Consider the following 461,373-nt stretch of genomic DNA (forward strand, 5'->3'; position numbering starts at 1 on the left):
TCACTTAAATGTGCAGGTCCCATATGATCGATAAAGACAAATGGTCCAACAGCTCTTTTTTCACGGAAAGGCAATAATCGGCCTACCATAAAATTGCCAATGTTGGCAGCACGTTCTTCGATAATTAAACTGATATTTGACATGGTTATTTTGATTTGATTTGAAAACAAAATTACAGTTGTGATAGAAATCTGTAACTTAATTTAGATTAAGAAATTGTTTTTAGATTTTAGTTTTATAAAAATAAGAAAAACCCAGAAGTTATTTTCTTGTATAGGTTAAATTTAAATGCATTTGAAAAGAAAATATAAAAACGGAAATAGATAATATCTTACTTTCGCAAAGTTAGCAACAAACAATCGGAACTTTGAACTCAAAATATAGATGAAAACATTTAAAAAAATAATTGGTATTATAATATTACTATTAGCAATCTTACTTTGCTTTCCTGCTTTTTACGCATTTCCAATCCAATTTGAAAACTGCAAGAAAAAATTTGAAAGTGGAGTGGTTGGTGCTCCAGGATATGCGATTGGATTTTTTATTTGTTTTGTATTATATGCACTTGTTTTATTTTTTTTAGTAAAATTAAGTATCAAGTTAATTAGAAAGAATAAAATTAATATTACGGCAATTGACGAAATAGGCATGAAGGAATAATAAAATATGAGATTCGACTGTAATGCAGTCGAAATAGTCTTTGAAATCTAACTAATCAATTCAAATTCTAAAGTCTCACTTTCATTTCCATTGATGATAATAGACAATTGATGCATTCCGGTATGAAAAACTCTTGTAGTAATAATTTTGAAAGACTGATTTCTATCCACCTTAATTAATTGATTGGGCTGATAAGTTTTCTCACTAATTTTAAAGACTTTTTTCGCCAAATGACCTTTTGATTTTTTGTAATGAACAGCATATTCTAAACGAACAGTTTTTACTTCGTTGTTTTTATTATTTAAATGAAATTGAAACTGCAGATAATCTCCAATCTTTACAACAGGAGTTTTAATTTCAAAATCAGAAAGTTCGATATTCGTGCTTTCTAAACCATAATGACTCAGAATTTCAGGATGTCCTTGTTTTAGTAAAGTACGAGCACCATGTTTGATGATTCCGTCTGTTTCTTTACTGTGATTTTTCCATTTATTGGCAATTTCTAATACAATCTGCGGATTATCTTTTGCAATATCATTCAGGTTATTGGCAACGCTTCTGCGAACATATTCTGATGGATCATTTTTCAGGTTTTCTAAAATGGGCAGGATAGAAGTTGGATCTTTCTTTAAGAACGGAATCGCCATTGCCCAGGGTAATCTTGGTCGGCTTCCTTCGCTTGATAATCTGCGTACGTGATGATTTTCATGCAAAGACCATTTTGTCATTTCGTCGATCATTTGTTCTTTGTACTTTAAAATAAAAGGACGAACGGCAAATTCGCAACTGATAAATTGAGTGATCGAAACAAAGGCTTTCGCCGAAGTTTTAAAATCGTCTAAGCCATACATTTCGATATAATCAGCAAAGAAAATAAAAGCCAGGTTACCATCAGTAAAATTATTTTTCTTCAGGCTTTCGATGATTTTATCAATTAAAACAACAGCTTCAGAAAAATTTTGTGGCATAAATTGATGCAACACAACCGTGGTGTGTTTCATACGTTCTTTCCATTCTTTTTGAGCAAAATCGCCTTCGTAAATCGTATCAATAAATTTTTGTTTATCGAAAGCACGATGTACTTCGGCCACAGCCTGAACAAATTTTTCGTAAAAAGTAACCGAGTAAATATCTTTAATTAAGCCCATGATCTTGTTTGAATGAACCTCAAAGATATTTAATGTTTTTTTGTTTTGAACTATTAAGTTTTTTGTTTTTTGAACCATTAAGATATTAAGTTGATAAAGAACGGTAGCTTAATTTTCTTAATATCTTAATGGTAAAAAAAAGACGTATTTTGCTGTTAAAAAATAAATTCACTTTAGTGTAGTTTTCAAATCCACAAAATATGTCCTACTTTAGCATCTCATAAAATTTAAGAAAAATGATTAGCGAAGTACAATTTCAAACCGAATTACAACTATTAATTAGCAATGCAATTCGCGAAGATGTAGGCACAGGCGATTATAGTTCATTGGCGTGTATTCCGGAAACGGCGCACGGTCAGGCCAAATTATTGGTGAAAGATCAGGGAATTATTGCGGGAGTTGCGCTTGCAAAAATGATATTTGAATATGTAGATCCAAAACTAAAAATCAAGACTTATATAGAAGACGGAACGCATGTAGAATATGGAGATGTGGTTTTTGAGGTTTCAGGAAGTTCTCAGTCTATTCTTAAGTCAGAAAGAGTAGTTTTGAATACGATGCAGCGTATGTCGGCAATTGCTACAAAAACAGATTATCTTATGCAGCTTTTGGAGGGTACAGGCGCTAAAATATTAGATACGCGTAAAACAACTCCAAATTTCAGAGTTGCAGAAAAGTGGGCTGTAAAAATAGGAGGCGGAGAAAACCACCGTTTTGCATTGTATGATATGGTGATGTTAAAAGATAATCATATTGATTTTGCAGGCGGAATAACTTTGGCGATAAAGAAAACCAAGGAATATTTGAAAGCGAATAACTTAGATCTTAAAATTATTGTTGAAGCCAGAAATCTGGATGAAATTCGTGAAATTCTTTTGAGTGACGGAGTTCACAGAATACTGATTGATAACTTTAATTATGAAGATACCAAAACAGCTGTTCAGTTAATTGCTTCAAAATGCCAAACAGAATCTTCGGGAAATATCAACGAAAAAACAATTCGTGAATATGGTTTGTGTGGCGTAAATTACATTTCATCCGGAGCTTTGACACATTCAGTTTACAACATGGATTTGAGTTTGAAAGCTTTTTAAGGAAATTATAAGTTTTGAGTTACGAGTTTTGAATTTTAAGGAAATCTAAAATCAGAACTCTAAAATCTAAAATAAAAATATGTCGAAAGAGATAGAAGACCGGATTGAAAAGTTGCCTTTAGTACGCAATTTGGCTCGACTTTTAAAAAAAATAAAGCTGCCTTGGCTCGAAGGTTTTTCGCTATATGATTTGCTCGAAATGTATACTTTAGGGATTCTTGAAGGAGCATTTTCTTATCATGCGAGTGCGGTATCTTTTAGTTTTTTCATGGCCTTATTTCCTTTTACATTATTTATTCTAAACTTAATTCCGTTTATTCCCATAGATAATTTTCAGGGAGATTTTTTGCTGTTTGTGCAGCAAAGTGTTCCGCCCAATACGTACGATGCGATTAATAAAATTATCAGTGATATTTTAAATAATAGTCATTCCGGGTTGTTATCATCGGGATTTTTACTTTCGATTTTTTTGATGGCAAATGGTATTAACGGAATCCTTAGTGGTTTTGAATCGTCTAAACACGTTTTTGATAAACGCGGTTGGTTTAGTCAATATTTAGTAGCGCTGGCCATTTCACTTGTTATGACTATTATACTATTTGTAACAGTGGCAACAATTGTTGTTTTTGAGGTGTTTATTCAAAAAACAATTATTCAGGATGTATTGAGCGATCGTATTCCTCTGATTATTTTGGGTCGATATTTGTTTGTTGTTTTAATGATTTTGATAACAACTTCAATATTATTGCGTTATGGTACAAAGCAATATAATAAAGTACCTTTTATAAGCATAGGATCTGTTTTTACGACCATATTAATTGTTATATCTTCGTTCTTTTTTGGGATTTGGGTTATAAAATTCTCAAAATACAACGAACTTTACGGCTCAATTGGTACATTATTGATTCTAATGTTTTATATTTGGATAAACTGTATGATTCTGCTTTTAGGGTTCGAATTGAATGCTTCTATCAGAAAATTAAAACAAAAAAACAAATAATATTATGAAAAATTGGATGTTAACTATTGGTGTGTTTTTCTTTGCATTGAGCATTCAGGCTCAAAGTGTTATTGGGAAATGGAAAACAATTGACGATGAAACCGGAGAAGCAAAATCTGTTGTAGAGATTTACGAAAAATCAGGAAAAGTGTATGGTAAAGTTGTAGAGATACTTCGCGCCGATCATAAAAAAGATGTTTGTACAAAATGTGAAGGAGCAGATAAAAACAAACCAATTTTAGGTTTAAATATTATTAACGGACTTAAAAAAGATGGTGATGAATATAGCGGAGGAACTATTTTTGACCCTACAAGTGGTAAAAAATACAAATGTTATATAACACTTGAATCTGCTGATAAGCTTAAGTTACGTGGTTATGTTGGAATTTCTATTATGGGAAGAACACAATACTGGACGAGAGTGAAGAATTAATTTTATTAAAATATAATGCGAAAGTTAGCATCAATACTTTTATTGTTGGGAATATTATCCAATAGTTTCGGACAATCTAAGAATTCGCCATTACAAATAAGTCATCTTACAGGTGACTTTTATGTTTATAAAACGTTTCATGATTATAAAGGAACGCTGATTTCTGCAAACGCACTGTATCTGGTTACCAATAAAGGAGTTGTGTTGTTTGATGCTCCTTGGGATAAAAGCCAGTTTCAGCCATTGTTAGACAGTATAAAGGCAAAACATCATAAAGAGGTTGTGATGCATTTTGCAACACATTCTCATGAAGACAGGGCAGGAGGTTTGGGTTTTTATAGAAAAAAAGGAATTAAAACCTATGCTATAAAATTAACAGACGAGATTCTGCAGAAAAACAACGAAAAAAGAGCTCAGTTTATAATTCCTAACGATACAACTTTTACAGTTGGTCAGCACGCTTTTGAGGTTTATTATCCTGGTAAAGGTCATGCGACAGATAATATAGTGGTTTGGTTTAATAAAGAAAAAGTACTTTACGGAGGCTGCTTTATCAAAAGTACAGAAGCTACAGATTTAGGATATTTAGGTGATGCCGATGTAAAAGACTGGGAAAAGTCTATTAAAAAGGTACAGACAAAATTTAAAAATCCTAAATATATTATTACCGGTCATGACGACTGGAAAGATCTGAATTCTTTAAATCATACTTTAAAATTAGTGAAGGAATTTAATGCTGCAAAAACTTCAGATAAAAAATAATCCTTTAAATCTTAATAAAATATCTACATGTTTTTTGTCGAAGTTGTTCTACCGCTTTCTTTAGCCAAAACCTTTACTTATCGTATTTCTGAGGCCGAATTTCATTTCATTAAAAAAGGAATGCGGGTTGCGGTGCCTTTTGGTAAAAGTAAAATTTACACCGGGTTGGTTATTGATATTCATCAAAATGAACCGAGTTTGTATGATGCCAAAGAAATTCATCAGATATTAGACGAAAAACCTATTGCGACCGAAATCCAGATCAAACACTGGCTTTGGGTGGCAACTTACTATATGTGCGGCATTGGCGATGTATATCGTGGTGCTTTTCCCACCGGATTATTGCTGGAAAGTGAAACAGTAGTATCGCATAAGACGGATACGCTAGTAAATGATTCTGAACTTTCTGATGATGAATTTTTGATTTACGAAGCCTTGCATCATCAGAGTTCGCTTAAGGTTGGGGAAATTGTTTCTATTTTGAACAAAAAGAATATTTTTCCGATCCTTCAAAAACTAATTGCAAAAGATATTATTGTTTTAGAAGAAGAAATAAAAGAAAGTTATAAGCCAAAATTGGTTCGGTATGTAAAACTACATGCGAAATACGAATCAGATAATGGTTTGGGAGAATTGCTGGAAGTTTTAAAAAGTGCTAATAAACAAAAGGAAATTGTTTTGGCTTATTTTCAACTAATGGCTTCTGAAAAGAAACCCATCACTGTCAAAAAACTGGTTGAGGTTTCGAATTCAACTTCAACTACGGTAAAAGCTCTAATTGATAAAGAAATTTTCGAAGAATATCTTTTGCAACAAGATCGTGTTTTATTTTCCGGACAGGCAACTGAGAAGCAACTGTTGTTAAGTGAAGCTCAGAATACTGCTTTTGAATCGATTAAAAATAGTTTTTTAGATAAAGAAGTTTGTTTGCTCCACGGCGTTACATCCAGCGGAAAAACAGAAATTTATATCAAATTAATTGAAGAATATTTACTCACAGGAAAGCAAGTTTTGTATTTGTTGCCGGAAATTGCGCTTACCACTCAATTAGTCTCTCGTTTACGCCTTCATTTTGGCGATAAAGTAGCAGTTTTTCATTCTAAATACAGTAATAATGAAAGAGTTGAGGTGTGGAAACAAACACTCGAAAATTCAACAAAAGCCCAAATTGTAATAGGAGCAAGGTCGGCTTTGTTTCTTCCGTTTGAGAACTTAGGTTTGCTAATTGTTGACGAAGAGCACGAGCAGACGTTTAAGCAAACGGATCCTGCACCAAGATATCACGCCAGGGATTCGGCTATTGTTTTGGCTAATTTTCATAATGCAAAAGTTTTACTGGGATCAGCAACACCAAGTATCGAAACGTATTTTAATACACAAACAGATAAATACGGGTTGGTTACGCTTACAGAGCGTTATAATGATGTTCGAATGCCAGAAGTGCTTTTAGTCGATTTAAAAGACAAGCATTTTAGAAAACGAATGACAGGACATTTTAGTGATCTTTTAATTGAAGAAATTGCAGAAGCTTTGTCTTTAGGCGAGCAGGTGATTTTATTTCAAAACAGACGTGGATATTCACCTATAATAGAATGTATGACTTGCGGGCACGTACCGCATTGTCAGCAATGCGATGTGAGTCTGACTTTTCATAAACATAAAAATCAATTGCGTTGTCATTATTGTGGATATTCTATTGCAAAACCAACGCATTGCCATAGTTGTTCAAGTATTGATTTAACGACCAAAGGTTTTGGTACAGAGCAAATAGAGCAAGAGTTAGTAACGCTTTTTCCAAAAGCCAAAACAGGCAGAATGGATCAGGATACGACTCGCGGAAAGTTTGGTTTTGAAAAAATAATTGATTCGTTTAAAAACCGTGAAGTTGATATTTTGGTAGGAACACAAATGCTGGCCAAAGGTTTAGATTTTGATAACGTAAGTCTGGTTGGGATTATGAATGCAGATAATATGCTGCATCATCCTGATTTCAGGGCTTTTGAGCGCAGTTTTCAAATGATGACGCAGGTAGCAGGAAGAGCGGGGAGGTCAGAGAAACAGGGAAAAGTAGTTATTCAGACTTATAATCCTAATCATAATACAATTCAACAAGTTACAAACCATAATTATATAGGTATGTATAAGGAGCAATTGTACGACCGCCAGATTTATAAATATCCGCCGTATTTCAGGATTATAAAACTAACATTGAAACACCGTGAATTTGAAAAACTGAAAGAAGGTTCGATGTGGTTGTATCAGGTTTTAAGTCAAAATTTGGGTATTCCGGTTTTAGGGCCAGAGGAACCAGCGATTAGCAGGATCAGGAATGAATATATCAGAACAATTCTGATTAAGATTCCGAATAATATGCCTTTAGCAGGCACAAAAAAAACTATTCAGAAAATGTTGAATAGTTTTGAGGCTGTTGCTCAGTACAGAGCTATAAAGGTTATTGCGAATGTCGATTTCTATTAAATTATGATGACGTTGATAGTGCCTTGACTAAATCTTCTTTTTTATTTCGGCTAAGCGGAATTTTGGTAATGCCAATTTCGGCAAACTTACTATTAAAACGCTCTACCTTATCAATGTTGATAATATAAGACTTGTGTACGCGAATAAATTTGTCTTTTGATAAATCGTTTTCAAAAGATTTCATTGTAGATAGCACTAAATTACTATCATCCTCGGTAACCACTCTTACATAATCTCCAAAAGCTTCAATCCATTTGATTTTTGCTGTGAAAATTTTAAGTTTTTTAAGGTTACTCTTGATGAATATATGTTCGCCTTCTTCTTCTTTTACGTCTTTTTTAAGCAAATGCATGTCTATCGCTCTTTTTACAGAAGCATTAAAGCGATCTACCGCAATGGGTTTTTGCAAATAATCAGTAGCGTCATAATCGAACGCTTTTAAAGCATACTCTGCTTTCGAAGTAATAAATATAATTTGCGGCTTAGATTTTAAGCCGTCAAGAAAATCAAATCCATTAATAACAGGCATTTCTATATCAAGAAAAATTAAGTCGATATTATTTAGAGAAATACAGCTCTTTGCTTCTATTGCATTAGAAAAATCCCCGATTAAGTGCAAACCTGGGTGATTATTAACTAATTTTGCAATAATGGTCCTTTGTATAGAACTATCATCTACAACAACACAGTTTAGTTTCATAACATTAAGATTTAGAATAAATTCAGGATAGCAGTAGTAAATGTATTATTTTTTTGTAAAAAAAACTAAAATCAGCCTGCATTTTTTACATTACAACGAATAAAAGCAAAAAAGTGTTGTATATATAAATTAAATGGTTACTTTTGCACCCAATTTTAACAAATAAATATTATATTTATGAATCATTATGAAACTGTTTTCATTTTAAATCCCGTTTTATCTGAGGTTCAGGTGAAGGAAACAGTAACGAAATTTGAAGAATTTCTTACTAGTAGAGGAGCTGAAATGGTATCGAAAGAGGATTGGGGTCTGAAAAAAATGGCTTACGAAATCCAAAACAAAAAAAGTGGTTTTTACCATTTATTCGAATTCAAAGTAGCTGGAGAAGTTCTAATTGCTTTTGAAACTGAATTTAGACGTGACGAAAGAGTTATGCGTTTCTTAACTGTAAGTTTAGACAAACATGCTATTTCATGGGCTGAAAGAAGAAGAGCCAAATTAAAATCTACTAAAGCTTAATTATTATGTCTACAATAGAGCAATCTGCAAAAGGAAAAAAAGACGGAGATATCAGATATTTAACGCCTTTAAACATTGAAACTAACAAAACTAAAAAGTACTGTCGTTTCAAAAAATCAGGAATCAAATATATCGATTATAAAGATGCTGATTTCTTATTGAAATTCGTTAATGAGCAAGGAAAAATTCTTCCTCGTCGTTTAACTGGAACTTCATTGAAATACCAAAGAAAAGTTTCTGTAGCTGTAAAAAGAGCACGTCACTTAGCTTTAATGCCATACGTGGCCGATTTATTAAAATAATATTAAAAGAATAGTTGTTGGTTTCCGGTAAGATGGAACCTAACTTCTCAAATAAAGGACAACAACATGGAACTTATTTTAAAACAAGACGTACAGAATCTAGGATTTAAAGATGATGTAGTTACTGTAAAAGCTGGTTACGGACGTAACTTTTTAATTCCTCAAGGTTTTGCTGCTTTAGCAACTCCTTCTGCTAAAAAAGTTTTGGCTGAAAACCTAAAACAAAGAGCTCACAAAGAAGCTAAAGTTGTTGCTGATGCAAAAGCGTTAGCTGAAACTTTAAAAGCGATTGAAATTAAACTTTTCGCAAAAGCAGGTGGTGAAAAATTATTCGGTTCAATCACGAATATTGACATCGCTGAAGCTTTAGCTAAAGGTGGACAAGTAATCGATAGAAAATTCATCACTAGCGGTATCGTTAAACGTACTGGTAAATACACTGCAAATGTGCGTTTACACAGAGATGTAATCGTTGAATTACCATACGAAATTGTTGCTGAAAAGTAATCGTTTTTTATATGATACAAAAATCCCGATGCGAATCGGGATTTTTTTGTTTAAAAGAAATAATAATTAATCAGACTTAAAGTTATTTGCGCAAAGCATCTTGCTTAAAGCATATAGCGTAAGGCATAAAGCCTAAAAAGAAAATGAAGTACGCAAGATTAACAAAAGAGCAATTTGATGAATTGCACGCAGAATTCGCTAATTTTTTAGCTACACAAACTATTGATAAGGCAGAGTGGGATTCTATTAAAATAAATAAGCCGGAAGTGGCTGAACAAGAACTGGATGTTTTCTCTGATTTAATTTGGGAAGGTGTGTTGTCAAGAGCAGAATATTTAGAACATTTCTCCAGGAACCATATTTTCCTGTTCAAGTGTTTTGAAAAAGATGTACAATCTATAGTTTTAAAGTCATTGGTTCCTGAAACTGATTTTCTTACCAAAGACGGATTGCAATGGTTAAGTGATAATATGTTTACAGAAAACATAGAAATGAAAGCAGGAAAAAAAGTACTTACAGAAGACAGAAATGCTTCTATTTTTGAATTGATCCAACAAGGAGCTTTTTTAAGCGATGGACAATTATTTACTCAAATTAATACTATTATCGAGTCTTAATTTTACAAAATATATTTTTTAAAAGGTAAATAATTGATCTCTAATTATTTGCCTTTTTTTTATTATTTTAACTTTTGTTTAAACTTTTTTTCTTTTTTGACCCCGTATTTTTACTCGTTTTTTTTGAATAGTGTAAAGAATTCTTCTTTAGTAAATAAAATGTAGGTTTTGCTTTTCAAATTAACTTTTTTCTCTGTGTTTTAATGGAATATTAATCATTAAAAGTAATACAAAACTTACTTTGTGTTTTTTTAACAAAAAATAATTAGATTTTTTTATGAAGTTTATAACATTCATTTTTATGTTAAAGCTGTAGGTTTTTCTGATGTTTCGATTGTTTTTTATGACTATTTTGCTTTTAAAATTTAAAAAAATAAGAATTTTATGCTTGTTTTACATTTTTGTTTTTTCTAATTTTAGAATATGAAAGTTAAACAAAGCAGTTTTTTATTTTTTTGAAATGCATAAAAAGTGAGATGATTTTTTATTGTTATTTTAATTGAAAAGCATTCTTCCTTGAAACTTTAATTGAAACTGAATATTTAAATAATAACTTAATTAATTCGCTTATGGATTTGACATTTACTCTCTTTATCAGGTTTGCATTAATTATTCCTATTATTTTGACTTTGTTTTTTATCTGTATCAGAATTAATCGATTTTTCTTGAAATCCGATTTTTTAATAAGTGCAAACTTTTTTCAACAATTTTATAGTTATACACGTTTTTTATTTTCAAAGCCCAATCGGAGTCTTTGTTGGTGAAGACCTTTTTGTATTTAATATTTTTAAATCAGGAAGTGCTTCTTAATAAGCATAATGATTCAATTTTTAGAATTAATTCTAAAACAACAAAATTTACAGATTGCCTAATCAACTTTCTATAGATATTGAATCATACTATATATTAAGAATTCCCCCAGTTCTACTCAACTTAAATTTTCTTTTATGAAAATTAATCCTGCAACAAATCACTCCTTCTGGAAGATTGATTCAGATCAATATTTCCTAAATTTTTCCGGACATTTTTTATTCTACAGGAATAAAAACTGCTCTTTAGTATACTTCGGTATACGCAATACGACATGATTTTTTTATCGAAATGCAGTTTACATTCTTAGTATACTACGAATATAAATTTCATTTTAACTAGTTGATTTTATTGTTTTTAAGAATTGCCTAAGCATACGTGCTTATCGCAACAGGTATTTTATTGTCCATTTTCTAATCTTCCAAATTATGAAAAAAAATTCTACTTTTTATGATCTCATCGTAAAGAAGAGATTGTTGGCCGTATGGCTTTTATTGTTTTTATTTCTTATAAGTAATAAAAACTTTGCCCAGACCTTTTGTAGACCAACCACACACAGTACTGATACTGGTGGAGTATGTTTAGGTACTACCGGAGTAAGTAATCCTACGCTAGCTTATGATTCTAGTTTAAGTACTTATGCAACTATCACAAATTCTTTGGGCGTAGCTTGTTTTGCTGAGGAAACGGTAACCTTTAATCAAACTGCAAAAGCAGGAGATCAAATTGTACTATATTATGGTAATGGTAGTGCTCTAATAAGTGCAGGAGTATTAGCAAATTCAACTATTCAGCCTTTGTTATCGGGTGCCTCTGCAGGAACTGCGGTTCCTTTGAGCGGATTAGTAAATCTTCAATTGTTAGATAATGGAGAGAATATTAATGTTGTAAAGTATACTTTAACATCAGATGCAAATCAGATAAAAATTCAAACAGGGGGACTTGTAAGTCTGCTAATTAATTTAAGAGTATATGATGTGCGTTTGCAATTTGCAAAACCTACTATTACTAATGGAGAAACACAATCCGTTTGTTTCGGACAATCAATAGCGCTTTCGGCTACTGCAGCTGCGGGTACTACAATATCCTGGTATGATTCGCCAACAGCGATTACACCGCTTTCTACAACTGGTAGTTATACAACGCCAGCTTTAACAGCTTCGACTACTTATTATGTAAGTACTTCAAGAATTTCTGGTTGCGAAAGTGATCAGCGATTACCTGTAACGATTAATGTTATTGAACCCATAGTACCTGTAGTTAGTACTACTGGTACGACTATTTGTTCAGCTGGAGCAACTCAGGCAACTACTTTATCAGTTGTAAATCCGGTTTTAGGAACAACTTATTCCTGGTATGATGCTCAGACAGGAGGGACACTTCTAACTACTGGAAGTACGTATACACCAACTGTGCCTACAGGTATTTCTACTTTTTATGTGGAGGCATCTATTGGTACATGTAAATCGACACGTACTCAGGTAAATGTCACTTCGACTCCGGTTCCTGGGCCTGCGACGATATTAACACAAAGTGTCTCGATAATTTCTGGTCAGAATGCAACTTTAACTGCTTCTACAACTGAACCGGGTGTTAGTTTAGATTGGTATGAAACTGCTACTGGGGGAACAAAATTATTAGCTAATTCTAATTCTTTTACAACTCAAATTTTAACAGCAAGCAAAACTTATTATGTTGAATCTGTTAATCTTGCTGGAGGATGTGTGAGTGCAACGAGAGTTCCTGTTCCGGTAACGGTTATAGCTGCTGCGTTGGGTGGTTGCTTAGAAGCAAATAGTCAGCAGACCACTCAAAACGGACTTTGCTTACTTTGTTTTTCCACAACGCCAAACAATTCAGTTGATGGTAATACTGCTACAGCTGCAAGGCTTACTCTTCCGGTTGGCTTATTAAACGGATGGATTCAGCAAACATTACAATTTAATAATCCTGGTAAAGCAGGAGATATTGTAGATGTTGAATTGGAGTTACCGGGGGGAATTGCTGACCTTTCATTGTTAGGAGCCGTTAGTCTGGCAACTTACAACGGTGCAACGTATAACAATGATAGAGTTTCAACTAATAATAATGCTTTGGTTACTTTACAGCTGCTATCAGGAAACCGATTTAAAGCGAGCATCGTTGCAGGTGCAAATTTTGATCGTGTTGAGGTTAGGTTAGGTGGTTTGGTTTCAGCATTAACTAATTTAGATATTTATCAGGCAAGTTACCGATATAAAGCACCAACATTTGCAGGTAACACTGCAATCTGCAGCGGACAAACTACCACTTTGACAGCAAATTTAGCTTTGGGCGAAACAATCAAATGGTACGATGCCTTAACAGGCGGAAACTTATTGAGCAGTGTTCCCTCTTATACAACTCCGGCTTTGACTACTGATGCTACTTATTATGTAGAAGTTACTCGAGGTACTTGTGTAAACAGTGAAAGAAATCCTGTTACGGTTACAGTAAGTAATCCTGTTGCGCCATCAGCAATTAGTGTTGTACCTTTAAATTTATGTAGCGGAGAAACAACAACAATAACGATTCAATCACCTGTTGCGGGTACAACTTACAGATGGTATGATGCAGCTACTGCCGGGAATCTGGTATTTACAGGTACTTCTTACACCACACCAAATTTAACTGCTCCTACTACTTATCATGTTGAAGCTGTAATTGGAAGTTGTGTAAGCACACGTACACCTGTCAGTGTTAATGTAAATTCAATACCTTCAGCACCTATTCCGGTATCTTCGAGTGTTATTATTCAACCTGGTCAGACTGTAATGTTAGCCGTTACGGCTGAGGCAGGCATGAATTATAATTGGTATGACGCAGCTACTGGAGGAAATCTTTTACAGGCCAGTTCCAGTACTTATATACCCAATCCGGTTGTAACAACAAATAAAACATTTTATGTTGAGACTGTAGCCGGAGCATCAGATTGTAAAAGTAGTTCACGAACTGCAATTAACGTATTGGTTACTAATACAGTTAGTAGTTGTTTGAAACCAAGTGATCAACAAGTGACTCTTGATCCGGGAGTTTTGTGTCTTAATTGTGGTTCTTCTAATGATGGTGCCGCTGTTGATGCAGATCCAAATAATTTTTCTAGCTTAACTATCACTGCAGGATTACTTAATAGTTATATTCAACAAGCGTTAGAGTTTACTACTCCGGGGCAGGCAGGCGACATTATTGATGTTGAATTAGAATTGCCTGGTGGTCTTGCTGATATTGCATTGCTAGGATCTGTAAGTATAGGAACTTCTTATCTAGGGACCGAAAATCCGGGAAGACTTGCAGTAAATAATAGTATATTGAATCTACAAGTATTGTCAGGAAACAAATTTAAAGTTAGTTATCCCGCAACTGCAGCATTTGATAAAGTTGAGATTAGATTGGGAGCATTAGTTGGCTTATTAACTACTTTGAATGTTTATGGAGCTTCTTATAGATTTCCAAATGCTACAATATCAGGAGCAGCGGATCCAATTTGTGCAGGAGGAACTACCACATTGTCGGCATCTTCTACTTTAGGAACTGAACTATTTAAATGGTATGATGCTCCAACAGGTGGAACTGAAGTTAATGTTAGTTCACCTATTTCTTTTACAACTACTACAATTTATTATGTAGAAGCTACTCGTTCAGGATGTGTAAATAGCGTTCGTCAGCCTGTAACGATTACAGTATTGCCTATCCCAACTGCTGCGGATATTACAATTGCAAGTCCTTTGACTGCCTCTTGTAATGGAACTGTAGTATTGGCTCCAACATCTGCTTTAGCAGGAGCAACATTTAAATATTATTTAGATCAAAATAAAACACAAGTTGTGGCGGGAACTATAGATCCTTCAACGGGAGCTTTAACCATTAACGGACTTACTGCCGCTAATTCGCCTTATACTTATTATGTATCTGTTCTTAACGGAGGAACTTGCGAGAATATAAACGGAACTTTAAAAGAAGTTGTCGTAAATTATCCTGCAGGTTCAGCTTTAACAGTTTCATCCCCATTTGCTGGTTGTGCTAAAGTAAATTTAAGAGATGCTATTACAAATTTTGATACATCAGGAAATACTACTTATACTTTCTTTGATGCTTCAAATAATCCAATTACAGATGTGGCGGCTGCAAATATTGTTGCTGATGGCACTTATTTTATTCAGGCTCAAACAGCTGGTTTTGATTGTCCATCTGTGAAATTACCGGTAGTGGTAACAATAAATCCGTTGCCAACACTAACAGGTGTAACAAGTTCAATAGCTGTTATAAAAGATTCTTCAGTTACATTAAATGCAACGTCAAACGGAACAATAACCTGGTATGATCCACAAGGAAATTTATTGTCTTCAAATATTGTTGGGCCACTAAATACTGTTGGTGTTTTTACTTATACAGTAGTTGCTACTAATGCAAATGGAACTTGTACTACCAGTCAGACAGTAACCATTAGTGTTATTGATCCCGCTACTTGCGATACATTATTAGAAAGAGTTTATGCTAATACTGAATTATCAGGATCAATTATTACCGGAGCTGTAACAAGCGGACCTTTGGCGGTAGATACTGATCCTAGTACTTATTCAACAATAACTACAGGTTTAGGACTTTTAGGTATTGGTACAACATGGCAAAATCTACAATGGCCAACCACTATAGCTAAAGGAACTCCGGTAACAGTTAAACTAGGTTTACAAAATAGTTTACTTGCGGTAGGAGGAAGTATTTCGGTTATAGGAACAAAACGTGATGGATCTAACAATCCTGTTGATATTGGAACTTTACAATCTGTATCAGGATCATTATTGACTTTATTACCAGGTCAAAATTCATTCGAATATACATTTGTTCCTTCAAATACTGCTGGGGTTCAGGATTATGATGGTATCCGAGTTCAACTCGGATCTGTTTTAAGTGTAGCACAAAACATTAATGTTTATGATGCTTACTATAAAAAACAAGTAACACAAATTGCTTGTGGTCAAGGCGATATCGAAGATATTTTCTCTGGTGCAAAAGAGCAGGCAGGACTTGGCGTGTTAACAGCTACTGTAGGTGTTTCTAACCCTTGGAATGTCGCCGATGGAGATGTAGCAACATATGCTACAATGTTTAATGGAGTAGGAGTTCTTGCAGATGCTGAACTAACAACCACTTTTAGAACACCATCTATGGTTGGAGACAGTCTAAGAATTACAATTTCTAAACCTGGAACTCTTTTAAGTCTTGGCGTACTTTCAGGACTTAGTATTCAGCTTTATTCAGGAAATATTGCTGTTGGCCCACCAATACAAGGCAATGATGGAAATTTACTGACCTTAAAATTACTTGCAGGAGATACTATGGCGATGACAATTGTTTCACCTCAAACACAGCCATATGATAAAGTTGTGATTACTTTAGGAGGAGTTGCAAATGTTTTAGATCAGCTTAGAGTGCATACTATTGATCGTGTAACCAATACTAAAGTCATTGGGAGCGATCCGGATAATAAAATCACAGTTTGTCCCGGAGCAGCAATTACGCTCGCAGTTCCGCCAAAATCTTGTGCTGATTATGCATGGTACGATACCCCAATTGGAGGAACTCCTTTAACAAGTGGTCAAACCTACATACTTCCTGCTACTTTGGCAGCGGGTACTTATAAGTATTATGTTCAGCCAATTCGTTACGGTTGTGCGGCTTTAGAAAGAGGAGAAGTAACAGTTGTGGTTAGAGCAACTACTCCTGCTGCTGCTATAGCAAACGTAACAGTAAACGGAGGACCTGGTACTATAATTTGTTCTGAAACTGGTACAGTAACATTAGATGCTATTTTAAATGGCACAACAACTCTTACTAATCCGATATATTATTGGTATAGTTTCAACGGCACAACAAGTCAGTTAATAGCTGGCGAAACTACTCCTAAATTGATAATAAATGGATTAACTCCAGGAACTTATACTTATTACGTAGGAGTTAGTGCAGATGAATATTGTGAAACTGCAGCTGCCGATAGAAAACAGGTAACATTTACCATATTACCAAGTTCTCTTGAATCTGATATTGATGTAAATAACGCTTCTATTTGTCTTGGTACACCTGCAACGTTAACACCAACAACTGCATTAACAAGTCCGGTTTTCTTTTGGTATTTAGATGCTAATAAAACGCAACCTATCTTTGATAGTGCAGTAATCAATGGAGTAACTTATGCGGTTAATGCTTTAAATGGAACTTTAACAGCTACTGGTTTAACAGCTGCAATGAGTCCTGTTTCATATTATGTTGCCGTAACAAGTGATAATACTTGTCAGAATAAAAACGGAGAACTTAAAGTTGCAACTGTAATCGTTAATGATCCTCCAACTCCAACATCAACAAATAATCCTCAGAATTTCTGTTCAGCAGATCAGCCAACAGTAGCTAATCTTCAGGCAAATGAGGTGAATGTAGTTTGGTATCTTGCTTCGTCAGGCGGAACTTCATTAGATCCAACAACGGCATTAGTTAATGGAACAATTTACTACGGTGCTATAAAGGATTTACTAGGTTGTGAGAGTTCAGTTCGATCAGCGATAACAGTAAATGTTAACGATCCCGGAACACCAACAACGGCAGATGCCACACAAGATTTCTGTTTGGTTAATGCGCCAACAATTGCCAATATTCAGGTTGATGCACCAGCGGTTGGAACCATAGTTTGGTACAGCGCTTCATCAGGCGGAACTGCACTTGCCAGCACTACACCATTAACAAATACGTCTTATTTTGCTTCAATTTTAAATGCAACAACGAATTGTGAAAGTGCAGTAAGATTAGAAGTTGCGGTAACAGTAAGCGATCCCGGAACGCCAACAACGGCAGATACAACACAAGATTTTTGTTTGGTTAATGCGCCAACAATTGCCAATATTCAGGTTGATGCACCAGCGGTTGGAACCATAGTTTGGTACAGCGCTTCATCAGGCGGAACTGCACTTGCCAGCACTACACCATTAACAAATACGTCTTATTTTGCTTCAATTTTAAATGCAACAACGAATTGTGAAAGTGCAGTAAGATTAGAAGTTGCGGTAACAGTAAGCGATCCCGGAACGCCAACAACGGCAGATACAACACAAGATTTTTGTTTGGTTAATGCGCCAACAATTGCCAATATTCAGGTTGATGCACCAGCGGTTGGAACCATAGTTTGGTACAGCGCTCCATCAGGCGGAACACCGCTTGCCAGCACTACACCATTAACCAATGCATCTTATTTTGCTTCAATTTTAAATGCAGCAACGAATTGCGAAAGTGCAGCAAGGTTAGAAGTTGCGGTAGCAGTAACTGATCCCGGAACACCAACAACGGCAGATGCCACACAAGATTTCTGTTTGGTTAATGCGCCAACAATTGCCAATATTCAGGTTGATGCACCAGCGGTTGGAACCATAGTTTGGTACAGCGCTTCATCAGGCGGAACTGCACTTGCCAGCACTACACCATTAACAAATACGTCTTATTTTGCTTCAATTTTAAATGCAACAACGAATTGTGAAAGTGCAGTAAGATTAGAAGTTGCGGTAACAGTAAGCGATCCCGGAACGCCAACAACGGCAGATACAACACAAGATTTTTGTTTGGTTAATGCGCCAACAATTGCCAATATTCAGGTTGATGCACCAGCGGTTGGAACCATAGTTTGGTACAGCGCTTCATCAGGCGGAACTGCACTTGCCAGCACTACACCATTAACAAATACGTCTTATTTTGCTTCAATTTTAAATGCAACAACGAATTGTGAAAGTGCAGTAAGATTAGAAGTTGCGGTAACAGTAAGCGATCCCGGAACGCCAACAACGGCAGATACAACACAAGATTTTTGTTTGGTTAATGCGCCAACAATTGCCAATATTCAGGTTGATGCACCAGCGGTTGGAACCATAGTTTGGTACAGCGCTCCATCAGGCGGAACACCGCTTGCCAGCACTACACCATTAACCAATGCATCTTATTTTGCTTCAATTTTAAATGCAGCAACGAATTGCGAAAGTGCAGCAAGGTTAGAAGTTGCGGTAGCAGTAAGCGATCCCGGAACACCAACATTAGTGACTCCCGGTCCACAAAATTTCTGTTTGGTAAATGCACCAACATTTGCAAGTATTCAGTTAAATGAAACAAATATAGTTTGGTATGATGCTTTAAACGGAGGAAATTTAATTCCATTAACTACATTATTAACAAGCAGAACATATTATGCAGCTATAAGAGACGCTTCAGGATGTGAGAGTGTACTAAGACTACCTGTAACGATTAATGTAACAGATCCTGTTACACCAACAACTACTCAGGCGAGTCAGACTTTCTGTTCAGCAAATAATCCAACTGTTGCAAGTATTCAGATAAACGAAACTAATGTAGTTTGGTATAACGCTGTAACTGGAGGGACACCAATTGCGTCGACAGCAGCTTTAGTAAGCGGAGATTACTTTGCAGCATTAAAAGATGCAACGACAAATTGTGAAAGCAGTGTTAGACTAAAAGTAACTGTTACTGTTGGAAATTCAAATAATCCAACAACAAACAATACAGCGCAAAATTTCTGTTCAACCAGTAATCCAACATTTGCAAGTATTCAGGTCAATGAAAGCAATGTATCATGGTTTACTACTGATACCGGAGGAACAGCGATTCCTTTAGCTACAGCTTTAACTTCTGGTACTTATTATGGAGAGATTACAGAACCGGTAACAGGATGTAAAAGCGCAACTCGTTTAATGGTTAGCATTACCATTGTAAATCCAATGGCGACTCCAACAACGAATTCACTTACTCAAAACTTCTGTTCTGTAAATGCACCAAAGGTTGCTAATATTCAGGTAAATGAATCCAATGTAATTTGGTACAGTACACCGACAGGAGGAACAGCAATTCCATCAACAGCAGATTTAGCGAATGGTGTTTATTACGGTGTTGTTGCAAGTGGATCAGGTTGCGAAAATCCGGTACGATTAGCAATTACGGTAATTATAAATACACCACTTCTAGTGACTACGCCAAGAACAACTCAGACATTCTGTTTATCAGCAGTTCCAACAATAGAAGATATAGTTGTAAATGAAGCAAATGTAGTATGGTATACTTCTGCAAATGGAGGTACACCGCTAGCAGCAAATACACCGCTTACAGCGACAACATATTATGCTGCAGCACTTAGCAATACAACGAATGGTTGTGATGGAGTTTCCAGATTAGGAGTGGCAGTTTCTTTTGAAAATGATGCAATGGTTCCAATCACTACTACAGATGATACACCATGTGTTTTCCAGGGAATTACATATTCTATTGCTAACGGAAAATCAGATTATATCTGGACAATTGAAAACGGTACCATTACTTCTGGTGGAGGAAATGCTGACGGAACTGTAACTGTATCGTGGTCGGATATTGGACCTGGAAAAGTAAGTGTTGCTTACATTAATACATGTAATGAAAGAACCATCAAATCATTAAATGTAAATGTAGCTACTTGTTCTGATCTGACAATAACCAATACAGTTAATAACCCCGCACCTAATTTTGGTGAGCAGATCACATTTACTGTAACGGTGAACAATGTTGGCGAAGGTAATTTTATAAATACGATAGTTAGCGAATTATTACCAAGCGGATTTGATTTAGTTAGCGCCAGTACAACTGCAGGAACATATGATTTAACTACACAGCTTTGGACAATTCCAGCTTTAAACGCAGGACAAAGCGTAGTACTTACAATTGTTGCAGAAGTATTGCCAAGCGGTAATTACACAAATGTTGCAACGGTCGAAATTTCGACTCCTTTAGATGTTGATGCATCAAACAATTCAGCTTCAGTTACTGTTGTGCCGGTTTGTTTGACAGTGTACAATGAATTTACTCCAAACAATGACGGAGCGAATGATCTTTTCAGAATTGATTGTATCGAATCCTATCCAAACAACGAGTTGAAAGTGTATAACAGATACGGTTCATTAGTATATAGTAAACAACATTATGAAAATGATTGGGACGGAACGGCCAATGTATCCGGAGTTATTAATAGAGGAGATATGCTGCCAACAGGTACTTATTTTTATGTGATAACCATTGGAGATGGAACGGTTAAAAAAGGCTGGTTATCTATAATGAGATAATCACTGTATTAATCATCTAATTAATTAAACTTAATAAGTATCGTTATGAAACTATATATAAAATCATTAGAAACGTATTTCATCCTAATATGTTCTTTTATTACATTTTGTGCCAGTGCGCAACAGGATCCGGAGTACACACAATATATGTACAATACAATGTCGGTAAATCCAGCTTATGCTGGGTCTACCGGTACATTAGAAGCAACACTTTTACACCGTTCTCAATGGGTTGGAATTGATGGAGCTCCAGAAACACAGTCGTTTTCTATTCACTCACCGCTTCGAAACGAGATGATTGGTTTAGGGTTAAGCGTCGTTAATGACAAAATTGGTCCTTCAAACGAATTGTATGTTGATGGTAACTTCTCTTATTCAATTCCTTTAGGATATGAAAAAAGGTTAGCATTTGGTCTTAAAGCCGGTATGCGAATGCTGAATATAGACTGGTCTAAGGGTCGATATTATAATAATAATGATGTTTTGCTAAATCAAAACATAGATAATCAAATGAAATTAGCTGTAGGAGCAGGGATTTACTATTATACTGATAAATGGTATTTAGGTTTCTCAATTCCAAGTTTTATAGAAAATAGTTATTACGACGATGTTCAGGAATCTATAGATTACGATCGTTTGCATTATTATTTAATGGGAGGTTATGTTTTTGATTTGAATCCGAATTTAAAGTTTAAGCCGGCATTTTTGGTAAAAGCAGTAACCGGAGCACCGCTTACGGCTGATATATCGGCGAATTTCATGATTGCAGAGAAATTTGTAATTGGCGGATCGTATCGAACAGATGATTCTGTGAGTATATTGGCGGGTTTTCAAATATCCAGAAGTTTCTATATTGGGTATGCTTTTGATTACACAGTTAGTGAATTGAACAAATACAACGATGGTTCTCACGAAATCATTCTGCGTTATCAATTTACTAAAAACCAAAGTAAAATTAAATCTCCTCGATTCTTCTAAATCTAAAACCCTATGAAAAAACTATATATCCTTAGTTTAGTCTTGAGCATTACTTTCAGTTTTGCTCAAAAGACTAATTTAAAAAAGGCCGATGCATTGTTTAAAAACTATTCTTATGTAGACGCTTCTAAAGCTTACGAAGAATGTCTGCAAAATATCGAAAATCCGTCGGCTCAAACGTTAAAAAATGCTGCAGATTCGTATTACTTTATTTCAGATGCCAGAAATGCTTTAAAATGGTATAAAAGATTGTATGAAGTACAAGGCAATAATTTAACAGATATCTATTACCTGCGTTATATCCAGTCAATGAAAGCGGTGATGGATTATGATGATGCAGATAAAATCACGAAGGAATATCTAAACAAAAAAGGAGATCAGAAAGAAATCAACAGATACGTGGCTCAAAAAAAGCAGTTGGATAGTCTGGCGAAAGCGAAGTCTCTTTATTCGATTAAAAATTTAGATATCAATACCAGTAAATCAGATTTTGGAGCTACTTTCTATCAGGATCGAATCGTATTTACATCGGCTAGAGATACAACAAGGTTTGCCGATAAATTGTATAATTGGAACAATCAGCCCTTTCTAAATTTGTATGTAGCTGAGAGAAATCCAGCCGACGGAAGTTTGTTTAATGATGCGTTGTTTATACCCAATATAATGACAAAATATCATGAAGCAACAGCAAGTTTTGATGCCAGCGGAAAAACAATTTATTACTCCTCGAATATTGTCAAGAAAAACAAATTAGTTACTGATGGAAATAGCGTTAATAATTTTCAAATCCTTAAAGGTTCAATAGTAGATGGAAAAGTAGAAAATCCACAAAAAGTTTTCTTTGATAATAATGACTACTCAGTTGGACATCCTAGTTTAAGCGATGACGGACAATGGCTTTTCTTTGCATCAGATATGCCCGGAGGTTATGGCGAAACCGATTTGTATGTGGTGAAAATTGCAGATGACGGAACGATGAGTTCACCTCAAAATCTGGGACCTAAAATCAATACTATCGGTAATGATCTTTTCCCGTTTTTCCGCAACGGAATACTTTATTTTTCTTCAGACGGACATTATGGTTTGGGAGATCTGGATGTATATCAAAGTACTTTCTTATCAGATGGAAGTTTTTCTACACCAAAAAATTTAGGAGCTCCTATAAACAGTAACAAAGACGATTTTACTTTTGTTATTGATAAAACGGGTACTTATGGTTATATCTCTTCTAACAGAGCAGGCGGTAAAGGCGATGATGATATTTATTCTTTCATAAAAGGAGAACCAGTTTGCAACCAGAATATTTCAGGTAAAGCAATCGATCATAAATCAAAATCACCAATAACAGACGTGACCATTGTGGCGTATAATTCATACAATGAGATTCTGGCAGAGACAAAAACAAACTACGAAGGAAAATATGCTGTAACAGTACCTTGTAATAAAACAGTTCGATTAGTGGCTACAAAAACAAATTATAGCAACGACGAAAAAACAGTAGAAACTTCAAAGGAAAATGAAGCAGAAATTACCGATGTTAATTTCGAACTAAGTAATTATGATGATCTTGTAGTTAAAAAGAAAGGAGTAGAAAAAGTAGATGTTAACCCTATTTATTTTGACTACAACAAATTCGATATAACCCCTAAGGCAGTTGAAGAATTGGCCAAAGTAGTTTTTATTATGCGAAAGTTTCCTAATATCCGTATCAAAATCGAGTCTCATACAGATTCTCGAGGAAAAGATGCTTATAACCTGAAACTTTCAGACAACAGAGCAAAATCGACACGTGATTATATTGTAGCACAGGGTATTGACGCTTCGAGAATAGAAAGCGCAATAGGTTATGGCGAAAGCCGATTAATTAATAAGTGTAAAAATGGAGTAAAATGTACTGAAGAAGAACATTTATTAAACAGAAGATCAGACTTTATCATTATTCAAAAATAGTTTTATGGTTTTGTTCTTGTAATTTGGGGATTATTAGAATAAAAACATAGAGCGAAGAAACCATTTGGAAGTTGGTTTTGTTTAATTCTTTTTAAGAATAATGGGCAAGAAGAAAATCAAGTTGCATCGTTTTGCAACTTGATTTTTGATTTTATAAAAGTTTCATTTTTTGCTGTTTTTCAACAAAAATAATCCTAATTTTGATGTTCAGTTATTCTAAATCACAACCTCCAGTATTTTAATATTATATGAATATTCAAGACACCATTCAGACTTTAAGAGACGAACTTAATCAGCACAATTACAATTATTACGTGTTAGATAATGCCACAATTTCTGATTACGATTTTGATATAAAACTAAAAGAGCTTCAGGATTTAGAAAACAAACACCCGGAATTTTTTGATGAACATTCTCCAACGCAGCGAGTAGGAGGAATGGTAACCAAGAATTTCAAAACTATAGCGCATCAATATCGTATGTATTCTTTGGATAATTCTTATTCGAAAGAAGATTTGCTGGATTGGGAAAACCGAATTCAAAAAGTTCTCGGAAGCGTAAATCTTCAATATACTTGCGAGTTAAAATATGACGGAGCCTCGATAAGTATTACTTACGAAAACGGAAAATTAGTACAAGCCTTAACTCGTGGTGATGGTTTTCAAGGCGATGAGGTTACCAACAACATCAAAACAATACGTTCAATTCCTTTACAATTAAAAGGAAATTATCCGGAGAGATTTGATATTCGCGGCGAAATTATTCTGCCATTTTCCGGTTTCGAAAAAATGAATCAGGAATTAATCGAAATAGGAGAAACACCTTATTCAAACCCAAGAAATACTGCATCAGGAAGTTTAAAATTGCAAGACAGTGCCGAGGTTGCTAAACGTCCGTTAGAATGTTTGTTGTATTTTGTAACAGGTAATAATTTACCTTTTTCATCTCAATTCGAAGGACTGGAATCAGCCAGAAAATGGGGATTTAAAGTCCCAACCGAAGCAAAATTAGTCAACCATATGCAGGAAGTTTTTGACTTCATTGATTATTGGGATGTTCACCGCCATAATCTTCCTTACGAAACTGATGGTGTTGTTGTAAAAGTAAACAGCATTCAATACCAGGAAGAATTAGGATATACTGCAAAATCACCTCGTTGGGCAATCGCTTACAAGTTCAAATCAGAACAGGTTTCAACCCAATTAAATTCTATTACCTATCAGGTAGGTCGTACAGGAGCAATAACTCCTGTTGCAAATTTAACACCTGTACAATTAGCCGGAACAATTGTAAAGCGAGCTTCTTTGCATAATGCAGACCAAATAGAAAAATTAGATATCAGAATAAATGACACTGTTTTTGTTGAAAAAGGAGGCGAGATTATTCCAAAAATTATCGCTGTCGATTTATCAAAACGTCCGGAAAATTCTGAACCAACAAAATATATTACACATTGTCCAATCTGTGAAACTGAATTACAAAGAAACGCCGGAGAAGCCAACCATTACTGTCCTAATTTTTATGGATGTCCTCCTCAGATTATAGGCAGAATCCAACATTATATTTCAAGAAAAGCAATGGATATTGAAGGTCTTGGGGGCGAAACAGTAGCTTTGTTATTTAAGAATGGTTTAGTTCATAATTATGCCGATTTATACGAATTAAAAGTCGAGGATATTTTGCACTTAGAAAGAATGGCAAAAAAATCTGCTGAAAATCTCGTAAACGGCGTAGAAAAATCTAAAGAAATTCCATTCGAAAGCGTATTGTTCGCACTCGGAATTCGTTTTGTGGGAGAAACCGTGGCTAAAAAATTAGCCAAGCATTATAAAAATATCGACGCACTGAGCAAGGCCTCTTTAATGGATTTGATTTTGGTAGATGAAATTGGAGAAAGAATTGCCAGAAGTGTAATTGAGTTCTTTGAAAACGAAGAGAATCAAAAAATTATTGAACGTTTAAAAAATTATGGCGTTCAATTTGAAATTGTTGAAAAAATCAACCCAAATGCTACAGTAAAATTCGTTGGAAAAACATTCGTTGTTTCGGGTGTTTTTGCCCAATTTTCAAGAGATGAGTTAAAAAATGTCATTGAAGATAATGGAGGCAAAGTGGGAAGTTCAATTTCTGCCAAAACAGATTTTGTCGTAGCCGGAGATAACATGGGGCCTGCAAAATTAGAAAAGGCTAATAAATTAAATATCCCTATCTTGTCTGAGGAAGATTTTATAAACAAATTAAATGAAAGCGAATAAGCCGTCTTTGATTTTATTCTTTTTAGCATTACTGTGTACAATTATATTCGATTGTACACAACAAAATAATTTTGCAATCTATGCGAAAGCCGTTGTTCTCCCGGCAATATTTATTTATTTTTTAATAAGCAGCGAGTTTAAAATAAGTAAAACCGAAAGTTTAATTTTTTTGTTTTGCTTTGTAGGTCAGGTTTTTGATTTAATGGCTGTTGAGGTTTCTGAAATTGGCGGAGTACTATGTTTTTTAGTAGTTTATCTTTTAATAGTAACACTTTTTATAAGAAAACATGAAAAAATAAAATTGACAAAAAAAGATATCTTGCCCGTATCTATTGTGATTGTTTTTATTGTTTATCTACTCGTTTCTGTTTTGAGTTTACAGTTCGACAATGTAAAGGAGTTCAATATTGTTTATGCTTTTTACGGAATTGTGCTAAGCGTCTTAAGTTATTTTTCATTTGTAAGCTATATAACAAAAGGAACACAGATAACATTAATAATGTCCCTCATGGCAATTAGTTATATCTTTTCGGATATATTCTACATTTTCAACAGATACTTTTCATACTCAGTTGTCTTAGTTTTAATCCGCGACGTTACTCAAATTTTGGCTTATTTCTTTATGGTAGAGTATTTCATTGAAAAAGCCAAAATTCATAAAAACATATTATACAATAATTGATCTTCCCTGGTTAGTGTGTGCTTTATCTTTATCGAAATAAAAATCGATTCTGCCTAAATTTATTCCGTAACATCCCACCTGATTTACCAAAACATCCTGACCTGCTTTATTTTTTACGATCGTAGGTTTATCTAAAAAGGTATGCGTATGACCACCAATAATTAAATCGATATCCTGAGTTTGCGCCGCAAATTTTAAATCAGAAATTTTAGATTCGTCGTCTTTGTATTTATAACCCAAATGCGAAAGGCAAATCACCAAATCACATTTTTCTTCTTTCTTTAGCAATTGCGTCATATCCTGAGCAATTTCGACAGGATTATTATATACAGTCTCTTTGTACATTTGTTTGTCTACCAAACCTGCAAGTTCAATTCCTACACCAAAAACACCAACCTTAATGCCGTTTTTGTAAAAAATCTTATACGGTTTTACAAGTCCGTTCATGACTGTGTTTTTAAAGTCATAATTAGAATTAATAAATTCAAAAGTAGCATGCGGCATTTGAGCATATAAACCATCGAGTCCGTTATCAAAATCATGATTTCCAATAGTCGACGCATCATATTTCATCATGCTCATCAATTTGAATTCGAGTTCCCCGCCATAATAATTAAAGTACGGAGTTCCCTGAAAAATATCGCCTGCATCAAGCAAAAGAACATTTGGATTTTCCTGACGAATAGTTTCTATAAGAGCTGCTCTTCGCGATACACCACCTTTGTTTGGGTTACGAGGATCATCAGCCGGAAACGGATCGATGTGGCTGTGAACATCATTAGTGTGTAGAATCGTTAAGTGCTTGATATCGTTAGTTTCAAAACTGCTTAATGACAAACCTAAACTTAATAAGGCAGTACTTGCAGCTGTTTTTTCGATAAATTCTCTTCTTTTCATTTTGTATATTTTTGCGGAAACGATATTTTATTTAGTTAATTTTTTTTTTGCCACAGATTAAAAGATTGGCACAGTTTTTTAATCTTTTAATCCTTTAATCTGTGACTAAAACTTTTTTACGCGCATAGAAATGATTTGCTTTTTAATTTTAAATATGCGCTTGATCTTTTTATTCTTCAGTAATTCGAATGTCTTTTGCTACCGGAATTGTATCAACTTCTTTAAAATAATCAATCAATACATTTCGAAGTTTATAATTCAGGTCGAATTTTTCAACACCTTTGGCGAAAAAACTCATGCTGTCTCCGCCGTTTGCTAAATAATCATTTGTAGCCACATAATAAATTTTGTTAACGTAAAGAGGTTTTCCCTGAATTAAAATATTTTTGGCTGTGTTATCTTTTGCAATTGTAAATGTCATTCCGGATAAAGGCTGAGGTTTTTTCTCCTTAATAATATAAGCCGCAATTGCAAGAATTTGATCTCCTTTTAAAGCTATTACAACCAGATTATTTTCAAAAGGCATAATTTCAAAAGCAGTTCTTGACGTTACATTTCCTTTTGGTAAAATAGCGCGAATTCCACCATGATTTAAAAGACATAAGTCAATACTTTTTTTCTCACGTGCTTTAAAAACAAGATTTCCTCTTTCTACACAAACATCAGCCAATAAACAGCCAATACTCGTTTGCCATTTTCCTGTGCTTTTATCCAAAGTTTCAGGGCAGTAAGCTAAAACGCTGTCTAAATCTTTATTGATATGATCGCGATAAGGTTTGATAAAGTTTTCAATTGCTGGAGTTTCAGCGTTTTTTTCAGTGATCGGAAGTTGTTTTCCTTCTATCTTCGTCAGATTGTAATTTCTCTGACTGCAAGAAGTTATAAAAAAAAGTGTTAAGAATATAACAAAAAGTTTTAAAAATCCGTTATACTTTTTTAGTTTTACCATCTTAAATGCGACTTAAATAATTAATTTTGTAATCTGGCAAAAGTACTATGTTTTTAAATTATATAAAGGAATTTTTTGTAAAAAAAACATTAAATAAAAACTTGAATAATTTCAAAAATGAAGTCTTTACCAGTAATGTACAAACAATTGGTTTACTGATTGATGAAAGTGATTTTCGTCATTCAAAAGAATTGGTAAATGAGCTTGTTCTGCAGGGTATCGCACTTCAGAATATAAAAGTTGTAGCGTATAGGAGTAAATTTAAAGAGAAAGAAACGTATTTGATCCCTACATTTGGTGCAAAACATATCAATTGGAATGGAGAAATTACCGAAGTTTTTTTGAATGAATTTATCGCGGCAGAATTTGATCTTTTGATTAGTTATTATGATATCGAAAATGCAATTTTGATGATGATAACCAACCAGTCGAAAGCCAGGTTTAAAGTGGGATTTGCATCTGTAGATAAAAGATTAAATCGATGGATGATTGATACCGCTGTACAAAATTATAAACTTTTCGTTTTCGAATTGTTTAAGTATTTAAAGAGTATAAAATAAAATTATAAATTAGAATATGCAATCATTAATAGGAACTGGTGTTGCGCTTGTAACTCCATTTAAAAAAGACTTTTCAGTTGATATCGAAGCTTTACAGCGTATCGTTAATTTTTCGATAGACGGAGGAGTTGAATATCTTGTGGTTATGGGTACAACGGCAGAAAATGCTACCTTAACACAAGCCGAAAAGGAATTAGTTATAAAAACAGTAATCGATACTAACAAAGGAAGATTGCCTTTGGTACTTGGTGTTGGTGGAAATAATACAATGCAGATTGTTGAGGAATTAAAAACTGGAGATTTTTCAGCTTTTGAAGCCATTCTTTCTGTTTCTCCTTATTATAATAAGCCAACACAGGAAGGAATTTATCAGCATTTTAAAGCCATTGCAGAAGCTTCTCCAATTCCGGTAATTTTATATAATGTTCCGGGAAGAACTTCAAGCAATATGTTGCCGTCTACTGTAATTCGTTTAGCCAATGATTTTGATAATGTTGTCGCTATAAAAGAAGCAGCAGGTGATGTTGTTCAGGCAATGCAATTGATAAAAAATGCACCAAAAGATTTTCTTGTAATTTCAGGAGATGATATGATTGCTTTGCCAATTGTTTTAGCCGGTGGAGCAGGTGTAATTTCGGTTATTGCGCAAGGTTTTCCAAAAGAATTTTCAGAAATGATTCGTTTAGGACTAAATAAAAAGGTAACGGAAGCGTTTAAAACACAATACATTTTGTCAGACTGTATTGATATGATTTTCGAACAGGGAAATCCTGCTGGAATCAAACAAATCTTTCAAGCCCTTGGTATTGCTGAGAACACAGTACGTTTGCCATTGGTAAGTGTTGATGAATCGTTAGCAAACCGATTGAATGAATTTGTAAAAAACAGCATAAAATAAGAGTGAGATTGCCGGTATTTTAATATACCAAAAAATATTTTGTAGTAGCTAAATTAATAACTAAATTTGCCACCGGAACTTCGGTGTGATTTTGCTTTGGCATAATTGTCTAAGAAATCATAATAAAAGTAAGAAAATGAAAAAAATAGTATCTCTATTAATTGTTGTTGTCCTTTTTTGTTCTTGTAGTGAATATCAAAAAGCATTAAAAAATGAGGATGTTGCAGCTAAATTTGAAGTGGCAACGAAGATGTACGAAGCAGGAAAATATTCAAAAGCTATTCGTCTTTTTGAACAATTAGCGCCTTCTTACAGAGGAAAACCTCAGGCAGAGAAACTTTTTTATATGTTTTCGCAATCTTATTATAAGTCAAAACAGTACTATTTGGCAGGATATCAGTTCGAAAGCTTTGTTTCAGGCTATCCAAGAAGCGAAAAAGTACAGGAAGCAGCTTTTTTAGGTGCTTACAGTTATTCAAAATTGGCTCCTGTTTATAGTTTAGATCAAACAGATACTCAAAAAGCATTAGAAAAATTTCAAACTTTTATTGATAATTATCCAAATTCAGAATACATCGCGCAGGCAAATGAAGCTGTAAAAGTTTTGAATGGAAAATTAGAGAAAAAAGCATATGAAAATGCAAAAGGATACAATACAATTTCAGATTATAAATCAGCTTTAGTGGCTTTTGATAATTTTATAGCTGATTATCCCGGGACACCTTTTAAAGAAGATGCCCTTTTTTACAAATACGATTCGGCATACAAATTAGCAATAAACAGTATTCCTGCAAAAATGGAAGAACGTTTAAATGTGGCAAAAGTAGCTTACAATAACTTAATTAAGTTTAATAGTGCTACAAAATATAAAGTGCAGGCAGAGGAAATGAATGCCAGAGTTGAAACAGATTTACAAAAATTTACTAAATAAAATAAAGTCATGGATTTAAAAAAGACGAATGCTCCTGTAAATACAATAACTTACAATAAAACAGTTATTGAAGAGCCAACAGGAAATGTGTATGAAGCAATTACCATTATGGCTAAAAGAGCAAATCAAATTAATTCTGAAATTAAAAAAGAATTAACTGAGAAGTTAGAAGAGTTTGCTACTTATAATGACAGTCTTGAAGAAGTTTTTGAAAATAAAGAACAAATTGAAGTTTCTAAATTTTACGAAAAATTACCAAAACCACACGCTTTAGCAGTTCAGGAATGGTTAGACGGTAAAACTTACCACAGAAGTTCAAACAAATAATATTATAGTATAATGTCAGTTTTAAACGGGAAAAAAATTTTACTGGGTGTTTCTGGTGGAATTGCAGCCTATAAAACAGCCTCATTAGTACGACTTTTCATAAAAGCAGGTGCACATGTCCAAGTGATAATGACACCTGCTTCTAAGGATTTTGTAACTCCACTTACGTTATCTACGTTATCAAAAAATCCTGTACATTCTAATTTCTTTAGCCAGGATGATGAAGATGCTGTCTGGACAAATCATGTTGAATTAGGTCTTTGGGCTGATTTAATGATAGTAGCTCCTGCCACCGCGAATACTTTATCTAAAATGGCTACAGGAAATTGCGATAACCTTTTAATTGCCTGCTATTTATCAGCTAAATGTCCTGTTTATTATGCTCCGGCAATGGATTTGGATATGTATAAACATCCTTCAACTTTATCTAGTTTTGCTGCTCTAAAACAGTTTGGTAATGTAATGATTCCGGCTGAAAGCGGAGAATTGGCAAGCGGTTTGTCCGGTGAAGGCAGAATGGCTGAACCTGAGAATATTGTAGCTTTTCTTGAAGCTGATTTAGAAAGCAAGCTACCTTTAAAAGGGAAAAAAATACTAATTACTGCCGGACCAACATACGAAGCAATAGATCCTGTACGTTTTATTGGAAATCATTCTTCCGGAAAAATGGGTTTTGATATTGCTCATCAAGCAGCTAGTCTTGGAGCGCAGGTCATTCTGGTTTCAGGGCCAACACATTATAAAGCTAAAAACAGTTTTGTTAAAGTTGTAGATGTAATTTCGGCTCAGGATATGTATGATGCGTGTCATTTGTATTTTAATGATGTAGATGTTGCTATTGCGGCAGCAGCTGTTGCAGATTACAGACCTAAAGTTGTAGCTTTACAAAAGATAAAAAAAGCATCAGGTGATTTTTCGATCGAACTCGAAAAAACAAAAGATATTTTAGCATCGCTGGGAGCAATAAAAAAGAATCAGTTTTTAATTGGGTTTGCTTTAGAGACAGAAAATGAAATTGAAAATGCTAAGTTGAAAATTCAGAAAAAAAACTTAGATTTGATTGTTTTAAATTCCTTACAAGATGAAGGGGCAGGTTTTAAAAAAGAAACCAATAAAGTAACTTTTATTGATCATAATTTTAAAGTCGAACCAATGGAATTAAAATCAAAAGAATCTGTTGCTGTTGATATTTTAAATAAAGTGATTTTGCATTTTTCAAAGCCATAATGATTTATAATTGCAGCTGGAACCAAATATTATCTTTCGCATGAATAAAATAGTTACTCTTTTTGTATTTTTAATTTTTGGCTTTACACAAGCACAACAGCTAAACTGTACCGTAACTATTAATACAGAAAGACTTCCTAATCCTAATCAGCAGGTTTTTAAAACACTTCAAACTTCTTTGTCTGAATTTGTAAATAAAACAGACTGGACAGGATCGGTCTTAAAACAAAACGAACGAATCAATTGCTCAATGTATATTACATTGTCATCAGGTGGTTCTGATCAGTTTACAGGGACAATTCAGGTACAATCATCCCGATTAATTTTTAACTCAACTTATTCTTCGCCTGTTTTAAATTACAACGATAAAGACTTTAATTTTCGCTATATAGAATATGAGCCTTTGCTTTTTAACCCAGCCACTTTTGAGTCTAATTTAGTTTCTGTCGTATCTTTTTACAGTTACCTGATTTTGGCAATGGATGCCGATACTTTTCAAATGGGAGCAGGAAATCAATATCTTGAAACTGCTCAAAATATTGCCAGTGTGGCGCAACAAGGCGGTTCTAAAGGCTGGAGTCAATCTGATGGACTTCAGAATCGTTACTATTTGATAAATGATATGATCTCGCCAATGTATAGCGATTTACGTCAGGTGATGTATGCGTATCACACAGGTTTAGACGGAATGAGTCTTGATTTAAAGGCATCAAAAGAAAAAATTAAGAATGCTGTAATGATCATGGGAAAATTGAATTCAGTTAAACCAAATGCCTTTTTAACCAGAGTATTTTTTGATGCAAAGTCAGATGAAATCGTTTCTATCTTTTCAGGTGGGCCTAATATTCCGGTTGGAGATTTAACAGATGTACTGAACAAAGTGTCTCCGTTGAATTCTACTAAATGGTCTCAGATTAAATTTTAATTGATCCTCAATTTTACTATCTTAACTAACTTTTATATTTATACAATTTCCTTATGATAACGTCCTTGTCAATTAAAAACTATGCCCTGATTGAAAAACTCACTATCGATTTTTCAAGAGGTTTTTCTATAATTACAGGTGAAACGGGTGCTGGTAAATCTATTATATTAGGTGCAATAGGATTGGTTTTAGGAAAAAGAGCTGATCTAACATCATTAAAAAATAAAGAAGAAAAATGTGTTATTGAGGCACATTTTGAAATTTCAAAATACAATCTTAAGGAATTTTTTGAAGTAAATGATCTCGATTATGAAGATGAAACCATCATTCGAAGAGAAATTTTGCCTTCAGGAAAATCTCGTGCTTTTATTAATGATAGTCCGGTAAATCTTCAGGAATTACAAGATCTAAGTTTATTTTTGATTGATATACATTCGCAGCAACAAACTCAGGAACTTTCAGATGAAGGAGTTCAGTTTAAAATTATTGATGCAATTGCAAATAATTTTGATACTATTCAATCGTATCAAAAAGCACTAAAATCATATAAAGCAGATAAATCTAAATTGAATGCTTTGCTGAAAAAACAAAGTGATTCAGGAAAAGAGCAGGAGTACAATACTTTTTTACTGAACGAATTAGTATCGGCTAAATTAAAATCTGGCGAACAAGAAGAATTAGAAACCGATTTCGAGAAATTAAATAACGTTGAAATTATAAAAGAAGCAATTGATAAATCTCTTGTAATTGCTAACGAAGAGCAATTTGGAGTTTTTCATAATCTTAATGAAATCAAAACGGCAGTACAAAAAATCGCCCTTTTTTCTCCTGAATACCAAAGTATATTTGAGAGAATAACAAGTTTAGCGATTGAATTTGACGATGTTTCTAAAGAGCTCCAAAATGCTTCCGAAAAATTATTGAATGATCCGGTACAACTAGAATTTGTAAGTCAGAAATTGCAATTGATTTATAATTTACAAAAGAAACATCAGGTAACTTCTGTAGATGAACTGATCGAAATTCAGGCGAATCTGGGAAATACTTTATTAGAGCTTGATAATATCGAAGAAGAAATTTCTTTATTATCTAAAGCAATAGATCAAAAAGCAATTGAATTGGATGCTTTTTCGGCTACGATTCATGAAAATAGACAGAATGCAATTCCTGTTTTATCTCAAAAACTTATCTCGATTTTAGAAACTTTAGGAATGCCAAACGTTCGTTTTAATATGGAGCTTTTGCCATCGGAAACCTATTTTCAGAATGGTAAAGATGAACTTCAGTTTTTGTTTTCTGCCAATAAAGGAACTGATTTTGGCTTACTGAAAAAAGTAGCATCAGGAGGAGAGATGTCCCGTATTATGTTGGCTGTTAAAGCTATTTTGGCGCAATACTCAAAATTACCTACTTTAATTTTTGATGAGATAGACACCGGAGTTTCAGGAGAAATAGCCATTAGAATGGGGGAAATTATGAAAGAAATGAGTGCTACAATGCAAATATTTGCCATTACGCACTTGCCTCAAATAGCAGCAAAGGGAGATTCTCACTTTAAAGTTTTTAAATCTACAGTAGATGACGATACGCAATCAGAATTGAAGCTATTGTCTCAGGACGAAAGAGTTATAGAGATTGCTCAAATGTTGTCAGGAGCAGTTGTTTCTGATTCGGCTTTAAATCATGCTAAAGCCTTGTTGAACTAAAGAAATAATTTATATTTGTCAACTTAAAGAGAATTAAACAAACGTAAATAGGTTACTCATTATCTTAATGATAGGATTGACCCAATCAACGAATAAATACAAAAATATGATTATAGAACCTAGAATGAGAGGATTTATTTGCTTGACTGCACACCCAAAGGGCAGCGAGCAAAATGTTAAAAATCAAATAGAATATATTAAATCAAAAGGTCCAATCGCCGGTGCTAAAAAAGTATTAGTAATTGGTGCTTCAACAGGTTTTGGATTAGCTTCAAGAATTACAAGTGCTTTTGGATCTGATGCTGCAACTATTGGAGTATTTTTTGAAAAACCACCCGTTGAAGGTAAAACAGCTTCTCCAGGTTGGTATAATTCTGCAGCATTTGAAACAGAAGCTCATAAAGCAGGTTTGTATGCAAAAAGTATCAATGGAGATGCTTTTTCAAACGAAATAAAAAGACAAACTTTAGATTTGATCAAAGCTGATTTAGGTCAGATTGATCTTATAATCTATAGTTTAGCATCACCGGTTCGTCAACATCCGGTTACTGGAGTATTACACCGTTCAGTTTTAAAACCTATCGGACAAACTTTTACCAATAAAACAGTAGATTTTCATACAGGAAACGTAACAGAAGTTTCTATTGCTCCGGCAAATGAAGAAGATATTGCAAATACTGTAGCGGTAATGGGCGGAGAAGACTGGACTATGTGGATCGATGCTTTAAAAGCTGAAAATTTATTGGCAGACGGAGCTACAACAGTAGCTTACTCATACATTGGGCCATCACTTACAGAGGCTGTTTACCGTAAAGGAACAATTGGCCGTGCAAAAGATGATTTAGAGGCTACAGCGTTCTCTATTACAGATAGTTTGAAATCAATAGGAGGAAAAGCTTATGTTTCTGTAAACAAAGCATTGGTAACGCAGGCAAGTTCTGCCATTCCTGTTATTCCATTGTATATTTCTCTTTTGTATAAAATTATGAAAGAAGAAGGTATTCACGAAGGTTGTATTGAGCAAATCCAACGTTTGTTTCAGGACAGATTATACAATGGATCTGAAGTTCCTGTAGATGAAAAAGGAAGAATCAGAATCGACGATTGGGAAATGCGTGATGATGTTCAGGAAAAAGTGGCTAAACTATGGTTAGAAGCTACAACTGAAACGTTACCTGAAATTGGAGATTTAGCTGGGTATAGAAACGATTTCTTAAATCTTTTTGGATTTGAATTTGCCGGAGTAGATTACAAAGCAGATACAAATGAAGTTGTTGAAATCGAAAGTATCAAGTAGATAAAAAAATAGTGACTAGTCCTAAATAATCGATACAGATTATTAGACAAATATATTTAATTAGACACCTGTAATATTTTTTATTGCAGGTGTTCTTCTTTTATAAGTTCTCATCTTTACTACACTTTGTTGATGCATTTGACTTGGAGTGAGCATATAATTAGAGTAATGTGGTCTTTTGTTATTATAAATATCAATTGCATTTTTCACTAAAACCTTCATTACAGCAAGTTTTAGATTAAACTTATCAATATTAAATTCTTGTTTTAAAATTCCATTTATTCTCTCAGCTACTGCATTCTCATAGGGATCAGAGTTTTGGGTCATACTACATTTTATATTGTTTTTATGTAATAGTTTTTGATATTCATCAGAACAATATTGTATTCCTCTATCTGAATGATGTATTAATGTTTTGCCTTTATCTCTGCGTTTTTTTATTGCATTTTTTAAAGCTGTTAAACTACTATGAGCATTCATATTATCTGCCACATTAAAACCCATTATTCTTTTAGAGTAAGCGTCAGTTATTAGACTTAAATAACATGGATTCTTTCTTTTTCCAATATAGGTTATATCTGATACCCAGACTTGCTCTGGTCTACAAATCTCTAACTCTAATATTTGATTTTGATGTTTTCTAAATCTATGATGAGAGTTTGTTGTTATATGGTAAGAACGTTTTGATATTATCAATAAATGATTTGCTCTAAGTATATCTATAAATTTATCTCGGCCTATTTTAAGTTGATTCAACTCGCTTTTTAAAAGATAATACAATTTTCTTGCTCCAATTCGAGGCATTGTATTTCTAATTTCCAAAACCATATTAACAACTTTTGAAGCCAAAAGCTTCTTATCGCAACTTTTTTTTACTCGACGATAGTAAACCTGTCTGTCAATCCCGAACAAAGTACAGGCAAACATTATTGTTTGTTGTTGTTCTTTTTTAAAATGGTCGATTGTTCGGGTGGTGAGTTTTTTCGAATGTCAATTTGATATTCTTTTTCTGCTATATCAATCATCATATCGAAAATAATAGCTTTTTTATCAGCAACGAAAGCCTGCTGTTCTAAAAATGCTCTTTGTTTTTCCAATAACTTCACTTTGGCTTCAAGTTCCATTATTTTCTGTTCAGGAGATTTTTGCATAAGAGAAGGTGTTTGATTGTCCCAATCAAAGTTACCGAATTTTCGAAGCCATTGAACAATTGTTGAACGTGATTGAATAGCATAATCTTTCTTAACTTGAGAAATTGAGGTTTTTCCCTGTTCTATTTCTTGAACAATTTGAAGTTTTAAAGACATACTGTAATCTTTCTGTGTACGCTTAACATAGCGCAATTCTTGATCTTTTTCCATAATGATACTTTTTGTGTATCGCTATTTCAGGACAAGACATAGCATAATTAAAAAAACCATCAACCTAAAGTTGATGGTTTTTTTATGAATATAACATATCTTTGTTAAAATTTTGAAGTTTAAAAATTGCCACTTTAATACCGCACATCCCGTTATGATTTTTTCTTTAATTATACCCGTGTATAATCGCCCAGATGAAGTTGATGAACTTTTAGAAAGTCTGTCTAAATCTGATTATAATGAAGCTTTTGAAATTGTTCTTGTAGAAGACGGATCATCAATACCATGCAAAGATGTGGTGATGACCTATCAGGGAAAATTGAATATTTCTTATTATTTTAAGCCGAATTCAGGACCTGGTGATTCAAGAAATTTCGGAATGCAAAAGGCACGTGGTGATTATTTTATCATTTTTGATTCGGATTGTATTATTCCGCCTAATTATCTTACCGAAGTTAGAAAAGCATTAGATGCAGATTATGTAGATTGTTTTGGAGGTCCTGATAAAGCATTAGATAGTTTTTCGGATATTCAGAAAGCAATTAATTTTGCTATGACCTCCTTCCTTACAACAGGAGGAATTCGTGGTGGATCTGAAAAAATTAATAAGTTCCAGCCTAGAAGTTTCAATATGGGAATTTCAAAAAAGGCATTTGAAGCATCAAAAGGCTTCGGAAACATCCATCCCGGCGAAGATCCGGACCTTTCGATCCGTTTATGGAACCTTGGTTTTGAAACCAGACTATTCCCAGAGGCGTATGTTTATCATAAACGTAGGATAGATTGGGAAAAATTTTCAATTCAGGTAAATAAATTTGGGATCGCGAGACCTATATTAAATAGTTGGTATCCAGAACATAATAAGTTAACATTCTTCTTTCCTTCAGTTTTTATACTGGGGTTATTATTAGCTTTTTTACTATTAATTTTCAATATGGATATTTTATTACAATTATATTTTGTATATTTCGTTATTATTTTTCTTACATCAAGTATTCAAAATAAAAGTATTAAAATTGGATATTTATCTGTAATTGCAGTTTGGAAGCAGTTTTATGGTTATGGAAAAGGATTTTTAAAGTCGTTCATAAAAATTATTCTTTTAAAGAAAAAACCACAAGAAGCTTTTCCTCGTATGTTTTTTAAAGTATAGTATGACTAAAGTTATTGGTTTAACAGGCGGAATAGGAAGTGGTAAAACCACAATTGCAAATTATTTTGCGACAATGGGCGTTCCTGTTTACATTGCCGATGATGCAGCCAAAAAAGTAATGCAAGCTGAAAAGATAATAAAACTAATAAAGACAACATTTGGGGATTCTATTTTTGAAAATGATGTTTTAAACAGAGCAAAACTGGCTGAAATTGTTTTTAATAATGCTGAGAAATTAGCACAGCTAAATGCCATTGTTCATCCTGCAGTAAAAAGCGATTTTGAATCATGGCTACAAGAAAATAAAAAACACGATTATGTAATTTATGAGGCCGCAATTTTGTTCGAAAGCGGTCGTTATAAAGAATGTGATGTAATTATAACCGTTACTGCACCGGAAGAAGTTAGGATCGAAAGAGTCGTGAAGCGAGATAATACCACACGTGAACAAGTTTTAAGCAGAATAAAAATGCAATGGAATGACGAAAAAAGAATTTCTTTAAGCAATTTTGTAATTAATAACAGTAATCTTAAAATTGCTAAAGAAGAAGTTGTTAAAATTCTTAAAATTTTAAATATAAAACAAAATCAGTCTTAAATGTTAATATTTGGTTAATGTATTATTTAGTATATTGTTAAAATATTAATTTTGTTTCGATGAATAAATTATTTTTTAGAATACTTGTTTTACTTATGAGTTTGTCCTTAATTGGAATCATTCTGGTACAGGTATATTGGTTTAACTCTTCGTTTAAAAACAACGATGAGCAGTTTAAATACCACGTAACACAAGTAATTGGTAATGTTGCTGATAAACTTGAACAACAAGAGGAATACAGTTTCTACGACAAATACAACCGTATAAAAGACAGTACAGGCAAGACTCCAAAAAAAGAAGATTTATTAGAAGTTCTCTATGTACAGAGAAATACAAAAACAAATAAAACAATTGTATACTCTAATACACTTACATCTGAAGACTACGATATAAATGGTTCATTATTTAATAAAAAATTTAGTAGTGAAAGATTTAAAAACTTCAGTTCAAAAAGAGTTACTGAAGTTTATAATAACAATAACGGAATCGACAATAACAGTTTAGGTCAAAGTATTATTCCGGATCTAAAAATTGAAAAATCAGGTAGTTTAGATATTTTAAATAAAGTACAGCAGCAAATTCAATACAAGGATATTGCTTCACTGACACCTATAGAAGGTCGAATTACAAAAGATAAGCTTCAAAAGCTCTTAAAAAAGGAATTATTAGAATACGAAGTAAAGACCAAATTTGAGTTTGGTGTTCTAAACAGCGGTTTAGTGACAAAAGTAAAGTCGGATGGATTTCATTATGATAAAGACGCAAGTTATCATGTGCCAATATATACTGATAACGAAGGAAATAGTAAATATGAGTTATATATAACTTTCCCTCATAAAAAGAAATTCTTATTGTCCGAATTGTTGAGTATTACAATATTGTCAATAATTTTTACATTAATTATAATAGTTGCATATACAAGTGCATTGAATCAATTGTTACGTCAAAAGCATATTTCTGAAATCAAGACAGATTTTATAAATAATATGACGCATGAGTTTAAAACTCCAATTGCAACGATAAATTTAGCCCTTGATGCTATTAAGAATCCTAAAATTATTGAAGATAAAGAAAAAGTTTTTCGATATCTGCAAATGATTCGGGATGAAAATAAAAGAATGCACGCCCAGGTCGAAAATGTTCTTCGTATTTCTAAATTAGAAAAAAGAGAGTTAGACATTACAAAAGAGCCAACAGCAATTCACGATATAATCGATGATGCAATTGAGCACGTAAATTTAATTTTGGAAGATAGAAAAGGAACGGTTGTAAAGCATTTTAATGCTGCAAGAACCACTTCTTTAATTAACGAAGTACATTTTACAAACGTATTGGTAAATATTTTAGAAAACGCTATAAAATATTCCCCTGGTATTCCTGAAATAGAAATTTTTACAGAAAATGTGAAAGACATGATTCTGATAAAAGTAAAAGATAATGGTCTTGGTATGAGTAAGATAGCTCAAAAAAGAGTTTTTGAAAAATTTTACAGAGAGCATACTGGAGATTTACATAATGTAAAAGGACACGGTTTAGGACTTGCTTATGTAAAAAGAATAGTAGAGGATCACAATGGTCAAGTATATGTTGAAAGCGAAAAAGGAAAAGGTAGCACCTTTATAATAAAAATACCATTAATAAATTAAAATATGGAAAATAATAACAAAAGAATACTTTTAGTAGAAGATGACCTTAATTTTGGGGCAGTTCTTAAAGATTATCTAATGTTAAATGACTTTGAAGTTACTTTAGCTAAAAACGGTATGGAAGGTTTCGAGAAATTCAAGAAAGATGTATATGATTTATGTATTCTTGACGTAATGATGCCTTATAAAGATGGTTACACTTTGGCCAAAGAAATTAGGGAAAAGAACAGTGAAGTGCCAATTATCTTCTTAACGGCAAAATCGATGAAAGAAGATGTATTGAAAGGTTATAAAGCAGGTGCTGATGATTATTTGAATAAACCGTTTGATTCAGAAGTTTTATTAATGAAAATCAAAGCGATCATTCAAAGAAAATCTGCAGATACAAAAGCAGAGCAAGTTCAGTTTGAGTTTAACATTGGTAAATTCCACCTGAATTCGAAACTTAGATTTTTAACTTTCGAAAGCGACGAACCTATAAAATTATCTCCAAAAGAGAACGAATTGCTAAAAATGTTAATTCTTCATGAAAATGATTTAATGCCAAGAGAATTAGCGTTAACAAAAATCTGGAGAGATGATAACTACTTTACTTCAAGAAGTATGGACGTTTACATCGCTAAACTTAGAAAATACCTAAAAGCAGATGAAGATGTTGAAATCCTTAACATTCACGGTGAAGGTTTCAGATTAGTTGTCAAAAGCAAAGTTGCAGAATAAAACAAAATTCACAAAAACAAAAGCATAAAGCCTTGAGAAATCGGGGCTTTTTTTATGGTTATACTTTTTGAAAATTACGAAAAATTGGAATTTGGAATTTTAAATATTTGGAATTTTTAATAATTAGGAGCTATTTCCTGCTGTCCGCTATATCTTTTTCTTGCTAAAGAATCAAGAAAAAGGATGCCGCTTCCATCAGGTCTACAGCTTTAGTTTTCAGATAGATAATCTGTTTTTTTACGATTGAAAAAATATGGTAATTATTTTTTACATGAATTTTCTTTAAAATAAATTTGGAAAATTAAAAAACAATTCACAATATTTGCACACGAAAAAAGTAATAACCCTTTAATAACGAAGAAAAATGTCTGTATTTACATTAATATCTCAGAGCTTCACACCAAACGGATTTGGTGCAGCGCTTCTTCGTGGTCTTTTTCAATCTTAGAAAAATCAATTTTTAGATATATATAAAAGCCCGAAGACATTTAGTTTCGGGCTTTTTTTATTCTAGACACTTCAAATTTTCCCGAATAATCGATTTTATTATTTATCCTCACGGGTAAAATGTTATGGCCTCTGTTGGCTATTAATTTAATGCACTATAATTTTTTATGGAAAATTATACAGCAGAAGAGTATGCTTTGTGCTCTCGCTTTAAAAATAAAAGAACAAAGAAAAGATTAGTAAAAGAAGATTTTGAAAAACAATTAATTCAGATCAGAAAGCTTGAAGTTGAACTCTGGAAAAAACGACAAAATTTACCATTGGTTCCTTTAGCAACTCCTTATCAAAAAGGTTGGGAACGCAGTTTTGTACTAAGAGAAGATATAGTAAGATCTAATGAAGCTTCCTTTTACAGGACATTGTTGGAAAAGATCAATACATGGCAGCATTCTCCTGAAAAATCTTTTAAGAAAAAGAAAAAAAGGAAAAGAAAACATGTATATGTCGAAAAGCTTCAAACGGTAAAAGAGTTTTCTGAATCAGAATGGAGAAGTCCTAAACTAACATTAACTGAAAAAGAGAAAATGCATTTTTATAAAAGGGAACGATGGTGTCCTAATTGTAAACGCTATAAAATTCATTATGTTTTTAATGAGCCATGGCGTTATGTATTTCGCATTAAACCATACATGATAACGCATACCAAAATGGTTGATGCAGATTTAGAAAGTGAAATTCAGGTTCTTGACAATTACATTACTAATCTTCATTTAAGATATAAAATAAACAAATTAGTAAATGGTTTTTCTTATCGTTGGAGATATTATCAAAATGAAAATCCAAGAGAGATAAGCCCAATTAAAAGTAAAAGTCTGCATGTATTGTACCAACAATATGTAGAGGAAATGATATAAATCATGGGAAATAAATTATCCGGAAAGGACCTGATCAAGGTAGGCTTTCCAAAAAATAATTCAATAAATATTGCTTTAGGGCAAATAAACAGATATAGAAAAAGAGAAAAAAAAGAATCCATTCTAACAGAAGCCAAAGAGGTTTTACTTCATCCCGAAAAGTTTGAAGGACACGGAACGTGGGGCAAAGTGGCTGAAGGTTTAATAAATCCGGTTCAGGTAAGAATGCACCAACTGAAAACAACAAGAGTTCCTTTTACCATTTTTGGTGAAAATGAAATCGATGAGCAGGCAAAGTTTCAGTTGTATGATTCATTAAAATTACCAATTTCAGTTGCCGGAGCATTAATGCCGGATGCGCATTCAGGTTATGGTTTGCCAATTGGCGGAGTTTTAGCGACAGATAATGCCGTTATTCCGTACGGCGTGGGTGTTGATATTGGTTGCAGAATGAGTTTATCAATTTTTGATTTGCCGGCTTCACATTTCAAAGGAAAAGAGCATCAGTTGCAAGCGATTTTAAAAGACAATACCAAATTTGGAATGAACGAAACACATACTGTAAAAGCAGATCATGAAGTTTTTTACAAAAGTGAATTTCAGGATATTCCTTTATTAAAGAATCTTTTACCTAAAGCCTACAAACAATTAGGAAGTTCAGGTGGCGGAAATCATTTTGTAGAATTTGGTGTTGCGAAAATTGACAATCCGGAGAATGAATGGAAACTGGGCGTCGGAGAGTATTTTGCGGTTTTATCGCATAGTGGTTCTCGAGGTTTGGGAGCAAATATCGCTAAACATTATACGTATTTGGCAACAAAGCAATGTCCACTGCCCAAAAATGTCCAGCATTTGGCCTGGTTAGATCTCAATACACACGATGGTCAGGAATATTGGTTGGCGATGAATTTGGCCGGAGAGTACGCAAAAGCGTGTCACGATGATATTCATAGAAGAATTGCCAAAGCAATAGGGAAAAGAGTAGTGGTTACAATTGAAAATCATCACAATTTTGCCTGGAAAGAAATGGTCAACGGACAAGAATGCATTGTGCACAGAAAAGGTGCAACTCCAGCTGCTGAAGGTCAATTGGGTATTATTCCCGGTTCGATGACGGCGCCTGGTTATATTGTGAAAGGCAAAGGAAATGCCGCGAGTTTAAACTCGGCTTCGCATGGAGCAGGACGTTTATTTTCAAGAGCGAAATGCAAAGCTACTTTTACCCAAAGTGAAATCAAAAAGGTTTTGAAAGCTAGTGATGTAACCTTAATTGGCGGAAATATTGATGAAGCACCAATGGCATACAAAGACATTACAAAAGTAATGGGGAATCAAACTGATTTGGTGGAAGTTCTGGGAACTTTCACTCCAAAAATCGTTAGAATGGACCGATAAAAGTGAAAAGTTATGGAAAGATTTCAAGACGAAAATAAATGGTTAGGAAGTTTTGGCGACATTATAAATATAAAATGTCCTCGATGCTCTTTGCAAGCAGTTGTAAAGAGAACTTTTCAATCTCAATGGTATTATAACGATAGGAGAATTTTAGAATGTAAAAACTGTTATTATTCACTAAAAGAGGTTGCTGTAAAATATAAAGCCTTTGTGGATACTTATTGTTGTAATAATGAAGATAAGATAAAGTTCGAGTCGCAATTACTCAATGAAAAACCGGATAAAATTAAATTAAAATGTGCAGTTTGTAATGAGGTAAAAGAGTTTAAACCTAAAGTTGAAGAAGTTTCTTTTATGCTTACTTCAGATAATACAGTAGTGAGAGAAGGTTATTTTAATGCGGAAATATGGTATCAAAAAGAGTTTGGCAAATCATTTTTTTGGGCTTATAACCTGGAGCATATTCATTATCTGGAAAGATATATTAAGGCAGATTTAAGAGAAAGAAACAATAATGGAAGTAATAACGGAACTATGATTTCAAGACTTCCAAAATTTGTAAAAGAGGCTAAAAATAGAGATAAGCTTCTTAAAATAATTGATAAATGGAAAAAATAATTCAGATAACAGCGGGTCGCGGACCTGCAGAATGCACTTGGGTGGTTGCCCAAGTGCTTAAAAAAGTTTTAGATGAAGCGCAGGAGCAAGGCTTAGAAGCGACTTTATTACAAAGAGAAGTTGGACAGGAAAACGGAACAGTTGAAACGGCTACGATTGCAGTAAAAGGAAAAGATGCAGTAGCATTTGCTGATTCCTGGATTGGAACGATTCAATGGATTGGTCAAAGTCAGTTTAGGAAAATGCACAAACGAAAAAATTGGTTTATTGGCATTTTTGAGATTGAGCCGCGAAAAAAAGCTTCGGTTTCAGAAAATGATATTCAGTATCAGGCCATGCGCAGTTCCGGTGCCGGCGGTCAGCATGTAAACAAAGTGAGTTCAGCAATTCGTGCAACTCATATTCCTACGGGAATTGCAGTTGTATCTATGGACAGCCGCTCGCAGCACCAAAACAAAAAACTGGCAACAGAAAGATTATTAAAAAAACTAGAAGAGGAAACTCTGCAACAACTTAAAAATCATGTTGGTAAACAATGGGAAAACCAACTGAATATTCAGCGTGGGAATCCTGTCAGGATTTTTACAGGATCTGACTTTAAAAAGAACAAAGAAGAGAAAAGTTACAAAGGAATTCGTCAGCAATTAAAAACAGATTTACGAAATGAAAACAATTGATAAATACCTTTTTCAGGCTTTGGATAATTATCCTTATTCGCTTGAAGAAACAATAGAATCTTTAGATTATGCTTTTTCTTATGATGCAAAAAATACTATGGTTTTGTGTTTGTACGGAAGAATTCAGGCAGAACAATTATGGAATTATGAAGAAGCTAAAAACTATTTTCAGGAAGCTTTAGCTATTAATATTCATGCACTTGAAGTATATCCCTATTATTTGCAGACTTTGATTTTGAATGAAGATTATGAAGAAGCTCAAAAATTAATTGATTTTGCTTTAACTATAAAAGGGATAAACAAATCTGAAATCTATGTAAAAAAAGCAATTCTTTTTGAAGCGCAACTTCGATTTAAAGATGCAATGACAGCCATTAAAAACGCAAAACTTTACACGCTGCAATTTGCTTTTGAATCTGATATTATGGAAGTTGAAAAAAGAATAAAAAGCAAAATTGATTTGTTGAACAATAAAAAGAAGTCAAATAAATGCAAGAAAGATTCAAAAAAGAAGTCAAAATAATTTTGATTAAAAAACAAAAAACGATGCGATTCAGAATTTTGAATCGCATCGTTTTTCATTTATTATACCTGCGGGACATTTTATTGGCGTCCTAAATCTCTATATTCTAATAAAAATACAACTCCTAAAGAAGTGTTTTTTATAGATTTGTTTAATATCTCGTAGAGATTAAATATTGATAGAAATAGTATCACAAGAATGAATATTTGTCCTGTAAAGAATACATAATTCCAATGAAATATTATTTCCAATGCAATTCTAAAGCAAAACAGGTTTTCTCACCTTTTGTGATACTGAATGTTGCTGTTGTATGATCATCGTCTTCGCTTTCATGAATTACAACATTATCTTTTAGTGAAAGTTCTTTCATGAAATTCATTTCGAAGCTTTTTACTTCCTGTTTCATGATTCTTTTTGGCTCCACATGATCCAGGCACCATTCTAAATATTTTACATTATTAACGTGATTTACAATATCCAGATCTGATAAATACACGGTTTTTTCAAAAACTGCTTCTTTTTCGTGATTAATATTTATTTTTGAGAAGCCTTCACTTGTTGCTCTTTTTTCAGGAAATAATTCAAAATGCTGATACGGTAAGGCTAAAGCTTCCGGACGGCGTAATTGTGTGTTAAAAACGGCCCAATACGTTTCGCAGCCTACAATTTTCTTTCCATTTACATACATTTCAAGAGCACGAACTGAACGTGAATTTTCTAAGCTGTTAATCCATGTTTTAACAGTTACAACATCTTGCCATTTTGGTAATGCTGAAATCTCAACTCTCATTCGACTTAAAACCCAGGCTTGATGAAATTCCTGCATATCAAAAAAGCTGATGCCTCCAACTTCAGAATGTGCAGCTGCCGTTAGTTGTAAAATATTACACAAATCAGTATATTTTAAAAAACCGTTTGGTGTGCATTGTGTGAAATTGATTTCCCAGTCTTTACTTAGAACTGATGTGAAATTTGGTGATATTGGCATTTTGTAATTTTAAATTTATTTAGAGAATAGAATAAAGTGTACAGAAAAAAGACTTTTGATTTTATTTAAGAAGATTTTCTATGTAATTAATAATTTCTTTTCTATCTGTTGCATAGTCAAACCATTTTGTAATTTCATTTCTTTTGAACCACGTTAATTGTCTTTTGGAGAACCTTCGTGTATTTTTTTTGATTTCTTCTATTGCAAAAGGCAAGGTAAAATCTCCGTCAAAATAAGTAAATAATTCTCTGTATCCTACGGTTTGAAGAGCGTTTAATGCTTTGTTAGGATAAAGGTTTTTTGCTTCTTCTAGAAGACCTTCATTCATCATTATATCAACACGCTGATTAATTCGGTTGTAAATGATTTGTCTTTCGGCATCTAAACCAATTAGGACAGGAGTGAAGTTTCGATTATTTTTTTTCTGATTTAAAAAAGAAGAATAAGGTTTTTGGGTTCCGATGCAAACTTCTACAAAACGCATCATTCGTTGTGGGTTTTGTAACGTTTGCGGATTTTCTGCTGTTATTTTTTGGTAATAATCCGGATCTAAAAGCTGCAATTGTTTTTGCAGATATTCAATTCCTAGTTTTTCATAATTTGAATTTACTTCTGAACGGACTTTTGGATCGATTTCAGGAAATTCATCGAAGCCTTTTAAGATTGCATCAACGTATAATCCTGAACCTCCTATAAGAATAACAAAATCATTGTTTTGAAATAATTCTTCTATTTTAAGTAATGCTTCTTTTTCATAATCTCCAACGCTATAATTTTCGAAAATAGATTTATTTTGAATGAAATGATGCGTTGCTGCTTTTAATTCTTCCTGATTAGGAACTGCGGTACCAATGGTCATTTCTTTAAAAAACTGACGGCTGTCGCAAGATATTATTTCGCATTTGAAATGTTGTGCCAAAGCAATACTTAAGGCTGTTTTGCCTATAGCAGTTGGTCCAACGATGGTAATTAAGTGTTTCATATTTTTTAGCCCAGATGGAAGTGAAAACCCCGGACTTATATTTGTTAGTTTTTGTTGGGATAAAAGAGCGACTTTAGAAGCTCCTTTTATGCCTTAAAAAAACAACAAAGATAAGGAGGAGTTGTAACGTACAGCTGGAATAGCTCCTTAAAATTAAATATTAGGTAATTCGGTTCCGCATTCGTAGCAATATTTTGCCTTATCAAAATGCACTTGGGAGTTACAATTCTTGCATGTTTTTTTTCCGCCTACAGTATTATTTCTAAGACTGCTTTTGGCAAATTCTGCCGTCACGATTCCGGTTGGTACCGCTATAATGCCGTAACCTAAAATCATTACCAGTGATGCAACAAATTGGCCTAAAGGAGTTTGTGGAGAAATGTCTCCGTAGCCCACTGTTGTTAAAGTAACTATAGTCCAGTATATACTCATCGGAATACTGGTAAATCCAGATTCTTTACCTTCAATCAGGTACATCACCGATCCGATGATTATGGTACTGATAAGTACAAAATAGATGAAAACTAGAATTTTCTCTTTGCTGGCATCTATCGCTTCTTTTAATTGAAAGGACTGATGGGAGATTTGCGGAATGTGTAATATTTTAAATAATCTTAGGAAACGTAAGGCTCTTACAATCGATAAAATACTCGCACCCGGAAAAAATATCGACAAATACATAGGCAAGACGGCAAGTAAATCTATGACTCCGTAAAAGCTAAAAATGTATTTTACAGGTTTTTGAATAGAAATAATTCTCAGAATGTATTCGATGGTAAAAAAAATAGTGATAACCCATTCGCAAATTAATAACTGATCGTGATATTTTGAACTGATACCCTGAACAGTATCGAGCATGATTAAGAGTACACTCAATAAGATCAATCCTAACAGAACCAAATCAAACATTCGTCCTAAAATGGTATTGGTACCATATAGTATGATTTTAATTTGTTCTCTGAATATTTCGTATTTTGATTTTACTTTTCGCATATCGTGAAGATAATGAAAGTTTTTGTTTGTTAAAAATATAAAGTTTTAAGCGATTTACTTTTACGGATGTAGTTCTGAATGATATTCTTTACATCCCGATTGTGCTGCATAGGAATTAGAATATTTTTTAGAATTTCGATATTTGTAATCTGATAGTTTAAGTCATAGAAAGCGTATCCTTGATAAATTCCGTTTTCGATTAGTATTGCGCTTCTTTCGTTTACATTTCGTCCTCTGTCAATAAGGATCATATTTTTGTTTTCTAAGCTATTTTCTGAAATAAATTGCTGTACTCTGACATTGTATTCTTCAGGAGTAATTTCACCAATGCAAGCGCCATCACATTCTTTTAATTTATATTGAAAACACTCTTTTTTGGTATGATATAATCCTGTTAACTTTTGGCATAAATGGTATTTTGCAGTAAACTTGAAAAGCATATTTTTGCCTTCCTGTAAAGAAACGAAGGATGTAATTTCTTTTTTACGACCGTCTGCTTTTTGAAGTTTTAAGTTTAAATATCCGTTAGAATCTTTCTCAGCATATAAGGCAAACGGAAAGAAAGTTTTTTTCTGTGAGCGATTATGCCTAGGACGGTTTACTTTTATTTCTTCACTTTCCTTAAGCAAAGCAATTAGTTCGCTTCCGGTTTCATCATAAGTTATGGTAAAAACTTCGGCTTGAATTTTTTTGCTTTTGGTTGTAATTCCCGTAAAATGCTGATTGACTCTTTTTTTGATATTTTGGCTTTTGCCAATGTAAATTAGGGTTCCGCCTTCATTATAAATATAATAAACTCCCGTTTTTGTAGGCATTTGAGATAAAAGATCCAGAAATTTTGGCGCTATTCCTTTTTCTACTTCTAATTTTATGAAATCTTTTACGATGGTTTTTTCTATATCTTTTTCAAGAAGCATTTTGAATAACTTGGTCGTTGCCATGGCATCTCCGCTGGCGCGATGTCTGTCTGCCATTGGGATTCCCAGAGCGCGAACTAGTTTTCCTAAACTGTAAGAAGGTTGTTCAGGAATTAGTTGTTTCGCTAATTCAACGGTACAAAGTGTTTTGGCTTCGAAATCGTAACCTAAACGTCTGAATTCGGTGCGTAAAATTCGGTAATCAAAAGAGGCATTGTGGGCTACAATAATACAATCTGAAGTAATTTCGATGATACGTTTTGCAACTTCAAAAAACTTAGGAGCTGAACGCAACATAGCATTATTGATCCCTGTTAATTTCACCACAAAAGGCTGAATGGGAATTTCGGGATTGACAAGGCTAATGAACTGGTCGACTACTTCGTGGCCATCAAATTTATAAATGGCGATTTCGGTAATTCCCTCTTCGTTAAACTGTCCTCCAGTGGTTTCTATGTCTAGTATTGCGTACATCCTCAATGTCAATTTCAAAAATCAATGGCAATATCAATTTTAAAAATCAATTTCAATTTTTGAAAATTGTTATTGTAATTGCCATTGTCATTGTTATTGAATTATTTTTTATTTATTATCATTTTTGATGAAATTGCGATTAGTTGCTCTACTTCAATTAAAAGTTTGTTTCTTTTATCGCTATCACCTTCTTTAATGTAATCTAGAATTTTTAATGAGTTTCTTGATTCTTTTAACTCTTTTACAACTAATGAAACTTTGAAAATAAAGTCTTTATCAGTAATTGTTCCTTGTGCTTCTCCAAAATTCAAAGATGCACTTCCGGATGATCTAATTAATTGATTTTTATAATATTCATTTTCAAATAATCGTTCTAATTGTCTTGTAAAGAAAATACATTCTCCAGCAAAACGAACTAGACGATCTTCAAAATTGAATATTTTTTCCATTAGTAGTATTAATTTATACTTTTAAAATTTGATATTGATTTTTGTAATTGCAATTGATATTGAAAAATTACCGTCCTCCAAAAATGCTGCTTCCAATGCGGACCATTGTGCTTCCGCATTCTATAGCAAGTTTATAATCTCCAGACATTCCCATTGAAATGGTATTCAGATTGCAATTTTCAGTTTTCGGTGTTTTAATCGAATCAAAAATCGATTTTAAATGTGTAAATTCTTTTTTAATTTGGTTGTGATCTTCTGTGAAAGTTGCCATCCCCATTAAACCTAAGATACGAATGTTTTTCATTTCTTTTAGTTCTGACGAGGATAATAATGCAATTAATTCACTTTCGTCCAAACCAAATTTAGATTCTTCTTCGGCAATATATATTTGAAGAAGGCAATCTATAATTCTGTTGTTTTTTAAAGCTTGTTTGTTGATTTCCTGTAATAATTTCAAACTGTCGACACCATGAATCAAACTCACAAATGGTGCCATAAATTTGACTTTATTTGTTTGCACGTGACCAATCATATGCCATTGAATGTCTTTTGGCATTTCTTCATACTTATCGGCCATTTCCTGGATTTTGTTTTCTCCAAAAATACGCTGGCCGGCATTGTAAGCTTCCATTAAGTCTGAAACAGGTTTGGTTTTAGAAACAGCAACTAATGTTACATGTTCTGGTAAACTTGCTTTGATCGTATTTAAATTCGATTGAATCGACATGATATTTCTTTTTTATAAAAATTGCTTAGAAATTTTCTCTGCTTTTTTACTTTCGCTGTAATCGTAAAAACCTTCTCCGGATTTTACGCCTAATTTTCCGGCTCTCACCATATTTACCAATAGTGGGCAAGGAGCATATTTAGGATTTTTGAAACCTTCGTACATCACATTCAAAATTGCAAGACAAACATCAAGTCCAATAAAATCAGCAAGTTGAAGTGGGCCCATCGGGTGTCCCATTCCTAATTTCATTACTGTGTCAATTTCATAAACTCCGGCAACCTTATTATATAACGTTTCGATCGCTTCATTTAGCATAGGCATTAAAATTCTGTTTGCCACAAAACCTGGATAATCGTTTACTTCAACAGGAGTTTTTCCTAATTTTTCAGATAAATCCATGATGATTTTAGTCACTTCGTCGCTGGTATTGTAACCGCGAATAATTTCGACTAATTTCATAATTGGCACCGGATTCATAAAATGCATTCCGATAACGCGCTCTGGATGTGCCACTACGGCTCCAATTTGTGTTATGGAGATTGAAGAAGTATTGGTTGCCAAAATGGTATTATGAGAACAAGCTTCGTTTAATTGCTTGAAGATATTCAGTTTTAGTTCTACATTTTCTGTAGCAGCTTCAACGACTAAATCAACACCAACAACTCCGTCTTTTATATCAGTATACGTAATAATATTGGTAATAGTTTTAGAAACATCTTCCTGAGTTATGGTTCCTTTAGACAACATTCGATCTAAGTTTGCGGCAATAGTTGCCATTCCTTTGTCTAATGATTTCTCAGAAACGTCAATTAGTTTTACAGTAAAACCACTTTGTGCAAATGTATGAGCAATTCCGTTACCCATTGTTCCTGCACCAATTACAGCTATAGTTTTCATTTTATCGTAGATATTATATTTATAATTTAGCCACGAATTCACCAAATGTTTCGCGAATTCGTGGCTAATTTTATTTTTTAACTTTCAATTATTTATCGAAACAGTCAATGATTTGATACGCTACTCTCAAAGCATCTGTAGCTTGTTCAAGTGTCACGACCGGAGTTGTATCTGTTTTTATGGAATTGGCAAAAGATTCTAATTCGTCAAGAATCGCATTGTTTGTTTCAACATCAGGATTGGTAAAGTAGATTTGTTTTTTTACACCTTCGGCATTTTGCAGAATCATATCAAAATCACCTGGAATTTCCGGTGCATCTTTCATACGAACCACTTCGCATTTTTTCTCCAGAAAATCAACAGAAATGTAAGCATCTTTTTGAAAGAAACGTGTTTTACGCATGTTTTTCATCGAAATCCTGCTGGCAGTTAAGTTTGCAACACAGCCATTTTCGAATTCAATTCTGGCATTCGCAATATCTGGAGTATCACTAATTACTGAAACCCCACTTGCATGGATATCTTTTACTTTTGAATGCACAACACTTAAGATAGCATCAATATCGTGAATCATTAAATCCAGAACCACCGGAACATCTGTACCGCGCGGATTAAACTCTGCTAAACGATGCGTTTCTATAAACATGGGATTTTCGATCATGTTTTTTGTAGCAATAAACGCAGGGTTAAAGCGCTCAACATGACCAACCTGACCTTTTACGTTGTATTCTTTGGCTAAAGCGATAATTTCTTCGGCTTCTTCAACGGTATTGGCAATTGGTTTTTCTATAAAGATGTGTTTTCCTGATTTAATGGCTACCTTAGCACATTTATAATGAGAAAGTGTTGGAGTTACAATATCAATGACATCCACAGCGTGGATTAATTTTGCAATAGTACTGAAGTTTTTATAGCCAAATTCCTTTGATATTCGTTCGGCATTTTCCTGATTTTCGTCGTAAAATCCAACTAATTCGTATTGGTCAGATTGTTGTAATAAGCGTAAATGTATTTTACCAAGATGACCAGCACCTAAAACTCCTACTTTTAACATGAGAATGTATTTTAAACAAAAATATAATTTATTTGTTGAAAGTAAAAGTGAATGCAATAAAGATTTAGCGATTTAATAATTAAAAATCAATATTTGATTTCCTATTTACTTTCTTATTTTTGCAAAAATTAAACCTACCTATTTTGAAAGACACTGCCAAACATCAAGGACTTCGTAATCAATTAGTAAGCACTTTAGAACAAAAAGGAATTACCGATAGAGCAGTTTTGGATGCGATAAAAAAAATCCCGAGACACCTTTTTTTGAATTCAAGTTTTGAAGATTATGCTTATCAGGATAAGGCTTTTCCTATAGGAGCCGGTCAAACTATTTCACAGCCGTACACCGTTGCTTTTCAATCGCAATTGTTAGAAGTTAAAAAAGAACATAAAATTTTGGAAATTGGTACTGGTTCCGGTTATCAAACTGCTGTTTTGTGTATGCTTGGAGCGAAAGTTTTTAGCGTAGAAAGACAAAATGAATTGTTTAAAACCACTTCAAATTTATTTCCAAAATTAAACATTCGCCCAAAACATTTATCTTTTGGTGATGGTTACAAAGGCTTACCAAGTTATGCACCGTTTGATAGTATTATTGTTACGGCGGGCGCTCCGTTTATTCCTCAGCCTTTAATGGCGCAATTAAAAATAGGAGGAAGACTGGTTATTCCGTTAGGAGAAGACGTTCAGATTATGACTTTATTGATTCGAAAAAACGAAACACAATTCGAAAAACATGAGTTTGGAGAGTTTCGATTTGTTCCTTTATTAGAAGATAAAAATTAAATAAAAAGCCCATTAAGTTGGGCTTTTTATTTAGATACCAATTCTATTGCCCGAAGTAAGTTGGTTTTTTCAATTTGAAGTATAAAATTAATAAAAAGTGATTTATCATTTTTGTTTTGACATTCTTCTAAAATTGATAAATAATTGTCTTTGCTTTCTTGGATTGTTGCAAAAACATAATCGTGTTGAAGTAATATCCAATTCATTAATAAATTTGCTATTTGCATATTTCCCTTTTCAAAAGGATTAATAGCTATAATTTTTAAATGTACTTCAGAAGCTAAAAGTATGGGGTGCAAGTTGTTTTTATTTGTTTCATACCAATTAAAAAATAAATTCATTTCACGAAGGATTAATGAATTGTTTTTATACTTTCCTGAGTTTTCAGGTTGAATTCCTCTAAAGACTAAATTGTGAATTGTTAGAAATTCTTTTTCGTTTATTGACGCTTTTTTTTGATTTAAGTCTTGAATGTAAGCTATAGTTTCATGAAGATTAACAGCTTCAAGATGTTCATGCATACTTTTTCCTGCAATTGTAAGTCCTTCATTGATTACAGATTTTGTTTCCTGAAAAGTTAATGAGTTTCCGTTTAAGCGATTGCTTTCAGAAATAAATTCTAATTCCAATATTTTAGAAATTCGACGTAAGTCAAAGTGCTGAAAAGATTTTATTCGTTTTTTCAAAATTTCAATTTCGTCCAAAATAATTTGTAGACTTGATAAAACAGCAGAATTGATAAATTTTTTCTTATTTTGAATTTCTTGCTCGGCGAGTAATAATGCTTTTAAAGCAAATTCTTCCTCTCCAATTTCATATAAAATTTTTTCCTTTAACCAGGCAATCATTATAGCTTCATGATCAATTTCTAACAGTTGAGATAGTTTTGATATTTGATTTTTAGTTGGTCTTCTGGTTCCGCTTTCAAATTTACTTATTAGTGCTTGATCAATACCCAGGATTTGCGCCACTTCTCTAGTCTTTAATCCTTTTAGTTCTCTTGCATTTTTAAGAAGTGTTTTCATATTTGTAAAAATGTTTTAAATTGTCTTGACGAAATTAGTCATCTTATTAATAATAAAAAAAGCAATATAAAATATATTGCTTTTCTAAAATTATATTTTACTTTTTGGAGGAAGAGAACCATCTTTTCTCATTTCCTGAACTACAGTCTGCATGATAGCATCTACCGTTTGACCTAAATCTGTAACATAATCTGATTTTGTAGTTCCGGTCCAGATTAATTTATTTTCTTTTAATGAAAAAATATTAGTTTCAACCATGTAAGATGTAGTTTCCTGATAATATCCCGGGTCATAAAAATTAGGAGAGTACATTCCGTACCAGTTTCCAAAACCGTAACCGTACATTCCAGTATACATTCCGTCAAATCCGCCGTAGTACATGCCTGTATACGTTCCGGGAACATAGGTTGTTTCTTTTTCTTTGCTTACTAAACGCAATGTAATAACTCCGTCAAAATTCTCGTCCTGCAATATTTTTAATTTTTGCTCCTGAGTAAGATTTTTGGTTGTTTCGTTTAAGTATTGATAAGATGTTTTGAAAATTTCATTACTGGCCGCAATTCTGTTTTCAGTAATTCTTCTCGAAGCTTCGTCTTTTACTAAGGCAACAACCAAAACTTTTTTGAAATTTTCCTGAGCAACTGTTATTTTTGGATCTCTCCAGCTATTAACGATAGAAGTGTTGCTGCCGCAACCTGAAAGAGCAAGAACAGCGATTATTAAAAATAAGTATTTTTTCATATTACAATTTTTTATAATGATTGTAGTAAAAATACGTATAAAATAAAAGCAAACCCTTCTTGCAATTAAAAATATATTTTAATTATAAGCTTTTTTAATTCGGTCTAAGTCGCGTTTGGTATCTTGTTCTTTTAGAGATTCACGCTTGTCGTAGTTTTTCTTTCCTTTACAAAGACCAATTTGTAATTTTGCAAGTCCTTTTTCGTTGGTAAATAATTTTAAAGGAACAATAGTAAGCCCTTTTGCCTGAACGCTCTTATGAAGACTTTTTAATTCTTTCTTATTCAAAAGTAATTTTCTTTCGCTTCTTGCTTTATGGTTAAACTGATTTCCGAATGTATATTCTTCGATATAAGTATTTATTGCAAAAAGTTCCAGATTACTAAATTCGCAAAAACTTTCGGTGATATTAGCTTTTCCTAATCGTATCGATTTGATTTCAGTTCCAGATAAAACAATTCCAGCAGTATAGGTATCGATTATCTCATAATCAAATCGGGCTCTTTTATTAAGTATATTGACTGTTTTTAACATAGGATGACAAATTTAGTAACAAATAAATGAAACAGCAATTGTTTTTGCATAAATGATATAAATTTGCATTATGGAAAAACAACAATCAAAAGATCCGTTACACGGAATCACACTTCAAAAAATAGTTGAAGCATTAGTAGATCATTATGGTTTTGATACTTTGGCAGAAATTATTCCAATAAAATGTTTTACTTCAAACCCTAGTGTAAAATCTAGTTTAACTTTTTTAAGAAAAACCGACTGGGCCAGAAAGAAAGTAGAAGATTTATACCTAAAATCTCTGCCTAAATTTGCAAAGTAATTATAGTTTGTAAGAAATCATAACACCACCTCGGTATGGTAACCATTCGCCACTTTTATTCCAGTTTGGGGCAGTTTCATATCTTCCCGGAGTTCCGTCATTATAATAACCGTGGTAAAAACCTTGATGCCATCCAGCTCCTGCAAAAAAGTCCAATACAAATTTATCGCTTAATTTAAGATTATATCCCACCGTAATACCTAAGCGATATCCAAAACCATGTTCGTATTTATTAGAGTCCCAATAATTCCATTTTTGTAGTTCGTAAACATCCGGACCGGCATGAGCGCCTACATAAAAACCGTCATACTTTTCTTTAAAATGGTAACGAACTTCTGGCGTTAAGGTGTAAAACTTCATTGGACTGTGCCCGTTAAAAGATTCCCAGAAAGAGGCCATTACATCAACACTAAAAGTCATTTTTTCTCCTATACTGGTTTCAATACCCACATTAGGTATTGCAACTATAGCCGTTGCAGCATTGAATTTAATAAAAGTTTGACTTTGAGACTGAATCGAAAAGAAAAGAACTAGTAGGATTAAGATTTTTTTCATAAAATAGTTTTCGTAGTATTAAAATAAGACATTGTCACTTATTTTGCGTGCAAATATAACGCAAACCATTACTTACTATTATGCGATATTTTAATTTAATAGGAATATTTTTTTGTAATAAGTAGGTTAAATTATTTAGGTTCTAGTAATGAGTATATTACGCTGTCGAGAAAACGGCCTTCATAAAATTCAGATTCTTTAAGGTGAGCTTCCTTGATAAAACCACATTTTTGTAAAACTTTCTCAGACGCATAGTTCTCAGGATCAATTACAGCTTCGATAGAATGTAGTTTTAAATCCTTAAAACCATAAGTAATTAATCTGTTTACGGCTTCTGGAATAATTCCTTTTCCATGAAATTCCGGTAATAATATGTATCCAATTTCAGCACGATAATTTTGAGGCTGCATTCTATAGTACCCAATAATACCCAGGAGTTTTGGGTCTCCTTTTAGAGTGATACCCCAATTGATCCCCACATTTGTTTCGATTTTTTCTTCAATCATGGCAATATGTTCCAAAGCATCTTCATTATTTTTTACTAATGGACGCGGAATATATTTCATAGTTTCTGGATTCGAACGTAATTCGAAAACTTCATTTACATCATCATTTGTTATTCTTCTTAAAAGCAAACGCTCTGTTTCTATAACAGGAAATGGAGTGAAATTAAATTCTAGCATTTTTCTTAAATTATAATATTGTAATACTAAATTTTGACTGGAAGTTTTCATTGGCCTCCAAAACCAGAATACCTTCTTTCTCAAATAAGTCTCCTGAATTCTCAGCAGTATCCGAATAGCCTAGCCAGGGTTCAATACAAATAAATGGAGCTTTTTCTTTGGTCCAAAGTCCTAAACTTGGGAAATCTTCAAAATCAACTTTTATGTAAGGATTTGAGTTTTCAAGAATAGTTAATGATTTTGATTTTAATGTTTTAAAAATCAAAGCATCGTTTTCGAATAAACTATAATTTAAAGGAACAATATTATGCGTAGTTTCCAGAACTTTAGTTTTATTCGAAATTAAGTCATTCTCTAAAAGATAATATTTTAAAGTCTCTTCCTGTTCAAATTCAAAAGCATAGTTTTCAAAATTTTCAGGTAGAGCTATTGCCGGATGAGCTCCAATAGAGAAAGGCATTTTTTTATCACTTTTGTTAATGATTTTATATGCTATGCTTAGAGAAGTATCTTCGAGCGTGTAAATAAGCTGCAATTCAAATTCGAAAGGATATTTCTTAAGTGTTTCTGTTGTCGACTCTAAAGAAAAAGTAGCACTATTTTCAGTTTTTTCAATAAGTTGAAACTCCATATCACGGGCAAAACCGTGTCTTGGCAATTGATATTCATTTCCGTCAATGGTGTAAATATTATTTTTTAAAGTTCCAACGATAGGAAAAAGAACGGGAGAGTGCTTTCCCCAAAAATCAGGATTGCCTTCCCAGATGTATTCTTTGTTTTGATTGTTTTTTATCGAAAATAATTCGGCTCCGGCATGTTTTATTGAGGCACTTAGTGTTGAATTTGAAATAGTTGTATTCAAAGTATATAGTATTGAAATGAATGAATTTTATATTGATGTAAATATATTTTATAATTTTTAGTTTTTTAGAAAATTGTCTCAAATTATTTATTTGATAAAATTTTGCTAAAATTCAATTTAAGCTTCGTGTTTTCTCTGTCAATAGCTTTTTTTTTCATTAATTTGCTACATAAACAGCTAAAAAATATGAAAATACAATCTTCAAGAGCCTTACTAACCATGGCTTTGTTTGTTGGGATTTCTTCTGTTTGGGCACAACAAAAGCCTGTAACAACAACAGTGAATCCAGTTAATAATTACAGTTATCATGATGCATTTGGACCCCATTTTTATACCAAAAACGGGACTTCAACTCGTTCAGCAAGCGGTCAGCCGGGTGTTGAATACTGGCAAAACAGAGCCGATTATCAGATTACGGCAAAATTAAATGCAACTACAAATGAAATTATTGGTTCAGACGAAATTACTTACACCAATAATAGTCCTGATAAATTAGGGTTTTTATGGCTAAATCTGGATCAGAATTTATTCAAAGAAGATTCACGAGGAAATGCAGTTGTGCCTTTAACAGGAAGTCGTAATGGTGCTCAGGGTCAGGTTTTTGAAGGAGGAAATAAAATTAAATCGGTAAAAGTAATTTCTGTTGGAAAGAAAAAAACCGACGTTGAAGCAAAATATGTAATTACAGACACCAGAATGCAAATATTTCTTCCTGAAGAATTGGCGTCAAAAGGAGGAACTGTAAAAATTAAAATCGAATTTGCATTCACGGCTCCTTTTGAAGGATCAGACAGAATGGGAGTTTTAGAAACCAAAAACGGTAAAATCTTTACTATTGCACAATGGTATCCGCGTATGTGCGTGTACGATGATGTAAGAGGCTGGAACACACATCCTTATTTAGGAGCTTCTGAGTTTTATTTAGAATATGGTAATTTTGATGTAAAACTTACTGTACCTGCCAATCATTATGTTGTAGGTTCGGGAGAATTGATCAATGGCGCAGAAGTATTGCCGGCAGATGTATTTAAACGTTATAAAGAAGCGGGTCAAAGTGATAAAACGGTTACGATTCGTTCTGCCGAAGAAGTTGCAGCAACAGCAAATACAAATGCTACAGCTGAAAAAACATGGCATTATCAAATCAAAAATGCCCGTGATTTCTCTTGGGCATCATCTCCTGCTTTTGTCTTAGACGGAGCAAAAATCAACTTGCCAAGTGGTAAAAAATCATTGGCTTTATCTGCTTATCCGGTAGAAAGTGCAGGACAAGGAGCTTACGGACGTTCTACAGAATATGTAAAAGCAGCAATAGAACATTACTCTAAAACTTGGTTTGAATATCCTTATCCGGCAGCGACAAATGTGGCAGGAAATGAGGGCGGAATGGAATATCCGGGAATCGTTTTTTGCAGCTGGGAATCAAAAGGTCAGGATTTATGGGGTGTTACAGATCATGAATTTGGTCATATATGGTTTCCTATGATTGTGGGTTCAAACGAAAGATTGTTTGGCTGGATGGATGAAGGTTTTAATACCTTTATTAATTCATTGAGTACTGCCGACTTTAATAAAGGAGAATATGTAGAAGAACCTACAGATTTACATAAAGCAGCAGAATCATTTACCAGACCTACTCTAGAAACTATTATGAGTTCGCCTGATAATATGAAAGAAGCCAATATTGGTATGTTATGTTACTTTAAGCCAAGTTCTGGATTGGTAATTTTGAGAGAACAAATATTAGGAAAAGAGCGTTTTGATACTGCTTTCCGTACTTATATCGAGCGTTGGGCTTACAAACATCCACAACCGGATGACTTTTTCAGATCTATGGAAAATGTTGCCGGTGAAGATTTAAGCTGGTTCTGGAGAAGCTGGTACGTAAACAACTGGCGTTTCGATCAGGGAATTAATTCAATTAAATATGTAAAAAATGATCCTTCAAAAGGAGTGGTTATTACAGTTGAGAATTTTGATAAAATGCCAATGCCGGTTATTTTAGACGTGAAAACAAAAAGCGGCAAAGTTACAAGGGTAAAATTGCCAGTAGAGATTTGGCAACGTAACACTGTATGGTCTTTCAAGCATAACTCTACAGAAGAAATCGAAAGTATTACACTTGACCCTGATCATATTTTTCCGGATAATAACGAAGCAAACAATGTGTGGACGTCGGGAAACGGTAAAATAGAGAAGGATGTAATTTTAGACGGTTATTTAGGGTCTTATTCAACTTCAAGAGCACCTTTGAAAATTGATTTTACTGAAAAAAACAGCACATTAAATGTTGAAATTACAAACTTTCCTAAGTTTACTGTAGCTCCTGTAGAAAACGAAAAAGATACATTTCAGTCTACAAGTGCCGGATTAAAATTTAAATTTAATGAAGCCAAAACAGGTTTCGATATGATTATTTTAGGTAACGGAGAAACAATTCCGTTTACAAAAAAATAAAATAAATAAAATATAAAGTTTTTAAAACCCGATAGTTAGTAATAGCTATCGGGTTTTTTGTTTGTTTCAAGTTTCAGGTTCAAGTTTTTAAAAAGAAAAATCTCAGAACCTCAGTATCTTAGAATCTTAGCATCTTAAAAAAAAATAACATAACATTAAAAAAATGTTAGAATTTTTATTTTTTGTTTTGGAAATAAAAAAATAGTGTACTTTTGCACCGATGAATAAAATAAGTTTACATATAACTTCTTTGTCACGGACAAACACACCTGTAACTTCTCCCGAAGTACGGATACTATCTCTATAGTATTCACAGAGTTTTTCGCCGCGTATTTATTTATATTCATTTTTCATTTTGAAATCACAAAATTTGTCCATAGGACAAACATATCCTAAAAGTATATATAGTTTTTTGAATTTTCCTAATCAAGTTTTTGATTTTGAGAATGTTACTTCTATTATGTCTATTTTTGTCGGATCGATTTCTGAATTTCAAACTAAACAATACGTTTTAATTTTTAACTCTAACTTCAACTATTGAAATGAAAATCTCTATTGTTGTTACTCAGGAAGAACACTTCAAATTCGCACAGGAAATTTGCGATACAATAGAATCATCTGCCTTGTTAAGAGGTACAGGGATTGCTAAAAGAACTCCTGAATACATTCAGAAAAAAATGTCGAACGGTGATGCGATGATTGCTTTGGCAGACGGAAAATTTGCAGGTTTTTGTTATATCGAAAGTTGGCAACACGGAAAATTCGTGGCCCATTCCGGCTTAATCGTTCATCCGGATTACAGAAGTTTAGGTTTGGCGAAAAAGATCAAATCAAAAGTATTTGATTATTCTTTAAAAAGATACCCGGACGCTAAGATATTTGGTATTACAACCGGTTTGGCTGTAATGAAAATCAACTCTGATTTAGGATACAAACCAGTGCCATTTTCTGAACTTACAACAGATCCAAGTTTTTGGTCAGGATGTAAAACCTGTACCAATTATGAAATCCTAAAAAGCAAAGAAAACAAAATGTGTCTTTGTACCGGAATGTTGTATGATCCAAAAGAAAAACAAAAAGATCCGCCAAGACATCCTTTTAATGAGGCTGTTTTAAGCAGATTAAAAAAAATAAAACAAGCTTTATTCTTAAATAAAATACTGTCTTTCGGTTTTTTATCTTAAGAATAAAATTAAAGAAGAAATCTCAAACTTGCTATATACGAAAGTATTAGCCTAAATTATAAAAAATGAAAAAAGTTGTATTAGCTTATAGTGGAGGATTAGATACCTCGTATTGTTTGAAATATTTAAAAAATGAAAAAGGATACGAAGTTCACACCGTACTTGTAGATACAGGAGGATTTGACGCTGAAGAATTATCAGCAATCGAAAAAAGAGCTTACGAATTAGGAAGCGCGCAACACGCCAACCTAACCATCGTAGACAAATATTATGATAAAGCTATAAAATATTTGATTTTTGGAAACGTATTAAAAAACAATACTTATCCATTATCAGTAAGTGCAGAACGTGTTTTTCAAGCAATTGAAGCTATTAAATATGCTAAAAAAGTTGGAGCAAGCGCCATTGCACACGGAAGTACAGGTGCAGGAAATGACCAAATTCGTTTTGATCTGATTTTCCAAACCATTGCTCCGGAAATTGAAATCATCACTCCAATTAGAGATTTAAAATTATCAAGACAAGAAGAAGTTGATTATTTGTCTAAAAACGGAGTTCACTATTCTTGGGAAAAAGCACAATATTCAATCAATAAAGGACTTTGGGGAACAAGTGTAGGGGGAAAAGAAACCCTTACGTCAAGCCAGCCATTGCCTGGTGACGCTTATCCGTCACAATTGAAAAAAGAAGGAGAAGAAAAAGTAAGATTGCATTTTGAGCAGGGAGAATTAGTTGGAATAAACGGTCAATTAGACAAACCATCAAATAATATTGTAGCGCTTGAAAAACTGGCAAATGCTTATGCAATTGGTAGAGATATTCACGTAGGTGATACTATTATTGGTATTAAGGGAAGAGTTGGTTTTGAAGCTGCTGCACCTTTAATTATTATCAAAGCGCACCATTTATTAGAGAAACATACTCTTGGTAAATGGCAGCAATACTGGAAAGAGCAACTAGGAAACTGGTACGGAATGTTATTTCACGAAGGTCAGTTTTTAGATCCTGTAATGCGTAACATTGAAACTTTCTTGCAAGACACACAAAAAACAGTAAATGGAGTTGTAACCGTTTCTCTAAAACCATATCATTTTTCGCTTGACGGAATTGAATCTGATAACGATTTGATGAATACTGGTTTTGGCCAATACGGAGAAATGAACAATGCCTGGACATCTGATGATGCAAAAGGATTTATCAAGATTTTAGGAAATGCACAAAATATATTTTCATCTGTAAATCATTTAGATCATGATTAATATCGGAATAATTGGTGGTTCAGGCTATACAGCCGGAGAACTTATCAGAATCTTAATGTATCACCCCAATGTAAACATTGATTTTGTTTACAGTACGACAAATGCAGGGAAACCACTTTCTGTGGCGCACCATGATTTGATGGGAGATATCGAAATGAATTTTACTGATGTTGTGAATCCGAATGTAAATGTTGTTTTTTTATGTTTGGGCCACGGAAAATCTATTTCGTTTCTTGAGGAAAATAAATTTGCAAGCCATACTAAAATCATCGATTTAGGAAATGATTTCAGATTAACAAAAGATGCTGTTTTCGAAGGGAAAGAATTCGTTTACGGATTGCCTGAATTAAATAAAGCTGAAATCAAAAAAGCAAATTTCATTGCAAATCCGGGTTGTTTTGCAACAGCAATTCAATTGGCTCTTTTGCCTTTGGCTAAAAATAATTTGCTTAAAAATGATGTTCATATTAATGCCACAACCGGAAGCACAGGTGCTGGCGTAAGTCTTGCCGAAACTTCTCATTTTAGTTGGAGAAACAATAATATGTCGCATTACAAAGCTTTTGAACACCAGCATTTAGGCGAAATCAACCAAAGTGTGAATCAATTACAAGCAGATTATTCAGATGAATTAATTTTTGTTCCGAATAGAGGAGATTTTACAAGAGGAATTTTTGCGACATTATATACAGATTCTGATGAAAGCTTAGAAGATTTAGTTGCTAAATATGAAGATTTCTATAAAAATGAGCCTTTTGTAACCGTAACAACGACAAACATCAATATGAAACAAGTCGTTCAAACCAACAAATGTATTATCAGTTTATTGAAAAAAGGAAACCGGATTTTAATAACATCAATTATAGATAACTTAACCAAAGGTGCTTCAGGACAAGCAATTCAAAACATGAATTTAATGTTCGGATTAGAAGAAACCACAGGTTTACATTTGAAACCAAGCGGATTTTAGGAAAAATTTGTTTCAGGTTTCAAGTTTCAGGTTTCACGTTCAGTACGTAACTTGAAACCTGAAACCTGAAACGTTAAACAAAAAAAGACATGAATTTATTTAACGTATACCCACTTTATGACATAACGCCTGTAAAAGCAGTAGATTGCACTATTACAGACAATAACGGAGTGGAATATTTAGACTTATATAGCGGACATGGTGTGATTTCGATTGGCCATACGCAACCGGATTATGTAGCCAAATTAAAAAATCAACTGGATCATCTAGGATTTTATTCGAATGCAATTCAGAACCCTTTGCAGGTAGAATTGGCTCAGAAATTAGGAAAACTTTCAGGATTAGAAGATTATGAATTGTTTTTATGCAGTTCTGGAGCTGAAGCAAACGAAAATGCATTGAAATTAGCTTCTTTCCATAATGGAAAATCAAGAGTTGTTGCTTTTGATAATTCTTTCCACGGAAGAACTTCTGCAGCAGTTGCCGTTACAGATAACAAGAAAATTGTAGCGCCACTAAATGCACAGCAAGCAGTTACTTTTTTACCTTTAAACCAAATTGAATTAGTTGAAGCTGAATTGGCTAAAGGAGATGTTACAGCAGTAATTATCGAAGGAATTCAAGGAGTTGGAGGTTTAGACCAGGGAACAACAGAATTTTTCCAGGCTTTAGAAAAAGCGTGTAAAAAACATGATGTTGTTTTAATTTTAGATGAAGTACAATCAGGATACGGAAGAAGCGGAAAGTTTTTCGCTTTCCAACATCACGGAATCAACGCTGATATTATTTCGGTAGCAAAAGGAATGGGGAATGGTTTTCCGGTTGGAGCCATTTTAATTTCACCAAAATTTGAAGCAAGTTTCGGATTATTAGGAACTACTTTCGGCGGAAGCCATTTATCATGTGCAGCAGGAATTGCAGTTTTGGATGTAATTGAAAAATTAAAATTAATTGATAACGTAAACGAAGTTTCGGCGTATTTCTCAGAACAAATCAAACAAGTTCCCGGAATTAAGCAAGTAAAAGGAAAAGGTTTAATGTTAGGAGTTGAATTCGATTTTGATGTTGCGGCTTTAAGAAAGAAACTGATCATCGAGAAACACATTTTTACAGGAAGTGCCAACAACAAAAATCTGTTAAGAATTTTACCGCCACTTACAGTAAAAAAATCAGATATCGATACGTTTATTGTAGCTTTAAAAGAAAGTTTAGAAGAGCTTCAAAATTAAATATACTTATCCTAACAGGTTTTCAAAACCTGTTAGGTATACTATAAAGTTTCAATCAAAAAGAAACAACCAAAAAACAACCAACTATAAATTATGAATCCATTATCAATTGAAAAACGCAATCTGGTTTTGCACTCTATGGCAAAACTCGTCGAGAAGGAGCGGAGTCAGATTATTTTAACCAATCAAGAAGATTTATTGGCTTATGATGGCTCAGATTTAGCGATGGAAGAACGCCTCAAAGTAGATGATAAAAAAGTAGATGAAATGATTTTATCTCTAAATCAATTGGCTTCTCAGCAAGATCCGGTTGGAGTAGAGCGTTTTCATTTTGTTCATGATAATGGAATAAAAGTCATTAATAAAACAGCAGCTTTTGGTACGATTTTAATCATTTACGAATCTCGTCCGGATGTGACAATCGAAGCGGGAGGAATTGCCTTTAAATCCGGAAATAAAATTTTATTAAAGGGAGGAAAAGAATCTCTCCAATCAAATTTAAAGATTGTAAGTCTTTGGCACAAAGCTTTAGAAGAAAACGGAGTTTCTAAAGATTGGGTGGAGTATTTGAATTTTAATCGTGCAGAAACTCAGGCTTTTTTAGAGAAACCGACTCAAAAAGTAGATTTAATTGTTCCAAGAGGAGGAGAAAAACTAATTGAGTTTGTAAAAGCACATGCAACCTGCCCGGTTATTGTAAGCGGACGCGGAAATAATTTTGTATACGTTCATAAAGATGCCGATACCGATCTGGCTTTAAAAATTATTTTGAATGCCAAAACCTCTAAAATATCGGCTTGTAATGCAGTAGATAAGGTTTTAATAGATTCTAAATTGCCCAATTTTGAAGGCTTTACGGCTATTTTAATTGAAGAATTAAAAGAACATAAAGTTGAAGTAATTGTTGATAAATCTTTGGAAAATTTTGAAGATACAGAAACACTTCAAAATGAAGATATTTGGTACGAAGAGTTTTTAGATTATAAAATTGTCATCGGAACAATTGATTCTGAAGAAAATGCGATTGAGAAAATCAATAAATATTGCGGAGGACATTCAGCAGTAATTATTACAAAAGATGACAAAGCAGCACAAGAATTTATGGATGCCGTTGATACAGCAGCTGTGTATCAAAATGCCTCAACGCGATTTACAGATGGAGGACAATTTGGTTTGGGCGGAGAATTAGCCATAAGCACAGATAAATTGCATCAAAGAGGCCCAATTGGTTTACAGCATTTGGTTACAAACAAATGGTACGTTTATGGAGAAGGGCAAATACGATAGTAATTTTAGATTTCTGATTTTAGACTGAGAACTAAGGATTTCTGATTTTAAATTTTTAAAATTGGAATTTGGCATTTAAATTTTGGAATTTTACTAAACATAAAGCTTTGCGAACTTATCGTTTGCAAGCACAAACAATATAAGAACCTTGCGCACTTTGCGGTTAAAAAAACTGCGGTTAAAAAAACAACAATGGGGAAAAAACGTATTTTATTAAAAATAGGAAGTAATACTTTAACCAAAGAAACCAATCATATTTCGCGGGGAAAGATTGAAGATTTGGGAATACAGATTGCGGCTTTAAACAGCGAATATGAATTTATCATTGTAAGTTCAGGGGCAATTGCGGCGGCAAAGCAATTTGTAAAGCTGGATAATCAAGATAAAGATGTTTTTGTGAAGCAAGCTTTGGCATCTATCGGACAGCCTCATTTGATGCGGATTTACAATGAAAATTTTAAGGATTTAGGATTGAATACTTCACAGTGTTTACTTTCTTATTCTGATTTCGAAAAAGAGCAGACAAAAAAGAATATTGTAAATACGATTAATGTATTAGTTAAAAACAATTACATTCCGATTATCAACGAAAATGACACCGTTGCCACAGATGAGATTCGGTTTGGAGATAATGATAAATTAGCAGCCTTAACAGCGGTTCTTTTAAATGTTGATATTCTGATTATTGCAACCAATACAAACGGAATTTATACAAAAGATTCTATTCACGATGAAAATCCTGAAACGATAAAATTGGTAAACGATCTAAAAGTATTAGAAAAAGAAATCGGAGAGTCAAAATCATCACACGGAACAGGCGGAATGCAATCCAAAATCGAAGCAGCCGGAATCGCAAAAGCCGCCAACATAGAAACCTGGATTGTCAACGGATTAAATGATAATTTTATTTTAAAAGCATTAAAAGGAGAAATTCCTTTTACAAAGATTATTTAATAGTTTATATATATAGCCACGAATTCACGAATTAAAATCTAATTTTTATTTGAATAAAATTCGTGAATTCGTGGCAAAAAAAAACAAATTAAAACATAAAACAAATGAATTATATTTCAATACAAGATATCAACTCATTATCAAAATGGGTAAAAAGTGCGTTAAAAATCAAAAAGAACCCACTTAAAAATCAAGACTTAGGAAAAAACAAAACCTTAGGGATGTTATTCTTTAACCCGAGTTTGAGAACGCGTTTGAGTACTCAAAAAGCAGCTATAAACTTAGGAATGAACGTTATGGTGATGAATTTTACCAACGAAGGCTGGACATTAGAGTTTGAAGACGGAGCTATTATGAATTCAGGAGCTTCAGAACATATCAAAGAAGCTGCCGAAGTAGTTTCTCAATATTGTGATATTATCGCAATCCGTGCTTTTGCAGGTTTAGTAGATAAAGAAAAGGATTATGCTGAAACGGTAATTTCAGGATTCTTGAAACACGCAACAGTGCCTATTGTAAATATGGAAAGTGCAGTTCGTCACCCAATGCAATCTTTGGCAGACGCTATTACAATGGAAGAATACAAAACGAAACACAAGCCAAAAGTTGTGCTTTCGTGGGCGCCGCATCCAAAAGCTTTGCCTCAGGCAGTTGCAAATTCATTTGTAGAAATGATGCAAATGCAAAAAGACATGGATTTTGTAATCACACATCCTGAAGGTTACGAACTAAGTCCGGAAATTACAAAAGACTGCAAAATAGAATATGATCAAAACAAAGCTTTCGAAAATGCGGATTTCGTTTATGTAAAAAACTGGAGTAACTTCAACGATTACGGAAAAGTAACCAACATAGATCCAAGCTGGACCGTTACTGCTGAAAAAATGGCATTAACCAACAATGGAAAATTCATGCACTGTCTTCCGGTTCGTCGTAACGTAATCGTAAGTGACGAAGTGATCGACGGCGAAAATTCAATCGTAATACAGCAAGCGAATAACAGAACGTATTCGGCGCAATTAGTTTTACAAAAGATTTTGAAGAAGTTATAATTTTTTTAAAGTCGCTAAGATTCTAAGTGTCTAAGATGCTAAGAAACTTTGCGCAAAAAAAAACTTAGTATCTTAGAATCTCAGAACCTTAGAATCTTATGAAGAAAGTTACCGTAATAAAAATAGGTGGAAACATCATCGACAACCCAACAGAGTTAGAACAATTCTTAACCGACTTTTCTAAAATCGAAGGCTATAAAGTTTTAGTTCATGGAGGCGGAAAATCGGCTACAAAAATGGCTCAGAGTATTGGTTTAGTGCCTCAAATGATTGAAGGCCGCCGAATTACCGATGTCGCAATGCTTGATGTTGTAGTTATGATTTACGCGGGACAAATCAATAAAGATGTTGTGGCACAATTACAAGCCAAAAACAACAATGCAATGGGATTTTCCGGAGCTGATGGAAATTTAATTCAATCAGTAAAAAGGAATCATCCAACAATTGATTACGGATTTGTTGGTGACGTAAAGCAAGTCAATACTAAATTATTAGCTACTTTATTAGAAACTGGAATTGTTCCTGTTTTCTGCGCGATCACACACGACAAAAATGGACAATTATTAAATACAAATGCCGATACTATCGCAAGCGAATTATCAATTGCATTGTCTGAAGTTTTTGATGTTACGCTAACCTATTGTTTCGAAAAACAAGGTGTTTTGCAAGATTCAGAAGATGATTCGTCTGTAATTACTCAAATAAATGAAGAGTTATACAACAAACTAAAAGCCGAAAAAGTGATCCATTCCGGAATGATCCCGAAACTGGATAATTGCTTCAATAGTTTATCTCGCGGCGTTCAGAAAATCAAAATTGGGCATCATAAAATGCTTCAAACCCCGGACGTTTTACATACAACGATAACATTATAAAGATGTAGCCACGAATTACACAAATTTTCACGAATTAAAAATTAAAATAATTAGCTAAAATTTGTGTAATTCGTGGCAAAAAAACACAACAGCACAAGGCATTTTAAATATTAATTTAAGAAATTTGCGCAAATTAAAAATGTCACAAAATTGATTCACAAAATCAATAAGAAAAACTTTGTGACTTTGAGCCTTCATGGCAGAGAACTTAAACCTATGAAAAATATTGCAACGCTTACCCAGGAAGCAATTAGTTTATTAAAGAGTCTAATCGAAACCCCTTCATTCTCTAGCGAAGAAGATCAAACAGCGCTTTTAATAGAAAATTGGTTCAATCAAAACGAAATTCCTTTTAAAAGAGAAAACAATAATGTGTGGGCTTTCAATAAATATTTCGACGAAAATAAACCAACACTTTTACTGAATTCACACCATGATACTGTAAAACCCAATCAGGCTTACACCAACGATCCTTTTAAAGCAATCGAAAAAGAGGGGAAATTATTTGGATTAGGAAGCAATGATGCAGGAGGATGTTTAGTTTCATTATTAGCAACGTTTGTACATTTTTACGAGAATGAGAATCTATCACATAATATCGTAATTGTGGCTTCCGCCGAAGAAGAAAGCAGCGGGAAAAACGGTTTAAACAGTGTTTTAAAACATTTACCGGAATTAGATTGCGCTATTGTTGGTGAACCCACTTTAATGCAATTGGCAGTTGCAGAAAAAGGTTTGTTAGTTTTGGATGTAAAAGTAAAAGGAACTGCAAGTCATGCTGCACATCAAAACGATGATAATTCATTATACAAATCAATTCCTGTAATGGAATGGTTTAAAAACTATAAATTCGATAAAATATCTGATGTTTTAGGTCCGGTGAAAATGACCGTAACGCAGATCAGTGCCGGAAAACAGCATAATGTTGTACCGTCAGAATGTGATTTGGTTGTTGATATTCGCGTAACAGATCGTTATACAAATGCCGAGATTCTTGAAGTAGTAAAAGCAAATATAAACGCCGAAGTAACCCCAAGATCCATGCATTTAAATGCGTCATCTATTCCAGTTACTCACGGTTTAGTACAAGCCGGAATCGCTTTAGGAAGAACAACTTATGGATCGCCAACACTTTCAGATCAATCTGTTTTGAGTTGCCAGTCTTTAAAATTAGGACCAGGAGAAACATTACGCTCGCATTCGGCAGATGAATTTATTTTCATTAACGAAATCGAAGAAGGAATCGATTTGTATATCAAAATACTAACCGATTTTTTTAAATTGTAAGAAAAGTAACCGCCACGAATTCACGAATTATTTTTGATAATCTTTGAAGATATAAATTCGTGAATTCGTGGCGAAATTAAACTTAAGATTGGAAAGATCTAAAAATCTAAGAAGTCTAAAAATCTAAAATCTACCTATGAAACTTTGGGAAAAAGGAATACCAACAGATAAACAAATTGAACATTTCACCGTAGGAAACGATCGTGAATTAGATTTAGTTTTGGCAAAATACGATGCTTTAGGTTCAATCGCACATGCCAAAATGTTGGGACAGATTGGCTTATTAACTGCAGAAGAAACGACTTCTTTGGTTGATGCATTAACCGATATCATCGCTGATATTGCCGTTGGAAATTTTGAAATCGAAGATAGTTTTGAAGACGTTCATTCCAAAATCGAATATCTGTTAACTGAAAAATTAGGCGATGCAGGAAAGAAAATCCACACCGCGCGTTCTCGTAATGATCAGGTTTTGGTTGATGTTCATTTGTACCTAAAAGACGAATTAAAAGCCTTAAAAGAACAGGTAAAAACTTTATTTGATTTGTTAATGGAATCGGCGGAAAAACACCAAAACGTTTTATTGCCAGGTTATACGCATTTACAAATTGCGATGCCATCATCATTCGGGATGTGGTTTTCAGCTTACGCCGAAAGTTTCATTGATGATGTAACAATGTTGAATGCAGCTTCAAAAATTGTAGATCAAAACCCTTTAGGTTCTGCTGCTGGTTACGGAAGTTCGTTTCCTATCAACAGAACATTTACCACTCAGGAATTAGGTTTCGAAACTCTAAAATTCAATGCCGTTGCAGCACAAATGAGCCGCGGAAAAGCAGAAAAAACCGTTGCATTTGCAATGGCAAGTGTAGCTGGAACGTTATCAAAATTTGCAATGGACGTTTGTTTGTATATGAGCCAAAACTTTGATTTTATTGGTTTGCCCGCGCATCTTACGACAGGTTCAAGTATTATGCCTCACAAGAAAAATCCTGATGTATTCGAATTAATCAGAGGAAAATGCAACAAGATTCAGGCGCTTCCATACGAAATTACTTTAATTACAAATAATTTGCCAAGCGGTTATCACAGAGATTTACAGCTTTTAAAAGAAGGATTATTTCCTGCCATTCAAAATTTAAAAGCTTGTCTGGATATTGCAATTTTCTCTGTAAAAGATATTACAGTAAAAGACAATATTTTAAAAGATAAAAAATACGATTATTTGTTTACTGTAGATACTTTAAACGAAATGGTGGTTGCCGGAATACCTTTTAGAGATGCATACAAAACCGTTGCAGAACAATTGGAAGCAGGAACTTATCAATCTCCAAAAGAAACAAAACATACGCATGAAGGCAGCATCAATAACTTATGTTTAGATGCTATCAAAGATAAAATGAAAGCAGCGCTTTAAAAGTGTTTCAGCCAAAAAAAAGCCGATTTGTACGTGATACAAATCGGCTTTTTTATGAAAAATTATAATGATGATCAACTTTTATTTGTGCAGCTTGAAGAGATCAAACCAGCAGAACTTACCTGAAGTGTTGCACCTGCGCCACACGACGAATTAGTTACGTATTGTTCCACTTTTCCAAGAGAAATTGTGGTGTAAGGATAAGAAGGTTTATTTACTTTTGTGCCAAAATCCATTGGGCCTTTACGGCAATGATCAAATACAATTCCAACCGTTCCGCCGTCAGTGCTGATGTATTCTTTAAAAACCTTTTCTACTTTTGCAAAATCAGTACCTTCAACGTAGCAAGTTGAATTTTTAGCACCACCGCCTAAACCAATTGCTAAAGAACCGGATTCTGACGTATTGTAATAGCAATTCAGAATATGAATTTCTAAATTTCTGCCACGAGGCATACGCTGTTTACAGCCTTCTGCCCAATAACAATTTTTAAAAGTAATACTATAATGCTCATCTAAAGGAAAATCATTTTTATTTGAACCAATAAGATCGCTAAATCTATGATCGTCAGCACCGCCTAATCCGCCTGATTTTGGAGCTTTTAGATAAGTAAACTTGCACCATGAAACAGTAACGTTATCCGTTTTTCCTTTAAGATCAAAATTACCGTCCTGACCATCCTGAAATTCACAATGATCGACCCAAAGATTAGTACAATCTGCAGTCAGGTTATCCTGTCCATCAATATCGTAAGCTCCGGGACCAACAAAAACAAGATTACGAATTATTACATTATTCGATCCTGGCTTTAAATATAGAATACCAGCTCCGGGATTAGATTGCGTTTCGTTTACTAATTTCGCGCCTGGCATTCCTATGATGGTTTTATCCGTAACGACTTCATGAATAGGTTCGCCACTTGGAATAGTAATTATCCCTGATACCAAAATTACAGCAGGCGATTTTAATTTAATTTGAGATAACAATTCATTATAAGTCGCTACTGTCACAGGAATTGAATTTCCTCCTCCCGTAGTGGCGGAGCCAAATCCTTCTGGAGATTCCATATAATAGTTTTGAGCAAAAAGAGAAGACATACTCAACAAGAAAAATAATAAAAGCAGATTTTGTTTCATTTTTATAAGTTAGCTATTTGGTTTTTTAGAATAATTAGATTAATGTAATCGATTACACAAATTTAATTATTAAAGTTTATAATCAATCATTTTACAGAAAATATTAACAATTATAGATTGAAAATTTATAAGTATTTTTTTACTAAGTGAATATTCAAACAAAAAGACTATTTTTGATTTATATGTTTATAAAAGTAAATTATGAGTAAGTTTGATGGTCAGGCCACGAAATCGCTTTTGGATAAAAATCTAATAACTGAAAATCAATATCAGGAAATTAATGCGTATCGCAATTTGAATATTTTCTCGCTAAACGCAGAATTAAAATTGTTTCTCTATTTATCTGTTTTATTATTTACCTCAGGAATCGGAATTTTAATTTATAATAATATTGATAGTATTGGTCATATAGCGATCCTTTCATTGTTGTTGCTTGCAATAGGAATTTGTTTTTATTATTGTTTTAAAAATTCAAAAGGGTTTCAAAAACAGGAAACTGCTTTTGAGCATCCGGTTGTAGAATATCTGGCTTTAGCGGCTAGTATTTTGACCTGTATTTTTATAGGTTATTTACAATTTCAGTATGAACCCTTTGGAACAAATTACAGATTAGCTACGTTAATCCCAACCATTGTGAGTTTCTTTTGCGCGTACTATTTCGATAATAAAAGCATTCTGACTATTGCCATTACTGGTTTGGCGGCCTATGTTGGGCTTTCGGTAACACCTCAGGATTTACTCAACAACAGTAATTTTTACCAGGATCAGACTTTAAGTTATTCAGCCATAATATTAGGAGTCTTGCTTATTTTATGGACAATTTATAGTTCAAAGATTCAGTTGAAAACACATTTTAATATTATCTATCTCACTTTTGCTTTGCATATCATTAGTATTGCGACAATTAGCAGTTTGTTCGATTATTTTGAGTACGGGATTTGGTTTCTTTTTCTGCTTGTATTGGCAGGTTCGTCTTTTTATTTTTACAAAATCAGCCATGAACTTAAAGCAATTTCTTTGTACGTTTTTATGATTGTCTACGCTTATATTGGACTTAATATATTCCTGATTAGAATTTTTGAAAATATTAATTTCTCAGATGTTTGGGTATTGTTCATCATGATACTTCCAATATATTTTATAGGCTCGATCTTAATGTTTATAAAACTGATTAAAAAATTCAATAAAGAAATTGCAGCATGATAGTATACGATAAAAATTTATTAAACAATTTAGCTTTAGTTGAAGAAGCTAAATCTTTAGAATCGGCTGGATTTATTAGTAAAGAACAAAAGAATTTAATTAAAAAAGAATTACCGGCTTTTAAGAGACAAAGTAATATCCTGGTGCGTTTAGGATTCTTTTTGTTAGGCGCATTTTTGTATTTATCTATATGCGGAGTAATCGCACTAATCGGATTAACCGGTTCTAATTCAGAACGATTTTTTTTTAGTATTTGCTGTTATATTTTTGCAGCAATTGGTTTTGCAGGAGCAGAGTTTTTGGCGAATCAAAAGTATTACGGACACGGCTTAGACGATGCTTTTATTTTAGGAGCACTTTTAAATGTAGGATTTGCTATAGCTATAACAACCGAAGGCTATGAAATACAAGTAGCACTTTTTGTTGCTGTTGCTTCGTTTTTTATGTACAGAAGATATCTGCATTTATTGTCTTTATTGGTTTTTTGTCTGGCTGCTGCAGGAGTATTATTCTTCGCAATGTTTGAATTTGATATCGGAAAAACTATTTTGCCCTTCGTGGCCATGTTGGCTTCTGCTGCATTTTATTTCTTAACAAAAAGAATAATTAATAATCTCAAGATAAGTTATTACTATAGTGGCTTATTATTGGCCAATAGTTTTTGTCTGGTATTATTTTACCTTTCTTGTAATTATTTGGTTGTTAGAGAGCTTTCGTTAACGCTTTTAGGTAGCGAAGTACTTCCGGGACAAGATATTCCGTTTGCCATTTTCTTTTATGCTTTTACTTTTATTGTTCCTGTTGTTTATTTAGTTCAGGCTTTAAAAACAAAAGAAAGAATGATGCTTTGGATAAGCTTTTTGGCTATAGGATTTTCTATCTACACGATTCGATTTTACTATTCGGTCTTACCAATAGAAGTTGCATTAACTTGTGGCGGATTGGTTTTGTTTGCAATAGCCTATTTTTCGATTAAAAAACTCAAGGATAATGAAGTGGGTTTAACATTCAAGCCAGACCGAATCAATAATTCTAATACTATATTAAATGCCGAAGCACTAATAGTTGCTTCAGCTTTTGGAATGAAACCAGAAGCAAAAGTTCCTGATTCTCCAATGGATTTTGGTGGAGGAGGCTTTAGTGGAGGAGGTTCGGAAGGAACTTTTTAATTGATTTCACCATTACATTTTTATTTTTTAACCATTAAGATATTAAGTTTCATTAAGGGCTAAACTTAATTTTTCTTAATATCTTAATGGTGAAATATTTTAACTTTAGTGTTTAAATTTTTTCTTTCAAAGCCACAGCATCAATATCACTGTGAGAAACATCATAAACAGCTTTTCCGTTTCTAATTAAAATTAGTTGAGGCGATTCGTGATATACATTAAACCTGCTGGCAATTTCGTTAGAGATATCGCGGTGCGCTATTAAATCTAAAAAATAAGCATCAACAACTTCATTTAAATCGTAGTCACGTTCAAATTGTTTCAAAGCCATACGGCTAATGCTGCATCTTGTACTATGTTTGAAAATGACAACCGGCTTCTCATTTGAGATTGCTGTAACTTCTAATAATTGGGCTATATCCGTTAATTCTGTCCAGTTTACATTACTTTTTGGAGAATCTGCATTTTCTGAACTTCCGAAGATTGAATTTAAAAAACTCATATTTGACGTGTTTTATGACTTTTTGACGTTTAAATATGATAAAAATCACGTTTTAAATGTCATTTTGTCTGTATTTTTAGTGTGGAATATATTTTGAATGATCGAAAGCAAAGTTATATTATTTAAAGTTAAAAATGTACTCCAATAAATTGTAATTTTAATGGTATCGAACTTTTACAACTAAAAATCAAACCTAAATCGTATACATATGAACATAAATAAATTTACAATTAAGTCGCAGGAAGCCATACAGTTATCGCAACAATTGGCGCAACGCAACGGACAACAGCAAATCGAAAACGAACACATTTTTAAAGCTATTTTTGAAGTAGATGAAAATGTAGCGCCGTTTATTTTGAAAAAGCTTAATGTAAATGTTCCGTTGTTTTTACAAATATTAGACAGTACTATTCAGAGTTTTCCAAAAGTTTCCGGAGGAGATATTTTACTTTCCAGAGACGCCAATAAAGCGCTGAATGAAGCTGAGATTATTGCTCAAAAAATGAACGATGAATATGTTTCTATCGAGCATTTGATTTTGGCAATTTTCGACTCAAAAAGTAAAGTTTCTCAGATTTTAAAAGATCAGGGAGTTACCGGAAAAGGGTTAAAAGCAGCCATTGAAGAACTTCGTAAAGGAGAAAGAGTAACATCTGCTTCGGCGGAAGAAAATTATAATTCATTAAACAAATATGCTAAAAATCTAAACGAATTAGCGCGAAACGGAAAATTGGATCCGGTTATTGGCCGTGACGAAGAAATCCGTCGTGTATTGCAGATTCTTACTCGTAGAACAAAAAACAACCCAATGTTAATTGGAGAGCCAGGAGTTGGTAAAACTGCTATTGCTGAGGGACTGGCGCATCGAATCGTGGATGGTGACGTTCCGGAGAACTTAAAAGATAAAATCGTTTTCTCACTTGATATGGGTGCATTGATTGCCGGTGCAAAATTTAAAGGAGAATTTGAAGAACGTTTAAAAGCAGTTGTAAAAGAGGTTACAGCTGCCGAAGGTGATATCGTTTTATTTATTGATGAGATTCATACCCTTGTAGGTGCAGGTGGGGGAGAAGGCGCGATGGATGCGGCTAATATCTTAAAACCAGCTTTGGCTCGTGGAGAATTGAGAGCAATTGGAGCCACAACATTAGATGAATATCAAAAATATTTTGAGAAAGATAAAGCGTTAGAGCGTCGCTTCCAAAAGATCTTAATTGATGAACCGGATACTGAAAGTGCGATTTCGATTTTACGTGGAATCAAAGAAAAGTACGAAACACATCATAAAGTTCAGATCAAAGATGAGGCTATTATTGCAGCTGTTGAACTTTCGCAACGTTATATTACAAACCGTTTTTTACCGGATAAAGCAATCGATTTGATGGATGAAGCCGCTTCTAAGCTGCGTATGGAAATCAATTCGAAACCAGAAGAATTAGATGTTCTGGATCGTAAAATTATGCAGCTTGAAATTGAGATCGAAGCCATTAAACGTGAAAAAGAAGAAAGTAAACTGAAAATCCTGCGCATGGATTTGGCGAACTTAAAAGAAGAGCGCAACGAAATCTATGCAAAATGGAAATCAGAAAAAGATGTTGTAGACGGAATTCAAGCCGTAAAACAAGAAATTGAAGATTTTAAATACGAAGCAGAACGCGCAGAACGTGATGGCGATTACGGAAAAGTGGCCGAAATTCGTTACGGAAAAATAAAAGAAGCTCAGGAACGTCTCGATGTTTTGCAAAAACAATTGCAGGAATATCAATCCGGTAATTCTTTGATTAAAGAAGAAGTAACCCGCGAAGATATCGCAGAAGTCGTAGCAAAATGGACAGGAATTCCTGTTATGAAAATGCTTCAGACAGAACGTGAAAAACTATTGCATCTTGAAGACGAATTGCACAAACGTGTAGTAGGTCAGGAAGAGGCGATTGAAGCGGTAAGTGATGCTGTTCGAAGAAGTCGTGCTGGATTACAGGATATGAAAAAACCTGTAGGTACCTTCTTATTTTTAGGAACAACGGGAGTAGGTAAAACTGAGCTGGCAAAAGCATTGGCCGAATATCTTTTTGATGACGAAAATGCGATGACACGTATTGATATGAGTGAGTACCAGGAACGTCACAGTGTGAGTCGTTTAGTAGGTGCGCCTCCGGGATATGTGGGTTATGATGAAGGTGGTCAGTTAACCGAAGCCGTACGTAGAAAACCGTATTCTGTAATTTTGTTAGACGAGATCGAAAAAGCACATCCGGATACGTTCAATATCTTATTGCAGGTTTTGGATGAAGGCCGTTTGACAGATAACAAAGGACGTCTGGCTGATTTTAAGAACACAATCATTATTATGACCTCCAACATGGGAAGTCAGATCATACAAGATAAGTTTGAAAACCTGAAAGGAAGCATTGAATCTGCTACAGAATCAGCAAAAGTTGAAGTTTTGGGATTATTGAAGAAAACTGTTCGTCCGGAATTTATAAACCGTATCGACGAAATCGTAATGTTTACGCCTTTAACGGTAGAAAATATTTCTAAAATTGTAAGCTTACAGCTTAAGAGTGTTACAAAAATGCTTGCCTTGCAAGGTATCGCGATGGATGCAACACCAGAAGCTATTAAGTATTTGTCTGATAAAGGTTATGATCCGCAGTTTGGTGCAAGACCAGTAAAACGTGTCGTACAGAGAGAAGTATTGAATCAGTTGTCGAAAGAGATTTTGGCAGGAAACATTACTACAGACAGCATCATTTTACTAGATGCTTTCGATGGGCAATTGGTATTTAGAAACCAAACCCATATCGAAAAATAATTTTTATTGGTTAATTTTTTTGAGATAAGCATCAGTCGAAAGGCTGGTGCTTTTTTTATGGTTTTTTATAAAATTTCTAAGAGAATAATATCTTTTGTAAGTATTAGTGTATATTTGATTCATAAAATAAGAAGAACTTTGAAATAACTAACAGCTAAATTTATTATATGAAGAGAAACCAACCCATTTTTTTACTTTTATTTATTACTAGTATTTTATTTATTACCAATAGTTATTCACAAGAAAACATTGTAGTTTCAGGAGGAAGTGCAACAGGAGCGGGAGGAACATCAAATTATTCAATTGGTCAAATAGTTTATACAAGTGTTCCTGGATCTGATGCCTATATTTTGCAAGGCGTTCAGCAACCCTATGAGATCATTACCTTGGGCACTGATGAATTTACTGAAATAAATCTTTTAATCACTGCATTTCCTAATCCTGCAATCGACATCCTTAATTTAGTTATCGTTAATGATAAATGGCAAGATTTATTTTGTGCATTATCTGATATTACTGGTAAAGCAGTATCTAAAAAAATAAAAATTGTAAGTCAGGAAACAAGTGTATCAATGCAAGGATTGAATCAGGGAATTTATTTACTAACAGTAAATAATAACAATAAAATAATAAAAACTTTTAAAATAATAAAAAAATAATATTCTAAAAGCTGAAAAACATATGAAAAAAATTACTCTGGCATTACTATTATTAAGTTCTTTTACTACTTTATTCGCACAAGCTCCGCAAAAAATGAGTTACCAATCGGTAATTCGAAAAACAGATGGGACATTGGTAGCTAGTGCCTTAGTTGGTATAAAAACTACTATTTTATTAGGTTCAGCAAGTGGCACAGCAACTTATATAGAAACGCAGACAACAACAACAAACAATAATGGATTAGCAACAATAGAAATAGGAGGCGGAACACCAGTTACCGGAACTTTTGCAGCTGTAAATTGGGGAGCTGGATCACATTTTATTAAGACAGAAATTGACCCTACAGGAGGAAGTAATTATACAATCAGCGGAACAAGCCAACTTCTAAGTGTACCTTACGCATTATATGCTGGGAGTAGCCAAAATAAAGGAAAAACAAGTATAGTAATAACAGGTGATATTACCGATGCGCAGGCCGCAGCACAAATATTGGCTGAGTTTGGACCATACACAGAAAATATTTATATAAATGGTACAACAAACTTAACGACTTTAGACTTATCTGTAATAGATAAATTAGTAGAATTATCTATAGTTGATAATTTAAATCTCGTTAGTATAAATTTCACTAATTTACAGGAAGTTTATAATGATTTTGATGTTTATAATAATCAAAAGTTAAGTACACTGGTATTTCCGGTTTTGAAAAAAGTATTGGGTGATGATACTGGCATTACAGATAATCCGTCATTAGTGTCGATTTCTTTTCCTTTGTTAACTAAGGCAAGTGGGCTTTTTTTTAGGGAAAATCATAAACTAAGTTCTATTAATTTACCATCGCTTACCTCGGTTAGCGGAACTACGCTTTTACGAGCGAATGCGCTTCCAAGTTCGCAGGTTAATTTAATTTTAAGCAGATTGTTAAATTTGACTAGTGAAAAAAATTATATAGATATATCTGGTCAAAATCCACCAGCACCTCCAACAGGCCAGGGAATTATTGATAAGGCAACTTTAATAAGTAGAAACTACTCAGTTAATACTGATTAATTTAAAATTCATTTATAAATATTAAAACACCACTAAAAAAGATGGTGTTTTTTTATGTCCAAATCAAATCCGTAAATCATGAAACTTTTTTTTAAAGTCATATAAATAAATTCAAGTATTAAAGTAGGAACTTTACTTTCACAAATTTATATCACAAATCATAAAAACAAATACTATGAATAATATTTTTAGAGGATTACTAGCAGGTTACGGAGCAAAAAAATTAGGCGGAGGATGTTTTGGTACTATTTTCGTTTTTATAATTATTTGGGTGCTTTTAGGACAATGTAGTTGATTTTAGACTAAAAAATAAACAAAAAAAGTCTTAGATTAGCGCACATAAATAATCAAACATGTGCATTAAACTGGATACTCAATGTCAGTGAATTACACAGTTTTTAAAACCAAATAAAATATAATGGCATCAGGTTTTTTCGTACTATTAGATGATATTGCAGCAATTATGGATGATGTTGCAGTAATGAGTAAAATTGCAGCAAAAAAAACGGCCGGAATTTTAGGCGATGATTTGGCAGTAAATGCAGAGAAAGCTTCAGGCTTTGCTTCATCAAGAGAACTTCCGGTATTGTGGGCAATTAGTAAAGGTTCGTTGCTTAATAAAATAATTATTTTGCCAATAGCTTTTTTATTAAGTGCATTTTTACCGGTTGCAATCATTGTAATTCTTGTACTTGGAGGACTATTTTTGGCCTACGAAGGAGCCGAAAAAATTTATGAATTTATATTTCCACACAGCCACGAAGAATCAGCAGGAATAACTGCTGAAGATTTAACAGAAGAAGAAATTCTGGAAGCCGAAAAAGGGAAAGTAAAATCAGCCATTGTAACCGATTTCATTTTATCTGTCGAAATTGTAATCATCGCTCTCGGGACAGTAATTGGTCAGCCACTTGTACAGCAAATCATTGTAACTTCAATCATTGCGTTAATTGCAACGGTTGGTGTTTATGGTATTGTCGCCTTAATTGTACGAATGGATGAAGCAGGCTATAAACTAATTAAATTTAGTAAAAATGAAAAAAGTATATCAAATTTTATTGGTAATATATTAGTAAAAGCGCTGCCAATAGTCATTAAAAGTTTAACCGTAATTGGTACAATAGCTTTAATTCTGGTAGCAGGTGGAATCTTTGTTCATTATATTCCATTTTTTCATCATATCGTGCCTACAATTAATCTTCCTGCAATTATCAAAGAATTTGTAATTGGTCTGGCATTAGGAATTGTAGTTTTAGGATTTGTAAGCCTATTCAAAAAAATATTTAAAAAGAAAGAAATAGCATAACAGCTACTACATATATAAATATCAAAACACTATTCGTCGCAGCGAATGGTGTTTTTTTTTTTAGAAGCAAAAGAATCATTTTCAAAACACCACTTGTCCCGCTATCCACTATATCTTTTTAGCCGTTAAAAAACGGCTAAAAAGGATGCCGTTTCTATCGGGGCTAAACCGGGAATTTTAATTTTCATAAGAAATAACTGTTGTTTGTTGAATTTTTTTATTTGTGTAAGTTTTTGATTTTTAGATATTTATTTTTTTAGTGTAATTATTTAACAAATCAATAAAGCAACCAAAGCAACTCCCTCGCATCTTCATAGTAATTAACAATTAATTATTATTTTATATGAAAAATTTTAGATTTAAATCAGTTTTTGTAGTATTATTTTTAGCAACAACATTAATTTCATGCAGCAATGACGATGATGAACCAACGATGCCTAAGCCAACTACAAAAGTGGCGTTAGTAACAGAAGTAAAAGGTCCTGCAACCGGAAAAGTAAACGAAGAACTAAGTTATGATGTAACTTTTATAGTAGATAATGCTTGCGGAGAATTTAGCAAAATTTCAGAGGTAACAATCGGAACAGAAAAAGGCTTGCAGGTAGAAGCGAAATACCCATCTGAAATTTGTACACAACAAGTTCCGGATCCTAAGAAAACGATTTACAAATTTAAATCAGCAACAAAAGGAACTTTTGAAATCAAATTCAAAAAGTCGGATAAGGAATTCATAACGACAAAAGTAGTTATTGAATAATTAGGTTATTAAAGATAAATTTTTGGTCAGAAACCATTTTGCAAATTTTTAAAATATTTGTAAAATGGTTTTCTTTTTTATGAAAGCCTCGTTATGCTTGATAATATAAATCCGGTGAAATTAAAAAGAAATAAATTTTGTGTTTTATGACTTAGGAAGCAAACTTCAAGACTCATTCTTTGGCAAACTTTTCGGCTAATAACAACCCTTTGCCATTCCTTTAAAAATTACTATTTTTGCACTCTAAATTTTATGTCATGTCGAAAAGAAAATATAAAATAGCCGTTATCCAGTTAAATCTGAACGACGTTGCCGAAAATAATCTTAAAAAATGTATCAGCTGGGTAAAAGATGCTGCTAATAAAGGTGCAGAAGTAATCTTGTTACCTGAATTATATAGCAGTCATTATTTTTGCCAAAGCGAAGATGTAGACAATTTTGCATTAGCAGAACCACTTTACAGTACTTCATTTATTGCTTTTAGCGAATTGGCAAAGGAATTGGGTGTAGTAATTATTGTTCCTTTCTTCGAAAAAAGAATGGCTGGAATTTACCACAATAGTGCTTACATCATTGATACTGATGGAACTGAAGCTGGTTTATACCGCAAAATGCACATTCCGGACGATCCACATTTCTATGAAAAATTCTATTTCACACCGGGAGATTTAGGTTTTAAAGCAATTGAAACCAAAAAAGGAAAAATTGGAACTCTTATTTGTTGGGACCAATGGTATCCGGAAGCAGCGCGTATCACAGCTTTAAAAGGAGCTGAGGTATTGTTTTATCCAACAGCAATTGGATGGCATCCTAAAGAAAAAGAACAATATGGCGAAAACCAATATGGTGCCTGGATGAACGTAATGAAAGGTCACGCTGTAGCAAACGGAGTTTTTGTTGCTGCTGCAAACAGAATTGGTTTAGAAAAATATATCGAAGGAACAGAAGGAATTCAGTTTTGGGGAGCATCGTTTATAGCAGGACCACAAGGCGAGATTTTAGCTCAGGCTTCTCACGATCAGGAAGAAATTTTAATTGCTGAGGTTGATTTGGATCTTCAGGAAAATGTACGTCAGAACTGGCCATTTTTCAGAGACAGAAGAATCGATGCTTTTGGTGATATTACTAAAAGAGCCATTGACTAAATTCAGTTAATTCAAATAAAACAAAAAGGACGAAATCTACATTTCGTCCTTTTTTTTATTCTCTTAGAAACAAAAAAAATCCGCTTCAGAATATTCCGAAGCGGATTTTTAGAAAATATATAATAAGATTATTTTACTTTAAAAGTAACTCTTCTTACGATTTGACGAGCTTCTTTAGAATCTTTGTTCACAGAAGTATCTTCACCGTTAGCAATTACATTTAATCTTGAAGCATCAATTCCAGCGTTTTCAGCTACTTTTTTCACAGCTTCAGCTCTTTTTCTTGATAATTCAGTGTTGTAGCTTGAACTTCCAATTTCGTCAGCATATCCTACGATATCAGCAGATTTTCCTGGATTGTTTTTCAAGTATTTTACTAAGAAGTCAACACCAGATAAAGAAGCATTTGTTGGTTTAGATGAGTTAAAGTCAAAATAAACATTAACATATCCTCCGTTGATCAATTCTTCAACAGTATTGTTTGTTGCAGTTTGACTACCTTGTCTAACATAAGTTTTATCTAAGTAGCTTTCTAATTCATCTGGAACACCATTTTGGTTGGTATCAATAGATTGTCCTTTAGTATTTACAGCAACTCCAGAAACAGTATTAGGTTCTAAATCGTATAAATCAGCAACACCATCTTTATCAGTATCAATAAGACCAGTTTCGATAGTTGTTACTCTGTTTTCTAATTGGTTTAATCTTTCATTTTCTTCAGAATACCAGTCAGCATGTTTTTCGTTTTTACCTAAGTAGAAAGTCAAACCAACAGACGCATTTAATAATACACCATGTAATGAACCAGTAGTTGTAAGTCCGTGACCATCAAAGTTGTTGTTCTGTCTTCCGTTAACAATACCAGTAAGGTCTCCTGTTAAAGCGATTCTGTTACTTAATCTCACTTGACCTGTTAATCCCATGATTCCATGAGCCATGTAATCTTTTCCGTCAAAACCGTCATCATTACTTAATTGAGAAACACCAAAACCACCATGTGCTAATAAACCAAAAGTGTTTGTCCAGGTTTCAAAGTTTAAAGCTCTACCAAGGTTAATTACCCCTTGTAAACTTGCTCTGTAATACTTGCTGTCGAATTCCGGCGTGTTGTCGCGCTCTTGAAATTGGTCGTACCCAACATCCAGTTTCAAACCAAATTTAGGATTAAACATATATCTTACACCTAAATCTGCGTGAAACGGACTAGCAGTTTCTGTAGAATAACCAGGAGTTAATGCTCTAAGAGGTTTGTTTAAACCACCATTTAACTCTATAGACCATCTATTGTATGCAGGTTTTTCAATTGTAGGTTGAGCTGACGTTGTTGCCATATTTTGTGCACCCGCAGCAAATGTTAGTAGTAAAAGTGATACTGAAGCTAATTTCTTTTTCATGATATCCAAATTTTAATTTAATTGTGATTATTACGAGTTTTTCGTTTTAAACTCAGGACAAAATTATACTACGAGTTTCAGAATGTGTTCTATTTGGTCTTACATAATTCCCACCTTTTGGGTTTTATTTATGTAAATCCGTTAAAAGAATCAGAATTTTGAACAAAAAAAGGGAGCTAAATTTATATTTAGCTCCCTTCTCTAATTGTAAATGTGAAAGTTATTTTAAATCTGGCTGGTAGATTTTTATTGTTCCATCTCCCTCACTACTAACAACTAACAAACTTCTTTTTGTTGGACTTTTAGAAGCAGGAATGAATAATATTCCTTCTGGAGCATCTCCGGTTTTTACAGTTTGCAAATATTGAGGCGATGCGGGATTTGTTACATCATAAGTCATAAAAACATCTGATCTTTCTAAGCCAACAAACAGAATATTCTGACTTCCCATCTTAACAGCTACTACAGCTTCAGGTTCTGAGCCTTTATCATCGCTGCGTTTGTTGTCATAAGTTCCAAAATCATTTGATTTTTTATCAAGGTCATTTTTACTATCGTAAACAATTTTTCCGGTATTTCCGTTCCAGATCGAGAAAGAACGTGCTCCAAAAGCGACCATTTCGTCAAGATCGCCGTCACCATCAGTGTCACCCATGTCGGTAATTAAATTTAATCTTCCTAAATTGGTTTCTAATTTTAAAGTTGCAGCATCAGGAAAAACAGTTGCATCAAGCTTCATGTCTTTCATTCTTTTAATGTCACTATATGCAGTATATTCTCTGGCGTCGCCTTCGTTTGCTGTAACAAAATAAGGAACATTATTGGCAGAAAAATGACTAATTGCGTCTGGCATAAACATACCTTTTACTTTCCATGGACTAAAAATAGCTTTTTCATTTTTATCACTTACAGCAATAGCATTTTCAGCAGTATTAAAGTCTTTAAAACCTAAAGGATAAATAGCTGTAATGGTTTTAGAAGTCAAATCTACTTTTGCCACACCATTATTTTCCTGCAATGTTACCCAGGCAGTTTTAGAATCATCAGAAATAGTTACATATTCAGGTTCTATATCCTGAGCAAAACTTTTAGCGAATTTAGAAACTCTAAAACCTTCTTTTTGCAAAGCAGCAGACTGGCTGGCAAAAGAAGCGAAATCTAAAGTTGTAACCGAATAATTATTAGCGACTTCAATAATAGAGATAGTTCCGTTAGGATCTTGTAAATAATCGGTGCTTGGTTCCCCTTCATTAGCGGTCATAATATATTTTCCGTCAGGCGAAAAAGTAATCATATCCGGCAATGCGCCAACAGTAATTTGTTTGATTAAGCTGTAATCAGTAGTATTAAAAACAACCACTTTACCATTTCCTTGTTTATTTACGGTTGATTCTAACGCAACGGCTAATTTCCCATCAAATACTGCCACACTATTAGAAGCGCCTTCATAAGGAGTTAGATCTATTTTACCAATTTTAGTTGGTTTTGTAGGATCCGTTAAATCAATTACATCGATTTGGTTTGTTCCGCTATTGTTTACAGTAAAAAGTTTTTTTGTTTTTTCATCGAAAGCTGTAATCTCTGCTGCACCTTCGCCGCCAATAGTTACAGAACCAATTTCTTTAAAGGTTCCCGGGTTTTCATTTACAACAACTTCAGGTTCTGGTTTGCTTGAATTCTCATCATCATTATTACAGCTTACCATTATAGATAAAGCGGCTAATAACGTAATACTTAGTTTCTTCATTTTTGTGTTTTTTAGTTTTGCCAAATGTAATTAGCAGATTTTGGTCATATATTAAGGCTGTATTAATTAATCTTTAACTTAAATTTTATCAGATAATTAATCTAAAACCAATATCATTTTGTCTCGACTATTTTATAATCCTTCCGAATGCTTATCTTTGTACACTTTCAAAATTAGAACCTCTTTATGTCAACAAATAATAGAAGATTTCCAGCAGAATGGGAAAAACAACAAGGAATTGTATTATGTTTTCCGCATAATGGTAACGACTGGCCCGGAAAATACGAAGCTGTTCAATGGGCTTTTGTAGAATTTATAAAAAAAGTAGCCACTTTTGAAACTGTTTTTTTGGTCGTAGCCGATGAAAAACTAAAAGAAAAAGTAGCCGAAATGTTAGAAAGAGCACGCGTAAATAGTGCCAATGTATCTTTCATAATTCATAAAACAAACCGAAGCTGGATGCGTGATTCCGGACCAATTGTAGTAAAAAATGGTTCGAAAAGGGAAGCGTTGAATTTCAATTTTAATGGTTGGGCAAAATATAAAAACTATCAGTTAGATAAATTCGTTCCTTCTAAAATTGCTGATTTTATAGATGTTCCCTTGACACAAGTTGTTTATAAAGGAAAACCGGTAATTGTAGAAGGCGGTGCAATAGATGTAAACGGAAGAGGAACCTTGCTCACTTCTGAAGAATGTTTGATGCATCCATCAATTCAGGTTCGAAATAAAAATTTTACCAAAGAAGATTACGAAGCTGTTTTTAAGGAATATCTGGGAGTTACAAACGTAATTTGGCTTGGAGACGGAATAGAAGGAGACGACACACACGGACACATCGACGATTTATGCCGATTTGTAAATGAAGATACGATTGTAACAATTGTTGAAACGGATAAAAATGATGCTAATTATAAGCCATTACAAGATAATTTGAAACGTTTGCAAAATGCAAAATTAGAAGACGGAAAATCGCCTACAATCGTAGCATTACCAATGCCAAAACGTGTAGACTTTGAAGATTTAAGATTACCGGCAAGTTATGCTAATTTCTTAATCCTGAATAATTGTGTTTTGGTTCCTACTTTTAATGATAGTAATGATCGTGTAGCTTTGAATATTTTATCAGAATGTTTCCCTGACAGAGAAGTAATAGGAATAAGCTGTATTGATTTTATCTGGGGATTCGGGACTTTGCATTGTTTGAGCCAGCAGATTCCGGCTTAGGTTTAGCCACGAAGGCACAAAGTCACAAAGTTTTTTTTAGCTTTATGTAATATTTAATCTCGTAAAGTCGCAAAAATTTTATTTCTAAGTCTTTTGTATAGCCCCTAGCTTCAGCTAGGGAAAAACGATTTGAATATAAAAAAGGCTTTAGCCAAACTAATCTAGTTTGGCTAAAGCCTTTTTGTTTGCGTTAACTATTTCCATCCAGCTAAAGCGGGACGCTATTTAATCTTATTTTTTAAATAAAATTTTGAATCTAGCAATCCCGATAGCTATCGGGATTGCTAGATTCAAACATAAAAGTATTTGCTCAAAATAAAGCATAAAAAAACCTTGGCGACAACCAAGGTTTTATATTTTTATATCTCTTCAGATAATTTATCTGCTCTTCATGGTCTGATAAAAGGCGGTAACAATTGGCTGGCTACCTCTCCAAAACCAAGTCTCACTTCAGCATTTTCGCAAAAACCTCTAATAATAACAGTATCGTTATCTTCGATAAACTTACGTTCACTGCCATCTTTTAATTTCAATGGATTTTGTCCCCCCCAAGTTAATTCTAACATAGAACCAAAACTATCCGGAGTTGGACCAGAAATTGTTCCTGAACCCATCATATCGCCAGAATTTACACGACAACCATTAGAAGTATGGTGTGCTAATTGCTGTGCCATTGACCAGTATAGATATTTAAAATTTGATTGAGAAACTAGAGTTTCTTCTTGATTTTCAGGTTGTATAGAAACTTCTAAATGAATATCAAAAGCTTTTTTTCCTTTAGTCTGTAAATAAGGTAATGGTGAAGGATCTTGTTTAGGGCCTTTAGTTCTAAAAGGCTCCAAAGCATCCATAGTTACAATCCACGGAGAAATTGATGTTGCAAAGTTTTTGGCTAAGAATGGTCCTAGCGGCACATATTCCCATTTTTGGATATCGCGCGCGCTCCAGTCATTTAGTAAAACCATTCCAAAAATATAATCTTCGGCTTCATAAGTTGGGATGTTTTCTCCCATTATGTTTACGTCAGTCGTAATAAACGCTGTTTCCAGTTCAAAATCTACCAAACGAGACGGTCCAAAAACAGGATATTTCTCGCCGGCGGGTAAAGTTTGTCCCATTGGTCGGTGCACCGGAATCCCGGACGGAACAATAGTCGAACTTCTACCATGATATCCTACAGGTATATGTAACCAGTTTGGTAATAAAGCATTTTCAGGATCGCGGAACATTTTCCCCACGTTTGTAGCGTGTTCTTTACTGGAGTAAAAATCAGTATAATCACCTATTAATACAGGTAATTGCATCTCGACATCATCGATTTTAAAAATAACAATATCGCGATCTTTTGTTGAATCTCGTAGCTGTGAATTGGTTTCGTCGAAAATATCGGCAATGCGATTTCGAACCAGACGCCATGTTTTTTTTCCGTCAGAAATAAAATCATTAAGCGTGTCCTGCATGAACATATCATCAGTTAAATCTATTCCTGAAAAATAGTTTAATTGTTGTAGAGCCCCTAAATCTATAGCGTAGTCGCCAATTCGTGTTCCTACTGTAACGACATTTTCTTTAGTAAGAAATACACCGAAAGGAATATTTTGAATAGGGAAGTCGCTATTTTCTGGCACTTCTAACCATGATTTTCTTTTGGTATCGTTAGCGGTTATTGGCATGTGAATGTTAATTATTTGTTGAAAAATTCTATGTCAAATATATCATAATCTAGCAGTTTGACAAACGTTTTTTTGTATTTTTGCAGGAAATTAACGAAAAACGAAAAAATGCAACGCGACGAACAAATTTTTGACCTTATACTAGAGGAACAAGACAGACAAATTCACGGATTAGAACTTATCGCTTCAGAGAATTTTGTAAGTGATGAGGTAATGGAAGCAGCTGGTTCTGTTTTAACTAACAAATATGCCGAAGGATATCCTGGCAAAAGATACTACGGAGGTTGCGAAGTAGTTGACGTTATTGAGCAAATTGCAATAGACAGAGCTAAAGAATTATTTGGTGCTGAGTATGCAAACGTTCAGCCTCACTCAGGATCTCAGGCCAATACAGCAGTTTACCATGCTTGTTTAAATCCTGGTGATACTATATTAGGTTTCGACTTATCTCATGGTGGTCACCTGACTCACGGTTCTCCTGTAAACTTTTCAGGTCGTTTATACCGTCCCGTTTTTTACGGAGTAGATGCTGAAACAGGTCGTTTAGATTATGATAAAATTCAGGAAATTGCAACTAAAGAACAGCCAAAATTAATCATCGCCGGAGCATCAGCTTATTCTCGTGATATGGATTTTGAGCGTTTTAGAGTAATTGCTGATAGCGTTGGAGCTATTTTGTTTGCTGATATTTCACACCCTGCAGGTCTTATTGCAAAAGGATTAATGAATGATCCAATTCCTCACTGTCATATTGTTTCTACAACAACTCACAAAACTTTACGTGGACCACGTGGAGGTTTGATTTTAATGGGGAAAGATTTTGAAAACCCTCAAGGTTTGAAAACTCCAAAAGGAGAAATCAGAATGATGTCTTCATTATTAGATCTTGCTGTTTTTCCAGGAAATCAAGGTGGACCTTTAATGCATATTATCGCTGCTAAAGCGGTTGCTTTTGGTGAAGCATTAAAAGATGAATTCTTTACTTATGCTATGCAATTGCAAAAAAATGCAAACGCTATGGCTGATGCTTTTGTAAAAAGAGGATACAAAATTATTTCTGGCGGAACTGATAACCACATGATGCTTATTGACTTAAGAAATAAAAATATTTCTGGTAAAGAAGCGGAGAATGCATTAGTAAAAGCAGAAATCACTGTAAATAAAAATATGGTTCCATTTGATGATAAATCACCATTTGTAACTTCAGGTATACGTGTAGGAACAGCAGCAATCACAACTCGTGGTTTAGTTGAAGAAGATATGGAAACTATCGTAGCTTTAATCGACAGAGTACTTGCTGATCACACAAACGAAGCAGTTATTGAAGAAGTAGCTGGAGAAGTAAACGAAATGATGAGCGAAAGACCGATTTTCGTATATTAATAATAAAATTTGAAACTTAATTGTTTCAAGTTTCAGGTTTCAAGTTTAAAGTTTTGTGAAGCGCAAAAAACGCAAAGCAAAACTTTAAACTTTTTTCGTTCCTAAAAGAACCTAATACTTAGAACTTGAAACCTGAAACAAAATAAAACCTGAAACAAAAAAGATCATGGGTGTATTAAGATTACAATTGCCAACAGACCCAAGATGGGTAAATATTGTAGAAAAAAATATTGAAGAAATCCTGACAGATCACGCTTGGTGCGAGCAAAAAGCAGCAACAAACGCGATTACCATTATTACCAATAACTCTGAGCATCAGGATTTGGTCAAAGATTTATTGGCTTTAGCCAAAGAAGAAATCGATCATTTTGAGCAGGTTCACAATATTATTATCAAAAGAGGATTAAAGTTAGGACGCGAGCGTAAAGACGATTATGTAAACGAATTGTATTTATATATGAAAAAAAGCGGTGACGGAAGCCGTGTTTCAGGTCTTGTAGAAAGATTATTATTTTCAGCCATGATCGAAGCCAGAAGCTGCGAACGCTTTAAAGTTTTATCCGAAAATATTCAGGACGAAGAATTAGCCATTTTCTACAGAGAATTAATGGAAAGCGAAGCCGGACATTACACTACCTTCATCACATACGCCAGAAAATACGGAGTTGGAATTGACGTTGAAAAACGCTGGAGAGAATGGCTAGCCTACGAAGAATCTATTATTTCAAATTACGGAAAAGGGGAGACGATTCACGGGTGATTTTTTTTAGTATTCAGTCTCGGTTTTCAGTCTCAGTCTAAAACTGATTACTGTGACCGCGATTGAAAAGTGAAGTAATTTGTCACGTTGAGCGAAGTCAAAAAAATTTCCAATTAAAAAGTTTTTGCGGATCTCTGTGCAATCTCAGTGAATCTCCGCGAAATAAAAAAATCCGTATAAATCCGCGTTTTCGCGATAGCGAATCCATGTCATCCTTGTGCCAAATTAACCACAAAGTTTAGCAATCTAAAATCTGCAATCAACAATCTAAAATTGTATATTTGAGAGTAACCAAAACTTAAAGCCATGAGAATAGAAAATGATCTGAAATTAGGATTTAAAGATGTAATGATTCGCCCAAAAAGATCAACACTCAAAAGCAGATCGGAAGTTTCTTTAGAACGAAATTTTAAATTTTTGCATTCTACCACAAACTGGACAGGAATTCCTATTATGGCGGCAAATATGGATACCGTTGGTACTTTTGAAATGGCAGAAGTTCTTGCTAAAGAAAAGCTTTTCACAGCAATTCATAAACATTATTCACCAGAGGAATGGAAAACTTTTTTATCAAAAGTTAATCCGGATTTCTACGATTATATTGCTATTAGTACCGGAACCGGCAAAGATGATTTTGCCAAAATTGGTCAAATTATTACCGAAAATCCGTTACTAAAATTCATTTGCATTGATGTTGCGAATGGCTATTCAGAGCATTTTGTGCAGTTTTTAAAACAAACCCGAAAACAATATCCGGACAAAGTTATTATTGCAGGAAATGTTGTGACAGGCGAAATGGTCGAAGAATTATTATTGGCTGGAGCCGATATTGTAAAAGTAGGCATTGGACCAGGTTCTGTTTGTACCACACGTGTAAAAACAGGAGTTGGGTACCCGCAGCTTTCAGCCATTATAGAATGTGCCGATGCCGCTCACGGTTTAGGCGGGCATATTATAAGTGATGGTGGATGCAGTACTCCGGGCGATGTTGCCAAAGCTTTCGGCGCAGGTTCAGATTTTGTAATGTTAGGCGGAATGCTGGCTGGTCATACTGAAAGTGGAGGGGAGCTGATCGAAATCAAAGGCGAAAAATTCAAACAATTTTACGGAATGAGTTCAACAACCGCAATGGACAAACACGTTGGCGGAGTTGCAGAATACAGGGCAAGCGAAGGTAAAACCGTTAAGGTTCCTTTTAGAGGAAATGTTATTCATACCGTATTAGATATTTTGGGTGGTTTACGCAGTACTTGTACCTATGTGGGCGCTTCAAGATTGAAAGAGCTGACAAAACGAACGACTTTCATCCGCGTAAGCGAACAGGAAAATCAGGTTTTTACTAAATAATAAAAGCATTTTAAATAACAGTATGATTACGATTACAGCAGCAACAATAAACGATATTAAGCAAATTCAGAATATAGTAAATATTACATGGCCCATAACTTATGGTGAAATCCTCTCAAAAGAACAGCTGGATTATATGTTGGCGCTATTTTATTCTACTGAAGCTCTAACTGACCAATACGATAAAAAAGTACAGTTGTTTTATATGATTGATGAAGATGAAACTAATATTGGCTTTATCGGAATTGAACATCATTATAATGGAAAAGCGATAACTAAAATTCATAAAATCTATCTTTTGCCAGAAACCCAGGGAAAAGGAATTGGAAAAAAAGTGATTGACGAAATTGGAAAATTAGCTTTAAAAAACAATTCAATTGCTTTATTATTGAACGTAAACCGATTTAATACAGCTTTAGGATTCTACAAAAAAATAGGTTTTGAAGTTATTGAGGAAGTGAATATTGAGATTGGAAATGATTATTTGATGGAGGATTATGTGATGGAGAAGAAGCTCTAAACACGAATTTACTTCGTCTGTTCGTGACCCAAGCGATAGCGAACAGACGAAGTAAATCCGTGTTTGTTTTAACTCACCACAACATCATGCTTAAACAACAACCCTTTCACTTCTTTCAAAGCAAAAACAGCTTTCTTTAGTTTGGTTTTTGATGGATCAATAGTATAATTATAGCTGGTTTTAAAATCGGCTTTGTTGGCGATGGCTTTGTCGAATTCTGAACGGTATAAGTCACAATTGTCAAAAAGAACACTTGTAAGATCTGTAGCCATAAAATCGACGGCAATTAAACTACAATTGTTAAACGTTGTTCCTTTTATCTTTAAGGTATAAAACTTCGAAAAATCCAGAATGCAATCATAAAAATGAACTTCGAAAATAAGTTTGTCGCACATTGCAAAATTAACTTCTTTAATTTCGCATCTATTAAAAGTGGCCGTTCTAAAAGCGACATAGTTAATCTTTGCTTCGCTAAAAATACAATCATTAAAAACACAATCAATAAAAGTAACGGCTAAGAAAGTACAGGCCGAAAAATTGCAATTATTGAAAACACAGCATTCAAAATCCTTGAAGTTGACATCATCTCTACCATAAATAATAGTGTCGTATTCTTTATCAAGAAAATATTCAGATTCTTTTTTCAATGTTATTTTTAATATTATTTGAGAGCGAAAAGATAATAATTACGTTGCATTAATTGATCAGGAAATATCATTAATTTTATAATTCAAAAAATATTGTTTTTCTTTAATATTTTAAACAGAAGTACTTGATTTTTGTGAAATAGGCGACGTTTTTTTAATGCTAATTTTTTATGAATATGATATTTTTAAGGCGTTAAAATGATAAGTGTTTAATTTTAAGGCTTTATTTTTGTAAAAATTTATTAATATTTAATTTAAAATGTTTTATTATAATACTATTTTGCTGTAGCTTTACACTGTTTTTAAGTTAAAACGTAACACTTATATTATATGGGATCAACAAGAAAAGAACATGATTTTTTAGGAGAATTAGACATTCCTAATCATTTATATTATGGTATCCAAACCTTCAGAGCTGTAGAAAATTTTAATATTACAGGAATTCCAATTTCAAAAGAACCTTTATTTATCAAAGCGCTGGGTTATGTAAAAAAAGCAGCTGCTTTAGCCAATAAAGATTGTGGAGCTCTTGATCCTAAAATTGCCGAAGCAATTTGTTACGGAAGCGATCAGGTTATTGCTGGTAAATTCGATCAGGAATTTGTAAGCGATTTGATTCAGGGTGGAGCAGGAACTTCAGTAAATATGAATGCGAATGAAGTAATCGCCAATATTGGTCTGGAATATTTAGGTCATAAAAAAGGAGATTATAACTTCTTGCATCCAAATAATCATGTCAACTGTTCTCAATCTACAAACGATGCTTATCCATCGGCGTTTAGAATTGCGCTTTACATGAAAATGGAAAGTTTTATTAAAACATTAGAAGGTTTAGAAGTTGCTTTTGCTGCAAAAGGAGAGGAATTTAAAAGTGTTCTTAAAATGGGAAGAACCCAATTGCAAGATGCTGTTCCGATGACTTTAGGACAAGAGTTTAGATCATATGCGACTACAATAGGCGAAGATGTTCGAAGATTAAAAGAAGCTCAGAGTTTGGTTTTAGAAATCAATATGGGAGCAACTGCAATTGGTACAAGAGTAAACGCACCAGAAGGATATCCTGAAATTTGTGTAAATTATTTGGCCAAAGAAGTTGGAATTCCTTTGACGCTTTCTCCGGATTTAATTGAAGCTACGGTTGATACAGGAGCTTACGTTCAGATTATGGGAACATTAAAAAGAACAGCGGTAAAAATTTCTAAAATCTGTAACGATTTAAGATTATTGAGTTCAGGACCAAGAACAGGTTTCAACGAAATCAATTTGCCGGCACGTCAGCCAGGATCTTCAATTATGCCAGGAAAAGTAAATCCTGTAATTCCGGAAGTCGTAAACCAAACTTGTTTTTATGTAATTGGTCAGGATTTAACGGTTACTATGGCGGCTGAAGCAGGACAATTGCAATTGAACGTAATGGAGCCGGTAATTGCTTTTGCGATGTTTACCTCTTTAGATTACTTATCAAATGCAATTCAGACTTTAATTGATAAATGTATCGTTGGAATTACTGCAAATGAAGCCCATTGCTATAATCTGGTAATGAATAGTATTGGAATTGTAACACAATTAAACCCAATTTTAGGTTACGAAGTAAGTGCCAGTATTGCTGGTGAAGCTTTAAAAATGAACAAAAGCGTTCATGAAATTGTTGTGGTCGAAAGAAAACTAATCACACAGGAAAAATGGGATGAAATTTATTCACTAGACAACCTGATCAATCCAAAGTTTATCACGAAATAAGAAAAAAGAGATATCAGTTTAGAAAGCCGTCAAATTTATTGACGGCTTTTTTTATGGTTTAAAATTGCGTTTTTTGTTAAATTTGTATTGTAAAATATTGAAAATAAGGTATATATTTACATAAGGTTTGATTGTTATTTCGAAAAATTAAAACTTCCAGATGGTAAATTTTTTTAAAAATAATTATTTTCATCATTATAAAATCTTAGGGTTACTCTTTTTTATTTCATTCAATTCGATAGCGCAAACAGAGACCATTAACCCGGAATTATGCCCTCCCAGAACAATTTTAGAAATCTTTAAAAAGAAAGATTCTACAGCTGCAGTTAAACCTTCAAAAAACAATTTTTTCCTTATTATTCCGGCAATTGGTTCTCAACCCGCAACCGGATTTTTTTTTGGTGCAGTAGCGCAATATACTTTCAAAGGAAAACAAGTATCAGATAAATATTCGATTGCTAATTTAGGAATCACCTATACCACAAAAAAACAATGGCTGGTAAATGTGAAAAATAATATTTTACTGAAAAACAACCGAATTTTCCTGAGTGGAGATTATCGTTTGTATATTTTTTCGCAGCCTAATTACGGTTTAGGAACCTATATCCTCCCGCATCAAAGCAATAAGAATCATTTTAGTATAGATTCGATTGCCCAGCCTATGGATTATGATTATTTTAAATTTCACCAAACCGTTTCTTTTGAAGTTTATAAAAACTTTTATGTAGGCGGAGGAATAAATCTCGATTGGTACTCTAGTGTAAAGGACAAAGATCTTGATGTCGAAAACGAAAAATATACCTATCATTATAATTACAGTCAGAAACATGGATTTAGTGATTTAGAATATTTTCTAAATGGTATGAGCCTTAATTTAGTATACGATTCACGAGACAATCAGGTCAATTCTACCCGCGGCTGGTTTGCCAATATCAATTATCGTTTTAATCCTGTTTTGTTTAATAATCAACAATACAGCAATGTTTTATATGCAGAATACCGTCATTTTATCCCGGTTTCAAGTAAGAATGAAAGATATATTTTGGCACTTTGGGCATATGGACAATTTGTAACCAGAGGAAAAGTGCCGTACCTCAATTTACCCGCAATAGGCTGGGATCAGCGCAGCCGAAGCGGGGAAGGGTATACTCAGGGATTGTTTAGAGGTGATGGTTTAATCTATTTTTCGACCGAATTCAGGTTTCCAATAACTTGCGATCAAATGTTAAGCGGAGCCGTTTTTACCAATTTTGTAACAGCAAGTAATGTCGATAATAATATTTCTCTATTCAAATCAATTCAGCCAGCGGCAGGTCTTGGTTTGCGCATTTTAATCGACAAAAAAACACGTACCAATTTAATTGTAGATTATGCCTGGGGAAATAATTCAAAAGGCTTTTATCTCAATGCAGGTGAAACTTTTTAATTTATAATTATCTGCATTTTAGGTGTTTATGTTTTTATTGTGAGAATTTTATCTTAAAAAATGTTTAAAATTTAGAAAGAAAAAATTTAAATTTGAGGTTCAATTAACTTTCTAAAAACAAACATTATGAAACAGTACGGTTTTTTATTGGTTCTGTTCCTGTTGGTAATAGGAGCGAACGCACAAGACGCAAGATCTTTTTCTCTTAATTTGTATGGTGGTTATAACTTTTCAGATGAGATCGATTACGATGGTTATTCTGCTACTATTGATGATGGTTTTCAATACGGTGCAGGGTTTGAATATTTCTTTTCGACAAATAACTCTGTTGAGCTAAAGTATTCAAGACAAGATTTAAAAATACCTTTTTATGACCCCGCAGGAGTCCAGATTAATGCTGGAAACGATAAAGGAGCCTTCAATTTTATTTTAGCAGATTTTACCCATTACTTTGATACAGGCTCAAATTTACTCCCTTATTTAGGAGCAGGAGCCGGAGTGGGGATTGTAGAAACACCTCAAGGAGGAAGTGGTACTTATTTTGCCTGGGATGTAAAAGGAGGAGTGAAAATTAAAACAGCTTCATCAGTTTCTGTAAATATTAATGCCTATTTGCAATCGATGTCGGCGGCAGTTGGTGAGAGTTATTACTGGACATATTGGTACGGACCGGTTGCAGTTGATGATTATATTTCTACTTTTCAGTTTGGGCTTGGAGCAGTATTGAGTTTTAATTTTAAAAATTAAAATATTCCCCCATAAATCATCCTTAAAAATATAAAAGCATTCACAACTGGTGAATGCTTTTTTTATTGTTACCAAAAGCTATTGTTCATAATTAAATCATAATTTATAACTATTGTGATTTATATTTTTAAACTCAATACCTATTTTTGTTATTCAGACCACTTATTTATGAAATTATTAATAGTCGAAGACGAACCAAACCTTTTATCTATTCTGCGTAAAGGATTTGCCGAAAACAACAACGAAGTTAGTGTTGCCATGGATGGCAAAACAGCTCTCGAAATGCTTCATAATTATAATTTTGATGTTGTAATCTTAGACGTTATGTTACCGGATATTAATGGCATTGAAATTTGCAGACGTTTACGTGCCAGCAAGAATTTTGTACCTGTTTTGCTTTTAACAGCTCTGGGAACTTCAGAAAATATTGTAACCGGACTTAACGCCGGTGCCGATGATTATTTGGTTAAACCCTTTAAATTTGGAGAACTCGATGCAAGGGTTAATGCATTGCACAGAAGAGCACATCAGGAAACAGAACGAATTGACAGTATTACAGTAGGTGATTTAGAAATAAATGCCCGTGCTAAAACCGTAAAAAGAGAGGGAGAATCTATTATTTTAACGGCCAAAGAGTTTAAATTACTGTATTATTTAGCCAAAAATAGCGGACAGATTGTTTCCCGCGATCAAATCTTAGATAATGTTTGGGATATTAATTTTGATATGAATACCAATGTTGTAGACGTGTATATCACCTATCTGCGAAAAAAAATTGATAAACCTTTTGCAACCAAACTGATTCATACCATGAAAGGTTTAGGTTATGTTATAAAACCATAAAATGGATATAAGAAAAAAAATTACTTTTACTTATGTAGCGCTTTCCAGCTTTAGTACACTATTGTTGTGTATTATTGTATTTGTCTTGTTTCAGGAAAATAATAGATATCATTTCTTAAAACGATTAGAAGACAGGGCAAAAATTGTCGCTTCAATTCATTTTCAAAACGATCCTGAAAAAATAAAGTATTATAAAAACCTCAAAAAAGACGGACTTGAAGAACTTATAGAAGAAGAAGAATTTGTTCTAAAGATAAACAGCGCCAATAGTTTTGATTATAATACGAACTTAAATTTACCCAATGAGTTTTACACCAATGTTCTAAAATCCGGTGAAGATTATTTCGAAAAAGATAACAAATATTATTTAGGACAAGTTTTTACAGAAAGAAGTCAACGATACATTGTAATTGTGGGTGCACGCGATCAAAAAGGACCTACAACAACAATTTATATTGTAAAAATCATGCTTTTTGGCGGTATCGGATTTATATTTCTGGCTTTTTTCTTAGGGCGCTTTCTCGCAAAACGAGTGATTAATCCTGTAGCCAGAATTACCAGGGAAGTAAATAGAATTAGTGCCTCTAATCTTCATAACAGATTACCCGAAGTAAAAAATTCAGATGAAATCTCAGATCTTACTGCAACATTTAATGATATGCTGGACCGTTTAGAAACCTCTTTTGAGATTCAGGCCAACTTCATCAATAATGCTTCGCATGAATTAAAAACGCCAATAACCACCATTATTGCCGAGTCTGAAATTATGCTTCTTAAAGAACGCGCAGTTCCGGAATACATTCAATCATTAGAAAATATCTACAGTCAGGCCTCTAAACTAGGCAACCTTACCGAAAGTTTATTGAAACTTACTCAAACCGGTTACGACGGAAAAAAACAAGTACTGGATATCGCGAGAATCGATGAGTTATTAATGGATGTAAAATCAGATTTAGACAAAATTTATCCCGATAATCGTGTGAGTATGAAATTTAATTTCGCTCCAAACGATTCTAATCTCTTATTAATTCCTTGTAACAAACCACTTTTAGAGCTGGCCATTAATAATATCGTTACCAATGGTGTAAAGTATTCTGATAACAATGAAGTTTTCGTAACACTTTCTGCCAATCAGGAAATGATTAAAATAGCAATTAACGATATTGGCATTGGTATTCCTCCGGAAGATATTCCGCATTTGTATGAACCTTTCTTTAGAGGGAAAATTGCAACCAAATATATTGGTTATGGTTTGGGGCTTCCATTAGCATCAAAAATCATTCGCATGCACGATGGCGAAATACAAGTTCAGTCAGAACAAAATAAAGGGACTATTGTAACCATTGTTTTTAATAAATCAAAAATCAAAAAAAACAACATTAAAAATTCTAATGTTGAATCTTAGAAAGTTCTAATTTTATATTAAGACCCTTCTAATTTTAGTGAAGTTATTTTGTATGTATAAACTAAACGATTATACTTATGAAAAATTTCCTTATACCTACCACTTTAAAAGATGATACTATTTGTGCTGTAAAATCAGCAATTAGCCAGGCAAAATCATCAGATTGCGAAATCATTTTAATGATTGCTTCTGAGGCGCCTGACACTTTTTCTTCTTCAGGTTATTTGCGTGAAATGCGTACCGGACTTACAGCAAATCAGGAAATAGTTCTTGACACCTGTCGCTATATTATCGGGCATACGCCAAACTGTAAAATAAAAGTACAAAACCAGTACGGTCTTTCGTCTCCCATTTTCAAACGTATTATAGATGTTTTCTCTGTAAAATTAGTCATTCTTACACAGTCTTATAAACAAGAAACAAAACGAATTCACCAATACCTGATTCAATTAGCGGCCAACCAAAAATGCCCAATATTGCATTTAGGACCAGAGCAGTACAAAGAAGATTTTAATAAAGCACTTTATATCGAAAATGCCCGTGCAAATATGCATGTAAAGGATGTTCAGCAATTTTTGAATGAAAACTTTTCATTTGAAATTGTAAGCCAGACCGCCAATTTTGATGACAACTACGAAAAATTTGCTCCTTATTTATCCGAAGCAATTTCAAAATACGATATCGATTTGCTGGTAGAAACCCGTAAAGGAGAGAAAATCAAATTCAAGAAAGTAAAAAAAGAAGATATGAACGAGAGATTAGGACTTCCGGTTTTGTCTCTTTATGAAGAAATGGCATAATACCTAATTACTGCCGAAAAAATATAAGTTTAATTTAAAACCGAAAATATGTTATTAAAGAAAAGAATACCAATGAAGTACGTTCTCGGGAAAATTAAAGTAGAAATTACATTAGTTTTGGCGTATACGATATTGTTTGAAGTTTTTCACAATTACTTCATCAATCTTCCTGTAGATATCCCAATTGCAATTCCAACAATGATTGGAACCATTATATCCTTATTATTGGCTTTTAAGTCTAATCAGGCATATGACAGATGGTGGGAAGCCCGAATTGTTTGGGGGGCGATTGTAAATGATTCCAGAACATTGATCAGGCAGGTACTAACATTTTATAAAGACCCTAATTTTTCTGTAGAAGCAAATGAATTCAAAGAAAATTTTGCCAAACGACAAATTGCATGGTGTTATAGTTTAGGAGAATCTTTGCGAAATAAAGATGCCTTAAAACCTCTTGAAGGCCTGATAAGCGATGAAGAATTACGTTTTGTAAAAAATCATCAAAACATACCCAATGCAATTTTATTATTGCATGCGAGAGATCTTCGAAATGCTAAAAATGACAAACGTATTAATATGTATCAGCAAGTCGAAATCGATAATACGTTATCAAGACTCTGTGATGAAATGGGGAAATGTGAGCGAATTAAAAACACCATTTTTCCAACAACGTACAGTATGTACATCAGATTGACATTGTGTTTGTTTATTTTATTGCTGCCTTTTGGATTAATTAGTGTATTGAGCTGGTTTGCGATCCCATTAATTACAGCAATTGCTGCCGCTTTCTTTTTGATCGAAAGAATGGCGATTCACTTGCAGGATCCATTCGAAAACAGAGCTACAGATACACCTGTAACTACAATTGCTAATACTATTGAAAGAAATATAACTCAGATGATGAACGAATACCAAAGCGAATTTGATATTATCAATGAATTTCATCTTCAGCCTGAGACTAAAAAAGCGGAAAACAACGCTTACTTTGTTTTATAATTAAAAATTGATTTTGGTTTCTCAATTTGTTGCCGGACAATGCTATTTACAGCATTGTCCGGTTTTTTTATATAAATATTTTCATGTTTTTTTTCAGGACTTCGTTCAGGATGAAAAACAAAAAATCTGTGTAAATCCGTGTTTTTGCGAAGCAAATCCGCGTCATCCGTGTGCCATGACAAAGATTGTCGAGCTTCGTGTGTGATCCTTTCTGCGTCAGTATGACAAGATTACGCAGAGTTTAGTATCATCGATGAAGTAGTCTTCCTAAAATCTGTATAGATTGTCTTAATTCATTTGTCCATACCAATCCAAAACTCAATCGCATACAATTCGAAAACTGATCCTGAAAAGAGAAAATTCTTCCGGGCGCTATACTAATCTTGTGCTGCATCGCCAAATGATAAAAGGCAGCAGTGTCGACACTTTTATCCAATTCTATCCAAAGAAAAAATCCCCCTTGCGGCTGACTTACTTTTGTTCCTTTTGGAAAAGATTCCAAAACCGTATTGATATAATTATTACAATTATGATTCAATATCTGACGTATTTTTCTAAGATGATTTTCGTATCGTCCATTTTTTAGAAAATCCCCCACAACCTGATGTGTTATAGTAGGCGAGGAGAGTGTATGGTAAATCTTGTTGCGTAATATTTCTTTTTTAAATTTCCCCGGCGAAACCCAGCCCACACGATAACCCGGCGCCAGCGTTTTCGAAACCGAACTGCAGCAAAGCACAATACCGCTCTCGTCATAGGTTTTACAATTCGTTGGTCGGCTTGCGCCAAAGTACAAATCGCCGTGAATATCATCTTCGATTAATGGAATATTATAAAACTCCATCAACTTAACAACTTCTATTTTATGTTCGGCCGGCATCATGCTTCCGGATGGATTACTAAAATTACTCATCAACAAACAAAGTTTTACCTTTTTAGACGAAAGTGCTTTTTTTAACGCATCTAATTCAATTCCGGTTGTCATGTTTGTTGGCAATTCCATGATGTACAATCCCAACGATTTGGCCAGTTGCAGAATTCCAAAATAAGCAGGGCTTTCGGTAATAATAGTATCTCCCGGTTGGGTTAGTGTCATCAAACAATGGGAAATAGCACTCGTGCAGCCAGGCGTTGTAATAATATCTTCCTCAGATAATGATCCTCCCCAGGTAAAAGACCATCTTGCAATTTCCCGCCTTAAATTCGGATTCCCTTTTACCTGCTCATAACTTGTTCCGCTATTAGGAAGTTGTCGCATTGCCTGAACCATTCCCTTATTTAATTTCGCAATCGGCAGCAATTCATTCGACGGAAAACCCAAAGAAAGCATTGTAATATCAGGATCGGTCATATTACCGTACACCTGATCGATTAAATCTTCCCGATCAACATTGGCACATTTTAAAATAGGACTGCTTGGCGAAGGCTCAGGAATCGTTCTGGCCGAAATATTACTTACATAATAACCGGATTGAGGTCTGGATTCGATCAGTGATCTGCTTTCGATTTCATAATACGCTTTACTTACCGTGCTCATGCTGTAACCCGTTTCGGCGCAGACTTCACGTATCGATGGCAGTTTGTCACCCACATTCAAAACACCGGATTTTATTTGCTTTTCGATTCTGTCAGCAAACTGAAGATACAAGTAATTTGGATTTTTCATAAATAAAAACTGTTATGGTGCAATTTACAAAAACTGTATCTGTATTGCTGTTTTATTTTTTAGAAATTTGCTTTAATAGAAAATTAAACAAAAACAACATTTGTGAAAACAACAAAATACTACATAGCTGCCATTACCTGTTTTGTAATCTGGGGATTTTTTAGTCTGGTTTTAAAACCCATACACGACTATGCCTCTCTGGATATTTTGTTCTACCGCGTTTTTAGCTGTAGCATTCTGATGTTGATTATTGCTTTTACTTTTAAAAGAAAAAGAATAAAAGAAGCAATTCAAAACTTCAAATCGTTGCCTACTTTTGAGAAACGCAAAACCATTTTATTGAATATTGGCGGAAGCGTGTTTCTAATGGCCAACTGGTTTACATTCATTTATGTAATGAACCACGTTAGCGTAAAAGCCACATCATTAGCCTATTTGGTTTGTCCTATTTTAACCACTTTACTCGCTTATTTTATTTTGCATGAAAAACTCAGCAAAACGCAATGGATCGCTGTTGGGTTAAGCATTTCCGGCTGTGTACTTTTATCGTATGCCAATATTATGGATATGTTTTTTAGCATCATTATAGGATCAACTTATGCATCTTATCTGGTAAGCCAGAGAGTCAATAAAGGTTTCGATAAATTTATAATCCTAACGTTTCATATTACTTTGGCAGCATTGCTTTTATTGCCATTTTATCCCATATACAGCGGGCCGGTTCCAACCGAATTTAAGTTTTATTTCTGTATAGAAACCATTGCAATATTGTTTACCATTTTTCCATTGTTTCTTAATTTATACGCCTTGTCTGGAATTAATTCTTCAACCGTTGGAATGCTTTTAAATATTAACCCAATGATTGCTTTTCTATTGGCGATGTTTCTGTATAAAGAACAATTTGGACTAATACAAATCATTGCTTACGGAATTGTTTTTCTCGCAGTTTTGGTTTTTAATTCACATCATATTTTTGCCATGAAGCAAAAGTTTACACAATATCCAAAGATTCTAAAATAACGTGAGGTTTTTTTATGTTTTTTATTGGTTTAAAATATAAATTACCAGAATCTTAACAGGATATTCAAACAGGAATGATTATTTTCATTCCTGTTTTTTTATGCAATAAAAAGAATAAAAAAATACCACTCTCGATAGCTATCGGGATTACAGATTAAAAGGATTTTTTTTAGCCACGAATTCACGAATTTTTCAATCTATTTGGGCGCAATCATTCGTGAATTCGTGGCTATTTTTAAAATAATGAAACTAATTTTAATTTGTGATCCTGATAGCTATGAGGAGTGAAAAAAAAATACAAACTGAACAACTATTTATATGAAAAATACCAAACTCCAAGCCTTTATTCCGTTATTTTATTTAGTATGGTCTGATGATTTACTAACTCAGAAAGAGTTTACTACAATCAGGAAATTTATCAATGACCTCACTTGGCTTTCGCCCGAAGAAAAACAACAATTAGTATCACGATTAGATATTTCAAATCCGCCTTCGCGAAATGAACTCACGCAATGGAAATTAGATATCGAAAATAGTATTCAGAATAAAGCTGATATAAAATCAATTTTTGATATTGCTGTGGCACTTTCAGAAAAAGATATAGATATTTCGAAATTACAATCTGATTTTATAAAATTAGAGAACGATCTTGGAATTCTGGGCGAAGAAGCGCTTCAGAATTTCAAAACAAAAAGTAGTTCATTTACAGCAAACTCCCAAACCAATGCTGATTTTGATATTCAAAAGATAACAGCCATTTTAAATGGTAAAGAAGTTGCGATAATCAATAAAGTAAAATCAGTAATTTCAAGACCTGAATTTGCTTATGAAACTTCTACAGATATCAATGTATACCGCGAAACAGTATACAATTGGTGTAAAATCCTTGCAGATGAAAATCTCGGAAATATGGCTTATCCCAAACAATATGGTGGAGGAGAAAACATAGCCGATTATTTTGCCATAATGGAAACCCTAAGTTACCACGATTTGAGTCTGGTAATCAAATTTGGTGTTCAGTTTGGTCTATGGGGAATGAGCGTTCAGTCGTTAGGAACCGATAAACATTATGCCAAATACTTAAAAGATATTGGAACCTTAAAAATTCCAGGGTGTTTTGCCATGACCGAAACACATCACGGATCGAACGTAAAAGGTCTGGAAACTACAGCTACATACAATCATAACGATCAAACGTTTACGATTCATACACCTAATAAAAATGCACAGAAAGAATACATTGGTAACGCAGCAGTTCACGGCCAAATGGCAACTGTTTTTGCCAAATTAGTTATAGACGGTCATGATTATGGCGTAAATGCTTTTGTGGTTCCGCTAAGAGACACCAACGGAAATACCTTAAACGGAATTACGATTGGGGATTGCGGACATAAAATGGGATTAAACGGAGTAGATAACGGAACGATTAGTTTTGACAACGTGGTGATTCCGAAAGAAAATATGCTCGATCGTTTTGCTTCTGTAAATGATAAAGGCGAATTCGAAAGCCCAATCCCGAGTGATAACAGACGATTTTTTACCATGTTAGGTACTTTGGTTGGAGGACGAATTGGGATTCCGCGTTCTGCTTTGGCTGCAGCCAAATCCGGATTAACAATTGCCATTCGCTACAGCGATCAAAGAAGACAATTTGGACCAGAAGGAGGATCAGAAGTTCCGATTTTAAATTACAGAATGCATCAGCGAAGATTAATTCCGCCTTTGGCAAAAACCTACGCCGTACATTTTGCTTTGCAATATCTTACCAATCGCTTTTTAAATAAAACCGAAGCCGAAATGCAGGAAATCGAAGCTTTGGCAGCAGGAATGAAATCGTATTCGACATGGAGCACTAGAGATATTCTACAAGAATGCCGTGAAGCTATTGGAGGAAAAGGATATTTGTCTGAAAACCGAATCGATGCTTTAAAAAATGATACCGAAATATATACCACTTTCGAAGGCGATAATACTGTTTTGATGCAATTGGTGGCTAAAAATCGTTTATCTGAATTCAGAAAATCATTTGGCGAAATGGGTTCTTTGGGAATCATTAATTATGTGTACGAAAATGCAAAAACAGCATTCACAGAGAAAAACCCAATTGCTACCCGAAGAACCGATGACGAACATTTATTAGATCCTGAATTTCATTTACAGGCTTTCATTCACAGAGAAAAAACAATTTTAGCTTCGGCAGCACGACGTATCAAAAAATTAGTTGATGGAGGTTTAGAACCTTACGATGCTTTTAATGTTGTACAACATCAAATGATCGATGTGGCTCAGGCCTATTTAGAAAGAGTTGTTTTAGAACAATTTCAGTTGGCTATAAAAGAAGTCGAAGATCAAAAATCGAAAGAAATCTTAACCAAGCTGAATCAACTATATGCGCTTTCCCAAATAGAAAAAAACAAAGGCTGGTATCTTGAAGACGGTTATATGGAAGCTGTAAAAACCAAAGCAATCCGTAAGATAGTCAATCAATTGTGTTGGGATATTCGACCGGATGCGGTTTCGTTGGTTAATGCTTTTGATATACCTGAGAGTTGTTTAGCGGCGCCAATTGCTGTTCGATAAAAGAGTAAAGAGTAAAGAGTAAAGAGTAAAGAGTAAAGAGAATAGATCTTGTGAGAACTTTGTCAAAGTTTTAAACTTTGACAAAGTTTATGGAGTCATTTTTGTCAATCCTGAGGAACGAAAGATCACACTAGAAACTCCGCAACGAGAATCGTCAATCTTTGTCGAGTTTCGAGTGTGATCCTTCGTTCCTCAAGGATTACAAACTATGCGAAAATACTCTTATTTATATCACAACAACCTTTAAATCATTGTTTTATTAAAATAACTCGCCTTCTCAAAATCTTTTATATTGATAGAAATCACCGGAACTTCAGGAAGTACTCGATTCAGTTTAGAAACAATTACTTTCGAAAGATTTGCTTTTTGCTCAACATTTCGGCCTTCCATAATATAGGCAAAAACGTGAATAAAGTCTTTTATGGAATTTCCGTTGTTATAATACGAAAAGGGATTAATGCGAACCTTGATCTCAGCTTCATCAAAAAGACCAGTAGATAATGCTGCATTAAAAACATCCTGCATAATATCATCTGCAGATTTTAATCGAATAACGTTTTCTGAACAATCAATAATAAAATGAGGCATTTGTGTTGGTTTTTAGATTATTGTAATAGAGTTTTATCAAATTTACAAAAATCCGGTTGATAAAATTATTTTTAACAGATAGAAAGTCAGAGTTTTGGATTGAAGAGGCGATACCCGAAAAATTTCTTTTAGTACTTGATTTTTCTGTTACAAAAAGTCAAAAAGTGCGACTTATCAAATAGTCTATTTTTATACCTGCACTTTCTTATATTTGTAAGTCTCATTATATCATAATTGTTTTGAAAAATTATTTATTGTTTTGTTTATTCGTTCTTTTAGGCAGTCCTGTATATTCATCAGACAGCACTGATACTATTTTGGCAAAGCTCAATGATGCTTTAAAAAATAAAGCACATTATGTCAGGCTTAAAGAAGAGCGTATTTTGAATTTTAAAAAAATCAAATCAGACGATTTAACTCCGGAACAAGAATACAATTACAACAAAACTTTATATACAGAATATCAAAAGTTCAACTCAGATTCGGCCATATTTTATGTAAAAAAGAATCTGAAGATTGCCGGTGAACTTCAAAATAATGAATTGCTGAATTTAGCCAATTTGCAATTGGTAACACTTTTTTCTTCCTCAGGAAAATACCGGGAATCTGAAGCTATTTTAAAAAGCATTGATAAAAAAACACTCTCAAAAGCATTGCTTCCCAATTATTATGTGGCCTACAGGGAATTTTTTGAGCATTATGCCGCCAATAGTTATGATATAAAATACATTCAGAAAATAAGGGAATATCGTGATTCTTTGATTGCTGTTTTAGATCCCAATACTTTAAATTATCAGATCAATAAAATTCAGCAGGGAATGTCCCAAAAAAAACTGGTAAATGCGGAGCAGCAGTTGCAGCAATTGTTTGCCAGTATTAAAGAAGATAATCCTCAATATGCGATGGTAACTTATCTTTTAGGAAGTATTTATGAAGCAAGACATCAGCTAGAACCACGGAAAAAGTTTTATGCGCTTTCGGCTACCTCAGACCTAAAAAATGCCAATAAAGATAATGCGTCACTTCAGGAACTGGCATTGGTTTTTTATGAAATTGGTGATGTAGATATGGCGTATAAACTAACACAATCGGCTATTGAGGATGCGCTTTATTGCAACGTTCAGTTTCGTACACTTTTAATGTCAGAGGTTTATTCGATTATCAATACCGTTTATTTAGAAAAAGAAGCCAAGAGAAAAACCGAGTTGCAGCTGTATTTGTTATGCATCAGTTTGCTTTCGGCATTTTTGTTTGTAGCAATTATTTATGTCTACAAACAAATGAAAAAAGTATCCAGAATACGTGGAGAACTTTACGAAACCAGTCAAAAATTAGCCGTATTAAACAAAGATATTACGGAAACCAACAATCAGCTGCAGGAACGTAACGCACAATTATCAGAATCGAATCATATTAAAGAAGAATATATTGCGCATTTTTTTAGTCTTTGTTCGACTTACATCAATAAGCTGGAAAATTATCGTATTATTTTAAATAAAAAGGCAACCGCAAAACAGTTTGATGAGATTTACAAAATGCTTAAATCAACGACTTTGGTTGATAATGAGCTCGAGGAGTTGTACAAGAATTTTGATATTATTTTTCTTAATTTGTATCCCACTTTCGTGAAAGATTTCAACGCACTTTTGATCAAGGAGGAACAAATCGTTTTAAAACAAGGGGAATTGCTGAATACCGAACTTCGTATTTTTGCTTTAATCCGTTTAGGAATTACTGATAGTGTAAAAATTGCGGCATTCCTTCGTTACTCTTTAAGTACAATTTATAATTATCGTACCAGAGCTCGAAATAAAGCTGCAGTTTCGAGAAATGATTTTGAAGAAATGGTCATTAAAATTGGCTTAATTTCATTGAAAGTGTAATTATTTATTTTAAAACTACTACTTTTTTTAGGGGGTGTATTTGTTCAAGTATTTGTAAATCAAATATTTATTTTTTTGTTCCACTACTTTTTTTCGTTTGAAAATTAAAAACGAACTATAACGTTTTAGCTTTACAATATTATTAAAAGGTAATAATGACCTTATTACTGCCTTTTAAATTATACATTAAATGCTTTAATAAATTAATAGTTATGTTTAAAAACGTTAAAACAATTGTTGTTTTACTTTTGTTGAGCTCTATCGGTGTAAATGCACAGAGTAAAGTTCCGGTTTATCTGGATGATAAAAAGCCCATTAATGAGCGTGTAGAAGATGCTCTTAAAAGAATGACGACAGAAGAAAAAATTGCCATGATTCATGCGCAATCTAAATTTAGTTCGCCAGGTGTACCACGTTTAGGAATTCCTGAAAACTGGATGACTGACGGACCACACGGAATTCGTACCGAAGTAAAATGGGACGAATGGGATCAGGCAGGCTGGACAAACGATTCTTGTATTGCATTTCCGGCTCTTACAGCACTTTCTGCAACCTGGAACAAAGAGTTGTCTTCTTTATATGGTAAGTCAATTGGGGAAGAAGCGCGCTACCGTAATAAAAATGTATTGTTAGGACCTGGGGTAAATATCTACAGAACGCCATTAAACGGTCGTAACTTCGAATATATGGGAGAAGATCCTTTTCTTGCTGCAAAAATGGTTGTTCCTTATATAAAAGGAGTACAAGCAAACGGAGTGGCTGCCTGTGTAAAACATTTTGCTTTAAATAATCAGGAAACAAAACGTAACTCAGTAAACGTAATTGTAGATGATCGTGCTTTGTACGAAATCTATTTACCTGCTTTTAAAGCGGCAGTTCAGGAAGGTGAGGTTTGGGCAATTATGGGTTCTTATAATAAATACAAAGGGCAGCAATGTTGTCATAATGAATTTTTATTAAATGACATTCTTCGCGGAGAATGGGGATTCAAAGGTGTTGTAGTCTCAGATTGGGGCGGAGTTAATGATACTAAACAATCTATTTTTAATGGTCTTGATATGGAATTTGGTTCCTGGACAAACGGACTTTCGTGGGGAACAAGTAATGCATACGATAACTATTTCTTGGCCAAACCTTATTCTGAAATGATTAGAAAAGGTGAAGTTGGAACGAAAGAATTAGACGAAAAAGTACGTCGTATTTTACGTTTATCGTTCCTTACTACTATGGACAGAAACCGTCCGTTTGGATCTTTTGGAACACAAGAGCACGCAGATGCAGGCCGTAAAATTGCCGAAGAAGGAATTGTATTGCTACAGAACAACAATAACATTTTACCAATCAACCTTTCTAAAACAAAGAAAATTGCAGTTATTGGAGAAAATGCTATCAAAATGATGACTGTAGGTGGAGGAAGTTCTTCGCTTAAAGCAAGATACGAAATTACACCTCTTGAAGGATTAAAGAAAAGAATAGGCAACCAGGCCGAAATTGTTTACGCACGTGGTTATGTTGGTGATCCAACAAGTAATTATAATGGAGTAGTAGCAAAAGTAAGTTTAGAGGACAAACGTTCTCCTGCAGAATTAACTGCAGAAGCTCTTAAAGTAGCCAAAGATGCTGATATCGTTCTTTTTATCGGAGGTTTAAACAAAAGTGACAATCAGGATGCAGAAGGACACGATCGTAAAGAGTTAGGCTTGCCATACGGTCAGGATAAATTAATTACTGATTTGGTTAAAGTAAATAAAAATGTAGTTTTTGTAAATATTTCAGGAAATGCTGTGGCAATGCCGTGGGTAAAAGAAGTTCCGGGAATTGTACAAGGATGGTTTTTAGGTACAGAAGCAGGAAATGCTTTGGCTAATGTTTTGGTTGGAGATGTAAATCCTTCTGGAAAATTATCTTTTACTTTCCCTGTAAAATTAGCTGATAACGGCGCTCATGCTTTAGGAGAATTTCCTGGTGGAGATGAAGTTAAATATAACGAAAGCATTTTTGTAGGTTACCGTTGGGCCGATAAACAAAAAGCAAAACCATTATTCTCTTTTGGTCACGGTTTAAGCTATACGACTTTTGCTTACGGAAAAGTAACAGCAGATAAAAAACAAATGTCAAGCAGCGACAAAATTACATTTTCTGTAAATGTAAAAAACACAGGATCAAGAGAAGGTTCTGAGGTTGTTCAGCTTTATATCAGCGATTTAAAATCTTCATTACCGCGTCCGATTAAGGAATTAAAGGGATTTGAGAAAATTTCGCTTAAAGCGGGAGAAGAAAAAACAGTAACTTTTACAGTAGATAAAACAGCTTTAAGCTTTTTTGATGATAAAAAACACGACTGGGTTGCTGAACCGGGAGCTTTTGAAGCAATCGTTGGAGCATCTTCTACAGATATAAAATCAAAAGTGGGATTCTCACTTCAATAATTTCATTATTTCTAAATTGGTTGGTTGTAAAGCTGCAAGTGTAAAAATTTGCAGCTTTACTTTTAAAATGATTTTACCATTTAAGATATTAAGGAAATTAAGCTTTGTGTTTGCTGTACTTGAAAGTTTTATTAGTAAGGAAATAAAGTATTGTGTTTAATATGTATTGTAGAGTTACACTCTTTTTTGTTTGTTCTGTGACAAACCTTGCGAACTTTTCTGTTATCTATTTAAAGAAAACTATGACTGTTTAGAAAAAATCTTATTTTAGCTCACACCAAAAAATAAAAACTAACCTTTAACCATCAAAAAATATTTTTATGAGTTCACCTTCTATTGATATTAAACCTAAAAAACATTATGAAATTCTGGATGGACTTCGAGGAGTCGCTGCGATTTTAGTAGTGATTTTTCATATTCTGGAGGCCCATAACGGGGGAAGCCGCTTTAACCAAATCATCAATCACGGTTATCTGGCCGTTGATTTCTTTTTCCTTTTATCAGGATTTGTAGTAGCATATGCGTACGACGATCGTTGGGGAAAATTAACCCAATGGGAATTTTATAAGCGACGCTTAATTCGTTTACAGCCCATGGTAATTATGGGAATGATCATTGGAGCGATTTTTTATTATTTTCAGGCATCCAATCTTTTTCCTTTAATTGCAGGAATGGAAGCTTGGAAAGTGATTCTAACAATGGTAATTGGTTTTACATTACTTCCAATTCCGCCATCATTAGAAATTAGAGGCTGGGGCGAAATGCATCCGCTTAATGGACCTGCTTGGTCACTATTCTTCGAATATATTGCCAATATTTTATACGCTGTATTGTTTCGTAAATTCTCAAACAAAGTATTAGCAATCTTTGTTTTTATATTTGCAGCAATGCTCGTAAATTATACTGTTTTTGGACCAAATGGAGATGTAATTGGCGGTTGGTCTCTAAACCTGCAACAAATGAATGTGGGATTCACGCGATTATTATATCCGTTTTTTGCCGGTGTTTTACTTTCAAGATTAGGAAAACTAATTCACTTAAAAGGAGCTTTCTGGATTTGCAGCGTTTTAATTCTGATTCTTTTTTCAGTTCCAAGAATTGGTGATGAAAACACTTTATGGATGAATGGTTTATATGAATCAGTTGTGATAATTCTTTTGTTTCCATTAATTGTTGCCATTGGAGCAGGAGGAGAAATAAAGAATCCACTTTCAATTAAAATATGCAAAGCTTTAGGCGATATATCATATCCAATTTATATTATACATTATCCGTTAATTTATTGGTACACAGCATGGGTTATAGACAATAAAGTTCCTTTAAAAGACGGTTATATGGTAGGAATAGGTGTTCTGGTTGCCAGCATCACAATAGCTTATTTATGTCTGAAATTTTACGATGAACCTGTACGTAACTGGCTTCAGAATAAATTTCAAAAAAGAAAAATTTCTTAAAAGGAGGGACAAAGGTTCAAAGGCTCAGAGGGACAAAAGGTAAAGCTTTGCTACTTTGAACCTCTGAGCCTTTGTACCTAAATAAAGATATTGAATTTCTTAATTTTGTTAGTTATAGATATTCAAAAAAGGGGTGAAACTTCATGTTTTCATCCCTTTGTTTTTTTTGTAAAAGGTACAAAGATGCAAAGCTTCAAAGCAAGAAAGGGAAATTTTGTGATTCCAATTTTGATCCCTTTTGTATTTATAATTTCATGTTGAAATAAATAAGTAAAAAAAGCAAACAATTGTAAAATGCCAATTTAGAACGTATAATTGTACATAAGCATAATTGTAGAGATGCACAGCAGTGCATCTACGCAAAGTATATCGACAAAGAATGAAAACAAATTGCAGAGATTAAGAGTTTTTTTTTTGCCACAGATTATTAAGATTAAAAGATTTTTGAAGCATTTGAAGAAATGTAAAAGAAAGTTAATTCTTGCTTTTTGTGTTTGCTAATGTTCTAAATTTATGGACAAAAAAAAATAAAAAATGTCGTATCAAAACAATACAGATAATATGCCGATTTATCAAAAGGCAGAACAGATTTTTAAACTTACAGAAGGACTTGTTCACATTATTCCATTAGATAATGAATTTTTACAAGAAACAACTGTTCAGTTTATGCGCGAAAATGCAATGATTATTCCTGTGAAGATTGCCGGTGCAGAAAGCGGAGATTTATATGATTTAAGAATGGAAAATGCGGCTATAATTCGAAAAGCTGCCAGAGAATTATATGTTCAGGCTGGAAGTTTACGTTTTGAGGAAGGCATTACGGATAATGATTATATTGATTTGCTAAGAAGTACAATTGATGAATTTCGGTTATTGTTTATTGATTGGGTAGCAAGTTTCGATCAGTGGAACTATATTAAAGACAGTTGGGGATTATTTAATCCGCCAGGAGTAAATGCACACGATAAAGATCCTGACGAAGATATTCCTTTTGATCCAAAAGATTATTTTGAATCAGATGATGAAGATGATGATTTTTAAATTTGATGATGATTTTTTGCCACAGCATAAAATAATTTTGAATCCGTGTAAATCAGTAAAACCCGCTTTATCTGTGGGCAATTTAATTTTAAATACATTGTGTAGACGCACAGCAGTGCGCCTCTACGATATAGATGCCGAAAAGATTGGTAAATATAAAAGGGATAAACAATGAAGTTTATCCCTTTTATATTTTAGTTCAATAACAAACTTAGTAATTAAGAATCTTAGTACCTCAGAATCTTAGAGCCTTAGTACCTTAAAAAAAAATTATTCTAAAACCAATGCTCCCAAAGCTTCTTTAGTGAAACCTTTCAATTGATCGGTTTTTCCCGCTTTAATTTTAGCTACCCAATTCGGGTCAGATAAAAGAGGCCTTCCTACTGCAACCAAATCAAAATCGCCTCTGTCGAAACGTCTGTTTAATTCTTCTAATGAAGTTGGTTCAGAACTTTCTCCTGCAAAAGCTCCAAAGAAATCACCAGAAAGTCCAACAGAACCTACAGTAATAGTTGGTGCTCCGGTTACTTTTTTAGCCCATCCTGCAAAGTTCAAATCAGATTCTTCGAATTCAGGTTCCCAGAAACGACGTTGAGAACAGTGTAAAATATCAACTCCTGCATCTACAAGAGGTGTTAACCATGCTTCTAATTCCTGTGGATTTTTAGCCAGTTTATAATTATAATCAGAAGGTTTAAATTGAGAAAAACGCATGATTACAGCGAAATCATTTCCTACTTGTTTTCTGATTTCTTTTACCACTTCAATAGCAAAACGATTTCGTTCCGGAAGTGTTTTTCCGCCATAAATATCTTCACGTAAATTCGTTTCGGCTCTAAAGAACTGGTCAATCAAATAACCGTGCGCTCCGTGAATTTCGATTGTATCAAAACCTAATCTTTTAGCATCAGCGGCAGCCTGGCCAAAAGCAAGAATGGTATCTTCAATATCTTTTTCGGTCATGGTTACACCATTTCTAAAATCAGGACGGTTTAATCCTGACGGACCTTCAAAAGGAACTGGCGGAACCCACCCAGATTGGTGATTGTCCATAATTCCCATATGCCATATTTGTGGTCCCATAGCACCTCCTGCAGCGTGAACTTCGTTGATTACGTTTTTCCATCCGTTTAAAGCTAAATCGCCATAAAAATGCGGCACATTAGCATCATTAGATGATGAAGCTCTGTTGATAACAGTTCCTTCAGATAATATTAAACCAACTTCACCTTCAGCTCTTTTTTGGTAGTAAGAAGCTACTTCATCAGTTGGAACTCCGTTTGGAGAGAATGAGCGCGTCATTGGCGCCATTACGATTCGGTTTTTAAGATTTAACGTTTTTAAGTTAAATGGAGAAAACAGGTTGTTTGTACTCATAGTAATTTACAAATTAGATTGAATTAAGTTACTGAGTGCTTCAAAGGCACCTTCGTTGCGTTTATAGTAAGTCCATTGTCCAACACGTTTAGATTCTATAAATCCGGCGCGTTGTAAAATAGAGAGATATTCAGAAACAGTCGATTGCGTCAAGCCAGCCTTGGCTTGTATTTGCCCCACGCAAACTCCGTGTTCAAATCCGGCATGCTGGAGCTGATCCGGAAAATTGATTTCAGGTTCTTTTAACCATTCCAGCATTTGCAATCTGGATTTGTTGGAGAGTGCCTTAAAGATTTCTATTGGTTCCATGGTGCAAATATATCGACTTTTCCCGATATGCCAATTTACAAGATAATTATTTAATAAAAAATTAAGATGAAGGAAGGTGAAAGCGGGAGATTTTAATAAAGAAAATTTATATTTGCTTGTGAAAATTAATCTCGCAAAGGCGCCAAAACACAAAAAATAAAAGCTTATAAGAAATAAAACTTTGCGGCTCTGCGCCTTTGCGAGATTTTTAAAAAAACAACAAGCCCCCAAATAAATAACTTAATCAAATTATGAAGAAAACTTTACTTATTCTAGGACTTTTATTGTGCATAATAACGACGTCAAAAGCTCAGGTTGTGGGAACCGATGTTGGTGATATTGCTCCTGAAATCGATCTTCCGGATACAAAAGGAAATAATGTGGCACTTTCCTCTTTAAGAGGAGATTTAGTTTTAATCGACTTTTGGGCTTCATGGTGCGGGCCATGTACGAAAGAACATCCTGAATTGATCAAATTATACAATACATATTCTGGCAAGTTTTCTATTTACAGCGTTTCTATGGATACTAAAAAAGCGCTTTGGACTGGAGCAATTGCCAAGCAAAAACTGCCGTGGATACAAGTGAGTGATTTAAAATACTGGCAATCTCCTGTTATTGGAGATTATAAGCTTCAATCTGTGCCTTTAAACTTTTTAGTAGACAAAAACGGAATCATCCTGGCTAAAAACATTCACGGAAAAGCTTTGGAAGATATGCTTAAAAGTTTGTTGACAGCGCAGTAAAAAACGGGAACTAATCAAAACTTTGAGTATATTGCTATTTCAAAAAAGTGATAACAATAAATGACTATATCATCATGATTCAAAGATCAGTATTCCTATTCTTTATTTTGGCTGCATTTCAGTGTAATGCACAAACAATAGAGACTGTTAATAAGTTTAAAACCTCTTATCAGCATTGTTTAAACAGCGGTAGCGGTATGAAAAATTGTGCGATTGAATATTACAATCAGTCCGATAGTTTATTGAATGTTGCTTACAGGAATTTAAAACTAAAATTAAGTTCTAAAGAACAATCCCGATTAAAAAAAGAACAGTTGGACTGGATAAAAAAACGCGATCTGTATTTTGAAAGCGTATATTCAGATACCAAAAAAGAAGGTCATTTTATAGAAGGAAGCAGCGATTTTGATATGGTTGTTTTTGACGAAAAAGCAAATTATGTTTTTACAAGAGTAAAAGAACTTATAAAAAGACTGTAATTTGTTTTTTAAATAGTACTTAAATGGAATCAAAACTCAGTTTATCTGAATTTCGCAGAAGATTAGAAAACAATACAGAAATTGGTTCTCTAAAAGTAAACTTAAGCCTTTTTAGAATATTTCCCAGATTTGGAGAAAGCAAACCATTTTATGGACTTTTTGATGATAAAAGTTTTCGCCTGACTATCAATTCGAGAACATCGCCAACTTATTTTATTATAAGAGGAAATTACAAGAATGTCAATAATGTTCTTAAAGTAAGTTATATCGTTGAACCCAACAGTAAATTTCAGTTGATCTGGACAAGATTTTCTCCGGTAGTTTTTTTAATCGTAATAAATGTCTTTTTTCTTTTTTTTGGAAGAGGACTTAGAAGAGCCACCACAATTGTAAGCTTGTTTTTGCTTATTCTCATTTTTTATTCAAGATGGAAAGAAGAAAGAAAGAGAAAAAAATTAGAGCGTAATTTTGTCAGGATTTTTGAGATTAAGATGTAAAAGGGTTTGATTGTTTCAGGTTTTCTTGGTTTCATGTTTCAAGTTGCTTGTATTCTCAATCTCTCACATTGTTACCTTTGTCAAAGTTTTAAACTTTGACAAAGGTTGGGAAAACCTAAAACCTAAAACCTAAAACCTAAAACCTGAAACCTGAAACCTGAAACCTGAAACCTGAAACCAATTATTTCCTATTTGCGTTCATAGTCTGCAAGGCATTTTCAGGTGAAGACAAATACAATTTATAAAAATCAGCTGTTGGGCCAACATGAATTTCATAAGTATCGGTTTCTATTCCTTGTTTAAGCTCTAAAGCAACTTGTTCCGGACTTATACCATTTTCACCACCAATTGCTTTAGAAAACTCAGTATTTACTAAGGGAGGCATCAATTCAAAAACCTTTACAAGTGGTCGCTTTTCCTGTTTTTCGAGTGAAACTCTTAATACCTGAGAATAAGAGTGAAGCGCCGCTTTACTTACCGCATAACCCGGAAGTGTATATCCCGGAGAAAAAGCAGCAATAGACGAAACATTTACAAAAGCAGCTTTGGGCTGTTTTTGAAGCAAAGGCAGCAATTTTTCGGTAAGTCTTACAACCGAAAGATAATTCGTCAGGATTTCTTCACTGGCTTTTTCGAACGCATTGGCATTTTCATCCGTTAACTTAAAATAGTGGGCTAAACCCGCATTGTTAATTACAATATTTAGGTTAGGAAAATCTTCATTTAACTGTTTTGTCAGTTTTAAGACATCGGCTTCTTTGTTAATGTCTGAAACGATTCCGGTTACATTTTTTAAACTCAAAACTGCTTTTTCCAGTTTTTCGGCATTTCTTCCTGTAATAATGACTTTATTATCAGCAGAAAATAGTTTTGCAATTTCGTATCCAATCCCTGATCCGCCGCCAGTAATTAGAATAGTGTTGTTTGAAGTTTTCATTTTATTTTTAGTTTAGGGTTTTCTTCGTTTCAGGTTTTACTGTTTGCTGATTTAACCGCAAAGCATGCAAGTATTTTTATAATATCTTGTCTTGACAAACGCAATGAACGCAAAGCTTTATCAATTAACTTTACGAACTCATCTTTTTTAGATTACAGCGAATAAAATAAAAAATTGGCGCCTTTGCGAGATTAAAAAAATTTACCGAACCTTGCCGTGAATCTTGCATGCTGTGCGGTTAAATTTGTGTTCTCATTTCAAACCTGAAACCTGAAACAAAGAAAACCTGAAACAAATTTTTAAATATTTATAGCTCCTTGTCCCGATGCAATCATATAGGCTTCTTTCAGGGTTTCAGAGTAGGTGGGGTGCGCATATGAAATTCTGAACATATCTTCGTCTGTTACTTCATATTCCATTCCTATAACGCCTTGCGCAATGAGATCAGCGGCTCGTGGGCCAATGATGTGCATACCTAAAAGTTCGCCGTATTTAGGGTCTGAAAGTACTTTCGAGAAACCGTCTTTTTCTAAAGCGGCCCTCGCTCTGGCACTTGCCGAAAACGGAAATTTCCCTACACGATATTCAATTCCTTTTTCTTTCAGTTCTTCTTCGGTATAGCCTACAGAAGCAACTTCCGGCCATGTATAAACCACTCCCGGAATCAATCTGTAATTAATGTGTGGTTTTTGTCCGTTGATCGTTTCGGCTACAAATATTCCTTCTTCCTCTGCTTTATGCGCGAGCATGGCTCCGGCAACCACATCGCCAATAGCATAAATATTTTCGGCTTTGGTTTGCAGTTTTTCATTGGTTACAATTCGGCCTTTAGTATCTACTTCTACTGGAGTATTTTCTAATCCTAATCCTTCAGTATACGGCTTTCTTCCCACGGCAACCAGACAATAATCGGCAGTAATTTCTTGTGCGGCATTTGCAGTATCAAGAAAAGTAACCGTTGCATTTTTGCCGTTATTTTTAGCCGATTGTACTTTATGACTAAGCAAAATCTTGATATTTTGCTTAGAGAATATCTTTTTGAGTTCTTTTCCCAGTTCTTTATCCATTGTAGGGATCAGGCTGTCGGCATATTCAATTATGGTAACTTCAACTCCAATTCGGGCATAAATAGAAGCCATTTCTACGCCAATTACACCGCCGCCAATAATGACCATTGTTTTGGGTTTATCAGGAAGAGAAAGTGCTTCAGTCGAAGTTATAATTCGTTTTTTATCGATTTCGACTCCGGGAATTGTAGCTGGTTTCGAGCCTGTTGCAATAATATAATGCATAGCGGAAATAGTAGAGGAGGAACCGTCTGTTGCTTTTACATTAATTTCTTTATCATTCAAAAAAGAAGCAAATCCTTCAAAAACTTCAATTTTATTCTTCTTCATCAAAAAGTTCAGTCCTGCAATATTTTGCTCTACAACTTCTGATTTTCTTTTGATGAATTGTGGAAAGTCGAGACTTAATTTTCCTGTTATGATGCCGTGAGTGGCAAATTTGGTTGCAGCTTCATGATAATGTTCTGTGCTGTCAAGAAGTGCTTTTGTAGGGATGCAACCTACATTCGTACAAGTACCGCCTAGTGCTTTGTATTTTTCGACGATAGCCGTTTTATAACCCAATTGCGAACATCTAATGGCCGATGCATATCCGCCAGGCCCTGAACCAATAACAATAATATCAAACTTTGTTTCCATAGAATAAAAGATTAGTTATATTTTCAAAAGAACTATGCAGACTGCACAATTACTCCTGTATTATAAGTAATTGTTAGTCTTGTTTTAAGTGTCTGAAATATAAGGAATTATATTTTATTAAGGAAGGGAGTTTGTCTTTTTTTTGATGATTAATCTGTTGACTTAGTGGTGTTTAAAAAGCAATTCCAAATTGAAAGCCAACTGTAAAAGTCGCAGGATGATCGTTTCCAAATCGAACTGGAAAAGGAACGGCAACAAAATAGCTGCAATTTTCATTTTTTATAACCGTTTTATTAATAACGGGTGTGAAACCATATCTTCCGCCGCTTTCAAAAGCAGCTCTTCCTGCAAAAGTGTAGCCTTTTCCTAAAGCGATTAATACTCCGGGATGAAATAAAATATTAGTGACTTTATCATGTCCGTCTTCGGCTTTTATATTGGGAACAATTTCAAAAGAAAATCCTATTTTAGAGCTTTTCCAGATGTTTATTCCGGTTGGGAAACCTACAGCGTAATAATCCCTGAAATTAAGGTTGGTTTGTTCATTACTAATCGTTACAATAGGGTGAAGAACCCCAAAATAGCCGGTAATTTTTGGATAAGTAGTTTGAGCAAATGAAGCTGATTTTGATGCAATCAGAATTAAAATAAAAAAATGTTTCAACGAATTCATAATAGTTTGGTTTAGAAATACAAAACTATCACGACTTTATAATGATAAATAGAATGCTATTTACCTTTTGTATCTGGATTACTTTTCAAGGCATTTTTTCGATACGAAGACGGATTTTTACCGGTATGCACTTTGAAAATTCTGGTAAAGTGACTTTGGTCTGAAAAGCCCGTCATGTAAGCAATTTCAGTAAGTGTATAATTCGAATTCTGAATCAGATTTATGGCTTTTTCAATTCGTAATTTTCGAACATATTCACCAAAATTTAAATCTTCAAAATATTTCGAAAATTCACGTGATAAATAAGAAGGGTTTAGTTCTAAATCGCTGGAGATTTTCTTTAAATCAAAAGTAAACTGAGCGTCTATTTGATCCTGAATAATCTCTTTTAAATCTTTGACCCAAGAAGGTGTTTTTTTGTTTGACTTTTTTTCGTTTAAAAATTTGTTATAAACTTCATGAAGTAAACTTTCGAAAGGGCTATTTTGTAAATGATTTTGTTTGTAAAGATGCGTCGCCCAGCTATAAAGTGCATCGTAAAGAATCGTTCCGTTTTTTAATAATTCAGAATCATCTGTAATATTATGCGAAAGTCCGGCAGAAATGGCCCAAAGTCCCGCAGATTCTTTGGCAATATCATGTTGGTCTGTATCGGCACCGCGGACAATTTTAGACATTATTAAAACAGCCGGATCTTTAATTTGATATTTTTTAATGATGTAATCAAAAGTGCATTCATCATTATAATGCGTAAATTCGACATCAGGAATATCAAATGGAATAGCTTCTAAAGCTACAGCTTTAGTTAAAACTTCATCAAACGGGACATAAATAAATTCGGCTTCAGGATCAACAAACTTTTTGATTAACCAGGGACTTGCTATTCTGTCAATTTTAGGTCGTTCTCTGGTAATCCATTTCATTGCGCTTATTTATTAAATTGTATAAATCAAAATTATCAATTTAATCTCTCTTCATGATTTTTTTCACCGCCAAAATTATTCTTCAGCAATTCTCTAACCTGAAACTGGGTTTTGTTTCGGGTGATGTTTTGCCATTCTTTAAAATCAAAAAGATGAATTTTTTTTGCATTCGGGTTGGTAACAAATGAAAGCCTTGCAATCGAATATTTATAATACTTTAATTCGTGCGATATATGTCTGTTGGGCACAACAACAAGTATGGTTTCCCATTTCAGGAAATCTGTCGCCGGCGGGATATCTTCTCTTTCTGTTAAGCCAAGTGATTCAAAAAAGGCAATTATTTTTTGATCATTTAGTTTATCGATTTTTTGGTCAATGCGCTTAATAGTATTAAGAAGCGTATTTTCGTCTTTAATAACACTCATGATAATACTTTTTTTAGTTGAAATTCAAGATAAAATTACATTAAAAGACAATAATTTAACACAGGATAGCGCGTAGAATGATTCTAAATTTTTTATAGTCTAATTTTCAACATAAGTATAAAAGTATATACGATCATATTTTGATAAAATACTATTATTTTAATAGGTTTAAAAACAATATTTTTATCGCTGCTAGCTAACCACATTTTTATGAAAACTACTTCTGCCAAAGAAATACTATTGTATTTTATCTTTTTGATATCTATTGCCTCATTCGCTCAAAACAAATCAGATCGGGAATTAATTTTAATCGATAAAGACTGGCGTTTTTCGTTGGGCCATTTATATGATACTAAAAAAGATTTCGGTCATGCCGAAGGTTATTTTTCATACTTAACCAAAACCGGATTTGGAGACGGACCGGCAGCCAAAGATTTTGATGACCGTGCCTGGCGAAAACTAGATCTGCCACACGATTGGGCTGTTGAACAGGAATTTAGCGAAAAAGGCAGTTTCAGCCACGGATTTAAAACCGCAGGAAAAGGTTTTCCTGAAAAAAGTATTGGCTGGTATCGAAAAAAAATCAATATTCCGCAGAACGATCAGGGAAAAATTATCTCGCTGAAATTTGATGGTGTTTTTAGAAATTCGAAAGTATTTTTTAACGGCTATTTCCTGGGAACAGAAGAAAGCGGTTATAATGGTTTTGAATATGATGTGACGGCCTATGTAAATTATGGTGGCGAAAATACAATCGTTGTTCGCGCAGACGCTTCGATGGAAGAAGGCTGGTTTTACGAAGGCGCGGGAATTTACAGACATGTTTATCTGCAAAAAACAAACCCAATTCATATTGCTCAAAACGGAACTTATGTAACATCTGAAATTAAAGAAAATTTGGCAGAAGTTACTGCTAATGTAACCATTGAAAACAAAGGTAATTATAAAGGTCCGATTGAAGTTGTTCAGACGATTTTTGATCGTGAAAGCAAACAAGTTGGATTTTCTTTTGAAGATGTAAATGCGCCTGAATTTTATAAAACAGGTAATTATATTTTAAAATTGACTGTGAAAAATCCACTTTTATGGGATATTGAAAGTCCTAATTTATATCGTTTGATTACTCAAATTAGAAAAGACGGAAAATTAATAGACAGTTATGAAACGAGTTTCGGAATCAGAACAATCAAATTTGATCCTGAAAAAGGTTTTTTTCTTAACGGAAAAGCTATAAAACTAAAAGGTACCAATAATCATCAGGATCATGCCGGAATAGGAACTGCGTTGCCGGATGAATTGCAATATTACCGTATAAAAAAGCTGAAAGAAATGGGTTCGAATGCGTATCGATGTTCGCACCATCCGCCAACGCCCGAATTACTAAAAGCCTGTGATGAACTTGGAATGCTGGTAATTGATGAAACCCGTTTAATGGGAATTAATGATTATCATCTCAATGATTTAAAACGTTTAATCGAGCGCGATCGCAATCATCCCAGTATTATTTGCTGGTCGGTAGGAAATGAGGAATGGAATATTGAAGGCGGAATCTTGGGCGAACGCATTACGAATGTGATGCAGGAATTTGCAAAAAGTTTAGACGCTACAAGACCTGTAACTGTTGGAATCAGCAGTGGTTTTAAAAGTGGTATTTCGTCTGTAGTCGAGATTATGGGCTATAATTATATGGGCAACGGCGATATCGATGCCCATAGAAATGAGTTTAAAAATCAACCCGGAATGGGAACGGAAGAAGGTTCTACATTTGCAACCAGAGGAATTTATTTTACAGATGATGCCAAACATTACCAAAGTGCGTATGACAAGAAACCCCGTCCAACTTTTTATAGTATCGAAGAAGGCTGGAAGTTTTATGCCTCAAGACCTTATTTAGCAGGAATGTTTATCTGGACCGGTTTTGATTATCGCGGAGAACCAACGCCTTATGGATGGCCCTCGGTGACATCTTATTTTGGGATGATGGATGTTTGCGGTTTCCCGAAAGACAATGTATTTTATCTAAAATCATGGTGGGGAAGTACGCCTGTTCTGCATATCATGCCACATTGGAACTGGAGTGGAATGGAAGGTAAACAAATTGACGTTTGGGTACATTCGAATTGTGATGAGGTAGAGCTTTTCCTGAATAAAAAGAGCTTAGGAAAAAAGAAAATGGAACAATACGGCCATTTAGAATGGAAAGTAAACTATACACCCGGAACGCTGGAAGCCATTGGATATAAAAACGGCAAAAAAATTGTGACCGATATTCAAAAAACAACCGGAAATGCTGAAAACATTAAACTTTCTGCAGATGCTGAAAATCCTTCAAATGCAAATGTTTCCGTAATAACGGTTGAAGTTTTGGATAAAAAAGGGTTGCACATTCCAACGGCAAATGATGAGATTACATTTGATATTAAAGGCGGAAAAATTTTGGGCGTAGGAAATGGTGATCCAACCTCATTAGAAAAAGATCAGTTTATTGATGATATTACTCTTGTTCCTATTACTAATTTTGAAGAAAGAAAACAGGCATATGTTGATAATGCAAATCAGTCTGCTTTGGATGAATCGAATGCATGGAAGGAAGCTTTTAAAGACAGAGATTATAAAAATCAGGCTTCGGCATATATTTACAGAGGAAAATTTGAGTTGAAAAATAATTTACAATCAAATAGTGTTGATTTCTTTTATAAAAAAATTGGCGTAAACGAATCGGTGTTTGTAAATGGAAATTTGGTTACTGCCAATACAGATGATCCTCAAAAATACCATCTTAACAAATCGGTTTTAAAAGAAGGAAGCAATATCATAACAATCAGGGCTTCGCCTTTGCAAAAAGTAAAAGATTGGGATGTTATGAATACAGATCCAGGAATTATCAGAGTAATAACGCCATCAGAACCTTGGAAACGTAAATTGTTTAACGGTTATGCTCAAATCATTGTTCAGAAAAATGAAAGCAGAAGCGAAGTTGTTTTATCGGCTTCCGCCAAAGGATTAAAGCCGGCTGTTTTGAATATTAATCAAAAGAAAAACTAGGAATATAATTTTATACGCAGAGACATAGATTGATAGTTAAAAAGGATAAAGAAATAAATTTGTTTCTATCAATCTATGTTTCTGCGCGTTTAAAAAATCAAGCCTTTATTAAAGAAGATTAAAAAAAATCAGTTACAATTCTTTCTTGACAATATTAGTTTTGAGAAGATTAGAAGTGGCCCTTGCAATTAATCTCGTTTGATCCTTATTCCAGATTTCGCATTGCGCATTTACGATTTGTTTTCCTTTTCTAATAATAGCCGTCTTTGCCAGAATCGTATCTCCAACAAAAGCAGGAGCAAAGTAATCTACAACAAGATTTATAGTCGTGTAAAAAGTTTCTTCATTAAGAGAAAACATTGTCGCGCCAATGCAATCATCGGCAATAGCAGCCGTAACCCCACCGTGCAGGCTCTTTACCGGATTCGACATTTCCTCGCGGACTAAATATTTAAAAGTAACCGTGCCTTCTTCGGCAACGACTACTATAGGTTTCATCCAAAGCATAAAAGGCGATGGAGATGCTATAAATTCTCTGTCAATATGATCTTGCAATACTTGTAATCTCGTTAGTTTTTCCATTAAGTTTATATTTATATTTTAATACTGATCGGTATATTTTTATTCAAAAAAAATCAATTTTTACTGATTACTTTTATTCTAAGTCGTCGATGATTTTAGTTAATGAAAGCATGATGTTAGATAAGTTCGAAGAATTTCCGGTGATTTTAGCAATCATTACAGCACCTTCGATAATAGCGATTATGGTTAATGCTGTTTTCTCAGAATCAATATTTTTGGCTTTAAATTCTCCTGCTACAATTCCTTGTTCGATAAAGTAGGCGAGTTTATCTTTCCAGGCAAGAATGGTATTTTCGACTTTTTTTCTCAAAAGAGGATGTGTGTCGTCAGCTTCTGTAGCGGTATTAATAATAGGGCAGCCGCCTTTTGTAACCAGTAAGTCGTAATAATCAGAATACAATCGTGGGTATACCAATAATTTGTCTTTATAAGTAGTTTGCTTTTCTATTTCGCTGGCAAAAATATCCTGAAGCTCTTTTACATTAAATTTAAAAGCAGCAATTGCCACTTCATCTTTATTTTCGAAATTGCCATAAATACTTCCTTTTGTAAGTCCGGTTGCTGCAGTAATATCACTTATAGAAGTGCCGCTGTATCCCTTCATATTAAAAAGAGGAGCCGTTTTCTCGATAATAAAATTCTTTGTTCTTTCAGCTTTACTCATAATTGGTAATTTAAACACAAATATATACCGATTGGTATAATTTTACAATGTTTTGGCGAGTTATTTTGTTTGAGGTTTTCTCTGTATTGTATTGAAAATTAAAGCAGATTATTTTTACCACAGAGTTACACAAAGTTTTTCACAAAGATTCACAGAGAATGAAAATAAAAAGAATAATCACAGATTAAAAAGATGTCGAAAATCTGTGCTAATCTTTTAATCTGTGGATAAAAAACTTTGCGAAACTTTGCGAAAAACTTTGCGAAAAACTTTGTGTAACTCTATGGTTAACTTTTATTCTCATTTCAAACCTGAAACAAAATAAAACCGGAAACTATTTTTTTTATTTGATTTTCATAACTTTGCAAAATGAATAATCAGACAGAAACTCAGAATTGCGATTTTACTTCAGATTTAAAGCTGAAAGGTTTTAAAGTATATCAGATAAACGGAGATCAAAGTAAAATTCCGGTTTACAGCCGCAGGGATTTTTATAAGATTTGCATTAATACCAGTAAAAGTGTTATACAATATGCTGACCGCGGAATAGAAACCGACGGAACGATTCTGTTTTTCGGTAATCCGATTATTCCCTATTCCTGGGAAACTATTTCTGAAGGATACGAAGGTTATGCCTGTGTTTTTACAGAAGAATTTCTAAAAGCAAAAGACCGATCAGAAACACTTCATGAATCGCCTTTGTTTAAAATAGGAGGCACGCCCATTTTTTCTTTAAATACTGAACAAAAGCTGTTTATAGATTCATTGTTTGAGAAAATGATTCAGGAATATGAAACCGATTATGTTTTTAAAGATGATTTGATGCGCAGCTATGTCAACCTGATTATTCATGAATCGATGAAAATGCAGCCTACAGAAAATTTCTTTAAACATAAAAATGCCTCTTCGAGAATTACCTCATTATTTTTAGAATTACTCGAAAGACAATTTCCTATAGAAACAAAAAATGAACCCCTGGCGTTAAAAACGCCTCAGGATTATGCACAAAGTCTGGCTGTACACGTAAATCATTTGAACCGTTCTGTAAAAGAAATTACCGGAAAGCCAACAACAGCCCATATTACGGAGAGAATCATTGGCGAAGCCAAAGCATTGCTGCAACACACAGATTGGAGTATATCGGATATTGGCTATTCGCTTGGATTTGAATATCCGAGTTATTTTAATAATTATTTCAAAAGACTTACGGGAACCATACCAAAATCGTTGAGATCGTAAATTGTTTCATATTCTTAATTTTTTGTTTGAATATTGTTATTTCTGATTGTCGTTGCTAAAGTACTTTTGCCCTGAAATAATTAGTATTAACCTCTATCGGTTTTTCGCTGACTAAATATAACTTCTACAAAGCGCATTCTAGCTTTATGATTTAGTTTCCAGCACTGATATACAAAACAAAATAATTATGAAAGAACCAGAAAATCAATTAAATGAAACTATTTTTCCTAAAGGAGATCTGGCTTCAGCGGATTATTTTACAGGAAAAGCATGGGTGAAAATGTTGGTTCCAAATGATCCGGTTTTAAATACTGCAGTGGGTAATGTAGTTTTCGAAGCAGGTGCAAGAAACAATTGGCATACACATCCAGGCGGGCAAATTCTAATTGTAACACAAGGAACAGGATATTATCAGGAAGAAGGAAAACCAATTCAGTTGCTTCACGCAGGTGATGTTGTAAACATTCCGCCCGACCTAAAGCATTGGCACGGAGCTTCTCCGGATAGTGAATTTACCCACATTGCAATTAGTACCAATACCGAAAAAGGTATTGTAGACTGGCTTGAACCAGTAACTGACGAACAATACAATAGCTTTAAATAACTAAAGTAAAAGTGTTGTTTGGCGAGATCTAACCATTAATTAACGGTTTTGTTAGATCTTATTTAAATAAAATCAATCTCAAAAAATCTATTTATGTCAACACTTTATACTTCTGCTATTGAAGAGGGAAAAATCCCTAATACTTTCATGACTGGTAATGTTTCTTATAAAAAACAAACCAGCAATATTCATCCGGACAATACCATAATTAAAGAAATTTCTTTTGAGCCCGGTTCGAGATGCAAATGGCATATTAATGCAAGCTTACAATTATTTATCGCAACAGACGGAATTGGCTATTTTCAGGAAAAAGGTGCTGCGATTCGTTTGCTTCATAAAGATGAGGTGGTTACCATTTTACCTGGCGTAGAACATTGGTATGGCGCAACACCTTTTAGCAAATTTTCGCACATTAGCATTATTACAGAAATAGATAAAGGAAAAGGAATTTGGTTAGAAAGTGTAACCGATGAAGAGTATTTTGCTTTTGGAAAATAGTCTAAGTTTCTGAGTTGCTAAGATTCTGAGTTACTAAGTAAAAAACGGAGAATCTTAAAAACATATTTACAAAGAAAATTTTGCAACTCTGCGACTTTGAGCGAAAAATATTTTTTTTCACGCAACATAAAGAAAAAAAACTTTGTGTCGTAGCGCCTTCGTGGCATTTTTTAAACCTGAAACTTTAAAAAAATACTTTTAATGGAAACAAAAAACATAAAAGCCTTTGGTACAGAAGCTGCCGAAGCACCTTTACATACATTAGACATTCAGCGTAGAGCGGTATTAGCGCATGACGTAGAAATTGAAATTTTATATTGCGGCATCTGCCATTCCGATTTACACTCGGCGAGAAACGAATGGCACGGAACTATTTACCCAATAGTTCCCGGACATGAAATTGTGGGTCGCATAACAAAAGTCGGCGACCACGTAAAAGGTTTTAAAGTCGGCGATTTGGCCGGAGTAGGCTGTATGGTCGATTCTTGCAGAGAATGTGAGCATTGTAAAGACGGATTAGAGCAATTTTGCGATCCTGGAAACACATTAACGTTCAATTCTCCTGACGTTCATTTAGGCGGCCAAACTTTTGGAGGATATTCTCAAAGTATCGTAGTCGATGAAAATTATGTATTGCATATTTCAGACAAATTAGATCTTGCAGGAGTTGCTCCTTTATTATGTGCCGGAATTACAACTTATTCTCCTCTTAAACACTGGAAAGTGGGTCCCGGACAAAAAGTGGGTATCGTTGGTATTGGAGGTTTAGGACATATGGGAATCAAATTAGCGAAAGCAATGGGTGCTCATGTAGTTGTTTTTACTACCTCATTGTCTAAGACCGAAGATGCAAAACGTTTGGGTGCCGATGAAGTTGTATTGTCTACAGATCCGGAACAAATGGCGAAGTATGCCAAATCGCTTAACTTTATTTTAGACTGTGTATCGGCGGAACACAATATAGATGCGTATCTGAATTTACTAAAAGTAGATGGAACTCTTACATTAGTTGGCGCTCCTATGGAACCGCTTCCGGTAACGTCATTTAGTCTTTTATTAGGCAGAAGAAGTTTTGCAGGTTCCAATATTGGCGGAATTGCCGAAACTCAGGAAATGCTTGACTTCTGCGCAGAACATAATATTACGGCAGACATCGAAATTATTGGTGTAAACGAAGTAAACGATGCTTACGAAAGATTATTAAAAGGAGATATTAAGTACCGTTTTGTAATTGATATGGCTTCTTTGAAGTAACTAAGGAACTAAGGTTCTGAGATTCTAAGTTTAAACTTTTGCCTTTGCTTTTGCTAGCTCAATTTCATTAAGTTAAACTTAAAAAAAAATAATCTCGCAAAGGCGCTAGGACGCAAAGTTTAAATACAATATTGTTTATAATAAATGCTTAAAAAGGTCTGACTTTATAATGTCAGACCTTTTTTTATTCTTTTAAAACTTATATCATTTAATTATTTAATTTTGAAACGGAACAACTAAATCTCTTTCTTTTGCAAAAACATTCTATTCCTGTTTTATCTGTTGGCAATATACTTGGAGAAGAGACTTTGGGGATTACTTTATTTCGTCATAGTGTAAAAGGAAGAAACGAATTCGAGCAGCCACATAAGCACGACTTTTATCTGGTATTTTTTGTAGAGAAAGGTTCTGGATTTCACAATGTCGATTTTACGCAATATACAGTAAATGATTATCAGGTATATTTTATCAGGCCCGGACAAGTTCACAACTGGTCGCTTGATGTAGATACTTCGGGTTTTCAGCTGATGCTTTCGGCGGATGTGGTTAGTATTTTTTCGAATTTAGGAAAACTTCCTTTTTTTGAGCAAAGTGTTCCGTCTTGTCTTTCTTTAGATAAAAATGAATTTGAGGAATTTAAAAGTCATTTGCATGAAATAGAATTACTATTATCTGATAACGATACACTTACCAAAGAAATAGTTTTGCTGCGTTTGCATTTACTGCTCAAATTATTGCAAAAACAATATTTGAATCAATTTCCTGAACACGATTCATCGACCAAGCCTGAGAAAATAATAAAAGGATTTACTGTTTTAATTGACGATTATTTTAGTAAAGAACCTTCGGTAAATTTTTATGCTGATAAATTAAATATTACCTCTAATTATCTTAATATCCTTTCGCAGAAATATTTAAAGGTTCCGGCAAGTGATGTCATAAGACAAAGAACCATTCTTGAAGCCAAACGTTTGCTCACCAGTACCGATTTGTCTATAAAAGAAATCGGCTACCAACTTGGTTTTAATGATAATACTTATTTTACCAAAGTCTTTAAAAAATATGCCGGAAAAACTCCGGGTGATTTTAAAAAATTATAATTTTTACCATCTTTCTCCGCAATATTACCGTTATCATTTTAAGTTTATAACGATTTTTGCAATGTAATAATACTGTTGATTATTAGGGTGTTATTGTAAAATCGTATAACAAACTCAAAGAAGATAAAATATAATTTATGGAAGAGCATACAATAAGCCGAAAAAAATTCTTAGGATTAGGAGCTGCAGCAACCGGAGCCGCTTTATTTTCGGGAATTGGAGGAAATGCCGTTGCGCAGGTTTTACCCGAAGAAAACAAAACAGCTTTAAACGAATATCTTTTAATGAATGTACGATTAGAAGATGGTTTTGAATACAACGATAAAAATGAAGTAATTGCTACTAAAACTGCACTTTATACTATTCATATTGCCAATGGTAAAATAAAAAGTATAACGACAGGAAAGTCGGCTTTGAAGTTGAAAACGGTTGATGCCAAAGGATTTTTGATGCTTCCGGGATTGCGCGATATGCACATTCATATTGATAAAACGTACTACGGCAGCGGAATCTGGAATGCAGCGCCAAGAAAAGGATATACAGTAAAAGATATGATTACGCTGGAGCAAAAGTTGATTCCGCAATTATTACCGGATTCTCAGCATAAAGCCGAAGAAGCCATTAAACTAATGCAAAGCCAGGGAAGTTATTTTGCGCGTTGCCAGTGTAATATCGATCCTGTAAGCGGACTAAAAAGTCTCGAACATTTGCAGGCAGCTTTAGATAAAAATAAAGATAATTTTGGATCTGAAATTGTAGCTTTTCCGCAACACGGAATCTTATATTCAAAATGTGAGCCTTTGTTAAGAGAAGCGGCTTCGATGGGAATTGATTTTATAGGCGGACTTGACCCAACAAATGTCGATGGCAATATGGAGAAATCGCTTGATGTCATGTTTCAAATTGCAATTGATAATAATAAAGGTGTCGACATACACTTGCATGAATCGATACCATCTGGTAAAGCGGCCATCGAATACATGATTAAAAAAACCGAAGAAAATAAACAGTTACAAGGAAAAACCTATATAAGTCACGGTTTTGCGCTTGCCAAAATGGATGCAAAAGATCTCGAGAAAATCGCCGAACAAATGGGAAATCTGGGAATAGGAGTAGTGTCAGGAATTCCGATTGGGAAAACGATAATGCCAATTCCAACATTGAAGAAGTACGGCGTAAAACTAATGACAGGAACCGATAGTATTGTTGATCACTGGCAGCCTTTCGGAACTTGTGATATGCTCGAAAAAGCAAAATTATGTGCGCAGCTTTACGGCTGGACAGACGAGTATAATTTAAGCAGAGCTTTGCACATCGAAACAAAAGATGAAATTTTACCACTTAACGATGCCGGAACCCGCGTTTGGCCCGCAGTTGATAATGAAGCCAATTTTATATTAGTAAAAGCAAGTTGTTCCGCCGAAGCCGTAGCGCGTTTACCTAAAAGAGAAGGGGTTTTTTATAAAGGAAGAAAGATAGCTGGGGATGTTTTTTAAGGTTCTGTTCTAAGTTGCTAAGATTCTAAGGTTCTAAGTTTTTAACCTCTTAATATTTCAACGATTAAATCATTCTTACGAAGTTATATAAGCAGTTCCGAACGTAAAATATTGCGTCAAATAATTTAGATTATATAAAAAAGACGCACTGCTGTGCGTCTCTACAAAACCGTTGAGCCTTAAAAAGAAAAACTTAGAACCTTAGCATCTTAGCCTCTCAGAATCTTAAAAAAAAGAAACCCCTCAAGCAATTCAACTCTTGAGGGGTTTTTGAAAATAAATAATAACCAATTAAATTTATTTTTTATCTAAATTTTGTTTTAGCAATTTCGCATGCTCTAAATGAGCGGTTAGCGGTGCTATATTATTCGATGCCCAAAGCTTAACATCATTATCAGTAGCATCTTTTGATGCTTTTTGCAATTTGTCAATTGCTTTTTCGTGACCATCGATCATCATGTCTACGAATTTTTTATCAAAATCAAGACCTGATTTTTCGTTTAATTTTTTATACTCTTCTTGTCCGTCTTCAGTTAAAGAAGTTGGTAGAGTAAAGTTTTTAGCTTTTGCCAAAGCGCTTACTTCAGATGCTGATTTAGTATGCTCGTCAACAAGCATTTTACCAAATTTTTTCACTTCTGCATTAGTACCTTTTTGTTGCGCTAATTTTCCAAGTTCAATCTCGGCTAAATTAATTTCTGCCTGATCCACTAAAAATTCAGAGTCATCTTCTTTATTATTAATAGTATCAAATTTTGCTTCGTTTGCATCTTCCGCTACTTCTTTAGGATCTTCTTGTTTGTTTTCATTTTTACAAGAATTTAAAGATAAAATAAGTAATCCTGCTCCTAAAATTGCTGTTCCGGCTAAAAGTATTTTTTTCATGATTTAATCGTTTAAATGTTATAATGTAAAATTATTCAGATTGTGTGAAGAATGTCTTACAGTATTTTTGGATAATGTTACAGGATTTGAATTTTAACAAATAATACGTGATACAAATAGTATTATATTCGCAAAACAAAAAAGCGATATCATTTTAACCGAATCAAATTATCCTATGATCACAAACAATAAAGTATCAAGAATATTTATCGCAGCATTCCTGCTTTTGGTTTCCATTCATTTATCTGCACAAATAACTTATACAGGCTTTATAGATAAATATCCAATAGAATTTATAACTGATATTGATTCTGAAGGTTCGGGAAATGCCATTTATGCTTATACAAATTACGATACACCAATTCAAATAAGCGGAACTCTTAAACAGGGAATACTAACCTTTTATGAAAAAGATAAAAATGGTAAAGAAACTGCACAATTGATTTTTGAAAATTTCGACTCCAAAAACAAAAAGCTGGAAGGAAAGTGGCAAGATTTAAACACAAATAAAGAACTTCAAATTAGTTTAGTGAAAGTGTTTGAAATTGACGATGCAGGTTCTGAATGGAAAAATAAAGAAATTTTGCAGCCTGTTTCTTTAAAGGGGAAATATTTTAAATTGGTGCTTTCAAAAAAGAAAGATGATTCTCCCATGATAACCGGAATTAAAATTCTGGAAAAAAAGACAGACAAGCTAATTCAGCAAATAGCATTAGAATGCCAGTTATGGGGACTAAACAATATAATGGTTGATGATTATAATTTTGACGGTATAGAAGATTTCTCTGTTTTTGAATCCAGTTATGCCGGCCCTAACACTTCAAGATTGTATTTTTTATATAATCCTACAACAGGCAAATATTTTGAAAGCAGTTTTAGCGGAACTTCGTTACAATTTGACAGCAAAACAAAGAGAATTTCAGAACACAACCAATGTTGTGCAGGCAGAAGTGTTATTACTGCAGAATATAAAGTAGTAAACAATAAAATGGTTTTAATAAAGCAAACCTGTATGGAATATGATGATAAAACGGGAGATTATAAAAAGGTAAAATGTGATTGAGTGTTTTTTTGGATTGGGCTTGATTGCGTAATGAATTTAGAGGTTTGAATCCCAGCTGGCGAGCATCTTACATATTTACACTTAACCCTACAATAGATTTACAATTCAAATTGTTCCCAAACATAGGTATTGCAGACTTGTTGCTCTGAAAGAGCTTTAGCAATAGCATGGTGCGAAGCACTATGAACAAGAACATTCTTTTTTTTAGCCCTGTAAGGGCGAACGCCTAATCGCAAAAAAATCTTCATTAAATTATATTATTATTTTCTGACAAAGTCATCTTTTCTTAAAATATATAGTACTTATTTTCTTTTGTCTTTCAGGACGATTATCTCGCTTAATTGAGTTCTTATTGCATTGTATTACGCTAAATATTATTAGGCTTTTAGCCTGTTTTTAAGCCTTCGAGCACTTCTGTTGCCTCCAGTGAGCATAAATTTGTTGGAAATCTAAATAATCAAAAACGCATGTCTGACCGTTTTCAGCAAAAAGATAGTTATAAAGTTTACATCAAAAGTTTTGTTCAATAGTATATATTTATAACGACTAAAACATAACGCCCAAAAATAACCACAAATGATTAATATAGATTTTAAAAAAGAGAAGGGTAAAATTGATGAAATTATCAATAAGGCTTTAGCAGATTATCAAAATGAAATAGATGTCATTACTATTGAAGACTGGACTTTAAAATCTAAAGAATTATTTATAGACAGATCCTATAATGGATATAATTCTCAAAGTACACAATTCATCAATAATAGTTTTCCGGATGTTACAAGCGCAGTAGACAGTAATGCGAGATTGATATTGTATCTGTATACATCAGAAAGAGATTTTGAATTTGATTTGATTAAAAAACAATTAATCGAAAAAATTAAAAAATCTATATAACAGAAGTTTTGCAAAAGCTATTTGCAAATTAGGAATTACAAGGCTTATATAACAAAAAGTAAAGAGTTATCTAAAAACTGTTGAACTTTTCATGTCTTTTAATGATAATTGATATTAATTTACTAAGTTCGTGTCGAAATTTAACAAAAAGAATCCGCACTAAAACTTCAGTAGCTTATGAAAAAAAAATTACTCTTCTTTTTATTTATTACCACAGCCGTATCAGCTCAAAATGGTTATCAGGAACATATTGTAATAGATAAATCTTTTGGTTCTCAAAATCCACAGGCGGTTGCCACGGCGGACATTAACGGAGATGGTTTTTTGGATATTGTTACCGTTGCAGGCGATGAAATTGTTTGGTATAAAAACCTAAACGGATCAGGTGATTTTAGCAAACCTATAACAATTTCAGACGCTTCGGGAGGAAGAATTGATGTTTTTGATGTCAATAAAGACGGATTTTTAGATGTAGTTTTTACGGGAAAATGGTCTGCCAAAGGCGATGGTGTTTACTGGATAAAAAATACAGACGGGCAGGGAACTTTTAGCAGTCCTGTTTTAATTTATGCGGCTAATAATATTAGCGATACGGGTTTAAGCGCTTATCAGATTATAGATATAGATAATGACAATGATCTCGATATACTTATTATGACCGCAAATAATTATTCAAGCAGTTGGTTAAATTGTTTAAAAAATGATGGTTCCGGTAATTTTAAGATTTCAACTCTTATTACAGATTTTTTGAGCTTTTCTGCAATAGATATCAATGGAGATAAATTGCCGGATCTGGTGATTAGATATACCAATCATTTAAAAACATTTATACAGCAAACTGACGGTTCGTTTACTTCATTGGCCACGATAACCCCTTTTTCGATGGAGAAGAAATTTCTGGGTGAGGATATTGATAATGACGGTGATCAGGATATTGTTTTTGTTTATGACAACGGAGGTTCAGTAGATATAAAATGGTACGAAAATAAAGATGGAAAAGGGACATTTAGTGGCGCTAAATTTTTAGTGAATGTACCAGAATTTTCTGGAATCTATAATGCGGAGTTTTATAGAATTTTATTAACAGATTTTGACGCAGATGGCAAAAAAGACATTCTGTTTTATTATACCAAAGCAAATAAAGTAAGTTGGTTTAAGAATAATGGCGCCGGTACTTTTGGGGCAGAACAAATTATAAAATCGATTTCATCGCGCCTTTATAGTTTTGCTGCAGGCGATATGAATAACGATGGCAGCAAAGATGTAGTCGCTATTTTAAACGATGATGTTGTTTTTTTTAAAAATACTGAGGGAAAAGGTGTTTTTGAGGAAATAAAGGTTTCGAAATATGCCTATGGAATTCATAAGATAGTTAGTGGAGATCTTGATGGTGATGGAGACATTGATATTGTATCAACATCTTATAATAAAAAAATTACGTGGTATAAAAACACAAATGGTTTAGGCGATTTTTCGGGAGAACAATTTATTATCTCAGATGAGATAAACATACCTGGTGATCTTTTTGTTATGGACATTGATAATGATGGTGATTTAGATGTAGTGGCGACAAGTTTAGTATACGGTTCTCCTGATGTTGTTTCCATTTTTTGGTCTGAAAATGATGGAGCAGGAAATTTTTCGAAGCAGCGACTTATTGCATCAGGTTCAGATGCAAAGTACATACTTTTTACAGATGTTAATAAAGATGGAAATATTGATGTAATTGCTACTTTAAGCAGAGACAAAGTATATTTAATTAAAAATTTAGGAAAAGGGGCTTTTGCAGAAAAAATAGCATTGCCATATAACAGCACATCTGATATTAATAATTGTTTTATAGAGGACTTTAATCAAGACGGAAATATTGATTATGCTGTAGTAGATTATGGAAAAATATTTTGGTATGAGAATGACGGATCCGGAAATTTCACCACAGAACATGTTAAGGATATTACTAAAGAAAAGGTATACATTCTTTATATGGCTGATTTAGATAATGATAAAGATCTTGATTTTGTATATCGTGATAGCAATAGAAATGTTGGCTGGTTCGAAAACTTAGACGGAAAAGGCAATTATGCAGTAGGTAAAATTTTATTTACAAGTGCAAAAGCAATTTCGACATTATCTTTATATGATGCTGATAGTGATGGAGATATTGATATTGTATACAATATGATAACCGAAACGGCTACAACATGGCATGAAAATTTAGGTGCCGGAAAAATGTCACCTGCTAAGGTTTTATCCAGTACGACTATGAATTTAACACCCGATACATTTGCTGATTTTAATGCAGATGGGCGTTTGGATAAATATGCAGCTGATATCAAGGAGGATAAAATAGCCTGGTATGAAAACCTGGGACCTTTTAAAAACACCATACGCGGAACAATTCGTTTAGATATTGATAATAATAGCTGCGACAGTAATGATCCAAAAGCTCCGTTATTATTGGTTTCTACATCAAACGGAACTAATACATTTTCGACATTTACAAAACAGGACGGAACTTATGATTTTATTGCAGATGTCAATACTTACACAACTTCTGTAGTGTCATCGCTAAAAGAATATCCTGCAACACCTTCTAAATATGTCTCGACATTTACAGCCAAAAATCAAAACGAAGTAGTAGACTTTTGTTTAGAACCAAGTTCATTATTTGAAGATTTAGAAATTAGAATGTATCCTTACGGAGAACCAAGACCGGGATTTACATCAAAATATAAAATTCATGTAACCAACAATGGTACAAAAGTCAAAAGCGGTTTGTTATCCTTGAAATTTGATGATTCGAAACTTGAATTTATTTCTTCAGGAAACCAGATAGATTCAAAAACAGCTAATACGATTCAGTTTGCTTATAAAGATTTGAAAGCATTTGAAACAAAAACGATTGATGTAACCTTTAAAGTTTTTACAATTCCTACTACAACCTTAGGAGATAAACTATCTTTTAATCTTGCGGTGCCTGTTCCTGCAGATACTAAACCTATTGACAACGAATATGTTTTAAAGCAAATCGTTGTAGGCTCATATGATCCAAATGATATTCGAGTATTAGAAGGAGAAGAGGTTTTGATAGACAACGCCGATGAATATCTGCATTATATTATTCGTTTTCAGAATAAAGGAAATTCGTATGCACAAAGAGTTCGAGTTTCAAATCTTTTAGATGATAAACTGGACTGGACTACTCTTAAAATTGAAAGTTATAGTCATAATAATACCGTAACCATAAAAGATGGTAAAGAAGCTGATTTTACTTTTGATGCCATATACTTGCCTAGTGCTATAACAAACGAAGAAGCATCAAATGGGTATATTGCTTATAAAATCAAACCAAAATCAAATGTTTCGCTGGGAGATATTTTTAACAATGACGCAGCTATTTTCTTTGATTATAATCCTGATATCAAAACCAATACAGTGAGTACCAAAATTGTAGACAAACAGTTGGGTAATGATGATTTTGTCATCGAAAGTATTATTGCGTATCCAAATCCAACCAAAGGATTGTTTACTGTCCAGTCAAGAGAAAATACAACACAAAAAATGGTAGTTCATAATACTTTAGGACAAGTTGTTTTAAATTCAAAACAAAGTAATAGTGTTGATTTGTCGTCTTTAGTAAACGGAATTTATTTTATAACCATAACAGATAATAACAACAAAAGCACAACAATAAAAGTGGTTAAAAATTAAAAACTGCTTTCTTTTAAATTGTAAAAATCCCATTCTGCAGCTGTAGAATGGGATTTTTTTTACTACAAATATCCCACATAGATTTAATTATGAAAATAAAACCAAGAATTATATAACAGAGAATTCCTGCTTTTTGAAGAATTTTGGGTATAAGATATTTCTAAATCATTAACCTTAAATTTTTTCAGTCATGCCAGATGCAAGAATTCAAAACGAAAAACAGTACCAAGCTCTTTTAGAAATAGGCTATAGCAAAGAAAAAGCAGCCCGAATCGCTAATACGCCTGATGCAGGTGAAAAAGGAGGAAGGGCAAAACCTTATGATGAATGGACTAAAGCCGAATTGTACCAACAGGCCATGAAAGTGGGAATCCCGGGACGTTCTTATATGAGCAAGAAAAATCTGGTTCAGGCATTACGAAATAATTAAAAAATACAGCAATAATTAAAGTATAAAATAAAAAGCCACAATAGGATTGATAAACAGAATATATCGGAAAATAAACTCTTTTACATCCTGATCCCGATAGCAATCGGGAGTGGCTAATAAATAACAAAACGACCATGAATGCAGCTGCAAAAACCGAAAAACTAATGAATCAATTGATCAAAACACCGCATTTGGTGATTGAGAAATTAGATTTAGTTTACATCAATAATCAAAGGCTGCCTATAGAACGATGCAAATGCGATGATGGTTTTGTTTATAAAAAAAACGGAAGATGCATTAAGCGAAAAAGCGAACTGAAACGCTTTAGCAGTCTGGTGCTTCCGCCGGCCTGGGTAAATGTTCAGATTTCGGATCTTCCAAACGGACATTTGCAAGCGGTAGGTTTGGATATTAAAAACCGAAAACAATATAGATACCATCCCAAATGGAATTTGATTCGTAATCAAACCAAGTTTTATAAAATAGCCGAGTTTGGAACCAAATTGCCTTTGATTCGAAAACAAGTCGATGAAGATCTGGAAAAAAAAGAATGGTCGAAAGAAAAAGTGGTAGCATTAGTAATTCGTTTAATGGAAGAAACCCATATTAGAATTGGAAATGAAAAATATGCCAAAGACAATAAATCATACGGACTTTCGACTTTAAGAAAACGCCACATCAACATCAATAAAAATTCACTCCGATTTGAATTTACAGGAAAAAAGGGAGTACAGCATACCATTACAACCCGAAATAAAAAATTGATAAAATTGGTTAGTCGTTGTGAAGAAATCCCGGGTTGGGAAGTTTTTAAATATTATGATAAAAACGGCGAACGAAAAGTATTAGACAGCCACATGGTCAACGAATATCTGCATGAAATTTCGGGAGAATATTTTAGTGCTAAAGATTTTAGAACCTGGGCTGCGTCGATTGTGTTTTTTGAAACCTTAATGGAAATTGGTACAACAACTGACGAAAAAGAAATCAAGAAAAATATTTTATCCGCCTTTGACACCACTGCTCAAGCTTTGGGAAATACCAGAAATGTATGCAAGAATTATTACGTTCATCCTTTATTGGTTTCAACCTACGAAGATGGTTCGATAGAGCAGTATTTCGACAGAGCAAAAAAATGCCGAAGCAACAGAGAACATTTTTCGCACAGCGAAATCGCCTTTTCAGAATTAATTCAAAATTATCAGATCAACTTGTTGTAAATCAGGTTTGATTGTGCTAACAAAATATTGTTTAGAGTTAATACATCTCTTTAAAAAGTATGAAATTTGAGTAACAAACAAAATCATTATTAACTAAAATCACAAGCTTATGTTACGTTATACAGTCATTTTTGTTATTCTTGCGATCATCGCCGGAATATTTGGTTTTGGTGGAATTGCCGCCGGAGCCGCAAGTATCGCTAAAGTTTTATTCTTCATATTCTTAGTTTTATTCATTATATCTCTAATTAGCGGAAGAAAAAGTATTTAGTCAGCAAAATTAAATAACAAGTAAAAAACGACACATATATCTCGGTAAATGTGTCGTTTGCATTTTCAAAAAAAATAAAAAAAAATTATGGGAACTAAAAGCGGTGCTTATCAGGATGTATACATCAAAAGAGATGATGAGATGGTAAGCTTAAAAAACGATGTAACAGATTTCTGTGAAAAATATATAAAACCTGTTCATCCTGAAAATTGGGATTGGTCGACACGCGATTTCGATAATCCGGAAAATGATCCTACTGTGGCCGAAGCAAGAGCGATAGGAAACGTTGTTTTTAACGATTTAAACGATCAAAAAGAAACTGCTGTCGATTTGTCTACGATGAACAATGTTGAGTCGATTAAAGCATATTTAAATCCAACAAGCAAATACGAAGCTTTTAATATGGAAGAATTTGCTTTTGCATTGAAAGTGGAACTCGAACACGGGAAAATTAAAGATGTTAATGTAACCAATAATCATCCGTTTTTAACGGCTATGATCGCATTGGCACATATGACCGAAAGTTTGACATATTACAAAAGATTGAAAGTAATGGAAGCTGAAGGTGAAATTTACGAAATCATGCGTAAAATGGAAAAAGTACAAACCGGTAAAGACAAATTATTAGACGAACTGATAAAAGCCGAAGAAGAATTAAAAGAGGCAAGGGCAGGACTGGCAGAACGTCTGGAAAAAATGGATGATATTCCCGTTTTGGAAATTATTGGAGATTAAGGTTTAAAAAGAAGAAAGAACAAAGAACAAAGAACAAAGAATATACAAAGAATATAGGGCAAAGAATATACTGTAAAATAAAGGTTCAAAGAAATAAAACAACAAAGCTTTTAAACTTTGAATCTTTATTTCTTTGAACCTTTGTCACTTTATTAAAATCGTTCGAGTCTTTTCTCTTTACTCTTTCTTCTATATTCTCTCCTCCTAAAATTTTCTCGGATCATTATCAGGATATTCTACATCTTCTTCTTCCTGAACATCATCTTCGATATATTCAGTTTCCTCTTCCTCTTCTTCGTCATCGATATCTTCCAGGACATCTTCTGTTTCATTAAAATCTTCTTCCTCTCTTTCCAGAGAAGCGTCAGACGGATTGTCCAATTCGTCATCTACATCGTCCATATTATTACCGTTTTGATCCAGTTCTTCTTCGTACAAATCATCGGTATTAGAGTTGAGGTCATTTTCGCTATGAAAATCATCCGTTAGATCATCTTCATCATCTGTAAGTTCGTCCGGGTTAGGAGTATCGGGATTATGACCGTTTCTAACGGTGTAACCGCGTTCGGCTATTTCGCTATTATCCGCATCGCTTTCTTTCATGTCGTCGATATCGTATAATTCTTCGTTCATAAGATTACTTTTGTCCGTATTTTGATTCTGATTTTCAGGAACTCTGTTTCCTTGTATCATGCTGTTTTTTTGATCTGTAGTATTCATGACGTTTCGTTTTTAATATTACTATATACAAATCTAATAACGAAAGCAGGCAATTTTATTATAGAATTATAACAGGTAATTGTATAATTAACAGATGGTTATGGTTAGTGTTGATTATTACAAAAAAAAAGACCATTACCCTGTAATAGTCTTTTTAGCATTTTCTTTAACGATTTCAAAATCATTAATTATCGTTTCTTTCTAAGTCGTCATCATCAAAATGATCTTCATCTTCGATATGCTCTGTTTCGTCAAGATCATCAGCGTCAATAATTTCGAATTCCTCATCCGGATTATTACTGATATAATCATCTTCATCAACAACTTGTTCTTCGTTAGGAACATTTTCGTTTCTAATGATATTGTCTTTTTTAAGAAGTTTATCAATAGCATTATCGATTAAAATTGCGGTATCAATATCTAAATGTCCTCTTTGGTATTTTTGTTGAAAATAAAGTTCAGCTTCCTGATATGTTTGGTCTATATGTGTTTCCATTATACTGTTTTTTTTTAAAATTGTGATACTACAAATCTATCTCTCAATCTTAAAAAATAACTTACAGAATTCTAAAATCTAGTTGCATAATATGCAGGTGTTTAGAATGCAACTTTAGTAAATAATCATATAACTTGTCTGATTATCAAGGTGGTAATTTTATCTCATATTAATTAACAAAAATTATCGCCATGAAAAGTACAGATAGTAAAAACGAGACCGCTTCTAAACCAGAAGCCAAAAAAGGATTAACAAAAGCAAAATCAGATGCAGCGTCCGGATTGACCGAATTGTTCGAAGATGGATTAAAAGACATTTACTGGGCAGAAAAAGCTTTGACTAAGGCAATACCCTTAATGACTAAAAACGCAACATCAGCAGACTTAATTGAGGCTCTGAACAGCCACTTGACAGAAACTGAAGAACATGTAACACGATTAGAACAGGTTTTTCAGTTAATTGGGCAAAAGGCTTCTGCTAAAAAATGCGATGCAATGGCAGGCTTAATCGAAGAGGGAAAAGGAATTATTGAAGAAACCGAAGTTGGAGTTGTACGTGATGCCGGTATTATCGCAGCAGCGCAAAAAATTGAGCATTACGAAATTGCTACTTACGGTACTTTAAGACAATTTGCAGAAACACTTGGTCTGACTGAAGCGGCCGGTATATTGGAGCTAACATTAGACGAAGAAAAAGGAGCCGATAAAAAATTAACCGAGGTTGCGGTAAATGCCATAAACATTGAAGCTGCCGAAGCAGATTAATTTTGAATAGAACAATCTAAAAAGTGCAGCTTTACGTTGCACTTTTTTTAGTTTATAATTTTAAAATAGAAATTATGCCAGAAGGTCCGTCAATAATGATTTTAAAGGAAGAAGTGCAGCAATTTTCAGGAAAAAAAATAATAGAAGTTTCTGGAAGTAGTGCTATTGATATGGAGCGTCTTCAGGGTAAAACCATTCAGGACTTTAAAACTTGGGGAAAGCATTTTTTAATTTGTTTTGATGATTTTACTGTGAAAATTCATTTACTCATGTTTGGAACTTATCGAATAAACGAACGAAAAGAAGCCAAACCAAGATTGAGTATGATTTTTTCTAAAGGCGAACTCAACTTTTATACCTGCTCTGTCAAAATTCTCGAAGGCGATATTAATGAACATTACGATTGGAGCGAGGATGTAATGAATGAAAATTGGAATCCAAAAAAAGCAAAACAAACCCTGGATAAAAATCCGGACGTAATGATTTGTGATGCCATTCTTGATCAGAACATTTTTTCGGGAGTAGGAAATATTATCAAGAACGAAGTTTTGTACCGATGTAAAATTCATCCCGAATCTTTGGTGAGTAAAATTCCGCAAAAAGATTTAAAAAATATCATAAACGAATGTTCGGTTTATAGTTTTGAATTTTTGAAATGGAAGAAAAAAAATGAATTAAAAAAACACTGGCTCGCTTACACAAAAAAAGTTTGCATTCGTTGTGATCTTCCCATTCATAAAGAGCAAACAGGAAAGCGGAGTAGGAGAAGTTTTTTTTGTACCAACTGTCAAAAACTACACAAATGAAAAATCAGGTTTTAATTGGCTGTTCAAGCTTCAATAATAGGTTTTGGAAGGGAATTTTCTACCCTGACAACTTGTCACAGTCAAAGTGGTTCGAGTTTTATTACCAGCATTTTAATACGTATGAGTTCAACGGAAGCTTTTATAAGTTTCCAACGGTCAGAATATTTCAAAATTGGTACAATAAAACGCCGGAAAAATTTATTTTTTCTGTAAAAGCACCAAAAGAAATTACCCATTTTAAAAAATTTATTGATTGTGAAGACCGAATTAAAGAGTTCTATACTATCTGTGAAACGGGCTTAAAAGAGAAATTGGGCTGTATTTTATTTCAATTTCCGCCCAGTTATAATTTTAGTCCTGAAAAACTCACTCAAATCATTCAAAATTTAGATGTAAAGTTCAAAAATGTAGTCGAATTTCGTCATGAAAGCTGGTGGAATGAAGAGGTATGGAATGCTTTCCGTGAACACAATATTACGTTCTGCAGTGTTAGCCATCCGCAATTACCCGAAACTATTTTTACAGATTTTCCGCTTATTTTCATAAGACTTCACGGAAAAACCAAGATGTTTTACTCGAGTTATTCAACTAAAGAATTACTTGATATAAAAGACGCAATACTTTTAAAATCAGCGTTTGTGTATTTTAATAATACTGCAAGTGAAGCAGGGATTTTGAATGCTTTAGAGCTAAAACATATGTTGGAATGAGGTTTTTGGTTTTAACCGCAAATTTTGGAGTTATAGTTAGTTTGTCATCTCGACCGAAGGGAGAGATCACACTAGAATGACACACAGTTAATAGTCAATCTTTGTAAAATCCTGATATGTGTTCCTTTTAAAATCGAGATAAAAATAGAAACTTACTTTGTTTGAGAAATATTTTTATATATGTATATTCGTACTAAAAAGATATTCATGCTAAATTCTCAATCCGGTTTTCATAGTTATTATGTTTATATTTTAACAAATCAGTATAGATCTACTTTTTATATTGGTGTGACTAATAACTTAAAATTAAGGTTAGAACAACATAAAAACAAGATTAATAAAAGCTCATTTACCTCAAAATATAATGTTGTGTTTTTGATTTACTATGAAAAATTTACCTGGATTCAAGAGGCAATTTCAAGAGAAAAAGAGTTGAAGAGATGGAATAGAAAAAAGAAAATTGAATTAGTAAAAGAATCCAACCCGAGCTTTGAGTTTATTGATTTTGGACTTTTATAAGGGTTTAAAGAATTTTCTCATTTCAAATGGAGAAACAGCACTATTATAGGTATTTAAATACTAATCTTTGTCGAGTTTCTAGTGTGATCTCTCCCTTCGGTCGAGATGACAAGATTGCGGTAACTTCGGAACGTAAATCTTAGACAAGAACTTTGCTAAATTCTTGCATTTTTTGTGATCTCTCTGCGTTGAATGACATACTAGCGTTGTAAAAGAATAAAAAAAGCCCGCCAAGAAATAAATCTTAGCGGGCTTTGCGTTTATCCTAGCGCTCTTTGCGGTTAAATTATCCTTATAAAAACTACAATTTTAAATTACCTTCAATACCGTCGTCCATTGTTTTTCCTGTTACAAAAGCTGTTGCCATTTTAGCAATTGCCACCATTTTTCCGTTTTTATTATTCCAGTAATATCCATCTTCCGGAACAACTTTTATAACGCTTAAGTTAGGATCGTCTTCTCCTTCGGGCATCCAGACTTTCACGATAGGATCCCATAATTCCTTAATTGTTTCTCTATCGTACGATATACTTGCGGTACCGTGTAAGGTCAGGAATTTATCATGTGGTTCAGCGAAAAACAACTCTACCTGAGGGTTAAGGCTAATCTCAGCGTTATGACTGCTGTTTCTGTCTGATAAAAACCAAAGCTGGCCTAAATCATCAATTTTTTGTACAGACATTGGTCTTGATTGTAGTCTGTATTCGTTATAAGTACAAAACATACACGTTTTAATGTTTTCTGCAAGATCTTTTATTTTATCTACAGCAAATTCGTTCGTAAGGTCTTTATGATCTCCCATGACTTTATTTTTTATGATTTATTAAATGATTTTTCGATTAATGTTCTCATTTACTGAGTACTATAATAAGTGTTTTACTATAAACTTGATAATAGTAAAGTTGATAATTTTATGACTTTTGAGCTTACACAATTAGATTTAAAAATTATGAGATTTCAATTACTAATTTCTTTATTGATAATTTAAAAGGCATTGATTAATCTAGAAATTTGGTTATCTTTGAACAAGAAAAAAATCCAAATTTAGAAATACCATATGACTGATTTTACTATATTTTATACTGATGATGATGAAGACGATTTGAGCATTTTTACAGATGCAGTAGAATCATTATCAAAAAAAATACAGCTTCAGACCTATTCTGGAGGCGAAAAGTTATTGAATGCTATTTACAATCCACCGCCAACACCACATGTTGTTTTTTTAGATTTGAATATGCCGGGTAAAAATGGATTTGATGTTTTGACTGAATTGAGAAATTCAGAAGTAAAAAATGATATTCCGGTCATTATTTTCTCGACTTCAAACGAGCCAAGTATTATTGAAAGATGCCGTACACTAGGGGCTAGCTACTTCATTACAAAACCTGTTTTGATGAAAGACATCATTAGATCTATTGAGCATGCATTAGAAATCGATTGGAAAAAATTCAATCCAACCGATCAAAACTTTGTTTATAAAACGTAATTAAAATATTATAATTCAGGAATGTAGATGTCAAAAGTGGCGCCTTTGCCTTTTTCGCCACTTGCTGTAATAAATCCTTTATGGTTTTCTACAATCTTTTTTACAATTGCAAGGCCAATCCCTGTTCCAGCAAATTCAGTTTCTGTATTCAGACGTTTAAAGACCTCAAAAATACGCTCCTTGTACTCCGCATCAAAACCAATTCCGTTGTCCGAAATTTTCATGTGATAGTACATTCTTTCAGGATAATTTATGTCTTGTTTAATGCTTTTTCCGATGATTTTTTCGGCACGAATTTCAATAACAGGATCAATATTCTTCTTAGAGAATTTTAAAGCATTCCCAATCAGATTATGCAGTAATTGTCTGAACTGAAACGGAATAATAGTTGCCTCCCCCAAAGGGTGAAAATTAACAAAAGCATTCTTTTCTTCGATACGGTCTGAAAAATCACTTAATATTTCCTCGGCAATATCATCCAAATTGGTTTTTACAAAGACCCTTTCGGCAGAGTTTGTTCTTGAATATTCTAAAAGATCCTGAATTAAAGTCTGCATTCTTTTTGCCGAAACTTCAATTCTGCTTAAATAAGTTTTGGCTTTCGCCGAAATATTCTGCTCGTCTAAATCAGACAATCGGCTTGCAAAAGTTTGAATTTTACGCAGCGGTTCCTGTAAATCATGGCTTGAAATATAAGCGAAAGACTGCAGCTCAATATTCATATTAATAAGATCCTTATTTTTAAGTTCAAGCTGTGCTGTGCGCTCCTGGACCTCTTTTTCGAGTTTAGATGTAAAATCTTTTTGATCCTGAATATCAGTGCTTGTACCCACCCACATTTGAATTTTTCCCTGATCATCTTTTTGCGCAATTGCCCTGCTTAATTGCCACCTGTATTCGCCATCATGACGACGAAAACGATGCTGCAGTAAAAAATCATTTCCGGTTTTTATAGCTTCCATCCAGGTATTTACATTGGCTTCCCGATCCTCGGGATGTACAATTTGCAGCCAGCCTTTTTTCTCAATTTCATCAACAGGAATTCCGGAATAGGTATAAACAGATTCATTAAAATAATTAAGATTACCCAATGCATCACTGGTCCAGATATGCTGTGGCATAGAATCAGCAAGTAGTCTGAATTTTTCTTCGCTCTTAATCAAAGTTTGCTGGCTGTTTTTTTCGTCTGTAATATCCATTATCGTGCCCAGCATTTTTACAGGATTTTTACTCTCGTCAAAAAATATTTTACCATGTGCTTTTATCCAGCTCACAGAATTATCGGGTTTAATAATGCGGGCTTCATATTTATAAATACTGGTTTTAAGAGCCACTTTGTAAGCTTCCTCTAAAATAATTGTATCATCAGGATGAATCTGACTTCGAATTTCCGGGCGTGTTATTTTTACCGTTTTATCATGCCCAAAAATGGCAGCAAGGTTTTCTGAGTAGATTAAATCCTGCGTTACAAGATTTACATCCCAAGTTGCAATTTCGGCAATTTCTGCAGCTAATCTGGCACGTTCTTCGGCATTTTCAACCTTTTTACGGGCTTCAACTTTTGAGGTTACATCGTTTACTGTCACCATAACGCCGGAAGCTTCACCTTCTTTTTCAAGTAAGGGAGTGTATTGATAATCAAGATAAAACTTTTTGAGTTTACCTTTAATATTTACATACGCAATAGCTTCATTTTCACGAACAATTTTTTTGTTCAGCACAACCTGATCCAGTAATTCGGGATATTTTTGTTCTAATAATTCGGGGAATACCTCGGTTATGGGTTTTCCAATAGTTTCTTTTTTCTTTTTTTGCCAGATGGTTTTCATCATGGCATTATTGGCCATTTCGATGATATGGTCTTTTCCTCTAAAAATTGCCATGGCAATAGGAGAATCCATAACTAAATTTCGAAAAGCCTTTTCACTCTGTGTTAAGAGATAGCGGGCTTGCACAGCCTTGGTAACTTCGTGCGCCACAATAATAACACCCACTATATTGTTTTCTTCTTTTAAAGGATGAAAAACAAGATTAAAATAACCAACTTCCTGCTTGCCATAACGATTTAAAGTCACCTCTAATTCATCTGAATAATAAGGAATTCCGTCTTCGTAAACTTTTGAAAGCAACGGAAGAACAGTATCTTTAGCTTCAGGAAGTGTCGCAAAAACAGGTTTGTCAAGAATATCTTCTTCTGTTTTATCGATAATTTGAAGATACGTAGCATTGGCCATTTCGACCACCAAATCTGCACTTTTAAGAATTGCAATTCCAAGCGGAAGTTGTTTTACGGTATCTCTAAATCTTTTTTCACTTTCTTCTACAGCCGTTCTGGCAATTACCTGTATCGTAACATCATTAGCGATGGCAACAATTCCTGAAATAGAACCGTCTGATTCTTTTAAGGCTTCATAAACCACATTGATAAAGGTGTTTACAATTTTTCCTTTTCGGGTTAATTTAACCGGAAGTTCGTAAGCGGTAAATCGTTCTCCTGTAGTATAAACGTTAAGTAAAACATCTTCTAATCCCTGACCTTTAACTTCGGGTAATGCTTCAAAAATGGGCTGATTAATAACGTCTTCAATCTTTCGTTCCCAGATTTCAAGCATTAGCTCATTGGCAATTTCTACAACATAATCTTTTCCCCTAAAAATGCACATGGCGTTAGGAGTCTGTAAAATATTATTAAGGTAACGTTGGTTGTTGTTTTCCAGATTTTTACGAATATTAACCTTATTAGTAGTTTCATCACAAATTACCAGAACACCATTTACTTTTCCTTCATCATCGATTACCGGACTATAACTAAAGGTCCAGTACACGTCTTCCATTTTTCCGTTTCTGTATATGGGTAAAAGCTGGTCTTCGTGCCAGGTAGCTTCGCCTTCAGTAAGCACCTGATCGATTAGCGGTTTTATAAAATCCCAGATTTCCGGCCAGTATTCAGCACCTTTTTGTCCTAATATGGCAGGATGTTTTCCGTCGTTACCAAGGCTGGGGCGATACGCATCATTGTAAAAACAAATATGATCCGGTCCCCAAAATAAGAACATGGGGAATTTTGAGTTTAAAAGTATTCCTAAAGTTGTACGCAAACTTTGCGGCCATGATTCAACAGGGCCTATAGAAGATTTGCTCCAGTCTTTAGCACGTGTCAGCGCTCCCATTTCGCCTCCTTTGGCAAGAAAATCGTGATTTTTAGTACTCATTAAAGTCATTTTTGTTTCTGGTTAAAACAAGAAAGTATTGGTAATAAATATAATATTTCTAAAATAGATTATATAGAATTGTTAAAATTAGTGAATTAATTATTGATTTCTTTTTTGATTTTTTGAATGAGGTAATTTTTAAATCTATTGAGTTAATTTTATTTGTAATCATTCATGAAATTTGAATTACAAATAGATTTGAAAAAAATCTTAAATACAATAAAGTCATGAAAAAAGAGCAAAAACACGAAACCGATTATATCAAAAAATATCAGGAGCAGGGATATACTTCTAATTTTTTATTTGAAGGAGGAACTTTATTAGACTCTGAAACGAAATATGCTTATCAGCCAAATGAAATTTTTATTGTAGCACATCACCGTTATGAAGGAATGAGTGATCCTGATGATATGTCTATTTTGTATATAATTGAAACAAAAGATCAGATAAAAGGAACACATTTAATAGGTTATGGCCCAACGGCTGACCTCGAAGAAGCTGAATTTTTTAAAGATATCCCAAAGGCAAACTATGCTAAAAACGGTGATATCAATGAACTTACATAAGAAAAGAAAATAGATTAGTATTTTTTTATTTTGCTGGGGAGCAGTTGTTCCGGATTTATCCGGGGCAGCTGCTTTTGTTTTTTTTTAGGTTCTGAGTTTTTTTGCCACAAAGGCGCTAAGGCGCGAAGAATTTAATTGCTATACGTTGTAATTAATCTCGCAAAGGCGCGAAGTCGCAAAGCTTTGATTTTTCTTTTCGTTTTTTTCTTTGCGACTTCGCGCCTTTGCGAGAAATTTTGACAATCCTATTCAAAATAAACTTTGTGCCTTAGCGCCTTTGTGGCAAAAAAACTTCGTGGTAAAACAGCCCTTGTAATAATTATGAAATATCTGACTGAAATTGTATAAAGCTTTGATTAACAATATTTATGAAATTTGAATTATCAAAATAAGATAAAACCAAATTTAATGTTTGTGCTTAAATATGTACGAACCAGTTTATTAAAATCAAACCATTATGAAAAAACTATACTTAAATACAGGAGGATTCAATTCTATTTTTAATGACCTTAAAGATAGTTTTAATGCCGAATTGATTACCGATACTAATAACGAATACAAATTGACCATCAAATCAAAGTGGGCAAAAGGAACTATTAGCGGTATTTGTTTTGAAAACAAAATGTCTCACATGCATTTTGATCTTGTATTTAATGAGGATGTATCTTTAAGCGTAGAAGCTTTTAAATCTGCTCCGGTGCTTTTTGCTTATTGTGAAAACGGAAATTTATCACATAGTTTTGGTGCAAATGGTGAGAAAAAAAACATTAAAAAGAATCAAACCGGAGTTTTGAGCAATACATCAGTTATAAATAGTGTTTTGTATTTTGAAAGTCATAAAAGAATTCAGTTTTCTTTGATCGGAATGCCAACAGTGGCGGGAGAAGACTGTCAGAATTTAGAAATGATTGCGCAATTAAAGAAAAGATTCATGTCTGAATCTGGAAATTTTATTTATACAGGATCAGAGAGTTTAAAAGTAATTCAGAAATGGCAAGAGCTAAAAGCGCTTCCGCAACAGGGAGTTGTAAGAAACCTGCTTAAAAAACTGATTCTGAAAGAGATTATCGAAATGGAGATAGCCCAACATAGTTACAATTACATGAGTACGTTTGATCCTATTGTTAATTTGGCAGCAAGACAAATTAGCGGAATTAAAAGAATCTCACAAATGAATATTGTTGAAGCAATTAATGCTGCAGGATTAGCAAGTCGAAACTATTTACCGCGTATTTTTAAAGAAAAATATCATTTATCGTATAAGTCATACAATCAAAAATTAGCTAGCTAATAAGCATTATATATACTACTTCTTTACGAAAAAAAAAACAGCTTTCTACGAGCTGTTTTTTTTATGTTTGAACTGCGAGTAAAGGGCGCACGGATGACACGGATTCGCTTCGCGAAAACACGAATTTTCGCGGATTTTCTATTTGAGTCTTCCTTAAATTTGTGTTGAAAAAAACTTTCAAATTTTGTGGTAAATGGCACACGGATGACACGGATTCGCTTCGCGAAAACGCGGATTGTCGCGGATTTTATATTTTGAGTCTTTCTTAAATTTGTGTTGAAAAAAACTTTGCAATTTAATGCCTTTGTGGTAAATAGCACACGGATGACACTGATTCGCTTTGCGAAAACACGGATTTTCGCGGATTTTTCTATTTGAGTCTTTGTAATTTGTAAATAAAAAAACTTTGTGCCTTGGTGCCTTCGTGGCAAAAAAAAAACTCAGAACCTTAGCATCTTAGACTCTTAGAACCTTCTTTTTAACTCTCCTTCTCGTAATAAATAATAAAATAAACCATTATCAAGTTCAGGCAGAAAGAGACACTGTTGGTAATTATAATAGGCAAATCGTTTTTTAAAATGCCATAAATAATCCAAACTAAAATTCCGAAAGTCAGGATGCTAAAGGTTTTAAGTGAGATTTGTTTCACTTTTTTAGTTTTCCAGACTTTTATAATCTGCGGAATCACTGATATCGTAACGCAGGTTCCGGCGAAGAGTCCAAGAATATCTATTAAATTCATTTGTTTTTGTTTTTAAGGTGCTATGGTTTTGCCACGAACGCACTAAGGCGCAAAGTTTTTTAATTTCAAATCTAAAATAACTTTATATAAATTAGTGAATAGAACTTTGGTACTTTGCTCGCGATCGCTATCGGGATTGTGCGATCTAAAAGTAAAATAAATTCAAAAAAAACTTTGCGGCATAGTGCCTTAGTGGCAAATTAATCTATCCTCCAATCATTTCACCGCCATTAATATGTATAAATTGGCCAGTAATATAACTGCTGTCTTCGCAAGCCAGAAATACATACGCAGGAGCAACCTCTGATGGCTGTCCGGCTCTTTCCATGGGATTGTCTTTTCCAAAATCAGATAATTTATCAAAACTCGCCACAATCAAAGGAGTCCATATTGGGCCTGGAGCTATTCCGTTTACCCGTATTTTTTTCCTGGCAAGCATTGTAGATAATGATCTGGTGAAACTCACGATGGCGCCTTTTGTACTGGCATAATCTGCAAGATGTTCGCTGCCGCGATACGCCGTGACAGAACTCGTATTTATTATCGTATCGCCTTCTTCTAAAAACGCAAGCGCGGCTTTTGTAATATAGAAATAAGGATAAATATTGGTTTCGAATGTTTTATGAAGCTGGGTTGCGGTGATATCTTCCAATTCGGTTTGAGGAAATTGTACCGCGGCATTATTTACTACAATATTTAATTTCTTAAAGTGCGTATGGCATTTTTTTATGGCACTTTTGCAAAATTTTTCATCTTTGAGATCTCCGCTAATAATCAGGCATTCGCGGCCTTCTTTTTCAATTAGTGCTTTTGTATCCTTGGCATCCTTATCTTCTTTAAGGTAAACAATGGCAATATTGGCACCTTCTCTGGCAAAATGTACGGCAACACTTCGGCCAATACCGCTGTCGCCTCCGGTTATAAAAGCTACTTTTCCTAATAGTTTTCCGCTTCCAACATAGTTTTCTCTTATTACTTCAGGTTCCGGGTGCATTTGATGTTCGTTGCCCGGAAGGTTTTGTTTTTGTTCGGGAAATGTTTTCGTCTTTTTCATAACTTGTAATTTTAAAGCAATTAATCTGACTCTAAAATAGTTAATGATAATTCAAAGCATTAACTGAAAGAAATTTAAGATTATCGCAATAAAAAAGCCTTATATAATTTGAATATAGAACATGGGAATTATGTAACGAATTAAATTCTCGATAAAAGATCAGTTTCCTTTTTTTTTATAAATTTGAAGGTTTGACTAACGTTATCTAAAAGTAGGATCAGCTATTTTTAATGGCATTTTTCAAAGTTATTTCAAACCAAAAATAAATTTTAATTCATAAAACTTTACTCCCCCAACCAGTATGGTATTAATCGTTGACGATATAAAGGCAAATATTATTGCCTTGAAGAAAACATTAGAGCTACATGATATTGATGTAGATACTGCAGAGTCTGGTGAAGAAGCCCTAAAGAAAATTTTAAAGACAGACTATTGCCTGATTATAATGGATGTTCAGATGCCGGGACTTGACGGTTTCGAAGTGGTAAAAATTCTTTCGGGTAACAAACGAACCAAAGACATTCCGGTCATTTTTCTATCAGCACTTAATATCGAAAAAAAATATATTTTTAAAGGATATGAAACTGGTGCAGTTGAATACATTACCAAACCTGTTGACAGTGATTTACTGATTTTAAAAGTAAAAACATTTTTAAAACTGTATGAGCAGCAAAGGGAATTAAAGGGCATAAAAGAATTACTTTCTAAAGAAATAATAATAAGAAAAGAGGCTCAGGATAATCTCGAAATTAAGATCGCCGAAAGAACCAAGGAACTGGTTTTGAAAAACGAAGAATTAGAGATGAAAAATCACGAACTCCAGCAATTTTCCTGGGTCGTTTCGCACGATTTAAATGAACCCATCCGAAAAATCCAGATCTTTATCAAAATCATCAAGGAACTTTATCTGGCCGATGATGCAAAAGCAGTTGATTACGTCAATCGTACCATAAAATCAGCTGAAAGAATGCAGACGCTGATTACTGATTTACTGGCTTATTCCAGATTATCATCGCAGGTAAAACCCGAAGTAACAGATTTGAATGTGGTGCTGCAGGAAGTGTTATCTGATTTTGATTATTTGATCGAAAGAAAAAATGCCATCATAAAATCGAATGAACTTCCTACGATAGATAGTATTCCGAGTCAGTTGCGTCAAGTTTTTCAGAATTTGATCGGGAATGCTTTAAAATTCTCAGGAAATGCTCAACATCCATTAATCGAAATAACTTCGGAAATCATTTCGGATAAATCATTTGACAGTCCAACTTCCCCGGAAGGGAAATTTTGCAGAATTACAGTAAAAGATAACGGAATTGGTTTTGATGAAATTTATCTCGACAGGATCTTTATTATTTTCCAGAGTTTAAACGACCGCCAGTCGTATGAAGGAACCGGAATTGGATTGGCAATTGCTAAAAAAATCATCGAAAAACATAACGGATTAATTACAGCAAAAAGTCAGATAGGTCAGGGGGCAAGCTTTATTATTATCCTGCCTCTAAAATATGAGTAAACAAAAAGTATATTTTCCCTTTAAAATACCAATAAATATAACCAAAAAACATGAAGAGTAATTTTAAAAGAAATTTGTTAATCAGTTCATTAGTATCATTATTGGTGTTAATGGTCAGTTCCACGGCGTCGTTTCTTAGTATTAAAAGTTTATTAAACAGTAATTTTTGGGTCAATCATACTCAGGAAGTGATTTATAACCTGAACGAAGGTTCGGCTGTAATTACAGAAGCGCAAACTAGTATGCGCGGTTATTTAATTACAGGTGATGAACAATTTGTAGAAAGATATAATGATGCAGAAGCAAAATCGAATACTTTTTTTGAAAAAGTAAGCGAACTTACTGTCGATAACCCATCGCAACAGTCACAATTAAAAGAATTGCAAACGCTTCGCAGCAATTTTTTTAAATACCTGAACAATCAAATTGTAAAAAAACGTCTCGGAAAAAACTCCGCTACATTCGATCTTACCGAAGGTCGAAATATGATGAGTGATTTGCGTACGCATATTAAAAAGGTAGAATCTACAGAACAAAATCTTTTAAAAGAACGCAATGAAAATTCAGAACGTTACGGTACTTATAGTATCGTACTGATTATTGTAGCTTTTATAATTGCTTTCGTAATTTCGATTGTCTTCCTGATCAGAATTTTGAAAGATTTCAACGAACGTGCTTTACTTCAGAATGAACTAGAGAAAAAAGACCGCGAAACTGCGCAAAGAATCGAAGCGATCAGTTCTATTGCAAGTAATATTTCGAACGGAAATTATGATATCAGAGTAGATGATAATAAGAGTGATGCTTTAGGAAGTGTGGGAGAATCTCTAAACAGTATGGGAATTTCCTTAAAAAGTTCTTTTGATTTATTGTCTCAAAAAGAATGGCTTCAAACCGGTATCGCAAATCTTAATAATGTAATGCTGGGCGATAAAACGCTGCAAAAATTATCAAAAGATGTTATCGAATTCGTGTGTCAGTACACCAATAGCAGCGCAGGGGTTTTATATGTTTTAGAAGATAATGAACTTTTTATTGCAGGAGGATATAGCTATATAGCGGGCAAAAATCGCGAACGCATTCAAAAAGGCGAAGGCTTAATTGGTCAGGCTATTGTTTCAGGAAAGATTCTGGAATTGAAAGAGTTATCTCCGGATGATATTCAGATTAATTATGCTTTAGGGCAAATAAAACCAACACATATCGTGGCAGTGCCGTTACTGGATACCAGAATCGAGGGAGCAATAGAATTGGCAAGTGTTTACGGATTTTCGGATTTGCATTTAGAATTTTTAAAAAGCGTTTCAAACAACATAGGTATTGCTATTAAATCGACTCAGAACAGAAAACGAGTGATGGAATTGCTTGAAGAAACCAAATCTCAGTCTGAAGAACTTCAGGTGCAGCATAGCGAATTAGAAGCTATTAATGCCGAATTAGAAGCGCAAACAGAAAAACTTCAGGCTTCTGAAGAAGAGTTACGAGTGCAACAGGAAGAGTTAGAGCAAACTAATGAGGAATTGTCTGAAAGAAGTGTTTTACTGGAAGAAAAAAACAATGAAATTCAGAAAAAATCTGAAGCTTTAGAACTTACAACCCGCTATAAGTCAGAGTTTTTGGCCAATATGTCTCATGAGTTAAGAACACCTTTAAACTCTATTTTACTTTTAAGCCGTTTGTTATCTGAAAATAACAACAAAAGTATGGTGGACGAAGAAATTGAATTTGCAAAAGTAATTCAGAGTTCAGGAAATAGTTTGTTAGGTTTAATTGATGAAATTCTGGATTTATCTAAAATCGAGGCTGGAAAAATGGAACTTGAATTCCTGGATGTTTCGACTAAGGAAATTACAGATACGTTATGGAATTTATTTAATCTGGTAGCGAAAGAAAAAGGAATTGAATTTGAAATTCTTACCAAAGATGCGCCAATTGTCATTAAAACAGACAAAATGCGTTTAGAGCAAATTCTTAAAAATTTAATTTCAAACGCGATTAAATTTACCGAAAAAGGAAAAGTAACTTTAGAAATTAAAATAAATACTGACGACGATACAATTATTTGTTTTATCGTAAAAGATACCGGAATTGGAATCCCGTTAGACAAGCAGCCTTTAATTTTTGAAGCGTTTCAACAAGCCGATGGTTCTACCAAACGTAAATACGGCGGAACCGGTTTAGGATTATCCATCAGTCGTGAATTGGCAAAACTGCTTCGCGGGGAAATTATCTTGCATAGTAAGGAAAATGAAGGAAGTTCGTTTACTTTATGTTTACCGGTTTTTGGATCTGCAGTTCATAAAATTAATGTAGACAGAATTCCGCCAACAGAATTTACAGAAATAGAACCGGAAGAAAAAGCGCCGACGAAGAAAAAATACATAAGCGAAATTATTCCTGCCGAGATTGAGGATGACAGGGATTCAATTGTGCCTGGGGATAAAGTAATCCTGATTGTTGAAGATGATATTAATTTTGCAAAGTCGCTTTTAACATTTACCAGAAAAAAAGGATATAAAGGCGTTGTTTCCGTACGTGGTGATTATGCTTTAAACTTTGCATTGCTGTATAATCCGGTTGGTGTTTTATTAGATATAGAATTACCAATAAAAAGTGGTTGGGAAGTTTTAGAAGAATTAAAAAATCATTCGGCAACCAAGCACATGCCGGTTCATATTATGTCATCGCATAAACTAAAACAGGAAAGTTTATTAAAAGGTGCTGTAGATTTCTTAGACAAACCGGTTGCTTTCGAGAAAATTCCGGATGTGTTTTTACGAATCGAGCATATCATAAACAAAGAAGCCCAAAAAGTTTTGATTATAGAAGATAATCCAAAACACGCAAAAGCTTTGGCATATTTCTTAGAAACGTACAATATCAATTCAGAAATAAAAAGCGAGGTTTCGCAGGGATTAGAAGCTTTAAACAAAACCGAAGTAGATTGTGTGATTCTTGATATGGGAATTCCGGACAAACATGCTTACCAAATTCTAGATGGCGTAAAGAAATCTCCGGGATTAGAAAATCTTCCGGTAATTGTGTTTACAGGAAAAAGTTTGTCGATGAAAGAAGAAGTGAAAATTAAAAAATACGCCGATTCGATTATTGTAAAAACCGCACATTCTTACCAAAGAATGTTAGATGAAGTTTCGCTCTTTTTACATTTAGTAGAAGATAAAAAAGATCCGAAAGAACAAAAAGAAAGCCATAAAAAGCTAAATTTACTAAATAATATCCTGCACGATAAAAAAGTATTAATTGTGGATGATGATGTGCGTAATATTTATTCATTAACAAAAGCATTAGAAGTTTTTAAAATGAATGTAATTACAGCTTTTGATGGTAAAGAAGCCATTAAAATTCTGGAAGAACACACAGATACCGATATTGTTTTACTGGATATGATGATGCCTAATATGGACGGTTATGAAACAGCCGAAAAAATACGCAGCATTCCTACATTCCTGAATTTACCTTTAATTGCCGTTACAGCCAAAGCAATGACAGGCGACAGAGAAAAATGTATCAAAGCCGGAGCATCAGATTATATTACAAAACCGGTTGATATTGATCAGTTGCTTTCGTTGTTGAGAGTATGGTTATATGATAAGATATAATAAAAAAGTTAGCCACGAATTGCACGAATTATCACAAATAAGGATTTAAATTAATTAGTGAAAATTCGTGCAATTCGTGGCAAAAAAACAAACAAATAATTCGTTACAAAAAAAACAAACCAAATAAAAGTGGACGAAATGAATAAAAAAAGACTCTTAATTATTGATGATGACTCTAGAAATATTTTTGCTTTAGAGCACACTTTACGTGCAAAATCATTCGATTGTTTGTCTTGTTTAAGTGCTGAAGAAGCTTTGAAATTATTGAGTACTGATGAACACATCGATGCTGTCCTGATCGATATGATGATGCCCGAAATGGATGGTTATGATGCTATTCCGTTAATAAAAGCATTGCCTGACAGGAGATCAACTTATGTTGTTGCGGTAACAGCCCAGGCGATGACAGGAGATAAAGAAAAATGTTTAGAGGCTGGCGCTGATGCTTATATTTCTAAACCTGTTGATGTAGATAAATTACTACTTATTTTAAGCAAAATGTAAGAAGTATGATTGAGGATATTGAGTTAGAAACGCTTATCAATGAGATATATGAATATTATGGTTTTGACTTTAGTAGTTATTCACGCGCTTCTCTAAAAAGACGAGTAAACAGATTAATTCATCTTGATGGATTTAGGCATTTTCATGAATTTCTTTCAAGAGTTCGTTATGATCCTGAATATTATAAACGAATGGTCGACGAAATCACGGTTAATGTAACCGAGATGTTTCGCGATCCTTCTTTTTATGCCGTGGTTAGAAATGAAATATTACCCTTACTGGGTACCAAACCTTTTATCAGATTATGGCATGCAGGATGTTCTACAGGCGAAGAAGTCTATTCGATGGCCATTATGCTAAAAGAAGCCGGTTTGCTGCATAAATCTTTAATTTATGCAACAGACATAAATGCAACTGTTTTAGAAACAGCCAAAAAAGGAATTTTCCCTTTGCGAATGATGAAAGAATACTCAGAAAATTATCGCGATGCAGGCGGAAAGGAAGATTTTTCTAATTATTATATCGCCAATTACGGTATTGCTAAATTTAATGAAGAACTGGCTGAGAAAATGGTTTTCTCACAGCATAATTTAGTTTCAGATACTTCATTTAATGAGTTTGATCTTATTTTGTGCCGTAATGTTTTAATTTATTTTGATAATAATCTTCAAAAAAGAGTGATTAATTTGTTTGATGAAAGTCTGTCTGTTTTAGGTTTTCTGGCCCTTGGAACTAAGGAAACCATAAAATATTCTATTCCTATGAGTAAGTACAAACAGTTGGACAAAGAGAAAATATGGAGGAAGATAAAATAATAGCAAATTGTAAAGTAGTAATAATAGGAGGGTCTGCAGGAAGCTTAAATGCCTTAATGCAAATTTTGCCTGATCTATCACAATTAAATGGTTTTGCTGTTGTAATTGTTTTACACAGAAAAAGCACAGACGATCAGACTTTAGAGGAATTAATTGCTCTGAAATCCAGTATTACCGTAAAGATAGTAGAGGATAAAGTGCCTCTTGTACCAGGTTACATCTATGTCGCGCCATCTAATTATCATTTATTATTCGAAAAAAATGATACACTTTCATTAGATATCTCAGAGAAAATCAATTATAGCCGTCCAAGTATCGATGTTTCGTTTGAATCCGCCTCAGAAATATATGGAGAAGCTTTAGTTGGAATTTTATTGTCAGGTTCTAATACAGATGGAACTTATGGTTTAAAAGCCATTAAAGCCGCAGGAGGAACCATTGTCGTACAAAACCCAACCGTAGCAGAGATGCCTTTTATGCCTCATAATGCCATTTTAAACACTAATCCTGATTTTGTTTTAGACAATCAGCAGATATTAGAGTTTATAAGTGCTATTAATACTTACTAATCCAAAGAGTTGGATGTGCCGTTAGGCACTAAATCTTTGTAGAAATTTAGTTTATGATATGCTGGCGTGCCGTAGGTACGCAACAAAGCGATTAATATTGCGTACCTACGGCACGCTAAATCTGTTCCTACATCTGATTTTCTACCAAGATTTAGTGCCTGACGGCACGAATCATAGACTTTTAATACTATTTTTTAGGTTTTACTTCCTCATCTTCCGGAAGAATAACCTTATTCAGTTCCGCTTCTTTTTCAGCTCTTTTTTGTGCCGCTTTTCCTTTTCCAATAGGTAATCCTGCCGTTACATACAAAGATCTGTTATAAACATCGGGTCCGTCGCCTTTCATGACAGGAACCAGGCCGTAGTAGTATTGCACTGTTACGTTTAAGCCATTGCCAACATTCATATGATATCCAACACCAAGAGCAACTCCGGCATCAATAACACGAATCTGGTCACGGATATTCTTTTTATATACGACATCGTCTTTTCCCACTTCTTTTTTAAATTCATCAAAAGCTTTCGCTAATAAACCAAGCTGAGGCCCTGTTTTAACATAGATTCTGTTTTTAAACTGGTATTTAATTAATATAGGAACATTAAAATACCTGATTTCGCGATTCACACTTCCTCCGGCAAAAGTATTATCCAGATTTTCATCGTTTAGCGAATACACCGGAATTCCGTGCGCGCCCATTGGCGATTTTACGATTACCCCGGTATTAATCATCCATGCAGGATTTTTTTTAGATCGAATGTCAAAATAAAAGCCCAGATTAAAGCCTACATTCGTTCCTGAAGATTCGAGACCTGAAATTTCAGAAAAATTCACACCGCCATCCAGACCAAATTCAAGAAAAGGAGAATTCAGTTTGTCTCCAAAAATCAAGGAAATTAAAACTTGCGAGCGTGCTGATGTCATGCTAAAGAAAGCGATAAGTATTAATACACCTTTTTTCATATAATTGCGTTTAAAGTCCAAAACGATACTGAAGACCAGCTAAAACCTGAGTTCGGCTTCCTAAAAAACCAACTTCTGCTCGAAACATCATGTGTTTATTATATTGAAATTGAGAACCTATCAGAAAGTTCCACATATCCTTAGGCGCTTTTTGAAGCGAATATTGTATAGTCGAAGAACCTGCCGTGCTCAAAGCGCCATCCATCGTTGTTAAAAAAGTCCCTGCTTTTTCTAATGCCCGATCTGCAGTATTGTGTTTAGCAATATTGACCGGATTTGCTTGTTGTGCCGGAGTTAAACCATTCCACCATGTATCTACTTTTGCTTGGTTTTCAGAAACTTTGTCTAATCCGCTGTCGACCTTACCTTGTGCGCCATCTAAGTCAATAACATCAGATAAGGCAATATTTCCGTTTGTATCGCCCGATATGTGTACCCTAAATGCACCTACCCAAAGTGCAATATTTCTTTCAGGCTTACGCAATTTAAAAGTCTTTCCTAACCTTGGCCCAAAAATATATGAAAAAGCAGGTTTATCCAGAGCGCTTACATCTGTCCAGCTCATATTCATGTCTAATGCAAACCAACCGCCTCCTATACCTATGGTTGGTGTCAGACCCAGTCCAAATGTGGTGGCATTAAAATTGGCTTTTGTGCTAAAACTCGCGACCTGCGACCAATTATTGTCAGCATCCGGAACCCAGATTCCCGCATTAATTTTAGTTGTTGAGTTTGCTTTTCCAAAAATTCCATAAACATTCAGGAAAGGTAACAGCCAGACATCGGGTCTGATAGTTAGTGCGCCGGCTTCAACTGATGATTTGTCAAAACGAACTATTTCGTCTAAATTATATAAAGGTCCGTTATTAAAACCTACTTCTAAATCTTTGATTGTAATTTCAGAATCCTGCCAGAAATAATTTATGGAAAGTCCGGCTGAATAAGGTAATTTATACCCTTTTTGTGCCACTTTTTCTCCCCAAATAGGCAAGGCATATGGATATTTCTCTATTTTAAGACTGTCTTTTAATTCCTTATTTTTTTCTCCTACTATTTTTTCGGTGTAGACCTGTCCAAAAAATTGAATGCTAAATAATAATAAAGAGGCTGATATTAGTGTCTTACATTTCATTGAATTTCGTGTTTATAATTGTTAATTAATAGAACTGCGTAAAATAAATATGTACTAATGTATTTTAGGAAAATTTCGGCTTATCTTTTTGTATTACAGGCGGGTAAGAAATTAGACTTTTAGATAGTTGAACTTAATTTATATGTTAATTATTGTTAAAGTTAAATAAATTTTCTTACCATTTATCATAATTTTTAAGAAAGTACCACTTGTCAGTCAACTTTTTTCGAACAAAATTTCAGGAAGTTTCTCTTTTTTACCAACATCATTTTCAAATATTTAGATTTTTATAATAGAAATATATCTTACTTTTGTGTTGTGAAATGGATAACAATCATATTATCGATTTATTTAATGGCGCTCTCCAATATGCCTTGTGCAGATATGGAAGTAAACAGTGCTGCTCATAAAACAGCACAATTTTCATCAGAAGCACATCATACGCATGATAAAGACAATGATTTGTGTTCTCCTTTTTGCGCCTGTAACTGTTGTGGCGCGCAGGTTTTAAGTTATCAGGCGCATTTGAATTTTGAATTTCCTGTCACACATCGTATTATTTCGATACCATTACCCAATTATAATTCTGTTTTTGCTTCCAATTTCTACGGAAGTATTTGGCAGCCCCCTCAAATAGCATAATGATTGCCTGATTAATTTCAGGTTAGAGAGTTGTGGATTTTCCACAGAAGTAGTAGGCAGAACTTTGCCTAATTTCTCACGTCATTATACCTTAAAATGTTAGATAAAATCATACAATTCAGTATAAAGAATAAGTTCGTTATACTGTTATTTACCCTTGTATTAATAGCTTGGGGAAGCTATTCGCTCAAACACTTACCACTGGATGCTTTACCGGATATCACTAATAATCAGGTACAGATCATTACAACGGCACCTACTTTGGCCAGTCAGGAAGTCGAACAACTTATCACATATCCACTGGAACAAGCGGTAAAAACAGTTCCGGATATTATAGAACTCCGTAGTATTTCGCGTTTCGGATTATCGGTTGTTACCGTTGTTTTCGAAGATGATGTCGATATTTATTGGGCAAGGGAACAAATATTTCAACGCTTAAAACAAGCCGAAGAAAACATTCCTGATTATGCAGGATCTCCTGAATTAGCGCCTATTACCACAGGTTTAGGCGAAATTTACCAATACGATGTTTATGCCAAAAAAGGCTATGAAAACCAATACGATGCGGTAAAACTAAGAACCATTCAGGATTGGATTATTATTCCGCAATTGCAGGGTGTTAAAGGTGTTGCAGATGTAAGTACCTGGGGCGGAAAACTAAAACAATACGAAATTGCTGTAAACCCCAATACCTTAAATAGTCTGGGTGTGACGATCACAGAGATTTTTGATGCTTTAGAAAAAAACAACCAAAATACGGGTGGTGCTTATATCGAAAAAGATCAGCTGGCGTACTTTATCCGCGGTGTCGGAATGGCAAAAGGAGTACAAGATTTAGGAAACGTAGTGGTAAAAAACCGCAATGGTTCTCCCGTTTTAGTGCGCGATGTTGCCCAGGTTCGCGAAGGCGTTGCATTGCGTTACGGAGCATCAACCAAAGACGGAAAAGGAGAAATTGTTTCCGGAATGGTGTTGATGTTAAAAGGCGAAAACTCCAGCGCAGTGGTAGATAGAATCAAAGAAAGAATGATTCAGATCAATAAAAGTTTGCCCGAAGGCGTAGTGGCCGAAGCTTTTATTGACCGCGGAAAACTAGTAGATAACGCAATAGGAACGGTCACAAAAAATTTACTTGAAGGCGCTCTGATCGTGATTTTTGTCCTGATTTTATTTCTTGGTAATCTTCGTGCCGGTTTAATCGTGGCTTCGGTAATTCCGTTGGCCATGCTTTTTGCTATTATATTAATGAATGCCTTTGGCGTAAGCGGAAACTTAATGAGTTTGGGCGCGATCGACTTTGGAATCATTGTCGACGGAGCCGTTATTATTGTCGAGGCAACAATGCATCATTTACAGCAGCTTAAACGAAAAAAAGAATTATCGCAAAGCGAAATGGATGTTGAGGTCTACAATTCGGCTTCGAAAATCAGAAACAGTGCGGCTTTTGGAGAAATCATCATTTTGATCGTTTATCTGCCAATCCTCGCTTTGGTAGGAACCGAAGGAAAAATGTTCAAACCGATGGCTATGACCGTTGGTTTTGCTGTTGCCGGAGCATTTGTGCTTTCGCTGACTTATGTACCTATGATGAGCGCTTTATTCTTATCTAAAAATACAGAACATAAAGAAAACTTCAGCGACAGAATGATGGCTCGTTTAGAGGCCTTTTATACACCATTATTAGAAAAAGCACTTCAATTTAAAAAGATCGTTTTAGGAATCTCTGTTGGTTTATTTGCCTTTGGATTAATTGTCTTTAATAGTATGGGAGGAGAATTTATCCCAACGATCGAAGAAGGTGATCTGGCTATAAACGCCACCATCATGACCGGAAGTTCGCTTACGCAGATGGTTGAAACGACGACGAAATACGAACAAATATTAAAAGCTAAGTTTCCTGAAATAAAAACCATCGTTACTAAAATTGGAAGCGGGGAAATTCCAACAGATCCAATGCCTATTGAAAGCGGTGATTTGATTATTGTTTTAAAAGACAAAAAAGAATGGGGTCGAAAATACCACAATTGGGAAGAATTGGCCAATGCCATGAAAGAAGAAATGAAAGTGATTCCGGGTGCCAATATTGAAATTTCGCAGCCCATACAAATGCGTTTCAACGAATTAATGACCGGAAGCCGAAGCGATATTGCCATCAAAATTTTTGGTGATGATCTGGAAATCCTTGATGCCAAAGCTGCCGAGTTAATTTCGAAGATAAAAAACATCGAAGGAATTGGAGATCTAAAAGCCGATAAAGTAACCGGTTTACCGCAAATCACCATCAAATACGATTACAATAAAATTGCCTTATACGGATTGAATATTTCGGATATCAATCAAATTATACGTTCGTCATTTGCGGGAGAAAGTGCCGGAAAAATTTACGATGAAAGCAAGAGATTTGATGTCGTAGTGCGAATGAATCAGGACAATCGAGCTGATATTACCGATGTAAGTAATTTGTTTATCCCTTTACCAAACGGTCAGCAAGTACCACTTTCCCAAGTAGCCACAGTGGATTATGAACAAGGTCCGGTACAAGTAGTTCGTGAAGACGGAAAGCGCAGAATCACCGTGGGATTAAACGTTCGCGGCCGCGATATAAAAAGTGTAGTAGAGGAAATTCAGCTAAAACTGGATAAGAACTTTACACTTCCTGCAGGTTATTACGTTACCTACGGCGGACAATTCGAGAATTTAATCGAAGCGACAAAACGACTTTCGATCGCATTACCAATAGCACTGGGATTAATATTAGTGTTGCTTTATTTCACTTTTAAAAGTTTTAAACAAGCAGCATTAATTTTTACCGCCATTCCGTTATCTGCAATAGGTGGTGTTTTTGCGCTCTGGCTGCGCGGAATGCCATTTAGTATTTCAGCAGGAATTGGTTTTATTGCTTTGTTCGGAATCGCGGTTTTAAACGGAATTGTATTAATATCCTACTTCAATCAATTAAAAACAGAAGGAATATTAGATCCGCTGCAAAGAGTTTTAATTGGAACCAAAACCAGATTACGTCCCGTTTTAATGACCGCAGCCGTAGCTTCTTTAGGGTTTTTGCCAATGGCATTGTCAACTAGTGGAGGAGCAGAGGTTCAAAAACCTTTGGCAACCGTAGTTATTGGAGGTTTATTCTCTGCAACTTTATTGACGCTGATCGTTTTACCGATTTTGTATTTAATGCTGGAGAAGCTTAACCGCAAAGAACGCGAAGATTTACGCGAAGAACGCAATGAAGATTTAACCGCAAAGAGCGCTAAGTTTTTCACAGAGGATACAAAGAAAAAAAAAGATTAAAATGAAAACACTATATAATATAAACATCAAACCCTTTGCGGACTTTGCAAAAATAGTTTTGCGAACTTTGCTTTTAAAACTTTTTTTACCGTATTCAAAAGCCTTTGTGAACTTTGCGAATCCTTTGCGCTCTTTGCGGTTAAATCCAGCCCAATTGGCAAATAAAACTTTGTGGTTAAGCATATTCTTATTGTTTAGCACGCTTTCGCAGGCACAAGAAAAAATAAGCTTAGAAAAAGCCATAGCACTTGCCAAATCAAACAACATAGACTTGAAAATTGCCGATAAGGAAATAGAAAAACAAACCGTTTTAAAAAAGACTGCATTTCAGCCCGATCCACTGCAAGTACAATATCAGGGCGGACAGTTCAACAGTGCGGATTATGACCACAACGTTTCGGTTCAGCAATTTTTCCCAATGGGAAACATTACAAAAGCCAATCGTCAATTGCAGGAAGAGTTGGTGAAACTGGCTGAAAAACGAAAAGCTTTATCTGCTTACGAAATAGAAAAAGCCGTAACGTTGTCGTATTACCAATATTTGTACGGTGTTTCGATTCAGAAATTGAACTCGGAACTGAATGATATTTATACCAAATTCCTAAAAAATGCCGAACTCCGTTTTCAAACCGGAGAAAGCGGTAATATCGAAGTAATCAGCGCTAAAGCGAAAGTAAAAGAGATCGAAACGCAAAAAGCACAATTAGAATATGATTTGGCGATTTATCAAAAGCAATTGCAATTTTTTGTTCAGACCGATGAAAACATAGTTCCCGATGACAAAACATCGTTGCAATATACTATTCTAAAAGAAGAAGGAAATTCGAAAGAAGAAATTTTAATGACCGATTATTACCAACAGCAGATTTCGGTATACCAAAAAGAAGCCAATACGCACAAAGCAATGCGAACGCCTAAACTGGGATTGGGTTATTTTGCGCAAACCATCAACACCGAATCGTTGTTTCAGGGGTTTACTGCCGGATTGCAAATTCCGTTGTTTGGTGGCGTAAATTCGGCGAAAGCCAAAGCATCAGAAATCAGTATTGCGCAGTCACAATTGGCTTTAGATAAAAATAAATTAACGCTCAATCTGCAAAAACAAGAATTAGAAAATAATTTCAGGAAACAGCAAAAAGCATTAGAGTATTATCAAAAAGAAGGATTGCAATACGCTGATCAGATTATTACGACGGCACAAAAAAGTTATGCCAATGGCGATATGAGTTATTGGGCGTACATCAGTTTTTTAAATCAGGCAATTGATATTAAAAAGCAATATACAGAGGCAACCCATACTTTTAATCAAAGTGCAATCGAACTTCAATTTCCATCTCTTAAAAATAATTAAAATGAAAAATATAGTTAAAAACTTAACCGCAATCCCGATAGCTATCGGGAGCAAAGGTTTTTCGCAAAGTTCACAAAGTTTAAAGTCTTTGCGTACTCTGTGTTGTTCTCCCTTTGTGAACTTTGTGGTAAAAAATATGCGCTTTGTTTATTTTATAATATTTGCGGTTACCTTAATAAGCTGCAATGAAAAGAAAACAGAAGAACCTCAGGAAGAAGAAAGTTCACAAACAGAAGTAGCTTTAAACGAATCTCAATACAAAACCGTCGGGATCGAAACAGGATTTGTAGAAAACAGAAACTTAAATAAAGTCATAAAAGCGAACGGTTATACCACAGTTCCGCCGCAAAATTCTGCCGAAGTTTCGACTTTGATAGGAGGAACCGTCAAGGATATTTTTGTTCTCGAAGGCACTTATGTCAACAAAGGAAAAGTTCTGGCGACGATTCAGAATCTGGAAGTTATTGAAATGCAGGAAGATTATCATTCGGCTACAGCCAATATAGAATACTTGCAATTAGAATACAATCGTCAGAAAACCTTAAGCGATGAAACTGTAAACCCAAGGAAAGTTTTTCAGGAAGTAAAATCAAAATTGGCAGCAGAAAGAGCGAGAGCGCAGGCAGCGAAAAATAAATTGGATGCTTTGCATGTAAGTACAAAAGGAAGTACTTCGCTGGTACCTATTGTAGCGCCAATAAGCGGTTATGTGGGAAATATAAAAATTGCAAAAGGAGCGTATGCACAAACCGGAATCACATTATTTGAAGTAGTCGATAATAGCCAGATGCATTTGGATCTGAATGTGTATGAGAAAGATTTAGGTTCTATCTCGATCGGACAAGTTATTGATTTTGTACTGACAAATCAGTCGAATAAATCGATAAAAGGAAAGATATTCGGAATCAATAAATCATTTTCTAACGAAAGTAAAACCGTTGCCGTTCATGCCAAAATCGAATCAGATGATGCAAAAGGACTGATTCCGGGAATGTATGTTTCGGCCAATATTAATATCATAAATGCTACCGTGCCCGCATTGCCAAAAGATGCCGTAGTGCGAAACGCTGATAAGTATTTTGTTTTTGTTCAGGAAGATGATCATAAAGACGACCATCAACATGAAGAAGGAAAAGAGGAAAAAGGTGCAGTACATGAAAAGGAAATTCATTTTAAAGCCATTGAAGTAATTCCCGGAACAACAGATTTAGGCTTTACCGAAGTGAAATTTGTAGATAAAATTGATCCGGATGCGAAGATTGTGACCAAAGGCGCTTTTTATCTGCTTTCGGCCATGAAAGGCGGGGGAGAGCATAGTCACTAATTTTTTTTAGGTGCTAAGTGGTTGAGATGCTAAGACGCTAAGTTTTTTTAGCTGGTGTAGCATTTACTCGCAAAGACGCAGAAGGCGCAAAATTTTCTTGTATTACCTTTTTAAGTTTTAATATAGAAAATCAAAGAAACTTTAAAAAAAACTTTGCGACTTCGCGTCTTTGCGAGATTAAAATAAAACACCTACCTATAAACAATTGGCGCAAAATCCGTAAATTTAGAACCTATTTAAACAAAGTTTAAAACTTTAAACTTGAAAAAATAAAACTTGATACTCATTTTATGGAACACATACATACAGAAGAAAAAATAACAAAAAAGAAACCCAAACAATCTGCCTGCTGTTGCTCACATGACGAACCTGTTCATTCTGATAATGACGGACACGATCATGGAGACGGTCATGATCATGAACATAATGCTGAGGGCGGTTTGTTGAAATTATTTTTACCCGCAATAATCTCCTTTGTTTTATTGCTTATCGGGATTGGGCTTGACAATTATTTTCCGCAAACCTGGTTTACGGGTTATGTTCGAATTGCCTGGTATATAGTGGCTTATTTACCGGTTGGACTTCCGGTTCTGAGAGAAGCGTACGAAAGCATTATGAAAGGCGACGTTTTTTCAGAATTTTTCCTGATGTGCATTGCGACAATTGGTGCTTTCGCAATAGGCGAATATCCCGAAGGTGTTGCCGTAATGCTGTTTTATACCATTGGAGAAAATTTTCAGGGATTGGCGGTAAGCCGAGCGAAATCGAATATTAAAAGCCTGTTGGATCAACGTCCTGACGAAGTCAATGTATTAGAAAATAATGTTGCCACAAAAGTAAAAGCGGCCGATGTTGTGATAGGATCAATTATTCAGCTTAAAGCGGGAGAAAAATTAGGTTTAGATGGCGAATTATTATCAGATACTGCTTCGTTTAATACGGCGGCATTAACTGGTGAAAGCAAGCCCGATACCAAAGTAAAAGGAGAAACCGTTCTGGCCGGAATGATCAACGGAAATACGATTGCACTGGTAAAAGTAACTACGGCTTATAAAGACAGTAAATTGTCTAAGATTCTGGAAATGGTACAAAATGCCACGACCAAAAAAGCGCCTGCCGAATTGTTTATCAGGAAATTTGCCAAGATTTATACGCCAATTGTAGTGTATCTGGCAATTGCGATTTGCGTATTGCCATGGCTTTTTGTAGACAATTATGTCTTTACTGACTGGTTGTACAGAGCTCTGGTATTCCTGGTGATTTCATGTCCTTGTGCCTTGGTTATCAGTATTCCGTTAGGATATTTTGGCGGAATTGGCGCGGCGAGTAAAAACGGAATTCTGTTTAAAGGAAGTAATTTCCTTGATAGTATTTCAACCATTCAGAATGTGGTGATGGATAAAACCGGAACCATGACCGAAGGTGTTTTTAAAGTTCAGGAAGTTATTATTCAGGAAGGTTTTGATAAAGAAGAGATTCTGAAACTCGTTAATGTTCTCGAAAGCCAAAGTACGCATCCTGTGGCAACGGCAATTCACAATCACGTGGGGCAGATTGATGCTTCAGTTGAGTTGAAAAACGTGGAGGAAATTTCAGGGCATGGTTTAAAAGCCGAGATCAACCGAAAAGAATTGCATGTTGGGAATTTCAAGTTGATGGATAAATTCAATATTTCATATGATATTGATCCAAATTCGGTTGTTTATACGACGATTGCCATTGCATACGATAATAAGTTCGCAGGATATTTGACCATTGCCGATGAAATTAAAGAAGATGCTCAGGAAGCAGTAAGCAAACTAAAAGCATTAGGCGTTAAAGTAACCATGCTAAGTGGAGATAAAACCAATGTGGTACAATTTGTTGCGGATAAATTAGGCATCACAAATGCTTTTGGAGATTTGCTTCCGGAAGATAAAGTGAATAAACTCAACGAGATTAAAGCCAAAAACGAAACCGTTGCTTTTGTTGGAGATGGAGTAAATGATGCGCCTGTAATCGCCTTAAGTACCGTAGGAATTGCCATGGGAGGTTTAGGAAGCGATGCCACGATCGAAACCGCCGATGTTGTGATTCAGGACGATAAACCAAGTAAAATTGCGATGGCGATCAATATTGGGAAACAAACTAAAAAAATCGTCTGGCAAAATATCACGTTGGCTTTTGTCGTAAAAGCTTTTGTACTGATTTTGGGTGCCGGCGGACTTGCCACAATGTGGGAAGCTGTTTTTGCAGATGTTGGAGTAGCGTTGCTGGCGATATTAAATGCCGTAAGGATTCAGAAAATGAAGTTTTAAATTAAAAACAGATAAAAAGAAGCCGTCTCATAATACAATTTGAGACGGCTTTTATATTTAAATGTGATTTTTTACTCGTACTCAGGAATAACAACCGACGTATACAAACTATACATTTCCCATCCCAAAGACTCGTAGAATGCTTTACCTTCTTCTGTTGCTACTAAAAAATTATGATGTACATCATTCGCTAATGCAATCTTTTCAAGTTCTTTCATCAGGACAGAGGCAAGACCAATCCTTTTATGATTAGGTTCAGTCGAGATTCTATCGTAAATTGCTACATCATCAACAAGAACAACATGTCCTGTTGAGGCTAGTTCTCCCTGTTTAGTTATAATTCGAACAAGATAAGTACCATTGTAATGTTCAAATTCCAGCTTATAATTATCACTTAAAGTACAATTCCGAAAATCCATTTGATGAAAACAAGCCATCATATATCCTTGAGGCTGAATAATCCATTTGGGATGTATTTGATTTTTTAATTCATCAGGCGAAGAACAAACTTTTAAGAAAATACCGGGTTCATCAATAGATTTTGATAATTCAATAAAATCATTATTCAGTTCAGCAAATACAAAGCGTCTTTTTTGATTAGGATAACCAACTTCAACCTTAAATCCTGATTTGTATCTTTCAGGTAATGGCAATTTTCTTGATAATGACCAGGCTGTCAGCCATTTTTCTAAAATACTACGAAGAATATTTTTTTTAATCATATGCTAAAACCGGAATTATAAAGTTATAAAAGCAATCTGTATAATTATTTTTTCAAATGCGTTGGAATCTGAATTTCTCCGTTACCAAAAGACCAATTCTCTAAACCATTATTTTCTAATAAAACAATGATGACATTATTGATTAAAATCTCGGTTGAGGTCGAAATTCGTGTTGCAATCTGATGGTATAATTTTTTCTTTTGTTCCAAAGTTCTACCTTGTCCTGCCGTGATTTGCACGTAAATAATTTCATCAGAATGTGAAATCCCGAGATAACTTTCAGGATATTTTATCTGGTGCGATTCTAATTCTTCAATGATATGAAAATAATCGTCTTTTGGAATATTAAATTCGGCTATTAAAGATTCATGAATTGATGCTGAAATAGTATTTTTTGTTTCTAATGAAAGCTTTTTGGGAAGACTGATTCTAACGAATGGCATTTTTTTGAAATTTAAATTTTTATAAAAATAAGAAATAGTAAGCGATGGAAATAAGAATCGTATTAAAAATTTAATTCTATTTTATTCCCTTTATTCTTAATTCTAACGGCTGTTTTATTATTTTCAGAAGGTGTTTGCGTAGGATACCAGTTTCTATTTGGTTTCACGATAATTAGTAAACCTTCATCATCACCAACAGCTGAGAAGAGTTCGGTATTGTCATTCTTGCTAAAAAAATCTAATCCATGTTCTTCGATTAATTGATTTCCTAATTTTAATGGATTTTCATTTACGATTCCAATTTCACTAATATTTAAAATAGCTTTAGAACTGAATGCTTCTGTTTGCGCATTATCAAGATCGTGTCGGGCAATAAATTCTAATAAATTGCCATTATTATCATAGAAATAAATAGCATTGGCATTCCAGTTTTCGAAATTGGTAATGACTTTTTGATCTTCAATAAAAATTAAATCTACTTTGCTTTTACACCAATCAATGGCTTCGTCTAACTTGTTTTCCGGAATATTAAAAGCAAAATGATAAATAGATTTAAATTCAGGATTTTCTAAGAATTCAAGAACCGAATTGCCTGCCTGAATGCTCACCGAATTTTTGGTTTTTTCTATGATAGGCAGCTCAAGAATCTCTTTATAAAAAGTGGCAGTTTGTTGTATATTGTTGGATTGAATTTGAATATGTTCTAACTTCATGGTGGTATTTTTTATAAGAAGAAAAAAAAGCTTCTTTCGTTTCAAACAAATTTAAGAAATGATGGAAATATTACGATTCACAAGCTATTTTATACTTCAATGAAAGGATAGTAAATTATGATTAAAGTTTCTCTTATTGTAATGCCTAATTTTTTAAACACATAGAAACATAGATTTAAAACTGCAATTTAGATACTTTTAGAAAATCATGATTTTTTCACAAAGTGCTATGAGATTTATTTGTAGTTGAAACGTCTTTCTGCATTTATTTGAGCTATGTTTCTTTGTGTTTAAAAATAAAAAAAAGCCCATTTCATAAAAGAAACAGGCTTTGTAGATTTGAGAATTATTGAGGTATTTACAAATCAGTTTTTTCAATTGACTTTGTGGATTTTTTTTTATGAGACTGTTGTCTAAGTTTAATGAGTTCCGGATTGTTCGAAAAGGCAAATGATAGTAATTGTTTTGATGACATTGTTTTTAATTCCTTTTTTTCAAAAGATAAAAACAACTTGTTTCTTAATTTTTCAATTTCAGTTGAAACTTTTGGATCATTGCGAAGTAATAGTTCCTGTAGTCTGTAGGGATATTTAATATTTAGTTTTTTTGCGATTTCTATCACTTCATCTTTGTTTTTTAAAAGATGATAACCAACTCTTTCCCAGGAGTAAGTAATTTTTAATTCGGCTATTCTGGCGGCATCCCAATCATTAAATTCAGCCATTAAAACGACACCCAATGAATCTTTGTAATTGCGAAGTCTTTCAGGATAGAATTTGTGTTTTTCAATAGACTTTTCGAATTTTTTTCTCGAAATTTTAAACTTAAAATCCTTATCCAGATACTTATAGTTGTAACTTAAAAAATCAATTTTTGAAAGTGAATCTATCTTTGCAAACTTATTCAAATTATCTTGCGAAAACATGGTGTTAAATATAAGTAAAAAGATAATTATGATATTTATCTGTTTCATTTTTTTGTTATTAAATGTTTTTATTACTTAGGCATTGTTGGCGTCATAATTCTTCGTGTTGGCGTGCTCAAAGTTTCTATAAAAGCCAAAAGATCGCTGATTTCTTCTTTGTTTAAGTTTAGTTTTTTAAGCATAGGATCGGCTTTTGGAATTAATGAATCTCTTGCCGTTCCCAGATATTTTTTCTGAACAGGAGACGGGTTTCCTAAATTGTACAATTCTACAACATCCAGTAAAGTCGGGAAATGTCCGTGATGCATCCAGGGTTTTGTATTGGCCACTTCACGCAATGTTGGCGTTCTGAATTTACCAATGTCTTTTACGTCTTTGGTAACATTATAGCGTCCGAAATCTTCATTTTTTGTTCCGAATAAAGTCTGACCGTCATTATGAAACTGATTGTCGCTGAAATAAGGCGTATTATGGCAATTGATACATTGCGCTTTGGTTCTGAACAAATGCAGTCCTTTTACCTGAGCATCTGTATAGGCTTCTGATTTTCCGCTAATGAAATTATCAAATTTACTTTTTGGGCTATTAATCGATCTTTCGAAAGTTGCAATGGCGTATTGTATTCTTTGCAGATTAACTTTTTTGTCTCCAAAAGCCTCAGTAAAAAGAGCATTGTAACCTTTTATTTTGGCGATTTTATCAACGGCAATCGTCAGTTTTTCATTCATTTCAAGCGGATCTCCAATTGGGAATTGCGCCTGATCTTCCAAACTCTTTGCTCGTCCGTCCCAAAATAAGGATGTGGCATACGCCGAATTTAAAATCGTCATCGAATTTCGTTTTCCCGTTTGGCGATCATGTCCAAAAGAGCGTGTCAAATTATCTGTCCAGCCCAATTCAGGATTATGGCACGAAGCGCAGGCAATTTGTCCGCTAAGAGATAATCTCGGATCAAAAAATAATATTTTACCCAGACTTTCTTTTTCTTTCGAGTATGGGTTATAATCCGGATAAGGAACCGCAGGAAGCACGCCGATATCCTGAAATGTAGCTTTATCGACATTGTCGTGTAGTTCCGCTGCCGGCCATTTCGTAGCATCTCCGCTGGAATATAGTTTTCGCAATTCCTGAATGTCTATATAATCAGGCTGTTCAACGCTTTTATAAGCCGTTAAACTCAGAAGAAATAGGATAGGGACGATTAGTTTTTTCAATTTTTTTGTTTTTGTTTGATTTGTTTCAGGTTTCAAGTCCGTTTTCAGTCTCAGTCCCAGTTTGCGTTTTCAAAAAACTTTGTCAAAGTTTTAAACTTTGACAAAGTTAGTGCGACTGCGACTGCGACTGCGACTGCGACTGCGACTGCGACTGCGACTGCGACTGCGACTGCGACTGCGACTGCGACTGCGACTAAAATCTAAAGCGTAACTTCCTTAGGACACGGGATACTTAAAGCTGTTGGTTTTGGATAAACTCTATTATTATACATTCTGTATTGTGTCGAAACGGTTCCTCCAAATAGTTTATCGTTTGTGAGTTTTAGCTCAAATGAGATTTCAAACAAACCGGCACTGATTTCCTTATAAGTACCTTCACCTGAAATAGCAATAATGTGAGTATTTGTCGCACTGGATCCAATAGTTAAATCCTGTGGAATCACCAATACGGTTCCCTGCGTTTTGCTGTTTCCATTTTCCGGAAAAAATTCTAAAGCAGAAGTAATATTAAATCCGGGAGAAATAGCAGCAGATCCGCTTTCGTTTGAGAACCATCTTTTTAAGCCAAAAGAGTTTATTGTATTTGTTCCGGTAGCAACATTAAATCCAATTTTAAAGGCATCGTGATACACATCGTCATTAGGATTTGCTGTTCCTTTATCACTGTAAAGTATTGCATTCTCATTGTCCTTCGTTACCACAACAGGAAAGGTTAAAGCATTAAAAGTCTGCCATGTGCAGTTTCCGTTGTTGTTAAACCAGTGTTCGCCGTAGGTTAAATAAAAAGCATTCGTAGGATCTGTAAATTTTGATGCGGGATATGCTTGTAAATCCCGTGGTGATTTTGTTGGTTTTACAATTGTTAAGTTAAGGCTTCCGGTTGCATTGTAATTGGGAATATTTACTAAGGTTATTTTTGATTCATAACGTGCATCGTCATTTTGAATATCTTCCAACAGCGTAAAATGATAAGTTATTGAATTTCTGTTGTCGCCAAAATCATCATGGGTAAGCGAATATTCAAAACCATTTTGAAATTTAAAAATTGACGCATTTTCTATTTCCGAAGGAAAAAATCCGTTAGGGAAATTTACTTTAAAATCGAATGTCTCACCAATTTCGCCTTTTATTAAATATTGATTAACCGGAAAAGTATAATTGGTTGTAATGGTTTCTAGATCGATCTTAAAGGTATCATTAGGATAAGTTGAATTTAAATTTCCAATATGAATTTCCGGATCAGATACAGTTTCCAATTTTAAATTAATGCTTTGATTGGCGGTCCATCTTTTATCAAAAGAAACAAAAATAGTATCCGTTACTTTACTTCCTTCAAACACTAATTTATTGACCGGATTTACTGTAAAACTTTCGTTGTCGCCATTTGATGATACGGCACTAAAAGTAGCAGTTACAGGACCTTTTAAAGCGTTGGCTGTTAGGGCAACCGGAACTTTCAAAGTTTTTACTGAACTATTTTTATAAGTAGACTGAGGAACTATAATTGCGCTTACTGCCGGATATTCCAACGGAACATTACTAGTGCTTACCATAAAGTTAAACCTTAAAAAAGGATCTACTCCTGAACCCAATTTATAATCGTCTTTTGAGCATGAACCCAATAGCAATGCTATGGTAAATAGGCTGAATATCTTAATAAGATTCATTTTGTTGTAAGTTTGAATTAAGATTAATATTATATTGTGGTATAGGTAATACGAATTTTAGCGACGGATAAACCATACTGCAATTTGTCGAAATACAACCGTCGTTTCTTGTAATTCCTTTATGGTTGCGAACTAGATCAAAGAACAAATGTCCTTCAAAACAAAGTTCTTTTCTTCTTTCTAAAAGGATATCTTCTTTGAGGTTAGCGGTATTAGATAATAAAGTTGCATTAGCACGTGCGCGAATGGTATTAATATCGGCCATTGCAAGGGCTGGCTGATTGTTTTCAAGAGCAGCTTCGGCACGAATCAAATACATTTCACTTAATCTAAAGGCCACGTAACCTGCATTATCCTGAAATTTACGGGTAAAGTTGTAAGGAACATAAGTTAAAACTCCATTTACTAAAGTCTGAAGATCTACAGTAATAAATAATTGTTTTCTTAAATCATTATTTTCATAAAGATCAACAAGGTCGTTTGAAGCTACATAATGGGCATAATTGCTTGAAGTAACACCAAAATAATTGGACATTGATGTTGATACGGCGCTTTCTGAATCCTTTGGAACTGAAAATTCTAGCAAAGCTTCAGAAACAGGAAGATCAGGCTGTGCCCATTGAGCTATCAAATCAGAAGAATTTACTAATTTAAATCCGGAGTTTTCAATTACATCATTGGCAGTTTCGTAAGCTTTTGTCCAGTCTTTTTTATACAAATAAACTCTTGCCAATAAGGCTTTTGTATTATTTCTATTGAAGTAAGAATAAACGGGACCCGGCATAGCAGCGGTATCAGAATAATTATCGATCGCGGTTTTTAAGTCGTTAATAATGAAGGAATACGTGTTTGCCAGGGTTTCTCTTTTTGGATATTTAAGTCCCGATTTTATGGATTCGGTATTATAGACAATACCTAAATGCGAAGCTTCAGGTGTATAACCGTAATCCTGGCAATAAATCTGTGATAAAACAAAATGGGCATACGCTCTAATGGTTAAGGCTTCTGCTTTTATTTGATTTTTTTCGGTTTCGGTTGCATCTTTTAGATTGGGAGTATATTCTAAAATCAAATTAGCCTGATTTATAATGCTGTAATTACCACTGTAAAATGATGCAAAATTACTGGTCTCTTCTACATCTTCAAAAGAATATACCTCCCTAAGATTAATCCCCGGTGTAATTTGTCCTAAGCTGCTTCCTGAAGAATTTGGTGTAAATTTGATGTTTCCGCCTTGTAAATCTGAATAAACAGAAAAACGTTCTTCTCTTACTGTTCCTTCTACAGTGCGGTAAAGCCCTTTTAAAGCAATTAAAACACCTTCCTTATTTTGCAGAAGTTCATCTATAGAAGTTTGTGTTCCCGGTTCCTGTTCCAGAAAATCACTGCAGCTTTGCAATGAAAAAATAAGGAATGCTATTGTGATGTATTTTAAATAATTCATGGTCTTAAAATTTTGCATTTACACCAAGCGAAATGGTTCTTGCCTGTGGATAAGTATAACTAAACTCTCGTATTCCGTTCATTCCTTTCGGACTTTTCTCTTTGTACCAGTATAATACATTTGTGGCATCGGCAAAAACAGAAAGCGTATCGAGGAAAATATTTTTTATTGGCACATTATAACTAAGATTAACGTTGCTTAATCGTACATAAGTCGCATCATAAACGTATTTACTTAAATTTGCCGTAACAGGAACAAGTGTTACCGCGGGATACGGAACGATATCTCCCGGATTTCTCCAGTGATTAGCCGCATTTACAGAAAGATTTCTGTTTGACGTATTCGAATATTTGTCGATTATAGCATCAGAAGCAAAAAAATCACCGCCCAATTGAAAATCTCCTCTTACGGATAAAACTAAATTGTTGTAAAAAGTAAAACTATTATTGAATCCGCCGTATGCTTTCGCCTGTGTATCTCCAATGGGTTCCCAGTCCGCTATTGTAAATAAAGATTTATACGTGTTAAGATCATATACCTGTCCGTTTTTAGTAACCAAATCTCTTCCTGTAGCCGGATCGACACCAAGCCATTTTATTCCCCAAACTGTCGTGGTGCTATAACCAATTTTTTGCGCCAAAGCAAGTTCTGCTGTAGAAAATTCGCTTCCTAAGCCTTTCAAATCAGTTACTTTACTATCAACTGTAGAAATATTGAAAGAAGTTGTCCATTTAAAATTAGTATTGGTAATCCACTTAATTCGGGTCTGAAATTCAAAACCCTGATTGTACATGCTTGCAGCATTTAGCAACATCGAACTGTAACCCGTTTCAGTAGGAATGTTTCGGGTAGTAATGAGATCACTTTTATCATCACGATAATACTCTACAGAAAACTCTACGCGATTGAAAATATTAAAATCGATTCCGGCATTAAACTTCGTATTTTTTTCCCAGCTTAACTTTCCGTTTGGGGCAGAACCCGGAGTTGCGCCAGTTCCGCCATTATAGTTATTTTGTATATAATTATATAAACCTTTTGAACGGTAAGAACCAATTCTTGAGTTTCCTGTTGTACCGTAACTTGTTTTTATTTTTAAAAAGTTAATCCAGGAATTATTATTCAGGAAGTCTTCATTACTAATAATCCAACTTGCTCCAAGACCGCCATTGTTCGCGACATCAGTATCATCTCCAAACACAGAACTTTGATCGCGACGGAAATTGGCCAATAGATAATATCGTTTTTTGTAGTTATAATTTACCTGAGAAAATAAAGACACCCTTGAGTTATAACTAATTTCACTTCCAATTGTCTGATTATTTTTAGATTCATCTATATCAGTAGTTAATGGATTATCATCTATTAAAGCATTAGAGACTGGATTGATCACATTGGGATTTACAAAACCAATTCCCGACTGATAATCAAAATTCGTTTTATCCTCAGAAATTTCAAAACCAACAACACCATCAATAGCATGATTTTCAGTAAGCTGTTTGTTAAACAAAGCTTGTCCCTGCCAGTTCCATTTGGTGGCATTTCGCTGGTTTAAAAGTCGGCGTCCCCATCTTCTGTAAGTAGTATTGTCTAAAACAAAAGTTCCGGGAAACTGACCGCTTTCATTTTCAGCCGAAAAATAACGATCCTGATCTTTATCTGAGTAATCCATACCAAAAAGCGTAGAGAATTTTATCGCATTACTTAGCTGATATGAAAGACTTAAACTACCTAAGATTCCATAAGTTTTTGCTTGATTTTTGTTTTGCTCGATCGCAGCCAGCGGGTTTCCTCTCATCATACCGCTAACACCTAAAAGCGAGTATGATCCATCTGGATTATAAGGCGAAAGAGTAGGGAGGTAAGCAAAAGAATAAAAAATATTTGGTGCAGTTTTCTCGATGTAACTTGGATTTAGTACTAAGCTAATGTTCAGTTTATCAGAGTTGTAACCTAAATTAATTCCCGCATTCAATTGTTTCGTATTGTTACCCATTTGCGGTTCATCAATTTTTGTATAGCTAATGTTGGTGCGATAGGAGATTTTTGATGTGGAGCCGGAAACATTAAAATTATATTTATTGAAAATTCCTGATTGATTCAGTAAACCAAACCAATCCGTATTAATACCATTGTATGGAGTCAGGGCAGCACTTGGAGTAGTATTTTTTACAAATTCGTTTCTAAGCTCGTTATATTGCTCCCCGCTAAGATATTTAATCTGATTGATGGCCGATGAAATTCCAAGCTGATTAGAGAATCCAAATTGTGTTTTTCCTTTTTTTCCTTTTTTTGTCGTAATCAAAATAACACCATTTGCTCCGTCAGCACCATAAATACCAACAGCCGCCGCATCTTTAAGAACCGAAATACTTTCGATATTTTCCGGAGCAATTTTCATCAGCGGATTACCAAAATTTTCAGTAAAATCTCCGTTTCCGCTAAAGTAAGCACTGTCGATTCCGTATTCTTCTCCCATGATGACACCGTCTATAATAATAAGCGGCTGACTCGAAGTTCCAGTTCTTGCACCAGACAAAGACGATAAAGTTCCCTGTCCTCGAATATTAATTTTTACTGGACCGCCAACACCAGAAGTATTTTCAACCATGACACCGGCGATTTGACCTGTAATCATTTTATCGATACTTTCTGAAGCTTGCTCAACAGCAATATCTTTTGCATATAAGGTCGAAATACTCCCTACAATCTCTTCTTTTAGTTTTGTAGTACCATAAGAAGACGTAATCACAACTGGGTTTAATTCGTCTGTAGCTTCTTTCAAATAAAAAACAAACTGCTTTTTGTCATCTGCTTTTTGTAATTGAGGTTCCATTCCTAAAAATCCAACTTCAAGCACCAAATTGTTGATGTCGTTTCCTTTTAACTGATATACAAATTTTCCGTTAAAATCAGTTATAGCGCCCATTCCGGTTCCTTTTATACGAATGGTTGCTCCGGGAAGCGGCTGTTTGTCTTTGGCAGTGTAAACCGTTCCGCTAATGAATCTTTCTTTTTCATCAGAAGATGTCGCAGCTGATGGAGCAGGAGCAGCGTTCGTTAATAAAACCTGTTTTTTCTGGATATAAAACGAAATATTTTTACCGGCAAATAATTGCTTTAAGGCAGTTTCTAAACTCACATTCTGAACATTGATATCTGCCAGTTGCTCAGCATCAATTTTTCTGGCGTTATAAATAATCCTAAAATCAGTTTGTTCTTCAATGGCTTTAATAATCAAACTAATAGGTTTATTTTTAACCTGTAAAGTGATGTTTTTATTCTGAGAAAAACCTTTAAAACTGGATAAAAGAAGAGCTAGGAAAAATAAAATTTTCCTTAAATCGTGTATCGTAAAAGTCATGTTTATTTAGTTATGGAAGATTGGTAATGGTTATCGTATTTCCTTTAACGGAATAATTAAATGGTGTGTCACGTTTTAGAAGTTCTAAAATGTTTTCGACACTGGATTCGCTAATTTTGATCGTTCCCGTAAAATTCTGTTTGGCCAAAACAGCATTTTCATTGATAATTTCAACGTCGTAGGTACGCTGAATTATTTTAGCGATAGTAGAGAATGGGGTATCTTTAAAAGCAAGTTCACCTTTTGTCCATGCCGAATAAAAGCCTGGGTCAACTTCTTTTGTTGTAATTTTTTTGGAGTTATTGTTCCATGTTGCCATTTGATTGGGTTGAAGCAAAACCGCATTTAGTTTGTTGTCGACTTCATACATCTCAATGCTTCCTTCGACCAAAGTACCATTGACACTTGGATTTTCAGGATAAGCGCTTACGTTGAATTTCGTTCCCAAAACTTCAATATCAACCTGATTGGCATTTACAATAAAAGGATGTTCTTTGTCTTTGGCCACTTCAAAAAAAGCTTCACCGGTTAGGTACACATTTCTTTTTCCGTTAATGCCAAATTGTTCCGGATATTTTAAAGTTGTTCCTGAATTTAAACTCACAACCGTTCCGTCAGAAAGGGTAAGTTTAAACTTTTTCCCGTAAGGTACTTTTAGCGTATTGTAAACCACTTCCTGATCCTGAACTTTTCCAAAATAAATAATTTGGTTAGAAAATTTCTTCGCAATCAAATCGCCTTTGTCATTTACAAGTTTCGTCTGATTGTCTTTTGTAATATATTCAGAACGGCCATTGGCTAATTCTAAAACAATCTCTTTTGATGATTTTGCTTTCTGATTAAAATCGAAAGCTAATTTCCCTAAACCAAATAAAACCAAAAATAAAGCGGCATATTTCAGGTACTGAATGGCTTTCTTTTTAGGCTGAATTGCAATTACCGGAGTTGATTTTTTCGAAAGATCTTCAGAAAGTGCTGTTAACGCCCAGGTTTTCTTTAGCGTAATAAAATGCTTTTTATTTTCTTCAGAAGCATCAATCCATTCAAACAGCAGTTGAACTTCTTGTTCTGAAGCTTCATTCGAAAGGTATTTATAAATGATTTCCGATGTCATATTTTGAGTTTTAAACTTCTCGTTTTAGTAAGTACACTTCAGAAATAAAATACCCTACCTTTTATTTTTAATTATTACAAATAAGGATAAAGATTAAGAACAGATAATCTGATAATTTTGTTTTTAAAATCTTCAAAGCCTTTGTCATATGGGCTTCTACAGCTTTTAAGGTTACTTGCATTTCTTCGGCGATTTCTGCGTTTTTTTTATTTTCGAAACGCTTTTTTATAAAAACTTCGCGGGTTTTGGGCGGAAGATCACTTATCGATTCCTGAATTAAACGCTCTAATTCGGTTAATTCTAAAGTATCAAACTGCACCGAGTTTAAGATTTCGATATCCAGTTCTCTTTCTTTTTGGTTTAAAACTTCACTCTTGAATTTATCCTTTACCTTATTATGACGAATCATGTTCAGGCACTTCGATTTGGTATAAGTATATAAAAAAGATTGTATACCGTTTAGCGATTCAACAGTTTCCTTATTTTGCCACAGATACAAAAGAGCTTCCTGCGCCAGATTTTCAGCTTCATCTTTATCATAAATAAACTGAATACTAAAAGCGGTGATTCTGCGAAAGTATTTATCGTAAAAATATGTGAAAGCAGTTTCGTCTCCTTCTTTGAAAGATTCAAAAAGATGTAGTTCGAAACTGGTATTATTATTCATTATAAGAGAATCACTTTTTAGAAAGCAATATAGGCAATTTAATAAAAAGACCTTTTTTGCACAGAAAGCGGCAAATATAAAAGTTTATTTATATTAATTCTAAATAAAATTCAAATAAACATCGTTTGAAAAAATATTATTCAGAATAAGTGTAAAAAACGCGTTTATCTTATAAGTTATAAGTAAGTTTAATGTTGCTGTGAGTTCTTTTTTACCATATAAGTTATATAAGTAAATATAAGCTCGATGTTTTTTTTGGAAGCGTGGAAGGACATATAAGTAATAATCATTGTTGCTGAAGTTGAAATAGAGAATGAATATGAAAGCCTTAGGAAAGAAAAAAATATCGCTGAGAATGCTAAGTTTTTTATTATTCTTAGCTTTTATAAAAAGGTAAAGTTCGCAAAGCTTTCGATTTAGCTTTGCGGACTCCTATGTACTTTTAAAAGAATTCTTTGATGAAAAATCTTTGCGTTCTCTGCGTTAAAAAATAATTGTGAAATTTAATTTTTATATTTCTCCACAATATTTAACGTTGATTTATAAAAAGTATGCAATACAACCTTAAGGTTAACTTATATGGTGAAAAAAACCTTTTTATTCAAAGTATAAAATTGCGTGAAATACTTTTAATAGGTAATTATATAACTTATATGGTAAAAAATTTCCACTCAACTATTGGTAACTAAATTTTAATTTGTATCATTGTAGTATAGAATAGTATAATAACTTAAATTTTTATTTAATGAAACAGTATCCTTTCCTACTAAAGAGCTTGTTTATGTCCGTTTTACTAACGTCATTTTTTTGCATTCCGGCATTGGCTCAAAAAAATATTAAGATGACTTTTGGTAAAAGCGGTGTAATTACTTATGATGCAAAACAGAAAACTATTGCTGTTACTCAACACGGGGTAAATGTATTTAGCGGAGCAAAAGCGACAGTAGTAGTAAATGGAAAAACAATTGCAGCAAGTTCATATCCTGATGCTGTTTTTGCGAAAGTAACAATTAATGATGATTTAGGAAAAGGACTAAAATATACACTTACTTATAAAGAAAATAGCAAGCCTACAGTAGTCCAAAGTTTTTTAACTTATAACAATAAGGACTATTTTATAACTCAAATAGAAATTTTAGGCAACGGACAAAAAGTAGCAACCAATTATATTGCGCCATTAGATTTAGGAAAAATTGCTTTTGATAAAATAGAAAACCTGCAAACGGTTTTTGTTCCTTATGATAATGATGCCTTCATCAGTTACAATTCTAAAAAATTAGATACAATCGCTCAAAATACAAGTGGTGAGGTGGGAATTATATTTAATAATGCATCCCGAAAAGGTTTTATTGTAGGTTCGCTTGAACATACCGTTTGGAAAAGTGCCGTAAAAACCATTAATGAAAACAAACAAGCTTCGTTTTCTGCCTGGGCAGGATATTCAGAGAAAGAAAATACACGCGATAGTATTGCGCACGGTATTGTAAAAGGCGATAAAGTAGCTTCTCCAAAATTCTTTGTGGGTTATTATTCAGACTGGAGAAATGGGATGGAAGAATATGCCAAAACCAATCGTATCGTAGAGAAACCATATGTTTTTGCCTGGGACAAACCAACTCCGGTAGGCTGGAACAGTTGGGGAGTTTTGATGGAGAAAATCAATTTTGAAAATACAACGAAAGTGGCAGATTTCTTTGCCGATTCGGTTCCGGAATTCCGTGTTGGCAATACCGCATATATCGACCTTGATTCGTTTTGGGACAATATGGTAAAAGGTGGTTTTACCGGAGACTTTAGTAAACTAAAAGAGTTTGCTGATTATTGTAAAAAGAAAGGTTTAGAACCGGGAGCCTATTGGGCACCGTTTACAGATTGGGGCTGGAAAGATGGCCCAAATCGTAAAGCCGAAGGAAGTGATTATACGTTTGGCGAAATGTGGACAAAAACCGGAAATACTTATTTTGATTTTGATGGTGCTCGCGCCATCGATCCTACACATCCAGGAACGCTTAAACGTGTTGATTATGTGATCAATAAACTAAAAGAATGCGGTTTTAAAATGATTAAAATTGACTTTTTAGGTCACGCTGCCGCGGAATCTACTTCGTTTTATGATAAAGAGGTAACGACAGGAATGCAGGCATATAAAGTAGGAATGGAACATTTGGTCAATGCTTTAGACGGAAAAATGTTGATTTATGCTGCGATTTCTCCTAACATGGCCACTTCTCGTTACGTACACGTTCGTCGTATTGCGTGCGATGCTTGGAAAACTATCGAGCAAACACAATACACCTTAAATAGTGTCAATTATGGTTGGTGGCAAACGTATTCATATGATTATATAGATGCAGATCATGTTGTTTTTGCAGATGTTACAGAAGGAGAGAACCGTGCGAGATTAATTTCGTCTGTTATTACAGGAACATTAATTACGGGAGATGATTACAGTAAAGACGGAATCTGGAGCAAGCGTGCAAAAGAATGGTTACAGAATAAAGAAATACTTAAAATTGTTGAAAATGGAGTAGCATTCCGTCCTGTAGAAGGAAATACAGGAAAATTAACCACCGAAGTTTTCGAACAAAAAATTGGCAACAATTGGTATATAGCCGTTTTGAATTACGGAAATATGCCTAAAAACTATGCACTTCCGTTAGAAAGATTAGGCGTGAAAAAGGGGAACTATAAATTGCAGGATGTTTTTACCGCTCAAAATATCGACGTAAAAAACAACAGTATCAATTTAAGTATTGGTTCTAAAGATGCCCGTTTATTTAAAATTGTAAATCGTTAAATGAATGCTTATGAAAAAACAGTTTTTTAAGAAAACGATGCTATTATTGACGTTGTTTATTCTGTCGTCAAATGCGGTTAATGCTACAGTATCATTACCTTCTTTCTTTACCGATAATATGGTGCTGCAGCAAAAAAGCGCCGTTCCGTTTTGGGGAGAAAGCGATGCAAAATCAGTAAGTATTACGACTTCATGGGATAAAAAAACATATAAAACCAATGTCGAAAATGACAAATGGAAGGTAGTTTTTAAAACTCCGGTTTATGGAGGACCGTACACGATTACTATAAATGACGGAACAATTAAAACGCTCAACAATATTTTAATTGGCGAAGTTTGGTTGTGTTCCGGACAAAGTAATATGGAAATGCCGCTGGAAGGTTGGGGAAAAATCAATAATTATAAGGAAGAAATAGCCAATGCTAATTATCCTCAAATACGATTATTACAGGCAGAACATATAGAAAGTACTTTACCATTAAACACACTAAAAGTACAACACGACGGGTGGAATGTTTGCAGTCCTGCAACGATAGCTGATTTTAGCGCAACGGCTTATTTTTTTGCAAGAAAGATTTACAACGAAAAAAAGATTCCAATTGGGTTAATTCATTCTTCCTGGGGAGGAACACTTATAGAAGCCTGGACAAGTTCCGGAGCGTTAACCACCATTCATGATTTTGATGCCGAAATTCAGGCGATGAAATCTGAAGTTGATCAGGAGGCTTTACTGAAAAAGTATAATGCCGATATGACCATCTGGGAAAAGAAATTGACAGATTCAGATAAAGGATTTCAAAACTTAAAAGCCATTTGGACAACAGTCAATTTTGATGATTCATATTGGAAAACCATGCCATTGCCGGCATTTTTTGAAAATAAAGGATTATCCAATTTTGATGGCGTAGTCTGGTTTCGAAAAAAAGTAAATATTACTTCAACCAATTCCGACTTTACCCTAAGTTATTTGGCAGATGATGACGATATGATTTGGTTTAACGGAAATTATATTGGCGAAACCAAAGGTTATAATGTAGAACGTCATTATACAATTCCGTCGAAGTTTCTCAAAAAAGGCGAGAACATTATAACAATACGAGTTTTTGACGGAGCAGGAAACGGCGGAGTTTACGGAGATGAGAATTTCACTTTAAAATCAGCAAAAGAAACCATTTCATTAGCCGGAGACTGGAAATATAATATTGGCGCAGATATCAAAGATTTGCCTGCTAAACCTTATTTGGCTCAAGGCCAAAACAGACCAAGCGCGATATACAATGCCATGATTGCACCTTTGATAGATTATAAAATAAAAGGCGTAATCTGGTATCAGGGAGAAAGTAATGCCGAAAGAGCGTATCAATACCAAAAGTTATTTCCGCTGTTGATAAACGATTGGAGAAATAAATTTAAAGATAAAAATTTACCGTTTTTCTTTGTTCAATTGGCGAATTACAAACAGAAAAAAGAACAACCGGGAGATTCAGATTGGGCAGAGTTGAGAGAAGCGCAATTTAAAGCTTTGAAATTACCCAACACCGGAATGGCTGTTACAACCGATATCGGAAACGGAGAAGACATTCACCCAAAAAACAAACAAGATGTAGGAGGTCGTTTGGCGAGTATAGCTTTGGCGAAAGTATACAATACCAAAATCGATTACTCAGGACCGTTGTATAAATCGTACAACATAAAAGGAAATACAGTTAAGGTTGATTTTGATTTTAATAAAAATATAAAAGCCAGAGACGATACGCTTAAAGGATTTAGTATTGCAGGATCAGACCAAAAGTTTTATTGGGCTGTAGCCAAAGTAGTAAACGGCAAAGTCGAGGTATATGCTCAGGAAGTACCAAGTCCGGTTGCTGTTCGCTACAACTGGGCTGATAATCCTGACGGAAATTTAACAAACGAATCGGGATTGCCTGCATCATCTTTTAGAACAGATGTTTGGGCAGGAATTACACAAGAAAAGAAATAAAAAAAATAGAATAAAATGAAAAAACACATTACCACTTTAAGGCAATCTTTTGGGATAGCATTTTTTATGCTGGCGAGTTATTGCAGCCCCGTTTCGGCGCAACAAATTATATCAGTAAAAACAAAAAGTAATGCGCTTGTTTTGCAGGTAACTCCGGGAAAAGAAGTGAACACCATTTATTTAGGCGAAAAATTAGCAAACGATTTTGATTACGTAAAAATACAAAGTCAGTTCAAACAAGGAACAGATTATTCAGGAATTTACAATGCAGCTTATACACCATCAGGTTCTAAAAACCTATTAGAACCAGCTATTGCCGTAACACATGCTGACGGAAATACTTCACTGGATTTGTTATATGTAGATCATAAAACAACAACAGTAAGTACAGGAGTTTCTCAAACCGAAATCACACTAAAAGATAATGTTTACCCAATCGAGGTGCATATGTTTATTCAGTCGTACTATGATACTGATGTTATCGAGCAATGGACAACAATTAAGCATTCTGAAAAAGGAAATATTACGTTAAACAAATATGCATCAGCCAATTTGTATTTGAAAGGATTCAACAACTTTTACCTGAACCAATATCATGGTGACTGGGCAAAAGAAATGCAGCCTGAAGAAACCAAACTAACACACGGAATTAAAGTTTTGGATACCAAATTAGGAGCGCGTGCCAACTTGTTTCAACCATCTGTATTTATGGTTTCTTTGGATAAACCAGCTACAGAAGACGAAGGAAAAGTGTTGTTTGCAGGTTTAGAATGGTCAGGAAATTTCCGTACCGATCTTGAATTAGATCCGTTAAATAATCTTCGTGTTATTTCGGGGATTAATAATGCAGCAGCGGCTTATTCACTGGCAAAAAATACAGTTTTTACCACGCCTAAATTTTGGTACACTTTATCATCTAAAGGAAAAGGTAATGCAAGCCGTAACCTACACGACTGGTCAAGAAGTTATAAAATATTAGACGGAAAAGGAAGCCGTATGACATTGCTGAACAACTGGGAAGCTACTTATTTTAAATTTGATGAAGATAAATTGAAAGTACTTATTGCCGATAGTAAAAAACTGGGTGTTGATATGTTTTTATTGGATGATGGATGGTTCGGAAACAATTTTCCTCGTAATAATGATGACGCAGCTCTTGGAGACTGGGACGTAAACAAAAAGAAATTACCAAACGGAATTGGAACTTTGGTACAAACAGCCAAAGACAATCAGGTAAAATTCGGAATCTGGATCGAGCCTGAAATGGTAAATCCGGCGAGTGATTTGTACAAAAAACATCCGGAATGGATCATCAAACAACCGGGAAGAACAGAACATTATTTCCGTAACCAATTGGTTTTGGATTTATCTAACCCAAAAGTTCAGGATTTTGTTTATGGTGTTGTGGATAATCTTTTTACAGAAAATCCGGAATTGGCATATATTAAATGGGATTGTAATGCGGTGATTTATAACGCCTATTCAAGCAATTTAAAAGACAAACAAAATAATTTTTACACAGATTATGTAACAGGATTGTATAAAGTTCTGGAGCGCATTCGAGTAAAATATCCAACAGTTCCTATGATGCTTTGTTCCGGTGGTGGAGGAAGAGTAGATTATGCAGCTTTGAAATACTTTACAGAATTCTGGCCAAGTGATAACACGGATCCTTTAGAGCGTGTATATATGCAATGGGAATACTCTTATTTCTATCCTGCACTGACAATCGCGGCACACGTTACAGATTGGGGAAAACAACCTTTAAAATACCGTACCGATGTTGCCATGATGGGAAGATTAGGTTTTGATATTGTAGTAAAAGACCTGAACGAGAAAGATTTGACTTTTGCTCAGCAGGCAATTAAAAACTATAATGCATTGAGCAACACCATTTGGCAGGGAGACCAATACCGTTTGCAAAATCCCTGGGGTAATGATGCGGCATCGGTAATGTTTGTAAACAAAAACGGAAATGAAGCGGTAGTTTTTACTTATTCTGTTAATTCCCGTTACGAAGCAGGAACACATTTACCAATAAAATTAAAAGGTTTACAAGCCGGACAAAACTATAAAGTAGAAGAAATCAACGTATATCCTGATAAAAAACCAGTGGTAGAAACCGCCACATATTCAGGTGATTTTTTAATGCAGGTAGGAATTAATCCTAATGTAAATTCTTCTAATACAAGTGTTGTTTTAAAAATTACAAAGGCTTAAAATCTCAAACATTAGTATATATTTGTAATTGATTTCTAAATAAATACCTATTAAAACGTTTTATGAAGCAAATTATCCAACAGATAAAAAATCTGGAATCCATCAATTCCTTATCTAAACATGAGCAATTGGTTCAGGGTATAATTAATGCCATTGATGAAAAAGTGGTTACAAAAGGCGATTTACTGCCATCTGTAAATACATTTATAAGTGAATTGGGCTTTGCGAGAGAAACCATTGCCAAAGCGTATAAAGAACTTGTGCACAGAGGAATTATCGAATCAAAAAACCGATTGGGTTATTTTGTTGCGACCAATGATGTAAAGCAAGAGTTAAAAGTGGCTTTGCTAATATTTGCATTTGATATTTTTCAGGAAACGTTTTACGAGAATTTTAGAAAAGGTCTGGGAAAGAACATTCAGCTGGATATCTTTTTTCACCACAATAATTTTGATACGTTCGAAAGTATTGTTCAAAATATAAAAGGGAAATACGGCATGTTTGTCATCGCTCCAATTCCGAGTAAAAAAACACCGGCTGTTTTAAAACAATTGCCTACCAACAGAGTGTTACTGGTAGACCGTTTTATAAAAACAGATGAAGATTATAATTATGTTGCACAAGAGTTTGGAGATTCGTCTTACAATGCTTTTGTGCAGCTTAAAGATAAAATTAAAAAGTACGACGAGATCATTTTCTTCTTTAAACCCTCATCCGCAGAACCTGATGAAATCTTAAATTCTTTTAAAAGATTCATGAAGGATTATGATATCAAAGGAGTTATCAAAGAAGAGTATGTTTCAGGTTCTCTGGAGAAAGGAAAAGTGTATTTCACAATTCACAATCTTGAACTTTGGGAAATGCTGAAAGACTCCAAAATCAAAGGGCTAAAAATTGGTTCAGACATTGGTTTTATTTCGCATAATGATGATATCGTAAAAGAAATTATTTTTGACGGAGTAACTACATTCTCTACAGATTTCTCTGAAATGGGAAAAAAAGCGGCGAACTTTGTGCTGAATCGTAAAAAGATTCAGGAGATTGTTCCAACAATTTTAGTTGATAGAAATTCGCTGTAGTTTATGAGTGTATTGTCGATTGTTAGTTTTTTGCTCATTACGGGTTTTATCGCCTTATTTTCAGCTTTAAAAACACGTAAAAAAAAGGTTCAAACTACAAACGGACTTTTTTTTGCAGATCATAACAACAATTTTTTTATAGTAGGAGGAGCCTTATTACTAAGTAATATAAGTGCGAATCAATTTATAGGCGAAAACGAATCCATATACACTAACAATATGAGCGTTATGGCATGGGGCGTAAGTTCTGTGCTGGCGATGTTGCTTGTAGCGGAGTTCTTTTTGCCTATTTATTTTCGTACCGGAGCCATGACAATTCCGGATTATCTGGGAAAACGCTACGATAATTCGACCAAAAGATTAGTGTCGATTGTATTTCTGTGCAGTTATGTCGTGAACTTATTACCAGCTGTTTTATACGGTGGAGCGGTGGCACTTACCGGAATGTTCAATTTTATAGCGCCTTTACAATTAAGCTATTGGCAAAACATCTGGATTATGGTTTGGGTGATAGGGCTAACAGGCTGCGCTTATTCGGTTTTGGGAGGTTTAAGAGCAATATCTATCAGTGATACCATTTTAAGTATCGGTTTATTGACCATTGGGATTGCTTTCCCGTACTTCGGATTCAAATTTCTGGGTAATGGAGATTGGTTTAAAGGATTTCATATTTTGCTGTCTCAACATACAGAACATCTCAATGCTATTGGAGGTCCAAAAGACGAAATTCCGCTGAGTACCATTTTTACCGGGATGTTTATCATGAACTTGTATTATTGGGGAATGGAGCAATTTATTGTTCAGCAAGCACTTTCGGCAAAGAGTTTATCGCACAGCCAGAAAGGGATGGGATTGGCTTGTTTAGGAAAATTGCTGTGTCCGTTTATTATAAATATTCCGGGATTGGTAGGAGTTCATCTCTATAGTAATCTTGAAAACACTGCTGAGGTTTTTCCTCTGGTGGTAAAAGATACTTTGCCTGGTGTTATGATTGGTCTTACGGCTGCAGTTGTTCTTGGCGCAGCGATAAGTACTTTTAATGCCGGTTTAAACAGCAGTAGTACATTGTTTGTACTCAATCTTTATAAACCGTGGTTAGAAAAAAGAAACAAAGAAATTACAGAAAAGCATTTGGTCTACACCGGACGAAAATTCGAAATTATTGTTTCGGCTTTGGCGATGTTTTCTGCTCCGTTTATCATGTTTAGCAAAGCAGGATTTTATACCTATTTGCAACAACTGGGCGGAATGTTTTGTGTGCCCATTTTCACGATTATTCTGGTAGGTTTTGTGTCTAAAAAAGTTCCGCCACAGGCCGCTAAAATCGGAATGATATTCTTTATTTTTAGTTATATCGTCTTCAATTATATATTAGATATCAAACTGCATTATTTGCATATGCTGGCGTTATTATTTGTGTTTACCACAATATGTATGCTGGTGGTTGCCAGGTTTTATCCAAAATATAAATACACCGAAATCAAAATTGAATCTCTCGAATTATCGCCTTGGAAAAACCGTTATTGGTATTTCGCTTTACTTTTAATGGGTATGGTGAGTATTTTTGTTTTATTCTCGAAATGGGGGATAGCTTAGGATGAGGTACTAAGGTACTAAGGTTCTGAGGGACAAAGGTTCAAAGGTTTTACTATAGGGATGCATGTTTGTGCGTCCTTTTTTTGTTTCATTATGAACGAGGGTTTTTATCGTAGAGACGCACAGCAGTGCGTCTAACGCAAAGAAGCTTCACAATTATGATCGACAATCTTTATAGAATTTCTTTGTCATGGCACGCAGATGACACGGATTTGCTTTGCAAAAACACGGATCAAAACGGATTTTTTATTTTACTTGCAAAGTAACCACAATCTTGTCATCCTGACGCAGGAATGATCACACTAGTAATTCCGTAAAGTGATGCCGCAATCTTTGTCGAGCTTCTTGTGTGATCCTTCCTGCGTCAGGATGACAAATACTTTGGGGTTATGTTGGATGAAAAGTGTTCAACGTAAAGTAAACGCAGTCTTGTCATCCCGAGGAACGAGGGATCTCCGCAAGAAACTCCTCCTGCAAAATCGCCAATCTTTGTAGAGATGCTAGTGGAGATCCCTCGTTCCTCGGGATGACAAACAAAAAATCCGCGTTTTTGCGAAGCAAATCCGTGTCATCTGTGTGCTATGGCAAAGAATATCAACAAAGATTACTGTTTAAAACTGAATGTATTGATGATAAAATATGTCTTGTAATGTAAAAACCCCCATCAATGTGTCGGTTTTACGCAAAGAAATTAGGTATTCGTTTTACGATTTTAAGCCTTTAATTGAGATTTTTTTATAATGTTTTTAGTAATAATTTTTTAGAAACCGAGCTCTTATGATGATTATTGCCAAACAAAATTTATATATCGTAAATCGTTAAAAAGTGGTTGTTTTCTTTGTCTAGAAGCGTGAATGATTGAATTTTTGTCTGAGATTTCTTTATTTTATTGCTTTCTTTTTTTTCTTTTTACTGTTTAAAAGTGCTTATTTATACTAAAGCCGAAATAAAACGAGGAAAAAAATAACAAATTCTTAAAACATAAATTTGGTTGTTATGAAAATATTTGTATGTTTGTATTGTTGTAGTATAGTATAGTATAATTCAATTCGTTTTCTCATATTTTAAATGCTCAATAATTCAAAAAAACCAACTCAATATTTTATTAACTAAAAACCAAATCATTATGAGAATCGCAATAAGATACTTATGCTTCTTAGTAGTTATGATGTCCGCCGGTACACTTTATTCCCAAACCATCACCGGTAAAGTTACAGATAATGAAAATTTACCATTACCTGGCGCTACAGTTATAGTAAAGGGTACACAGACCTCGACGGTAACGGACATTGACGGAAGTTACAAATTAACCAATGTTAAAACTGGATCTACTTTAGAATTCAGTTTCATAGGATTTAATACGCAAAGTGTTTCGGCCAATAATTCGGTTGTAAATGTTTCTTTAAAACCAAGCTCTCAGGAATTAAATGAAGTTGTAATAGTTGGAGCTGTAATGAAAAAAGGAGATCTAACGGGTGCTGTAAGCAGTGTTTCTGGTGATAAACTTAGAGAGGTTCCAACGCCAAATGTGGTGCAGGCGCTACAAGGACGTGCTTCGGGTGTATATGTACAACAAAGTGCTGTACCTGGTCAGTCTGGTACAATAAGAATTAGGGGAAATAATTCTCTAAACTTTGGCGGTAACCCAATATTTGTAATAGATGGTTTGATTACCGACAGCAATTTTGAAAACATTAATCCTGACGATGTTGCCAGTATGGAAGTGCTTAAAGATGCTTCGGCAACTGCACTATATGGTTCAAGAGCAGCGAATGGAGTAATCGTAATTACAACAAAAAAAGGTTCAAGATCTGGAGAAGCAAAAATACAATATGATACATGGACCGGTGTCTCTGAATTTGCAAGAACGATCCCGTTGATGAATGGCCAGCAATTATTTGATCTTAGGGTTGATGCTTATGCGAATCGTTATATGGATGAAAATCCCGGTGCTGATCGTGCTGCTTATGTTAACCAAATTAAGTCAAATGGTTCGACTGTATTTGCGCCTTATGAATTGGAATCTTACAGAACGGGTAAAAGTTACAACTGGTTAGATCAGGTAACGCGTTCAGGTTTTCAAACGAATCATAATTTAAGTTTTAGCGGAGGCGGAGAAAAAGGAACTTATTTTGTGAGTTTTAATTATGTTAATCAGGAAGGACTTCTTAAAAACTCTGATTTTAAAAGATACAACGGAAAAATTAACCTTACGCAGGATTTAAAATCATGGCTGCAGTTTGGTACCAATACTACTTTTTCAAGAAGCAAGAGCAATTATCAGGAAGGAAGTGCCTTTGGTGTGGCATTGGGAGCAAATCCACTATTGCCTATTGACGCTAAGTCTACTTATCTTAGATATGGTGAAGTGTTTGACCAGAATCTTTACAATCCGATAAGAAGTCTTGATATCATAAATTCAAGCTCACGTAACAGACTTACCAGTAGTAATTTCTTAAGTGCAAAACCGCTAAAAGGTCTTGATATCAGAACTACTTTGTCTGTAGATATTGCAGATCAGGCAAATTTTGATTATATACCAAGTTACACAGGACAGTCGCTTAGAAATTCTATGGATGGAGAAGCGCATCATTATAGATATTCACAATTCAATTATCAGTGGGATAATACTGTAAGTTACAGTAAAGTTTTTGCTGCAAAGCATGACGTAAATCTTATGGGAGGATTTTCTGTAATGAGTAATTCAGGGAATAGTACTGATGTAAGAGCTCGCGGATTTGTTAGTGATGATTTGACCTATATGGCATTATCAGGTGCATATCAAAAAGATAATGCGCAGTTAAGCTCGAATTTTACAGATTATTCAAACCAATCGTATTTTGCAAGAGCGAACTATACTTATGATGGTAAATACACTATTACCGGTACAGTAAGAAGAGATGGTTCTTCTAAATTTGGACCTAATAACAAATGGGGAACCTTTCCTTCAATAGCAGGAAGTTGGGATATTGCCAAAGAAAATTTCCTTTCAGGATTTGAAAAATTAGATCAACTTAAATTTCGTGTAGGTTATGGTATGGTGGGGAATCAAAATGTAGATGCTTACAGGTATTTTGCATTATATAACGCACAAGTTAGTAACAATTCAGGGACTTACGTGTCTGATAATTATATTGATAATTTTGATTTAAGATGGGAAAAACAAAAACAATTTAATGTTGGATTAGATACTGGCTTCTTTCAAAACAGATTGACTGCAAGTGCTAATTATTTTCATATCAATAATGACGACCTTTTAATGTTGCGTAATATGCCGGTTTCATCAGGATATAAATATAAGCTGGATAATATTGGTGCTACCACTAATGAGGGTATAGAAGTAGAACTTAGAGGTGACATTATTAGAAACAAGGACTTTAAATGGAATGTTTCTGCCAACATATCATCGGCAAAAAATAAAGTTACAAAACTTTATGGAGATGCTACAGAGATCTACAACCTGGGTGGTTATAGCAACAATGAGATCCAACGTACAGGGAACTTTTTCTTAGGCCAATCGGTAAACACAGTTTATGTATTTCAATATGATGGTATTGCACAACAGGGAGAAAATCTTACCGGAGTAAATTACGGAAGTAGAACTGTTCAGGCTGGGGATATTAAAATTAAAGACCGCAATGGCGATGGAGTAATAAACGATCAGGACAGGTATGTGGTTGGTGATTTGAATCCTGATTATTATGGAGGTTTCTCTACAGATCTTAATTATAAAGGTTTTGCATTAAACGCCGTGTTTTCTTATTCAATAGGAGGTAAGAGACCAAGTGGTACCTACGAAAGCTATATGAACTCAGGAGGTATGAGTGCAGCACATACAGATCTTTTAGATCGTTGGACTCCTACCAATACCAATACAGATGTACCAAGAGCTTATTATGGAGGAGGAAGATATACTTTGGGTGAGACCGATAAGGCAATACAAGATGCTTCATTCCTAAGATTAAATGCACTTACATTATCGTATACATTACAAGACAAGGTTGCAGAAAGTGTTTTTCTTAAAAATGTAAGGTTTTATGTAACGGGATCAAATCTATTTATTGTAACGAAATACAAAGGGTATGATCCAGAGGGAGGAGATTCTTATCCAATTTCCAGAATGGTAGTTATGGGATTAAATGTATCTCTTTAATCAAATTAATTTAAAAAATTATTTTATGAAAGCAAAAATTATAGCCTTTATGGCCGTGGCAATATTCTCAGCCTCCTGTTCTTCAGATTTTTTAGAGGAAGAGCCTAAAAGTTCACTTACTGCTGCACAGGCATATGGCAGTTTAGGTAAAATAGAGCCTGTTCTTTTAGGAGCGATTACGAATTGGAGAAATATGCAAAAAGACCGTGCAGGGCTTTATACTTCTCTTGGTACAGACGAAGCGCAACAAGGTGCTTTGCAGGTAACCGGAGATGCAAACCAGGCAGGACTTGATTTGTACAATGGTTTTCTAAGTCAGGAGAATCAGGCAATTGGACAATTGTGGAATGACAGATGGCCAGTAATTGAAGTAGCTGCGCAAACTATTAGAGCATTAGGGACTAATACCGAAGATGATAGTGCAAAACGTGATCTCTTAATGGGTGAAGCTAGTTTTTTAAGAGCAACATTAATGTTTGAACTTACACAATATTGGGGAGAAATACCTATTAATGATAAAGCAAAAACAGCAGAATTTGGTTTAAGACGTCAGCCTTTGCCTTTGGTTTATTCTTATATAATAGCCGATTTAGAACGAGCAATTGAAAAACTTCCTGTATCACAAAGCAATCCTGCATTTCCTGCAAAAGGGGTAGCTCAGGCGCTTTTAGGAAAAGTATATCTATATGCTCCTGAAGCTTCAGGACATCGTGATTATACTAAAGCAAAGCAATGGTTTGGAGAAGTTATTACTTCCGGAAAGTATAGTTTATTGCCTAATTACGCAGATGTTTTTAGTCCGGATCACGCTAATTCTTCAGAATCCTTATATGAATGGCAGTATACTAATAACTGGCCTGATAACAACCAGATACAATGGCAGACAGGTTCAAGAGTTTTAGCAAACATAAACCAATATGCTTATTTTGGCGGTTATGATCTTATACTTCCTACTCAATATTGTTATAAAGATAAAACAGATGGCGGAATATGGGAACCAGGTGATGTACGTAAAGAGGCAAGTATTCGTTATGATTTTACTTATAAAGGAGTTAAACCTACACTTCCTGCTGGTTTTGGTGGTGATGAGTTAGATCCACACATTAAAAAATTTGAAGATATTCGTGTAGAAGGAAAACAATCATTTTGGAATTCGGGAAAAAATAAAGCCTATATCAGATACTCAGATGTATTACTTAACTACGCAGAATGTTTAAATGAATTAGGAAACACGACAGAAGCAGAAGGATATGTAAATCAGGTTCGTACAAGAGCTTTTGGAGGAACATTACCTGAAGCAATGAAATGGAGCGGACTTTCCCAATCTCAGTTCAGAGTGCAAATTCTTGACGAACGTATGCGTGAGTTAGCTTTTGAAGGCTGGAGAAGAATGGATCTTCTTCGCACAGGAAAATTGGTAGAATTAGTAGGTGCCCGTAACAAATGGGCAAAACAAAACGGTACAATTGCTGCATTTCATAATCTTTATCCTATTCCTATCGGAGAAATCAAGCTTAATGATGAAATTGGTCCGGAAAACCAAAATCCAGGATATTAATGTTTTTGAAGACAATTTTAATGTAATTTTTTATTTTTTGGTCACGTGATTTTTGGTTAGTCACAGTTTTGATTTGCAATGCCATTTTGGATTTAGGTAATAACAGTACGAAGTTTTCTGTTAGAAAAAACTTAGTCCAAAATGGCATTCTTTTTTTAATGTTTACAAAAATGTAAACGAATCAAATAGTAATATGAAGTTTAATAATATTCACTTTTTTATATGGTTATTAGTTTTAAATGCTTTTTCGTTAAGTATTTATGCTCAAAACAAAGTAAGTTTAAACTCTTCTGATATCGTTTGGAAAGTCAAACCGCAGGCAGAAGTAGGACAGGACAGTCTTAAAATATTTACCCCAAATTATTCAGGAACAAATTGGGTAAATGCCGTTGTTCCGGGTACCATTTTCAATTCGTATGTCGTAAGCGGATTAGAAAAAGATCCTAATTATGGCGACAATATTTATCAGGTTGATAAAGCAAAATACGATCGAAGTTTTTGGTATCGCACCGAATTTAAAGTTCCGGAAAATTTTACAAAAGATATTATCTGGTTAAATTTTGAAGGAATCAATCGCGAAGGTGATGTTTACCTTAACGGAAAAAAAATAGCCACACTTAGCGGAATGATGCAACGTGGTAAATTTGATATTACTAAGTTGGTGCATCGCAGCGATAAAAATGTTCTGGCAGTTTTGGTAAGTATTCCCAAAACGCCTTTAAATAATTACGGAAGTCCAACCTATATTTCAAGCGCCGGCTGGGATTGGATGCCGTATGTACCAGGATTAAATTCCGGTATTACTGATGATGTTTTTCTTAGCAATACAAACAAAATTACGATTGTAGATCCGTGGATTCATACCAATTTACCTTCGAATGCACGAGCAGATCTTGACGTAAAAGTGGAATTGAAAAATTCTTCGGCACAAAATCAGGAAGGAGTTTTGACAGGAGTAATTATGCCAGGAAATATTACTTTTTCTAAAAAAATAAATTTAGATGCAAACGCAATTACAAGCGTACATTTAAATAAAGAACAATTTCCGGAACTTTCGATTCAGAATCCTAAATTATGGTGGCCAAATGGTTACGGAGATCCTAATTTATACACGTGTCAGTTTACTTTGAAAATTGAAGATGTAGTTTCGGATACTCAAAAAATAACCTTCGGAATCAAAAAATATACCTACGATACAGAAGGTGGAGTTCTGCATGTTTCGATAAACGGAAAACGCGTTTTTCTAAAAGGAGGAAACTGGGGAATGAGCGAATATATGCTTCGTTGCAGAGGAGACGAATACGATCTTAAAGTGAAACTCCACAAAGAAATGAATTATAATATCATTCGTAACTGGTTAGGTTCTACCACAGATGATGAATTTTATCAGGCTTGTGATAAATATGGAATTATGGTTTGGGATGATTTTTGGCTCAATGCAAATCCAAACTTGCCATTAGACATTCACGTTTTTAATAGCAATGTGATTGAGAAAATAAAACGAGTAAGAAATCATGCGAGCATAGCAGTTTGGTGCGGGAATAACGAAGGATTACCACAACCTCCGTTAAACGGCTGGATTGCCGAAAATATAAAGACTTTTGATAATAATGACAGATATTATCAGCCTTGTTCCAACACACGAAATTTAAGCGGCAGCGGACTTTGGGGCAATAAAGATCCGAGGTTTTATTTTACCAAATATCCTGCGGCTTATGTGGGGACAGGAGATGGCCCAAGTTGGGGTTTAAGAACTGAAATTGGTACAGCCGTTTTCCCAAACATTGAAAGTTTTAAGAAATTTATTCCTGAAAAAGACTGGTGGCCAAGAAACGAAATGTGGGACAAACATTTCTTTGGAGAAAAAGCCTTTAATGCTTCGCCGGACAATTATGATAATAGCATAAATGAACGTTACGGAAAACCAAATAATCTCGAAGAATATACCACAAAAGCCCAATTACTAAATATCGAAACTAACAAAGCGATGTACGAAGGCTGGTTAGATCATATGTGGGAAGATGCTTCAGGGATCATGATCTGGATGAGTCAATCTTCTTATCCTAGTATGGTTTGGCAAACGTATGACTATTATTATGATTTAACAGGAGCATATTGGGGCGTAAAATCGGCTTGTGAGCCCATGCATATTCAATGGAATTCAGTAAATAATTCGGTTAAAGTAATTAACACGACAGGAACTGATTTCAAGAATTTAAAGGCCGAAGCCGAAGTATTTAATATGGATGGAAAATCAGTATCGAAATTCAAACAAAATGCGACTGTCGATTCTTATTCGAATACTGCGACGGAGAGTTTTGTGATTCCGTTTTATTCGAACCAAAAAGATCTTGCTTTTCAAAAAAATGCAACAGCTTCTTCAACAGATGGAGGAAATCTAAGAGACGTTACAGATGGAGATTCAAACAGCCGTTGGGCAAGTAAATCAACAGATAATGAATGGATTTATATAGATCTTGAAAACGAATATACCATAAACAGAGTAGTTTTAAACTGGGAAAATGCCTTTGGAAAAGAATATAAAATTCAGGTAAGCACCGATGCAAAAAACTGGACAGACACAAGCGTTATAAAAGAAGGAAAACAAGGTCTTGAAACCATTTCGTTTGATGAAGTAAAAGCGCGTTATGTTCGAATGTTGGGTATAAAACGCGGTTCAGGTTGGGGATATTCACTTTACGATTTTAAAGTTTTTGGTGCTGATGCCAATACTTCAGATTTAAGTCCGGTACATTTTATTCGATTAAAATTAAAAGATGCTCAGAATAAATTAATCAGCGAGAATTTTTATTGGAGAGGAATCAACATGAAAGATTTCACAGAACTGAATAAACTGCCAAAAGCAAACGTAAATGTTTCCAGTAAAGTGGTGAAACAAAACGGAAAATATGTGATAAAATCAAAAGTTTCAAGTCCACAAGGAATTGCTTTTGGAATCCATATTCAAACATTAAATGACAAAACCGGAGCTCAGATTTTACCGGCAATTGTAAGCGATAGTTATTTTACTTTGCTAAAAGGAGAAAGCAAAGAAATTATAGTAGAATTTGATGAAACACTTTTGAAAAATGGCGAAAAACCGCTTATAAAAGCTGTTCCTTATAATAAATAACAAAGTATTCTCAAAGCAAACCTGACAGGTTTTTAAAACCTGTCAGGTTTAATAATACCGAAATCGATTAAATAAATTTACCACTAATTAAAATCATTTCAAATCCTTTAATCAGTGGCAAAAAAAGATAATTATGAATATCAAAAAATACAAAGCATTACTTTTTATACTATTGCCTTTTTTGGGCTATTCGCAAATTAATCCGTTAGAATTATGGTATACCAAACCTGCATCGCAATGGGAAGAAACTTTACCATTAGGAAACGGGCGTTTAGGAATCATGCCGGATGGCGGAATCACAACCGAAAAATTGGTGCTAAACGATATTACCTTATGGAGCGGATCGCCTCAAGATGCTAACAATTATAAAGCCTATACTTTTTTACCTCAGATAAGAGAATTACTTCTGGCCAATAAAAACAGTGATGCCGAAAAACTAATCAATGAGAATTTTGTTTGTACAGGCCCGGGTTCAGGAAGCGGAGACGGAGCCAATGTACAATTTGGCTGTTATCAGGTTTTGGGAGATATGACTTTAAAATTTGATTACAAAACCAAATCACAGCCTGTAAATTACAGCAGAAATCTCGACATACAAACGGCAGTTGCAGCGACTCAATTTGTACTTGACGGAGTTACTTACAAACGTGAATACTTTGCAGGTTTTGGCGATGATGCGGCTTTTATCAAATTGACTGCAAGCAAAAAAGGGAAACTGAATTTTACTGTTCAGTTAGACAGGCAAGGGCATTTTAAAACCGTAAATGGCAACGATAATTCTCTTGTAATGTCAGGTCAGTTAAACAACGGCATCGACGGAAAAGGAATGCGTTATAAAGCAAAAGTAAAAGCGCAGTTAAAAGACGGAAATGCCTTCTATACTAATAATACAATTGAAATAAAAAATGCAACCGAAGTAGTACTGTTTATTTCGATGGGAACAGATTTTAAAGATAAAAACTTCGAATCTTCAGTAGATAAAATTTTAGAGGCAGCAATGCAAAAGAAATATCAGGATCAGAAGAAAACACATATCGAAAACTATCAAAAGTTATTCAATCGTGTGGCGTTGAATTTCGGAAAATCAACAAAAAAAGCGTTGCCTACAAACGAACGTTTAGATGCTTTTATGAAGGATTCAGATTCAGATACCGGACTTCCTGTTTTGTTTTACCAATACGGGCGTTATTTAAGTATCAGCAGTACCAGAGTTGGATTATTACCGCCAAATTTACAAGGATTATGGGCGCATCAGGTTCAAACACCCTGGAACGGAGATTACCACCTTGACGTAAATGTACAAATGAATCACTGGGCATTAGAAACGGGCAATTTATCAGAATTAAACCTTCCCTTAAAAGATTTGGTGAAGCAAATGGTGCCTTACGGCGAAAAAACAGCCAAAGCCTATTACAATGCTGATGGTTGGGTAGCACACGTAATTACCAATGTTTGGGGATTTACAGAACCGGGAGAAAGTGCTTCCTGGGGAATTGCAAAAGCAGGTTCCGGCTGGTTGTGCAACAATTTATGGAACCATTATTTGTATACAAATGATAAAGAATATCTGGCTGAAATTTATCCAATAATAAAAGGCGCGGCCCAGTTTTATAACAGCATGTTGGTAAAAGATCCGGAAACGGGCTGGTTGGTAACTTCACCATCTGTATCGCCTGAGAATTCATTTTTCTTGCCAAACGGACAGGATGCACACGTTTGTATGGGACCAACAATTGACAATCAAATTGTTCGTGAATTATTTGATAACGTAATCACAGCATCAACAAAATTAGGATTGGACAATGATCTAAGAATCGAACTTGAAAAACGATTAAAATTATTACCTCCGGCGGGAGTAGTTTCGCCTGACGGAAGAATTCAGGAATGGCTAAAAGATTATAAAGAGCCAGACGCGCAACATCGTCACATTTCTCATTTATACGGACTATATCCAGCGTCTTTAATAACTCCGGAAAGTACACCAGAATTGGCAGAAGCCGCTAAAAAAACACTTGAAGTAAGAGGTGATGACGGACCAAGCTGGTCAATCGCCTATAAAATGCTGTTTTGGTCTCGTTTGAAAGAAGGAAACCGAGCTTATAAATTATTAAAAACAATATTAAGACCAACGCTTGCAACCAACATAAATTATGGTGCAGGAGGAGGAGTTTATCCAAATTTACTTTCAGCAGGACCGCCATTTCAAATTGATGGAAATTTTGGTGCAGCTGCCGGAATTGGCGAAATGCAGATTCAAAGTCATGCCGGATTTATCGAATTATTGCCCGCAATGCCAGATGTTTGGTTAAATGAGGGAGAAGTAAAAGGACTTAAAGCTGAAGGAAATTTTACCGTAAACATCAAATGGGAAAAAGGCAAAGTAACTAAATATGAAATTTTATCTGCAATACCATCAAAAGTAAAAGTGAAGGTAAATGGAGAATTAAAAGAAATCACTTCTTCTAAATTGTAATAACAACAAGACCTAACAGGTTTTTAAAACCTGTTAAGTCTAATACTTGAATAGCCCCCAGCTTTAGCTGGAGATTATAAAATGATATGCAATATGGCTTTAGCCGAAATCATAATGTATTTTGGCTAAAGCCATTTTTATATTCGACTCTTTTTGATCTCCAGCTAAAGCTGGAGTCTATTCATAATGAAATTCTACACGATCTTGTTATTTTAATTCCAAAGCTTCTAAAGAGAGATCACACAAGAAACTCCGCAACTAAAAGAACTACTCTTTGTCGATTTACTAGTGTGATCCTTCGTTCAGAATGACAAGATTACGTAAAGTTAATTATGAGCAAAATAAAAAATCCGTATTTATCCGCGTTTTCGCGAAGCGAATCCGTAACATCCGCGTGCCATATTCTATTCTGAGAATGACAAGATTATGACAATAAAAAAAGGTTTGATGAAATTAATCATCAAACCTTTTTTGTTTCCAAAGACCTGAGAGGTTTTCAAAACCTGTCAGATCTAATATTTAAACTACTAACTTAAACAGAAACGGATTCCTCATTCTTCAATAAAGACAAATGAATCGTAACTCCTGAATGGCTTTTCTCTTCAGATAAAACACTTTCAAAAACTTGCTCAGCTTCCGCTTTTTTATCCAAACCTAAAAGTCCTAATCCCTGCATATACAAACAGTGAATTTTGTTACGTTTGTCTAAATCATCTTCCCAAATCATAAGATCCGGAAGCGATACTGCAAAATAATCGATTGTAACATAATCGTTGAGGTGTTTTTTAGCGTAAGCGACTAATTTTTCAAAACGTTTATCAGCTTCAGATTGTTGGTTTAATTTTAAGAAAGCCAAGCCCTGATAGAAAATTTTATCCGGTTGCTGATCGTTGTAGAAAATCGCTGCCGTTGGTTCTTCTAAGCCCTGAGTTGCTTTGTTCCACCAGTTTTTGGCTTCTTCCGGATTATTCTTTTTCTCAAAAGCAACACCCAACCAATAATGAATATCATTTTCCTGAGCGCCGGGTAATTTTCCTTCACCTAAATTATCAGGATACGTTTGCGCTTGTTCCAAAAGCTCGATCGCTTTATCGTAATTCCCTTCGGAGATTTGTTGTTTAGCAATTTCAGTTAAAGAAACCAGATATTGTCCGCTTACTTTTCCTTCGCCGCCTTCCCACGGATGGAAAATTCGGTTTTGTAATAAGGTTAATGCTTTATCGTGTTTTCCTAAAAGATTGTATAAAGCCACTCTTTCAAGGTAAACATCATCACGCTGAATCACTAATTCCAGATGTTTTTCTAAGAAAGCCAGTCTGAAAACCAAATCTCTGTTCAAACGTTTGTACAATTGATCTAGTTCCATTAGGATTCTGGAATCTTCTAAATCTAATGAGAATGCTTTTTCTAAACTCGAAAGTGCCTTTTGTTCGTTTTCTAATTTGTTATAATACGCCAAAGCCAAATTACGATGTACAGTTGGGAAACGATCATCTATAGCTACAGATTCTTCCCAACAAGCAATAGCATCGTCATAGAATTTTGAAGCGTACCAAAAGTTGCCTAAATAATACAACGCTTTTGCATCATTGGTTTGCTTCTGAATTACGTTTTGAAGTACCAATGCAGCTTCAATCTGGTTAGGGAAACAATAGTCCGGTTTTGCTTTAGAAGCCATTTTGAAGCATTCTTCGGCTTGACCGAAATCATTTAATTTTTCATAGAAAGAACCCGCATAATACCACGCCATTGGATACGTTTCTTCGTCTTTTAAACCTTCAGATAATAAATTTACAGCTTCATTATATAAACCTGCCGAAGCATAATCTAAAGCATATTCTATGTAAGTATGAATGTTATTTCTAATCAACGAATTGAAATATTTCAGCTCTTTTTTGTCATTGCTTAAAAGGTATTTCTCGTAAAGCAATCCAAAATTGAAACAATCATTTTCTAAATACGTATTGGCCAATTGAAGTGCTTTTTCTTGTTGATTTAATTTTCGAAGAAAAGCCACTTGCAAATGCAACGCTTTATGATCTTCCGTATTTTTAGAAATCGCTTTTTTAATGTGTGTCAAGGCCAATTCAAAATCACCATTTAAAGAATCCAATTGCGCCACATAAAAATACCCTTGACTTTGCCAGGCCGCATTCCACGTTGATTTATAGAATGCATCATAAGCTTCCTGGTTTTTATTCTGATATTTAAGACATAATCCAAGATTGAAATAAGCTTCACCTTCATACGGATTTGGATTTCGTTGCGTCAATGTTTTAATAGCCGTTCTAAAATAAGGTTCAGCTTCTGTGAATTTTGCTCTTCGCATCAACCACAATCCCATTGCATTATTCGAGCGAATATCTCCTGCATCACGTTTTATCGCTTCTTTATAATACGGAATCGGGCTGTAAGTGGCGTGTCTGTATTGTTCTAAATGTTGTGCTGTCAGGAACAATTGTTCATTATTCTCAATATCTTCCGGAGCAAGAGCAGGTTTTGCAGCTTCAGGAATTTCGTCTTCATTTGGTCCTTCATAAATCCAATCAACCAAAACTTTATCATCAGCATCAGTTACGGAAATGGATAATCCTTCTAAAGAGGTATTCTCAAAATCAATCGTTTCTTCGAGTGAATTGTACGGCGAAGCATCGTATTTTTTTTGGAATAAAACAGTATCATTATTCTTCAAAGTAACTGTAGTATTAGGATAAACGCCCGTTGTATAAGCTTTTATGACCAATTTGTTGTCAATACTTTCCAGATTTACCATCGCATTTTTGGTCGCATTTTTTACAATACCTAAATCACGATACGGCATAAAATACTGTGTAAAATCTTTTTGTTCACCCGGCATAATCCAGGTAAAATCGGGTTGATTATCCGTATAAACTCCACACATCAATTCGATATACGGGCCATCTTCATCGGTAAGGTTACGATCCCAGGCACGACCAAAATCGCCGTGACCCCAAGTCCATTGTTTTTTTCCGGGAGAAACATGATGATTGGCTACATGCAATAATCCACCTTTCGAATCATTTTCGTATCCGCCCACAAAATTATATTTGGATGCAATCGCCATATACGACGTTGGAACCGGAATATTTTTATAACGCGAAATATCTGTTCCCGGCGAATAATCGACTTTATAATACGTTCCTTTTGCAATCGGGAAAGACGAAACATCGCGTTTACCGTGGTCAAAAACAGCATTAACATCCGGCGGAAAAACCGATTGATAATCATCATTTACCTTAACAGCAGGATTTGCCCACCATAAAAAAGTTTGAGGAAATGATGTTCTGTTATACAATTGCGCTTTAATTTCCAGATACGCTTTGTCAGGATACAATCTGAAACCAGCCATACCTTTGGTTCTGAACATACGTTCGACTTCACTGCACCAAACTGTTGCGCTGCCGTCTTCGTGTTCTTCAATCGTAAAATCAACGGGATCAAAAGTCGTTGGTCTGTGGTGTTGTGGCCAGTTAAATTCGATTCCGCCAGAAATCCACGGACCGGTAAGTCCAACCAAAGCCGGTTTCACCACCTGATTGTAATACACAAAATGACGTTCTTTGGTTTTGTCATACGCCATATGAACGCGTCCGCCCAGTTCAGGCAGGATCATTATTTTAACGAACTCATTTTCAAGATAAACGGCTTGATATTCTTTGTCGATTTTTTCGTCTGCTATTTTTTCAATAACCGGATAAGGATATACAGATCCGTTACTTCCCTGATATACTCTTTTCTCAATAAATACAGGATTTTTTTCAGGTTTGCCCACCTCATAGGTTGGCAGGATTATTTTTTCCTTCCAAACATTTACTTTTTGCATGATGTAATGAAATTTAAATTATAGAATATTCTTTGATTTTTTATCAGAAACCATCAGTTCTTCAATCTCTTCGAGACTTTTGTTTTTGGTTTCAGGAAGTTTTTTAAATACAAACACAAATCCTAAGGCACAGATAATACCGTACAACCAGAAAGTGCCTGATGTACCCAGATATTCATTGAAAATAGGGAAGGTTTGTACTAAAAGTGCAGAGGCGATCCAGAGCGCAAATGTGGCTACAGACATCGCAACACCACGGATTCTGTTAGGAAAAATTTCAGATAAAATCACCCATGTAATAGGAGCAAGGGACATTGCATAAATAGCAATCGCCAGTAATACCAGTAATAATAAAGGGAAACCGGTAACATTGGTATAATAAAAATAACCCAATAAAGCATAGATTACGGCAAGTGCGCCGGAACCGAAAAGCATTAACTTTTTACGACCAATTTTGTCTACTGTACCCATTGCAACCAAAGTAAAAATCAAGTTGATGCTTCCGGTAATCACAATATTCATGAACAAATCATTGATGCTGTAACCAGCCGAAACAAAGATTTCCTGAGCATAGTTAAAGATGATATTGATCCCGCACCATTGTTGGAAAGCAGCTAATACGATCCCAATTACAAGTATGGGCAATGCTTTTTTGTCCAATAGCATTCTGAAATCGGTTTTCTCTGTTTCATGAGAGAACGTTTCTTTTATTTTTACCGAAGCTTCTTTGGCGTAAGCCAAACCGCCAATTTTGGTAAGTGTATTTTCTGCCGAATCATAATTTCCTTTTTTAGCCAAATATCTCGGGCTTTCCGGAATTAAAAACATTAATATAAAGAAGAGAACCGCAGGGAAAAATCCTGCCCAAAACATCCATCTCCATCCGGTTTGTCCGTTCCAGGAAGCCAGAATTTCAGCGTCAGAATAACCAGCCGGAATAACTTCGGTAATCAACATATTGGTAATTTGCGCGGCAAGAATACCAATAACGACGGTAAGTTGATTGATAGAAACAAAAAGTCCTCGGGTTTCTTGTGGCGCGATTTCTGCAATATATAAAGGGGAAATTGTCGATGCAATCCCAATTCCGATTCCGCCAATAATTCTCCAGATAATAAAGATCGTAAAGGTTTCAGAAGCCCCAGTTCCAATTGCCGATATAGAGAATAATGCTGCGGCAACGATTAACATGGGACGTCTTCCGTAAGTGTCTGCCAGTTTTCCTGCAACGGCTGCACCGGCAACACAGCCCACAAGTGCACTACTCATTGCCCAGCCTTGTAAAGCCGGAGAATCTGAAATGCCAAAATAAATTTCGTAAAATGGTTTTGCACCACCTATTACAACCCAGTCGTAACCAAAGAGTAAACCACCCAATGCTGCGACAAGGCTAATTGATAGTAAAAAGGTATAATTATAATTTTTCATAAAAAGGTTTTAATAGCTTTTGTAAAATTAGCAGAATGGGAACCTTTGATTTATGGATATTTTTTTTGAATAGATGGACTATAATACGATTTTTTTGTGCTTTATCCTAAAATACGAAAACAATTGCGCTACTGCTTGTATTCCGTTCGATATTGTTGAGGTGAAGTACTCATTATTTTTTTGAATAAACGGGAGAAATACAACGGATCATTAAACCCCAAAGCAAAGCTTATTTCCTTTATGCTCATAGTGGTAAAGCTGAGATACTGACAGGCTTTTTGCATTTTTAAGTAATTGAAATAATGTATAGGAGAGTAGCCTGTTTGCTTCTTAAACAAGGTAAAAAAGTGAGAAGATGAATAGTTGAAATAAGCCGCCACATCATTGATTTTTAAAGATAAATCAAGGTGTTTTTTCATGTAATCAATGGCAGACTCAATAGTATTATCCTCTGAAAATATCCTGTTTTTTTTGATGAAAAATCGCTCATATAAAAAGGCATTCAATAATTGCCATAACGACAGATTGGCATATTCGAGATTGCTGGCGCTGTAACCGTCTTCCATAACGTCCAGAATATTTTCAAAAAGTTCAATTCGTCTTTCTTCCAGCGATAATTGGGGCGCTGTGTCCGGAAATTCGGTGATGAATTTTTGATAGAAATACGGTGCGTGCGGTCCGGTAAAATGTAGCCAGTAAATACTCCAGGGATTTTGTTTTAAAGCATAATAATCGTGAGCCACTTCCGGCGGTATTATATAAAAGGTATTCGCTTTGAGCGTTATTGTTTTATTTTCTTTACTAATAATGCCTTCACCTTTGTAACAATAAATCAGGATATATTGTTTGCTTCCATGTTTTCGTTTGATCGCATGGTGGCTTGCATTGGGGAAAACGCCAATATCAGTAAAATACAAACTGGCAATAAGTGCATTTTGCTTAATTTCTGAAAGTATGTTTTTAGGAATCACAATCATGCGCTGTCCTAAAAAACCTTCTTTAACTTTTGTTTTTTCCTTTTGTGCTGAATTCTTCATTTTGATAAGACTATTTTTCAAATATCGTAATTTAATCCATGTTTTTAGAAAAAATGTCCATTTTGATGCAAATAATCAGAATTACATTTGAAACATTAGAATAACAATGATGTTTTCAATCTCTTTTTTTAATCAATATGAATCCTAATAATAAGATTTTACACGAACCTTTTGGAGTTTGTGAGGGCAAAGAAATCTTTAAATTCAAACTAACCAATGTTCACGGAAATTCCGTTGAACTGCTTAATTATGGTGCCGTAGTAAAGTCCATAGTAGTGCCTGATAAAAATGGAAATAAAGAAAATGTAGTTCTTGGATTTCCATCTTTAGAGGGATATTTAAAAGATACTTCATATATAGGAGCAACGGTTGGGCGTTTTGCCAACAGAATCAATAATGCCGAGTTTTCTATCGAAAATAAAACTTTTCATCTCGATAAAAATGACGGTAAAAACAATAATCATAGCGGTTCGGCAGGATTTAATAACAAGATATTTGATTTTATTGTAAACGAAGATTCGGTGGTTTTTTCTTTAGAAAGCAAAAATGAAGAAGGCGGTTTTCCTGGAAATATAAGCGCAAAAATCATTTATAAATGGACGGATAAAAACGAACTTAAAATTGAATTTTTGGCTGTAGCCGATGAACCAACACCGCTCAATTTTACCAATCATTCCTATTTTAATTTATCGGCCTGCGCTGAAAAAATACACCATCATAAACTGAATATTCAGGCGACTAAAATTCTCGAAAGTACTCCGGATTATATTCCGACAGGAAAAATAATTCCGGCAGATCACTATTTGTTTTTTACTTATAAACTAACCGATGTTATGCAAAATAACGGACTGAATATCTATTATGTTTTTGATCGAAATGCGGCCAATGAAAATGCGGTCTGCGAATTATTCGAAGAAAAATCAGGACGATTAATGCGTGTTTATACCTCATATCCGGGCGTACAATTGTATACGGGAGATTATTTAAGCAGCACAACAATTGGCGAACATTCAAAAAAATACAAGCCTTTTGACGGACTTTGTTTAGAATGCCAATATTATCCGGATAGTCCTAATCATGCCAATTTCCCCAATACCATATTCAAAGCAGGACAGATTTATAATGAAACGATTACATATGCTTTTGATGTTATGATTCCAAAATATGCCACAGATTAAAAGATTTTTTTCTGCCACGACCCGAGCCTGAAAGAGCGAACGGACGAAGTAATTCCACGAATCAGCACGAATTAATTTGTGAAAATTTGTGCAATTTGTGGCTAAAAAAACTTAACGTAAAACAATGTTCACGTTTTTTTTGCGACGATTTGCAAAAAGTAATTCGTGAATTCGTGGCTGAAAAATTTTTCTAAAAAACTTTACAAACCACTAAACTTTAAAAACTATATAAATGAAAAAAATGTTTATTCATCGCTCTTTAAGTTTGCTGATACCTGCACTATTTTTTGCACAGGTCAGCGTTAAAGCACAAAATGAAGGACTTTCTCTGAAGTCAAAAGACAATCTAAATAAAATTGAATTGTCTTTAGCCGAAGGAGGAAAGCTGTCTTATAAAGTTACCCGCAAGGATAAAACGATAATTTTAGATTCTCCGCTTGGTTTGACTTTCGAAAACAATGATTTTACATCTGCTTTATCGGTTGTAAAAGTTTCAACTGTTGAAGAAAAACGTGAAAAGTACGAGCTTAAGGTTGCTAATAATAAAGTCGCAGATCATGTTTTTAAAAGCAAAAGCGTAACATTCAAAAACAACCAAGGCGCTTTAATGACAATAGATTTAATTGCCGGCGTAGAAGGCGTTGCTTTTCGATATAAGTTTACTGAAAAGGAAGATCAAAAAAGAGTGGTTACCAATGAAATTACAGGATTTCATATCGAACAAAATGCAAAAGGCTGGCTTCAACCGTATAATAAAGCAGGAGATTATACGCCAGGTTATGAAGATTTTTATGTTAATGTAAAGTCAGGCGATCCAATAAGTGGTGCGCGAAATGAATCTGTAGGTTGGTGTATGCCGGCGCTTTTTAATGTAAATAATACTAAAAACTGGGTTTTAATTGCAGAATCAGGAGCAGACGGCACATTTCCGGGCTGTCATTTATTACCGGATGCTAAGAATGGAATTTACAGCATAGGATTTGCTAAAAAAGACGAAAAATTTACCCTGCCTTTGCCGGATAAAGAGGCATATCCAGAATCAAATTTATCATGGACAATGCCTTGGAGAGTAATTATGATTGGTGATAAAGCCGGTGATATTTTATTGTCGACGATGATTACCGATTTGGCTCCAGCCTCTAAAATTGAAGATACTTCCTGGATTGTACCGGGAAAAGCAGCCTGGTCTTGGTGGTCACATCCTGAAGATTTTACGCCAGAGATGTACAATAAATTCACGGATGTTTCGGCTTCGTTTGGGTTCAGATATACGCTTTTTGATGCCGGATGGGAAAAAGCCAATAAAGAAGGAAAAATTATTGATTATGCTTTGTCAAAAGGAGTTCAACCATTAGTTTGGGGATATTCGGCAGAATATTTTGATTCGCAAAAAAGAAAAAACAGGTTTAAGGAACTGGCAAATATGGGCGTAAAAGGTGTTAAAATAGATTTTTGGTGTTCAGATCGTCAAGAGGTTATGGCAGCGCTGCAAGGCGTTTTTGAAGATGCCGCCAAAGAGCATTTATTGGTAAATTTACACGGTACAACAATACCAAGAGGCTGGCACAGAACCTGGCCTAATTTTGTAACGGCAGAAGCTATTTTAGGGACCGAAAGTTATTTTTATGAGCCAAGATTTCCGGAAAAAGCAGCAGAACAAAATACGGTATTACCGTTTACAAGAAACGTAGCCGGACCAGCAGATTATACGCCGTTTGCGTTAACTTTTAGAAAATATACACGTTTAAATACTGCAACACACGAACTTGCAATGGCGATGATTTATACCTCGGGTGTTATTCATTTTGCCGATTCGGAAGAGGTTTTTAATTCACTTCCTGATGCACTTAAAAATTTATTGAAAGAGATGCCTGCAACCTGGGATAAAACAGAATATATAATTGCAGATCCGGGTAAAGCAATCGTTTTATCACGCCAAAAAGACAATCTTTCTTATATTGTTGGGATAAATGGTACAAATGCAGCAGAGCCAATTTCTATAGATCTTAAGAAATACGGTAAAGGTTTTTCGAAATTCAGAATTATCTCCGAAGGAAAAGATCCTTTAATGGAATTTAAAGTTGAAACATATCCTTTAACTTCAAAATGGCAATATAATTTAGCTCCAAAAGGCGGATTTATTATTCAGTTTATAAAGTAAGTAAGTTTTTTTTTAACCGCAAAGCACGCAAAGTTTTTTGCTAAGCAGGATTTTATAAAACGCAAAGTTCGCAAAGCTATATGTAGAAATAGCTTGGCGAACTTTGCGTAAAAACCTTGCGTGCTTTGCGGTAAAAAAACTTTGCGGTTAAAATACCCTGCGGTTAAAATTCCTCCATCCAAAACCAATCAACAATAAATTGAAAAATAGTAAAGGCAAAAAGGCTTTGGCAAAACTGATTTCTGACGGATCATGAAACGTTTTAACTTTAAATTTAGACCAGTTTTCTTTACTGACATCGGCATTATCAAAGATTTTTGGATAAAAATACAAACGCATTTTTTCGTGAAATAGCTTTGTTTCTTTCAAAAATAAAAGCTGATTTCCTAAGTCAGATTGGGCAATTTCGTTGAGTTGAAGCTGCGTATGTAAGGTAGGAATAAATTGCGCTATAAGCTGACTCGCTTTATTGCGTTGCTGTAATTTATGCTCTAATTCCTGAGATTGTTTCGCCGAATCATCATCGCCGGCTTGTTGCATGGCGTAATACCAAAGCCAGCTGAATTCCTTATCCGGCAAAGGATAAGTTTTAAATTGCGGATAATGATTGTAGAATTTATCCATCGTTATTTTTTTATCCATATCCCATTTTTCATGATAGGCATTTCGTTGTTTTACCGTTAGTTCCAAAGCTTCGGGAATTGGAAATTTATTGACAATATAAGTATTGATTACGGCTGGTAAAATAATAATCAAAAACAACCAAATTGTTAATAAAATAACCGCATTAAAGTTGGAATTCTTCTGTAAGGAAACAATGAAAAAGCTAATAGCAAACCAAAAAAGAATGTACAGAATTCCGAGTCCGTAAAATGTAAAAAGTGACTGGTTTAGCGGAATATTCAAAAACAGAACGGCTATAAAAAGCACGAACGTTAAAAGTGCAATCAGACTTAAAATACGGATATAAAACAACTTTAGGATGTACAAAAAAGTGTTTTGGCTTTGAGTAGCGACAATTTTCCAGGTGCCGCTTTCTTTTTCTTCTGAAACCAGATTATAAGAAAACGCAATTATTAAAAGCGGAAAAAGATAAATCAAAACAAAACTAAAATCGATATTTCCGGACAAAAGATTATTCGGATTGTTAAGTTCCGAATCGTATTTCTGACCTTCTAAACCGCGAATGGTAACACTTTGTATCGACGGGTTTACATCTCGCTGGCCAATTGCCAGACTATTAACGGGCAAAGTTGCATTAACCAGCGAAAATTTGATGTAATAGAGCAGAAGCCCCATTTCGTCTTTATGAAAAGCAGCATTTCGGGCAATATGTTCTTTTTGATAAAGTGCCGCTTCTTTGATATTATTTTGTTGCTTTTGCTGAAATTGTTGTCCAATTAAAAGGCTTATAAAACAAATTACTAAAAGGAAAATCAGTCCAATTTTGGTTCCTTTAGATCGTATGAAATTTTTAAAAAGTAATGCTAACATATTAAATGGCTTTAAGGTTTTTAGCTGCAATTCGAATCAAAACAAAAAGCATTATTATCCAGAGAATTATAGAGATAACAGAAACGATTTCGGATTTTAAAACTTCCAGAATTCCTTTTGGTTCATAGTGAAATTCGGCCACATCAGCCCAATGTTCTTTGTTGATTGTTAAAGGTTTGTCATTAGGACCAGGTTTTTTATTACTGATGTATTTTACCTGCAAACCATTCATTTTTTGAGCCATGTTATAGCGATACTCTTCGGCCTGTTTTTGAAAATCGATATACGAATCATAATCGGTATTCGATAATCCCATCGATACGTTTTTTATCGCGATATAGGGATTTAAAAAAGAAACGGTTTTAGAAAAACTATTCTGCTTTTTATACACTTCAAGTAATTTTTCTAAATGCTGATTGTATATTCTGGAGCTTATTTTTTCGCCTTCGGTCATAATAAATCCGGAATAATTGAAAGGCAGTTTTTGTACCGAATCGACTTTGTAAACGCTTAAAAGAGAATCCTTAATGGCTTTATAATGCAAATCATTCGGATTATGGCTGTCTCCTTGTTTAAGAATGTCTTTTTCGATATCACTCTGAAACTGGATTTTCGATGGCGCTTCAAAAATATAAGCTCCAATTGCCTGAGTGGTTCTTGGTAAAATAATGGTAAAAACCAGCCAAATTCCAATCAATGAAATCAATGCTTTTTTTGATGTTTTGCTTGATGCAGAAACTAAAACGGCAATGATGCAAAAGAAGATCAGATAAACAAAATGAAACAAAATAAACAACAGCATTTTGATGGTTTCATCAGCAGAAATGCTAAAATTCTGAAGCAGTAACCAGATCAAAACCAATACAATAATCGTGGGAACGAAAAGAATCATGATCACGCTGGCAATTCCGAGTATTTTACCTCTTATTAATTGTTTCCAGCTAATTCCCTGACTTAAAAGCAATTTTAAAGTTCCGTCTTCTCTTTCGGCGGCTATTGCATTAAAACCTAAGAAAAAGATCAATAAGGGCAATAAAATTTGCAAAACCATGGCAATACTAATTTCTCCAAATCGAAGCATACTGTTCGAAAATCCTGCTTCAGAGAAATTGGCGGTATTTTGTTTGTGCGCTTCGAGAAAAATGGCATTCCCGAAAAACGGTTCCATTCCAAATTCAAAAACACTCAATGGCGTACTTTTTCTGAAGGCAAAATTTCCGTAATGCGCCATACGATGCGGGTTTTTGTCCGGATTTTTCAACCAGTCTTCTCTGGATTCGTGCTGGTATTTTTCGCTGGTTTCGTTTTGATTGCTATAATTTTCCCAACCTGAAAACGCAGCATAAAGTAAAATGATCCCAATAAAAAGGGTAATAATAAAAACTGCCGTATTCTTAAAAACGGAGTTCTTTAAATGTTTGGCGATTAAAATTTCTATGTATAATGATTTCATACCAATTAAAATTTATAAGTTACAGTCAGGCTAAAATTTCTGGGAGCACCGGGAAATAATCTCAGGTAATTCTGAGCACCTAACCAATATGTTTTATTGAATACGTTACCCGCATTAAGCGCAATTTGCATATTGCTTTTGTTGGGTTTGTAGTAAACAGCGGCATCAAAAACGGTAAAATCAGGAAGTGTAAAAGCTCTTGTAAACCACGGCACTTTGCTGCTCTGGTATTGCATGCCAAAACCAACTCCTAAATCCTTCAGACCCGAATCGGAATTGAAATTATAACGTGTCCATAAATTGGCGCTGTTTTTTGGCGTATTTTGCTTTCGGGCACCAATTAGCGAAGCATCGCGATCGTTTGTAATTTTGGCATCGATATAACTGTACGAAGCATTTATTTGCCAGTCGGCCGTGATATAACCTGCCAGATCACACTCGAAACCGCGACTTCTTTCAGCACCTCTGGTAACCAGTAAATCTGGATTGGCCGGATCATTGGCATTCATCAAAATATTACGCTGATTGATCTCGTAAACTGCTGCATTAAAACTCATCGAATTATTGAAGAAAGTCGCTTTTAAACCCACTTCTTTCAAATTACTTTCAAGCGGATCAAACAAACTTCCGGCAGGTAAAGACCCGGTTTGTGGCATCAAAGTCACTGTATTCGATTGTGGCTGATAACCTTCTAGATAAGTTGTGTAGACATTAATTTCATTATTAATGGCATAAGTGACACCCACGCGAGGCAATAAAGCCGACTTTTTAACCGTCAATTCATTGTTGGATTCATAATTGGTAATGTCTTCAAACCATTCGTTTCGTAAACCCAGTAAAAAAATAAATTGCTCCCACTGAATCTGATCCTGAATATAAATGGCATTTGTCGTTGTCAATGCTGATGGCAGCGCTGTTCTAACATTTAAGGTATAATCATCTGCGCTTGTAATGGTATACGTTGGATTATTCAAATTGAAATAATTGACATTGGGTTTTGGTAAAATGACACCATCAATCGTCGTCGTTTGATAATTGGCAGCGTTTGCCGGAACAAAAGTACCCGCTACAGTTCCGTCTTTTAGTACATAACCTCTTGCTGCATTTTGTCCGCCGCCTTTGGTTTTATTCCAAGAACTTAAATCGTATCCAGCCAATAGTTTATGTTTGATTTTTCCGGTTTTTAGATCGAAATTAAAATACGCACTCAAATTATCGATATCCCAATATTGCTGACGTTGCACAAATTGCATCATGGCCAGACTGGTTACCGGCTGATTGTTCATATCAACCGCAAAACCGTTTGTCGTTCTGTGTTCCTGAAGATCTTCTGTCCAGGATTGTTTCATGTATTGGGCATTAAAACCTATTTTAGAACTGAATTTATGAGCGAAACTGGTCGTAAAAATCATTTCTTTCGACTTGAAAAAATCGCTGGGAGCGCCCAAATTTAAACTAATTGGTGTTTTATTTAAATTCGTAACTCCTGCAACCGCACCAAAAATAGGCTGACCACGATCGAGAATTCCGGTCATGTCGCTCAATATCAATTCAGTATTAATAGCCGTTTTTTCATTTGGAATATAACTGAAAGACGGAGAAATCAAAAACGACTTATTATTCACTAAATCACGAAATGATTTGGCTTCCTGATAGGCTCCGTTTACACGGTACAAAAGAGTTTTAGATTCGTTAAGAGGTCCCGTAAAATCTAAGCTTCCGCGGAAAGTACTAAAACTCCCTACACTCAGACTCACTTCTTTTCGATCGATAGATAAAGGTTTTTTAGTCACCAAATTGATGCTTCCGCCCGGATCTACAGAGGAAAATGTGGCACTCGACGGACCTTTAATCACTTCAACACGTTCGATATTGGTAGTTAAAGGCTGTAAAAAGTAATATTGACGGGTTCGCATTCCGTTGATGATCTGTCCTTCTTCATTTTGACTGATACCGCGAATCGTATACTGATTGTAATAACTCGCCGGAATCACGCCACTGGCCATCTTTACGGCATCGGCAAGATAAAAAGCGCCTTTATCAGCAATTAACTCTTTGGTGATTGTCGATATTGATTGCGGAATATCTTTGTTTAAAGCCGCAGTTTTTGTGGCAGCAAACGAATAATCGCTGTTGTATTTTTTTGATGAACGACCAACTATTTCAACTGTTTGCAATTCATTTCTGGCCACTTTTACAGAGTCTGGCGCAATGCTGTCTTTGGTTTTTTTGTTAATGATTTGAGATTGTACGCATTGAGTACCAATGATTAAAAATATAAAAGGATATATATGTTTCATTTTATGTTAATGGAAATTATAATTCCTTTTTATACCGTTTGTAAATACAAGTCTTCCAGTTCATTTGCCGATATTTTATCGGCTTCAATAACTGTTACCAGATTGCCTTGTTTCATGATCCCAATATGCGAAGCAACTTCTCGGGCTCTGAAAATATCGTGTGTAGCCATCAAAATTGCCGTTCCGTCTGCAGAAAGTTCTTTCAGGATTTGCGAAAATTCGTTTGAAGCTTTTGGATCTAATCCGCTTGTAGGTTCATCCAGCAACAATACTTTTGCTTTTTTGGCAATGGCAATAGCAATACCTACTTTTTGACGCATTCCTTTAGAATATCCGCCAAGATTTTGTTCGTGAGCTGTGACTTGTAAACCTGCTTTAGTCAGGAAGTAAGTCAGTTCGCCTGTAGAATATTTAAATCCGGCAAGAGATGAGAAGAATTTCAGGTTTTCTAAACCGGTAAGATTAGGATATAGCATTACAGTTTCAGGAATATAAGCAACATATTTTTTGGTTTCCTGAGCATTTTCTATAACCGAGATATTGTTGATTTTCAATTCTCCTTCTGTTGGCTCAATAAAACCCAGAAAGAGATTAATTGTAGTCGTTTTTCCGGCACCATTCTGACCTAAAAGCGCAAAGATTTCACCTTCTTTAATGGTTAAATTCAATTTATTCAAAGCAGTATGTTGGCCATATTTCTTGGTCAGGTTTTCAGCTATAAGCATAGTTTTTATGTATTTGGAATGATTTAATTTTGTTTTTCAGTCGCGGTTTTTTCAGTCGCAGTCTCAAGTCTCAGTCGCAGTTATTGACAGTCGCAGTCACAGTTTAAATTGCGAGGATAGTGGTAGTTTACTACGGTTTTTGTAGAAAGAAATTAATTTGTCTTTGAAAATAAGAATGATCAGCTAATCTTAATAAAGTAAAAAAACATAACCAACGGTTTCAACCGTTGGGGTGCATTTATTATCACATTTCAATATGACGTTTCAATATGACGTTTCAATATGACGTTTCAATATGACGTTTCAATATGACATTTTTCAATATCACATTTCATTGTCAATAACTTATCCCAAGATTGAAATTTTAGACTATTATTGAAATAATAAAAAGAGAATATTGAATTCTTTCTCACTATTAAATGCTTAATTCTAAAGTTCAAATGTGTGTTGATCCGGAAGAAGCATTCTTAATTTTTCGAATAAAATGTAGTAAACTAAATTAGGGCAGGAGGCGCTCTAAGGGCAAAAAGACTGCCTTTAAAGAAGGTTGAAGCCACTTTTGTATTAAAGAATACACAAGAAGTTTGGGTATTTACCTTTTGAAAAGATAAAGATTGAAATGTGTTGGGAATAAATGTGCTAAAAGCAAAGTGACAAATGTGGCAATTGCCGTCGACAGTGTGACTGTGTGTAATTTGTTTTTGTCCTTCAACATATTGATGATCACAAGGTTTCTCTGTGAGTTGCTTGTAAATATGCTCATAAGAATGCACAGTCTGAAACAGCATTGCGAACAATACAGTCAAAGACATAAAAAGATTAATTAAGACAATTTTCTTTTTCATTCTTGTTTTGGAAATCCTTTGTTTATGGCGAGTACATGAGTTTTTAACTAACGCAACTCGGTTGCAAAGATAGATATCTTAATTAAAAAAGTACCGGAATTGAATATTAATTTTAAAAATAGAAACTCAAAATAGTAAATGCTTCTTCTTAAAAATTACTATACAACAATTGCAGCGTATGAAAATCAGAAGATCCGTCGAAATATTTATCTAATACTTCCTCAAATATGGGTTCCGAATTTTGAACGCTGGCAAACAAAGTCATACACGATTGTAATTTTTCATTATCAGGATTTCCAAAAATATCTTCAGCCGTTTTTTCGTCTGTTTTGATTAATTCGGCCGTAATTTCGATAAGATGTTTCCCCAGAATGGGATGTTCAAGGAAAGCGATTGCTTCATCAGCATTTTTAATTTCGTAGAATTTTGAGGTATCACAAGAGCCAAGCCCTTTTATCTGCGGAAAAATAAACCACATCCACGGAGATTCTTTTTTACCTTTTTTAATTTCTGAAAGTGCAGACAGGTATAATTTATTTTGCGCGTCAAGAAAACGAACCAATTCTTTATTATTGTAAGCCATTATGTACTGATTTTATTTGGGGCAATCAGGTCGTAAAACTACTGAAAATAAATAAAGTGAAGTATTCTGAAAGTTTTTTTTACGTCTCTTTTTTTCTATATATTAAGCGGGAAATTATCTGTAGTATTTATCGGAAATTTTAGCTGGTTTGAGAGAAATTTTTGTTTTAGAAGTAAAGAAAATAATCTCGCGCAATCCCGATAGCTATCGGCAGCAAAGGCGCAGAGTTTTTATTTGATTCTTTTAAGTTTTTAACTTGGCGCCTTCGCCTTTGCGCGAAATTGTAGAAGTATATAGAATGTAAAAAAAATAATCTCGCAATCCCGATAGTTATCGGGAGCAGTGCCGGAAAGTTTTTATTTGATTCTTTTTAAGTTTTTTAACTTGGCGCCTTTGTGTCTTTGCGCGAGATTTAGGCGTATATAGAATGCAAAAAAAAAAATAATCTCGCAATCCCGATAGCTATCGGCAGCAGAGTCGCAAAGTTTTTATTTTGATTTTTAAATCATTTTAATCTTTTAATCTGTGGCAAAATAAACCTTGCGATCTTTGCGAAAAACCTTTGCGACCTTTGCGGTTAAGAAAAATCCAATAATAGTAAACTTCTAATAATATAAATGTTTTCACATTATTATTCCTGTTAACAAAGCTATTTTTTGTTACATATCCCGGAAATGGTGAGAGATCTTGTTATAATATTTCTATTTTTACTAATAGAGTTTCATTATCTGCTTAGATAATAATTGATTTTTTGATTTGACATTAGTTTTAAAAAATGTCAATTTCTGTAAACGGGCGTTCTGTCCAATAAAAAAATAAAATATGAAAATAGGATTAATCGGATTTGGAAAAACTGGAAAATCAGTAGCATCAATACTACTTGAAAACAAGAAATTTTGCCTGGAATGGGTTTTAAGACAAAATACTGTTTTAGAACACAGATCAGTGCCCGAATTTTTTGGAATTCAGTCAGACGAACCCGGATTAATCTATTCCAGTTCAAAAACTACGATGGAAGAGTTGTTAGACAAACATCCGGTTGACGTAATTATCGATTTTTCGTCTAATGAAGGGATTTATACGTATGGAGAACTTGCCGCAAGCAGAAACATTAAAATTATTTCGGCCATCTCACATTATAAAGACAAAGAATTGCAATTATTAAAAAAACTAGCCCATAAAACCACCGTATTTTGGTCGCCGAATATTACACTTGGAGTGAATTATCTGCTTTTTGCGGCTAAATTTTTAAAAAAAATTGCGCCATGGGTGGATATTGAAGTTAATGAAGAGCATTTTAAAATGAAACAAGGAACATCGGGAACGGCTGTAAAAATCGCAGAAGCTTTGGATGTTGATAAAGAAAATATCAATTCGGTCAGGGCAGGAGGAATCGTGGGTAAACATGAAGTAATCTTTGGTTTTCCGTATCAAACGGTTCGGTTAATTCACGAGTCGATTTCGAGAGAAGCTTTTGGCAACGGAGTTGTTTTTGTGGCCGAAAATTTAGAACACAAACAAAAAGGATTATACAATTTTGAAGATATTTTGACTCCTTATTTTACTGTTTAGTTTTATTGCTAGTTGTTTTGCTAGTTGTTTTGCCACAAAGGCACTAAGACACAAAGTTTTTTAATAAGGTGTAAAATAATCTCGCAATCCCGATGGCTATCGGCAGCAGAGACGCAAGTTTTAACCACAATCTTGTCATTTCGACGGAGGAGAAATCTTCGCAAGTAACTCCGCAACGAAAACCCAATCTTTGTTCAGCTTCTCTCGAAGATTTACTTCGTCTGTTCGCTATCGCTCGAGTCTCCTTCGATGAAATGGCAAAAAAAACATCAATAATTTGCACGAAATTCTCATTTCTATTGCAAAAAAAAAACTTATTTCCTTTACTATTTTAACCCGACAGGTTTTTTAAAATCTGTCGGGTTTATTGTATGCGCTAATTTGATTCGAATAATAATTAATTCAAAATTACTTGATATATCAAATAAATAATTATATTTGATATATCAAGTAATTTTAAAGTTAAGGAATTATATATGAGTCAGAAAACCCCAACAGGAACAGTTCTCTACACAATAGAACAAGCGATAAAAGAATACAGGAAAGTGTGCCAAAAAAATATTCAGAAGATTGTAAGTGACATTACAGTCGATCAATGTTTGGTATTGATTATCTTAAACGATAACGCAAAAATTTCTCAGATAGAAATAGCCAGATTAATTTTTAAGGATAACGCATCGGTTACAAGAATAATTGAATTGATGGTAAAAAAAGATTATCTGACCCGGGAAACAGATGAATTGGATAAAAGAAAAACCAAACTAAAAATTACTAAAAAAGGCAGCGATACCATTGTTCTTTTGACTCCTGTTTTTAAACTTAATCGTAAAACAGCCCTTAACGGATTGTCAACGGATGAAATCGAATTACTGGACCAAATCCTTCATAAAATAATTTTAAACTGTAAAACTTCATAAAAAATGAAATACCTATTTGCCTTAGTATTGCTAACATTTTCGATTGGTTCGTATGCCCAAAAAGAATCAGCAGCAAAAGAAGATATTACTTTTAATGAATTAGATAAAAAACAAATTATTGATTCATTGGCCAAACAACTTCAAGAGTTCTACATACGGCCAAATGCTGTTGGTGATATTAAAAAGAAACTGAATGATAATTATAAAAAAGGGCTTTACAAAGACATGATTAAACCAAATGATTTTGCTGGTAAGTTAAGCTCAGATCTTATAGAAGTTAGTAAAGATTTGCATTTTGCTGTAAGGTATGATCCTGAATGGGTAGAAAGTCAGTTAAAAAAAGGAGATAAAGAGGTAGAAAAGAAAATTAAAGCTGAGGAATTAAGCGAAGCAAAAAAGAAGAATTTCGGTTTTCAACAAGCGCAAATTTTGGAGGGAAATATAGGCTATTTAAAGTTTGATTATTTCGAAGATCCAGCAATAGCCAGTGAAACTGCAGCATCGACTATGCAATTTTTAAGCAGTACTGATGCACTGATTATCGACTTACGTCAAAATAATGGCGGTGCTATGGAAATGGGACAATTTTTAAGCAGTTATTTCTATTCAGGTAAAGAATTGCCTCTTTATAAATATTATTATAACGAAAAAAACAGAAAAAAAATCGAAAGAGAAATGTGGCTATTGCCATCTGTTCCCGGAAAACGTATGGAAGACATCGACATTTATATCCTGACAAGTTCAGTTACTTTTTCTGCTGCTGAATGGATGAGTTATTCGCTTCAAAATTTAAAACGCGTTACGATTGTTGGCGAAAAAACGGCTGGAGGCGCACACCCAATCGATCGAAAAGTATTACCGCATGGTTTTTCAGTTAATGTTCCTTTTGGAGAAGTAAAAGATCCGATCACGAATCTGGATTTTGAAGGAAAAGGGGTTATGCCTGATGTTTTATGCAAAAGTGAAGAAGCTGTAAACACTTCGCATATACTTGCTTTGCAAAAGCTTTCGGCAAAGAATAAAGATGCATTAAACAATCTGGACTGGTGTATTCCGATAGTTAAAAACAGACAAAAAATCGTAAATATTACTACTGAAATTTTAAAGTCTTATGAGGGCAAATACGGGAAAGCCGAATTAAAATACGAAAACAATAATCTGTATTATAACTGGAATAATATAGCAACGCTGTTATTAAAACCTTTGGAACAGGATTTATTTTTGCTTGATGGAATAAATGATTTCCGCATAAAAATCGTTTCAGAAAATAATGTTGTCACGGGAATTAAAAGAATTTATCAGGATGGGCAGGAGAGGTTTTACAAAAAAGAGTAAAGGTTAATATCATTTTTATTGAATAGACTCCAGCTTTAGCTGGAGGCTATTCAAAATTTGACAAGGTGTATTAAAGTGTTTCCGTTTTTAAAATTTCGCATCCGTAAAAATTCCCAACAATGTTTTATGAATTATCTAATTCCCAATGATTTCTTTCCTGTGCAAAGTTCCCCATTCACTTAATGCTCCAATCACACTATACAAAGTGTGGCTGTGTTCTGTTCTTGCGTATTCAACAGTTGGCGGAAACGTATCATAAACCGTTCTGGTAACAAGTTTGTTTATTTCCAGATCTTTAAGTTCTTTCGAAAGCATTTTATCTGTAATTCCGTTGATGTCTTTGGAAATTTCCTTAAATCGTTTTGGCCGGTTTGATAATGCAATCAATATGGGCAGTTTCCATCTTCCGCTTAAAACTTCTAATGCGTCTCTTACAGGACGTAGTGCTCCCAGACATTCTTCTGGTTCACAATTCATCTCTTTTGTTATATCGATTTTTGTTTTCATATAGGATTGTAGCATTTATTTTGTGCAGGTTTTGCAGATTAAAATCAATCTTTAAAAACCAGCTGGAGTCTGCGTAGAACTTTATTCATTTAAATTAAGACATTACTATCCTCAAGGATAGCGCTATCCTTGAGGATAGTACTATAAAAGAGATAGCAAATGTAGATAAGTTTGTATTGTAAAACAAAATAGTCATAAAATGAGTAAAAAGATTCTGAATATAGTAACAAGTATCAAAGGAGATGCTTCATTTAGTAATAAATTATCCAATGCAGTCCTTGAAAAACTGACAAAAGAATATCCGGCAAGCGTGGTAAAAACGTTTGACCTTTCAAAAACTCCTTTGCCGTATTTGGATGAATTGCAGCTTAATGCATTTTATACTCCTGAAGAAGCGCATACAACAGCTCAGGTAGAATCTATTAGACTTTCTGATGATGCGATAACAGATTTATTAGAAGCTGATATCATTGTAATTGGTGTGCCTATTTATAATTTTGGAATTCCGGCATTATTGAAAGGATGGATTGATCAGGTCGCAAGGGCAGGAAAGACTTTTAGTTATGACGAGAATGGACCAAAAGGTTTAATAAGCGGTAAAAAAGTGTATTTGTCTGTAGCTTCAGGAGCTGTGTTTTCTGACGGACCTTATAAAAGTTATGATTTTGCTGAGCCGTATTTGCGTGTAGTTTTGGGCTTTTTAGGCATAACCGATGTTACCACTTTTCGCGTAGAAGGAACTTCAATTCCTGATTTTGCCGATAGTGCTTTGCCAAATGCTTTAGCAACTGTCGAAGAATTTGCTTTTTAAATTGACATAAAAGTACGAGAGTTGGACATTTTCGTAAATAAGAAACCCGACAGATTTATTTAAAATTGTCGGGTTTTAATATTTTGTAGTTTGCTGCTAAAAAAAAGAATGATCTTAAAAAAAAGGTTTTAATTTATTAGCTTTTATATCGTTCATGAAGATGGAGCTCTTTATTAAATTGATTGTTTGAGATTTCTTTCAGAAGATCTATAAATGAAATTTTCATTTTAGCAATCACAGGATCGGCAGCGTAAACAAAGGAATATACATCTAAATTTTCATCGACGGCGAGATAGTTACCGTCTTCTAAATCGTAAAATTCGTAATACGTTTTCCCGTCAAAATCCGTATCAAATACATTATTATAATCTAGCCTTTGTTTGATTTCATTGTCTAACTGATCGTAAAAGAGATCGACTTTACGTGCGGGAAATTCAAAATGGTTTTGGCTTAAATTGATGTTTTTAATAGAGGATAAATCAAATTCATCGGCTTCATAATTTGAATTGTGAATTTTTATCGCCCAGAGCAAATTATCCCAAAGCAGAATTTCAATTTCTTCAAACTTGTTGTTTCGTTTAGAAAATATCTTAAGTCCGGAAATTTTGCTGTTTTCGCCTCTTTTCTTGAATTTAATATAGTTTTCTCCCGGATAGGTAATTTCTACATATTTAAAATCAGGATGTAAGGACCATTTTTTAAAACCCCAAAAATTATTTTCGACAGGTTGTCTTTTTATTTCTGAAAGATAATCTGGTAGTGCATTAATAATGGCTTTAAAAAGTTTTTCCTGTTCTCTTAAAACCAGATCGGCTTTGTATTTTGGAGAAATCGCCCCAAACATTTTTTGTAAAAAAGTCATATTTATTTTTCGATTATCATAGTAACACCTTGTCCTCCGGCAGCACAAATAGAGATAAATCCTCTTCCGGAACCCTTTTCGTTTAATAATTTTGCCATAACACCAATGATTCTTCCTCCGGTTGCGGCAAAAGGGTGGGCTGCAGCGAGACTGCTTCCTTTTACATTTAGTTTTTTCCTGTCAATCGCGCCAAGCGTTTTCTTTAAACCCAATTGTGTGCTTAGTTCCGGACTTTCCCATATTTTTAAAGTAGCCAGAACCTGAGCTGCAAAAGCTTCGTGAATTTCATAATAATCAAAATCCTGCAAAGTCAACCCGGCCTTATCAAGCATTCTGCTGGCTGCAAATAAGGGCGCTAACAAAAGGTTTTGTTGGTTTTTTACATATTCGATCGCAGCAATTTCGGCAAAAGTAATGTAGGCCAAAATAGGAAGTCCTTGTTCCTTTGCCCATTCTTCGCTCGCCAAAAGTATACAGGAAGCCCCATCTGTAAGTGGAGTCGAATTTCCTGCCGTCAGCGTTCCGTTTACTTTATCAAAAGCAGGATTTAATTTGGCCAGCTTTTCAATTGTACTATCTTTTCTAAGATTATTGTCTTTATCCAATCCGTTAAACGGGCTAATCATATCCTCAAAAAAACCTTCGTCGTATGCTTTTGCCATATTCAAATGACTTTTAAGCGCCAGATGATCCTGGTCTTCACGTGAAATTTTATAATGTTTTGCCGTAATTTCAGTATGGCCGCCCATCGAAAGTCCCGTTTGAGACTCTTCGTTTTTAGGCACCAAAGGCGATAAATCCTTCGGTCGAAGTTTTAGAAACCACTTTATTTTTTCACCAAATGATTTCGCTTTTCTGGCATTCAGTAAAATTTTTCTCAGATTTTCGCTAACCGCAATCGGCATATCACTTATAGAATCTACACCGCCCGCAATACCTGATTCTATTTGCCCTAAAGCAATTTTATTGGCAATATAAATGGCACTTTCTATACCGGTATCGCAGGCTTGCTGCAAATCGCAGGCAGGAGTTGCAGGATCAAGAGACGTTTTCATGACACATTCTCTGATCAGATTATTATCATAAGTATGTTTAATAACGGCACCTCCGGCGACTTCACCCAATAATTTTCCTTTCAGATTGTATTTATCTATAAGTCCGTTGAGGGCAGCTGTCATCATTTCCTGATTTCCAACATTCGCGTAAGCGGTATTTGCCCTTGCAAACGGAATTCGGTTGTATCCAACAATAGCAACTTTTCTAATAGTATCTGTGGTATTCATAGCGAAGGTTTTTGTTTCCGTAAAGTTTTTTCCAGATTAAAGATAAGCAGAGTTGGTTGTTATTTAGGTATTTTTACTAAAAAATCTTTGACTAGTATAAGAAAAATCGATTTTTATATCAATAATTACAATGTGCATTTAAAAAGTCAATATGATTGAAAATGAATGACTTATTTCTTTTTTTGATTCTTCTTTAGAAAAAACTTAAAATTGTTTTTCAGTTCTTATTTAGAATAATTAAAAATAATTTTGGTTAAGAAAGATTTAGGAATTACTTTTGCCATCGAAATCAAAATTCACATAATAATGAATATCTTAAATATAAAAAAAGCGCTATTTAGCTTACTTTTTCTAACGTCATTGCAAATGATGGCTCAGGAAGCAGGAAAAGTAACAGGAAAAATTTCGTTAAGCGGAAACGTTCCGGCAGAAAATGTTTCTGTTGCTCTAAAAGGAACAAAATATACTGCTGTTACCAATGAAAATGGTAGTTATGAGATTAGAAATGTTAAACCTGCCACGTATACAATTAGTATTCATGCTGTTGGGATTCATCCGGTTGAAGCTCAGATTACCGTAAATGCAAAACAAACGGTAACCAAAAACTTTATGCTTACTGAAAGTCAGCAGGATCTTGACGAAGTAGTAATTACCAAAAACAAGTACAAACAGGATAAACCTTCTTTGTCGTTACGTCTTCAGACTCCGGTACTTGAAATTCCGCAAAATATTCAGATTATAAGTGCTCAGACTTTAAAAGATCAGCAAATTACAAGTATGAGTGACGGAGTAATAAGAAACGTGAGCGGTGCTGTACGTTCAGAACACTGGGGAGATTTATACACAAATATTAAAATGCGTGGTTCTCAGGTTCAGGCTTTTCGTAATGGTTTTAATGTAGTTTCTTCTTCGTGGGGACCTCTTACAGAAGACATGAGTTTTGTAGATCATATTGAGTTTGTAAAAGGACCGGCAGGATTTATGCTTTCGAGCGGTGATCCAAGCGGACTTTATAATGTGGTAACTAAAAAGCCAACGGGAATTACTAAAGGTGAAGCTACTGTTATGGCAGGAAGTTATGACTTTTACAGAGCAAGTATTGATCTTGACGGAAAACTGGATAAAAAAGGAAAATTATTATACCGTTTTAATGCAGCGGCACAAAACAAAGGTTCTCACAGAGCATATGAACACAATGACCGTTATGTAATTGCTCCGGTGATTACGTATCAGGTTGATGATAAAACAAAAATTACTGCCGAATATAATTTTCAGTATGCGAACATGACTGAAGTAGGTTCTTATTATGTATTTGGTCCTCAATCTCAAGGATACGCAACTTTACCAGTTGATTTTACTATGACACAACCGGAATTGCCTGATACTAATATTCAGGATCATAGCGGTTATCTTATGTTCGAGCATAAGTTTGATGACAATTGGAAATTGACGGCACAAACTTCTTATTTTAAATATTTACAAGAAGGATATAGTTCATGGCCAAGTGCTGTAGGTTCTGAAAAAAATACATTAGGAGTAGGCAACATTATAAGAAATGTTAGTATTTGGGATGCAGAAAGCAATATGTATTTAGGTCAGATTTTTGTAAACGGAAAATTTACTACCGGACCAATTACCCATAAAGTTTTAGGTGGTGTAGATTTAGGAAGCAAAGATTATATGGCAGATTGGGGACAATCGCATAATCTTGATACTCCTGCAAATCCGTTTAATGTTTACAATCCAAATTATGGACCACCAGTAAATGGTATGCCCGCTTTTGATCGTATAACGCCGCTTTCAGTAAGAGCTGGCGGAAAAATAACTTCAGAATATGCAGCGGCATATATTCAGGATGAACTTGGTTTTCTTGAAAATAGATTACGATTGACTCTTGCTGCCAGATATACCTGGATTACTCAGTCAAGTTTTGGAGGAACCCAGGAGGACAGCCATATTACACCACGTGTTGGAGTTAGTTTTTCTGTAACGGATGATTTGGCTGTGTACGGATTATATGATCAGGCTTTTACACCACAGTCAGGTATTGTTAAAGAGGGTAAAATAAAACCACTTACAGGAAATAATGTTGAATTTGGTATCAAAAAAGATTGGTTTGATGGTTCTTGGAATACCAGTTTATCTGCTTACAATATTTTAAAGAAAAATGAGCTTACTTCTGACCCGAAAAATATTCCGGGTGGTCAGCAATACAGTGTTGTTCTTGGAGAAAAAAGAGCTCAGGGTATTGAATTTGACGTAAGAGGAAAAATCTTTGATGGTCTTAATTTAATTGCTAATTACGCTTTTACAGAATCTATTGTACTTGATTCAGATGTTACAACTATTAAAGAAGGCTCTGTTGTTCCGGGATATTCTAAACATACAGCGAATGCATGGTTGAATTATACAGTTCAAAACGGAAAACTAAAAGGATTAGGCGCTTCTATTGGAGGTACTTATCTTGCAGGTCGTGAAACGGATACTTGGAGCGTAGCATCAGAAAGATTACCGGACTATTTTAAACTAGATGGTGGTTTATCTTATGAAACAGGAAAAATAAAAATTACTGCTAACGTATTTAATATTTTGGATAAATATCTTTACAGCGGTTCTTACTATGAGTGGCTTGAATCTTATTACTGGCAAACAGAAGCACCAAGAAACTTTAGAGTTGGTGTAACGTATAAATTCTAATTTTGGCTCACAGATGACGCAGATTTAAACAGATTTTCACTGGGTTTTATTTTGCCAATCTTAAGCTAAAAACAAAAAGCATCCGTCGTAATGGCGGATGCTTTTTTATGTTTTAATGTTTTTTGCCCACGGATGAAACGGGTTAAACGGGTTTTTGCTGGTTTTTTTTATTGCTAAACTTTAAAAATACGTGTGCTATTTAGCCCACAGATGTTACGGATTTATACAGATTTACACGGATTTTTATTATTATTTTAAATAAAAAAAACGTGTTAATCCGCTTAACTCATGTTATCTGTGGGCTATCTATAATGCATTTTGATTAAGAATTTAAAATGAAAATCCGTGTAAATCCGTTTAACCCGTTTCATGCGTGGGCAAAAAAAATGTCTAGTTTATCCTTTATGAATTAATGGAATTACTTTTGAGCCAATAAGTTCTATAGCGCTCATTAATTGCGTGTGTGTAAGTCCAGCATTATCCATTTGAAATGTAAATCTTGAGATTCCGCCAAGAGATTCGCTGTGGCGTAAGATTTTCTCGGCAATGCGTTCAGGATCCCCAACAACGAGAACACCAAGATCATCAATAAGTCCGTCAAATTTGTCTTTGGTTACGGGCGGCCAACCGCGTTCTCTTCCTAATTTTGTCCAAAGTTCGGCGTAACCCGGGTAATATTCTTCGATGGCTTTTGCAGTTGTGCTTCCCACAAAACCTGGAGAATGTAAACCTACTTTTAGTTCTTCGGGTTTATACCCTGCTGCTTTTCCGGCTTCACGATACAAATCGACCAAAGGTTTAAAACGGTGTGTTTGCCCGCCAATTACAGCAACTATCAACGGCAAGCCCAAAGATCCTGCGCGTACAAAAGATTCGGGAGTTCCGCCAACACCTAACCAAATAGGCAATTGTTCCTGTAAAGCTCTGGGATATACGGGCAGATTATTCAAAGCCGGACGAAATTTTCCGGACCAGGTAATAAATTCATTATCTCTAATTTGTAAAAGAAGGTCTAATTTCTCACTAAAAAGTGCGTCGTAATCATTTAAACTATAACCAAAAAGGGGATAGGCTTCAATAGCAGATCCTCGGCCTACAACAATTTCAGCTCTTCCTTTTGAAATTAAATCTAAAGTTGCAAAATTTTGATAAAGCCGAACCGGATCAGCAGCACTTAAAACCGAAACAGCACTTGCTAGCCTAATGCGTTTTGTTCGCCCGGCAGCAGCGCCCAATATTACGGCTGTAGCCGAATCTAAAAACTCCTTTTTATGATGCTCTCCAATTCCAAAAACATCAAGTCCGGCCTGATCAGCCAGCTCGATTCTTTGTAATAATTGTTCCATCGCATCGACACTACTCAAAGTGTTGTTGTCTCCGTACATCGCCGAAGCAAAACTGTCTATACCAATTTCTATCATCTAGTAAAGATATTAAAATTTATTTTTTCTGTTATCAAAAAACTGTTTTAAGGATATTATTTGAACGCAAATAGTATTCATCAATTTTGAACACGAATTACACGAATTTGCACAAAATATAACTTGTTAGCTTAGCTTGTGAAATAATTGCACCAACTAATTTGTGCAAATTCGTGCAACTCGTGTTAGAATTTTTGACCTGACAATTATTTTGTCATCTGTACCCTTAAATTAAATGATTTTTGTATCTGTGTCTGATCTTTTTTACCTCCTAATTTTGTTCAATAATTAAACAACTACAGCGATGGATACAACTAAAACAGCCAACATTCAATTTGATTCAATTACCATATCGTCTTTAAAATCTGTTGTCAATATTTACCAGGGTAAGGTTGCAGATAGCCACAACAAACTGGTAAAATCTCCGGATCATTTTGGTCTTCCGTTAAGTATTGCCTCTTTTGATAATCGCGTAATTGGTTATGCTTTTGTTTTAATTAATAATCAGGGAAAACCCGAAATTAACTCCTATTGGGAGCAGGAATTTTATAGTATTGAGGTAGAACAGGATTTAAAATTTCATGCTCAGAATACTTTTTTTAATGCATTTAAAGATCCTGAAACGCGCTCGAATAAAATTCAAACTGCTGCCGAAAAATTATTCAGCTGGCTAAATGTTTGCAATTAATATTATAAAGGATACAGATTGAATTTTAGTAAATTTACAGGATACAGATAACGATCAAAAAAATGGCAAGAGAGGTTTTATATCAAAAAATTGCAAATACAATTCAGGAACAAATATTCTCCGAAACTTTAAAAATTGGAGATAAACTTCCATCTATTCGTGCTTTCCAGAAATTGCATAATGTAAGTATGAATACCATAAAACAGGCATTTTTAGAGTTGGAAAGTAAATCGCTAATAGAATCCCGTCCAAAATCAGGTTTTTATGTTAGTAAAACCTCGAATAGAAAATTGCTGATCCCTTCTATGAATAAACTGAAGTTATCAGAGCAAAAAACAACTTCTGAGGATTTGATAACCAAGGTTTTTGATAGTCTGAGCGATAAAGGCATCACCCGATTTTCGATTGGAGTTCCGGATCCCGGTTTGTTGCCCATTGCAAAGCTTAATAAGGGTCTTGCAAAAGTGGTACGCAATCTGGCAGAAAGCGGTACAAGTTACGAGCCCGTTCAGGGAAGTGCCAATTTGAGACGAAATTTGGCAAAATGGGCCATTGTATTAGAAGGAAAATTGACAGAAGATGATTTCGTGACTACTTCGGGAGCTATGAATGCTATTTTTAATTGTTTAATGGCCGTTACCAAACGCGGAGATACTATTGCGATTGAAAGTCCGGTTTATTTTGGCATTATCCAGATTGCCCAAAATATGGGACTAAATATTATCGAATTGCCTACGCATCCTACAACAGGCGTTGATTTAGAGGCATTAAAAAAGGTGATTCATAAAGTAGATGTTTGCTGTTTTATGAGCAATTTCAGTAATCCTTTAGGAAGTTTAATGCCCGATGAAAACAAACAAGAGTTGGTAAAGATGCTCACGCACCATAACATTCCTTTAATTGAAGATGATTTGTATGGTAATCTGTTTTTTGGAACCGTTAGGCCAAAACCTTGCAAGTATTATGACGAAGCAGGAATAGTAATGTGGATAGGATCAGTTTCTAAAACTTTGGCACCGGGATATCGGGTAGGCTGGGTAGCTCCTGGAAAATTCAAGGATAAAATCATCAGACAAAAAATGGCGCAGACGGTTTGTATGCCTTCGTTGTATCAGGAAGTAATCGCCGATTTCTTAGAACACGGAAGATACGATCATCATTTAAGGAATTTAAGAAGTACATTATATACCAATTCACTGCATTTTCAGCGCACAATTGAAGATCATTTTCCGGAAAACACTAAAATTTCACAACCACAGGGAGGTTCTTTTCTTTGGCTTGAGCTGGATAAAAGTATCGACACCGCTGTTTTGTATGACACCGCTATTCAGCAAAAAATAGGTTTTGCTCCCGGCAGAATTTTCACGCAGCACGATCAATACCATAATTGTATGCGGCTGAATTTTGGTTTGGAATGGAAGGAAAAAGTAGAATTCGATCTAAAACGATTAGGGCAATTAGTAAAAAATAGTCTTTAACGAACTGCAATTCTTTTTAAACACATAGAAACATAGCTTTTGTAAACTTATAAAAAGGCGTTTCACTTATTTTAAATTCACATAGCTAGCCAGACAGCTATGTGAAAGAAATGGGTTTCTTTTTTACCTTCTTTAATTTACACATAAAACCTATGTTTCTATGTGTTTAATAAAAAAATCGAGTGTTATCTAATGAGAAAATCCAAAAGAAACACTGATCAGAATGATTACAATAACGATTAATGTAATTACGACATAGAGATAATCTTTTTCTAAGAGAAAAGAAAACAGCGACAGTAAAACACGTAATACAGGCGTTAGAAAAAGGAAGATAATCCCAACGAATATTAGCGATTCTCCTTTTCCCTGAATGGCGCCATTATAGATTGCTGCAATTACTTCGAATATATTACGGTCGTTTTCTTTAAAAACAGAATAGTTTTCGATATCGTTACTGTGTCCCATCAAATAAACAATTCCGCCAATAAAAGCGACAGATAATGAGATCCAGACACCGTAGCGCAATAAGTTTCCAATAATGGTTTGAAAATCTTTTTCTCCAAATTTTTCGTGTTGCATTGTCTTAGATTTTTCCATTAAGTCCGTTGTATATCATGTTTACTGCAAGCACAAAAATCAGGCACGCAAAAAAGATTCTTAGTTTTTTAGGATTGGTTTTTACCAGTACTTTTGCTCCGGCCATAGCGCCAAACAAAACACCAATAACAACCGGCATACAAATTCCAGGTTCGATATACCCTTTCTGAATATAGATTACTGAACTCGCCATTGCGGTAACACCCATCATAAAATTACTGGTTGTGGTAGAAACCTTAAACGGGATTCTCATGATATTATCCATAGCAATAACTTTAAAAGCACCGGAACCAATACCCAATAAACCTGACATCATACCGGCGATTCCCATCATTCCAAAACCACCCACTACGTTTTTGGTTCCGTAATGTACCACTTGCCCGTCATGAGTTGGATAAGTGCCTTCCAATCGCAGTTTTTTGGCCAAATGGCTTGATTGTAAAACAATATGTTCTTCTTTTTTTCGAAGTGAATTAATAGCGGAGAAAATCAAAGTAAGTCCGAATAATACGGCTATGAATGAAGTAGGAGCAATGGTCGAAAGTAAAGCTCCGCAAACAGCTCCGATTGTTGTGGCAATTTCGAGAAAAATTCCCAGTCGCATATTCGTGATTCCTTCCCTGACATACGCCGCGGCTGAACCTGAAGAAGTTGCAATTACAGAAACCAAAGCCGCACCAATTGCATAATGAATGTCAACGCCAAGAATGACTGTTAAAAGTGGAATAATGATGATTCCGCCCCCCAAGCCTGATAATGAACCAATAAAACCTGCTAAAAAAGCACCAAGAATCATAATCAGGGTAAATGTAAGTACTGTCATTCGGATAAATTTTGTTGGTGCTAATTTACGAATTGATATTTGTTCGGGAGGGATTTAGGAGCTTAAATATACCTTAAAAAAGCGAAAACGTTATTTTGGCAAGATTTAGTTTCCTGACAAAAAGCACTTTATTTCCTAAACTTTCAATCTCATTTTAGTAGGCGGATATCCAAAAATCCTTTTAAAAGCAATACTAAAGTTCGATACATTCTGATAGCCGGAAAGATGGCTGATTTCCTGTATAGACAACGTGGTGTCAGAGAGATAATGTCTGGCTTTGTTCATTCTGATTTCCTGCAGATAGCCAAAAACCGTATCGCCAAAAACGGTTTTAAAACCCTCTTTCAATTTGGTTTGGTTTACACCAACTTTACGTGCCAGTTCTACTATCGTAAACGGATGGTCGATATTTTCGCGGATTAATTGTGCTGCGAATTTTATTTTTTCGACATCGTTTCCGGCTAAATTCATAACTTCTTTATCCGTATCCAGACTATAATGGCTTAAAGCAATAAGCTCATAAATCTTAGATTCCATATAGATTTTTCGGGTAAGTCCGCGGTAAAAACAGTTTTTGATATCCTGCATTACACCAAATATTTTCGCGCTTATCTTGATTTCTCCTTTTGTCAGGGTCGAACTCACATTTTTCTGGATATTGTTCAGGAAACTATCCATCGCCTTCGATTCGCCTTCATATTTTGTAAGCACATCCAGAGGAAGATGAATATCGAAAGTATTGTAAATGATATTTTTTTTGAAGTTGATTTTAGCGTGATTGTCCTGAGCAGAAAGAAACGTGATATTACCCGACATTGGTGCAACAAAGTCAGCAGAATTTGTGGTGTTTTTATACCCAATTCCCTGATCAGAAAGATTAAAATGCATTTCTAATAAAGACGAATCTCCTCGTCCCGAAATGGCAACATCATCGTGCAGCTGATAATTTCCCTGAAGAATCGATAAGTCTTCTGTAATGGTTTGTTCATGATATAAAATATCGCCTTTTGGTGTTACGAACTTTATATCTTTTTCATCCTCCGTTACTTTGTTACGAGAGTCACTTTCCCAATTCGAGTCAGTTTCAAGAAAGTCTGCAAAATCATCTGAATCAATTTTAAATGCCATTATTATACTTCTATATTCATAATTAATACTTCCACTTTCATAAGTACATCAACAAGTATTAAAATACTTTTGCACGTGACAAATATAATTTATAATCAGTTTAAATAAAAACAGTTTGACAATTAAATTAAACCTTATGTTTATGTTGTTGGTTGGTTTTTTCTCCGGAAATGCCTGCCCGATTTATATTCATATTGAAGATAATCTTGGAAACTCTTTATCCGGAGTAACCATTTTGATAGATAATAAACAAATGGGACTTACCGATAGTTCCGGAACATTAGAACTTTCGCTTTCTGCGGGAAACCATACGGTTGAATTATCGAAAAACGGAAGCTCAAAAATTACACGCACGATTTCGGTTTTGTGTAATGATAACGAACATTTCAAATTTACTTTGGATGTTTCTAATGCTGATGCAAAACTAAAAGAAGTTGTGGTGCAATCTAAAACCGTTAAAAAACAAATAGAAGATTCTCCTTTTTCTGTTCAGGTGGTTGATCTTAAAAAACAATACGACAAAGCAGGAGATGTTGGAGATGTTTTGAATCGTACTTCGGGCGTAAAACTAAGAACGGATGGAAGTATGGGCTCGCAAGTACAAATAAATCTGGGAGGTTTGCAGGGAAAAGCGGTTCGTTTTTTCAAAGACGGAATCCCGATTGAGTTGTTCGGACACGGATTTAGCCTTGGAACCATTCCTGTAAATATGCTTGACAGAGTAGAAATTTATAAAGGTGTTATGCCGGTTTATCTGGCTTCGGACGCTTTGGGCGGCGGAGTCAATTTAGTAAGCCGTACCTCTACAAAAAATTACGCCGAGGTATCTTATGAAATCGCTTCTTTCAACACGCACAGAGCAACAGCAAATTTGTACTTTCAAAACAAAAAGAACAATTCATTGTACGGAGGATTTAATGGTTCTTTTAATTATTCTGACAATGATTATACGGTAAATGCGCCGTTTTATGATATCAATACGAGCAAGCAGGAATTTAGGGATACCAAACGATTTCATGATCTTACGCGTGCCTTTTATGGTGAAGCTTTTATTGGACTTAAAAATAAATCCTGGGCAGATGATTTTCGTTTAACGTTGATTTACTCTGAGTTTTACAAACAAATCCAGAATGATGCACAAATGATCAATGTTTACGGTCAGGCATTTTCTAAAGAGCAGAATTATACTGGAATGGTGAATTATAAAAAGCAATTTTTTGATAATAAGCTAAAAGTTAATTTCCTGGCCAATTACAGTCATTTTAATACCAAATTTATTGATACAGCTACTGTACGTTATGATTGGGGCGGTAATATAATTGCAAGAAACATGCAGCCCGGAGAAATTAATACAGGAAATGACCAGCATTTAAAATACAATTTTGTTTCGGCAAGGTTAAATGCAGAGTATAAACTTTCAGACCACAACTTTTTAGAGTTTAGTGAAATGTTTTATTCTCAAAGACGAAAAGGAAGTGATCCGCTTGGGGCTATTTCGGTTATTGAAGGCATCGATGTACTCACGATTCCGGCAACTTACAGAAAAGATAATCTCGCCGTGGCCTGGCGTTCTCTTTGGTTCGACAGTAAAATAGAAAGTATTGTTGCTGCCAAATATTACCATTATAATACCGAAGGTTATACAACAGATAATTATGGTTTTGCCTGGCAGGCCACAAAAGATGATAATCAGCCGGGTTATTTGGGAGGATTAAAATGGGCAAACGATCATTATTTATTGAAGATGTCGTACGAATATGCAACTCGTTTACCTGATGAATATGAGATTTTTGGAGATGCCAGACTGGTAAAGGAAAACCTGGATCTTGATCCCGAAAAAAGTCATAATGTAAATCTGAACGCACAATATTCTTTTAATGAAGAAAATAAAAGTTTAACCGTTTCGGGAGGTCTTTTTTACAGAAAAGTAAAGGATATTATTTTCCTTCAGCTCGATATTCCTTTTAGCCGATACATTAATTATGAAAATTCGATCGTAAGAGGTTTTGAATTCGAAACCAATTATTCGCCTGTAAAATGGCTGAATACAGGTTTTAATGTAACCTATCAGGATATCAGAAGAGTTAATATTCAGGAAGCTACTTTCAAATACCTGGAAGATTCCCGAGTGCCAAATATTCCGTTTTTGTTTGGAAACTTTTGGGTGAATACTTATTTCAAAGATTTGTTCAAAGGCGGTGATAATCTTAGCTTAAGCTGGAATGCCAATTATACACACCGATTTTTTCTGGTGGCGATTCCTAAAAATCAGGAACCTTCATTGTTGGGAAAAGTAGAAGATTTTCAGACTTCCCTGATCATTCCAAAAGATGGCAGAACAGGTCAGTTCTCTAATGACCTGGGGGTTTATTATCATTTCTCCAATCAAAAAACTACCGTTTCTGCAGAATGCCGCAATATTGGAGACGCTAAGTTGTATGACAATTTTAATGTTCAGAAACCAGGAAGATCTTTTCACCTTAAACTAGTATATCAAATTTTTTAAATCAACCATAAATCAGAAATTAATTATGAAAAAGAGTAACAAATTTCGTTCTATACTTGCAGGCTTAGCTGCCGGTATGCTTGTCATTGCCTGTAGCAGCGACAACGATAATAACACAGATAATAACGGTAATACAGACGATACGCTGCCAAAAAATGAAACATGGGTTATTTATAACGGAGCTGCGAACTGGAGTGGTGGTGTCTATGCTTTAAAAGATAATAAATCAAGAGAAATTAATCTTTCGGGACTTCCGTTTCTTCAATTGGCTTATTCAGGCGGAGGAAGAACTTTAGATAAAACACTTTTTAAAGTAAATGATGTTTCTAACACTAAGCAGGGAATCAATAAAATGGGCTTCAATGCTGCCGGAAATATTGTAGATCAGGGATTTTTACCATCACTTTCTAATGCTTATGAAACCAATTACCTTATAGCAAGTGCTACCGAAGGCTATTACTGGGACAAAGTAAGAGGAGGTTTGAAATTGCAAAAATTCAACCCGTCGACTATGGAAAGAACCGGAGAAATTGATTTCACTTCTTTAACAGAGGGTCAGCCATTAGAATCTGTTGGACAATTGATCATTGCTAAAAGAGACAATAAATTGTACTTAGATTTATTATTAGGATCTAAAGCGGCAGGAAACTGGCAGGTAACTCCGGTAACTAAAGAAGTTGCGATTGTAGTTTATGACTTAACTGCAAACAAAATCGAAAATGTAACTAAATTGCCTGGAACTACAAACTTAGGGGTTTTTATCGACCACGTTTTATGGAGTTTGGATGAAGTAACAAAAGATTTATATTTTGCTACTGTTGGAGACATGAAAACACAACCAACTGATGCATCTTCTAAAATCCTTAGAATTAAAAGCGGACAAACTACATTTGATGCCACATTTTCAATCGACATGAAAACGTACCAATTCCCGGCAGAATTCAACAGATTGTTTGCTTATAACAACAAAATCTACACTACAATTCCTTCTAGAGCAGTTTCTTATTACGGAGGCGGACAACACGGTGTTAAATACAGAGACGATGTTTGGTTTTGGAACGAAATTGACGCTACTTCTAAAAAAGCAACTCGTTTGAATATTCCAGTTGATAATTTCTATTGCAACCAGAATCCATTTTTTCATAACGGAGAAATCTATTTCTTATCGAATAATGCTGGAGATGGTTTCTCTGGAGTTACACAATACAATCCAACTTCGGGAGCTACAAAAGAAACTTTCCGTTTAAAAGAAAGCGGTAGAATCTTAGGTTTTAATATTATCAAAGACTAAATCTTATTTTTTGCCCTGAAAAGAGCCTAGATTTGGAACTATTTTTTTTGACAGAAGTAACTTTTTTAAAAAGCGGCTTCTGTTTTTTTTGTTTGGGATGTAACTTATTGCCTTTATAATTATACACTTTGTAGAGTTCCTTGTGTGATCCTTTATTCCTCAGGATGACAAGATTGCGGGTAGCATCATGAGTAAAATAAAAAATCCGCGTAAATCTGCGTTTTCCCGGTAGCGAATCCGTATCACCCGTATGCCATTATAAACAAGGTAACCAGATTCTAAAAACCAAAAAAAACTCCACTATACAATGGAGTTTTATAAAAATAATAGTTTAAATCCTTTAATCAACAGGATCATGATCTATTTTTTTGCTTTAGCAATAGAATCTCTTTTTATAGCAGTTGTATCTGTAATTACAGTTGCTGTGTCTAATGTAGCATCTACACTATCAATTGTTGTTTCGGTAGAGTCAACATAGGTATTATCTGCCGGGATGGTATCGTTTTTCTTGCAGGAAAACGAAAGTCCGATTAAAATAAAAAGAAATGCGATTTTTGATTTGATTAGCGTTTTCATAATTTCATCTATTTCGTTAATAATTAATTATTTCAAAATTAGAGGTTTACGTTTTTAATCCTTTACATGATTCTTAATTTTGTTTTATAAAATACTCATTATTAGTGAATTAATTTTTTTACTTGAAAACCGGATATATTTTACGTCAACATAATAAGATGCGAGGTTAATTGATAATTCGGTTTTTATAAATACTACAGCCCGGATTAATCTACTACGATGCGTTAAATCCGTCTTCTTTATCTTTAAAAGCCCATGTTGCCATGGCCTCAATTACAGGCATTAAACCCTTTCCTGCGTTGCTGAGTTTGTAGGTTACAAATGGCGGAACAACCGGTTTGGCTTCGCGAATAACAAGATTATCTGCTTCGAGTTGCTTGAGATGCTGAATGAGCATTTTCTCGGTAACAGCCGGAATCGCTCTTTTAAGTTCGCTATAGCGTTTGCTTCCGCCCGAAAGATGGTAGATGATAATGGGTTTCCAATATCCGCCAATTTTTTCCATTACATAAGTCACAGGACATTGCTCTAACGCATATTGCTTATTTTCCTGAATGGTCGATGATTCTTTGATTGCTGTCATTTGTGCATACTTTAGGGTAAGTACTTGTATAAAAGTAAGTACAAATATACCTTTGTTACAGATAATAAAAAAACAATTTAGCTATGAAAATCACAATCTCAGGTTCTTTAGGAAATATAGGAAAATCTCTAACCACAAAATTAATTGCTTCTGGCCATGAAGTAACCGTAATTACAAGTAATAATGACAGAATTGAAGCTATCGAAGCTTTAGGCGCAAAAGCTGCGGTAGGTTCAGTAAGCGATGCTGCCTTTTTGAAAAATGCTTTTACAAATGCTGATGCTGTTTTTGCGATGACGCCGCCAAATTTAGGTGGATCTGATATTATTGCAAATACCACAGCTGCCGGTAAAGCTCTGGCAACTGCGATAAACGAAGCAGGAGTAAAGCGCGTTGTTATGTTAAGCAGCATTGGTGCCGATTTGCCAGAAGGTACAGGACCAATTGCGGGACTTTATAATATCGAAAAAATATACGAAGGTTTAGAAAACGTATCGCTGACTTTTCTTCGTGCAGGATTTTTCTATACGAATTTGTATAATGATGTTCCGATGATAAAAGGAGCGGGAATTATAGGTTCTAATTATCCATCAACTGCTAAAATTCCTTTTGTACATCCTGAAGATATTGCAACTGCAGTCGCTGAAGAATTGCAAAAAACTGCATCAGGAAAAAACATTCGTTATATTGTAAGTGATGTGCGAACTCCAATTGATGTGGCAAAAGCTTTAGGTGCTGCCATTGCTCAACCGGAATTACCGTGGATTGAGTTTACAGATGAACAAGCGATTGGCGGAATGACACAAGCAGGATTACCAGAGGAAATGGCTGGATTGTACACCGAAATGGGTTCAGGTTTAAGAAGCGGTAAAATTCAGCATGATTTTTTGAGTAATACAATTGCTGTTGAAGGAAAAATTAAGTTGGAAGATTTTGCAAAAGAATTTGCTGCAAGATTTTAAGTAAATCATTGTTATAGGAGAAAGCCGATTGTAAAATCGGCTTTTTTTGTTTAGGTCTTTTACAGTAACAAAAATAGATTTGGTAAATTTATACAGATATACAATCAATTTATACCATTTGTAAAATTTGGTCAGCGATTATCTTTGTTATCAGAAATTCAACTTAAAAATTAAAATATGAAAGCTATAGGATTTAAAACATCATTGCCCATTGCTGATAAAGAAAGCTTTATAGCATTTGAAACGCCAAAACCAATTCCGGGTAAACGTGATTTGTTAGTAAAAATAAGTGCCGTATCTGTTAATCCGGTTGATTTTAAAATTCGTCAGAATAGTGCGAAAGATACTGTTCTGGAAACGCCAAAAATTATTGGCTGGGATGCCGTAGGAATTGTTGAAGCCGTAGGAGAAAATGTACACCTGTTCGAAGTAGGCGATCCCGTATTTTACGCCGGAGATATCACCAAACAAGGAAGCAATGCCGAATATCAGGTTATAGATGAACGAATTGTGGGTAAAAAGCCAACGTCATTAAGCATTGAAGAAGCTGCTGTAATACCTTTGACAGGTTTAACGGCCTGGGAAATATTATTTGACCGCATTAGAATTAATCCTGATAAAGACAAGGGAAAATCGATCCTGATTATTGGCGGCGCAGGCGGAGTGGGTTCGATTGCGATTCAGTTGGCTAAGAAAATTGCAGGCTTAACGGTGATTGCTACAGCATCTCGTCCGGAAACGATCGATTGGTGCAAACAGCAAGGTGCTGATTTTGTAGTAGATCATAAAGATTTAGTGGCCTCGGTTCGTGAAGCGGGATTTGAATATGTAGATTTTATTGTAGATTTTGTTGATACTAATGCCTATTGGGACACCATGGTCGAATTGATCAAACCTCAAGGTCATATCGCATCAATTACCGGAAGCAGTGATCCAGTTGTCTTAAATAAACTTAAAAACAAAAGCGCCTCATTTTCCTGGGAACTAATGTACACACGTTCTATGTTTGAAACCGATGATATGCAGGAACAACATAACATCCTGAATAAAATTGCGGATCTTTTGGATGAAGGGATATTAAAAACAACACTTAACGAAACTCTTTTGGGATTAACTCCTGAAAATTTTAAAAAGGCGCATGAGTTGCTGGAATCTGGAAAAACTATTGGGAAGATTGCTATTAAGTTTTAAGTAATTTAAAATTTTAATTGAAAAAGGGAATAGAAATTTTAGTTTCTATTCCCTTTTTAATACTTTAATTGTTCTTTAGATAAAAATTATCTTGCCGTTAAATTTAAAGATACTGTAGACATATCCCCACTTCCCGCAAACCTTTCTACCCATACTTCAAGATTATCATCTGTTTTCATCTGAACTGTCCCTACACTCGGTAAAGCTATTATAGGAGAATTAGATAATAAACCACCGCTGCCTCTGCCATATACTTTCGTTTCAGTAAGGACCACACCATTTTTTGCTATATAAATGATTAAGGTTGCATCAAAATTAGTTTGATAAGAAACTGAAGCTATTACCTGAAAATATCTGGGTTTAGTACCTTTATAAACAATTCTATTGTCTCCGTCTTTGGCAAACCGAAAAAGGTTATTAGAAGTCGTGGTTCCAACTATTTTTCTTCGACTACCAGTTCCAGTTCCAGTAAATTGTGTTAATACACTAGCACCGACACTTGCAATTAGATTAATATCCCCAGTTGCCTCACTATCTCCTTCTCTTGGTATCCCGGGTGAATCTACTGTCCAGGCATTACTAAAATTATATCCTGTATAGGTTGATGCCGCAGGATAACCCCTAACGTAACCTGCAGTATTTGTTGTGGTTCCTGAAAAAACGGTACCTAGTAAAGTCCCTGTCCCTAATGTTGTAATACCGTTAACATCTAATGCTAAATCAGCTCCGTCAACTGTACTAAAACCACTATTTTTTTGTATTAGACCAAAAGTTCCGGTTAACGTCTCAAAAGTTCCATTATTAGTATTTAGCCAAGCCTGATTGCTTAACAATAAACTACTAATACCAGAATACGTAATTCCGTTGGTATTGTTAATAAATTGAACTATGTTGCCAAAATATAAACCGACACCTGAAATAGTTCCAACATTTGTAGTCATCCCGTCTATAATGATATTTTGAATAAAAAGCGAAGTCCCACCGGTAATATTAAATGCTCTTGCTGCTGCTTTTAAAGTGATATTTCTAATACTGCCGCCTACATTTCCCTGAAAAACAGTTCCACCCGGAAATGATAGAACATCTTCATTAGTATCAATTCCGGTTACATAGGAATCATTTAAATTGATAGGAGCTGCTAGCGTTATTGTTCCATTTATTTCATATAATGTATTTGAACTTAACTGATAAACAGATCCTCCAAGAGCAAGTTCCGGTGCGAGATCTGCTGCAGATTTTACCCGTTTAAAATTGGTTCTTCCCACAGAACTGTTTAAAAGTGGTAACCACCCACTTGGGCTAGAGAAATAATAAAATAATTTTAAATCGGTATCATAAACCAATAGTCCCTGCGCAGGGGTTGTTATGGCAGTTCTTTGTGCAGTTGTCATTCTGGGAGCTAATATTCCCTTTGCTGTCGAAGTGATATCCAAAATAGCTGTAGCATCTGGTACAGTTGTTCCAATCCCAATTTGTGCATTTCCTATAAGAGTAATAAGAAAGAAAAACAATAGTAAGAATGTTTTAAGACTTTGTAGAGTAGATTTAGTGCTCATAATTTCTAAATATTAGTGTGTGGTGTATATTTTTATAGCTATAATTTTATTTTCCTGAATTTGAAATGATAATTTTTTCGGTGAATCTTTCATTATCATTAGTTAAAAACTCTGTAATGTAAACGCCGCTGCTTAGTCCGCTGGTAGAGAAAATATAATTTTCATCAGTTCCAAGGTCTTTTTTAGATAATACTGTTTTGCCTAAAACATCGTATAATTTAAATGACTTTAATGCGAGATTATTTGGGTTAGAAGCTTTAAGGTTTTTATTGACATTATCCTGACTGACGAAAAAAAGTTTGGCAGTTTTGTCAGCAATGCCAAGTGTTGTTGCGTCTCTAAAGGCAATTTTAAATCGGTCATTGTATATACCAGGTGTCAGAGCCACTTCGTAAGTTCCGTTTTTAATGTCATGATAAGAGTCATCCAGCGCATCATAAATGTAGATTTTCTGGGTTGGGTCAAAGTTGATCACTTCCGGAATAAAAAACTTGAAAGTAGTATTGGTAGCTGCTTTTGCCGTAAGTGCTATTTTTTTATTTTCATCAAAATTGACTCCCTGAATGACGTAGCTTCCATTTTCTAACCAAAAAGTAATATCGTTTGGTAAATCATCATCCATGTTTAGTGCATCCATACCATAATCGATTCCATCAGTCGCTTCTGGTACAAAAGCCAATGCTAATTGTCTGGTAAATTGATTGTTGATGATGGTGTTTAATTTGAAATGCGAAACTTCTTCAGGAGTATCTTCGGTGCTTTCTTCTTTTTTATTGTCCTTATCTTTCGAAGCTGGTCTTTCAAATTGAGATGAACCGGGAGCTTCTTTCATAAAAATTCTATGAATGTTTTTGAATGTTGCAGTTCCTGTTGCATTAGCATTAATAACAAATCCTTGCCCAATAGGTAAATACCTGCGGTTAATTGAAAGCGAAGATGTTGAACCACCAGGATTTATTGATCCATCGCCATTATAAGAGCTGAAAGTTGCGGCGGTGTAAACACCCTGACTCGTTCTCGTCATTGGCGCATAAGAATCATAACCACCTCTATAATTAATGAGGGTATGAGAGTTTACTGTTTTATCCTGCACCCAAAAATAAGCGGCACCACCAGTTGCCGTATTTTCGCTATCAAAAAGAAACTCATTTAAATGTAAGGCTGAGGGATACGGATTTCCTGTTAAAGTACTGCTATTGGCAGCTAGTGCAATGGTGATGTTACCATCATTTGGTCGTCCTCTAAAATCATATCGTTGGGCACTTCCGGGGTTATTTGTAACTCCTGTTCCTTCCGGATCTGTTGTGTCAGTTCCGCTGGTTCCTTTCATAGAAAAACCTTCTCCGGGAGCGAGTGTTGTAGTATTGCCAACGAAAACCCATTGCGAATAAGTAGTAGCAGTACTTAATTTGTAAATCCATTTTGAGGCTATTGCAAGCGGGAATGCTGTTCCGTCAGAATTGGTTATCGGTAAAATAGTGGCCTGAGTAAATGCAGTAGCGCTTGTAGGCCTGCCTAACATGGTGATTCCAAATTTCCCATTATCTGCAGGAACAGTACTTCCAACAGGTGCGCACCAGTAATTATAACTATAGTTGTTTGTGGTACCTTCCTGGTAAACAGATAGAGTGCCAGTTCCCGTATTGGCTGAAGTTCCGGTTGTACCCTGAACTAATTGTGCATTATTTCTCAAATACAAATTCGAGGCTGCGTCTAAATTGATATCCTTTTCAACATATAATACTTCGCTTTTTACATACATATAGGCGCTGGGAGCAAAATAAATTTGCGAAAAGCATTTTGTAGTGGCTATCATTAAAATGAGTAGTATCTTTTTCTTCATAACTTTCACTTTTAGAGTAGAGTAATAGGTTTTGATTTTCTATGATCCTGAAGCTGTAGATTTTGGTTTCTTTACGAGATAAAATACACCAAGCAAAATTCCGCCAGCAAAAAGTAATGCTATCTCGCTGTCTATTGGTACGGGATCACCTACCGGAGGAATCCCTCTGGGCTGGGGTTCGGGAGGGGGCGGAAAGGCATAACTATTAAAAGTGATGCAAAAAAATAAGGCTAATAGTAATTGTAACTTTCTAATTTTCATATAGTAATTTTAGATCTGGGTAAATAAAATTCATGAAATAAATTATTCTTAATTTATGAGTAAGAATAATTTTATAAAAAATAAGAGTGGCTTGTAATAATCTGACAGTTAAATAAAATGCGTGTAAAAATGTAATTCTTTGGCTACGAAAATAAAATTTAATAATTTGTTAAAACATCAAACAAAATGATAAAAAACAACCTACTAATCCTACATAAATTATATTTTTCCTATTTTTTTAAGAATTGTTCTCTGTAGTATAAGTAAGATATTTACTCTAATATATTGATTATAAACGTATATTTTTACTGTTTGTCGATATTTTTTTAAGTAAAATCTTATTTAGTTGCTTTATTTAAGAAATTAAAGCGTTGTTTAAAAATGAAGTAAAAGTGTTGTTTTTGTTGAAGAAAATTAAAAATGATAAGTACAAAAAAAAAGAGCTGATCACATGATCAGCTCTTTTCTAATAAATATTAAATTTTTATCGTTTCAGGGTAGTTTGAAAATCTTATTATTGTTCGATAATAGAAAGAATGCTTTTAGGTATTTCGTCAAAAGCTTCAATAGAATAAGGTTTTATGAGGTACGCTTTTACGCCCATCAAATCACATTTTTCTTTATAAACAGGATTTATACTTGTGGAGTAAACAAAGCAGGGAATCGTTTTTAAATTGTTGTTATTCAAAATTTGCTTTAGAGCTTCAATACCGTCAAGAATAGGCATGTTGATATCGGTAAGAATAATATCCGGTGTTTCATTTGAAGTGTCTTCTAAATAATTTATAAGTTCTTCACCATTAGCTACCAGGCTTACTTTTGCGAAGTCGGGATTTTTATTAAAGGTATGGCGGATGATATCTGCATCATCGATATCATCTTCGGCAATAATAATATGTAAGTTATTTAATTGTGGCATTTTATAAGATTGGGAAATAAAGATTAAATGTGGTACCCTCATTCAGTTTACTTTCTACAGTAATGTTTCCTGAGTGGTTTTCCATGATTTTTTTGCAAATGGCAAGACCAATCCCGTTTCCGGAATATTCATTTTTGGCATGCAGCCGCTGAAAGATAGTAAAAATTTTAAGTAAATGATTTTGTTCCATTCCGATTCCGTTGTCCTTGATTTGAATTTTCAAATATTGTTCGGTCTGATTGGGCACTTCAGATTCAAAATTTTCGATTTGAAAAATTTGAATAATAGGAGCACCTTCTTTTTTGCCATATTTAATGGCGTTCGAAATCAGATTAGAAAAAAGCTGACGCATTTGCACTCTTGAAGCTTTTAAAGTAGGCAGTTTTCCGATCTCGATAACTGCTTTTTTATCAGATATTATAATTTCGAGATCATCGCTTACTTCCCTGATTATATCTGCGAGGTTAACGTTTGTGCGTTCTTCCTGCGCAGTATGAGAAGAATAGCTGACCAAATCATCTATAAGCGAATTTAATCTTAAGGCAGCTGATTTCATGACATTCATAGATTTGGCATCAGCTTCAGAAAGGTAGCTGGCATCTATTCTTCCATTATACATTACAATTTTTCGAAGCGGTTCTTTAAGATCATGTGATATTACATGAATAAATTCCTCCAGATTTGCGTTTATTCTGTTTAATTCATGAATTTTTTCTTCGAGATCTTTTTGATGCTTTATTAATGCATCTTCGTGCTTTTTCTTCTCCGTTAGGTCTGTAATCACAATTCCAATTCCCTGAACAGCGGGTTCAAGATCGGTTACGGCAATGTAGGCAGGAAAAGTATTTCTGTAAGTTTCTGTTTTAAATACAATTTCATGTGTTGTGATACCATATTTTAAAGCTTCGAGAATAGGTACAAAATTGTCCTTACTATTGAAGTATTCATAAATATAAGTTCCAATTATTTTTTCGGCAGGAATACCAATAAGTTTCGAGAAATAGTCGTTACAATATAATACGAGTCCATTTCTTGAAATACTTAGGGCGCCTTGTCCAAATTTTTCAATTAAGAGCCTAAAAGTATAATCAGCAGTTTCTAACGAATAAAGTTGCGGAGTTCCATTTGCATTCACTACCAAGGCATCAACATCTCCCTGTTTTATAGCATCAACAATACTATTAGACTCATAAAGTTGTTCTTTCAGGGCAGCTATTTCAGCTTGTAGGGATTCTATATTTGTATTATTGTCCTTCAAATTATTCGCGTATGTTTAGTATTTTTAATACCTTTTCTTTGTCTGATAGATCTCCAAGAATTATTCGTCTTGGAGCAGGATTTATTTTTATCAGAGTAGGTATCGCCACTATTTGATGTATTGCTGCCTGCTCTGTATCGCGACTAATGTCTATAATTTCTAACTCGTAATCATCTTTGAGATATTGGTCGCAGATTTTACGCAGGTTTTCGATAGCATGACCTGACTTAACAGACATACCCGAAACAAAAAGCATAAATTGATGTTTGGTTGTACTTGAGCCATCAGATGAATCATCCATTATTCTAAGAGTTTAAGGGTTTTATATTAAGCCCAACAAGTACTCGTTCCTCATTCGAAAGATCGCCAATGATCTTGCGAATGGGTTCTGGAAATTTTCTCACTAAAGTAGGTACAGCAAAAATCTGATCGCCTTCTGCCAATTGCGGATTTTTAAGCAAATCTACAATTTCGATGCTGTAAATTCCTTTTAGATGCTCTTCGGCATATTTTTTTATATTTTCCAGTGCCGTTATTGATTTTGGCGTTTGACCCGCAATATATAATCGTAATTGCCATTCGGCTACAGCTTCTTTTTTCATTTTAGTCTATTTTTTTTTAGAAGACAGTTTTTCCTGTAATTCCTCTGTAGCTTTCAGAATACTTAATTCTTCTTCTGCAGATTCGAATTCATTTTTGAGCGCTTCAATATTGGCTTCAAGAACCCTGCGTTTGCGCTCGATTTCCCTGTCTTTTCTACTAATTTCGTTCTGAAGTTTAATATCAGAAATTGTTTTCTTGAACTGATGTGTTTTTCTTGCAGCACCTGTCAGAATACCCTGAGGACCTAATTCGACATCCAGTAATTCTATACCATTATTGGTAATCACAAATTCCCTTACCTGATTAGAATGGCCCATTCCTCTGGCTTTTACAATAAATATCCCACGGTTTCTTTCGCCAATTCCTTCCATATCACGAACAGTAATCCAGGTATCAACCAACGATGATACAGATTCTTCTGCAAGATCAGGTCTAAAATTATCCGTTTGTTTGTTTAATGACGTAAAAAGAGCCGTAATATTGTTTGCCTTCAGCATATCAATCAGCCTCACCAGCATCGAACGTACTTCATGTTCACTTCCCACGGTAATTAGATTACTAATAGGATCGATAATAATAGTAGTAGGTTTAAACTCCCTGATTAATTTTCGAAGTGTAAGCAAATGCAGCTCAAGACCGTTTAATGACGGACGTGAAGAATGTATTTGCAAAGTACCGTTGTCAATATGCTTTTGAAGATTGACATTGATTGATTTCATGTTACGAACCAATTGCTGAGGTGATTCTTCAAACGCAAAATAAATTGTTTTTTCTTTTTTCTCGCATTGCTCATTCGCAAAGTAACATGCAATGGTAGTTTTTGCCGTTCCTGCTGTTCCGGATACTAATATATTACTGCCGCGATAAAACCCGCCGCCCTGAAACATTTCGTTTAATCCCGGAACTCCCGTAGAAATAACATCCGAAGAGACTTCATTATCCAGTTTTAATGATGTAATAGGCAATACCGAAATTCCGTCTTCGTCAATAAGAAAAGGATATTCGTTTGTACCATGTGTAGACCCTCTGTATTTTACAATACGAAGTCTTCTGGTCGAAACCTGCTCAATAACACGATGATCCAGAACGATTACACAATCTGAAACGTATTCTTCCAGTCCCTGACGCGTTAAAGTTGCTTCACCACGTTCTCCGGTAATAATTGCTGTTACACCTTTGGTTTTTAGCCAATGAAATAATCTTCGCAACTCTGCTCTAAGAATCGCCTGATTGTCAAGGCCTGCAAAAAGAGATTCTATAGTATCAAGTACAACGCGTTTTGCTTTTATAGAATCAATGGCGTGTCCTAACCTGATGAATAAACCATCAAGATCGTATTCGCCTGCTTCTTCAATTTCAGATCTTTCAACTCTTACATGATCTACAACGAGTTTTTTATCTTTTTTCAGCTTTTCCAGATCAAAGCCAAGTGATTTTACGTTTAAAGTAAGGTCATCCGAAGGTTCTTCAAAAGACATGAAAACTCCGGGTTCGTTATATTCTGTAATACCTTTAATAAGGAATTGCATTGATAACAATGTCTTTCCGCAGCCGGCACCACCGCAGATTAAAGTTGGCCGTCCTTTCGGAAATCCGCCATCAGTAATCTCATCAAGGCCGTCTACTCCCGTAGGAGTTTTGGGAAATAAAAAACTATGTGATTTTGATTTTTCTTGCACGCTATTTAATATTCTAGTTACTCAAATATACGTTTTCCTAGAATATTAACAATCAATATTTATTAAAGATTTAACAGCTGTTTATTGTGAAAAAAAATATTTAAATAACACATTGTATATAAGCGTGAGCATGTTATGAAAAATTATTAATGCTGTAAATCATTTATTTCTGTTTTAATTTTTAGAACGGAGTTGCTCAATATTTTTAGTAAAAATTTTTTTATCAGAACTGGTTGTGGCCAATTCAAGGGCCTTTTGAAAATGTTGCAAAGCCTTCTTATTATCATAACCCGGATATAAATTTCTGAGTAAAGGATATTTCAAATGCATTAAACAAAAGGGAATAGTAATTAGCTATTCCCTTGTTTTGAATATGTAATGTTTAAAATAAGAATCAAATTATTTAATAATGATTGTCATATTGGGAGTGATAATACCAGTTGTGGTACCAGAATTGCGTTGAGCATACACTTCGATATAATCATTATTTGATAATTCAACAGAGGCACTTAGCGGAAGCACAACAATATCGAGCGCCTGTAAACCTTTTCCGTAAATTTTATACTGTGTTATTGGAGTTCCATTTTTGGCAATATAAATGATGTAGGTTCCTGCATTTGTTACCTGAAAAGAGATCGAACCTGCTATTTGAAAAATCCTTTTCTTTTTGCCCAAATATCTTAATCGATTATAATTGTTTGGAGTTAAATCATTTGCGAATCTAAATAAGTTATAAGATGTAGATATACCATTTACTTTTATAATATTACTGGGAGTATTACTGTCAAAATTAGTTGCGGCACCACTATTAACGGGATAATCCATTGAAAAATCTCCAACTGCATTTGCATCTGCTTCAGTAGGTATTCCGGCAGATCTTACACTCCAACTGTTGTTAAAATTATATCCGGTATATGCACCTGCAGTATAAGGTTTTACATAACCAGTACTATTAGCACCTGTAAAAACAACCGATTCTAGTACAGCATCGCCACTTATAACAGGGTTTGCTGATACATCAAATCCTATAGCACTACCCTCAACCTGACTAAAACCGCCTTGCTTCTCTACAAGGGTAAAAGTTCCTGTAAGTTTTTCATAAGTTCCGGTATTATTAGCAAACCATCCCTGGTTACTAAGTAATAGTTGGTTAATGTTATTGTAAACGATTCCGTTTGTATTTGCAGAAAACTGAATGATACTTAAAAATACTAATCCGAAACCTGAAATTGTACCCACTGCATTAGAATTTGCCACAACACAATCCCTAAATATTAAATTTTGACTTGCTGCCCCACTAAGATTAAAGACATTTCCAGCTGTAGCTATAATGGTGACACCTTTGATGCTTCCTCCATTTGCTCCTTCAAATAGATTTCCTGTTGATTTAATGATAATATCGTTATTGGTATCTAATCCCTGAACATAGGCATTGTTTAAATCAATAGGAAAATTAAATGGTACTGTACCATTAATTTCATACAGGGTATTAGCATTTAAAACATATTTTGATCCTCCTCCGGCAGCAAGTTCAGCAGCTAAAACCGTTGCCAAAACATCTGTAGATTTTATACGTTTAAAATTGATTCGACCTGGTACACCGCTAACAATTGGTACCCAGGCACCGGTTGAATAATAATAAAATGCTTTCAAATCAGTATCATAAACAATTAATCCCTCTGCCGGAGTTGCAATAGCATTTTTTTGTGTCGTTCCCATTCTGGGCGTCAACATTCCTTTTGTGCCGGACGTAACATCCAAAACAGAACTTATATTGGGTGTTATCGTTCCAATCCCGATCTGAGCATTTCCTGTTAAAGCAAAAAGAAGAAAAAACAGCAGTACTATTTTATTATTTCGAAGAGAAGATGTAGTGATCATAATTTTTAATTTTAGTTAGTTGGGGTATCTTTTATTTACCTGAATTTGATATGATAATTTTTTCAGTGAATCTTTGATCATCAATAGTTAAGAATTCTGTAATGTAAACGCCGCTGCTTAATCCGCTGGTCGAAAAAGTATAATTCTGATCAGTTCCCAGATCTTTTTTTGATAGTGCAGTTTTGCCTAAAACATCATATAATCTAAATGATTTTAGATTGAAATTATTAGGATTTTCGACTCTTAGCTTACTATTAGTATTATCCTGGATAATGAAGAATTTTTTCGCAGTATAGTCACCAACGCCAAGTTTAGGAGTCTCTTTAAAGGTGATTTTAAAGCGGTCATTGTATACTCCGGGCGCAACAGTTGCGAGATACGTTCCATTTTTAATATCATGATAAGAATCATCAAGCGCATCATAAATGTAAATCTTCTGTGTGTTGTCGAAGTTGACCACCTCCGGAATAGAAAATTTAAAACTAGCTGTAGCGGTAACTTTTACAGTAAGTGCAATTTTCTTTGTTTCATCAAAATTAATCCCCTGAATAACGTAACTGCCGTTTTCTATTAAAAAAGTAACATCGTTAGGGAGTGCATCATCCATATTTAGGGCATCGATTCCATAATCAACTGCATCGGTAGCCGTTGGTACAAAAGCTAATGCTAGTTGTCTTGTAAATTGATTGTCAATGATGGTGTTTAATCTAAAATGCGAAACCTCTTCCGGAACTTCTTCTTCAGAATTTTCTTCTTTGGCGTTTTTTTCTATTGGCATTTGTCTTTCAAATTGAGACGAACCAGTGCCTTCTTTCATGAACATCCTATGACTATTTTTGAATGTGGCTGTTCCGTCTGCAATGGCACTAATAACAAATCCCTGACCTATAGGAGAATATTTTCTACTTATTATAAGTCCGGATGATGAGCCACCGGTGTTGACTGAACCATCTCCGTTGTATGAACTAAAAGTTGCGGGTGTATAGATACCAGCAGATCCCAAACTTACAGCAGAATACGTTCCGTAGCCTCCTCTGTAATTGATAAGAGTATGAGAGTTTACTGTTTTGTCCTGTTCCCAAAAATAGGCAATGCCACCAGTTGCCGCGTTAGAACCATCTAAAAGAAAAGCATTTAGGTGCAAAGCTGATGGATATGGATTCCCGGTTAGGGTTGCATTATTGATGCCTAAATTGATAGTGATAGTACCATCATTTGGTTTTCCTATAAAATCATATCTCTGTGCACTTCCGGGATTATTAGTTACTCCGGTGCCTTCAGGATCTGTTGCATCTGTTCCGCTAGTACCTTTCATAGAAAAACCTACACCGGGAGGCAATGTTGCAGTTCCGCCAACGAAAACCCATTGCGAATAATTATTGGCGTTAATGAGCTTATAAATCCACTTTGAAGCTATTGCCAGTGGGTTAGAGGTTCCGTTAGAATTGCTTGCAGGTAAAATAGCAGCTGTTGTCGAGGCGATCGAACTTGTTGGTTTGCTTAACATCATAATTCCAAAGCTTTCATTTCCGGATGCAGCAGAAGCATTTCCTACCGGGGAACACCAATAGTTATAATCAAAATTGTCTGAAGTGCCTTCCTGATAAACAGACACAACACCTAATCCTGTATTGATAGACGCTCCCGAAGTTCCTTGTAATAACTGCGAATTATTTCTTAAATATAAATTTGAACTTGACGCTAAATTGATATCCTGCTGAACATATAAAACTTCATTTTTTACATACATACTGGCATTAGTACTAAAATAAATCTGTGAGATCGATTTTGTAGTTACCAGCATCAAAATGAGTAAAGTAGTTTTCTTCATGATTTTTATTTTTTAGGACATTAATAGCGTTTGTTTTTGCTCGTATCGTTGATTTTTTTTGATTTTTTTGACAAACGATTATGAGGTAGGTTTTGGCCTCTTTAAAAGAAAAAAGATGCCTAGCAAAATGCCGCTTGCGAATAATATAGAGATTTCGCTGTCTATTGGTACAGGATCACCTACAGGAGGCGGGATAGATCGAGGCTGCGGAGGCTCAGGAGCAGCAACACCTTTAAATGTTATACTAAAGCATAAGAGTAGTAATAACTGTAACTTTCTAATTTTCATATGATATTTTTAGATTTGGGTAAATAAAATTCATGAAATCGAAATTAATTTTACCTTATTGAAGAATCAATTGGTAAGAATAATGGTATAAAAAATAAGAACGGCTTGTAGTAAAATAGTTATTTAAGAGAATCCAGTATGATGTTTAATCTGTTGGCAGAGAGTGAATAATAGCACAATGTGTTAATTTGTGAAACAATCTCATGATCATTTCACTTTAATCTTGTAATAAGTAAGCTTTTCGTACTTTTAAGTTCTATTTAGGTTTAATAGAAGTAGGTAGGTGTTTTTTAAATGTATTGAAAAATTATTATTAATTTTAAATATTTTTAAAAAATTAATATAAAAACATTTTAAATGATGAAAAATTCTTAAAATTTGATCAAATACATTGAGAATTTTTTATTTCAGAAAAAATATCGCCTGATAAAATAATGGCTAACTTTTAAGTGAAATTCTTTTCTTAAATAAGAAGTTTTGCGTGACAATTTTTAACTTAAATTAAAACGGCAGGCAAAAGAAAGATTGTTGTTTGAAGGAATATCTCAATTAAAAAGACTTTGTGCTTTAGTCAATTTTTTTTGAAAGTTCCAGCATGTTTTTGTTGATGATATTTTTATCAGAATTGGTTTTGGCTAAGCCAAAGGCGGTTTGAAAATGTTGCAAAGCTTTCTGATTATCATAACCCGAATATAAATTTCCGAGTAAAGAATAGTAAAAATGATTATCCGCTAATTGCAGTTTTTCTGCTTCAACAATTGCTCCTTGTTTACCTATTACTTTAGATAAAACATAGGTTCTGTTTAAAGCTACAATTGGAGAATATTCTAGAATAATTAGATTGTTATACAATTCTAAAATATGTTCCCATTTTTCAGCAGTATCTTTCTTCTGGGTGTGCCAGTACGCTATTCCGGCTTCGAGATGATATTTAGAAAGTGTATTTCCAGTTGATGATTGACTCAAAAAATAAGTTCCTTTATCTATTAATTCCTGATTCCAAAGTGATTCATCCTGATCCTGATACAAAATAATCTCGCCGTTTTCAGTGGTTCGGGCCTCGAATCTTGAAGAATGAAAACACATCAAAGCCATTAACGCATTGGTTGCCGGTAAATGGGTCGTTTTATTCTGAATTAATAAATAAGTCAGACGCATGGCTTCGGCACAAAGATCTTTTCGTAAAGTAGTATTTTGCGAAGTAGAGTAGTAGCCCTCAGAAAATAAAAGATAAATGGTTTTAAGCACAGTATCGATGCGTTCTTTTATTTCAGTAGGGTTTGGGTTTTGAATTTTAATGTTTTCTTCCTTGAGTTTTTCTTTCGCACGATTGATTCTTTTGTAAATCACTTCTTTGTTCGAAAGAAAAGCATCAGCAATTTCGTTGATTCCAAAACCGCATAATAAATTAAGGGCAAGTGCAATCTGAGCTTCATCAGAATTGCTGGGATTACAAACCGTAAATAGCATGGCCAATTGGCTATCAGCAATATTCTGGTCTGATAAATCAATTTCGATTTCGGGATTGTTTATTGGGGAATTGTATTTTATTTCGGTGACGATTTTCTTTTCGAAAATGTCATTTCGCTTAAAGTAGTTTTTCGTTTTATTTTTAGCCACGGTATACAACCAGGCTGTTGGATTTTCAGGAATTCCTTTTATCGCCCACGTTTCGGATGCCGTCAGGAAAGTATCGCTCACAATATCCTCGGCAATCTCAATATGATGAATGCCAAACAAATTGCATAAAACCGAAACAATTTTTTGATACTCGGTTCTGAATAAATGAGGGATGAGTTCCTGGTTCATAAAGCTAAAGGTAAATAAATTCCAATACTAAATTTTAACATGAGATAAATTCCAAATTCCAATGAATTGCCCACGGGTTTTACGGATTAAGCGGGTTTTCGCGGGTTTATTTTTTGCAATATTTTCAAAGTTTGTCTGCGCATTTTTGTCATCCCGAGGAACGAGGGATCTCCGTAAGTAGCTCTACAAAGATTGGCGATTTTGATTGGGGAGTTTCTCGCGGAGATCCCTCGTTCCTCGGGATGACAAGAATTATGGTTACGTTGTAAATAATTTTCGCCACAGATTTCACAGATTAAAATGATTTAAGAATCTTGTCAAAGTTTGAAAAACTTTGACAAGATGATAAACATTGCAAAAAAAAAATCCGCGAAAACCCGTTTAATCAGTAAAATCCGTGGCCAATCATATGTATTGGAATTTGGAATTTAAAAAATTGGAATTTCAATTATTCTACATCGCCTGACGTATCTCTACATTTCCACCCAAGTCCAAAACGGGACATCCCTGAGCTATTTCGGCAGCTTCGTCATAATCTGTGGCTTTTATGATGATCAATCCGCCAATAGATTCTTTGATTTCTACAAACGGTCCGTTTGTAATTCCTTTTGCTTTGCTTACCACTTTTCCCTGTCCGTCCCATTTTTGTAAAGGCCTTGCCAGTTTATCTTGTGCTGCCAGACCTCCAAACCAGTTTTGCCATTGTTTCAAATGTTGCTGTAATTCTTCCGGCGAAGGCTGATTTTCTTTGGTTGTAAAATCTCTTCTGAATATTAATATGAATTCGTTCATTGTTTTTATTTTAAAGTTTAAAAGGGCCATTTTATAAAAATGATTTTAAAAAAGACTGTCTTTTATCTGAGATATAAATTTAATGTTTTACACCAAATAAAAAACAGCCTGATGTATTTATCCAAATTGCCCCACTCTGTAAGTTCCCGGAGTATTAGGAAAAGCAAGGTTAAAACGATTCCATGTATTAATGGTGGTAATTACCAGCGTAAGGTCGATCAATTCTTCGTCCGAAAATTCACTTTTTGCTACAGCATAAACATCGTCATGAACCTGACAAGCTGTTACAGCTTCCGCCCAAGCCAATGCAGCTCTTTCTCTTGAAGTATAATACGGAGTTTCTCTCCAGGCACTTAAACCAAATAAACGTTGAGGTGTTTCGCCGGTTGCCAAAGCTTCTTTGGAATGCATGTCTAAACAATACGCACAACTGTTGATTTGTGATACTCTAAAATCGACTAAATCTAGTAATGATTTTTCAAGTCCTGATTTTTTGATATAACCAGTAATTGCAAATAAAGTACTTAACGCTTTTTGACCTTTTTCGAATGCATTAATTCTAGTTTCCATAATGTATAATTTTTAATGTTATACTCTAATGACAACTGAACTTTCGAGATTGGACAAATTTTCGAAAAAAAAATATACTTTTTTTTAAAATATTTCTAAAACACTTGATTTTGCTGGGTTTTAATTTATAATTAAATCGATGTTTTTAGAATAGTTAGACAATAAAGGCTTGCCATTAAAACTATTTGTCATTGTCCACGGTACAAGTTGTCCTTTTTCGATGATTTCTTTTTTAGAATAAACCATACTAAAATACATTTCTAAATCATTTGGATTTTCCGGCATGGGTTTATTTTTTGATGCTTCGGGAATATCTTCGTAATAATATCTGGATCTTTTTAAAACCGGATATTTGTTTAATAAATATTCATTTAAAGTAAATCTCGGCCCATCACCTTGGTATAAATCATCAAATAAAATTGGTGTAATAGTCAGACTTTTAATATTCTGCTTTAAACTTTTATATTGCTTTGAAGTGGTAGAAAAATCAGATTCCTTCAAATTATCTTTATCAGACAATTGCCTGATAACCGAAAGACGGACGTAATCGCCATTGATTTCGATAACCTTAAATACAAAATAATATTTTTGGTAGCTCTGACTTCCGTTAATACCAGTTTCCTTGCTAAAAATAAAACTTCCCAATTGCAGTTGATGTTCTTTGGTATTCAGGGCTTTTTTCCACATAAAAGGCTTGTAGACTTTTTCTTTTAAGACATAAAAAGCAATTACAACAATAACAGAAATCAGCAGTATTTTTTTCATTTGTTTGGATAGTAGGAGCGAAGTGATTGTACAAATATCTACAAATTTTGATTAGGATCGAAGAAAAAATAATTGCCACTCCCGATAGCTATCGGGATAAAAGAGTAAAATGATTTTTTAAAATATCTGGTAAATCTGCGTGCAAAAAAATTAAACACATAGAGACATAGCTTTTAGGATCGTGTAAAAGGGATTTCATTTAGAATATTACCGCATAGTGCAATCAAGAAACAATACGAGAAAAATAGCCACTGCCGATTGCTATTGGGATAAAAAATTAACACATAGAGACATAGCTTTTAGGATCGTGTAAAAGGCGTTTCACTTAGAATATTACCGCATAGTGCAATCGTTAAAGGATGCGAGAAATTAACAGCCACTCCCGATTGCTATTGGGATAAAATGTTTAAAGTTTTTTTTTTTTAAGATCTGATAAATCTGCTTAATCTGCGTGAAAAAAATTAAACACATAGAGACATAGCTTTTAGGATCGTGTAAAAGGCGTTTCACTTGCAAATATTACCGCATAGTGCAATCGTTAAAGGATGCGAGAAATTAACAGCCACTCCCGATAGCTATCGGGATAAAATGTTTAAAAGAATTTTTTTTAAAGATCTGCTGAATCTGCAAAATCTGCGAGAAAAAAAATTAACATTAGATTGGTAGTGTAAATATATGTCACCCCGATGGGGTTTAGCGTTACGGATTTTTGATTTTTTATAAATATAACTGTGACTTTTTATCAGTAGATAAAAAAAGAAAAAAGAAAGCTCCAGAGGAGCGTTATATTTATAGAAAATATATTGGTATTTTATTCAAAGCTCCATCGGAGCGATATATAAAAAGAAAACGTTTCTAAAAAAAACAAAACGCTATGAGTTTTATTACAAATGAAATGACTTTTTAAGCTATCAAATCTATGTCTCTATCTGTTTAAAAAAAATAAGCGCAAAGTTTATTAAGAATCCAGCCAATTCTTAAAATTATTAATCTCTTTTTTGCTTAAAATAATAGGTTCAGTATCCGGAATAGCAACATTCAGTAAAATCTCGATTTTCTGGCTCGAATGTTTTATTATTTCCTGAATATGAAGACGGTTGATGATGTATTTTCGATTTATTTTAAAGAAAATATCAGGATTAAGTTTATTGATCAGATCTTTTAGATTGCTATTGTAGAGATAATTACTTCCGGAATCGGTGTAGATAAACAGATGTTTTCCTGTGGCATAAAAATAAGTAATCGAAGTATCATTGATAGAAAGAAGTTTGTCCCTGTGATTGACCAAAAAATGTTGCTGAACGCTGCTTTGATTTTCAATTTCGACCAAAGATTCGACAATCAGGTTGGTATTAAACGTTTCTTTTATGTTTTTGTATTTGAGTAAAGCTTCGTGTAATTCTTCTTCTTCATAAGGTTTTAGAAGATAATCTATCGTAAAGTGTTTGAAAACTTTTACGGCATAAGAATCGTACGCAGTAATAAAAATAACGGGACATGAAACAATCGCTTGCTCAAAAATGTCAAGACTTTTACCGTCGCCCAAATGAATATCCATAAAGGCAAGATCAACGGTATTTACTTTAAAAAAAGCAACGGCATCTTTTACAGATTTCAGCACCGTTATTTCATTAATCGAAATGATACTTTGCTGTTCTAAGATGGATTTGAGATAGCTTGAAGCCAAATGTTCGTCTTCAATAATAACTACTTTCATTACGTTTAATTTTCTGTAAAGTTAAAAAAAAAGCTCCGTTAAAAACGGAGCTAATTTTATTACAATTCAGGATTGTTTAAACGGGCATCAAGAGGAAACGGCAGCGTATAACGCGGATCATTTTCTATTAATGTATAATCCTGATCATTAAAAGTGTGATTGATTTGTTGTTGAGTTGTTCGTCGCAAATCAAACCAACGGTGACCTTCTACAGCAAACTCACGTTGTCTTTCCTGAGCTATAAAATCAAGAAGCTGAGTTTGTGTCATGGCAGCAATCGATGTACTTAATGTGTTAAAAGCTGTTGCAGTATATCTGTTTTTGATAAAAGTTATTACAGTTGTTCTTGCTGTTGGAAGATCACTTAATTGTGCAGATGCTTCTGCTTTTGTCAAGTACAATTCAGCGGTTCTGAAAGTACATTTTTGAGCGATATCACCACCTTTTTTAAATCTGAATCTGCTTCCGCTTGCCTGATAATACAAAGCAAAACGCAAGTCGTTTGTTTTATCATAAACGCCTGTTAAAGTTGGCGCAGCATATGATGTACCTTTTAAAAGATTGAAAAAAGGATCTTCAAGTGCCAATATAGATTCCGGACCGTTATAAAGGTTAGGTAACGCAGCTGTAGTGTTTAAATTGATTAAAGCACTTTTGTATGTCATTGCTTTATCTGCAGCTGCAATGGCTTTTGCCCATTCTTTTCTGTAAAGGAAAATACGAGATTCCATAGCATATAATGCAGCCTTAGAAAAACGGTAATTAATACCCGTTGTCTGAGTGTCTAAATTCAATAATTTTTTAGCCTCTTCGTTATCAGATAAAATCTGGTCGTAAATAACAGCAACACTTTGAGGAACATAAGCCTGCTCCAAATCTATTTTTAAAGCCAACGGAACACCTTTGTCTGTTGCAGCTGTTGCAGCATTGTAAGGTTTACTAAATATGTTCAGTAAATCAAAGTAAGTTAAGGCTCTTAATGCATAGGCTTCTCCAATTAACTGGTCTTTCTCTGCAGAAGGTGCTAATTTTGCGCTTGCTTCATTGATGATTACATTGGTATAGAAAATTCTGTTGTACAAAGCCGAATAAGGAAAACTATTGGTAGTTTTATCAGGATTGACATCTTTCCAGATATAATGATCTCTGTAGAAAGTGGCATTATCATTAAATTCATCCAAAACCAATTCGTCTGTTCTAATAGCAGATAATGCTTTATGAATAGCTGTTATAGAATAGCCTTTTGTCATTATTGCTCTATAATCAGTTAAGGTTTCCGGAATTACTTTACCTACTGGCTCAACATCAAGATAGTGGTCGCAGCTTACAGTCGTAATGGCTACACCGGCAAAGAATACGTATTTTAATATATTTTTCATTTTAAATCAGATTAAAAAGTTAGGTTACATCCTAAAGAAATTGATCTTGGGATTGGTTGTGCATAAATATTTCCGTACGTTTCAGGATCAAAGTAACCTTTGTAATCAGAGCTGATTACGAATAAGTTTCTACCTTCGATACTAAATCTTACACTATCCATAAACAAAGTATTAGTTGCTTTTTTAGGTAAAGAATATCCAAAACGAACACTGCTCAAACGCATATAGCTCATTTCATGAACCCATGTATCTAAATAATTGTACATATTAAGCGGTGCTGCTCCTGGAGAATACCATTGGTAAGCCATCCATGAATCTCCTGTTCCTGAAGTTTCACTCGTAATTCCAGGTATGTGTGAACCTGTATTAGTAGGTGACCAGACATTAAGCACATCTGTAGTATAGTTTTGACCACGATCTAATTGTGCACCATTAAAATTTGGTTTTTCAACAACCGTTTGTTTGATATTAAAAGTAGTAGCAATTGTAAGATCAAAATTATGAACTTTAAAAGTGTTGATAAAACCACCGGTAAATTTAGGATCCAGATCTCCAACATAAGTAAACAAATTTCTGGTGTCTTCATCTGTAAGTCTTGATTGCGATAAAACTCCCGGGAAAAAATCTGCATAAGGATCAAAAAGCGCAAAAAAGGTTTGAGAGTTTACCGTTTCTCCTTTTTTATTTACAAATAAAGGAAAACCATTTTCATCAATTCCGTTAGTTTTTAATGCAAATACTGCATTAACCGGAAGTCCTTCTCTGGAAGGTAAATAGCTGTTAGATCTTGTTTCAATACGATCTACATTACTTTTATTATGAGCGAAATTTATAGTGGAATTCCATTTAAAGTTCGGACGGTCAATGTTTCGTGTAGACAAAGAAATCTCGTATCCTTTATTGGTTACCTGAGCCCAGTTAGCGTTTGTATATTCAAATCCGTTTTCAACAGGAAGCGATTGTAAACCAATTAAATCAGAACTTTTTCTTCCGTAAACATCCGTTACAATGCTAATACGATTGTTGAATAAACCAAGATCCATTCCAACGTTAGTATTAGTAGTTTTTTCCCATCTCAATTTATCATTTGGAGGAGAAATTACATTAATAATAGGTTCTGTTTGTCCCGGTAAAATAACCACAGTTTGGCTTTCTCCAACTACATACGGAGAAGTGTTTTTGTCGATATTTCCTTGTAAACCATAAGAAGCACGTAATCTTAAATTAGAAACTACTTCATTACCTTTTAAGAAATTTTCTTCAGATACTGCCCATGAACCGGAAACAGCCCATAGTGGTAAATATTTGTATTTAGGATCTACACCAAATAAATCCGATCCGTCGTAGCGAACACTTCCAAAGAAAGTATATTTTCTGTCATACGTATAAGATGCTGTTGCAAAAAACGATGCAAATGCATTTTCGTTTTCATTTTTTAAATACGTTCTCCAGTTTGCATTTGCAGCAGAGTTTGCATTTGGAAAAATAATTTGAGTTGTAGTTAATGTTTTCGGGTCGAAACCAAACCCTTTTGTATTAATAGCAGTGCTTTTGTTTCTTCTTAATTCATTACCAGCCATAACTTCTATCTCATGTTTTCCGCCAAGAGTAGTGCTATAGTTTAGCATCGTTTTAATGTTATATTGAAAAAAGTCTGTGTTAGAATTTTGAATAATTCCGCCAACAGGAAGGAAATAAGCATCAGCCCCGTTTGCAAATACACGTGATTTTTCTCTTTCTTTTCTTGTAAAATAAGAGTCTTTACCGGTATATTTTTCAGAAGTATTATTATCAAACTGTAAACCAATTTGTGTACTTGCTTTTAGCCCTTTCGTAATCGTATAATCTACATCAAGTAAAGCTTTTACAGATCTTGTTGTCAATTCGTAATTCGTGTTTTCTCTTTCTTCCAGGAAATTATAAGGAATATAAACACTTCCATTTCCATACCCGCTCATATCCTGATCATATTTATAACTTCCATCAGCGTTATACGGAGTCAGATAGGGGTTTACGTTTCTCGAATAATTAGCAGGATTGGTAAAAGTATCTGTATCGGATACATAAGTTGTTTTCTTACTTTGTGTACCAAAGATTCCAACACCAACATGTAATTTATCTGTTACATCAAAGTTGTTTTTTAAGGTAAGATTGTATCTGTCAAAACCAGTTCCAAAAGTAGCTCCTTCTTCATTATAAGCTCCTAAAGAGAAATAATAATCAGATCTTTCTCCACCACCTGATAAACTCAAACCATATTGTTTATTAAAAGTACTTCTGTACAATAAATCACCCCAATTTGTATTATTGTCTCTTAAAGCGTTGATTGAGTTTTGAGTTGCAGGACTTAGAGACGAAAAACCTCCCGATCTATAGGCTCCTAATTCATTAGCCTGTTTAAGAATACGGGAAATTTCTCCGTTACCGTCTCTGTAAGTCAAATCTTCTCTTGCAGCTAATGAAAGTTCAAGATCTACTTTTTGAGAAGAGTTTAAAAGGTTTAATTTAGAAAAATTAGGTTTTTCAGTCACGAAAGTATTCACGTTAAAGTCTACTCTCATACTTCCTTTTCTTCCTTTTTTAGTCGTTACCACAATAACTCCGTTTGCGGCTCTTGCACCGTAAATGGCAGTTGCAGCAGCATCTTTAAGAATGGTAATATCTTTAATATCTTCAGGATTTAAACCTGCGATAGAAAAATTGCTTAAAACATCTATATTGTCTTTGTCATAGTTTTGAGGAACATCGTTTCCTTCAAGCGGCAAACCATCTAAAACCCATAACGGATCCTGAGCACCATTAAGAGATGCAGTACCACGAATTCTGATTTTTGAGATTGTTCCCGGAGCTCCCGTTTGTTGTGTTACGGCAACACCCGCAACCTGACCAATTAACATTTGATCCAAACTCGCCACACCTGCTTGTTTGATATCAGCCATATCAACTGTTGCAACAGCCGATGTCAGTTTTCTTTTTTCGATCTTTTGGTAACCTGTAACTACGATTTCTTTTAGTTCGCTTACATCAGATTTTAAAGAAATAGTGTATTGATTTTTATCTGTAATATCAATTGTATAAGGCAGATATCCCATATAAGAGACTCTTAAACTTTTGATATTACTATTGATTTTGAATTCGAATGCACCATCAAAATCAGTTACGGTACCAAGGCTTGCGCTCGTGATCACCCCTTTTTGTTCTGTGTTGTTAGATATGGAACTATTCTCGACAAAAACAGTAACTCCCGGTATTGGTAGTCCGTCTGCGGCATCAAGTACCTTTCCTTTAATAGTCCTTTCCTGCGCATACCCTGAGAGGGCAAGAAGGAAACTCAGCATGTAAAATAAATTCTTCATTGGGTTGTTTTTGGATTGTGTTAAATTATAGTGTGTTGTTTAATGCTTTTTCGATACGCTGAATCAGATCGAAATAATGGTTTTTAGTTTCCTGATTTCCAATGTTTCTCTTTGTTTTCAGTAATTGCAAAATCTGATTCAATTCGCCTTTTTTATCAGATGTAACCTCAGAAACTCTTTTTAGAGAGGATTGATTAATGTTACGCGCCATTTTTGCTTCGTCTAAATAATCACATAAATGAGGCATGCTTAAGGTTGCTTCCAACTGAATGCTTTTCTTAACATCAGTTTTTTCAAAAAGTTTATTGGTCGAAACAATCAATACATCTACATAATTTTTCTGAGTCATACGTTCCATAATCGTAAGAGATTTATTTTGGATCGTAGGAGCAAAAATATTTTGGTGAAGTGTTTTGAATAATTGTGTTACAGTGAACACATTTTCTTTGGCTTCGTTACGTTGGTACAACTCATTTTCTGTAATTCGCAACAAACGATCGTCGCTTAATAAATTGTATATAATGCCGTATTGTAATTCTCTTGCAAGCGTATATGGTGTGTATTCATAAGGCCCAAGAGGAGAATCTTTCAACGGATTTGTTTTATCTAAAATTGGGTTAAAAAACAACCATTCCGGCAATTTGATACTATTGTTTAATAAGTACGAAACCGCTTTTTTCTGGATTGCAGCCGGAACCGCAACATAACTTTGTTTATTATCGCCATGAACCGTTGTGTTCAGGTAAATACCGCCCACATTGGTCAATACGTGATAGTTGTACAAATTCCACTGGCCAATTGCACCAATATAAAGTTTACCGGTTTGGTAGTAAGATTCATCCTTATCATATGTCCACTCAAGGATTTTACCCACAACTCTTTTTAAGTTCTTAAGTCCGTATTCGCTCGCTTTCATCGCATCATCACCCAAATCTTCAGATTGCGAACGCGGATCAATTGTGCTGTCACCATCTTGCTGTTCTCCGTAAAAATAGACCGGATCATTCTGGTGTTTTGTAATCAGGGCGTTCAAAGCATTGTGCTCTTCTGTCTGATCAGCATACCATCTGTAACCCCATTCGATAGCATATTTATCATATTCACCAATTTTTGGCGTAATCGCTTCTACATGATCTTCCGGTTGAGCGATATAATTGTAACGCGCATAATCCATGATTGACGGAGCAGTTCCACCCATTTTTGCTGTAAAATCCGGAGATCGAAGTGATTCTACCGGATAAGCAAACGAAGCGCCCATATTATGTTTCAAACCAAAAGTATGTCCAACCTCATGAGACGATACAAAACGAATCGCTTCTCCCATATGTTCGTCGCTAAATTTGTTTCCTCTTGCTTTTGGGTCGATTGCTCCGGTCTGAATGCGCATCCAGCTTTGTAATGAAGTCATTACATTATGCCACCAGATAATATCAGATTCGATAATTTCACCGCTTCTTGGGTCTACAACTGCAGGTCCCATAGCATTCGATTTTTGAGACGCTACATAAGTAATTACTGAGTAACGTACATCATCAATATCAAAATCAGTATCCTCTTCCGTAGGTTCTTTTGCAATCACCGCATTTTTAAATCCTGCTTTTTCAAAAGCAGCCTGCCAGTCGCGAACTCCTTCTATAATATATGAACGCCATTGTTTAGGTGTCGATGGATCGATATAATAAACAATAGGTTTTTTAGGTTCTACTAATTCGCCTCTTTTGTATTTTTCGATATCCTCTTTTTTAGGCTCTAATCTCCAGCGTGTGATCAGTTCTTTTTCTAAAACTGCATGTTGGTTATCGCTAAAATACCAGTGTTTTTCAGTGAAATACCCAATTCTTTTATCCGAAAAACGAGCCTGCATAGGCACTTTATCCAATAAAATAATATTAGAAGTTACCCCAATTGTAACAGATAGGGCAGGACCACCTTCGGCTACAGAAGTAGTCAGTTGCGATTTAACCACAATATTTTTAGGGAAAGTTTTCACACCTTCTATATACGAAAGTTCAGATTTTACAGATCCTCCAAAACCGATATTGCTTAAAACATCATTAAAACTTTTTTGTTTTCCGTCAAAAACCTTATTCGCTTTGATTACTACCGATGTAGAATCGTTATTTTTAGTTTCGATATCAAAAACTTCTATAATAGATTCTGAAAAGTTACTGTTTACCGATGCTGTAATAGCGTCTCCAACCGGCGATGAAACTTTTGGTACAGATGATTTTACCCAAACTTTTTTGGCAACCAAATCTTTATGAAACGTGATAATCTTATTCTCGTAATTCATTCCTTTATTCAAACCTGCATCATTAACCGGTAAAGGAACATTTGAAATTTTATTAACAACTAAAAATTCTCTTTGAAAAAGTGAATCGTTGATCTCCAGGTAAAGATCTGTTTTTACCTGAATAGTATTGAAAAGACCTTTTTTGAATGATCCTTTTTTAATAAGGTCGTCGTATTTTTGTCCTTTCGCATTTTTTAATGAATCCTTAACTTGTTGTTCTGTTTTGTCTTCTTTATTCTTTTTGTTCTTTTTTTGAGCAATCATAGTACTGGTATTCAGTACCAACATCACTAAAGCGATATTTTTTAGACTTCTCAACAATGCCTTTTCTCTCATAGAAAGTTAAGTTTAGGTTAATTTTTGGCTAAAAATATTGCATGGATTACGTTAAAAAAAGCAAAATGGAGTGAGTGGCTTTTTTTCGGGAGTGAATGTTTTTTTTTATCCAATTAAAGGTAAAATGCAAGTAAAATCGCCGTCTTTTTTGAAAGCTTTAAAATCGTTTTTACCATAGTATTTATAGATACTTTCTAAGTATTTGTGACCAAACTTAGATTCTTTTCCGAAGTTTTGCTTTTCGTTTAAATTATTGGTAATAATTACAACGTTTTCGTTAATGCTAATTGTGATGCATAACGGGCTTTCTTCAGAGGCAATATTATGCTTGATCGCATTTTCTACAGCAATCTGAAAAGCCAGATACGGCACTTTTTTTGCCAGAAAGCTTTCGTCTTCAATAGTAATAGTAAAAATGAATTCCTCATTAAAACGAGTTTGCTGCAAAAAGATGTATTTTTCGATAAAAAGCAATTCTTCCTGGACCGTAACAATATTATTGAGCGGCGGATTAATAAGGTATCTGTAAATTTTAGAAAGGTTTAATGTAAATTTTCGTGCTACTCCGGTATTGTTCTCAATTAGCATATAAAGCGAATTCAGCGAATTGAATAAAAAGTGTGGATTAATCTGCTCTTTTAATTGTTGCAGCTGAATCAGGGCTTTCTCCTTATTAATCATTTCGTTTTCTAAAAGCAGCTTGTTTTTTTCCTGCGACAAGATTTCTTTTTCCTGAAAAGTTCTACGAGTAAAAATGGTGAACAAATAAAAGAATACGATTAAAATAGCAGTAGTAATGATATAAATGAGATAGGCATATTTTTTAACCGCATTTACATCTTCATTCGAAATTTCTCTCGGAAAATTTACTCCAATATACCAATTTGTTCCTTTTACATTCAAACGTTTGGTATATCGTACAATATCTAAAAACAAATATTCTGACGGGGCAATTCTCTTGCTAAAGTCTTCTCTTTTAGAAAAAGTTGTATCCTGAGGTGCTATATTGGTTAACTTGAAAATGTTCTTTTTCAGTAATTTTATTTCAGGATGATAAATAATCGTTCCTTTCTTATCAAAAACAAAAGCATAATTAGGCGCTTTTTGGTCAATTGTCGAAAAATAAGTCTGAAGCGATTTCAAATCGATATCATATCCGTACCGAACTACAGTGCCATTTGCAGCCGTATATCTGTAATAAATGCGCCAAAAAAAGTGATCAGTATCTTCTATAATACTATTAGATTGTGAAAGCTCTCTGTTTTTAGCCACAAAATCTTTTATCGAAGCTTTGAGATGGGTATCGTTTTTAGAAATCGTAAATTCTATTTTTTGATTGTCGATCTGAAACCAGTTGTTTTTTACCAGACTGTCATTGGCATGAATGTTACTTAAAACTTTTAAATTATCAGATAAGTTTTTAGAGTTACTTATATCAACAATTCGTTTCAGTTCATTTTTAGATTCCAAAAAGCGTGATAATTCCTGCGCAATAACTTCCTGTTTTTTTACAAAACTACGCTGTGAACTCTCGGCGTTCGATTTTTCGGTAACCTCCGTCATCAAACCGCTCAGGATATAAATAGAAAGCAAAGTAAGAACAACGAAAATGATTCCTAAAATAAAGAAGTTCCTACCGGAAAAAGTGTTTTTTAAAGTAAATTTCAAAGTGTAGATAAAAAAATAAGGAGTATTAAAATCCTTATTGCAATAGGGTATTAATTTTTTTTCGTGTGCAAATATAAAACTTTTTAGCTGATACACTTTTAGTTAGGTAATCTTAACACATATTTCGGGTAGTCGTTTAGTAAAAATCTTGTTAAGAGGGAAGAATGCTTCTCGTTGCGTAGATTTAACCGCGAAGAGCGCAAAGTTTTTTATTAAGCAAGGTTTTAATAAAAACGCAAAGTTCGCAAAGCTTTGTCTTTAATTAAGCTTTGCGAACTTTGCTAGATTAGTATTTTTTTTTGATTAATTACCTAGAATTTCGCGCATTTTATCATAGAATGCGCGATTATAAAAAATAGATTGAATGCAAAGCTTTGCGAACTTTGCGTAAATCTTAGCGCTCTTTGCGGTAAAATGACAAAGTATGCTCATTTCAAACCTGAAACTTGAAACAAAAATTAAGAAATCTGAAGATGTTCCAAAGTTTTCCCAACCAAAGTTTTTACTCCAACCGCTTTAAACCCTAATTTAAGATATAGTTTCTTAGCACCCGTATTTCCTTCTTCAACCAATAAACCTAAAGTCTGCTTGTTTTGGGTTACAAATTCTTCAATCAAAAACTGCAATAATTGAGAACCAATTCCTTTTCCCTGATGATTTGGACTTACACCTAACGCATCAATATAAAACTCTCCGCTTTGCGTTTCATTTTCAGGACTAAAATCAGGATTAAAATTAAGACGAACATAATCAATAATAGGTTTACGCAGTTCATGTAATTTTCCTCCGTCATAAATAGAAACAGCTCCTACAATTTCATCGTTTTCTTCGGCTACAAAACAATTCTGATACGAGTATTGGTTGCTTTCATATTCAACAAAATGAAGCAGGAAATAATAGGCCGTTTTAGGATTTTTTTCGCCAATGAATTTATAAATGATTTCTTCCATTGCCAGCAACAAATGTTTGGCAATCGCTTCAGAATCTTCAATAGTTGCTTTTCTAATAATCATGATATGTATTTTAAGAGTACAAAATTACGGTAAGTTTTAAGTATTGATTCTTTTCTTTAAAATAATGCGATAAATAGGCACGATTTTTAAATTTTCGATAAAACTTTCAAAATCATAATTTAATAAAATTTAAATTTAAAATATTTATAATCAATTAGTTATTTGTTTTTTTAAGTTGTGAAATAACCAATTGTTAGCCTAAAAAGCACAGTAACAAAAATGAGTTATCGAGACATGATTATTTTTAGGCGAACCTTTTTTATGTATTAAAAAGACTACTTTTTGAAAGTGGATTGTTGATAACTGTTTTTTTTGAAAGTGATATTGAAGGTTTTTTTTATGTTGATAACTCTATTTAGATTTATTTTAAATAGCTGATGTTTCGGCTGTTACGGATTATTATGATGCTGTTGATAAAAAGTAAATTTTACATCAATTTTAAGAGGCTTGAAGCTGTTGATAATTGGATGGATTTTTAACATCAAAAGGTGGTTGGAAGAAGAACTGTAGGTTAATTTTGTAAGTATAGAAATGTCTTTGAAATCCCCAAATAAACGAATCATTTTTATCACTAATAAGTCACCATTTAATATTATACATATGTCTATTTTCGATAAAAGAATCAATTATAAACCTTTTGAGTATCCAGAAGTATTGCAATTTACAGAAGCCATAAATAAAGCATATTGGGTGCATTCCGAAGTCGATTTTACTGCTGATACTCAGGATTTTCATTCGCATTTGAATGCAGCCGAAAAAACAGCGATCAAAAACAGTTTGTTGGCCATTGCTCAAATTGAAGTAGCAGTAAAAAGTTTTTGGGGTAATATTTACGAGCATTTCCCAAAACCGGAATTCAACGGATTAGGAAGTACTTTTGCTGAATGTGAATTCAGGCATTCTGAGGCTTATTCGCGTCTTTTGGAGGTTTTAGGTTATAATGATGAATTCGAAAAACTGATGGAAATTCCGGTAATCCGCAAACGTGTCGATTATCTTTCGAATGTATTAAAAGATACCAAATCACAAGACAATAAAAAGTATGTGGTTTCGCTGATATTGTTCAGCATTCTGATCGAAAATGTATCACTTTTTAGCCAATTTGCGATTTTATTGTCGTTTACAAGGTTTAAAGGATATATGAAAAATGTGAGTAACATTATCGCATGGACTTCTATCGACGAACAAATTCATGCCAATGGCGGAATTTATATTGTAAATAAAATACGCGAAGAATTCCCGGATTATTTCGATGAAGAAACTTTAACGCTTATCAGAGAAACGGTTAAGGATTCGATCAATGTAGAAGCAGATATATTAGACTGGATTTTTGAAGATGGTGAAATCGAAACAATCAAAAAAGCAGATTTGGTCAACTTCATGAAATTTAGAATAGATGAAAGTCTGACTCAAATCAATATTCCAACAATATTTAATGTTCCTGCCGATGATTATAAAGCAATGGCATGGTTCGAAGAAGAAGTTTTTGCCAACAGTCTTGATGATTTCTTTGCCAAAAGACCTGTAGAATATACCAAACACGACAAAAGTATTACGGCAAACGACCTTTTCTAAAAACAGCAAATTACAATTATGAATACAATAGATACAATTTCAGGAAACAGCGCTCCGTTAAGCGAAGCAGACAATAAAATGTGGTGGAAAAACTCTGAAAGTGAGCAAATTTTAAATCGTGGATATCTTTTAAAAGGTGAAACTGTAGAAGGTGCAATTGACAGAATTTGTACCGCTGCAGCAAAAAGATTGTACAAACCCGAATTAAAAGAGTCTTTTGTAGAAATGATCGAACGCGGCTGGATGAGTATTAGTTCACCTGTTTGGGCCAATATGGGAACAGAACGCGGTTTGCCAATTTCTTGTTTTAATGTCCACGTTCCGGATGAAATCGAAGGAATTACGCATAAATTAGGTGAAGTAATCATGCAAACCAAAATTGGTGGAGGAACATCCGGATATTTTGGAGAATTGCGCGAAAGAGGAAGCGCCGTAACCGATAACGGAAAGAGTAGTGGAGCGGTAAGCTTCATGAAACTTTTTGATACGACAATGGATACCATTTCGCAAGGTGGCGTTCGCCGAGGAGCATTTGCAGCTTATTTAGATGTAGATCACCCGGATATCGAAGAGTTTTTGAAGATAAAAAGCATCGGAAATCCAATTCAGAATTTGTTTACCGGAATTTGTGTACCCGATTACTGGATGCAGGAAATGATTGATGGTGATGCAGATAAAAGACAAGTTTGGGCCAAAGTTCTCGAAAGCCGTCAGCAAAAAGGATTGCCTTATATCTTTTTTAGTGATAACGTAAACAAGAACAAACCACAAGTTTATAAAGACAAAAACCTGCGTATTAATGCAAGTAATTTGTGTAGCGAAATCATGTTGCCGTCAAGTTTTGACGAATCGTTTATTTGCTGCCTTTCTTCAATGAACCTGGAACTCTATGAAGAGTGGAAAGATACTGAAGCGGTAAAATTAGCGATCTTTTTCCTTGATGCCGTTTTACAGGAATTTATCGAAAAAACCGAAGGCAACTATTATCTGGCAGCAGCGAATCGTTTTGCAAAAAGACACCGCGCACTCGGATTAGGAGTTTTAGGATGGCATTCGTATTTGCAAAAAAATATGATTCCGTTTGAAGGTCTTGAAGCCAAAATGAAAACCACAGAAATTTTCAAACATATCAGTGACAAAGCCGATAAAGCCACTCAGGATTTAGCACGTATTTACGGCGAACCTGAATTGCTAAAAGGATACGGAAGACGTAATACCACGACAATGGCAATTGCCCCAACGACTTCATCATCGGCTATTTTAGGGCAAACTTCGCCAGGAATTGAGCCTTTTAGCAGTAATTACTATAAAGCCGGTTTGAGCAAAGGTAATTTTATGCGTAAAAATAAATACCTAAAAGCATTATTAGAAGAAAAAGGGCTGGATAATGAAGAAGTTTGGAGAGAAATCATGCTAAATGGCGGAAGCGTTCAGCACATGAGCCAATTGAGTCAAAATGAGCGAGATGTCTTTAAAACCTTTAAAGAAATCAGTCAGTTAGAGATTGTACAGCAGGCATCCATCCGTCAGAAATATGTAGATCAGGGGCAAAGCATTAACTTGAATATCCCTTCGGATTTACCAATTAAAGAAGTAAACCGTTTACTGATCGAAGCGTGGCAATTAGGAATCAAAAGTTTGTATTACCAACGCAGCCAAAGTGTATCTAAAGAATTAGTTACGAGTTTGGTAACGTGTAGTAGTTGCGAATCATAAAAGTAAAGGCTGTTTGTTTAGACAGCCTTTTTTTTATGGCAATTTTTGGCCCACGGATTTTACGGGTTAAGCGGGTTTTCGCTGGTTTTTTTTAGCGTGCGGCATCTTTGTCAAAGTTTGTCATCGCATTTTTGTCATCCCGAGGAACGAGGGATCTCCGCAAGTAACTCGACAAAAAAATGTCACCACAATCTTGTCATCTCGACCGAAGGGAGAGATCGTACAAGAAATACCGCAAAGAAAATCACCAATCTTTGGCGAGTTCCGAGTGTGATCTCTCCCTTTGGTCGAGATGACAAAAAATGAGATAATTAGCGATGGTCTTTGACAAAGATTTGCATTCCAAAAAGTCACCACAATCTTGTCATCTCGACCGAAGGGAGAGATCACACAAGAAATACCACAAAGAAAATCACCAATCTTTGGCGAGTTCCGAGTGTGATCTCTCCCTTCGGTCGAGATGACAAAAAATGAGATAATTAGTGATGGTCTTTGACAAAGATTTACGTTCCAAAAAGTTACCACAATCTTGTCATCTCTCCCTTCGGTCGAGATGACAAAAAAATGACATAATTAGCGATGGTCTTTGAAGATTTACGTTCCAAAAAGTTACCACAATCTTGTCATCTCGACCGAAGGGAGAGATCACACAAGAAATGCTACAAAGAATATCACCAATCTTTGGCGAGTTCCGAGTATGATATGACAAAAGATACGCTGCTAAAATGATTCAATAGTAATAAAACAAAAAAGACTGCCTTTTTACAGACAGTCTCTTTCAAACTAAAAAAACAAAAACCTAATGGCTTTTACTATTTTCAAAACCTAAAATAGTAATGGTATAAGGCGTATTCGAAACCTTGATTTTCTTTGCAATTGCCATAGTCGACAAGTTCAGCTGAAACAATTCTCCTGTGCTTGGAGAAGTGATATAAGCAAAATTCTCTGTTAACTGAATTTGTGGTTTTGATGTGGCGTCGCTTGCTGTTTCCGGAATTACTTTTGCTTCTTTTTCAACTTGTAAACTCGTTAAGTTGAATAGTTTAAATTCACCAGAAAACAATAGAATTCCTAATTTGCTGTTGTTGTAGCTTACTTTGCATTGCATAATTTTGGTGCTTTGCAAAATTGGTTTTATCGTTGCAGCTGCAACATCAATTAAATAAGCGCCTTTTGCGGCAGTAAATCCTATGAATTTTCCTTTGGCTTTAGTTTCTAAAATTGTTCCAAACCAGGCAGTTCCAAAATCTTCAGGAAGTGCAATCAGTTTTTGTTTTCCTGAACTTTCTACTACAAGAACACCACTTGCAGAACCAAAAACGGCGTAAGTTCCGTCAGAAGCATTTCCGTGGATTCCTTTTGTTGCAACAGTTGATTCGAATAACGTTTTTCCTGCATTATCGATAATTTTTACTTTTTCAGGTAATGTTCCCGCAACCGAATTGTCTTTTTGCGTAATGGCATAAGTTCCGTTTGAGAAAGTTGCCATGGCACCGTGATGCGCCAATAAACCAGCATTAATCACTTTAAATTTTGCCCCTGCAGTATTGATTTCAGATTCTTTCGCAACAGATAAACTTCCGTCTCCATCGTTGAAAGTCAGCAATTCTCCCATTTTACTTTTAAAATGCGTTGGCAAAAGCGATTGTCCTGTTAAGGCACCAAATTTTGGAATTCCGTCTACATCAACATGATCGCCGTGACTTTCGAATCCGCTGTCAAAAGTTTCAACTGTATTGTCTGCCCGGTGTACAATTCCGGCATATCTTCCTGATTCTGTAGTATAAAGCGCTGATTTTGCAAATTTAGCATTAAAAGAAGTGATCGTCGCATCAACCGGATTTACTAATGTTATAGCTGTGGTTTTTTCGTCAGAAAGTAATATTCGTAAATATTTGTATTCAGCAAGCGTTTCTTCTGGCGTTTCGGTGGTATTGTCATCGTCATTGCTACAAGAGACTGCAAAAATGGATAAAGCGAATAGGAAAATGAGCTTGAAATAATTATTTTTCATAGTAAACGTGTTTAAATTAATTTAGGTTTTAAAAAATTTGTAGATTAAAAATTGATGGTAACAGGCATTGATTTGTAAACACTCAAATTATAAGAGGTATTTTTGTAAAGAATAACCCAATTGTATTGCCCTGATTGCCAAGATTTGTCTGCCGTGGTTGGGTTTCCTTCGGCATCTTTATCAGCGCCAACAACGATACTTTCACCACCCCAGACATCATTTATTTTTTGCAGCGTAGCAATTTTTGAAGCCGGAGCAAGACCTTTATGTTCTACTTTTGAGATCACTATAACTTTTTTGAAATCAAGATTATCAATACTTTCAGGATGGTAATTCAGGCTCTTTTTGATTAAAACCGAATATAATATTCCGTCGCCCATAATCTGGCTTACTTGTGCATGCGCCGTAATCTTATCATTCTTTTTGAAGATCAATTCCGGTTCTACCCAGGTTTCCATATAATAAATAAGATCGTCATTTCGCGAAAGCATATCACGGCCAATTAGCGGATCAGCAGGCATATTGGCAGGATCTGTAATGGTAACTTCTTCTTTTATTTCGAGTTGCGATCCGTTTTCATCCAGAACAATAAACGAGAAATCAAATTTACCTTCGGGAGCGTCGGCAGGAATATTGAAATGTTTGTGTACATTGGTATTTTTAGCGCCTTTGTATTCTGCAAAAGACAATTCGAACTTCCAGTCTTTGGAATAGGTTTCGCCTTTTTTTGGAAGTATTTTAATCTGTACATCGGCGATTTTGTCACCAGCAAGAACATCAGCATTAAAATGGAAATCACGTCCAATTAAGGCTTTTTTGTTATTGCCAGTTCCAATTTCAACATTGGTGGCTGTTGGTTTTAAAACTTCGTTGTTGTCGTCATTGTCGTTGTTACAGGCTGTAAATCCAGTGGCAACAACAAAAAACAGCAGAAATAATTTTGCTTTTTTCATAAGGAATTGAGGTTTGTTAATTGAATTCATATTAAATTGATTTATGTATTAAAAAGGGAATTTTTACCGATAGAATAATGTTTCTGCTGGCTTCAGGAAGTTCGATCAACCTGTAAAAACTGGTATGATTGAGGTATTTTGTATTGAATAAATTCTGAACCTGAAGGCTAATAATAAAATCCTGTTGTCCTGCTTTTGCTTTGGTTCCCATCGCGAGATTGAACACGTTGCTGGCTGCAGTTTTTCTTTCGGGTGGAACAATTTGATTTTGTTGCGCCGTATACCGATAATCAAGTGAGAAATAAGTGTCTTTTAAATTTTTGATTTCCGGATTGTAAGTCATCCCAAATAAAACCGAAGCCGGCGGAGAGAAGGGAAGTGTATAGCCCTTTTTGCTCCCGGACAATTGTTCCGAATAAAGATATTCAGCCAGAATTTCACCGCTTAAATTTTTCAGAAACTGATAACGGGTTTGTAATTCGCCGCCGTAACGCATCACTTTACTTTGCTCATATTCAAAAACCTGATTGCCTGCGCCGTAATAAATATCATGCTGCGAAGTAGGATTGAGGTAAATGTAATTGGGGAAATAATTAAAAAACGGACTCAGCTGTACCGACCATTTGTTTTCCTGCCATTCCATACCAAGATCTAACTGATACGAACGCTCTGCCGATAAATTAGGATCTCCTTTTTCGAACCTGAAATAATGATAATTCACGCCGTTTGAAGCCAGTTCTTTGGCAATTGGCATTCTGAAACTTGTTCCCAAATTGGCTTTAAGCGATAATTGCCCTGGCGTATAATTAACACCTGCTGACCAGTTGAAACTATTGAAAGTTCGGGTAAGTTCTTGAGATCGTTGTAAGTATTGCTGCGTAGTCTGACCGTTTTCGGTGACTTCGCTTTGAAACCAATCAGTGTATGGTTTCATTTCGATTTGACCATGATCGAGCCGAATGGCACCGTGAAGCAGCCACAAATCATTGAGCTGAAATTTATCGTAAACAAATAATCCTGCGTTCGATTGTTTGAAAGCAGGAATCAGGAAACTCCAGCCGTTAATCGCATTTTGCTGCTGTTCGCCATTTAAACCTGCGGTAAATTGATGTTTACCTAACGAAAACTCATCTTTAAAAGCAACAGAAAAAACTTCTTTATCATATTGTCTTTCCAAGTCCTTTGGCGCATACATATCGTCAGGATAAATAGGCGGCATGTAACCATGATTGACATAATGACTCCATTCGCGACGGAAATTCTGCTGAAAACCCAATTGTGTTTCTAGTTTATGAATTCCCAATGTAAAGGAAGTCGTATTACTAATTTTAGTATGCGTAACTTCCTGAAAAGGCATCAGAATATCACGGGTCGATTTGTCGTGAAGTTCCGTGTCAACGTTTCGGGGTTCAAGTCCGTGAGCATTGGCAAAAAAGCCACTTTTGGTGTAAATATTACTTATGTAAAAAACCGATTTAAGGCGATCAGAAACATAACCTACACTTCCGTGTACATCCATTTCACGACCAGCTGTATTGCGCAAATGATTTTTGTAAAGGGGAACAGCGTAGTTATAAACCTGCACTATATTAGTTGGTACGCGGTAATCGCCATAATCCATAGCGGTTATTCTGGTATCGAAAAACCATTTTTCATTTCGGCCAAATAAATTAAAAGAGCCTCCAAATTGTTCGTTGTTGCTCTTTCCGGTAAAATCAACGCTTCCGCCCAAAACATGCTGAGCAGGAAAAGGCACTGGTTTTATATTGATTGCCCCGCCAATCGCATCAGATCCGTACATAAAAGAAGATGGTCCTTTGATAATTTCAACCCGATTTACGGCATATTGATCGATTTCTAAACCATGATCGGCACCCCATTGCTGGCCTTCGTGTTTGATACCATTTTCAACCACAATAACCTGATTAAAACTCAGTCCGCGAATCAGGGGTTTTGAACCTCCGGAACCAATAGAAATCGTTTTAACTCCAGGAATTCTTTGCAAGGATTGCATTAGGCTTCCGCTGAGATTTCGCTGGATAAAACTGCTGTTAACGCTTTCGATAGTAAGGGATTCCTGTTTTTTTCGACGCGATTCATATTGATCTGTAATTACAACTTCCTGCAATTGTTTTATTTCAGGATGTAAAAAAACAGGAGGAATTGTATTTGAATTTTGATCCAAAGAAAGTTTCATTTCATAAAGCGAATAAGCGGAATGACTCACTGATAATTTCTGAGAATCTTTAGGGATTTGGGCAAAGAAAAAATTCCCTTTTTGATCTGTAAGAGTACTTATAGCAGAAGGATACAGCGTTACAATAGCTCCCTCCAACGGTTTCTGACCATCAGAAAATACGCTGCCTGATACCCGAACAGATTGCGCTGCAACTTTTGGAATTATAGCAAAACAACAAAGCAACAGCAGTAATTGAGGTAATAAATTCGGTTTATTTTCGTTCATCAAAAACAATTATAAAATTTTAATACTTAAGCCTTTAATCGTTTGCCAGCCTTCTTTATCAGTCAAACGAATCATGAAATGATAATCGCCCGGATCGATATCGGTTGGAATCGTGATTTCCTGAATTGCTTCGTAACTTTTTTGTCCGTTTGGAATTGTAACCGAATTGATATACAACAGCGGATTTACGGGCTTTTTGATAGGATCTGCAGTACAATTATTGACTTCGGTACTATGCGTGTGATGATCAAAATTGTGGTGAATGTCAAGACTGTAAGATCCCAAAGCGGCATTGTCTGTAAATTTTGCTCTGAAAGTAATTTTTTGTCCGCGTGTAATTTCGCTGCATTGTATTGGGAATGCATTTGTAGCGGAATTATCAATTACAGGATATTCGGTGTCAATTTCGTTGTTGTCACTGCTACAGGAGGCGAGAGCGAAAACACTTAGTAAAACGACTACAAGAATTTTGGTTTGCTTCATTTTGTTGATTTTTAAAGGGTTCATATTTAGAAAATTGAGTTACGGAAACAGGAAACAATTATTAATTATTAATTATTAATTATTAATTGTGAATTGTGAATTGTGAATTGGGAAAATAGGTCGTGCGAAGTGCTGATTCAATTAGAATATTGAATTTATTTTTATAGAAAATAAGGCGTATTACTAATTTTTAATCTGATTTTAGACAACGTAGTTTTATTCCCCGTAAGGGAAAATTTTACGTTTTAAAATAAGCGAAACTGTTTCTATGCAAATTTTTGCAAGAAAAATGAAATAGTAATGATTAGAAAAAGTGAATTACTTTTCCGGCATTATTTGATTCTAAACAAATAAATACAAATCAATTCGCATAATGAAATGATTTACTTTTTTGGGTTTTAGAAAGTAGGAGGTGCTCTCAGAGAGAATAGAGAACCCTTAAAAAATGCGGAAAATGATTTTGAATAAAAACAGGTAAAATTAATTATTGTACTGTTTTTGTAAAACTGAAACGTAACAAATTCAAAAGTAGTAACAGGACTAAATTTAAAATGACAAATAGCGCATTCTTCATTCGAATGATCTTGAATTTTAAATTCGGTTTTTGCCGTGTGATGTTGGTGCTTAATGCATTTATGCGCAACATTATGGCTTTGTATGTGTTCGTACGAATGTATTGCCGGAAATAGTATAGCAAATACTACTATTAGCGGCATAAAAAGATTTAAAATTTTAAAATTCTTTTTCATTCAGATAAATCGATATTGATAATGCAATATTGTTGCAAATATAAAATTCTTATTTACAAATGCAACATTGTTTCATTAAAAAAAATATAATAATTATTGAGATAGAGAGAGTAAAGAGTAAAGAATTAAGAATAAAGAATGATTTTTAAATCAAAACTTAGATTTCAGTCGGCTTAGGGTTTTCTGGGAGACATTGATGTACGAGGCTACGATTTTGTTGGGTAATCGTTTTACAATCGTTGGATTTATTTTAAGCAGCCATTGGTAGCGTTCTAAAGCATCCATGGTGGTAAACGACATCAGTCTGTTGGTATTATTTACGTAGGCTTTTTCTAAATACGAACAATAAAATGGCATCCATTCCGGAATGGTTTTGAGCAGGTGATTAAAATCTTCGTGGCTTATGTACAAAAGGTCCGATTTTTCGATAACCTGAATATATTCCAAAGAAGGTAATTTGGTAATAAAACTCACTAATGCTGTAGCAATCTGATTTTCGAATGCAATATATCGGGTAACATCTTTTCCTTCTTCATTGATAAAATAGAGTCTCAAACAGCCTTTGCCCACAAAATAAGTATGCTGACTGGTTTGTCCCGCCGAAAGCAAAAGGTCATTTTTGTCTTGTTTTAAAGGTTTAAAATAAGACAAAATCGTATTCAGGTTTTCATCAGAAACCTCAATACGATTTTTTATATAATCACCAAGCTGCTCGTATATCATTTGTTACTTATAATCTCTCACAAATTTGCGGTAATAAATGATATCTTCAATAGATAATACTACCAAATCGTGTTCTTCTGCAAAGCTAATGATTTTGTCCAGTTTCGCCATACTGCCATCTTCATTCATTAATTCGCATAAAACAGCTTCGGGTTGTAAACCTGCTAATTTCATCAAATCTACGCTGCCTTCGGTATGGCCGTTTCGTTCGAGAACGCCGTTGTTTTTGGCGCGTAAAGGGAAAATATGTCCGGGTCTGGCTAAATCTGTTGCTTTTGCATTTACAGCGCTTGTAGCTTTAATTGTGGTAATGCGATCTGCTGCCGAAACTCCTGTGGTTACACCTTCTTTTGCTTCGATCGTAATGGTAAACGGAGTTTGAAAACTGCTTGTATTTTCCTGAACCATATAAGGCAATTCGAGTTGGTCTGCTTTTTCGTTAGGCAAACAAAGGCAAACGATTCCGCTGCATTCGCGAATCATCATTGCCATGTTTTGAACGTTTATATGTTGTGCCGAAAAAATCAGGTCGCCTTCGTTTTCACGGTCTTCGTCATCGGTTAATAAAATCCCTTTTCCGTTTTGTAAATGTTGTAAAGCATTTTCTACGCGTTGTATGCTGGTTAAACCAAATTTCTCTAAAGGATAGGTTAGTGTGCTGATCATTTTGTTTTAAGTATTTTAAATTAATGAGCAGCAAATCTAGAATTGTTTACTATGCAAAAGTTTGATGTAGGTCAATAAAATGAGCTTTTTAGTTGGCTCCGAATTTTAAGTGTGACGCGAAAAAAAGGTCGCCACGAATTTCACGAATTTTCACTAACTATTATAAGGGAATGGGGGAAACCACAAATTACACAAATTTCCGCAAATTATTTTTTAATAATGCGCATAAAGATTGATTTAGAGTATTGTTTTAAACTCAAAAATTGGAAAAGAAATTAGAGAAAATTCGTGAATTCGTGGCGATCATTAACACAAAGAAAGACAAAATAAATTTGCGAAAATTTGCGTAATTTGTGGTTAAATAATCCCATAATAATTAGTGAGAATTAGTGAAATTCGTGGCAAAAAAGCACTTCTAAACTAGTGTAAGAAGTGTTTTAGTATCGATAACTTCTGCAAATTCGTTATGCAAACTCGCCAATGATATTTGGTGCACTAATTCCGAATCGTATTTTTCGCCATTGATGCCCACTCTGTCAAAGGTGGCTGTGGCATCAGAAATTAGATAGACATCAAAACCATAATTCCCCGCCATTCTTGTGGTTGTCGACACGCAATGATTTGTGGTAAGTCCTACAATTACCAGTGTGGTGATTCCGAGATTGTCGAGTCTTTCTTTTAAATCAGTTCCGATAAAAGCGCTGTTGACATTTTTTGAAATTACAGGCTCGCCAACAATTGGTTTTACTTCGTTTTTGATTTCAAATCCCGGCTGTAAAGCGTGGAGTTTCGAATCGGAATGTATGGAACTATGCACGATATGAAAAACTGGTAATTTTAGCGTTCGCCATTGTTCGAGAATCTGAGCCATTTTTGTTTCGGCATCTTTGTTATTGCGGTTTCCGCCCCAATAATTTTCTTCATTAAAACCTTTCTGAACATCAATTAAAATAAGGGCTGTATCTTGGTCTCTAAGCTTCATCTTTTTATCAATTAGATTATTAGACGCAAATTTACCTTTCTGTTAAAGATCAAAAAAGGACAAACGATAGTCGTTTTAAGACCATTTATTTTTTATTGCTGAAGGCAAAGTATCAAGATGAGATTCGAGTACGACACGCAATTGTTTCGAGGTTTTATAACCGCACAAATGTGCAATATGTTCTATCTTATAATCAGCATTAGTGAGCAGACTTTCTGCCTTTTCGATTCTAAGTTTCGTTCGATATTCGGCGATGGTAATTCCGGTTTGTTTCTTGAAAATTCGGGTTAGATTTCTCGGGCCAATGTGAACCAATTCGGCAAGAAAATCAATTGTAGCTGTTTTATCAAGGTTTGAAATAATCCAATCCTGAATGACGTGAATTTTTTCGTCACGATGATTTCGGTTTTGCAGATAAACACTTTCCTGTTCGTCGTTTCCGTGTCTTCTTTTATAGACGACCAATTCTTTGGCAATTGTCGCCGCGATTTCTTTATTGTGCCGCTGTTCGATAATGTGCAATGCAAGATCGATTCCGGTTATGATTCCGGCGCTGGTATAAATAGTTCCGGACTGAGTAAATAAAGTATTGCTTTGTGTTTGGGCAAGCGGAAAATCTTTTTTGAGTTTATCCACAAGTTTCCAGTGCGTCGTACATTCTTTATGGTCTAAAAGTCCGGCTTTCGCCAAAAGAAAAGCGCCGGAACAAATGCTGCAAATGGTGGTTTCATTTTTGTTTACTTTCTGAAGCCATTCAAAAAACGAAGCATCTTCGGCATTCAGATCGATTTGATGTGTGCTGCTTCCGGAAATAACAACAATATCATTTTCCTGCGGATTCGTTTTAGAAAAGTGGGTGAGTGCTGCCAATTCTAATCCCGAAGAACAAATTACAGATGATTGACTGCTAATATATTTCAACTGATACTGAAGTCCTAAACCTATTGCCTCCTGAAAAACTTCTACAACGCCGCTTAAATCAAGAAGCGTAACTTGCTGAGGAATGTAAAAATAAATTGTTGTTATAGTGTCTTTCATTTTTCAGAATTTTTGAGAAGGTTGTGCAATTGAACCACTTAAAATAGTTACAAAAGTAGGTTTTGTTTTCCTCATTTTGAATGATCGAAAAGAGGGATTCATTTCATTTTTAAAATCTGAATCAAACACGAACAGGCTTTTACTTTAAGTAAAGCTAATATTGATTATCTAAAAAAGAACATTTAAAATAGAGTAAGAATAGTAACATCAAATACATTCAGAATTTTAATAGAAAAAGATGTAGAAATCGCATTTTTTGAAACATTGATGGTGCTTTTAACTAAAAATGTAAGGAAATTACTTTTAATCAGTGATTTGATCTTTAATTAAGCGTATATTTGAGTCCAACGCGACCCAATCATGAATGCGAAAATGAACATCAAGATTTTACTTACTGACGATGACGAAGATGACAGGGATTTCTTTGCCGAAGCTCTTGAAGATCTCGATCTCGATTATCCCATCGAATTTTGTAAAAACGGTGTAGAACTTCTGGATCGTCTTTATGATGCCAATCTCCCTATTCCGGATATTATTTTCCTGGATCTCAATATGCCAATATTATCTGGTTTTGAAACCTTACAGCAAATTCGTGAAAATGATAAGTTCAAAGATATTCCGGTTATCGCCATTTATTCTACCTCTGCCACTGTAGACGGTATTAAAAGTACTTTCGGATTAGGTGCTAACGCTTATGTTGTAAAACCTCTAGCTTTTAATGATTTAAAGATATTATTAAAAAAGGTCATCGAATTAGATTGGACAGAAAAATTATCAGATGCCAGCATTGAGACTTTTGTTATCACGGTTTAATTTTGAAAAAATAAGGAAATAGGTTTTTTTTAAATAACTTATAGAAGCAATTTCGATAGATTTGAAATGTGCTGTTTTCAATAAGTTAAGGCATCATCTTCTCAAAAGCCGAAGAAAATATTGGCGCGGAGTTTCATATTATTTTGCCGGTTTAATAGTTTACAATTTGTTTAATTAATAGAAAGACGATATGCTGAAAGTGTATCGTCTTTTTGTTTTTATGGAGGTTTTGTAAAACAGGTATTTATACTTGGTGGTTGGTTTTTTATTTAACGGTATAATTGTTTACAATAAATTTTAGTGGATTATCCGTGTCCACAAAGTATATCATAAAGTTTAATAACGATAATCTAAAAATTACTTTAATATTCCAACAGGCACGGATTGCAAATTATAAGTGTTTGAAACCTATTGCTCTGAAAGAGCCTTAGCGATAGCATGGTGCGAAGCACTATCAATAAAAAACGATTATAATTTTAAGCCCTGTAAGGGCGGAAGCCTAATTTTAAAAAGCGCGTTTACCTATTTTACACGATGTTCTACTCGAAACACCTTTTTCTTTGCCTCTTATGCTTAATTTTCTTTTCCCCTTTCAGGGCAATTTCCCCTTTTGATTTCATTCGTAGTACGTTGCAGTAAGCTATTGCTTTTTGGGTTTTCAGCCCGTTTTAAAAGTATCGCACACTCATGATTGCAAATCCGCGCTGTCTTTACATTGAGAATTAGTTTTGGGAGAAGCGTTATTATTTCTTCTTTCTTTAGAAAAATAAAAGATATAGTACCAAAACTTGGGGAGCTGGATCAGGCTCCTCATAAAACCCATAACAATTTTGTATCTTAGTTTTTAGTAACCAAATTTTACTTTGATTGCGAATTTTTCGGGATCGAATGAAATTTTAAAGTGAGATAAAATGCCCTGGAATCCGGAAATCTATAATAAGTTTAAAAATATTCGTTATCAGCCTTTTTATGATTTGGCTGAATTTATTGAACCTGTAAACGGAATGAAAGCCATTGATTTGGGCTGTGGTACGGGAGAACAAACGGCGATTTTGGCCGATAAATTCAAAGAAGCCGATTTTTTGGGCGTAGATTCTTCGGCAGAAATGCTGGAAAAATCTAAAGCTTTAGCAACAGATCGTTTGCATTTTAGAAAAGCAACCACGGAAGAAACTTTAGCTTCGGGCGAAAAATGGGATTTGATTTTTAGTAATGCGGCTTTGCAATGGTCAAATGATCATGCAACTTTGTTCCCGGAATTGATACAACTGTTAAACTCAAAAGGACAATTTGCCGTACAAATGCCGGTTCAGCCGGAAAATAAACTCAATGAAATTCTTGCCGAATTGGTAGATGAAGAACCTTTTAAATCGTATTTGAAAGACTACAAAAGAGATTCCCCAGTTTTGAGTATCGACGAATATGCCCAAATTCTGTTTGATGGCGGGCTTGAAGATATTCAAATCCTGCAAAAAGTATATCCCATAATTGCGAACGATCATGAAACGCTTTATAATTTTATATCGGGTTCGGCTTTGATTCCGTATATAGAACGTTTGGAGGGGGAACAGAAAGCGCTTTTTATTACAACTTATAAAGAGAGGATTGCGGAGTATTTCCCGAAACTGCCGGCGATTTATTCGTTTAAGAGGCTTTTGCTTTATGGTAGGAAAAAGTAGCTATAAGTTTTTTAATATTGCCACAGATTAAAGGATTAAAATGATTTTTTAAATCGGCTTAATCTGCAAGATCGGCGAGAAAAAAATGTTTAAATCTTTGTCTATTATTTAAACGCATAGCAACATAGCTTTTATTTAGGGTCGCTTAAAAGTCATTTCACTTGAAATATTACCGCATAGAATGGTCGCAAAGCTATGTGTTTAAATATTTTTTCACGCAGATTTTAAAAAGATCTAAGCAGATATTTGCAGATAATTATTTAAATAAAATCTGCCAGATCTGCATGAAAAAATCATTTTAATCCTTTAATCTGTGGACTAGAAAATGATTATGATTTTTTTGAAATCTTCCCCTTTTTGATTTCCTGAATTTTATATTTCGCTCCGCTGGGGCTTTTTGTTGTGTGTTTTAATTTTTCTATAAATATGTCGTCCCTCTGGGACTAGAAAATGATTATGATTTTTTTGAAATCTTCCTTTTTTTTGATTTCCGGAATTTTATATTTCGCTCCGCTGGGGCTTTTTGTTGTGTGTTTTAATTTTTCTATAAATATGTCGTCCCTCTGGGACTAGAAAATGATTATGATTTTTTTGAAATCTTCCTTTTTTTTGATTTCCGTAATTTAATATTTCGTCCCCGCTTGGTCTCCTTGTTGTATGTCTTAATTTTCGATCAATATGTCGTCTCTACAGGTAAATGTTATTAAGTTAAGAGATTTTTAGATTGAAGATTAACGATTACTGATTTTTAATTTAATGTTGGTAAATAGTAATATTCTCGATTTGACACTGGCTCAAACATCAGAAATAGTTAACCCAAAACAATGTATCGTCAACAACAATTTGTTTCATAGGAACATCTCATCGGTAGAAATCGTGTATGTATTTGTATATGTTTTTATTATTATTTGTAAATCAAACGTTCCTACAGAACGTAAAAAAAATCCATATTTATTGAGCTACCGACGAGGTGTTCCGATGGAACAAAAACGGGAGCATTATAAAATTCCTTTATAAAAAAAGCTCCATTGGAGCGATATATTTATAGCTATTTGATATTGATTTAGAAATAAAGCTCCATCGGAGCGACATATAAGTTTTAGATATTCAGAGGGGATTTGTTTTCTGTAAAATATTTGTTCAATTTGATTTTAAATATTCGCCTTTTGCTATTTGTTCAGCCATGCTTTAAATTCTGCAGCTTTGTTTTTGCTAATGATAACATCGATTGGAGACTTTGGAACAACTTCAATTTTGAGTTGGTTATTGCCATATTTCAAAATTTTATCTATCGATTTTATAGCCAAAATAAATTGTCTGTTGGCTCTGAAAAAAGTGGCATTGTCCAGTTCGCTGTAAATCTCTTCGAGGCTGCTGTTACTTGTAGAGATTTTTCCGTTTACATCTTTCACGTAAGTGATCGTATTCTCCATATAAATATAGGCGATTTGTTCTATTTCGAGCGGGACGATTTCGTTTTTCAGATGAGTTAAAATCCTCTTTTTATTCGCAGTAGAACCAGAAATATCCTGAACCTTTAATTGCTCATTCGATTCTAGTTTTGATTTGTAACTGGTTAAATCATAATTGAGTTTCGATAGGTTTAAAACTTCATTAAAAAGATTTTCATTTTTCTGCTCCAGTTTTCTTTCGTATCGGCTTCCAAAAAGACGGATCATAAAAAAAGAAAGCAAAACAATCAGAGCGCCGGTGCTGATATAAACGAGAATAAAATAGAATTTTAAATCCTGTACCTGTTTATTGATACTTTGAAGATTGGCGTGCGAAGCGATAATCCAATCGGTATTTTTAACGGGATAGAGGTAGATAATTTCAGCATCTTTTTTGGGATTGTTATAGTTTCTGATGCCACCGCCTTCGGTTTTATTTTTTAGATACGAATAAAAATCTTCAGGATTTACTTCATTATGTGTTGTCGAAATATACGATTCGTCAGGACCTGTCATTCGGCCAATTTTTTCCGGATTAGGATGGCAAATTTCTTTTCCGGTTTTATCAAACATACAGATAAAACCCGTTTGAGTGTCGGTTTTTTCGATGCTCTTTTGTACGTTATTAATGATTACCTTTCTATCACTATTTTGTTGCGCTTGTAAAGAAATCAGGCTGGCCATTTCTTTGGCTTCTCTTTTACTGGACTCAATCTGAATTTTTAGAAATTGCTCCGTACTTAAACCTACCAAATAATTCATGCTAAAGTATCCGCAAATGTATACGACAACAAGTAATGATAAAAAAGTAAAAAGATAAAGCTTGTCTTTCTTCATAAGAATATTGAAATTGATGAGCCAAATTTAATTATAATAATCGGTTGGATGTAATTATTTTTAAAACACAGCAATCCTATTTTTGTTGAATTAAAGAAGGTCTTTTTATTATTAAAAACATAGTGCTATCTAATCGGAATAAATTCAAACAGGGTTTTAAATCAAGGTTAATCTTTGAATAAATATTGTTAGCAGAAAGCCACATTCTATTCAATTCTATTTATTCCCCTTTAAGTTCATTTTTTCCCTTTCGCGCTATTTCCTTTGATTTTATTGAGGTTTCAGCGCTTTATTTGCCTTATGAAATTTCAAAATGAGAACGTTTTTGTTTCCCTGATTTTGATTTTTACAGTTTTAAACTGAGTTCCAGATTCGTTATTAAATAGAAAAACATCCAAAATGAAAAAGCAAAAAACATACAAAAAAAAGGTCATCGTGATTTCGTTGCTAATTGTGTTTTTGATTTTTGCAGGCATACAATTTATACGTCCTGTAATTACAAATCCACCGGTTACGGGAAATTTAAAAGTACCTCATGAAGTGCAGACTATTTTAAGAAATTCCTGCTATGATTGCCATTCAAACGAAACCAATTTAAGTTGGTATGATAAAATCGTTCCCGTGGCGTGGTTTGTTACCCAACATATAAAAGAGGGCAGGAGCGGACTCAATTTTTCTGAATGGGATCAATTATCGCCGGCAGATCAAAAGGCAAAACTGTGGGAATCTGTCAATCAGGTTTCTCAGGGAGCAATGCCTTTGCAGAGTTATACATTGGCACATCCGCAGGCAAAATTATCTCAAAAAGATCTCAAAGTACTTGAAAATTATATATGGGGCTTAAGAGTACATAATAAACCTCAGGATACTGCGAAAATAAAAGCATTAAACAATCAAACTGAAGAATTGAAAAAGGCTGAAAATTCAGTTAAAATACCAAAAACACTAAACGGGATTGCGTACATAGCTGATTATAAAAACTGGGCTGTTGTAAGTACAACGCAACGTCTTGATAACGGAACAATGCGAATTATCTACGGAAATGATATTGCCATAAAAGCAATTAAAGACAAGAAAGTTAACCCGTGGCCGGACGGTTCTATTTTGGCAAAAGCGGCTTATGATGAAATTGAGGATGAGAATGGGAATATTTCTCAGGGCGCTTTTAAACAAGTCGAATTTATGGCTAAGGATCACATCAAATATAAAAAAACAAATGGCTGGGGATTTTCGCGATTCAAAACTCCGGAATTGATTCCGTATGGTAAAAGGGCCGATTTTGTAATCGAATGTATGAATTGCCACAAGCCTATGGAAAAAAACGATTATGTATTCACACTTCCAATACGTCAATAAATATGAAAACGATATTCTATTTTACAGGAATTCTTACTTTCTTTTTTCTTTTTTCCTGTTCAGATAAAACAAATGACACGGCTTTGAATAAAGAGGCTTCATTACCGGATGCAATGCTGGATAAAGTTTCTGGTTTGCAGGTGATCAATTCTTCAATCAACAATAAAAAGCATACTACATCATTGCTCTACGGAAATCAAAAAACAGTAGAACGATTGAAATCGAACGAATTAAAACTTCAAGAAGGTGAAAAATTAGTATGGATTACGTGGCATCAAAAGGCAGATCCTAACTGGATTGGCGCCATGATTCCGGGAAAATTAGTATCGCTTGAAATTCTGGAATCTAATGGAGAAAAAGAAGGTTTTAACTATCAAAAATTTGAGGGAAACAAAATGGAAATTCAAAAAGACACTCTCGGGAATGCTCATAGAATTAAGGAATTACTGAATCAAAAAAAGGAAAATGTGCCTCAATTATGAATTAATTAAAACATTTATAATAGATTTTTTCACGCAGATTTAAAAAGATCTAAGCTGATATATGCAGATTATTCTCTGAATTAAATCTTCAATAATCTGTAATATCTGCGTAAAAACAATCCTTTAATCGCTTACTATTCTTTAACTAACTATTGAAGTTTTGTAATCTCTACCTATAATCGTGTAAAATTTTCTGATGTGTTCTGAATTAATTTTAATCCTCTGAAATATAAATTATTAGAACATCAAATCAAACCATAATCATTATGATACATAAAATAGAAACAGCGAAAAATTTAATTGCTTTTAGAGCTTTGGGTCAGGTAACAACAGCTGATTTTAAAAGTGTTGTGCTGCCTGAATTAGAAGGATTGTCAAAAGAATCCAATGAAATTAATTTTTTATTTGCACTAGATACAGATGTACCGAATTTTACTGAAAATGTTTGGTTTCAGGATGCTGTTTTAGGGTTACAGCAGTTTGAAAACTGGAATAGAGTCGCTATTGTTTCAGACTCGGAGGAAATGAATTTTAATGACAAATTCACTTTTAATAGTACGGGTGAATTACGTGGTTTTAAAAAACTAGCTTTTAATAAAGCCCTGAAATGGGTCGAAGGAAATTCAACTTTATAAACTAAGGTTATGAGAGCAATCTGGACAGGATCGATTAGTTTTGGGTTAATCAATATTCCCATTAAGATATTTTCTGCTGTGCAGGAAAGCAGTATTGACATGGATATGCTGGATGAAAAAGATCATGCCAACATCAAATTCAAAAGGGTAAATGAAAATACCGGCAAAGAAGTGGCGTATGCCAATATTGTAAAAGGGTATAAAATAGACGACAAATATGTTATTCTTGAAGATGCTGATTTTGAAGCTGCTGATGCTGAGAAAACCAAAACAATCAACATTCAGAGTTTTGCTTTAGAAAAAGAAATTAATAGCATTTACTACGAACAGCCTTATTATCTTGAGCCTGACAAAGGTGCGATGAATGCTTACGCTTTACTCAGAGATGCGCTTGAAGCATCCGGTAAAGTTGGGGTAACGAGTTTTGTTTTGCGTAATAAGGAAAGTCTTGCGATTTTAAAACCTTACAAAAACGTCATTCTTTTAAACCGAATTCGTTTTGAGCAGGAAATAAGAGACACAGCAGAATTAAAACTGCCTGCCGCATCTAAAAAAGCGACGAAAGAAATGGATATGGCCGAAAAACTGATCGATCAGCTAACAGAGAAATTCGACATAAGTGCTTATAAAGATGAATATACGGCTAAACTTTTGCAAATTATCAAGAACAAAGCAAAGGGCAAAAAACAAGCTGCACCAAAATTAAAAGTCGTTCACAAACAAAGCGACGATTTGATGGCGATGCTAAAAGCAAGTCTGGAAAAAAAGAAATCCTCTTAATGAGGATTTTTGTTTTCCAGCTTGTGTAATATCTTTTTGATATTGGCACCTTTTCCTAAAACGGGCTGCCATAAATCTCCTTTTTTCTCAAAACGTTTCAGTACATTTTTGATTGTAAATTGCGAGGGATGCAGTTTCAAATTTACTTCGCTCCATTCTAACGGTGTTGACACTGTTGCTCCGGGCTTAGGTCTTACAGAATAAGGCGATGCCAGAGTTTGTCCGCGTCGGTTTTGTAGGTAATCGATGTATATTTTATGATTTCTTTTTTTGATACTTCGTTCTAAAGAAGTTGTTTTGGGCAAACGCGAATGGATTTCGATGGCCAGTAATTCTCCGAAAATTTTAATCGAATCATAATCGTATTGCGCGCCCAGCGGAATATAAACGTGTAAACCTGTTGCTCCTGAAGTTTTGCAGTAACATTCGGTTTCGAGTTCGTCGAGAACTTCTTTTACGGTTAAGGCTGTTTTCACCACTTCTTCAAAATCATCTTTTTCGGGATCAATGTCGATAACAAGCCAATCGGGATTTTCGACGTGTTTGATGGTCGAATTCCACGGATTCATTTCGATACATCCTAAATTTGCCATATAAAGTAAAGTCGCCTTATCATTACAAATCAGATAATTAAGGTATTCTTCATTTGATTCTGAAAAGATTTTTTTGGTTTTGAGCCAGGAAGGAACTTTATCAACGTCGACATCTTTTTGATAAAATCCTGGCGCATTGATTCCGTTAGGAAAACGATTCATAGATTGCGGACGATCTTTTAGATAAGGAAGTATGAAATCGGCCACCTCATTATAATATTGCACGATTTCTCCTTTGGTAATACCATCTTCAGGAAAATAAACTTTGTTTTGATTGGTGAGATGCAAGGTAGTTTTTCCTATTTTTAAATCGTAATCGTTTTCTGTGGTTGGAGTTGGATTTTCTTTCATTGTGTCTGCTTTTGTTTTTTTATCCTGTATTTTTTTATCCGGTTTGGCAGCTAATTCAATATTTGATTTAGTGTTTGAAGGAACAAAAACTTCAGTAGCTTTTTTATCAATTCTTAAACCCAGATATACAGGATGTCTTAAATGTTTATCATTTGTCCATTCTGAAAATTTAACCTGACAAACCAGCTTTGGTTTTACCCATTGAATTTCATCCCTAAGCGCAATTTTTTCGTTAAGCGGAGATTCATTTACAAAATGAGGTTTCAGCTTTGTATACAGTTCTTTTAAGGTAGAATCTGTAAAACCGGTTCCGCACTTTCCTATAAACTGAAGTCTTTTGCCGTAATATTGGCCCAGTAAAATGGCCCCAAAATATTTTCTGGATTTTTTGGGTTCTGTAATTCCAATAATAATAGCTTCTTCTTCATTCGAAATTTTAATTTTGAGCCATTCGCTGCTTCTTTTACTGGGGATATAAGTACTATCGGCTTTTTTGGCAATAATACCTTCGCCTTTGTTTTTTATCGAAAGATCGAATTGGTTCAAACCTTTTTCTACGGTATGTTCCGAATAAAAGATATTGGTAAAGTCGTATTTATTGAATAGAATTTTCAGCAATTCCTTTCTTTCCAGCAATGATAAATCAGTGATGAGATTTCCGTCTAAATTAAGAAGATCAAAAACATAATATTTTAAAGTTCCAAAACCTGTTTTGAGATAGTTTTGAAGCAGCTGAAAATTCGCTTTTCCGTTTTCGTCTTCTACTACAATTTCGCCGTCTAAAACAGCTATATGATCTATTTTTTGCAATTCATCTGCAATAGGCTTAAAACTAGCATTAAAAGATAATTCATTTCGGCTAAATAATTGTACATCAGTTGGATTAATTACAGCAACAGCCCTGTAACCATCATATTTGTTTTCAAAAACCCAATCCGCATTATCAAATGCTTTTTCTTTGGTATTGGCTAACATGGGTTTGATAAAAACGGCAGGTTCTTCGGCTGATGCAGAATTATTTTTTGAAGCCTTTTTTTTACTGGTTTTTTCATTCATCTTTTGAGAATTTTTCTCTAATTCTTCTAAAGTCCTTTCAGTGATAACTGATTTATTTTGATTTAATATGTCACTTTCTGTTGCATTTGGATCTTGTTTTTTGATTAACAGCCAGGCATTTTCCTGTTTGCCTTTTAGTTTGATCAATGAGAATTCTCCTTTTAATTTTTTCCCTTTTAAAATAAAACTCAAATGTCCTTTTTTAAGATCTGCCAGTAAGGTTTTTTCTGCATTTTCTGTAGGCTCGTCCGGAGTATAAGTACCGTTGTCCCAAACAATAACATTTCCGGCACCGTAATTTCCTGCTGGTATTGTGCCTTCAAAATCTTTATAGCTGTACGGATGATCTTCGACCATCATCGCCAAACGTTTATCATCAGGATTCATAGACGGACCTTTAGGAACGGCCCAGCTTTTAAGAACGCCATCCATTTCTAACCTAAAATCATAATGCAGGTGCGAAGCGGCATGTTTTTGTACCACAAAGATTAGTTTGCTTACTGATTTTTCGATTTTGCCTTTTGGTTCCTGAGTTTGTTTAAAATCTCTTTTTTGATTGTATTTAGACAGTGACATGTGCGTTTGTTAAGATTAAAACAGTTAATGAAAGGGTGTAAATACCTGTTGCAACCAGACCAAAAATGATATGAGCCAAAAGCAACTGAAAATAATAACCTTTAAAATCGATCTTAGGTTTATGATTGCTCATTTTAAACATAATGATCCAGCCAATAATTCCAATGATTCCGCTAACAAAGCCCAGTAAAAAAGCTGTTAGAAAAGAAATGGGTACAATATTGTTGATCCATAAAAAATAATAAGACAGAACAAAAAGAAAACCTATAAAATAATGCAATAACCACGCTAACGTTTCTTTTACATTATTTGATAACTCAAGATGGAGTTTGCTTAACATGAACGTTAATAAAACAGGCTCTTTGTACAATTCCCGAAAAGTCGCTGATACAATATAGCTAAATAAAGTCATGGCCGATGTGGCTGCGATTGTAACGATTATTAATTGAAAAAAAGTATAAATATCCATGATAAGATGATTTTATTTATGAGAAAGAAAATAAACCATTCATGCAGAATGGTTTATTTGAATAAAGCTTTTACTAAAACTCTCTGGGATTATTTACTGGATCTTTTTCTTCGAGATCCTGATCGATGTCGTATTCCTGATCGAGCTCGTCTTGTTTTACATTGTCTGTGGTAAAACTGTCCTGATCACGATCATTTTCGTCATATTTTTCTATAAGATCATCATCTAAATCATTTTCGTCAAGATCTTCATCATCTTCATCGGAATCCTCATCTTCAAAATAATCGTCGTCTTCGTTTTCTCTTTCAAGAGCATTCGAAAAATCATCATCCAAATCATCTGTATCTTCATCCTGATTTAAAATTGGATCGTCAATATAGTCTCCTTCCTCATCCATTTTTTTTTGATATTCGTCAACATAACTTTCATCGTTATTGTGACTTACATTATAGATATCATTTTCTGTTTTCTCAGATTCAAAAGGAATAGGATCTTGCTGTTGCATAATGCGATTGTCCTTGATATAACTTCCAAAAGTTTCGCCTGTTTTGTGGTCTGAACTATTCATAACTATTTGAGGTTAAATTATTAGATATATAAGATGACTTTAAGTGAATTAAATGTCTGACTCAAAATTAGTTATGAAGTGCATGTGTTTACTTATAAAATTTGTAGTAGTAATTATATAATTAACAGCATTTTAGCTATTAGTAAAAGAAATTCTTAGTGATTGTACTTTAAATGAAAATTATATAAGGAGAATGGAAGATTTTGTAAGGAATTTTTGCTCAAATTTTAAAACATTTGAATAGAATTAATTGCAGGAAATGGCACACTTGCAGATCAAAATTTAAACGTATTGTTATGAATAAAAAAGGACCCATAGTAGTAATAGAAAATAAACAGGAAGACCGAAAATTATTTATCGAGGTTTTTAGCGAACTAAACTACGCCAACCCAATTATATATTTTAATACTGCCGAAACGGCTTGTAATTATATGCTTCGTCATGAGATTAAACCTTTTTTGGTTTTCTCTGATATTGTTTTGCTGAATGTGATGAATTATAAAGTGATGGATACAAATCCCGATAATAATGGAGTAGGTACGATATTCAATTGTCCGTACTTGTTTTTTACTACATTGTTTGAACAAAGTTTTGTCATCGATCCTTATTCGCTGCCCACTCATAGTTATTTTGTGAAACCTTTTGATTATGCTAAATTCAAGCACGTGATCAAGACTATTATAGAATATTGGAACAAACCAAAATCGATTGCTCAGTACAACAAAATAGAGATTAAAGCAGTTAAAATTGAATAAAAAAAATCCATTCGCCGTAACGAATGGATTTTGTTTTTAAAAGAAACTATTTTGCAATTAAATCTTATCGGATGGCATATCTTATTTTCAGTCCGTAAGAAACCAATCTGATATCGTTTGTGTTCGAAGAATTCAGCAAACTGTTGTATTGCAGCTGTACAGGCAATGCTGGATTGTACTGAACCAGATTTTTATTTTCTTTATTATCGTAGATATTATTTAATCCGTAATCTAAATAAAGGCCGATATAAAAAGCACTGCGATTGCCTATTTTTTGTTTTAAACCAGTTTCAAAAGTCACAGCATACGATACATCTGTATCAAGATCCTGTTTACTTGTTTTTAAATTGTTTTGGCTTTCAAACCCCGCAAAAGCAGGACTAAATAATTCTACATTATATTGCGGATAATAACCGCTTGTAGTAAGGTTCTGATAGGTAGTTTCGTAGCTTCCGTTTGTAGCAAAACCTATTTTAGCTCCCGCTGCCAGATATAATTTTGTAGTCCCCGGAGTTTCAAACTGAATATTAATTGGAATATTTACGTATCCTAATTTTTGTTGTTCTCGTAGGTTAGTTGCTTTGTATCGAAATTGAAAAGCTTCATTTTCTGAATCAACAGCATTATACTGTGCGCCAAAAAAGCCATATTTTACATCAGAACTGTACGTTTGATATTCGACACCAACACCAATACTTAAACCTTCGTTTAAATAATAGGAATATCGAATTCCGGCATTTATACCGTTTCCGGGTACGACATCTCCGGTAGTATTGTACTTTAGAAATGAAAATGGACCTCCAACAGCAATTGATAATTCCTGCTTTTTATCCTGACCGTAACTATCTAGGCATGATCCTAAAAGTACCGTAACGATTGACAGTGATGTCATATAGTTTCGTATATATTTTTTCATCTTATTTTTTTTAATGCCAGTGCTATCAGAAATAGCACTGACAGATTTTATTTGTTTACAATTATTTTTAATGTTTTCTTGATGTTTGGAGTTTCGATAACAACAACATACATATTGCTCTCAGCATCAGGTAACTGAACTTCAGTTTTTACTGTAGATGATTTCAATGTTTTGACCAATTGCCCAGAAACAGTATACAGGCTTATTTGCATGTTTTCTAATTCTTCGGCAGGGAAATCTGCTTCAACAGTAATAACTTGTCCTGTTTGAATAGGATTAGGATAAAGTCTGGCCGTTGACGATCTTTGAGTCGAAATTTTGGTACTGCAAGTTTGAAGTGTTTTTCCGTCTTTTGTCGTCATTTTCGCACTAAAGTCTGCAGATTTATCTAAAGAATTCGCCAAATCATCTCCTGCTGAATAATATTGACCTGTTCCTACTAATTGCCCATTCTTAAACCATTGGTATGAAACAAATTCATAACCTCCGTTAGTCTGAGGATTATTATTGATAAGCAATATATTGTTGAATTTTTGATGCACAATGTCATAGAAACCAAATGGTTTTTCTATCGTTAAAACATAAGTAGCAGTTGCTGTTCCGTCTTGTGAAGTAACAGTAACATTTTGCGTATAAATTCCCGGTTTAGGAGGCGTAATCGTAAAATTGGCAGAAGGTGAGAATGTTGCTCCCGTTTCATTTGTGAAGGCAACATTTACATTGTTTTCTCCGCATTGCATCAAATACTTAATTTCTTTTGCCGGATTTAGATATACTTGAGTACCAAGTGTAATTTTTGATACCGTTACGTCATTATTTTTAATTACCAGAACTTGTGAAACATCTGCTGCTGGTAAGTAATTTTCATTACCATCCTGATGTGCTACAATTAATACTTCGCCAGATCGTAGAACATTTACTAAACCAAGCGCTGAAACATTAGCTGGCGGCAGGGCAGAAGTGTAAGTGAACGAGTAACGAATAGGTAAACCTGAATTAGAAAATCCATTTAAACTAAAGTCATTACCTACTCCAAAAATCTTTGGCAAAATCGCTCCAAATGTAATTTGCTGTGCCGCTTTGTTGATAGTAAGCTGGGCAGTAAGTGTTACTGGAGAACAATTTGGTGAACTTACATCTGGTGTTACTGTTGCTGTAACAGTATAAACTCCTGAATTAGTCGCTCCGTTTACTGTTCCTGTTGATGGAGTAGTAGCATATACTACGCTTGCTCCGGCAGGAAGATTAGCAACTTGTATGGTGCGTACACTTCCGTTATAAGTAAATGCGGCATTAGCAAAAGTTACCTGATCTAATGGAGAAGCAGTTACAGTAAGGTTTTGCTGTTGTGTAGCAATATTTCCGCTAGCATCAGTATAAGTCCATGTAATTACATAATTACCTACAGCAGTATAAGTTAAAGGATCTGTTGTTGTTGCAGATATAATTCCGGAACAATTATCAGTTGCTGTTGGTATTGCAATTTGCGCTGGTAAAATCGAACAATAGTTCGTAATAGCAGGAAGATTTGCTACATTAGGCACTGGCGCAGTTACATCTTGAATTGTAGTTATAGTTACATTTTGTGTTAAAGTACAGCTGTTTGCATCAGTAATAAGTACAGAGTAATTTCCTGCGCTTAATCCGGTTGCTGTTGCTGCATTTCCGCCAGAAGGTGACCATGCATACGTATAAACACCAGTTCCGCCTGTTACAGTTACAGTTGCCGAAGCATCACTTTGTCCGTTGCAAGAAACATTCACTTGTGATGTTGTTGCTGCAAGTAGAGCAGGTTCTGTTATTGTAACCGTTGCTGTTGTTTGACATAAGTTAGCATCTTGTACTGTTACAGTATAAGTTCCTTCAGCAAGTCCTGATGCAGTTGCAGCAGTTCCGCCAGTTGGAGACCATACATAACTGTAAGCACCAGTTCCGCCCGTTACAGAAACAGTTGCAGATCCGTTTGTTCCACCGTTACAAGAAACGTTAGTTTGAGATGGTGTTGCTATTAAAGCAGCTGGTTCTGTTAATGTAAAACTTTGTGTTGTCTGACATAAGTTGGCATCTGTAATAGTTACTGTATAAGTTCCTGCAGTAAGTCCTGATGCAGATGCAGCAGTTCCGCCAGAAGGTGACCATACATAACTATATGCACCTGTTCCTCCAGTTACAACTACTGAAGCTGATCCGTTAGAACCTTCATTACATGAAATATTTGTTTGTGAAGGAGCAACCACGATTGCAGCAGGTTCTGTGATTGTAAAGTTTTTTACAATAGAACATCCGTTTGCAGAAGTTATGGTTACCGAATAATTTCCTGCTGTAAGTCCCGTTGCAGTTGCTGCGTTTCCTCCATTTGGAGCCCAAACATATGTATATGGACCCGGAGCTCCTGAAGGTACTACTGTTGCAGTTCCTGTGTTTGATCCATTACATAATACATTGGTTTGAGATACTGTAGCAACTAATGTATTTATAGTAGTAATTGTAAAGTTTTTTGTAATTGTACATCCATTAGCATCTGTGATCAGAGCACTGTAATTGCCAGCTGGTAAACCTGTTACTGTTTGAGTTGTTACTCCATTAGACCATAAATAATAGTAAGGAGTTGTTCCTCCTGATGGAGTAACAGAAGCTTGCCCACCCACAACACAAGTTGCATTGATTTGTGATGTTGTAGCTGTTAAAACAGAAGGCTGATCGATTGTAAAGTTTTTAGTTAAGGTACATCCGTTATTATCTGTAATTAAACAGCTATAATTTCCAGCAGTAAGGCCAGTTGCAGTAGCAGCTGTTCCTCCAGAAGGAGACCATAAGTAGGTATAGTTTAATGTTCCTCCAGAAGCAGTTACCGTTGCTGTACCAGTTGCTCCTCCATTACAAAGAACATTAGTTTGTGATGTCGTTGCTGCTAAAACTGCAGGTTCTGTTATGGTAACATTTGCTGTGTATGTACAAGTGTTAGCATCCTGAATAGTTACAGTATAAGTTCCCGCCGCTAATCCTGAAGCAGTTTTAGCAGTTCCTCCTGTTGGCGACCATATGTAGCTATATGGAGCTGTAGCTCCTGTTGCATTTACAGTAGCGCTACCGTTAGTTCCGCCATTACATGAAACATTTGTTTGTGTTACTGTTGCAGAAAATGCAGCAGGTGTGCTAATGGTAATATTTTTAACCAATGTACATCCGTTTGCATCTGTAATGGTACAAGTATAATCTCCTGCTGGTCTTCCGGTAATAGATGATGTAGTTCCTCCTAAAGGAGCCCATAAATAAGTATAAGTAGGAGTTCCTCCTGATACCGTAACACTTGCAGTTCCATTTGATCCGCCAAAACAACTAACACCAGTTGATGCTGTAGTTGCTGAAAGGGCAGCTGCTGGTTGTGTAATAGTAAAAGTTTGTGTTGTTTGACATAAGTTAGCATCCATAACTGTAACAGTATAATTTCCGGCTGTTAATCCTGAAGCTGTCGCACCAGTACCTCCAGATGGAGACCATGAATAAGTATAAGTTCCGGTTCCTCCTGTTGCACTTACTGTTGCAGATCCTGTAGCTTCGTTGCGACATCCTATATTAGTTTGCGCAACTGGTGTAGCAACCAATGCATTTGGCTGGGTAATAGTAAAACTTTGTGTTGTTTGACACAAGTTGGCATCTTTTATTGTTACTATGTAAGTTCCTGCTGTTAATCCTGTTGCTGTTGCAGCAGTTCCTCCAGTTGGTGACCATAAATAAGTATAAGTTCCTGTTCCGCCTGTTACGTTTACTGTTGCCTCTCCTGTTGCAGCGCCATTACATACTAGATTAGTTTGCGATGTTGTTACAGAAAGTGGAGTAGGTTCGGTAATAGTAAAAGTTTGTGTTGTTTGACATGAGTTTGCATCAGTAACAGTTACTGTATAAGTACCTTGTGTAAGTCCTGATGCTGTTGCACCCGTACCTCCTGATGGAGACCATGAATAAGTGTAGCTGCCAGTTCCTCCAGTAACTGCAACAGTTGCAGTTCCGTTTGAACCTCCGTTACAGCTTACATTATTTACTGTACCCTGTGATGCCGCCAATACTGGTGGCTCCGTTACCATAATATCGCTTACAATTTTTGTACAGCCTTTAAAATCTGTAATAGTTACATTGTAAATTCCAGCAGAAAGTCCTGTAATAGCAGAAGTTGTAGCTCCGTTCGACCATAAATAAGTATATCCGGGAGTACCTCCGGTTGCAGTAATAGAAGCAACACCATTTGAGCCTCCGTTACAAGAAACATTAGTTACAGCCGGAGTTCCGTTTAATACTGGAGGCTGAGTTACTGCAATATTGCTTACCGTTCCTGTACATCCGTTATTATCGGTAATGGTTACTGAATAAGTACCAGCAGCTAAACCTGTTCTGTCTTCAGTTGTAATACCCCCGCCCCAATTGAAAGTATAGGGAGCTGTACCACCTGATGGCGTAAGGTTGATAGTTCCATTTGTACCTGCAAAACAAGATACGTTGGTTACTACTGTAGTTCCGCCAACTGCAGCAGTAGGTTGCACCACAGCAATATTACTTACCGTTCCTGTACATCCGTTAACATCGGTAATGGTAACCGAGTAAGTACCAGCAGCTAAACCTGTTCTGTCTTCAGTTGTAATACCGCCACCCCAATTAAAGGTGTATGGACCAGTACCGCCTGATGGAGTAAGGTTGATAGCTCCGTTTGAGCCTGCAAAACAAGATATGTTGGATACTACTGTAGTTCCACTAACTACAGCAGGAGGTTGCGTTATTGTAATATTATTTAGCGTTATAGTACATGAATTTGCATCTGTAACCGTCACGCTGTAAGTACCTGCTGGACGACCTGTTATAGCAGCTGTTGAAGCACCTGTATTCCATAAGTACGTATAACCTCCGGCTCCTCCTGTTGCAGTTACAGAAGCGACACCATTACTGCCTCCATTACATGATACGTTTGTAACAGCAGATGTAGCATTTAATACACTTGGTTGTGTTACTTGAATATTATTTACCGTTTTGGTACAAGAATTTGCGTCTGTAACAGTTACACTATATGTTCCAGCCATAAGACCTGTAATAGCAGATGTTGTAGCACCAGTATTCCATAGATAAGTATAACCTCCTGCACCTCCAGTTGCAGATACAGCAGCAACACCATTAGCACCTCCATTACACGCTACGTTTGTAAAAGCAGGTGAAGCGTTTAATACAGGTGGCTGAGTTATAGTAGCAGATCTAGTTATTTGTGTTCCTTCACCATCGGTAACCGTTACATTATAAACTCCAACACCAAGAACAGATGCTGTTGCATTTGTTCCTCCAGATGGCGACCATGAATAAGTATAAGGAATTGATCCTCCGCTTACAACAATTGTAGCAGTACCATTGTTTCCTCCGTTACAGCTGACATTTGTTTTAGCAATAGTTGCCGGAGCAGTTAATGCAGCTCCTGTTGTAAAATTAAATTCACCTCCGTAATTAGTTCCGCCGCTATTGGTAGCATACGCTCTATAATAAATAGTTGTTGCAGCAGGAAGTCCCGTTACAACATTACCAAATGTCCCAGTTCCGGTCCCTATTTGAACTTTATTATTTGCAATAGTTGGGTTTACCGTTGTAGCCCACACAATTCCTCTTTCTATGGTTGTATCACCACCATCAGCAGTAACCTCACCACCAAGTGTTGCAGAAACAGATTTGATGCTTGCTGCCACAGCAGATGTTACAGTTGGTGCAACTGCAAGTGTAATACTTGGTGCAGGATAATTTGTTGGGATTGTAGGAGTAATACCTAAATCATTTGTATTATGATGCCCCCAGTTTGCAGGATTATTTATGCTGGCTAATATTGCAGCTTTTGAACCTGTTAAAGAACCAGTATATTTACTGTTAGGAATTTCTGGTCCTGGTGCAGGAAATAAAGAAATACAGTTTACACCATTTGTTAATCCTGGCGGCAAACTGCTTTCGGCTCCTAATGCTGATACAGTAGATAAATTCCAAGTGGTTACCGGATCATAATTTGTTGCATTATAATCGCCATGTATACCAGCAATAAATGTTGGAGATGCCGGCTCAGGAAAACCTGTTGGAGATTGATAAGCAAGGATTTGGTCTCCAGCAAAAAGATTGAAGTTTGCACCTTGAGCAATTGTTACAGATGCCTGAGCTGTACCTGTTATTGTAAAAGTATCTGCAGCTGTTTCAATTATTGATATAATAGTTCCTACAGGTGTAAGTGCCGGTACATTCCACAATAAATGTGTTTCTGTACTGGTCGCCCAAGCTCCGTTGCCCCATCCTTTTTCAGTAAAATAAATAGCGGTTCCTGCCGGTATTGCTTTTAAAGTAATAAAGGAGAAACCATCTCCGCTTGGAGATCCCGTTTGATATCCCACAAAGGCGATATCACCGGGTACTAAAGCTTGAGCTTTTGCATTTTGATGTACAAAGAATGTACACAAGAGCATAATAAATAAGAGTAGTTTTTTTTTCATAATACGAGATTTAGGTTAGTGACATAGATAAGCATTGTGCCAGCCACTTTGATGATCAGGCTTAGTTATTGAACTTAAAGCTTTAATAAAATGTCCGTCATTTACCAATGTTTCGATTTTTCTAAAGCTTATATTATTGAGAGAATCCAGATTTAATTCATAGATGTAATGATTAAATGTTGTTCTGTTTGTATCCTTATCGAATTTTATAATCCCTCGTGGTCCTTTGATATTTAAATGATCCATTTCTTCTATTAAAGACTTGACACTTAATTTTTTTGCATTTTGCATGATGTTCTTTAGTATAAGTCCGTTTTCATATCCAAGAATTGAAAAATAAGTTGGATTTTCTGAATATGAGTTTTGATATAGTTCGTTTAATTCTGAAGTATCTGTATCATTCTGCATCCAGCTGCTTACTACATAAAGTTCGTTTTGATTATTCTTGTACTCGTCTAAAATTTTATCATTGATAAAAAAGGGAGTTACATAGAAAGGATATTTTTGGGTAATTTTATTTTGGCTTATAAAATCTGCATTTTCTTCAGCATATAAACCACTATAAAAAGCAAAAACAGCATCAGGCTTTTGTTCGTTAATAATTTGTGACATATAAAGTGACTCATCTTCTCTAGGCTGAAAAGGCGTAATATAATGCCCTGAAAAATTGTCTTGTTCGTTAAATGCATATTCTACAGCAGACAACAGGCCGTAACCCGAATCATAAAAAGAAGTTGAGGTTGCTATTTTTTCATATTTTTTACTTGTAAAATAGCGGCCTAAATGATAACAGGATTCAGCTAATCCAAACGAATTAATATAAACCCCTTTATAAGCCTGCGTTTCATAAGGCAATGTTGCTCCAAGATCAGCAGCGATTAATAAAATATCATTTTTTGAAGTATAGTTATAAACTTCTGACATATTTTTATGACCAAAAAAGCCAATGATAATCGATACATCTTCCTGAAAATTCAGTTTTTGTATTCTGTCAATTATCATTTTTTCGTCTGCACCAATACCAATACTTTCTACAAAAAATTTTGCATTTAGATTATTAAGTTTTAACCCTCGCATAAAATCCTTGTCTATTGTAGGATACTGTTTTGACTTTGGAATTAAAATTCCTATTTTAATGTCGTTATCCATAAATTGAGATTAAAAAATAGAGGCAGTAAATGCCTCTGTTTTTAGTGTTTTATTAGTTGCGAGAAGGAAAAACTCCTTGTAATGAAATACACATGTTTACAGCAAGATATGGATTTCGGATACTAAATGGAAGGTTGTTTCCTGCTGGTGCGGTGTTACCTCCTAGAACGGCAGTTGCACCAATTCCTCCAATTTTAGATGTTCCAGTTCCTGGTTCACTATAAATGTTTGCAGTTTGACCTCCAGAAGCAAGAGAGTTATTTCCACCGTCAGTTTCATTAGAAACTGTACCTCCTGTAATTGAATTTGCAGTTACTGTTACAGCTGCAGTTGCACCTGTAAGAGCGTGAATGTGAGCAGGAATATTACTTAGTAATAATGAAGTGTTTTCAACACCAGCAGTTTCACCTATTATAATGTTGCTTAAACCAGGACCTTGTCCATAGTGTATAGCGCTGCGTCCTCTTAAGTCAGGAAGATTAAAAGTAGTTGTGCCATTTCCTCCATAAGTTGTTCCAAGTAAGGCAAATAAAACTTGATTTTGAGAAATTCCCATAGCTTGACCGTTACAAAACGCCCAGCCTACAGGGGCGAAATTGAATGCAAAAAGATGGATCTCTCCGACGTAAACTTCAATCATAATTTTTAGATTTAATAGGTTAATGTTAGTTGTTTGATTTATAATGTTTTGATAGATTCGGTTACAATCGGTAATTAATCTGATAGATTTTTACTACATGCTAAGTTATTGAAAATAAGTATTCTACAAACAGGTGTTTTTACGTGTTTTATCTAAGTAAGAAATTCCACTTTTTAATCAATTTTTTGAATAGAAAGTAGCACCTATGGTTTTCAAATTGAACACTAAATCGCCTTAAAACTTAATTTAGACTCTAAAATTATATGGCTAGTGGCTTGGTGATGAAAAATATGTCACAAAAAAGGGATTTTATGTCATGAAATCTATTTTTAATGTCACAGAAATTTTGATGAATGACTTCTAATTATGCGAATTCATTTTTCAGTGAAAAAAGTAACTTTTTATTGAAAAATGTAATGATGATACATCGTTTTAGGTTTGTAGAAATGGGGTTTCGTGTATTTGAACGAATAAATTTACAAAAATAAATAGCATAACTATCAGGAAGACAGGGTTTTTTTGTGTAAATTCTTACGTAATGAATAAACTAGAGGAGCATTAGCTTACATTCGTTTAATGACTATCTTATAGTATTTCAAATTTGTAAAGATTCTAATAAAAGTTAATGAGGTTAACGAAAAATAGGCTTTGAATACTTTCGGAAGATTTAGCATACTATACTTCACTAAAAACTATGAATGATGAAGGGAATTAGTTTTAATTTTTAAAGTTTATATTCTAAAATTAAAAAGATTTATTTTTGCCGCTCAACCAGAATTCTACCAAACTCAAATTCCAATACTTTATGAAGGCAGTTATTTTCGACATGGATGGTGTAATTATCGATTCGGAACCGTTTTGGCAAAGAGCCGAATTTGAGGTTTTTTCATCCCTTGGCGTAGCCTTAAATACAGAATTCACTAATTTAACCAAAACAATGACCACCGTAGAAGTAACAAAGTTTTGGTACGATAAATTTCCCTGGGAAAGCAAAACGCTCGAAGAGGTTGAAGAAATGGTAATCGTAAGAGTAATGGAGCTGATAGAGCAGGTTGGTGGCGAAATAAACGGAATTGAATCTTTTATAAAAAAACTTAAAGACAATGGTTTTAAAATAGGTCTCGCAACAAATTCTCCTTATAAAATAATACCTGTAGTGCTAAAAAAAGCAGGTATTTCTCAATATTTTGATAGTATATTCTCGGCAGAATTTGTTGAGTTGGGTAAACCGGATCCCGCTATATATTTAATGACATCCAAAGAATTGGGTATCGAACCCGAAAATTGCATTGTTATCGAAGATTCTTATTCGGGAATGATGGCCGCAAAAAAGGCAGGTATGAAAGTCGTTGCGTTTACAAACGGAAATGAAGATCTCAATTTAAGTTTAGCCGATTACACAATGGAAAGTTTTCTGGAACACGAACTGACGATATTCTCCTGATTGATATCTTGTTGCTTAGCAGGAAAGTGAACAAATTTGGTCTATACAATATAATTTTGTAAAAGCTCAAGTCTTTCTTTTACCGTTAAATCACCATCCAGAAACAAAGTCGTACATTCTACTTCGGTTAGCCATTGCTTTTGCTGTTTAAAACTTCTGCTGGTGGTATTTTCTTCCAAATCATATTCGGCAGCCCAGGCTAGAAATGCCTTGTATTTTGCATTTAATTTTTCGTCGAATAAAATTTTATTTCCATTTCTTGAGATTTCCCGTTCAGCCAATCTTTGCAATCTGATTTTTTGCGGAATATATAATAAAACAACAAGATCAAATAGATCTTTATAATCTGTTTTCCAACGAAATATAGAACCGGTAACGACTACATTCTCCTGAGAATAAAAATCGCTTTCGAATAATAAATTACGTTCATCAGAAATTCTTGCTTCCTGAAACGGAGGATCTGTTTTTTTCCAAAAGTACTCGTCAGAATCCAGGTGCAAAAAACAATCGTTATTTTTGACGAAAGAATTGCCAAGTGTTGTAGCACCTGCTCCTGATGCGCCCATAATCATTATTTTCATCCTGTTTTTAATTAATGCTTCAATTCAATTTATCCTTTAGAATATAAAAATAGTTATAATCTTTAAAGATGAATTCAATTTGTTTTAAATAAAAACAGAAATAAATTTTTGAAATATTTTGTCACTAAGATCGTTTTAATAACCAATGAACTCAGTGTAATATAACATTACATCATGAATTTGTATATTTGTGTACTTTCTTAACCTACTAAAGTCTATAATGCCTGAATTTTCACCACTGGATCCAAAAACAGTTTTCCTGCTTTATTTTTGGGGAAACTTATTTATTTGCATTCTCATTTTTAGTTATTCGTTTTCGTATGCTTCGATTGAAAACAAAAGAAAATTAAACATTTTTGGCTACGGAAAAATAACCCTGACGATTGGTTGGGTTCTTATTTTTTTAAGAAACATAATCCCGGATTTTATTTCTATTAATATTGCCAATTCTATCATTTTGTGCGGATGCTGCTATGAAACAATAGCGATGATATCGATGCTCAAAGTAAAATCAAGAAGGTGTAATCGTTTGCAAATAGCCATAACCATTTTCGCAATAGCAGTTTTTAACATTGCAACATTATTAGAGAGTAAGGTGAATACCCGAATTGTAATTATGTCACTGGGAATTTTTGCCATTTTTTTGCCGCCAACAATTAATTATTTCAGAGAAAAAGGAAATAATCTTTTCCGGATGTTTTATTTATTGGGCTACGCTGTTTTTGAAATTTTAATCTTCATACGTGCAGTTTATAATTATATCAATCCGCAGGAATATTTTTTTTCGTACCGTGTTTTCGACAGTTTGTACAGTATTAGTTTGTTTTTGCTCACTCTTATTGGTACAGTAGGATTTTTGTTGCTGGTAAAAGAAAAACAAGATCTTAAAATCAAAAAGCTTTTAAACGATAAAAACTTATTCTTTTCGATTATAGCGCACGATCTAAAAGGCCCGTTGGGATCATCGGTTGCATTATCAGAAATATTAGCCGAGGAAATTGATGCTTACAGTCGGGAAGAGATTAGGGAAATTACAGGAATGCTCCACGAATCGAACAAAAACATTTATAAGCTGCTGGAGAATCTTTTAGACTGGTCGCGGGTACAAACGGGAATGATTGAATACAATCCGAAAAAAGTAGTATTGAATACCCTGATTGAGGAGAACATAGCACTTAACAGAAATACAGCATTAAATAAAAACATAGATCTTAAGTTTGAATCGACCGAAATTATAGAAATAAAACTCGATAAATACATGATTGATACTGTTTTGAGAAATCTGATGACCAATGCCATTAAATTTACGGATCAGCAAGGAGAAATTAGTATTACCATAAAAAGGAGAAACCAAAAAGCAGAAGTTTCAATCACAGACAACGGTATTGGAATTCCTGATAATATAAAAGAAAAACTTTTTAAAATTAATACCAAAGTAATTCAGAAAGGAACAGAAAACGAAAGCGGAAATGGATTGGGCTTACTACTCTGCAGTGAATTTATAAAAAAACACCAAGGCGAAATTTGGGCCGAAAGTGAATTTGGAAAAGGAAGTACTTTTAAGTTTATTTTACCGCTGGAGGGATAAAAATTCAATCCAAAATCCAAATTCCAAATTCCAAAAAATCCAAATTCCAACAAATTTATAGACCAACAATTGGAATTTGGAATTTAAAAGTTTGTAATTTTAAAATCAAGCAATTGGAATTTGGAATTTAAAAAATTGGAATTTTTATTTAAGTTTTAAATAAAAAAAGTCCCCCAGTTTCATAAGGGTGTGAAACTGGGGGACGAATAAAAAAAATAAAACACAATCTTTAGAACGAATATCTCAATCCAAGCTGTCCTTGGAATCTTGAAGCCAATTGATCTATAGTATAAGGTGTAGCCGTAGGTTTTTGGAAAGTGTACGTTGGATCGCCAGTAGCAACTCCGCCTAAGTTTCCTGATTTTGTTAACCCAAGGTTAGCTGTCGAATTGTAAGTGTTTGGAACAAAATAGCTTCTTCCCCAATCTTTGTTGATAAGGTTTCCAACATTGGCCATACTAAATGAAATTTGGAATGTACCTACTTTTTGAACTTTGATTTCATCCGTTAATTTCAAATCTGCCTGAATGTTCCATGGAGTTGTATCACCATTTCTTTGTGTGAATGTTCCTCTTCTGCTTTTCAAATAATCATTTCCGTTTACGAAAGCTTCGTAATCTGCTACTTGTTGAGCCGCTGTAGCGGATGGAACACCTGCTGCACTTACTCCGATATATTTAGCTGCTTCTGCTGCATCTTTAAAGATATAAGCCAAACCTGCTGCTTGTCCTGTGCCTGCAATGGTTGAGTTTACAAATCCCCATGAAAAAGGATTCCCAGATTGTGCATTAAAATACACATTAGCAGAGAAAGTATTGTTGTCAGCCAATTTTACTGCATATCCAACATTAGAAACAATTCTGTGTTTGATATTAAAGTTCGAAGTGGCCAATTGAGGATCATTAGGTGTCAATGACTGATTCATCTGGAAGTTACTTTCCATAGAGTTACGAATTCCGTTTGTCACGTCACGAGAATCTCCATAAGTGTACGCCACCATAAAATTCAAACCAAAATCGTATGATTTCGAAACCATCTCAGTAATGCTGTATCTGTATCCTTTATTTGTATTTGATAATAAGTAAGCATTAGAAAAAGCAGGATTTATGTTTGCGGCATAAATTGGCATTTGGTGATTGGTATCATAAGAAAAATAAGTTGGGTTATCTGTCTTATTTACCTGTTGAAACTCAAGATCACGAATTACTTTAGTATAAATACCTTCGGTTGTAAATTTATATCCGCCGATAATTTTATCAATAGCCAAAGAGTTTCTTAAAACAGACGGCATTTTAAATTTATTATCTACTAAATCTGCCTGAACTTTTGGCGTAGCATCGTGATATCCGTTTAATCCGCCTGTTGCTAAAGGATCACCCGCTGCTGTAACCTGAGCTGCTGTAAGGTTATTTTTATCATAACTTCCGTAACCTACACCATCATTATAATACGCATATCCTAACCATGCAAAAGGAATTCTGCCTGTAAATACTCCAGAACCACCTCTTAAAACAAGGGTTTTATCTTCGTCTACATTATAGGTAAATCCAACTCTTGGAGAAACTAATGCTGTAGTAAAAAAGTTATTACTAATTTGATTTAAAGGAGTATAACTGTAAGTATTACCATAGTTAGCATCAGCAGGAGAATTTTGTACTTGTGGGCTTAATTTTGGTTTATTTGGCAAATCAGTGTAATCAACTCTTACACCCGGAGTCACTTTAAGTTTGTTGCCAATTCTTATCTCATCCTGTACATAAACGCTATAAAGATTTACTTTGAATTTAGCATACGGGTTATTAAAGATTTCATCTCTTGTAGAACCGTCAAAAGGATACGTGCCACGAACACGAGTTGGAAGTTTATTCATGAAATCTGCAAGAGATTTGTATGAAACTCTTCCGTTTAGCGCATTTACAAATCCGTAATTAATGTCGTAGAATTCGTTGTGCGTACCAAACAATAAAGTATGATTTCCTGTTTTATAAGTAAGGTTATCGGTGATTTCGGCAGTGTTTTGTTTCATATTAAAAACAGTAGCTTCACGATCATTTCCTAAGAAAATTGTTCCTCCGTTGTAACCAATTTCTGCCTGAGGAAACATGGCATTTGATGATTTTGGATCACGATAATCTTTAATAGCCGAATAACTTGCAAGGAATGAGTTCGACCATTGGCTGTTAAAGTGGCTTTTTAATTCTAAAACCGTACTAACAGATTGGTTTTTTTGGGTGAAATCCATGCTTGAAAACCTGAAGTTTGCTGCATCACGCTCTAAGTTCGAAGCCTGAGAAATAACTGTATTGTTTCTTAACGAAAGAGCGTGTTTATCATTAATTTTCCAATCTAATTTATTGAAGAATTTTTGGCTTTTTGCAAAGTTGTTGTAAGCACCATAACTTCCGGGATCAAACCCGTAATTTGTTTTAACAAAGTTTGAAATTTGCTCTGCTGTAGCATTATCAACCAATGAAGTCAATTTTCCGTTAGAATCTGTTTGTCCTGCATTGTAAAACAAAGGATCTGTTCTTTCAGCATATTCCATATTGGTAAAAAAGAACAATTTGTCTTTGATAATAGGTAAACCTAATCTAAAACCAACTTGATAATCACCAAAAGAATTTGGCATTTTAGAACCGTCACCAGCATTATTAGGACCAGTAATAGCAGCATTTCTGCCATAACTATAAATAGATCCTGTTACTTCATTGGTACCACTGCGGGTAACAGCATTAACGCTTCCTCCTAAAAAGTTTCCTAATTTAATATCATAAGGAGCAATATAAACCTGAATATCCTGTATGGCATCCAAACTTATAGAGTTAGATCTTGTACTGCTTCCAGGCATTCCTGAAGTTCCGGACTGACCACCTAAAGACGGGCTAAAACCAATTGCATCATTATTGATCGAACCATCAATGGTTACGTTGTTGTATCTGAAGTTCGTTCCTGCAAAAGAGTTGTTTGAACTTTGAGGTACTAGTTTAGTAACATCCTGAATCCCTCTGTTGATCAACGGTAAACCATTAATTTTTTTCTCATTAATACTTGTTCCGTTATTTTTAGACGATGGTTTAGAACCTGTAATCACCACTTCTTCTAATACATTATTATCTGTTTTACCCACTACAATTGTTGGTAAATCATTGTCGCCTAATGCTAAATGTATTTGTGCATTAGAATAATCTTTGGTTTCTGAACTTTTAATTTCAAGTTCGTAAGGTCCGCCGGCATTTAAATTTTCGAAACTAAATCTACCTTGCTTGTCGGTTACAGCTCTGTAGACTGCATTAGTAGGTAAATGTGTTAGTGTAACCTCAGCGCCGGTAAGCGGACTTGTACCATCGCTAACCTTTGCAGATAAAGATGAGGTTGTAATTTGAGCAAAAATGTTCCCCATAACAAGAAGCATGAATGCCGAAAAAAAGAGTTTTAGTTTTGTCATGTTGTTTTTAGTTTTTATTTGACAAAGAAACTCCCTTTGTTTCGATCAGATTTAACGCTTTTGTTAACTTAAAATCATAAAACAATTCATTGTTAAGTTAGGATTATGAAGGTGTTATTTCAAGAAAAAGCAATTATCTCTTTAAAATCAGTTACTTAAGTAAAGTGCTAAAAATAAGTAGATTAAAGCTAGATTTAAAGTAGATTAGAAAAAGATTAGAGTGTTATGTAAATGTTACCGATTGTAAAAAGTGATAACTCTGAAGACTACTATTACAACTAAAAAAAATATGATTTTGGATGTTTTTAGGAATATTATAATTTTCAAATTAGAATAAAATTGAATAGCGTCCAACTTTAGTTGGATGGAAAAGAAAAGTACAACAGAAGAGGCTTTAGCCGAATGAACTACGTTTTCACTAAAGTATATTTTAAAGTTAGCCTGCGCATTTTTGTCATCCCGAGGAACGAGGGATCTCCGCAAGCAGCTCTGCAAAGATTGGCGATTTTGATTGTGGAGATTCTCGTGGAGATCCCTCGTTCCTCGGGATGACAATGATTGTGATTAAGTTGTTTTCTATGTTTCTAATTATACTCAACAATTAAATTCTTAAGGAAACACCAAAGAAAACGAAGTCCCTTTCCCCAACTCAGAATCTACTATTAAATTAATATTATGAAGTTTAAGAATCTGCATCGTGATAAAAAGCCCTAATCCCTGTCCCTGAATATGGCGCGTATTATCGCTTCTAAAAAAGAGATCGAATATAGATTCTTTATCAGTATCTGAAATTCCGGGACCCTGATCGGTAATTTTAATGACAAGTTTGTTTTCTTTCGAAAGGGCAAAAATTGCAACCGGAGCAGGAGAGGAGAATTTTATAGCATTATCTACTATATTATATAAGGCTATAAAAAGCATGTGTTTATTGGCATAAATAGAAAGTAAATCTTCCTGATCTGCAATGGCATTCAAATTGAAAGAAACCTTAGATTCCGGATATTCAATGGCTTTTTTCTCTAACACATTCCATAAAATCTCATCGATCCTGATGGTTTCCATTTGTTGAGGTTCTGAAAGCTCCAATCCGGATAAAACCAAAAGACCTTCGAGAGTTGCTTTAAGATGTAATGCATCCTTACGAAGGGATTTTAATATCTCTTCATATTGCGTATTTGTTCTGGGTTGCTGCAGCGAAACATCCAGATCTCCTATAATAATAGTAAGCGGCGTTTTCAATTCGTGCGAAGCATTTTTCAGGAAATTATTCTGAATCATGATGCCGTTTTCTAATCTTTCCAGAAGATAATTGAATGTAGTAACCAATTCTTTAATTTCATCTTTTCCACTCGTTTGCGGCACTTCTAATCTCGAATGAAGATTCTCGGTTGTTATGGTGTTTACTTTTGCAATTACTTCTGTAAACGGACGAAAAGTTTGTTTGGCTAAGAAAGTTCCTAAAAGATAATTTAAAGGAATTCCGGCCAGATAAAACAAAATAAACATCACTCCAAGCATCTCTAATTGATGATTGCCGGCACGGTCGATTCCGGAAACTATAATAATAAAATCGCCCTGATTGTCATTATAAAATAAACCCACAAATTGTCTGTCGCCTCTTGTAAAGGTTTGCAGCTTTTCTTTTTTAATGTTTTTTAAGTCCTTTTCGCTTAAATCAAAATCAATAGTATCTCGTACATAAAGTTGGTTTGTTTTAGTATCATAAACCCGAATCGATTCGTTGTTGATGCGTTTGTACTGAAGTTCAATTTGTTTGTAACGTTGACTGTTAAATTCTTTGATTTCATCTTTTTCAAAATAAAAAAGAGCCGTTGTCATCGCGTGATCTTCAAGATTATCAAAATAAAGATCCTTCATGTGACTTTTGAACAAAAGGAAAGATCCGGCCATAAGAAGCCCGGTTATAAAAGCAAACAGCAAAGTAGAATTGGCAGCTAATTTGTTTTTAAGATTCATAACTCTTTTGTTTGAGCATATATCCTGTTCCTTTTATAGTATGAATGAGCGGAGTAGGGAAGTTCTTGTCGATTTTATTTCTGAGATAATTAATATAAACATCTACAGTATTTGAAGTAGTATCAAAATCGATATTCCAGACCGCCTGAGCAATTTCAATTCGGGATAAGGCTTTCTCGCGGTTTTTCATAAAAAAGATCAAAAGCTTTAATTCCCTCGAAGATAGATTTAGTTCTTTGCCGTCTCTGGCAGCACTTTGTTCTTTCATATTTATTTCGACTCCGGCGTACGACTGAAAATCGAGAATTCCGGTACTGAATTCGGCACGACGCAACTGAGCGTTTATTCGGGCTAGTAATTCTTCAAATAAAAATGGTTTGGCAAGATAATCATCGGCTCCGGCCTGCAGACCTTTTACTTTTTCGTGTGGTGTATCGAGCGCGCTCAAAATAAGGATCGGAACAATTATTTTTCGGCTCCTTAAAACTTCACAAACTTCAAATCCGGTAATATCAGGAAGCATGATGTCGAGAATAATAATGTTATACTCGTTTTCCATCACTTCTTTTATAGCATCAAAACCTTTGGTAATGGTTTTAACTTCATAAAGATGTTCCTCAAGTCCTCGCGTAATAAACGAAGCTACTCTTGGATCATCTTCAACTAATAATACTTTATTCATAACCGGATAAGAATCAAATTTGTTGTGATAAAAGTAACTAAAAGTATCACCGTGAGCAAAGAATCGTAAAAGAATATAGTACGCTATAAATTGAATTTTTGTAATGTAGAAATTGGTATCTTTAAAATTCCGTAAAGGTTATCCGGAACCTAAATTTTTTTAAACAAAAAAATAATATATGAAGCTATTCTACACTAAAATAATACTGTTTTTAATGTTCTTAACTTTTTTTTCCTGCGAAACCAAAAAGCAAAAACCAGAATCGAAACCGTACAAAGCAGGTGTAATTTTATCTTTTGATGATGCCTATGTTGATGAATGGTACGAGGCCGATCAGGCTTTGAAAAAATACGGATGGAAAGCTACATTTAATGTTTGCAGAATTGATTCGATTGGAAAACCTCAGATTAAAAAACTTCTTCAATTGCAGAAAGAAGGTCACGAAATTGCAGCTCATGGCTACCATCATTACAATGCCGTAAAATTTGTAAACCAACACGGAATCGATGCTTATATGCAACAGGAAATAGATCCTATGATTGTTTCTATGAAACGATTAGGTTTTAATGTTACGACATTTGCCTATCCATACGGAGAAAGATCTGACGCACTTGATAAAGCTTTATCTAACGATTATAAAATCATAAGAGGAAGAGCCTTTGGAGGCGAAGCTCCGGAGAAACAAGACAGTTTTTTTAGTAATTCGAAAATAGTATTTGCTTTTGATATCGATAATAGCCATATACATTTTAGCATTCCGTATGTTTTAGAATTGCTGGATTATGCCAAAAAGCACAACAAAATTTTACTTTTATGCGGTCATAAACCCGTTAAAAATGTAACCGAAAATTATCAGACAAAAATAGAAACCTTAGAATTCATTTGTAAATACATGAAATTGAATGATCTTAAGTTTTATAAAACATCTGATTTAGATGATCTGCTGCCTGAAAAATAATTATATAGCAATCGTACTAACACGTTTTTATAGCTCCGTAGAAGCGATATATTTATAGCCAATAATTAAACAATTTTTAAATTCGTGAATTCGTGGCTTTTTTGGCGCCGAAACAGCTATGATTTTCAAAGATTTTCAAATCATTTTTATCCTATAATCTGTGGCTAAACTTCCGTTTTTGTAAATCTTCAATTCCACATTTTTGACTTTTTTTCGTGTTTTTCGAAAATCATAAAATTTACTCTGCAACCACCATCATTCTTACATTTTTGTTTGTAAATGTTAATAATCCTGTTATTTTTTTTATGATTTTGGGCAAAACTGCTCGATTTTTCGTACCTTAAAAATTCTAACAAATAAAAGACAATGATGACAAAATTACGAATTTCATTAATCAACATTCACGGACTCTTAAAAGGTTCTGGTTTGGAGATTGGTAGAGATGCTGATAATGGCGGACAAACAAAATACGTATACGAACTTGCTGAGTTTTTATCACAACACGAAGATGTAGAACATGTTCACCTTTTTACAAGATTAATTGACGATCCAAATCTTTCTCCTGAATATGCAGTTCCTATCGAAATCATTAATGATAAATTAGACATAAGACGTATTCCTTTTCTGGGAAAAAAGTACAAAGCAAAAGAACAATTATGGGAAGGCTTAGACACTTTTGTAAACGGAATTGTTCAGCATATCAAACTTCACGATATATTCCCAAACTGGATTCATTCGCATTATGGCGACGCAGGATATGTAGCCAGCGAATTATCTACTATTTTAAATATTCCTTTCGCACATACCGGACATTCTTTAGGTTTTCATAAAAAAAGTAAATTACTCGAAAGTGGTTTGAGCGAAGAAGAAATCGAAAAGAAATTCAAATTCACGCAAAGAATCGCTGCCGAAGAAAAAACGTTAGAATTATCTGAATTTATTGTTACCTCGACAGAACAGGAAATAGAAACCTATAAACCTTATAAAAATTTTGAATTAGCAAAATACCACGCTATTTCGCCTGGAATCGATACCAGAAAATTTGTTCCGTATTACCATAGAGAACAGGATTCTGAAAAACAAATGGAGGAGGAGCAAAGAAAATATTGGGTAGCAGAGACTATTTCGAAATTTTTAATAAATCCGCACAAGCCCTTTATTCTGGCGCTTTCACGACCTGATCGTCATAAAAATCTTCATACCTTAATTGAAGTTTATGGTAAAGACAAAGAAATGCAAAGCATTGCCAATCTGGTCATTTTTGCCGGAATCAGAAAAGATATTTCAAAAATGCCGGAATCTGAAAAAGATGTTTTGACAGATTTATTGCTGTTGATGGATAAGTATGATTTGTACGGAAAAATGGCCATTCCGAAAAAACATGATGTAGAAAATGAGGTTTCGATTATTTACCGTTATGCAGCCGAAAAAAGAGGTGTTTTTGTGAATTTAGCTTTGCATGAAAACTTCGGTTTAACCGTAATTGAATCGGCAAGTTCAGGTTTACCGGTTGTGGTAACCAAGAACGGCGGACCATCAGAAATTATTCCGACTTGCCAGAACGGAGAATTAGTAGATCCACTGGATGAAAACGAAATCAAAAAAGCATTGCGGAATATTTTAACCAATGAAAATCAGTGGAAATATTATTCGAACAATGGCGCCATTAATATTCAGAAACATTACAGTTGGTTAAGTCACGTAAACCAATATGTTGATTTGGTCAATGAAAATTTATCCTTATCATCAGGTTCAGGAATCAAAAAACAGCATTATCCTAATATCAATATCGAAAGATTAAAACGTAAGGTGGAACATTTATTTGTTTCGGATATCGACGGTACATTGATAGAACCAAAATTAAACAACCCCGGACTAAAAGAACTCAAAGAACATTTGATCAATCGTACCGATAAAATGGCATTTGCACTGGCATCCGGACGAAATTTAGCATTGGTAAAACAAGTGATCGACCAAGAACAATTTCCTTTGCCTGATTTTATTATTTGCTCTGTAGGGACTGAGATTTATTATACAAACGGCAAAGATTATATTTTAGATAAAGGCTGGGCTAAATTTTTGGCCGGTCGATGGAAAAGAGAAGATATTGTCAACCGTCTAAAAGAAGTTCCGTGGTTGCGATTGCAGGAAGAAGAAGCGCAAAACCCCTATAAAATATCGTATTATTATGATAAAGAAAAATACGATCACGAGCAGTTAATTGCAGTTTTAGGTACAGGTTGGTATAAAGTAAATATTATTCCGAGTCACGGCGAGTTTCTTGACTTTATCCCCAAAAGAGCCTCAAAAGGAAATGCTATCAAATTTTTATGCCGTAAATGGTCTATTCCTTTATCGAATGTTATTGCTGCTGGAGATTCCGGAAATGATATCGATATGTTCAGAGGTGCTGTAAAAGGAATCATCGTAGGAAATCGTAGTGTTGAATTGGCTGATTATGAAACTACAAAAAGTATTTATGTGGCCAAAGATTCAGCTTCTTCGGGAATTTTAGAAGGATTAAAACATTATAAAATAATTAAATAAATAACAGATGTTGGTTATTCTTTGAGATGTCCGGATTATCGTTGTCTTTAGAAAGTTCCGAAGGAACGATTCATATTGTAGCAAGGGATTTTAATCCCTTGAAATGTGGAATTTCGACAAAGATTGGTGATTTTGTTTGCGGTCCTTCGACTTCGCTCAGGATGACAAAAAATGACACAATATGTTAAATAATAAAATAGGTTAAATATGTATTCAGGTTCAGGATTTAGTAATTGGGAAATAGGAGACGTCGATGTGTTTATAGATGAAAGCGGAGTGCATCATTTATTTCATCTTATTATTCCCAATCACGATTATATTGCGCATGCAGTATCAAAAGATGGTCTTTCTTGGAAAAGAGTAAAAAATGCTTTGTTTGTAGGCGATCCGGGTGAGTGGGATGATGATATGTTATGGACAATGCATGTTAGTAAAAACTCTGCCGGAGAAGGTTACGAAATGTATTACACAGGTTTAAAACGTCAGGACAAAGGAATAACCCAAAAAGTAGGGCGCGCAGTTTCGCCTGATTTAATTCACTGGACAAAAGACAATCAATATGGATTACCATTGCGAAGTAATGCCCCATATTATGAAAGCAGGGAGAACAATCCGCGTGAATGGCTTAGTTTCAGGGATCCTTATAAATATGAATTTGAAGGAGAAGATTATTTGCTTATTTGTGCCCGTAGCGCTGTAGGACCAACATACAGAAGAGGTTGTATAGGAGTTGCAAAAAGAGAAGAAAAAGGTTTTGTGCTGCAAAAACCGCTGCACGTAGCGTATGTATATGATGATATCGAATGTCCCTGCGTGGTAGAAATAAAAGGAATGCATTATTTGCTGGGTTCAATTCGCGAAGATATCAAAGTGCGTTACTGGTTTTCTCCCGATTTTAAAGGAGAATACCACGCCTTTCATAATAATGTATTAATGCCGCAAGGCAATTACGCCGCAAGAATTGTAAAAGAAGGCGAGTATTATCTCATTTATAATTTTTACTTCGTGGGAGGAAATGTGAATACACTTCGCGTGATTCCGCCACCAAAACAGCTGGATGTTGATAGTAATGGAAGATTGTTATTAAAGACCTATCATCACTGGAGAACGCTTTACCAGAGAACCATTCAACAAAAAAACTTGCCTATTCCGGTACCTATTTTAGGAAATCCGTCGGCAAATTTTGAGGTAGAAAATGAAAATAAATGGCGAATGGGCTGCCGAAGCGGTTATGAAGTTTTTTGTTTTGATAAACCATCGGAAAATTTTGTCTGGGAAGGAACATTGGCTGTCGAAGGAATGGGAAAAACCGGTTTTGTGATCGAATGTGATGAACAAGGAACGGCTTATTACATCTCAATTGATTTTGTAAATGGGTTTGTGCAATTTAGAGCCTGGGGATTTAATGAAAAGGATGTAAAAAATAATTTTGTTTTCGAAAATATTCAAACCAACCAATTTGAAATTGTAGATACTAAAGAAATTTATTTTAAGATCATTCGTTACGGAAATTATTACGAGCTTTCGATCAATGAAATAGTGAAGCTAACGTTATTGGACTATAAATACAGCGAAGGTAAAATTGGCGTTTACGTTTGTTCTGCTATAGTTGCTTTAAGTGATTCAAAAATTCATGTAATTCCAGAACCCGAGAACGAATATGCAACCGCAGATCCTAATAAAGCAATGGATGAATACAATAAAATAGCACAGTAGTTAAGTTGTAATAATGATGGTTGAACTATTGGGAATTACTTTCTATAATGCTTTTAACGCTTTGAATAAAAGTTTCGGTATTGTTGATTTCGCCTTTTATATAAACATCATATTCGGTTAATTTAAACTGTTCCAGCATATCTTTTTTTAGATATTTTATCATAGACTCAAGACTTCGGGTATCGGTTTCTGTTTGTCTTTTTAATTCACGTTGTTTGCTTTCCAGGTAAGCTAAAGTTCTTTTTAATCTTAGTACATTACTATTGTCCACACTTAATATTCTTAAATTTAATAAAAATAACGATAATCAGGAATAAGATAAAATTCAATATTTTTCCAAAAACGTACCAGTGAATTGAATTTATCTTATTACAAGACTATCGTTTCAGGTAATTACGTAAGAATTGGATTTTTAGTTTTGAAATATAAGGCAAAAAATTAAAAAGAATAATAAGAATTAGATGTTTTTGGGTATAACAGTTTGATATGTTACTGTTTAGATCGAAATGTAAGAAGATTTTTATTTGATTTTTTATTTAAAAATCTTTGCGAAAGGAAATGTAGATGAAGCTTTTTTTTAATTTGAAATAAAAAATGATAGCAGGTAAAACAGAATAATAAAGAAGCTGTGTTTTTCTTACTCAGGCAAACACAGCTTCTTTTATATTATAGCGTGACAGATTATTTTACAACAGTCGCTTCCAGTTCAACTTTTAAGGTTTCAAAAAGACTTTTCACTTCGAGTAAAGTTGTAGCTTGTTTGATGTTGTGTTTCGCCACCCAATCCTGAATAAGATTAAAATGCGGCCAAAGCTCATCAGTCGCGGTAGTGTAAATATTCAACCGAACAATTCCGCTGCATTCATATCCGGCTTCAGTAATGACTTGTTCCAGATTTTTTAACGCCAGTTTTATTTGCGATTCCATGTTTTCGTTACTCGAGATTCCTTCAGCATTGATAGCCGTTTGTCCCGAAACGTACAGGGTTCCTTCCGGATTTTTTACTTCAACAGCCTGTACGTAACTGCGCTGGTTCTGCCATTCCCAAGGATTGATTGCTCTTTTTTCCATTTGTTTTCCTTTTTTCGTTTGTGCCAATACAGGCATCGTAGTTAATAATAGTAATACTAAAAGGTTTGCTGTTTTTTTCACGATTACATTTTAAAATTGTAATACAAAATTGAGCATAACGGCTGGAAAGTACTCGTGACATTTTTCACGATTTTGATGTGAGAATTGTCACATCAGGAAGATAATCGACTTAGTGTTTCGCGCGAAACTCCTAAATACGAGGCAATAAGACTTTTGGGAACACGCTGCATTAGCGAAGGATATTGTTTTAATAATTGGTCGTAACGTTCTTTAGAGTTAGAAGTCTGCCAGGAAATAATGCGGCGTTGTGATCCCAGAAAACCAAAAGTGGCTTTCTCCAGAAAAAAGCGCTCCATTTTTTGCAGGCCGTTGCATAGTTTTTTATAATCTTCCAACGAGCAGCAAAGCACTTCAGTATCTTCAAGGCATTCTAATGTCATTGTAGCTTCAGTTTGGGTAAAAAAGGCGTAGTAATCACTTTCCCACCAATCTTCCATCGCAAAAGAAACAACATGCTGCTTTGCTTTTTCATCAGTATAAACCAATTTTAAAAGTCCCGAAAGTACAAAATAAGAATGCTTTACAGGATCGCCTTCCTGAATAAGAAACTGATGCTTTTTAAATTTTTTGGCAGTAAAATGAGCAGCCACAAAAGCAAACTCCTCGTCTGTGAGAGGAATTATTTTCTCGATATGTTCTCTAAGTTGATTGTGCATAGTAGCATCCAAAGTTATTGAAATTTTAATAATAGAAAAGCTTTTATTAGCGATATCAATTTTGGGATTAGCATAAAATATAAGAAAATTAAATTTAGAAAGTAGTTAACGATTTAATAAAATTAATAACAATTTCTTAAACTTTTGTTTATTAGTGTGTTGATAAATAATGTTTTATAAAGCAATTTTAGGAACATTATTAACGAATTAATATTTATATTTGAGAATGAATCAGAGTCAAATAATTTAAAATATTTACAAATGGATAAAGCTATAAAACTAAAAGTTCGTAAGGAGTTGGATAGTCAACAACAGTTGAATATTATTAAATTAAAAGGTAGTTTAATCTCTAAAGGTTATACCGAAATTATTCACATCCTGGATCAGGATGATGAATTTCATATCAATTCTTTCGCAACTCCTTCTGAAACTACAAATGAAGTCCAGGAATTTATTAAAGCATTTATCTACAAAGAAAATTTGGCAGATACGATAACAATTTTCAGATAATTATAAAATTATTGCTTATAAATAAAAATCTACATTTTATTAGATCATTAATTTCTAATCCTATTTCAACCATAGCCCAAGGTTTCAACCTTGGGTTACGTGTTTTTAGAACCAAATTCTCCAAGTCCAAACGGTCGAAATCGTTGCCAATCTTAGATCTGTATTTTAACTCAAATTAATTTGGCAAAAACCTGTTTTTAAGACACTTGTGTTATTAATAGCATTTGTGTTAATTCATTGTTAAAAATGTAATTTTGTTGCATTATACTTCTTTTTATAAAGATAATCATATCTTTACGTCAGATTTTGGTCTGTTTTCTTTAGAAAAATAAAAGAAAATAGTTAAAAGGGAATCAGGTGTAAATCCTGAGCAGACCCGCTACTGTAAGTTCTATACAAGTCTTTAAACGTTACTAATGCCATTGTTCGCCGCTGCGGATGAGAAGGTTGTTTAAAGATGGAACAAGTCAGGAGACCTGCCATAATCACATAGTTTAAGACTTTCGTGGAATAAAGTCGAACAACAAGAATTGACCTGCTATTGCATAGCGGGATTCTCTCTTTTTGCTTTTTGATTACTACATCCGCGAAATTTATTTTAATTAAATCAGTGATGTATAATACAAAAAAAATACTCTTATTCTCTTTCTTGTTTTTTGCTCCTTATTTGCTTCATTCGCAAGTATCTAATGACAGTTTGCGCGTTTTAAAAGAAGTTATTTTGAAAGGTAAACCCTATCAGGAAGTAATTCCCGTACAAAGCCTTTCTGGAAAATTACTCGAGAATTTAGGAAGCCATAATGTTGCCGATGCGTTGAGATATTTTGCCGGAATCCAAATTAAGGATTATGGCGGTCTCGGCGGACTTAAAACGGTCGATGTACGTAATATGGGAACACATCATGTAGGTGTTTTTTACGATGGTATTCAGTTGGGTAACGCGCAAAACGGAGTCACGGATTTGGGCAAATATTCCTTAGATGACATGGAATCCCTAACATTATACAACGGACAGAAAAGTGAAATTTTTCAATCAGCAAAAGATTTTTCAGCCGCTTCGACTATTTATTTAAGAACAAAACGTCCTGTTTTTGTTGGCGATAAAAAAACAAATTTACTGGTACGGTTTAAAACCATGTCTATCAATTACTTCGATCCTTCTTTTAGATGGGAACAAAAACTGAGCGATAAAGTCAGTCTGAACGTCAGTTCTGAATACATCAAATCAAACGGACAATATAAATTTAGATACAAAAGAAATAATCTCGACGGATCTATAGCTTACGATACCACTGCCACGAGACATAATAGCGATATAGAAGCCTTACGATTTGAATCCGGACTTTACGGAAAAATCAATAACGGTTCCTGGGATGCCAAAGTGTATTACTATGATTCTGATCGAGGAGCTCCGGGAGCGATTGTCGAGAATAAATTTTCTGATGGTTTCAGACAATATGATAAGAATTTTTTCGCACAAGGAACTTTCATTAAAGATTTTACCAAAAGATATAAGTTTCAGGCCAAAGGAAAATACGCTTACGATTACACACATTATGTGGCAAGAGATACAACTAATATATTAGGTGAAACTGTAACTGAAGGCGCTCAATCTGATGATAGTTATTACCAGCAGGAATATTACGTATCGGCAGTAAACATGTACAGTATAGTATCGAACTGGGATGTTTCGCTATCTACAGATTTTCAGTACAACAGATTAAATGCAACCAGAAAAGGAATAAATACTCAGTTTTCTTTTCCACAGCGTTATACAGCATTGTTTTCTTTGGCAAGTTCTTACCGATATGGTGGTTTTAAAGCTTTAGGAAGTGTTGTAGGGACTTATGTTCAGGAAGAAGTGCGCTACAATGCAAAAGCTCCCGATAAAAAAGAATTTACGCCTGCCTTATTTTTAGGGTACACGCCTTTTAAGGATTACGATTTTAATGTGAGAGCATTTGCAAAACGTATTTTCAGAATGCCCACTTTTAATGATTTGTATTATACAATGGTTGGTTCAAGTACTTTAAGACCTGAATATATGAATCAGTACGATATTGGTTTTACTTATAATGTACTTCTACATAAAGGATTTTTGGATAAAATATCTTTTCAGGTTGATGGATATTATACCAATACCAAAGACAAAATAGTAGCAGCGCCAACAGGAAATTTATTTCGCTGGATGATGACCAATATGGGGCAGGTAAAAGGACACGGAATAGAATCTGTCGTGAATATGGGCACGCACATTGGCAAAGTAAACTTAACCACAAATCTTACCTATACCTATTCTGAAAACAGGGATTATACCAAATTTGGCGGTCTGGAATTGTCTTCTTACGGAGATCAAATCCCTTATACGCCATGGCATAGCGGATCCGGAATATTAAATGCTGAGTATGAAACCTGGAACTTCAACTACAGCTTTGTATACGTAGGAAAACGATACAATGGCAATGTCAATAATATAAAAGTCAACGAAGTTCAGCCTTGGTATACACACGATTTGGCAGTACAGAAATCTTTTGCATTTCAGCATTATAAAATGAAAGGCGCAATAGAACTCAACAATGTTTTCGATCAGCAATACGAGGTAATTTACAATTATCCTATGCCGGGTCGTACAATGAAATTTATTATAAGTATCGAGCTATGAAAAAGATCACAACAAAATTAGTCCTCGGTTTATTGATAACCCTTGCTTTTGTTTCCTGTAGGGAAGAGGAAACGATTTTTCCATCTTCGGATAAAAGTGTAGCTGCGCCAAGAAGCGACGGAAAAATAGAGGGATTTTATCTTCTTAATGAAGGTAATATGGGAATGAACAGAGCCAGTATTGATATATTCAATTACAGGACAGGAAATTATACCACCGATATTTATTCAGAACGAAACCCAACAGTTGTAAAAGAATTGGGTGATGTTGGAAACGATATTCAAATCTACGGCAACAAGGTTTACGCGGTAATTAATGTTTCGAACAAAGTAGAAGTTATTGATAAATGGACGGCAAAACGCATCAAAAAAATAGACATTCCCAATTGTCGATATGTCGCTTTCTATAAAGACAAAGCTTATGTAAGTTCTTACGCAGGTCCGGTCGCCATTGATCCCAATGCCGAAATAGGTTTTGTAGCAGAAATCGATACAACTTCATTAGAAATAAAAAGAAAAGTAAATGTGGGTTATCAGCCCGAACAAATGGTAGTGCACAACGGGAAACTTTACGTTGCCAATTCCGGAGGTTACAGGGTCCCCAATTACGACAGAACTGTATCTGTAATCGATCTTGAAACTTTTACCGAAATAAAAAAGATAGATGTAGGGATCAACCTTTACAGTATGGAAATCGACAGCAGGGGAGATATTTATGTGAGTTCCAGAGGAGATTATTACAACACTCCTTCGAATCTTTTTGTAATTGATACTAAAACAGATGAAAAAAAAATGCAGCTCGATATGCCGGTTTTAGGAATGTGTCTCGTTGACGATTTACTCTATTATTACAGTGTTTCATGGAGTTACCTCACCAATAGCAATAAAGTGACCTACGGAATATTAGATACAAAAACAAAGAAAGTAATAAGCGATAAGATTATTACAGATGGTACCGAGAAACAAATCATGATTCCGTACGGACTTCAGATAAATCCTGAAACCAAGGAAATTTATATTACCGATGCACAAAATTATGTGGTAACAGGCTACATCTATTGCTTTACTCCGGAAGGCAAACTAAAATGGAAAACTACCGCCGGGAATATTCCCGCACATATTGCTTTTATAACTAAAAATTAAAATGAAAAAAATGTATCACAACTTTTTAAAACATTTTCGATTCGCAGTGCTTGTATTCATAGCACTAACACTTGCCAATTGTTCTGATAGTGGTTCGAATGACGATGATAACGGAGAAACTATTGTTGAAAATGAATATAATGTACAACGGTCTAAAATAGTAGCAGTTACAGCACATAATGGCTTAAGTACAGAGGCTAAATTTACATGGAGCGTGACAAAAGGACCCTCTGATAATTATGCATTTTCTGATGTTACAGCCAAGGAAACCTTATTCGCTGCCACAGACATTGGCGTTTATGAACTGACGTTACTGATCAACGATCAGGGAATGATGCAAACGCAAAAAGTAAAAGTAAATGTAACCAAGGAAACAAAGGAATATAAAACTTTTATCGACAAAGTATTTGAGTTTAAACCGGCACCGGGACAGTTTATAAATGATTTACCGGCAGCCAATGACGGAGAAACGGCCGAAAGAATTTTGGCCAGAGCCAATACATACCTCGCCAAGAAAAACGGAGATCTTATTTCGCTTGGAGCATTTGGTGGTTACATCGTTTTTGGATTTGATCATACCGTTGTAAACATAAAAGGGAAACGCGATTTTAGGGTTTTAGGCAATGCGTTTTGGGCAGATGCCAATCCTAATCCTGATACTTCAATGCGCGGAGGCAGTAGTGAAGCGGGAGTGATAATGGTTTCATACGATAAAAATAAAAATGGACTTCCGGATGATGAATGGTACGAAATAGAAGGTGCAGGACACAACATGGAAAAAACGATTCATAATTACGAAATCACGTACTACAGGCCTGATCCTAATAAAGTGCCTGTTCCCGGAGGCGGAACCGGAACTGTACTTTTTACTGATATAGAATATATCTACTGGAAAGACAATCAGGGTAAAGATGGTTATCTGGCACAAAACAATGCCTATAACCACTCATTAGATTATTGGCCAAAATGGTTGAAAGATCAGCCAAGTATCACCTTTAAAGGAACAAGATTACCGGACAATGCGGTTGATGAAAGCGGAACAGGAAGCTATTTTGTTCAGTACGCATTTCTTTACGGATATGCAGATAACGCACCCAACAACGACGATGATTCTGCGATTGATATTGATTGGGCAATGGATAAAAACGGAAACAAAATTCACCTTCCGGGAGTAGATTTTGTAAAAGTGTATAATGGTCTCAACCAGCAGGCGGGATGGTTAGGCGAAACTTCTACCGAAATAATGGGAGCAACAGATTTGCACCTTTTGGGAGAAAATATTCCTACCCGAAAATAGATCAATCAGAATATTAAATTAAAATTATAATACCAAAAACCATGAAAAAAAACCTTACCCATTTATTATTAATTGCCTTTGCAGCCGTTTTTACAAGCTGTAGCAGCAACAATGATGATGATAAAGCTGAAGAAAAGATCGCAGTTACACTTCAGGAAAAATACGAAACATCAACATTTAGCGTCCTGAATATTCCGGCTTCTGCCGAAGTTGCAAGCCCTGTTTACGAATGGATTTTGACTAAAAATCCGGTGAACCAAACTACTGATTCTATTGTTGGAAACACAAAAGACTTACGTTTTGTACCCATTTATGCAGGAGCTTATGAACTTACATTGAATGTTACTTCGGGAGATAAAAAAGGTAGTAAAAAAACAATAGTAAATGTAACGAACGAAACCAAAAATTATAACCCATACATCACCAGCATTTTTGATTTTGATCCGGCACCGGGAATGTTTGCCAATGATGTATACAAGGACGGCTTTAAGAAAGAAGATTTAGTGCGAACGGCTTTGGGAAGAATTAATGAAACCAATGTAGGCTACCAACTGGATTTAGGAGGTTTTGGAGGTTCTATTATTGTAGGTTTTGATCATACTGTGGTGAATGTTCCGGGACAAAACGATTTTAAAATTTATGGAGGAGATTTAACAGATAAAGCCAATCCGCCGGCACCGGGAATAATATATGTTGCATATGATAAAAACGGTAACGGAAAACCAGACGAAGACGAATGGTACGAAATTATAGGAAGTCAGCATACAAAAGCAAACACCATAAAGAATTTTAAAATCACCTACCATAAAAAAGCAGTGGGAGTACCAGTTGTAGTAAGCGGACCAAATGATATGTTTTCGGATCGTGAACATATCTTTTGCGAAAATAATTCACCTGAGGCCTATTACATGCCAAAATCGAAAAGCAAAAAGGAATACTATCCTTTATGGGCCACTCAAACTTCTGTTACCTATGAAGGAACAAGACTAAATGTAGATTTTGTTACGGCACGTCCTGGACAGACTACGTTATGGAATTTTACACCTCCGGAATGGGGATATGCAAATGCAGTAAACCCTGATATCGATATCGACTGGGCAGTAGATAAAAACGGTAATAAAGCCAATCTTCCGGGAATTAATTTTATAAAAGTGGTCAACTGTGTTAGCGAACCTATGGGACTTTGCCATCAGCAATCTTCAATGGCGACCAAGTTTGCAGGCGCAGCAGATCTTCATTTATTAAAAAAATACAACTTAAAAAAAGTAAAATAATAAGGATATGAAAAAGTATTTAAAACATAGTTTGTTTCTATTGGCTATTGGCGCTTTTTATTGCTGCAGCAATGACGATTCAAAACAAGAAGGTACTGAAACGCAACCCGTTAAAGTAGCTTCAATTTCAGTAAAACTAGCGTCAGATTTTACAGTTAGCAGATACAATGCAGTAACCGTAAATCCTGAAGTAGTGATCGAAAATGCTGAGGCTGCACTTGCAAAATACAAATGGACAACAAAAGTAACCGGAGCTGACGGAGTTGTAAAAGATTCTGTTATTGGAGACACTAAAACTTTACAGTTTATAGTGCCAAAAGCAGCTACGTATGCTGTAGATCTTACAGTAACATTGGGTAAAGTTGTCAAACAAGCGGCTACAAAAATTACAGTTTCAGAAACAGGTAAAACGTACACTTCAAAAGCATTAACGCTTATCGATTACATACCTGCTCCGGCCTATAATTTTGACAGTTTTGCCTTTGCAACCAAATCAGAAGCTCTTGAAAGAGTTCAGTCAGACCTTATCGAAGGAAATGCTGTGCCGCTGGGAACTTTTGGAGGATCTATCGTTACAGCATTTGATCATACCGTAATAAACGCCTATGGTAAACGCGATTTTACAATTCTGATGAATGAGACAAGTAATAGCGTCAAATTTTCTCCTGTAAGTGTATATGTTGCTTATGATGCCAATAAAAATGGTATTGCAGACGAAAACGAATGGTACGAAATCGCCGGTAGTGAATACAATAAATCGACTACTGTTAAAAATTATGAAATTACATACACTAAGCCAGATGCGGCTAAAGCAGCTGTAACAGGCACAAAAGACTGGCAGTTTGATAAAGAGTATATCAAATGGAAAGACAATAAAAATGCTTCCGGTTTTATTACAAGAACAAAAAAATGGAGACGCTATAATTATTATCCACAATGGATGGGAGAATCCTACACCCTAAAAGGAACAAAAATATATCTGCCGGTAAAAGATGTAAGCGATGGAGAAGGTACAAATTTTAATATAGGAACTTTTGAGTGGGGTTACGCAGGTATTAAAGATCCGTCGATAGATATTAGCTGGGCTGTAGATAATAACGGAAAGAAAGTTCATTTACCGGGAATCGATTTTGTTAAGGTATACGTTTCGTCATTTGCAGAAGCAGGTGCTTCTGATTTGGTAACCAACTTTTTTACACAAGCCGAAGATCTGAACTTTCCAAAAGCAAGTAAATAAGCACCCTTTTTAAGAGTAATTAAAAATGAATATTAACCCTAAATTTTATAAATTATGAAAAAAGTACTTTATTTTTTATCAGTTGGTCTTTTGTTAGGACTTTCATCCTGTAACAATGATGATGCTCCTTTAACCAATGAAAACGCCAGTGCAGTTGCAAAAAGCCAGAATGGTATAACAAAAAGAACAGTAGCAGACCCTGCAATTGGAACCACATCGACACTTAATTTAACCAGCGCATTATTAACCAGCGGTATTACAACAACCGGTGGTAAATACTGGGAAAACACGTATGTTTCGAACACGAATTTAAATGTTGACATTTTTACATTTTCGCATACTGCAACATCTTCAGGTTATAATTATTGGGATGGTTTTATCGTTTCAAATGTAAATGATATCACAGATTACGGTTCCGGTTCAGGTCCTGGCGGATCTGATGGATGGGTGCCTCATCAATGGGGAACTATGGCAGGAAGCGGTTTTGGTACTTCTTCTACAATTGCAGCCGGAACTCCCGGAACAACTGGTGATCCGTACATTGTTGCATACTGGTCGAGTTATTTAGATCCTAAAAATCCACAAGGAACTACTTTTAGCGAAAGCAGTTTTTCTAACTGGGTTAAAATTGGAAACACAGGATTGTATAAAGTTGAAGGATTAAAAATAAACATGCACCCATGGCCGTATTACGGTTGTTTGTATGGAGATGGATTTGCAAGAGCATTTACCTCCGGTGATTCTTTCAAATTATTAATTTATGGAGTAAACGAAGACGGAACAATTACAAATCCTATTGTGCATACATTAGCAAATCATACAGGATCTTCATTAGTAATTCCTACTGGATGGATAAACGTAAATGCAAGTAATCTTCAGAGTTTAGGAGAAGTAAAATATCTTGTTTTCCAGATGACATCAACAGATTCGGATTTAGTGTACGGAATGAATACTGCAGCTTATTTTTGTTTAGACAAACTTTCTGTAAAACGCGTAGATTAAGGATATTAATTTTATCATTACTTTATAAAAGCTGCAAGAAACCTTGCAGCTTTTTTTTAGAGGTCAAATAAAAAGCATGATCCAAACAAGTTTCTAAATCCTGTTAGCTATTTATATTAATCTGTAGAATTTAATAATCTTGAAAATTGTTATATTTAATGTTTGAAATTAAGATAAAGAAACAGAGCAGATTTTCTAAACCCATAAAAGAATAATTTTGAGCACAACAGAATTTTTTACCCGACTTGTCATTGCTTTATTCGCAGGATTAATTATAGGTTTCGAGAGACAATGGCATCATAAAGAAACAGGTTTAAAAACCAATATGCTCGTGGCAACAGGAGCTGCTGCTTTTGTATTATTGTCTATAAAAGTCGCTGCAAGCCAACCCAATATCGATGTTACCCGTATTACCGCTCAGGTAGTTATGGGAGTTGGTTTTCTGGGAGCGGGCGTTATTTTCAGAGAAGGTCCTAATGTACACGGATTAAACTCAGCTGCCACAATATGGTGTAGTGCCGCTATAGGCTGTATCGCAGCTTCGGGATACTTTGCCGAAACCTTAATTTGTACCTTTTTGGTAACCATCGTTAATACTGTTCTTGAACCTATAGAAAACTGGATGAGGAATAGGAAGTAGAGAGGAAGAGATAGAGTAAAGAGTAAAGAGTAAAGAGTAAAGAGTAAAGAGTAAAGAGTAAAGAGTAAAGAGTAAAGAGTAAAGAGTCAAAACAAAGACGGCGATTTAAAAAAAAATCTGCTAAAATCTGCGTGAAAAAAATATTTTAAATCAAAGCAAAATCGATAAAACCCTCTAAAAAGCTTCTCCAATTCTAAAATAAAGTCCCCAGTCGTCTTTACCAACAGCGGCATCCAATCCTATGTTGAATTTTTCGTTTTTAAAAGCCCTGTAGCGATAACCTACGCCGGCTCCGGGATATAATTTCCAGTTGAAACTTTCTGTATCTGAGCCATAAATAGTGGCAATCCCGGCAAATCCCACAAGCCCCATTCTTTTATTAAAATTATAGCGATACTCAGCCTGTACATCCATCAGTCCATCGCCGCGATATTTCCCTTCAGAATATCCTCTTATGTCTTCACTGCCAATAGTTTGCTGTTGTTCGAAGGCAATATTTCCTAATCCAAACTTACCGGCAAACCTTGCTGCCAGAACATCCGTTCCGTCCCGCATAGGAAAATATTGATTGTACTCCGAAAGAATTTTATTAGCACCAACATCGTTCCCAAACCATTCAGGATAATCAAGCCATCGTATTTTTATTTTTTCACCCTTGGTAGGATAATAAATTGCATCTCTCGTATCGTATAACATAATAAGTTGTAAACCATTAGTATGTGTTACAGACGAAGGCTCAACATCATCTTGATATTTCGTGTCATAATGTGCGTACGCGTATCCAACACCGGCATAAAAAGATTTGAATAATTTACGCTGAATCGTAAAACTTGCCATTGTTGTCTTAGTCCCGTAATTGTAAAAATCAGGCACATCAATATCATCAACATAAAACTGCGCATTTTGATTGCCCGTTGCTGCGAAAAATTGCAAACGCCAGGAATCTTCTTTAAAAAAGAATTTGTTAAACGTGGCTATAAAATAGGATTTGTTGGTCGTGTAAACCGCAGATATACCTGATAAAGATTTAGGCGAAATAGTATCGTTTTTATTTAATTTGTACATCATCATGGGGATAGCGCCAAACATAAAATCCATTGTCCTATTATAATTAAGATAAGGCATTACATTAAAATCAATATTTTTTTCTGGTTTCTTAGAGGCTGTACTATCAGTAGATTTTGTCTGACTCCAAATACCAGAAGACCATAAGAAGATGATTAGGAAAGGTAAGATTTTCTGCATTTTAAATTTACTTTTAAGTTAGTCTTATAAAAAGTGTTTGTATTCTAAAGCGCATGAAGTGAAGTGATTATAAAAAACAGAACAACCATTTTTTACCCTTCATAAAAACTTAAAGATAAATATTTTTTTTTAAAGTTGTAAGAAAAGGTGCGGTCTATGTTCTAAAAAAAGGCCGCATTTTTAATTTTATTATTTTTCGAAAGAATCAATTTTTGTAGTTTATTTTTTGTTTTGAAAAGCATTTCTTAATAATGTATGATGAAACTTTCATCCCAAAATACTGGATATTTTAAATAAAATCAAAGTATTTTTAAACGCATAACAAATTGATATTTTTATTGTTATGCCTTATTTTACTGAGTTTTTTTGTCTTTTAAAATTGCTTTCATTGTGTATTAATTTAAAATATTTTAAAAAATAAATTTAAACTCTACTAATTACATAGAATTTATATATATATTTGCAGAGTAGAAAAAATCTACATGAACTTATCCAGAAAGACTGAGGGAGTAGGCCCGATGATGTCTTAGCAACCTGTTGCCCAATAAGGTGCTAAATCCTTCCGCCAACGCGGACAGATAAGATATATTTCATTAGTAAATCTGCATAAGATCATTAGTATTAAATCATTTATTTTTTAGAATGAAAACTGAACAAATATTACCTGCCTGTACGGAACAATGTAACTTATTTTCAAAAATAGAAAACCACCTTTTGGTTTTCCGAATGCACTACACGTAACTTTTTTATCCCCTTTTTCTTTTTTATCCATGTAATAGCAGACCATTTTTATTCTGGTCCGGGAATTTATATGTCCAATTTTTAAAAAACAAACCCAATGAAAAAAATAGTAGCATTTTTGGCTTTATGCCTTTGCGCAACAACAACTCAGGCACAAGAGGCAAATGTGCAGCTAAAAGGAACAGTTGTCGATACTGTGGCTCAATATGTATACCTGCAAAAGTTTCACAACAAGATGTTTACCACCATAGATTCGGTAAAAGTTACCGACGGAAAATTCAGTTTTAAAACGAAAGTAAAACTTCCTGAATTGTACGGATTAAGCCTAAATACAGCCGATAGTCCATTGTATATATTCCTTGAAAAATCGCCTATTACAGTAAAATTAAGCCCTGTTAAATATTACAGCACATCGGTTGTAGAAGGTTCTGCGTCTCAGGATTTATTTAATAATTACAGAAAAACGGAGAATGTTGATATAAGTAAATTTATCACAGAACATCCTGGTTCTCTGGTTTCTGCATATGTGTTGTACCGAAATTGGTCTTATAGACTGAGTCCGGAAGAAATCACAAAAAACATTTCGCTTCTGGATAAAAGTCAGCAAAATTCCACTTACGTGAAAGAACTTCAGGAACTTGTAAAAGTGCTTAACGGATTACAGGTCGGAAAAAAAGCACCTGATTTTGTGTCTCAGGATCCAGAAGGAAAATCCATTCGTTTTTCAGAAAACCTTAAAGGATATACATTGGTAGATTTCTGGGCTTCATGGTGCGGACCTTGCCGAAGAGAAAATCCAAATATTGTAGCAGCTTACAAAGAATATCACGATAAAGGTTTTAATATCATCGGAATTTCATTAGACAAAAAGAAAGAAAACTGGGTAAAAGGAATTCAAGACGATCACTTAGACTGGCTGCATGTATCTGATTTATTATTCTGGAATAGTGCTATCGCTAAATTGTACGGCGTAAGAGCCATTCCTGCTAATTATTTAGTCGATTCAAAAGGGATTATTGTCGCGAGAAACCTTCACGGAGACGAACTGCAAACCACGCTTAAATCGCTTTTGAATAAATAGTTAGGAATACAATAAGCAGTAAACAAGTTAATTTAAAAATGAAATGGAAATGAATGTTATTGAGAAAACGAAACCAAGTCAGTTAGAGCGTTATTTTTCTAAGTTTAGAGGAAATACAATAGGAGTAAAACACACTTTCGAGTCGGCATATGGCACTCAAAACTTATTATATGCAGACTGGGTGGCCAGCGGAAGATTATACCTGCCCATTGAAGATATTATGCTCAATAAAATAGGCCCAATGATTGCCAATACGCACTCTTTCTCCAGCGAAACGGGTAAAACGTCGACTTATGCCTACAATCATGCCAGACAATTAATCAAAAAGCATGTTAATGCTAACGAATCTGATGTTTTGGTGACAACCGGAACCGGAATGACAGCCGCGTTATCAAAATTACAGCGTTTTATAGGATTGCGTAATGCGCATAACAGAGTAAATAATGAGCCGAATAAATCTGATAAACCTGTCGTTTTTATCACCCATATGGAGCATCATTCTAATCAGGTTTCGTGGTATGAAACAAATGCCGATGTTGTGGTTGTACCTCCCGACGAGAATAATTTGACAGATCCCAAAATACTGGCTGAATTACTTAAAAAATATGCCGACAGAACGCTGAAAATTGGTTCGTTTACAGCTGCCTCAAATGTTACAGGTATCATTACACCTTATCATGAACTGGCCAAAGTGATGCATGAAAACAACGGATTCTGCTTTGTCGATTTTGCCGCCGCAGCACCATATGTGCAAATCGATATGCACCCAAAAGATCCCAAAGAACAGTTGGACGCTATCTTTTTTTCTCCTCATAAATTCTTAGGCGGTCCCGGAACCTGTGGTGTTTTGGTTTTTAATGAAAAGCTGTATAAAAGTGACGTTCCTGATAATCCGGGAGGAGGAAATGTAAAGATCACCAATCCTTGGGGAATATATCATTACAGCGATTCGATAGAAGTCAAGGAAGATGGCGGAACTCCGGGTTTTCTTCAAGTCATGAGAGCTGCTTTGGCCTTGAAACTAAAACACCAAATGGCCGTCGAAAACATAAAAAACAGAGAAAAAGAATTGCTTAATCTCTGTTACAGCGAGTTTCAAAAGATTCCCGGTTTGTCTATTCTTGGAGATCTAAAAACAGAAAGAATAGGATGTGTTTCCTTTTTAATAGAAGACATTCACTATAATTTAATCGTACGACTTTTAAATGATCGCTTTGGCGTTCAGGTTCGTGGTGGCTGGTCCTGCGCAAGTACATATGCCCATTATTTATTCAATATCAATGAGGCACAATCCAACAAGATAACCGAAGATCTTCTTCAGAAAAACCAAACCAATAAACCGGGATGGGTACGTTTGTCTTTGCATCCCATCATGACCAATGAGGAAGTTTTATTTATTTCCGATGCCATTCAGCAAGTAGTTTTACACCATAAAGAGTGGCAAAAAGACTATCAGTACAATACGGCGACTAATGAATATGAAAGTATTATAAAAGAAGAAACGATAGAAAACGAGGTAAAAGAATGGTTTTGGCTGGAGTAAATTTTCTTAATAAAAGTAAAACTTTTTTTTAGGAGCTAATCCCGCTCCAGAAGCCTGAAAGGGCTAACTGGCGATGCAATTCGTTACAAACGAAGTTCACTGAAATCCGAAATAAAATAAAAAGTAAGTGAAGTAGTCGTTTGGGCCTCCCGATAACTATCGGTCAATTTCATTAAGCTAAGGAAAATTCAATGGAACAATTTGTTAAGGATAATATCTTATCGCTTTGTTTTTGTTCCATCGGAACATTTCGTAGGTAGCCCAATAAATAAGGCGTTTTTTCACGTTCCTTAGGAATGTTTGATTTTATAAATAATAATTGGTAAAAACATATACAGATTACAGATACAATTTCTCAAACGTCCCAATGGGACGATGTTTCTCACGATGTGTTTTTTTTCTACCGATGAGGTGTTCCGATGGAACACAATCGATAATCTTTGTCGATCTGCTGATGTGATATACTTCGTATGTTAGCTATCGCTCGGATCTCCCTTCGTTCGAGATGACAAACGTTGCGATAGCTCCAGCGGAGCGTAATATTTATAGCCAATCAGAATGTAGTTTTCAATAGCTCCAGCGGAGCGACATATTATCGAATATATCTTAAATATGTTGGGATAAAATTTCTAAGTAAACAACCAACAATTTTTAAAAAACATATTTACATCAAAAAAAATAACAATGAATAATATAATAGGATTTCATCATTTTGCGATCAAGGCACAGGATTTTGAAAGAACCATACAATTTTACAAAACCCTTAATTTTGAAGTGGTACACGATTGGAGTTTGCCGGAATTTAATTTAGAAAAGTGTGTAATGCTAAAGAACAAAGCATTTGATTCTTATATAGAAATATGCGACAGTAATGCCAGTTTCCCTACTCAGGGCCGTAAAAGAAAACAAGGAGATCCGTATGTCGAAAATTCGCTACTGCACATTTGTTTTACAGTTTTGGATGCCAACAAAGCATATGATGAAGCAATCAAAAATGGCGCAAAACCATTATCAGTAAAAGAAACTTTAGATCTAAAAAATCGCAGAAAAACGGTAACTGTTAGCAATAGTCTGGTTTATAGCCCGAATGGAGAAGTAATTGAATTTCTGGAATCTGTGGTATTTTAAAACATGAATTGCACGAACTAAGCTTAGGCATAATTATAAAAAGTAAACACGAATTCACGAATTGACACTAATTTTAAATGTTTAAACTTAGTTGTGAAATTATTCCACAAACCAATTAGTGCTAATTCGTGCAATTCGTGTTTAAATTAAATAAAACTTATTTTTTGATAAATTTAAAGTTTTGAACTTTGTTTCCGGCGGTTGAAACTTTTATCATATAAATACCTCTGGCAAGATGATGTACTGGTATTTCAGAACTGATCATATCTTCAGCTACGGTCGTAGTTTTCCAAATTTCTTTGCCCACTAAGTCGTACATAGAAATGGCAACAGGTCCATTAATCGCATGATCAAATTTTATTTGGAATGTATTCGTTGCCGGATTAGGAAAAACATAGTTCGTCGCAGCATTTCCCCAGTTGTAATTAGGCGTACTTAAAACCGGTCCCTGATAAATTGCATACAATGCAGCATCGGCCTGAGGAAGCTGAACGCTCAGTGTGCCTTGCGTTGAACTTATCGTACCGGAGTACAATTCTTTTACAGTATAATTTCCTGAACCTAAACCTAAACGACTTAAACTAACATTGTTCGTAGTAGGAGTATTACTGTAGTTAAAAACAGCTACATAAGTTACATCATTATAATTAGCAGAGAAAATATTGGCAGCATTGTAACCTGTATTGCCATCGGCAGGAATAAAGTGCATATCAGCGCGGGCAACATTCATAACATCATTATTTTGCAGAAGAAGCTGCGATCTGGCTTTCCACGGACCAGTAGCAGAAAAATCATCACCGCTTGTAATAGTGCCTGTTACCACACTGCTTAATAGTCTGGCACGATTCTCTCCAATAGTTGCATTTCCAAATACCACATGATCAGCATCTAAATAATCGTAGATTTTGTTTTGCCACCAGCCATAAGTAGTACTGTTAAGCGTATAATCAGTATCGCTTATACTAGTGTAAGCATCGCAGGCAATACGGCGAACATGTACAAACGGACCTGTTGCCAAATTTGGCGATATGGCAGCCTGAACAAGCATTTTTCCATCAATTTCATCGACCAAAAATTTCATTCCTTCCTGATATGCTTCCATACCGGTATGCAGCTGATTATTAGCAAAACCATCAGCTTCGATGCTGGCATGAGTCAAAAAGTCGATTTTTATCATTTCAAATCCGGCTGCTTTAAAGCGGTTCATAAAATAGTGTATTCTCGCTTTGGTTCCCGGACTTGTAGGATCCATGGCATAAGCGCCGTCTAATTCAAGCGGACTTCCGTTGACCATTGTCCAACACTGATTATAAGTGTATGAACTTCCTTCGACAGGACGATTGTACTTGCCCCAGTCTACAAACGGTGCCCAATAAATACCGGCTTTAAATCCTTTATTTTTTGCATAAGTAACAAATTGTGCCAATTCAGCATCCGACATGTTATCCCAATACGAATCAAGATCAATAAATAATGTATTGTCTTCGGTTTTAAAAGCCGGGCAATCATCGTGAAAAAAGTCTACAACAGCTTTTGCTTTAGTAAGATTAATATTCGACTGTATAGCGCCCCAACTGTTCCAGCCAATAGGTTTTGGTGCTGTCCAGTCAAAAATATATTTAGGTTGCAGGGCAGCATTCGCTTGTGCAAATTCCTCAAGACCGGTGCGCCAGTCATCAGTAGCATTTAACAATACTTTTGGCGAAGCACAACTTGTTTGTCCCACATTTACCCAGCCATGGCCCCGTTTGTCTCTTGTGATGTCATCTTTTGTCCATCCTGCAATAACTGAAACATAGGCCGATGATGCCCCGCCACCGCTTACGGCAATACCTGTTTTCCATTTAGTATGTTCAAGAGAACCAATAACCAAACCTTTACGATTCGTATTATTATAAATATTAGTCACCTCCGAAGCAGTAAAATCGGCTGAATTAAGCGGATAAGCATTGTAACGAATCCACGCATCATTGTCGTAAGGAACAAATAAAGCTCGGGTGTCGCCGCTGCCAAAATTAGGCGTTACCTGATAACTGGTTAATGGTGACATTTTATAAGAGTTAGAACCGTTTCCGGTCAGTACTACTTGCACGGCAACATAATTTTTATTGTTATAAGCATAAAAAACCTGCTGCATTCCCAAAGTATAATTACCGCTTAAAGTAAAAATATGCTTGGTTCCGCTGCCAATATTATCTGTAAATGCTTCTGAGGTATACGTTGCCGTAGCATAATTACCACTCAAATACTGCTGATCGCTAAAAGCATACGCGGATGCGTTGGTAATTACTGTAGCCCCATTAAATTTCACATTGTAGGTTTTGGTGCCTAGGTTATAAACGATAGTATTGTTTGTTCCAAAGGAAATTGTTTGTGTGGAAGAAGAACCAATTGGAGTTAAAACAAACTTGTCTAAATTAGGGGCCCATGAACTGGTGTTGTCCCAAAGAAGTGAAGTGCTACCGCTATTGAGGTATACACTTAGGTTTTTTGAAGCTGCTGTACTCCATCCGCCACTTGGTTCGCACGGAATCGAAATAGTGGTGGCAGAACCCGCAGTCAGCCTAATCGTGCGCGGATCGCCTGTGCAGTAAAACAATTGCAGATTGTACCAGCCTGCTGTAGCAACGGTAACATTGACAGATACGCTGCTATTCCCACCTAAATTACCGACTATTTTTCCTGAGCAGGAATCACAATTTTGTATGTCGGCACTATTAGTGCGCGTACCATTTTCGAATTCATACGTTTGAGCTGAACTTGCAATTGTGGTAATAAAAAGCAGCATTGTAATCAGCTTTCTGAAAGATAATTTTGGTTTTGTAATTTTTTCTTGCATAATAATATATTAAAATTAGTTAAAATGCAGTACTATACTATACTGTACTACAATGATAAGGAAAATATTGATATAACGTTAAATAATAACTGATTTAATTGTTTTAGACTGTCATAGTTGTGGTTTTAGTAGTCTGGATGTTCTTATTTTCGTAAAAAAAGAATTGTGATTTTCGAATTCAACAATAATTTGGGGGAGGGACAAAACAGCATTTAAGTAATAAAATAATAATTAAGGTTTAAATTTCGGAAGCCAAAAAATACGTTTTGGAAGTAGATAATGACGCTACAGTATTATTTATTAAATCCCCAAAAGTTTATTTGAGCACTTTTACCAGATTAATTGCTTAATTGATATTTTATGAATTTACATCCCACTATTATAGCAGCAACAAATTTTTCGGCTATAGCCAATAATGCTGTTACATACGCTGCCGGACTAGCAAAAAGCGCTAATGCCAGTCTTATTCTTTTTAACTCTTTTCAGTTAGACATTCATAGTGCCAATTCTCACATTAGCGCAGAAGCAATGCAGAAACAACTAGACAAGGCATCCGAAAGACTAAAAACTTTAGGTAGAGACATTGCCGGTGCTTTTAATATTGAAGTTAGTTGCTTTTGCAGTTATTCATTTTTAGAAGATGAACTTTCGTCGTTAATAGAGCTTCATAATGCCGAACTGGTTGTTATGGGCATGGCGGAACGCTCTTTCGAACAAGAACTTATGGGCAATTCGACAACATCAGTAATTAAGAATTTAAATACGCCTGTATTGGCTGTTCCTCTACATGCCCGCTTTCAAAACATAAAAAAAATACTCTATGCCTGCGACACTTTAAGTTTTTCGTCTATCAAAAGATTCAGTTGGTTAAGAAGCATTGTGGGAAATCTGGGAGCAGAAGTAGAATTTTTTAGTGTAGATGCAAAATTAGATGATCTTAAGCAGGAACAAGACCGATTATTATTGAGTTCTACTCTCGAAGAAGAGTTTCAACAGGTAAAATACCTCTATAAAACTGTTAAATCGAATGCGGTAATAAATGAGATTAAGAAAGAAATTAACATTTATAATGCCGATATACTAGTAATGGTGCCACAAAAGTATGGTTTTTGGGATTCTTTAGTACATAAAAGCAAAACTAGAATTATGGCAGCAGGTTTAGACATACCGCTCTTGTCTTTTCCAAATTTCTGACGTTATTTTGCAGTCTGCTTTTTCTCCCAAAAAAAACCAGCAAAAGAAAAGATTCAAAATAACAAAAACAAATAAAAATGAAGGCAACAATTACAGCTATAGGAGGTTTTGTACCCAACTCTATATTAAGTAATGAGATGATTTCAAGAATGGTTGACACAACTGAAGACTGGATAATAAAAAGAACTGGAATAAAAGAGCGAAGATTGGCTACAGATGAAAATCTGGCAACATCAGATCTTGCTAGTGCAGCAATCGAGAATTTATTAGATACTTATGAAATAGATCGTCTGGAAATTGATGGTTTAGTATTGGCAACTGCAACGCCGGATCATCTTTTAACTCCTACAGCGAGTAAAGTATGCGAACTAAGCGGATTTACAAATGCGTTTGGATTTGATTTAAACGGTGCCTGCAGCGGTTTCCTATACGCATTAGAAATGGCGACGACCATGATCGAAAGCGGACGTTACAAAAAAGTGGTTGTAGTAGGAGCCGATACCATGAGTTCTATTGTAGATTATGAAGACCGTAATACTTGTATTCTTTTTGGAGACGGAGCAGGAGCCGTTCTCTTAGAAAAAACAGATTTAGAGTACGGAATGATGAAAAGCATCCTGCGTACAGACGGAAGCGGTACATCTGCACTTTTAGTACCAGCAGGAGGCTCAAAAGTACCTGCAACGATGCAAAGTATCATTCACAGAGAACATTTTATCAAACAGGAAGGTTCCTATGTATTCAAAAAAGCAGTTGAGTCCATGTCAAACGTTTCTAAGGAGACTCTTGCCAGTAATGACTTAACAGTAGAAGATATTGACTGGGTGGTGCCGCATCAGGCTAATCTGAGAATTATAAAATCAGTAAGCGAACATTTGAATATTGGTATCGAGAAAGTAAAAGTAAATATCGATAAATACGGGAATACCACTTCAGCTACTATTCCGCTATGCCTTTGGGATTTTAAAGACGATTTTAAAGAAGGTCAGAACATCCTGATTACTACTTTTGGAGCCGGATTTTCATGGGGAGCAACCTGTATAAAATGGGGAGTGATGAGAGCGCTAAAGGCGGTAGAATCATCAACAGTTGGAAAAATATTAAAACAAGATTTGATGTGTCAATAGAAAAACGGTTCAAGTTTTTATTTATTATAATGCATCTATTATCAGTATATTAGTCTATGGATGCAAACGTGCAAAATAAAACAGGAGGGAAGAACTTTTTCTATAAATATTACAGGATTATTGTAATACCCGTTGTTTTTTTTCTCTATTTATCATCATATTATTTTTTGAATCCCTATCAGGATTTTGAACAAAATACTTTACTGGTTTTAGACTGGACAGTTGATATCTTTATCATTCTGGTGTATTGCGCCGTCCTGACAGAATTAAGTCTTTTTGTAGGCCGAAGTCTTAATTATTGGATCAGCTGGGAGCAAAAGCCTATTTTCAGGGCCTTTGCGCAATTTATATGTCTTATTGCAGGGAATATTCTTTTAAATTATTCCTTTTCGTATTTATGGCAGTTTTTTTATTCCTGGACCCCCTTAAAAGAAAGTGAATTAGTACAAATATGGCAGTCAAATTTAATGGCTGCTATATTGTCTCTCTTTATCAGTTTCATTCATACCAGTATCTTTTTGCTGAACCGCTGGCGTGTGACTTCTGAAGAAGCAGCCGAGCTAAAAATTAAAGCTTCTGAATTGCAGGAAGCTGTTACCAGATCTGAGTTAGAATCATTAAAACTACAGCTCGATCCTCATTTTATCTTTAATAATTTCAGTACACTTACAGAGCTAATTCACGAAGACCAGCAATCTGCTGCATCTTTTCTGGAAAATATTACGCGCGTGTATCGCTATATGATTTCGAATCTCGATAAAGATACTATTACGGTAAGAGAGGAAATAGAATTTTTAAATGCTTATTTTTATTTGTTAAAAAAACGTTTGGGTGACAAAGTAGAGTTAAAACTGCAAATAGATATGTCGTGTTTAGATCTTCATTTGCCGCCCTTAACGCTGCAATTATTAGTCGAAAATGCTGTAAAACATAACAGTGCAACAATAGCAAATCCGCTTATCATTGCTATTTATTCTGATGTTGGAGATCTTGTAGTGCGCAATAATTTGCAGGCAACATCAGGCAAAAACTTTATTTCGACCGGAGTAGGAAATAAAAACATCGAGTTTAGATATAAAATTTTGTTTGACAGAATGCCTGTTTTTTCAGAATCTAATGGGTTTTATTGTGTGCGTCTGCCCTTAATTTAATACTATGAAAATTTTAATTATAGAAGATGAAAGTATCAATGCCAATCGTCTTAAAAGATTGTTGGAAGAATTAGAGCCGGATTGCGAAATCCTGGAAATAATAGATACAGTTCAGGGTGCTATAACATGGCTGAACACGAATGAGATGCCCGATTTAATCACCATGGATATTCGTTTGGCAGATGGTATTAGTTTTTCAATTTTTGAAGAAGTAAAAATAACTTGTCCCATCATATTTACAACCGCTTATGATGAATATGCTGTACGCGCATTTAAGGTAAACAGTATCGATTATTTGATGAAACCGATCGAAAAAACCGAACTCGGACAGGCATTGAAAAAATTTAAATCGGTATCAAAAGTTAAAAATAATACCGAGGATATTGGTGCAATTTTGAAAGGATTCCTGAACAAACCTTCTTTTAGATTACGTTTTTTGGTTACCTATCGCGATGGTTACAAAAGCATTGATGTAGCCGATATTGATTTTGTGTATTCAGAGTTTAAAACCTCGCATCTTTTCCTTAAAAACGGCACAATAATACCCATTCCGCAAACTATGGAAGAATTAGAGGAAGAACTTGATCCCGATGTTTTTTTTCGGGCCAACAGACAATTCTTTATTCGTGCCGAAAGCATCAAATCGATCGCCAATTATTTTAATGCCAAGCTCAAAATTCAGCTTAAAGCAGATCCTGAGCGTGAAGTAATCATCAGCAGGGAAAAAGCACCTTTTTTCAAGCAGTGGATGGATCGCTAAATATAATTTTCAAAACTTCATTTTAGGCGGTATAACTTACTATTCGGTTCGTTTAATCACCGTTTGGGTAATACTTTCCTGTATTTACGTTTACTCTCGTTTTAATTTTGCTGCATATTATTTCGAACCAAAAGGATCTTTTTTGGTTTGAGTTGCATCAAAATTATCTTTAATGAAATACTCCCTAAAAACATTTTTAAAATTTAAAGAATACCTGCAGATTATAGCACTTTGGATTGCTGCTTTCTTGTTTTATGTCTTCATGACGTACAGCATGATCGATGACACTTTTTTTATTACCAATAAAATTGGTGTAAAAGATTTTTTACTGTCAGAAATAACAGGAGCTTTAACGGTAGGGATTTTTATGGGAACCATTCTTTTTCTTTTGCAGGAATTGGTTTATCCCAGGTTTTTTCATAATTACGGGATATTGCTCACTACATTACTTCGAAGTCTTTTATTTCTGGTAGTTTGTTTTCTTGGTCTTTTGATCGTGCTCGAACTCAACAAAGTGCATTACATCAGGATTAATAATTGGTTTGCACTTCAGGTTAATACAAAGTGGATGCTTTGCTTTACAGCCTACTGTTTAATTGTTCATATTTTTATTACCCTTTTACAAGCCTTTAGCCGCAGGTTAGGAAGTCATTATTTTAAGAATCTTTTACGCGGTAATTACATGATTCCTGTTATAGAATACCGGGTTTTTATGTTTTTGGATATGTGTTCTTCAGCCACAGTTGCAGAAGAAGTGGGCCATTACAACTACAGTCTTTTATTGCAGGAATGCTTTACAGATTTATCAGAAATATTAGTAGAGTATAATGCCGAAGTTTACCAATATGTAGGCGACGAAGCCGTGCTTACCTGGAAAGTAAAAGAAGGTTTTAAAAGACAGCAATGTATAGAATTATATGAGGCTTTTGTAGTTAGATTACTAGAAAAAAAAGAGTTGTATCAGCGTAAATTTGGTTTAGTTCCAAGGTTCAAAGCTTCTATTAATGAAGGTCTTGTAACCGTTGCCGAAATTGGACAAATCAAAACCGAAATTGCCTATCACGGAGATGTTCTCAGCACTGCAGCCCGTGTTCGTGATTTATGCAACGATTATAAAACCAATCTTCTGATCACGCAGTCCTTTTTCGAACAATTAACTTCTTTTGATCAGGATAATTTTATAGCCATCGAAACCACCATTTTGCGCGGAAAAAAAAGACCTGTCACGATCTATAAATCTTTCGATTAAAACTCGCTCCCTGCGCGCTCAGCATGCCATTTTTCTCGGTTGTATTATTGTTCGTTTCAGTGTCAAATAAATACGGTTGGGTAAAGTTACACTCATTCAAGAGGCTTTTGGGTTGTTATTTTGTCATCAAATCCTATGTATTCATTAAAAGTGAAATAAAATGACAAAACAATTTTTTCAAAATAATAAAACACTCAGCAAAATGGTCGTTTTATTGATTATCATTAGCTTTTCTTCATGTGGTAAAAGCGGACAGGAAGGTGTAGCGCCTCCAAAACCTGAAGTAGATTTTTTTCAGGCTAAATCGATCACAGGCGAAATAGAAAAAAAATATCCGGGTATTATCGAAGGTACCGTAAATGTTGACATAAAAGCGCAGGTTTCAGGTTATCTGGAAGCTATTTATGTCAAAGAAGGAGATTATGTTACCAAAGGACAATCGCTGTTTAAAATCAAAGCAGATGTTTATGCAGAGCAGGTAAATAACAGCCGTGCAGCTTACAAAAGTGCTTTGGCCAACCTTGCCAATGCCAAGCTGGAAATCGAAAAAATCAAACCGCTTGTTGAGGCAAAAGTATATTCGGATATGCAGCTCAAAACTGCACAGGCCAATTATGATGCGGCATCAGCACAGGCAGCACAGGCAAAAGCAGCATTGGGATCTTCACAGCTTAACGCTGATTTTTCTTTGATAAAAGCACCGGTAAGCGGCTACATCAGCAGGATTCCAAATCGTATTGGTAATCTTGTTACGCCAACGGATACCGTTCCTCTTACCATTCTTTCGGAAATAAATAACGTTTTTGTTTATTTCTCTTTAAGTGAAGCAGATTATCTGGAATTTTCTAAAGATGCAAAATCCAATCAAACCGTAAGTTTAATTCTGGCTGATGGCAGTGGATACGAGCATCAGGGAAAACTGGAAGTAGCCAGTGGTAATGTCGACCGTACAACAGGAAGTATTGCTTTAAAAGCTGTTTTTTCAAATCCTAAAAAGCAATTGCGTTCAGGAGGTTCTGCCAGAGTAGTGCTTAATAGCAGTCTGACTTCTGTCATTACGGTTCCAATGGCGAGTGTAAAGGATATTCAGGATAAATTCTTTGTTTATGTTCTAAAAGAAGGTAACAAAGTAGCCATGGTTCCCGTAGAAATTGGCGGTAGTGCCGGTACGGATTATTTTGTAAAAAGCGGAGTAAAATCGGGTGATAAGATTGCATTAAACGGTATAGATCTGCTTTATGATGGTGTCGAAGTAGTGCCAAAAACAGCAGCGAAAGCGGTTAGCAACAAGTAATTTTTTGGTTTTAATATAAATAACATTTTCCATGTTAAAAAAAATAATAGACAGGCCTGTATTGGCTACAGTTATCTCCATTGTATTGGTGATATTAGGTATCATAGGTCTTACAAGATTATCGGTAACCAGATTTCCTGATATTTCGCCGCCAACCGTAATGGTAAGTGGTTCGTATCCCGGAGGAAATAGTGAAACCGTTATACGTTCTGTGGTAACGCCGCTTGAAGAACAAATTAATGGAGTAGAGAACATGCAGTACATCAAATCTACTGCAAGTAACGACGGATCTTTTTCGATCAGCGTGATTTTTAAACAAGGTGTCGATCCGGATCAGGCTGCTGTAAACGTACAAAACAGAGTGCAGCAGGCAACGCCAAAACTACCTCAGGAAGTAATCAGAATGGGACTTACAACCTCAAAGCAGCAAAATAGTATGATTGTTATTTTTAACCTTTATACAGACGATAACAAAAAATACGACGAATTGTTCCTGCAGAATTATGCTAACATCAATCTGGTGCCTCAAATAAAGCGTGTTCCGGGAGTAGGGCAAGTGCAAATTTTTGGACAAAAAGATTATTCAATGCGAGTTTGGCTGGATCCGCGCAAAATGGCCAATGCAGGTTTGGTACCTTCAGATGTAACACGCGCTATTGCTGATCAAAGTTTAGAGTCGGCTCCGGGAAAATTGGGAGAAGAATCAAAAGCAGCACTAGAATACGTTATTCGATATAAAGGAAAGAAAAACAAACCCGAGCAATATGAAAATATCGTCGTTAAAACTGATGGAAATAATATCCTAAGGCTGAAAGATGTAGCGCGGGTAGAATTTGGTTCCATATCCTATAGTGGTGACAACAAATCGAATTCTAAGAATGCCGTTACAATGGCAATTTTACAAACATCAGGCTCAAATGCCAACGATATCGAGATTGGTATCAATAAGGAAGTAGAAAGATTATCGAAATCTTTTCCTCCGGGTATTAAGTATGTCAATGTAATGAGTACCAAAGAAAGACTGGACGAAGCGACAGGACAAGTAAAATCGACCCTGCTAGAAGCTTTTATTCTGGTTTTTATAGTCGTTTTTATCTTCCTTCAGGACATTCGATCTACAATTATTCCGGCTATTGCGGTTCCGGTTGCGATTGTAGGAACCTTTTTCTTCCTGTTGGTATTTGGATTTACGATCAACATCCTGACGCTTTTTGCATTGGTTCTGGCCATTGGTATTGTCGTCGATGATGCAATTGTGGTCGTCGAAGCCGTGCACAGTAAAATGGAGGAAGATTCAAGTCTTTCGGCCAAAGAAGCGACGCATAGCGCAATGGCAGAGATTACAGGAGCCGTTGTTTCAATCACACTGGTAATGTCTGCAGTATTTATACCAATTGGTTTCATGACCGGATCCTCAGGGATTTTCTACAAGCAGTTTGCTTATACACTGGCAATTGCTATTATTATTTCGGCAGTAAATGCATTGACACTTACTCCGGCATTGTGCGCCCTTTTATTAAAAAACAGTCATAGCGGCAAACATGAAGGAGAAGGACATAAAAATGGATTTAAAGAACGTTTTTTTGTTGGATTCAATTCAGGTTTCAACAACCTAACGGGTAAATATATCAAGGGAGTTCGTTTTCTTATTGGCAGAAAATGGCTGGCAGGAGGACTAGTTTTAGGAATAAGCGCGATCGCGATTATAATGATGATGAGTACTCCAAAAAGTTTTGTACCAATGGAAGATGACGGCTTTATGCTTTACAGTTTATCCATGCCGCCGGGTACAGCTTTAGATCGTACTACAGAAGTGGTAGAGAAAATGGAAAAAGAACTAGAAACTATTGAGGCGATTGATGTTAATACCAGTATTACAGGTTTTAATATTTTGAGCAACAGTGCCAGTACGGCTTACGGATTGGGATTTATAAAATTAAAACCTAAAAAAGAAAGAGGAGCCGTTAAGGACATCGATGAAATTTTGAATATGGTCAATGGCAAATTGTCTGTCATTAAAGAAGGTCAGATAATGGTATTAAGAATGCCTCCTGTAGAAGGATTTGGTGTAACCAGTGGTGCCGAAATAGTACTTCAGGACAGGACAGCGCGTGATCCGGCGACACTAAAAGCCATGGCTGATAAAGTAATTGGACAGATCATGCAGCAGCCCGGAGTACAATATGCCTACACAACTTTTAGAGCAGATTATCCGCAGCTTGAATTGGAGGTTGATGAAGAAAAAGCAAGTCAAATGGGCGTGAATATTCGTGAAATGTTAGGCAATATCCAGACTTATTTTGCCGGAGATCAATCGGCAGATTTTTCAAGATTTGGAAAATTTTACAGAGTGAATGTCAAAGCAGATGGAATTTTCAGAACAGATCAGGATGCATTCAACGAAATATTTGTTCGAAATGCCAAAATGGAAATGGTGCCTGTAAAATCCCTTGTCAAATTGCGTAAAGTGTACGGTCCGGAATCCGTAAACCGTTACAATCTTTACAATTCGGTGAATATTACGGCTGTTGCATTACCGGGATTCAGTAACGGACAAATTATGGGGAATCTTGAAAAGGTTCTGGATAAACTTCCGTCTGATTACAGTTACGAATGGACAGGATTAAGTCTTGAAGAAAAAGCCGGAGGAAACCAAACCATTGCCATTTTTGGATTATGCCTGTTGTTTGTTTTCTTTTTACTGGCAGCACAATACGAAAGTTATTTATTGCCACTTGCTGTATTACTTTCTATTCCAACCGGAATTTTGGGCGCTTTTGCAGGAGTAAAAGCAGTAGGACTGGACAATAATATTTACGTTCAGGTCGGGTTAATCATGCTGGTCGGACTTTTGGCCAAAAATGCCATTCTTATTGTAGAGTTTGCCCTTCAGAGACGTTACGCAGGCTTGTCTATAGCAGAAGCAGCGATAGAAGGAGCAAGGTCAAGATTACGACCTATTATCATGACATCCCTTGCCTTTATTGTAGGTATGATTCCGTTGATGTTTGCTTCAGGAGGAACAGCAGTAGGAAACAGGTCTATTAGTGTAAGTGCTGCTATCGGGATGTTTAGCGGAGTGGTTTTGGGAGTTTTTGTAATTCCGTTACTTTTCATCCTCTTTCAGTATTTACAGGAAAAATTATCCGGTAAAAAGATTGTAATTCAAACTATAAAAGAAGAATAATGAGCGTACTATATAAAATTGGAGTTTCTTTATTTGCAGGCGTTTTATTGACATCCTGCGTAGTAGGGAAAAAATATTCCCGAACAGATTTAAATGCGCCTGAAAAATATCGTGAAGCTATAACAGTAACCGGAGATACTATTTTGCATCCCTGGAAAAGTTACTATAAAGATCCTATGCTAGTTGGTTTAATCGAAAAAGCTCTCGTTAAAAACAACGAGGTGCTGATCGCCATGAAAAGTATGGAACAGCTTGATCTTACTTACAAACAGGCCAAATTATCCTTATTGCCAACACTTGATTTTGATGCTGGAGCAAGCCGAAGTTATCAGTCTAAAAATTCGCTTAACGGTTCTTTGAGCGCACAATTTACCAGTAAAGATTATCTGGATGATTACAGTGCCAATCTTAGATTATCATGGGAAGCCGATATTTGGGGAAAAGCGGCCATGCAAAAGAGAGATGCCAAAGCGGGTTATTTTGCCCAAAAAGAAAATCTTTCGGCGTTGAAAACGAGAATTATCGTTCAGGTGGCGCAGTCTTATTATAATCTTTTAGGACTGGATGAGCAGCTTAAAATTGCGCAGAAAAACATTGATTTGAGTAATAGTACTTTGAGCATGATGCAAATGCAGTACAATTCGGGATTGATTAGTTCTTTGGCACTTTATCAAACGGAAGCTCAGAAAAAAACAGCAGAATTGTTGGTTCCTTTAGCAGAGGCAAATATAGCGGTTCAGGAAAATGCATTGCAAATTTTGTGTGGTGAATATCCTGACAGCATTACACGTTCAGGAAATCTGGATGTTGCAGAACTTAATGTCGTTTTACCTTCTGGGGTTCCGGCATCACTTTTAAGCCGAAGACCGGATGTTAAAGCGGCTGAGTACGCCGTTATGTCTGCCAATGCTAAAACGGGACTTGCAAAAGCCACGATGTATCCAACATTGAGTTTGAGCCCTTCAATTGGGATTAATTCTTTTGAATTTGATACCTGGTTTAATTTTCCGGGATCGGTAACCAAAACCATAGCGGCCAATTTGGTACAGCCCATTTTCAAAAAACGTCAATTAAGAACAGCGTACGAAATTGCAGTTCTGGAACAGGAAAAAGCAGTCGTTCAGTTCAAACAATCGTTTATTACAGCGGTAGGAGAAGTTTCTAATGCCATGTCTCAACTAAAAAATGCTGATAAACGAATGGAATTGGCGACCGACAAGTCGGTTTCGTTAGACAAAGCAACAAATGATGCTAATTTATTGTACAAAAGCGGAATGGCGACTTATCTCGAGGTTATTGTAGCGCAAAATAGTGCCTTGCAAAATGATCTTGATGTTGTGGCAATAAAACTGGAAAAACTAAATGCAGCTATAAATTTATATCGTTCTCTTGGAGGCGGTGTAGAATAAACGGGAATGTAAATAATTCATCATCTGTACAAATTATTGTATGGGTGGTGAATTTTTCGGTTTTAGAGTTTTTAGAAAAAGTAAAGCTGTTTTTTGATTTTTAATTTAAATAGCACAAATAATCAGATAGTACAAAACCATTCCTTCAAAGAATTCGTAGATGTAGTTATAAATGGTTAATATTTAATGCAATAATGGAAGAAAAATACCAAAAGATGATGGATGAGGAAAACGAAAGATTAAATGAAAGAATAGCAATAATCGAGCGTCATCACAAGAGAGTAAAACTCCATTTACTTAGCGCAGCAGTGATTATTATAGGAGTTACCATTTATTTTTGCTTTATCTTAGAATAGTTATTTTAATTTCCAACGCCGTGATGACATTGGAAATTAATACAACAGCATATTTTTAGGTATTCTTCGTTTTTATTCTTCATATAAAATAATAGTAGCTTTATAGCCGGTTCCCACATTCTATTTATTTGCTTTTTGTTCCATGGGAACATCTCATCGGTAGCCCAATAAATGCAGCATTTTTTTACGTTCCGTAGGAACGTTTGATTTAATCGCAAAAATACACATTATAGTACAAACACAATTTATCAAACGTCCCTATGGGACGATCTTCGCACGATGCATTCTTTTTTCTACCGATGAGATGTTCCGAGGGAACAAATTATTTTTGACATATTGGTTATTGCTAATATTTATTCTTTATATAAAATAATAGTAGCTTTATAGCCGGTTCCCACATTCCATTGGCTTGCCTGAATCACAGCACCTTTATCATCATAAACCTGAAATTCAGCTGTATTGGGAGAGGCCGAACCTTCGTTTAACGCTTCAAAATCAATTTTGTTGATTCCTTTTACCAAATTTATTTTAAAACCCTGAAAATCGCCATTTAAGCTTACCTCGGTTTCAATAACTTTATCGTTAAGATATACCCTGATTTTATCTCCATCTACAAATGCAGCATCGCGATAACGAATGGTCGAAGTCGATGTATTGGTTACAAAACCTCCTAAATATTCATTTCTTCTGTAAAAAATACCTTCTACATTGGCTTCGGGTTTGTACAGCGTATTATTTTTATAAAGATCCTCCGGATTAATTTTTAAAACGGTTGATTCTTTTAAGGGCGGCGGATCGTTTGGCGGAGTCTCCGTTGGCGGCAAAGGTTCTTTTATGTCAGAATTTTTAGCCGGAATTGGTTTGTATTTATCTTTCACTTCCTTTTGCGAATAACCTTGGAAAGAAATGCCTAATATAGCGACCAAAAACAATATTTTTTTCATAAATCTTAATATATTAATAAGTATATACAAGTTAATCATTAAAATTAAATCGATCAACTCTTTTTATTAAAACATTCAATTAACACATTTATTGCCTTTGGAATGTATTATTTATGAGGCGGAATCTTTATTTTTTTAACAGATAAATTGGTTTTAGATGTCGAATTGTTTTGTTGGCGGCACATTCATTTTCAGTTTTTACTAAAAAAAGAATTGTATTTTTGCGCCCCTGTATTTTTACACAAAACCAAATAAATCAAGCCAATATCATGTCTAAACGTATTAATGAACTCTCGAAAGAAGAGATAGCAAAGTTATTTCCTGTTGAATTATCTGCTTACGATTCAAACTGGATTGAAATTTATAAAGAAGAAGAAAAACAGATTAAGAATGCCTTGCATGAGATTTTAATTAGAATTGAGCATTTTGGAAGTACCTCTATCCCAAACTTAACGGCTAAGGATACAATTGATATTTTAGTAGAAATCCCAGAGGACCAAAGTTTAAACGATTCGATCATTGAACGCATGAAGACTATTTCGTACGATTTTATGTGGCAAACAGATGGTGAACCTCCTTATATGGTCTTCGTAAAAGGATATAATACTACAGGAATAAAAGAACAGACGTTTCATATTCATATGGGACCTGGCCATCACAAATTATGGGACAGGATTTTCTTTAGGGATTATCTGGTTGAATATCCTGAAATTGCAAAACAATATGAAACATTAAAACTGGCTTTGGCACAAGAATTTAAATACGATCGCGTAGGATACAGGATTGCCAAAACTGATTTTGTGATTAAAATTACTGAAGAAGCCAAAAAGTATTATCTCGCTAAATAAGCTGTTGTTTCCTGTTGAAAAACTATGTTTTTATTTTTCCAAAAGAAAAACTTTCTCCAGTGCTTTATCTGTAAAATTATTGCTGCTGTAAAAAGTGTCATAAAAAGAAACAGGGTCTTTGGGATAATGCATATCATGCTTTACAGGAATACCAAGACCTTCATAAGTTATATTCTTATTGTCAGAATAGATTTCATTAGATAAACTGAATTCCCAGCCATTAGGAAGTTCTTTCCATAGTAATTCTGAAAAGATTCCTGCTGTCGAAGATCCAATACGGATAATCTCAGGATAGCTTAAAGTTCCCAATGCAAATATTTCTGCTGCGCTGGCGGTTTTATGGCTTGTTAAAACGTATACTTTTTTGAGATAGTTATCTTGTGCCGGAACTAAACTGTACGTTTGACTAGGTGAAAAACCATCGTGCGTTTTTGCCTTGACAGAAAGGATATCTTTTTTTTGAGTAACAAAATGACGAAGTAATTGTAGCGCAACGGTTTCATAACCGCCACCATTAAAACGAAGGTCAATGATAACAGATTGTGTGTTTTTAAAATCGTCAAGAATGATTTTTATTATTTTTTCTACACCTTTTAGTTCATCATCAAATAGTTTCAATGGCACTTTTGTATCACGTATTGCATTGTATTTTGGGCTAAAATCTTTTGAATCCGTTTCGGGATTAGGAACATAATCAGCAAAGTTATTCATATCTGTAATAACAATATAACCGGTTTTGCTTTGTTTTAAAATGCCCCACTGTACAACACCATTATTATAGGATTTTGTTGTTTCGATATATTTTTGCTGTATATCTTTGATGACTTCTGCCTTTGATTTTAAAGACCGAACAGGCTTTTGAACCGACTTATTTATTTTTGAATTTAAGGCTTTTGGGATTTCAAGCCTTATATGTCCATCATTAATTTTCAGAACGATTTCTTTAAGAACAAAGGCGAATTCCTGTTCTGTTTTAAGCTTTCTGATTTTGGGTATATACTCGTTATAAATTTGCTGCCAGCTGATATTTCGTTCCTTAAAAAAGGCGTAATTATCCTTAAAAGTGAGCCAGAAAATCTTAAAGTTTTTTTCGAAAGAAGTATCTTTAACTTGTTGGATAGAACAAATTTCAGGAAGGGAATTGATTCTTTTAAAGGAATAATTTACGATACCACCAGGATTTAAAACTAATAGACTGTCTGATGCGGAAACAACCGAAAATCTTCCGGCGAAGTTACCTTCTGCAAGTACTTTGCAATTGATGTCGTTGATATTATAATAGTGATAAACACTGTCTTTTAGCGCTAAAATACGATCGTAACCCTGCTGTTGCCAAAAACTATTTTTACTGATCTGAATTTGTTGTGAGAATGAATAAATAGTGCAAAACAGCGTACACAATACTAATTTTTTTTTGAAACAGATCATAGCTTTTTTAATTTGTATTGAGTATTCATACAATTGTTTTTTTTTTTTTTTTTGAAAATTCAACATTCCAGTAAGATGTCGTTAAACTGTTGCTGGAATCAGTGTTTTTTGAGTTTATCCAGAATATAATTCCAATGCGGATTTTGAGGATCCAGTTCGCGGGCTTTTTCAAAATAAATAATCGCCATTTTCTTTTTTTTGGTTCGCTTGTAAATTTCTCCCAAACTTTCATTAGCAAGAACAGCATTAGGGTATTCCTTTACGTTGAGTTCATACAATTTGACAGCCTGTTTTGTTTTGCCGGATCTTCGTAATTCACCTGCTAAATAATTCAGTTGATTTTCATTAAAAAACAATTCGGGATTTTTGGCTGTTTTTAGTTGATGGTATAATGCAATTGCAGCATCAATTCCTTTGGATTGAACCGTTTGTCGAAGCGTGTCTAATAATTGCCAGTGATATTGATACGGCTCTATTTTATGTCTCGAATCCAGAATGTACCTGCCAATATCTGATACTGAATTATTAGAGTTGGATAAAACTACTACACCAATTTTATTTTTATTATCGATGCCTAAAAATGTGCAGTATCCCGGCATTCCGCCATCTTTAAAAAGTATATTTTGTCCGTTGTTATTGTCAAGAGTCCAGCCCATTGTGGTGTAAGTATCGTTTCCGTCTTTTTTTGCCTGCAGGACATGAGTGAGTTCCATTGCAGGAAACAAAGCTGTCTTAATTAAGCCCATATTTTCCTCTGCAAAGGTAAGAAGGTCATTAACGTTAGATCGCAATGCTCCGCCGGCTTCTATGGCACCTAATTCTGTAAGTCCAACACTTGTACCGGTTTCTGCATGCCCTATGGCTAAATTTTCTTTTTGCTTAGCTGTTAATGAGATAACGGTGTTATTAAGATGCAAAGGCTTGCAAATTTCGTCTGTCATGAGGGTCTCAAAATTTTTTTGCGCAACCAAAGTCAGTACAGTGCCCAATACTCCATAACCCACATTCGAATATTGCCATTTTGAATCAATATCAAAAGAAGGTTCAAAATGCGCTACATATTCATATAATTGATTTACACCATAGTCAATATAAGGTTCGTCCAGATTTTTTGGATCTGTATTGTATGGAAAACGCGGCATTCCGGATCGATGCGTTGATAAGCTGAGCAGCGAAATTTCTTTTCCTTTCCGTATAGGAGTTTTTATATTTACAGGCAGAAATTTTGATATAGGATCATGAACATTAAGCTGCTGTTTTAAACTCATATCTGCCAATAGCAACGAAGTGAATACTTTTGTAATGGAACCTATTTCATAGAGGGTATTACCATCAGGCAATCTGGAATCGTGATCACTTAATTGGCCTTCTGCAATTATTTGCCTGCCATTAGCATCAACAATCCCTACAATAATACTTTTGCTTCTTTTATTGGTAACTTCTTGTTTTATAATTGCTTTGATACTATCTACTGGTATTTGACCAAAGGTGAAAGGAGCGAAGGTTAAGAAGATTATTATAGTATATTTTTTCATTGTAATGTGAGTCAGTTAAGACAGCTGTAATCGCGCTGCCGTGGGAAGTTACAGAGAAATAGTAATGACCGACAGATTTTCGATCAGTATTAAATTCAATTGTTTTAGAAAGACTCAAAATTAATGTGAAATGTTACACTAAAATTGTACAAACGCGAAAAAAAAATTGCTTCCTTAAAAAAGAAAGCAATTAATATTATGGCGTGTGACTTATTTACTTTTTTTAAGCGCATCTATTAATTCGCCCATATCGACTACAGCATAAGTAGAGGAATAATCAGATACGGCGTAAGGTAATATCAGGCTATTGTTGTGTATGATAGCTCCACAGGAATACACAACATTAGGTACATAACCTTCCCGCTCGTCTTCAAGAGGTGAAAGCAGAGGTTCAGAAAGTCTTCCTATTTCTATAGACGGATCCTCAAGATCTAATAATGAGGCACCAATACAATAACGTCGCATTGTACCTACTCCATGCGTGATAACAAGCCATCCATCCGGAGTCCAAAGTGGTGAACCGCAATTTCCTATTTGTGTAAACTCCCAGGTATAACGCGGTTCCTGAAGAAGAATAGGATCATTCCATTGTGTAACGCGGTCAGAATACATGATATAATTGTTTACACCATCTATTCGCGAAAGCATCGCATATTTGCCTTTTATTTTTCTTGGAAACAAAGCCAGGTTTTTATTCTGAGCTCCTGCACCATGCAAAGGCATAACCCTGAAGGTGTAAAAATCCTCGGTAGAAATAAGTTTAGGCAGTATGGCGTGACCATTATATGCCGTATAAGTAGCCATAACACGACTGGATCCATCCTCATCTTCAAATCGCACAAAACGGGCATCTTCGATACCGCGGCTTTCAGACTCTGAGATAGGAAATATAACACGCTCCGTAAGATCAGAATCGTGTTTGAACTGCAAATCATAAAATGAATCAGCGAGCCAGAGTATTTCTTCAAGCGCTATTCTTCTTTCCTGACGAATTGATGGGTCTGCTAAGGCCGTATTGACCATACTTTTTAATATCGCAAACTCAAATTCCTCGGGTAAGTCCTGCATGATCTGCGCTATGTATTTGTCCTGCGTATGCATTTCAGACAATTTTAATAAAAAACGCTCTTTATTGAATAAGGTTTTATGCTCAATCTCGGCCTTATCGATATTATGACCAATCTTCATAACCAGAAGATTGTTATCCTTATCAAGAATTCCTCTTCTAAAAACTATGGATGAAATATGACCTTCACCTGTTGCACGAAAAGAAATGATGACGCGTTTTTCGCCGGCTTCAAGACCTGACTGATCAAAATCTTCTATAATCGAAGGATTAAAAATGGCCGCAGATTCTATCGCGTATTCCATAGTACAATAAGAACCTATTAGCATTTTTCGATCCAGAGATATTGCCTCATAATCTATTTGCATGGCTTCTATAATAGGTTTTATTTTTTCGCAATGCCTAAAAAATATAGCCGAAATATTTCGGTGACGTCTTGCAAATTCACGAAGCGTTTGTTCTAAGGTTTCCAGTACCTGTTTTTCGTTCAGCATCATGATACGCGCAACCATTTGTTTGGTCCGCTCTTCGCCATTCATAAAATATCTTGCAACAACTCTTTTAGAATCCGGGGTGAATTTTATGTTTTTACGGATGACTGATACTCGCATATAAATCTGTTTTTTTTAATGTTAGAAAAATTAATTCAGTTCTTCTATATTGATAATTTGTTATAAAAAATAAAGAATTTAACCTGTTAGAAACAATATTAATACCTAAAAGTATTCTCTATTTCTAAACAAGTTAGTGATTTTGTTAAGGAAAAAAAACTTTTTTTTTAAACTTTTATTGTGGCTTTGTAAATTAATGATTGTATTTTATTAAAAAGATAAAATAAAAACAGCCTTGATTGTTAAATAGATACGATCTTTATAAAGTTTTGGTGCTTTAATAAAAGTGAGAAAGTATTTTCAGAATTAAGATTAAATTTTGTTGGGTTTACTTACATATTTATTGTCTTTAACAAAAAAACGCCAGGGCAGGAGCGCATCTTCCTGCGCATACGCCACACCAACACGGGGTACTGCTGCAATTTGATCAGGAGTGTATCGAATAGCATGATCTTCTATCCAGATTTCTTCTCCCGATAATTCTTTTTCGTTAAATGTGCGATCGATGCCTAAAGCTTTGGCTGCAGATCCGGGGCCTGAAGATATAGCTGCTTTTGTGGCGGCTATTTTACGTCTGGTTTCCATTATGTCCAATCCTATAAGAGGTTCAATGGCACGTATTAATACGGCATGCGGTTCTCCTTCTACCGAGCTTACTACATTAAAGAGGTTGTGAATTCCGTAACACAAATAAACGTACGAAACACCTCCTTGCTGATACAATGTTTCTGTTCTGTTCGTACGACGTCCGCCGTAAGCATGCGATGCTTTATCCTGAATACCAAAATAAGCTTCGGTTTCTACGATAATGCCTGCAGTTATTTCGCCATTAATTTGGGTAAAAAGAACTTTGCCCAATAAATCTTTGGCCAGAAAAAGAACATCGGGATTGAGGTAATAAGAAAAGGGTAATTTCAATTTTTTATAATTGTATTAATAATTATTGTTTGTTATGACTGATCTTTTTAATTTCGATAGTGGTCTTTTCGTTGTTTCTGGAAGACGTGGACTTGACTTCAGATTTTTTTTCTGAAGTTCTGGCACTCGAAATATTATTTTTGTGATTTGAAGTTGTCATACTACATTGTTTAAATCATTAATACACACAAATGTAGAAAGTTAATAAACAAGTAGGATTATAAAATTCACAGCGTACAATTGTATTATTATCAGGTAATTGATGCGGTTAAGATGTTATTTTTAAATTGATTAATTCACTGTTTCACTTTATAACCATTCTCCCGAATCATTATAATCATTAGGCAAATAAGTAAGATACTGAACCATTCTGGGACTTTTGCCTTTGTTTGGCGTTGCGCAATGCGGCAATCTGTTATCCCAGATAATAAAATCGCCGGCATTACCTAAAATTGGTTTTGGGTTTAATGTTTTCACCGCTTTGTCTCTTGGGTTTTCATGAGGTTCCAGATTGTCCAGCCAATGATTTATTTTGTTGTGAAATCCCGCCACACAATGAAAAGCACCGTCGTTAGCACCACAATCTGTAAGATAGAGCAGTCCCTGAAGTCCAAATTTTATAGGTTGTTTTAAGCTGGTGTCCCAATGAAGCGGACTTCCTAAAAAAGTAAACTCACTAGTTTCAGGCGGATTAAAACTTACTTTGTCAATCGTTTTGTAAATATTCGCGGTATTGTAAAGCTGTTCGTATGCCTTTTTTATTTTGGGCGAAAATCTGTTTTTATTTAAAGTTTCATGATCCGAAAAATTAAGCATCAATCCTTTTTGATCCGGATGTCTTTGATACCAGCTTTCCTTTTGATCCGGATGCATTTCTAAAAAATCCCAAATAGCTTGTTGGGTAGCTTCGCAATCTTTTTTTGAAATAGCATCTTTTATAACAATATAGCCGTTTTCGCTCCAAAATTCCAGATCTTCTTCTGATAGAATCGTATCTGTAAGCTCTTCTGCTGTATTTGAGATTTGCGTGCGATTATTGATCCAATTTTTAAAAGTTTCTAAATCAGGTTTTTCAAAGTATAAAAACTGTAATGCATCTTCCATACCAATACCTAATTCGTACAAGGCTTTAATTTCTTCATTCCAGCTTTGTACGCCATCTGCAGCAGAAAATCCGGAAGGATCTACAATACGTTTCCAAAGTTTTTCAAGAATAGTCGAGGACATAGATTTTACAGATTTTATAGTTTTTTAAAAAGGCCAAATAACATGCAAAGGTTTATGCATCCACGGATATTTTATAATCGAAAAAGCAAATGGAGATTTGTTTATTAATACATCATAGGCTCTTCTGTCAACGGTAAGTTCCCATTTCTCTTCTAATTCTGTAAGCATTCCGTCCCGAATGAGCCAATTGCCTCTAAAACCCTCTACAGAAGAGTGACCAATTGCAGACCAATAAGAAACAGCAGCATTTATTAAACCTACTATAAGAATTTCCTTTTCTTGTGAAATTTCAATTTTAGCGGGAACACTATCTGTAACTGACAATCCGCAAAGTATTTTATTCAATGCTAAATAACTTTCTTCCGTTTCGCTTACTCCGGTAACGACATATTGTAAGTAGAGCACAGCATTTTTTTGATTTTCAATACTAGTAAAATTGTTATCCTTAACGAGGCTCAACCTTTCGAACAACATAACTATAAAGCTATTTAAAAGAACAATTCCTGCATTGCTAACTGCAATTCCGTTTTTATAAGATATTCCCATTTTCGTGTGATTAGTTATAAATGCAAAAACAAAATAAAAATACCAATCTTTTACTGATAATCGAATACGTATTTATACCTGATCTTAATTTTTAAATCATTTTAGGATTTCGCAAAGTATAGGTAGCAATATTATTTACATTTTCATGTGTATTATTATACTTTTTGTCTTCGAATTCGAAATTCAGTTTTTGTAGAATCGCTACAGAATTAATATTATCAGAAGAAGGAAATGCCGTAATTATTTTGGCTTTCATTTCTTCAAATACATAAATTATTACTGCTTTGATAGCTTCGCTCATAATTCCCCTGCCTTGAAATTCTGGCAGCATTTCGTATCCAATTTCTACGATTTCATTTTCTAAATCAAAATTCCACAAACAAACAGTTCCAATTAAATCATTGTTTTCTTTTAGCCGGATAATCCAATACAGGCCTTCGTTTTTTTCGACCAAATTTTGTATTTTGAGAATAAATTCTTTTGCTTTTGCTAATGTTGATGAATTGTCCCTGCCCACAAATTTATTTACAACTTCATCAGAACGCAGTTTGTGAATTAATTCAGCATCAGTATTCTCAATATTTCTCAATACCAATCTCTCTGTTATAAGCTGCGGAAATTTTTTGAAATCTAATACCATTGCTTTCATCTTTTAGTTGTTAATCAATACATTAAAAAACAGTCTCAGTGTATGTTTTTTTTAGATGATGAAAGTTAAAAAATAAATAGTATACATTTGTTATACTTCATTATTCATAAAGTAAAATATTTTAAAATGTACGATATCATTTTCAAACATATTGAAGAAAAAGTTCAGTTGTCCCAGTCCGAAAAGGAATTGATAAAGACTTTCTTTAAACCTAAAAAGCTAAAGAAAAAACAGTTTTTGGTGGTGGAAAGACATGTTTGCAGTTATTTGACATTTGTTTCGAAAGGACTTTTAAAGTCTTATAATGTTGATGATAAAGGCAACGAGCATATCAATCAGTTTTCACCCGAAGGCTGGTGGACATCTGACATGAGCAGCTTTTTTAGCGGAGGAATTTCTTTTTACAGTATTGATGCAATGGAAGATTCAGAAGTACTGCTGATTACCAGAGAAGATTTCGAAAACCTCACCCTGCAAGTTCCCGTGATGGATCGCTATTTTAGACTGCTTTTTCAAAATAGTTTAATTACAAAAGAAAGAAGATTAATAAGTTCGCATACCCACACTGCAGAAGAAAAGTACAGGTATATTGTCGAAAACAACCCTGACTTTATAAAGCGGATACCGCAAAATTTACTGGCTTCGTATCTTGGTCTTTCGCCTGAAACCTTGAGCCGACTTAAAAAGAATATCATTTTCGATCAGAAATAATTGATTTAGATCAAGCGAATTTCTTGTTTCAGGTCATCTTTCTGAAGAAGGTTTGTAAAGTAATTTTGAAAAAAATATAATACTTATGAAATCAATACAAGAAAATGTAGCCTTAGTTGTAGGAGCAACCGGAATTGCCGGAAGTAATCTTGCCATAAAACTTATAGAAAAAGGATGGACCGTTTTTGGACTTTCCAGAAATCCTAAAAATGATATCGAGGGTTTACAACCTATTGCTGCCGATTTATTAAATACAGAATCATTAGTTTCCGCTTTAAGCGAAATTTCCCCAACTCATGTTTTTTTTACAACATGGATGCGAAATGATACTGAGGAAGAAAATATAAGGGTGAATAGTGCCATGGTTCGAAATTTATTAAACGTATTATCTCCTAAAAAATCGATTCAGCATGTTTCGTTAGTTACCGGATTAAAACATTATTTAGGGCCATTTGATGCTTATGCGACAACAGGAACTTTACCGGAAACACCTTTAAGAGAAGAACAACCCCGATTGGACTTGCCTAATTTTTATTACGCACAGGAAGATGAGGTGTATGAAGCTGCAAAAAGAGATGGCTTTAGCTGGAACATACACAGACCACACACGCTGATTGGTAAAACTATTGGTAACGCTATGAATATGGGAACCACTTTGGCTGTTTACGCCAGTATTTGCAAAAAGGAAGGAACGCCGTTTATCTGGCCGGGTTCTGAAGCGCAATGGAATGGCGTATCTGATGTTACGGATGCTAAAGTTCTGGCCGATCAGATTATTTGGGCAGCAACAAATACTGAAGCTCATAACGAAGCTTTTAATATCACAAACGGAGACGTTTTTAGATGGAAATGGCTGTGGCCGAAAATAGCGGAATGGTTTGATATTGAATTTGAAGGATATAAGGGAACAATACAACCACTAGAAGCCGAATTAAGCGAAAAAGATAAGATCTGGAAAACCATCACAAAAGAACATCAATTAATAGAAGAGGACTTAAACCAATTGGCATCTGCCTGGCATACTGATCTTGATTTATCACGTCCTCTGGAAGTAATGACCGATATGTCAAGAAGCAGAAAACTTGGTTTTGCCACTTATAAAGATACGAAAGATTCGTTTTTTGAATTGTTTGCTCAGTTAAGAAAGGATCAAATAATACCTTAAATTAATTAGATAATTAGAAAATGAGATAATTTTTGAATTGTCATTTACTTATATTATAATTCAATACGGGACAGGGAAATTTTTTCTTTTGTCCCGTATTTGTATAATACTACTTGTTGAAAAGCTATTTTTACATTGTAGACTTATTTTTAGCCGTTTAAGATATTGATGTTAACGTTTTATTAGGGTTGAAAGTGTTTTTTCTTTTAAAAAAATGAGTTAACTTGCCAAATAATTAAATGCAATTTACAGCAATGACGATTTCAAATTTTTATTTAACAAATAATGACTTGATGAGCCTTATGGGCACGTTATTGTATTTGCACGACGATACTTTCTTAAAAAGTTCAAAAGAGTTTATTAATTAAGCCCTGTCAAAACTCTGGACAGGGATTCTTTTCATACAAAAGGCTCATTTATTTAATCTTCAATTTTCATTGGGATTAGGATATCATTGAATGCAACACTACACAAGAGCTATAAGTGATTCAATGAAGGGTTATTATCTTACCTGTGAATAAGGAGCAAACAGAAAGTTATGTCACAAAATATCATTTTAACAACAGGAATATACGATTTAATAAAAGATCACGTAAGAAGAAAAAAAGTAACAGCTGAAGAAGAAAAATTGCTGCTTGATGAACTTAAAAAAGCAACGCAGGTACTAAGAAGAGATTTGCCGGAAGATATTGTTTCTGTAGACCGAAGAGTAACCTATAAAGATTGTGCCACCAATGAGGAAAAAACGGTTGTGTTTGTAGGCCCTGAGAAAAACAAAGTAAGTAAGAACCGAATTTCTATTCTTTCTGATGAAGGGATAGCGATGGTAGGATATAAAGAAGGAAATGTTGTAGAATGGCCTGCTAAAAAAGGAAATCTAAAACTGGAAATCTTAAAAGTAGAGGAAGTAGCGTAACGTACTTTTTTAATGTAAAAACATCCCAAAAAGAAATTTTCTTTATGGGATGTTTTTTTATGATGTAAACTTCTCAATCAACTTTTAATTCTCACAGAAAGCACCAATTTGCTGTAAATGTTTTTCGGTCTGGTATTTATTAAAGTTGTCCCATTGAGGTGGAGAACTTGTTTTTTGTCCGTACATCGAGTCAAGACAAATGTTGTTGTCTTTATACATATCGTGTAAAACGGCCAGAATTTTAAAGAAAAATTCATCTAAATTTACGATAGCTTCGAATTCTGATTTTAATGTATTGTAATTAGCATCTGATGGATTTAATAATTGTAATAAATCCAGAACTTCCTGTTTTTCTTCCTCATTAATTTCCGTAGCATAACCCATTTTTAAAGTTTTAAAAACAAGATTATTCCATGCTTTGCTGTCATGTGCCCATTGTACATCAGGAAGATTCAAAGAATGCTCGCAAATTAAGATAATAGCAAAAAGAACATCGTTTAAGTATTCGGCAGGAAACTCATCAAAACTTCTGAATTCGAAACCGCTTTGGTACATTTTTTCCTGATTAAAATCAAGACCAACTTCCGAAAGCATTTCGTATTCCATATCAGCTTCGATCTGATCTCTCCACCAAATGTTTTCTTCTTTTTCAAATTTTAGTAATTTTCTAAAATCATCCACATTATAGGTTAAAATTTTACCTTTTGGCATCGCTTTATTATACGTTCCCACGCCTATGTAGCGCGACATTGCATTTCGCATAGAACCTAAAGTAAATTTTTTGTCCAGACTGTAAGTATCGCTTATCACGCCCATAATATCAGGACTTCCAAGAGTAGCAATAAAGAAAGGCTCAAACCATTGCAGTAAATAAATCGCATTGGCATGTGTTCTTTCAAATTCTTTATAATCTACAATCCTGCTGTCTTCGGTCAAAGACGGTAAAGTAATATGAAAATGGTAGGTTCCGTTATTAAACAAAACCAGGTTTTCCTGATTGGTCATGAACATATTAAGTCCGTTGTTGTAATCCGGAAAGTTTAATTTTCCGTTTAACACAGACGATTCATTGATCTTATCAAGGAATAATTTTTTAGTAGCTTTTAGTTCTTTGCACGATTCACCAATTGTTCTGTTCTCGAAATATTTGGTAACAAATTCGATCGAATCGCCATCAAAATGTACAGAGCCCATTGTTTTATTTCTTTGGGTAATCATACTCTGAATGTTGTACGGCTGATCTTCAAGGAAAAGCTCCATGATCGATTTTCCCAGATATTCAGGATTTTCAGTTGGTTGTGCGCTTACTTCACCGGTTTCGGTATCGATTAATGGTTTTATCGGCGCTATTGTTTTGTGCTGATAATTGATATCGAGTTTTTCCAGCGAATGACTGTTCATCATTCTGCTCACTTTATAGTTTTCATTCAAACCAAAAGCCTTCTTTAAAATAGGGGCTAAGCTTTCAGGTTTGTAGCATTTTCTATAATCGATACTGTATTTCTCAAAACCAATTTTTTCTTGTATAAATTCACCAGAAACTATTAGGGATTCTTCAAATTGCATGTAGGTTTCGTTTTCCAATCCTATTCCCCAATAATATTTTTTTGTCTGATTGTCTTTCATTTATACTTACTTTCTTTTTTAAGGTTATTTTAATTTATAAAGTCATTTTTATTCAGGAATATAAATTCAATCTGTCAAAACCAGAGACAAGAAACCTATAACGGATTGAGCATATTGTTGCCTCCATTATAAAAGTTTTCGTTTACTTTTAAAAATATTGGAATTTATATTTTAGATTTTTGCAATTTTATCGACTGAAACATCAATTTAGAAGTAAAATTTTATAATAAGGTTATAAAATTACTATCGTTATTAATCACTTTTGTATCAATAATTTACGCAAGAGAATAGCTAAATCACAACTTTTAGTATTCTTGTTTTTTCTAAGTTGCAAAAGTAGTTTTTTATTATCGTATTTGCAAGTAGTTAACTTGTTGATAATCAATATTTTTTTTTGAATGATGAAACAACTCTGTAAATTGCATTTTTATTCGTGATAATACAGCACGTAGGAGGAATACAGCTCGTCATTCCACCAATCTTGCCTGATTTCTGCAAAGTAATTGTAATTGAATTTTCCGGCTTGCGATTGTAGCGGATATACTACTATACCATTTTCGCGATAGGCTTTGTGCAAATCAGTTTCGGGAACAACAGGAACAATATGTCCTGAAAGTCCTTTTTCTCTTCTTTTGGCACAAATGATTCCAATTCCGCCATTGGCATTTACCTTAGTCTGCATTTCATCAACTGTAGTCATTCTTTCCCAGCCAAAACTCGCCCCCCATTTTGGGAACCAATCGTGTATAGCACTGGAATAAATACGTTCTACGGTTTGCTCAAAAACAGGTTCTACATCTTGTCCCTGTAAGACTTTTTCAAGAGATTCAGGTGTCCACCAAACCGTTGGCAAGTATACTTGAGAGAAATAGCAATAATCATAAGAATATACATTGCAATAGGTATCTTCGACCGTTCTTTGATATCTTAAGTTATTTTCAACATCTAATTTTGCAATCAGTTGGGCAATACTTTCTTTTTTAGTTGCAGCATTTGTTAAATCTCGAAACGGAATACTGGAATCCATAAGAGGTTTTTCTTTCATTTCCATAGAATCCAAACGCGATTCCGGATCAGGTAACAAATCAACTTTTTTTATTTTAGTATTCGATATTGTATTATCATCTAAGGGTAACGATGCTACTGATACAGTATGTTTTTCCATCTTGACTGCTTAAAATTAATTGGCTTAACGTTACCTGAATTGATTATTGATGTAACGTAAATTGGTTCGCCAGCGGGTAAATGTAAGGATTTTAAATTTTCTAAATAGTTTTAGAAAAAGACAAATTGCAGAAAATAATAGAACGGGTAGGGTTAGTATCTTATTTTTAAATACAAAAAATGGCATACTCGAGGTATGCCATTTGCCATTTTAATTTTGAATAATTCGATTATTTATCGTCTTTATTGTCATCCTGCTTGCTAATGCTGCCAGAAATATCTTTATCAATAGTTTTATCCTGATCCTCTATGCTTTCTGATTTCACCGAGGTATTGTTTTCAAGATCAATTTCAGTATTTAGATCTTCTGTAAATTTTTCCTCATATCGGTACGGATCTTCATCCCGTGCATAATTATCATGATCAACGGGAGTTTCCTGGTCGATATAATCCGGATCACTTTCCAGAAATTCAGGAACAGATTCTATAGTAGTTCGTTTATGTAGATCGTCGCTCTGAATGTTATTTCCATCAACTAGCGTATTTTGATCAATAAAATCAGGGTCTGTCTGACCGTATTCGTTGCTGTTTTGCTTTTCCATAACGCTGTTATTTAAATGATTATTAATTAATGCACAACAGAACTTGTGTGCTATTTTACAAATTTAGCGAACACTTTGAGTAAACTTTTACAGAAAAACCAAATACAGTTTCATAATTAAAAGCTTCGCATGTAATGTTTATTTAAATATTATTGTAAGTAAAAGACTATTATGTATTTTTTAAGGAATACTTTAACATCTTTAAAAAGAATAAAACAACAATAAACACCGTTCTTAAACAAAACTATATATATGGGCTTATTTGATTTTATGATAGTGGAGATAGCTATGGATTTGGGAACAGCGAATACTTTAATAATTTACGACGGAAAAATTGTTGTAGACAGTCCGTCGATTGTGGCAAGGGATATTAGAAACGGAAAAATTATTGCTGTAGGCAAAGAGGCCAGTTTAATGCAGGGCAAAACACACGAGAATATTAAAACAATCCGACCGCTTAAAGACGGTGTAATTGCAGATTTTGATGCTTCGGAAAAAATGATTAACTGGTTTATCAATAATATACCGGAAATAAAAAAAAATCTTTTTAAGCCTTCTTTGCGAATGGTGGTTTGTATCCCCAGCGGTATTACCGAGGTTGAGATGCGCGCGGTAAAGGAGTCGTGCGAACGTGTAAATGGTAAAGAAGTATTTCTGATTCATGAGCCCATGGCGGCCGCTATAGGGATGGGTATAGATGTTATGCTGCCTCAGGGTAATATTATTGTTGATATTGGTGGAGGAACTACAGAAATTGCAGTTATTGCCCTTGGCGGAATCATTTGCGATAAATCAATCAAGATTGCCGGTGATGTTTTCACGAATGATATCTTGTATTATATGAGAACTCAGCATAATCTGTATATTGGAGACGCTTCTGCCGAAATGATAAAAATTGAAGTGGGTTCTGCAATGGAAGAACTCGAACAACCTCCTAATGATATGCTTGTTCGAGGAAGAGATTTGCTTACCGGAAAACCCAAAGAGATAAAGGTTACTTACAGAGAAATTGCAAAAGCACTCGACAAATCGATTCTTAGAATTGAAGATGCTATTATGGTAACCCTTTCGCTAACTCCGCCTGAATTGGCTGCCGACATTTACAACACAGGTTTGTATCTCGCAGGAGGAGGAGCAATGCTTCGTGGTCTTGATAAAAGAATTTCGCAAAAAACAGATTTACCGGTTTATATTGCCGAAGATCCTTTACGAGCTGTAGTAAGAGGTACTGGGGTAGTATTGAAAAATATTGCTAAATATAAAAGTGTATTGATAAAATAGGATTGTTATCGTAATGTATGCTCTAGTATAGCAACCATTTCATGTGTGATTTGGCGTTTTTTATTAATCATTATGATGAAGTTTTGTCAAAGTTGTAACCTAATTTAATTTCTTTTTTCAAACATTGGTCGTGGTTTCAACCACGGGAACACAATAAGAGATGTAATATTATTACACTTTGTGGTTGAAACCACGAGGAATGCATAACAAGTTTGCAATTAAAAAAAGCTGTGTCAAAGTTTAAGAACAAGTATCTTACATTCCTTGTTTAAACTTTGACAAGGCTTTTTCTATGCTAAACGATTCGAGTTTTCATTTTTCAGGAGTTATTTACTTCCTTCTTATTAAATTCACCAAACGTACCATTAAAAAATCCGTGTCAATCCGTGTTTTCGCGTTAGCGAATCCGCGTCATCCGCGTGCCATTTCGCTGCGATTACTAACAAATTAGTTAAAAAACTAATCAATTAGTTGTTCTACTAATTAATTAGTAGTATCTTGCATCAAAATATTTAACGATGATAAAACTAGCTAAACGAGAAGAACAGATCATGCAGGTCTTTTGGGATTTAAACAAAGCTTTTATAAGAGACATAATTCCGCTATTGCCAGATCCTAAACCACATTATAACAGCGTGGCAACAATAGTAAAGATTCTGGAAGAAAAAGGTTTTCTTAATCATGAAACCGCCGGTAATATGCATTGTTTTTTTCCTGTAGTCAGTAGGGAAGAATACCAGCAATTTGCATTAAAAGATATTGTAAGTGATTATTTTGATAACTCTTATCCCCGAATGCTTGCCTTTTTTGCTAAAGAACAAAAGCTAACAGAAAAGGATCTTGATGAAATAGTAAATATCATTAAAAAAGGAAAAGTATGATACCTTATATTTTACATTCTGCCTTAATTCTTTCTGCCTGCCTTTTATTTTACAAGCTGCTTTTGCAAAAAGAAACTTTCTTTCATTTAAACAGGTATGTATTGCTGGCCTGTATGCTATTGGCTTTTGTTTTGCCTTTGGTTCCGGTGCCTCAGCAATTATCATTTAGAAATGCACCAATTGCAACGGCTGTTGTTTTGCCGGAAACTCCGATTCATAAAAATAGCATAACCCAAGTAAAACAAGAATCAGTACAGGAAACCTTTGTAGCACCAACAAAACAATTCATCAATGTTGAAGTGGTATTACAGTGGCTCATTTACCTATATTGGTTTGGAGTGATTGTTTTTGGAATAAATTTTTTAATGCAGGCTGTGATATTGATTGCCAGAGCTTATTCAGGTTCTGTGATTCAGGATGGCAAATTTCGTATAGTCGAAATAACAGAAGACAAAGCTCCATGTTCTTTTGCCAACAACATCTTTATCAATCCTGAAAAATACGAATGGGAAACCTACAATCAGATTTTGCTGCACGAAAAAATACATATCGAGCAAAAACACACCATAGATCTTCTGCTTGCAGAAATGATGCTTATTTTTCAGTGGTTCAATCCTTTTGCCTGGCAATGGAGAAAAGCACTTGAAATAAATCTTGAATTTTTAACCGATGACCAAATGCTTCAGCAGGATACTGTTGAAAGAGAGAGTTATCAGTTTAGCCTGCTGAAAGTAGCAGCACCGCAATTTCCTTTGAGTCTTACAACCAATTATAATCAATCATTACTTAAAAAACGAATCATCATGATGAACTCAAAAAAATCAAACGTAAACACGACGTGGAAATATTTTTTCCTCGTACCACTTATGGTATTATTTGTCTGCCTTTTTAATCAACCGGCAGCGCAAAGTCAAACATTGAAATCTACAGAGAAGTCTGGAAAAAAAGCTGCAAAAAAGTCACATGTTCAAAATACAATACGAACAGAAGGAAACTGGTTTGCGACTATCAAAGGAAATGAAGTAGAACTTCAATTAAAAAGCGGTGAGAAAGATAATTCTTCCAGCACTTTTCAGTTGAGTGAATTTAATGACCTGCAAAGAGACAAACAAGGCACATTTACATTGACACGTGAAGCCGGAACGATGACTTTTACCGGTAAATTTGAAGGAGATAAAGGAACGGGAACGTATAAATTTACTGCCGACAAAAACTATCAGGCTGCAATGCTTAAAGAAGGAATAAAAATCACAGAAGACGACTTAATGGTTTTCTTTATGGTGAACATCAAGCAGTCGTATGTACAAATGGTAAAACAAAAAGGGTATACAAATCCAGATAAAGCCCAACTTATTCCTCTTGTAGCGTTAGATGTTAACGAAGCTTATATTGCTTCAATAAAACAGGCAATTCCGGACATTGATCTTGATAATCTGGTTCCGTTTAAATCATTGGGTATTGACAAAGCTTATATCGAAGAAATACGCAAATCAGGTTACAAAGATCTGACCCCGGGTAATATCATAGCACTAAAATCACAAGGTGTTGATGGCAAATTTATTGCTGATGTACGCAGTGCTGCAAAAGCCAATAATAACAGCGAAGATGATTCAAACAGCGATGATGATGTCCTTGCTTTTAAAGCATTGAATATTGATAAAGCTTATATCAATTCACTGAAAGAAGCAGGATATGACCATCTTTCAAATGATGATCTTATTGCTATGAAATCATTGAATGTAAAAGCTGAATATATAAGAGATTTTCAAAAAGCAGGTTTTGTAAACATTGCACCAGATGATCTGATTGCATTGAAATCGCAAAATATAACGCCTGTTTTAGTACAGCAATACAAAGATCTTGGCTTTACTAATTTAAAGATGGATGATATTATTGGAGCAAATGCAACGGGTGCAACGCCAGCTTTTATTAAATCAATGAAAGGAAAAGGACACGATTTTAAAAACCTTGAAAAATATATTGAACTGAAATCGGTTCTAAATAATTAAGACAAAGATGAATCACTTTGTTAGCTAGGATTTTTAAAAATCAAACTAGATTGTAAGACTAAAAAGAAGCCCAAACCTTTTAGGAATGGGCTTTTTTTGTATCCTTTGTGAGCTACATTTACATAGCTTTTCGTTAGAACTCTTGTTTTAATTACGATTGTATTTTTTTTCTTTAACAATTTTATATTTTTTGCTATCTGTTTTCTGAATAATCCAAAATGAGTAATCAACTGTTGAATAATCCATTTTTCCGATAGAGGAACTTAAGTCCAAAGAATATCCTGTTTTATCAAAAGAATCTTTCGTGCTGTCACTATTTAAGATAAATAAAATATTATCGTCTAATAGTGTAGTATAAATTTTATCTATTTCATTCGAAATTATTAAATTTCTAATAGTATTCTTACTGACCAATATAAAATTATCTTTCATAAAGTCAATGTACCAATTCGCCCCTCTTTCATTACAATCATTTCTTTTGTCGGTAACTATTTTTTTTATAACCTTCTTAAGATTGCAATCTTTTAAAAAGACAATTTCTGATGAACTTCCGTTTTTTATGTTAGCTTCTTGTGAATATCCAAAAAAAATCAGCGAAAAAAATAAATATAAAGTACTTAATATTCTCATAACATTTTAGTTTTTAATTAGTTATCAAGATTGTTTAAGTTCTTAATTTTTCTTGGTAGACTAATTCTTTTAACTTCATTTCATTCAAAACTTGCAGAATTGTTGTCATCTCCCGATAGCGCGAGCATATTGTTTGTGAACGCAAAATAATTTTAATTAATTATTTTGAATTATCTAAGGAAAAGATAGAAGATAGATTTAAAAATTTAAGCTTAAAATTAAGGCTAAATTTGTTATTGTTTTTGTAAAAATGCATTATGTATTTTTACCACCATAAAATTTTCTTTTGTTCTTTTTGAAATTTAATTTTTAGATCTGCAATTGTTTTACTATTTTCAATTACAATTTCCTTTTGATAACCATAACAATCTTCAAATCTAGCTAATATTGTATAATCTTTATCTAGTACCAAAGTTTCTTTTCGTGGATGAGATCCTCCTTCATCATAATAAACTTTAAAAACATTCTTGTGGTTTTTGAAATTGACTTTTCCCTTAGCACACAAATAAAAATTATCTAATTTTCTATCAATAAAATAGCAGGTGTCTTTAATTGTTGGAGAAAAAAATAAATACTTGTTTTTATCATTTTGGATATTGGAGGAAATATATATATCTGCTCCATTCCTGTAAAAATCACGCAAATACTTATTCTTCTTTTTCCCATTTAAGTTAATTGAGATGTATTTTTCAATAATTGTATCATTTCTAAATTCATATTTTCTCATAGAATATCCAAGTAAACTATCATTTTCTGAATAAATTTTGTAATACAATTCTTTTTCTGTGATAGTAATATTCTTATCTGTTTTTTTACAATAGATAAATAAAAATGAAATTAGAAAAATAATCGCGATACTACATTTAAAACCTGTTTTATTCATTTTCTTTTTTACTTATCATTGCTTCAAACCAGATCTACAAAGTTTTTCTTCTTGACACTGGAGAAATATTTTTAACTATTATTTCCAAATTTAATATAAATTCTTTTTAAGATGATTTTTAAAATGATCATAAGCCGTCATGTTCTTACTTTAAATTATGTTTTCCTTATTTAAAATCAACAAATAATCCATTATCTTTGATAGAGAACTAAAGAAAATTAGGCATTGTAAACAATAATTTATTTATTCGTTTTCAATGTATTGATTCAATAAAACTTAAGAACCAAATCTAACGAAATCTTAAGTTTTAAAATGATTTTTAAAAACAAATAGTATGGAAAATTTAAAGAAAGCGTATATAGCCGGAGGATGTTTTTGGGGTATGGAAGATCTTTTTCGTGTTCGCCCCGGTGTAATCGATACTGAAGTGGGTTACATTGGCGGGGAAAATGATAATCCCACTTATCAAAATCATCCCGGGCATGCAGAAGGAATGGAAATTACTTATGATGCCAATACAACATCTTTTAAAGAATTATTGGATTACTTTTTCAGAATGCACGATCCAACAACGGTAGACAGGCAGGGTAATGACAAAGGATCAAGTTACAGATCGGCTATATTTGTTCAGAACGAAGAAGAGGAGCAGGCTGCAAAAGAAGTAATTCAGCTTGTTGATGATTCAGGGAAATGGCCAGGAAAAGTGGTTACGACATTGGAACCTATTAGTAAATTTTGGGTTGCCGAAGATTATCACCAGGATTATTTAGTCAAAAATCCAAATGGATATACTTGTCATTTTGAACGATTTAATACTTCGTTTCTGTAAATATTATGGGTGATGATTCCTTTAAATCATCAAAAAAATACAAACCTCTAAAGTCATTGATTTTGGAGGTTTTTTTATGCTAAAGTTTTAATGATCTTATCTTACATAGGATCAACACTAAATGTTGTGGAAAAATATAAAAAAATTAAACTTATTAATTATTTTTTACCACAGAGAACGCAAAGATTTTTATTTAAGGATACTTCTAAAAAACACAAAGTTCACAAAGCTTTGTATTGGCTTAGCTTTGTGAACTTTGTGTTTTTTTATAAAAGAGAAAGATAAAAAACTTAGCGTTCTCTGTGGTTATTTTTTTTCTCGAAAGATTTTTGAATTGGTCCCTAAAATACCAGTTCAATTGATATCAGAATGATAAAATCATATCATTTTGATAAGAATATCAATTAGTGAATAAGAACTCGTTTTTGGTATAAGTTGTTTATATAGAGGTAATAATGGTTCTTTAAAGCTAGCCGTTACGGAATTGGTATGTAAATTGGAAATTCTGTTTTGTATTTCCAATCCATTATAGAATTGTATTATTAATAAAACAGGGAATACAATTAACTAGATATGAAAACCCTACAACGTACAATAGATTTTTCAGGTAAAGATTTTGTAATGCCTGACCCGTTTCCCAACCAATCAATCACCTTAAAAAATAGCCCTATTGAAGAAGAAATACCGAATTTTACGGTTGAAGTCGCCAGCACCAAACATGTTTTTTGGATAAAAGAAATTTGCGACGTCACATTATCATCTGCCATAGCCCGCGGAACGGGAATTTCTGGCCGTTCTCCTGAATTACTGGAATCAAAAATAAGAAAAAGCGAAGCTATTATCGCTTTTACATCAGAGGGAAAATGGGCTGGATTCTCTTTTATATCTTCCTGGGAAGATGGACGATATGTTTCTAATTCAGGATTAATTGTTGCGCCAGAATTCAGACACACAGGCTTGGCAAAAACGATTAAAAGAAAAATCTTCGAATTGAGCCGTCAAAAATATCCTGATGCAAAAATATTCAGTCTGACAACTGGTTTGGCTGTAATGAAAATGAATCATGAATTGGGTTTTGAACCCGTCACGTATTCAGAATTAACTACCGATGAGGTTTTCTGGGAAAATTGCAAATCCTGTGTCAATTGCCCGATTTTACTTAGTAAAGAAAGAAAAAACTGTTTGTGTACGGCCATGCTTTACGATCCCAAACACAACGAATCCTTAAAGATTAAATAAAAAAAATGAAACCATTTTGAAAATACAGAAGTAAATAATACCCGATATTTGCAACATAAAGAAACACTAATTTTTATGATAAAGATTAACGAAAAACATACATACGCATTCAAAGATGTGCTTTTTACATTTGCCCTGGCTTCTGAAGCAGCGGAAGTGTTTAAAGATCATACTGCACTTATTACCGGAATCGGAAAAGTCAATGCTGCCTACGAATTGACTAAAGCGATACAATTAAAAAGGCCTTCGGTAATTGTAAATCTGGGCTCGGCGGGAAGTACTCATTTTAAGAAAGGTGATGTAGTTTGCTGTACAAAATTTGTTCAAAGAGATATGGATGTTAGAGGACTTGGTTTTGCTCTCTACGAAACGCCTTTGTCCGGTTTGCCACCCGTTTTAGAATATGGTCTGGAAATGAACGGACTGCCTGTAGGTATTTGCGGCACAGGAGATAGTTTCGAAATGCAGCATTCTGAAACAATTTACGATGTAGTTGATATGGAATCTTACGCCTTGGCTATGATTGCTATGAAAGAAAACATTCCGTTTTTGTGTTTAAAATACATATCCGATGGTGCCGATGATAATGCAGCCGAAGACTGGAGTGTTCAGGTTCATAAAGCGGCTGTTGCTTATGGCAGTATTTTAAAATTGAATATAAACGAAGCTGCAGATATTCTTAGAGAATAATGAATAAGATTTTTTCTCTCGCAGATTTAGCAGATTCGGCAGATTATTCTTTGCCAGACTTTATCAAAAAAATCTGCTGAATCTGCTAAATCTGCGAGAGCTTTATCAGCGTATTTTTCAAATCATTATAATTTCAAATATTACTTTTTGATAAAAAAAAGGCTGCCTGAATAGATTTCAGACAGCCTCTTATAACTGCAGTTTTTATGTACTAATTTAAAAATTTACGACCAATTAATTGCTTTAAGATTAATTTATTCCACCTCCTAAAGCTTTGTACAATAATACCTGTGACTCTGCATTTTTTAGCTGAATATCAACAAAATCCAGTTCGGCCTGCAGTTTATTTTTTTGTGCATTAATAATTTCCAGATAATTGGCATAACCGCTCAAATACAGATCATTTGACACATTAACGGCAATTTCAAGATGTTCAATTTCTTTCGATTTGTATTTCAAAACACCAACAAAAGATTCTGTTCTGTGCAGTAAAGCACTCAACTCATTATACGCCGTTGTAATCGTATTTTGATATTGTAAAAACGAGATTTGCTGCCTTTTGTTAGACACAAAAAAATCCTGTTTAATCTGTCCTTTATTAAAAATAGGAGCTGTTAATCCGCCAAGTAATTGCCAGGCAAATGATCCGTTATCGAAAAAGGTGGAGAAAGAAAACGAATTAAAACCAGCATAACCACCCAAATTTAAAGTTGGGAAAAAGGCCGCACGCGCTGCTTTTGCATCAGCATTTGTAGCGCGCAGTTCATGATAGGCTTCAGCAACATCCGGTCTTTTATGAATAATAGAATCCACGCTTATTTTTTGATTTAAAACTTCAAGATGTCCGGAAAGGAAATCGGTACTTCTTTCGATTTTTCCGCCATATTCTCCTAAAAGATTTAACAACGCCTTTTCGGTTTGATCAATGCTTAGATTGAGTTGTTCGGCTTCAGCCAAAATGTTGTTGTTCTGCGCATTAAACTGCTGAACAGCCAATTCAGTCGCTTTTCCCACAGAGCGCTGTGCCGAAACAATATCAAGCGCTCTTTGTTGTGTTTTAAGGTTCTTTTTGTAAATCTCAGCCTGTTTATCCAGCGCAATGAGTTTATAATACAAATCAGCAACATCACTTAATAAACGGGTTTGTAATAATCGCATTCCTTCCTGAGAAGCAAAAAATCGTTCGCGTGCCGCTTTTTTACGATTACTCAGTTTTCCCCATATATCAGCTTCCCAGGAAACTTTTCCACCTAAAAACAGGTTAGGAGAAACACTTTCATTTATCCTTTGTTTATCATTAATATTTTGGGAAAAATTGGTATCAAAATTCCCTACACCATCCATAGTATATTTTCCATAACGCGTTCCCGAAAGATCTGCCTGAAGATCTAAAGAGGGTAAAAGAGCCAGTTTTGCCACTTTTAAATGCGAATTGGCAATTAAAATTCGTTCCTCCATAATTAAATAATCAGGATTTTGAGCAATAGCTTTCTTCAAAAGATTTTCAAGTTTCTCATCTTTGAAATAGTTTGCTGTTTGTAGCGGAATAAAATTTTGCAGGCTATCAGCAGCTTTTTTTCGTTTCAGGTCAAAATTTTCCGGCAGCTGTTTCGCTGCCAGATTATCATTGATTTTTGGAGCGGAGCAGGCCGTAAGAAGCAAAACGCCGCCAAAGATTATATATCGATTTATTTGTTGTTTCATGTTTTATTTTTTATTCATTGCTTTTTCTAATTTGGCAAACAAGATGTAAAGTCCCGGAATTATTACCAGTCCAAAAACAGTTCCTATAAGCATTCCTCCGGCGGCAGCGGTACCAATAGAACGGTTACCAACTGCTCCGGCTCCGGTTGCAATACACAACGGAATCAATCCGGATATAAAAGCAAATGAGGTCATAAGAATTGGCCTGAAACGAAGTCTTGCTCCTTCGATTGCGGCCTGGGTAATTTCGCGTCCTAATTTATTTTGTGCCATCGCAAATTCCACAATTAAAATGGCATTTTTGGCGAGCAGACCAATCAGCATGACGAGTGCGACCTGAGCATAAATATTGTTATCTAAACCAACCATTAAAAGCGCGAGATAAGAACCAAATACTCCTACCGGTAAACTTAAAAGTACCGGAAACGGCAATAGTAAACTTTCGTACTGCGCGGCAAGAAGCAGATAAACAAACAAAATACATAAAGCAAAAATGTAAATGGTTTGATTTCCGGAGAGGATTTCCTCACGCGTCATACCAGACCACTGCAGTTCAAAACGGCTTGGGAGTTTTTCTGCTGCAATTTTCTCTACTGCTGCAATCGCTTCTCCTGAACTAAAACCTTCGGCAGGCTCACCGTTGATCATCGCCGACATGTACATGTTGTAACGCGTTAAAACCTCAGGCCCATACACACGCTCCAATTTTATGAAGGTAGAAAACGGAACCATTTCGCCGGCATCATTTTTTAGATACATATCAAGAATGCTTTCCGGATTTTTTCTAAACTGCGGACTGGCCTGAACCATTACTTTGTACATTTGAGAAAAACGAATAAAGTTGGTCGCATAAAATGAACCCAACATGGTTTGTAAAGTCGACATGGCATTGTCTACAGAAATTCCTTTTTTGGCTGCAAGATCATAATCAACATGAATTAGATATTGAGGAAAAGTCGCATCGAAACTGGTAAAGGAGTTCTGAATTTCAGGTGAAGCATTTAACTCTTTTATAAAGTTTTTAGTGACTTCATCTGTATTGCTTATCGTTCCGCCGGATTTATCCAATAAACGCATTTCAAAACCGCTGGTATTACCAAATCCCGGAACTGTTGGCGGAGCAAAAATTTCGATTTGTGCATCTGTAATGCCTTTTGTTTTCTCAGTTAGTAGCGCAATAAATTCATTCACAGAAATATCACGTTCCTTCCAGTCTTTCAAATTAATCATTCCCATTCCGTAAGATGCGCCGGCAATTTCAGTAACAATACTATATCCCGCAAGAGTAGTAACGTTGTCGACACCATTTATTCCTTTGGCAAGACGGGTTACTTCATCAAGGGCTTTTTCGGTACGTTCTACCGTTGCTCCCTGAGGTGTTGTTACATTTACGTACACCATTCCTTGATCTTCAGAAGGAATAAATCCGGAAGGTAAAAACTTGCTTGTTCCCCAGGTTAAGAAACAAAACAACACTAGTAAACCAACCGTAACCACCGTACGATCTGCAAATTTCACAAGTACTTTGATGTATTTAGAAGTAATATTGTCAAACCATTTATTGAATCTGTGAAAAAATCGGTCCAGTAAAGAGGTTTTCTTTTTATTAGGATCATGTGCTTTCAGCATGATGGCACATAAAGCGGGGGTAAGCGTAAGGGCATTAATTCCTGAAATAACAATACTAATAGCCATCGTCAACGAGAACTGCCTATAGAAAACCCCAACCGGACCACTCAGGAAAGCTACCGGAATAAATACTGCCGCCATAACAATGGTAATCGCAATTACGGCTCCGGTAATTTCTTTCATGGCGCTAATAGTAGCGGGGAGCGGATCCATATGTTCTTCGGAAATTTTTACGTGAACGGCTTCGACGACGACAATGGCGTTATCGACTACAATTCCGATAGAAAGAACCAAGGCAAAAAGCGTTAGCAAGTTGATAGAGAATCCCATCATCGACATAAAGGTAAACGAACCAATAAGTGCTACAGGGACGGCAAGAACAGGAATTAAAGTTGAACGCCAGTCCTGAAGAAAAATAAAAACAACAAAAGCAACCAGAATAAAGGCTTCAATTAGCGTTTTTATAACTTCATCGATCGAGGCATCAAGAAAACGGGATACATCATAAGCAATGTTAAAATTCATTCCCGGAGGAAAAGAAGTGCCTTTAAGTTCAGCCATTTTTTCTTTTACACTGGCAATAACTTCAGACGCGTTCGAACCCGGACGCTGTTTCAACATGATGGAGGCTGAGGGTTTTCCGTCGGTTTTAGAAACCATTCCGTAACTCATCGAACCGAATTCAATATTCGAAATATCTTTTAGTCGTAATATTGTTCCGTCAGAATTTGCCCTAAGCGGAATCTCTTCGTACTGTTTAGGTTCGAAAAATTTCCCTCCGTATTTTATAACGTACTGAAGTTCATTGTTTAATTGTCCTGATCCTTCACCAACTTTACCCGGAGCAGCAGAAATGTTTTGTTTTTGAAGTGAACCAATAACCTCATTTGCCGAAATATTATACGAAAGCATTTTTTGAGGATCAAGCCACACACGCATCGAATATTCTTTCTGACCCATGATTTCGGCACGGCCAACACCATCAATACGTTTTAATTCCTGCAGAATATTAATATCCGTAAAATTGAAGATAAATTGTTCATCCTGAGTTTCATCTGTACTGGTAATATTAAGGTACATCAACATACTGTTTACCTCTTTTTCTGTAGTAACTCCGGCCCGAATTACCTCTTCAGGAAGTTCGTCGAGTATGGTAGTTACACGGTTTTGAACGTTTACGGCGGCTAAATCAGGATCGGTTCCTACTTCAAAGAAAACCTGAATCAGCGTTAAACCATCATTCGAAGTTACCGTCGACATATACGTCATTCCCGGTACACCATTTATGGCACGTTCTAACGGAAGCGCAACGGCATCTGCAGAAACTTCGGCATTTGCACCTGTATATTTAGCCGTTACGGTTACAGAAGGCGGCACAATATCAGGAAATTGTGTTATGGGAAGCTGGAATAAAGCTAATATTCCAAGCAGTACTATCATAACCGAGATGATTAATGATAATATTTTTCTTTTAATAAACATTTCGATCATTTTGAAATCTTTTTATGATGTATAATAATTACAGGTTTACACTTTGAGTTTGTTTGATATTGATTTTATCGCCATCACGTAAGGATTGAATTCCTTCCTGAACAATTAAATCATTGTTTTTTAAACCTTTATTTAAAATATATGCATCATCAAGAGTACTCCCAATGGTTACGTTTGTCATTTTAATGATCCCTTCTTTGTTCACTACAAATACAAATTGTTTGTCCTGAATAGAGAAAACAGCTTTTTGAGGAATTACGATCACATTCTTTTTTGGTTCAGAAATAATGAGTTTTCCTGATGTACCATGCTTTATAAATCCTTGCGGATTATGAAATTTAGCTTTGTACTGAATAGATCCTGTTTGCCTGTCGATATCTCCATCGGCCGTTTTTAATTCGCCATTATGACTGTAAACGGCGCCATTTGGCAAAACCAGTTTTATATCTCCTTTTGTATTTAGTGTTTTATCGGTCATCATTTGAAAATAGATATTTTCAGGAATAGAAAAATAAGCGTACACATCATCTAATTGGGAAAGTGTGGTTAAATGCGAACCATTTTCGACAAGACTTCCTTCTTTAAAAGGGATACGATCTATTGTACCATCAAAAGGAGCTCTGATAGTAGTAAAATTAATTTGCTGATTAATGGCTTTTCGTTCTGCAGAAGCATGGGCAACCTTAGCCGAGGCTGCATCGTGTCTGGCTTTTGATAATTCTAATTCTTTGTCTGCAATTACTTTTTTATTAAAAAGAGTTTGTGCCTGCTCAAGTTCTACGGTGGCAATTCTTAAGTCTGCCAAACTGCTTTTGTAGCTGGCTTCAGCTTTTAATAGCTGGATTTGAAGTTCGACATCGCTTATTTTAAATAATAGCTGTCCTTTTTTTACTAATTGTCCTTCGCTGATATAAACTTTTTCCAGTAGTCCCGGAATACGAACATGAATTTCAACATTGTTTTTTGCATGTACATCTGCAACAAACCGATTTGAAACTATTGTGTCCTGCAACGTGACTTTATAGACCGGTACTGTTTTTACATTATTGGTGTTTTTTTTGGTTTTATCTCCGCACGAGACTAAAACAAATAGGGATAAAATAAAAAGTAAAAGGTGATTTTTATAAATGTTCATGAGTGATTTTTAAAAAATTGTATATAAATAGTGGCTCTCCCTGATCATTAATCACAGGAAGTAGAATGAAGATAAGTATCGAAAATATAGATGTATCGGCAGAAGCCGTAAGAGCTGTGCCGTTTTTTTTTTTGAGAAATGTTTGTATAAATAATATGCCCTTTATAAAAAATAAAAGACAATAGAACAAAAGTTCTCTACATCAAAAATAGATTGAAACCTAGAAAAGTTGGTATAAATGAAGGTGAGTATGACGCTGTATTTGATAAATGGTAGCGATACCGTAAATCAGGCTGTCTTCTAAAATTTTAAAATTGAGGAGCTTAGAAAAGTAAAGTGTTTTCAGGATATTACTATCCGAAGTTGTAGCCCTGTATTTTATTTTCTTTTTAACTATGAAATGAATCTCCAGATTTTTAGACATTGACACATCTGAAGAAAAAAGAGGCGGAAGTTCATCAGTCGTAAAATTCTCCTGATGGCAATAATCATTAAGTTTTGGCTGATATTTATAATATTCTGTACTTCTTAAAAAAGAAAGTAAGAATAAAAAAATGAGACAAATAAACTTAAGATGTTTCATGAACAATAGTATAAACCTTCTGAATGGTATTGTTAAAAAATGACAGGAGATAAATTTGATGGTGCGCCAAATATACTAATTTGAAAAATAAGCAATTCTTAATTTTTTCTAAAAACGGTAAAAATTTAAGTTTTCATAACATTCAATTCAGGATAAATAGTAGTCTGATTTTTTATTTTAAGAGGTAAATCCATCTATTATTTTATTTAAAGTTTGTTATGAACTTTTTTTAAATAAATATTAAATGTTTGATAGTAAAGTAGATATTAGTGCTTAATGGTTTTTGTATTTAAAATTTAAAGAAGGACTGTATGAAGTTTTTTTAAAAAACTAAGGAAAGTTGATCTTTTTTGTCTCACTATTAGTTTTTTTAGTTTTTTTTACGGGTTTTTTTATATGTAATAAAAAGATTAAAAAAGTCCTCTTTTACAATTTGCAAACTAAATTTTTAAAAAAGTTTACGAACCTTGATTAAATTTCTGTTCTTTGCCAATTAAAGTTTTTATTAAAAAAAGTAACGAAACTTAAGTCTTAGCGACCAATTTAAAATACAATATTATTAGTTATTTTAAGTTAAGACTAAATAGCGTATTTGCGTTTATGGACAACAGGAAGTTTATAGTAAGTTTAAAAAATGGTAATGAGGCTTCTTTCAAGGAAGTATATCTCAAGTACTACGATAAACTGATAAACATTGCCAGACGTTTTGATGCTACAGTGATGACCCCGCAGGATTTTGTTCAGGAAACTTTTTTAAGATTGTACAACAAAAGAGAATTGCTTAATGAAGAAGTCTTATTCGATAAACAATTGTTTACAATTTGCAAGAATATCATTCTCAATCATGTTAACAGGGAAAACAGAATAATTCAGCTTGATCCTGAGTTCGAAAAAATGGAACCGGAAGATACAGAAACCATAATTTTTGAAGAAAGAAGGGAGAAACTACATAATTTTATCAATCTTCTTCCGGAACAACAACAAAAAATATTTACTTTACATAAACTGGAAAACCTTAGCTATAAGGAGATTGCATCAATTACAGACCTTTCTGAAAAGACAATTGCCAATCATATTTATCTTGCCAGTAAATTTATTCGAAAAAAAATCGAAGAGCATTAGGAACTTTTGTGTTCCCGTTTGTTATACTATTAAACGGAAACATAAAATGCATATCGAATCTTATAAAACAGATGTTACAAGCAAAGAAGATGCAAGCTTTATTGTAGTGCTTCTGCAGTTTATTATTTCTGATTGTATCATGAAATTCGACTTAGAAAATAATAATCATATTCTAAGAATCGAAACCAACAGGGATATTAAGGAAATGGTTTACGGTGTTTTTAATAAACAAGGATTTTATTGTCAAAAAATATAATGCCCCCAAAGCAATGGATGAAAAAAAATTAGAAGAAGAATTAAAAAAGATCTGGGACGAAACCCCTGTTTCACATTCTGATAGCGAAAAAGAGGCTTCGTGGGCAGAATTTCAAACGAAAGCCTTTCCTTCAAAAAAGAAGAAAAATAGCTCGTGGCGTCATTATGCAGCAGCGGCAGCCATTTTACTTTTTATTTTAATAGGGACGGGAATTTATTTTAACGGTCCGTCATTAACCAATAGTACCAATTTAAGTGTGGCCGGAAATACAATTGAAAACACAACTTCAATCATCAAAATTATTGCCTTACCGGATAGTTCAAGGGTAGAGTTGAGTCCGAATTCTAAAATTGTTTATGCTGATAATTTTGCTGTAAACAGAAAACTGGAAGTTTTCGGAGAAGCGTATTTCAAAGTAAAAAAAGATAAAAAACATCCTTTTCAGGTACTTTGTAACGAGACTACAACTACGGTTTTAGGAACCTCTTTTACGGTTACGGGATACAACAAAATTAGAGTAGAGGTTGCACTTTACGAAGGAAGTGTACAAATGAATGTAAAAAATCAGGACAAGAAATGGATCCTGAAACCCGGCGAAAAATTCACCTACGGAAACGAAACTGTTGCTATAGTTGATTTTGAAAGATTTAAGGATTTTGATGATCAAAAACTAACTGATATTGCTTCTTATATTGAATCGAATTATGGCTATAAAGTAATACTTCCGGAAGAATATATTAATCAGAAAATTACAGTGCGCATCAATAAAAAAGAAGAATTAAAAACGATTCTAGAATTACTATCAGAAATGTATAACCTAAAATTTGAAATAAATGAAAATTTAAAACAGATTACTTTTCAATAGAAAAGAAAAGGATGCACTAGCCGCGAAACTAAACATCCTCCTCATTGTCAAGATAGTATGAAGCTATCCTATTTAATAATATTCAAAAATACAAAATTTCATGAAGCATATAATTTCAGCATGCTTTTTTTTATTCAGTTGGTGTATGTTTTCTCAAAACGTAACCGTAACGGTAGACCAGACTGTAACATTAAAAGAATTTTTTAAGCAGATAGAAAGCCAAACCGATTTTAAATTTGCCTTTACGGATCAAATTAATACAAGTCAAAAATATTTTACCCAAAAACGAACCTTTACCAATACCGATATAAAAGAATTGATCAGCGAACTGAATAAGACCGCATCCATTCAATTCTCAATTGTAGGCAATAATATTTTCGCGAAGCAAAAAACGACGAAATCCTCATCAGCTAAAAAAAAAAACAAGCTAACCGGTCAGGTTCTTGACGAAAACAGAGAACCGGTTATTGGTGCTAATGTTTATGTAAGAGAAGCTTCTATTGGCGCTACAACGGATGCAAATGGATCTTTTTCGATAGAACTCGACAATGGCAGTTATACCGTTGAGATTAGTTATCTGGGTTTGAAAAATAAAGAAAAGCGTATTACGATTTCTGATGATGAAAGAATGAAATTTAATATGGAGTCAGACAGTCAGCAATTAGAGCAGGTGGTCATCACTACCAGCAAGGCAGTTGACGTCAAGAATACCCAAATGAGTGTAAATAAACTTTCGATGGCCGAAATCAAAAGACTCCCGACTGCAATGGGTGAAGCTGATCCATTAAAATCATTATTGACTTTACCGGGTGTTACCAATGCCGGCGAAGCTTCGTCTGGTTTTAACGTTCGTGGAGGTGCCGCTGACCAGAATTTGATTCTTTTAGATGGTGCTCCGGTCTACGGGGATTCTCATATGTTTGGTTTCTTTTCTATATTTAATGCAGATGTTGTTAGCGGATTAGATTTATACAAAGGAGGAATTCCGTCTAAGTTTGGAGGACGTGTTTCCTCAGTTCTTGACGTTACTCAACAAACCGGAGACCTTAATGATTATAAAGTAAACGGAGGTATTGGTCTTATCTCAAGCCGACTTTTAGTGCAGGGGCCTCTAAAAAAAGATGTGGGTTCGTTTATTATTGCAGGACGTGCTTCTTATGCCCATTTATTTTTAAAACTTACTGATATCAAGAGTTCCGTAATGTTTTATGATATTAATGCTAAACTTAATTATCGTTTGGGAGCCAATAATACCATTGCTTTTTCCGGTTATATGGGAAATGATTTATTTGATATTAATAACTTTTTTGCCAGTACTTACGGTAATACTATGGGAACGGTTAGCTGGAAACATAAATTTTCGGACAATTTAAATACGAACCTTTCTGTTTTTTACAGTGATTACAAATTTAACCTGGAAATACCATTTCAAAAATTTGAATGGGATAGCAAAATCACCAATTACGGACTTAAATATAACTGGAATCACACCATATCAGACAATTTTAAACTGAATTATGGTATCGATGGTTTGTATTATGATTTTAATCCGGGAACTGTAAAGCCTTATGGTAGCGATTCGCAGTTTAATTACAATCAGTTAGATAAAAAATATGCTTTAGAAACTTCTGCTTTTCTTGATGTCGAAAATCAGGTTACAGAAAAACTGAATCTTCGTTACGGACTTCGCTACAGTACGTTTTTGCGTTTAGGCGGAGAAACTATTAGTACTTATGAAAATGGACAATCAGTAGTATACAATCCGTTATATCATATTTATGAAGAAGCAGAGCCAATAGGGAGTACGTATTACGGAAAAGGAAAAACCATCAGTAAGTTTGATAACCTTGAACCTCGATTGGCATTATCTTATGCATTTAATGATGAAACTTCGGTAAAAGCGAGTTACAACAGAATGGCACAATATATTCATATGTTGTCGAATACCCGCGCTCCGTTGCCTATGACGATCTGGACACCAAGCGGACCTTTTACAAAACCACAAATGCTGGATCAATATGCAGTAGGGTATTTCAAGAATTTCAAGGAACGCGAATATTCTTTTGAAGGAGAATTATTTTATAAAAAAATAAAAAACCGTATCGATTATATTGATGGTGCAAATTTATTGGGTAATAACAATATCGAACAGGACATCCTGAACGGAGAAGCGAGATCATACGGTATGGAGTTATTATTCAGAAAAAATACAGGTCGTTTTACAGGATGGGTTGCCTATACTTTATCTAAAGCTGAACAAAGAACGCCGGGAAGAACACCTGAAGAACCAGGAATCGCCAATGGCGGATGGTATTTATCAGGATACGATAAATTGCATAATCTAAATGTTACTGCCAATTACGAATTCAATCCTAAATGGTCGTTTAACGCTAATTTTAGCTTACAATCAGGTCAGCCGGTAACATATCCAAACGGTTATTATGAATTTGGAGGAAGAAATATACCTAATTATACGCTAAGAAATTCAGACAGACTTCCTGCCTATCATCACTTGGATATTGGTGCAACTTATACGCCTAAACCGGATAAAAAACAAGGATGGCAAAGCTACTGGGTATTTAGTATTTACAATCTTTATAACAGACAAAATGCTGCATCGATGACGTTTTCTCAAAATGATAATACAGGAGCGAACGAGTCAAAACAACTGTCTATTTATGGATTAGTACCTGGAGTTTCTTATAATTTTAAATTTTAATAGTATGTTACGATTAAAAAAATACAATTTAAAAAGTAAAGCATTTACTTTATTTAGTCTTCTTTTTGTTTTACTTCTTTCGTCCTGCGACAAGGTTGTTGAACTTGATTTAGAAACAGGAGATCCAAAAATCGTGATCGATGCCGAGATCATTTGGGAAAAAGGAACCAGCGGAAACGAACAGTCGATAAAAATTACCAGAATGGCTTCTTATTACAGTCCAATGACTCCAAAGGTTTCAGGAGCACAGGTAAGAGTTGAAAATAGTAATGGAGATATTTTTACATTTAATGAAGCTGAACCGGGTTTATATAAGTGTACTAATTTTGTTCCTGCAATTGATATGGAATATAAATTATTTGTACAAGTTGATGGACAAACTTTAACCGCTACCGAAAAATTAGTTGCTGTGCCGAAAATAGAAAGAATAGACCAGGAATTTATGGACGATATATCAGGAGAAGATCTTATTGTGGTAACATTTTATTATAAAGACCTTGCTGATCAGGTCAATTATTATCTGACAGATTATAAAACGGATATTTTGCCTTATCCGGAGTACACATCGACAAGTGATGAATTTTTGAATGGAAATGAAATCAATGAAAAATTTACAGATGAGGATTTAAAGCCGGGAAAAGTTCTTGACATCACACATCGTGGTATTTCTAAAAACTTTTATAATTATATGAATTTGATTTTAGAAGCTGCAAGTTCGAATCCTTTTGGTGCAGTACCGGGTAATATAAGAGGAAATATAGTGAATACTACAGATGCGAACAATTTTGCACTAGGCTATTTTAGAGTTTGTGAAGCAAACCATATGTCGTATACAGTAAAATAAGAATTTAATTGGAGGTTGATTTGTAAAACATCTGGCATATAAATAATTATGTCAGATGTTTTTTTTATTTATATAAAAATTGAATTTTACTCCTTCTTCAAATTCCTAATCTCCTCGGCAGAAACTTTTATCACCGTACCATGACGCGTTCCCGAGGGAAAACTAACCTTATCCGAAATATCCTGCCAGCCTTTTGAAGTTTGTTGTACAGCACCGTATTTTTTCAATGTATACTTATCAAAATAAACTGTCCATTGATTGTCGATTTGAATGGCAGTTGGTCCTTCGGCCCAATAATTTCCAGTAATTGGTTCGCTGGCTTTGCTATAAGGACCCGTCAGGTTTTTACTGATGGCGATTTTTAAATTTTTCTGCACCGGATTACGGGTTTCATCTTTAAGGTACATTACATATCCCTGATCCTGTTTTACAATCGAAGCATCGATAACATTAAAACCCGGTTCGTACAATAATTTTGTTTTTTCAAATTTTTTAAAATCCTTTGTCGTCGTATAATAAATGCGGTGATTGTATCCTTTTTCTTCATCTGATTTTGTTTCAGGAAACTTTCCGTCAATTGTTGAAGCCCAATAAATCATGTAGGTTTTATTTTTTTCGTCGAAAGTAATTTCGGGAGCCCACGTATTTCTGGCTTTTTCTTCATGTGCCATTACGGGAATAAATTCCTGTTTCGACCAATGAATCAAATCTTTTGATGAAGCATAACCAATTCCTTTATCCGTCCAGCTTACTGTCCAGACCATATGATACAAACCGTCGCCGCCTTTTATCACACAAGGATCTCTCATTAGTTTGTCTTTCCCTACTTCCGGAGTCAAAAACGATGCATCATTTTTCAAGGTATTCCACTGATAGCCATCGTCGCTATACGCCATATGAAGGCCGTCTTCGCCATTTCCTTTAAAATAAGTAAACACATATCCTTCTGATTTTAAAGTATAATGATTCGCAGCAAGCCATTTTTCACAGTCTTTTGGCCATGAGGCATTCGTTCCTTTTACGCCCAGACCAAAACCGTGGCCGCCATCTTCATACAAATGCATTTCGGCAGAAACTTTTTCTTTCTTTAAAGCCAGATAATAATTGATGCTGTTTTCAACCGGAACCGCTTTGTCATCTGTAGCATGAACTAAAAAAGCTCGGGGAGTGGCAGCATTAATCTGTTTTTCATTAGAATAGTTATCGATGGCTTCACTTCCCGCATTTTTTCCTAATAAGTTGTCCCTTGAACCTTCATGAGTGATTCCGTTTTGCATGGAAATAACAGGATAAATTAAAAGAGAAAAATCAGGTTTTGCACTTGTTGTATCAGTTGGTGTGTACACTTTATCATTATAATGCGTGCTTAATGTCGCCGCCAAATGTCCTCCGGCAGAAAACCCCATAATCCCAATTTTGTTCGGGTTCAGTTTCCATTTTGCAGCATTTCTGCGTACCAAGCGCACCGCTTCCTGAGCATCCTGCAAAGGACCAACTGTTTTGTTTTTCATGATCAGATCACTTGGTAATCTGTATTTTAAAACAAAAGCATTGATGCCCAAACTATTGAGCCATTCTGCTACTTTATAACCTTCTTTATTAACCGCCAGCATTCCGTAACCACCACCGGGACAAATGATAACCGAAGTTCCGTTTGATTTTTCGGCATCAGCAAAATAAGCAGTAAGAGTAGGCAGGGTTACTTGACGAGCTCCTTCGGAAATATCGCCTTTGCGGTCTGTTATTTCTGAATAAGTTGTCGATTGAATCTCATCAGGGATTTTATCCCATAACGGAATTTCCTTTTTTTGTGCAAATAATGGAGTGATCATCCAAAAGGATATCAAAAAGAATAAGGCTTTTAGCGGTTTCAAATTATTTGATTTTTTCATAAAATTCTATTTCAACAATACGTAATTGTCCGGTTGCATCTACTGATGTTTTATCTTTATATAAATCTAGCTCTTTTGCGGCATCTACTTCAACAATTTTAGCAAAACCATCCTTTTCCTTGCTGGATCCGATTAATTCAATGGTGATTTTTTCAGCGAGCACAGGTTCCAAAGCAATCGTAATATAACCTAAACTTTGCGAAGTATTACCTTTAAAAACTTCTTTTCCATCCGCTAAAATACGAATAGGATACATTTTGGTTCTCCATCCTGTCATTTTTACCACGCATTCGTTTACTGTCGTCGGTTTCGAAAGCGTGTACGTTATCGATCCTGTATTAAGGTTTCCGTCATTTCGCCATTCTGTCAATTCATTGTCATCGTAACTTTTATAAGTATCATTATTATTCGATGGCGATACAGCGTTCAGGATATTTACGGCAATTCTTTTTTGTGTGTACGAAGGCATTTTTGACGTTGGCCCGCGTTCTAAATTTGAAGGAAGATTTTTGCCAGGCAGTTCTTTCGAAATTCCGTTTGTAACCGTTACAGGCTTTGTTTCAAAAGTAATTTCGGCCTCTTTTAGTCCTTTCGCGTAAGCGGTAATCTTTATTTTTCCGGCTTTCGCCAAAGATTGAATCATGACTCTGTTAATGCCATTTTCGACCGGAATTTCCTTTGAAAGAATGTAATTTTTAGGACCTTGAGCAATTCCTCCAAGCCAGTTCACAGGACCATCAAGAGTAAAAGTGATCAAATCATTGCTGATCGGGCAGCGGTTGCCGTTTTTGTCAACCACTTCAACATCAATCAAAGCAACATCATTGCCATCTGCCAGCATTCCTGCAGGTTGCGTGCGTAATTTTAGTTGTATGGCTGCCGGTTCATCAGTAGTGATTTTAGAATCTTCGCTTAAAATAGCTCCGTTTTCATCATAACCAATCGCTTTAATTGTTCCTGATTTCCAGGTTATATTTTCGAAAGTAAACAAGAATTCGCTGCTTTGTTTGCCAAAACCCTGCGAAACTCCATTTACAAATAGTTCAACTTTAGAAGCTGTCGAAACTACGTAAATGTTTTTTTTAACTTTATCAGTATAATTCCAGTGTCCCATAATATGAGTGCGGTGTTTTTCGATATCAACCCAACCGTCCCACATGACCTGATGCGCCCAATAACCGTCTTTTGGAATACGCATGGCATCGACTTCGCCGCTTGTTCTGTAATTTTGCTCCCCGCGATGGTGTGTATTCGAGTCCGAAAATATGATATTCACGCCACCGGAATTCACTCGTTTTCCGGTTCCGGGTCTTTCACGATAATAATCGTACCAGCGTACAATATTTTCTATAGCATGCCGATCCTGATTGTGATTGTAATCCTGAGCAGGATTGCCACGATACAAAGGACCGTCGCCTTCTTTATGAAACGGAGGGGAGAATTCGTCCCAATACTTACGCATGCCTTCATCTCTCGAATATTCAGTTGCCCACAAAGGTTTTCTGGCGCTTTTATTAATATAAAGCATTTCTCCGCCATATTCCGCTTCCTGACTGTCCAGCATTTCACGGGAACCAATCGCACGTCCTCCAAAAGGATCATAAGTATCCCTGAGACTTTTCATTTCATGCATGTGCGCTTCGCTTATCGATTCGTTGCCGCTTTCATAGAAAATAATACTCGGATTGTTTCGGTTGTAAATAATGGCATCACGCATCAGGTTTACTCTTTGTTTCCAGGTATCGCCCTGCGCATCTTTTTCGGCGTCTCCTGCGGGCATTGCCTGTAATAAACCCACTCTGTCGCAGGATTCAATGTCTTGTTTCCAAGGCGTTACGTGCATCCATCGCACTAAATTTCCATTGCCTTCTACAATCAATTTATTGCTAAAATCGCTCAGCCATGGCGGAACCGACATACCAATTGCCGGCCATTCGTTACTCGTTCTCTGTGCATATCCTTTTACCTGAAGCACTCTGTCATTCAACCAAAATTGTCCTTCTTTAAATTCCGTTTTTCTGAAACCTGTTTTAGTCGAAACTTCATCAATAATTTTTCCATCCACTTTCAAAATGGTTTTTACGGTATATAAATAACCGTATCCCCAACTCCAAAAGTGTAGGTTTTCAACGAGATGATTCGCTTTTAAAGTTTTAGTTTCATTAGGGAAAATAGTAGTTCTTTCACCAAGGAAAGAAGCAATTTGTTTACCGTCTATATCTTCAATGATTACTTCATATTCAACAGTTTTCGCTGTGTCAAATTCATTGCGGATTTGGGTTTCGGCATTTATGACAGCACTTGCAGCTCGAATATTAATTTTAGATGGATAAATATAAACGCCCGTAGTTTTTAGAAAAGAATATAGTGGAAGCGTCTGGTACAATTTACTCGTAACATGCAAAAAGACGTTTTTAGGAATACCACCATAATTAGCGTTAAAGTTAATGTTGTTCCATTGATAAGAAGCTCCGGTGGCTTTTTCTTTGTATTTCCAGTCATTATCAATTCGAAGTGCAATAGTATTTTCTGCCGGGAAAGGTTTTAGGAAAGCCGAAATATCAAAACCAAATGCCATAACGCCATTTTCATGAATTCCCACTTTTTGTCCGTTTACATAAATTTCTCCCGCTTGACGAATGCCTTCAAATTCAATAAAAATTTTATGGTCTTTAATTCCTTTAGGCAGTTTGAATTTTTTGCGGTACCAGACAATTCCCGTGGTGAGATGTTCGATATCTTTTTCAAAAGCTTCTTCCTGATTGTAAGCATGCGGCAAAGTCACTTTTTTCCACGAGTTGTCATTAAAATTTACTGACGCAGCGTCTTTAAAATCCCCGGTTTTTAATTTCCAATCCGCATTAAAATTGATTTTTTCTCTTTTAAATTCCTGAGAGAATAAAATAGCATTAAACAACAGTAGCGCAAAATATAAAAAAGCTTTCTTCATTGGAATTGTTTATTTATAACAATCTGAATTAGTTGTAAAACCAATTCAGCTCAAACTTTTCAAATTGAAAGTTTTGTTATCGTAAATGTATCGGCGAAAAGCCAAATTACCATCCTGTAGCATCCTGTTTTGCAGAATTAAATATGTAATAAATTGTAGTCTTTGTTTTTCAATTCTTATTTTTTTATAGAAATAAATAGGAATAGTAAAAAAATAAATTAATATTTTTTTTGATATCATATTTTGATGGATTTCTGTTTAAATACGGGTTGTAAATCAGGCAATTGAAGTTGGTTTTAATAAGGATAAATTTATAGAAAAGCATAAGGTGTTGAACGTTAACAGGATACTACAGGATACACAGCATTTGTGTTCTCAATAAATTTGGATTAACTAAATAATTAACCAAATTTTAACTTTTATGAAAAACAAGCTTAATTTTTTACTAATTTTTGCTCTGTTTGCTTTATTACACACTACTGCATATTCGCAGAACAAAGTGATAAAAGGAACCATTACAGATGCATCTGGTTTACCAATACCAGGTGCGAATGTACTTGTGAAGGGAACGAAAACAGGAACTACCACTGATTTTGATGGTAAATACGCTGTAAACGCTACACAGGGCCAAATACTGGTTTTTTCGTCAACAGGATCTAAAACTCAGGAAATAGCAGTGAGTACAAATTCAGAAATCAATGTAAAACTGACAGACGATATAGCACAGCTTAATGAAGTGGTTGTTGTAGGTTACGGTACACAAAAGAAATCTGATGTAACAGGAGCAGTTGCCAGTGTAACTGCAGAGCAGTTAATGAACAGACCCGTTGCTAATGCACTTGAAGCGCTGCAGGGAAAAGCTGCCGGAGTTGATATTACGAGTAACGAGCGACCAGGATCAATTGGTACAGTACGTATTCGTGGTACACGTTCCTTAACCGCAAGTAACAATCCTCTTTATGTTGTAGATGGCGTGCCTTTGTTGTCTGAATCATCCATTGAAACGCTGAATCCAAGAGATATTGCGTCTATTGATGTGCTTAAAGATGCATCTGCAACCGCTATTTACGGTTCCAGAGGTGCAAACGGGGTAATCATTGTGACTACTAAACAAGGAAAATCAGGTGTTTTTAGTTTGAACTATGCGGGAACATTAACAGCTTCTCAAGTCGTAGATCGCGCTCCTTCAATGAATGCTGCTGATTTTATTCAGTTCAGACGTTGGGCGGCGTATAATCTTAATTCTACCACCTATGCGCATCCGGATGCTCCGACTTTTGCAAATGATAAATTGATTTTTGACAGTGCTTTAGACGGCCAGACATCAAGGGATAATGTTTTAAAGGGATGGCAAAGCGGTACCTGGGATGCTTCAAAAGTAACCAATACAGACTGGGTTGATCTTGTAACACAAGCAGGTATCAGTAAAGAACACGTTATAAGTGCCAGCGGTGGATCTGAAAAAGTAAATGCTTACGGATCACTTGGATATCTGGATCAGGAAGGTACTCAAAAAGGACAATGGTACAAACGCTATACTGCGAAATTGAGTACAAACATCAATCCGGTAGAATGGCTTAAATTCAATGCTTCGTTAAATGCCTCATGGAGTGAGCAGGATTTTGGTATGTCGACCCTGCAGGCACGAAGTGGAACAGCGCCTAATGCAATTTTAGGAGCCGCTAAAAGTATTTATAATATTGCAGTTCCTTATGATGCAAATGGTAAATTGATTATCAACCCGGGAGGCGAATCAGCTGTATATACAGTGATGGACGAATGGGATAAAAGCACGCAAAGATCACAAACATTACGTCTTTTAGGAAACTTTTCAGCTACAATTGACTTAGGTAAATTAGTTACTCCTTTAGAAGGACTTAGTTATAAAATCAATTTTGGACCCGATTTTCGTCATTGGAGAGAAGGTGTTTATGTTGATGGAACGTCATCACTTAAAATCAATGCAGACGGGAGTGCCGGTGTAAATTATGCCCGTTTGCAAAACCGTAGAGATCTTTCGTGGACTTTAGACAATATGATTACGTATGACCGTACTTTTGCGGCCAAGCATAAAATAGGAGCAACCCTGCTTCAGACAGCTTCATCATGGAATGTTGAGAATTCTTCTATGAATGCCAATAATATCCCAAACAAATCCTTCTTATGGAATGCAATGGGAACAGTCGATCTTACGAATCCGGCTAATAACGGACGTATAAGTTCAGGTCTTACAGAACGTCAGCTAAGTTCGTACATGATTCGTGCTAATTATGGTTTCGACAATCGTTATTTATTAACAATGTCTGGTCGTTGGGATGGTGCTTCGCAATTGGCAGAAGGATACAAATGGGATTTCTTTCCTTCGGCTGCTTTGGCATGGAGAATTAACAATGAAGAATTCTTAAAAGGTGTAAACTGGATTGAAAATCTTAAGCTTCGTTTAGGGTTTGGTACAACGGGTAACTCATCTGTAGATCCTTATAAAACAAAAGGACTTGTATCTTCTATATTCCTTCCTTTCAATGGTATGAGCAACCAGATTGGTTATACTACAAATGAACCTTATTATACAGACACTCAGTTATCATTGGCTAATAAGGCACTTGGATGGGAAAAAACAACACAATACAATCTTGGTATCGATTTTAGCTTCTTTAAAAACAGAGTGAGCGGTGCTATTGATGTTTATCAATCCTATACAAATGATTTATTAATGTCAGTTAAAATCCCTACGCTAACGGGATTTCCTTCAACTTTTGCTAATGTTGGTAAAACAAGTAATCGTGGTGTCGAGGTAACGCTTAATTTAATTCCGATTCAGACAACAGGCGGATTTACATGGGAAACAAATTTAAATGCGGCCTGGCAGAAAGATGAAATTGAAGAATTGGCCTACGGTAAAAACGATATGCCGGATAATACATGGTTTATTGGCGAGCAAATTGCTGTTCGTTATGGTTATGATAATCTGGGTTTATGGCAAAATACTCCTGAAGATCTTGCTGAAATGGCAAAATGGGGCGCGAGTTATAATTTTACTCCAGGAAATGTACGTCCAAAAGACCAAAATGGAGATTATAAAATGGATGCTGCAGACCGTGTAGTATTGGGTAACAGTAATCCAACCTGGACAATGGGATGGAACAACAATTTTACATACAAAGGAATTGAGTTAGGAATAAACATATACGGACGTGCGGGTTATTTAACAGAGAAAGTCGAAGAAGCGCTAACAGCACACAGTAATCAAAGAGAAATTGATTACTGGAGACCGGACAATACAGATGCTCAATATCAAAAACCTATTTTGGGTCAGGCATCATCAGGATCAGCAGATAAATTTTCCGGACTTCTAGGTTTTCCAAAAGCCTCTTTTGTAAAAATTCGTAATATTTCATTAGGATATAATTTTTCAAGGGATTTTACAAAAAATATCGGTTTATCAAACTTTAAACTTTATCTGCAGGCAGTAAATCCGGGTAATATTTACCAATCATTAGACTTTTATGACTTAGATACAAATTCTACATATTCTAATAGAAGTTTCGTTATGGGTCTTGAAGTTGGATTTTAAAAATAATTGCGTTGTAACGACGAAGTATAACAAAAAAAAGTAAAAAAATGAATAAGATAAAAAATATAGGAATAGGACTTTTGATAATGGCAGGATTATCGATTTCCTCTTGTTCGAAAGACTTTCTTGACGAAGAACAGAATAGCCAGTATTCAACTGATTATTTCGAAACATCAGAAGGTCTTCAGGCCCTGACAGTATCACTTTATGGAAATATAAGATGGCATTTTGGGTTTGAATGGTCGTATGCCAATACATTATACGGTACAGATGAGTTTACGAATGCAAACGATTTGACCAACGAAATGTGGAATACTTATGACAACCGTTTTGGACCAATTGGCGCTACAGCCGCTACAGGAGCAGCAAACGGGAATGCAACAAATCCAGCAGCACTTTGGGATGAAATGTATTACGGAATCGCTTCTTGTAATACCATTATTGCGAATGCAGAAAAAATAGAGGATATAGCTATTCGTAATCGCTGTCTGGCACATGCTTATTTTTTACGCGGCTATAACTATTATCGTCTTACCGCTCAATATGGTGGTGTTGTATTGCAAACCGTACCGGCCACGGGTGTTGTTCGTAATTTTACACGCTCTACAGAAGAGCAATGCTGGGAGCAGGTAATATCAGATTTACGTAACTCTTATAATCTTTTTGCAGGTGAAGTTTTTACTTACGGAAAAGGAATTACATGGACAAAAGCTACTGCGGCACATTTCCTAGCCAAAGCATTATTGTTCCGCTCTTCAGAACGTAATGATAAATGGAATTCAGCTTACAAAGCAAAAGATCTTGAAGAGGCAATTCAGGCTTGTAGTTATGCCATTTCTGCCCGCGGACCATTGACCAATAATTACAGTGATCTTTATGCCAACTGGACAGGAATTGACTGCCCTAATGAGCAATTGAGCGAAATTCTAATGGCAGCAGGACACAATGGAGATGCAGCTACTGTAGGCCGTTTTGGAAACCGTACGTATAGTTATTTTGCCCCACAATTTTCTAACTTCTCCGGCGGATGGGTAAAACGCGGTGTTTGGATTGGAAGTATGGATTTTCAGCGTTGTCGCCCTACTGAATACTCTTATGCGGTGTACGATCACGTAAATGATGCCCGTATGTGGAAAACCTTTAGAACTGTTTATGGTGCCAATACAGTAGTAACGGCCAATGCAGGAGTTAAAATTGGAGATCCCGCTATTGTTATGATATTGAACACTAAAAATGATAATACCTATAACGGAGCTAAATTTGGCGCAAGCGTTCAGGCACCAACCTGGACAGATGCAAATGGACGTTTACCGGAATGGACCACAGGAAAAAGACAAACAGCCACAGCAGGAGCTTTAACAGCTGTTGCGGGACAATATGTGCCTAACTCTTTGGTATTATACCAAAACGGAACTTACGTTGCACCTACATTCAAAAATCAGCCAATTTGTAATTTCTTTGCCGGAATCAATAAAACAGAAGATGGATCGAGAACTGCTGAAAGAGGAGATGCACACCGTGATGTAATCATGGCACGTCTTGCCGAAACCTATCTTGTACGTGCAGAATGTTATGTTCGTTTGCAGCAATATGGTAATGCAATGCAGGATATCAACGTGATTAGAGCAAGAGCACAATGGAAAAGCGGTGAAAACAGATCATATTATAACGACGGTTCTCAGGCTTTTAAAGCAAATGCTCTAAACACAGGAACTGCAGCGACAAACTTTACAGCCTCAAATTTAGATATGAATACCTATTATTTATCTAATCCAACAATACCGGTTACAACTGCAGCATCAGATTTAAGATTAACATCGTTTCCTGCTAATTTACCGGCAGAAGATGAAGCTATTATTGCCAAAGTTGGAGCCGGAAGCGACTACGAACGTGCTTTAAACTTTATCCTTAACGAATATACTCGTGAATTATTAGGAGAATGGCAACGTTGGGAAACCCTTTCTCGTACGGGAATGTTAATCAAACGTGCCAAAGCATTCAATGCAGAAGCAGCGCCAAATATCACCGCCAACAAGCACGAACTTCGTCCTATTCCGCAGTCATTTATTGATGGTTTGTTAAACGATGACGGATCAAATTTATCAGATGCACAAAAGAAAGCCTGGCAAAATCCGGGATACTAATATATTTTGAATTTTTGTTTTTGAAACCGTCTCAAAAAAGAGGCGGTTTTTTTAGGATTCTACCTTTTTGTAATTTTTTAAGCAGGGAAGCACAGGATGCTAATATCGTCTTAGTGTTTTAATTTTAAAGTACACGATTTGAGCTCTTTTCTTTAGTTTTAATATATTGAATTACAATCGATATAAGATAAATTACTTCAACTTGTAGTGTAATATATAATATTGAGTAAAAAAGAATAAAATCGGTTACGTTTAAGTGAAAATTAAATAAAAAAAATGTCAAGAATCTACCTTAAATATCTTTTATGGAACTTTGTAATACTGCTTTTTTCTCTTCCTGTTTTCTCTCAAAAAGACATAAAAAAAGAGAAATCTCATCTTGCAGCAAAGCCTTTATATCGCGATCCTGTTTTTGACGGAGCTGCCGATCCAACGATTATTTGGAACAATCAAGAAAAGAAATGGTTCATGTTTTACACCAATCGAAGAGCAAAAGATACTACAGCCAAAGGAATAACCTGGGTGCACGGAACCCGAATTGGCATTGCTGAATCTACAGATGGTGCAAATTGGAAATACAGAGATACCTGCAACATCAATTATAAAATTAAGGATGTAACGTATTGGGCACCAGAGGTAATTCAATACAAAAAAATATACCATATGTATTTGACAATTGTTCCCGGAATTTTTAACGATTGGTACCATCCGCGATCCATTGTTCATCTGACCAGTAAAAATCTTATCGACTGGAAATTCGAATCCCAATTGAAACTGGCTTCGGACAGATGTATTGATGCTGCTGTATTTAAATTGTCAAACGGTTCGTGGAGAATGTTTTATAACAACGAAAACGACGGAAAATCAATTTATTATGCAGATAGTAAAGACCTCTATAATTGGGTTGACAGCGGAAAGAAAATTGTAAAAGACAGGGGTGAAGGACCAAAAGTATTTCAATGGAAAGGCAAGAACTGGATGATTTCGGATTCATGGAGAGGTTTGAATGTATATTCTTCAGAGGATTTCCTGAACTGGAACCGACAGGAAAAAAACATTCTTCAAGTTCCCGGAACCGGAGAGGATGATAAGGTAATTGGCGGACATCCCGATGTTATTGTAAATAACGACAGAGCCTATATTTTTTATTTTACACATCCCGGAAGAACACCTGAAAATAAAGGTGTAGATAGTTACGAAACCAAAAGAAGTTCGATACAAGTTGCTGAATTAGAATATATAAATGGAGAAATTGTCTGCAATAGAAATCAATCAGTTTATATTAATCTTAAACATTAACTAAAGTTTATTAAATATCTTGTTTTTAATTATTTATAAATTAACTATAGAAATTATCTATTAAGGAAATTTAGTAGAAATACTTTGAAATTCACTTTTCATATTAACAAAAAACAATTACTATGAATTATAATCTAACCAAAATTATAACCTTTTTCGCTATCGGAATTTGTACCAATATAAACGCCCAGACAAACGACGTAACGGCACCGTTGCATTTAATGAAACCCGATTATATAACGCCGTATGTTATTCCCGAAAAAAACAATATCGAAAACGTACTGAGCAGAGTTTATACTTTTCTGGAAGAAAACACAGCTTCAAAAGCTATTTATGCCAGTGATAATTCAGAAGTAAAAGATTTCAAAAAAGCAAAAGGAAAAATAGCATTTTCTTCCGGTGCTTTTAGATTAACAAGTTATGAATGGGGCGTTACCTATGCCGGAATGCTTTTGGCAGCCGATGCCACGGGAAAAAAAGAATATGCAGAATATGCCAACAAACGCTTAAAACTAATCGCTGATATCGCGGCCAATTACAAAACCGAAAATATAAAAGATTCTCCCGTTCATACCGTTTTACAGCCTAAAGCTTTAGACGATGCAGGCGCATTATGTGCAGCATTTATAAAAGCAAAAAAGAATGACCCAAATGCGGCTTATGATCCTGTAATCAATAATTTCATCAAATACATAAGCGAGAAAGAGCATAGACTAAAAGACGGAACACTGGCTAGAAACAGACCACAGGACAATTCGCTTTGGTTAGACGATATGTTTATGAGCGTTCCCGCTTTGGCGCAAATGGGCAATTATACCGGTAATGTCAAATATTTTGATGATGCGGTAAAACAAGTCAATCAGTTTTCTGAGAGAATGTTCAATGCTCAAAAAGGACTTTATATGCACGGTTGGGTCGAATCGATGCAGGTGCATCCTCAATTTCATTGGGCGAGGGCAAATGGCTGGGCTGTAATGACAATGGTCGAGTTATTAGAAGTATTACCTAAAGATCATCCGGGCTACTCTCAGGTCTTGTCTCAACTGCAAAAACACATTGCAGGATTATTACAATATCAGGACGGAACCGGATTTTGGCATCAGTTAATAGATCGAAATGATACGTATTTAGAAACCTCGGCAACAGCCATATATGCCTATTCAATTGCGAGGGCTATTAATCGCGGTTATGTAGATAAACTGGCTTATACACCCGCAGTCTTATTAGCATGGAATGCTGTAGCTTCAAAAGTAAACGCAAAAGGTCAGGTCGAAGGAACCTGCGTAGGTACCGGAATGGGTTTTGATCCCGCTTTCTATTATTATCGCCCCATAAATCTATATGCTGCACACGGTTATGGCCCTGTTTTATTGGCTGGAGCCGAAATGATTTTGTTATTAAAAAACAATCAGTTCGAAATCAATGATAGTTCGATACAATTGAAGGTTAAGGGTTAGAAATTAATGAGTTATGAATTATGAGTTATGAATTATGAGTTATGAGTTATGAATTAGAAGTTAAAACTTTGTGTACTTTTTATTTAGCGCAAAGGCGCAAAGGAATATTAAAAAACTATACTATAAAACTTAGCGACTTAGTGCCTTAGCGGCAAATAAACCAACAGCATATGAAATTAAAACCAACAATAAACATACTTTTCCTGTTATGTACAATAACAGCTTTCAGTCAGATTGGGAAACGATTTCCATCTGAAAAAAAGATCATCAAAGATCCTGTTACAGGTCGGGAATTAATTTTCTTAACCACAACATCAGCAGGAGATTCTAAAACCTATCCCACACATCCGCAATGGACATCAGATGGCGAATGGCTGATTTTTAGAACTAAAAGAGCCAATGGTGAAGCCGTCGCAGTACATGAAAAATCAGGTGTAATGGTTCAGGTAACAGAAGGCGGTTATACGGGAACATTATGCATGGCGCAAAAGTCGATGAAATTGTATTTTATGCGGAAAGCACCAGAAGATAAAATGCAGATTATAGAAGTCAATTTAGCCGATGTTTTTAAAGACAGTCAGAACGGAAAAATGAAAACTATTGAAGCTTACGAACGTATTTGCGGTACGGCTAATGCCGAAATGGGCGCTTCGGGAGATATGGCTCTGGATGCTGATGAAGAAATAGTATATTTTAGAATTGGAAAAGAAGAAGCAGCGAAACACTTAGATCCGAATATAAAAATTGAAAAGAGTTTTGGTCCAAGAAATATGGGCGCAGGACCAGGCGGAATTAGCAGTATGAATTTGAAAACAGGTGAATTCAAACATGTTGTTTCAGTTCCGTTTCAGGTGGGCCATATTCAGTCGAATGTATGGAATCCCGACGAACTGTTTTTTTGTTGGGAAACAGGCGGAAAATCACCTCAAAGAACCTGGACGGTTATGGCCGACGGTTCCGGTTTAAGACCTTTGTATCCCGAATCTGATTATGAATGGGTAACGCATGAAGCTGTAATTTCTAAAGATGAGGTAGCAATGGCGATTATGGGACATCGAAAAATCGATATTCACAAAGAAAAACCGATAGAAGTTACAACTAGTACTGAAGTACGAAATCCTGAAAATCCCGGGCAGGAAAGCAATTGGGGAAATTCAGGAACGCGCGAAAAGCCAACAGGTTTGGCAATTGTAAATCTAAGAACCAGAGAAATGGTTATTGCCGGACAAACCAAAAGCGGCAGCGGTTTATGGCACGTACACGGTTCATCTGACGGAAGATGGGCTGTAGGCGATGATTTCTCAAGAAGTTTATATTTAATAGACCGAAAAACAAACGAAATGATAATGCTTACCACAGGCCATAAAGAAACCGCAGCAGACCATATACATCCCACTTTCAACAGAGACGGAACGAAAATTCAGATTCAGTCGGCAATGCTTTCTAAAGACAATCGCACGATGAATATTTGTATTGTAAATGTGCCTGAAGATTGGTTAAAACGTGGTTTTTGAGGTTCAAAGGAGCAAAGGTTCAGAGCAACAAAGGGACATAGGTTGAATCGTAGAGGCGCACAGCAGTGCGTCTTCTGGTAATGAATAAATAATCTCGCAATCCCGATAGCTATCGGGAGCAGAGTCGCAAAGTTTTAATAGCCTCCAGCTTTAGCTGGAGGTAAAATAAGTTCAAAAAACGATCGGCTTTAGCCAAATAAAATTTCAAATATAAAACTCGGAGCCTTGCCAACAATGCAAAGCGAAAAACTTTGCGACTTTGCCACTTTGCGCGATTTAATTGATATAGTAAATAAAAAACTTTGAGATTATGCTCCCGATAGCTATCGGGATTGCGAGATTAATTAACCCAATAAGAAAAAAAACTTAGCGCCTTAGCGCCTTAGCGGCAAAAAAAACAGCGTAAATCCGTAAAATCCGTTCCATCCGTGGGCCATTTTAAAATAATTCAAAATGAAGAAAATAGCAGTTTTAATTTTCACAATCTCAACTTTAAGTTCTTATAGTCAAAATGAGAATCTAAGCGACTTTTCTATTGTAAATTCTAATAAAACAACATCCATTTATATCGATAAAAACACCGATCCACTGATTGTTTGGGCAGTAAATGAATTGGCAGACGATGTAAAAGATATTACCGGAAAGCGTCCTGAGATTATTGAGACGAATACCATTTCTAAAAAAGGTATTTATATCGGGCAATTTTCGTCTCCATTCTTTAAATCCACATCAATTCAGAAAGGGCTTTTAAATCAATGGGAAAAATTCTCCATCCAAAAAGAAAAAGACAATCTTTTAATCGCCGGATCAGATGTTCGGGGAACGGTATATGCTATTTTTGAAATTACAGAACGACTGGGTGTTTCTCCGTGGAAATGGTGGGCAGATGTTCATTCGATAAAAAAAGAAAATCTGGCATTGCAGCTTCCCCGAAAGGGAATTATAACATCGCCATCTGTACAATATCGAGGAATTTTTTTAAACGATGAAGATTGGGGATTACAGCCTTGGGCCGCTAAAACTTTCGAAAAAGAAACAGGAGATATTGGTCCAAAAACGTACGAGAAAATATTTCAATTATTGTTGCGCTTAAAAGCCAATACGATTTGGCCGGCGATGCATCCGTCTACAAAAGGTTTTTTTACTATTGCAGGAAATAAAGAGATGGCGCAAAAATACCATATCGTTATCGGATCATCGCATGCAGAACCCATGCTTCGTAACAATGTCGACGAATGGAAACCGAAAATTCATGGCGATTATAATTATTTTACGAATAAAACACAGGTCGATAAATACTGGCAGGATCGTTTGGATGAGTTGAAACTGGCTCAGAACGAAACTATTATGACATTGGGTATGCGAGGCGTTCATGATAGTAAAATGGAAGGCGCAAAAGATTTGGCAGAATCGATTACGATGGTCGAAAAAATCATCGTAAATCAGCGTGAAATGCTTTCGAATACTTTCAAAAAGCCTTTATCAGCAATTCCGCAGGCTTTTGTTCCTTACAAAGAAGTTTTAGAATTATATGATAACGGACTTAAAATTCCTGATGATATTACTTTGGTCTGGCCCGATGATAATTACGGTTATATTCGGCGTTTGAGCAATCCTGAAGAACAACAAAGATCGGGTGGAAGTGGCGTGTATTATCATATAAGTTATTGGGGAAGACCTCACGATTATCTTTGGCTGAGCACCACACAACCCGGTTTGATCTGGTATGAAATGACGAAAGCGTATGAAAACGGTGCAAAAAAAATGTGGATTGTAAATGTGGGGGATATAAAACCCGCAGAATATGACACCGAACTTTTTCTGAATTTGGCATGGAATATCAACAGTATAAAATCAGACGGACTTAACCAGTATTTGAAAGATTGGATTTCAAGGGAATTTACGCGCGAAATTGCAACTGATTTGAGTGTTGTTTTTGAAGAATATTACCGATTGGCCTCACTAAGAAAACCGGAATATATGGGTTGGAGCCAAACGGAACCCACAACGCCCATAAAACTTTCTGATTTTACAAGGGAAGAATCTCTGAACAGAATAAAAGCTTATGATAATCTCATTAAAAAAGTAGATAGTTTGTCGGCTTTTGTTCCGGCAGAAAGAAAAGCAGCATGGTTTCAGTTGGTGGAATATCCGGTAAAAGGAGCGGCTTATATGAATCATAAGTTTTTGTATTGGAATTTAGAAGCCACAACTTCAGATGAAAATCAGAAGAGTAAATATGAACTAATGGCTTCAGAAGCGTATCAGAAAATCAAGGAATTAACGGATTTTTACAATACGAAATTAAGTGATGGAAAATGGAATTATATGATGTCGATGAATCCAAGAAATCTGCCGGTTTTTGATTCGGTTAAAAAGAATACTTTTTCAAATGAAATGGCTATTAAAACAACGAATCGAATCGATATTCAGGCCAATAAATTCAGTGGTAAAGAAGATGCAAAAGAATACAAGTGGAAACCGATTAATGGCTTGGGATACAGTAATAATGCTATTACTTTATTTCCGTTTGATCAGCATATTTTTAAAAATGAAAAACCTGCTGTTTCTTATGAATTTGAAATTGATCAACAAGATAATTACACTATCGAAGTTCGTTTATTGCCCACACACGCTAATAATTTCGATCATGAAATAGGCATTCAACTGGACGGAAATGCAGCACAATTTTTTAAAACCAATACAAAAGACAGAGAGAATACCTGGAAAGAAAATGTATTGCGAAATAGTGCGATTGTAAAACTTCCGGTTTCGAATGTTTCAAAAGGAAAACATACCATTACAATACAAGTCAACCAAACGGGAATTGTCCTGGATCAGTTGGCGGTTTATAAAACGGGGTTTTAAGTTATGAGTTATGAGTTATGAGTTATGGGTTATGGTTATGAGTTAAGGGGTTGAAATGAGAATTTAACGCAATCCCGATAGCTATCGGGAGCAAAGGTTTACGCAAAGTTCGCTAAGTTTTTGCTTTGAGTTTGTTTAAATAAAAAGTTCGCAAAGCTGTATGTTGATATAGCTTTGCGAACTTTGTGCGATTTTTTGCGTTCTCTGTTTCAACCTTTATAATTTAACCACAGAGAAAACAAAGTTTCTTTATTACTGCTTAAAAAAAAAACACAGAGATTCTGTGTTGATTTCCTAATAAATATAAATTTTATTTTTAGCTGTCTTGGTTATTTATCTTTTATATTATTAAATTTGTAGCCTTAGTCAGCCATAGCGCTAGACTGTATAGCGTGTTTATGCATTTTTATGCTGGCACGCTATTTTTTTTGATTCAAAATCTTTATCATATACTGCTTTATTTTTGTAGAGAATATAAATCAGTTCCAATAATTTTCTCTGTACCGCTACACATCCTTTCATTTTGATGCCATGTTTTGCTACTATTCTACTGTATTGGTCGCGAAAATTATCATCCCATTTTATGCTGCTTAGAGCTGGCAGATGCAGGCAGCTTCTTAAATATCTATTACCCCTTTTGGAAATTGACGGCTTGCCTTTTACTGATGTTCCTGAGAGTTTTTCTTTTACATCCAGTCCTGCATAACTTGTAAGCTGTTTTTTACTGCGTATAAGCTCAAATCCGTTTGTTTCGCCAATAACAGTTGCTGCAGTCAAAATTGAAATACCCGGTATTGTACAGATATTACTGATGTCTTTACTAAGTTCTTTGTTCTCTTTTATACTACTTTCGATCTCATTCTTAATTTCTTTCTCAAGGGTGTTTAAAAAATGTATCCTTCTATTTGAACGTTCAATACTTGAAATATGAGGCATTGCTTCTGCCTCTTCGGCATGCAGTTGGTTTTTTACTATGGTTCTCTCATCTGTAATTTGACGGCGTTCACGTGTAAGTTGTTTTAAGGTTCTGTAGATCGCTTTTGGTTTTTTCCAATTATCGAGTTTTCTTTCCAGTCCAAATCTGGCAATGGCCTCAGAACACGTTTTATCTGTAATTGTTTTGATCTCAAGAGTTCGTATATAATTACTGATTTTGTTGGGCAGTACAATACTTAAATCCTCTTTTTTTTCATCTAAATAATGGGCGAACTTCTCATGGTAAACACCTGTAGCTTCCATTACATATCGAACTTTGGTCGTTTTATCTGTAAGCTTATCAATCCATTGAGAAAGTTTTAAAAAACCTTTATCTGTATTTTTAAAAACAGAATAAGCACACAGTTCAATCGATAAATCATCATTGAGTCTTCCTAAAGTAACTACCAATTCTTTTTGCGCTACATCAATTCCTAATACCTGTTTCAATACTTTCATAACTCCTTAATTTTAAATAATATTATAAAGTGATGAATCTTCCTTCGTCTTTTCTCCTGGTTGGATATTCTGGATAATACGACCTGCGTAGTTCCTTACATTCTGTTCAGACTCTAAAAGATAAAAAAGAATGAGGCGGTATCTCTGCGTCAATGTACTTCCTGAGTCATTTAGTCGCGAATCGACTCTCACCCTTTTTCACTTTATGATATCCAAATATAGATATTTGAAAGATTGATTTTCTAACTATGCAAACATAGGAGTTCACAAAGTTGTATCTTGAAATAGCTTTGTAAACTCTGTGTAAATCTTTGTGTTCTCTGTGTTTAAAACTTTAGATAATAAACCTTTGCTCTCGATAGCTATCGGGATTGCGTTAAATTCTCATTTCAACCTGAAACTTGAAACCTGAAACAAAAAAAACTCTTTTCTAATTGTTTCTAAAATCAAACCATAAATTCATTTTAATTCCATCATCACCGCTTTTGATACGAATGTTGGTTGGCTGACTTTGAGGGCCTTGTTGTTCTAAAGGTTTGAAATCTCTCATCGCCGGAATTTCGTACATGAAAGAAATATCACCTTTCGGAAATGCCGGTTGAGGGTAACTTCCAGTGAAAGCGTTTTTAGGCAAATCGGGAGTAAATAATCTTAAAAATAAATTATCAGATTCGCTAAAAACTTTAAACGATGAAGTTCCGGCTTTAAGGTTTGCGCCTAATAAATTCGCGTGATATCCCTTAAATTCAGGATAAATTAGATTCTCAAAACTTTCTCCCGTAATCGTATTGTTATATTCTTTTTCCCAAATACCGTAAGTCGTTCCTTTTATTCTGTTTTTCCAGACATGGTACGGACCTCTTCCAAACCATTTAATACCTGTAACTTCTTTCTCAGGAAAACTGAAAGTGATTCCGAAAGAGTTGATTTTATCTTCAAAAAAAGCACCATCAAAACCTTCTCCGCCAGAAGCATTTTTTAAGGCAACCAATTCCATTTTAAATCTTCCGTCCGGTTCCATAATCCATTTTATAGAAGATAATCCGCCTGAATAGTTGACTTTACAAACCGCTTTGTCACCTTCCTGAGAAACCTGAATGTCTTTTAATTTGGCTTTCATGCCAATTGGGCGAGGACCATTGGTAAGCGGAATGGTGGATGTTTTATTTTTTATTGTTACAATTTCACCCGTTGCAGCATCTATTGTAACTGTTATATCATTTCCTTTTAAAGTAATTTCGTTGCCTGTTTTAATTCCGGATGCTTTGGTTTTTGTGTCCTGAACAGCTAAAAACTTATCCGCATAAAATTTTGCTTTATGAATTGGCCATGTCCAGGTATAAATTTCTTTATTGAATTGATCGTAAGCAGTTATCGACAAAATATCTCCTTCGGCAAAATTGTTAGGAACAGCAAATTGAATTTTGCGTGTTTCTCCCGGATCAATACTCGGAATTTCAATTTTACCTGCACTAATTTCCTTCGCAACACCATTCGTATAAAGTACGTCATTATCTGATTTTAATACTTTAAATTCCATTTTACAGGAATTCATATTACTAAAAAGATAATCGTTTTTGATTAAAAAAGATCCGTCAAAAGTTGCTGTAACTTGTTTGGGCTGAAACTGAATAGGCGCCCAAACTTCTTTTACTGTATAATAACTTCCTTCTCTTTCACGATGCGGTCCCAGAATTCCATCAGCGGCAAGCGAACCTTTCGAATCAAATTTTACATCGCCCGTCCAGTCAGAGCGTTTTACGGCTTCATCGAGCATAGCCCACATAAATCCTCCTGCAAACAACGGACTTTCTTTATAGCGATTCCAAAAATCTTCCAGCGCTGCTCCGTGTCCGTTATCGTAAGTTCCGTGCATGAATTCAGTAGGGAAAAATACATTTTCGCCCGCATTAAAACGGTGCATTCCCGTTAAATAAGTCGGATAATGGTGTGTATCCCAACCATTAAAATCAGCCCACGGATGAATCACAATTCTTTTTTGAGGATCATTATCAGCAAAAACTTTATCGACATCATAGTTCCAGCCGCCTTCATTACCGTTGTCCCAAATAATTACCGATGCATGATTGACATCGCGCGTCACCATTTCCTTAACCAGTTTTGTTCCCGTTTCCGTATCATACGAGTTTTGCCAGCCTGCCAGTTCATTCAAAACAAAAAGTCCTAACGAATCGCAAACCGCCAGAAAGTGATCGTCTGGCGGATAATGGCCGCGAACCGCATTCATATTCATGTCTTTCAGTAATTTACCGTCTAATTCGCTGATACGCTTGCTGGTACTTCGTCCGCCTTCTGGCCAGAAAGAATGACGATTGATTCCTTTCATGATAATTTTAGTGCCGTTTACATAAATCCCGTCCTGTTTTTTGAACTCTAAAGTTCTAAAACCAATTCGTTTATTGTATTGATGCAGAACGTTTCCGTTTTGTTTTAAAACCAATTCAAGATTGTATAAATTAGGATTTTCAGGATCCCACGGTTTTACTTTATTCCATTGTGCTGCAATACTTTCTTTAGTACTTTTTGCTTTAACAGGAAAAGTAAAAGTTTGAAAACTTTCTCCATTCGAGCCTTTTAGCGAAGCTTCGAGAGTAGTGTTTTTTGGGATGTTTTTCAGGTTCAGGTCAACTGTTATCGAACCGTCCATTTTTGGGTTTACGGCAATATTTTCAATATGGGATTTTGGGGATACTTCCAGCCAAACCGGACGATAAATACCTCCAAACAACCACCAGTCGGCTCTTCTTTCGGCAGCATTTACAGATTTATTAGCAGAATGTTTCCAGACATGAACTTCCAGTATATTTTTGGTGCCAAATTTTAATAACGATGAAATATCATATTTAAATTCATAAAAACCGCCCTGATGAATGGCTCCGGCCAGTTTTCCGTTTACTTTTACTTCAGTATCTGTCATCGCGCCGCCAAAAGCAATTACAACGTCTTTGTCTTTATAATTGGCAGGAACTTCAAATTCATATTTATACAAACCTTCTTCTTTGCTGGGTTCTTTTTGGTTCAGCTCCTTGTACCATCTTCCGTAGGTATATTCGCCAAAACCTTCTAATTCCCATTGCGAAGGAACATTTATTTTAGACCAGACTTTACTGTTATTTCCTCCGGTACAATAAAAATCCCATTGTACGGGATGTTCGAAATCTTTTCCCGAAAGATAGATTTTATCTGTTTGCTGCGCCGTATTATTTTGGGATACAAAAAGCGTAAAAGCAATAATACTAAACTTTTGAATGGTGTTTTTGAGCATCATAATTGGTTTGAATTCTTTGGTCGGTTAGTTAGTTGCCATCTGGTTTCGCAATTTCGAAACGAGCACTCATAGGTAGTGTCCAGCTGGAAATAAAATTAGGTTTATTTGGATTGTAATCCGGAGTTTCTTTTTTAATTTGTTTTTGTAACGGAACATCAAGCTCACGAATTCCTTTCACTACGCAAAGTGCAATTTCGTTGGCTCCAAAACTATTAAAATGAGTATTATCGTCCAACGCTTTTTCCTGTCCCGGAAAAGTATTCGCAGGATATTGTACAAAAGCTTTTCGTGAAACTTCGTCGCCCCAGGCTTCGTATAATACAGTTGTCATTTTGGTAATATCGATAAGGGCAATGTTATTTTTTTGAGCAACAGCGCGCATTGCCTCAGGAAATTCGCCGTGAGTTTCTTTCAAAGTACCATTTTCGTTAAAGAACCTTCTTTGCGTAGGCGTTACCAAAACCGGAATCGCTCCTTTATCTTTAGCCGATTGAACGAATTCCTTCAATAATTCCGAATAAGATGCCCAGGCTCCATTTCCTTCACCTTTGATTTTTTCGTCATTATGTCCAAATTCTACAAACAAATAATCTCCTTTTTTAATTTGCGAAAGTATCTTTTTTAAACGATTTGCTCCTTTAAAAGAACTCAGTGAAGATCCTGAATACGCATAATTGACCACCACAACTGTATCATCAAAATAATTGGTAATAAATTGTCCCCATGATGCCCAGGGCTCTACATCCTGATCTGTAACCGTTGAATCTCCGGCCAGATAAACAACAGTAAGATTGTCTTTTGGAGTAATTTTTATACTTTGAATACTAACTTCGCCTAAAAATTCAAGGGTTAGTTTATCATCCCAATTAAAAATTTCTTTTTCCCTGTCTTTGAGGCTGATATTCGTTTGATCATCGATTTTAATGCTTCTTACGTTCACATTAAAAGTCTTTGTTATTTTTTGCCCTTTTTGCATTGGGAATTCCCTTAGCATTAATCTTCGGGATTCGGCTTTTATGGTGACATTCGATGGCTTATCAGAACTTCCTAAAACTATTTCGATCTGATAATTTCCTTCAGGAACTTTTACCGAAAAGTAAGTGGGTTTTGTGGTAGAAAAAGAATTTGGGTTGATGTTGACATTCGAAACTGAATTAGAATCAAATCCATAACCTAAATTAGCGTTATAAGCTACTGCACTTTTTATTACGGTTCCTTTTGAAGTTTTTGTGGCAGTGCCAAAATAAAACAACAAAGATTTTTCGCCCTTATCATTAGCTTTCGAACTTACTTTTGAAGGCTTGGCAAATAAAAAAGCCGGCATGCAAAAACAAAATAGGAGTGTTCTAAATTTTATCAATTTTTCGGATTTTTAATTTATTGGATTTTCAAATCTAAAATTTCTGTTTCGATAAAGTATCCTGTACTATGATGTTAAAAAGAAATCGTATTTATTTTTTTGTTTGAAAATTTATCAGAATTTTAAAATTATGAAATCGTTTATTATAATGGCTGTTCTTGAGATATACTTTTGCAATTTGATTGTTTATATAATTAAACCTTTAATTTTTAATATAAAATTGATTAATAATAAAGGATAGTACAGGATAGTTTTCTTTTTTTGATTGTATTATTTTACAAAAGCAAATTACAAAGCATAGTTGCTAATGTATAAAATGCATTTGTTGAAAATGATATTGTCTGAAATTTAATAAGGCAATTAAAGATAAATTGTTTAAGTTTTTAAGTTTGTTTAAAGCAAAAGTGGTTTTTTGTGGTCTAATGCCCGATATCCTTCGGGCATTATATTTTTTAGCAAGCGTTAAAAATTTTTTCTCGCAGATTTGCTTCGCCTGTTCGCTATCGCTCGGGTTGCAGATTTACTTTTTAATCTGTTTAATTCTTTATCAGGATACTATCATGAATAGCTTCATTTAAACACATAGAAACATAGATTTAATGTGTAGAAAAAGGAAGCAAAAAGAAATATATTTCTTCACATAGCTATGTGCATTTTTATTAAGTGAAACGCCTTTTTTAGTAAATAAAAGCTATGTTTCTATGTGTTTAAAAAAAATGGTTTTTCTTTTATTGTAAATAATTAATTAAAAAAATAAAACTCCATCATGAAAAAAATAACGTTTTGCTGTTGCTTTTTAGTCTCGCTTATTTTTTTATCCTTCAAAAAAGATTCAACTTCTGTAACTCAAACAGAAGTCGTAGTAAAAGCGCCATTTGAAATGCCGGCGATCAAAATTCCTGATTTCAGTAAATGTAAAGAGTTTTCGATTGTAGATTTTGGAGCCATTAAAGGCAATAAAGAAAAAACATCAGAAGCGATTAATAAAGCGATTGCCAAAGCCAATAAAGCAGGCGGCGGAATTGTGGTGATTCCGGAAGGAGAATGGCTTACAAAGAAAATCCATTTTAAAAGTAATGTCAATCTTCATCTCAATAAAGGCGCAGTATTACTGTTTTCAGAAGATCCAAAGGATTATTTGCCAGCCGTTCGCTCGACTTGGGAAGGTTACGAATGTTACAATTATTCGCCTTTGATTTATGCGTACCAATGCAAGAATATTGCGATTACGGGAGAAGGCGAATTGAAAGCAAAAATGGACGTTTGGAAAGAATGGTTTGCCCGCCCAAAAGCGCATATGGAAAGCCTGAAACGACTGTATTATCTGGCTTCGTACAACAAACCCATGAAGGAGAGACAGATGGTCAATGATTCGGCGCATTTTCGTCCGCAGTTTATTCAGTTCAATCGCTGTGAGAATATTTTGATGGATGGCGTTACGATTACCAATAGTCCGTTTTGGACGATTCATCCTTTTTTGTCGAAAGATGTAGTCCTTAGAAACCTAAAAGTCTACGCACACGGACATAACAACGACGGAGTTGATCCTGAAATGAGTCAGAATGTGTTGATAGAAAACTGTGTTTTTGATCAGGGAGATGATGCCATTGCCATAAAATCAGGAAGTAATCAGGATGCGTGGCGATTGAATACGCCTTCGAAAAATATTGTAATGAGAAATTGTATCGTTAAAAACGGACATCAACTGGTAGCAATAGGAAGCGAACTTTCGGGCGGAATAGAAAATGTATTTATAGACAATTGCACTGTCGTGGATGGGGCAAAACTCAATCATTTGCTATTTATAAAAACCAACGAACGCAGAGGTGGTTACGTGAATAATATTTATATGAGTAACATAACATCAGGCAAAATCGACGAAGGAATTCTGGGAATCGAAACGGATGTTTTGTACCAATGGAGAGATTTAGTACCAACAATTGAACGCAAACTTACACCGATAAAAAATGTATATCTCGAAAATATAAAAGCAACCAATGTCAAGTTTGTTTCCAGAATTTTAGGGCAAAAAGAACTTCCGGTAGAGAATATTTTTCTTAAGAATGTTACTGCTGATAAGGTTTCAGGCGAAAAATCCATTCATGAAAATGTGATCAATTTTGTTGCTAAAAATTAATTTGATTAAAGTTCCTATTGTATTAAAATATTAAAAAAAAATGAAAATCAAAAGAAAGTATTCCCTAAAATTCATATTGATTCTTCTGTGTATGATCAATTTATGCAGCATTCATAAGGTTTCAGCGCAATTGTTGAATATAAAAAATGATGTTTTTAGATATACCAAAGACGGGCAACCTATTAATAGTCAGGGCGGCGGGATATTTAAATTTGCTGATCCGGTTACGGGAAAACAAAAATATTATTGGTACGGAGTTCATTATGCCGAAGCTGATACGTATCGAAATGATCCATCAGTAACTTTGCCCAATGCGACTTTTCAGTCGGTTACGTGTTATAGTTCTTTCGATTTGGTGAATTGGGTTTTTGAAGCAGATGTTTTATCGAAGGAAAAAGTCAATCAAAACGGTAAAACCTGGGTCGGTCGTTTGGGAGTTGCGTATATCAAAGAATGGAAAAAATATGCCATGTTTGTTCAGCATGATAAAGAAGTTTTAATTACTGTTTCAGATACTCCAACGGGTCAGTTCGAATGGCATCAGAAAATAAATATGGAGAAAATGATCGGGACGAGTAATACGGGCGATCAAACAGTTTTTACAGACGAAGATACCGGAAAATCATACCTTATTTACTCTTACGGAAGAGGCAGGAACAAAATATACGTTTCGGAAATTGGCATTAAAGACGGAAAAATAAATTTACTGGATTGTACCGAAGTTTTTAAAGGTGAAAGCCGTGAAGGAAATTGCCTGTTCAAGTACAACAATAAGTATTATATGTTTGCGTCGAATATTTATGGCTGGGATGGATCATTTGCTTATTATTTAGTGGCTGATGATATTAGAGGGCCATATCTTCCAACAAATGAAATGTTGGTGATGAATGGAGCTTCGGAGGATTTTGCGCATGTTTCGCAAACAGGATTTTTCTTTTCTGTAAAAGGGAACAAGCAGGAAACTATTGTTTTTTGTGGCGACAGATGGGCTAATTTTGCCGGAAACGGATTAGGATATAATCAATGGTGTCCGCTTTCTTTTGATGGTAAAACGCCTTATTTTAATTCGCTAAGTTCCTGGAACCTGGAAGAAAAAACCGGTATCTGGAAAGTAGCCGATGATAACAATTATATCAAAAACGGAAGTTTCGAAGCAGACCGCAGGCATATTCCGAGCCCTGTAAAACCGGTGCAAATACAACTAACAGGCTGGGCAAGTGAAGTTATTGAAGGAAATTCGATAGGATTGGACAGCATTCATTCGCCGGTTTTAAATCATTTTAATACCAAAAGCGAAAGAGAAGTCGTTATTGGCGAAAAGAGCCTGAACATAAGTGATAAAATTAATTTTAAAAGAAAAACGTTTCAAACTATTGCATCTTCGCCGTACGTAAAACTCGAAAATGGTTTGTATACCTTAACAGCCAAAATAAAAAACAGTGATGATTTCAACAATCTGGAAATGTACATTATAAGCAACGGGAAAAAGCTACAATACAATATCAAAGAAAAAAATGAATCCTGGAAAACCATCACCATTACTAACATTCCTGTAAAAGGAGGAAAGGCCGAAGTTGGTTTTCTGGCTGACGGAAAAGCAAAAGCATTTTGTTATGTTGATGATGTTACTTTGGTCAGGACAAAAAAATGATTACTTATTCGCTTTTTTAACCCGATTTTGACTTCTCATTAAACTGTAATCGCAAACTCCGTTTAAGGCATATTCTATTTTATATTCGGCCAGAAGCTGTGTTACTATTTCCATAGTATCCTTTTCATCAAGTCCAATTTGCGCACCAAGATCTATAATATTATGGTGTCCGTTACTTATTATTAAAGTGTTTAGGAATCGATCTTTATCTCTCATTGTTTTTATCTTTTTTTGAAATGAAGATGTTATTTTTAATAAATTATACATACGCTTTTTGCTTTTATATGAATGTTTTATGCCGTTTAATTTCCATTCGCCTTTTCGAAAATTAAAGAAGAAAAACTGCTGACCCCGGTTTTAATACATTCTTCATCTACAGTAAAATTAGGTGCATGATTCATGGCAATATTTCCTTTTTTGAAATTAGAACCTCCAAGAAAAAAGTAAACACCCGGAATTTTTTGCTGGAAATAAGCAAAGTCATCATTAAAATAAGGAACCTGACCATAATCTGTCACTACGAATCCTTTTCCGTAAATAGCGTCAAGTGTTTTTACTGCACCGCTGGTCAATTTTTTATTATTAATAACGGTTGGATTTTCCTGTGTAAATGAAATCGAAAGCAATTTATCTTTAAGATTATCAGCTTCTATTACTTCTTTCACTTTCGGAACAATATTTTTTAAGTTTGAAGCATTGGTTTCATACAAATAAGCATCCAGAATCAGTTCATTATTTTTAGAATGAATAGCAAATTTCTCGTCCATTATTAAGTAATCTTTAAAAACGGTATTGGTGTTTGCAAGTCCAATTTTTGGGTCGGTCATATTTTGTATTTCCCAAGGTTTTGTTCCCGCTGCAAATCGGGATAAGACGTCATGAATTTTTTTGGTGAGTGCTGCTGTCTGCTCTTTTGTGAGATCTTCTTTAAATTTAATTTGTATTCTTTTTTGGTAAGCAAACATTTCATTTGGCCTGACCATTATTTGATCGAATGGCAAGGCAGTTATATGCAGTCCGTAAATTTCTTCAAGGTGTATTGTAGAAAATGATGTACTGTTGAGCATGTTTTTTGCTCCCACAAATGTTTCTTCCTCAGGTTGAAAAACAAAATAAACCGTTCCTTTTAGTTCTTTTTTATTTTTTGAAAGCACTTCGGCGATTCCCAGCGCAATTGCCATATGTACATCGTGTCCACAACCATGTTGAATTCCCTTTATCTTAGATTTAAAAGCAACATTATCAGCAAAGTCATTTGGGAGTGCATCCATATCAGCTCGCCAGGCAATATTCTTTCCTTTTTTGGCACCTTTTAAAATCCCTATAACGCCGTGACCATAAATATTGGTTTCAACTTCAAGTCCAAGATCAAGTAAATATTGTTTGATTTTTTGTTGTGTACGAATTTCATTTCCTGCTAGTTCAGGATTTTCATGAAAGTCTCTTCTAATGTCAACGAGCTTACTAAAAATATGATCTGTTTCGACTTTTATCGATTCATGAATTGCATTCTCTTGTGGTTGCTGGCAAAAAGCCTTTTGGCAAAGCGCAAGAATGCTTACTATTATGTATACTATAAATTTTAAATTCATGATTCGGTTTATTTTGGCTTCGTTAAGAGTACAATAGAAGAGACGACATTTTCTGAGAAATGTTACATTATTTTATTGATTGTTTTTTAGCCACTCTAGACGTCTCTGATCCGGAAGATGCGTAATTTTAAAATCTTCAAATGTAGCAGTAAAGCCTTTTCCGTCAGGACTTGCCGCCATCATACCCACTTGTACGGTTTTATGTTCCGGAAAATAAACTGTATTGGTCATCGTATAATTGACTCCGTCTATCGAATAAAAAATTTCTACTGCGTCCAGTCGGCGAACGGCTTTCATCCAGACATTTTTTGGTTTTTCTTTTAAACCCATTACACTCCACGAACTTTTATCGATAGTATGAACAGTACTAATATTATAAATACCGTCTACATATTCGACACCGGTTTTGATGTAATTGTTTTCATCAATTCGCAACATCAGGCAAACCTGATCGAATCTGGTTTTGTAAACGCCGCTCATTTTTACAACAGTTTCAAATTCACCGCTTCTTTCTGTATACAAAAATGGCCCGTCGTAAACTGTAAATCCGTAATGACTTTTGTTCCAGTAATCAGATTGAGGCGTAACCTGCATCGTGAGTTTGTTGTCTTTTATTTCCCACTCAGCGGGCTCATTCAGCCAGTTCATTGAATTTAATTTTTGAGCATTTCCTTTTATTGCCATAATACCTATAAAGATTAAAACTAAATGCATTCTCTTCATGATTTCTTAAATTTGAATTTTATTAATAATTTACAAAGTAGGCGATTCATTATTTTTACAGCAATAGTTATTTATAACCATTTTAAGGTTTAACGAATAAATTGTTTATTTTTAGCCCGCTCTATGGTAGTTTCATACTATTAGAATAAATGAAGTTGTGTTATGAATCCCATTTCCAAATTAGAAGATCAATTTTCCTTTGAATCTATTGACAGCCTGGACAAGCGCAAAGAAGCTTTGCAGGAGGCCATTTGTACAATGAAAGAATTTGTAAAAATCGATCATTCGGTAGCGGTATTATCAGATTTGGCCGACAATAAAAGCTATATTTTTACCGGTGATTTCGGGAGTTTTTTCGAAATGGATACTTCCGGTTTTTTAACCATTGATTCTATTTGGGAAGAAGATATTTACCAGCGCATTCATCCTGAAGATCTTTTTGAGAGGAATCTTCTGGAACTGGAGTTTTTCAATTTTTTAAAAAACCTTGAACCTAACGAAAGACTGCATTATGCAACTCAATGCAAAATCAGGACCCTGAACAGTAAAAAGGAATATCAGCGTATTTTACATCGTAGTTTTTATCTTAAAAACAGTTCAGAAGGCGGTTTATGGCTGGCGGTTTGTCTCTACAATTATTTATTTGAAAAAAAAGAAACGCTAAATGGGATTGATGGAAAAATTGTTAATACCAAAACGGGAGAAAGTTTTTATGTGGATACCTATGTAAACTGCATCAATTTGCTTACATCGCGCGAAAAAGAAGTTTTATTATTGATAGGTAAAGGTGTAATCAGTAAAGAAATTGCCGGTCAGTTAAACATTAGTATCAATACCGTAAACAGACACAGGCAGAATATCCTCGAAAAACTGAATGTAAGTAATTCTATCGAAGCCGTACGAACAGCGGATGCTTTGAATTTGTTGTAGAATTTAATTTGAATGTTTCAATGAAATATTTTATTGGTAGATAGAATTGATGAGTAACATTTCATTGAAAAATTTTGTTTGAACCATTTATTCTTCAAAAAAAATCCAATTGTGATTTCAACCGTCCCTCTGGGACGCTGTCTAAAAAACACTATTTTTTTTCTACCGATGATATGTTCCTATGGAACATGAATTGTTGGTATTTGGCTTTTTAGCGAAAGGGGAAAGCGATATGTTTGAATTTATAAATTCTTTGACAATAAATTATATTAAATCAGAAATTGAATATTATTTATAAGCAAATGTTCCATCGGAACATTTCATTGGTAGCCCAATGAGGAAATAATGGTTTTGATGTTCCATAGGAACATTTGGTTGAACAATATATTTTTCAAAAAGAATCCAATTGCATAATTTCAACCGTCTTGGGATAATATATTACTATGAAACCTGAATTGTTGGCATTTGTGTTTTAAAGACATGGATAGATTATGTCTTTGAATTTGTAAATTATTTAAAAATAAATGGAATGAAATCAGTGGTTTAATACTCATTTCAGCATTAATGAAAGTGTTATTTTGTAACTTTTATAGACGATTGTATAAGTATTGATGCAAGTCTTTTAAGTAATTTTATTAAAACTTAAAAACGCAGCACATGAAAACAAATAATCAAAATCAGAATACTGCTAAGCAAAGTGGTACTGACAATCGAAGTGACATGAGAAAACATCAATATAAGGATCATGATGAAGTTTTAACAAACGATGAAAATTATGATGTTGATACACACAAATTTAAAGGTGAAGAACCTGATTTCGACGATAAGTTGGATAATGAAGAAAAAAAGTAAAAAAAGAAAAACGTCTCAAACCCTAAAATTTTGAGACGTTTTTTTTGATTATATACTGAGTTTTAAAACAATTCAAGTTGATTGCCCGGATTTGGCGGTCTTTTTTTGAGAGGTTTAGCATCGCCAAAAATAGTTCGTCCTCCGTACTTGTGCGATTCGTCCCTTTCTCTTTGTATGAGGGCATCAAAGTTAGAATTGGGCGTAAAACTTTCTTCTGCTTTTCGTGAAATTTCAGATAATTTACGAATAGCATCGATCTTATCATTGTTGCCAATTTTAGCACGATTAATGGCTCTTTGCAAAGTATTGATCGTTTCATCATAAATTTTTACAGGAACAGGAAACGGATGTCCGTCTTTTCCTCCGTGAGCAAATGAAAAACGCGCAGGATCTTCAAAGCGGGTAGGAGTTCCGTAAATTATTTCGCTCACCAATGCCAATGACTGCAAAGCTCGTGGGCCCATTCCTTTTAAAAGTAATAACTCCTCAAAATCTTCGGGCTTGTTTTCGTGAGTAGCCCAAAGCATGGCGCCGAGTCTTTTCATATTAACATCTTCCATGCGTACATCATGATGCGCCGGCATCGAAAGATATTGCATCTCTTTTATAATTTTAGCTGGAGATTCTTTGGCCAATTCTAAAATACCGTCTCTGGATTTTGCTGCCGTTTGAGCAGTAAGGTTTAAAATCGTACCTTGATTTTCACCATAAATAAAAGTATGAGGTTCCTCGACGAAAGATTTTAAATCCTGTGAATGCCAGTGGTATCGTCTGGCAGTTTTAGAATTTGGATTCATTCCTTGCTGAATAACAGCCCATTGTCCTTTATTGTCGACAATAAAATTATGCTGGTACAATTGAAATCCGTCCTGAATGGCTGTGTTATCAACTTTAGCTGTAAGTCGGCTGCAGTTGGCAAGATTCATGCCGTCGAGACCTGTTTTTTCACCCACAAATAAAAGTTCCTGTGGCGTTAGCATCGAATGTTTTCCTTTTCCTCCGCAGATATAAATTCCAAGTTCTTTCGAATGCGGATTTACGGATTTTTTTAAAGCTCCAAGTACCGAAGTTGTAATTCCGGACGAATGCCAGTCCATTCCCATTACAGCACCAAAGCTTTGAAACCAGAAAGGATTACTGAGTTTGCTGATTACTTCGGCAGTAGAAAATTCCATTGCAATAGTTTCTACAATAGCAAAACCGAGTTTAGACATACGTTCGGCGAGCCATAAGGGAACATGCCCATAATGTAAGGGAAGATCTGCTGTACCGGAACGTTTCATGTGATAGGATTGAATTTATACAAAAATACGAAAAAAATATCCGTAAATTTAGAGTTGCTTGATGGTAGCAGTCTTCATAAAAACCATTTATTCAATAAATTAAATTTAAAATTCAATATTATGTTTTTATCCTCTAAGAAAATGCTGGCAATACTACTTCTTTGTTTTGGAGTACATTCGATATACGCGCAACAAAAAGACGACAGCCAAAAATGCCGTTATACCAAAACCAATTATGGCTATTTGATGGTAATGCGTGAAGGCGATAATGTTTTGGCTTTAATCGAAAATCTGGCAAAAGAACAGCAAATTCCGTCGGCCAGCTTTACCGGAATTGGTTTTGCGCAGGAAGTCACGTTTGGCTTTTATGACTTTAATCAAAAGAAATTTAATCCAAAAACGTTTAATAAAGTAGAGATGGGAAGTTTAACAGGTTCTATCGCCTGGAACGAAGGCAAACCATCCATACACATTCACGGTGTTGCAACCGATGATAAGTTTGATGCTTACGGCGGACATATCCTCGCCTTGAAAGTAGGAACCGGTTCTATGGAAGTTTATATTACTGTGAATAGCGAAAAACTGGAACGAAAAATAGAACAGCCTTTGAATGCTAATGTGCTGCAATTGCCTTGTTTAAAATAATATAAAGTGTTTTGAGATTTTAACCGCAATCCCGATAGCTATCGGGGTAATGTCATTAAGTTAAGCTTTTAGAAAACAAAAAAATATTGCAAATCAAATCCGTTTTTATCCGCGTTTTTACGAAGTAAATCTGTTTTATCCGCGTCAAAATTAGACGCTGATTTTACTGATTCGCTAAAGCGAAAACGCTGATAAAAACGGATTTTTCTAATTACTTTCTTGATTAAACTGTTAAATAATTTTGTAGATTGCCTATTAACTTAATGATAGTGAGCTATCGGGATTGTGGTTAAAAATTTTGCGGTTAAAAACCTTTACTGGAAAAAGAAGAAATTACCATGAAATCAGGTATTGTTTTACCTATCGCCCGTTACTAAATTTGTTGTGAATCAAAACTTATTATAATGACAAACAACAACAATAGTAATCGTTCTTTAGCAGTAAAATCAGCATCTTTCAAAAATAAAGCGGTAAAATTAGTGCAGCAGCTTTTTTATGCATCGGCATTTATCCTTTTATTTTCAGCCTGTTCGAGTGATGATGGAGGATCTGATGAAAATAAATCAGACTATTACTTTAGAGCAAGCGTCGGGGGAAGAAAAATAGATTTTCGTACGGCGAAATTTCAGGGCGGAGGTAACGACGATCGTTTTGAAATGATTGTAGTGGGAGGATTTGACGGACCGCATCCTACTAAAGTTGGAGAAGTAATGCCGCCATCATTAGATTTTGAAATATGGAGAGTAGGCGGCAACATTACAGCAGGCACTTATTCAACACCTGCCGAGTTGGAAATGATGGGCCGATATGCGATTCAGACCAAAGACGGAACCATACTTTATAACACGGCTACAGGCGACGATCTTTTTACAGTAAAAATTGAATCCATAAGTAAAAAAGGCATCAAAGGAACATTTGAAGGAACAGTTCGAAATGTGTCATCAGGCGAAACGATTAGTATTACCGAAGGTACTTTTAATCTTCCGTATGATGAGATTGTGAACCCTTAATCAGTTAATTGGAAAGATTCACTGTTCATACTAAGGGCAATTCGGCCACTTTTTATACATTCGATCAATTCAAATTGTTTTAATGCGACAGTTAGAGTATTAATTTCGTCTTCATGTCCCGTGACTTCAAATATGGTGTAATCTTTTTCGATTGTTACATATCGGGCGCTATATTTTCGAAACAACAAATCTGTATTTTCGGGATGGATTACACTAGAGGTTTTTACTTTAAATAATGCCATTTGCTTCCAGACGATTTCTTCGTTTGTGTTGTAATAACACTGAAAAACCTCAATAACTTTTTCGATTTGAAGCGCTACATTCCTTACAACTTCGAAAGTCTCGTTTAAAACAAGGGTAAAACGATACATTTTATCCATTTCACAGGTAGAAATATTGAGGTTTTCCAAAGTTATTTTTCGTCGGGAAAGGATTACGATGATTTTATGCAGTACTACCATTTGATCTTCTGTGTAAACGGTTAAGGTGTATTCTTTTTTCATTTGAAATCTAGTTATTATTGGAGTTTATTTGTTTGATATTTTAATGCCTGAGTTTACCGGAAAATAAAAAAGCCTTTCTCATTTTGACTGAGAAAGGCTTTTATTATTTACACAATAGAATCCTGTCCCGTCATAAAAGACGAATAATAATTGTGCTAATAATAATTGCGCTGCTAGTATTTTGTACTGAATTTTTCATGTTTATTTTAAATAAAAAAAACCTCCCAAAGAGGGAGGTTTTAAATGTATCTGTGTACCTATTTATATAACATCCCTGATCATTATCGAATGATAATAATGCTGCTAATAATAGAGATGTTAATTAAGTTTGTCATTTTCCTTATTGATGAGCGACAAATGTATTGATTTTTATTAAACAGTTTACTCTGAAAGAAAAAAAAGTTTAGTTCGAGACAAAAATTAGAATGCCTGTGCAAAACTAATGGTCAGGCGCGTACCGTTTTCTTTAACATAATTCATATTATTAGACTGCCATTGCGAAATAACAGAATAATAATCTTTATTGAATAAGTTTTCGACTCCCAAACGAATGGTACTTTTTTCCTTGAAAGTATAGCTCGAAGAAAGATTAAAAGCCGTGAAAGATTTTACAGGCCCTGTTCCGTAAGTGTAGGCACCATTAACAGGTTCAAACTTATCCCTGCCTGATGTATTGATCATTTGAACAAAAAGCGACCAGTTTTCTAAAGGTCTAAAAATAGTGTAAGCTGTTAATTTTGGCGGATTGATACGATCGCCTCCTAAATATATTTTTTTGTCTGCAAGTTCACGTTTTCCTTCTGTAAAGGAATAATTTGCTCCAATATCAATTTTAGAATGAAGACGGTATTTTGCTGCTACTTCAAAACCATAAATCTTTTCAGGTGAACGAGAAATCTGCGGATTTCCATCAACATAAACATAAGAAGCACCTAATTTGGATGTGCTGTAATAAACAGCGCCTTCATAAGAAAATTTATCCAAAGCTCCTGAGAATCCAAATTCGTAATTATTGGCCGTAACCGCTTTTATCGAAGTATTGTTTACGGTGTTTTCTTTGGCAGCGCGTAGTACCAAACCTAAATCGGCAACGCTAAAACTCTGGGAGAAACTTACAAAAGGTTTAAACAAAGCCCATTTTGTATAACGCAGTCCGGCATTGAACATGAAGGCATTAAAATCAAGAGCTCCACCATTTACAGCAATTCCGCCGCCAACATAAGTTCCGTTTACATAATTACGAATACCAATAGTGGTATAATCCGGCACATCGATATTTACATTTTCAAGTCTTAAACCTGTTTTTAAAACCAGATTGGGACCAAACATGTTTTTAAGCTGAAAGTACGGGGCTAAATTCGTCATATTCATTTCAGGAATGACCAATCTGCCATCTGTAAGGTGCGTATCTGTTATATCCGAAAGTATATCCAATCCGTACGTTATATTACCTGATATAAGAGGACTGAATTCGTATGGCGTGTTTAAATTTAAACGAAAACCAAGCTTCTTGCTTTGTGTAGCCGGTTGTCCGTTATTTTCAAAAAAGTCACTGTAGTTAATCAACGTGAGATAGTCCTGAAAATAAAGTGTAGCATTAACATCAGTGTTTCCAATTATATTTTCACCTGTATAACTTAAACTGGCGTTATGGTTATAAGGCGTTCCTTCAGGGTCTCCGGGGCGTTGTCCTTTAATTCCCGTAGTTGGCGAATCAAAATTACCGTAAACTCCTGCTTTTGCAATATAATCAGTATGTTGCGTACTATTAAAATAATTGTACATTAACTCTATGCGGTTATTGGTATTGATATCGTAACCAATTTTTGCAAAAGCATTCCAGTTTTTTAGGTCATTCATTCCGTATTCCGGAGAAAGTACGCGCCCTTTGGCATTGCGATATAATCCCGTTTCTTCATAACGTCCGCTTACTACATAATCGATCTTGTTTACTTTTCCGGAAAATAGTTGAGAGACAAAGAAACCCGCCGTACCTTTAGGTTTTACTAGAGAGAAATTAGTTCCTGCCTCAGTAGATCCGCTTATGGTTTTGTCGACATTTGCCTTTTTTGTAATATAATTTATCAAACCACCATCTGCACCATTACCATAAATTGCAGTTGCTCCCTTAATTACTTCTACACGGTCTAAAACAGTAGGATCCAAAGAGCGCATATCTTTGGCACCATCTCTAAGCGGTGTAGATTGCGGAATTCCGTCAATCATGACCAATACACGTCGGCCTCTTAAAGTCTGACCTAAATTTTGAGTTCTGTTAGTCGAAAAACCAAGACCGGGTACAGATGCGCCCAGGATGTCGCTAAGATTAGAACTTATATTGAGTTGTTGCTGTATTTGTTTTTTTGATAAAATAGTAACCGATGAAGGCACTTCGTTTAAGATTTCCGGTTGTCTGGATGCAGAAACTACAATTTCTTTTAATTCGGTATCAGTTCCCGAATTATCCGGTACAATACTGTCCTGACTTTTGATATTTTTATCTTTTGCAGTATTTGTATTCGTTTTGGAAATTTCCTGTGCAGAAAGAGAATTTAGTATGAAGAATATGAAAAGTAGGGGAGATATTTTTATCATTTCTTATTTAGATTAATTTTAAATAATGGCAAATATAGAAAATGTAAAAGGAAACAAACCCAAAGAATTATCATTTTTTATGGTCGAAAAGTTCAATTAAATCTGATGTTGTTGATAGTTAACAAGATACAAACATGGAGTTTGCTTTTTTGAAACATCCATATTAAATAGAAACAGGAAAAAGCAATTATTACCTTGTTAATAAATGGTCTTGTAGTACTGGTGATAATTTTTGATAAAAGTGAAGAATCAAAAAACAACTATGAGGTGATTTTTATAGATTTGTAAAATCTATATATTCGCCAAAAAATCATTGGGGAAACAATTATAAAATCTAAAGACAATGAAATTAGTTACTTCAACATTTTTATTTTTCATATTTATTTGTTCTACTTCGTATGGGCAATTGAGCTCAGATCAAATATTTGAAAGCTTTAAACAAGGAGAACGCACCAACTGTTCATCAATTGCTTTTATTAAGGCTTCGCTGAATGTTTATGGATTAGACAATCTTTTTGTAACTGAAAAATTAAACGATAATTTACAAAAGATAACGCTAAAAAATGATGCATCATTTGAGCTGAATAATCAGGAAATCAATAAAGCTAAAATATCTGCAGGTTTTATATACATCAAAGACAATTGCGAGAGCGAAAAAATAACAGACTATGCCGTATTAACTTATGCCGTAATGGCAAAATACAAGCAGATTATTGACAAGGAAGCTACATTTGACAAAGCATTGGAAGATTTAGAAGATGGGGCAGTATACACGCCAACAATCTATAAATACTTAGGATTTAAACTAGGAAAACAAATACAAAAATTAAAGCGACAATCAGGTAGTGAATTTTGCGGTGTAGTAGCGTGGTCAAAGGCGCATGCAGTTTTTGTTTGCGAGGAATTTATGGACTATTATGGTAACAAAAAAAGTATCTGGATTAAATATCCGGGACGTTTTAGAATAATAAAGACGTAAAAATTAACAGTAATAGCGGTAAAATTTTAGCATCTCACAAAAAATAATTAAATAGTTAGAATAGAGATCGATATAGTAAGAAATTACGACCATTAAATAAAAAAAGGAATTAATAAAGTTGTATTTTAAGTTAATTTATATATTTTTGTTTTTATCAACAACCAATTACATTTATACAATGAAGAGAAAAATTACTTTATTATTATGCGTACTTTTCTTCTTGACAACCGGTGCAATTTCTGCACAGGCAAAAAACGCCCCAAGAAGTATTATTAGCACAACAGCCTTAATCCGTAAATACCATGATCAGAAAGAACTAAGCGGTATGCAAAAAGGAGAACTTCTGGAACTATACATCGAACGTATTAAAGTTTTAGTAAAAACTCTGCCTTACATCGCTTTGGTTACTAAACCAGGTGTTACTATGGCCGACTTAGGAATTCCGGATGATGGAGTTCACAAGAAAATATTAGAGAACCAGGCACTTGGTACTACAACTTTCTTAGATACTACAGTAGAGTTTCAAAGAAAAATGATGCCATACTCAGACAAAGGAAATCTTGTTGCGGCAATCTTATTTTACGAAAACACATTAAAATCTTTACACGAGTTCAATGAATTGAACGAAATGTAATTTATAATTTGACTAGTCCTAAATAATCGATACAGATTATTAGACAAATATATTTAATTAGACACCTGTAATATTTTTTATTGCAGGTGTTTTTCTTTTATAAGTTCTCATCTTTACTACACTTTGTTGATGCATTTGACTTGGAGTGAGCATATAATTAGAGTAATGTGGTCTTTTGTTATTATAAATATCAATTGCATTTTTCACTAAAACCTTCATTACAGCAAGTTTTAGATTAAACTTATCAATATTAAATTCTTGTTTTAAAATTCCATTTATTCTCTCAGCTACTGCATTCTCATAGGGATCAGAGTTTTGGGTCATACTACATTTTATATTGTTTTTATGTAATAGTTTTTGATATTCATCAGAACAATATTGTATTCCTCTATCTGAATGATGTATTAATGTTTTGCCTTTATCTCTGCGTTTTTTTATTGCATTTTTTAAAGCTGTTAAACTACTATGAGCATTCATATTATCTGCCACATTAAAACCCATTATTCTTTTAGAGTAAGCGTCAGTTATTAGACTTAAATAACATGGATTCTTTCTTTTTCCAATATAGGTTATATCTGATACCCAGACTTGCTCTGGTCTACAAATCTCTAACTCTAATATTTGATTTTGATGTTTTCTAAATCTATGATGAGAGTTTGTTGTTATATGGTAAGAACGTTTTGATATTATCAATAAATGATTTGCTCTAAGTATATCTATAAATTTATCTCGGCCTATTTTAAGTTGATTCAACTCGCTTTTTAAAAGATAATACAATTTTCTTGCTCCAATTCGAGGCATTGTATTTCTAATTTCCAAAACCATATTAACAACTTTTGAAGCCAAAAGCTTCTTATCGCAACTTTTTTTTACTCGACGATAGTAAACCTGTCTGTCAATCCCGAACAAAGTACAGGCAAACATTATTGTTTGTTGTTGTTCTTTTTTAAAATGGTCGATTGTTCGGGTGGTGAGTTTTTTCGAATGTCAATTTGATATTCTTTTTCTGCTATATCAATCATCATATCGAAAATAATAGCTTTTTTATCAGCAACGAAAGCCTGCTGTTCTAAAAATGCTCTTTGTTTTTCCAATAACTTCACTTTGGCTTCAAGTTCCATTATTTTCTGTTCAGGAGATTTTTGCATAAGAGAAGGTGTTTGATTGTCCCAATCAAAGTTACCGAATTTTCGAAGCCATTGAACAATTGTTGAACGTGATTGAATAGCATAATCTTTCTTAACTTGAGAAATTGAGGTTTTTCCCTGTTCTATTTCTTGAACAATTTGAAGTTTTAAAGACATACTGTAATCTTTCTGTGTACGCTTAACATAGCGCAATTCTTGATCTTTTTCCATAATGATACTTTTTGTGTATCGCTATTTCAGGACAAGACAATTTTAAAGCAAAAAAAGTCTATACTGAAAAGTATAGACTTTTTTTTTGCCTTAAAGTGAGTTTCTTCATTTGCCACATTTATGTATAACCTTTTTAATGCTGGCACTTTCTCGTTTTTAATATAAGATCATTTTCTTCTTCACTTAATACACTTTTCTAATAGATTCTTTGGATTATTAACCGCTAGAAATAAATTGCTAAAACAAGCCAATTATCGTCATTAATTTTGTCGTAATGCTTTTTCTCGCATTAATAATACATTTTAAAAACACGTAAAATTTCTATTTTCATTTTATCTATTTTAGAAAAATTCCTACACGCTATAAAAAAGAGTAAAACCGTTTAACTGTTTTGTTTTTAGTGTTTTAAAATTTCGACTTGATTTAATTAACATTTTTTTTTCAAAAAATTCGGTTAAAATTTTGGAACTAATAATTTTAATTTACCTTTGTTCTATCAATTTAGTAGAACTTATAATAAAATAAGGCTTTAACAGTAATTTGCGTAATTATTTTTAGAAATATCAGAGCTTAATTTTTTGCATTAAAATCTTATAAGTCTAGCACAAATAATAGTAATCAAAAAAAATAAAAATGAAAAGACGAATGCATAGCTGAAAAAAAAAGACCATTTCTGTTGCAGCAGAAATGGTGAAGCTTAAAGAAATTGTACATCTCTATAAGGAAGTAGGAGTGAAGTAAATCTTCCAGCGCTCGCCTTATTTATTAAACTAAAACAAAGTAATGAAAAAAAAATTAAATAGATATGCATTTGTATGCATTTTGTTGATTTCCATAGGGATTAAAGCTCAAGAAACCAAGCCATTAATTCAATCTAAGCTTGAAGGAATAGTAGTGGATGCTGTTACAAAAGAACCGGTAATTGGTGCTTCTATCAACATAAAAGGTACTACACACGGTGCTGTAACAGATTTTGATGGGAAATTTTATTTCCAGACAGGTCAAAAATTTCCTTATACACTTGTAGTAAGTTATATGGGGTATAAAAGAACAGAAGTAGTAATTACTTCAAATCCTGTTACGGTTAGTATTACTCAGGAACAGAATGCATTGTCAGAAGTAGTCGTGACAGCGCTTGGTATTACTAAGGAAAAAAAATCTTTAGGATATACTACCCAGTCTGTAAAAGGTAAGGATTTGGAAACTACAAAGGAAACCAATTTTCTAAACGGTCTTAGCGGAAAATTAGCAGGAGTTCGTATCACTAATTCACAAGGAGATATGGGATCTTCACGTATCGTTATTCGTGGTGAAACCTCTATCGCCGGAAACAACCAGCCGCTATTTGTGGTAGACGGAATTCCGGTAGACAACTCGCAGTTAGGAAGCGTAGGCGGGGCTACACGTGATTTCAAAAATGCAATTGCCGATTTGAATCCACAGGATATTGAATCAATAAATGTACTTAAGGGGCCTAATGCTGCCGCGCTTTACGGATCGCGTGCTGCACATGGAGTTGTTCTTATTACTACAAAATCAGGAAAAGGTCAGCAAGGATTAGGTGTAACCGTTAATACTGGTATAACGATTACTGAAGTTTCGCTGTTACCTACTTATCAAAATACATTTGGGCAAGGTTCAAACGGAAAATTCAGTTATGTTGATGGTAAAGGTGGCGGTATTAATGATCAAACGGATGAAAGCTGGGGGCCTAAAATGGACGGACGTCTTATTCCTCAATTTAATTCAAATGGTGTAGCAGTACCTTTTGTGGCTCATCCAAATAATGTAAAAGACTACTTTAATACTGGTCTTACTTATGATAATAGTATTTCTGTAGCAAAATCAGATGAAAAATCAGATTTCCGTTTGGGAGTAAACAATCAAAAACAAATAGGGACAGTTCCTAATAGTGAAGTGACCAAAACAAACTTTAGTGTAAATGCCAATTACAAATTGTCAGACAGGGTTAAGGTAGGTGTAACCGGAAATTATATTGTTACAGATGCTCCAACATTACCTGGTGGGCCATCAGGTAATCGTGCTGCGGGTGTGATGCTTCAATTTACATGGTTTGGACGCCAGGTTGATATGAATGCACTTAGAAATAACAGAGATACCAACTGGAACAACAGTTATTACAGCAATCCGTATTGGACCGCTTATTACAATACCACAAGTCAGCAGCGTAACCGCTTAATAGGAGATATCCATTTGGATGTAAAACTTACAGACGACCTTAATTTTAGATTCCGTACTTCTGTTGACAATTATAACGACCGCAGAAAATACACGATAAAATATGGTACAAACGGAACTCCTTTTGGATCGTATGCTGAAGATGCTTATACGGTAAACGAACAAAATACAGAGGGAATTTTTACGTATACTAAAAAAATAAACGATGATTTTACTGTAGATGCTCTTGCCGGATTCAATATTCGCAACCATAGCGACGCAAACAATTATCAAAAAGCACCGCGTTTGGCTGTGCCGGATTTATATACATTGACGAATTCAAGAGATCCCTTAACTTCATCAAATACATTATCAAGATTAAGAGTATATAGTGCTTATGCGTCAGCGCAATTTGGCTATAAAAATTATGCTTATTTAAACGTAACGGCCCGTAATGACTGGTCATCGACATTACCAAGCAGTAACCGCTCTTATTTTTATCCTTCTTTTAATGGTAGTTTGATTTTATCCGAAGTCTTTAATCTAAAAGGTAGTACGCTTGATTTTTTAAAGCTTCGTGGTGGATGGTCTGAAGTGGGTAATGATGCAGATCCGTATCAATTGAATACGGTTTACGATTTTCAAACTGCATTCGACGGAAATCCAATTCAGACTTCGTCTAAGAGAAAACTTAATGAGAATTTGAAACCGGAAACAACCCGTTCTACCGAAGTTGGTTTAGAAGCTACTTTCTTTAAAAACAGACTTCATTTTGATGTTGCTTATTATAATACGAACAGTTTCGACCAGATTCTGGAAATCAAAACAACTGCAGGAAGTGGTTATACATCGCAATTGATCAACGCAGGTAAAGTAAACAATAGAGGTATCGAAATTCAATTGGATGGAACTCCTGTTCAAACTGAAAATTTCAAGTGGAATATTGCCGGAAATTATTCAAAGAATACAAGTAAAGTAGATATTCTTGATTATGATAAACAGATCCAAAATTATACAATTGGTTCTTCAGGTGGTGTTGATGTTTTGGCATCTGTAGGACAAGCTTATGGAGCTCTTTACGGAATAGCTTATGAGCGTGATGCCAATGGGAATATCGTTGTAGGTTCTAATGGATTGCCACAAGCTGCAACGGATAAAAAAGTATTAGGACATTACACTCCGGATTATATAGCAGGTATTACAAATACATTAACCTATAAAAATCTTGAGCTTTCGTTTCTTGTTGATGCCAGTGTAGGTGGAGAGCTTTTTTCAGGAACGAACAGAGTAGGTAATTATACAGGTGTACTGGCTCAGACTCTTCCGGGTCGTGATGCAGCAAACGGCGGATTAAATTATTACGTAACGACTGGCAGTGACGGAAAAGATGTGAAAAATTTGGTATCAGGAGGAAATGCCCCGGCTGGATTACCAGTATATGATGATGGAATGATCTTTAAAGGAGTATATGCAAACGGAACTCCAAATACTACGGTGCTTAGTGCGCAGGAATATTACAAAGCGTCATACAATATTAGTGAAGCGTATATCTACAGTTCTACTTTTGTAAAAATGAGAGAAATTAAGTTGACTTATAATGTAAACAAAAGCTTAGTAAGAAAACTGGGATTGCAGTCAGCAAGTATTACTGCAGCAGGTCGTAACTTGTTTTTTATCTACAAAGAGGTACCCAATATTGATCCTGAAACGGCTTACAATACCGGAAATGCACAAGGATTAGAACAGTATTCCCTGCCATCTACGAGAAATTTCAGCCTTAATGTTAATCTTAAATTTTAAAACACACACTCATGCTAAAAAAAATAGCCTATATAACGCTTTTTGCATTGACATTTAGTTCTTGCAGCGATACATTGGATGATATAAATAAAAATCCAAATGCCACTGAAACTCCATTGGCGCCTTACCTGTTGACAGGATCACTAAAGCAGGGTGCGGATTTATATTGGGGTTCAACAAATAACTTTGACTCCTCATTATTATTTGTTCAGCATTGGGCAAAAATCCAATATACAGAACCGGACACGTTTAATTTATCAAACAGTTCTTTTGTAACTTTATGGAATACAGGATACTCGACTTTGATTACGGATTTAAATACTATTATTAATTTCCCGGAGGCTCAGGCAAATTCTAATTATAAAGGAATTGCACTTGCTTTGCGTTCATGGACTTTTTTATTGTTGACAGATGCTTACGGAAGTGTTCCTTATAAAGAAGCAGGCCTAAAAGTAAATCCGGCGTATAATACTCAAAAAGAAATATATACAGGATTATTGGAAGATTTGAAACAAGCTCAGTCTTTGTTAGGTACAGCAAACGGAGCTGTAACTGGTGATTTGTCTTATAAAGGAGATATTACAAAATGGAAAAAACTGGTAAATTCGCTTCGTTTGCGTATAGCGTTGAGAATTTCAGACAGAGAGCCTGCATTGGCTAAACAAACTGCTATTGAGGCAACAACAGATGCCGGAGGGTTAATAAGCAGTACCAATGATATTTTTAAGTTTACTTACATCAGTTCACCACAGCAAAATCCGGCTTCGGCCTGGTTCGAAACACGTGATGATTACCGTATTTCGAAAACAATGGTCGATAAGTTATATGAGTTATCAGATCCGCGTTTGCCTGTTTACGCTCAATTACCAACAGATCCAAGCGTGGGTAAATATGTTGGAGGTGGAAACGGGTTATCAACTACTGCAGCCAATGCGCAGGGGCTTGCTAAAACATCAAGGCCAGGTACTTACTTCCTGACTTCTCAATCGCCTGCTGTATTTGCTTCTTATTCAGAAACATTGTTTAATGTTGCAGAAGCAGTTGCGCGTGGTTACATTGCCGGAGATGCAGAAGCACTTTATAAGAGCGCCATTACAGCATCATTCAACCAATTTGGTATTACAGATGCGACCGTTATTGCTAATTATCTTAATCAGGCAACTGTTAAATATGATGCGACTAACTACGCCAAATCGATAGGTACTCAAAAATGGATTGCGTTTTACGGGCAAGGTCTTGATGCTTTTGCAGAGTGGAGAAGACTTGACTATCCCGTTTTGGTTGCTGGTCCAAATTCGCTTTTGGAAGGAAAAATTCCTTCACGTTTCTTTTATCCAGGTACAGAGCAATCACTGAATGGAACTAGTTATAAAGCCGCAGTAGACGCGCAGGGAAAAGATTTACTGACGACGAAACTATGGTTTGATGTGAAATAAGCCAAGTACTGAAAGAATATAAAGTTGATGCTTAAAAAATACAAATCAAAAATGATTTTTATAATTAATGAAGCAGTCTTATAAAACAAAAACCTCCAAAAATTTTGGAGGTTTTTTTGTAAAAAAGTATTTTCTATTTCCTTACGATTTTAAAAATTCTAAAATGTCTTTATTAATAGTATCTGCTTCTGTTGTTGGCATACCATGAGGGAATCCCGGATATGATATTAGTTTTCCGTTTTTTAATAATTTTGCAGCTTTAGGTGCCTGATTATAAGGTACAATTTGGTCATCTTCTCCGTGCAAAACAAGAACCGGAATATCCAAACTCTTCAAATCTTCTGTAAAATCCGATTCGGAGAACGCTTTTATTCCTTCATAATGAGCCAGTACAGAACCCATCATTCCCTGACGCCACCAGTTGTATTTAATTCCTTCCTGAACAGTTTTTCCTTCGCGATTCCATCCGTAAAAGGCGATTGGAAAATCATAAAAATATTGAGCTCTGCTAAATCCCGTACCTTTTCTTATTTCATCAAAAACAGACAATGGAACACCATCAGGATTTGCTTCATTTTTTATCATTATTGGTGTTACCGCACTAATGATGATCGCTTTAGCAACACGTGCTTTTCCGTATTTTGCTGCGTAGCGTATTACTTCTCCGCCACCTGTAGAGTGTCCAATATGAATCGCATCTTTTAAATCCAGAGCTGCAGTCAATTCAGCTACATCTGCAGCATAGGTTTCCATATTGTTACCTTCTGAACTCTGACCGGAACGTCCATGTCCGCGTCTGTCATGTGCAATAACACGATATCCCTGTTGAAGGAAAAACATCATTTGTGCATCCCAATCATCAGCAGATAATGGCCATCCGTGATGAAAAACAATAGGTTGTCCTGTTCCCCAATCTTTGTAATAAATTTCTGTTCCGTCTTTAACTGTAATTGTACTCATCTTATTTTGGTTTTAGATTAATATATTTTAATTCAATCTAAGTTTTTGATCTTTTTATTTGACTTAGATTTCTTGTACAAATTTATATAGGATGAGAAGACCTATCCGTTAATCTAGATTAAGTAATGACATTCTCAAAATTAAATTACAACTAATGACGTAAAAAGTGATTGTTTTCTTGTCTTTCAAATTTAACTATATTTTTTGTAATTATCTGTAAATTATGTAATTACAAGTTTATTTAAATGTAAAATATTTTTTTGAGCATTCTGTTATATTTATAAGCTAAATAGTAATCCTGAAAAATGAATTCATGTTAAATCAAAAAACAACTGTTTTCATATCAGTTACTTTACCTAATTAAACCAAACGCTATGACTACAATAGAGACAAGTAATTTTAGCAGGTTTATCGGAATTTGGGTGACCAAAGGGACAATAGTAACCCATACTAATGATCTGGAATTACTAGGTATTGATACCTACGAATATATTTTAAACGAAAATTATATCCTGCACAAAGCTGATGTAATGATGGGTGATGAAAGAACTCAGACTTTTGAAATTATTTCTTTGAACAATTCTAAAGAAAGGGCAAAAATGCAATATTATAATTCGAAAGGCGAAAGCGGGTCTATGACCAGTTATCTGGTCAAAAATGTCTTTAAAATTAAAAGCAGCACCATGAAATTTGAAGGTAAATTTAATGATGAAAATACAGAACTAATAGGTAAATGGTTTGTAAAGGAAAGCGATAAATGGATCGATTTTATAGATATTAAACTTAAAAAGCAAAAAGAGTCGATTTGAAAATTATTCCATAATAGTTGTGTTTTCGCGTTCAATCTAAAGTTACTCCATCTATTTTTCTAAAATTTCTTTTCTAAAAATAACACCCCAATTCATAATCTCATCTAATAGTTTTCGCATCGTCAAACCCAAAGGTGTAAGAGAATATTCTACCGTTACCGGCATGCTGTCATAAAGCGTGCGCGTAATAATTTTATTTGTTTCTAAAGCTTTTAATTCCTGAGATAGCATTTTGGGCGAAATATCTGCGATATCCCGTTGTATTTCTCCAAAGCGTTTGTTGCCATGAGTTAATGAAATAATAATTGGCAAACGCCATTTTCCCTGAATTACTTCTAAGGTATCTCTTGCAACCAGCAATCTATATTGGCAAACATCCTCTTTTTGACTCATAATTATTTGATTTTAAAAACATCCACTTACGTGAAGGTAACTACTTACTCAAAGGTAACTACTATATTTTGTATAGCAAATCTACATAATTTTGTCCTGATAATAAACATTAAAAAAAGAATTATGACAAACAAAACCACCTGGGTAATAGACCCATTGCACTCCGAAGTTTTCTTTAAAATTAAACATTTAGTTATTTCTACTGTAACAGGTTCTTTCAGAAAATTTGAAGGAAATATAATTACCGATGGTACCGATTTTAGCAATGCAAAAGTAGCAATAACCATCGATGTAAAAAGTATCGATACCAATCAGCCACAACGTGATGAGCATTTAAAGAACGGTGATTTTTTTGATGCAGAAACTTACCCGAAAATTACTTTTGAGTCGACATCGTTTGTAAACACCGGAGGCAGTGATTATAAAATGGCTGGAAATCTAACATTGAAAGGTGTAACAAAGCCAATTGAATTAAAAGTAGAATATGGCGGATCAGAAAACGATGGGCATGGTAATATAAAGCATGGATTTGAAGTTCTTGGAATAGTAAATAGAAAAGAATTTGGAATGACATGGAACAAGATGACAGATTCCGGAGGCCTTGGATTAGGTGAAGACGTCAAACTTATCGGAAACATTCAGGTCAGTCAATTAGCTGAATAACTGTAACTTTACAATCTATGAAGTACACAAGCAAAAAGAATAAAGACCTTTTTACTTGTGTTTTTTGTTTAGATTATAATTAAAGACAAAGCAAAAAAACTTTGCGCCTTTGCTCCCGAAAGCTATCGGGATTGCGAGATTATTTTACTCCAATAAAATATCGTCAGATGGTAAATTATCCCCACCAATTTAAAATCTGAAATCAACAATCTAAAATCTAAACTCAGCAATCTAAAATTTAAACTAATCTTCTATCTTTGAAAAAGTAAAACAAACTATGGAGAAGCTGAGAAAACATATTGAAGAAATAATACCTGTTACTGACGAGGAGTTTGAATCTATTAAACCCTTTTTTACAATAAGAAGAGTATTAAAAAATCAATATCTTGTTCAGCAAGGCGATGATGCGAAATATGAATATATCATTATGAGCGGAATTTTCAGAGTTTTTTATCTGGATGAAGACGGCAAAGAACACATCGTGCAATTTGCTACAGAAAACTGGTGGATGTCTGATTACATAGCCTACTTCAATCAAAAACAAGCCAATATGTATGTGGTTTGTATGGAGCCCGGCGAGGTTTTGTGCCTGACACTTGAGGGCAGGGAACAGCTCTCGGTTACGCTGCACAAAATGGAGCACTTTTTTAGAATAAAGCTTACCAAAGGTTTTATTGCGCTTCAGCAAAGGGTTATTTCATTACTTTCTAATAATCCGCAGCAGCGATACAAAGAATTTGCAGACCTGTATCCCAATCTCATGCAAAAAATCCCCAAAAAATATATTGCAGAATATCTGGGAGTGAGCCGCGAAACCCTTAGCAGGCTTTACTCGAACAATAAATAATATAGCTGTTTAAACTCAAAGTGTGATTCCCGTCACACTTTTTTGTGACTTTGCTCCTCGTATTGAGGAGTAGAGCCGGCATAAATTTGCCCTATAAATAATTCATAATAACTTAAAAATTTATAGCCATGAAAAAATTGATGATTCTAACAGCGGCACTTGCCTTTTTTTCTTCTTATGCCCAAAATCAAAAAGAAAACAAAGCAGTAAAACAAACCACAACTTCTAAAAACGAAACAAAAATGAACAAGAAAATTTTAATTATCGTGTCGAATGCCAATGCTATTGGACCAAACAACAGAAGAACAGGAACATTTCTTCCAGAAGTAGCGCATCCTTATGCTGCATTCGAAAAAGCAAATTACCAAATAGATTTTGCCAGCTTAACCGGAGATACGCCTTATTTAGATGCTCTTAGTTTAGCAAGTGATCCTGAAAATCTGACGTTTCTAACAGGAAAAGGATGGGAAACTATGCAAAAAGCCGTTAAGCTATCCACTGTAGAAGTTACTAAATACGATGCCGTTTTTGTACCAGGCGGATTAGCACCAATGGTCGATATGCCGGAAAACGAATTGCTAAAAAAAGTAATTAAAGAAACCTACGAACGACATGCAGTGGTAGGAGCAGTGTGTCACGGTCCGGTTTCTTTATTAAATATAAAACTAAGCAACGGTACTTATTTAGTAAACGGTAAAAACATCACGTCTTTTACAGATGAAGAAGAAAGAGGTTACGCCATTGCAGATGTCCCTTTTTTATTAGAAACAGCTTTAACCAAACAAGGAGCAAAATTTCACGCTGCCGCTAATTGGTCTGCCCACAGTATTGCCGATGGTAATTTGGTTACAGGACAAAATCCTGCTTCTGCAAAAGGAGTGGCAGAAAAGATGATTGTTATTTTAGAATCTAAAAAATAATTATAAGCTAGTCTTTTCATTTCGAGGAACGAGAAATCACACAAGAAATTCCGTCCAGAATATCGCCAGTCTTTGTCGAGTTACTAATGGAGATCCCTCGTTCCTCTTGGATGACAAAAGTGTGTTAATTAATAAAAAACATATTAAAATAAAAAAATGGAAAATCAAAATCCGGTTCATGTTTTTGCGACATGGAAAGTTAAAGAAGGTGAGATTCAAAACGTTTTAAATTTACTAAAAAAAGTACATGAAGAAAGCGTTAAAGAAAAAGGAAATTTGTTTTACACCATTCATCAAAATAATTCAGATTTAAATAACATATTATTATTTGAAGGATATAGTAACGAAGATGCCGTAACAGCGCATCGAAATTCAACTTATTTTCAGGAGGTAGTTTTAGGACAGATTGTGCCATTATTAGAAAACAGGGAGATTGTATTAGCAACGCCTTTGAATTATTAATAAAGGAAATAAAAAAGTAACAGCACTGAGCTGTTACTTTTTTTTATTAATTCGTCAACGCGACATATAGGTAAAGTCTTGTTGGATCTTCGGCCTCCTTAATTAAATAATCAGCAACATCTGCTCTTGAAATTTTGCCCACTTTCATTCCTTTAGAAAGTCCCGTTATGGTTTTATAAGCCGAACTTTTATCTTTATTGGTAAGCATTCCCGGCCTGATAATTTCCCATTTTAAAGAACTATTGGTGATGATTTCTTCCATTTTTGTTTTATTATTATATTGATCTTTCAGGAATAATGAAATCACGGTTTTCATAAAAAAGCTTAAATACCTTTTACTTTCTCCCGCTCCAAAACCTGTAATTACTAAAACTGGTGAAGAGAAATTTAAATCGTCAGCAACCTTTACCAAATTATTTGCAATATCAGAAAAAAGAGTTGTTGCTTTTTTATTTTTTGTGCCAACGGTTATGAGTACAGTATCAGCATCTTTTATGGCATTTTTTAAGTCTGTAGGCGAGGTAGCGCTTCCATTTATTTTAATGAGATTGGGATGATTTGGGATCTGATTTGTATTTGTTGACAAAGCTGTTACGTTATGTCCGTTTTTGAGAGCCTGCGATACGGCTTGTAATCCAATTCCGGCTCCGGCTCCTATAATGGCTATGTTCATTTTAATTTGTAGATTTAATTTGTAGATATTTCTCTGCAATATTTTTTGGTGCAGCCAATACACTTTCGCTTCCCCATTTCCATGGTTTTCCCACTGCTGTCAGGATTGCTGCACCAGCTTCTTTAGCGATAAGCAGTCCGGCAATCCAATTATAAGTATCAAGATCTTCCTGAACAAACAAATCGATTCTTCCTGCGCCAACATAAGCCAATTGAAGACCGTGTGGCCCATAATTTCTAACTATTCCGTAATTGCGGATCAGTTTTGTAATTGTAGCACCAATTTTTTCATTTAAATTATTATCTGATTTATCCTGATGACCGTATTCAAAAACAGCAAGCATCACAGCCGGATCTGTTTTAAGGCTAATTTTGAGTAATTTGCCATTCATAAAGGCACCTTCGCCTTTTTTTGCCCAAAATATTTCATTAGCCAAAGGATCAAAAATTACAGAAAAGTAAGGCTGTCCATCACGAATAAGTGCCAGATTGATTGTCCATCCTGCAATGTGCTGAAGATATTGAATAGCTCCATCCATCGCATCGCAAAGCCAGTATTCTTCGTATTCGGCCGGATTTCTTTGTGAATTGGTATCAAATTCGTCTCCAATATGCCAGGGTGTGTTGGGAAATTCCGGAGATAAATCTTCTTTTAAAGAAGTCAGGCACAAAGTGTCGATGTCTTCTAATTGTTTCAAAAGCGCATCCATAGTTTGCGGAATAGCATTTTGCTTGTAATCTTTTAAAAACACGTTGCCCACTTTTTGTATTGCGTCGAGTATGATGGGAATGTTGATTTCGTTTTGCATATCAGTTAAAGTATTAATTACAATGCAAAACTACTTGTAGCATGAGGTTTTAATGTAGTTTGAATGATGGGAAGAATAGTTCTAATCACGGAATTTTTTCCGAAACTCAAGAGGAGTGAGGCTGGTTACTTTTTTAAAAAGTTTTCCAAAATAAACAGGTTCTTCGTAACCAACTTCGTAAGCAATTTCCTTTACGCTATTAGTTGTAAAGTAGAGCAATCTTTTGGCTTCCATGATAGAGGCTTCCTGAATATGTACAGACACAGGACTTCCTGTTAATGATTTTACAGTATCATTTAAATGCGCTGTCGAAATAGAAAGTGCCGCCGCATATTGAGCAGGCTGTTTCCAGGTTTTGAAATGTTCTTTTGTTAGTTTCATGAACGATTCCTTAATGATAATACTTCGGTTTTCTTTTGTTTTATCAAGAGCTAAATCAGAAACTATTTCTCCCGCAATTAAACTTAAAAGCCCATTTAGCAAGGAATGAACAGTTTTTTGACTATACTGATTCGTATTTTGCTGTTGTACTTTTTCAATTAAATCCATCATGAGACAAAGCTGCTCAAAAAAAGGAGATTCGTGTTGAAGTAAAAAAGGATTATCAATTTTATGTTCTAAAAGGAGCAATACTTCTTTATTGACGAGCGACGGATCAAAACTAATCATCCATCCTTTTGGATTTTTTAATTCTATAATATGATGTACTTGCTCCGGAAAAACACAAATTAAGGCCGGCGCAGTAAATTCAATGTTTTTGAAATCAATATTGAATTGAAATATTCCGTTTACTGCCAACATCAATTGGCAATGATTATCCCGATGTGGCTTCGAGATATCATGTTCTTCAACATCCCGGTCTTCCATATTAACCATAATAATTCCTGCCTTTGCAAGAGGCGAAAGCTCAAATTGTCTGATCGTATTGTTTTTATTTTTCAATTTAAAATAATAATCTATCGTGATATCTTTATTTACAGACAAAAATAGCGATTAAAAATTTTACACTGTACTAATTTGTATTTCCCCATTTATACAAGATTTAAAGTATTTATTAAAAAAACATTTCTAAAAAAATCATATTATTTTATTTCCTGATTGCCATTATTAATAAACTCTGATGGCGACATCGAAAAGCTTTTCTGGAAGTTTCTGCTAAAACTGGACTGCGAATTGTAACCTACGATTTCTGAAATTTCATAGACCTTATATTTGCCGGAAAGCAGTAATTCTGCCGCTTTCTTTAAACGGGCATTATTGATAAGCTCGTTTGGACTTAGATTAGAAATGTCTTTTATTTTACGATACAAAGTCGAACGGCTCATGTGCAGAATATCGGCCAATGATTCGACACTAAGGTTCGTATCTGCAATATTCTGGTCTATAATTTCATCTAGTTTTTTAATGAAATCTTCGTCAATTTTATTGTGGGCAATACTTTTTAAATGGGATAAAGGAGAACTTGCATAAAACTCCATAACATGACGTCTATTGGATAATAAATTATCAATTTGAGCCAATATAAAATCAATCGAAAAAGGTTTAGAGATATAAGCATCAGCTCCTGATTCCAGACCTTTAATTCTGGATTGTATGGCGGTTAAAGCGGTCAACAGAATGACAGGAATATGACTCGTTTCGATATTAGATTTAATGCGATCACACAGTTCAATTCCGTCCATTACGGGCATTGTAATATCGCTGATAACAATGTGTATCGTTTGATTGTGAATTACTTTTAAGGCTTCTTCACCGTTAGTCGCCTTGAAAATTTTATATTCTTTTCCAAGTTCCTTGCTCATAAAATTAAGGAGCTCTAAATTATCCTCGACAATAAGAATTTGCGTTTTTGTGTTTTTTGCGATAATCTCATTTTCCAGTTCTTCGTTATTGTCTTTTAAGGTGTTTTCAGCTGTGTCTTTATAAAGATGAAATTCACTTTGTTGGCGCAGCGGCAATCGCAATACAAAAGTATTCATAGCATCATCTACAAATTGCAGTTTTAAAGTTCCGTTATGCAATTCCGTCAAAGAATGCGCGAGCGACAAACCAATTCCGGTTCCGGTCTGCGTTTCAGATCCTAATATTCTAAAGAAAGGTTCAAAAATTTTGCTTTTAAGACCTTTCGGAATCAGATTACCATCATTTTTCACTATAAATTCCAGAGAATTTTCGTCTCTGAACAAAGTAATAATCACTTCCTTTTTGGCATATTTAACGGCATTACTAATCAAATTGCTCAGAATTTTGGTAATCGCTTCTTCATCAACAAAAGCATAAATATCCTTGTCTCCCAATTCTAATGCTAAGTGAATATTCCTTTCTTCAATAAGAGGTGTAAATTGCAATTGCAATTGCTTGACTAAAAGTGAGATATTGGTTTCAACAAATGTTAGTCCCAAACCTTCCATTTCGGTTTTTCTAAAATCCAGCAGTTCATTAACCAAATTCAATAATCTCGAAGTGTTTTTCTCCATGATGGATAAATTGGGAATGATTTCCGGAGATTCGTAAGTTCTTTTCAGCAAGCTTTCTAAAGGACTTTTTATCAGCGTTAAAGGTGTTCGTATTTCATGCGCCACATTGGTGAAAAACTCAATTTTAGCGTGGTATATTTCTTTCTCTTTTTCGTTATTAAGATTGGCAATTTTTTGGTTGTTTTCCTTGATATTCATGTGATGATACCTGCGTAAAAGCCAATACAGGCATCCCGCAATTACCAGAAAATAAAGGAAAAAAGCATAACCGCTTGCCCAAAATGGCGGTAAAATGGTAATTTCTACCACAGCTTCTTTGCTCCAAATCCCGCTGGCGCTCAATGATTTTACCCTGAATTTGTAATTACCTGAAGGAAGCTCTGTAAAGAATACTTTATTGTTTTTATTCAGATAAACCCAGTCGTCGCTAATCCCGTCGAGTTTGTACCAATATTGCGTAAGTTCAGGAGCTGTATAACTTAAAGCAGCAAAATCAATATTAAAATTAGACTGATAATTTTTTAAAGTGATTTTCCTGATATAAGAAACCGATTCGTCGAGCGGAGAATCTTCGTCATTTACAATTACATCCTGGTTGTTGATTTGAAGCCCCGTAATAAAAATGGGAGGATTGTATTTATAGGTACTAAAATTCTTTGGATTAAAACTAATCATCCCGTTTAGGTTTCCAAAATACATATCGCCATTAGCATCTTTAAAAGCCGAACTATAATTAAACTGATCACTCAGTAATCCGTTTGCTGTGGTAAAAATTTTAACTGATTTTGTTTTATAATTAAATCTCACCAATCCTTTTGAAGTTGTAATACATAGATTTTGCTGGTCATCCTGCAAAATAGAATAAATTACATTGCTCGAAAACCCGTCTTTGGTGGTAAATTTTTTGAATTCCTTTTTTTCGGTATCAAACAAATTCAGACCATTTTCTGTTGCAATCCAAAGATTGTTTTGCTGATCCTGAAATATCGAAGTGATAAAATCATTACTAATGCTTTTATCATCTTTATAATCGTGTCTGTAAACAGCTTTTTCCTTGGTTTTCGGGTTATAATAAAAAAGTCCGTCACGATACGATCCTGCCCATAAATTTCCCTTTTTGTCTTTGAACATGCAGGTATAATGGGTAGTTTCTGAAAAAATAGAACAAATTTCGAAACTATCCTTTTGATCATCATACAAATAAATGCCCACAGAAGTTACGACATATAATTTCTTTTCGGGAGTTTCATAAAACGTAACAATAAAATCACTTTTAAAATTACTGGTCGTGTGGTCGTAATGTTTGATAACTTTTCCGGAGTTGGCATCCATAACATCCAGTCCGTGCTCAAAAGTTCCTATCCAGATTTTATTTCCTCTTGGCAAAACACCGTGTATATTGTAAAAAGAAAGCCCGGATCTTGTTCCGTCAGGCAGGTAATTAACAAATTTCTTTGTGCGGAGGTTAAACTTATTAATTCCTGCATCTTCAGTACCAATCCAGAGATTGCCCTGATCGTCTTTCTGAATTTCGCGCACAGCACTTCCTACAATGGCGTTTTCGCTTTTTCGCGGAAAATATTTCTTAAACTGATCGTATTGTTTCTGATGATAATTTACGCCTCCAAAATAAGTTCCAATCCATACGCCATTTTCTTTATCAATAGTAATACAATAGGCGGCATTATCTGAAATCGCATAAGGATCACTCGGACTTTTACGTAAATTCCGAATCGTTTTATGCTCTAAATTATAGATATAAGCACCGGATTCACTGGCAATCCATAATTCATTTTTGTTTCTTTTAAATTGTCGTACAAAAACAGGTTTTTCTGCATCGTTAATAAACGGAATAGTTTTACCGCTTGAAACGTCATATTTGTAAACGCCATGATCACGAGTTCCTATCAAAACCGAATTTGCATCTAATGCATATATGACAGATATTGAAAAAGTTGATTTAGGCAGCTGCACCCTGATTTTTTCAAAACTCTGAGTAGCTTCAGAATAGCGGTATAAATCATCATAAGAAGACACCCAGATGACACCATTTTTATCACACGAAATTGAAGTAGCATAAAAAGAATCTTTGCCATCGAACATGACAGTTTCTTTGGTATCAACATTGTATTTAATCAATGTCCCGATCGAGATAAACCAAAGATTGTTTTTTAAATCATTGTCGATATCATTAATACGATTCGTAATGGCTTCGTTGATAAAAGCAAACCTTTCTAATTTTTTGTCGTAAGAATACAATCCTTTATCGGTTCCTACCCAAATATAATTTCTGAATTCATGCAGCGATTGAATGTAGTTACTTCCTAATGATGTTTTAGGATCTCTTGCACTTCGAAATGTCTTGAAATGATATCCGTCAAAACGGTTCAGGCCGTCTTTTGTCCCCAGCCATAAAAAACCGTCTTTATCCTGAATCGAAGCCAAAACGGTATTGTTAGACATTCCGTTTTCGACTTTATAATGCTTAAAATAATATTCCTGGCTAAAAATTGTAGTCGACAAAAATAAGAGACCGACTAATATCCCAATTTTAAAGAAACGTTGCATGTATGTGTTTTTATTAATTTTTATATAAAAAAATAAATTTCCCGCTGGTGTCATAAGTGTTCATTTTGATTTTTCTAGCGTACTGACCAAGTAATAAAAGGGTATTTGAATCAATTGAACACAATTGTGAAACAAAATGAGATTAAAATAATGTGCTCAATATGCTACTTTGGCCAAAAATTAAAATGATATTTTTTTAATATATAAATTATTGTATTACTAAAAAATAAGGAAAATGTTTTAATAGTACTCAAAATATATTGCAAATGGACGCTTGCAATATTACTTATATTTTTAGTAATACAAAATGAAATTCTTAAAAGTTATTTTTTTAATCGAAATGAAATGCGCTAACCTTAAACCAAAAACAAAAAGGCCAGAATTGGTTGAAAACAACAAAAGTTACTCATGAAAAAAAAATCCATTTTAAAACAAACACTTTTATTGATGCTGTTTTGCCTCATCAACAATATTGCATTGGCGCAGGAAATATTTACCAATCCAATTTTAGATTACGGGCCAGATCCTTACAGTACCTATCATAACGGTTATTATTACTACACGCATACCATGCAGGACCGTTTGGTTCTTTTAAAAACAAAAAGTTTAGCCGATTTAAAAAATGCTGAAAAGAAAACCATTTGGATTGCACCTAAAAATACCGACTATTCCGCTGAAATCTGGGCACCTGAATTTCATTATATCAATGGTAAATGGTATGTTTATTTTGCTGCTGATAATGGTACTAACAATACGCACAGAATGTATGTTTTAGAAAATGATTCGAAAGATCCAATGAAAGGAGAATGGATTTTTAAAGGAAAAATTGCCGCACAAACAGATAAATGGGCGATTGACGGTAATGTATTTACCTATAAAAAGCACTTGTACATGATTTGGTCCGGCTGGGAAGGGGATACCAATGGACAGCAAAATATTTATATCGCCAAAATGAAAACGCCTACTCAAATTGATGGAGACAGAGTTCGTATTTCAAGCCCGACACAACCATGGGAGTTGTATGGCGCGCTGCACGACGATGTCAATCCGCCACAAGTAAATGTAAACGAAGGACCTCAGTTTTTGACGCATAAAGAAAAGGTGTTTATTGTTTTTTCGGCCAGCGGCTGTTGGACAGATAATTATAGTTTAGGCCTTTTAACCTTTACAGGAAACGAAAATTTGCTGGATGCTTCGGCCTGGGTAAAATCAGATCAGCCAATTCTGGGACAATCAGATCAGACTAAAGTATATGCTCCGGGGCATAATTCCTTTTTTAAATCGCCAAATGGCAAAGAAGACTGGATTTTATACCACGCAAATTCAAAACCCGGAGAAGGATGCGGCATAAAAAGATCACCAAGAATGCAACAAATAAAATGGGATAAAAACGGAAATCCGGTTATTGGTGAACCCGTTTCCGAGGTTACTAAATTGGCTATTCCGGCATTGTAAAATACTGTATGTCTGGTTGAAACAATATCGATAACAAGATATTGTTTTGACCATTTCATCAAAAAACACAAATTAAGTCAATATTTTTATAAATATACTAAAACGTTTTAGTATGTTTGCAATGATTGATATCGTTTAATAACATTTAAATTTTTAGCATGAATTTGAAATCAATTTTATTTTTAGCATTTTTTATTGCATTCGGAATATCAAATGCAACAGCTCAGGAAATTCCGTTACTCAAAACTTCATTAGTAGGTAACAGAATTGCAGAATTTATTCCCAAAGGTTTTGATCAAAACAAAACTCCCTCATTAATTCTTGCTGCTGAACCAAAATCCAAAGGGAAACTGCCATCAGACTGGTCATTGATTCCGCAATTCACATTCAAAAACAATAAAGCCGGCGCGATCTTAAACCTAAAAGGAGAAGTAAGCCTTTACGGAGGAGGAGAAGTAACCGGGCCGCTTTTGCGTAACGGACAATCTATAAAATTATGGAATACAGATACAGGAGCCTATAGCGTAGAAGGCGGTAAAAGATTGTATCAAACACATCCATGGGTTATGGGCGTGCGTCCAGACGGTTCTGCTTTTGGAATTATTTTCGACAGTACATGGAAAGCAGAGTTAATTACCAACTCAGATCAGATTATTTATAATTCAGAAGGCGCATTGTTTAGAGTGTATATTATCGATAGAAAATCGCCTCAGGAAGTGATCAAAGGACTTTCAGAATTAACAGGAACCATAAAATTGCCTCCACGCTGGGCTCTGGGCTATCATCAATGCCGATTTTCTTATGACAGTGAAAAACGTGTTATGGAAATAGCAGATACTTTTAGAGAAAAGAAAATTCCATGCGACGTAATCTGGATGGATATTGATTATATGCAGGGTTACCGTGTTTTTACTTTTGATAGTATTAGATTCCGAAACCCAAAAGTGCTGAATGATAATTTGCATAAAAAAGGCTTTCGTGCAGTATATATGATCGATCCCGGAGTAAAAGTAGACAAAGAATATTCGGTTTATAAATCCGGTACACAAAGTGATGTTTGGGTGAAGAAAAATGACGGAGAAGAATACCACGGAAAAGTTTGGCCGGGCGATTGTGTTTTTCCTGATTTTACAAATCCACAAGCCAGAAATTGGTGGGGCGGACTTTATAAAGATTTCTTAAACACAGGTATCGATGGTGTTTGGAATGATGTGAACGAACCTGCTGTAAATGATAGTGATTTGCCCGAAGATAAACGCCTCGGAACAATGCCGTACGATACACCACACAAAGGCGGAGGTAATTTGCCTCAGGGTTCTCACTTGCTGTATCACAATGCTTACGGTCGTTTGATGGTAGAAGCTTCGTACGACGGGATTTTAAAAGTAAACCCAACAAAACGCCCTTTTCTTCTTACCCGTTCTAATTTATTAGGAGGTCAGCGTTACGCGGCCACCTGGACAGGAGATAATTATGCGAGCTGGGAACACTTAAAATTATCTGTACCCATGTCGCTTACTTTAGGACTATCAGGTCAGCCTTTTAACGGGCCGGATATTGGAGGTTTCCTTGGTAATACCGATGGCGATTTATGGGCGAACTGGCTTGGTTTTGGAGCGTTTATGCCTTTTGCACGCGGTCACGCCTGTGCAGGAACAAATGATAAAGAACCTTGGGCATATGGCGCAGAAATAGAAAAAACGTCAAGAATTGCCTTAGAACGACGTTATCGTTTGCTGCCTTATATATACACACTTTTTTACGAATCCTCTAAAACCGGAATGCCCGTTATGGCTCCTGTATTTTTTGCAGACAGTAAAGATTCGCGCCTTAGAGCCGAAGAACAGGCTTTTTTATTAGGAGAAAATCTTTTGATAATACCCGCATTTGCCAAAGATCCAATATTGCCTTCAGGAATATGGGAAGAATTAAATTTGGTCGAAGGAGAAAAGCAGGATAAATATCAGGCGAAACTGAAAATAAAAGGCGGAAGCATTATTCCGGCTGGTAAAATTATCCAGAATGCAGGAGAGAATTCATTCGATCCGTTAAGTCTTTTAGTTTGTCTGAATCAGTCTAATAAAGCAAAAGGAGAATTGTATCTGGATTCAGGCGATGGATTTGGATTCCAGAACGGAGATTATGCTTTAGTAAACTTTACTGCCGAAAAAAAGAACAATACCGTCATCATCAAAACCAACGGAAAACAAGGAAAAAGAAATATCGATCAGGAAATAAACAAAATAAAGGTACAATTGCTTTTGGATGGTAAAACATATGAAGGTTCCGGTACGCTTAAAGATGGAATTACAATTGCTTTAAAGTAACAACAAACAGGCAAATCGAATAATTATATAAATAGGAAAAAACGGAGGAGCGCTAAAATGAAAGTAGATGCTAAACCCGTAAATAGCTGGTCGAATTAATCCCAATGTTATGAAACAAGTTTTATTTTTTCTTTTCATTATTTTATGCTCAAAAACAATGGCACAAACCGCCGTTTCTGTTGTAGCAAAAAATAATAATCCTATATTCAAAGGTTGGTACGCTGATCCTGAAGGAATTATTTTTGATAAAACGTATTGGGTGTATCCCACTTTTTCGGCTCCGTATGAAGATCAGGTTTTTTTGGATGTTTTTTCGTCAAAAGATCTCACAAACTGGACAAAACATTCCAGGATTCTCGATACAACAGCAGTAAAATGGGCAAAACGAGCGATATGGGCACCTTCGATCATTAAAAATAAAAAGAAATACTTTTTGTTTTTTGGCGCAAATGATATCCAGAATGACAATGAAATAGGCGGAATTGGCGTTGCCGTGGCTTCAAAACCAGAAGGACCTTATAAAGACTATTTAGGAAAACCGCTTGTAGATAAATTTCATAACGGAGCCCAGCCTATCGATCAGTTTGTATTTAGGGACAAAGACGGCCAGTTTTATTTAATTTATGGAGGATGGAGACATTGTAATATTGTGAAACTAAAAAGTGATTTTACCGGTTTCATTCCTTTTGAGGATAAAACCGTATTCAAAGAAATAACTCCCCAAAATTATGTCGAAGGACCTTTTATGTTCATTCGAAACAATAAATATTACTTTATGTGGTCAGAAGGCGGCTGGACCGGCCCTGATTATTGCGTAGCGTATGCTATTGCAGATTCTCCAATGGGACCCTTTAAAAGAATTGGAAAAATTTTGGAACAAGATGCTACAATTGCTGTTGGGGCGGGACATCATTCCGTCATTAAGGCACCGGATTCTGATCAATATTTTATTGTGTACCACAGAAGACCCATCAAAGAAACCCACGCCAACTCCAGAGAAACCTGCATAGAAGAAATGCATTTTGATGAAAATGGTTTGATCCAACCTGTTGTTATTACCAATGAGGGAGTACAACCGCATATCATTAAATAAAGATTTTATAGAGTTTAAAAAATTTAATCTCGCAAATCCATAAAGTTTTTGAATAGCCATTAGCTTCACCCAGGGGATAAATTTGAATAGTATTTAGATTTCCTTTTTTTAAGGAGCTAATGCTATCAGGACTGGATACAAAAGGATTTTCCACTTCTATCAGGGATATACGAATCCTTTTCATAAGAATATTTTCGTATAATTTGTCATTTCGACCGAAGGGAGAAATCACACTAGAAACTCCGTGGTCAAAATCGCCAATCGTTGTCGAGTTTCGCGTGTGATTTCTCCCTTCGGTCGAAATGACAAAAACAATCTGTGAGATTATAAATAGTAAATATCCAGAATTTGCATGAAATCATTACGGACTAAAAACTTATTTCACATAGATCTTAAAGAGCTTAAGCAGATGTACCCAAATCTAACTTCAATAAAGAAACTTTGCGACTCTGCGAGATTATTTAGAGGTACCTAATTTTCATATAATCTCTCATAAACTTCAATTCATTTAATCAATCAATAAAGTAAACTTTCATTATGGAATCTCATAAATGAGCTTTTTTGTTTCATATCGCTTAGTTTCAGTGTTTTCGGGGCTGTATGAAACATTTAAACATAATTATGAAACAAAATGGGATTAAAATTATGTGGTCATTATCCTAATTTGGTCAGAAATTTAAATGGCGTTTTTTAAGAGATAAATTATAGTATCGATAAAAAATAATGAAATATTTTATGATGTATTTAAAAACAGTGTCAAAAACCACTTGATTTATATTCATAGTATTATTCTGATTTTTTGAAATATTTAATAAAACAATTAAAAAGAACATTTGAAAAAACTAACTAATAACCAACCAAAAAAAATTAAACCAAAATGGAAATTAAACCGACCTGGAAAATGTCATCCATTGTTCTAAGCTTATTTACTTTGAGTAGATTTAAGTTTAGTAAAAGTGGATTGATTTGCTTATTCTTTGTAATGCTCAGTGCAGTAAATAGTTATGCACAAACGGGCAATTCGCAGAATGCTGTAAAAGTAACCGGAACCGTAAACGATTCAAAAGGATTGTCGTTACCCAGCGCTACAGTACTTGAAAAAGGAACAAAAAATGCCGTAACCACAGATTTCGACGGAACTTTTACGATCAATGTATCTTCTCCCAAGGCCATACTTGTATTTAGGTTTATCGGAATGAAAGAGCTCGAAAGACCTTTAAATAATGATAAAAAAATCATCGTAACAATGGCAGATGAAACGAGCGATCTTCAGGCAGTTGTAGTTGTGGGATATGGTACGCAGAAAAAAGCATCAGTTGTAGGCGCGATTGGTACCATAAAGCCATCGTTATTACAAGTAGGAACTTCCCGTACATTAGGAAACAATCTGGCAGGACAAATTACGGGTATTATGGCAGTTCAGCGATCCGGAGAACCTGGCTACGACCAATCGGATATTAAGATTCGTGGAATTTCTACTTTTAAAGGAGGAACAAATCCGTTGGTATTGGTAGACGGAATCGAACGAAACCTAAACGACCTTGATCCATCAGAAATTGAGTCTTTCTCTGTTTTAAAAGATGCGGCAGCAAGTGCTGTTTACGGTGTAAGAGGAGCAAATGGAGTAATTTTGATCAATACCAAAAGAGGTTTTGTTGGCGCGCCCAGAATACAGGTAAGAACCGAATATTCCATTCAGGAACCCACTAAATTACCTGAATTTATTGCCGCTGCCCCTTATATGACTTTATTGAATGAATTAGCTGCTGAGCAGGGCAAACCACTTTTGTTTTCAGAAGATCGTATTGCAAAAACAGCCAGTAAATACGATCCTGATTTATATCCGGATGTAAACTGGATCGATGCCATTACTAAAGATTATGCCTTTACTTCAAGATCTAATCTGAATGTTGCCGGAGGATCAGAAATCTTGAGATATGCATTAACAGCTTCTTATTATAGTGAAAAAGGGATGCTGGCAAGAGATCCCAACCAAACATACGATTCAGAAACCAAACTAAACAGGGCCAATGTTCGTACAAATGTCGATGTGAATGTTTCAAAAACGACTTTGCTGCGCGTCAATATTGGAGGTTTTTTACAAAATCTAAACAAAGGAAACAGCAGTACAGATACACTTTTTGGCACTGCTTTCGAAACAACTCCTTTTGTTCATCCTGCCATTTATTCAGACGGAACTATTCCCAGAGTTTTTGCACGTGAAAATCCATGGGCGATGAGTACACAGCAAGGATATTATAAACAAGGAGGCAGCAAGATAGAAAGTTTAGTTTCATTAGAACAAGACCTTAAAGATCTTACACCGGGTTTAAAAGCAAAATTCACCTATTCGTTTGATTCCTATTCTGAAAACAGAGTTACACGTGGTAAATCACCGGATTATTATAATGTAGCGACCGAAAGAGATCTTGATGGAAGTTTAATACACGGAACTGTACAGGCGTATGGACAGGAATATCTGGGATACGATAAAACAGCTGAGTTTGGTAACAGACGAGTTTATCTGGAAGCCAATACGACGTATAACCGCACTTTTGGCAAACATGATTTAAGCGGACTATTATTATTCAATCAGGACAGTTATAACGACGGAACTGCACCTCAAGCTTTTAAGCATCAGGGATTAGCAGGAAGAACTTCGTATACATTTGATAGAAAATATGTTGGGGAATTTAATTTTGGTTATAACGGATCAGAAAATTTTGCAAAAGGAAACCGATACGGCTTTTTTCCATCTGTAGCAATGGGCTGGATTGTCACCGAAGAAAAATTTATGGAACCTCTTAAAGATATTTTTAATAAAATCAAACTGCGTGGTTCTTATGGTTTGGTAGGAAATGATAACATTGGTGCCAACAGAAGATTTGCTTACCTCACTACCATTAGTGATACTAACGATTCAGACTATTGGTTTGGTACGGGACAAGGAGTAAAATTTGAAGGAATTGAAGAAGGGCAAATTGGAGTGAACGACCTGACCTGGGAAAAAGTGGCAAAAACAGACATCGGTATCGAATTGGGATTATTCAATATGATGGATTTGACCGTTGATATCTTTCAGGAAAAAAGAAAGGACATTTTTGTAGAAAGAAATACGGTTCCCACTCAGGCAGGTTTTATTAATGCACCCTGGGCCAATTTTGGAAAAATGGAAAACAAAGGTATCGAAATAGGGTTTAATCTTAACAAACAAGTAACCGCTGATTTCTTCATGAGCTGGCGTTTTAATTTTACTTACGTAGAAAATAAAGTGACAGAAAGAGACGAAGCTGCTGCTGTAAAAGGTACGTACCGTTCCGGAACTGGCATTCAAAACAATACATTATACGGTTATACTGCAACGGGCTTATATACCAGCGACGATTTTGTTGCGCCGGGTGTATTAGCGCCAGGCATAGCAGTACCAACATTTGGAACATCTTTACGTCCTGGCGATATTAGATATCAGGATAGAAACAATGACGGAATCATAAGTGGTTTAGACGAAGGTTTTATTGGCGGTACAACAGATCCCCAAATTGTGTATGGTTTTGGAAATAACCTAAAATACAAACAATTCGATTTTAGCTTTTTCTTTCAGGGAGTAGGTAAATCAGAACGAATTATTGGAGGATCGAATTTTATACCGGGAAGCGGTACAGGTACTTTAGGAAATATTTATTCGAATTATAATGACCGTTGGACCGAAGAAAATCCAAGTCAGGATGTGTTTTGGCCAAGATTGAGTTACGGGCCTAATGTAAACAACTCTGTAGCCTCGACATGGTGGAAAAAAGACATGAGTTTTGGACGTTTAAAAACGATGGAAGTAGGCTATACTTTGACAAAAACCATGGCCGAAAAAATGTATTTGCAAGGTTTAAGGATTTACATCAGCGGAAACAATTTGTGGTACATCTCTAATTTTAAACTTTGGGATCCCGAGTTGGCTACAGGAAATGGGTTGAAAT

The 461,373-nt window shown here is 34.8% G+C and carries 361 protein-coding genes and 2 riboswitches (2 of these 363 cut by a window edge); of the genes, 202 read left to right on the forward strand and 159 right to left on the reverse strand.

All coding sequences use genetic code 11. The features are described 5' to 3' along the window. A protein-coding gene (locus B0M43_RS14365) for a pirin family protein (RefSeq protein WP_078008707.1) crosses the window boundary here: on the reverse strand, positions 1-143 show its start. Its footprint begins 739 nt before the window's first position; only the first 143 of its 882 coding nucleotides appear in the window; its start codon is at positions 141-143; its stop codon lies off the left edge, out of view. Between the two features lie 241 nt (positions 144-384). On the opposite strand from B0M43_RS14365, the gene B0M43_RS14370 reads away from it, so the two are divergent. Then, positions 385-660 (forward strand): hypothetical protein, encoded by a 276-nt coding sequence (locus tag B0M43_RS14370; protein ID WP_078008706.1) that lies wholly within the window; start codon positions 385-387, stop codon positions 658-660. A gap of 47 nt (positions 661-707) precedes the next feature. Here the strand turns inward: B0M43_RS14370 and B0M43_RS14375 are convergent, their stop codons facing one another. Next, positions 708-1,808 carry a DNA alkylation repair protein gene (locus B0M43_RS14375; RefSeq protein WP_078008995.1) on the reverse strand — a complete coding sequence of 367 codons (1,101 nt, stop codon included), beginning with the start codon at positions 1,806-1,808 and terminating at the stop codon, positions 708-710. 236 nt (positions 1,809-2,044) lie between these two features. Between B0M43_RS14375 and nadC the strand changes: the two genes are divergently transcribed. The 5 genes from nadC (at position 2,045) to priA (ending at position 7,575) form a co-directional block, all read left to right on the forward strand. Then, the gene (nadC, locus tag B0M43_RS14380; RefSeq protein WP_078008705.1) at positions 2,045-2,902 is read left to right on the forward strand and encodes a carboxylating nicotinate-nucleotide diphosphorylase; all 858 of its coding nucleotides are present in this window, start codon (positions 2,045-2,047) and stop codon (positions 2,900-2,902) included. 79 nt (positions 2,903-2,981) lie between these two features. After that, the gene (locus B0M43_RS14385; protein WP_065449569.1) at positions 2,982-3,902 is read left to right on the forward strand and encodes a YihY/virulence factor BrkB family protein; all 921 of its coding nucleotides are present in this window, start codon (positions 2,982-2,984) and stop codon (positions 3,900-3,902) included. 4 nt (positions 3,903-3,906) lie between these two features. Continuing rightward, positions 3,907-4,335, forward strand: a complete 429-nt coding sequence (locus B0M43_RS14390) for a DUF2147 domain-containing protein (RefSeq protein ID WP_065449570.1) — start codon at positions 3,907-3,909, stop codon at positions 4,333-4,335. A 15-nt stretch (positions 4,336-4,350) separates the two neighbouring features. After that, positions 4,351-5,097, forward strand: a complete 747-nt coding sequence (gene bla-B1-FLAV, locus B0M43_RS14395; RefSeq protein ID WP_078008704.1) for a subclass B1 metallo-beta-lactamase — start codon at positions 4,351-4,353, stop codon at positions 5,095-5,097. Positions 5,098-5,124: 27 nt separating this feature from the next. Further along, the gene (gene priA, locus B0M43_RS14400) at positions 5,125-7,575 is read left to right on the forward strand and encodes a primosomal protein N' (RefSeq protein WP_078008703.1); all 2,451 of its coding nucleotides are present in this window, start codon (positions 5,125-5,127) and stop codon (positions 7,573-7,575) included. A gap of 1 nt (position 7,576) precedes the next feature. Here the strand turns inward: priA and B0M43_RS14405 are convergent, their stop codons facing one another. After that, positions 7,577-8,275, reverse strand: a complete 699-nt coding sequence (locus tag B0M43_RS14405) for a LytTR family DNA-binding domain-containing protein (RefSeq protein ID WP_065449575.1) — start codon at positions 8,273-8,275, stop codon at positions 7,577-7,579. A 177-nt stretch (positions 8,276-8,452) separates the two neighbouring features. Here B0M43_RS14405 and rpsF point away from each other — a divergent pair, with 177 nt between their 5' ends. From rpsF to B0M43_RS14450, 9 genes are all read left to right on the forward strand, one after another. After that, positions 8,453-8,794 carry a 30S ribosomal protein S6 gene (gene rpsF / locus B0M43_RS14410; RefSeq protein WP_007810575.1) on the forward strand — a complete coding sequence of 114 codons (342 nt, stop codon included), beginning with the start codon at positions 8,453-8,455 and terminating at the stop codon, positions 8,792-8,794. 5 nt (positions 8,795-8,799) lie between these two features. Next, the gene (gene rpsR, locus B0M43_RS14415; RefSeq protein ID WP_002987043.1) at positions 8,800-9,096 is read left to right on the forward strand and encodes a 30S ribosomal protein S18; all 297 of its coding nucleotides are present in this window, start codon (positions 8,800-8,802) and stop codon (positions 9,094-9,096) included. A 66-nt stretch (positions 9,097-9,162) separates the two neighbouring features. Next, complete coding sequence (gene rplI, locus B0M43_RS14420) at positions 9,163-9,603, forward strand: 50S ribosomal protein L9 (RefSeq protein ID WP_065449576.1); 441 nt, start codon at positions 9,163-9,165, stop codon at positions 9,601-9,603. A gap of 143 nt (positions 9,604-9,746) precedes the next feature. Next, complete coding sequence (locus tag B0M43_RS14425; RefSeq protein ID WP_078008702.1) at positions 9,747-10,220, forward strand: DUF6495 family protein; 474 nt, start codon at positions 9,747-9,749, stop codon at positions 10,218-10,220. Between the two features lie 1,238 nt (positions 10,221-11,458). After that, the gene (locus tag B0M43_RS14430; RefSeq protein ID WP_144825145.1) at positions 11,459-21,181 is read left to right on the forward strand and encodes a gliding motility-associated C-terminal domain-containing protein; all 9,723 of its coding nucleotides are present in this window, start codon (positions 11,459-11,461) and stop codon (positions 21,179-21,181) included. Positions 21,182-21,226: 45 nt separating this feature from the next. Next, positions 21,227-22,159, forward strand: coding sequence for a type IX secretion system membrane protein PorP/SprF (locus tag B0M43_RS14435; protein WP_078007575.1), 933 nt, complete (start codon positions 21,227-21,229; stop codon positions 22,157-22,159). A gap of 12 nt (positions 22,160-22,171) precedes the next feature. Further along, positions 22,172-24,109, forward strand: a complete 1,938-nt coding sequence (locus B0M43_RS14440) for an OmpA family protein (protein WP_078007574.1) — start codon at positions 22,172-22,174, stop codon at positions 24,107-24,109. 248 nt (positions 24,110-24,357) lie between these two features. Continuing rightward, complete coding sequence (ligA, locus tag B0M43_RS14445) at positions 24,358-26,364, forward strand: NAD-dependent DNA ligase LigA (protein ID WP_078007573.1); 2,007 nt, start codon at positions 24,358-24,360, stop codon at positions 26,362-26,364. Beyond that, positions 26,351-27,046, forward strand: coding sequence for a lysoplasmalogenase family protein (locus tag B0M43_RS14450; protein ID WP_078007572.1), 696 nt, complete (start codon positions 26,351-26,353; stop codon positions 27,044-27,046). The genes ligA and B0M43_RS14450 overlap by 14 nt, the downstream gene beginning before the upstream one ends. On the opposite strand, the gene B0M43_RS14455 is transcribed toward B0M43_RS14450, so the two are convergent. Together B0M43_RS14455 and B0M43_RS14460 are read right to left on the reverse strand one after the other, a co-directional pair. Then, the gene (locus tag B0M43_RS14455; RefSeq protein WP_078007571.1) at positions 27,032-27,943 is read right to left on the reverse strand and encodes a bifunctional UDP-sugar hydrolase/5'-nucleotidase; all 912 of its coding nucleotides are present in this window, start codon (positions 27,941-27,943) and stop codon (positions 27,032-27,034) included. The two genes, B0M43_RS14450 and B0M43_RS14455, sit on opposite strands and share 15 nt — an antisense overlap. A 169-nt stretch (positions 27,944-28,112) precedes the next feature. Then, positions 28,113-28,892 (reverse strand): 5'-nucleotidase C-terminal domain-containing protein, encoded by a 780-nt coding sequence (locus tag B0M43_RS14460; protein WP_078007570.1) that lies wholly within the window; start codon positions 28,890-28,892, stop codon positions 28,113-28,115. A 47-nt stretch (positions 28,893-28,939) separates the two neighbouring features. Here B0M43_RS14460 and B0M43_RS14465 point away from each other — a divergent pair, with 47 nt between their 5' ends. The 8 genes from B0M43_RS14465 to fabV all read left to right on the forward strand — a co-directional run bounded on the left by B0M43_RS14465 (position 28,940) and on the right by fabV (position 36,763). Further along, positions 28,940-29,452 carry a hypothetical protein gene (locus B0M43_RS14465; RefSeq protein WP_078007569.1) on the forward strand — a complete coding sequence of 171 codons (513 nt, stop codon included), beginning with the start codon at positions 28,940-28,942 and terminating at the stop codon, positions 29,450-29,452. A gap of 16 nt (positions 29,453-29,468) precedes the next feature. After that, positions 29,469-30,350 carry a 4-hydroxy-tetrahydrodipicolinate synthase gene (dapA, locus tag B0M43_RS14470; protein ID WP_078007568.1) on the forward strand — a complete coding sequence of 294 codons (882 nt, stop codon included), beginning with the start codon at positions 29,469-29,471 and terminating at the stop codon, positions 30,348-30,350. A 136-nt stretch (positions 30,351-30,486) separates the two neighbouring features. After that, positions 30,487-31,281, forward strand: a complete 795-nt coding sequence (locus B0M43_RS14475; protein ID WP_078007567.1) for an outer membrane protein assembly factor BamD — start codon at positions 30,487-30,489, stop codon at positions 31,279-31,281. Positions 31,282-31,290: 9 nt separating this feature from the next. Then, positions 31,291-31,608: a DNA-directed RNA polymerase subunit omega gene (locus tag B0M43_RS14480; RefSeq protein WP_008463064.1), complete on the forward strand. Its 318-nt coding sequence runs from the start codon at positions 31,291-31,293 to the stop codon at positions 31,606-31,608. Between the two features lie 12 nt (positions 31,609-31,620). Continuing rightward, positions 31,621-32,835 carry a bifunctional phosphopantothenoylcysteine decarboxylase/phosphopantothenate--cysteine ligase CoaBC gene (coaBC, locus tag B0M43_RS14485; RefSeq protein ID WP_078007566.1) on the forward strand — a complete coding sequence of 405 codons (1,215 nt, stop codon included), beginning with the start codon at positions 31,621-31,623 and terminating at the stop codon, positions 32,833-32,835. A 40-nt stretch (positions 32,836-32,875) separates the two neighbouring features. Next, entirely contained in the window at positions 32,876-33,760 is an 885-nt protein-coding gene (locus tag B0M43_RS14490) for a DUF4835 family protein (protein ID WP_065450251.1), read from the forward strand. A 53-nt stretch (positions 33,761-33,813) separates the two neighbouring features. Next, a complete protein-coding gene (recN, locus tag B0M43_RS14495; RefSeq protein WP_078007565.1) occupies positions 33,814-35,466 on the forward strand; it encodes a DNA repair protein RecN in 1,653 nt (550 codons plus the stop codon). 106 nt (positions 35,467-35,572) lie between these two features. Further along, positions 35,573-36,763 carry an enoyl-ACP reductase FabV gene (fabV, locus tag B0M43_RS14500; RefSeq protein WP_078007619.1) on the forward strand — a complete coding sequence of 397 codons (1,191 nt, stop codon included), beginning with the start codon at positions 35,573-35,575 and terminating at the stop codon, positions 36,761-36,763. 60 nt (positions 36,764-36,823) lie between these two features. Here the strand turns inward: fabV and B0M43_RS14505 are convergent, their stop codons facing one another. Continuing rightward, positions 36,824-37,690, reverse strand: a complete 867-nt coding sequence (locus B0M43_RS14505; protein WP_210418025.1) for an IS3 family transposase — start codon at positions 37,688-37,690, stop codon at positions 36,824-36,826. Further along, positions 37,690-38,124: a transposase gene (locus B0M43_RS24645; RefSeq protein ID WP_210418026.1), complete on the reverse strand. Its 435-nt coding sequence runs from the start codon at positions 38,122-38,124 to the stop codon at positions 37,690-37,692. Before B0M43_RS24645 ends, B0M43_RS14505 begins: the two co-directional genes overlap by 1 nt. Before the next feature lie 154 nt (positions 38,125-38,278). Between B0M43_RS24645 and B0M43_RS14510 the strand changes: the two genes are divergently transcribed. The 9 genes from B0M43_RS14510 to B0M43_RS14550 all read left to right on the forward strand — a co-directional run bounded on the left by B0M43_RS14510 (position 38,279) and on the right by B0M43_RS14550 (position 46,815). Next, on the forward strand, positions 38,279-39,277 hold the full coding sequence (locus B0M43_RS14510; RefSeq protein WP_078007564.1) for a glycosyltransferase family 2 protein: 999 nt from the start codon (positions 38,279-38,281) through the stop codon (positions 39,275-39,277). Between the two features lies 1 nt (position 39,278). Beyond that, positions 39,279-39,875 carry a dephospho-CoA kinase gene (coaE, locus tag B0M43_RS14515; protein WP_078007563.1) on the forward strand — a complete coding sequence of 199 codons (597 nt, stop codon included), beginning with the start codon at positions 39,279-39,281 and terminating at the stop codon, positions 39,873-39,875. 59 nt (positions 39,876-39,934) lie between these two features. Further along, on the forward strand, positions 39,935-41,521 hold the full coding sequence (locus B0M43_RS14520) for a sensor histidine kinase KdpD (RefSeq protein WP_065449592.1): 1,587 nt from the start codon (positions 39,935-39,937) through the stop codon (positions 41,519-41,521). A 3-nt stretch (positions 41,522-41,524) separates the two neighbouring features. Further along, positions 41,525-42,241 carry a response regulator transcription factor gene (locus B0M43_RS14525; protein ID WP_065449593.1) on the forward strand — a complete coding sequence of 239 codons (717 nt, stop codon included), beginning with the start codon at positions 41,525-41,527 and terminating at the stop codon, positions 42,239-42,241. Positions 42,242-42,855: 614 nt separating this feature from the next. Continuing rightward, entirely contained in the window at positions 42,856-43,602 is a 747-nt protein-coding gene (locus B0M43_RS14530; protein WP_078007562.1) for a hypothetical protein, read from the forward strand. Positions 43,603-43,605: 3 nt separating this feature from the next. Further along, the gene (locus B0M43_RS14535) at positions 43,606-44,997 is read left to right on the forward strand and encodes an RtcB family protein (protein ID WP_078007561.1); all 1,392 of its coding nucleotides are present in this window, start codon (positions 43,606-43,608) and stop codon (positions 44,995-44,997) included. 12 nt (positions 44,998-45,009) lie between these two features. Beyond that, positions 45,010-45,615 carry a hypothetical protein gene (locus B0M43_RS14540; protein WP_078007560.1) on the forward strand — a complete coding sequence of 202 codons (606 nt, stop codon included), beginning with the start codon at positions 45,010-45,012 and terminating at the stop codon, positions 45,613-45,615. Then, complete coding sequence (prfH, locus tag B0M43_RS14545; protein ID WP_065449597.1) at positions 45,603-46,292, forward strand: peptide chain release factor H; 690 nt, start codon at positions 45,603-45,605, stop codon at positions 46,290-46,292. The genes B0M43_RS14540 and prfH overlap by 13 nt, the downstream gene beginning before the upstream one ends. Further along, a complete protein-coding gene (locus B0M43_RS14550) occupies positions 46,279-46,815 on the forward strand; it encodes a hypothetical protein (RefSeq protein ID WP_078007559.1) in 537 nt (178 codons plus the stop codon). Before prfH ends, B0M43_RS14550 begins: the two co-directional genes overlap by 14 nt. Positions 46,816-47,056: 241 nt before the next feature. Here the strand turns inward: B0M43_RS14550 and B0M43_RS14555 are convergent, their stop codons facing one another. The 8 genes from B0M43_RS14555 to B0M43_RS14590 all read right to left on the reverse strand — a co-directional run bounded on the left by B0M43_RS14555 (position 47,057) and on the right by B0M43_RS14590 (position 54,299). Further along, positions 47,057-47,803, reverse strand: a complete 747-nt coding sequence (locus B0M43_RS14555) for an acyl-[acyl-carrier-protein] thioesterase (protein WP_078007558.1) — start codon at positions 47,801-47,803, stop codon at positions 47,057-47,059. A 61-nt stretch (positions 47,804-47,864) separates the two neighbouring features. Then, positions 47,865-48,785: a tRNA (adenosine(37)-N6)-dimethylallyltransferase MiaA gene (gene miaA / locus B0M43_RS14560; protein WP_078007557.1), complete on the reverse strand. Its 921-nt coding sequence runs from the start codon at positions 48,783-48,785 to the stop codon at positions 47,865-47,867. 153 nt (positions 48,786-48,938) lie between these two features. After that, on the reverse strand, positions 48,939-49,778 hold the full coding sequence (locus tag B0M43_RS14565) for an ion transporter (protein WP_078007556.1): 840 nt from the start codon (positions 49,776-49,778) through the stop codon (positions 48,939-48,941). A 29-nt stretch (positions 49,779-49,807) separates the two neighbouring features. Further along, positions 49,808-51,169, reverse strand: a complete 1,362-nt coding sequence (locus B0M43_RS14570) for an exonuclease domain-containing protein (protein WP_065449602.1) — start codon at positions 51,167-51,169, stop codon at positions 49,808-49,810. A 101-nt stretch (positions 51,170-51,270) separates the two neighbouring features. After that, positions 51,271-51,618 carry a four helix bundle protein gene (locus B0M43_RS14575; protein WP_078007555.1) on the reverse strand — a complete coding sequence of 116 codons (348 nt, stop codon included), beginning with the start codon at positions 51,616-51,618 and terminating at the stop codon, positions 51,271-51,273. A gap of 67 nt (positions 51,619-51,685) precedes the next feature. Beyond that, positions 51,686-52,345: a YggS family pyridoxal phosphate-dependent enzyme gene (locus B0M43_RS14580; protein ID WP_078007554.1), complete on the reverse strand. Its 660-nt coding sequence runs from the start codon at positions 52,343-52,345 to the stop codon at positions 51,686-51,688. A 12-nt stretch (positions 52,346-52,357) separates the two neighbouring features. Further along, positions 52,358-53,245: a 3-hydroxyacyl-CoA dehydrogenase family protein gene (locus B0M43_RS14585; protein WP_078007553.1), complete on the reverse strand. Its 888-nt coding sequence runs from the start codon at positions 53,243-53,245 to the stop codon at positions 52,358-52,360. A gap of 88 nt (positions 53,246-53,333) precedes the next feature. Beyond that, positions 53,334-54,299: a Gfo/Idh/MocA family protein gene (locus B0M43_RS14590; RefSeq protein WP_065449605.1), complete on the reverse strand. Its 966-nt coding sequence runs from the start codon at positions 54,297-54,299 to the stop codon at positions 53,334-53,336. 143 nt (positions 54,300-54,442) lie between these two features. On the opposite strand from B0M43_RS14590, the gene B0M43_RS14595 reads away from it, so the two are divergent. Beyond that, positions 54,443-55,084, forward strand: a complete 642-nt coding sequence (locus B0M43_RS14595) for a protein-L-isoaspartate(D-aspartate) O-methyltransferase (RefSeq protein WP_041518722.1) — start codon at positions 54,443-54,445, stop codon at positions 55,082-55,084. A gap of 26 nt (positions 55,085-55,110) precedes the next feature. On the opposite strand, the gene B0M43_RS14600 is transcribed toward B0M43_RS14595, so the two are convergent. From B0M43_RS14600 to smpB, 3 genes are all read right to left on the reverse strand, one after another. Further along, positions 55,111-56,109 carry a helix-turn-helix domain-containing protein gene (locus B0M43_RS14600; protein WP_078007552.1) on the reverse strand — a complete coding sequence of 333 codons (999 nt, stop codon included), beginning with the start codon at positions 56,107-56,109 and terminating at the stop codon, positions 55,111-55,113. A 90-nt stretch (positions 56,110-56,199) separates the two neighbouring features. Then, the gene (locus B0M43_RS14605; protein WP_065449608.1) at positions 56,200-56,850 is read right to left on the reverse strand and encodes a lipoprotein; all 651 of its coding nucleotides are present in this window, start codon (positions 56,848-56,850) and stop codon (positions 56,200-56,202) included. A gap of 78 nt (positions 56,851-56,928) precedes the next feature. After that, positions 56,929-57,384, reverse strand: a complete 456-nt coding sequence (gene smpB / locus B0M43_RS14610; RefSeq protein WP_056251381.1) for an SsrA-binding protein SmpB — start codon at positions 57,382-57,384, stop codon at positions 56,929-56,931. A gap of 70 nt (positions 57,385-57,454) precedes the next feature. On the opposite strand from smpB, the gene B0M43_RS14615 reads away from it, so the two are divergent. Continuing rightward, on the forward strand, positions 57,455-57,685 hold the full coding sequence (locus B0M43_RS14615) for a VF530 family DNA-binding protein (protein WP_065449609.1): 231 nt from the start codon (positions 57,455-57,457) through the stop codon (positions 57,683-57,685). Here the strand turns inward: B0M43_RS14615 and B0M43_RS14620 are convergent, their stop codons facing one another. The 3 genes from B0M43_RS14620 to B0M43_RS14630 form a co-directional block, all read right to left on the reverse strand. Then, positions 57,686-58,240 carry a DUF3575 domain-containing protein gene (locus tag B0M43_RS14620; protein ID WP_078007551.1) on the reverse strand — a complete coding sequence of 185 codons (555 nt, stop codon included), beginning with the start codon at positions 58,238-58,240 and terminating at the stop codon, positions 57,686-57,688. It lies immediately after the preceding gene. Between the two features lie 131 nt (positions 58,241-58,371). Continuing rightward, entirely contained in the window at positions 58,372-58,923 is a 552-nt protein-coding gene (locus B0M43_RS14625; RefSeq protein ID WP_078007618.1) for a GNAT family N-acetyltransferase, read from the reverse strand. Positions 58,924-58,933: 10 nt separating this feature from the next. Continuing rightward, a complete protein-coding gene (locus tag B0M43_RS14630) occupies positions 58,934-59,785 on the reverse strand; it encodes an aldose 1-epimerase family protein (RefSeq protein WP_078007550.1) in 852 nt (283 codons plus the stop codon). A gap of 186 nt (positions 59,786-59,971) precedes the next feature. On the opposite strand from B0M43_RS14630, the gene B0M43_RS14635 reads away from it, so the two are divergent. The 11 genes from B0M43_RS14635 (at position 59,972) to argH (ending at position 73,756) form a co-directional block, all read left to right on the forward strand. Continuing rightward, positions 59,972-62,242 (forward strand): M1 family metallopeptidase, encoded by a 2,271-nt coding sequence (locus B0M43_RS14635; RefSeq protein ID WP_065449612.1) that lies wholly within the window; start codon positions 59,972-59,974, stop codon positions 62,240-62,242. 542 nt (positions 62,243-62,784) lie between these two features. Continuing rightward, entirely contained in the window at positions 62,785-63,426 is a 642-nt protein-coding gene (locus B0M43_RS14640) for a GNAT family N-acetyltransferase (RefSeq protein ID WP_065449613.1), read from the forward strand. A gap of 65 nt (positions 63,427-63,491) precedes the next feature. Further along, on the forward strand, positions 63,492-64,685 hold the full coding sequence (locus B0M43_RS14645; protein ID WP_065449614.1) for an argininosuccinate synthase: 1,194 nt from the start codon (positions 63,492-63,494) through the stop codon (positions 64,683-64,685). Then, the gene (gene argC, locus B0M43_RS14650; protein ID WP_078007549.1) at positions 64,678-65,655 is read left to right on the forward strand and encodes an N-acetyl-gamma-glutamyl-phosphate reductase; all 978 of its coding nucleotides are present in this window, start codon (positions 64,678-64,680) and stop codon (positions 65,653-65,655) included. The genes B0M43_RS14645 and argC overlap by 8 nt, the downstream gene beginning before the upstream one ends. A gap of 89 nt (positions 65,656-65,744) precedes the next feature. Further along, positions 65,745-66,884: an aspartate aminotransferase family protein gene (locus B0M43_RS14655; protein WP_078007548.1), complete on the forward strand. Its 1,140-nt coding sequence runs from the start codon at positions 65,745-65,747 to the stop codon at positions 66,882-66,884. Between the two features lie 93 nt (positions 66,885-66,977). Then, positions 66,978-68,171, forward strand: coding sequence for a glutamate-5-semialdehyde dehydrogenase (locus tag B0M43_RS14660; RefSeq protein WP_078007547.1), 1,194 nt, complete (start codon positions 66,978-66,980; stop codon positions 68,169-68,171). 192 nt (positions 68,172-68,363) lie between these two features. Continuing rightward, positions 68,364-69,125 (forward strand): glutamate 5-kinase, encoded by a 762-nt coding sequence (gene proB / locus B0M43_RS14665; RefSeq protein WP_065449618.1) that lies wholly within the window; start codon positions 68,364-68,366, stop codon positions 69,123-69,125. Between the two features lie 104 nt (positions 69,126-69,229). Beyond that, on the forward strand, positions 69,230-70,177 hold the full coding sequence (locus B0M43_RS14670) for an N-acetylornithine carbamoyltransferase (protein ID WP_078007546.1): 948 nt from the start codon (positions 69,230-69,232) through the stop codon (positions 70,175-70,177). A 98-nt stretch (positions 70,178-70,275) separates the two neighbouring features. Continuing rightward, entirely contained in the window at positions 70,276-71,052 is a 777-nt protein-coding gene (gene argB, locus B0M43_RS14675; RefSeq protein WP_078007545.1) for an acetylglutamate kinase, read from the forward strand. A gap of 216 nt (positions 71,053-71,268) precedes the next feature. Beyond that, on the forward strand, positions 71,269-72,339 hold the full coding sequence (locus tag B0M43_RS14680; RefSeq protein ID WP_078007544.1) for a M20 family metallo-hydrolase: 1,071 nt from the start codon (positions 71,269-71,271) through the stop codon (positions 72,337-72,339). 136 nt (positions 72,340-72,475) lie between these two features. Then, positions 72,476-73,756: an argininosuccinate lyase gene (argH, locus tag B0M43_RS14685; protein WP_078007543.1), complete on the forward strand. Its 1,281-nt coding sequence runs from the start codon at positions 72,476-72,478 to the stop codon at positions 73,754-73,756. 74 nt (positions 73,757-73,830) lie between these two features. Here the strand turns inward: argH and B0M43_RS14690 are convergent, their stop codons facing one another. Further along, positions 73,831-74,892 carry a polysaccharide lyase family 1 protein gene (locus B0M43_RS14690; protein ID WP_078007542.1) on the reverse strand — a complete coding sequence of 354 codons (1,062 nt, stop codon included), beginning with the start codon at positions 74,890-74,892 and terminating at the stop codon, positions 73,831-73,833. Between the two features lie 201 nt (positions 74,893-75,093). Here B0M43_RS14690 and B0M43_RS14695 point away from each other — a divergent pair, with 201 nt between their 5' ends. Next, positions 75,094-76,095 (forward strand): DUF2157 domain-containing protein, encoded by a 1,002-nt coding sequence (locus tag B0M43_RS14695; RefSeq protein ID WP_078007541.1) that lies wholly within the window; start codon positions 75,094-75,096, stop codon positions 76,093-76,095. Next, positions 76,092-77,264 carry a hypothetical protein gene (locus B0M43_RS14700; protein WP_078007540.1) on the forward strand — a complete coding sequence of 391 codons (1,173 nt, stop codon included), beginning with the start codon at positions 76,092-76,094 and terminating at the stop codon, positions 77,262-77,264. Before B0M43_RS14695 ends, B0M43_RS14700 begins: the two co-directional genes overlap by 4 nt. A 112-nt stretch (positions 77,265-77,376) precedes the next feature. Here B0M43_RS14700 and ytxJ read toward each other — a convergent pair whose 3' ends face one another. Then, positions 77,377-77,766 (reverse strand): bacillithiol system redox-active protein YtxJ, encoded by a 390-nt coding sequence (gene ytxJ, locus B0M43_RS14705; RefSeq protein WP_065449626.1) that lies wholly within the window; start codon positions 77,764-77,766, stop codon positions 77,377-77,379. Positions 77,767-77,974: 208 nt separating this feature from the next. Here ytxJ and clpB point away from each other — a divergent pair, with 208 nt between their 5' ends. The 6 genes from clpB (at position 77,975) to B0M43_RS14735 (ending at position 85,496) form a co-directional block, all read left to right on the forward strand. Further along, complete coding sequence (clpB, locus tag B0M43_RS14710) at positions 77,975-80,578, forward strand: ATP-dependent chaperone ClpB (RefSeq protein ID WP_078007539.1); 2,604 nt, start codon at positions 77,975-77,977, stop codon at positions 80,576-80,578. 167 nt (positions 80,579-80,745) lie between these two features. After that, complete coding sequence (locus B0M43_RS14715; RefSeq protein WP_078007538.1) at positions 80,746-81,237, forward strand: T9SS type A sorting domain-containing protein; 492 nt, start codon at positions 80,746-80,748, stop codon at positions 81,235-81,237. Positions 81,238-81,259: 22 nt separating this feature from the next. Then, positions 81,260-82,288, forward strand: a complete 1,029-nt coding sequence (locus B0M43_RS14720) for a hypothetical protein (RefSeq protein ID WP_078007537.1) — start codon at positions 81,260-81,262, stop codon at positions 82,286-82,288. Between the two features lie 418 nt (positions 82,289-82,706). After that, positions 82,707-83,594, forward strand: a complete 888-nt coding sequence (locus B0M43_RS14725; protein WP_065449628.1) for a DUF808 domain-containing protein — start codon at positions 82,707-82,709, stop codon at positions 83,592-83,594. Positions 83,595-83,937: 343 nt separating this feature from the next. Beyond that, on the forward strand, positions 83,938-84,351 hold the full coding sequence (locus B0M43_RS14730; RefSeq protein ID WP_078007536.1) for a hypothetical protein: 414 nt from the start codon (positions 83,938-83,940) through the stop codon (positions 84,349-84,351). A gap of 257 nt (positions 84,352-84,608) precedes the next feature. Next, complete coding sequence (locus tag B0M43_RS14735) at positions 84,609-85,496, forward strand: carbon-nitrogen hydrolase (protein WP_078007535.1); 888 nt, start codon at positions 84,609-84,611, stop codon at positions 85,494-85,496. A 128-nt stretch (positions 85,497-85,624) separates the two neighbouring features. On the opposite strand, the gene B0M43_RS14740 is transcribed toward B0M43_RS14735, so the two are convergent. Both B0M43_RS14740 and B0M43_RS14745 read right to left on the reverse strand, forming a co-directional pair. Further along, the gene (locus B0M43_RS14740) at positions 85,625-86,890 is read right to left on the reverse strand and encodes an OmpA family protein (RefSeq protein ID WP_078007534.1); all 1,266 of its coding nucleotides are present in this window, start codon (positions 86,888-86,890) and stop codon (positions 85,625-85,627) included. Between the two features lie 220 nt (positions 86,891-87,110). Then, complete coding sequence (locus tag B0M43_RS14745; protein WP_078007533.1) at positions 87,111-88,637, reverse strand: choice-of-anchor I family protein; 1,527 nt, start codon at positions 88,635-88,637, stop codon at positions 87,111-87,113. A gap of 186 nt (positions 88,638-88,823) precedes the next feature. Here B0M43_RS14745 and B0M43_RS14750 point away from each other — a divergent pair, with 186 nt between their 5' ends. Next, positions 88,824-89,864, forward strand: coding sequence for an agmatine/peptidylarginine deiminase (locus tag B0M43_RS14750; protein ID WP_065449635.1), 1,041 nt, complete (start codon positions 88,824-88,826; stop codon positions 89,862-89,864). Positions 89,865-90,253: 389 nt separating this feature from the next. On the opposite strand, the gene fahA is transcribed toward B0M43_RS14750, so the two are convergent. Beyond that, on the reverse strand, positions 90,254-91,537 hold the full coding sequence (gene fahA, locus B0M43_RS14755) for a fumarylacetoacetase (protein ID WP_065449636.1): 1,284 nt from the start codon (positions 91,535-91,537) through the stop codon (positions 90,254-90,256). 108 nt (positions 91,538-91,645) lie between these two features. On the opposite strand from fahA, the gene glyA reads away from it, so the two are divergent. From glyA to B0M43_RS14775, 4 genes are all read left to right on the forward strand, one after another. Then, positions 91,646-92,920, forward strand: a complete 1,275-nt coding sequence (gene glyA / locus B0M43_RS14760) for a serine hydroxymethyltransferase (protein WP_078007532.1) — start codon at positions 91,646-91,648, stop codon at positions 92,918-92,920. A 166-nt stretch (positions 92,921-93,086) separates the two neighbouring features. Continuing rightward, on the forward strand, positions 93,087-93,680 hold the full coding sequence (locus B0M43_RS14765) for a tRNA-(ms[2]io[6]A)-hydroxylase (protein WP_065449638.1): 594 nt from the start codon (positions 93,087-93,089) through the stop codon (positions 93,678-93,680). Between the two features lie 306 nt (positions 93,681-93,986). After that, positions 93,987-95,027, forward strand: a complete 1,041-nt coding sequence (locus B0M43_RS14770; protein WP_065449639.1) for a GMP reductase — start codon at positions 93,987-93,989, stop codon at positions 95,025-95,027. 22 nt (positions 95,028-95,049) lie between these two features. Further along, positions 95,050-95,547, forward strand: coding sequence for a GNAT family N-acetyltransferase (locus B0M43_RS14775; protein ID WP_078007531.1), 498 nt, complete (start codon positions 95,050-95,052; stop codon positions 95,545-95,547). A 68-nt stretch (positions 95,548-95,615) separates the two neighbouring features. On the opposite strand, the gene B0M43_RS14780 is transcribed toward B0M43_RS14775, so the two are convergent. After that, on the reverse strand, positions 95,616-96,194 hold the full coding sequence (locus tag B0M43_RS14780; RefSeq protein WP_078007530.1) for a pentapeptide repeat-containing protein: 579 nt from the start codon (positions 96,192-96,194) through the stop codon (positions 95,616-95,618). 330 nt (positions 96,195-96,524) lie between these two features. Here B0M43_RS14780 and aspA point away from each other — a divergent pair, with 330 nt between their 5' ends. The 7 genes from aspA to B0M43_RS14815 all read left to right on the forward strand — a co-directional run bounded on the left by aspA (position 96,525) and on the right by B0M43_RS14815 (position 104,151). Next, a complete protein-coding gene (gene aspA / locus B0M43_RS14785) occupies positions 96,525-97,934 on the forward strand; it encodes an aspartate ammonia-lyase (protein ID WP_065449641.1) in 1,410 nt (469 codons plus the stop codon). Positions 97,935-98,094: 160 nt separating this feature from the next. Further along, positions 98,095-99,360: a BamA/TamA family outer membrane protein gene (locus B0M43_RS14790; RefSeq protein WP_078007529.1), complete on the forward strand. Its 1,266-nt coding sequence runs from the start codon at positions 98,095-98,097 to the stop codon at positions 99,358-99,360. 126 nt (positions 99,361-99,486) lie between these two features. Beyond that, on the forward strand, positions 99,487-100,107 hold the full coding sequence (locus tag B0M43_RS14795) for an outer membrane beta-barrel protein (RefSeq protein ID WP_078007528.1): 621 nt from the start codon (positions 99,487-99,489) through the stop codon (positions 100,105-100,107). Positions 100,108-100,275: 168 nt separating this feature from the next. Then, positions 100,276-100,950, forward strand: a complete 675-nt coding sequence (locus B0M43_RS14800) for a response regulator transcription factor (protein ID WP_065449644.1) — start codon at positions 100,276-100,278, stop codon at positions 100,948-100,950. 1 nt (position 100,951) lies between these two features. Next, positions 100,952-102,355 carry a HAMP domain-containing sensor histidine kinase gene (locus B0M43_RS14805; RefSeq protein WP_065449645.1) on the forward strand — a complete coding sequence of 468 codons (1,404 nt, stop codon included), beginning with the start codon at positions 100,952-100,954 and terminating at the stop codon, positions 102,353-102,355. Positions 102,356-102,432: 77 nt separating this feature from the next. Continuing rightward, a complete protein-coding gene (locus B0M43_RS14810) occupies positions 102,433-103,155 on the forward strand; it encodes a hypothetical protein (RefSeq protein WP_065449646.1) in 723 nt (240 codons plus the stop codon). Between the two features lie 48 nt (positions 103,156-103,203). Then, positions 103,204-104,151, forward strand: coding sequence for a bestrophin family protein (locus B0M43_RS14815; RefSeq protein WP_065449647.1), 948 nt, complete (start codon positions 103,204-103,206; stop codon positions 104,149-104,151). A gap of 247 nt (positions 104,152-104,398) precedes the next feature. On the opposite strand, the gene B0M43_RS14820 is transcribed toward B0M43_RS14815, so the two are convergent. Then, on the reverse strand, positions 104,399-105,817 hold the full coding sequence (locus B0M43_RS14820) for a PLP-dependent aminotransferase family protein (RefSeq protein WP_078007527.1): 1,419 nt from the start codon (positions 105,815-105,817) through the stop codon (positions 104,399-104,401). A gap of 102 nt (positions 105,818-105,919) precedes the next feature. Between B0M43_RS14820 and B0M43_RS14825 the strand changes: the two genes are divergently transcribed. Together B0M43_RS14825 and B0M43_RS14830 are read left to right on the forward strand one after the other, a co-directional pair. After that, a complete protein-coding gene (locus B0M43_RS14825; RefSeq protein ID WP_078007526.1) occupies positions 105,920-106,837 on the forward strand; it encodes an EamA family transporter in 918 nt (305 codons plus the stop codon). A gap of 318 nt (positions 106,838-107,155) precedes the next feature. Continuing rightward, positions 107,156-109,417, forward strand: a complete 2,262-nt coding sequence (locus B0M43_RS14830) for an acyl-CoA dehydrogenase (RefSeq protein WP_078007525.1) — start codon at positions 107,156-107,158, stop codon at positions 109,415-109,417. Positions 109,418-109,660: 243 nt separating this feature from the next. Here the strand turns inward: B0M43_RS14830 and B0M43_RS14835 are convergent, their stop codons facing one another. After that, complete coding sequence (locus B0M43_RS14835; protein WP_065449650.1) at positions 109,661-110,005, reverse strand: 5-carboxymethyl-2-hydroxymuconate Delta-isomerase; 345 nt, start codon at positions 110,003-110,005, stop codon at positions 109,661-109,663. A 239-nt stretch (positions 110,006-110,244) separates the two neighbouring features. Between B0M43_RS14835 and B0M43_RS14840 the strand changes: the two genes are divergently transcribed. The 4 genes from B0M43_RS14840 to B0M43_RS14855 all read left to right on the forward strand — a co-directional run bounded on the left by B0M43_RS14840 (position 110,245) and on the right by B0M43_RS14855 (position 116,812). Then, entirely contained in the window at positions 110,245-111,888 is a 1,644-nt protein-coding gene (locus B0M43_RS14840; protein ID WP_078007524.1) for a DUF6377 domain-containing protein, read from the forward strand. A gap of 212 nt (positions 111,889-112,100) precedes the next feature. Beyond that, on the forward strand, positions 112,101-114,317 hold the full coding sequence (locus B0M43_RS14845) for a glycoside hydrolase family 3 C-terminal domain-containing protein (RefSeq protein ID WP_078007523.1): 2,217 nt from the start codon (positions 112,101-112,103) through the stop codon (positions 114,315-114,317). A 320-nt stretch (positions 114,318-114,637) separates the two neighbouring features. Further along, positions 114,638-115,771 carry an acyltransferase gene (locus tag B0M43_RS14850; RefSeq protein ID WP_078007522.1) on the forward strand — a complete coding sequence of 378 codons (1,134 nt, stop codon included), beginning with the start codon at positions 114,638-114,640 and terminating at the stop codon, positions 115,769-115,771. Positions 115,772-116,305: 534 nt separating this feature from the next. After that, positions 116,306-116,812, forward strand: coding sequence for a hypothetical protein (locus B0M43_RS14855; RefSeq protein WP_078007521.1), 507 nt, complete (start codon positions 116,306-116,308; stop codon positions 116,810-116,812). Between the two features lie 270 nt (positions 116,813-117,082). Here the strand turns inward: B0M43_RS14855 and B0M43_RS14860 are convergent, their stop codons facing one another. Beyond that, on the reverse strand, positions 117,083-118,189 hold the full coding sequence (locus tag B0M43_RS14860; RefSeq protein ID WP_078007519.1) for an NADH:flavin oxidoreductase: 1,107 nt from the start codon (positions 118,187-118,189) through the stop codon (positions 117,083-117,085). A gap of 6 nt (positions 118,190-118,195) precedes the next feature. After that, on the reverse strand, positions 118,196-118,498 hold the full coding sequence (locus B0M43_RS14865; protein ID WP_055097872.1) for a helix-turn-helix transcriptional regulator: 303 nt from the start codon (positions 118,496-118,498) through the stop codon (positions 118,196-118,198). A gap of 251 nt (positions 118,499-118,749) precedes the next feature. On the opposite strand from B0M43_RS14865, the gene B0M43_RS14870 reads away from it, so the two are divergent. The 3 genes from B0M43_RS14870 to B0M43_RS14880 all read left to right on the forward strand — a co-directional run bounded on the left by B0M43_RS14870 (position 118,750) and on the right by B0M43_RS14880 (position 120,220). Beyond that, positions 118,750-119,244, forward strand: a complete 495-nt coding sequence (locus B0M43_RS14870; protein WP_078007518.1) for a TlpA disulfide reductase family protein — start codon at positions 118,750-118,752, stop codon at positions 119,242-119,244. Positions 119,245-119,441: 197 nt separating this feature from the next. Then, entirely contained in the window at positions 119,442-119,723 is a 282-nt protein-coding gene (locus tag B0M43_RS14875) for a lysozyme inhibitor LprI family protein (protein ID WP_168199947.1), read from the forward strand. A 23-nt stretch (positions 119,724-119,746) separates the two neighbouring features. Beyond that, positions 119,747-120,220 (forward strand): hypothetical protein, encoded by a 474-nt coding sequence (locus B0M43_RS14880; RefSeq protein ID WP_078007516.1) that lies wholly within the window; start codon positions 119,747-119,749, stop codon positions 120,218-120,220. A 181-nt stretch (positions 120,221-120,401) separates the two neighbouring features. On the opposite strand, the gene B0M43_RS14885 is transcribed toward B0M43_RS14880, so the two are convergent. The 5 genes from B0M43_RS14885 to B0M43_RS14905 all read right to left on the reverse strand — a co-directional run bounded on the left by B0M43_RS14885 (position 120,402) and on the right by B0M43_RS14905 (position 124,884). Further along, positions 120,402-121,157 carry an SDR family oxidoreductase gene (locus B0M43_RS14885; protein WP_078007515.1) on the reverse strand — a complete coding sequence of 252 codons (756 nt, stop codon included), beginning with the start codon at positions 121,155-121,157 and terminating at the stop codon, positions 120,402-120,404. Positions 121,158-121,456: 299 nt separating this feature from the next. Beyond that, positions 121,457-122,863: a dihydrolipoyl dehydrogenase gene (lpdA, locus tag B0M43_RS14890; protein ID WP_078007514.1), complete on the reverse strand. Its 1,407-nt coding sequence runs from the start codon at positions 122,861-122,863 to the stop codon at positions 121,457-121,459. A 172-nt stretch (positions 122,864-123,035) separates the two neighbouring features. Continuing rightward, complete coding sequence (locus B0M43_RS14895; RefSeq protein ID WP_078007513.1) at positions 123,036-123,536, reverse strand: hypothetical protein; 501 nt, start codon at positions 123,534-123,536, stop codon at positions 123,036-123,038. A 56-nt stretch (positions 123,537-123,592) separates the two neighbouring features. Beyond that, positions 123,593-124,459, reverse strand: a complete 867-nt coding sequence (locus B0M43_RS14900; RefSeq protein ID WP_078007512.1) for a chromate resistance protein ChrB domain-containing protein — start codon at positions 124,457-124,459, stop codon at positions 123,593-123,595. A gap of 35 nt (positions 124,460-124,494) precedes the next feature. Beyond that, complete coding sequence (locus B0M43_RS14905; RefSeq protein WP_078007511.1) at positions 124,495-124,884, reverse strand: hypothetical protein; 390 nt, start codon at positions 124,882-124,884, stop codon at positions 124,495-124,497. 210 nt (positions 124,885-125,094) lie between these two features. Between B0M43_RS14905 and galA the strand changes: the two genes are divergently transcribed. Continuing rightward, positions 125,095-127,929, forward strand: a complete 2,835-nt coding sequence (gene galA, locus B0M43_RS14910; RefSeq protein ID WP_078007510.1) for a beta-galactosidase GalA — start codon at positions 125,095-125,097, stop codon at positions 127,927-127,929. Between the two features lie 132 nt (positions 127,930-128,061). On the opposite strand, the gene B0M43_RS14915 is transcribed toward galA, so the two are convergent. Beyond that, positions 128,062-128,511 carry a PaaI family thioesterase gene (locus B0M43_RS14915; protein ID WP_078007509.1) on the reverse strand — a complete coding sequence of 150 codons (450 nt, stop codon included), beginning with the start codon at positions 128,509-128,511 and terminating at the stop codon, positions 128,062-128,064. A 73-nt stretch (positions 128,512-128,584) separates the two neighbouring features. Then, positions 128,585-129,175, reverse strand: a complete 591-nt coding sequence (locus B0M43_RS14920) for a TetR/AcrR family transcriptional regulator (RefSeq protein ID WP_078007508.1) — start codon at positions 129,173-129,175, stop codon at positions 128,585-128,587. Between the two features lie 369 nt (positions 129,176-129,544). Here B0M43_RS14920 and B0M43_RS14925 point away from each other — a divergent pair, with 369 nt between their 5' ends. From B0M43_RS14925 to B0M43_RS14950, 6 genes are all read left to right on the forward strand, one after another. Continuing rightward, the gene (locus B0M43_RS14925) at positions 129,545-130,414 is read left to right on the forward strand and encodes an AraC family transcriptional regulator (protein ID WP_065449664.1); all 870 of its coding nucleotides are present in this window, start codon (positions 129,545-129,547) and stop codon (positions 130,412-130,414) included. A gap of 187 nt (positions 130,415-130,601) precedes the next feature. Then, entirely contained in the window at positions 130,602-131,018 is a 417-nt protein-coding gene (locus tag B0M43_RS14930) for a cupin domain-containing protein (RefSeq protein WP_078007507.1), read from the forward strand. A 93-nt stretch (positions 131,019-131,111) separates the two neighbouring features. After that, positions 131,112-131,516 carry a cupin domain-containing protein gene (locus B0M43_RS14935; RefSeq protein WP_078007506.1) on the forward strand — a complete coding sequence of 135 codons (405 nt, stop codon included), beginning with the start codon at positions 131,112-131,114 and terminating at the stop codon, positions 131,514-131,516. Between the two features lie 201 nt (positions 131,517-131,717). Further along, a complete protein-coding gene (locus tag B0M43_RS14940; RefSeq protein ID WP_078007505.1) occupies positions 131,718-132,770 on the forward strand; it encodes an NAD(P)-dependent alcohol dehydrogenase in 1,053 nt (350 codons plus the stop codon). 251 nt (positions 132,771-133,021) lie between these two features. After that, complete coding sequence (locus B0M43_RS14945; RefSeq protein ID WP_078007504.1) at positions 133,022-133,870, forward strand: AraC family transcriptional regulator; 849 nt, start codon at positions 133,022-133,024, stop codon at positions 133,868-133,870. A 137-nt stretch (positions 133,871-134,007) separates the two neighbouring features. After that, positions 134,008-135,366 (forward strand): amidohydrolase, encoded by a 1,359-nt coding sequence (locus tag B0M43_RS14950; protein ID WP_078007503.1) that lies wholly within the window; start codon positions 134,008-134,010, stop codon positions 135,364-135,366. Between the two features lie 297 nt (positions 135,367-135,663). Here B0M43_RS14950 and B0M43_RS14955 read toward each other — a convergent pair whose 3' ends face one another. After that, a complete protein-coding gene (locus B0M43_RS14955) occupies positions 135,664-136,251 on the reverse strand; it encodes a DUF4142 domain-containing protein (protein ID WP_065449670.1) in 588 nt (195 codons plus the stop codon). A gap of 175 nt (positions 136,252-136,426) precedes the next feature. Between B0M43_RS14955 and B0M43_RS14960 the strand changes: the two genes are divergently transcribed. Continuing rightward, positions 136,427-137,314, forward strand: a complete 888-nt coding sequence (locus tag B0M43_RS14960) for a hypothetical protein (RefSeq protein ID WP_078007502.1) — start codon at positions 136,427-136,429, stop codon at positions 137,312-137,314. Positions 137,315-137,412: 98 nt separating this feature from the next. Here the strand turns inward: B0M43_RS14960 and B0M43_RS24450 are convergent, their stop codons facing one another. Next, a complete protein-coding gene (locus tag B0M43_RS24450) occupies positions 137,413-137,562 on the reverse strand; it encodes a hypothetical protein (protein ID WP_165606666.1) in 150 nt (49 codons plus the stop codon). A 328-nt stretch (positions 137,563-137,890) separates the two neighbouring features. On the opposite strand from B0M43_RS24450, the gene B0M43_RS14965 reads away from it, so the two are divergent. From B0M43_RS14965 to B0M43_RS14990, 6 genes are all read left to right on the forward strand, one after another. After that, entirely contained in the window at positions 137,891-138,208 is a 318-nt protein-coding gene (locus tag B0M43_RS14965) for a hypothetical protein (RefSeq protein ID WP_065449672.1), read from the forward strand. A gap of 177 nt (positions 138,209-138,385) precedes the next feature. Next, positions 138,386-141,919 (forward strand): T9SS type A sorting domain-containing protein, encoded by a 3,534-nt coding sequence (locus tag B0M43_RS14970; RefSeq protein WP_078007501.1) that lies wholly within the window; start codon positions 138,386-138,388, stop codon positions 141,917-141,919. Positions 141,920-142,109: 190 nt separating this feature from the next. Further along, positions 142,110-142,349 carry a Rho termination factor gene (locus B0M43_RS14975; RefSeq protein ID WP_065449674.1) on the forward strand — a complete coding sequence of 80 codons (240 nt, stop codon included), beginning with the start codon at positions 142,110-142,112 and terminating at the stop codon, positions 142,347-142,349. A gap of 134 nt (positions 142,350-142,483) precedes the next feature. After that, a complete protein-coding gene (locus B0M43_RS14980) occupies positions 142,484-143,569 on the forward strand; it encodes a DNA topoisomerase IB (RefSeq protein ID WP_078007500.1) in 1,086 nt (361 codons plus the stop codon). Between the two features lie 109 nt (positions 143,570-143,678). Then, a complete protein-coding gene (locus B0M43_RS14985; RefSeq protein ID WP_078007499.1) occupies positions 143,679-143,840 on the forward strand; it encodes a DUF1328 family protein in 162 nt (53 codons plus the stop codon). A gap of 87 nt (positions 143,841-143,927) precedes the next feature. Continuing rightward, positions 143,928-144,575: a DUF5661 family protein gene (locus B0M43_RS14990; protein WP_065449676.1), complete on the forward strand. Its 648-nt coding sequence runs from the start codon at positions 143,928-143,930 to the stop codon at positions 144,573-144,575. Positions 144,576-144,779: 204 nt separating this feature from the next. On the opposite strand, the gene B0M43_RS24455 is transcribed toward B0M43_RS14990, so the two are convergent. Together B0M43_RS24455 and B0M43_RS15000 are read right to left on the reverse strand one after the other, a co-directional pair. Then, on the reverse strand, positions 144,780-145,295 hold the full coding sequence (locus B0M43_RS24455; RefSeq protein ID WP_078007498.1) for a hypothetical protein: 516 nt from the start codon (positions 145,293-145,295) through the stop codon (positions 144,780-144,782). 184 nt (positions 145,296-145,479) lie between these two features. Beyond that, a complete protein-coding gene (locus tag B0M43_RS15000; RefSeq protein WP_065449678.1) occupies positions 145,480-145,791 on the reverse strand; it encodes a hypothetical protein in 312 nt (103 codons plus the stop codon). 191 nt (positions 145,792-145,982) lie between these two features. On the opposite strand from B0M43_RS15000, the gene B0M43_RS15005 reads away from it, so the two are divergent. The 4 genes from B0M43_RS15005 to B0M43_RS15020 all read left to right on the forward strand — a co-directional run bounded on the left by B0M43_RS15005 (position 145,983) and on the right by B0M43_RS15020 (position 148,590). Next, entirely contained in the window at positions 145,983-146,555 is a 573-nt protein-coding gene (locus B0M43_RS15005; protein ID WP_078007497.1) for a ferritin-like domain-containing protein, read from the forward strand. 74 nt (positions 146,556-146,629) lie between these two features. Next, a complete protein-coding gene (locus B0M43_RS15010) occupies positions 146,630-147,361 on the forward strand; it encodes a DNA-formamidopyrimidine glycosylase family protein (RefSeq protein WP_078007617.1) in 732 nt (243 codons plus the stop codon). Beyond that, complete coding sequence (locus B0M43_RS15015; protein ID WP_078007496.1) at positions 147,358-148,071, forward strand: DUF72 domain-containing protein; 714 nt, start codon at positions 147,358-147,360, stop codon at positions 148,069-148,071. The genes B0M43_RS15010 and B0M43_RS15015 overlap by 4 nt, the downstream gene beginning before the upstream one ends. 207 nt (positions 148,072-148,278) lie before the next feature. Then, positions 148,279-148,590: a GIY-YIG nuclease family protein gene (locus tag B0M43_RS15020; protein ID WP_078007495.1), complete on the forward strand. Its 312-nt coding sequence runs from the start codon at positions 148,279-148,281 to the stop codon at positions 148,588-148,590. Between the two features lie 301 nt (positions 148,591-148,891). Here the strand turns inward: B0M43_RS15020 and B0M43_RS15025 are convergent, their stop codons facing one another. Further along, positions 148,892-149,392, reverse strand: a complete 501-nt coding sequence (locus B0M43_RS15025; protein ID WP_065449681.1) for a pyridoxamine 5'-phosphate oxidase family protein — start codon at positions 149,390-149,392, stop codon at positions 148,892-148,894. A gap of 255 nt (positions 149,393-149,647) precedes the next feature. On the opposite strand from B0M43_RS15025, the gene B0M43_RS15030 reads away from it, so the two are divergent. Then, positions 149,648-150,079, forward strand: a complete 432-nt coding sequence (locus B0M43_RS15030; RefSeq protein WP_078007494.1) for a response regulator — start codon at positions 149,648-149,650, stop codon at positions 150,077-150,079. An 8-nt stretch (positions 150,080-150,087) separates the two neighbouring features. Here B0M43_RS15030 and B0M43_RS15035 read toward each other — a convergent pair whose 3' ends face one another. Continuing rightward, positions 150,088-153,291, reverse strand: coding sequence for a PAS domain S-box protein (locus tag B0M43_RS15035; RefSeq protein WP_078007616.1), 3,204 nt, complete (start codon positions 153,289-153,291; stop codon positions 150,088-150,090). Positions 153,292-153,518: 227 nt separating this feature from the next. On the opposite strand from B0M43_RS15035, the gene B0M43_RS15040 reads away from it, so the two are divergent. Both B0M43_RS15040 and B0M43_RS15045 read left to right on the forward strand, forming a co-directional pair. After that, on the forward strand, positions 153,519-153,857 hold the full coding sequence (locus B0M43_RS15040) for a hypothetical protein (protein WP_065449683.1): 339 nt from the start codon (positions 153,519-153,521) through the stop codon (positions 153,855-153,857). 457 nt (positions 153,858-154,314) lie between these two features. Next, positions 154,315-155,148, forward strand: a complete 834-nt coding sequence (locus B0M43_RS15045; RefSeq protein WP_078007493.1) for a hypothetical protein — start codon at positions 154,315-154,317, stop codon at positions 155,146-155,148. 478 nt (positions 155,149-155,626) lie between these two features. Here B0M43_RS15045 and B0M43_RS15050 read toward each other — a convergent pair whose 3' ends face one another. Beyond that, positions 155,627-155,890, reverse strand: coding sequence for a SemiSWEET family sugar transporter (locus B0M43_RS15050; RefSeq protein WP_065449685.1), 264 nt, complete (start codon positions 155,888-155,890; stop codon positions 155,627-155,629). Between the two features lie 205 nt (positions 155,891-156,095). Beyond that, on the reverse strand, positions 156,096-156,944 hold the full coding sequence (locus tag B0M43_RS15055) for an SDR family oxidoreductase (protein WP_078007492.1): 849 nt from the start codon (positions 156,942-156,944) through the stop codon (positions 156,096-156,098). Positions 156,945-157,245: 301 nt separating this feature from the next. Here B0M43_RS15055 and B0M43_RS15060 point away from each other — a divergent pair, with 301 nt between their 5' ends. From B0M43_RS15060 to B0M43_RS15080, 5 genes are all read left to right on the forward strand, one after another. Continuing rightward, entirely contained in the window at positions 157,246-158,460 is a 1,215-nt protein-coding gene (locus tag B0M43_RS15060; protein ID WP_065449687.1) for a response regulator, read from the forward strand. Between the two features lie 50 nt (positions 158,461-158,510). Then, entirely contained in the window at positions 158,511-162,080 is a 3,570-nt protein-coding gene (locus B0M43_RS15065; protein WP_078007491.1) for a response regulator, read from the forward strand. A gap of 138 nt (positions 162,081-162,218) precedes the next feature. Then, positions 162,219-162,584 (forward strand): response regulator, encoded by a 366-nt coding sequence (locus B0M43_RS15070; protein WP_065449689.1) that lies wholly within the window; start codon positions 162,219-162,221, stop codon positions 162,582-162,584. A gap of 5 nt (positions 162,585-162,589) precedes the next feature. Beyond that, positions 162,590-163,399 (forward strand): protein-glutamate O-methyltransferase CheR, encoded by an 810-nt coding sequence (locus tag B0M43_RS15075; RefSeq protein WP_065449690.1) that lies wholly within the window; start codon positions 162,590-162,592, stop codon positions 163,397-163,399. Then, on the forward strand, positions 163,381-163,968 hold the full coding sequence (locus B0M43_RS15080) for a chemotaxis protein CheB (RefSeq protein WP_078007490.1): 588 nt from the start codon (positions 163,381-163,383) through the stop codon (positions 163,966-163,968). The genes B0M43_RS15075 and B0M43_RS15080 overlap by 19 nt, the downstream gene beginning before the upstream one ends. Before the next feature lie 187 nt (positions 163,969-164,155). Here the strand turns inward: B0M43_RS15080 and B0M43_RS15085 are convergent, their stop codons facing one another. Then, on the reverse strand, positions 164,156-164,929 hold the full coding sequence (locus B0M43_RS15085) for a porin family protein (protein ID WP_078007489.1): 774 nt from the start codon (positions 164,927-164,929) through the stop codon (positions 164,156-164,158). Between the two features lie 10 nt (positions 164,930-164,939). Next, entirely contained in the window at positions 164,940-166,061 is a 1,122-nt protein-coding gene (locus tag B0M43_RS15090; RefSeq protein WP_078007488.1) for a hypothetical protein, read from the reverse strand. A gap of 318 nt (positions 166,062-166,379) precedes the next feature. Here B0M43_RS15090 and B0M43_RS15095 point away from each other — a divergent pair, with 318 nt between their 5' ends. From B0M43_RS15095 to B0M43_RS15115, 5 genes are all read left to right on the forward strand, one after another. Beyond that, positions 166,380-166,703: a DUF6660 family protein gene (locus B0M43_RS15095; protein ID WP_246860124.1), complete on the forward strand. Its 324-nt coding sequence runs from the start codon at positions 166,380-166,382 to the stop codon at positions 166,701-166,703. Between the two features lie 96 nt (positions 166,704-166,799). Beyond that, positions 166,800-170,003, forward strand: coding sequence for an efflux RND transporter permease subunit (locus B0M43_RS15100; protein ID WP_246860125.1), 3,204 nt, complete (start codon positions 166,800-166,802; stop codon positions 170,001-170,003). Between the two features lie 154 nt (positions 170,004-170,157). Then, a complete protein-coding gene (locus B0M43_RS15105) occupies positions 170,158-171,354 on the forward strand; it encodes a TolC family protein (protein WP_246860126.1) in 1,197 nt (398 codons plus the stop codon). A gap of 1 nt (position 171,355) precedes the next feature. After that, positions 171,356-172,678 carry an efflux RND transporter periplasmic adaptor subunit gene (locus tag B0M43_RS15110; protein ID WP_078007486.1) on the forward strand — a complete coding sequence of 441 codons (1,323 nt, stop codon included), beginning with the start codon at positions 171,356-171,358 and terminating at the stop codon, positions 172,676-172,678. Positions 172,679-172,968: 290 nt separating this feature from the next. Next, on the forward strand, positions 172,969-174,975 hold the full coding sequence (locus tag B0M43_RS15115) for a heavy metal translocating P-type ATPase (RefSeq protein ID WP_078007485.1): 2,007 nt from the start codon (positions 172,969-172,971) through the stop codon (positions 174,973-174,975). A 71-nt stretch (positions 174,976-175,046) separates the two neighbouring features. On the opposite strand, the gene B0M43_RS15120 is transcribed toward B0M43_RS15115, so the two are convergent. The 10 genes from B0M43_RS15120 to B0M43_RS15160 form a co-directional block, all read right to left on the reverse strand. Then, positions 175,047-175,628, reverse strand: a complete 582-nt coding sequence (locus tag B0M43_RS15120) for a GNAT family N-acetyltransferase (RefSeq protein ID WP_246860127.1) — start codon at positions 175,626-175,628, stop codon at positions 175,047-175,049. Between the two features lie 113 nt (positions 175,629-175,741). Then, complete coding sequence (locus tag B0M43_RS15125) at positions 175,742-176,140, reverse strand: tautomerase family protein (RefSeq protein WP_078007484.1); 399 nt, start codon at positions 176,138-176,140, stop codon at positions 175,742-175,744. Positions 176,141-176,202: 62 nt separating this feature from the next. Then, a complete protein-coding gene (locus tag B0M43_RS15130; protein ID WP_078007483.1) occupies positions 176,203-176,853 on the reverse strand; it encodes a VOC family protein in 651 nt (216 codons plus the stop codon). 358 nt (positions 176,854-177,211) lie between these two features. Continuing rightward, on the reverse strand, positions 177,212-177,826 hold the full coding sequence (locus B0M43_RS15135) for a hypothetical protein (RefSeq protein WP_123921809.1): 615 nt from the start codon (positions 177,824-177,826) through the stop codon (positions 177,212-177,214). A gap of 23 nt (positions 177,827-177,849) precedes the next feature. Next, a complete protein-coding gene (locus B0M43_RS15140; RefSeq protein ID WP_078007613.1) occupies positions 177,850-178,992 on the reverse strand; it encodes a cytochrome-c peroxidase in 1,143 nt (380 codons plus the stop codon). Between the two features lie 200 nt (positions 178,993-179,192). After that, entirely contained in the window at positions 179,193-180,659 is a 1,467-nt protein-coding gene (locus B0M43_RS24460; protein WP_078007481.1) for a hypothetical protein, read from the reverse strand. Beyond that, a complete protein-coding gene (locus B0M43_RS15145; RefSeq protein WP_246860128.1) occupies positions 180,646-182,103 on the reverse strand; it encodes a RagB/SusD family nutrient uptake outer membrane protein in 1,458 nt (485 codons plus the stop codon). The genes B0M43_RS24460 and B0M43_RS15145 overlap by 14 nt, the downstream gene beginning before the upstream one ends. 4 nt (positions 182,104-182,107) lie before the next feature. Continuing rightward, a complete protein-coding gene (locus tag B0M43_RS15150; protein WP_078007479.1) occupies positions 182,108-185,467 on the reverse strand; it encodes a SusC/RagA family TonB-linked outer membrane protein in 3,360 nt (1,119 codons plus the stop codon). A gap of 10 nt (positions 185,468-185,477) precedes the next feature. Continuing rightward, positions 185,478-186,581, reverse strand: a complete 1,104-nt coding sequence (locus B0M43_RS15155; protein WP_078007478.1) for a FecR family protein — start codon at positions 186,579-186,581, stop codon at positions 185,478-185,480. A gap of 67 nt (positions 186,582-186,648) precedes the next feature. Continuing rightward, positions 186,649-187,248 (reverse strand): RNA polymerase sigma-70 factor, encoded by a 600-nt coding sequence (locus B0M43_RS15160; RefSeq protein WP_078007477.1) that lies wholly within the window; start codon positions 187,246-187,248, stop codon positions 186,649-186,651. Positions 187,249-188,089: 841 nt separating this feature from the next. On the opposite strand from B0M43_RS15160, the gene B0M43_RS15165 reads away from it, so the two are divergent. From B0M43_RS15165 to B0M43_RS15205, 9 genes are all read left to right on the forward strand, one after another. Beyond that, on the forward strand, positions 188,090-190,045 hold the full coding sequence (locus B0M43_RS15165; RefSeq protein ID WP_246860129.1) for an alpha-galactosidase: 1,956 nt from the start codon (positions 188,090-188,092) through the stop codon (positions 190,043-190,045). Between the two features lie 10 nt (positions 190,046-190,055). Beyond that, positions 190,056-192,026 (forward strand): sialate O-acetylesterase, encoded by a 1,971-nt coding sequence (locus tag B0M43_RS15170; RefSeq protein ID WP_078007475.1) that lies wholly within the window; start codon positions 190,056-190,058, stop codon positions 192,024-192,026. Between the two features lie 15 nt (positions 192,027-192,041). Further along, on the forward strand, positions 192,042-194,246 hold the full coding sequence (locus B0M43_RS15175; protein WP_078007474.1) for an alpha-galactosidase: 2,205 nt from the start codon (positions 192,042-192,044) through the stop codon (positions 194,244-194,246). Between the two features lie 62 nt (positions 194,247-194,308). Then, on the forward strand, positions 194,309-195,325 hold the full coding sequence (locus tag B0M43_RS15180) for a GntR family transcriptional regulator (protein WP_078007473.1): 1,017 nt from the start codon (positions 194,309-194,311) through the stop codon (positions 195,323-195,325). Positions 195,326-195,328: 3 nt separating this feature from the next. Next, entirely contained in the window at positions 195,329-196,921 is a 1,593-nt protein-coding gene (locus tag B0M43_RS15185) for a solute:sodium symporter family transporter (protein WP_078007472.1), read from the forward strand. 1,126 nt (positions 196,922-198,047) lie between these two features. Next, the gene (locus B0M43_RS15190) at positions 198,048-201,074 is read left to right on the forward strand and encodes a TonB-dependent receptor (protein ID WP_078007471.1); all 3,027 of its coding nucleotides are present in this window, start codon (positions 198,048-198,050) and stop codon (positions 201,072-201,074) included. 25 nt (positions 201,075-201,099) lie between these two features. Further along, positions 201,100-202,632, forward strand: coding sequence for a RagB/SusD family nutrient uptake outer membrane protein (locus tag B0M43_RS15195; RefSeq protein ID WP_078007612.1), 1,533 nt, complete (start codon positions 201,100-201,102; stop codon positions 202,630-202,632). A 193-nt stretch (positions 202,633-202,825) separates the two neighbouring features. Beyond that, positions 202,826-205,765 carry a discoidin domain-containing protein gene (locus B0M43_RS15200; RefSeq protein WP_078007470.1) on the forward strand — a complete coding sequence of 980 codons (2,940 nt, stop codon included), beginning with the start codon at positions 202,826-202,828 and terminating at the stop codon, positions 205,763-205,765. 133 nt (positions 205,766-205,898) lie between these two features. Further along, complete coding sequence (locus tag B0M43_RS15205) at positions 205,899-208,238, forward strand: glycoside hydrolase N-terminal domain-containing protein (protein WP_078007469.1); 2,340 nt, start codon at positions 205,899-205,901, stop codon at positions 208,236-208,238. A gap of 532 nt (positions 208,239-208,770) precedes the next feature. Here the strand turns inward: B0M43_RS15205 and B0M43_RS15210 are convergent. The 3 genes from B0M43_RS15210 to B0M43_RS15220 all read right to left on the reverse strand — a co-directional run bounded on the left by B0M43_RS15210 (position 208,771) and on the right by B0M43_RS15220 (position 214,547). Further along, on the reverse strand, positions 208,771-212,082 hold the full coding sequence (locus tag B0M43_RS15210) for a DUF5107 domain-containing protein (RefSeq protein ID WP_078007468.1): 3,312 nt from the start codon (positions 212,080-212,082) through the stop codon (positions 208,771-208,773). Positions 212,083-212,100: 18 nt separating this feature from the next. Further along, a complete protein-coding gene (locus B0M43_RS15215) occupies positions 212,101-213,510 on the reverse strand; it encodes a sugar porter family MFS transporter (RefSeq protein WP_078007467.1) in 1,410 nt (469 codons plus the stop codon). A 128-nt stretch (positions 213,511-213,638) separates the two neighbouring features. Continuing rightward, complete coding sequence (locus B0M43_RS15220; RefSeq protein ID WP_078007466.1) at positions 213,639-214,547, reverse strand: AraC family transcriptional regulator; 909 nt, start codon at positions 214,545-214,547, stop codon at positions 213,639-213,641. Between the two features lie 137 nt (positions 214,548-214,684). On the opposite strand from B0M43_RS15220, the gene B0M43_RS15225 reads away from it, so the two are divergent. Together B0M43_RS15225 and B0M43_RS15230 are read left to right on the forward strand one after the other, a co-directional pair. Further along, positions 214,685-215,725: an aldose epimerase family protein gene (locus tag B0M43_RS15225; protein WP_078007465.1), complete on the forward strand. Its 1,041-nt coding sequence runs from the start codon at positions 214,685-214,687 to the stop codon at positions 215,723-215,725. Positions 215,726-215,957: 232 nt separating this feature from the next. Further along, a complete protein-coding gene (locus B0M43_RS15230) occupies positions 215,958-217,886 on the forward strand; it encodes a glycoside hydrolase family 97 protein (protein ID WP_078007464.1) in 1,929 nt (642 codons plus the stop codon). 147 nt (positions 217,887-218,033) lie between these two features. Here B0M43_RS15230 and B0M43_RS15235 read toward each other — a convergent pair whose 3' ends face one another. The 6 genes from B0M43_RS15235 to B0M43_RS15260 all read right to left on the reverse strand — a co-directional run bounded on the left by B0M43_RS15235 (position 218,034) and on the right by B0M43_RS15260 (position 225,286). Further along, entirely contained in the window at positions 218,034-219,380 is a 1,347-nt protein-coding gene (locus B0M43_RS15235; protein ID WP_078007463.1) for a DUF3526 domain-containing protein, read from the reverse strand. Between the two features lies 1 nt (position 219,381). Beyond that, complete coding sequence (locus tag B0M43_RS15240; protein WP_078007462.1) at positions 219,382-220,833, reverse strand: DUF3526 domain-containing protein; 1,452 nt, start codon at positions 220,831-220,833, stop codon at positions 219,382-219,384. A 5-nt stretch (positions 220,834-220,838) separates the two neighbouring features. After that, a complete protein-coding gene (locus B0M43_RS15245; RefSeq protein ID WP_078007461.1) occupies positions 220,839-223,133 on the reverse strand; it encodes a TonB-dependent siderophore receptor in 2,295 nt (764 codons plus the stop codon). Between the two features lie 29 nt (positions 223,134-223,162). Beyond that, a complete protein-coding gene (locus B0M43_RS15250; RefSeq protein ID WP_065449719.1) occupies positions 223,163-223,858 on the reverse strand; it encodes an ABC transporter ATP-binding protein in 696 nt (231 codons plus the stop codon). 494 nt (positions 223,859-224,352) lie between these two features. Then, entirely contained in the window at positions 224,353-224,703 is a 351-nt protein-coding gene (locus B0M43_RS15255; RefSeq protein WP_078007460.1) for a hypothetical protein, read from the reverse strand. 148 nt (positions 224,704-224,851) lie between these two features. Then, positions 224,852-225,286, reverse strand: coding sequence for a DUF1810 domain-containing protein (locus B0M43_RS15260; protein ID WP_065449721.1), 435 nt, complete (start codon positions 225,284-225,286; stop codon positions 224,852-224,854). Between the two features lie 822 nt (positions 225,287-226,108). Here B0M43_RS15260 and B0M43_RS15265 point away from each other — a divergent pair. The 3 genes from B0M43_RS15265 (at position 226,109) to B0M43_RS15275 (ending at position 229,110) form a co-directional block, all read left to right on the forward strand. Then, a complete protein-coding gene (locus B0M43_RS15265) occupies positions 226,109-226,858 on the forward strand; it encodes a 4-hydroxy-tetrahydrodipicolinate reductase (protein WP_078007459.1) in 750 nt (249 codons plus the stop codon). Positions 226,859-227,334: 476 nt separating this feature from the next. Further along, entirely contained in the window at positions 227,335-227,775 is a 441-nt protein-coding gene (locus tag B0M43_RS15270; RefSeq protein ID WP_078007458.1) for a MarR family winged helix-turn-helix transcriptional regulator, read from the forward strand. 3 nt (positions 227,776-227,778) lie between these two features. Next, a complete protein-coding gene (locus B0M43_RS15275) occupies positions 227,779-229,110 on the forward strand; it encodes a S41 family peptidase (protein ID WP_078007457.1) in 1,332 nt (443 codons plus the stop codon). Positions 229,111-229,245: 135 nt separating this feature from the next. Here B0M43_RS15275 and B0M43_RS15280 read toward each other — a convergent pair whose 3' ends face one another. Beyond that, positions 229,246-229,617, reverse strand: coding sequence for a helix-turn-helix domain-containing protein (locus B0M43_RS15280; protein ID WP_065449725.1), 372 nt, complete (start codon positions 229,615-229,617; stop codon positions 229,246-229,248). Between the two features lie 199 nt (positions 229,618-229,816). Between B0M43_RS15280 and B0M43_RS15285 the strand changes: the two genes are divergently transcribed. Continuing rightward, positions 229,817-230,428 (forward strand): FMN-dependent NADH-azoreductase, encoded by a 612-nt coding sequence (locus B0M43_RS15285; RefSeq protein ID WP_078007456.1) that lies wholly within the window; start codon positions 229,817-229,819, stop codon positions 230,426-230,428. 136 nt (positions 230,429-230,564) lie between these two features. On the opposite strand, the gene B0M43_RS15290 is transcribed toward B0M43_RS15285, so the two are convergent. Both B0M43_RS15290 and B0M43_RS15295 read right to left on the reverse strand, forming a co-directional pair. After that, on the reverse strand, positions 230,565-231,290 hold the full coding sequence (locus B0M43_RS15290; RefSeq protein WP_078007455.1) for a hypothetical protein: 726 nt from the start codon (positions 231,288-231,290) through the stop codon (positions 230,565-230,567). 2 nt (positions 231,291-231,292) lie between these two features. Beyond that, entirely contained in the window at positions 231,293-232,573 is a 1,281-nt protein-coding gene (locus B0M43_RS15295) for an acetyl-CoA C-acetyltransferase (RefSeq protein WP_078007454.1), read from the reverse strand. A 306-nt stretch (positions 232,574-232,879) separates the two neighbouring features. Between B0M43_RS15295 and B0M43_RS15300 the strand changes: the two genes are divergently transcribed. Beyond that, entirely contained in the window at positions 232,880-235,270 is a 2,391-nt protein-coding gene (locus B0M43_RS15300; protein ID WP_078007611.1) for a TonB-dependent receptor, read from the forward strand. 395 nt (positions 235,271-235,665) lie between these two features. Here B0M43_RS15300 and B0M43_RS15305 read toward each other — a convergent pair whose 3' ends face one another. Beyond that, a complete protein-coding gene (locus B0M43_RS15305) occupies positions 235,666-236,688 on the reverse strand; it encodes an LLM class flavin-dependent oxidoreductase (protein WP_078007610.1) in 1,023 nt (340 codons plus the stop codon). Positions 236,689-236,995: 307 nt separating this feature from the next. Between B0M43_RS15305 and B0M43_RS15310 the strand changes: the two genes are divergently transcribed. Further along, complete coding sequence (locus B0M43_RS15310) at positions 236,996-237,379, forward strand: hypothetical protein (RefSeq protein WP_078007453.1); 384 nt, start codon at positions 236,996-236,998, stop codon at positions 237,377-237,379. A gap of 62 nt (positions 237,380-237,441) precedes the next feature. Further along, a complete protein-coding gene (locus B0M43_RS15315; protein ID WP_065449731.1) occupies positions 237,442-238,857 on the forward strand; it encodes a PLP-dependent aminotransferase family protein in 1,416 nt (471 codons plus the stop codon). A 189-nt stretch (positions 238,858-239,046) separates the two neighbouring features. Here B0M43_RS15315 and B0M43_RS15320 read toward each other — a convergent pair whose 3' ends face one another. From B0M43_RS15320 to B0M43_RS15330, 3 genes are all read right to left on the reverse strand, one after another. Further along, positions 239,047-239,436 carry a DUF1634 domain-containing protein gene (locus B0M43_RS15320; RefSeq protein ID WP_065450265.1) on the reverse strand — a complete coding sequence of 130 codons (390 nt, stop codon included), beginning with the start codon at positions 239,434-239,436 and terminating at the stop codon, positions 239,047-239,049. A gap of 4 nt (positions 239,437-239,440) precedes the next feature. Then, positions 239,441-240,277 carry a sulfite exporter TauE/SafE family protein gene (locus tag B0M43_RS15325; protein ID WP_078007451.1) on the reverse strand — a complete coding sequence of 279 codons (837 nt, stop codon included), beginning with the start codon at positions 240,275-240,277 and terminating at the stop codon, positions 239,441-239,443. Positions 240,278-240,412: 135 nt separating this feature from the next. After that, the gene (locus B0M43_RS15330; RefSeq protein WP_078007450.1) at positions 240,413-241,405 is read right to left on the reverse strand and encodes an AraC family transcriptional regulator; all 993 of its coding nucleotides are present in this window, start codon (positions 241,403-241,405) and stop codon (positions 240,413-240,415) included. A 115-nt stretch (positions 241,406-241,520) separates the two neighbouring features. On the opposite strand from B0M43_RS15330, the gene B0M43_RS15335 reads away from it, so the two are divergent. Continuing rightward, positions 241,521-243,911 carry a TonB-dependent receptor plug domain-containing protein gene (locus B0M43_RS15335; protein ID WP_246860130.1) on the forward strand — a complete coding sequence of 797 codons (2,391 nt, stop codon included), beginning with the start codon at positions 241,521-241,523 and terminating at the stop codon, positions 243,909-243,911. 25 nt (positions 243,912-243,936) lie between these two features. Then, the gene (locus B0M43_RS15340) at positions 243,937-245,202 is read left to right on the forward strand and encodes a hypothetical protein (protein ID WP_078007448.1); all 1,266 of its coding nucleotides are present in this window, start codon (positions 243,937-243,939) and stop codon (positions 245,200-245,202) included. Positions 245,203-245,562: 360 nt separating this feature from the next. On the opposite strand, the gene B0M43_RS15345 is transcribed toward B0M43_RS15340, so the two are convergent. Together B0M43_RS15345 and B0M43_RS15350 are read right to left on the reverse strand one after the other, a co-directional pair. Then, positions 245,563-245,778: a hypothetical protein gene (locus B0M43_RS15345; RefSeq protein ID WP_065449733.1), complete on the reverse strand. Its 216-nt coding sequence runs from the start codon at positions 245,776-245,778 to the stop codon at positions 245,563-245,565. Between the two features lie 214 nt (positions 245,779-245,992). Next, a complete protein-coding gene (locus tag B0M43_RS15350; RefSeq protein ID WP_078007447.1) occupies positions 245,993-246,361 on the reverse strand; it encodes a helix-turn-helix domain-containing protein in 369 nt (122 codons plus the stop codon). Positions 246,362-246,444: 83 nt separating this feature from the next. Here B0M43_RS15350 and B0M43_RS15355 point away from each other — a divergent pair, with 83 nt between their 5' ends. Together B0M43_RS15355 and B0M43_RS15360 are read left to right on the forward strand one after the other, a co-directional pair. Beyond that, positions 246,445-247,323, forward strand: coding sequence for an NAD(P)H-binding protein (locus tag B0M43_RS15355; protein WP_078007446.1), 879 nt, complete (start codon positions 246,445-246,447; stop codon positions 247,321-247,323). Between the two features lie 177 nt (positions 247,324-247,500). Further along, positions 247,501-248,514 carry a zinc-binding alcohol dehydrogenase family protein gene (locus tag B0M43_RS15360; protein WP_078007445.1) on the forward strand — a complete coding sequence of 338 codons (1,014 nt, stop codon included), beginning with the start codon at positions 247,501-247,503 and terminating at the stop codon, positions 248,512-248,514. 86 nt (positions 248,515-248,600) lie between these two features. Here the strand turns inward: B0M43_RS15360 and B0M43_RS15365 are convergent, their stop codons facing one another. The 20 genes from B0M43_RS15365 to B0M43_RS15460 form a co-directional block, all read right to left on the reverse strand. Continuing rightward, positions 248,601-250,070 carry a hypothetical protein gene (locus B0M43_RS15365; protein WP_078007444.1) on the reverse strand — a complete coding sequence of 490 codons (1,470 nt, stop codon included), beginning with the start codon at positions 250,068-250,070 and terminating at the stop codon, positions 248,601-248,603. Positions 250,071-250,116: 46 nt separating this feature from the next. Then, positions 250,117-251,913: a T9SS type A sorting domain-containing protein gene (locus B0M43_RS15370; protein ID WP_246860131.1), complete on the reverse strand. Its 1,797-nt coding sequence runs from the start codon at positions 251,911-251,913 to the stop codon at positions 250,117-250,119. A gap of 39 nt (positions 251,914-251,952) precedes the next feature. After that, the gene (locus tag B0M43_RS15375; RefSeq protein ID WP_078007442.1) at positions 251,953-252,174 is read right to left on the reverse strand and encodes a hypothetical protein; all 222 of its coding nucleotides are present in this window, start codon (positions 252,172-252,174) and stop codon (positions 251,953-251,955) included. A 514-nt stretch (positions 252,175-252,688) separates the two neighbouring features. Next, positions 252,689-253,093 (reverse strand): response regulator, encoded by a 405-nt coding sequence (locus B0M43_RS15380; protein WP_065449740.1) that lies wholly within the window; start codon positions 253,091-253,093, stop codon positions 252,689-252,691. 1 nt (position 253,094) lies between these two features. Continuing rightward, positions 253,095-254,351, reverse strand: a complete 1,257-nt coding sequence (locus tag B0M43_RS15385; protein WP_078007441.1) for an ATP-binding protein — start codon at positions 254,349-254,351, stop codon at positions 253,095-253,097. 1 nt (position 254,352) lies between these two features. Beyond that, positions 254,353-254,652 carry a circadian clock KaiB family protein gene (locus B0M43_RS15390; protein ID WP_065449742.1) on the reverse strand — a complete coding sequence of 100 codons (300 nt, stop codon included), beginning with the start codon at positions 254,650-254,652 and terminating at the stop codon, positions 254,353-254,355. Positions 254,653-254,656: 4 nt separating this feature from the next. Then, positions 254,657-254,953, reverse strand: coding sequence for a circadian clock KaiB family protein (locus B0M43_RS15395; protein WP_055092894.1), 297 nt, complete (start codon positions 254,951-254,953; stop codon positions 254,657-254,659). 6 nt (positions 254,954-254,959) lie between these two features. Further along, positions 254,960-256,633, reverse strand: coding sequence for a circadian clock protein KaiC (gene kaiC / locus B0M43_RS15400; RefSeq protein ID WP_078007440.1), 1,674 nt, complete (start codon positions 256,631-256,633; stop codon positions 254,960-254,962). Between the two features lie 399 nt (positions 256,634-257,032). Then, the gene (locus B0M43_RS15405) at positions 257,033-258,514 is read right to left on the reverse strand and encodes a hypothetical protein (RefSeq protein ID WP_168199948.1); all 1,482 of its coding nucleotides are present in this window, start codon (positions 258,512-258,514) and stop codon (positions 257,033-257,035) included. A 31-nt stretch (positions 258,515-258,545) separates the two neighbouring features. Continuing rightward, positions 258,546-260,345, reverse strand: coding sequence for a T9SS type A sorting domain-containing protein (locus B0M43_RS15410; RefSeq protein ID WP_246860132.1), 1,800 nt, complete (start codon positions 260,343-260,345; stop codon positions 258,546-258,548). Between the two features lie 855 nt (positions 260,346-261,200). After that, complete coding sequence (locus B0M43_RS15415) at positions 261,201-262,442, reverse strand: RNA polymerase sigma factor (protein ID WP_078007438.1); 1,242 nt, start codon at positions 262,440-262,442, stop codon at positions 261,201-261,203. Between the two features lie 453 nt (positions 262,443-262,895). Beyond that, positions 262,896-263,234, reverse strand: coding sequence for a YciI family protein (locus tag B0M43_RS15420; RefSeq protein WP_078007607.1), 339 nt, complete (start codon positions 263,232-263,234; stop codon positions 262,896-262,898). A 117-nt stretch (positions 263,235-263,351) separates the two neighbouring features. After that, entirely contained in the window at positions 263,352-263,804 is a 453-nt protein-coding gene (locus B0M43_RS15425) for a carboxymuconolactone decarboxylase family protein (protein WP_078007437.1), read from the reverse strand. Between the two features lie 120 nt (positions 263,805-263,924). After that, positions 263,925-264,569, reverse strand: a complete 645-nt coding sequence (locus B0M43_RS15430) for a hypothetical protein (protein ID WP_078007436.1) — start codon at positions 264,567-264,569, stop codon at positions 263,925-263,927. 958 nt (positions 264,570-265,527) lie between these two features. Continuing rightward, on the reverse strand, positions 265,528-266,286 hold the full coding sequence (locus tag B0M43_RS15435) for a LytTR family DNA-binding domain-containing protein (RefSeq protein ID WP_078007435.1): 759 nt from the start codon (positions 266,284-266,286) through the stop codon (positions 265,528-265,530). Between the two features lie 59 nt (positions 266,287-266,345). Continuing rightward, a complete protein-coding gene (locus B0M43_RS15440; RefSeq protein ID WP_078007434.1) occupies positions 266,346-267,665 on the reverse strand; it encodes a RagB/SusD family nutrient uptake outer membrane protein in 1,320 nt (439 codons plus the stop codon). Positions 267,666-267,676: 11 nt separating this feature from the next. After that, positions 267,677-271,021 carry a SusC/RagA family TonB-linked outer membrane protein gene (locus B0M43_RS15445; protein WP_078007433.1) on the reverse strand — a complete coding sequence of 1,115 codons (3,345 nt, stop codon included), beginning with the start codon at positions 271,019-271,021 and terminating at the stop codon, positions 267,677-267,679. A gap of 25 nt (positions 271,022-271,046) precedes the next feature. Beyond that, positions 271,047-273,650, reverse strand: a complete 2,604-nt coding sequence (locus B0M43_RS15450) for a zinc-dependent metalloprotease (protein ID WP_078007432.1) — start codon at positions 273,648-273,650, stop codon at positions 271,047-271,049. A gap of 105 nt (positions 273,651-273,755) precedes the next feature. Continuing rightward, on the reverse strand, positions 273,756-275,318 hold the full coding sequence (locus B0M43_RS15455; protein WP_078007431.1) for a sensor histidine kinase: 1,563 nt from the start codon (positions 275,316-275,318) through the stop codon (positions 273,756-273,758). 458 nt (positions 275,319-275,776) lie between these two features. Continuing rightward, complete coding sequence (locus B0M43_RS15460; protein WP_078007430.1) at positions 275,777-276,331, reverse strand: GNAT family N-acetyltransferase; 555 nt, start codon at positions 276,329-276,331, stop codon at positions 275,777-275,779. Positions 276,332-276,931: 600 nt separating this feature from the next. Here B0M43_RS15460 and B0M43_RS15465 point away from each other — a divergent pair. Both B0M43_RS15465 and B0M43_RS15470 read left to right on the forward strand, forming a co-directional pair. Further along, positions 276,932-277,906, forward strand: coding sequence for a ribonucleotide-diphosphate reductase subunit beta (locus B0M43_RS15465; RefSeq protein ID WP_065449755.1), 975 nt, complete (start codon positions 276,932-276,934; stop codon positions 277,904-277,906). An 18-nt stretch (positions 277,907-277,924) separates the two neighbouring features. Next, entirely contained in the window at positions 277,925-279,622 is a 1,698-nt protein-coding gene (locus B0M43_RS15470) for a ribonucleoside-diphosphate reductase subunit alpha (RefSeq protein WP_065449756.1), read from the forward strand. Positions 279,623-280,421: 799 nt separating this feature from the next. On the opposite strand, the gene B0M43_RS15475 is transcribed toward B0M43_RS15470, so the two are convergent. From B0M43_RS15475 to B0M43_RS15515, 8 genes are all read right to left on the reverse strand, one after another. After that, on the reverse strand, positions 280,422-281,636 hold the full coding sequence (locus B0M43_RS15475; RefSeq protein WP_078007429.1) for a hypothetical protein: 1,215 nt from the start codon (positions 281,634-281,636) through the stop codon (positions 280,422-280,424). 44 nt (positions 281,637-281,680) lie between these two features. Continuing rightward, the gene (locus B0M43_RS15480) at positions 281,681-282,589 is read right to left on the reverse strand and encodes a DUF4625 domain-containing protein (protein WP_078007606.1); all 909 of its coding nucleotides are present in this window, start codon (positions 282,587-282,589) and stop codon (positions 281,681-281,683) included. A 31-nt stretch (positions 282,590-282,620) separates the two neighbouring features. Continuing rightward, positions 282,621-285,053 (reverse strand): TonB-dependent receptor domain-containing protein, encoded by a 2,433-nt coding sequence (locus B0M43_RS15485; protein WP_078007428.1) that lies wholly within the window; start codon positions 285,051-285,053, stop codon positions 282,621-282,623. Between the two features lie 9 nt (positions 285,054-285,062). After that, entirely contained in the window at positions 285,063-285,536 is a 474-nt protein-coding gene (locus tag B0M43_RS15490; RefSeq protein WP_078007605.1) for a DUF4625 domain-containing protein, read from the reverse strand. Between the two features lie 899 nt (positions 285,537-286,435). Beyond that, the gene (locus tag B0M43_RS15500; protein WP_210418027.1) at positions 286,436-287,008 is read right to left on the reverse strand and encodes a Crp/Fnr family transcriptional regulator; all 573 of its coding nucleotides are present in this window, start codon (positions 287,006-287,008) and stop codon (positions 286,436-286,438) included. Positions 287,009-287,011: 3 nt separating this feature from the next. Next, complete coding sequence (ribB, locus tag B0M43_RS15505) at positions 287,012-287,674, reverse strand: 3,4-dihydroxy-2-butanone-4-phosphate synthase (RefSeq protein WP_078007426.1); 663 nt, start codon at positions 287,672-287,674, stop codon at positions 287,012-287,014. A gap of 415 nt (positions 287,675-288,089) precedes the next feature. After that, positions 288,090-288,656, reverse strand: coding sequence for a cysteine hydrolase family protein (locus tag B0M43_RS15510; RefSeq protein ID WP_078007425.1), 567 nt, complete (start codon positions 288,654-288,656; stop codon positions 288,090-288,092). A gap of 75 nt (positions 288,657-288,731) precedes the next feature. Next, entirely contained in the window at positions 288,732-289,694 is a 963-nt protein-coding gene (locus B0M43_RS15515) for a GlxA family transcriptional regulator (protein ID WP_078007424.1), read from the reverse strand. A gap of 372 nt (positions 289,695-290,066) precedes the next feature. Between B0M43_RS15515 and B0M43_RS15520 the strand changes: the two genes are divergently transcribed. The 3 genes from B0M43_RS15520 to B0M43_RS15530 all read left to right on the forward strand — a co-directional run bounded on the left by B0M43_RS15520 (position 290,067) and on the right by B0M43_RS15530 (position 293,203). Then, positions 290,067-290,507 carry a response regulator gene (locus B0M43_RS15520; protein WP_210418028.1) on the forward strand — a complete coding sequence of 147 codons (441 nt, stop codon included), beginning with the start codon at positions 290,067-290,069 and terminating at the stop codon, positions 290,505-290,507. A 911-nt stretch (positions 290,508-291,418) separates the two neighbouring features. After that, positions 291,419-292,186 carry a methyltransferase domain-containing protein gene (locus B0M43_RS15525; RefSeq protein WP_078007422.1) on the forward strand — a complete coding sequence of 256 codons (768 nt, stop codon included), beginning with the start codon at positions 291,419-291,421 and terminating at the stop codon, positions 292,184-292,186. A gap of 756 nt (positions 292,187-292,942) precedes the next feature. Next, the gene (locus B0M43_RS15530) at positions 292,943-293,203 is read left to right on the forward strand and encodes a hypothetical protein (RefSeq protein WP_123921808.1); all 261 of its coding nucleotides are present in this window, start codon (positions 292,943-292,945) and stop codon (positions 293,201-293,203) included. Positions 293,204-293,355: 152 nt separating this feature from the next. On the opposite strand, the gene B0M43_RS15535 is transcribed toward B0M43_RS15530, so the two are convergent. Beyond that, entirely contained in the window at positions 293,356-294,474 is a 1,119-nt protein-coding gene (locus B0M43_RS15535; protein WP_078007421.1) for a LytTR family transcriptional regulator DNA-binding domain-containing protein, read from the reverse strand. 399 nt (positions 294,475-294,873) lie between these two features. Between B0M43_RS15535 and B0M43_RS15540 the strand changes: the two genes are divergently transcribed. From B0M43_RS15540 to B0M43_RS15555, 4 genes are all read left to right on the forward strand, one after another. Next, the gene (locus B0M43_RS15540) at positions 294,874-295,830 is read left to right on the forward strand and encodes a heme-binding domain-containing protein (RefSeq protein ID WP_078007420.1); all 957 of its coding nucleotides are present in this window, start codon (positions 294,874-294,876) and stop codon (positions 295,828-295,830) included. Positions 295,831-295,832: 2 nt separating this feature from the next. After that, positions 295,833-296,312 carry a hypothetical protein gene (locus B0M43_RS15545; protein ID WP_078007419.1) on the forward strand — a complete coding sequence of 160 codons (480 nt, stop codon included), beginning with the start codon at positions 295,833-295,835 and terminating at the stop codon, positions 296,310-296,312. 266 nt (positions 296,313-296,578) lie between these two features. Next, positions 296,579-296,947 carry an STAS/SEC14 domain-containing protein gene (locus B0M43_RS15550; protein ID WP_065449768.1) on the forward strand — a complete coding sequence of 123 codons (369 nt, stop codon included), beginning with the start codon at positions 296,579-296,581 and terminating at the stop codon, positions 296,945-296,947. A 9-nt stretch (positions 296,948-296,956) separates the two neighbouring features. Beyond that, on the forward strand, positions 296,957-297,727 hold the full coding sequence (locus B0M43_RS15555; protein ID WP_065449769.1) for a Ku protein: 771 nt from the start codon (positions 296,957-296,959) through the stop codon (positions 297,725-297,727). Here B0M43_RS15555 and ligD read toward each other — a convergent pair. From ligD to B0M43_RS15570, 3 genes are all read right to left on the reverse strand, one after another. After that, entirely contained in the window at positions 297,724-300,303 is a 2,580-nt protein-coding gene (gene ligD, locus B0M43_RS15560; protein WP_078007418.1) for a DNA ligase D, read from the reverse strand. The two genes, B0M43_RS15555 and ligD, sit on opposite strands and share 4 nt — an antisense overlap. After that, positions 300,290-300,772, reverse strand: a complete 483-nt coding sequence (locus tag B0M43_RS15565; RefSeq protein ID WP_078007417.1) for a hypothetical protein — start codon at positions 300,770-300,772, stop codon at positions 300,290-300,292. The genes ligD and B0M43_RS15565 overlap by 14 nt, the downstream gene beginning before the upstream one ends. A gap of 73 nt (positions 300,773-300,845) precedes the next feature. Continuing rightward, the gene (locus tag B0M43_RS15570) at positions 300,846-301,340 is read right to left on the reverse strand and encodes a hypothetical protein (RefSeq protein ID WP_065449772.1); all 495 of its coding nucleotides are present in this window, start codon (positions 301,338-301,340) and stop codon (positions 300,846-300,848) included. 296 nt (positions 301,341-301,636) lie between these two features. Between B0M43_RS15570 and B0M43_RS15575 the strand changes: the two genes are divergently transcribed. Further along, positions 301,637-302,095, forward strand: a complete 459-nt coding sequence (locus B0M43_RS15575) for a hypothetical protein (protein ID WP_078007416.1) — start codon at positions 301,637-301,639, stop codon at positions 302,093-302,095. A 64-nt stretch (positions 302,096-302,159) separates the two neighbouring features. Here the strand turns inward: B0M43_RS15575 and B0M43_RS15580 are convergent, their stop codons facing one another. From B0M43_RS15580 to B0M43_RS15595, 4 genes are read right to left on the reverse strand one after another with little or no spacing between them, the layout of a single operon-like run. After that, positions 302,160-303,011 (reverse strand): outer membrane beta-barrel protein, encoded by an 852-nt coding sequence (locus tag B0M43_RS15580; protein WP_078007415.1) that lies wholly within the window; start codon positions 303,009-303,011, stop codon positions 302,160-302,162. Between the two features lie 47 nt (positions 303,012-303,058). Continuing rightward, positions 303,059-309,511 (reverse strand): T9SS type A sorting domain-containing protein, encoded by a 6,453-nt coding sequence (locus tag B0M43_RS15585; protein WP_123921807.1) that lies wholly within the window; start codon positions 309,509-309,511, stop codon positions 303,059-303,061. Positions 309,512-309,526: 15 nt separating this feature from the next. Further along, on the reverse strand, positions 309,527-310,660 hold the full coding sequence (locus tag B0M43_RS15590) for an ABC transporter substrate-binding protein (protein WP_078007414.1): 1,134 nt from the start codon (positions 310,658-310,660) through the stop codon (positions 309,527-309,529). A 52-nt stretch (positions 310,661-310,712) separates the two neighbouring features. Further along, positions 310,713-311,300 (reverse strand): phage tail protein, encoded by a 588-nt coding sequence (locus B0M43_RS15595; RefSeq protein WP_078007413.1) that lies wholly within the window; start codon positions 311,298-311,300, stop codon positions 310,713-310,715. An 805-nt stretch (positions 311,301-312,105) separates the two neighbouring features. On the opposite strand from B0M43_RS15595, the gene hxpB reads away from it, so the two are divergent. Then, the gene (gene hxpB, locus B0M43_RS15600) at positions 312,106-312,744 is read left to right on the forward strand and encodes a hexitol phosphatase HxpB (protein WP_078007412.1); all 639 of its coding nucleotides are present in this window, start codon (positions 312,106-312,108) and stop codon (positions 312,742-312,744) included. A 41-nt stretch (positions 312,745-312,785) separates the two neighbouring features. Here the strand turns inward: hxpB and B0M43_RS15605 are convergent, their stop codons facing one another. Then, positions 312,786-313,325 (reverse strand): AAA family ATPase, encoded by a 540-nt coding sequence (locus B0M43_RS15605; protein WP_078007411.1) that lies wholly within the window; start codon positions 313,323-313,325, stop codon positions 312,786-312,788. Between the two features lie 220 nt (positions 313,326-313,545). Here B0M43_RS15605 and B0M43_RS15610 point away from each other — a divergent pair, with 220 nt between their 5' ends. Next, the gene (locus B0M43_RS15610; protein ID WP_078007410.1) at positions 313,546-314,913 is read left to right on the forward strand and encodes a sensor histidine kinase KdpD; all 1,368 of its coding nucleotides are present in this window, start codon (positions 313,546-313,548) and stop codon (positions 314,911-314,913) included. Positions 314,914-315,142: 229 nt separating this feature from the next. Here the strand turns inward: B0M43_RS15610 and B0M43_RS15615 are convergent, their stop codons facing one another. The 3 genes from B0M43_RS15615 to B0M43_RS15625 form a co-directional block, all read right to left on the reverse strand. Beyond that, positions 315,143-318,358, reverse strand: a complete 3,216-nt coding sequence (locus B0M43_RS15615) for a TonB-dependent receptor (protein WP_078007409.1) — start codon at positions 318,356-318,358, stop codon at positions 315,143-315,145. A gap of 609 nt (positions 318,359-318,967) precedes the next feature. Then, positions 318,968-320,335 carry a HAMP domain-containing sensor histidine kinase gene (locus tag B0M43_RS15620; RefSeq protein WP_246860133.1) on the reverse strand — a complete coding sequence of 456 codons (1,368 nt, stop codon included), beginning with the start codon at positions 320,333-320,335 and terminating at the stop codon, positions 318,968-318,970. Beyond that, the gene (locus B0M43_RS15625) at positions 320,325-321,017 is read right to left on the reverse strand and encodes a response regulator transcription factor (RefSeq protein WP_065449780.1); all 693 of its coding nucleotides are present in this window, start codon (positions 321,015-321,017) and stop codon (positions 320,325-320,327) included. Before B0M43_RS15625 ends, B0M43_RS15620 begins: the two co-directional genes overlap by 11 nt. Positions 321,018-321,195: 178 nt before the next feature. On the opposite strand from B0M43_RS15625, the gene B0M43_RS15630 reads away from it, so the two are divergent. From B0M43_RS15630 to B0M43_RS15640, 3 genes are all read left to right on the forward strand, one after another. Then, complete coding sequence (locus B0M43_RS15630; RefSeq protein WP_078007408.1) at positions 321,196-321,975, forward strand: polysaccharide deacetylase family protein; 780 nt, start codon at positions 321,196-321,198, stop codon at positions 321,973-321,975. A gap of 366 nt (positions 321,976-322,341) precedes the next feature. Beyond that, positions 322,342-324,522, forward strand: a complete 2,181-nt coding sequence (locus B0M43_RS15635) for an HAD-IIB family hydrolase (protein ID WP_078007406.1) — start codon at positions 322,342-322,344, stop codon at positions 324,520-324,522. 207 nt (positions 324,523-324,729) lie between these two features. Beyond that, a complete protein-coding gene (locus tag B0M43_RS15640; protein ID WP_065449784.1) occupies positions 324,730-326,238 on the forward strand; it encodes a glycosyl hydrolase family 32 in 1,509 nt (502 codons plus the stop codon). 25 nt (positions 326,239-326,263) lie between these two features. Here B0M43_RS15640 and B0M43_RS15645 read toward each other — a convergent pair whose 3' ends face one another. From B0M43_RS15645 to B0M43_RS15655, 3 genes are all read right to left on the reverse strand, one after another. Then, entirely contained in the window at positions 326,264-326,509 is a 246-nt protein-coding gene (locus B0M43_RS15645) for a hypothetical protein (RefSeq protein WP_078007405.1), read from the reverse strand. 410 nt (positions 326,510-326,919) lie between these two features. After that, the gene (locus B0M43_RS15650) at positions 326,920-327,309 is read right to left on the reverse strand and encodes a RidA family protein (protein ID WP_078007601.1); all 390 of its coding nucleotides are present in this window, start codon (positions 327,307-327,309) and stop codon (positions 326,920-326,922) included. Between the two features lie 173 nt (positions 327,310-327,482). Then, complete coding sequence (locus B0M43_RS15655) at positions 327,483-328,046, reverse strand: Crp/Fnr family transcriptional regulator (RefSeq protein ID WP_078007404.1); 564 nt, start codon at positions 328,044-328,046, stop codon at positions 327,483-327,485. Between the two features lie 261 nt (positions 328,047-328,307). On the opposite strand from B0M43_RS15655, the gene B0M43_RS15660 reads away from it, so the two are divergent. The 8 genes from B0M43_RS15660 (at position 328,308) to B0M43_RS15695 (ending at position 337,810) form a co-directional block, all read left to right on the forward strand. Continuing rightward, positions 328,308-328,556 carry a hypothetical protein gene (locus B0M43_RS15660; RefSeq protein WP_065449787.1) on the forward strand — a complete coding sequence of 83 codons (249 nt, stop codon included), beginning with the start codon at positions 328,308-328,310 and terminating at the stop codon, positions 328,554-328,556. A 290-nt stretch (positions 328,557-328,846) separates the two neighbouring features. Then, positions 328,847-329,055, forward strand: a riboswitch (cobalamin riboswitch). Between the two features lie 114 nt (positions 329,056-329,169). Further along, positions 329,170-331,218 carry a TonB-dependent receptor gene (locus tag B0M43_RS15665; protein ID WP_078007403.1) on the forward strand — a complete coding sequence of 683 codons (2,049 nt, stop codon included), beginning with the start codon at positions 329,170-329,172 and terminating at the stop codon, positions 331,216-331,218. Continuing rightward, entirely contained in the window at positions 331,215-332,360 is a 1,146-nt protein-coding gene (locus B0M43_RS15670; protein ID WP_078007402.1) for a DUF5074 domain-containing protein, read from the forward strand. Before B0M43_RS15665 ends, B0M43_RS15670 begins: the two co-directional genes overlap by 4 nt. Before the next feature lies 1 nt (position 332,361). Further along, on the forward strand, positions 332,362-333,657 hold the full coding sequence (locus B0M43_RS15675; protein WP_078007401.1) for a hypothetical protein: 1,296 nt from the start codon (positions 332,362-332,364) through the stop codon (positions 333,655-333,657). A 41-nt stretch (positions 333,658-333,698) separates the two neighbouring features. Beyond that, a complete protein-coding gene (locus tag B0M43_RS15680) occupies positions 333,699-334,931 on the forward strand; it encodes a hypothetical protein (RefSeq protein ID WP_078007400.1) in 1,233 nt (410 codons plus the stop codon). A 7-nt stretch (positions 334,932-334,938) separates the two neighbouring features. Further along, positions 334,939-336,168: a hypothetical protein gene (locus B0M43_RS15685; RefSeq protein WP_123921805.1), complete on the forward strand. Its 1,230-nt coding sequence runs from the start codon at positions 334,939-334,941 to the stop codon at positions 336,166-336,168. Between the two features lie 54 nt (positions 336,169-336,222). Then, positions 336,223-337,170 (forward strand): DUF4465 domain-containing protein, encoded by a 948-nt coding sequence (locus tag B0M43_RS15690; protein WP_078007398.1) that lies wholly within the window; start codon positions 336,223-336,225, stop codon positions 337,168-337,170. A gap of 217 nt (positions 337,171-337,387) precedes the next feature. Continuing rightward, entirely contained in the window at positions 337,388-337,810 is a 423-nt protein-coding gene (locus B0M43_RS15695; RefSeq protein ID WP_065449794.1) for an MgtC/SapB family protein, read from the forward strand. 174 nt (positions 337,811-337,984) lie between these two features. Here B0M43_RS15695 and B0M43_RS15700 read toward each other — a convergent pair whose 3' ends face one another. Then, positions 337,985-339,055: a BamA/TamA family outer membrane protein gene (locus B0M43_RS15700; RefSeq protein WP_078007397.1), complete on the reverse strand. Its 1,071-nt coding sequence runs from the start codon at positions 339,053-339,055 to the stop codon at positions 337,985-337,987. Between the two features lie 485 nt (positions 339,056-339,540). After that, positions 339,541-339,640: riboswitch (SAM riboswitch) on the forward strand. A gap of 52 nt (positions 339,641-339,692) precedes the next feature. Continuing rightward, on the reverse strand, positions 339,693-339,827 hold the full coding sequence (locus tag B0M43_RS24805) for a hypothetical protein (protein ID WP_256370407.1): 135 nt from the start codon (positions 339,825-339,827) through the stop codon (positions 339,693-339,695). A gap of 66 nt (positions 339,828-339,893) precedes the next feature. Between B0M43_RS24805 and B0M43_RS15705 the strand changes: the two genes are divergently transcribed. The 3 genes from B0M43_RS15705 to B0M43_RS15715 all read left to right on the forward strand — a co-directional run bounded on the left by B0M43_RS15705 (position 339,894) and on the right by B0M43_RS15715 (position 343,548). Next, on the forward strand, positions 339,894-340,877 hold the full coding sequence (locus B0M43_RS15705; RefSeq protein ID WP_078007396.1) for a TlpA disulfide reductase family protein: 984 nt from the start codon (positions 339,894-339,896) through the stop codon (positions 340,875-340,877). 49 nt (positions 340,878-340,926) lie between these two features. After that, a complete protein-coding gene (locus B0M43_RS15710) occupies positions 340,927-342,420 on the forward strand; it encodes an aminotransferase class V-fold PLP-dependent enzyme (protein ID WP_078007600.1) in 1,494 nt (497 codons plus the stop codon). A gap of 684 nt (positions 342,421-343,104) precedes the next feature. Continuing rightward, positions 343,105-343,548 carry a VOC family protein gene (locus tag B0M43_RS15715; protein WP_078007395.1) on the forward strand — a complete coding sequence of 148 codons (444 nt, stop codon included), beginning with the start codon at positions 343,105-343,107 and terminating at the stop codon, positions 343,546-343,548. Positions 343,549-343,705: 157 nt separating this feature from the next. Here B0M43_RS15715 and B0M43_RS15720 read toward each other — a convergent pair whose 3' ends face one another. After that, positions 343,706-346,387 (reverse strand): T9SS type A sorting domain-containing protein, encoded by a 2,682-nt coding sequence (locus B0M43_RS15720; protein ID WP_078007394.1) that lies wholly within the window; start codon positions 346,385-346,387, stop codon positions 343,706-343,708. Between the two features lie 360 nt (positions 346,388-346,747). Between B0M43_RS15720 and B0M43_RS15725 the strand changes: the two genes are divergently transcribed. The 9 genes from B0M43_RS15725 to B0M43_RS24650 all read left to right on the forward strand — a co-directional run bounded on the left by B0M43_RS15725 (position 346,748) and on the right by B0M43_RS24650 (position 358,114). Further along, positions 346,748-347,581: a universal stress protein gene (locus B0M43_RS15725; RefSeq protein WP_078007393.1), complete on the forward strand. Its 834-nt coding sequence runs from the start codon at positions 346,748-346,750 to the stop codon at positions 347,579-347,581. Positions 347,582-347,658: 77 nt separating this feature from the next. Next, a complete protein-coding gene (locus B0M43_RS15730; RefSeq protein ID WP_078007392.1) occupies positions 347,659-348,708 on the forward strand; it encodes a 3-oxoacyl-ACP synthase III family protein in 1,050 nt (349 codons plus the stop codon). 56 nt (positions 348,709-348,764) lie between these two features. Then, positions 348,765-349,859 carry a sensor histidine kinase gene (locus tag B0M43_RS15735; protein WP_078007391.1) on the forward strand — a complete coding sequence of 365 codons (1,095 nt, stop codon included), beginning with the start codon at positions 348,765-348,767 and terminating at the stop codon, positions 349,857-349,859. 4 nt (positions 349,860-349,863) lie between these two features. Next, positions 349,864-350,619, forward strand: coding sequence for a LytTR family DNA-binding domain-containing protein (locus tag B0M43_RS15740; protein ID WP_078007390.1), 756 nt, complete (start codon positions 349,864-349,866; stop codon positions 350,617-350,619). A gap of 172 nt (positions 350,620-350,791) precedes the next feature. Next, positions 350,792-351,868, forward strand: coding sequence for an adenylate/guanylate cyclase domain-containing protein (locus B0M43_RS15745; RefSeq protein WP_078007389.1), 1,077 nt, complete (start codon positions 350,792-350,794; stop codon positions 351,866-351,868). Positions 351,869-352,028: 160 nt separating this feature from the next. Further along, positions 352,029-353,162, forward strand: coding sequence for an efflux RND transporter periplasmic adaptor subunit (locus B0M43_RS15750; RefSeq protein ID WP_078007388.1), 1,134 nt, complete (start codon positions 352,029-352,031; stop codon positions 353,160-353,162). A gap of 31 nt (positions 353,163-353,193) precedes the next feature. Continuing rightward, on the forward strand, positions 353,194-356,349 hold the full coding sequence (locus B0M43_RS15755; protein WP_078007387.1) for an efflux RND transporter permease subunit: 3,156 nt from the start codon (positions 353,194-353,196) through the stop codon (positions 356,347-356,349). After that, complete coding sequence (locus tag B0M43_RS15760; RefSeq protein WP_078007386.1) at positions 356,349-357,758, forward strand: efflux transporter outer membrane subunit; 1,410 nt, start codon at positions 356,349-356,351, stop codon at positions 357,756-357,758. The genes B0M43_RS15755 and B0M43_RS15760 overlap by 1 nt, the downstream gene beginning before the upstream one ends. Positions 357,759-357,952: 194 nt before the next feature. Then, positions 357,953-358,114, forward strand: coding sequence for a hypothetical protein (locus B0M43_RS24650; protein WP_165606671.1), 162 nt, complete (start codon positions 357,953-357,955; stop codon positions 358,112-358,114). A gap of 353 nt (positions 358,115-358,467) precedes the next feature. Here the strand turns inward: B0M43_RS24650 and B0M43_RS15765 are convergent, their stop codons facing one another. Beyond that, entirely contained in the window at positions 358,468-359,058 is a 591-nt protein-coding gene (locus B0M43_RS15765; protein WP_065449807.1) for a hypothetical protein, read from the reverse strand. Positions 359,059-359,327: 269 nt separating this feature from the next. On the opposite strand from B0M43_RS15765, the gene B0M43_RS15770 reads away from it, so the two are divergent. Further along, on the forward strand, positions 359,328-359,906 hold the full coding sequence (locus tag B0M43_RS15770) for a GrpB family protein (protein ID WP_123921804.1): 579 nt from the start codon (positions 359,328-359,330) through the stop codon (positions 359,904-359,906). Positions 359,907-359,936: 30 nt separating this feature from the next. Here B0M43_RS15770 and B0M43_RS15775 read toward each other — a convergent pair whose 3' ends face one another. The 8 genes from B0M43_RS15775 to B0M43_RS15805 form a co-directional block, all read right to left on the reverse strand. Then, on the reverse strand, positions 359,937-361,334 hold the full coding sequence (locus B0M43_RS15775; RefSeq protein WP_168199949.1) for a S41 family peptidase: 1,398 nt from the start codon (positions 361,332-361,334) through the stop codon (positions 359,937-359,939). A gap of 98 nt (positions 361,335-361,432) precedes the next feature. Further along, the gene (locus B0M43_RS15780; RefSeq protein WP_078007383.1) at positions 361,433-362,869 is read right to left on the reverse strand and encodes a serine hydrolase domain-containing protein; all 1,437 of its coding nucleotides are present in this window, start codon (positions 362,867-362,869) and stop codon (positions 361,433-361,435) included. Between the two features lie 210 nt (positions 362,870-363,079). Beyond that, positions 363,080-364,546 carry a glycoside hydrolase family 130 protein gene (locus B0M43_RS15785; RefSeq protein WP_078007382.1) on the reverse strand — a complete coding sequence of 489 codons (1,467 nt, stop codon included), beginning with the start codon at positions 364,544-364,546 and terminating at the stop codon, positions 363,080-363,082. 312 nt (positions 364,547-364,858) lie between these two features. Continuing rightward, entirely contained in the window at positions 364,859-365,464 is a 606-nt protein-coding gene (locus B0M43_RS15790; protein ID WP_078007381.1) for a DNA-3-methyladenine glycosylase, read from the reverse strand. Between the two features lie 22 nt (positions 365,465-365,486). Then, positions 365,487-365,624 (reverse strand): hypothetical protein, encoded by a 138-nt coding sequence (locus tag B0M43_RS24465; RefSeq protein ID WP_158596266.1) that lies wholly within the window; start codon positions 365,622-365,624, stop codon positions 365,487-365,489. Positions 365,625-365,773: 149 nt separating this feature from the next. Beyond that, the gene (locus B0M43_RS15795) at positions 365,774-366,691 is read right to left on the reverse strand and encodes a phytanoyl-CoA dioxygenase family protein (protein ID WP_078007380.1); all 918 of its coding nucleotides are present in this window, start codon (positions 366,689-366,691) and stop codon (positions 365,774-365,776) included. A 24-nt stretch (positions 366,692-366,715) separates the two neighbouring features. Then, entirely contained in the window at positions 366,716-367,237 is a 522-nt protein-coding gene (locus B0M43_RS15800; protein WP_078007379.1) for a contractile injection system tape measure protein, read from the reverse strand. A 91-nt stretch (positions 367,238-367,328) separates the two neighbouring features. Beyond that, positions 367,329-367,886, reverse strand: coding sequence for a GNAT family N-acetyltransferase (locus tag B0M43_RS15805; protein WP_078007378.1), 558 nt, complete (start codon positions 367,884-367,886; stop codon positions 367,329-367,331). A gap of 126 nt (positions 367,887-368,012) precedes the next feature. Here B0M43_RS15805 and B0M43_RS15810 point away from each other — a divergent pair, with 126 nt between their 5' ends. The 3 genes from B0M43_RS15810 to B0M43_RS15820 all read left to right on the forward strand — a co-directional run bounded on the left by B0M43_RS15810 (position 368,013) and on the right by B0M43_RS15820 (position 370,678). Beyond that, positions 368,013-368,597, forward strand: a complete 585-nt coding sequence (locus B0M43_RS15810; RefSeq protein ID WP_078007377.1) for a Crp/Fnr family transcriptional regulator — start codon at positions 368,013-368,015, stop codon at positions 368,595-368,597. An 85-nt stretch (positions 368,598-368,682) separates the two neighbouring features. Further along, positions 368,683-369,762, forward strand: coding sequence for an SDR family oxidoreductase (locus B0M43_RS15815; RefSeq protein ID WP_078007376.1), 1,080 nt, complete (start codon positions 368,683-368,685; stop codon positions 369,760-369,762). 538 nt (positions 369,763-370,300) lie between these two features. After that, positions 370,301-370,678 (forward strand): GreA/GreB family elongation factor, encoded by a 378-nt coding sequence (locus tag B0M43_RS15820; RefSeq protein ID WP_078007375.1) that lies wholly within the window; start codon positions 370,301-370,303, stop codon positions 370,676-370,678. 84 nt (positions 370,679-370,762) lie between these two features. Here the strand turns inward: B0M43_RS15820 and B0M43_RS15825 are convergent, their stop codons facing one another. The 3 genes from B0M43_RS15825 to B0M43_RS15835 form a co-directional block, all read right to left on the reverse strand. Further along, complete coding sequence (locus B0M43_RS15825) at positions 370,763-372,304, reverse strand: hypothetical protein (RefSeq protein ID WP_078007374.1); 1,542 nt, start codon at positions 372,302-372,304, stop codon at positions 370,763-370,765. A gap of 427 nt (positions 372,305-372,731) precedes the next feature. After that, entirely contained in the window at positions 372,732-373,469 is a 738-nt protein-coding gene (locus tag B0M43_RS15830) for a hypothetical protein (protein WP_078007373.1), read from the reverse strand. A gap of 229 nt (positions 373,470-373,698) precedes the next feature. Then, the gene (locus tag B0M43_RS15835) at positions 373,699-374,070 is read right to left on the reverse strand and encodes a hypothetical protein (RefSeq protein WP_078007372.1); all 372 of its coding nucleotides are present in this window, start codon (positions 374,068-374,070) and stop codon (positions 373,699-373,701) included. Between the two features lie 252 nt (positions 374,071-374,322). On the opposite strand from B0M43_RS15835, the gene B0M43_RS15840 reads away from it, so the two are divergent. From B0M43_RS15840 to B0M43_RS15850, 3 genes are all read left to right on the forward strand, one after another. Then, positions 374,323-375,351, forward strand: a complete 1,029-nt coding sequence (locus B0M43_RS15840; protein WP_065449818.1) for a rod shape-determining protein — start codon at positions 374,323-374,325, stop codon at positions 375,349-375,351. 518 nt (positions 375,352-375,869) lie between these two features. Further along, positions 375,870-376,232: a BlaI/MecI/CopY family transcriptional regulator gene (locus tag B0M43_RS15845; protein ID WP_065449823.1), complete on the forward strand. Its 363-nt coding sequence runs from the start codon at positions 375,870-375,872 to the stop codon at positions 376,230-376,232. Continuing rightward, the gene (locus B0M43_RS15850; protein ID WP_078007371.1) at positions 376,229-378,241 is read left to right on the forward strand and encodes a M56 family metallopeptidase; all 2,013 of its coding nucleotides are present in this window, start codon (positions 376,229-376,231) and stop codon (positions 378,239-378,241) included. The genes B0M43_RS15845 and B0M43_RS15850 overlap by 4 nt, the downstream gene beginning before the upstream one ends. Positions 378,242-378,388: 147 nt before the next feature. Here B0M43_RS15850 and B0M43_RS15855 read toward each other — a convergent pair whose 3' ends face one another. Together B0M43_RS15855 and B0M43_RS15860 are read right to left on the reverse strand one after the other, a co-directional pair. Further along, positions 378,389-378,871, reverse strand: a complete 483-nt coding sequence (locus B0M43_RS15855; protein ID WP_065449825.1) for a hypothetical protein — start codon at positions 378,869-378,871, stop codon at positions 378,389-378,391. A 265-nt stretch (positions 378,872-379,136) separates the two neighbouring features. Next, complete coding sequence (locus B0M43_RS15860; protein ID WP_078007370.1) at positions 379,137-379,754, reverse strand: hypothetical protein; 618 nt, start codon at positions 379,752-379,754, stop codon at positions 379,137-379,139. Between the two features lie 334 nt (positions 379,755-380,088). On the opposite strand from B0M43_RS15860, the gene msrA reads away from it, so the two are divergent. From msrA to B0M43_RS15875, 3 genes are all read left to right on the forward strand, one after another. Beyond that, entirely contained in the window at positions 380,089-380,583 is a 495-nt protein-coding gene (msrA, locus tag B0M43_RS15865; RefSeq protein ID WP_078007369.1) for a peptide-methionine (S)-S-oxide reductase MsrA, read from the forward strand. Positions 380,584-381,156: 573 nt separating this feature from the next. After that, positions 381,157-381,822, forward strand: a complete 666-nt coding sequence (locus B0M43_RS15870) for a GNAT family N-acetyltransferase (RefSeq protein ID WP_246860134.1) — start codon at positions 381,157-381,159, stop codon at positions 381,820-381,822. A gap of 75 nt (positions 381,823-381,897) precedes the next feature. Then, complete coding sequence (locus B0M43_RS15875; RefSeq protein ID WP_078007367.1) at positions 381,898-382,512, forward strand: 5'-methylthioadenosine/S-adenosylhomocysteine nucleosidase; 615 nt, start codon at positions 381,898-381,900, stop codon at positions 382,510-382,512. A 249-nt stretch (positions 382,513-382,761) separates the two neighbouring features. On the opposite strand, the gene B0M43_RS15880 is transcribed toward B0M43_RS15875, so the two are convergent. From B0M43_RS15880 to B0M43_RS15895, 4 genes are all read right to left on the reverse strand, one after another. Continuing rightward, the gene (locus B0M43_RS15880; protein WP_078007366.1) at positions 382,762-384,216 is read right to left on the reverse strand and encodes a TolC family protein; all 1,455 of its coding nucleotides are present in this window, start codon (positions 384,214-384,216) and stop codon (positions 382,762-382,764) included. Between the two features lie 3 nt (positions 384,217-384,219). Beyond that, positions 384,220-387,336 carry an efflux RND transporter permease subunit gene (locus B0M43_RS15885; protein WP_078007365.1) on the reverse strand — a complete coding sequence of 1,039 codons (3,117 nt, stop codon included), beginning with the start codon at positions 387,334-387,336 and terminating at the stop codon, positions 384,220-384,222. A 28-nt stretch (positions 387,337-387,364) separates the two neighbouring features. Then, positions 387,365-388,471 carry an efflux RND transporter periplasmic adaptor subunit gene (locus B0M43_RS15890; protein ID WP_078007364.1) on the reverse strand — a complete coding sequence of 369 codons (1,107 nt, stop codon included), beginning with the start codon at positions 388,469-388,471 and terminating at the stop codon, positions 387,365-387,367. Between the two features lie 220 nt (positions 388,472-388,691). Further along, positions 388,692-389,054 carry a hypothetical protein gene (locus tag B0M43_RS15895; RefSeq protein ID WP_078007362.1) on the reverse strand — a complete coding sequence of 121 codons (363 nt, stop codon included), beginning with the start codon at positions 389,052-389,054 and terminating at the stop codon, positions 388,692-388,694. Positions 389,055-389,654: 600 nt separating this feature from the next. On the opposite strand from B0M43_RS15895, the gene B0M43_RS15900 reads away from it, so the two are divergent. The 5 genes from B0M43_RS15900 to B0M43_RS15920 all read left to right on the forward strand — a co-directional run bounded on the left by B0M43_RS15900 (position 389,655) and on the right by B0M43_RS15920 (position 394,860). Further along, a complete protein-coding gene (locus tag B0M43_RS15900) occupies positions 389,655-390,176 on the forward strand; it encodes an RNA polymerase sigma factor (protein WP_078007361.1) in 522 nt (173 codons plus the stop codon). A 46-nt stretch (positions 390,177-390,222) separates the two neighbouring features. Beyond that, the gene (locus tag B0M43_RS15905; RefSeq protein WP_078007360.1) at positions 390,223-390,432 is read left to right on the forward strand and encodes a hypothetical protein; all 210 of its coding nucleotides are present in this window, start codon (positions 390,223-390,225) and stop codon (positions 390,430-390,432) included. 13 nt (positions 390,433-390,445) lie between these two features. Then, positions 390,446-391,297 (forward strand): FecR family protein, encoded by an 852-nt coding sequence (locus tag B0M43_RS15910; protein ID WP_078007598.1) that lies wholly within the window; start codon positions 390,446-390,448, stop codon positions 391,295-391,297. 100 nt (positions 391,298-391,397) lie between these two features. Next, positions 391,398-394,016: a TonB-dependent receptor domain-containing protein gene (locus tag B0M43_RS15915; RefSeq protein WP_078007359.1), complete on the forward strand. Its 2,619-nt coding sequence runs from the start codon at positions 391,398-391,400 to the stop codon at positions 394,014-394,016. 4 nt (positions 394,017-394,020) lie between these two features. Next, positions 394,021-394,860: a DUF4249 domain-containing protein gene (locus B0M43_RS15920; protein WP_078007358.1), complete on the forward strand. Its 840-nt coding sequence runs from the start codon at positions 394,021-394,023 to the stop codon at positions 394,858-394,860. An 86-nt stretch (positions 394,861-394,946) separates the two neighbouring features. On the opposite strand, the gene B0M43_RS15925 is transcribed toward B0M43_RS15920, so the two are convergent. Beyond that, on the reverse strand, positions 394,947-396,752 hold the full coding sequence (locus B0M43_RS15925) for a prolyl oligopeptidase family serine peptidase (RefSeq protein WP_078007357.1): 1,806 nt from the start codon (positions 396,750-396,752) through the stop codon (positions 394,947-394,949). Continuing rightward, the gene (locus tag B0M43_RS15930) at positions 396,736-399,702 is read right to left on the reverse strand and encodes a sugar-binding domain-containing protein (RefSeq protein WP_078007356.1); all 2,967 of its coding nucleotides are present in this window, start codon (positions 399,700-399,702) and stop codon (positions 396,736-396,738) included. Before B0M43_RS15930 ends, B0M43_RS15925 begins: the two co-directional genes overlap by 17 nt. A 421-nt stretch (positions 399,703-400,123) precedes the next feature. Here B0M43_RS15930 and B0M43_RS15935 point away from each other — a divergent pair, with 421 nt between their 5' ends. The 6 genes from B0M43_RS15935 (at position 400,124) to B0M43_RS15960 (ending at position 412,558) form a co-directional block, all read left to right on the forward strand. Next, positions 400,124-403,276 (forward strand): TonB-dependent receptor, encoded by a 3,153-nt coding sequence (locus B0M43_RS15935; RefSeq protein ID WP_078007354.1) that lies wholly within the window; start codon positions 400,124-400,126, stop codon positions 403,274-403,276. Between the two features lie 47 nt (positions 403,277-403,323). Then, a complete protein-coding gene (locus tag B0M43_RS15940; protein WP_078007353.1) occupies positions 403,324-405,420 on the forward strand; it encodes a RagB/SusD family nutrient uptake outer membrane protein in 2,097 nt (698 codons plus the stop codon). Between the two features lie 276 nt (positions 405,421-405,696). After that, positions 405,697-406,719 carry a family 43 glycosylhydrolase gene (locus B0M43_RS15945; RefSeq protein ID WP_078007352.1) on the forward strand — a complete coding sequence of 341 codons (1,023 nt, stop codon included), beginning with the start codon at positions 405,697-405,699 and terminating at the stop codon, positions 406,717-406,719. 122 nt (positions 406,720-406,841) lie between these two features. Then, positions 406,842-408,176, forward strand: coding sequence for a glycoside hydrolase family 105 protein (locus tag B0M43_RS15950; protein WP_078007351.1), 1,335 nt, complete (start codon positions 406,842-406,844; stop codon positions 408,174-408,176). 170 nt (positions 408,177-408,346) lie between these two features. Continuing rightward, positions 408,347-409,690, forward strand: coding sequence for a hypothetical protein (locus tag B0M43_RS15955; protein WP_078007350.1), 1,344 nt, complete (start codon positions 408,347-408,349; stop codon positions 409,688-409,690). A 453-nt stretch (positions 409,691-410,143) separates the two neighbouring features. Then, a complete protein-coding gene (locus B0M43_RS15960; protein WP_078007349.1) occupies positions 410,144-412,558 on the forward strand; it encodes a glycosyl hydrolase 115 family protein in 2,415 nt (804 codons plus the stop codon). 396 nt (positions 412,559-412,954) lie between these two features. Here B0M43_RS15960 and B0M43_RS15965 read toward each other — a convergent pair whose 3' ends face one another. The 3 genes from B0M43_RS15965 to B0M43_RS15975 form a co-directional block, all read right to left on the reverse strand. Next, positions 412,955-413,992, reverse strand: coding sequence for an IS110 family transposase (locus B0M43_RS15965; RefSeq protein WP_078006195.1), 1,038 nt, complete (start codon positions 413,990-413,992; stop codon positions 412,955-412,957). Between the two features lie 430 nt (positions 413,993-414,422). Beyond that, the gene (locus B0M43_RS15970; protein WP_078007348.1) at positions 414,423-417,281 is read right to left on the reverse strand and encodes a glycoside hydrolase family 2 TIM barrel-domain containing protein; all 2,859 of its coding nucleotides are present in this window, start codon (positions 417,279-417,281) and stop codon (positions 414,423-414,425) included. A gap of 28 nt (positions 417,282-417,309) precedes the next feature. After that, positions 417,310-418,641, reverse strand: a complete 1,332-nt coding sequence (locus tag B0M43_RS15975) for a rhamnogalacturonan acetylesterase (RefSeq protein ID WP_078007347.1) — start codon at positions 418,639-418,641, stop codon at positions 417,310-417,312. A gap of 766 nt (positions 418,642-419,407) precedes the next feature. Between B0M43_RS15975 and B0M43_RS15980 the strand changes: the two genes are divergently transcribed. Both B0M43_RS15980 and B0M43_RS15985 read left to right on the forward strand, forming a co-directional pair. After that, the gene (locus tag B0M43_RS15980) at positions 419,408-420,778 is read left to right on the forward strand and encodes a glycoside hydrolase family 28 protein (protein WP_078007346.1); all 1,371 of its coding nucleotides are present in this window, start codon (positions 419,408-419,410) and stop codon (positions 420,776-420,778) included. A 40-nt stretch (positions 420,779-420,818) separates the two neighbouring features. Next, positions 420,819-422,429 (forward strand): family 43 glycosylhydrolase, encoded by a 1,611-nt coding sequence (locus tag B0M43_RS15985; RefSeq protein ID WP_078007345.1) that lies wholly within the window; start codon positions 420,819-420,821, stop codon positions 422,427-422,429. On the opposite strand, the gene B0M43_RS15990 is transcribed toward B0M43_RS15985, so the two are convergent. The 3 genes from B0M43_RS15990 to B0M43_RS16000 all read right to left on the reverse strand — a co-directional run bounded on the left by B0M43_RS15990 (position 422,430) and on the right by B0M43_RS16000 (position 424,744). Next, positions 422,430-422,645 (reverse strand): hypothetical protein, encoded by a 216-nt coding sequence (locus tag B0M43_RS15990; protein WP_078007344.1) that lies wholly within the window; start codon positions 422,643-422,645, stop codon positions 422,430-422,432. Positions 422,646-422,731: 86 nt separating this feature from the next. Further along, the gene (locus B0M43_RS15995; RefSeq protein ID WP_078007343.1) at positions 422,732-424,021 is read right to left on the reverse strand and encodes a M20 family metallopeptidase; all 1,290 of its coding nucleotides are present in this window, start codon (positions 424,019-424,021) and stop codon (positions 422,732-422,734) included. 72 nt (positions 424,022-424,093) lie between these two features. Then, complete coding sequence (locus B0M43_RS16000) at positions 424,094-424,744, reverse strand: DUF1349 domain-containing protein (protein ID WP_065449848.1); 651 nt, start codon at positions 424,742-424,744, stop codon at positions 424,094-424,096. 162 nt (positions 424,745-424,906) lie between these two features. Between B0M43_RS16000 and B0M43_RS16005 the strand changes: the two genes are divergently transcribed. Beyond that, the gene (locus B0M43_RS16005; RefSeq protein ID WP_078007342.1) at positions 424,907-425,674 is read left to right on the forward strand and encodes a LuxR C-terminal-related transcriptional regulator; all 768 of its coding nucleotides are present in this window, start codon (positions 424,907-424,909) and stop codon (positions 425,672-425,674) included. A 657-nt stretch (positions 425,675-426,331) separates the two neighbouring features. Next, a complete protein-coding gene (locus B0M43_RS16010; RefSeq protein WP_065449850.1) occupies positions 426,332-426,526 on the forward strand; it encodes a hypothetical protein in 195 nt (64 codons plus the stop codon). Between the two features lie 62 nt (positions 426,527-426,588). On the opposite strand, the gene B0M43_RS16015 is transcribed toward B0M43_RS16010, so the two are convergent. Continuing rightward, positions 426,589-427,809, reverse strand: coding sequence for a DUF763 domain-containing protein (locus B0M43_RS16015; RefSeq protein WP_078007341.1), 1,221 nt, complete (start codon positions 427,807-427,809; stop codon positions 426,589-426,591). Between the two features lie 120 nt (positions 427,810-427,929). Between B0M43_RS16015 and B0M43_RS16020 the strand changes: the two genes are divergently transcribed. Then, the gene (locus B0M43_RS16020; RefSeq protein ID WP_078007597.1) at positions 427,930-428,454 is read left to right on the forward strand and encodes a PPC domain-containing DNA-binding protein; all 525 of its coding nucleotides are present in this window, start codon (positions 427,930-427,932) and stop codon (positions 428,452-428,454) included. A gap of 404 nt (positions 428,455-428,858) precedes the next feature. Further along, positions 428,859-429,464: a hypothetical protein gene (locus tag B0M43_RS16025; protein WP_078007340.1), complete on the forward strand. Its 606-nt coding sequence runs from the start codon at positions 428,859-428,861 to the stop codon at positions 429,462-429,464. On the opposite strand, the gene ilvN is transcribed toward B0M43_RS16025, so the two are convergent. Both ilvN and B0M43_RS16035 read right to left on the reverse strand, forming a co-directional pair. Beyond that, a complete protein-coding gene (gene ilvN / locus B0M43_RS16030) occupies positions 429,461-429,967 on the reverse strand; it encodes an acetolactate synthase small subunit (RefSeq protein WP_078007339.1) in 507 nt (168 codons plus the stop codon). The genes B0M43_RS16025 and ilvN overlap by 4 nt on opposite strands. A gap of 420 nt (positions 429,968-430,387) precedes the next feature. Then, positions 430,388-432,562, reverse strand: coding sequence for a TonB-dependent receptor (locus B0M43_RS16035; RefSeq protein WP_078007338.1), 2,175 nt, complete (start codon positions 432,560-432,562; stop codon positions 430,388-430,390). A gap of 343 nt (positions 432,563-432,905) precedes the next feature. On the opposite strand from B0M43_RS16035, the gene B0M43_RS16040 reads away from it, so the two are divergent. Both B0M43_RS16040 and B0M43_RS16045 read left to right on the forward strand, forming a co-directional pair. Then, positions 432,906-433,541 (forward strand): hypothetical protein, encoded by a 636-nt coding sequence (locus B0M43_RS16040; RefSeq protein ID WP_065449856.1) that lies wholly within the window; start codon positions 432,906-432,908, stop codon positions 433,539-433,541. A 178-nt stretch (positions 433,542-433,719) separates the two neighbouring features. Beyond that, positions 433,720-434,175, forward strand: coding sequence for a hypothetical protein (locus tag B0M43_RS16045; RefSeq protein ID WP_065449857.1), 456 nt, complete (start codon positions 433,720-433,722; stop codon positions 434,173-434,175). A gap of 57 nt (positions 434,176-434,232) precedes the next feature. Here the strand turns inward: B0M43_RS16045 and B0M43_RS16050 are convergent, their stop codons facing one another. Together B0M43_RS16050 and B0M43_RS24655 are read right to left on the reverse strand one after the other, a co-directional pair. Then, positions 434,233-435,099, reverse strand: coding sequence for an IS3 family transposase (locus B0M43_RS16050; RefSeq protein WP_210418029.1), 867 nt, complete (start codon positions 435,097-435,099; stop codon positions 434,233-434,235). Then, on the reverse strand, positions 435,099-435,533 hold the full coding sequence (locus B0M43_RS24655; protein ID WP_210418026.1) for a transposase: 435 nt from the start codon (positions 435,531-435,533) through the stop codon (positions 435,099-435,101). Before B0M43_RS24655 ends, B0M43_RS16050 begins: the two co-directional genes overlap by 1 nt. A gap of 783 nt (positions 435,534-436,316) precedes the next feature. On the opposite strand from B0M43_RS24655, the gene B0M43_RS16055 reads away from it, so the two are divergent. After that, the gene (locus tag B0M43_RS16055; RefSeq protein ID WP_078007337.1) at positions 436,317-439,511 is read left to right on the forward strand and encodes a SusC/RagA family TonB-linked outer membrane protein; all 3,195 of its coding nucleotides are present in this window, start codon (positions 436,317-436,319) and stop codon (positions 439,509-439,511) included. Positions 439,512-439,522: 11 nt separating this feature from the next. After that, positions 439,523-440,947 carry a SusD/RagB family nutrient-binding outer membrane lipoprotein gene (locus B0M43_RS16060; protein WP_078007336.1) on the forward strand — a complete coding sequence of 475 codons (1,425 nt, stop codon included), beginning with the start codon at positions 439,523-439,525 and terminating at the stop codon, positions 440,945-440,947. A gap of 141 nt (positions 440,948-441,088) precedes the next feature. Here B0M43_RS16060 and B0M43_RS16065 read toward each other — a convergent pair whose 3' ends face one another. Continuing rightward, positions 441,089-441,907, reverse strand: a complete 819-nt coding sequence (locus B0M43_RS16065; protein ID WP_078007335.1) for an alpha/beta fold hydrolase — start codon at positions 441,905-441,907, stop codon at positions 441,089-441,091. Between the two features lie 374 nt (positions 441,908-442,281). Between B0M43_RS16065 and B0M43_RS16070 the strand changes: the two genes are divergently transcribed. Further along, positions 442,282-442,716 (forward strand): hypothetical protein, encoded by a 435-nt coding sequence (locus B0M43_RS16070; RefSeq protein WP_078007334.1) that lies wholly within the window; start codon positions 442,282-442,284, stop codon positions 442,714-442,716. Positions 442,717-442,767: 51 nt separating this feature from the next. On the opposite strand, the gene B0M43_RS16075 is transcribed toward B0M43_RS16070, so the two are convergent. Further along, complete coding sequence (locus B0M43_RS16075) at positions 442,768-443,109, reverse strand: helix-turn-helix domain-containing protein (RefSeq protein WP_078007333.1); 342 nt, start codon at positions 443,107-443,109, stop codon at positions 442,768-442,770. Positions 443,110-443,232: 123 nt separating this feature from the next. Here B0M43_RS16075 and B0M43_RS16080 point away from each other — a divergent pair, with 123 nt between their 5' ends. The 4 genes from B0M43_RS16080 to B0M43_RS16095 all read left to right on the forward strand — a co-directional run bounded on the left by B0M43_RS16080 (position 443,233) and on the right by B0M43_RS16095 (position 446,001). Then, positions 443,233-443,772 (forward strand): YceI family protein, encoded by a 540-nt coding sequence (locus tag B0M43_RS16080; protein WP_078007332.1) that lies wholly within the window; start codon positions 443,233-443,235, stop codon positions 443,770-443,772. A 277-nt stretch (positions 443,773-444,049) separates the two neighbouring features. Continuing rightward, a complete protein-coding gene (locus B0M43_RS16085; RefSeq protein ID WP_065449864.1) occupies positions 444,050-444,619 on the forward strand; it encodes a Crp/Fnr family transcriptional regulator in 570 nt (189 codons plus the stop codon). Positions 444,620-444,747: 128 nt separating this feature from the next. Next, positions 444,748-445,539: a type 1 glutamine amidotransferase domain-containing protein gene (locus tag B0M43_RS16090; protein ID WP_210418030.1), complete on the forward strand. Its 792-nt coding sequence runs from the start codon at positions 444,748-444,750 to the stop codon at positions 445,537-445,539. Between the two features lie 156 nt (positions 445,540-445,695). Then, positions 445,696-446,001, forward strand: a complete 306-nt coding sequence (locus B0M43_RS16095) for a putative quinol monooxygenase (RefSeq protein ID WP_078007331.1) — start codon at positions 445,696-445,698, stop codon at positions 445,999-446,001. Positions 446,002-446,047: 46 nt separating this feature from the next. Here the strand turns inward: B0M43_RS16095 and B0M43_RS16100 are convergent, their stop codons facing one another. From B0M43_RS16100 to B0M43_RS16115, 4 genes are all read right to left on the reverse strand, one after another. Continuing rightward, a complete protein-coding gene (locus B0M43_RS16100) occupies positions 446,048-446,674 on the reverse strand; it encodes an NAD(P)-dependent oxidoreductase (RefSeq protein ID WP_078007330.1) in 627 nt (208 codons plus the stop codon). 1 nt (position 446,675) lies between these two features. Further along, on the reverse strand, positions 446,676-447,482 hold the full coding sequence (locus tag B0M43_RS16105; protein WP_078007329.1) for an inositol monophosphatase family protein: 807 nt from the start codon (positions 447,480-447,482) through the stop codon (positions 446,676-446,678). Between the two features lie 81 nt (positions 447,483-447,563). Beyond that, on the reverse strand, positions 447,564-448,466 hold the full coding sequence (locus B0M43_RS16110) for an AraC family transcriptional regulator (RefSeq protein ID WP_078007328.1): 903 nt from the start codon (positions 448,464-448,466) through the stop codon (positions 447,564-447,566). Between the two features lie 98 nt (positions 448,467-448,564). Then, the gene (locus tag B0M43_RS16115; protein WP_078007594.1) at positions 448,565-452,527 is read right to left on the reverse strand and encodes a hybrid sensor histidine kinase/response regulator transcription factor; all 3,963 of its coding nucleotides are present in this window, start codon (positions 452,525-452,527) and stop codon (positions 448,565-448,567) included. Between the two features lie 408 nt (positions 452,528-452,935). Here B0M43_RS16115 and B0M43_RS16120 point away from each other — a divergent pair, with 408 nt between their 5' ends. The 4 genes from B0M43_RS16120 to B0M43_RS16135 form a co-directional block, all read left to right on the forward strand. Continuing rightward, the gene (locus B0M43_RS16120; RefSeq protein ID WP_078007327.1) at positions 452,936-453,982 is read left to right on the forward strand and encodes a family 43 glycosylhydrolase; all 1,047 of its coding nucleotides are present in this window, start codon (positions 452,936-452,938) and stop codon (positions 453,980-453,982) included. A 158-nt stretch (positions 453,983-454,140) separates the two neighbouring features. Beyond that, positions 454,141-456,309: a TIM-barrel domain-containing protein gene (locus B0M43_RS16125; RefSeq protein WP_078007326.1), complete on the forward strand. Its 2,169-nt coding sequence runs from the start codon at positions 454,141-454,143 to the stop codon at positions 456,307-456,309. Between the two features lie 157 nt (positions 456,310-456,466). Then, positions 456,467-457,402 carry a glycoside hydrolase family 43 protein gene (locus tag B0M43_RS16130; protein WP_246860135.1) on the forward strand — a complete coding sequence of 312 codons (936 nt, stop codon included), beginning with the start codon at positions 456,467-456,469 and terminating at the stop codon, positions 457,400-457,402. A gap of 877 nt (positions 457,403-458,279) precedes the next feature. Beyond that, on the forward strand, positions 458,280-461,373 hold the 5' portion of the coding sequence (locus tag B0M43_RS16135; protein ID WP_246860136.1) for a TonB-dependent receptor. The gene runs 47 nt beyond the window's last position; the window shows 3,094 of its 3,141 coding nt (coding positions 1-3,094); its start codon is at positions 458,280-458,282; its stop codon lies off the right edge, out of view.

Origin of the sequence: Flavobacterium sp. KBS0721, from assembly GCF_002007065.3 — a bacterium.
Classification (GTDB): Bacteria; Bacteroidota; Bacteroidia; order Flavobacteriales; family Flavobacteriaceae; genus Flavobacterium; species Flavobacterium piscis.

Bases quoted from the DNA above. Each gene is read 5' to 3' on its own strand.
- B0M43_RS15155 (WP_078007478.1), bottom strand. From the start codon at position 186,581: ATGACATCGGAAATCATTTATAAATACCTTTCGAATGAAGCTTCAGAA.
- B0M43_RS15530 (WP_123921808.1), top strand. From the start codon at position 292,943: ATGTTGGTAAATAGTAATATTCTCGATTTGACACTGGCTCAAACATCA.
- B0M43_RS16040 (WP_065449856.1), top strand. From the start codon at position 432,906: ATGAAATTAGTTACTTCAACATTTTTATTTTTCATATTTATTTGTTCT.
- B0M43_RS14655 (WP_078007548.1), top strand. From the start codon at position 65,745: ATGAATTTATTTAACGTATACCCACTTTATGACATAACGCCTGTAAAA.
- B0M43_RS15705 (WP_078007396.1), top strand. From the start codon at position 339,894: ATGAAAAAAATAGTAGCATTTTTGGCTTTATGCCTTTGCGCAACAACA.
- B0M43_RS15795 (WP_078007380.1), bottom strand. From the start codon at position 366,691: ATGTCCTCGACTATTCTTGAAAAACTTTGGAAACGTATTGTAGATCCT.
- B0M43_RS24455 (WP_078007498.1), bottom strand. From the start codon at position 145,295: ATGAATACTACAGATCAAAAAAACAGCATGATACAAGGAAACAGAGTT.
- B0M43_RS14735 (WP_078007535.1), top strand. From the start codon at position 84,609: ATGTCGAAAAGAAAATATAAAATAGCCGTTATCCAGTTAAATCTGAAC.
- B0M43_RS15435 (WP_078007435.1), bottom strand. From the start codon at position 266,286: ATGAAAGTAGTTATTATTGAAGACGAACATTTGGCTTCAAGCTATCTC.
- B0M43_RS15490 (WP_078007605.1), bottom strand. From the start codon at position 285,536: ATGAAGCAAACCAAAATTCTTGTAGTCGTTTTACTAAGTGTTTTCGCT.
- B0M43_RS24460 (WP_078007481.1), bottom strand. From the start codon at position 180,659: ATGAATCTTATTAAGATATTCAGCCTATTTACCATAGCATTGCTATTG.
- B0M43_RS15100 (WP_246860125.1), top strand. From the start codon at position 166,800: ATGTTAGATAAAATCATACAATTCAGTATAAAGAATAAGTTCGTTATA.
- B0M43_RS14850 (WP_078007522.1), top strand. From the start codon at position 114,638: ATGAGTTCACCTTCTATTGATATTAAACCTAAAAAACATTATGAAATT.
- miaA (WP_078007557.1), bottom strand. From the start codon at position 48,785: ATGAAACACTTAATTACCATCGTTGGACCAACTGCTATAGGCAAAACA.
- B0M43_RS15260 (WP_065449721.1), bottom strand. From the start codon at position 225,286: ATGGCTTACAATAATAAAGAATTGGTTCGTTTTCTTGACGCGCAAAAT.
- B0M43_RS15765 (WP_065449807.1), bottom strand. From the start codon at position 359,058: ATGAAAAAAATATTGTTTTTGGTCGCTATATTAGGCATTTCTTTCCAA.
- B0M43_RS15265 (WP_078007459.1), top strand. From the start codon at position 226,109: ATGAAAATAGGATTAATCGGATTTGGAAAAACTGGAAAATCAGTAGCA.
- B0M43_RS15980 (WP_078007346.1), top strand. From the start codon at position 419,408: ATGAAAAAAATAACGTTTTGCTGTTGCTTTTTAGTCTCGCTTATTTTT.
- B0M43_RS14385 (WP_065449569.1), top strand. From the start codon at position 2,982: ATGTCGAAAGAGATAGAAGACCGGATTGAAAAGTTGCCTTTAGTACGC.
- B0M43_RS14920 (WP_078007508.1), bottom strand. From the start codon at position 129,175: ATGAGTAAAGCTGAAAGAACAAAGAATTTTATTATCGAGAAAACGGCT.
- B0M43_RS14465 (WP_078007569.1), top strand. From the start codon at position 28,940: ATGTTTTTAAATTATATAAAGGAATTTTTTGTAAAAAAAACATTAAAT.
- coaBC (WP_078007566.1), top strand. From the start codon at position 31,621: ATGTCAGTTTTAAACGGGAAAAAAATTTTACTGGGTGTTTCTGGTGGA.
- B0M43_RS15065 (WP_078007491.1), top strand. From the start codon at position 158,511: ATGAAGAGTAATTTTAAAAGAAATTTGTTAATCAGTTCATTAGTATCA.
- B0M43_RS15635 (WP_078007406.1), top strand. From the start codon at position 322,342: ATGATGACAAAATTACGAATTTCATTAATCAACATTCACGGACTCTTA.
- B0M43_RS15520 (WP_210418028.1), top strand. From the start codon at position 290,067: ATGAACATCAAGATTTTACTTACTGACGATGACGAAGATGACAGGGAT.
- B0M43_RS14750 (WP_065449635.1), top strand. From the start codon at position 88,824: ATGTCAACAAATAATAGAAGATTTCCAGCAGAATGGGAAAAACAACAA.
- B0M43_RS15640 (WP_065449784.1), top strand. From the start codon at position 324,730: ATGTATTCAGGTTCAGGATTTAGTAATTGGGAAATAGGAGACGTCGAT.
- B0M43_RS16005 (WP_078007342.1), top strand. From the start codon at position 424,907: ATGAATCCCATTTCCAAATTAGAAGATCAATTTTCCTTTGAATCTATT.
- rpsR (WP_002987043.1), top strand. From the start codon at position 8,800: ATGTCTACAATAGAGCAATCTGCAAAAGGAAAAAAAGACGGAGATATC.
- B0M43_RS15245 (WP_078007461.1), bottom strand. From the start codon at position 223,133: ATGAAACATATATATCCTTTTATATTTTTAATCATTGGTACTCAATGC.
- B0M43_RS15500 (WP_210418027.1), bottom strand. From the start codon at position 287,008: ATGATATACGAGCAGCTTGGTGATTATATAAAAAATCGTATTGAGGTT.
- B0M43_RS16015 (WP_078007341.1), bottom strand. From the start codon at position 427,809: ATGAAACGTTCCGGTACAGCAGATCTTCCCTTACATTATGGGCATGTT.
- B0M43_RS15880 (WP_078007366.1), bottom strand. From the start codon at position 384,216: ATGAAACAACAAATAAATCGATATATAATCTTTGGCGGCGTTTTGCTT.
- B0M43_RS15630 (WP_078007408.1), top strand. From the start codon at position 321,196: ATGAAGCTATTCTACACTAAAATAATACTGTTTTTAATGTTCTTAACT.
- B0M43_RS14895 (WP_078007513.1), bottom strand. From the start codon at position 123,536: ATGAATTCGTTGAAACATTTTTTTATTTTAATTCTGATTGCATCAAAA.
- B0M43_RS15115 (WP_078007485.1), top strand. From the start codon at position 172,969: ATGGAACACATACATACAGAAGAAAAAATAACAAAAAAGAAACCCAAA.
- B0M43_RS15040 (WP_065449683.1), top strand. From the start codon at position 153,519: ATGAAAAAAGAGCAAAAACACGAAACCGATTATATCAAAAAATATCAG.
- B0M43_RS14980 (WP_078007500.1), top strand. From the start codon at position 142,484: ATGAATGCAGCTGCAAAAACCGAAAAACTAATGAATCAATTGATCAAA.
- B0M43_RS15605 (WP_078007411.1), bottom strand. From the start codon at position 313,325: ATGAAAATAATGATTATGGGCGCATCAGGAGCAGGTGCTACAACACTT.
- B0M43_RS15325 (WP_078007451.1), bottom strand. From the start codon at position 240,277: ATGACAGTACTTACATTTACCCTGATTATGATTCTTGGTGCTTTTTTA.
- B0M43_RS15850 (WP_078007371.1), top strand. From the start codon at position 376,229: ATGATACCTTATATTTTACATTCTGCCTTAATTCTTTCTGCCTGCCTT.
- B0M43_RS15220 (WP_078007466.1), bottom strand. From the start codon at position 214,547: ATGAAGAATTCAGCACAAAAGGAAAAAACAAAAGTTAAAGAAGGTTTT.
- B0M43_RS16085 (WP_065449864.1), top strand. From the start codon at position 444,050: ATGGAGAAGCTGAGAAAACATATTGAAGAAATAATACCTGTTACTGAC.
- B0M43_RS15955 (WP_078007350.1), top strand. From the start codon at position 408,347: ATGAAATTAAAACCAACAATAAACATACTTTTCCTGTTATGTACAATA.
- B0M43_RS15825 (WP_078007374.1), bottom strand. From the start codon at position 372,304: ATGAAAGACAATCAGACAAAAAAATATTATTGGGGAATAGGATTGGAA.
- B0M43_RS16055 (WP_078007337.1), top strand. From the start codon at position 436,317: ATGAAAAAAAAATTAAATAGATATGCATTTGTATGCATTTTGTTGATT.
- B0M43_RS14640 (WP_065449613.1), top strand. From the start codon at position 62,785: ATGAAAATCTCTATTGTTGTTACTCAGGAAGAACACTTCAAATTCGCA.
- B0M43_RS14870 (WP_078007518.1), top strand. From the start codon at position 118,750: ATGAAGAAAACTTTACTTATTCTAGGACTTTTATTGTGCATAATAACG.
- B0M43_RS14775 (WP_078007531.1), top strand. From the start codon at position 95,050: ATGATTACGATTACAGCAGCAACAATAAACGATATTAAGCAAATTCAG.
- B0M43_RS15730 (WP_078007392.1), top strand. From the start codon at position 347,659: ATGAAGGCAACAATTACAGCTATAGGAGGTTTTGTACCCAACTCTATA.
- B0M43_RS15060 (WP_065449687.1), top strand. From the start codon at position 157,246: ATGGTATTAATCGTTGACGATATAAAGGCAAATATTATTGCCTTGAAG.
- B0M43_RS14460 (WP_078007570.1), bottom strand. From the start codon at position 28,892: ATGGTAAAACTAAAAAAGTATAACGGATTTTTAAAACTTTTTGTTATA.
- lpdA (WP_078007514.1), bottom strand. From the start codon at position 122,863: ATGGAAACAAAGTTTGATATTATTGTTATTGGTTCAGGGCCTGGCGGA.
- B0M43_RS15130 (WP_078007483.1), bottom strand. From the start codon at position 176,853: ATGAAGTTAGAACATATTCAAATTCAATCCAACAATATACAACAAACT.
- B0M43_RS15465 (WP_065449755.1), top strand. From the start codon at position 276,932: ATGTCTATTTTCGATAAAAGAATCAATTATAAACCTTTTGAGTATCCA.
- fahA (WP_065449636.1), bottom strand. From the start codon at position 91,537: ATGCCAATAACCGCTAACGATACCAAAAGAAAATCATGGTTAGAAGTG.
- B0M43_RS16045 (WP_065449857.1), top strand. From the start codon at position 433,720: ATGAAGAGAAAAATTACTTTATTATTATGCGTACTTTTCTTCTTGACA.
- B0M43_RS15200 (WP_078007470.1), top strand. From the start codon at position 202,826: ATGAAGTTTAATAATATTCACTTTTTTATATGGTTATTAGTTTTAAAT.
- B0M43_RS14670 (WP_078007546.1), top strand. From the start codon at position 69,230: ATGAATTATATTTCAATACAAGATATCAACTCATTATCAAAATGGGTA.
- B0M43_RS14860 (WP_078007519.1), bottom strand. From the start codon at position 118,189: ATGAGTACAAACAACCTGTTTTCTCCATTTAACTTAAAAACGTTAAAT.
- B0M43_RS15075 (WP_065449690.1), top strand. From the start codon at position 162,590: ATGATTGAGGATATTGAGTTAGAAACGCTTATCAATGAGATATATGAA.
- B0M43_RS15310 (WP_078007453.1), top strand. From the start codon at position 236,996: ATGGATACAACTAAAACAGCCAACATTCAATTTGATTCAATTACCATA.
- rplI (WP_065449576.1), top strand. From the start codon at position 9,163: ATGGAACTTATTTTAAAACAAGACGTACAGAATCTAGGATTTAAAGAT.
- B0M43_RS15615 (WP_078007409.1), bottom strand. From the start codon at position 318,358: ATGACAAAACTAAAACTCTTTTTTTCGGCATTCATGCTTCTTGTTATG.
- B0M43_RS15725 (WP_078007393.1), top strand. From the start codon at position 346,748: ATGAATTTACATCCCACTATTATAGCAGCAACAAATTTTTCGGCTATA.
- argH (WP_078007543.1), top strand. From the start codon at position 72,476: ATGAAACTTTGGGAAAAAGGAATACCAACAGATAAACAAATTGAACAT.
- B0M43_RS14550 (WP_078007559.1), top strand. From the start codon at position 46,279: ATGAAAACAATTGATAAATACCTTTTTCAGGCTTTGGATAATTATCCT.
- galA (WP_078007510.1), top strand. From the start codon at position 125,095: ATGAAAACTACTTCTGCCAAAGAAATACTATTGTATTTTATCTTTTTG.
- B0M43_RS15960 (WP_078007349.1), top strand. From the start codon at position 410,144: ATGAAGAAAATAGCAGTTTTAATTTTCACAATCTCAACTTTAAGTTCT.
- B0M43_RS14800 (WP_065449644.1), top strand. From the start codon at position 100,276: ATGAAATTATTAATAGTCGAAGACGAACCAAACCTTTTATCTATTCTG.
- B0M43_RS24655 (WP_210418026.1), bottom strand. From the start codon at position 435,533: ATGGAAAAAGATCAAGAATTGCGCTATGTTAAGCGTACACAGAAAGAT.
- B0M43_RS15985 (WP_078007345.1), top strand. From the start codon at position 420,819: ATGAAAATCAAAAGAAAGTATTCCCTAAAATTCATATTGATTCTTCTG.
- B0M43_RS14625 (WP_078007618.1), bottom strand. From the start codon at position 58,923: ATGCTAGAATTTAATTTCACTCCATTTCCTGTTATAGAAACAGAGCGT.
- B0M43_RS24465 (WP_158596266.1), bottom strand. From the start codon at position 365,624: ATGACAACTTCAAATCACAAAAATAATATTTCGAGTGCCAGAACTTCA.
- B0M43_RS16025 (WP_078007340.1), top strand. From the start codon at position 428,859: ATGACAAACAACAACAATAGTAATCGTTCTTTAGCAGTAAAATCAGCA.
- B0M43_RS14900 (WP_078007512.1), bottom strand. From the start codon at position 124,459: ATGAAATGGATTACCAGAGAACGACCTAAAATTGACAGAATAGCAAGT.
- ilvN (WP_078007339.1), bottom strand. From the start codon at position 429,967: ATGAAAAAAGAATACACCTTAACCGTTTACACAGAAGATCAAATGGTA.
- recN (WP_078007565.1), top strand. From the start codon at position 33,814: ATGATAACGTCCTTGTCAATTAAAAACTATGCCCTGATTGAAAAACTC.
- B0M43_RS15515 (WP_078007424.1), bottom strand. From the start codon at position 289,694: ATGAAAGACACTATAACAACAATTTATTTTTACATTCCTCAGCAAGTT.
- B0M43_RS15000 (WP_065449678.1), bottom strand. From the start codon at position 145,791: ATGGAAACACATATAGACCAAACATATCAGGAAGCTGAACTTTATTTT.
- B0M43_RS15050 (WP_065449685.1), bottom strand. From the start codon at position 155,890: ATGAATTTAATAGATATTCTTGGACTCTTCGCCGGAACCTGCGTTACG.
- B0M43_RS15840 (WP_065449818.1), top strand. From the start codon at position 374,323: ATGGGCTTATTTGATTTTATGATAGTGGAGATAGCTATGGATTTGGGA.
- B0M43_RS15205 (WP_078007469.1), top strand. From the start codon at position 205,899: ATGAATATCAAAAAATACAAAGCATTACTTTTTATACTATTGCCTTTT.
- B0M43_RS15570 (WP_065449772.1), bottom strand. From the start codon at position 301,340: ATGAATAGTTCAGACCACAAAACAGGCGAAACTTTTGGAAGTTATATC.
- B0M43_RS15190 (WP_078007471.1), top strand. From the start codon at position 198,048: ATGAGAATCGCAATAAGATACTTATGCTTCTTAGTAGTTATGATGTCC.
- B0M43_RS14975 (WP_065449674.1), top strand. From the start codon at position 142,110: ATGCCAGATGCAAGAATTCAAAACGAAAAACAGTACCAAGCTCTTTTA.
- B0M43_RS15360 (WP_078007445.1), top strand. From the start codon at position 247,501: ATGAAAGCTATAGGATTTAAAACATCATTGCCCATTGCTGATAAAGAA.
- B0M43_RS15650 (WP_078007601.1), bottom strand. From the start codon at position 327,309: ATGGAAAAAAGAGCAATCAATCCTTGGGAATGGCAGAACCAGCGCAGT.
- B0M43_RS15680 (WP_078007400.1), top strand. From the start codon at position 333,699: ATGAAAAAAAACCTTACCCATTTATTATTAATTGCCTTTGCAGCCGTT.
- B0M43_RS14805 (WP_065449645.1), top strand. From the start codon at position 100,952: ATGGATATAAGAAAAAAAATTACTTTTACTTATGTAGCGCTTTCCAGC.
- B0M43_RS15020 (WP_078007495.1), top strand. From the start codon at position 148,279: ATGCTAAATTCTCAATCCGGTTTTCATAGTTATTATGTTTATATTTTA.
- B0M43_RS15275 (WP_078007457.1), top strand. From the start codon at position 227,779: ATGAAATACCTATTTGCCTTAGTATTGCTAACATTTTCGATTGGTTCG.
- B0M43_RS15215 (WP_078007467.1), bottom strand. From the start codon at position 213,510: ATGAAAAATTATAATTATACCTTTTTACTATCAATTAGCCTTGTCGCA.
- B0M43_RS14680 (WP_078007544.1), top strand. From the start codon at position 71,269: ATGAAAAATATTGCAACGCTTACCCAGGAAGCAATTAGTTTATTAAAG.
- B0M43_RS16100 (WP_078007330.1), bottom strand. From the start codon at position 446,674: ATGAACATAGCCATTATAGGAGCCGGAGCCGGAATTGGATTACAAGCC.
- B0M43_RS16000 (WP_065449848.1), bottom strand. From the start codon at position 424,744: ATGAAGAGAATGCATTTAGTTTTAATCTTTATAGGTATTATGGCAATA.
- B0M43_RS14820 (WP_078007527.1), bottom strand. From the start codon at position 105,817: ATGAAAAATCCAAATTACTTGTATCTTCAGTTTGCTGACAGAATCGAA.
- B0M43_RS15950 (WP_078007351.1), top strand. From the start codon at position 406,842: ATGAATTATAATCTAACCAAAATTATAACCTTTTTCGCTATCGGAATT.
- priA (WP_078008703.1), top strand. From the start codon at position 5,125: ATGTTTTTTGTCGAAGTTGTTCTACCGCTTTCTTTAGCCAAAACCTTT.
- B0M43_RS15735 (WP_078007391.1), top strand. From the start codon at position 348,765: ATGGATGCAAACGTGCAAAATAAAACAGGAGGGAAGAACTTTTTCTAT.
- B0M43_RS16095 (WP_078007331.1), top strand. From the start codon at position 445,696: ATGGAAAATCAAAATCCGGTTCATGTTTTTGCGACATGGAAAGTTAAA.
- B0M43_RS15370 (WP_246860131.1), bottom strand. From the start codon at position 251,913: ATGAAGAAAAAGATACTACTCATTTTAATGATAGCCACTACAAAATGC.
- B0M43_RS14740 (WP_078007534.1), bottom strand. From the start codon at position 86,890: ATGAAAAAGAAATTAGCTTCAGTATCACTTTTACTACTAACATTTGCT.
- B0M43_RS15340 (WP_078007448.1), top strand. From the start codon at position 243,937: ATGAAAAAGAGTAACAAATTTCGTTCTATACTTGCAGGCTTAGCTGCC.
- nadC (WP_078008705.1), top strand. From the start codon at position 2,045: ATGATTAGCGAAGTACAATTTCAAACCGAATTACAACTATTAATTAGC.
- B0M43_RS15110 (WP_078007486.1), top strand. From the start codon at position 171,356: ATGAAAAATATAGTTAAAAACTTAACCGCAATCCCGATAGCTATCGGG.
- B0M43_RS15025 (WP_065449681.1), bottom strand. From the start codon at position 149,392: ATGGGAGATCATAAAGACCTTACGAACGAATTTGCTGTAGATAAAATA.
- B0M43_RS14835 (WP_065449650.1), bottom strand. From the start codon at position 110,005: ATGCCTCATTTTATTATTGATTGTTCAGAAAACGTTATTCGATTAAAA.
- clpB (WP_078007539.1), top strand. From the start codon at position 77,975: ATGAACATAAATAAATTTACAATTAAGTCGCAGGAAGCCATACAGTTA.
- B0M43_RS14690 (WP_078007542.1), bottom strand. From the start codon at position 74,892: ATGAAACAAAATCTGCTTTTATTATTTTTCTTGTTGAGTATGTCTTCT.
- smpB (WP_056251381.1), bottom strand. From the start codon at position 57,384: ATGTTAAAAACAGTCAATATACTTAATAAAAGAGCCCGATTTGATTAT.
- ytxJ (WP_065449626.1), bottom strand. From the start codon at position 77,766: ATGAGTTTTTTAAATTCAATCTTCGGAAGTTCAGAAAATGCAGATTCT.
- B0M43_RS15915 (WP_078007359.1), top strand. From the start codon at position 391,398: ATGAAGCATATAATTTCAGCATGCTTTTTTTTATTCAGTTGGTGTATG.
- B0M43_RS14915 (WP_078007509.1), bottom strand. From the start codon at position 128,511: ATGGAAAAACTAACGAGATTACAAGTATTGCAAGATCATATTGACAGA.
- B0M43_RS15940 (WP_078007353.1), top strand. From the start codon at position 403,324: ATGAATAAGATAAAAAATATAGGAATAGGACTTTTGATAATGGCAGGA.
- B0M43_RS14810 (WP_065449646.1), top strand. From the start codon at position 102,433: ATGAAAAATTTCCTTATACCTACCACTTTAAAAGATGATACTATTTGT.
- B0M43_RS15035 (WP_078007616.1), bottom strand. From the start codon at position 153,291: ATGAGTACTAAAAATCACGATTTTCTTGCCAAAGGAGGCGAAATGGGA.
- aspA (WP_065449641.1), top strand. From the start codon at position 96,525: ATGGGATCAACAAGAAAAGAACATGATTTTTTAGGAGAATTAGACATT.
- B0M43_RS15830 (WP_078007373.1), bottom strand. From the start codon at position 373,469: ATGGAAAAACATACTGTATCAGTAGCATCGTTACCCTTAGATGATAAT.
- B0M43_RS15255 (WP_078007460.1), bottom strand. From the start codon at position 224,703: ATGAAAAAGAAAATTGTCTTAATTAATCTTTTTATGTCTTTGACTGTA.
- B0M43_RS14950 (WP_078007503.1), top strand. From the start codon at position 134,008: ATGGAAGAGCATACAATAAGCCGAAAAAAATTCTTAGGATTAGGAGCT.
- B0M43_RS15290 (WP_078007455.1), bottom strand. From the start codon at position 231,290: ATGACTTTTTTACAAAAAATGTTTGGGGCGATTTCTCCAAAATACAAA.
- glyA (WP_078007532.1), top strand. From the start codon at position 91,646: ATGCAACGCGACGAACAAATTTTTGACCTTATACTAGAGGAACAAGAC.
- B0M43_RS15800 (WP_078007379.1), bottom strand. From the start codon at position 367,237: ATGGGAATATCTTATAAAAACGGAATTGCAGTTAGCAATGCAGGAATT.
- B0M43_RS15750 (WP_078007388.1), top strand. From the start codon at position 352,029: ATGACAAAACAATTTTTTCAAAATAATAAAACACTCAGCAAAATGGTC.
- B0M43_RS16080 (WP_078007332.1), top strand. From the start codon at position 443,233: ATGACAAACAAAACCACCTGGGTAATAGACCCATTGCACTCCGAAGTT.
- B0M43_RS15170 (WP_078007475.1), top strand. From the start codon at position 190,056: ATGAAAAAACAGTTTTTTAAGAAAACGATGCTATTATTGACGTTGTTT.
- B0M43_RS14570 (WP_065449602.1), bottom strand. From the start codon at position 51,169: ATGTACGCAATACTAGACATAGAAACCACTGGAGGACAGTTTAACGAA.
- B0M43_RS14390 (WP_065449570.1), top strand. From the start codon at position 3,907: ATGAAAAATTGGATGTTAACTATTGGTGTGTTTTTCTTTGCATTGAGC.
- hxpB (WP_078007412.1), top strand. From the start codon at position 312,106: ATGAAGGCAGTTATTTTCGACATGGATGGTGTAATTATCGATTCGGAA.
- B0M43_RS14615 (WP_065449609.1), top strand. From the start codon at position 57,455: ATGGAAAAACAACAATCAAAAGATCCGTTACACGGAATCACACTTCAA.
- B0M43_RS15375 (WP_078007442.1), bottom strand. From the start codon at position 252,174: ATGAAAATTAGAAAGTTACAATTACTATTAGCCTTATTTTTTTGCATC.
- B0M43_RS14635 (WP_065449612.1), top strand. From the start codon at position 59,972: ATGAAAATACAATCTTCAAGAGCCTTACTAACCATGGCTTTGTTTGTT.
- B0M43_RS15345 (WP_065449733.1), bottom strand. From the start codon at position 245,778: ATGAAAACGCTAATCAAATCAAAAATCGCATTTCTTTTTATTTTAATC.
- B0M43_RS15660 (WP_065449787.1), top strand. From the start codon at position 328,308: ATGGATAAAGCTATAAAACTAAAAGTTCGTAAGGAGTTGGATAGTCAA.
- fabV (WP_078007619.1), top strand. From the start codon at position 35,573: ATGATTATAGAACCTAGAATGAGAGGATTTATTTGCTTGACTGCACAC.
- B0M43_RS15250 (WP_065449719.1), bottom strand. From the start codon at position 223,858: ATGCTTATAGCTGAAAACCTGACCAAGAAATATGGCCAACATACTGCT.
- B0M43_RS15545 (WP_078007419.1), top strand. From the start codon at position 295,833: ATGAAAACGATATTCTATTTTACAGGAATTCTTACTTTCTTTTTTCTT.
- B0M43_RS15930 (WP_078007356.1), bottom strand. From the start codon at position 399,702: ATGAAGAAAGCTTTTTTATATTTTGCGCTACTGTTGTTTAATGCTATT.
- B0M43_RS15755 (WP_078007387.1), top strand. From the start codon at position 353,194: ATGTTAAAAAAAATAATAGACAGGCCTGTATTGGCTACAGTTATCTCC.
- B0M43_RS14925 (WP_065449664.1), top strand. From the start codon at position 129,545: ATGAATAATCAGACAGAAACTCAGAATTGCGATTTTACTTCAGATTTA.
- B0M43_RS14955 (WP_065449670.1), bottom strand. From the start codon at position 136,251: ATGAAAAAAATACTTTTAGCCGGAACAGCAATTTTAGGAGCAGGATTA.
- B0M43_RS15895 (WP_078007362.1), bottom strand. From the start codon at position 389,054: ATGAAACATCTTAAGTTTATTTGTCTCATTTTTTTATTCTTACTTTCT.
- B0M43_RS16090 (WP_210418030.1), top strand. From the start codon at position 444,748: ATGAAAAAATTGATGATTCTAACAGCGGCACTTGCCTTTTTTTCTTCT.
- msrA (WP_078007369.1), top strand. From the start codon at position 380,089: ATGGAAAATTTAAAGAAAGCGTATATAGCCGGAGGATGTTTTTGGGGT.
- B0M43_RS14765 (WP_065449638.1), top strand. From the start codon at position 93,087: ATGGGTGTATTAAGATTACAATTGCCAACAGACCCAAGATGGGTAAAT.
- B0M43_RS15045 (WP_078007493.1), top strand. From the start codon at position 154,315: ATGAAAAAACTATACTTAAATACAGGAGGATTCAATTCTATTTTTAAT.
- B0M43_RS16075 (WP_078007333.1), bottom strand. From the start codon at position 443,109: ATGAGTCAAAAAGAGGATGTTTGCCAATATAGATTGCTGGTTGCAAGA.
- B0M43_RS14695 (WP_078007541.1), top strand. From the start codon at position 75,094: ATGAGTAAGTTTGATGGTCAGGCCACGAAATCGCTTTTGGATAAAAAT.
- B0M43_RS14590 (WP_065449605.1), bottom strand. From the start codon at position 54,299: ATGTTAAAAGTAGGAGTTTTAGGTGCTGGTCATCTTGGTAAAATACAT.
- ligD (WP_078007418.1), bottom strand. From the start codon at position 300,303: ATGTCACTGTCTAAATACAATCAAAAAAGAGATTTTAAACAAACTCAG.
- B0M43_RS15945 (WP_078007352.1), top strand. From the start codon at position 405,697: ATGTCAAGAATCTACCTTAAATATCTTTTATGGAACTTTGTAATACTG.
- B0M43_RS15015 (WP_078007496.1), top strand. From the start codon at position 147,358: ATGAAAAATCAGGTTTTAATTGGCTGTTCAAGCTTCAATAATAGGTTT.
- B0M43_RS15320 (WP_065450265.1), bottom strand. From the start codon at position 239,436: ATGCAACACGAAAAATTTGGAGAAAAAGATTTTCAAACCATTATTGGA.
- rpsF (WP_007810575.1), top strand. From the start codon at position 8,453: ATGAATCATTATGAAACTGTTTTCATTTTAAATCCCGTTTTATCTGAG.
- B0M43_RS15925 (WP_078007357.1), bottom strand. From the start codon at position 396,752: ATGAAAAAATCAAATAATTTGAAACCGCTAAAAGCCTTATTCTTTTTG.
- B0M43_RS15395 (WP_055092894.1), bottom strand. From the start codon at position 254,953: ATGAAAAAAGAAGCTGTAGCCGAATGGCAATTACGATTATATATTGCG.
- B0M43_RS16120 (WP_078007327.1), top strand. From the start codon at position 452,936: ATGAAAAAAAAATCCATTTTAAAACAAACACTTTTATTGATGCTGTTT.
- B0M43_RS14745 (WP_078007533.1), bottom strand. From the start codon at position 88,637: ATGAAGAAACTAAGTATTACGTTATTAGCCGCTTTATCTATAATGGTA.
- B0M43_RS14880 (WP_078007516.1), top strand. From the start codon at position 119,747: ATGGAATCAAAACTCAGTTTATCTGAATTTCGCAGAAGATTAGAAAAC.
- B0M43_RS14830 (WP_078007525.1), top strand. From the start codon at position 107,156: ATGAAAAATACCAAACTCCAAGCCTTTATTCCGTTATTTTATTTAGTA.
- B0M43_RS15440 (WP_078007434.1), bottom strand. From the start codon at position 267,665: ATGAAAAATATATTAAAATACGTATTCTTTGCCGGTGTAGCCATTACG.
- argB (WP_078007545.1), top strand. From the start codon at position 70,276: ATGAAGAAAGTTACCGTAATAAAAATAGGTGGAAACATCATCGACAAC.
- B0M43_RS15900 (WP_078007361.1), top strand. From the start codon at position 389,655: ATGGACAACAGGAAGTTTATAGTAAGTTTAAAAAATGGTAATGAGGCT.
- B0M43_RS15885 (WP_078007365.1), bottom strand. From the start codon at position 387,336: ATGATCGAAATGTTTATTAAAAGAAAAATATTATCATTAATCATCTCG.
- B0M43_RS14905 (WP_078007511.1), bottom strand. From the start codon at position 124,884: ATGAGTGTTATTAAAGACGAAAATACGCTTCTTAATACTATTAAGCGC.
- B0M43_RS15745 (WP_078007389.1), top strand. From the start codon at position 350,792: ATGAAATACTCCCTAAAAACATTTTTAAAATTTAAAGAATACCTGCAG.
- B0M43_RS14505 (WP_210418025.1), bottom strand. From the start codon at position 37,690: ATGTTTGCCTGTACTTTGTTCGGGATTGACAGACAGGTTTACTATCGT.
- B0M43_RS15485 (WP_078007428.1), bottom strand. From the start codon at position 285,053: ATGAACGAAAATAAACCGAATTTATTACCTCAATTACTGCTGTTGCTT.
- B0M43_RS14370 (WP_078008706.1), top strand. From the start codon at position 385: ATGAAAACATTTAAAAAAATAATTGGTATTATAATATTACTATTAGCA.
- B0M43_RS14770 (WP_065449639.1), top strand. From the start codon at position 93,987: ATGAGAATAGAAAATGATCTGAAATTAGGATTTAAAGATGTAATGATT.
- B0M43_RS15550 (WP_065449768.1), top strand. From the start codon at position 296,579: ATGATACATAAAATAGAAACAGCGAAAAATTTAATTGCTTTTAGAGCT.
- B0M43_RS15390 (WP_065449742.1), bottom strand. From the start codon at position 254,652: ATGGATGATTCATCTGATGGCTCAAGTACAACCAAACATCAATTTATG.
- B0M43_RS15805 (WP_078007378.1), bottom strand. From the start codon at position 367,886: ATGAAAGCAATGGTATTAGATTTCAAAAAATTTCCGCAGCTTATAACA.
- bla-B1-FLAV (WP_078008704.1), top strand. From the start codon at position 4,351: ATGCGAAAGTTAGCATCAATACTTTTATTGTTGGGAATATTATCCAAT.
- B0M43_RS15355 (WP_078007446.1), top strand. From the start codon at position 246,445: ATGAAAATCACAATCTCAGGTTCTTTAGGAAATATAGGAAAATCTCTA.
- B0M43_RS15425 (WP_078007437.1), bottom strand. From the start codon at position 263,804: ATGGAAACTAGAATTAATGCATTCGAAAAAGGTCAAAAAGCGTTAAGT.
- B0M43_RS15555 (WP_065449769.1), top strand. From the start codon at position 296,957: ATGAGAGCAATCTGGACAGGATCGATTAGTTTTGGGTTAATCAATATT.
- ligA (WP_078007573.1), top strand. From the start codon at position 24,358: ATGAATATTCAAGACACCATTCAGACTTTAAGAGACGAACTTAATCAG.
- B0M43_RS15700 (WP_078007397.1), bottom strand. From the start codon at position 339,055: ATGCAGAAAATCTTACCTTTCCTAATCATCTTCTTATGGTCTTCTGGT.
- B0M43_RS14575 (WP_078007555.1), bottom strand. From the start codon at position 51,618: ATGGAAAAAATATTCAATTTTGAAGATCGTCTAGTTCGTTTTGCTGGA.
- B0M43_RS15580 (WP_078007415.1), bottom strand. From the start codon at position 303,011: ATGAAAAAATATATACGAAACTATATGACATCACTGTCAATCGTTACG.
- B0M43_RS15430 (WP_078007436.1), bottom strand. From the start codon at position 264,569: ATGAAAAAAATACTGCTGATTTCTGTTATTGTTGTAATTGCTTTTTAT.
- B0M43_RS14790 (WP_078007529.1), top strand. From the start codon at position 98,095: ATGGTAAATTTTTTTAAAAATAATTATTTTCATCATTATAAAATCTTA.
- B0M43_RS14600 (WP_078007552.1), bottom strand. From the start codon at position 56,109: ATGAAAACACTTCTTAAAAATGCAAGAGAACTAAAAGGATTAAAGACT.
- B0M43_RS14990 (WP_065449676.1), top strand. From the start codon at position 143,928: ATGGGAACTAAAAGCGGTGCTTATCAGGATGTATACATCAAAAGAGAT.
- B0M43_RS15870 (WP_246860134.1), top strand. From the start codon at position 381,157: ATGAAAACCCTACAACGTACAATAGATTTTTCAGGTAAAGATTTTGTA.
- B0M43_RS16020 (WP_078007597.1), top strand. From the start codon at position 427,930: ATGTTTTTATCCTCTAAGAAAATGCTGGCAATACTACTTCTTTGTTTT.
- B0M43_RS14580 (WP_078007554.1), bottom strand. From the start codon at position 52,345: ATGTCGATTCAATCGAATTTAAATACGATCAAAGCAAGTTTACCAGAA.
- B0M43_RS15665 (WP_078007403.1), top strand. From the start codon at position 329,170: ATGTATAATACAAAAAAAATACTCTTATTCTCTTTCTTGTTTTTTGCT.
- B0M43_RS15030 (WP_078007494.1), top strand. From the start codon at position 149,648: ATGACTGATTTTACTATATTTTATACTGATGATGATGAAGACGATTTG.
- B0M43_RS15775 (WP_168199949.1), bottom strand. From the start codon at position 361,334: ATGATCTGTTTCAAAAAAAAATTAGTATTGTGTACGCTGTTTTGCACT.
- B0M43_RS15535 (WP_078007421.1), bottom strand. From the start codon at position 294,474: ATGAAGAAAGACAAGCTTTATCTTTTTACTTTTTTATCATTACTTGTT.
- B0M43_RS16115 (WP_078007594.1), bottom strand. From the start codon at position 452,527: ATGCAACGTTTCTTTAAAATTGGGATATTAGTCGGTCTCTTATTTTTG.
- B0M43_RS15240 (WP_078007462.1), bottom strand. From the start codon at position 220,833: ATGAAATCATTATACATAGAAATTTTAATCGCCAAACATTTAAAGAAC.
- B0M43_RS15210 (WP_078007468.1), bottom strand. From the start codon at position 212,082: ATGCAAAAAGTAAATGTTTGGAAGGAAAAAATAATCCTGCCAACCTAT.
- B0M43_RS15450 (WP_078007432.1), bottom strand. From the start codon at position 273,650: ATGAGAGAAAAGGCATTGTTGAGAAGTCTAAAAAATATCGCTTTAGTG.
- B0M43_RS15835 (WP_078007372.1), bottom strand. From the start codon at position 374,070: ATGGAAAAGCAAAACAGCAACGAATACGGTCAGACAGACCCTGATTTT.
- B0M43_RS14875 (WP_168199947.1), top strand. From the start codon at position 119,442: ATGAAAAATTGTGCGATTGAATATTACAATCAGTCCGATAGTTTATTG.
- B0M43_RS15165 (WP_246860129.1), top strand. From the start codon at position 188,090: ATGACTTTTGGTAAAAGCGGTGTAATTACTTATGATGCAAAACAGAAA.
- B0M43_RS15610 (WP_078007410.1), top strand. From the start codon at position 313,546: ATGCCTGAATTTTCACCACTGGATCCAAAAACAGTTTTCCTGCTTTAT.
- B0M43_RS15295 (WP_078007454.1), bottom strand. From the start codon at position 232,573: ATGAATACCACAGATACTATTAGAAAAGTTGCTATTGTTGGATACAAC.
- B0M43_RS15860 (WP_078007370.1), bottom strand. From the start codon at position 379,754: ATGAATAAAACAGGTTTTAAATGTAGTATCGCGATTATTTTTCTAATT.
- B0M43_RS15760 (WP_078007386.1), top strand. From the start codon at position 356,349: ATGAGCGTACTATATAAAATTGGAGTTTCTTTATTTGCAGGCGTTTTA.
- B0M43_RS14885 (WP_078007515.1), bottom strand. From the start codon at position 121,157: ATGAAAACTTCAAACAACACTATTCTAATTACTGGCGGCGGATCAGGG.
- B0M43_RS16065 (WP_078007335.1), bottom strand. From the start codon at position 441,907: ATGAGTACAATTACAGTTAAAGACGGAACAGAAATTTATTACAAAGAT.
- B0M43_RS15480 (WP_078007606.1), bottom strand. From the start codon at position 282,589: ATGAAAAAAGCAAAATTATTTCTGCTGTTTTTTGTTGTTGCCACTGGA.
- argC (WP_078007549.1), top strand. From the start codon at position 64,678: ATGATTAATATCGGAATAATTGGTGGTTCAGGCTATACAGCCGGAGAA.
- B0M43_RS14935 (WP_078007506.1), top strand. From the start codon at position 131,112: ATGTCAACACTTTATACTTCTGCTATTGAAGAGGGAAAAATCCCTAAT.
- B0M43_RS15990 (WP_078007344.1), bottom strand. From the start codon at position 422,645: ATGAGAGATAAAGATCGATTCCTAAACACTTTAATAATAAGTAACGGA.
- B0M43_RS15005 (WP_078007497.1), top strand. From the start codon at position 145,983: ATGAAAAGTACAGATAGTAAAAACGAGACCGCTTCTAAACCAGAAGCC.
- B0M43_RS15300 (WP_078007611.1), top strand. From the start codon at position 232,880: ATGAATATCTTAAATATAAAAAAAGCGCTATTTAGCTTACTTTTTCTA.
- B0M43_RS15625 (WP_065449780.1), bottom strand. From the start codon at position 321,017: ATGAATAAAGTATTATTAGTTGAAGATGATCCAAGAGTAGCTTCGTTT.
- B0M43_RS14375 (WP_078008995.1), bottom strand. From the start codon at position 1,808: ATGGGCTTAATTAAAGATATTTACTCGGTTACTTTTTACGAAAAATTT.
- B0M43_RS15405 (WP_168199948.1), bottom strand. From the start codon at position 258,514: ATGATCACTACATCTTCTCTTCGAAATAATAAAATAGTACTGCTGTTT.
- B0M43_RS15585 (WP_123921807.1), bottom strand. From the start codon at position 309,511: ATGAAAAAAAAACTACTCTTATTTATTATGCTCTTGTGTACATTCTTT.
- B0M43_RS15285 (WP_078007456.1), top strand. From the start codon at position 229,817: ATGAGTAAAAAGATTCTGAATATAGTAACAAGTATCAAAGGAGATGCT.
- B0M43_RS15845 (WP_065449823.1), top strand. From the start codon at position 375,870: ATGATAAAACTAGCTAAACGAGAAGAACAGATCATGCAGGTCTTTTGG.
- B0M43_RS15195 (WP_078007612.1), top strand. From the start codon at position 201,100: ATGAAAGCAAAAATTATAGCCTTTATGGCCGTGGCAATATTCTCAGCC.
- B0M43_RS15175 (WP_078007474.1), top strand. From the start codon at position 192,042: ATGAAAAAACACATTACCACTTTAAGGCAATCTTTTGGGATAGCATTT.
- B0M43_RS14645 (WP_065449614.1), top strand. From the start codon at position 63,492: ATGAAAAAAGTTGTATTAGCTTATAGTGGAGGATTAGATACCTCGTAT.
- B0M43_RS14605 (WP_065449608.1), bottom strand. From the start codon at position 56,850: ATGAAAAAATACTTATTTTTAATAATCGCTGTTCTTGCTCTTTCAGGT.
- B0M43_RS15445 (WP_078007433.1), bottom strand. From the start codon at position 271,021: ATGAAGAATTTATTTTACATGCTGAGTTTCCTTCTTGCCCTCTCAGGG.
- B0M43_RS16125 (WP_078007326.1), top strand. From the start codon at position 454,141: ATGAATTTGAAATCAATTTTATTTTTAGCATTTTTTATTGCATTCGGA.
- B0M43_RS14965 (WP_065449672.1), top strand. From the start codon at position 137,891: ATGATTAATATAGATTTTAAAAAAGAGAAGGGTAAAATTGATGAAATT.
- B0M43_RS15145 (WP_246860128.1), bottom strand. From the start codon at position 182,103: ATGAATTATTTAAAATACATCACAATAGCATTCCTTATTTTTTCATTG.
- B0M43_RS15855 (WP_065449825.1), bottom strand. From the start codon at position 378,871: ATGAGAATATTAAGTACTTTATATTTATTTTTTTCGCTGATTTTTTTT.
- B0M43_RS15350 (WP_078007447.1), bottom strand. From the start codon at position 246,361: ATGACAGCAATCAAAGAATCATCGACCATTCAGGAAAATAAGCAATAT.
- B0M43_RS15090 (WP_078007488.1), bottom strand. From the start codon at position 166,061: ATGAAATGTAAGACACTAATATCAGCCTCTTTATTATTATTTAGCATT.
- B0M43_RS14565 (WP_078007556.1), bottom strand. From the start codon at position 49,778: ATGCGAAAAGTAAAATCAAAATACGAAATATTCAGAGAACAAATTAAA.
- proB (WP_065449618.1), top strand. From the start codon at position 68,364: ATGGGGAAAAAACGTATTTTATTAAAAATAGGAAGTAATACTTTAACC.
- B0M43_RS16060 (WP_078007336.1), top strand. From the start codon at position 439,523: ATGCTAAAAAAAATAGCCTATATAACGCTTTTTGCATTGACATTTAGT.
- B0M43_RS15460 (WP_078007430.1), bottom strand. From the start codon at position 276,331: ATGATTATTAGAAAAGCAACTATTGAAGATTCTGAAGCGATTGCCAAA.
- B0M43_RS14555 (WP_078007558.1), bottom strand. From the start codon at position 47,803: ATGCCAATATCACCAAATTTCACATCAGTTCTAAGTAAAGACTGGGAA.
- B0M43_RS14865 (WP_055097872.1), bottom strand. From the start codon at position 118,498: ATGGAACCAATAGAAATCTTTAAGGCACTCTCCAACAAATCCAGATTG.
- B0M43_RS14970 (WP_078007501.1), top strand. From the start codon at position 138,386: ATGAAAAAAAAATTACTCTTCTTTTTATTTATTACCACAGCCGTATCA.
- B0M43_RS14430 (WP_144825145.1), top strand. From the start codon at position 11,459: ATGAAAAAAAATTCTACTTTTTATGATCTCATCGTAAAGAAGAGATTG.
- B0M43_RS14435 (WP_078007575.1), top strand. From the start codon at position 21,227: ATGAAACTATATATAAAATCATTAGAAACGTATTTCATCCTAATATGT.
- B0M43_RS15920 (WP_078007358.1), top strand. From the start codon at position 394,021: ATGTTACGATTAAAAAAATACAATTTAAAAAGTAAAGCATTTACTTTA.
- B0M43_RS15280 (WP_065449725.1), bottom strand. From the start codon at position 229,617: ATGAAAACAAAAATCGATATAACAAAAGAGATGAATTGTGAACCAGAA.
- B0M43_RS24645 (WP_210418026.1), bottom strand. From the start codon at position 38,124: ATGGAAAAAGATCAAGAATTGCGCTATGTTAAGCGTACACAGAAAGAT.
- B0M43_RS14405 (WP_065449575.1), bottom strand. From the start codon at position 8,275: ATGAAACTAAACTGTGTTGTTGTAGATGATAGTTCTATACAAAGGACC.
- coaE (WP_078007563.1), top strand. From the start codon at position 39,279: ATGACTAAAGTTATTGGTTTAACAGGCGGAATAGGAAGTGGTAAAACC.
- B0M43_RS14725 (WP_065449628.1), top strand. From the start codon at position 82,707: ATGGCATCAGGTTTTTTCGTACTATTAGATGATATTGCAGCAATTATG.
- B0M43_RS14930 (WP_078007507.1), top strand. From the start codon at position 130,602: ATGAAAGAACCAGAAAATCAATTAAATGAAACTATTTTTCCTAAAGGA.
- B0M43_RS15410 (WP_246860132.1), bottom strand. From the start codon at position 260,345: ATGAAGAAAACTACTTTACTCATTTTGATGCTGGTAACTACAAAATCG.
- B0M43_RS16050 (WP_210418029.1), bottom strand. From the start codon at position 435,099: ATGTTTGCCTGTACTTTGTTCGGGATTGACAGACAGGTTTACTATCGT.
- B0M43_RS15810 (WP_078007377.1), top strand. From the start codon at position 368,013: ATGTACGATATCATTTTCAAACATATTGAAGAAAAAGTTCAGTTGTCC.
- B0M43_RS15185 (WP_078007472.1), top strand. From the start codon at position 195,329: ATGAGTGTATTGTCGATTGTTAGTTTTTTGCTCATTACGGGTTTTATC.
- B0M43_RS15875 (WP_078007367.1), top strand. From the start codon at position 381,898: ATGATAAAGATTAACGAAAAACATACATACGCATTCAAAGATGTGCTT.
- B0M43_RS14960 (WP_078007502.1), top strand. From the start codon at position 136,427: ATGATCACAAACAATAAAGTATCAAGAATATTTATCGCAGCATTCCTG.
- B0M43_RS16070 (WP_078007334.1), top strand. From the start codon at position 442,282: ATGACTACAATAGAGACAAGTAATTTTAGCAGGTTTATCGGAATTTGG.
- prfH (WP_065449597.1), top strand. From the start codon at position 45,603: ATGGAAAAAATAATTCAGATAACAGCGGGTCGCGGACCTGCAGAATGC.
- B0M43_RS14940 (WP_078007505.1), top strand. From the start codon at position 131,718: ATGGAAACAAAAAACATAAAAGCCTTTGGTACAGAAGCTGCCGAAGCA.
- B0M43_RS15670 (WP_078007402.1), top strand. From the start codon at position 331,215: ATGAAAAAGATCACAACAAAATTAGTCCTCGGTTTATTGATAACCCTT.
- B0M43_RS14425 (WP_078008702.1), top strand. From the start codon at position 9,747: ATGAAGTACGCAAGATTAACAAAAGAGCAATTTGATGAATTGCACGCA.
- B0M43_RS15710 (WP_078007600.1), top strand. From the start codon at position 340,927: ATGAATGTTATTGAGAAAACGAAACCAAGTCAGTTAGAGCGTTATTTT.
- B0M43_RS15540 (WP_078007420.1), top strand. From the start codon at position 294,874: ATGAAAAAGCAAAAAACATACAAAAAAAAGGTCATCGTGATTTCGTTG.
- B0M43_RS15595 (WP_078007413.1), bottom strand. From the start codon at position 311,300: ATGATTGAAGTTTACGTCGGAGAGATCCATCTTTTTGCATTCAATTTC.
- B0M43_RS15055 (WP_078007492.1), bottom strand. From the start codon at position 156,944: ATGAAAAAGACGAAAACATTTCCCGAACAAAAACAAAACCTTCCGGGC.
- B0M43_RS15965 (WP_078006195.1), bottom strand. From the start codon at position 413,992: ATGAAAGTATTGAAACAGGTATTAGGAATTGATGTAGCGCAAAAAGAA.
- ribB (WP_078007426.1), bottom strand. From the start codon at position 287,674: ATGATCAGCACACTAACCTATCCTTTAGAGAAATTTGGTTTAACCAGC.
- B0M43_RS15675 (WP_078007401.1), top strand. From the start codon at position 332,362: ATGAAAAAAATGTATCACAACTTTTTAAAACATTTTCGATTCGCAGTG.
- B0M43_RS15230 (WP_078007464.1), top strand. From the start codon at position 215,958: ATGAAAAAAATGTTTATTCATCGCTCTTTAAGTTTGCTGATACCTGCA.
- B0M43_RS15970 (WP_078007348.1), bottom strand. From the start codon at position 417,281: ATGATGCTCAAAAACACCATTCAAAAGTTTAGTATTATTGCTTTTACG.
- B0M43_RS15740 (WP_078007390.1), top strand. From the start codon at position 349,864: ATGAAAATTTTAATTATAGAAGATGAAAGTATCAATGCCAATCGTCTT.
- B0M43_RS15510 (WP_078007425.1), bottom strand. From the start codon at position 288,656: ATGAAGCTTAGAGACCAAGATACAGCCCTTATTTTAATTGATGTTCAG.
- B0M43_RS15235 (WP_078007463.1), bottom strand. From the start codon at position 219,380: ATGTTAGCATTACTTTTTAAAAATTTCATACGATCTAAAGGAACCAAA.
- B0M43_RS15565 (WP_078007417.1), bottom strand. From the start codon at position 300,772: ATGGATATTTATACTTTTTTTCAATTAATAATCGTTACAATCGCAGCC.
- B0M43_RS14510 (WP_078007564.1), top strand. From the start codon at position 38,279: ATGATTTTTTCTTTAATTATACCCGTGTATAATCGCCCAGATGAAGTT.
- B0M43_RS14700 (WP_078007540.1), top strand. From the start codon at position 76,092: ATGATAGTATACGATAAAAATTTATTAAACAATTTAGCTTTAGTTGAA.
- B0M43_RS15720 (WP_078007394.1), bottom strand. From the start codon at position 346,387: ATGCAAGAAAAAATTACAAAACCAAAATTATCTTTCAGAAAGCTGATT.
- B0M43_RS15270 (WP_078007458.1), top strand. From the start codon at position 227,335: ATGAGTCAGAAAACCCCAACAGGAACAGTTCTCTACACAATAGAACAA.
- B0M43_RS14525 (WP_065449593.1), top strand. From the start codon at position 41,525: ATGGAAAATAATAACAAAAGAATACTTTTAGTAGAAGATGACCTTAAT.
- B0M43_RS15415 (WP_078007438.1), bottom strand. From the start codon at position 262,442: ATGAACCAGGAACTCATCCCTCATTTATTCAGAACCGAGTATCAAAAA.
- B0M43_RS15785 (WP_078007382.1), bottom strand. From the start codon at position 364,546: ATGCGAGTATCAGTCATCCGTAAAAACATAAAATTCACCCCGGATTCT.
- B0M43_RS14480 (WP_008463064.1), top strand. From the start codon at position 31,291: ATGGATTTAAAAAAGACGAATGCTCCTGTAAATACAATAACTTACAAT.
- B0M43_RS15315 (WP_065449731.1), top strand. From the start codon at position 237,442: ATGGCAAGAGAGGTTTTATATCAAAAAATTGCAAATACAATTCAGGAA.
- B0M43_RS14540 (WP_078007560.1), top strand. From the start codon at position 45,010: ATGGAAAGATTTCAAGACGAAAATAAATGGTTAGGAAGTTTTGGCGAC.
- B0M43_RS15085 (WP_078007489.1), bottom strand. From the start codon at position 164,929: ATGAAAAAAGGTGTATTAATACTTATCGCTTTCTTTAGCATGACATCA.
- B0M43_RS24450 (WP_165606666.1), bottom strand. From the start codon at position 137,562: ATGAAGATTTTTTTGCGATTAGGCGTTCGCCCTTACAGGGCTAAAAAA.
- B0M43_RS15780 (WP_078007383.1), bottom strand. From the start codon at position 362,869: ATGAAAAAATATACTATAATAATCTTCTTAACCTTCGCTCCTTTCACC.
- B0M43_RS15815 (WP_078007376.1), top strand. From the start codon at position 368,683: ATGAAATCAATACAAGAAAATGTAGCCTTAGTTGTAGGAGCAACCGGA.
- B0M43_RS14730 (WP_078007536.1), top strand. From the start codon at position 83,938: ATGAAAAATTTTAGATTTAAATCAGTTTTTGTAGTATTATTTTTAGCA.
- B0M43_RS15010 (WP_078007617.1), top strand. From the start codon at position 146,630: ATGCCAGAAGGTCCGTCAATAATGATTTTAAAGGAAGAAGTGCAGCAA.
- B0M43_RS15475 (WP_078007429.1), bottom strand. From the start codon at position 281,636: ATGAAAAATAATTATTTCAAGCTCATTTTCCTATTCGCTTTATCCATT.
- B0M43_RS24805 (WP_256370407.1), bottom strand. From the start codon at position 339,827: ATGGATAAAAAAGAAAAAGGGGATAAAAAAGTTACGTGTAGTGCATTC.
- B0M43_RS15470 (WP_065449756.1), top strand. From the start codon at position 277,925: ATGAATACAATAGATACAATTTCAGGAAACAGCGCTCCGTTAAGCGAA.
- B0M43_RS16105 (WP_078007329.1), bottom strand. From the start codon at position 447,482: ATGCAAAACGAAATCAACATTCCCATCATACTCGACGCAATACAAAAA.
- B0M43_RS15995 (WP_078007343.1), bottom strand. From the start codon at position 424,021: ATGAATTTAAAATTTATAGTATACATAATAGTAAGCATTCTTGCGCTT.
- B0M43_RS15365 (WP_078007444.1), bottom strand. From the start codon at position 250,070: ATGAGCACTAAATCTACTCTACAAAGTCTTAAAACATTCTTACTATTG.
- B0M43_RS15180 (WP_078007473.1), top strand. From the start codon at position 194,309: ATGAAGCAAATTATCCAACAGATAAAAAATCTGGAATCCATCAATTCC.
- B0M43_RS14845 (WP_078007523.1), top strand. From the start codon at position 112,101: ATGTTTAAAAACGTTAAAACAATTGTTGTTTTACTTTTGTTGAGCTCT.
- B0M43_RS15135 (WP_123921809.1), bottom strand. From the start codon at position 177,826: ATGAAACAGATAAATATCATAATTATCTTTTTACTTATATTTAACACC.
- B0M43_RS14455 (WP_078007571.1), bottom strand. From the start codon at position 27,943: ATGAAAAGAAGAGAATTTATCGAAAAAACAGCTGCAAGTACTGCCTTA.
- B0M43_RS14440 (WP_078007574.1), top strand. From the start codon at position 22,172: ATGAAAAAACTATATATCCTTAGTTTAGTCTTGAGCATTACTTTCAGT.
- dapA (WP_078007568.1), top strand. From the start codon at position 29,469: ATGCAATCATTAATAGGAACTGGTGTTGCGCTTGTAACTCCATTTAAA.
- B0M43_RS14535 (WP_078007561.1), top strand. From the start codon at position 43,606: ATGGGAAATAAATTATCCGGAAAGGACCTGATCAAGGTAGGCTTTCCA.
- B0M43_RS15770 (WP_123921804.1), top strand. From the start codon at position 359,328: ATGTCTAAACGTATTAATGAACTCTCGAAAGAAGAGATAGCAAAGTTA.
- B0M43_RS15620 (WP_246860133.1), bottom strand. From the start codon at position 320,335: ATGAATCTTAAAAACAAATTAGCTGCCAATTCTACTTTGCTGTTTGCT.
- B0M43_RS16035 (WP_078007338.1), bottom strand. From the start codon at position 432,562: ATGATAAAAATATCTCCCCTACTTTTCATATTCTTCATACTAAATTCT.
- B0M43_RS14720 (WP_078007537.1), top strand. From the start codon at position 81,260: ATGAAAAAAATTACTCTGGCATTACTATTATTAAGTTCTTTTACTACT.
- B0M43_RS15125 (WP_078007484.1), bottom strand. From the start codon at position 176,140: ATGCCATTCGTTAGAATCAGTCTTCCCAAAAAGCTTTCATTAGAAACA.
- B0M43_RS14660 (WP_078007547.1), top strand. From the start codon at position 66,978: ATGAATCCATTATCAATTGAAAAACGCAATCTGGTTTTGCACTCTATG.
- B0M43_RS15905 (WP_078007360.1), top strand. From the start codon at position 390,223: ATGCATATCGAATCTTATAAAACAGATGTTACAAGCAAAGAAGATGCA.
- B0M43_RS14815 (WP_065449647.1), top strand. From the start codon at position 103,204: ATGTTATTAAAGAAAAGAATACCAATGAAGTACGTTCTCGGGAAAATT.
- B0M43_RS15525 (WP_078007422.1), top strand. From the start codon at position 291,419: ATGCCCTGGAATCCGGAAATCTATAATAAGTTTAAAAATATTCGTTAT.
- B0M43_RS16010 (WP_065449850.1), top strand. From the start codon at position 426,332: ATGAAAACAAATAATCAAAATCAGAATACTGCTAAGCAAAGTGGTACT.
- B0M43_RS14450 (WP_078007572.1), top strand. From the start codon at position 26,351: ATGAAAGCGAATAAGCCGTCTTTGATTTTATTCTTTTTAGCATTACTG.
- B0M43_RS24650 (WP_165606671.1), top strand. From the start codon at position 357,953: ATGGAAGAAAAATACCAAAAGATGATGGATGAGGAAAACGAAAGATTA.
- B0M43_RS15150 (WP_078007479.1), bottom strand. From the start codon at position 185,467: ATGACTTTTACGATACACGATTTAAGGAAAATTTTATTTTTCCTAGCT.
- B0M43_RS14620 (WP_078007551.1), bottom strand. From the start codon at position 58,240: ATGAAAAAAATCTTAATCCTACTAGTTCTTTTCTTTTCGATTCAGTCT.
- B0M43_RS15655 (WP_078007404.1), bottom strand. From the start codon at position 328,046: ATGCACAATCAACTTAGAGAACATATCGAGAAAATAATTCCTCTCACA.
- B0M43_RS15910 (WP_078007598.1), top strand. From the start codon at position 390,446: ATGGATGAAAAAAAATTAGAAGAAGAATTAAAAAAGATCTGGGACGAA.
- B0M43_RS15380 (WP_065449740.1), bottom strand. From the start codon at position 253,093: ATGCCACAATTAAATAACTTACATATTATTATTGCCGAAGATGATATC.
- B0M43_RS15420 (WP_078007607.1), bottom strand. From the start codon at position 263,234: ATGAACGAATTCATATTAATATTCAGAAGAGATTTTACAACCAAAGAA.
- B0M43_RS14585 (WP_078007553.1), bottom strand. From the start codon at position 53,245: ATGAAAACTATAGCTGTAATTGGTGCAGGAACAATGGGTAACGGAATT.
- B0M43_RS15575 (WP_078007416.1), top strand. From the start codon at position 301,637: ATGAATAAAAAAGGACCCATAGTAGTAATAGAAAATAAACAGGAAGAC.
- B0M43_RS15715 (WP_078007395.1), top strand. From the start codon at position 343,105: ATGAATAATATAATAGGATTTCATCATTTTGCGATCAAGGCACAGGAT.
- B0M43_RS14530 (WP_078007562.1), top strand. From the start codon at position 42,856: ATGGAAAATTATACAGCAGAAGAGTATGCTTTGTGCTCTCGCTTTAAA.
- B0M43_RS15070 (WP_065449689.1), top strand. From the start codon at position 162,219: ATGAATAAAAAAAGACTCTTAATTATTGATGATGACTCTAGAAATATT.
- B0M43_RS15935 (WP_078007354.1), top strand. From the start codon at position 400,124: ATGAAAAACAAGCTTAATTTTTTACTAATTTTTGCTCTGTTTGCTTTA.
- B0M43_RS15330 (WP_078007450.1), bottom strand. From the start codon at position 241,405: ATGGCATTTAAAATTGATTCAGATGATTTTGCAGACTTTCTTGAAACT.
- B0M43_RS15225 (WP_078007465.1), top strand. From the start codon at position 214,685: ATGAATCCTAATAATAAGATTTTACACGAACCTTTTGGAGTTTGTGAG.
- B0M43_RS15590 (WP_078007414.1), bottom strand. From the start codon at position 310,660: ATGGATAACGACATTAAAATAGGAATTTTAATTCCAAAGTCAAAACAG.
- B0M43_RS15685 (WP_123921805.1), top strand. From the start codon at position 334,939: ATGAAAAAGTATTTAAAACATAGTTTGTTTCTATTGGCTATTGGCGCT.
- B0M43_RS15160 (WP_078007477.1), bottom strand. From the start codon at position 187,248: ATGAATAATAATACCAGTTTCGAACTACATCTTTTTGAATCTTTCAAA.
- B0M43_RS15820 (WP_078007375.1), top strand. From the start codon at position 370,301: ATGTCACAAAATATCATTTTAACAACAGGAATATACGATTTAATAAAA.
- B0M43_RS16130 (WP_246860135.1), top strand. From the start codon at position 456,467: ATGGCACAAACCGCCGTTTCTGTTGTAGCAAAAAATAATAATCCTATA.
- B0M43_RS15080 (WP_078007490.1), top strand. From the start codon at position 163,381: ATGGAGGAAGATAAAATAATAGCAAATTGTAAAGTAGTAATAATAGGA.
- B0M43_RS14985 (WP_078007499.1), top strand. From the start codon at position 143,679: ATGTTACGTTATACAGTCATTTTTGTTATTCTTGCGATCATCGCCGGA.
- B0M43_RS14715 (WP_078007538.1), top strand. From the start codon at position 80,746: ATGAAGAGAAACCAACCCATTTTTTTACTTTTATTTATTACTAGTATT.
- B0M43_RS14475 (WP_078007567.1), top strand. From the start codon at position 30,487: ATGAAAAAAATAGTATCTCTATTAATTGTTGTTGTCCTTTTTTGTTCT.
- B0M43_RS15690 (WP_078007398.1), top strand. From the start codon at position 336,223: ATGAAAAAAGTACTTTATTTTTTATCAGTTGGTCTTTTGTTAGGACTT.
- B0M43_RS15890 (WP_078007364.1), bottom strand. From the start codon at position 388,471: ATGAACATTTATAAAAATCACCTTTTACTTTTTATTTTATCCCTATTT.
- B0M43_RS14490 (WP_065450251.1), top strand. From the start codon at position 32,876: ATGAATAAAATAGTTACTCTTTTTGTATTTTTAATTTTTGGCTTTACA.
- B0M43_RS14520 (WP_065449592.1), top strand. From the start codon at position 39,935: ATGAATAAATTATTTTTTAGAATACTTGTTTTACTTATGAGTTTGTCC.
- B0M43_RS14795 (WP_078007528.1), top strand. From the start codon at position 99,487: ATGAAACAGTACGGTTTTTTATTGGTTCTGTTCCTGTTGGTAATAGGA.
- B0M43_RS14855 (WP_078007521.1), top strand. From the start codon at position 116,306: ATGTCGTATCAAAACAATACAGATAATATGCCGATTTATCAAAAGGCA.